Raw genomic sequence first — 400,931 nt, 5'->3', positions numbered from 1 at the left:
CTTCGTTTGCTTCATGGATTTTAAATGGAATACTGAAATAGAAAGTAGCTCCTTCTCCAGGAATACTTTCTACCTTAATATCACCTCCATGTAATTCTACCAATTTTCTCACGATATTTAATCCTAAACCTGTTCCGGTAGTATGATCAGAAGAGTTGGCTTGAGAGAATTTTTCAAATATAAGTTCTTGCTTATCCAACGGAATACCTCTTCCGTCATCTTTTACTTCAAAGGTAATTTCAACCGTATCGTTTTCTATTTTTGGGTTTTTAAAATTTAACCAAATGTTTCCTTCTCTGGTAAACTTGTTTGCATTACTAATAAGATTGATGAAAATCTGTGATAATCGCACAGAATCACCAATTAGTAAATTCGGAATAGTAGGATCAAGGTTAAGGTGTAATGTATTCCCATTTTTATCAGCCTGATATTCAAACGAGTTTTTAATATCATTTGCCAAATTCTTTATATTATAAACAGATTCGTCTAGTTGAATTTCATAGGATTCCATTTTTGTAACCTGAAGAACATCGTTGATCAAGTTCAGTAAATGATCAGCAGAAAACTTCATTAACTTGATGAAGTTATGATTTTCTTCATCCTTAATGCGTTCCATTAATATAGAGGATAACCCTATTACTCCGTAAAGAGGTGTTCTTAATTCGTGACTAACAGTAGAAATAAACTTGGTTTTAACCGCAGCCAAACGATCCGATTTTTCCTTAGCTATCTTTAATTCTTTATTTTTTAAAGCAAGAGACTCTCCCAGCACTTTAGTTTTTTTATGATTATAGACAAAGAAGCAAAACAACGTCAAACACAGAAGGAGCAGGGATAAGGTAAAAATAGATACTGTTTTGGATTGCTGTGCCTTTTGGGTTTCTATAGTTTTTTTTGCCTCACTTACTGTAAGTTGCTTTTTATATCTATCTGCTTCTAGTTTTTCGCTTTCAAGTGCAGTTTGATGGTGTTTGGTATATTTTTTAAGAATAACATATGCTTTTTCCTTGTTCCCCATTTTAATCAGTAAGCTTTCATGCTTCTGATAAATGATCATTGCTTCTCGGTAAAGCTCGCTTTTTTCAGCAATAGATGAAGCTAATTCAAAATTTTGTATTGCTTTTTTGTACTGCCTTATATATGAGTAATATTCGGCAATGCTGGTATAGGTCATTACTAATTTTGGGGTGTATTCTGTGTTAGTTTTAAAGAAGCTAAGACACTTCTGTAATAATCTTTTGGACTTATTATATCGTTTCGTCTTTAAATAAATATTCGCAAGATTCAATTGAAGAAGATGTTTGGTATATTCATCTAAATCTGAAAAATTTTTATTGATGTAGTTGATTCTTTTAAGTGCTCGTCCTGGTTTGTTAAACCCTTCCAGATAGACCAGAGCAATATTGTTATTGATGTCTATAGCCACTTCATCAAAACCACTGAGTTCCTTTGCGAAAAGGTCTGCAATTTTAAAATTTTCAAGGGCTTCTTTATAATCTCTTGAAGAAAGGGATATTTTACCTAGTAGATTATAAGCACTTGCTTTAAGATAGTATTGTTGTTTGGTACTGAATTTTTCGGCAATGTCTATAATAGTCTCTGAAATCAGTATGCTATTAGCTCTTCCTACTGTGTTTAACTGTTTTTCAGTATGAGATAGGGTGTTTTTGAGCTCTGAGAAAGACATATCCTCATATTCTCCGGCATGAGTATCTATGAAGAATAGGCAAGTCAATAAAAGGCATATAAAATATCTAAATATTTTAAGGCTATTCATTATTTCAGTTTTGGGGCGCTCAAATATATTAAAAAAAATTACGTAATGGTTAAAAAGCTTAAATAATGTGTTGAAAAACCGTAATTAAAGGTTTTTACTGTTGAAATTGTAGGAATAAAGCTTCTTTTTTGAATAGAAATTCTTGAAAAGCGATCTGTCTTCTCAATATACAGTTAAGTTTCTGAAAATAAAGTAGATATCATCTTTATGCATTTGCTGATACCAATAATGGCTATTGCTTTAAAACAATAGCCATTATTAATTTATTTTTTTACAGTTGGGGTTATCCTCTGCAACCTCTTATTACTCCAAATACATAATCATCTGCCGCTTCATTAAATTCATCACCGCAATTTCTATCACTGGCGCCTCCACTTGCATTGTTTACATTGCTACATTGATCATGATCCATACAGTCCTTTGTCCAGGCACTAGGAATCCACCATCTACCGCAATCTGCACCGCATCTTCCCATGCACCCGTAGTTGGTTCTTGGCTTGCTGCCTACTCGTACCCGATCTCTTTGATTTCCACGGGCATCATCATATTCAGCGTTTACATAAGTATTTCTTCTAATACAGGTAATACCTTCATTTCTACTTTTAAGATTTGTGGTATTTACTTCGGTAACTACATTCCTTTTTGTGTATACATAATCGTTGGGAGACTTACCCCAGTATTCTGTTAAGGTTAATAGCGTATATTCTGCCATAGAAATATCTCCTTCTTTGGTAGCTAGTATGTAATCTGAAATTAGACTACCCATTTTCAATAAAGCTTCTTTTTGGAATTCCTTAAATACATGGTTATGTCCGTCAATGGCAATACTTTCATCATTGTAGTTTACAATAGCATTGATACTTTTATTATCGATAGCGATACGAACATCAAAAATGAGATCTGCTGTTGCGGTTACTGCATATTTTAGAGCAACATTATCAACAGTTACTATTCCTTTAAAATGATTTTCATCTTGTGCTTCTAAGCCAATTTCTTGTGCTTGTGGTGTCGTTTCTTCTTGGGTACATTGAAAGCAAATAGCAATCAACAGCACCAATGCTGAGCATTTTAATTTGTTTTTCATAATAGTGAGTTTATGTTATAGCTCAATGTACAAAAAACAATTCAAATTATGATTTTGGTAGTTTATCAGGTGTTTTTTTAAGGAATACTCAAATTATATTCTAATCTTTTATAAAATCTTTATATTCTATAAAAAATGCCTCTAAAAGATCCATTTGGGTATACAAGAACTCCATGGTTTGCTGCCAGGAGTTTTTGCTATGAATGCTAACTTCATGGAGTTGGCAATAGACTCTGGAAATTATTTTTCCATTATCCAATTCGTATGTAGGGTCATAAATGATGTCAGCAATGTAATCTGTAGTTAGTAAGTTTTTTAAACTTACTAATTTATCGTAGTAGTATTCTCGAATCAAATCATCCCATGGCTCAATGTCTATGGAGACTTCTGCTTTTTTGGTAGTAAATGTGAATTTAAGGGATACATCTTTGATTTTGGTATTATATAATAGCCATTTACGTGGATATGCTTTTCCAAAAGAGGTCCAAAATTCTTGTCGTATACGTTTTGATTCTTCTTTACTAAACATGTTAAATCAAAAATGCTGTCACTGTTGCCAATAGAATAATCATCAACTTTGTGATGTTGAACTTATGACCTTCGCTACTTTCAAAAAGAATTGTAGTAGATACATGAAGGAATATCCCAATCACCAAGGCTGTGATTTCTTTATAGTATCCTTGAACGATCTCTAAGTGTTCACTCAAAAAAGTACCAAGTGGAGTCATTAAGGCAAAGACAAAAAGAGTAATCCCGATAGTTACTGGTTTGATTTTAGTATGTAGTAAGAATGTAGTCAAAATCATCGCTACAGGTATCTTATGAACAATAATACCCAATAAAATTCCTTCTGCCTGATGAATAGGGAAACCTTCTAACAATGCATGGATACCTAAACTTATAAATAACAATTTAGGTAATTGTTTGGTGTCTTTGTCCAGATGTATATGACCGTGTTCTGCTCCTTTGGAAAAGTATTCCAGTATTTTTTGCAATAAAATACCGACCATAATCCAGATCCCTGTTTGTTTCCCGAAGTGATTGTCTTCAAAGACTTCTGGTAGCAAATCAAACACTGTGATAGCTAATAAAAAAGCCCCACTAAATGCTAGGAGCAATTTTAGATTCTTTTGATTAGAAGGTCTGAATATGAAAACAATAAGACTTCCTACAAAAATGGCAGCTATAGTTAATAAGTAATGCTTCACTATTTAAAAATTAAGATAAGTCTCGGTGAAGTTTCTTTATAAAACTTTCGAAGTTGATAGTCGCCAAAGACATCAAGAAGATGTACTTCGGCCTGATCAAAATAATCTTTAAAGTCTTCCAGACTAATTGCTTTTACCCGTTCTGTAAAAAAGAAATCTTCTCCCTGATCTTTAAAACGAATTTCTTTGACGATATGCCCATTCTCTACATACCTTTGGATATGAAAGTTGATTTCCTCAACCTGTTTTTCTTCTTCGGGTACCAGGTGTTTAATTACATAATCGGTATTCAAAAAATCAATAACACCAAACCCAGAAGCATTCAAATTGGATTTAATAGCCTTTATAGTGCTTAGATTATCTTCCTCTTTGTCAAAATAACCGAAACTAGTAAATAGATTAAAAACTCCTGAAAATTGCTCGGGATAAGGTTTGCACATATCATGTACTCGGAATTTCAAAGTCTCATTTTCAAACTGAGAAGCATAAGCGATACTGTTTTTGGATAAATCCACTCCAGTAACATCAAACCCTAAAGAGTTCAAATAGATACTATGGCGGCCTTTACCACAAGCCAGATCCAAAATTTTTTCTCCCTTTTCCAAACTGAGATAACGGGTTAGGTTATCCATAAAGTCTTTGGCTTCAGTTTGATCTCTATCTTTATATAAAATATGATAGTATGGTGTATCAAACCATGATGCATACCACATTGTAGAATCTTTTAGCATAGGGCGCAAAATTAGTGTATTTTTGCCTTTTAATTATAAGAGAATACGAAGATAGTGAGCAATTCATTCAAAATGGTAGCCAAAACCCTTTTTGGCTTCGAAGAAATTCTGGCGAAAGAATTAAGAGACCTTGGTGCGCAAAAGGTAGTTGTTGGTAACAGGATGGTTAGTTTTTATGGGGATACAGGGTTTATGTATAAGGCCAATCTCTGCCTTCGGACTGCCATAAAAATATTAAAACCTGTAATATCTCGAAAAATTAAAAATGAAAATGAACTTTATGATTTTATACAGAGTATCCGTTGGAATGATTATATGACGGTAGATGATACTTTTGCGGTGTATGCAACGGTAAATTCTGATCTGTTTAATCATTCCAAATTTATAGCTCTCAAAACCAAGGATGCTATTGTCGATCGGTTCCGTAAAGAAAAAGGGAGAAGGCCTAATGTGGATTTGAGTTTTCCTGACCTTTCTGTAGATGTTCATATACAGAGAGACTTGTGCACAGTATCTTTGGATAGCTCTGGTGGTTCGTTGCATTTACGTGGATATCGGACAAATACTAATATCGCTCCAATCAATGAAGTATTGGCTGCCGGATTGTTATTGCTTTCCGGATGGGATGGGCAATCTGACTTTTTAGATCCTATGTGCGGTAGTGGTACCATTCCTATAGAAGCGGCAATGATCGCTTGTAATATCCCAGCAAATTTAAATAGGAAAGAATTTGCTTTTGAACGATGGCTGGACTGGGATATGGATCTTTTTGAAAAAATAGAAGAGGCATGCTTGAATAAAACACGAAATTTTAGTCATTCCATTATCGGAATGGATAAGGCTCCTTCTGTAGTACGAAAAGCCAATACGAATATAGAAAATGCTAACCTTTCGGATTTCATTAAAGTAAAAGAGCAAGATTTTTTTGAAAGTGAGAAGGAAACCGAAGGACCGCTTCATATTCTATTTAACCCCCTTATGATGAACGACTTGAGATTAATGTCCCTGAATTTTATGGAAGTATAGGGGATACTTTGAAACGTGGATATCCGGGTACAAATGCCTGGTTTGTAACTGGTAATCTTGAAGCTTTAAAACATGTAGGACTTCGGCCGTCTAGAAAAATTAAAGTTTTCAATGGTAAATTAGAGTCTCGTCTATTAAAGTATGAAATGTACGCAGGTAGCAAAAAGGCAAAGTATCAGCGTGAAGAATAGCAATTAAGGGCTAATTTTTCTAAGAGTTTTCGAATAGTTTTATGTTTTTGTTAAGAGATAATTATCGAAATAGCGATAATTTTCTGGAATCAATTAAACTATTAACTAATCACCGTAATTGATATGTATCGAAAATTCACACATTTCATTATTAGCTTTCTTTTATTGGTTTCCTTTGGTTCTGTGATGGGACAACGATCCAAGAATACCAATACTCAAAATTCAGTACTTACAGATTCCATTTTTACCGGACTCAAATTTCGTAATATAGGACCTGCATTTATGTCTGGTCGAATCGCGGACATAGCCATCCATCCGGAGAATGAAAGTATCTGGTATGTAGCGGTTGGTTCTGGTGGGGTTTGGAAAACGGTTAACGCCGGAACCACCTGGAATCCTATTTTTGACAAACAAACATCTTATTCTATTGGTTGTGTAACTATTGATCCTACCAATCACAATATCATTTGGGTTGGAACCGGGGAAAATGTAGGAGGACGACACGTAGGTTTTGGAGATGGAATTTACAGAAGTAAAGATGGAGGAGCCACATGGGAAAACATGGGGCTGAAAAACTCGGAGCACATTTCTAAAATTATCATCCATCCAGAAAACAACAATATTATCTGGGTAGCTGTTCAAGGTCCACTTTGGAAAAAAGGAGGAGAACGAGGATTGTATAAATCTACTGATGGAGGAAAAACATGGAAGAAAACTCTTGGCGATAGTGAGTGGGTAGGAGTTACGGATCTACAAATAGACCCCAGGAATCCGGATCGTTTGTATGCCGCTACTTGGCAAAGACATCGCACAGTTGCTGCCTATATGGGTGGGGGACCAGGATCTGGAATTCATAGAAGTAACGATGGAGGAGAAACCTGGGAGGAATTAAAGAATGGATTACCAAAATCGTGGATGGGTAAGATAGGATTGGCAATCTCTCCGCAACAACCGGATATCTTGTATGCAGCTATCGAGCTAGACCGAAGAACTGGTGGCGTATACCGATCATCAGATAGAGGAACCACCTGGACCAAACAATCTAATGCCGTTTCAGGAGCAACAGGACCTCATTATTATCAAGAGTTATACGCTTCACCACATCATTTTGAACGATTGTATTTGGTCGATGTACGTATGCAGATATCAGAAGACGGAGGAAAGACATTCAAAAGAATGAAGGAGGAGCACAAACATTCGGATAACCATGCTATAGCGTTCAAAAAGAACGATCCTAATTATCTGTTAGTAGGTACAGATGGAGGTTTATACGAATCTTTTGATCTTACTAATAATTGGAAATTTGTAGATAACCTACCAGTAACGCAATACTACAAGTTAGCGGTAGATGATGCGCAACCATTTTATAATATTTATGGTGGAACACAGGATAACAGCACACAAGGAGGTCCTTCCAGGACGGATAATGTACATGGTATTCAAAATTCGGATTGGAAAATTGTCTTGAATTGGGACGGTCACCAACCTGCTACAGAACCTGGGAACCCTAATATCATGTATGCCGAAAGACAGGAAGGGAATTTATCGAGAGTTGACCTAACGACAGGAGAAGTGATCGATATACAACCACAACCTGGGGCTAATGAGAATTTTGAAAGATTCAATTGGGACGCTCCAATTTTGGTTAGTGCTCACGATCCGAAAAGAATTTATTTTGCCTCGCAACGTTTATGGAGATCCGACAATAGAGGAGATAAGTGGACGGCAATATCTGGAGATTTGACCAAGAATCAAGAACGAATTGAATTACCAATTATGGGTAAAAAGCAATCTTGGGATGCTCCGTGGGACTTTTTGGCAATGTCGAACTACAATACGATTACTTCGATTGCCGAGTCACCAAAAAAAGATGGCGTATTGTATATAGGGACAGATGATGGAATTATTCAAGCCACTGAAAATGGAGGTAGTAATTGGAGGCGTATCAATGTAAATGCGTTACCAGGTGTTCCTGCCACTGCATTTGTAAACGACATCAGAGCTGATCTTTTTGATGCAGGGACGGTATATGTAGCTTTAGATAACCATAAGTATGGTGACTTTAGTCCTTATTTACTAAAGAGTACAGATAATGGGAGAACGTGGAAATCGATAAAAGGGAATTTACCAAGTAAGACATTGGTATGGCGATTGGTACAAGATCATGTAGATCCAAATTTATTGTTTATTGCTACAGAATTTGGTATTTATTTCAGTAATAATGGAGGAAATAGATGGGTACAGTTAAAAGGAAATGTACCAACTATATCATTTAGAGATATCACGATTCAACGCCGAGAAAATGATTTGGTGGCTGCTTCTTTTGGTAGAGGATTCTTTGTTTTTGATGATTACTCGGCATTGCGAAACATTTCAGCAGCAAAATTAAACCAGGAAGCGACATTATTCCCTGCCAGAGATGCCTGGTGGTATATTGCTAAGCCAGATATTGATTTTGATGATGAAAAAGGAAGCTTAGGAGCGTCTCATTATGTGGCACCTAATCCGGATTTTGGAGCTGTTTTTACCTATTATTTAAAAGACGGTTACCAATCAGCTACAGAAGCTAGAAAAAAATCAGAGAAAAAAATAAAGGAAAAGATATTGCATTCCCAGGTTGGGACAAAGTGGATGAAGAAAGTATTGCATCCAAACCAGCTGTGGTGATCACAATAACTAACGATCAAGGGAAAGCAGTACGACGTATTTATGGTCCTGTTACTCCAGGGTTTCATCGTATATCCTGGGATTTAAAATACCCTGCACCTGATGCAGTTTCTTTGGAGACACAACAGTATCCGTTTGGAGCGCCAGAAGGATTTATGGCAGCACCAGGAAGGTATACAGCGACTTTGTCTAAAATAATAGATGGAACGGTGACATCACTTTCTGAGCCTATTACTTTTGAAGTAAAACAGTTAAGAAAAGGTGCTTTGGAAGGAGCTTCTATCAATGAAGTAACTTCTTTTTGGAGAGATTACGAAAATACCATTAGAGAAGTTTCTGCTACACAGTTAAAGCTAAGCAAGGCAAACAAAAAGATAATGGCTATGCATACTGCCCTGAAAAGAGCAACTGCTGCACCAAGTGATTTGGATTCTAGAATTGCTACTCTAAGAAAGAACTTGTTAGGCATTCAAAAGAAATTTAGTGGTAGCCCATCAAAAGGGCAAGTAGGAGAGAAAAGTAAGCCTACGATTCAGTCTCGTATGTTTGCTATTTTTAAGGGAGTACAGTGTTCTACCTACGGACCTACAGCTACTCATATAGAAACCATGAGTATTATTAAGAATCAATTAGCTGCAATTACTACGCAATTCAATGGAGTTCAAAATGAAATGAATTCAGTATTAAAGGCAATGAAAGATGCTGGAGCACCTTATGTAGCTGACTAAAAGAATGAAATGTAATTTTTAAACTAACTACGTTAATATTAATCATCATGAAATACTTTGTATTATTATTTTGCTCATTACTAATCTTGAGTTGTAAACAAAACCAATCAGAAAAAGAAACCACTGCAGAGGAGAAACAAACAGAAACCGTGGTGGAGAAACCGATTAAAGTTAAAGGAGAACAGGTAAACTATACTTCTGATAGTTTAAATATGAAAGGATATGTTGCTTTTAACGAAAACTCTGAAGAAAAACGACCTGGAATTATTGTGGTTCACGAATGGTGGGGGCATAATGATTATGTTCGTCAAAGAGCCGACATGCTTGCAGAGTTGGGTTATGTAGCAATGGCTGTGGATATGTATGGAGATGGTAAACTTGCAGCTCACCCAGATGATGCCGGTAAGTTTGCGATGAGTGTAATGGGAAATATAGATTCGGCAACCAATAGATTTAAGGCAGCTTTAGAAATGCTGAAAGCACATCCATCTGTAGATCCAAATAAGATTGCAGCAATAGGATATTGTTTTGGAGGCAGTGTGGCGCTTACTATGGCCAATGCTGGTTTAGATCTTGATGCAGTAGCTGCATTTCACAGCGGGGTTCAATTACCAGTAATGCCTAGTGATAAATTAAAAGCTAAGGTTTTGGTATGTAATGGTGCAGAGGATCCGTTTATTCCGGCTGAGAGTGTAGAAAACTATAAAAAAGCTATGGATAGTCTAAAGGCAGATTATAAGTATATTGCTTATGAAAATGCGACACATTCTTTTACCAGCAAAGCGGCAGATTCTATTGGAAAGCAATTCAATTTGCCATTAGCTTATCAAAAAGAGGCAGACGAGAAGTCCTGGCAAGAATTACAACAATTACTGAACCGAGCGTTTGAGTAACCAAAAAGATTGAAAAGTCATCATATAACAGCCTTGTGAATGAACATTTGCAGGGCTGTTTATCTTTTTATCTTTTCTTCTTGAAAAGCGGTAGCAAGTAACTAATAGAATAATTGTATCCCACTCCTATGTCGCTAAAATCATTTGTTCTTCCAAATCCAGGAATGTAAAGATTGTCAAAACGATCAGGAGTTTCTTCACTTACCAAATTTCGTAAAGAGATACTCGCACCCAGATAGAAATTATGAATAAGCTCTACTTCGAGTCCTAAAACAAGTTCTACCCAACTGGCAGTTAACCCATCTTCACTTATAGGTTCTGTAATGGTAGTTTCTCCAAAGAAATTAGTTCCTGTAAAGATGTTGTATTCGTTTAGAGTTTGATCAAACGTAGAGAATCCATATCGTACTCCTACGTAGATACTATTTTGCATTCCATACCAATTGTCATAGATGTTATAATCTATTCCAGCTCTTATATAGCTACCAGATCCTTCTACATTTACATTTTCTTCGTCTCTGATCAACGATTCGTTACCTATCTCTCCAGCAATGTATAGTTTACGATAAACTCGGTAATCGGCTTCTATTTCAAAACCTGAATAGTTGTCATCTACAGAAGTTCTAAGTATTCGAGCAAGATCTACACCTGCTCTTAATCCATATTTTTCGCCAGGAGGTAAGGTATCTCTAGCCGAGATTTTTTTAGGCTCTTCATCCTGTGCAAAAATGCAACTGGTAAAAATAATACTAATGAAAAATAAATATGTGCGCAGTTGTTTCATCTGTTACGTTCAATCGTTCTACGTTAATATTTTGTATCCAAGTACCATCATCACCAGCTTCTACAGGTGAGTTCGAAAGCCCCTGAAAGGTCACTCTAAAACCACAAGCACTACTTACGTACTCTTCTTCGGGAGTATATTGAATACTAATGGTATCGGTATTAGGAACTACTTCGTCGTTGGTGGTATCAGAATTGATGGTTAATTGATATTCGGTAATAGACTCATTGGTTCTCAGAGGAATCATGATAGAGTCGGTTACCGTTCCAAAATTAAATGGACTTTCTACACCAACCGCCCGTACTTCTAGCTCTACCGGGTTCTTAATTTCTGAAGAATTATCAAAATCTAGGAACTTAATAATAAGCATCGGAGTAGTAGGGGTCCCTTCGGCACAAATATCATCTCTCTCACAACCCCAAAAAGAAAGGCTTATACCAGCCAGTAGGAATAGGAATAAAGGAAATCTGTTTATTCTCATGTGTTATCTTTTTTCTAATAGTACAACGTTCTCTACATGATAAGTTTGTGGGAACATATCTACCGGCTGTACTTTGGTTACTTTGTAATCCCTATCTAATAACGCCAGATCTCTAGCTTGTGTTGCACTATTACAGCTTACATAAACAATTTTTTCAGGCGAAATATGTAACAGTTGAGCTACAACGTCTTTATGCATTCCGTCTCTCGGCGGATCGGTGATTACCACTTCTGGTTGACCGTGTTGATCGATAAAGTCTGAGGTAAATACTTTTTTCATATCACCTACATAGAACTCAGCGTTATCAATCTTGTTTCTTTGCGCGTTCTCTTTGGCATCCTCAATAGCTTCCGGCACAGCTTCTACACCGATTACTTTTTTTGCATTTTTGGCAACAAATTGAGCTATGGTTCCCGTACCTGTATATAAATCATACACCAATTCTTCACCTGTCAAACCTGCAAATTCTCTGGTGATTTTGTACAATTCGTAAGCTTGTTTCGAATTGGTTTGATAGAAAGATTTGGCATTGACTCTAAATCGTAAACCTTCCATTTCTTCTTCTATATATGCCTTTCCTTTGTAACAAACTACCTCTTGATCATAGATGGTATCGTTTCCTTTGGGGTTAATCACATATTGTAAAGAAGTAACTTCAGGAAATTGATCAGCAATAAAATCCATGAGAAGTGTTCTTTTTTCTTCATCATCATAAAAGAACTGAACAAGCACCATGATCTCACCAGTAGAAGCAATACGAATCATTAGAGTTCTTAGCAAACCTTCTTGCTTTCTGGCATTGTAAAAAGGAATCTGATGTTTGGTAGCAAATACCTTTACTTCATTTCGAATCGCATTGCTAGGATCTTCCTGAAGATGGCAATGCTCAATATCTAAAATTTTATCCCACATCCCAGGCATATGAAACCCAAGCGCGTTTCTATTGTCAATCTCCTGATTGTTTTGGATTTCTTCTAAAGTAAGCCATCGACTATCGCTAAAAGAAAATTCCATTTTGTTCCTGTAGAAGTATTGATCTTTTGAACCTAAAATAGGAGTAATTTCTGGTAATTCTATTTTACCCAATCTTGTTAGGTTGTTTACCACTTCATTTTGTTTGTAAGCAAGTTGATGCTGATAATCCATAAACTGCCACTTACAGCCACCACAAGTTCCAAAATGCTTACATTTTGGTGTGGTACGTTTATCAGAATAGGTATGAAATTGGGTAGCGATACCCTCATAATACGCCTTGCGCTTTTTGGTGGTTTGTATATTTACTACATCTCCTGGTACTGCATTAGTAAGAAAAACTACTTTTCCATCGGGTGCCTTGGCGATACTTTTTCCTTTGGCCCCGGCATCAATAACCTCAATATGCTCAAAAATCTGTCTTCTGTTCTTTCTTGCCATAGCGCAAAAATAAGAATAGAAAGCATATACTTATTAAATATTCAGGATATCTTACAAAAGAAATGAACCTAATTACTTTTTCTTCGTCTATTCTATAGAGATGAGTTCAAAACAAACACATAAAATCTTTGATGCCTTATTGGTGTTGCAATATCAATCCGGAAATGATAAAGCGGCAACACTGTTAATCAAAAGATGGAACTCAAGATTATATCGACACGCTTGCTGGTATACCAAGAATGAAGAAATTTCTAAGGATATCGTTCAGGAAAGTTGGACAAAAATTCTTCAGAAAATCAAAGAACTGAAGAATCCAAATACTTTTGGGAGTTGGGCTTTGACCATAGTTACCCGTAAGGCGATTGATTGGCAAAGAAAACATAAAAAAACGTCTGACTTTAAAAAGGAATTTCAACATCAACAAAATAATGAGAAAATCACTGTTGGAATTACAAATAGGGAAGAGACAATAGTTCTTATAAGAAAAGCAATAAAAGAACTACCAGAAAAGCAACAAATCGTTCTTCGACTTTTTTATGTAGAAGAATACAGTGTAAAAGAAATAAGCGATATCATCCAGGTTTCTGTTGGAACTGTAAAATCAAGGCTATTTACGGCTAGAGAACAATTAAAATTAATTTTAAAAAATAAGAATTATGAAAAATGAGATGAAAGATATTGATAGGTTAATCAAAGAAACGTTGAATGAAGAAGAAGCAAAGTTCTACGACGAGTTAGACGAGCAAAATATTTTTGAAATGATTGGTGGACTGTATACTACCAAAAACCGATGGATCATGATTATGATGAGTATTGTGAATGTAATCGTATTTGGTCTTTTTGTTTACTGTATCATCCAGTTGTTCAATACTGATGATACCAATGAGTTGATCAGATGGGTTGGAGCAAGTTTTTTCTGCGCAATGATCACATCAATGTTGAAGCTGTATTCATGGATGCAAATCGATAAAAATATGTTGCTAAGAGAGTTGAAAAGATTAGAACTTCAAGTGTCTTCTTTGGCTAGTAAAGTATCCTCATAATGCGGTATTCGCAAAATTTAGGCATCTCTATTTAGATTTAAAAAAAACAAGCGCGTTATCGGGGTTAAAATTAATAATTCGATAAAGATTTAGTATTTTGCGACACTTTTAGGGATGATTTCTCTCCCACGCTGAATTTTCGATTCTTTTCGAAAGGATAAAGGTACAGAAGGAATGGTTATTTTATCAATTTAAATTATTAAAAATGGCTGTTTTAGAAAATTTAACTTCGCAACAAGCAATTGATTTAGAGAACAAGTATGGAGCTCATAATTACCATCCACTACCAGTGGTTTTGAGTAAGGGAGAAGGAGTGTATGTTTGGGACGTAGAAGGAAACAAATACTATGATTTTCTTAGTGCGTATTCTGCGGTAAACCAAGGACATTGTCATCCAAAGATTGTGGATGCAATGACAAGTCAGGCTAAGACCTTAACGCTTACCTCTAGAGCATTTTACAATGATAAACTTGGTGAATACGAGAAATTTGCCACAGATTACTTTGGATTTGACAAACTGCTACCTATGAATACTGGAGCAGAAGCTGTAGAAACGGCGCTTAAGGTATGTAGAAGATGGGCGTATCAAGAAAAAGGTATTGCTGAAAATGATGCCCAGATTATCGTTTGTGAAAACAATTTTCATGGAAGAACTACAACCATCATATCATTTTCTAATGATCCTGTAGCTAGAAAGAACTTTGGGCCATACACCCAAGGTTTTATTAAAATAGAATATGATAATCTTACTGCATTAGAAGATGCGTTGTCTAACAACAAAAATGTAGCAGGATTTTTGGTAGAGCCTATACAAGGTGAAGCAGGAGTTTATGTGCCATCTGAAGATTATCTGGAAAAAGCAAAGGCATTATGTGAGAAACACAATGTGTTATTTATCGCCGATGAAGTCCAAACTGGTATTGCCAGAACGGGAAGATTGTTGGCTACTTGTGGAAACTGTTCTTGTCAGGATAAAAATTGTTCAGGAACTCCTCAGGTAAAACCTGATATTCTGATCTTAGGTAAGGCATTAAGTGGTGGAGCATATCCAGTATCTGCTGTTTTGGCTAATGATGATATCATGAAAGTGATCACTCCAGGAAGTCATGGTAGTACTTTTGGTGGAAATCCAATCGCTGCTGCAGTGGCTATGGCTGCTTTAGAAGTAGTAAGAGATGAAGAACTTGCAGAGAATGCATTTCAATTAGGAGCTTTATTTCGAGAAGAAATGAACAAATACATTGAGAATTCTAATATTGTAAGACTTGTTCGTGGAAAAGGATTGTTGAATGCTATCGTAATTAATGATTCTGAAGATAGCGATACCGCCTGGAATATTTGTGTGGCTTTAAAAGAGAATGGTCTTTTGGCAAAACCTACCCATGGTAATATCATTCGTTTTGCACCACCATTGGTAATGAACAAAGAGCAATTATTAGAGTGTGTAGCGATAATCACAAAAACTTTGAAGGCGTTCGAATAAACTACTGTTTATTAAGTCTGTTCATTACCCAAACATGAGGAAAGGTAATAGCTGCTATTAGAGTAAAGAATATAGACAGAAATAGCTTGTCTTCATTTCTTAGTATCCAATATAATAATAGCAAACCTACAATGGTTACCAACCAGTATATAAAAGAGGATTTCAGGTATTTCATGAAATCCTTTTTTTATGCGTTCCATACAAAAAAACTACTTGATCGGCTAAAGAAGGAATACTATGCCAAAAAATGAAGTATATAGCAAAAGCCCATAGTAAAGAAGCAGTATGAAAGACAATGTAAAAGACTAAAAAATAAAACACTTCCCGCACAATCTCTATTTTCAGGTTTTTTTTGAAAAACAAAAGGGTCCCTAAACCAATAAAAGAACTGGTACAAAAAACAAGAATATATAGAAACAGATTTTTACCTATAACTACTCCTGTTATATTTTGAATTATGGGAGCGACTTCTTGATAGTTGGTAAAAAACAAAAGAAAGAAGATGGTTAGTCCATAGAAGGTATAAAATAGATTTGAAGTCAGAGTGACTTCTGTCAACTTAACATACCAGTGTTGTTCTCCAAAATGATATGCACTACACAAAATAAATATAAGTAATAGAGGAAACGGTAAGAAATAGAAAAGGGCAATTCCAACAAGAACAAAGCCGATATATAGGATGAGAACATTAAAGAATGTTCCGAACCCCCTAGTACTATTCGCTTTTTGAATTAGCTTAATGTCATTTGTTCCATGCAAAATACCCAATGATAGGATCAATGTATAGGCTAAAACGTCTTCAATATCATTTTCGAAATATGTAGCTATCCAAAGTGAGAAAAACGTAGCAATCAAGGCGAAATTTTGCAAATAATTGATTGTGTGAGCGTTATTTTTCATTTTTGTTTAATAAATTTTTCTTAAAGTTAAACAAAATTTGTTTAATGTTTATTAATTTTAGTTAAACAAAATAATAACTATGAAAAATTTACAATTATTACTTTCGATGACCCCTGAAATATCCAACACCGATTACGTTGGATTTACGTTTTTTGTAGGTTGCATGGCTATGATGGCCGCTTCCGTGTTTTTTTCTTCTCGATGAATAGTTATGACAGGAAATGGAGAACCTCCATTTTGATTTCTGGATTAATCACATTTATTGCCGCAGTTCACTATTGGTATATGAGAGACTACTGGTACGATAATGGATCATCACCAACATTTTTTAGATATGTAGATTGGATTCTCACGGTACCGTTGATGTGTGTAGAATTCTACTTAATTCTAAAAGTAGCGGGAGCTAAGAAGTCTTTAATGTGGCGTTTGATCATATTATCTGTAGTGATGTTAGTCACTGGGTACTTTGGAGAAGCTGTCTACAGAGATCAAGCTTGGCTTTGGGGACTTATATCCGGTATAGCTTATTTCATAATTGTATATGACATTTGGCTAGGAAAAGCCAAAAAACTTGCACAAGAAGCTGGCGGAGCAGTGCTTTCTGCACACAAAACGCTATGTTGGTTTGTACTGGTCGGATGGGCAATTTATCCTATAGGTTATATGGCAGGTACTCCTGGTTGGTATGATGGAATTTTTGGAGGATTAGCAATGGACGTAATATACAACATTGGTGATGCAATCAATAAAATTGGATTCGGTTTGGTAGTGTATAATCTGGCTGTAACAGCTTCTACAACTACAGCAGAGGCTTAAGTATAAGCCTGTTTTAACTAACTAATCAATCAACAATAAAACAAAATCCCGCATCAAGCGGGATTTTTTTATGAGAGTACGTGAGATTAATCCGTTTGATTAACCACCGTAGTTTTTCATGATTTCTTCTTGCATTTCTAGAATACCGTCGTATCCTACTGTAGCAAACATAAAAATTACATACGCTAGGTAAAGAGCACTAACGATTAAACCAATGATCGCTAAAATCTTACCAGTTTTTACATTTTGATAACCCGTATACAATTCTGGATTTTCATTATATAAAGCAGTTGCTTTTTTCGCCATAATGATTGCGATAATAGCAAAAATAATTCCGAATCCGTAACAACAGCATCCCACTATAGATAGAATACCAAATACTAAAATCAGGGTGGAATTGGGTAACGTCTGTTTTTCCATAATATTGATTAATTGATTAGTTAAAAAATAATTTTCATTTTGATTACATAACTTATAATCATGGTAAGTATGGTAGTAATCATGAGACCGGCTTTGATAACCTGATCATATCTAAACTTAACAAATAAGTTAAATCCTAAAAAAATAAGTAATAATAAAAGAGGATAAATAGCAGGATACATCTGAAACGCTGCTGCAAACTCACCTTTGAATAAAAGAGCTATGGATCTTTGCATGCCACAGCCCATACAATCAACCCCAAAAATCTTTTTATTAAGGCAAGGAAGCATGTATTTTTCCAATAGAAAAGGTTTTATTGTTTACTGCAATATACATAATTATGTTATTTGTCCTATAAACCTTTACAAAAATCTATTATTTGATATTTTTGCAGTATGATTACAGCTAAGTTGAAAAGAGTTTTAAGTTTGTTGCTTATTCTTATGGGAGCGATTGCGCTTATAAGTGAAATTGCCTCTACGCAAAAGAACTACTATATACAAAGTATTGGAGTTGTTTTGTTAATGTTAGGATTGTTTATGGTGAATACAAAATTGTCATCAAAATCCGAGGTGGAACAAGAAGAATATTTGGAGGAAGAATGATAAAAATTGGGGATATCGTATCTGTTTTGGATGAGCCTATTACTGGTAAGGTTATAGGAATAAATGCTTCAGAAGTTACTATTGCTTCTGAAGACGGTTTTGATATGACTTTTTTGATAAGCGAAGTGGTTAAGATTGAATCTCAAGAAATGATCATTCCTTCATATGAAGAAGTGCATGAGAATCTTCAGGATAAAGAAATCTTTAAAAAGAAACCAAAAAGAAAGAGTAGTATCAAACCTAAAGAAAGACATTTACCTCCGATGGAAGTCGATCTGCATATCGATAAGCTCATAAAATCTACAAAAGGAATGACCAACCATGATATGGTTACGTTACAATTGGATACCGCAAAGAGACAGTTGGATTTTGCAATTCAGAAACGGATTCCTAAAGTTGTGTTTATTCACGGAGTAGGGCAAGGAGTTTTAAAAGAGGAATTAAAATACCTTTTTGGAAGATATGATAATGTGAGGATCTCAGACGCGAATTATCGAAAATATGGTCTGGGAGCCATGGAAGTATATATTCTTCAAAATCCTAAATCATCTACTTGGGAATAGTAATTTCATCGGAACCAAAATTGATTCGTTCCTGTCTTACCTCGATATCCGCGCCACCTAAAGTAATATTTTCAAGAAGAATGGAGCGTGTATAGGTAATATCTGTATCTGTCTGGCTTAGCTCTGTATAGGTAAAAGTAGCCGTACCATTTGAACTTATTAATTCTTGAGTTACTTGTATATTTGCCGGAGGAACGCTACTGCAAAAATACGTATCTCCATCGATGCTGGTGTCAAACTGCCTGTATACCAATGTATTGGTTGTGCTGTTTAAGGTTACTGAGAAAGTGAGATCTGTAGGGACGGTATTCAATTCAAAAGTAGTGCTGGTAAAACTTAAAGATAAGGCTTGATTGATGGAAGGATCTACCTTAAAAAAAACAAAGTCATCTCCATTAGAACAGTTTTCTACGGCTGCAGTAAAATCGAAATTGTCTTCGATCACATCTCCTTCACTACATCCTACTATAAAAGTGATAGCTGTTAATATGCAATAAATTCTAAACTTCATATACTTGTTTTACAATTCTGTGGTAATAGAAATGGTTGTTTCTCTAGATCCAAATGAGAAATTATCATCTTGAAAATTCCCGTTATTACCATCAAACTGTATTCCGGTTATGTTTACAGTAGTGGTAAATGTGGTTTGAATAGTGTTGTCTTTTGAAGGAGCAACAATTACTTCGGCGTTGGTAGATGCTGGATCCAAATAAAAGGGTAAATCTCCAGGTGCAGCACGATCATCTCTAGGGTTACCATTTTGATTTGCATCCTCATTTCGAGTTAAGATTCCATCGTTATCATCATCTTCTTCCAGATAATCTGGGATTCCATCTTCATCCGTATCCCTGGGATCATCATTATCTGGAATACTGTTTGCCAATTCCTCACTGGTTAAAATATTATCATTGTCATCATCCTGATCCAGATAATTTGGGATTCCGTCTCCATCGGTATCGTCATCGTCGAAGTTCCCGTTTCCATTTAAGTCTTCATCTTCAGCAGCTATTCCATCATTATCATCTTGCAAGGTTATCAGAGTTTCAATTGCTGCAGTTCCGGCAATACCAATCATTTCTTCGGTAACAATAACATCACCAGGAGGAATGTTGGAACAATAATAATCAGCAGTAATAGCAATATTAAACTGTCTATAGATCAAACTACTGTTTCCGTCATTCAAATTGATCAAAATAGGCATGGCAGTCTCTTCGGTTTCAGAAAAATCGGCACTTACGAAATTGAAAGATATCGCTTCGTTAACCCCCTGATTGATTTTAAAGAAAACAAACTCATTGTCCGCAGCTCCACTACATAATTGAAGGTCAACATCGTCAAATTCGAAACTTGTAATGATGATATCACCATCATCACAAGACCATAATAGGGTTATAAAAAGAAGAAAAACAAATCTTTTCATAGGTATATACACTAGTGATATTAACTTTTAAAACATTTACACAACTAAAGACGATTAAAAAAAGTAAATATTCACGGTTATTTTAGTTATGATTTTTGACAAAAGTAAAGGAATTGAAAGATTATAACGTGTCTTGCTGAAAATAATTTTATTTGAGTAGTTTTGTAGTGCTAAAAATTGTGAATTTCTTAAAATGTCAGAGGAATTTTTATAGTTTTTTTCAGTATCCTAGAATAAACAACTAATCAATTGATTTTCATGCAAAAAGTTTATTTTGATAGTGCCGCAACCACACAAGTAAGACCAGAAGTTATACAGAAGATGATATCAGTACTAGAGGAAGATTTTGGAAATCCTTCTTCTACTCATGGATTTGGACGTTCTGCCAAGAATCATATCGAGCAGGCTCGTAAAAATATTGCAGGGTATTTGGGAGTTAAGGCTTCTGAAATCATTTTCACCTCTGGAGGTACAGAGGCTGATAATCTCGCGCTTAACAGTGCAGTTCGTGATTTGGGAGTACAACATATCATTACTTCAAAGATAGAACATCATGCAGTGTTGCATACCGTTCAGGAAATCGAATCCAGAAGTGGTATTAGAGTGAGCTATGTGGAGATTAAAGAAGATGGAAGTATTGACTACGATCATCTAACGTCTCTTTTGCAAGATGCCACAGAAAAAACTTTGGTTAGTTTGATGCACGTTAATAATGAGGTAGGAACTATTTTGGATATTCAAAGAGTGGGGGAGTTATGCAAAGAGCACAATGCTCTTTTTCATAGTGATATGGTACAATCCATTGGTCATTTGGAAGTAAATTTGGCTGAGCTTCATGTAGACTTTACAGCGGTGAGTGCGCATAAATTTCATGGCCCAAAAGGAGTAGGGTTTGCCTATATCAGAAAGAATTCTGGTTTGAAGCCACTAATTTTTGGAGGAGAGCAGGAGCGTGGTTACAGAGCAGGTACCGAAAGTGTTCATAATATTGCCGGTATGGATGAAGCGCTGAAATTAGCTTTTGAACATCTTACCGAGGAAAAAACATATATCCAGGATCTGAAACAATACTTTGTAGATACTCTAAAGCAAGAAATAGAAGGTGTAAAGTTTAATGCAAAGTGTTGTCAACCGGATCATAGTACCTATACGCTAATTAATGTATGCTTACCTGTTCCTGTAGAAAAAGCAGGGATTCTGTTATTTCATTTGGATATCAATGGTATCGCCTGTTCTAAGGGAAGTGCTTGTCAAAGTGGAAGTAGCAAAGGGTCTCATGTACTTTCAGAAATATTGACTGATGAAGATCTACAAAAGCCTTCTGTTCGTTTTTCATTTTCAAAATACAACACAAAAGAAGAAGTGGATTATGTAGTAGATGTGCTAAAGAAATTTATAGAAGACTAGAATTTCATTCCCATTCTTACATTAAATACTCGCGGCGTTAAGAAATTAGGAACTGCAAACTGTCGTTGGCTAGAAGCATCTCTTACAAAGGTATTGGTAATCGAGTTTTGATTATCAAAAATATTATAGATCTCCACACCAAGACTTAGTTCTCTGAATGTGTTGAAGAAGTTCCCTTCTTTTAAACGCTTATTAGCATCAACCACGACATAGGATACTCCCAGATCAGCTCGGCGATAATCTCGAAGTCTTGATTGAAATTCGTATGGGTCTGCAAAACTTGGTGATCCACCAGGTACACCAGTCTGGTACACAAGGTTGAGATACCCTTTCAAACTTGGTATCGAAGGTACATAATCCTGCAATAGAATTCCTACTTTAAGGCGTTGATCTGTAGGTCTGGAGATGTACCCCCGATTATCAATGTTTTCTTCGGTTTTTAAATATCCAATACTTACCCAGCTTTCTGTACCGGGAACAAATTCTCCGTTTAAACGAACATCTGCTCCAGCGGCATAAGCTTCAGCATTGTTTCTTGCTCGATAACGAATTCTTACATTTTCTATGGTGTATGGATTTACATCAGTCAGCTTTTTGTAAAATACTTCCGATGTTAATTTGAATGGACGATTCCATAGCTTAAAACTATAATCATTACCCAACACTACATGGATGGATTGTTGTGCTTTTACTTCTGGTCGTACCACTCCAAGAGAATCTCTTAGTTCCCTGTAGAATGGTGGTTGATGATAGAACCCACCTGAAAGCCTAAAAAGCATATCTGCTTCCCAATTGGGTTTGATGGCGAATTGTGCTCTTGGGCTAACGACAATTTGTGAGTCTGAACTACTAACTGTCGCTCCAGAGATATTCCAGTTATGTGTGCGAACACCAATATTTGCCCAAATTTCATTGTCTTTGATCGTGGAGCGAATGCTATATTGAGCATATCCCGAAATTCTATCTATTTTGGTTTCATTAATTGCTCTTACACTGGTAAAAGGTACAATAGGACTTGCAAAAGGAGTAAAAGGCTGATCGTTGACAAAGTCATTAAACGGTGGTCTGATGGCAAAACCAGCAGAGTCCACAATTTCAAATTCTTGTAAACGATCTTTGATATCTTCGTGCGTATATTTTATCCCCCAATCAAATTGATGTTGATCTTTTTTATAAGTTCCCCGATGCTCTGCATTAAATATGAGTGCATCAAGATCGTTTCGCGCATGAGTGAGCTGCGAACCAATACCTTCGGCAAATTCTATTTCTCCCAAATCTTCACTTCCGATATCAGTATTAACCGTTCCCAGGGCGTAAGATGCCAAAATATCAAAATGTTCTTGCTCTTGTGTTTGATATGCAGATCCTATAAATCTTAATGTTAGGTTTTCGTTGGGTTTGTAAGTTCCTTTTAAAGCTCCAAAATAAGTGTCATAACGATCTTCTTCCTGACCTTGATAATTTACTCTTAAGGCTTGAACGGTTTGTAGGGTCCCAAAGTTAATTTGTTCGGTTATGGGCTCGTAATCGTATTTGTTAATAGCTAAGTTACCTAAGAATCCCAGCTCGAAGGTGTTTGAAATGTTGTATGATAAATACGTTTGTATATCTGCAAATAATGGCTGAAAATTAGTCTCGGTATTTCGGGCATCTACCAATAGTCGATTGTCTCTATATCGTACACCCACCATACCTGATAGTTTTTTGTTTTTTGAAATAGCTCCTGCAGCAACGCTTCCTCCAAGTAGACTCAAGTTAGCAGTAGCATTCGCCCGGGTGGGTCTTTTGTAAGTGATATCCAGAACGGAAGAGAGTTTATCTCCATATTTTGCCTGGAATCCCCCTGCAGAAAAATCTACATTACGCACCAAATCACTATTCACAAAACTTAGACCTTCCTGTTGTCCGGATCGGATTAGGAAAGGACGGTATACTTCAATTTCATTGATATAGACTAAGTTTTCATCAAAATTACCTCCTCGTACTGCATATTGTGTACTTAGTTCATTATTTGAACTCACTCCAGGAAGACTTTTTAGTAAGGCTTCTACACCGGCGTTAGCTGATGGTGTCGTACGAATGGTTTCTGGATCTAGCGTGGTAATTCCCTCTACCGTTTTTCGTTCTCGACCCGATATGACTACGGTGCTTATTTGTTCTACATTAGTCTTTAGAACAGGGTTCAATTCATACTCTTGATTTTCTTCAAGATTAATGGTGAATTCTAAACTTTTAAGTGCAATATGAGAGACTTTAATAGTAACCTCTTTATTAGCGGGAATGCTTAGCTCATATACTCCGTTTTGATCGGATTGTGTACCAGAATTTTCAAAACTGATATTTGCTCCTTGTACTGGTGTGTTATTTTCGTCGAGTATGATACCTTTCAACAGTGCCTTTTGTGCAACCGTACTACTGCTTATGAAAAGAGTAAAAAAGGTGAAGAGAAAGAGTAAGCGATTTTTCAAAAAAGTGAGTTGGTTTTAAGGTTTTCTATAAAATGTGGTTTCAAATGTAGCTCGATTGCCTACATTATCTAACACTACAAGTTTAAAATTATTTTCTGAATCTGTAACAATTTTGTCGTTAAAATCATAAATCAGCATTCCGGTTTTGTAATCGTATTCCATCAAAATAAACTTCCCATTTAATGTGCCACGATAGCTTTTTACCCCTGATCCAGAGTCATTGATTTTAATTTTTAGATGGGTAGCACTAGAGATCCACTTTTTACTGGACACATTGATTGGAACAATGACCGGCTTTTGTGTATCCGAAAAAAGTGAATAGGTACCAAATGTTCTTGTACGTGTAGAAAAACGTTTTCCTTTCTTATAGGTTCTGGAGTACGAGGATTTTTTATCGCTGATAACTCTTCCGATATACATTTTCTTTAGGTCCTCATCCTTGTATCTCGACACATCAAATGCCAAAGTCATATTTTTGTGTAACGGAGTCTGATCATTATGAATTTTGGCAGTTTCTCCACTAACCGATATATCGAGATAAGTATCTTCATACAGACTTCCTTTAGGAATTAAAAGATCAAATAAACCCGAATTGTAGGTGAAGTTTTCATTAGCCAATGCAAGATCAGGGGTTTCAATGGTTTCTTTTATTTTGATCTGATCTACTTTTTTACCTTGTATAGGTACCTCGATGGTAGTGCTATTGTTTTTGAAATCTTTAATTTCAATCAAATAACTATAAGATAGGCTATCTTTTACGGTCAAAATACCGTTGTTTTCTTTCTTTTTGTAAACGGATAATGGATTATTGGGTTCGACATACAATTTACTGATCCTTGATCGGTACTTCTTATAGTATTCATAATCGATTAGCCGATTCACATAACGAGTTTCAGAAAATGAAAATCGATTCATTTGAAATTTAAGATTTTCCTGACCATTGATGGCGGTAGTAATCTCAAAAACACCATTTCTATTAGGTGCTAGATCCAGTTTATCTATGGTAGAAACTCCAAACCCAATTTCTCCTAAAGCAGTAATAGGTTCTGCTTTATAGTTTCCATTCTCTTGTGGAGTAAGTGTAAGTCTGTAGGGGAGTTGCGCTCCATTTACATGTGATTCTTTCTCCAAACTATAGGCCCAAAGGCTATTGATAATTGGTCTTTTGGTGTCTTGTGCTTCTATTCCAAATAGCATAGGATTCATTGGTCTGGATCTGTTATCTCTTATTTCAAAATGTAAATGAGGTCCCGAGCTTCCTCCAGTATTACCACTATAGGCAATGGTATCTCCTTTTTTTACCGTTAAGGTGCCGGATTTTGGAAAGAGTTCTATTTCATAAGATTCCTTGTCGTATTGTCTTTTCTTTACATAGGCTTCAATTTCGGGAGCAAACTTTTGAAGATGAGCATATACTGAAGTATATCCATTGGGATGAGCAATATAAAGTGCTTTTCCATATCCTCCATGAGAAACCTTTATTCTACTTACCCTTCCAGATGCGCTGGCGTATACATTCAGCCCTTCTTCACCATTGGTTTTAAGATCTAATCCCGAATGGAAGTGATTCGATCGGAGTTCCCCAAAGGTACCCGAAACAACAGATTCAATATCAAGAGGGTGGGCAAAATATCCTGTTTTGAGATCATCTTGACCGTGACAAAAGAAAATACTACATATGAATATCAAAAGACTTAAACGCATAGACGAAATAGAATAGGTGTTTACGGATTATAAAACTACTTATTTTTTTAGAGTTACATTTGTTTTAAGGAGGCATTTACAGCATCTTTAAGATATCCACCACTAATTATTTTTGTTCTGGCTTTATCAACATTGGCTTTCATGGTTAAATACTCCTCTTGAGTTAGCCTTGCTAGTGTATCACTCAAATCGGCAAGGTTGCTAATCGCAATACCAAGTCCATTTTCCAAAACAAAAGTACTTATGGCTGCTTTATCCCAAACAACAATAGGAAGACCACATAGCAAATACAAGGATGTTTTGTGTGGATTGTTAAACATTAAATATCGTCCATATTGTCCACTACATTCTTCGGTAGAAATACCATCCCAAACCAAACCAAACGATCCTTCAATATGATAGGCTACCACGTCTGAAGGGAAAGCTCCTTGATACGATAAAACCGATGTTTCTTTAGGGGCTTTTAGTTTTTCATAATCAAAACCAATGCCATAGAGCTTCATTTTGAAATCATTCTTTTCTAAAGTATCTAAATCATAGATGTACGAATTTTTTCCTTCACCAAAACCTCCAGCATATACGATTTCGTAAGGTTTTGTTCCTTTGTTTTCATTATTTTGAGTAGGTAATCCTTTTTGAAGTATATAATCAAAGATTCCTAGCACAACCACTGGGATGTTTATGTTTTGTTCCAAAAACCACTTTTTCATGGCTTCATTATGAACAATGATGACGTCGGATCCTTTGATTTTTTTTAAATCCTTATCTACATTACCTGTTCGACCTTTCAAAAATCGCACATCATGAACAATAGTGATGATTTTACACCCTTTTAGTTTTGCCATAAACATGACATAATTTCTAAACTTATTTAAGGGATATTGCGTGCATAATGTACTTTTGAAAGGAAGTCTTAACAAGGCGATAGAAATACCAAAAAAGTTTTTGATGGTTCCGATCGCAGAATTGGGGATAGATGATTGTTTGAAACCAAGATTTTTAAAACCCATATCCTTCAATATCCACTCGCAATCTGTTTTTGCTTTGCCAGCAGCATTAAAAAGGGATTTATAATTTCTTGATATATAATAGCTCCTCATAGTGTTCTAATTTCAGGAAGGAAAGATACATACATTTTGTTTTTTTGTGCTACAATGGAATGATATTTTATTCGTTCAACTTTTGAGAGGAAATATGTAAAATTAAGTCACCATAAAAGCTTAGCTTTGGCAAATATTGATCTCTCAGTATATAGAGATTTTAAAAACAGAACTAGTGAAAGAAAAGAAATATGATTATTTAATTGTTGGGGCAGGACTTTTTGGGAGTGTTTTTGCTCATGAGATGACCAAGAGAGATAAAAAATGCTTGGTTATCGACAAGCGAGATCATTTAGGAGGAAATGTATATTGTGAGGAAAAGGAAGGGATTAATGTTCATAAATATGGGGCTCATATTTTTCATACCAATGACAAAAGAATTTGGGATTATGTAAATCAGTTTGCCACCTTTAATAATTATGTCAATTCGCCGGTATCTCTATCCAAAGGAAAATTGTACAATTTACCTTTTAATATGAATACTTTTTATCAGCTATGGGGGACCAAAACTCCGGAAGAGGCTAAAGCGGTAATCGATAAACAAATTGAAGAGTACGGTTCAAAATCTCCCAAAAACTTGGAGGAGCAGGCCTTGTCTTTGGTAGGGAAGGATATTTATGAAACTTTAATCAAAGAATATACCGAGAAACAATGGGGTAAAAAAGCAACAGAATTACCTGCATTTATTATAAAAAGACTACCAGTACGTTATACGTATAATAACAATTACTTTAATGATAAGTATCAAGGAATTCCTGAGGGAGGATATAACAAGATCATCGAAGGATTGTTAGAAGGTGTCGAAACCAAAACCGGTGTTGACTTTTTTCAGGATAAAGAACAATTACTATCATTAGCAGATAAGATAGTGTATACCGGAAAGATAGATGAGTTCTATGAGTACAAATACGGACAATTAGAGTATCGTTCCTTACGTTTCGAACATGAATTGCATGATATGCCCAATTATCAAGGAAATGCAGTGGTAAACTATAATGATAGCGAATATGCGTTTACCAGAATAATCGAGCACAAGCATTTTGAGTTTGGAAATCAGGAAAAAACGATAGTTACCAAAGAGTATCCAGAACAATGGGATCGCACCAAAGAAGCGTATTATCCTATCAATAATGACCAAAATCAAGAGGTATTTAGACAATACAAAAAAGAAGCCGAGAAAGAGGATAGTGTCATTTTTGGCGGACGGTTAGCAGAATATCGATATTATGATATGCACCAAATCATAGCATCTTCTCTAAACAAAGTACAAGAAGTTCTTAAGTTAGAAGCGAATACATAAAGCCTACAAAATTAGTTGAAAAACTATTGGGTTTTTTCAATTGGTATGTTAACTTTGTGTAACGAAGTATTGTGTAAAATTTATAATGAGTGATTTAATTGATATTGTTGATTCTCTTGAGAATAGGATAAGCAAACTGCTTCATAAGTATGAATTAATGAAAAGGCAGAATGTAGATCTCAAGAAGAAAATTCAGGAATTAGAGGCTAATTCCTCACTTCAACAAGATGAATTAAAGCATTGGGAAGAAAAGTTCAGTGCACTCAAAAATGCCAATGCAATACTGGGCAGTGACGAATATAAAAGGGAGACCAAGCTCAAAATAAACGCCTTGATAAGAGAGATAGATATGTGTATTGCACAACTCTCAGAATAATATATGTATGGCAGAAAAGCTTAAAATCAAACTATCAATAGCAGATCGGGTATATCCACTTACGATCAATCCTGAACAGGAAGAAGGATTACGTAAAGCTGCAAAAAAGATAGATGCTATGATAAAGCAATTTGAGCAGAGCTATGCGGTAAGAGATAAGCAAGACGTGTTAGCAATGTGTGCATTGCAATTTGCGGCTCAGGTCGAACAAAAAAGTATAGATAAAAACGACGATATGGTTAATGTAGCAAGCCGATTAAGTGCGCTTAATGAATTGCTGTATGATCATCTGTCATAACGTTCTTTAAAATAAATAAGGTTACTGCCTGCACTAGTTGTATTTTGATAAACTCAACAAGAATTAATTAAAAAGGGTGAGTTTAAGTTGTAAAAGCGCGCCGCCTTGAGCGGATTCTTGAGCAATTTGTTAGCCCTAAACCTGTTTTTACAGAGTTTATACGAAACCTTTACTAGTGCAGGCTTTTTTTATATATAAACATCAACAACAATTATGGATAACACTATATTTTTGATTGTAGCTTCGGTAGTGGGGTTAGTGGTAGGTTTTATTATCGCTAAGGTACTGGAGCGCAGTAAAGCATCAGAAATTATTAAAAATGCTAAGAAAACATCGGCAAGTATTGTTAGAGAAGCTAAAAGCGAAGGAGAAACAATAAAGAAAGATAAGATATTACAGGCCAAAGAAAAATTTATAGAACTGAAGTCTGAACATGAGAAAGTAATTCTCTCTCGTGATAAAAAGATGGCCGAGGCTGAAAAAAGAACTAGAGATAAAGAATCTCAGGTGTCTAACGAGCTGTCTAAAAACAAAAAATTAAATGTAGAGCTAGAAGATAAGATAAAGACGTACAATCAGCGTAATGAGTATCTAGACAAAAAACAGACTGAACTTAAAAAGCTACATAAGAGTCAAGTGCAGCAACTTGAGGTAATTTCTGGTTTGTCTGCAGAGGAGGCTAAAGAACAGCTGGTAGAGTCTTTAAAAGAACAAGCCAAAACGGATTCGATGGCTTTGATTCAGGATACCATTGAAGAAGCAAAGCTTACTGCTCAACAAGAAGCGAAGAAGGTAATTATCAATACGATCCAAAGAATCGGGACCGAAGAGGCTATAGATAATTGTGTTTCTGTATTTAATATTGAGAGCGATGATGTAAAAGGTAGGATTATTGGTAGAGAAGGACGAAACATTCGAGCAATAGAAGCAGCAACAGGAGTAGAAATTATTGTAGATGACACCCCAGAGGCAATTATTTTATCTTGTTTTGATTCTGTACGTCGTGAGGTTGCTAGGTTATCACTTCATAAACTAGTAACTGATGGTAGAATTCACCCAGCACGTATTGAAGAGATTGTAAAGAAGACCAAAAAACAGATTGAAGAAGAAATTATAGAAGTAGGTAAACGAACAGTAATCGACCTAGGAATTCATGGTTTACATCCCGAGTTGATTAAAACCGTAGGGAGAATGAAATACAGGTCTTCTTATGGTCAGAACCTGTTGCAACACTCCAGAGAAGTAGCTAAACTTTGTGGAGTAATGGCGGCAGAACTAGGGTTGAATCCTAAATTAGCCAAAAGAGCAGGATTGTTGCATGACATCGGTAAGGTGCCAGAAACAGAAACAGAGGTGCCTCATGCAATTCTGGGAATGCAATGGGCAGAAAAATACGGAGAGAAAGCAGAGGTTTGTAATGCTATTGGAGCTCACCACGACGAGGTAGAAATGACCTCTTTGATATCACCAATTATTCAGGTTTGTGATGCCATTAGTGGAGCAAGACCAGGAGCAAGACGTCAGGTGTTGGATTCTTATATTCAAAGATTAAAAGACTTGGAAGAAATAGCGTTTGCATTCGACGGAGTAAAAAAGGCCTATGCGATACAAGCAGGACGTGAACTTCGTGTAATTGTAGAGAGTGAAAAAGTAAATGATGAAAGAGCATCAAGCCTTTCTTTTGAAATTTCACAAAAGATTCAAACAGATATGACGTATCCAGGACAGGTAAAAGTGACCGTGATCAGAGAAACAAGGGCCGTAAATATTGCAAAATAAACGGGTCTGTATAATATGCATTTGGAAAGTGAAGTCGTTTGGCTTCACTTTTTTTGTGGCTAGTCGTGATGTTTTTTTAGGATTTCTTCTTTCCAGTCAATAGCTTCTTCTAAAGTTTCGAACAACCTAAAATCCTTTTTGAAAAACATCTTTTCCATTTCAAATTGTTGTTTTTGCTGTGGGTCTGGAGATACTACAGCGAATCCCATTAGATTCGGTATTTTGGAAGACTCTGCATGAATGATTGGGTTAATAGAAAAAGAATGTACCCGATGCGATATGTATACAAAAGGTTTGTTTTTGTAGTGGATGTCGATCAGCTTAGCAAATATTTTGAGGTTCTCTGGGGTAGTTGTTACACCCTCATGTATTCTTGAAATTACATAATTTTCATAAACATCTAGGTCGCAAAAGTCTAGATTATAGGATGTAATCATTTGTGCCATAGATGAGTAAGCTGGAATTTTAATTTACGATACGAATAATTTTCGTGAGTTTTGGACCTAACCTTCTATATTTTAAACACAAAAGGATAAAATATCTTAAATAGCTATGATGTACATAGAAGTTAGAAGACTTCAACAATACTCTTAGTACTCTCCCTTTCTATCAAGTTGGTTTTAATCACTTTGGTGGTGTAAGTTGTTGGAGTGTCTGTTTGTTCTATTCTATCAATTAGCATTTTGGCAGCAATTTCACCCAAATAGGTACTATGCTGACTTATTGTTGTAATAGAAGGACTTACATAGCGAGGTAATATCCCATTGGTGAAACCAATGATAGAAATATCTTCAGGAACCCGGTATCCTCTGGATTTCACCAGTTTTAAGGTGTTGACTGCTGCGTCTTCTTCAAGACAAAGGATGGCATCTACTTTTTTAGAATCTAGCATGATCTTCAATAAAGTATTGATGTCATTAAATTCGTCTACTTTCAAAATTAAGGCATCATCAATAGGTAGGTTCGCTTCCATAAGCGCTTGTTTGTATCCTTCTAATCTTAATTTACCTACGCTTAAACGATGAATATTGGATACAATAGCAATGTTTTGACATCCTGTATTTATAAAATGTTTGGTGGCGTTATAGGCTCCTTCTTTATCATTTACAACAACCTTATCACAATCGATAGCATCCGTGATACGATCGATCATCATCATTGGGATACCTTGATTAATGGTATTTTGAAAATGTCTAAAATCTCTTCTAACCTGGGTTTCTTCAGCAATGGATAAAATAAATCCATCCAAATACGAATTTTTTAAGAGTTCAATTGCTCCAGCTTCCTTTTCCAGAGATTCGTTAGAGATGCAGGTGATAAGATTGTATCCTTTTTCGGTAGCTATTTTTTCGATACCAACAAAAACTTTAGTAAAAAATTGATTCAACATATTTGGGATAATGACTCCAATGGTTTTGGTGTTTTTTTGTAACTCTACCCTTGGATCTATCATGAATGATTTATAGTTATGAGCTTCGGCGTATGCTCTAATTTTTGTTTTGGTTCCTATACTAATTTCATAACTGTCACTAAGTGCTTTGGATACCGTAGCGATAGATACATTGAACTCTTTCGCTATTGCTTTTTGAGTGATTCTATTCTTTTTCATACCGGACAAATTTCTAATATGAGTTTCAATACTTATTGCTATTACTTTTAATCAAGACCTTTTCATGATTAAAAGTTTTTAGTAGTTCTTATTGAAATTTAAATCATTTTTTCACCAATTAATTAGCATTATCTCATTAATTAATGTTTAAATTTTAAAATACAACATGATTTATAGGAGTTGCTTCAAATGTGATATTAAATAGAAGCGTCAATTTGAAATTCAGCGCATAAAAACTATATAAATCGTTTTATTATGAAACAGTATCATTATCAAAATAGCAATTGACTTTTTAGAATATTCATAATTAAAGAAAGACTACTCATATCATTTTAATAATTTCATAAGTTTTGATGCATCATGATTTATAGGATTTGCTTCAAATGTGTTATGCTGTTGCACGTTCATATAATAGTTTTGGTTTTTGTTAAGATTTTAAGTTAAAAAGAGAGTATTTGTTAGTAAATGTTTTTTCATTTTATGAAAAGTATATTCTCGTGTAATAAAAACAACAGTAATCATAGGATATGGAATCAGTCTTAGGACAATTAGATTGGGTGGTGCTAGGCACCTATTTTTTAGCATTAATTGGAGTAGCGGTATGGGTAATATTGCAAAAAAATAAAGATACAGCAGATTATTTTCTTGCAGGAAGAAATGTAGGATGGTTCGTAATCGGGGCCTCTATTTTTGCTTCCAATATTGGATCGGAGCATGTTGTAGGTTTGGCAGGAACGGGAGCAGAATCCGGAATGCCAATGGCACATTACGAACTGCATGCGTGGATAGTATTACTTTTGGGATGGTTGTTTCTCCCTTTTTATATGCGTAGTAAAGTATTTACCATGCCCGAGTTTTTAGAAAAACGTTTCGATAGCCGTTCAAGATGGTTTTTGTCTGTGTTTTCGTTAGCTGGATATGTAATTACCAAGGTTTCTGTGACTATTTATGCAGGAGGAATTGTAGTTTCAGAATTGCTGGGTATTCCTTTTTGGTATGGAGCTATTGGGATTGTTGTTTTCACCGGAGCATATACCATTATTGGAGGAATGAAAGCTGTAATCTATACCGAAACCTTACAAACAGTTGTGTTGATAGCCGGATCGATTATTATTACCTATCTAGGACTTCAAGAAGTTGGAGGATGGGAAAATCTAAGAGCAACAGCGGGTTCAGATCATTTTAATATGTGGAGACCAATGTCTGATCCAGATTTTCCTTGGACCGGTTTATTAATAGGAGGAACTATAGTAGGGGTATGGTATTGGTGTACTGATCAATATATAGTACAGCGAACTTTGGCAGCTAATAATATTAAGATTGGTAGGAGAGGTGCCATTTTTGGTGCTTATCTCAAGATACTTCCGATCTTTATTTTCCTGATCCCTGGGATTATAGCTTTCGCCCTAGCAAAACAGGGAGTTCTAGAATATGAAAGAGCAGATGAAGTATTTCCAGTACTGGTAAAAACATTGTTGCCAACAGGAATCAAAGGTTTGGTAGCTGGTGGTTTGATGGCTGCATTGATGAGCTCTTTGGCCTCAGTATTTAACTCTTGCTCTACGATATTCACCATAGATATTTATAAAAAATTGAAGCCAGAAACCCCTGAGAAGAAATTATTAAATATCGGACGGGTAGCTACCGCTTTGGTAGTGATTTTGGGAATTATTTGGATTCCGATTATGAATAAAATAGGAGGCGGAGTATTGTATCAATATTTGCAAAGTGTTCAATCCTATATTGCTCCTCCTATCACCGCAGTTTTTGTACTAGGCATCATTTGGAAGAGAGTAAATTCAAAAGCAGCAATTGTTACGTTGTTTTCCGGATTATTGATTGCCGGTCTACGTATTACTGCAGAGATTAGTAAGGACGATTTATCTGGAGTACTATATAAGTTTGCCACCATCAACTTTGCGCATATGGCTATTTTTATGTTTATTTTTTCCGTTTTGGTTTGTATTAGTACTAGTCTGGTAACCGCACCACCAAATTATCATGCGATTAAAGGATTGGCATTTGGAACACTTTCTCAATCTCAAAAAGAAGAGGCCAAAGCGAGCTTTACATGGTTGGATGTGGTGTTGTCTATTTTGTTAGTAGTCGTTGTAATTTCTGTATTGACTTATTTTACAGGATAATTGAATGGAGGTTATCGTCAGAAATAGCTTTTTGTTGAGTCACTCTTTAGGTAAAGTTGGATGGTAAAAAAGACAATAAAATATAAATACAGAAAAAGATAGTAACTTTATTTTTTGTAATACCCCTCGTTTATGTACATCAATAGGACCATATTTTCAATTTTCTCTTTCCTGTTATTGATGACTCATCTTTGGGGACAGGAGCCTTCTACAGATTTCAATTTTGTGTCCACAAAAGATGGAATTTCAAAAACAGCGGTGTCTACCATTATACAGGATCACTATGGTTTTATTTGGATAGGAACCAACGGAGCTGGGATTCATAGATATGATGGTATCGAATATATCTCATATCCAGATACCTCCAAAGATTCAGTATCCATAAATAGTAGTATGATCTTTTGTACGTATTTGGATAAGAACAATAGGTTGTGGGTAGGAACGGAAAGTGGTTTAAGTTTGTACGATAGAGGTCAGGATCGATTTAAAAATATAAGCCTAACCAAGGATGCAGATAATGGTTTTAATAACCATATGGCAGTGAGTAGCATTACCGAAGATCATGAGGGGAATCTATTTGTCAGTGTTTTTGAAAAAGGATTATTTAAGCTCGATACGGAAGATTTTGAAGTACATCATATTCCTAATATTGGTTTTAGTACAACCTCAAAAACCGGGATTTTGAATATTTATACCCTGAAAACAGATAGAAAGGGTAAAGTATATGCAGGTACTAATGTTGGTCTCAAAGAGTTTGATCCCGATACGCAAACGCTCAGACCTTCGTTGTTTTTGTCTAATCATGATTCTCAAACCATTCAAGAACCTATTCAATCCTTATTCATTAGTGAAGAAAATAACATCTGGATTGGGAGTTTATCTTCAGGGTTGTATAAAGTGAATAGACAAGAAGAGGATATAGAAATATTGCATTTACCCATAACTTCAAAGAGAATATTATCATTAGCGGTAGCATCCGATGGAACTATTTTGTGTGGAACAGAGAATGACGGGCTTTTTCATATTGACAAAGCAGGGAACGTAATCAAAAACTACTTGTTTGATAAAAAAGATGATAGCAGTATTCGTTCTAATTCTATATGGTCATTGTTCCTGGATAAAAATGATAGAATCTGGATGGGGTATTACAACAGTGGTATCGGAGTATATGACAAGTTGTACGATAAGTTTGAACAAATAGAAAGCCTGCCAAGTATTGCTAATTCTTTGGAAGCAAGTGCGGTTACGGGGATTGTACAGGATCAGAAGAACAGGTTTTGGATGAGTATGGATGGAGGAGGAATAGATATCTATGATCCGCAAACCTCAAAGTTTAAACATATCCATACAAAAAGCACGGATTTTTCAGGTTTAACTAGTAATGATATTCAAGCTATTTATTTTGATAGTAAAGAAAACCTATGGGTTGGTAGTTGGAACAGTGGCATATTTCTTTTGAAAAAAGGGTCACAACAATTTATCAACTTTAATCCAATAAATACCAATGGAGCACTAACTACTAATAGTATTTTGAGCTTTTCAGAAGACTCCAATGGTAAAATTTGGATAGGTACCTTTTATGGTGGATTATTATCTTATGATTATGATAGTAATGAGATTACACATCATAATAGTAAGACATTCATGCAGCAAAATATACACACAAGTTCTATTCGAAGAGTTCTTGTAGATCATAATGATCATATTTGGGTTGGAGCAACCACAGGTTTGTTTAAGGTAGTTCCAGAAGAACAAAATACCTATTCAATTGTCTCTATTCGGCAAAAGATGTCTCCAAAAAACCAAAACTCTCTGAATGCGAATCATATTTTATCTATTTACGAAAGTTCGGATCATATAATTTGGATTGGAACCCGAGGACAGGGATTGTGTAGGTATGATGAAAATCAAAATGCTTTTACATGGTATAATCAACAGAATGGTTTGCAGGAAGAAAATGTTTCTGCTATTATTGAAGATCAGGATGGTCATATTTGGGTGAGTGGAAATCAGGGAATTCATAAGTTGAATGTTCAAACCAATAAAGTTTCAGGATATAATGTAAACGACGGTTTATTATCTAATGATTATAACTTCAATGCGGTACATCGAGACGAATCCGGTAATCTGTATTTTGGGAATTATAAGGGAATCGATTACTTCAATCCTAGAAGTATCAAAATCAATACGAGTACGCCTAATCTATACCTCACCGGTTTTAAGTTATTTAATAAAAATGTAATTCCGAGCGAAACAGACTCACCGTTAAAACAGGTGATTTCTGAAACAGATAGCATTTCACTAACGCATACACAATCTGTTTTTACTATAGAATATGCAGGAGTAAACTATACGAGACCAGAAAAGAATCAATACGCGTATTATTTGAAAGGTTTGGAAGAATCCTGGAATTATGTAGGCAACATGAGAAGTGCTACCTATACCAATTTGGATTATGGAAATTATACGTTTAAAGTAAAGGTGGCCAACAACGATGGTGTTTGGAATGAAACCCCATTAGAATTAAAAATTACCATATTACCTCCCTGGTGGAAAACAAACTGGGCAATTGCTGCTTATGCGTTACTGTTTTTACTTGGAGTTTATTTGCTGAATACTCTAACTCAAAATAGGATAAAAGAAAAACAGCTCATTGAAAACGAAAGGGAGAAAAGAATAAAAGAGGAAGAGTTAAACAATAAAAAATTACAATTCTTCACCAATATCTCGCATGAGTTTAGAACACCTCTAACTTTAATCATCAATCCAATTATTGACATTATCAATAGTAAGAAATATCAATTTCCTGATGAAATAAGAGAAAAGCATCTTGTTATTCATAAAAATACAGATCGACTTTCCAGGTTGATCAATGAGCTCATGGATTTCCGAAAATTGGAAATGAATAAGTTAAGAGTGAAAGCGCAGCGTTTGGATATCATTGATTTTGTAGTCGAGGTGGTGAGTTATTTTAAACAAGAAGCATATCATAAAAATATAAGTTTAGGTGTAGAGCATAACGTGGATACCTTAGAAGGGTGGGTAGATAAAAGCATGATGGAGAAAATCATTTTTAATCTTTTGTCCAATGCATTTAAGGTTACTCCCGAAGGAGGAAATATTTTAATAGAAATCTATAGTAACACGCTCGAATCTGAAGAGAATACTGGCCAGCAGAATACTTTTGAAATTTGTATTTCTGACACAGGACCAGGACTCAAAAAGGGACAATTGGATAAGATTTTTGAGCGATTTTACCAGGTAAATAATCTTAACAAGTGGTATTACGGAGGTACAGGGATAGGGCTAGAGGTGGTGAGAGGATTAGTAGAATTACACAAAGGAAACATCCTGGTGGATAGCGAAGTGGGTAAAGGGACCACTTTCAAAGTAGTTTTACCTTTGGGGAATTCCCATTTTCAGCAGGATGAAATCATCCTTAGTAAGTCAGTAGAGGACAAACCTAAGATTGAAAATATAGTTTTGTCTGCTCCAAAGGAACTAGAGGAAGAGAAAAAACAAGAACCCAAAGAACATAGACTTCTTATAGTCGAGGATAATACCGAACTACGTAATTATCTCAAAAGAGAATTGATCGATCGATATAAAATTTTTACGGCTTCCAACGGTGCAGAAGGTTTGGAAAAAGCCAAAAATGAAATCCCAGATATAATTATTACCGATGTGATTATGCCAGAAATGGATGGTTTTGATTTTTGTGCCGCAATAAAGAATGATATTCAAACCAGTCATATTCCTTTGTTAATGTTGACTGCCAAAACCATGCATGAAGATCGTTTAAAAGGTATAGAATCTGGGGCGGATGCTTACTTGAGCAAACCATTTGATCTTAGAGTGCTAAAGTCACGTTTATCTCAATTATTGACCAGTAGACAACTGCTGTTTAATAAATACTTTAGTGCTATTGTTGATAATGATATCGAAACCAACACTACTTCTTTGGATAAAGATTTTATAGAGAAGGTGTTGAACTATATCAATGAGAATATTAATGATCCCAATCTTGGTGTAGAATCATTGGCCTATCAATTAAACCTAAGCAGAAGCCAATTTTATCGAAAAATCAAAACCCTGACTGGGCAAACAGCCAATCAATTTTTAAGAAATATCCGTTTGCAAAGAGCCAAGCAAATTCTTGAAAAAGGACATAATAATATTAGTGATGTTTGCTACCAGGTTGGATTTTCTTCACCATCATACTTTACAAAGTGTTTTAGAAATCATTTTGGTATCCTGCCGACAGAAGTAGAAACGGAACAATCCTAATCCTATATTTTCTTAACAAAGCCGAAAATTGAAATGTCGTTCAATTGGAAATTCTCAAGAATAAATAATAAGATACTCTCCATCCGTACTATAATCGTAACAATCGCTTACTATAATACCAATCATTGAAATAACAACAAAGGTGATCGGTACCATGTTTTACGGTTTCAAAATAAAGTCTTTGCCAAAGTGAACTAATCACCAATGCTCCTTTAGCAATAGCATTTATGTAGCCTTGTATTCTCATTCTGAAGCATCCCTTTGTTTACCTGGGGTTATGCAACAAATTTTGCAGTTAATGCTCTTTTTGTAGCATTATTTTTTCATATCCGTTTCTAAATTGTTAAAAAATTCAGGACTAAACAATAGCATGAAGAAAAAATATTCGAAGCTAAAGATTTTTATGGAGATTATGTTGATAGGAATCGTGTTTGGACTTCTTGTTTTGCTTTTGAGTTTTATGTCATGAAATCTTAAACAACAATAAAATAGGAAACAACAACCAATGAAAAAACTCTTGAAGCTTTGTAACGTAATTCTCCTAGCATTGCTATTGCAATTGGATATGGGATGTATGGCAAAAAAGGAATATGAATACAAATTTCAAAATCCAAAATTAGACATCACAGAACGAGTAAATGATTTAATAGATCAGATGACCCTTGCAGAAAAAGTCTCTCAGATGCGTTATGATGCTCCTGCGATTGATCGCTTGGGTATCCCTGCATATAATTGGTGGAATGAATGTTTGCATGGAGTAGCAAGAGCAGGAGAAGCCACAGTTTTTCCTCAGGCCATTGGGATGGGCGCTACATTTGATAAATCATTGATGTTTGAAATAGGTACGGTAATTTCTGATGAGGCTCGGGCAAAACATCATCGCTTTGTTAAGGAGAATAAACGAGGGATATATCAGGGGCTTACATTTTGGACTCCTAATATTAATATTTTCAGAGATCCCAGATGGGGGCGTGGACAAGAAACCTATGGAGAAGATCCATATCTCACTGGTAGAATGGGAGTGAACTTCATAAAAGGTTTACAAGGAGACGATCCCAAATACTTTAAGGTAATTGCTACTGCAAAACATTTTGCCGTACATAGTGGACCAGAAAAATCCAGACACGAAGACAATTACCATACTTCAGACAAAGACCTCAAAGAAACCTATCTACCTGCTTTTGAAGCAGCAATCAAAGAAGCCAATGTACAATCTGTAATGTGCGCTTACAATAGATATAGAGATGAAGCATGTTGTGGGAGTAACTTACTATTGAATGACATTCTTAGAAAAGAATGGGGCTTTGATGGGTATGTGGTTTCAGATTGTTGGGCGCTCAATGATTTTTGGGAGCCTAATAAACATGGATTATCCAAAGATGCTGTAGAGGCTTCTGCCTTGGCAGTCGATAGAGGAACAGACCTAAACTGTGGAAATGTCTTTGATCCCAATCTTACAGATGCTGTTTTAAAAGGAATCGTAGATGAAGCCAAAGTTGATCGAGCATTAGCCAGATTGATGGAAGCCAGGTTTAAATTAGGAATGTTTGATCCTGATCATATGGTGCCTTGGTCTGATCTTTCTTATGAAGTTGTAGGCAGTGAAAAGCACTATGCCTTGTCAGAGAAAACGGCAAAAGAATCCATAGTGCTTTTGAAAAATGAAAAACAAACATTACCGCTGGATAAGAATATTTCCTCGATAGCAGTTATAGGACCCAATGCAAACTCAAAACAAGTGTTATTGGGGAATTACCATGGTACTCCTCATAACCGAATTACCCCTTTAAAAGCAATTCAAGAGAAGCTGCCTAATGCACAGGTGCATTATGCCAAAGGAAGTAATATCGCAGAAGGATGGCCTTTACTGGAACCGATCCCGTCGAATGCCCTTAAAAATGGAAGTAACCGTGGGTTAAAAGGAGAATATTTTGACAATCAAAAATGGGAAGGAACTCCAAAATTCACTAGAAACGATAGTGTAATAGATTTTATATGGATGCCCAAAAAACCAATTGATGGTTTGGTTTCGGATGAGTTCTCTGTAAAATGGACAGGACAATTGGTAGCCCCAAAAACGGGTAAGTATCGAATTGCATTACGAGCCAGCAGTGGAGGGAAATTTTATGTCAATGACACTTTAAAGTTTGAGTTCAGTGATGACCATGAACCTAAAACTAGATATTTTGATGCTGATTTGACCCAAGGGGAAGCCAAAGATATAAGAATAGAGTTTTTTAATTATCATACAGATCCACAGGCGCAATTAGTGTGGGCGCACATGGATGAAGATTTGCTATCAACAGCTATAGAACTGGCTAAAAAGTCTGAAGTAATAGTACTATGCTTAGGGCTCTCGCCTGATATTGAGGGAGAAGAAATGCCAGTGGTACTAGAAGGATTTGATAAGGGGGATCGATCAGAGATTTCTTTACCAAAATCACAACTAAGGCTTATGAAAGAGGTAGCCGCTCTTGATAAGCCTATAGTTTTGGTTTTAATGAATGGAAGTGCATTGGCTGTAAATTGGGCTGATGAGCATATACCAGCAATTGTAGAATCTTGGTACCCAGGAGAATTTGGAGGAAAAGCCATTGTAGATGTGTTATTTGGGGATTACAACCCGGCGGGTCGCTTACCGGTTACCTTTTATAAGTCTACAGAAGACCTTCCGGATTTTAAGTCCTATGATATGACCAACCGTACCTATAAGTACTTCAAAGGAGAGCCTCTGTATCCTTTTGGGCATGGATTATCCTATACCAATTTTACCTATGATCACCTGGAAATCCCTGATGAGGTCAAACTTAATGAAGATATTCCAATTACTGTTGAGGTTACCAATACAGGGAAGAGAGAAGGAGACGAAGTGCTACAGCTTTATATATCTCATAACGTCCAGGATGAGAATGCTCCGGTACATTCGTTAGTGGGTTTCGAACGGATTAATCTGAGTGTAGGTGAAACCAAAAAAGTAAGCTTCAAAATTACCCCAAAGCAATATGCTCGTATTACTTCAGAAGGAAAAATTGATATCACTCCCGGATCAATTCAATTTCATGTAGGAGGAAAACAACCTAACCTAAAAACCACTCCCAAGGGAGCAGAGTCAATACAGGTACTTACAAAAACAACCACCCTTAAATAAGCAGAAATATGAAAACAAAAATTGCTATACAACAGTTTATTAATAATCAAAAATCACACTTATGATCAAACTCAAACTTGCAATTATTGCAATACTCATAATTGGAATACAACCCGTTTTATCGCAAGGAGATCGTATAACTGGTATGGTAACAGATCAGAACAACTCGCCATTGCCAGGAGTTACTGTGTTGGTAAAAGGAACCAGCAACGGTACAACTACAGATTTTGACGGGAACTACGAGTTAAATGGAGTTTCAAAAGGAAACACTATACAATTCTCATACCTGGGAATGGAAACCGTAGAAAGAACCTACACCGATTCAAAACGCATCAACATCGTCATGACTCAGGATGCCACCGATTTGGATGAAGTCGTATTAATAGGATACGGAGAAAGTAGTAAAAAAGACTTAACCTCTGCAATTTCTACCATCAGTGCAGAAACGCTAGCAAAGCAAACTATCCCCAATATTGATCAGGGAATTCAGGGGTTAGTTTCCGGTGTTACCGTTACCCGAAGTTCTGGACAACCTGGAGGAGCAGTTTCTATACGGGTTAGGGGGATCACATCGGTTACAGGAACCAACGAACCTCTTTATATCATTGATGGAGTAAACGTAACCAATGCTTCTACGCAATCTTTCAATTTTTCTCGTTTTGGAGGTACAGGAGGGCAAACAGCGGTAAGTCCACTTTCTGCGTTAAATCCAAATGATATAGAATCTATAACAGTACTAAAAGATGCATCCGCGGCTGCCATTTATGGAGCTCAAGCATCGAATGGAGTAGTACTGATTACCACAAAACGAGGAAAGGTAGGAAAAGCCAAAATTAGTTACGAAACCTACGGAGGAGTACAGTTTGCTCCAACTTTGATTGATATAATGAACCTTAGAGAGTATGCTGAGTATACTAATGAGGCCAGACAAACACCATCGGTAAATCTTCCGCCGCTTCCTCAATTCGAGGATCCTAGTATTTTGGGAGAAGGGACAGATTGGCAACGAGCTATTTTTCGAGCAGCACCTATCACAAATCATCAACTGTCATTATCAGGAGGTAAAGAAAATGCAAAGTTTTATGCTTCGATCAATTATTTTGATCAGGAAGGAATTGTCATCAATTCTGGGTTACGAAGATTTGGAGCTCGATTAAATTTGGATTACAAGGTAAATGACTGGTTGAAATTTGGACATAATATTAATTTGAGTAATTCTCTTGAAGAGGTGGGGTTAAACGATTCTCGAAATGGTACCATTACTACAGCTCTACGACAAACCCCCGATATACCCATTAGAAATCCAGACGGAACCTTCGGATCTCCAGATAATGTGCTGGGTAATACTGCTGCATTAAACCCGGTAGCATCTGCAGAAATTAGGAGTAGTACGCTAGAACGATATAAAATTAATGGGAACCTATTTTTAGATTTTCAACTAGCAAATAATTTAAGTTTTAGAACAGATCTGGGGTACGATTACAATACAGCAAAGACCGAAAGTTTTTTCCAACCTTTGATTTTGGATCTATTAAAAATGATACCAATACAGCATTTAAGTCAGCAAATGAGGGTTTTTATTATCTGTTTAAAAACTACTTGACCTATTCACCACAATTTGGAGATCATAGATTTAGATTGTTATTAGGGGCCGAGGCGCAGAAGAGCCAATTTCAAGGCTTGTCAGGACAACGATCAAATTTCCCAAGTAATGAGGTGGATGGTTTAAATACAGGTGACGCCGAAGAATCATTGGTAGAATCTTTCGAAGGGTCTAGCACTATTGCGTCTTACTTTGGTAGAATCAATTACAATTATTTAGACAAGTATTTGCTATCCGCTTCTGTACGATATGATGGATCTTCAAAATTTGGTCCTAATAATCGTTGGGGAGTTTTTCCATCGGCTTCTGCAGCATGGGTAGTGAGCGAAGAACCTTTTATGGAAAGCGTTTCCAACGTATGGGATTACTTCAAGATAAGAGTAGGATACGGTACCAGTGGAAATCAGCAAATCAATGATAACCTTTTTAGAACCTTGCTTAGAAATGTAAATACAGCTTTTGGGAGTGGATTTAGTGCAGCAAACTTCCCAAATGCAGATGTAGCCTGGGAATCGTTGATTTCACCTAACCTGGGAGTAGAACTAGGTTTTTTTAATAGTAAAATCCGATTGGATGTAGATGTATATAGAAAGACATCAAAAGACTTTTTAGCTATTCAACCCTTACCAGGCTTTTTAGGAAGTTTGAACTCCTTGTCTTTTATCGGTATTCAACCTCCGGTGTTGAATTTCGGAGAAATGATCAACGATGGTATTGATGTGAATTTATCCACAAAGAACATTAACAAAGAACATTTTAGTTGGGATTCTAACATTGTCTTTTCCTTATATCGAAATGAAATCAGAGAACTATCCAATGATGATGATGCCATTATAGGAACGATACAAGACGAAGATGTTATTGCTGATTTAACAAGATCACAAGTAGGACAACCCATCGGAATGTTCTTTGGTTTTGTAACCGATGGTTTGTTTAGATCGCAGGAAGAATTAACCAATGGCCCTATTCCTGCAGAAAGCTCTATTAGTGAGGCCAACGGAACGTGGCTAGGAGATATTCGATTCAAAGACCTGAATGATGACGGTGTAATTGATGCCAATGATAGAACATTCATCGGGAATCCACATCCGGACTTTACTTTCAGTATTACCAATAACTTTAGATACAGAATGTTTGACCTGTCTATCTTTCTTCAGGGATCATATGGGAACGATATTTACAATTATACCAGAGTTTTTACAGAGGGAATCAATCGTTTCAATTCTAATCAAGCAGCTACTGTTATTGATCGATATAGTGCCGCAAACCCTAACGGAAGCTTACCAAGGTATTCTGATGGTGATAGAAATGGAAACACAAGAGTGTCTGATCGTTTTATCGAAGATGGTTCTTATCTCAGGATACAGAGTGTAACATTGGGGTGCACATTGCCAAAAGACACATTTGGTAAAAACAACTTTTTTGATCGGGTACGAGTATATACAATTTTACAAAACATATATACACTAACGAATTATTCCGGTTATGACCCAGAAGTAGGTTCTTTAAATCAAAGTGCATTACTGAAGGGAATTGATTTTGGTAGATATCCAGTTCCAAGAACTATTACTCTTGGACTTAATGTTCAATTTTAATTATGAAAAAGGAAAATAATATGATGGGTATGAAAAATAGTTATAAAGTTTTTACACACGTTTTGATGTTGATCTTTCTCGCTTCTTGTGGAGACGATTTTTTAGAAGTACCGGTAGTAGATACGATTACCGAGGATAATTTTTATATGACCGATGATCAATTACTAGCTGGTGCAAATACACTATATGGTCAGGCCTTTTTTACCACCAATGACAAGTTTATGTATTCTTTGGATATGTTGGCGGGTAATTCTATAGGGTTCGAAGCTGATGCGCCTTATAAACTGTTTGCGGTGGGAGTCAATAACAGAACACTTTTAGAAGGCTGGGAAGGTTTTTACAAAGGAATAGCAGATGCCAATCAACTATTAAAGATTATTGACCAAGGCTTAAGTCCTGATATTTCTGAAGAGGTTAAAAATCAGGTAGAAGGAGAAGCTCGATTTGTAAGAGCTTTTGCATACTTCTATTTGGTCAGGTTGTGGGGAGAGATTCCTGTGATTGATCAAATTACAGCAGATACCTCTACAAGGTACCGTTTAAATACAGTACCTAGTATCTACGCCTTTATCGAAAGCGATTTGAAAAAAGCTGCAGATCTATTACCGCTTAATCCTTCGGATCAACGTCGAGTAGGGAAAACAGCTCCCTGGGCATTTCTTGCAGAAATGTATCTGACCTTAAAAGACTATGAAAACGCCAGAGCATATGCAAAAATGGTTATCGATAGTGGATTACATAGTCTGCAGACTAATTATCAGGATCAATTTATAAACCCATCGCTAAGTGTAAACCGAGAAGGGATTTATAGATGGGTTTGGACTTCGATCAATGGATTGTGGGGGATTCAAAATACCAATCAGGCGTACTTGATCGATGATGATGATTTGGTAGGGAACAACGGAGCTTTTGGTTCTGTAGCTCCAAGTATAGATTTGTTTTTGGCGTTTGACAAGGTAGCAGATCCCGGAGAAGAGGATTTACGTCGTAAATGGATCATTATGGAACCCGGGCGACAGTATGATGAGTTAAAAACTGTGGATGGAGGGTATACTTTTCCTGAAAATGGAGATAACTCGGCCACCAAAATTCGATATCGAAAATATGTGGTGGGCTCTCTAAATGAACATCCTAACGTATTTTTTATGAGAACTGAAATGAGTACTCAACTGATGAGGTATGCAGATATCTTATTGATATACGCCGAAGCTATTTTAGGAAACGGAGCGTCTACTGGAGATGCACAAGCCATAGAGGCGTTTAATCAGGTGAGAAGAAGAGCTGGTCTTGCAGAAAAAATGATGATCAGCAAAGAGGATCTCATGAATGAGAGAAGAATAGAATTGGCCTTGGAAGCTGGTAAATTCTGGCTGGATTTGCTGCGAATGGATAGAGCCATGGCAAGAGATATTATCAGAGTACAGAACAGAGGTACGGCAAATAGCCTAGTGCCATTAGATACCGATCCTGTGTTTGTAACCGATATAGATAACGCTAATTTTCTTTTCCCTATTCCAGCGGCGGAGTTATCATTTATTGACACAACAAGTCCAGCGGTAGATTATGTAATTAATGATTAATACGATACATCATGATAAGAAATAATAAATCAAGATTTTCTATCTATAACTTACTGGTTTTATGTTTACCATTATTGGGATTCATAGTATTATCCTCTTGTGAGAATGATAGTAAAGAAGAAACCTTTGGAGATCCTGTAATCTCAAATATATTATCGTTGGGAGATGACCCAAGGATCAATTCGGGTTTCCCAGACGTTCTAGTAAGAGTAGAAGGTAGTGGTCTAAGCAATATGAAAGAGATCATTTTTGATGATAAAATTAATGTAGGCTTTAATACTACTTTGAATTCTGATGTGGCACTTTTTTTTAATGTTCCCTTTGATGTAGATCTGGGAAGTCGTTTTGGAAATCAAAATGTAACCTTTAAAAATCAGTTTGGAACTACGGTGTCTACAGAATTTGAAATCATTCAACCAGAACCTACTTTAACTGTTCAGGATACTTTTGCTCCGGATAAAGCCGAAGCTGGTGTTGAAATTCGAGTATTTGGAGATTGGTTTTTTAATGTTGAAGATGTTTTGATCGATGGAGAATCGGTGGGAGGATTTACCGTGGTTTCTCCGCAAGAACTCACCTTTATATTCCCAGAAGGAAAAACCGAAACTACAGAATTTACTCTGGTTACTGCTGCCGGATCCGTCTCAAAAGATTTACCAATTCTTGGAGGTATTGTTGAAATTTTGATCACAGATTTTGAAGGAAACGGAATTCCTAGTATCAATGATGATTATCCTTCGGATTGGTTTAGCTATGGAGACAACATGTTCCGTATTTCAGCTGGAATTGGAGCGGACGGAAGTACAGGAGCCGAAATTGTATGGGATGATACGGGTACTGATCCTTTTACGGGAAGCTCACACCAAAGCATTGCGTCGGTGACAACTTCTACAGATGCCGAGAATGCATTTTTGATCATTGATATTAACGGAGATGGTTTTCCAGGAACAGTGATGGAATTTGTTCTGGAAGATGATCGAAGTAATTGGCTATTCAAAGTTCCATTGGAAGGTACAGGATGGCAAACCTTACGATTAAGAATGTCTGATTTTGGTTTCAGTTTTGATCCTGGTAATCAGAGTAATGGTGATGTAAATCCATCTACGATTATAGCGGTAAAAATGCAGATCAGCCACGAAGGAGGAGCAGGAGTAGTTCCGTCTGGATACAAATATGATAATATCAAATTCGAAGTTTTAGAACTGGAATAAATAAGTAGTAGATTAATAAAGACAGTAATACAAACAGGGAGAAAGGAATTCAACTTTTGTTGTAAGACCTTCTCCTTGTAAATCTCAAAAAAATATGTTACGAATAAAAGAATTAAGTAGAATACCTTTCCTGGCAGTGGTATGTTTTGCCATGATATTTTTTGTCTCATGCTCTGGTGATGATCATGATCAGGGGCAGGGGACAGTATCATCGCCAGTTGCAACGGCAGCCTCAGAAATAGCTTTTACCAGTTTTAGAGCAAATTGGGATCCGGTATTTAGAGCAGGAGAGTACCAATTGGATGTCTCAGATAATGCAGGTTTTTCTTCATTTTTGCAGGGGTATGAAAACAGATCAGTGAATCAATTGTTTGAAACCGTGTCAGGACTAGCTCAAAACACCCAATATTATTATAGAGTACGAGCTGTTGTGGATGGAGGAATCTCGGGAAATTCGAATATTATCAATGTAAGTACCGATACCGAAATTGCTGCTGATGTCACATTGAAGCAAGCAGCAGAAAATAATTTTCTAGTTGGCGTAGCCGTTTCTGCCGCTAGGACTCAAATAGTTGCCTATGATGAGGTGTATAAAAGAGAGTTCAATAGCATTACTGCCGAGAATGATATGAAAATGGCTTCTGTATTTACGGGCATTGATGGGTCAGGTAATATCATTTATGATTGGAGTAAAGTAGATGCATTGATCAACTATGCTGAAACGAATGGTATGAATGTGCATGGTCATACTTTGATTTGGCATCGTAGCGTACCGGAAGCATTAGAAAATTTTGCAGGAACAGATCAGGAATTTGAAGATTTGATCGAGCAATATATTAATGCGGTGTTTACCAGATATAAAGGTAAAATCAACTCTTGGGATGTAGTAAATGAAGCTATTGACGATGATCCAGGCGTACAATGGAGAAATACCTTGTTTTTGCAAAGAATGGGGGAGAACTATGTTCAAAAGTGTTTTGAATTTGCAAGAGCCGCTGATCCAGATGTAAAACTGTTTTATAATGATTACAATATGACTTTTGATGCTACCAAAAGAGGTAAAGTGTTGGCGATGGTAGATAATTTGAAGGCTAGCAATTTAATTGACGGAGTAGGATATCAAATGCATATAGATTATAATTTTCCAAGTAGACAAGAAATACAGGATGCTACCGACGAGTTGGTTGCAAAAGATGTACTTATACATTTTGCAGAACTTGATGTAAAAGTAAACGCTGCTGATGATTTAACTGAATTCACTGTAGAGCGATCTATGGCCCAGGCAGCAAGGGTAGCGGAGATAGTAGAGATATTTGATGGTATTCCACAAGCTCAAAAGTATGCGATTACGCTTTGGGGACTTAAAGATGATGATACATGGTTGATTCCAGAAAATAATGGCAGACCAGAATGGCCACTTTTATTCGATGCCTCTTTCGAGAAAAAAGAAGCTTATTTTAGTTTTATAAGAGTATTGTTAGACTGATGCTGCTTTTTTAAGCAATGCATCTTTCCATCGTAGAGCTTCAATCATAGAAGAAAAGTACTTTAAGTCTTTTTTGTAGAAAGAACCCTCTAGTTCAGAAAGCAATTTTTGTCTGGGGTTCTTTGATACTACAGCGATACCAAGCATGTTATCGATCTTTTTGGTTTCGTGGTATACGGTGGGATTCACTGCGTATGAGTGTATTCGATTAGAGATGTACACAAAGTTTCTGTTGTTAAAATGGGTATTTACAAATTCTAATAGAATCTTGTTATGCTCGGGTAAAACCAAAAAACCAGAAGAAATAGTATTGGTGAGGTAATTTTGATGAACTTCGACCGTAGTAAAACCTAAATCATAGTATTTTATCATTTTCAATAATGAATTACTATATCTAAGTATGGCTAATGTGCCTTTAATTTACAATAAAACTAGATTAAACAAAAGTTAAAATATTAATCCTTAGGTGTATAAAGTGTTTCTGTTACCCTTTTTTTAGAAGTTTGTTTTTCCATTTCAAGGCATCTTCCATAGTTTCAAAGTGCTTAAATTCTTTGTCGAAAAATGTTTTCTCGTAGGTGGTTTGTGTTTTTTGAACGGGGTCTTTAGAAACCACCGCAAATCCTTTTAACTGTTCGATCTGGGCTGTTCTTATATACACTATAGGATCAACAGAATAGGAGTGAATCCTATGTGTAATATATACAAAAGGGGTATCAAAATGACTTTCCGCTATTTCTATCAAGACAGCATTGTTCTGTTTGTCGACAGTAATGCCTTCATTCATTACTGCAAGTACATAATCATCATGAATTTCCAGGGTACAGAAATCAAGGGTATAAGATTTAATCATGTATTGTTAGTTAGCTTAGCGCGATCAATGTAAAAGGAAAATCATAAATATCAAATTCTTTGAGATAAAAAAAACCGCCGTTTATCAACAGCGGTTTAAACATATTGCTTTTTTGGATGTTACGATTCGGTTGATTTTTCAGCTTTTTCGATGCTGATCGTCAATTCTCCAGAATCATCTATATCCATAAAGATACTATCTCCTTCTTGAAGCTTAGCATTAATAATCTCTTCTGCAAGAGCATCCTCAATATATTTTTGAATAGCTCTTTTCAAAGGTCTAGCTCCATATTGCTTGTCAAATCCTTTTTCAGTGATGTAGTCCTTCGCTTTTTCACTTAAAGAAAGATCATAACCAAGACCTTTGATTCTTCCATACAACTTATCAAGTTCGATATCGATGATCTTGTGAATATCTTCTCTTTCAAGCGCATTAAACACAATCACATCATCAACTCGATTCAGGAATTCTGGAGCAAATGCTTTTTTTAGCGCATTTTCGATCACTCCTTTGGCATAATCTTCGGCTTGAGACTTTTTGGCAGTCGTTCCAAAACCAACACCTTGTCCAAAATCTTTAAGTTTACGAGCACCGATATTAGAGGTCATTATGATAATGGTGTTTCTAAAGTCGATTTTACGACCTAAACTATCTGTAAGATAACCATCATCGAGTACCTGTAACATCATATTGAACACATCAGGATGCGCTTTTTCGATCTCGTCCAATAGAATCACAGAATAAGGCTTTCTTCTTACCTTTTCGGTAAGTTGACCTCCTTCTTCGTATCCTACATATCCCGGAGGTGCACCAATTAGTCTAGACACGGCGAATTTTTCCATGTATTCACTCATGTCGATACGGATCAATGTATCTTCACTATCAAACAGCTCTTTTGCTAATACTTTTGCTAATTGTGTTTTTCCAACACCTGTTTGCCCTAAGAAAATAAAGGAACCAATAGGTTTGTTAGGATCTTTCAACCCGGCACGATTACGTTGTATTGCTTTTACTACTTTATTTACAGCCTCATCCTGCCCAATCACTTTTCCTTTAATTAAATTAGGAAGTTCTGCAAGTTTGTTGCTTTCAGTTTGAGCGATACGATTCACAGGGATTCCTGTCATCATAGAAACTACATCTGCCACATTTTCTTCATCAACAGTTTCTTTATGAAGTTTGGATTCTTTTTCCCACTGTTCTTGGGCTACACTCAATTCTTTTTCCAGATTTTTTTCATCATCTCTCAGCTTTGCAGCTTCTTCATATTTCTGTTTTTTGACTACGCTGTTTTTTAATTCTCTAACCTCTTCCAATTTCTTTTCGAGATCAAGAACTTTCTTAGGTACGTCTATATTGGTGATGTGCACTCTAGAACCAGCTTCATCCAAAGCATCGATAGCTTTGTCTGGTAAAAAACGGTCGGTCATGTATCTATTTGTAAGCTTAACACAAGCTTCTATAGCATCCGGTGTGTAACTTACATTATGATGTTCTTCATACTTCTCCTTAATATTGTTAAGGATTTCTATCGTTTCTTCAATGTTTGTAGGTTCTACAATTACTTTTTGGAAACGACGTTCAAGTGCTCCGTCTTTTTCAATGTATTGACGATACTCGTCCAGCGTAGTAGCACCTATACATTGAATTTCTCCTCTTGCTAATGCCGGTTTGAACATATTAGAAGCATCAAGGCTTCCAGTAGCACCACCTGCACCTACAATCGTATGTATTTCATCAATAAAAAGGATGATATCATCATTTTTCTCTAGTTCATTCATTACCGCTTTCATTCGCTCTTCGAACTGTCCACGGTATTTTGTTCCGGCTACCAAACTAGCGAGATCCAGTGTAACTACTCGTTTATCAAAAAGAATACGAGAGACTTTTCGTTTCACTATGCGAAGTGCCAAACCTTCGGCGATAGCGGATTTACCAACACCAGGTTCACCAATTAGCAAAGGATTATTCTTTTTACGACGGCTCAAAATTTGAGATACACGTTCAATTTCTTTGGATCGACCTACTACAGGATCAAGCTTTCCTTCTTCTGCCATGGCGGTAAGATCACGACCAAAATTATCCAAAACAGGAGTTTTAGATTTCTTGCCGGCTTTACTACCAGAACCTGGAGAATTAAACGGATTTTCTTTTGAAGCATCTCCTGTTAAATCATCATCATCTTCAGAGAAGGATTCTGCTTTTGGGTTGTCTAGATATTCTTCTTCGTTTGCGATCATATATTTAAATTGGTCTTTAACATTATCATAATCTACTTTTAAACGATTTAAAAGTTTTGTGGTTGGGTCATTTTCGTTTCTCAAAATACATAACAATAAATGTGCGGTATTAATTGAGGAACTTTGAAATAATTTGGCTTCCAGAAAGGTTGTTTTTAAGGCTCTTTCTGCTTGCCTGGTTAAGTGCAAGTTCTTTTTTTCGTTTGAAGCAACTGCTACATTGGGGTTTGCAGGGCTTAGAATTTCAACTTTTCTTCTTAAGTTAGTTAAATCTATGTCTAACGCATCAAGGATACTAATTGCTTTTCCACTTCCATCACGCAATAACCCTAACATAAGATGTTCTGTACCTATAAAGTCGTGCCCTAATCTAAGAGCTTCTTCTTTACTATAGGCAATTACATCTTTTACTCTAGGTGAAAAATTATCATCCATATAATCTCTTTCTTTTTCTATATAACTAAAATAATAATTTTTGGAATTACTATGGCAAAAACTATTCCTTTTAATCGATGATTAACAAATATATTGTTACAAAAGGCTAATTTGTCATGTAGTTTTGCCCAATTTTCACTAAAATCGATGACCTGATCGATTCTCTTTTTTTGCATTTCTTGGTAAATAGACAAAAAAAGCTGTAATAATCAAAACCTATGTTTATAGACTTATTAACGATACCAAGTACTATTTTTGTTAATAAATTGCGTATATTACATAGGTAATTGGGTGTTAAAAACGTCTTAATTTACTTAAATTAGCGCGTTTAATAATTCAATTTCAGAAAAAAGTTTTTATGGCAGAAGGAGAAAAACTTATACCTATTAATATTGAGGATGAGATGAAATCTGCTTACATCGATTATTCGATGTCAGTTATTGTATCTCGTGCACTTCCAGATGTTAGAGACGGTTTAAAGCCAGTACATCGACGTGTATTATATGGTATGTATGAATTGGGAGTAAGAGCTAGTAGCGCCCACAAAAAATCAGCTAGAATTGTAGGGGAAGTTCTAGGTAAATATCACCCACACGGGGATACTTCGGTATACGACACTATGGTTCGTATGGCCCAGGAATGGAGTTTGAGATATATGTTGGTTGATGGCCAGGGTAACTTTGGGTCTGTAGATGGGGACAGTCCGGCAGCAATGCGTTATACCGAGGCAAGAATGAGAAAGATATCCGAAGACATGCTTGCGGATATAGAAAAAGATACAGTAGATCATACCTTCAATTTTGACGATACACTACAAGAACCAACGGTACTTCCTACAAGAGTTCCGGGATTATTGATTAATGGTGCTTCAGGTATTGCGGTAGGTATGGCAACCAATATGCCACCACATAACTTAAGCGAAGTTGTGGATGGTACTATCGCTTATATCGATAACAATGATATCGAGATTGACGAGTTAATGACTCATATCAAAGCTCCTGATTTTCCGACGGGAGGAATCATTTATGGATATGACGGCGTAAGAGAAGCATTCAAAACAGGTCGTGGTAGAATCGTAATGCGAGGTAAAGCCAGTTTTGAAGAGGTAAATGGTAGAGAGTGTATTATCGTTACCGAAATACCTTATCAGGTCAATAAGGCAGACATGATTAAGAAGACTGCCGATTTGGTGAATGATAAAAAGATAGATGGTATTTCTTCGATTCGAGATGAATCCGATCGTAAAGGAATGCGTATCGTTTATGTCTTGAAAAGAGATGCAATACCTAATATTGTATTGAACCTTTTATATAAGTACACTGCGCTTCAATCTTCTTTTAGTGTAAATAATATTGCACTAGTAAAAGGAAGACCGCAGTTGTTGAATGTAAAAGAAATGATTCATCATTTTGTAGAGCACAGACACGATGTGGTCGTGCGCCGTACAAAATATGAATTAAGAAAAGCAGAAGAAAGAGCACACATATTAGAAGGATTAATCATAGCTTCAGATAATATTGACGAAGTGATTGCATTGATTCGTGCCTCTGCTAATGCAGAAGAGGCTCGTGAGAAGTTGATTGAGCGTTTCAAATTATCTGAGATACAAGCCAAGGCAATTGTAGAAATGCGATTGAGACAGCTTACAGGACTGGAGCAAGATAAACTTCGCGCTGAGTACGAGGAGTTAATGAAAACCATTGAAGATTTAAAAGACATTCTTGATAAAAAAGAACGTCGAATGGATATCATCAAAGAAGAGCTGATCGAAGTACAGGAAAAATACGGAGATGAGCGTCGTTCTCAAATAGAATATGCAGGTGGTGATCTTAGTATAGAGGATATGATCCCTGATGAAAAGGTGGTGATTACCATTTCTCATGCAGGGTATATCAAAAGAACATCGCTAAACGAGTATAAGAAACAAAATAGAGGAGGAGTTGGACAAAAAGGAAGTACTACTCGTAATGAAGACTTCTTAGAACATCTGTTTGTGGGTACTAACCACCAATATATGTTGTTCTTTACTCAAAAAGGAAAGTGTTTCTGGATGCGGGTATACGAAATACCAGAAGGAAGTAAAACTTCAAAAGGTAGAGCGATCCAGAATTTGATCAATATCAGTCAGGATGACAAAGTGAAAGCATTTATATGTACTCAGGATCTAAAAGACGAAGAGTATATCAATTCGCACTATGTCATAATGGCAACGAAAAAAGGTCAGGTCAAAAAGACATCTTTGGAACAATATTCCAGACCAAGAACGAATGGAATCAATGCCATTACTATTAAGGACGAAGATGAGTTACTAGAAGCTAAACTTACCGACGGTAAAAGTCAGGTAATGCTCGCTGTAAAATCTGGAAAAGCGATACGCTTTGAAGAGGAGAAAACTCGACCTATGGGTAGAGGAGCATCTGGAGTTAGAGGAATCAGATTGGCAGATGAAAAAGACGAAGTAATTGGTATGGTTGCCGTAAATGACATGGAAAGTAATATCTTAGTGGTGTCAGAAAACGGATACGGAAAACGTTCAAAACTAGAAGATTATAGAATTACCAATAGAGGAGGTAAGGGTGTTAAAACCATTTCTGTAACTGATAAGACAGGAAACTTAGTAGCGATAAAGAATGTAACTGATTTGGATGATTTGATGATCATCAATAAATCCGGTATTGCGATTAGACTTTCGGTCGAAGATTTAAGGGTAATGGGTCGTGCCACTCAGGGGGTTCGATTGATTAACTTAAAAGGTAAAGATTCTATTGCTGCGGTAGCAAAAGTAATGCACGATGAAGATGATTTGGAGAACGCAGAAAATGCTGACGAAATCGCCGAAGCAAATATAGATACTGAAGATGCCGGAGATGGCACGAATATTGATAAGAAAACTGAAGAATAATTAAATCCCATTAAAAAAAAGACGAGTAATGAAGACTAAATTTATCTTAGTATTATTCCTAGCGATTAGTACTATTGGATTTTCTCAAAAAGAAGCAGCAAAAGCTTTAAAAGCGGCCAACAAAAATGTAAAGTCGGGTAATTTGGATGCAGCTGCTGATGCATTGAATGCAGCAGAATCACAAATCGATGGAGCTGAGGCTAAATTAAAAGCACAGTTTTACTATTTAAAAGCTCAAGTACTTTCTGGTACTGCTGGAGAATCAGTAGAAAAAATGGAAGGAGCTGCCAATGCTTATGTAAAAGCAATGGAAATAGAGAAAGAAGCTGGAAGTTCGAAGTATACGGCTGATGCTTCTCAAAAATTACAAACTTTACGTCAAGCTTTGGTAGAAGGAGCTATCAAAGATCAGAATGCTAAGAATTATAAAGACGCTTCTGAAAAGTTGTATGTAAGTTATAAAACAAACAAGCAAGATACTATCTATCTTTATTATGCAGCAGGAAATGCTGTGAATGGTAAGGATTATGATACTGCTCTTAAATACTACAACGAATTAAAAACAATTGGGTTTAGTGGTGTTGCCACAGAATTTGTAGCGACCAACAAAGAAACTGGCGAAGTAGAGCCATTCGACTCTAAGCAAACCAGAGATCTTATCGTGAAGTCAGGAACTCACATCAAGCCAGAAGAGCGTGTTACTGATTCTAAAAAAGGAGAAATTGCTAAGAATATTGCTTTGATCTATATCACTCAAGGTAAAGATGAAGAAGCAATGAAAGCAATTGAAGATGCTAAAGTAGAAAATCCTAATGATACTTCTTTATTACAAGCTGAAGCAGACGTATTCTATAAATTAGGTAATCTCGAAAAGTATAAGGAAATTATGGAGCAGATCGTTGCAAACGATCCTGAAAACCCAGACTTATTATATAACCTTGGGGTTAGTGCTTCTCGTCTTGGTGATAATGATCAGGCACTAGATTACTATAAGAAAACTTTAGAGTTAAAGCCAGACTATACTGCAGCACAAATCAACGTTGCAGCATTGATCCTTGGAAAAGAAAAGGCTATCGTTGATGAGATGAATAATCTTGGTACTTCTAGTAAAGATTACAAGCGTTATGATGTATTGAAACAGAAAAGAGAAGACGTTTATAGAAGTGCTGTTCCTTATTTGGAAGGAGCTTTAAAAAGCAATCCTGATAACGTAGAAGCTGTTCGTACTTTAATGAATATCTTTTATCAGTTAGACGATCCTAAAGCTGACGAAATGAAAAATAAGCTTAAGGCTTTAGAAGGAGGCAACTAAAAAACCTTCAAAACAGTATATAAAAAACCGAAAGCATAGCTTTCGGTTTTTTTATTGTCTAATTGTATGCTAATCTACATCGTACGGAATATAATTATTCCATTTCCAAGGGGTAAAGGTGTCGCCTAAAGCAACTTCTAAAAGTTCTTTAAAAATGGTATTTCCATTATCGCTATTGGTCATGATCATAATACCTTTTCCGGATGAAGGAAATACAATAGAATAATGCTGAAACCCGTCATCGCTATGCCCTCCCTTAAAAGCTCCGATGCCATACGGTGTAGTAAATAGATTCCACCCTAAACCTGAACTTAAATGAATAGCATCATAGGTATCGGTTGTTCTAGAAGAATATGGACCAAAATGTCTTTCTGATCGTATTCTAATCTGAGGCGTAAAGATCTTCTTCCATGAATCCTGGCTAATGATTTTTTGTTGTAATACTGCTTCTAAGAACAGACTATAATCTATAGCAGATGTTTCTAGCGTACCACCACCTCTTGGTTCGTTATCAATATCTTTTGGTCTTGTTTCACCAGAAGAGGAATGTCCATAAGCAAAATCTTTTTCAAATTTGGTATTCCATTGATAGCTAGAATTATTCATGGCTAATGGAATGAAGATTTTTTCCTGAGCTAGATCTTCTAAACTTCTGTTTAAGATTTTTTCAAGAACTACCTGTAAGTAGATATACCCTTCTCCCGAATATCCATATTTGCTCCCTGGTTCAAAATTCACTCTTAATTTCTGATCTTCCTCAAACCAGCGATAGTTATTAAAACCAGTGGTGTGATTAAGGCACATTCGGGCTGTGATTTTGTGATATAAAGAGTCGTTTTTTAAATCTGAAAAATCATCATGCCATCTTGTAAGGGGTTTGTATTCGTGGATTTTTTTGGAAGATAGGATTCCAAAGGGGTGTCCAAATCAATTACGTTTTCTTCTACCAATTTCATGACAAGTACAGCAAAAACGGATTTGCTAAAAGAAGCTCCATATATATTTGATGAATCGGTTAAAAACTCTTTTTTCTCATAGTTTTTGTATCCAAAAACCTTTTGATAACTGATTTTATTGTCATTTAGTACTGTTATAGCAGCACCATGCACATTCGCTTTTTGTAAAAGTTGATTAATTTTTATTGTTAAAGAATCCTTGGTTATCGTAGACCCATCCAACCTGGTTACGCTATCAGTAATGGGGCTTTTGCCATTACATCCTATCAATAGAAATGTGGTAAGAACCAACAGAATCCCTAAATTCTTTAAATTGTTGGTTTTCCTTCTTAGAAATGGGATAGATGGTGGATAGTAGCATTTTTGTGAATTTATTGCCGATATCAAATTGATAATCATAACGATTAGGGTGTAGGGTATAACAGCAATGAATAGGAGAAACCCAATTCTCTGTATTGTTACCAGTGCGATGAATGATAAGGCAAACAAAATAGTCATGGTGATCTGAAAATTTACAATAGCTCTCCCATGTTGATCGTACACTTTATTGTCTTCACGTTTATGAATCCATAAGAATAGAGGAATGAGGATATTGCAAAGAGGAATGACCATTCCCAAAATAGGAACACCATGCATTAATAAAAGCCATTTTTTTTGAATGTCTTCTTCTTTTGGGTTTTCTAAGACCAGAAGATCTTCAACTTCTATTTCCAAAGCGTTGGCTAGGAGCTTAATGGTTTGTAAGTGAGGTCGAACTTCACCTTTTTCAATGCGTTGTATGGTTCGTATGGTGACTGTAGTTTTTGCCGAGAGTTCTTCTTGAGTATATCCTTTTTTCTTTCGTTGATAAATTAAATTTTTCGCTATTGATTGATCATTCATGATTTTTAATTTTTAGTTGAAACAAAGCTATCAATAGCGCCTCGTTTTTGTTACGACATTTAGGTGTCACCTATCTGTCATTTTAAGGAATAATAGGGACTAAGGGGTAAATTTAATGGTATGATAAACAAAAAAAGTCCTGATTCAAAATTAAATCAGGACTTTTAAAAGCGTTTATAAATAGAATATTTATCTCAATTCTGCTCCAAGTTTGTTTTCAAAATTACCTTGAAGCTTTTTCATTACTTTATCTACTTGTTTATCCGTAAGCGTTTTTTTCTCATCCTGAAAAATAAAACTAACCGCATATGACTTTTTACCATTAGGAAGATTTTTTCCCTGATAAACATCAAACAAATTGATTTCCTTTAGTAATTGTTTTTCTGTTTGTTTGGCAATGGTTTGAATCTCTTCAAAAGAAACTGTATTGTCTAATAGCAACGCAAAGTCTCTTCTTACTTCTGGGAATTTTGGAATTTCCTTAAACTTAATTTTGGTATGCTTTGCGTACTCCAGAACATTATCCCAATTAAAATCAGCATATAATACTTCTTGAGAAATAGAGAAATGTTTTAAAACTGATCTTTTTACAATACCAAAATCTACCAATTTTGCTTTTCCAAGGCTGATTGAAATCCCCTCGGCAAACTGATCATTTTTTACAGCAGTAGTTTTAAGTCTGGTTAATCCCAATCGTTCTAAAATCGATAGGATAACTCCTTTCAAATAAAAGAAATCAGTGGGTTGCTGACTGTTTTTCCAACTTTCTACAGTTCTGTTTCCAGTAACAATAAGACTCAAATGTTTGTTTTCTACGCGAGAATCATCATAATTGTGGTACGTCTTACCAAACTCAAAGAGCTTAAGGTCAGCTCTTTTCCTGTTGATATTATACGATACCGCTTCTAATCCTGAATATAACATCGACTGACGTAATACCGCAAGATCATTGCTCAATGGATTCAGCATTTCCACATTATGTGATTCATTAAGCTGCTCACTAAGTTGAATATATTCTGGAGAGGTCAATGAATTGGCCATCATTTCATTAAATCCTTGTCCAATTAATTGATTAGATATCGTGTTTTGTACAGTGTGATCTGCAAACTTATCTATGTTAGCTATAGAAGCATTTAACTTTTGAGTGAATCCAATATTGTTGTATCCATATACTCGTAAGATTTCTTCAATCACATCTGCTTCTCTTTGTACATCATTTCTGTACGCAGGAATGGTGAGTCCAGTGCCTGATTCAGATACACTATTGATTTTGATATCCAAAGAAGACAAAATACTTTTGATGGTATCCTGTGGAATCTCTTCACCAATCAATTTTGTTGCATTTTCGTAAGACAAAAAGACTTGGAAATCTTCAATTTTCTTTGGGTACAGATCAGTAATTTCACTAGAGATCGTACCTCCAGCCAATTCTTTAATAAGTAAAGCGGCTCTTTTTAGCGCGTATTCTGTAATATTTGGATCGATACCTCTTTCAAATCTGAATGAAGCATCTGTATTTAATCCATGTCGTTTTGCTGTTTTTCTAACACTTACCGGATTAAAATATGCACTTTCTAGAAATACGGTAGTCGTTTTTTCGGTTACTCCAGAATTGATTCCTCCAAAAACACCTGCAATACACAGTGGTTTTTTGGCATCACAAATCATCAAGTCTTCTTCATGAAGTTCTCGTTCAACTTCATCAAGAGTAGTAAACTTAGTTCCAGCAGGCAAAGTTTTTACTTCGATTTTATTTCCTTCAATATATTGTGCATCAAAAGCGTGTAATGGTTGTCCCAATTCATGTAGTACATAATTGGTAATATCCACCACATTATTTTTTGGGGTAATTCCAATGGCTTTTAATCGATGTTGTAACCATGTCGGAGATTCTTTCACCTCGATATCCGAAATCGTAACACCACAATATCTCGGTGCTAGGTCAGCATCAGCTACTTCAATATCAATTTTATGTAATCGATTTTCTACAGTAAAATTGCTAACCGAAGGAGTAATAAGTTCTAGATTGATGTCTTTTTGTAAAAGTCCAGCTTTAAGATCACGCGCAGTACCCCAATGACTCATAGCATCCGCACGGTTTGGAGTAAGTCCGATTTCAAAAATATGATCATTTTCAATATCAAAAACTTCAGAAGCTTTCGTACCCACAGAAATATCTGCATCCAACACCATAATTCCATCATGACTGCTTCCAAGACCAAGTTCGTCTTCGGCACAAATCATTCCGTGACTTTCTTCTCCGCGAATTTTCCCTTTCTTAATGGTCCATTTTTCTCCCTTGTCGTCATATAGATTTGTACCAATAGTCGCTACAGGAACTTTTTGACCCGCAGCCACATTGGGAGCACCACATACGATTTGAACTGGTTCTCCGTTCCCCAAATCTACTTTTGTAACTTTAAGTTTATCCGCATTTGGGTGCTTTTCGCAACTCAAAACCTGGCCTACTACTACACCTTCTAATCCTCCTTTTACACTCTGATAGGTGTCAATACCTTCTACTTCAAGACCTAAATCGGTTAGTAACTCTCCGGTTTTCTCTGCGTCCCAATCTATATGAATAAACTGTTTTAACCAGTTATAAGAAATTTTCATTGATGATTATTCTGATTTTAGTCGGTAAAGATAATATATTGCCTAGAGGTAGCAAATACGAAAGCTCCTAATGAGATAAAAAAGTTTTATATTTAATAAATATTAAATCTAACTTTAAATCATAATGAAAACATTTATCAAAGTTCTTACAATCGTGCTTTTTGTTGGTTTTGTCTCTTGTACCGATAAAAAGAAAGAAGAAGCAGAAACCAAAGCGGCAATAGAAAAAATAGAAGCTGTTGAAGAGGAGATGGATCAAATTTCTGAAGAAGTTGAAACTCAAGAAGAAGAATTAGAGGAATCTCTTAAAGATCTAGACAGTATATAGCTGTAAGATTTTATAATAAACCTTTATAAACATACCCTGCCATAATCAATAATTGAAAAAAATAATATCATGAAACTTGTTAAAATTTTAATCGTATTAACTTTAATGCTAGTTGCTGGTAATCATACTATGATTGCTCAGGGAAAATCTCAACAAGCTAAAGAAAAGGTAGCAGAAAAAAAGGGGAAAGCAAAAGAAAAAGCAAATAAAGGAAAAGAAAAAGCAAAAGAAGCCAAAGAAAAGGCTCAAGAGGCAAAGGAAGATGCTGAAGAAAGAGTAGAAGAGGCCAAAGAAAAGGCTCAAGGGGCAAAGGAAGATGCCAAAGAGAAAGCCGAAAAAGCTAGAGAAAAAGCAAAAGAAAGAGCTGAACTAGCTAAAGAAAAAGTCGAGAAAGCTAAGGAAAAGGCTGAAAAAGCAAAAGGAAATGCTTACGGGAAAAATAAAGATGGTTTAACGGGTAGAGAATTTGGGAAAGCCAGAGCAGAAGAAGCAAAGAATAAGGTAAAGGAACAATCAGAGTCTTTGAGTAAAAGTGAATCAAAGATAGGAAGAGCCAAGGAGAAAATTGCAGCTGCCAAAGAACGTTTGGCTAAGGCTAAAGAAAAGACAGGAGATGACGCTTTAACCCCCGAAGAAATTGCTGAAAAAGAAGCCAAAATAGCCAAGGCAGAAGAAAAATTAAATGCGTTAGCAGAATCCGTAAAAAAAGGGAAACAAAAAATGAAAGAGGGCAAAGAAAAACTAGATAAAGTCTATGAGAACGAATAATAATAGATTTATCATAAATCATAAAAACACCTCGGTTACGAGGTGTTTTTTGTTAGTATATATGTCAGTAATCCAATAGAATCCACCATTTGATTTAAAAATCGTACTTTTGGTAAGTTAAGATGATACAGCCCTAAATACTAAAATATGAAAGGAATAAAACTAATGGTATTGCTATTCAGCTTTGTGCTTTTTGCAGGTCATAATGGATTTGCCCAAAGGAAGGTAGATAGTAAGAAGAAAGAAGAAACTACGACTAAAGTCAGGAAAAAGACCGGGAAAGAAGAAGGGGCTGGAATGAAAGAAGCAGTCGCTAAGAGAAAAAGAACTTCTAGAAAGGAAGCAAAAAGAGATCGTGCGAGACGTATAAGAGCCATTGCAGAGAAAGATAGAAGACGAAAACAGTCTTCAGAATCGAAAAAAAGAAGAAACTCAGGAGATAATTAATACATAATGCTCCTCATAAATAAATTAAAATGTCTGGAAGATTTTTTTCTGGGCATTTTTTATTTGAATTCTTGAAAAAAAGAAGTTTTATTTACAATTGGATAAATGACAAGTGTTCTGGAGCAATACTTAAAATATAGAATCATAAGAATATGAAAACACGAATAATAACTGGGGCATTACTTACTATTTTTTTAGTGAGTTGTAAGAAAGAGGATAAAAAACAACCTATAGATTTTTTAGAAGGACCATGGAGAGCTTCTCTTACTGTTCAGGATAACGAGGAACTTCCGTTTCTTTTTGAGGTAATGGAAGATGAAACGCTAAAAATATTTAATGCAGAAGAAGTTATAGATGTTGATGAAGTAGAAATTTATGGAGATTCTATAAAGATAAAATTCCCGGTTTTTGAAGGGTATGTTGCTGCCAAATTTGAAGATTCTCTTACGATCTCTGGAAGTTTTATAAAAGAAAGTTTGGACCGGGTTGTTCCTTTCAAAGCTACTTTTGGAGAACAAGATCGATTTGATATTGCTACTCCTCCTTCTGCAAATATCACAGGAAATTGGGAAACAGTTTTTAGTCAGGATAACGAAGAAGATCGGTATATAGCAAAAGGTATTTTTAATCAGAACGGAAATATAGTTTCGGGTACGTTTAGAACTACTACCGGAGATTATAGGTATCTGGAGGGTGTTGTAAATGGTGATCAATTACAGCTCTCTACCTTTGATGGAGCGCATGCGTTTTTGTTTACGGGTAAAGTTACGGATAGTACCCTAAGTGGAAATTTCTATTCTGGAAACCATTGGAAAGAACCATTCGTTGCCAAAAGAAATGAGGAGTATGAATTACCTTCAGAAGATAGCTTGACTTTTATTAAAGAAGGTTATGATGGTTTAGAATTTAGTTTTCCGAATACCGAAGGTGCTATGGTTTCGTTAGACGATGATCGATTTAAAGACAAGGCCGTAATTGTACAGATCATGGGAACCTGGTGCCCTAATTGTATGGATGAAACCAAGTATTACGTAGATTTTTATAATAAGAATAAAGAAAAAGATGTCGCTTTTGTAGCACTTGCTTTTGAATATGCAAAAACAAAGGAAAGAGCGGTAGCGTCGATACATCGTTTACAAAAGAAATTAAATGTACCATATCCTATTTTATTAGCTCAGCACGGTACATCCGATAAGAAAAAGGCACAAGAGAAACTACCAATGTTAAACCATGTATTGTCCTATCCTACTACAATTTTTGTAGATAAAAAAGGAGAGGTTAGACGTATTCATACTGGATTCAACGGACCAGCTACGGGAAAAAAATATGAAGAGTTTACAGCAGAATTTGAGCGATTTGTAACAGAGCTCGCTTCTGAGTAGTAGGCTTTAACAATCTATTATGACTTTCATTTGGAGTTTAACACTTAGGTAACATCTGGATTCGTTTTAACAATTTAAATTGGTGACCTATAGTTTTAATTAAAATATTTATTTCAAAAATGTCAGTCATGAAATCACTTAAACAATTTTCTATATGTCTGTTTGGGGCATTAATGTTAATGGGTACACAAGCGAATGCCCAACTTAATGTACCAGAAGGCAGTCAAAGAGGAAAAGTATCTCAACGTGTTGGGATTACAGATATCACTATCGATTATGGTAGACCAAGTGTAAAAGAACGAGAAATCTGGGGGAAATTGGTTCCTTATGGATATAACAACCTGGGGTTTGGTACTTCTACAGCTGCTCCCTGGAGAGCAGGAGCTAACAATAATACGATCATAGAGTTTTCCCACGATGTAAAGGTAGAAGGTAAAAACATTAGTGCAGGGAAATATGGATTACATATCGCAGTAAAAGAAGATGGTGGAGCAACTGTTATTTTTTCAAAAGATAATAATGCCTGGGGAAGCTATTTTTATGACGAAAAGAATGATGCCTTACGTGTAGATGTACAAACCAAAGAAGCTCCTCATACAGAAGTATTGACATTTTCATTTCCAGAATTTGAAGCCAACAGCGCTGTAGCTGCACTACGTTGGGAGAAAAAGGAAATCCCATTTAAGATCGAAGTAGATGTAGCAGATATTGTTATGAAAGGAATCGAAAGCGATCTAAGAAACTCTCCTGGGTTTACGCAAACAAACTGGGATAATGCAGCCAATTATGCGTTTAATGCAGGCAAATTAGATAAAGCATTAGAATGGGTAAATGCTTCTATTAGTGGTAATTTCTTTAGTAAGGAAACTTTTGGTAACCTATCACTTAAATCTAATATATTGGCAAAACAGGGTAAAACAGCTGAAGCGATGACTTTTGTTGATAAAGCAGCCAAATTAGGTAATGCAACCGAAGTTTTTAGATTAGGAACCGGACTCATTGGTCAAGGCCAAAAAGATAAAGCTTTAGCAATTCTTAAGGACAATGTAAAAAACTCTAACGGAGCATGGCCTTCTAATTATGGTTTAGCCAAAGGATACGCTGCAACCGGAGATTTTAAAAATGCAATCAAAGCGATTAATACTTCGATGACAAAAGCACCAGATAGATTTAAGCAACGTCTTACTGGAGAATTAGAAAAGCTGAAAAAAGGTGAAGATATCAACTAGGTGACACAACATATTATTTAGAATGTAAAAGGTTTAGAGTATTTCTAAACCTTTTTTTATGGATATCAAATTACTTTTGTTAATATTATGAAGGGAAAATATAAATGAGTTCATTCAGGTAGAACGAGATGTTAGATCTATAGTTTGAACTATCTTTGCACCAACCAAATTTATAACCATGAGTAAAGCTGTTTATATAGCAACCATCGAACCTAATAGTGGTAAATCTATTGTGGTTTTAGGTATGATGCGTATGCTATTAGGAAAGGTAGCCCGAGTAGGGTACTTCAGACCGATTATTGATGACCCTAAAGAAGGAGAAGTAGACAATCATATCAATACCGTAATTTCTCACTTCGAATTGGATATTAATTTCAAAAATGCCTATGCCTTTACAAGAAGCGAAGTGCTTCAGAAATACAATAAAGGAAAATCAGGAGAGATAATAGACGAGATCATCCGAAAGTATAAGAATCTGGAAGAACGATTCGATTTCATTCTGGTAGAAGGAACTGATTTTTCAGACGAAGGAAGTATCATCGAGTTTGATATTAATGTAATCATCGCCAAAAACCTTGGAATTCCTGCAGTAATTGTTGCTAGTGGTGTAGATAAGAAAAATGAAGAAATCGTTGGTAATCTCAAACTGGCATTTGATACGTTCAATAGCAAAGATGTTGAAGTGTTGGCTATGGTAGCCAACAAAGTAACTCCAGGTTGTGAAGATGAATTGCAGTCTGCCTTCAACAAGAATTTTGGTAATGGAGTAGATAATATAGTAATACCGAAAATAGATGCCCTTATTAATCCTACAGTAAAAGAAATTGTAAATGAACTGGAAGGAACTGTGTTATTTGGTAAGGAATACTTAAATAATCAAGCGGGTAATTATGGAGTAGGAGCGATGCAGTTACGTAATTACCTAACACATATCAAAGACAATAGCTTGGTAATTACGCCAGGGGATCGCGCTGATATTATACTGGGAGTTTTACAAGCGAATATTTCAGATAATTATCCAAAAATATCGGGGATTATTCTTACGGGCGGTATTGTTCCTGAAAAACCTATTTTAGACCTTATAGAAGGAGTTTCAATATCCTTCCCGATTGTATCGGTACCCAGCGGCACCTTCTCGATTACCAATAAAATAGGAGCGATTAGATCCAGAATTTATTTGGATAATCTACAGAAAATAAATACTTCGATCAGTACATTTGAAAAATATGTGAATGAAGACCGTTTGGCAGAAAAACTAGTTACCTTTAAATCTGAAGGTTTAACCCCGAGAATGTTTCAATACAACCTTTTGAAACGTGCTTTAAAACATAAGAAACATATCGTTCTTCCTGAAGGCTCGGATGAAAGAATCCTTAGGGCTACATCAAGATTATTAGCTTCGGATGTTGTAGATATCACCTTGATCGGTAACGAAAAGAAACTAAGAGCCAAAGCGACCAAACTTGATATTCCAATCGATTTTGATAAGGTAAATGTTGTCTTTCCTACAGAATCCCCAAACTACGAGGACTATGTGCAGACATTTTATGAATTGAGAAAACATAAAAATGTGAATCTGGATATGGCCAGGGATATGATGGCAGATGTTTCTTATTTTGGAACAATGATGATTTATAAAGGTCATGCAGACGGAATGGTTTCTGGAGCAGTGCATACCACCCAACACACTATACGTCCTGCATTACAGTTTATTAAAACAAGGCCAGGGGTAAAGGTCGTGTCATCTGTGTTTTTTATGTGTTTGGAGGATAGAGTATCTGTATTTGGAGATTGTGCGATTAATCCAAACCCGAATGCAGAACAATTGGCAGAGATTGCAATATCTTCTTCAGAATCTGCGGCTGCATTTGGAATTGAACCTAAAGTAGCCATGTTGTCTTACTCTTCTGGAACTTCTGGAAAGGGTGAGGATGTAGAAACGGTTCGAGCGGCTACAGCAATTGTTAAAGAAAGAAAGCCTGATCTTAAGATAGAGGGGCCAATTCAGTATGATGCCGCTGTAGATATGAGAGTGGGGCAAAGTAAACTACCGAACTCAGAAGTAGCGGGACAAGCCAGCGTATTAATTTTCCCTGACTTAAATACCGGAAACAATACGTATAAAGCGGTACAAAGAGAAACAGGAGCGTTAGCTATTGGACCAATGTTACAAGGCTTAAATAAACCCGTAAATGATTTAAGTAGAGGGTGTACGGTAGATGATGTATACAACACCGTTATCATAACAGCTATTCAGGCACAAGGACTATAAAAAGAAAATCATGCAAATATTAGTACTCAATTCAGGAAGTTCTTCTATCAAATTTCAATTGTTTCATATGCCAGAAGCCAAAGTAATTTGTTCTGGATTGGTAGAGCGAATAGGATTACAGGATTCTAAAATAAGCTATAAGACCGATGCCGATAAAATAGAAAAAGTTTTAGATATCAAAGATCATAAAGAAGGACTGCAGTTGGTCGCCAATTATTTGATGGATCCCAAAGTAGGTGTGCTGAAATCTGCTTCAGAAATCAATGCTGTTGGACATAGGGTTGTGCATGGCGGGAGTACGTTTACTCAAACAGTAGCGATTACTGAAGAAGTAAAAAATAAGATTAAGAAGTTAGCAACTTTGGCACCTTTGCATAATCCTGCAAATTTACAAGGGATTTTGGTGGCAGAAGAAATATTCCATTCCGCTAAGCAAATTGCAGTTTTTGATACCGCCTACCATCAAACCATTCCCGTAGAAGCCTATAAATATGCAATTCCTAATTCATTTTTGGAAGAGCATAACATCAGGGTATATGGGTTTCATGGCACCAGTCATAAATACGTATCCGAGAAAGCCATTGATTTTTTAGGACAAGAAGAATCCAAAATTATCAGTATTCATTTGGGTAATGGATGTAGCATGACTGCTATAGAAAATGGTAAAAGTATTGACCATACTCTAGGGTTTGCACCAATGAATGGATTGATTATGGGTACTCGTTCTGGAGATATAGATCCAGCAGTTATTTTTCATATGGTAAATGCGTTAGGATATTCTTTGGATGAAGTAAATGCACTTCTACAGAAAGAAAGTGGTATGCTTGGATTAACTGGATATAGTGACCTTAGAGATATTGAGTCTGAAGCCGAAAAAGGAAATGTAGCATGTAGGTTAGCACTAAAGATGAGTGCTTATCGAATTAAAAAATTTATAGGTGCTTACGCCGCTATTATGAATGGACTGGACGCTATTGTATTTACAGCCGGGATTGGAGAAAACTCTGATACGGTAAGAGCTCTGGTTTGTGAGGATATGGACTTTTTAGGAATTCATTTGGATAAAGAGAAGAATAAAGAACGGTCCAAAATGGCAAGAGATATTTCAGCATCAACTTCTAAAGTGAAAATTCTGGTAGTACCTACTAATGAGGAATTAGAAATCGCTAAACAGTCATTTGAACTACTTTCATAATAGTAACAGACTTATATAAAACAAAAGAATGACGATAATAATCGTCATTCTTCTTATCACAAACCAAATTCATTTATTGTAAATCTTATATAAATCTTTTACTCACTCAAAGAAATTGAATTTTGGTTGTTAAGGATAGTGTATACCTTTTATTAATAAAGGATACACCCTCCCCATTGCAAACAGCGTCCTGGTTCGCAAAAGCTTCCTCCAGGAAAACTGATTCTACATTTATTATTTCCGCAACAAGAGATAAAGCTTCCTGCTCCTCTTAACTGACTTTGCGTTTCTTTACTTAATTCTTTTACTCCGTTTAATTTTAAGATGTTTTTCATATGAAAAGTTTTTTAGTTAATATTTATGCCCACATACAACTGCCGTTAGGTTGGCAATACCCATAGTCACAGAATACGAAACCATTAGGTGTGGTAACACAACATCTTCTTGGACCACCACAATATGGTCTACTGATACCTAAAGAACCGGAAATGTCCTGTTGCTCTTTTTTGTTTAATTGCTGAACCCCTTCTAGGTTTAAAATTTTTTTCATGGTTTATGTATTTTAAGAGTTAGTATGATGCTGAAATATAATCTGTCAAATTTCAACGTCATTAAAAATATTCGAAAGACTAAGGGATTACAAGATTATGTTCTTGATATTTATAAATTTCAAGAATTATACATGTGTAGTATTTTGACTTGTAGCTTTTTAATGATTTTTATTGGAATTGCAGATAGATATGAAGTACAGAAAATTCACATGCCAATTCCTTATAAAAAAACAGGCAAATTGAAAAAATTTGCCTGTGATAAGGTTTTATAAATATGATCTTTTTAATAGAAGATACATCCGCGGTAAGAACATCTTCCTGGTTCGCAGAAACTACCTCCAGCCCAAGAAACTCTGCATCTATTAGGACTACAGCAGCCAGAAAACATTGCTCCTTTTATCTGTCGTTGTTGCGCTTTGCTTAAGGCCTGAACTCCGGTTAATTCTAAGATTTTTTTCATGTTATGTAATATTTAAGTTAGGACTTAAATTTAATTTAAATAATTGAAAATCAAATATTTAAAACCCATACTCTTTTTGCGGTTTTTATATCAATAGCAGTATTTGAAGTATATTTCTTATAGCCATTGTGAGAAATAACTTATTAACAGTGCTGTTTTGCTTTAATATGTTGATTTTTAGATTTTTATGGTGTTTTTAATGTGTAAAATACAGGTTGTCAACATACTACATAATGATTTGGTAACATTTACTAATAGTAGATTCAACAAAATAATTTTAGTTTCGGCATTGATTAACAAACTAACTCTCAACACAATGAAAAAGACATTACTTTGGGTAATGTTGGCGATTTGCTCTATTGCAACTGGCCAAGTACCATCATACTATAATGATGTAAATCTTACTTTATCGGGCACAGCTTTACAAAATGAACTAGCTGCAAAAGTAACCAATACACATACCAACTTTTTGACCTATACTCCCGGAGTCTGGAATGCTTTACAACAAACAGATCTGGATCCTAATGATGCTTCCAGAGTATTTTTGATTTATGGGTATAATGATACCGATGGGAACTCGACTACGGATAGAACCAGAGGAGTAAATAATAACGGAGGAGGATCTACTGATTGGAATAGAGAACACGTATACCCAAGATCTTTGGGTCAGCCTAATTTGGGAAGCGAAGGACCAGGATCGGATGCACATCATCTTAGACCAGCAGATGTACAACGAAACTCATCCAGAGGGAATAGAAAATTTGCAAATGGTAGTGGTAATTCTGGAGCAACTGCACAAGGACATTGGTATCCTGGGGATGAATGGAAAGGAGATGTGGCTAGAATGATGATGTATATGTATATCAGATATGGAAGTCGTTGTTTGCCTACCAATGTAGGGGTGGGAACTGCAGCCAGCAGTGATGCAAATATGCTTCAGTTATTTTTGGAATGGAATGCCGAAGATCCGGTGTCTCAATTAGAATTACAACGAAACCCAATTTTAGAAAATATTCAAGGGAATAGAAATCCTTTTATAGATAATCCGGCATTCGCTACTCAAATTTGGGGAGGGCCACAAGCCGAAGACCGTTTTGGGAATAGTGGAGGCGGAGGAGAAGACACCGTCGCACCTTCAACACCTACAAGCTTGACTGCAAGTGGTATTACAACAACTTCAGTAAATCTATCCTGGAATGCTTCAACTGATAATGTAGGGGTAACGGGATACGATGTATATAGAAATAGCACACTTTTAGGAACATCAACTTCAAATAGCTATTCAGTTACAGGTTTATCTGCAAATACATCATATACTTTTTTTGTAAGAGCAAAAGATGCTGCTGGGAATATTTCTGGTAGTAGCAATACCGTTAATGTTACCACCGAGGATAATTCCTCAGGAGGAGGAAGCGCTACAGAACTTTTTATTTCTGAATATGTAGAAGGTTCTTCGAATAATAAAGCCATAGAAATAGCCAATTATACAGGTTCGTCGGTAAATCTGTCCGGATACGAACTAAGAAGACAAACCAATGGTTCTGGTTCCTGGTCTTCGGGAGTTGCACTATCGGGAACTCTTGCTAATAACGATGTATTTGTAGTGGCGAACAGTTCGGCAAGTACTGCGGTATTAAATGTTGCAGATCTTACTACGGGAGATTCTAGCATGACGTTTAATGGAAATGATCCAGTTGGATTATTCAAAAACGGAACGTTGATTGATATTGTAGGTACGTTTAATGGAGGTTCTTCGAATTTTGCTAAAGACACTACTTTGAGAAGAAAATCGAATATTTCTTCTCCTTCTACATCATATACGGTATCAGAATGGGATTCTTTTTCGCAGAATACCTTTGATGATTTGGGAAATCATAGTTTTAATGGAGGAGGAGGTTCTGGTCCAGATACCCAGGCTCCAACAACTCCTACAGGAGTAAGTGCGAGCAATATTACTCAAACTACCCTGGATTTAAGCTGGAATGCGTCTACCGACAATGTTGGTGTTACTCAATATGAAGTGATCCAAAACGGAGTAGTTTTAGGGACCACCGCCACAACCAATTATGCCGTTTCGGGATTATCGGCTTCGACAACCTATACTTTTGAAGTGATTGCTTACGATGCAGCCAATAACACTTCAAATAGTGCATCGATCAACGCTACCACTATTGGTGAAGTGTTGGTATACTGTGCCTCAAGAGGAAATAATGTAAATTATGAGTTTATTGATTATGTTGGGATTGGCGGCATTGCCAATACTACGGCTGGAAATGGTGGATATGGAGACTTTACCAGTCAGACAGGAAACCTACCTTACGGTTCGAATACGATTGTATTAAGTATTGGATTTAGAAGTGCATCATATACAGAGCATTGGGGAGTGTGGATCGATTTTAATAAGAATGGTTCTTTCGAGTCTTCGGAGAAAGTGGTTACTGGATCAACTTCTAACTCAGGAAACTTATCCTATACATTCACAGTTCCTTCTTCTGCACTAGCAGGTTCCACAAGAATGAGAGTTGCTATGAAATGGAATGGAGCACCAACACCATGCGAGACTTTTGGTTATGGAGAAGTAGAAGATTATACGGTAAATATAGGAACGTCCTCGACTCGTGCTTCGGAAGTTGCAAAAACTGATGGTGTTTTGCAGGAAGAAGGAAAAGTATTCGCTGCGAAAATAACGCCTAATCCTACATCCAATTTTATGCAAATTAAGGTTGCAGATCAAAGAGAGGCTACTTTTACTTTGGTTACCGTTCAAGGAAAAATCATAAAAAAAGGAGAGGTAACCAATAATAGGATAAATCTAGATGGTGTGGCACCTGGTTTATATTTGGTCAACGTTAATGATGGAAATCGAACAATTTCCAGAAAAGTGATCGTGAAGTAGATACTAACAATCATCATAATAATATTAAAAAACGCCTTTGCATTTTGTAAAGGCTTTTTTGTGGTTTACCTAGAAGGAAAAGATATCCTTTTTTAATAAAAAAATGTAGGTAATATCTTGCAATCTGACTTTTTAAGAGGCAGAACATGCGCTTTATACTATTTTAATAATTAAATATTTGTTTTTATTTACTAGTATATTACGATGAAATACACTTTTTTAGAAGTAATATGTAGGTTTTTTGAAGTTTTTCGAGTCATCTTGTAGTTTTTTTCCTATCAAATTGTCAGTTTTTTCTCGGGTTTTGAAAGGTTTTATTCATTCGGCTTAAATATTTTGCGGAAAAACCACGTCTAGAGTTTTCTTTTAAATCGTAAATTTAGAATAGATCTATATTTGATCTTTGTTCGTATAAAACCTACTTAAAAGAAAGCTATGAATAAAAATTATTTTTACTGAGTCTTGTTGGATCATCCCCCAATGATCTATACTCATTTCTAAGTATCTCATAAGGCCTTCCCCGAAGCCTAATTTTCTCACAAGTCAGTCCGGGTTTTTAGTTACGTATACTTAATGTATATGCCGTTTGGTATAATTCATTGATCTAATTGCAATGCTGATCAAATGAATAACAATTTTTGTGTAATTGGAAATATAATTGAAGAATGAACATATCTACTAATTTTAATGTGTTTTGTGATCGCTTACAAGTTTCTGAAAAGAAAAAATCGATCATTACACTCCGTTATAACGCTATCTGTAAAAAATTGAATAATGACTTTTGGGATTTAAATACCGACGATGGTGGTATCTACGTTGGTAGTTACGGTAGAGGAACGGCAAGTGGAAACATCGATACGGTAGAAATGATATTTGAAATGCCATCTCAATTGCTTTCTGAATACACTAATGAAAAGGGCAAAGCGCAATTTAAGTTTTTAGAATCTGTTCGTAAATCTATTGCAGCTGTATATCCTAATACAACAATTGAGAATGGAGATTTTGGCATTAGAGTTCGCTTTTTTGACGGGATGTACTTTTTTATTGCTCCAGTATTTTATAAAGACAATACCCATCATCTTTACGCAGATTTATGCAAAGGAGGGAGCTGGAAGGAAAAGAATTTTCGAAAGGAGAAAGAAATCATTAAAATTGATGAAGAAGAAGTTTACCATAATTTTACACAGTTGTGTAAAATGGCAAAAGCATGGAAATGGCATTGTGAAATTCCAATTGAAGATGCTCTAATAGACACCTTAGTTTGTAACTTTTTGAATTCCTGGTCCTATAAGAAAGAGTCGTATTCTTATTACGATATTATGTGTAAGGATTTCTTCGAATTCCTAACTAATCAAAGGACATTCAAAAAGGAATGGAATCATATCGGAGGATTTCTTGTGATTCCAAATGCATTAAATTTCAGATACAAGGCAATCATGGCATATCATAAAGCAGAAAGCGCAATCATTTTTTCAAGAGGAAATGAACCTTGGTTGGCAGCGCAAAAATGGAAGGAGATTTTCGGGAACGATTTTCCAGATACCGTTGCTGTAAATAGACAACTTCAAGAATTAAAAAATAATGTGTCACAAGTTCATAAAGCGCAAAAGGCATGTATCAAAAAATTAGAAAGACAACGACTTATAGTCATTGTGGCTCAAATATTATCTGGGATAATGATACCAGGAGCTCTGGCAGCTTTGGAGTTGTTTGATAATTTCAATATTGGTTTTTTGCTGTTTATGTTGGCAACAACAGTGTTTATTATTACCCTCGCTTACAGAAAAACAAATCATATTACTACCATTTTAAGGCATAAAGTATCGGCTTCGTTTACCAGTACCATACAACAACAACTACAGGAGTTGATTAGAGATTTTAATGATCAGGATATTGATGTGGCTATTATCAAAGACAAGAAACAGAAAATTATCTCGAAGTTACGATCATTATGTATTGTAACTCCAACAAGTAGTAGCAAAAAATATGTGGAAGCGATTCATAGACTGCGAGAAAAAGCTTTCCTTAGAAACTATACTACTAATGCCGATGTCTCTGGATATTTTGTTCCCTCATGGAGCACACATCAGTTCCAAAAAGATGGATACATACAGCCTATTTTTAATTATCAAAACTAATCGCTTAAGTAGTTCTTTTTTCTCCCTTATCATCTTTAAATTTTATAGATGTAGTTTGATTTATTGGTAATTACCTATCTTGTAGGGAAATAACCAACTTTATCTTTGGGGATGATAGATTTCACACGTCTTAAACAACGGCTGTATAGTGATGGGCCAAAAGGTCTCTTTTTATTCATTGTTTTATTAGGGATTCTACCAGCAATAGAAGACTTTTCTCTTTTTGCTGTTTTTGGATTTTCGATAACCAAGTTTCATGTTCATGAAGAGTTCCGGTTGTTGTATTCGATACCTTTATACTTAATCCCAATTGCCCTGCTACTGGTAATGCATGGTAGAAGCTATTCTCGAATTTTGGGCTTGTTACCAGCTTTTTTTGCGGGATATGTGCATTTGATAGGTACTTCCGAAAATGTCTCTTTGGAACAGTATGAAGCGTTGATAGGGATTCTTCATTTTGCATGCTACAAAATTGCCTTTTTATACTTCATCAAAGAAGGAAAACTACGATCATTACCATTTGTATTGATTTTGATTGTTATTTGGATATTACTGGATATCCAGCACCTCATACTTTTTCTTACGTATACAATTCTTGTTCGCTTCTTATATCTAGCTTTAAAACAAAACATCTCAATTTTCAAGGAAACAGGAATGAAACGAACCTTGTTTCTTATGGCGAAATCCTTTCTGTATTGGTCTCCTTTATTGATTTTTATTATTCCCGGGGCAATTATCAGCTCAAAAGCGAATAAAGCAGCAATCGATCAAATTTATGATCACACTTTTATGGAATCTACGGATCAAAGTAGAAAGTACAAACGGGATCAATTTGAAAAAGATTTAGAGTATTCATTAGAAGCAGAAATGATATGCATGAAGGAAGCTGTAGAGAATGGAACAGGCAAAATATATACCATTGTCAAAAATAAAACCGAAAAACTGGATGAAGAAGTTGGGGACGTATATAAGGGAGTTTTTAAACCAAAACTTACGGATATAGCTCCTTTCTTTAAGGATGAAGATTGTGGGTTTTGGGGAAAACTCAATTTTCCGTGTCAAGCAAAGAACAGTGCAAAAGAAACGGTACGAGATACCTATTCAGAACAACGAAGATTGATGCTATCGGGACTCACCGAAATGGTGCGAAACTCTGCAAATAGTACAGAAGAAGAAGTCAAGCAATCTACAGAACAGATTAATGCTGCAATAAACCAAGAGATAGATGGGGCGATTGGGTACATGAAATTTACAGTACAATCTAGTTTTGACATGATTATTTTTATCAACCTGCTTTTGGATATTGCTTTTGGCTTTTTAATCCTAAAGAGTTTTATGTATGTGTTTTCGAGAGTTGCATTCTCTTCAGACGATGAAAACTATGTAACATTGTTAGAATCTAATGATATTCAGTCTAAAGGAAAGTTGATAAAACATGGTAACGAATTTCATATAGATCCAAAAACAGTAAATGAAGACTACTATTTATCCCGATCTTTTGAACCCAGTGGTAGGGCTCCTAAATTTTCTATTCCTCAATGGAAATCAGCGATTATAGGCAGAATTTTAACTCGAAACTATGCTATGAACAAGGTCATTCTAAAATCCAGGCCCGAAGAAGTCTATTTTAAAGCTATGGGAAGTCATGAGTTTGTAGAGTGGGATATACGAGAAGGGGAAGAAGTGGTGTTTCATTTCAAAAATTTTGTGGGAATGAGTGAAGGGATTACGATCTCTGCTCTAGTGAGTTTGCGTTTGACCTCCTTACTTTTTGGACGTATTATATTTACTACTGCAAAGGGACCAGGAAGATTAATTTTATTGACCAAAGGAGAACCGATTACCGCGGATCACGTTACTGCTAATGCCAGTGTAGCGACCAGTAGGATAATGGCCTGGCAGAAAAATACACGTTTTAATGTAGAATCTGAATTAAATCTGGTGGATGTTTTTATGAGTGGGATTTATCTTAAAAAGAAAGAGAACGATCTCATTCTTATCGATGCCGATGTAAAAGGCCCTTCAAAAAATGGAATCGTTCGTTTTATAAAGAATTTTATACTACCTGTGTAATACTTATTCCACCGGAATACAGAAGTCCACAATACACTTTTTTTCTGGATGCTCATTAAAGTTATTATGGTAGATTTCATAAGGATCTTGGGCTGCTTTTTTATACCCGTTTTCATTCATCCATACAAATAAGCCCGTCCATGCCTTTTCAAATTCCTCTACACCAATGGTGTAACTACCTATAATACATCTGCTATTGGGGATTTGTGTACGTCCCATTTCATTACCTAACTCCATTTTGTCATTAATAGCGATACAAGCGCTCATTCGTACTTTATCTGGAGCAGTGATTTTAAAACTATCATGATAAATAGTGATCACTTTTGTTTCAGGTGTTGCTAACAACCCTTTGGGAATTGCCCATTTCATCAAACTGTCATAAGCTTTTCCTAAGTTTTGAGCGCCTATAGCGGTTACATAGGCTAGTTCGGTTTGTGGCATTTCTTTTACTTCTATTTTTGCGTTCATGGTAACCCATTTTTTAAGATTAATAGTGTTACAAATGTATTCTTCAAACAGAAGCTCTTGTTGTCCATTCTTGCTTTTGACTTTCCTTATCTTGCTATATTTGCTAGGTGTTTGTTCTCTGAATTGAGAAGGGCTTATTCCATAAAATTTCTTGAATGTTTTCGAAAACGAAGAACTGCTACCAAAACCATATCGAGTATATATATCGGTAATTGAAATGTCTTTTCGACGAGAGAGCAAGGCTGCTGTTTTTTCGATTCGTTTTCGAGTGATGTACGCGTTCAGGGTTTCTCCGGTAATCAATTTAAATACTCTATGAAAATGAAAAGGAGAGTAGTGCGCAATAGTGGCTATAGATTCTAAAGAAAGGGGAGATTCTAAATGATTATCAATATAAACAAAAACATTATTTATTCTTTTAATATAATCATTTTGTGAGTCAATAGTATCCAAAGTTTTTCTTATTTGTATGATTGGTATGGAAGTCAACAATGTCCTCTAATATCAGGAATTGTATATAAAAAATCCAAGACCAAAATAAGAATTAAATATGGCTAAGAAGCATTTAGAATTCTCTTATCAATTTATTTTTAATTATTAGAGGCAAACAATAAGTGTGTTCCGTTTTTGTCTTTTGTGTCCAGTTTGATCGCCAATACTTTATTAGGAGACTGAAAAACATGGGTAGTAGCGTTTTCTTTTTTATCAGATTTGGACAGGGTATACATGGTCAAAAATTTGGATAATAACGTAAGTACATAATTATTATCGTTGGTGAGATACGCGACTTGTTTGGTTTTCTTATTGACGCGAACACCATAGAAATAGGGGCTTTCCTGATTCCATTGGTAAAAAACGTACTTTTCATTCGGTTCTTGTATTTCTAAGAAATTTCCTTGTTTTAAATGAGAGTTAAAAGCAGACATGTTTCCTGATGATGCAAAATCTGAAAGGGTAGACCAATCCTTTTCGTCAAGATGTTGTGCAAAATTAGAAGTAGAATATAAAAAGCAACCTAGTGTAAGAACAAATAAAAATCGCATACTAATTCATTTATATATAATAACGGAAGAGTAGGTGATTTATGATAGACTAGCTGATGTAGTTCCAGATATTCTTATGTTTTGCCATTTGCTGATAGGTGTAGAGCAGTACTTTGTTTTTGTCCAAGGCCAAAGAAGGATCTTCTTTTAACACTTTCATGGCGTAGTACCGAGCTGTTTTTAAAATCTCGTTGTCCTTTACGATATCTGCTATTTTCAGATTCAAAACACCGCTTTGCTGCGTCCCCATAATATCTCCAGGTCCTCTAAGTTTAAGATCAACTTCGGCAATATCAAATCCATCATTGGTTCTTACCATGGTTTCGAGCCTTGTCTTGCTATCTGATGATAATTTGTGACTGGTCATAAGGATACAATAACTTTGTTCTGCACCTCGTCCTACACGCCCCCGCAATTGATGCAATTGAGACAGCCCAAAACGCTCTGCGCTTTCGATAATCATAACACTGGCATTAGGCACATTCACCCCAACTTCAATTACCGTTGTTGCGACCATAATTTGGGTTTCACCTTTAACAAAACGTTCCATCTCATAGTCTTTGTCGGCAGGTTTCATTTTACCATGCACAATAGAAATCTGATAATTAGGCATAGGGAAGGAGCGGGCGATACTCTCATATCCATCCATCAGATCTTTATAATCCATGGCTTCAGACTCTTGTATCAAAGGATATACGATGTAGATCTGTCTTCCTTTTTGGATTTCATCAGCAATAAATTTAAACACCTTTAATCGGTTACTATCATATCGATGCACTGTTTTGATGGCTTTTCGACCTGGTGGTAATTCATCAATAACCGAAATGTCCAGATCTCCATACAAACTCATCGCCAACGTCCTGGGTATGGGTGTAGCGGTCATTACCAAAACATGGGGAGGATAATCATTTTTGTGCCATAATTTTGAACGTTGTGCTACCCCAAATCGATGCTGCTCATCGATAATGGCTAATCCTAAATTTTTGAATTGTACTTTATCTTCCAAAACAGCATGAGTGCCGATTAGTATGTGGAGTGAACCGTCTTCTAATTCCTGATGTATTATTTTTCGTTCTTTGGCAGTAGAACTCCCCATCAGCAGCTTTACATTGATATCCATGTCTTTGGTAAGTTCTGTAATCCCCTGATAGTGTTGGTTTGCCAAAATAGCAGTAGGAGCCATCAAACAGGCCTGAAAATTATTATCGATAGCCAACAACATGGCCATTAATCCTACAATCGTTTTCCCAGAACCTACATCTCCTTGTAGCAATCGATTCATTTGTGCACTACTACCAATATCATTTCGAATTTCTTTAATCACTCTTTTTTGAGCTTTCGTCAATTCGAAAGGTAAATGCTCTTTGTAAAAAGTATTGAAATAAGCACCCACTTCTGTAAAAGGATACCCTTTTATTTTCTGTTTGCGAATCAGTTTTTTGGTGATTAACTGGAGTTGAATATAAAATAGCTCTTCAAATTTAAGTCGATATTGAGCCTTGGACAGCAATTCCTGACTTTTTGGAAAATGCACATTAAAAATAGCCTCACTTTTTGAAATCAGTTTTAGCTCCTCCAGAATTTCTTTAGAAAGTGTATCATAAAAACGCACTTTGGTTTCTACAAACAATTGCTGCATCATTTTCATGATCACCCGATTGGTAATCCCTTTGTTCGATAATTTTTCTGTAGAAGGGTATACCGGTTGCATAACCGTTCTCAGGTTTTGCTCATGTTCTGCGAGCAGTTCCATTTCTGGATGAGGCATGCTATACCCGTTGTAATACTTTGTTTTACCAAAAATCACATAAGGTGTATTGAGTTTCAGGTTTTCTCGAATCCATTTGTGTCCTCTAAACCAAACCAATTCCATCTCTCCGGTATCATCAATAAATTTGGCAACAAGACGTTTTCCTCTTTTTTGCTCTACGGTTTTGATATGAACAATTTTACCCACTATTTGTACTTCTGCAGAAGTTCTTTGCAATTGATTGATCTTGTAATAATGAGTTTTGTCAATATATCGGTTCGGAAATAAATTGATCAAATCCTGATAGGTATGAATTCCTAATTCTGAACGCAAAAGATCCGCGCGAGAGGGTCCAACGCCTTTTAAGTAATCTATTGGTGTTTGTAAGATATTAGTATTCATTAGGACGAATATAGTACTTATTGGCATATTGTTCAATGCCAAAATTGTCACAATGCTGCGCTAAAATCGTTATTTTGGCAAAACATTTGATTTACCAATTTTATGAGGCTTTTTATATATACGTTGTGTACGATTTTTTCACTGTCCCTTTTTGCTCAAGAAACGGACACAAGTGTCAAAAGAATAAGTTCAAAAGCACAACCTTCTGTAGATTTTAGCAATGCAAAAGTTAGGATTTCCTTATTTCCAGAGCAGAAACAAATTGAAGGTATGGTAACATACGACTTTGAGGTAGTAAGTAATACACCGTCTTTTTGGATTGATGCTCAAAAGATGACGATTAAATCGGTTGCTTTAGACGACAAAGAAGTCAAATTTGATTATGATGATTCCAAAATCCTAGTTCAATCAGATTTTAAAGAAGGCAATACTCATAAAGTATCAGTAAGTTATACTGCTTCACCCACAAAAGCATTGTATTTTGTTAAGGATTATGCCGGAAATGATCAGATTTGGACACAAGGGCAAGGGAAATATTCTTCAAATTGGGTACCTAGTTTTGACGATATGAATGAAAAGGTGGAATTTGATCTTACTATCGATTTTAAAAAAGGTTTTGAGGTAATTGCAAATGGTAAGCTTGAAAAAATGGAAGCTATCAATGATTCGATTAATCGTTGGCAGTATGATATGCAAGCTCCGATGAGTAGTTATTTACTAGCGTTTGCAGCAGGAAAATATGAAAAGGTGGTGGAAACATCAGCCAGTGGTATCCCCTTGGAAATGTACTTTTATCCAGAGGCAAAAGACAAGTTTGAGTCTACGTATAAACACAGTAAGCGCATGTTTGATTTTTTGGAAGATGAAATAGGATATGCTTATCCATGGCAGAATTATAAACAAATACCTGTTAAGGATTTCCTATATGCAGGTATGGAAAATACGGGAGCCACCATTTTCTCTGATGCTTTTTTAGTGGATGAGATCGCATTTGTTGATAGAAACTATATCAATGTAAACGCTCACGAACTTGCTCACCAGTGGTTTGGTGATTTGATTACCGAAACCGAAGGAACACACCATTGGTTGCAGGAAGGCTTTGCTACCTATTATGCGCTTTTGGTAGAGAAGGATATTTTTGGAGAAGATTATTTTTTATACAAATTGTATGAAAGTGCAGAGCAGCTTACAGAATTATCAAAGTCAAAACAAGCTACTTCATTGTTAGACCCCAAAGCAAGTTCATTAACATTCTATCAACGAGGAGCTTGGGTCTTATATGCGCTTCGCGACCTTATAGGAGATACCAGTTTTAAGATTACAATACATAACTTCCTAGAAAAGTACAAGTTTAAGAATGTCGAGACGGAGAACTTTTTTGATATTGCAGAAGAAGTATCCGGTAAAGAATTAGACGATTTTGTGACCTTGTGGTTAGAAAACGTTGAGTTTCCATCGCAACAAGCTTTGGATATATTAACCAAATCAGCTTTTATCAAAAAGTACCTCGGTTTAGCCCAAGAGCGTACACAGCCTATAGCTGGTAAATGGGGGACGCTTGCAAAATCACTTGATTTTCCGGTTAATGATTATATCGGGCAGGAAGTAGTGTATCAACTGGCAGGAGATACCTCTCCAGAAGTAATCGCTCTATATGATCAGGCATTTGAAACGAACAATGTATTTGTTAGACAAGCTATAGCAAGTACCTTGAGTAAAATACCCAAAGGATTACAAGAACAATACGAGTCATTACTGAAAGATGATTCATATGCTACTATAGAACCTGCACTATATCATTTATGGGCTAATTTCCCAGAAAAGCGAAGTGAGTATTTGGAAAGTACCAAAGAGATTGTAGGGTTTAATGATAAAAATGTGAGGATTCTCTGGTTGGTTTTAGCATTAAGCACTCAAGAGTATCAAACGCAAAATCATCAAGGTTTTTTCCAAGAATTATCGGGTTACACTTCTTCCAAATATAATTTTAGTACAAGAGAAAATGCATTTGCCTATTTGGAGAGTTTACAGGCGTTCTCAGAACAGTCTATGATGGACCTGATAGATGGCGCTACGCATCACAATTGGCGTTTTAGAAATTCATGTCGAAAAATTTTAGATAAACTCTTGAAAGAAGAAAAATATCGAAAGAAATATGTAGATTTAAAGAATAGTTTACCAAAAAATCAACAGGATTTTTTACAAAAAAAATTAACCCCATAATGTAAAATATGCGAGCATTGGTAATTTCTGGCGGAGGAAGCAAAGGAGCCTTTGCCGGAGGAGTTGCACAGTACCTAATTAACGATTTAGGGAGGAAGTATGATCTTTTTATAGGTACTTCCACCGGTAGTTTGTTGGTATCTCATTTGGCACTCTCCAAGATTGAAGAGATCAAAAAGTTCTACACTTCAGTAAACCAATCTTCGATATTCAGAAACTGTCCTTTTATCGTTAAGAAGAAAAGAGGATATACCAATATTAGTATCAATCATTTTAATGTACTTCGTAATTTACTAAAGAAACGAAAGTCTTTTGGGGATAGCCGAAACTTAAGAGAACTCATAGAATCTGCCATTTCTGAACCCTTTTTTGAAACGTTAAAATCCAATTACCCAGAAGTGGTAGTCACGGTTACCAATCTTTCTACAAATAAAGTAGAGTATAAATCCGTTAAAGAATGTGAGTATGAAGATTTTTTGGATTGGATCTGGATTTCTTGCAATTACCCACCTTTTATGAGTTTGGTACGAAAAAATAATTGTGATTATGTGGATGGAGGATTGGGGTCGATGGTACCCATAGAAGAGGCTATCCGTAGAGGGGCAACAGAACTGGATGTAATTGTTTTGGAAACCGAAGTGAATTATCTCAATCGTATGCCTGCCAAAAACCCATTTTCTCTGATTACCAATATGGTAAATTTTATGATGGACCAAATCGAGCATCAAAATATTAGAATTGGCAAATTTCAGGCAAAAGAATACAATGTAGCTATGGATTTGTATTATACGCCTACAGTATTAACTACAAATTCGTTGATTTTTGATAAAGAAAAAATGACAGAGTGGTGGACAAGAGGCTACAAATTTGCGAAACAAAAGAATCTATCTAATAGACTGTAATATGAAAGCCCTAGTTATATCAGGAGGAGGAAGTAAAGGAGCCTACGCAGGAGGCGTTGCTCAATATTTGATTCAGGAACAAGGAAAGAAATACGATTTGTTCTTGGGAACTTCTACTGGGAGTTTATTAATTCCACAATTGGCGTTGGGCAATGTGGAAAAGGTCTATGATATCTACACTAACGTAAATCAACGAACGATTTTTAATGTAAATCCTTTTCGAGTTCGTAAAAAAGGAAATAGAGAATTCGTTTCTATTAATTTTTTGTCTTCGTTGTGGCAATTTATCAAGTTGAAAAGAACATTTGGAGAAAGTAAAAACCTACGCCGGGCCATACGAAGAAATTTTACAGAATTGGAATTTAAGATGGCACAGGAACGTGTAGAGGATGTAGTAGTAACCGTTTCTAATCTTACCAAAAGTAAAACGGAGTATAAATCGATCAATGATTTTTCTTATGAGGATTTTTGTGATTGGATCTGGATTTCTTGCAATTATATTCCTTTTATGAGCTTGGCTACCAAAAATGGTTGTGAGTATGCTGATGGAGGGTTTGGATGTATGGTTCCTATCAGAGAAGCTATAAAGAGAGGGGCAACAGAGGTAGATGCTATTATTCTCGAATCCGAGAATATGGAGCATAACAAAGTATTAGGTAAAAATCCTTTTTCCTTGATGGTCAACTTGTTTGGATATATGTTGGATCAGGTAGAAGGACATGATACCGTTTTGGGCAAACTCGCCGCAGTGAACAAAGATGTTCCTCTCAACTTATATTACACCCCTTCAAAACTTACCGAAAACTCTTTAGTCTTCAACAAAAAATTAATGCGTAGCTGGTGGCGTCAAGGGTTTGAATATGCCGAACAAAAGGCCAAGCAAGCCGAAGAAAATAAGCTTAAGGATATTGATATGGCTGGATAGCTATCAATTCCAGACTTTTATCGCTTTATGATTAAAACAATTCGGCAATTTCTGTTTTTATTCCACTTAGCGCTGCATCACTAGGAGATCCTTTTTCTATAATTTCGGTAAGAAGAATTTCTCTAAGCTTATCTGCAGAATCTACTTCTGGTTTCAATCCGACTTTTCGGATCATAGCGATTGTAGTATTTTTTGCCGTTTTAATCGTATTCCAGCATTCATCAGAAACATAAATTTGTTGCGTAAGATTATGTTCAAATTCTTGATCGATGGTATGCACTAATAACGATATATATTGCTCCTTTTCATCTCCTACAGGAGCCATTCGGGTTAACAGTTTTCCGGGGGAGATGCGTTCAAGAAATAGCGCCATACGTTCATAAGCTTGTAAACGTAGTGGTAATGCTTGTTTCTGATTTTCTCGATGTAATAAAAATCTACGACGTCTTTCTTCGTTGCTAGTATGCAGTTTGAAAAAATACAAGGCAATAATTGTAATAAGCGTAGCCGGTATAAGAGATATGAGTAATGGTATGATATCAAAATCCATTGGTAATAGAAATGTTTTTAAGTGTTATTCGTGAATCAGTTTTTTGTAATAGCCGCCAAGATACGTACATTCTTTTAAATCCTGCGCACAAGTATACGCGACAGGTGTTTTGGTATATCGAAACGATTCTTCCAGCGTTTTTGTGAGTTCTCCATCATCTACATTCAAATCAACATCTTGCATTGTAAACTGACATGGGTGTTCATAACCAGAAGCATGTGTGATTTCAATAAATTCTTTTCGAAATGTTTTAAAATATTGCGCAAGACGATCAGATTTTAAAGGAATGTCAATTCCTTTTTGCAGCCATTTACTTTGGGTAGCCACTCCGCTAGGACATTTGTTGGTATGACATATTTGGGCTTGGATACATCCAATACTTAGCATGGCTTCTCTGGCAACATTAATACAATCGACACCCATAGCAAATGCCATTGCAGCTTTTGCAGGAAATCCTAACTTACCACTGCCAATAAATACGATACGTTCGTCAAGCTTATGTTTTTGAAAAATCTTATAAATCGCCGTAAAACCATACACCCATGGTAAGGATACGTGATCTGCAAAACTTGGCGGTGCAGCTCCTGTTCCTCCTTCTCCACCATCAATAGTAATAAAGTCAGGACCTTTTCCACTTTCCACCATCAGTTGTGCTAGTAGTTCCCATTGCTCGGTTTTACCAATTGCAGCCTTAATTCCTACGGGTAGACCAGTTTCTTCTGCAATATCTTCAATGAATTGTAGAAGCTCTGGAACATCCGAAAAAGCAGTGTGAGTAGAAGGGGAGAGTACATCTTTGCCTTGTTCTACACCTCTGATTTTTGCAATTTCAGGAGTGATTTTAGCACCAGGCAGAACACCTCCTTTACCCGGTTTAGCTCCTTGAGAAAGTTTGATTTCGATAGCCCTTATAAAAGGATTCTTCTCTACCAATTCTTTCATCTTTTTCATAGAAAAATTCCCGTCCTTATCTCTAACACCAAAATATCCGGTTCCAAAATGAAAAACTACATCTGCACCATTACTATGATAAGGAGAAAGTCCGCCTTCACCGGTATTATGATACGCATTCGCTTTTTGAACACCAATGTTTAGGGATTCGACAGCTCTAGCCGATAAAGAACCAAAACTCATAGCAGAAACATTAATCACGGATCCTGGTCGATATGGTTTTCTACGCTTATTATGAAGTCCCATTACCTTTGCGCAAGGCAAAAAACTTTTATCTTTTGCATTTGGATGTTCTTTGTCTGCTTTAAAAGGAATCATACAGTTTTTTACAAATAGATGTTGGTGTAAGTAGATGTCTCTATCTGTACCAAAGCCTTCGTAGTTGTTTTCATTTTTTGAAGATGCATAAACCCAGCCTCTTTCTATACGATTGAAGGGTAGTTCCTCTCTATTGTTGGCAACAAAGTACTGTCTGATTTCTGGGCCAATACTTTCCAGTAAATATCGTAAATGACCAACGATGGGAAAGTTATGACTAATCGTATGTTTTTTGTTGAAAAATATATCTCTTATGGCGACAAGCAATAGTGCGATAATAATCCACACCCACCACGATATCGAACCTAAAAAATTAAGAATATTTTCCATAAGCAGTTCCGTTATTTATTGAGCGTTAAGATAATCTATAGTTAATTGCGACATTACTTTTACTCCAAGTACAAGTCCGCTTTCGTCGATATAGAAATCTGGAGTATGGTGTGCAGGAGCTTGATCTGTATCTGGACTCATACCTCCTAGGAAGAAATAAAAACCAGGTACCACTTCCTGGAAATAGGAGAAGTCCTCACCACCTGTCGTTGCCTTTGATAATAAGACATTTTCTTTACCTGCAACTTTCTGAATGGTAGGCAACATTTTTTTTACTAGATCCGGATCATTATAGGTAATAGAGGTATTATTTTGAAAGCTTATGGTAGCTTCACCTCCATAGGCTTTAGCAATCGCAGGGACCATTTCTTTCATTCTACGGATGATTAACGCCCTCATAGGAGGAGCTAATGTTCTTACCGTACCGATAAGCTCTGCACTTTCAGGGATAATATTAAAACGTACACCACTGGTGATTTTTCCAACGGTGATCACTGCTGCTTCATTTACTAATGGGGATTCTCTACTAATAATGGTTTGTAAACCATCTATGATTTTTGCTGAAATTAATATCGGGTCTACTCCGCTCCAGGGTGCCGAACCATGAGTTTGCTTTCCTTTTACATTGATTACAAAGCGTTCTACTGCAGCCATTGTTCCACCCGATTTGTAACGTATTTTACCTACAGGAGTACCTGAATTGATATGCAATCCAAAAATTGCATCGACATCAGGGTTTTTGAGTACTCCTTCTTTAATCATTAGCTTGGCACCTCCTTCTTCACCTGGAGGAGGGCCTTCTTCTGCAGGTTGAAAAATGAATTTTACTGTTCCATTTATTTTGTCCTTATGATTGGATAATATCTCTGCAACTCCCATTAATATCGCAGTATGAGTATCATGACCACAAGCATGACTTACCCCAACCTCTGTATCTAGAAAAGTAGTTTTTACAGTAGATTTAAAAGGAACATCCGCTCTTTCTGTAACGGGTAAAGCGTCAATATCAGCTCGTAGGGCTATAGTCTTACCTGGGTTGTCTCCTTTTAATAGACCAACAACTCCTGTTTTAGCTATGTTTTCTGATACTTCTAAACCTAAACTTTTTAGATGTTTTGCTATTTTTTTTGCCGTTTCGAATTCTCGATTAGACAATTCGGGGTTTTGATGAAAATCTCTCCGCCATTCGATTACCTTCGATTCTATCTTTTCTGCCATAGCCTCTATTTCGGCATCCATTTGTTGTGCTTGTAAAGAGCAGAACCCTAACAAAAGAGCAGTTAAAAATGAGAGTGTGTTTGTTTTCATTATAATTAGAAATTAATAAGTCTGTAGTTTTCGTTTTGTAATTGTACCAAAGCAGTCATGGCAGATAAAGCAAATTGTATTTCAGGAAGCACATCACTTCTGTCTATTCCTCGGTATGCGGCTGTTTGTCCGCAAAGTATAATTTGCACACCATTGTTATGAAGATCTGCAATCAATTTCGCATTCGGATTTTCGATGCCAAAACGGCTTTTGTATTTTTCGTTTGTAAGGATATCATTGGCAGCCGCTCCATGAATTACTAAGGCTACACTTAATTTGTCTTTAGATACTCCTGCATCGCCATGCATGTTTAAATACCTTGCAGCTGTATTGATCAGTGGATTTATTTTTGTACTGTCCTTAAAACTTCTTCCCACATCAAAAACGACTTTCAATTCATTGTTGAGATCTGTTTTGAAATCGGGGTTTACTACTTCAAAGGTTTTTCCAAAATCAGTGATAACCTGTCCTTTTTTTTGAGAAAATATCAGAAGTGGAAAAAGGAAAATTAAGAAAGTTGATAATCTGTTTTTCAAGTTTTGTGTTTTGATTTCTAAAGATATTCAAAAATCTATTAAAGCAAAGTTAAAATCCAATTTAGAATGTTTTTTAAATTGCAAAGTCCATTAACCAAAGGAGTTAATGGACTTGCCTTAAACAGGGTTTTGTTTATCTATTGTTTTATGAATTTTCCTATAGACTCATTATTAATTAATATAAAATAAAGACCTGATGTTAAATCGTTAAGATCCAAAATAGCATTGGGCTCAGATTGATACACAATTTGCCCTAAAACATCTACAATACGAAGATCAAAATCGTTTGCAGTTATTCCTTCAATATTGAATAACTGATCTGATTTAAGAGGGTTAGGGAAGAAAGAAAATTCTCTATTGTCTAAACTTAAATTAAGCTGTGATCTATCTACTGCAAACGAAGCAGAAACTACACTACATCCAGCTTCGTTGAATACCTCTACGGTGTACTCACCAACTTGTTGTGGCAAATATTCGGCCTGATCACTACTTTCCTGAGCTTCACCATCCAAATACCACTGATAGTTAGTATACTGGGCCGGTACGGATAGACGTTGTGCTTCATTAACGGTTATGGTTGGGGATTCAGGTAACGGTACTACTACAGCTCTAATTTCTGTTCGGGTTTCGGTATTACATTGACCAATAGAACCACCTACATAATAGGTTTGTGTAGCATCGAGTTCTGGAGTATTAAATTCGGCACCAAAACCAAGGGCTATTCCCCCCGTAGCTTCACTATACCAAGTGAAGTCACTATTTCCTGATACACTTAAAGTTACCGATTCTCCGGGGCAAATATTTAGATCATCTCCAGTAGGTAAATCTGGTATATTGATCTCTACAAAGTTATTTTTCTCATTGGTATTTGCTCCAACATCATTGGTAACGGTAAGAGTAACTGTGTAATTTCCTGCAGTTTCATAGGTATGTGATGGATTTTGTTCGTTTGAAGTATTTCCGTCTCCAAAATCCCATAAATACGAATTTACTTTATTGATGGATAGATTTTTGAATTCTACAAGAGAGCATCCCATTTTGGTTCCTTCAAAATTGGCTACAGGAGGTTGATTATTATCTCCAGGGATATAATTCCCAGTGATGTAATAACTCCCTAATGAAGAATAGTCAGAATATCCTTCCAAATTGTTTCCTTCTCCCACACCATCAATTTCTATAAAATAAGTTCCACCAGGTAAATTGGTGCTTATTGAGGCGCTTAGGCCAGAAGGGTCAGAAAAAGCAACTTGTTCTCCCAGTGCATTTAAAATTCTAGCCTGTATATTTAAATTAGGGTAATCAGGATCTGGCTCAAAATTAAACGATACATCTCCTGTTTCCATTACAAAAGAAAAAACGTCCTTATCTGTTCTTTGCCCTATAAATCCAAAATTTTGATCAGAGCTTACGGTACCATCTGTACCCACTTGAATCAAGGTAGCTTCAGTAATAATATCAGCATGATCATCATTTCTAAAACCAACACCATTTCTATTGTCCGCCATGATTGCAATATCATCTTGATCTTGAGTTGCATCTTCATATTCTCCTAAGCTCCAATGTCCTATTTGTCTATTTACACTCCATCCCATAATAGGGCTCCAAGTTCCATGACCTCTATAATATTCTGTACCTCCTTGTCCGTCGTGAGACAAACCTAGCGTATGACCCACTTCGTGAGATCCTGTTTCTCCTGCAGCTCTTACCGATCTTATGTTATATACCCAACAAGGATCGTCAAAAGTATTTGACGCAAAAGATCGTAGATACGCAACACCTCCTGCATCTGGAGATGCATCTTTGGTAGGAGTGAAGATAACCATCATCCTTCTGTTGATAGGAGATGCGTCAAATAAATCTCTTCGCGTGGTAACGTTAAGATTAAAAGGTCTGAAATCTTCGGCCATTAGCTTCCAGATATCAGTGATTTGTTGTTCGGTAAAATTTGCAGCTTCGGCATTGATCGTATCACCACCTACCCATCGAGTTCCTGTAACTACTTCACCATCAAAATCGAGGTAAATGATACCTTCGGCACCGGGCAGACTTTCTAATTGAAGATTCATTTTTAGTGGAGTACCTGTTGCTTTTTTCTCATCAACATCAACACTTTCAAAATCTACGCATAGTATATCATGAATATCAGTTTCAGTTAAAAATACTTTACCTTGATTATCGGTACTAAATTTGTAAGCTTTTTTAGAAGCATTTAGGATAAGTTCTCCAGTAAGCTGATTATTCGTTTTTTCTAGAGAGAATGTCGACAAACGATCGTTATTCACAATCCCGATTAGCGATACATCATCTCCTTTTTGATTTTTGAGGTTCAATTTTAGGTCAAGAGATTGATTTTTAGAAATTTCTATTCGGATAGGAGCATTACTTTTTTGATTGATAATGCTGTTTACGAATATTTCTTTATTTTCAGAAATAAGAATTGGATCATTCGATTGTCCGTAAATAAAAAAGACATTGACGAGTAAGGTCAATGGCATTAGACGCTTTAGAAGATTCTTTTTCATAGGTTATTTAGTAAAAGGGGTATAGATTACTTTTTGTAACAAAACTAGATAATTAAAGTTTTAGTGTCCAAATATTCATTTATCTTTTAGTATTTGTATGATTTTAATTAGTAAAGACGTATTCTGCATGAGAATACGTCTTTATAGGTCACAAGATAATGGGGCTTTATGTTTTCATTGGCTGCATTTCTGATAGGACAGGAGTATATCATATCTAAGCTAAGAAATGCTAATGATTCTTTCCAAAGGAATAATAGTAGATTGCTTTAAGATAACTTCTTTATCTGTTATTCCCCAGATAGTAGTTTCTACTTTCTTGAATCCTTTGTCATCGACAAAAATGATTTTTACTTTTTGATGTTCTAAGTTACCTAAAGAAAGAGCTCTTTGCAGTTCAAGAAACCGATCAATTTGATCTTTTCTTTTGTTGAGCACATCTTCTTTTGGGAATCTCAAAAATTTAATTTGTTCTTTTTCAATAATCTGAACATTCATAGTTGGGGCCATAATATTAGGTTTAGATTAAGTTTGTGTTTACTTCTAAAAGTTCTTAAATATATAATTTTTATCTTAAAAAATTGCGTTTTATCTAATAAATCAATCCAAAACTTATTAATATGTAGGAAAAATATGTCTTTTTGCAAGTGTTTCTAACAAGATTTTACCCAATAAAAACAAAAAGAAAGTAGATTGATTTTTATAGAGATCATTTGGTTTGTCTATGATTATACCTAAAGTTATTGACTGTCTTTTGTTTACAAAAAAAGTGAGTTGTGCTTCGATAAACGTACCCATTTGATTAAATTTCGCTTTTAAAAAAATAGTTAAGATTGGAAGAGTATTTAGCGGAATTGAATGATGCCCAAAGGGCGCCGGTTCTTCAGAAAGAAGGACCTATGATTGTGATCGCAGGAGCTGGATCAGGAAAGACACGTGTACTTACTTATCGTATAGCATATTTGATGTATCAGGGAGTAGATTCCTTTAACATATTGTCTTTGACATTTACCAATAAGGCAGCGCGTGAAATGAAAAAGCGTATTGCCGATATTGTTGGAACGAGTGAAGCCAAAAACCTATGGATGGGAACTTTCCATTCGATCTTTGCCAAAATTTTACGATTCGAAGCTGATAAGTTAGGATATCCTTCAAACTTTACAATCTATGATACACAGGATTCACAACGATTGGTAGCTTCGATCATAAAAGAAATGGGATTAGATAAAGATATCTATAAATACAAACAGGTATATTCTAGAATCTCATCCTACAAAAACAGCCTGATTACCGTTAAAGCATATTTTCAGAATCCAGAATTGGTAGAGGCAGATGCAATGGCAAAAAGACCAAGAATGGGGGAGATCTATCAAAATTATGTAGAAAGATGTTTTAAGGCTGGTGCTATGGATTTTGATGATTTATTATTGAAGACTAATGAGTTGTTAAACCGATATCCAGATGTGTTGGCCAAATATCAAAATAGATTTAGATACATATTGGTAGATGAGTACCAGGATACGAACCACTCTCAATATCTTATTGTACGTGCCTTGTCGGATAAATTTCAAAATATTTGTGTGGTAGGAGATGATGCCCAGAGTATTTATGCGTTCCGTGGAGCCAATATTAATAATATCCTGAATTTTCAAAGAGATTATGACAATGTGCAGCAATATCGATTAGAACAAAATTATAGATCTTCTCGAAATATTGTAGAAGCAGCGAACTCAATCATTGATAAGAATAAAACCAAACTGGACAAGGTGGTTTGGACCGCCAACGAACCAGGACCCAAGATTATCGTAAATCGATTGTTAACGGATGGTGATGAGGGAAGGTATGTGGCTAGTTCTATTTTTGAAAATCAGATGCAGCATCAACTATCTAATGGTCAATTTGCAGTTTTATACAGAACCAATGCCCAGTCCAGAGCGATAGAAGATGCGCTTAGAAAACGAGATATCAAGTACCGTATTTATGGTGGTTTGTCGTTTTATCAACGTAAGGAGATCAAGGATGTATTGGCGTATTTACGTTTGGTAATTAATCCTAAAGACGAAGAGGCGCTAAAAAGGGTAATTAATTATCCAGCTAGAGGGATAGGAGCGACTACGGTCGATAAACTTGTGGTTGCTGCCAATCACTACGACCGTACTATTTTTGAAGTCATACAGAATCTGGATCGAATTAATCTTAAAATCAACAGTGGAACAAAAACACGATTAGAAAACTTTATGAACATGATCAAGAGTTTTCAAATCACCAATGAAACTGCTGATGCCTTTACCATTGCCGAGATGGTAGCCAAAAAAACCGGATTACTTCAAGAACTAAAAAAAGACGGGACTCCAGAAGGAATTGCCAGGATAGAGAATATTGAGGAGTTACTAAATGGTATTCGGGATTTTGTAGAAGGGCAAAGAGAGTTGGCTGATGCTACAGGTTCTCTTACCGAATTCCTTGAAGACGTAGCCCTGGCTACCGATTTGGATCAGGATAAGGGAGATGATGATCGAGTAGCATTAATGACGATCCATTTGGCCAAAGGATTAGAGTTTCCCTATGTATATATAGTAGGGATGGAGGAAGACTTGTTCCCTTCCGGAATGAGTATGAATACCAGAAGTGAGTTAGAAGAGGAGAGGCGATTGTTTTATGTAGCGCTAACCAGAGCAGAGAAGCAAGCCTATCTGACATACACTCAATCCAGATATCGATGGGGGAAATTGGTAGATGCAGAACCTAGTAGATTTATCGAAGAGATCGATGATCAATATTTAGATTATTTAACTCCGGTAGAGGGTTACCGATATAAGCCTTTGATCGATGCTGATATTTTTGGAGAGGTAGATAAAAGTAAACTGAGGTTAAAGAAACCCGTTTCGGGAACACCACCTTTGGCCCATAAACCCAATGAAGAGCAGTTAAGAAAACTGAGGAAACTGAAACCTATTTCGAATGGTGCTGATGAAGAGTCCAAGACCAATCTCTTTAATGAGGAGCTTATCCCAGGAGTTGCTGTAGAACATATGAGGTTTGGAAGAGGGAAAATACTGAAGATCGAAGGAGTTGGCCAAGACAAAAAGGCTGAAATTCATTTTGAAAAAGGCGGAATTAAGAAATTATTACTTCGCTTCGCGAAACTGAAAGTACTTTAACGCTTTTCTGCTCCGACTACAATGCTTTGGCAGTATTATTGCGTAACTTGCAGAAGACATCACTCTTTTTATGGCTGAATTTGTAAAACTATATAATGAAAATCCGAATCCACGAGAAATACAAAAGGTAGTGGATTGTTTGCGTAATGGAGGAATAATTATCTATCCAACAGATACGGTATATGGTTTAGGGTGTGATATTACCAATAATAGAGCGCTGGAAAAGGTTGCCAAAATTAAAGGAGTGAAACTCGAGAAGGCTAATTTTTCATTCATATGCAAAGATTTGAGTAATCTATCGGATTATGTTCGTCAAATTGATAATACTACTTTTAAACTTTTGAAACGTACTTTGCCCGGTCCCTATACTTTTATTTTACCAGGTAGTAATAATTTGCCTACCGTTTTTAAGAAAAAGAAAACTGTGGGAATAAGAATTCCCGATAACAATATCTGTACGACAATTGTAGAAGAATTAGGTAACCCGATCGTTTCTACTTCAATATATGATGAAGATGAAGTTATCGAATATACTACAGATCCAGAATTGATATTAGAAAAATGGGATCAATTGGTGGATATGGTTATCGATGGAGGGTATGGTGATAATATACCTTCAACGATCATTGATCTAACAGCAGACGAGCCTGTTTTGATACGAGAAGGTAAAGGAGTGATTGATATCATTTAAATTTACGAAATCACATACTTCAATTCGTTGCGATACATACTGGGAGTCTTACCAGAAAATTGCTTGAATAACTTACTGAAATGAGAAAAATTACTGAAACCACTTTCATAGCAGATATCTGTGATGCTAGTTTGTTTTTCGTGCAATAGTTTTGCGGCATGTACCAAGCGATACTCGTTAACAAATTGGGTGAATGTTTTTCCGGTTACTTTTTTGAAGTATCTGCAAAAGCCAGGAACACTCATGCTCACTTTGTCTGCAATTTCTTCTAAGGTAATGTGTCTACGGAATTCTTCTTGAACAAAATTGAAAATAAGGTTTATACGATTGTTATCCTGCAATTCAGTTTCTATCATAAAGCCTTCAGCATTGAGTATGGTATAATCATCTGTTTTTTCCATTTCCCGTAATACCTGAAGAAATCCAATCAATTTCTCGAAAGGCGCAAGATGTTTTAATCCTTCTATTTGATTTCCTATTCTCCGTTTGGTATCTCCATGAAAAATAACCCCTTTTTTTGCCTGCTCCAAAAGTTTTCCAATAGCATTCATTTCTGGTACTTCAAAAAAGGAGTTTCCCAAAAAATCCGGGAGCATTTGTATGATAGTTTCGCTACGATTACCAGTCATTCCATCAGTAAAACCACAATGGGGGAGATTAGCACCTATAAGCATAAGAGCACCGTTTCTATAGTAGGACATATGACTTCCTATTTGCATTTTTCCGGTTCCGCCGTTTACATATACTACTTCAATTTCCGGATGGTAGTGCCATACAGGAGCTTTATTCTTGTTTTTTTCAGAGAAAGTCTGGTAGTATAAAGAGCTACCAAATTCTGGAACTATTTTTTCTAAAGACGGTTTTACATTTTTGGCTAACATCAGCGTATTATTTTAGGGACAATAGTTTTGCAACTCAGATTTTAAACGAATATGATATTTTTTTTGTTAAAGTATTGCAAAGTTACCATAAAAAATATGTTAAATTAACTCGGTTACGGTTTATCAGTACTGCATATGGTTAAAATAACATATATATATGCAAATATAGTTGTGTTTCAGAAGAAATCCTCACCATACATTTGTACCAGAAATTATTAACAACTATAAACTAGAAAGTTATGAAAAGAGTAATTAACGTATGCCTGCTTGTAAGTGCTATTTTTTTCAGCACTTCTGTAAAAGCTTCAGATGTTTTATCTGTAAAAATTGAGAACTCTTCTACGATCAATGTATCGTTAGCGAATATAAGTAAAGGACAGAAACTATATCTTAAAGATTATTCTGGAACCATACTTTTTAATGTAACCTTGGATGCAATGCCAACATACAGAAAGTACTTTAACCTTGGCGCTGTAGAAAATGGAATCTACTTTGTAGAAACAGAAACAGAATACGATGTAAAAGTAACGCCTGTGGTTAAGAACCAAAAAGGAATTGCTTTGATCCACAACTCTGCGGTAACGGTTTTTAAACCAAAGGTTCAGGTAGAAAATGCTATTGCAAAGGTATTGCTTACCAAAACAGATAAGTCTCCGCTTCAGGTAACTATTTATGATAACGAAGGGGTGATGTTGATGGAAGAAAATGTAGATGAGAATGTAAGTATCTTCCAAAGAGCTTACAACTTTGCAGGTGTGCCTGCAGGGAAATATGTGATCTACTTTTCACTTAAAGACAGAGCATTTGTAAAAGAAATTAGTATTTGATTGTTTTATAACCACAAAAAGAGGCGCTGCAGTATTGTAGCGCCTTTTTTATTTTATAATATTTCGCAATAAATAAAGAGTAGAATATACTCTTTGTTTAGCTCTTTTTTCTTCTTGGCCAAGTAATTATTTATCCGTGCATTTTGATCAGGTCCTTCTGGTGTAGCCTCTAATATTGCTGCCAAATCCAGTGCTATTTGATCCTTATGTACTTTTAAACTACCAATATTAGTGTTACTAAGAAGCATGATGCTGCAGTGTTCGACAAAATTAGGATTATAAATTTCTTGTATTTCCAGAGGAGTTGTTTGGAGTCTCTCAAATTGAGTGTTCTCAATAATATGAAGACGATATGCTTCCAAATATTCTAATGTTTCGAGAATTGAAATTGATCTAATTTTGTTGATAGATATCTTGCTAGCTAATTGATCAGAAGAAAAATCTATATCCAGTACTTCCTTTACTTTTACGACTTTAATTTCTGAATAGATCGTAATGGTATCATGAGCAAAGGCTCTTTCGGCGTATTGAATGAATTCTTCTTGATCTGGGTTGTAGTTTTTAGATCCAAAAATGATAGAAGGGTAGATGTAACCATTAAGCGTTTCGTCATCTTCTGTTTCTATTAGAACTTTGAATCGCCAAAGGTTTTCTGGACTAGCAAAAGTTTTTACAGTAAAGCAAAAAAAGATCACTAAAGATAGAAGGAATTTATTCATGGTAGGATTAACACAATAGAAAACAATACTAACAAAAAAAGACCATCCAGCGGATGATCTTTTTGTATTTATTAGGAATTAACTTTTTAATTTCCTCCTTGTGTTGCTTTTTTCATTCCATCTTCGATCATGTTGTAGAACTGATCAAGTTTTGGAAGTACTACAATTCTAGTACGTCTGTTTCTCGCTCTGTTCGCTTCAGAAGAGTTGTCCGAAACAGGAACATAGTAACTACGTCCAGCAGCAGTCATACGCTTTGGATCAACTTTGAAATCCTTTTGTAATACTCTTACTACAGATGTAGCACGTTTTACACTAAGATCCCAGTTGTCAAGAAGTACTTTGTTCTTGATTGGCACATTATCGGTGTGTCCTTCTACTAAGAACTCGATGTCTGGCTTGTCGTTAACAACCTTTGCCACTTTACCTAATACTTCACGAGCTCTGCTAGATACATTGTAGCTTCCGCTTTTGAATAAAAGTTTATCAGAAATAGAAACGTATACCACTCCTTTTTCAACATTAACTTCGATATCCTCGTCTGCTAAGTTACCTAGTGCTCCTTTAAGGCTAGTTACCAATGCTAATGTTACCGAATCTTTTTTAGTGATCGCATCACGCATTGTTTTTATCTGAAGATCTTTTTCTTTGATACTTTCTAAAGACTTCTCAAGGTTTTCAGCCTCTTTTGTAGAAAGCGTAGCCAAGTTTCCAACGTTATTTAATAATGCAGAATTTTGGTTCTTTAGGTTGGATACTTGATCTTGAAGTACTTTAAGCTGAGAAGATGAACTCGCTTTTTCTTCAAGACAACTATTTAACTTAACAGTTGCTGTATTTAATAGGTCTTCAGTTTCTTTTTGTTTGGCTTCTAAATCAGCAAATTTCTTTTGTGATACACAAGAAGATAATAATACTGCCATAGAGGCGCCAATAATCATTACTTTTTTCATTAGAAAATCTGTTTTTAGTCTTGTTCTTGGTTATATAAACTCAAAATTATTAAAATTGTGACGTATTACGAGATCGTTAACAATAATTTATTATATAACCTTATAATTGGTCGAAATGTTTACGTTTTAAAATAAAATACTGCCATACAACGGAAAAAATTGAATAATATTTCCCCGTTTTGGAAAGTTTTTTGCCTTTTTTAATAAAAGTGTTAAAATTCAGGTAGAAGCTGATATGCGCCTTCAAAATGGAAACCAAATGTGATGGTTTTCCTTCCATAAGAAACTTCAATGCTGCTAATCCATCCAATATCAGTCTAATAAGTAAAATACCCAGCAATCTTTTTGTACTCACATTCTTCAAAAGCATGTACAAATTGTTTCTAAAGTTTAAATACGTTTTCTTTGGATTCATGGTATCCAAAGTTGCTCCTCCCAAATGGTAAATTGTTGAATCTGCGATATATCGGATACGATATCCCATATTTTGTATTCTCCAACAAAGATCAATTTCTTCCTGATGGGCAAAAAAGTCTTCATCCAGCTTACCGGCTTCTTCAAAAACGGTCTTTCGAATAAATAAACAGGCTCCACTGGCCCAAAAAATATCTACATCTTGATCGTACTGGCCTTCATCTTTCTCGATGGTATCAAATATTCGACCTCGACAATATGGGTACCCTAACTTATCTATATATCCTCCTGCAGCACCCGCATATTCAAAATGAGTTTTGTTCTTACAATCTAAAATTTTGGGTTGTATGGCAGCGATATCTTCAAATTGTTCAAAAGCACTAATAACAGGAGTCAACCAGTTTTCAGTAACTTCTACATCACTGTTTAGCAAACAATATACATCAGCATCAATTTTGGTAAGTGCATCATTATACCCTTTTGCATATCCTCCATTTTCGGTGTTCTGAACTATTTTTACTTCTGGATATGCTTTAGAAACAAAGTCTATCGAATCATCACTAGAAGCATTATCAGCTACATATACGGTCGCTTCTTTAGAATTTGCTACTACCGAAGGTAAGAAGCGTTCTAGCAAAGATCTTCCATTCCAATTTAATATGACTACTGCTATATTCACGGATGCAAATTAATAGGTTTTATTTTTAATAATCCGGAATATCTTTTAGAAAAGTGTATCGCTCATTTTCATAATCCATTTGGCAATAGTAATGATGAATCCCGTTCGTGATGATTAAGTATTGGGCGTTGAGTGCCAAATTATATCTTGCGATTTGATCAAAGACCTCTTGGGTAATTTTTACCGTATTGGATTTACATTCGACAATTAATAGAATAGAACCATCTGGATTGTAGATGATGATGTCATATCGTTTGTTGAGATCATGTATTTTGATCAACTTTTCGACATTCATTAAACTTTCTGGATATTTCTTGTCTTCAATCAGATAATGTACCGTATGTTGTCTTACCCATTCTTCAGGGGTGAGTACAATAAATTTTTTACGAATTCGGTCAAAAATAGAAACTTTATTTTCGCTACTTTTGAATCGAAATTGATACGCCGGAAAATTTAATTTTGGCATTTGCATGATGCAAATTTGATGATTTTTTCTGAATGGACGAAGTAAAACAAATTGTAACTGATATAAAGAACGGGAATATAAAACCGATCTACTTTTTGATGGGTGAAGAATCCTATTATATTGACAAGATATCAGAGTTTATCGAAAAAAATGTATTGGCCGAAGAAGAGAAGGGATTCAATCAAATGGTACTGTATGGTAGAGATGTAAGTATCGACGATATCGTTTCGAATGCCAAGCGTTTTCCAATGATGGCCGAGAGACAAGTGGTTATTGTTAAAGAAGCTCAGGATCTCTCTCGTACGATAGAAAAATTGGTAAATTATGTAGAACAACCGCAACCTTCTACAGTTTTGGTGATGTGCTACAAATACAAAACCATCGATAAGCGAAAGAAATTATACAAAGCCATTCAGAAAAATGGATTGCTCTTCGAGAGTAAAAAGTTATACGAAAATCAAGTAGCAGATTGGATCCGAAGAGTATTATCAGGTTCTAAATACGCTATAGAACCCAAAGCAGCCCAAATGTTGGTAGAGTTTCTGGGGACAGATTTAGGGAAGATCAACAACGAGCTCGAAAAACTAAAGCTGATCATTCCTAAAGGGCAACAAATTACTGCTGATCAAATTGAAGAAAATATTGGGATTAGTAAAGACTTTAATAATTTTGAATTGCGCAAAGCCATTGGATCTCGCAATGTGGTAAAGGCGCATAGAATCATCAATTATTTTGCTCAAAACCCTAAGGATAATCCTCTTGTAGTTACCATATCCTTGTTGTATAGTTTTTTCTCTCAGGTATTACAGTATCATGGTCTGTCGGATAAGTCTCAACGTAATGTGGCCAGCGCACTTCGAATCAATCCGTATTTTGTAAAAGACTATTCTGAAGCCGCTCATAATTATCCTATGAAAAGGGTGAGTGCCATTATCGCAACACTCAGAGATGCAGATGTAAAAGGAAAGGGAGTAGGTGCAGCCAATTTATCCCAGGGAGATATCTTAAAAGAGTTGTTGGTAAAGATCATGGGCTGATACAATTATTAGCGTCGGCTTAACATCTTTTTTCAGAAATGATGCTATCTTTATATGGTGCGTTTCAGCTTTCTCAATAGAACCATTTTTCCCATTCTTCTGGTCAACTTTATAGGAGTACTTGGATATAGTATCGTAATTCCTATTCTGATTTTTATTGTTGTTGATTTTGGAGGTAACGGTTTCATCTATGGAATTCTGGGGGCCATGTATCCCTTATTTCAGTTTATAGGAGCTCCGATACTAGGAAGGTTGTCAGACAAAATAGGAAGAAAGAAAGTGCTAATTATTAGTCAAGCAGGTACTTTTATAGCCTGGTCATTGTTTTTGTTGGCGTTTATATTGCCTAAAATGAATCTATGGGTGGCAGATTCGGAAATTACCGGGAACTATGCAATGACCTTACCTTTACTATTGCTTTTTGTGGCGAGGATTTTTGATGGATTTACTGGGGGGAATGTTTCGGTGGCAAATGCGTATTTATCAGATATTTCTACCGACGAGAACCGGGATAAAAATTTCGGTATGATGGGGGCTTCAACTAGCTTGGGTTTTGTACTCGGTCCAGCAGTAGCAGGTATTTTGGCATCTACGGTATTAGAAGAAGCCCTGCCAATTATATTGGCTAGTTTGATATCTTTGATTGCTATTTTTGTAATTGCTATTCGTTTGCCAGAGAGTAATCCTTGCGTGGTAGACACGGGTTCTGTTTCTTTGCGATCGTTTCGACGGTTTTTTCAGGTAGAGCATAAGGAGTGTTATACCACTTCAGGAGGAAAAGAGGATACGTCAGCTTCAACATCATTTTGGACCATACTGAAAATAGAAAAGATTCCTTTGCTGTATGCGGTATACTTTCTAACTTTTTTGGCATTTAGTTTCTTTTATGCTGGCTTACCTATATATGCTTCTTCCATTTTGGAGTGGTCGTCCATACAACTTGGGATATTTTTGGCCTATTCCAGTATGATTATGATTTTGGTGCAAGGACCATTGCTTTCCTTTTTATCCGGTAAAGTTTCAGGTATAAGTTGTATCCTAATAGGGACCTTGTTATTGGGATCTAGTTTTTATTTGTTGACCTATCAAAATATCATCCTATTATACGTAGGCATCACCTTACTTTCTTTAGGAAATGGGTTAATGTGGCCCAATTTTTTATCCATATTGGCAAAAACTGGTAACAATCAGCTACAAGGAGTGATACAAGGCTATGGCAATAGCATGGGGAGTTTGGCAAGTATTTTTGGACTAGTGCTAGGAGGCACACTATTTGAGAGTATTCAAACTGCCGTATTCAGGATAGGGACTGTTATATTTTTACTCATTTTTGTTTTGGTGCTTTTTCATTACCTAAAAACAAAACCCCAAACTTCTCCAAAAGTATTGATCAAAGAATCCTAAAGGTTATACTTTAGGATTTGTAGCAAATACAGTCGCCTCAGTAATAAAGCCACGATCATCCATTTCCAAAAGACTGGAAATGGTATGCGCTATTTCCTCTCCTCTTAATTTGGTATTTTGTTCGGCTTCGGTATATTTCTTTTCGGTAGGATTGTTGTCTACCCGATTGTCTGCAAAACTAGTCATCACTTCACTAGGATTAACCTGCATCACTCGAATATTATAAGGGCGCAGTTCATTCCTCCAACTCTCGGTCATTCCTCTTAGGGCAAATTTGGTAGCTACATAAGGTGAAGCGGTAGGCGAACCTTTTAACGAAGAGGTAGATCCAATATTAATGATGTTACCGTATTGCTGATCTACAAAATGTTTTGCCGACGCTTTTGCACAAAGTGCAGCTCCCAGGATATTAGTTTTAAACTGATCGGTAAATTTATCCGCTTCAATATCTACAAGTTTGGCAATATAACCGTATCCAGCATTATTGACTAATACATTCAAACCGTCCATTTTTTCTTTTGCTTGCTCAACCATATTTGTCACTTCGTTTTCTTGAGTGACATCGGCTTTGATATACTCCACACCAAGTTCTTGTGCAACTTGCTGTAGGGTGTTTTCATTTCTTCCGGAGATCACGACTTGGGCTCCTTTCTCTTTCAATAATTTGGCGGTAGCTTTACCAATACCTGAATTACCTCCTGTGATCAATACTTTGGCTGTGTTAAGATTCATTGTGGTGCAATTTTGTTTAGAACTCAAAGGTATCATTTGAGTTCTAAATCTTTTGTTAAGTCTACTCTAATTTTTATGGAATAGGAAGATAAGAGAAGTCTTTAACTTCTGTCATTACAAAAGAACTCTGTACTTTAGAAATGTTTTCTAGTGAGGCCAGTTTGTTAGAAAGAAAATCCTGGTAGGATTCCATGTCTTCAGCATAGATCTTGATCAGATAATCAAACATACCCGCAACGTGATAGCATTCTACTACTTCTGGAAACTGTTGAATGTCCTTTTCGAATTTCTTTATAAAATCTTTTTGATGCTGGTTGAGTGTGATATTACAAAACGCCATTAGTTGTAGTCCGATTTTCTTTCGGTTCAAAATAGCTTTATATGATTTAATGTGCCCTTCACGCTCTAGTTTTTTTACTCGTTCAAAAATAGGAGTAGTGGTGAGGTGTAATCGTTCTGCAATTTGTTTAATGGTAATTTTTCCATCTTTTTGCAATAACAGCAGTATAGATCGATCTATGGCATCCATAATATTTTTCTTTTTGAGGTATTCTGAAAAGTCAAAATTAGAATAAAATTCTTTAATATTTAATTTTATAATTATTTATTCTAAAATAGTTCCATTATTTAGTTTTTAATTCTTTTGAATGTACTTTTAATGCATGAAAGAACACGATTTTAACCCAGAGAGTTTAATGATGACTTACGGTTATAAACCAGAGTTGTCTGAAGGAGCCATAAAATGTCCAATTTTTCAAACGTCTACTTTTGTGTTTAAAACCGCAGAAGAGGGAAAAGCCTTTTTTGAATTGGCTTACGGTTTACGTGAGAAATCTCCAAAAGAAGAATTAGGACTGATTTATAGTAGAATCAATAATCCTAATCTAGAGATTCTTGAAAATAGACTTTGCCTTTGGGATAAAGCTGATGATTGTGCAGTTTTTGAAAGTGGTATGTCTGCGATTAGCACAGTATTACTGGAATTTCTAAAGCCAGGTGACTTGCTAGTCTACAGTAATCCATTATACGGAGGTACGGATCATTTTATTCAGCACTTTTTGGATAAAATTGGAGTGCATACCATAGGAGTGCTACCTAATCAAACTATAGAGGAGGTACAACAAATGATTGAGGATTCTGGAAAATCCGATAGATTATCAATGATTTATCTGGAAACTCCGGCCAATCCCACTAACGATATTGTAGATATCGAAAAGTTCAGTCAATTGGCTAAACAATACAATACCGAGGATAAAGAAGTATTGGTTGCCGTAGATAATACATATATGGGGCCGCTTTGGCAACACCCACTACAATGTGGTGCAGATTTGGTACTATATTCTGCAACGAAATATATAGGTGGACATAGTGATTTGATTGCCGGAGCCGTATTAGGAAATGCCGAATTGATGCTACGTGTAAAAACGCTACGTACATTCTTAGGAAATATGGTAAGCCCACATACTGCATGGCTAATGCTTAGAAGTTTGGAGACCTTAAAAGTAAGAATGGATCAACAGACTAAGAATGCTCAAATGGTAGCAGAATATCTTAATAGTCATGAGAAAGTAAAAAAGGTATATTATTTAGGATTGTTAGAAGAAGGTACAGCAGCATTTGCTACTTACAAAAAACAATGTTCTGCACCGGGAGCGATGGTTTCTTTTGATATCGTAGGAGGGGAGAAAGAAGCTTTTGAGTTTTTGAACAATTTAAAGCTAATGAAACTAGCTGTTAGTTTAGGAAGTACAGAAAGTTTGGCAGAGCATCCAAAAACAATGACACATGCTGGAGTTGATGATGACCAAAGAAAAGAAATGAACATTACAGATCAATTGGTAAGATTATCTATAGGAGTAGAAAGTGCCAAAGATTTGATTTGGGATTTGGATCAAGCTCTGGAAAAGGTAAATAGTCCTAATGAAATTGCATTAGAAAAAGCATAGATTAGGTAAAATAAGAATAATTGGAAAGCACGGTGAAAAACCGTGTTTTTTTATTTTTCCTGTATTTACAGGTGTTTCGAGAGGGTTTGGGTATTTGCTAGGGGAAATTCCCCCTACTAAAAATACGTGTTTTTACCCATTGTGCGGTATGTAGATGGAGCATACTTTTGTATCAGAAATTTTAACCAATCATTCTTATTAATTAAAACACACTTAGAAATCATGAATTTATTCAACATTAACTTCGACTTTGTTTTAAATTTTTTAAAAGAATTACCAAAAGCTAGTAGCCACGCTATCCACAGATAGTCGTTTGATCCCAAATCAAATATACGTATCTACACGTATTTCAACAGATTAGATCATATTGTACTTTTACAGTATCAATTTATAACAATATAATATAGAACATTATTACACTAGAACTTATGACACTCTTTAAAATCAATTTTAAGTTTATCCAAGATTTTTTGCAAGAATTACCAAAAGCTTGCAGCCACGCTATTCATAGATAAGAAAAGAATTAGTGAAGAATTTGTGAAGATTTTGTTGGGGGACAAAAATTTTGCAAGGGGAACACTGAATTAGTAAGGAAAATAGAAAAACCGCATTGAGCTACAATGCGGTTTTTTGATTTTTTTATAGTTTTGGATTGTAGTTGTTATTTCAAACTACCTACCATATCTTCTGGTTTTACCCATTCTTCAAATTCTTCTTCAGTAACATATCCAAGCGCTACAGCTTCTTGTCTCAGCGTAGTACCGTTTTTGTGTGCTGTGTTTGCTATTTCTGCAGCTTTGTAATACCCTATTTTGGTATTTAAAGCGGTTACCAGCATCAAAGAATTGTTAAGTAACTCAGTAATCCTCGCTTGGTTTGGAGCAATACCTTGCGCACAGTGTACGTCAAAAGAAACACATGCATCGCCTAGAAGTTGTGCACTTTGTAATAAGTTTGCTGCCATAACTGGTTTGAATACATTCAATTCAAAATGACCTTGCATTCCACCAACATTGATAGCCACATCATTCCCCAATACCTGTGCACATACCATAGTTAGTGCTTCACACTGGGTAGGATTTACCTTTCCTGGCATGATAGAGCTTCCTGGCTCGTTTGCAGGTATAATCAATTCTCCAATACCACTTCTTGGACCAGAGGCCAACATTCTGATATCGTTTCCTATTTTATTTAAAGAAACAGCAAGTTGCTTTAATGCTCCATGAGTCTCTACAAAAGCATCGTGAGCGGCTAGTGCTTCAAATTTGTTTTCGGCAGTGATAAAAGGTAGTCCAGTAAACTGAGCGATGAACTCAGAAACTCTTTTGGCGTATCCTTTTGGTGTATTTAAACCTGTTCCTACTGCAGTTCCTCCCAATGCTAATTCTGCAAGGTGAGGTAAGGTGTTTTCTAATGCTTTAAGTCCGTGATCCAACTGAGAAACATAACCAGATAATTCCTGACCGATAGTTAGTGGGGTAGCATCCATAAAATGGGTACGACCTATTTTCACTACATCTCTGAACTCTTCAGATTTTTTCTTTAAGGTATCTCTTAGTTGAGTAATCCCCGGAATAGTCACCTCCAAAATCTTCTTGTATGCAGCAATATGCATTCCTGTTGGGAATGTATCGTTTGAAGATTGAGATTTATTAACATCGTCATTAGGTTGCAACGTTTTATCACCTTCTCCAATTGTTTTTCCTGCTATTTGATGTGCACGATTGGCAATTACTTCGTTTACGTTCATGTTACTTTGCGTACCAGAACCTGTTTGCCATATTACCAGTGGAAATTGATCATCGTGTTTTCCTTCTAAAATTTCATCACATACTTGAGCGATCAAGTCTCTTTTTTCTATAGGAAGCGCTCCTAATTCACAATTGGTATATGCTGCCGCTTTTTTAAGGTAAGCAAAACCGTATACGATTTCTAAAGGCATGGATGCCGGAGCACCTATTTTGAAGTTATTTCTTGATCTTTCGGTTTGAGCTCCCCAAAGTTTATCCGAAGGAACTTTTACCTCTCCCATTGTATCTTTTTCTATTCTATATTCCATAGGTACGATGATTTGTTTTTTTTAAGAGTGCAAATTTAAGCATTTGCCTCACTTTTTCTGAATAAAGGGGCTATTTTTTGGTGACCTGCAGATGATAAAAATAGTTTTTAAAATAAATCGTATTTCTGCTATGACAAATAAATAAGAGTTATTATCTTTGGCACAAATTTGAAAATTAGATTATTGTTATGTTTGAATTCGACCAGTACCTTGGATTTTTAGCTTTCTTAACCATTCTTACTATAGGATTTTGGTTAATGATCTTTTTATTAACTTTCGTAATTCCTTACTGGATTATCGGAGCTAATATCGAGAACTTCAAGTTGAGAAGAGAAGCTAAGCGTCAAGCAAAAGAAGCATAACGTATTACGATATTAACAAAAAGGAAGCCAATTGGCTTCCTTTTTTTATGCTTTATAATCACAGAGCTTAGGCTATCCTCCAAATTCTTCATCATCAGAATTAAAATCTCTTCTGGATCGTTGTCTTTTCTTCTTTTGATTAAATCGATACGTAAAAGCAAAATTGAAGCTTCGCTCTCTCCATTGAAATTCACTATCTGAAATAAAGGTAGGCGTGATAGAGCTACTGATGCGTTTTCTGGAATTGAATAGATCACTTACATTAAAAGTCATTGATGCTTTCTCCTTAAAAAGATCTTTGCTGAAGGCTAAGTTTACACTTAATATTCCTTCACTTTTGGTTTGTGCATTTTCTGTAGGTCCTCTATAGAACATACTCGTTTGCCAATCAATTTTTGAAGGCAATGTTATTTTGTTGTTGATACGTGCAAACCAACTAAAGTTTTCCGCATCAAGACTTTCTCCACTTGGATCAGTACCACGTACAGTATTTTGAAATGCATTAAAGTTCCCATTAACTCTCCATTTTTTGCTAGGGTTATAAATCAAAGTAAACTCAAAACCATATCGATCAGAACTTGCTAGATTAATAGGAGTTCGTCGTATTACAGGGACCTCGGTTCCTTGCGGATTATCGTCACTTATACCTATAACAACCGTATTTCCTGTGTCTTCTGAAATAAAAGTGAAATTTTGAGTAGAATGATTGTAGTATATGGAGCTGTTTATAGTTAGTTTTCCAATACGATTGAGATACCCTAAGTCGAACGCATTGGTATAGCTTGGATCCAAATCTGGGTTTCCCTGAAATAAATTGGTAGCACTAGACCTGGAAGGGAAGGGGTTGATAAATCGTGAACGAGGACGTCTGATTCTTCGATTATAACCTAAAGTAATATTTTGCTTTTTGGAAATTTCATAGGCCAAATTCACCGTGGGAAAAAGATCAGTATAATTTTTTCTATCAAAGTCCCCACTGGTTTGTTGATCAATGATAATTCTAGTGTCCTCCATTCTAAGTCCAAGTAGAAAAGAGAATTTATCTATTTTACTCCCATATTGTGAGTACGCGGCATTGATTCTTTCTGTAAAAATCAAATTGTTGGATAGATCTGTGTCTGTTACCACTAGACCATTGTCATCGTTTTGTACCAAAAATTCGGTATTAAGTTCATTAAAGTTTCCTCGATACCCAAGTTCAAATTGGCTGTTTTTACCTATTGGTAAAACATAATCTGCCTGTAATAATATACGTTCTTGAGCTTCGTCTGTATTTACTAATTCGATTCTTGTAGAATTATCTTGAGTAATTCGAGAGTTTTCTGTTTCTGTACTATTTTCTATCTGAAAATCTGCAGTTAGTTTATGACCGCTATCATTAAAGTCCTTGCTAAAGTTTATCGAGTATTGCTTAGTTTGATCGTCTTCTATTTCCGGATCAAAACGAATATTTCGACTTATAATAGTACCGTTAAGATCAGGTTCGGTAATGATATTAGTGGTATTACTTTCATTATCACCTGATCTGTATAAATACGAAGCGGTAACCGATGAAGTTTTGTTGATATACCATTCTACTCCTACATTTGTATTTATTCCTTTTCTGATTCTATCAAAATCACGATCCTCTACAAGGAAGGTGTCATCTAGAGAAATTACTTCATCTTCTCCAAAAAATCTGGTCTCATTTAACGAATTTCCTGGAACCTCTCTATATCGATATCCTGATGTGGTGAAAAAGTTAAGATCCCCAACCCTGTAATTCAAATTACCAGAGATCCCTGCTTGCCAGGGGTAACCGGCATTGATAGTAATGGCACCATTCATGCCTTGCAACTTACTTCTACGCAGGATAATGTTTAAAATTCCGGCAGTACCTTCTGCATCATAACGCGCAGAAGGGGAGGTAATCACCTCAACTCTTTCAATAGATTCTGCAGGAAGCTGCCTCAATGCATCGGTACTATTGAGTCCTACCAATCCAGAAGGTTTGCCATTGATTAGAATTTGTACATTGTCATTTCCTCTCAAAGCCACATTACCTTCAACATCAACAGATACAGAAGGAACATTGTCGAGGACATCACTCACTGTACCTCCGCTTACTGTTAGATCCTTACCAACATTATAGATTTTTTTATCAAGCTTGATTTCTACAGTTGTTTTTTCTGCTATAACTACGACATCATCCAGGGTTTCAGTATCAAGTCCAAGCGGAATGACCCCTAGATCCGTATTTTTGAATACCTTTTTTTGAGAGATTGTTTTGGTTTGAAATGAGATATATTCCACATTTATAGTGTATACTCCTCGCTTGACCTCTATAGAAAAGGCTCCCTTTTGATTCGTTATTCCACCTGTTACAATTTTTTTAAGCTTGGGACTATAAAAAGAAACCGTTGCATATTCTAGAGGCTGATTGGTGTCCTGATCAACTACAATACCAGAAACGGTGATTGGTGCATTAGAAAAATCTCCTCGTTGTTGAGCAAAAATGTGTGTAGAGAATATTAATAAGTATATCCAAAGGTTTTTTAACATGAATCGTTTTTTAAATGCGCCTCAAAAGTATCAAAGCAACTTAGTAAAACGGTTAATGATTTGTTAATTGTAAATATGTTAAGATTCGTTACCCCTTATGTGCAAAGGGCTTAAGAGAATTAAGACTTCCGAAAAATAAAAAGGTTTAATCAGAAATTGTTAAAAAAAGATTAAAGTATTTCGATTACTTTTTCAGGTGGCCTCCCAATAACAGCTTTACCATTTTTTATAACAATAGGTCGCTCTATTAACTTTGGATGTTCAATAAGAATATCAACAACTTCTTGATCGCTTAATTCTTTACCTTTAAAATTTTCTTTCCAAATAGCTTCATTTTTTCTAACGAGCTCAATAGGTGATATCCCAAGCATAGCAAGGATTTCTGTAAGTTCCTTCTTGCTCGGAGGAGTTTCAAGATACTTTACAGTCTCAATTTCTTCTTGCTTTTCCTCAAGAATCGCAAGTGTTTCTCGGGATTTTCTGCATCTAGGATTATGATAAATTATTGTTTTCATTCGTTTTTGTTTAATCGTCGTTTCTTTGTCCCATCATCATCAGGTATGCCTTTAGGAATTTATCGATATTCCCATCCATAACTGCATCTACATTTCCGGTTTCTTCTGCAGTTCTAACATCTTTTACCAATTTGTAAGGATGCATCACATAATTCCTGATTTGAGAGCCCCATTCGATTTTCATTTTGGAGGCTTCAATTTCATCGCGTTGGGCTTGTTGCTTTTTTAGTTCAATCTCAAATAACTGAGATTTCAGCATTTGCAACGCTTTCTCTCGATTATCATGCTGCGATCTTGAATCAGAACAAGAGATTTGTATCCCGGTAGGGAAGTGCGTTAATTGTACCTTGGTTTCTACCTTATTTACATTTTGCCCACCAGCACCACTAGATCTCGAAGTGATAATTTCATAGTCTGAAGGATTGATTTCAATTTCGATACTATCATCTGCAAGTGGGTATACATAGATAGAAGCAAAAGAAGTGTGCCTTTTGGCATTGCTGTCAAAAGGGGAGATACGTACCAATCGATGTACTCCGTTTTCTCCTTTCAACCAACCAAATGCGAACTCTCCATCAATTTCTAAAGTCACGGTTTTAATACCAGCAACATCACCTTCCTGATAGTTGAGTTCTTTTATTTTATAGCCTCTTTTTTCGGCCCACATCAAATACATACGCATCAACATGCTCGCCCAATCACAGCTTTCTGTACCACCAGCACCAGCAGTGATTTGTAAAACAGCACTCATGCTATCCCCTTCGTCACTAAGCATATTTTTGAATTCGAGATCTTCAATAAGATCCAGAGCTTCTATATGTTTTTGGCTAACCTCATCTTCACTGGCGTCACCCTCTTTGAAGAATTCGAATAATACATCCAGATCATCTACCAAAGCTTCGCTTTTTTCATAATCAGACACCCATTTTTTTTGAGCATTGAGCGCTTTCATATGTTTTTCGGCTTCTTGGGCATTGTTCCAAAAATCAGGAGCGAAAGTTTTCTCCTCTTCGTTTGCTATTTCAATAAGTTTGGCATCAACGTCAAAGATACCTCCTTAACGCAACCAGGCGTTTTCTAAGATCCTGTAAAGTCTCCGTATTAATCATTACTTTTTCTAATTTTAGACAAAAATAGGATTTAACACTTCAGTAAGAAATATTTTTTCGATTATTTTATAGCTTTAAAAATTTGACAGAACCTTTCACACAAAACTCATTTCATGAAGTCATTTTTCTTGTTTCTTACCTTATGTTTTAGTTGCTCTATTACAGCACAATTTTTGGAAAAGCACAAAAACCTCAAAAATTACAATGGTTATTTTGATTTCCACTATAATGAAGATAAGGATGAAATTTACCTGGAAGTTGATCAATTGGATAAGGAATTTTTGTATGTGCACTCCCTAACTACGGGATTAGGTTCTAATGATATCGGTTTGGATAGAGGACAAATTGGTAATGGGGTTGTGGTAAAGTTTGTAAAAGCAGGGAATAAGTTATTGTTGGTACAACCTAATCAGCAATATAGGGCAATAACTGATAATGTTTTGGAGAAAAAAAGTGTACAGCAAGCTTTTGCCAAATCGGTATTGTTTGGTTTTCCGATCAAAGCATCAAAAGAAGGAAAATTTATCATCGATGTTACTCCTTTCTTGATGCAAGACACTCATGGCGTGATCAATAGACTTAAGGCTCAAAAAGAAGGGAATTATAGTGTTGATAAAAGTAGAAGCGCTTTAAGTTTAGAAAGAACGAAAGCGTTTCCTAGAAATGTTGAATTCGAAGCTCTACTCACCTACAAAGGTGCACCAACTGGGCAGCATTTGCAAACTGTGGCGCCTAACACACAGTTTCTCACCGTTACTCAACATCATTCGTTTGTAGAACTACCAGATGATGGTTATAGAAAAAGAGCATTTGATCCCAGAAGCGGAGCCCTGTTTATTTCGTATCAGGATTATGCTACTCCCATTCAAGAATCGATTACAAAACGATATATACGACGTCATCGTTTAGAAAAGAAAAATCCAGATCAAGCAATTAGTGAGGCCAAAGAACCTATCGTTTACTATTTGGATCCTGGGACCCCGGAGCCCGTGCGTTCAGCATTATTAGATGGAGCTCGATGGTGGGATCAAGCTTTTGAAGCTATTGGGTTTAAAAATGCATTCCAGGTAAAAATGTTACCGGCAGACGCGGACCCGATGGATTTGAGGTATAACGTAATACAATGGGTGCACCGATCCACCCGGGGTTGGAGTTATGGAGCTAGTGTTATCGATCCCAGAACAGGAGAAATATTAAAAGGGCATGTAAGTTTAGGAAGTTTAAGGATAAGACAAGACTTTTTGATTGCTCAGGCGTTACTTAATCAACCATTTGCAAATAGAGATGATAATTACCAACCCATGTTGGAGATAGCCTTAGCGCGAATCCGACAATTGTCTGCTCATGAAGTGGGACATACTATTGGGTTTGCTCATAATTTTGCGGCTAGTACAAATGGCAGGGCTTCTGTAATGGATTATCCTCATCCTACGGTGAGCTTAAAAAATGGGAAAATTGATCTTTCTAATGCCTATGATACCAAAATTGGAGATTGGGATAAGGTAACCGTAGCCTACAGTTATAGCGAAATTGGAGATGATAAGGATGAAAAGAAAGCCTTGGACAAGATATTGGATAACGCTTATGCATCTGGATTGCGGTTTATTTCTGATAGCGATGCACGACCACAAGGAGGAGCACATGAATTAGCTCACTTGTGGGATAATGGGAAAAGTGCTGTAGAAGAGTTGGATAATGTTCTTAACGTAAGAAGAGTGGCAATCAAAAACTTTTCTAAGGACAATATAAAAAGTGGAGAACCCTATTCGGTTTTGGAGGATGTATTTGTACCCATCTATTTCTTTCATCGTTATCAAACGGAAGCCGCTGTTAAGCTTGTAGGAGGATTAAACTATAATTATGCCACCAAGGATGATGGGCAAGTAATAGTCGAAGCTGTTACTCCTGACAAACAGCGAGAAGCTATGAAACAAGTGCTGCTCACGATATCTCCAGAACATTTGGCAATACCAAAAGATAAGTTACAACTGTTTCCACCTAGAGCATTTGGATATTGGAGAACTCGGGAATCATTTAAAGGAAAAACAGGGGTAGGTTTTGATGCTATTAGTGTGGCAACCACGGCAAGTGATATGACTTTAGGGTTATTATTGCATCCAGAAAGAGCCTCTAGGCTAATACAACAAAAGAGTTTGGATAATACACAATTGGGCTTTGAAGAAGTTTTGGATCAATTAATCAATCTTACTTTCAAACAGAAAATAAACGATAGCTATCAGAAAGAGATCATGCAAGCGGTTAAAGCTAATGTATTGAAACATTTGATGAATTTGAGTAAAAATGAAAACACTTATCAACAGGTAAATGCTATTGCTCAGCATAAGCTTGTTGAATTAGCAGCTTTTCTGAAAACGCAAAAAGGAGATGAGTTGATTACATCCTATAATGCTTATCAGGTAAATAGTATAAACCAATTTTTGAATAAGCCTGAGAGTTTTAAAGCGTTACCATCTCCTAAAATCCCGGACGGATCCCCAATAGGAAGTTTTCAGTGTAGTTTTTGATCTTTGTTTTCATTTTTGAAGGACCTCTGGAATAGACTATTGGCTGTTATATAATAAAAATGAAGTAAAACTTTTACCACAGGCAGTACAAAGTCAAAAAAATGAATACGATGAAGAAATCGAAGGATACATTTGATTTGTTATCAATACTATTATATAGTGTGGTAATACTTCTTACCATTGGTTGTAATAAAGAATTAAAAGAACATCAACCTACGCTTTTTGAACCTGGGAATATTTCGACAGCTTCTATAGAGTATGGGCTTACTTTTTCTTCTTCGGGATCTGAAATCTACTTTTCTAAAAGTAATGACCAATAGGGGAAGGGAGATGTTGTCAGTTATATCTACTACTCAGTTTACAAAAACGGAACGTGGTCTAAACCGAAGTTAGCTTCTTTCTCAGGAAAATATGATGACAGTGCTCCTTACATAACAAACCATGGAAAAACCTTATACTTTATTTCCAAAAGACCTTCTCAAGGGATTGAAGAAGTTTCTATGGATATTTGGAAAGTTGAAAGAAGTGATAGTGGGGAATGGGGAGCGCCTATGCGTTTGGACGAACCCATTAATTCATCAGCTAATGAGTATTGTTTACGAACAGATACTTATGGAAACTTGTATTTTGCATCCGACCGTAAAGGCGGGTATGGGCAAGGGGATTTGTATATAGTGAAGAAAATAAATGATTTGTACGCTCCACCAATAAATTTGGGTAATTCTTTGAATAGCGAATATGGTGAATGGAATTTAGAGGTCAACACAGAAGGTGATCTTATCCTTTTTGAAGCATCTCAACGGAAAGAAAACTTGTCCTCTTATGGAGATCTTTATATAAGTTTTAAAGAAAATGACAAATGGTCTGTACCGCAGAATATCAAAGAAATTAACACTACAGGAAGTGATCTTTATCCAGAATTAATAGAAGACACGAATACACTTTATTATTCGAGTAGTGATAGTCTTGAGAGTACGCAAACCAATATTTACTTCATAGATTTTAAAAATTTGTATACCAAGTATAGAAAAAATGCTGTTTTTCCTGAATAGAAATGTAAAGTAAATTAATTTATCGGCTTGATTTTTAACGAGAGATTAATCTTTTAGAACTCACATAAAAAAACCATTCAAACATTTTGAATGGTTTATTATTTGCTGTTACTAACAAATTATACCAGCTTTTAAGCTAGCCGTACCATCAGTGTCATTCCCTCCCTTAATAGTATTCATTTTTTTAAGGGTAGCTAATTGAATTTTTTTAACGGTAACTTCTTGGTGTTGATCTTTTTTCTCTTCATGATTCGATTTTTAGAGTAAAATCTAATGTACTGGTTTTATAGAAAATATCAAAATTCCCGAATTTCGATCGAAATTCGGGAATATTAAATATGAGTTTTTGCGTACTACATAGTATCGCTATTATGTTTGTTTTCATAATGTTTAACAAAGACAAATTACATCATGAAAAACAAGAAGAAACTAAATCTAAAAAAAATGAGCGTGGCTCAATTGGGTAGTGTTAAAGGAGGATTTAATGTTACTGTAACTGGAATTACGGTGCTTTGTGGTCTCGATACAAGAGGAATAATCTGTCAATACTCAAGAACTCCCGGGAGTTGTCAAGTTTGTGTTGAAAAATAGATAAATCAATTTTAGGTTTTAAAAATGAGTATTGCACAACTGGATAGTACAAAGGGAGGAAATCAGAATTGGACATATCCTACAACAGGAACTGGAATGCTAACAGCAGATCCAACTGGATGTGGGAACGGTACTCAGGGACTGGCATGTCAATACTCTCAGGCTCCGACGAGTTGCATATATTGTGTAGTTATGGAAAGATAAATAGTAATCTAATTACCATAATTAAGTAGACATCGTCCAATAATGTAGTTTATTGGACGATTTTTTATGCCTTTGTTAATCGATTTTCAGGAATAACGCTCGAAATTCCAGAATACAGGAATGCAATTGTTGCATTGCTTATACCACGGCCATTATGTTTGCTCCAACTAAAAGTTCATCTAATAACAGGTATACTAAAAACAAACATTATGAAAAACAAAAAGAAATTAGATTTCAAAAAAATGAGTGTAGCTCAATTGGCAAGTATAAAAGGAGGAAATCCTTATGGAGGGTATATGCAAACGGCAAATCCAGATGGTTGTGGAATGGGGACACATTTTACTTCATGCCTATATTCTCAAACTCCTATGAGTTGCCAAAGATGTGTAGCAGTGCAATAATGAATTTAAAGATTCTCTATATCTAATTTACCCACTTTTTTAGCTGATTTGTGTGTAGATAATTATAATGAGAATGTGAGTGAAGTCGCCCAGGTATTTATATCTGGGCGATTTGTTTTTGAAAATATTGGCTCTCCTTTTTTGTAGAAATTTATGCCTAAATCTTAAATGATAACACCTCTTTACCAACAGTATGATTTCAGGAATCATCAGTTGTTAATTTTTCTCTTTTTGCAATACTCGAAATTCTGGAAAAACACTCGAAATTCTGGAATACCTCATACAACTGTTTGTATTCCCTGGTTTACGGATCTATGTTTGTCCTGCTAGCATTTCGATTTATTTCTTTTCAGGAGGTAACCGAAAATCCTTTAAAAGAGTAGGTGTAATAATTAAAACATTTTAATCATGAAAAATTTAGAATTGGAGAAAATGGAAAATATTGAAGGGGGATGTTTTACCCTGGGATTTGCTTCTGTTTTTGCCATAGGAGCTTCTTTAACTCCTCTAGGAGCAGCATTAGTAATAGGAGCAGGTGCATTGTTTTGTTCGTCTGATGCACACTAAATAATAATAACTACAAATAAAAATCAATAACATGAAAACTTTAGAATCAAATCAATTAGAATCAATTAGTGGAGGAGACTTTGGTGATTTTGCCGGTGGAGTATCTTGTGGAGTCTTGACGCTATCGCTTTTTACAGGAAATCTATTAGGCATATTTGCTGGAGGAACAGGCTGTCTAAATTACTTCATAGAGTAGTTTGTTTGACATATATCTCCTAAAGGAATTCTCTAGGAGATATATGTTCCTCTCACTGCAGAATAGTTTACAATCCAATTAAATTCACAAATTATGCTTAATAAAATCCCCTTTATAGTACTCTCTATTTTGTCTGTTCTTCTCTTACTGGTAACTAACTATGTATTACAAACTGAAGAATTAATGATGAATAGTTTATCCGAACAGCTTACCAGAGATCAAATAGAAGAATTCATGACCCTTAATGCTAAATGGAAATGGGTAGGATATTTATCTATTCCGTTGATTTTACTACTAAAAGTGGGGTCAATAAGTGTTGTTCTATTTATGGGAACCTTTTTGTTTGACAAAAAAATAGCATACAAAAAACTATTCCGGATAGTAACCACCGCCGAATTCATTTTCATTGTAGTTGGTGTCATTAAGTTAATATGGTTTGCATTCAGTAGTGATTATACTATTGAAGACGTTCAAAGTTTCTACCCATTATCTGCATTAAGTATTATTGGGTACGAAGGGCTATCTCCTGGTTTGTCTATCCTTTTCAGACCCTAAATGTTTTTGAATTACTGTATTGGATAATTCTTGCCTATTTATTGGGGAAAGAAATTCATACATCGACCGATAAAGCTTTAAAAATAGTAGTAAGCAGTTACGGCTCTGTATTATTGATTTGGGTAGTAATGATCATGTTTATAACCCTCAATATGAATTAGAAATACACATAAAACAACAACCTAAATAAAAAGAAATGAAAACAATACTAAAATATTCAATTGCCATTCTTGTAGTTTTATTGTTAGGCTTTATGGGATATCGGGTATTTGATAAAATTCAATATAAAACAGAAGTAGAACATGCGATTAGGACCATCCCTGAATTTTCTTTTGAAACCATAGATGGAGAAACATTTTCAAATACATCACTCGTAAATAATTCTAATACTGTGTTTATTTATTTTAATTCAGAATGCGAGTATTGCAAAAATGAAGCATTAGCTATTCAACAAAATGTTGAAAAATTTAAGAACACACAATTGGTTTTTATTTCCTCGGAAACCAAAGAAAATATAAAAAAATTTGCAGAATATTATAAACTAAACCATTATGATTACGTTCATTTCCTATTTGATTTACAAGATGATTTCTCTATCCGTTTCGATGTTACCTCTATTCCTTATGTTCTAATTTATAACAACGACCAACAACTAATTAAAAGACATAAGGGGCAGTTAAAAGTAGAAACAATTCTTCAGTTATTAGAAACCAATATAGCGCAATTGTAAAAGTATACAGAAAGCGTTTTTCCTTCAATTAATCATTTAGAAAATATGAAGAATACATTTGATGTATCAGAAAAAAGAATAAAAAAAGCTTAGTGCTTCAGCAAGATCAAAATGATTGTGGAGTTGCATGCCTTTTGTCTGTAATGAAGTATTACAAGGGAAATCACTCACTGGAAGCTCTTAGAGAATTAAGTGGAACCAGCACTCAGGGAACATCTTTGCTAGGGTTATTTCAGGCAGCAAATCAAATTGGTTTTACTGCCAAAGGATGTGAGTCTGATATGCAATCGTTAATAGATCATAAAGAACCGGTAATTCTGCACGTTCTTATCGAAAATAGATTACAGCATTATGTGGTTTGTTATGGTTTTTTTGGTAATCAATTCTTAATTGGTGATCCTGCAAAAGGAATATACTCTTGTAGTAAAAATGAATTGGACGATATATGGAAGTCAAAAACTTGCTTAGTACTAACCCCCAATGATAGCTTTGTACAAGAAAAAACAGTACAAAAAGCAAAAAAAGAGTGGTTTTTACGACTCCTCAAAGAAGATTATCAGCTTTTGTCCTTTAGTGTTGTTCTTGGTTTGTGTATCGCCGTATTGGGTATGGCAATGGCTGTTTTTTCTCAGAAATTGATTGACGATATTCTGCCTTCAAAAGATTTCAATAAATTAATCACAGGCATTGCTCTTGTTACATTTTTATTAGTCATTAGGGTAGTGTTCGAGGTTTTACGTTCTTATTTTTTGATACGACAAAGTAAAGACTTCAATAATCGTATCATTGATTCGTTTTATGCGGCTTTACTACATCTTCCAAAGCCATTTTTTGATACCCGAAAAATAGGAGAATTAGTATCCAGATTGAATGATACACAGCGGATACAGGAAGTTATACGACAAGTGGCAAACACTTTTGTAGTGAACCTTTTAATATCTATGGTCTCACTTAGTTTCCTTTTTTATTATTCCTGGCACGCCGGTAGTATAGCGTTGGTAAGCTTACCTTTTTATTTCGTGTTGATATATCAATTTAATAATAGGATAATCAAAGCTCAAAAAGAGGTGATGCAATCTAGAGCTTATAGTCAAAGTAATTACATCGCTACGATGGATGGTATTGCTACAATAAAGAACAATAATAAGCAGCCTTTATTCAAAAGGATAAATAAAAGTATTTATGCCAACTATCAAGATAAAGTATTTGATCTAGGAAAAATAGATATACGATTATCTCTTTTTTCTGGGGTGTTCAGCGTATTGTTTTTAACTATTCTTTTAGCTTTTGTATCCTTTCAGGTGTATTATGAAATTCTGAAATTAGGTGAGCTAATGGCTATTATTGGTATTGCTGGATCTTTACTTCCCTCTGTGGCCAGTTTAGCTTTGATTACAATTCCAATTAATGAAGCGAAAATTGCATTCAATAGAATGTTTGATTTTGCTGCTATGGAAACAGAAAAACAAGGTAACATTAACCTAGAAACATTTAAATCACTTTCTGTGCAAAACCTGGGTTTTCGATTTGCCGGAAGAAGTAGAGTATTAAAAGATGTTTCACTTCAAGTAGATAAAGGTGAATGTGTAGCGGTTGTAGGAGAAAGCGGTTGCGGGAAAAGCACTCTTGGTCAAATAATCCAAAAGTTTTATGAACCAGAAAGCGGTAAAGTTATTATTAATGAGGAACATATGTTACAAGATGTATCGATGCTTTCTTGGAGAGATCAAATTGGAGTTATAGAACAGGATATTAAAATATTTAATCATACAGTTTTAGGAAATATATCCATGAGTGATGATGATCAACCCGAAGCTGTCGTGAATTTCTGTAAAAAATACGGGTTGGATAAGTATATATCTCAATTTCCACAAGGTTATGCAACCATTTTGGGAGAATCGGGAATTAACCTTTCTGGAGGACAAAAACAGATTATTGCATTGGCAAGAGCATTATACAAAAAACCTAAATTACTGGTTTTGGATGAGTACACTTCTGCCATGGATCGCAATACAGAGCAGTTTTCATTACAGTTACTACAAAAACTAAAGAAGGATATGGGAATCATTTTTATTTCTCACAGATTACATTCCTTACCGCAAATTGCGGATAGGGTATACGTCATCGAGAATGGAATAACCACCGTTTCTGGGACCCATTGTGAATTAATTAAAACCTCCAATTTTTACAGTGACTTTTGGATAGATCATAATACAAGTTATCAGGATGTAATATCAGTTCCCTAATAACTTAAAATATACCTTCAGAAGGTAGTCAATACTACTACTATTACAAAAATTCATAATACCTAATCTCTCAAGATTAAATATTGTAAAAAAACAATATAAATAGGCCATGTTTGGAATTGGCAAGGATCCCTCATTCTATGAGATAAATTTATGATATCTAAGAAAAAGAGATATGGTGTTGTTGTTTTAAGGAAGAGAGACTTCCGACTCTACCACGGTAGAATACTATTACTTTAAATTATAAATATTATGAAAGAATTAAATCTTGAAACTATCAGCGAAATCCATGGAGGAAATGATGGAACCGCATGTGGTGGGTCTGTTGCGTTGCTGATGATTTTTCCAAATTTATTAACGCTTGGATTAACTGCTGCTCTTTGTCTTACGGGTAGCTCACAACAAAAGTAGATACCAGAAAACTCTTTATTAAAATCAAATTAATTTAAATCTATGATTATCAAAGAACTAAAATTAGAACAAATGGAAACTGTTGAAGGTAACGGTTTTTGGGATGGATTTTGTACAGTAGGAACTTTTATTGCAATAGCAAACGGTGGAGCTAATCCTGTGGCTAATGGAATTGCAGCAACTTGTTACCTAGTGTCTGTAATTAAGTAAACAAAAAAAACAGCCTTACTTTATCAAAAAGTAAGGCTGTTTTGGTTTGTATTTATAATGAATAATATTTTGTATTATCAATCTTCTTCATTTAGGTGGCAAGAAATACAACTATCGGTTTGACAGAAGTAAAAAGAAAGTGTTCCGCCATGGCCAATTCCTCCATTGATTTGGTTAAGGCTATTTAGTGTTGAAATAGAAAGTTTCTTTAGCGGAATTTTATTAAAATTTGATGGTTTTTTTTCATGACTGAATATTTTAATTAGAACTATTAAATGAGTAGAATGAATTTCCTAGAATTGTTGCATACTGCATTTATTTAATTTGATCTGGGGGACATGTTACCCAAAAACTTTGATCATGGCATTCTAATACCCCAGAATGAGTACCTTCTTGACCACCACCATTAATGTTTTTTAAGTGATTTATTTTTGAGATTTGAATTTTGTATAAATCAAATTTTTTTGAGTTGAGTGATTTTTTTTCATGATGTGTTTACTTGTTATAATAATGTTCGAATCCCAAAGTAAACAAAAACTATGAGTTAAGTTGATGATTTAATGCGGTTTCTAAACGAAATTCCAGAATTTCGTGCTACAAAATGAAGTATGATTAATGGTATATATCGGGTTATTCTTGTTTGTTTAAGCTTTTGACATAGTAAGAAGGTTTTATTTTTACCTGTTTATAAAAAGCATTCGAAAAGGTTTCTGCACTATTGTATCCCATCTCGTTTGCAATCGCCTTTATCGTAAACTTTCTTAACGTAGCATTGGTTTTAAGTTCTTCAACTGCGTATGAGATTCTTAGTTCATTAAGGTAGTTGGTGAAACTCTTATTTTTGTAGTGATTAATTACCCTGGACAAATATTTTACATTAGTATCTATGTCGTTTGCCAAAATTTGCGAACTAATCCCTAAGGTTAAATATTTTTTCTCTTTTTCAAAATCTTCTAATTTGCTTAAAATGTAAGTAACATGTTTTTGAGGAACTTTAAGTTCTTTTTCAGAAGATTCAATGTTTGTTGTTTGCGGTTCTATATTTGTAATAGTAGAATGATCATTTGCAATTAAACTTTCAAATCGTTTTCTATAGATTTGTTTTTTTCTGAATTGATACCATAATAGAGCAACCAAACTTAATAATATAACAATCAAAAGTGTTATACTCGATACGTAGGTGTTTGTGTTTTTATTCAGTTTATCTCGCAATTCATTCTGCTCTTCTAGCAGTAGCGCAATGTCATAATCTTCTTTAACCTTTTTGCTGATATGAATCTGATCATTCAAATAGTTACTAAGTACGCTATTTAATTTATTCAAATACTTATTTTGATTTTCTAAATCATTAGTGTTTTTGTAATAATTTTTGAGGTATTCGTAAGTCTTTACATGTTTGTATTGAGGGATAGAATTTAGAGTTTCGAGAACAGAATCTGTTTTTTTGAAGTATGGTAGTGCTTTTTCTTCCATATTCAAATCATAATAACTCTTTCCTAAATAATAATAACTATCCAAAATATTAGAAATATCATTATTAGAGATAATGGTAGGTAACACCTTTTGTATACTATCTATAGCTCCTTGATATTGACCTTTTGAATAATTATTTATTCCCTCACATAACGTAAAATAAACCTTATGCCTTCTTAAGTAAATATTTTCTTGCTTTACAGATTCAGCATATCCTAACTCGTTGTAAAATGATGAGGAATCATATTTTTCTAAAGCGATATAGGTTTCAGCAATGGCATGTAGGGTATTCAAATATCTTGATATATAGACATCTTCACTTTTTGTTTCATAGAACCGCTCACTTTTCTTATAAATTTCTAGGGCTTCTTCTTTTTCATTCAAATGCTCACTTTTTATAATCCCTATCATATAGTCAATACGATAGATAAGAGGAATATTGTTGTTCTTATTAGCATATTTTCTAGCTTCATTCAGACTGTTAACTGTGTTTTCAACATCTCTTTTTTGATATAAGAAATATTGAGCTTTATGAAGAAAGGCCTGAGCAGGGAATTCTTCATTTTGTACAGAGGTAGTATTATTAATAATGCTGTCAATATAAAGTTGTCTTGTATCTATATCTCTAGAATTATAAAAAAGAAGATGATATCCCTTAGCCATTTTGAGCGTGTCATTTTCTGATTTTGCCCTTTCCAAATAATAAGTAGCTAGATTATTCGCTTTAATTGAATCCCTTCTATGGCTAGAGAAAAGAGCTCTTATCTCGTCGTAGGTTTTATTTGCCAAAGTATCTTTAGAACTTTGCGTATGACCAGTAAAAAAAACAAAAAACTAGCAATAAAAATAAGGTGGTTTAAAATTTTTTGCATGATTTTATGGACGAAGGAATTATTTAAGATTTACTAAGATATGTTTTACAAAAATAGCATTATTTTTATTGGCCTAATTTGAGACCTAATATACCTTACAAGATAGAAGTATGAAAATAGACCTAAGAAGTGATACAGTGACCAAACCAACTCTTGGTATGCTGGACGCAATGATGAATGCAGAAGTAGGAGATGATGTATATAAAGAAGATCCGACAGTTAATCAACTTGAAGAAAAAATAGCGAAGATGTTTGGTAAGGAAAAAGCGTTGTTTTTTCCTTCGGGAAGCATGGCCAATCAAGCGGCGATTAAACTGCATACACAACCTGGAGAACAACTGATTGCCGACAAATACGCTCATGTTTATAATTATGAAGGAGGTGGAGTATCATTCAATAGTGGAGTATCTTGTAAACTTATTGATGGACATAGAGGAATGATTACCGCAGATCAAGTACAGGCATCGATTAACCCTCCAGACTTTTATCATAGTCCATTAACGAGTTTGGTTTGTATTGAAAACACAACCAATAAAGGAGGAGGAGCCTGTTACAATTTCGAAGAAATTAAAAAGATTAAAGAAGTATGTGTAGAGAATAATCTTGGATACCATTTGGATGGGGCACGATTATGGAATGCGTTGATTGCAAAAAAAGAATCTCCACTTCAATATGGCGAGGTCTTTGAAACTATTTCAGTATGTCTAAGTAAAGGTTTGGGTGCTCCTGTGGGATCCGTTTTGGTTGGAGATGCCAAGTATATGGATAATGCGATACGGGTGAGAAAGATTCTTGGAGGGGGAATGCGACAGTTGGGATATCTGGCAGCAGCAGGGATCTATGCACTAGATAATCATCTGGATCGTCTAGCAGAAGATCATAGGAAAGCTAAAGAAATAGGAGAGTTGCTTCAAGGGCTTCCTTTTGTAAAACAAGTAGAGCCTATTGATACCAACATTATCATTTTTACTATTGATGGTGATGAAAACGAATTTGTTTCTGAAATGGAAACCAAAGGCGTGTACTTCTACGGTATGGGACAAGGAAAACTAAGATTTGTGACACATCTGGATTATACACAAGAGCAACATGAGTATTTTTTGGAATTACTTTCAAATCATCATATAAAAAAAGCTGTTCATTAATGAACAGCTTTATCTAATGAATTGTTATTTAAAAAACACTTAAAAAATTATGCTTCCTTTGTGTCGGCTCCGGGAGCATTTTCTTTTACAGAATTAATTCCATTTTCCATTCCAGATTCCGAAGAATACATTTGGCTACTTCCGATCACCTGACCATTTCCTGCTTTAAGATTGAAAAAGAATCTTCCATCCTTTGCAGTTTTACGCTCATAACGACCGTCATCAGATGCATTTTTCTTTACTGAAGCGATTCCGTTTTCGGCGGCAGCCTTACTATTATAAACTTCACTACTTAAGATAACTTGCCCATTCTTAGCTTTTAAGGTAAAATGATATGAAGCCCCTTCCTTATTTTTGAGTTCAAACATACTGTCAGTTTTTTTAGTTAATTTTTAAGCTTTCGTTAAAATTATATAATAAAATGGAGAAAGAAAAATATAAAATTAAGGAAGCAGGGATTTTTAATTAACATTTTATCGATAAAAAATACAACTTGTCGAAATCCTTGATTTTAATAAAAGATCAGAAAAGGATAAAGCTAGACTCTGGATTTAAGTTTGTTAAAGTTTTTAACTAAAAAATTAAAATGAAACAAATTTAAATTCCATCAACTATGAGAAAAATTATTTTAGGGGTATGCTTTATTTTTTCAGTGAGTTTAGTACAAGCTCAACAAGATTTACCTCAAAACCCAGAACCGGGTAAATGTTATGTACGCTGTACTACTCCAGATGTGTACGAAAATCAAACAGTAAAAGTTCAGATAACACCCGAGTACAAAAAACTAAAAACTTTTCCTGCTACTTACGAAACGGTAACAGAAAAAGTAGTGATCAAAGAGGCATCCAAGAAACTGACTGTGGTTCCTGCAAAGTACGAAACAAGAACAGTAACTTTTGTAAAGAAACAAGGAGCCAATACGCTAAAAATTATTCCTGCAAAATTAGGAAATGATTCGGAAACCGTTGAAATCAAACCTGCCTATGCCCAATGGGAGTTAGGAGCTCCAGCACCTGATTGTGCGTCTAGCAATCCAGATGATTGTCGTTACTGGTGTTATAAAGGATATCCTGCAGAATACACTACAATTCCTACTAAAACATTAGCTTCTGACGCAAGTACTACGAGCTCTGCTATTGCAGAACAGAGCGGTACTTATACCAAAAGAGTTTTGGTAGAGCCTGCAAGAGTTGTAGAAGTAGAGATTCCTGCGGAGTATGGAACTATCAAGAAGACAGTATTGGTTAAAGATGCTTATACAGAAGAAGTCATTGTTCCTGCTACTTATGAAGAAGTAACCAAAGAAGTTTTAACTCAAAAAGGAGGTTTGACTACCTGGAGAGAAGTAGAATGTTCTTTGGTAGAGTACTCTGCGTTACCAATTAATTGGAATCTAGGAAGTGCTACGTTAACCACTCAGGCAAAAAATATCATTGATACGCGTTTAATGCCTGTTCTAGCTAATAATCCTGGTGCAAAAATGGAAATCGCATCACATACAGATGCTAGAGGCTCAAAATCCAGTAACCGCGAACTTTCAGAAAGAAGAGCACAGTCTGTAGTTACATATTTAATTGCAAAAGGAGTAAACGCAAGTCGTTTGGTTGCTAACGGATATGGAGAAACAAGATTAAAAAACAGATGTGCAGATGGGGTTAGCTGTACAGAAAGAGAACATGCTGCGAATAGAAGAACCGAATTTAGATTGATTCAGTAAATCTAAGGGGGCAGTATGCTAATAAAAAAGCCTGGCTAACAAACCAGGCTTTTTCTATTTATACTTTTCTAATAATTCGAAATGATATATCGGATCACGTAAAGAACTATATCCGGAAAGTTCTTCAAGTACTTTTCCTCTTGTGTTTAAAACAGTAACCAAAGGAAAAGTTTTTCCTTTATTATATGCTTCCAAAAGCTTGTAGTTTTCTTCTTTTTGTTCTGCTGTTAATAGATTTCGATTTCTCGGAATGTCAACATATAAAAACACAAAAGCCTTTTTATACTTTGTAAACTTATAGTTTCCAAAGAAATCTTCTTGTAACATCATACAAGGTCTACACCAATCACTTCCTCCAAAGTACAAAATAATCTTTTTGTTTTCCGTTTTTGAAATTTCTTTCGCTTCTTCAAGATTGTAAACCCAAAACGAATCTGCTTTATCGGTCTGTGCATACGATAATAATATGCCCAAAAAAAGCACACCAATAAGCTTTTTGATCTCATATTAATTTTATTTTTTCTTACTAAGCAACAACAATTATTCCATAAAGATTTACAGCCCTGGAATATCTGGCATACCTTCTCTGGCAGCAGCACCCAGTTCGCTCTCATTTACCTCTGTCGCCTTTTGTATAGCTTTATTTAAGGTAAGAATAAGATAATCCTCTAGTTGTTCTTTGTCCTTTAATAATTCGTCTGCAATGGTAATGCTTTTGAACTCTCTATTAGCAGTAAGTGTAACTTTTAGTAAATTATCAGAACTGCTTTCGTCAACCATTACAGTGTCTAAGCGTTTTTTGGTTTCTTCAATTTTTTTGAGCTTCTTTTAACTTGCCCATCATTCCCATCATATCTCCAAACATATCGTAACGTTTTAAAAATTATAAAAACAAAATTAGTACTTTGGCAATTAATAAACCAAGAGATAATGACCAAATGATTAATTCTACATCTAGTTGTCAAATTTGGGATGATCTCCATTATAAATATAATAAATAGATGAAAAGTCTGAGTGTTATCTGCTTACTTTCGATTATTTTTGCAACTTCATGTAAAAAAATACAAATAACGTATTGGAAACAAAGACGCAATATCCAACAGCGGAAAAAATAGAAACTCATCTCGAAAAGCACGGAGATGTAAGAATCGATAATTATTTTTGGTTAAATGAAAGAGAAAACCCAGAAGTTATTGATTATTTGGAGCGGGAAAATGATTATAATGATAAAATGACGGCACATACCAAGGATTTTCAAAAGGATCTTTTTGTCGAAATGAAAGGACGTATTAAAGAAGATGATGCCTCTGTTCCCTATAAGCTCAATGGATATTGGTATATCACTAGATATGAAAAAGGAAAGGATTACCCAATATATTCAAGAAAGAAGGATTCGTTAGAAGCACCAGAAGAGATTCTGTTTGATTGCAATAAAGAAGCCGAGGGGCATCCCTATTTCAAAATGAGTGGTCTTAACGTGAGTCCTGATAATAAATTGATAGCGTTTGGTGTAGATACTATAAGTCGAAGAAAGTACAGTATTAGAATCAAAAACCTGGAAACAGGAGAAGTGTACCCAGAAGTTATAGAAACAACCACCGGTGGTAGTACCTGGGCTGCAGATAGTAAAACCTTGTTTTACACCAAGAAGGATGACGAAACCTTGAGGTCTGACAAAATCTACAGACATATTTTGGGAACTCCAGTGTCTGAAGATGTGGAAGTATATCACGAAGAAGACGATACTTTTTACACTTTCGTGTACAAGACAAAATCAAAAAAGTATTTGGTCATAGGTTCCAGTAGTACGTTAACCTCAGAGTATCGAATTCTAAAGGCAGATAATCCTTTGGGTGAATTTAAAGTATTTCAGCCTAGGATAAGAGGGTTAGAATATGGAATAGCTCATTACGATGATCACTTCTATGTATTAACCAATGCAGACAATGCGAAGAACTTCAAATTAATGAAGGTCAAAGAAGGGAATACCGAAAAAGACCATTGGGAAGAGGTAATACCACATAGAGAAGATGTGTTACTGGAAGATATTGAGATTTTCAAAGATTACTATGTAATCAGTGAACGTAATAATGGCTTGAATAAAATTAATATCAAACGCTGGGATGGGAACTTAGATTATTACCTCCCTTTTGATAACGAAACCTATACTGCGTATGTAAGTACAAATCCAGATTTTGATACTCAAATACTTCGCTATTCTTATAATTCTTTGACTACTCCTAATTCTGTTATCGATTTTGATATGGAGACCAAGAAGAAAGATATTAAGAAAGAACAAGAAGTACTGGGGGGTAAATTTGATAAAAATAATTACGTTTCAGAAAGAGTATGGGCTACAGCATCAGATGGAACTAAGGTGCCTATCTCTATGGTGTATAGAAAAGGTATTCAAAAAGATGGTAGCAATCCTTTATTGCTATATGCTTATGGTTCTTACGGTTCTACCGTGGATCCTTATTTTTCTACCGTTCGATTAAGTCTGCTGGATAGAGGATTTATTTTTGCCATTGCTCATGTACGAGGAGGAGAATATTTGGGGCGCAATTGGTATGAAGATGGAAAGTTATTTGAGAAAAAGAACACCTTTACGGATTTTATAGATTGTTCTAAATTTTTAATAAAGGATGGTTACACTTCAAAAGACCATCTTTACGCCATGGGAGGATCAGCTGGTGGATTGTTAATGGGAGCGGTAGTAAATATGGCGCCGCATCTATATAATGGAGTAGTAGCAGCTGTACCTTTTGTTGATGTAGTAACGACGATGCTTGACGAGAGTATTCCACTTACCACAGGAGAATATGATGAATGGGGTAACCCTAATGAGAAAAAATACTATCTCTACATGAAATCCTATTCGCCATATGATAATGTGATAGCACAGGAGTATCCAAACATGCTAGTCACAACTGGACTACATGACTCCCAGGTGCAATATTGGGAACCTGCAAAATGGGTGGCAAAACTTAGAGAATTAAAAACCGATAATAATTTATTGTTACTGCATACGAATATGGAAGCTGGTCATGGTGGTGCTTCGGGTAGATTTGAAGCGCTAAAAGAAGTAGCTGAAGAATATGCATTTTTATTAGATTTAGAAGGTATAAAAGATTAATTGAAAAATTTAATGTACCTTCGTACCGTTTTTATAACAGTACATGGAACCCCATTTCCATTACCCTGTTAAATACAACTATATGAGAGAAAAGATACAGGCTTACAATAATGTTTTAGAACTTATAGGTAAAACCCCTCTTGTAAAACTGAATAAAATCATGCAAGGATATCCGGGTAATTTCTATGCCAAAATAGAATCATTTAATCCGGGACACTCTACTAAAGATAGAATTGCATTATATATCATAGAAGAAGCGGAAAGAAAAGGTATACTTAAACCTGGAGATACTATCATCGAGACCACCAGTGGAAACACTGGGTTTAGTCTGGCCATGGTAAGTATTGTGAAAGGGTACGATTGTATTCTGGCAGTAAGCTCTAAATCTTCTAAAGATAAAATTGCAATGCTTAAAAACATGGGGGCCAAGGTATATGTATGTCCTGCCCATGTAAGTGCTGATGATCCAAGATCTTATTATCAGGTAGCCAAGAGATTACACGAAGAAATTAAAGGTTCGGTATATATCAATCAATATTTCAATGAGTCAAATATTGATGCACATTATAACTCCACAGGTCCAGAGATTTGGGAACAAACCAGCGGACAGTTAACACATTTTGTAGCATGCTGTGGTACAGGAGGAACTATTTCTGGTACAGCAAGATATTTAAAAGAACAAAACAAAGACGTTCGTGTTTTGGGAATTGATGCCTATGGTTCGGTATTGAAGAAGTATCATGAAACTAAGGAATTTGATCAGAATGAGATTTACCCATATCGAATCGAAGGATTAGGGAAAAACTTAATTCCTACAGCTACAGATTTTGAAGCTATAGATAAGTTCGAAAAGGTAAATGATGAAGATAGCGCCCATACTGCAAGAGAATTGGCTAGAAAAGAAGGGATGTTTCTTGGGTATACCAGTGGAGCAGCTATTCAAGGGTTGAAACAATTGGCAGAGCAGGGTGAGTTTGATGAAAACAGCAATGTTATCGTTATCCTTCCTGATCACGGTTCAAGATATATGAGTAAGGTGTTTAGTGATGATTGGATGACAGAACAAGGCTTTTTTGATAGCAAGAATGAAGCGGATGCGATCCAAGTGCAATTCGTTAAATAGTACAATAAAAAATAATACAAATGGCATCTAATCCTAGAGTTGGATGCCTTTTTTATGCAATTTACTCTAGTTACATATGAAGTTAACTAATGCGTTATTTTTTATATTGTAGGAAAAATTAGGTTAAAATTCGCTGAAAAACAGTTATTTTAGACCACTAGATTGAGAGAAATTGAGAAAATAGCATATTGTGTAAGGGAATTGGAATATTATTATGTCATAAAATCAATTTTCCGTATTTTCGCAGACTTAAAAGAAACAAATTTTTGATAGATGAGAGATTTATTTGATAAGATTTATAAAGACAAAGGGCCATTAGGAAAATGGGCGGATCAGGCAGAGGGATATTTTGTTTTTCCAAAGTTAGAAGGTCCTATATCAAATAGAATGAAGTTTCAGGGAAGAGAAGTAATTACTTGGAGTATTAATGATTATTTGGGGCTTGCCAATAGAGAAGAAATACGCAAAGTAGATGCAGAGGCTGCTGCCATGTACGGTTCTGCTTATCCTATGGGAGCTAGAATGATGAGTGGTCATACCGATCTTCACGAACAGCTGCAAGATGAGTTGGCAGAATTTGTGGGCAAAGAGGGGGCTTATTTATTAAATTTCGGATATCAGGGTATGGTGTCTACAGTAGATGCCCTTGTCAATAAAGATGATATTATCGTTTATGATGTTGATGCGCATGCATGTATCATCGATGGAGTTCGTTTACATCAGGGAAAAAGATATACCTACCGTCATAATGATATAGAAAGTATTGAGAAAAACTTGATGCGTGCCACCAAAATGGCCGAAAAAACTGGAGGAGGTATCTTGTTGATTTCTGAAGGTGTTTTTGGAATGCGTGGAGAGCAAGGTAAATTGAGAGAGATTGTAGCGCTAAAGGAAAAGTATAATTTCAGACTTTTTGTTGATGATGCGCACGGATTTGGAACATTAGGAGCTACCGGAGCTGGAACAGGTGAGGAGCAAGGTGTTCAAGATCAAATCGACGTGTACTTTGCAACTTTTGCAAAATCAATGGCAAGTACCGGAGCTTTTATCGCTGCGGATCAGGAAATTATTGATTACCTAAAATACAATTTAAGATCTCAAATGTTTGCCAAATCACTACAGATGCAATTGGTGATTGGTGCATTAAAGCGTTTGGATATGCTTAGAACCATGCCTGAGCTTAAAGCTAAATTATGGGAGAATGTAAACGCACTTCAAAATGGATTGAAAGCTCGAGGTTTTGATCTGGGAACTACCCAAAGTTGTGTAACTCCAGTATACTTAAAAGGTAGTATTCCTGAAGCGATGGCTTTGGTTAAGGATCTAAGAGAAACCTATGGAATTTTCTGTTCGATAGTAGTATATCCGGTGATACCTAAAGGATTAATTTTATTGAGATTGATTCCTACCGCTTCACATACTATGGAAGATATTGAAGAAACGTTAAATGCATTTTCTGCAATTAGAGAGCAACTAGAAAATGGAACTTATAAAAGAGTATCTGCTGAGGTAGCTGCGGCTATGGGAGAGTAGTAGATCCTAAAATATATATAAATAAAAAATCCACTTATAAAAAGTGGATTTTTTTATGAGGATAATCTTGTATTTATAATGCTTTTCTAAATGTTCTTCTCATTTTGTGTTGTTCGTGCTCATAACCATTCCATAAGGCTTGAACCGCTTTGTTTTCTTCTAGCTCAGGGTTAGTTTCTACGGTTTCTATTCCGTTGCGGATAAAGGTTTCATTCATCTCTTTAAAAATCAAAGCGGTAACCCCTTTGTTTTGATATTCTGGATCAACTCCAATTAAATAAAAAGCAGCGGTGTCATTTCTACGTTGAGCTCTTAGAATATGTAAAAATCGTAAAGGATATATTTTACCGTTCATCTTTTTCAAGGCCTTAGAAAAAGAAGGCATCACAATAGCAAAAGCAATAAGTTTTCCGGTTTTATCTGCTATACAGGTGATGTAGTCAGGATTCAAATAGGGGAGGTACTTTTTCTTATACATATCTATTTGATACTGCTGTATGGGGACAAAAGTTTGTAGACTACTGTATGTTTTATTCAATAGATCAAACATATCATCTGCGTAGGCTAATATTTCTTTGCTTTTATTGAATTTTAGAAGTTTGAGTTGGTAGCGTTTTTTGATAACTTCGGCAAATTTCACTACCTTTTCTTTAGTCTCTTTTGGTACTTTAATTTTGTACTCTACCCAGGTAGCTGCTTGTTCAAAACCAAGCTCAGTCATATGGTCGGCATAATATGGATAATTGTACCAGGTAATCATCGTATTTAATTCTTCATATCCTTTTATCAGAATTCCGGCTTTGTCCATATTGGAGAAGCCAACAGGCCCTTCCATATATTCAAGAGAGTGCTGTGCTCCAAACTCTTTTACCTTATCTATCAAGGCTTTGGTCACTTCGATATCATCGATAACATCAAACCACCCAAAACGCACCTTAGGTTTTTTTTGTTCGTTAACCTCGATCCAGTTAATGATCGCTGCAATTCTACCTACTATTTTATCTCCTTTAAAGGCAAGAAAATACTTGGCGTCTGCATTCTTAAAAACAGGGTTTTTCTTGGGGTTCATTACATCCAATTCCTCCTTGATGATGGAGGGAACGTAGTAGGGGGAATCTTTATATAATCCAAAAGGAAACTTAACAAAGGTTGTTAAATCTCCTTTTGAGGTAGCTTCTTTAATGGTAATCATAGATCATATGTCATCTCAAATTCTTCGCAAATATATAACCCTTTTATCAAATATCATGAATACATGATAAAGTTGGTATGGAGTATTTTTCAGTTTCTAGCTTTAGGCTAGACAAGCATAGAATATTCTCTTAGTACAGAAGAGTCTATGTTACTCTTCGGGATCATCGTTATTTTCGTCTTTTTTGTTCTTTTCTTCTTCTTTTTTACGCTTCTTTTCTTCTTTCTGTCTGCGTTTTTCCTCTTTTTTTCTTCGTTTTTCTTCTTCTTTTCGAGCTTTTTCCTGTTCCCGCTGATACTTTTCGTATTCAGCATCTACATCAATATCATCTTCTACCTCCTCTTTTTTAGGCTTCTTAGGTTTAGCTTCTTCTTTTTGTTCTTTCTTATCTTCTTCTTCGAGCTCTTTTTCCATTTTCTCCAGTTCCTGGAGTTGTTTTTCTATGTCATCAAGCTCATCATCGACGCCCTGTTCTTGTTCCATTTTATCCAATTCTGCATCAATGTCGTCGATCATTTTTTGCTTCTCTTTTTCGGCTTTGATTGCCGCTTTCTCAGCTTCTCGAGCAGCTTTAGCTTCGCGTTTTAAACGACGAGCTTCTTCTTTTCTGAGCTTTTTACCTTCTTTTTTGGCAATTTTTTCGTTTTCAATACGCTCACGTTCTAGTCGCTCTTCCGTTCTGCGTTCGTCTAAGTCTTTTTCAATAGCTTCTCTAAAGCTGTCATCTTCAAAATCATTGATAAATGGAGTTCTATCAAGTTTCAAACTATCGTTTTCTACACCTTCGATTTCTTCAAGATCTCCATCTTGTCCTTCTTCGTCTTCAGATTCTTCATCCTCTTCATCCTCGTTTTCTTTAACTCCTTTTTCTAGTCCAGGTTGTTCAATGATTTCATCCTTATTATGCCAGTCAAATCGGTAAGATGCCCCAAAACTGCAGGTAAAAACAGAAGGAGTGTCTTTAAAATTAAAGGCAATATTGGCGTCAAACTGTAAATCCTGATCAAATAAATAAGCACCTCCTAAGCGCAAGAGGTTATCGCTATAAAAATCACTTTTCTGACCTTGATATTCTATAAAACCAGCCCATTTATTGTTGACTGTATGTGTTGCAGTAAAAATCCATCCAATAGTTGGACTTTCTGTAGTAATTTTATCGATAATCAAATTGGTAACAAATGCCCAATCACCCCCGTAGGTTGTGGTCCAATTATTTTGAGTAGCTACTACAAACTTAGGACTGATAGAAGCATCTCCCGGAAAAGTAAAAGGATTGTCTTTGGCTATAAAGTTTGCACCTGCATAGGCAGAAACTGCCGGGATTAACGTTTTCCATTTAAAACGATATCGTTCTTTCCAACTTTTTAAACTATCATAATTGGCAGGAACTGTATCTTTTTTACCTAGTTTTGGTTTATATGGGTCATAAATTAGATACTTGGCCCCAATGGTATTGATTTCAAAATTGCTTTGATTTATTTTTTGACGATTCGCACCCACGGTTTGAGTAATTCCATCAGATCGGTAGGTACCATTTAATCTTATCTCTAATTGTTCTATAAGTAAACCATACCTTGCGGAGTAATCAAATCTGAAAATATTTGATTTTGTATCCAGAATTTCATGCTTTTCCTTTCCAAAACCAAAACCACCTTCAAACTGTAGTACATTATTACCAACAGAAAAAGCACCTTGAGAAGTACCAGGACGGTTGGAGTTAATCTTGTCTGTATATTGGGCAGAAGCCGTTAGCCCATACAGCAAGAGGGTAAAGAATAACAGAATAGATCTAGGGCTCATATTCATTAGATTTGCTTCAAATATAGCAGATTTTATCATTTTTTTAGGATTGAAGGACTGTATTTGTATAGAGAGTTCCCTATTTTTGAAAAAAATGATATGCAGCAAGCGTCATTAGTAGGGGTATTAAAGGTTATCCTCATTATTTTACTTATATATTATGGCCTAAAGGTATTAACGCGAATATTTGGTCCTCTATTGCTTAGATATGTAACAAAGAAAGCTGGAGAAAAATTTCAGCAACAATTTAATCAATATCAACACGCACAACAATCTGCAGAAGGAGAGGTTACTATAGATAAAAAGCCCAAAACAAAATCTTCAAACAAAGATGTTGGAGAATACATCGATTATGAGGAAATTGATTAATTTGGCGCTTCATTTAGTAAACAAACACAAATCATGTCTTTAGTAAAAAGATTCTTACCTCATATTTTTGTAATCCTTGGTTTTGTAGTTATTTCCTTATTGTATTTCAGCCCTGCAATGAGTGGTAAGGTTTTGTATCAAAATGATATTAAACTTTATGAGAGTATGGCCAAACAACAAAATGACCATAGAGTCAAAACGGGCAAAGAAACCTATTGGACGAACTCTGCCTATGGAGGAATGCCGACCTATCAGATGGGGGCAAAGTTTCCTCATGATTACATGGATAAGTTGGATCGATTAATTCGTTTTTTACCAAGACCTGCTGATTACCTTTTTCTATATCTATTGAGTTTCTATGTATTAATGCTGGTGATGAGAATCCCATGGAAACTTGCAATTGTTGGAGCTTTGGCCTTTGGCTTTTCGACATATCTAATTATTATCATAGGAGTAGGACATAATTCTAAAGCACATGCCATTGCCTATTTTCCATTAGTGTTGGCCGGAATATTATTGGTATTTCAAAAACGATATTTATGGGGAGCTATACTCACTGCTTTGGCAATGGGATTAGAAATACAAGCGAATCATTATCAAATGACTTATTACCTCGGCTTGTTAGTAGGAGTCTTAGGAGTGGCGTATTTGATTGACGCTTTTAAAAAGAAGGAATTACCACATTTTTTTAAGTCGATTGGTGTTTTGGTACTGGCAGTGGCACTTGGTCTCGCAACCAATGCAACCACCTTATTGTCAACTTCAGAATATGCAAAGACGAGTATACGCGGAAAGAACTTATTGGCAGATCCAACCGTAGCCAATGGATCTCAAAATGATGGACTTGATTTTGAATATATTACTGAATATAGTTACGGAAAACTAGAATCCCTGAATTTATTTGTACCAAAGCTTATGGGATTAGGTACTGCAGCGGATCTGGGATCTGATTCTGCATTTTATCAAAAGTTGATATCCCTGGGGCAGCCCAGAGATCAAGCAAATTATTATGCTAGCGGCACTCGTTTATATTGGGGAGATCAACCTTTTGTAGAAGCTCCTCCGTATCTTGGAGTAACTGTTGTTTTTCTGGCGCTGTTGGGTATTTTGATGGTTAAAGGAAGATTGAGATGGTGGCTATTAGGAGGTATGATTTTATCGTTGGCACTAAGTTGGGGTAAGAATTTGGAGTTTGTTACTCGTTTTTTTGTAGAGTATGTTCCTCTGTATAACAAATTTAGAGCAGTATCCAGTATACAAGTGATCTTAGAATTATTGATTCCTATTGCAGCCGTGTTTGGGTTACATAGATGGTTTAATGATAAAGTTACCATAGAAGAAAAACAAAAAAAGTTCTTAATCTCCCTTGGTTTTTTAGGAGGTTTGTGTTTGATTTTCTGGTTGTTTGGAGGGAGTTTGTTTAATTTCAAATCGGCTTCAGAAACACGTTTTGCTATAGAGCAACCCGATATCTTTGATGCTATTGTCGAGGATCGAATCAGTTTATTGAAAAGTGATAGTTTACGCTCACTAATCTTTATACTACTAACTGCGGGAGTACTTTGGTTGTTGTTGAAAAAGAAATTTTCAGAAAATATAGCTTTAGTAGGAATTGCTGTGTTGATCCTTGTTGATTTGGTATCTGTAGATCGACGAAGCCTAAACGAAGATAATTTTATTTCAAAGAGGGAGTACAAATCCTTTTTTCAGGCTACAGATGTGGATCAACAGATTCTGAAAGATGATTCCTATTATCGTGTGTTAGATCAGGCAAGAGGATTTAACAATTCACATACCAATTACTTTTTTAATACCATCAACGGATATTCTGCGGTAAGACCCAGAAAAATGGATGACATCTACTACGGACAATTGGCAAAAGGTAATTTGGAGATCCTAAACATGCTGAATGTAAAGTATATCATACAAAATGGTGAAAAAGGTTTGGATGCTCAGCAAAACCCTTCAATCAATGGACCTGCCTGGTTTGTCGAAGAGTTAAAGTTTGTTGATGGATATAAGGCAGAGTTCGAATCATTGGGATCGATTGATACCAAAAAAGTGGCTGTGATCAGAAATGATTTTAAGTCAGATTTCGAAGGATTTACTCCGGTAAAAGATAGTGTTTCTACGGTTTCTATTTCCAAAACCGAGCCCGATCATCTGGCGTATAATATGTATGCAGCAAACCCTGGTTTTATGGTATTCTCTGAGGCGTATTATGAAAAAGGATGGAACGCCTATATCGATGATGAATTGCAACCTATTTACCCAGTGGATTATATGCTAAGAGGACTTAAAGTTCCTGCAGGTAAACATAAAATCGAATTCAAATTCGAACCGCAGGTTGTACAAACCGGGAGTACAATTACATTAACAAGTACGATTATTTTTATACTGTTGATTCTTGGAGGTTTGTTTTATCAATATAAGAAAAGCGGTAGTTTATTATCTTTAAACACAGAAGATAAGTAATCCTGATTTTGAAAGTTCTGATCATAACATATTATTGGCCACCAGCCGGAGGACCCGGAGTACAACGCTGGCTGAAGTTTGTCAAATATTTCAGAGATTTTGGAATCGAACCTATAGTGTATACACCAAGTAATCCTACTTATCCTTTACTAGATGAAACATTGATTTCAGAAATACCAGAGGATATTACTGTGTTACGACGCCCGATTTTTGAACCCTATCGTTTTGCACAGTTATTTTCAAAAAAAGACACAAAAACGATTAGTCGCGGGATCATTTCGGGAGCAAAAAAACAAACTTTCATTCAACGATTATTGCTGTATATACGTGGAAACTTTTTTATCCCTGATGCCCGGAAATATTGGGTACGTCCTTCTGTAAGTTATCTTAGTGGTTATCTGAAAGAATATGAAATCGACACGATTATTACCACAGGACCACCGCATAGTGTGCATTTGATAGGAAAAACACTCAAAGAACGGTTGAATGTACATTGGATAGCAGATTTTAGGGATCCATGGACAACCATTGGGTATCATGATAAATTGAAACTTTCAAAGAAATCCATTCAGAAGCATAAAGTGCTTGAAAAAGAAGTACTAACTACAGCGGATCAAATTACGGTAACTAGTTTTACGACTAGAGATGAATTTTCTGGCATTACGCAAAAACCAATTGCTGTAGTAACCAATGGTTATGATGAAGAAAAAGTGGAGGAGGGATCATTGGATACTAAATTTACCATCTCCCATATAGGATCACTATTGTCGGGTAGAAATCCATTACTTTTATGGAAAGCATTGAAGGAGTTAATTGAGGAAGATCAAGAATTTGCCAAGCAATTTGAGTTGCGTTTGATAGGAGCAGTAAGTGATGATGTTCTTTCTGCTATTAAAGATGCTGGGTTATCACTTTACTTACATGTAATGGGATATGTTTCACATAGTGAGGCGGTTCGTTTACAACGGCAATCGCAAGTTTTATTGCTTATTGAAATTGATAGTGAGGATACAAGGTGTATCATACCTGGCAAATTGTTTGAGTATATGATTTCTAAGCGACCTATAGTGGCTATCGGCCCAAAGGGAGCAGATATTGCAAAGATCATCAATGACACACAAGCAGGGCATTTTTTTGAGTATGACGAGTATGCCGATATCAAGTCTACAATTTCTTCCTATTTTAAAGCATATCAGAATGGAACTTTAGTGGCTCAGCCCGAAGATCTCGAAAAATATAGTAGAAAAGCGTTAACCCAGGAGATGGCAAAGCTGATCAAAAGAAAAAAATAAGCAATAACTAGTCAATAGCTGATTGCTAAACCCTAAATTTAAGTACGATACAAATACATGGGAGTAGTAGTAAATCAATCCATAAAAAATGTAATCATCACATGCCTTGGTTTTGGTATCGGTGCTGTAAACACGTTGTTTTTGTTTACCAATTTTATGGAAGACACTTACTATGGTTTGGTTTCCTATCTCATTTCAGTATCCAATTTGATATGGCCGTTAATGGCTTTTGGTACCCACAATACGCTGGTCAAGTTTTTTCCTCCTATAGCAATCAAAAAGAACAAGATCGTTTTTTGAGCATCATATTGGTAATACCACTGGCGATTGCTGTAGTGCTAGGGGGGATAGGAGTACTGTTTTATGATTTGTTATTAGGATACTTCTCTGAAGGAAATGCCATTGTGCAACCCTATATCTGGACGATTTTTGCTTTAGCCTATGCTTTGGCGTATTTCGAAGTCTTTTTTGCATGGTCCAAAGTCAAATTGAAAAGTGTTTTTGGAAATGGGATGAAAGAACTCTTTTTGCGAATTTGTATTTGTTTGTTGTTGGTATTAGTGTATTACGAAATACTTTCTGTACAACAATTTATATATGCGCTGGTAGCAGTATATATTCTTAGAACAGGAATTATGATGATTTATGCATTCCGATTGCATCCTATAAAATTTACAATATCCTTACCTGCAAATTACAAAAGTGTTTTTAAATACTCATTTTTGATTTTGATTGCAGGATCGGTGGCTACTTTATTGATCGATCTAGACAAAACGATGATTGAGCGGTATTTGCCAATCGAGAATGTTGCCAAATATGGGATTTGTGCCTACATCGCTAGTGTGATTATTATCCCATCCAGGGCGATGCATCAAATTACGTATCCATTAACCGCAAAACTGATTAATGAGAAAGCAATGGATCTACTACAAGTTTTATATAAAAAGAGTTCACTAAATCTCTTAATCGCAAGTGGATTACTTTTGATATTGATCATCTGTAATGTGCATGAGCTTTTTGAGATGATACCCGATCAATACGAGCTGTTCATATGGATAGTGATCCTTATAGGAAGTGTGAAGTTGTTTGATAACCTTTTAGGGAACAATAATTCTATACTTTACAACTCTGATTACTATCGATTGGTATTGTATATTGGGGTAGGAATGGCGATACTTTCTTTTGGTTTTAACCTATGGTTGATCCCAATTTACAAAGTTACCGGAGCTGCGATGGCTACGTTTTCTGCGGTGTTTTGCTATAATGTAGCAAAGCTATGGGTGGTATATCAAAAATTTGGAATGCATCCATTTTCTAAAAATACACTCACAGCATTAGTACTGATTTTGGTATTTGTGTTTGGGTTTTATTTCTGGAACTTTTCGTTTCACCCAGTTTTGAATATTGTGCTCAAAAGTGTATTGATAGGAGTAGGGTATGGGCTAGTAGTTTTAGGATTAAAAATATCACCAGACATTAACGACTTGATAAAGAAAATCCCTCGAGGTGCCTAGGCATTCATCTCAGAGGGATTTTCCAACTAACCAACCAAAAAAATAAAATTCATTTATGTTTTTCTAGCTTCTACTTCTAGCTGATCTTGATCTTGGTGCTGAGTTTCCTCTTGATCTGCTATTCGTATTGCTTTTACTTGTTTTTGTGTTTGATCTCGACGTTGTCGCTCTACTCTTATATTGACTGTTTTGAGATCTTTTTGTTACATTACCAGAGCGATTTCTTGAATAACTCTTTGGTTTCTGCGTTTGTGTCGTTCTCGTAGATCTATTGTACTTTGGTTTACTGCTATATGATCTACCTGCTACAGCTTTTCTAGTTCTATCCGCAGTTTGAACTCTGTTTCTAGAAGGCGTACTGTTACCAGATCTTGCTCTAGTTGCATTTTGTGTATTTCTAGTCACTGTACGTGATCTAGTTACATTTTTTGAACCATTATCATATGATCTGCTTCTGGTTACACTTCTAGAGTTATTGTCATAAGATCTACTTTTTGTCACATTTCTAGAGTTGTTGTCATAAGACCTACTTCTGGTTACATTTCTGTTTCCATTATTTACTGCTCTAGATCTACTTCTATTCGTATAGTTACGATCGTTTCTCTTGTACATTGCCGTTCTACTATCTCTAGATCTGTATCCTACATTTCTTGCATTAGATACTCTATATCCTCTGTTATAGCTTCTTACTCTGCTATTTGGTCTGTAATAGTTACGACTTCTATAAGGTCTGCTATAGTATCCGTTATAATAGTTATTTCTATATACGGTGTATGAATACCTGTAAGGAGAATAAAATCTTCTATAAGGGCGATCCCAAACTATACATCTGTTTACTACAGGCACCGTAAAGTACGCATGGAAAGGTCTGTATACATAGTGTCTGTTAAAACGGTTGATAAAACCAGTACAGTTTAAGAAGTTACCATAGCTATTGTAGTGTACATATAATCCACCTACTCTTGCTACACGACCCCAACGGTTATAGTTGATAAAGATATCACCGGCCTGTACGATTCTACCATAGTGATCATAAAAGATCGGAATATCTTCAATCTGTACAACAGCTCCATAATCATCATACTGTACAAACGGGTCATAATTATATCCAGCATTAAAACTTATGTTTACTCCAGGGGCATTTACGCCAACGTTTACTCCGCCTCTTCGACCATTAAGGAAAAAGTCGAATTGCCCATCTGCATATACTGAGAACTCAACGCCACCTTCTGTAAAGATGAACGACTTCCCGTAGTTATAATAACGTGCGGATGCATTAGTATTCGTTTCTGATGCGCTAGTGGTAAATGTGGCTAGCAAAAGACCTGTAAAAAGTAAAACAAATTTTTTCATAATGTTTGATTTTAAAGGAGTATCAAAGATTTGTGTTTTTGACGCTCACTTTTATAGTATCAAGCAGCGTGCCAAAAAATTAAAATGCTTAAAATTAACATGTTATCTTTTTTGAGGCTTTGAGTTGAATAAAAAAGATCGCTCAGACTATACATCTGAGCGATCTTAGCATTTTGATATTTGTTTTTTCACTTGTTAGGAAGTCCGAGTTGCAAACTCGAACTAACGCCACATACTATAAACAAGCAAGGGGTAAGATTAGTTTTAAATAAAAATAGCTTGGATTTTTAGATCCAAGCTATCTGACTTCTCATTTTTGATCATTGCTCGAAGTCCGGAAACATTCGTGCAGCATCTCGTTTTTATTTAATTGCTCTTTGCTGAGCCCGAGTAGTTATTCCCAGTTATTCCATTTCATCTCTGTTTCATTCCTCCATAGACCTTTACCTACATCTAAATTAAGAACAGGAAGAATTGTGTTATCTATACCCAAAAGTGTTCCAATGGGAACAATTCTAATATCCTTTTTCTCTACATCAGGACCTGGTCCTGAGAACATTTCCCATTCATCTTCTTCCCATCGCATTACCTCTGTTATAGGCTCTCCAAATAAAGCATTTAAATTTGTTACAACAGTAATATCTTTTGATACATTATAATCCCATTTCCGCTCTAACCATTGCCATACAGGTTCTTTTGAAGTATTAAATTTGTTAGATAGTTTGGGTATATCTAAAGTATAATGATCTTTATCAGGTAATATTTGTACTGCCGGTATTTCAATTTTATCGTAAAAATCAAATGCTCCTAACATTAATAATTGAGACCAAGAATTATCAACTTGTGAAAGTGAGAATACTCCTAAAGAATCTATTTCTAGTTTTAATTCTTGCCAATTTGATTTCTCTTTAAGTTTATCAACGACATTGACTATTATCTTATTTACTTGATCATTATTATAAAATATTCCTCCAGCAAAAATAATTTCAAAGCGAAATTCCGGGGATAAACCAATTGTATATGTGAACCTTGGGGATAATCCATCTGTAACCGTAGTTATGTGGTAACCATAGTTTTTTACATTGGATTTAATATTTTTTAAAATTTTTTCTCTTTTTATCATTTTCTACGTTTTCTTTTTACTATGGACCTCTTTATGGCAATTATCACATAATATAGCAGTATTTTCTTTAGTTGTAGGGCCTCCATCGGCATGTCTCTTTATATGATGTCCCTTGGCTTCATCAATACTAATGTTTTTATCACAACCTTCACATTTCCCTCCATTTTCCTCTAACATTTCCTTTTTCTCCTTTTTTGTCATAACCCTTTTAGGATCACGCTTATTTGGAGGGACAGTACCTTTACCGGTTCGTGTTTTTGGAATTACTTTTTTAGTGTCCTGTATTACTTCTTTAACTTTATCAGTGTTTTTGACAACACCATTAATTAAGTCACCTGCTTTCTCTATTTTTCCTGGTAATAAGGTAACAGCCCTTTCCAATATAGATAGCTTTTCTCCCGTAAAAATATTTTCACCAAGGATAGTTTCAGTTACATCTCTTACCTGACTAAGAACTGGTACAAAACCAGTTACCACATCTCCAGTTTTTGTAACAGCACCATCAGTTAAAGCATCTCCAACAGCTACTAGTATATTTGCCCAGCTATTTAACTCCAAGCCTTCCAACTCAACACCCATACCCATTTTATTTTCCTGAAATGCGTAAGTGGCATTGTACATATAGTCTTCAGCCAGGGGGTCAATTTGCCAAAACCTACCAATACTACGATCACTCATTCTATATCTCCATTCATGAGTATTTAATCCTAGTTCTTCGGTTAGCTCCTGTCCTTGATACGTTTTTAAGTTGTTTTTGGCATGTCGAATTGTTGGATTAATGCCTTCCCATTGCATTCCAAATGGATAATAGTTTTGTTCTCTACGTATTTCAGTAGTTTGTACGGTACCATCATGGTTATCATCGGCATAAGTAATTCTGGTATTCTTCCAGATATCTCTGTGCTCATAGATATAAGTAAAAGAACCATTACTTTCCTGTTCAACATATCCTTCAGGATGTGTTATGGATTTCAAAGAACTATTCTTATAAACAAAGTTACCATTATATTCGATAGTGGTAACATTTCCGTTATCTATTGCTGTCTTTTTTAGCTTAACCCCATTTGCATCATAAGTGTACTGTATATTTCCATTATGCTCAGAACTAGTAACATTAACCTGAGTAGGGAAGTTATGATGATTATAACTTACACTTGTAACGCCTTTATTTTTGTCAAACAAAAGATTTCCGTTGGTGTCATAAGAATAATCGTTTCCAGATGTATTTCCATCCTTAAAACCATAAGTTGTGTTTCCATTATCAGTGATCCGTAATAGTTTGTTTCCATTATCATAATTGTAATTTAAAATATCAAGATTGGCATAAGTTGATGAATTTTGCCATCCGTTTCTGGTTAATTTTTTCAAATTACCCATCTTGTCATAACTAATATTAGTTACATCATATTTATGATTATGGTTAGTAGCACTTAAAATACGTTCAAAAGCATCATATTCGTATGCATACCACCTTTTAATATTATCATTCGCTGTTTTCCATTCTACTTCGGCTAAATTATATTTGTATTGAGGGATTGCACCATATTGAGGATTGTTATACCTGATTTTAAAAGTAAACAGGTCATCTCCTATATTATCTACATCATTAATCCCTGTAAGCCATCCACGAATGTTATAGGTGTAGTCTACCATTTGTAATCCACCACCAACTTCTTTATTTTCTAACTGCCCCAGCTCATCATAGGTATTACTTACGATTTGCTCTTCTGCTTGGTTGTTGATGGTTTGGTTTTGTGTAAGTAGCCTTCCCATATGGTCGTAGCTAAAAGTGTCAACCGTCACTATAGCAGCATTACTATCTTTGGTATGCGTGGTTTTGGTTTCCAGTATCTTACCGGCGAAATCCAATTTGGTCTCTATGATATCTACCGTATTGAGGTAGGTGTTGGTACTATGGACATAGATTGGCCTCCCTTTCGCATCATAATAGGTTACCGTTGTAATCCAATCATTGGTTCCTAATACCCGTACTTTGGTACCAGTAGCTAATCCTTCTACATCTATATTTACTGTTTGTCCCATAACGGTACCAGGATTAGATACATTATGATCAAAAGTGTAATCGTCGTAATAGTTGATGGTATAGATCAACTTGGTATCCGGATATGCATTATCCGAATAATAAATGGTTGTACCTGCAATACTTGAAGCCGAGCTTTGTTTGGTTTCATATTGTGCCAGATTACTGCCGTTAAAAGCGTTTTGTTGCAATCCAGCTCTGGTGGTCACAAAGGAATGCTCATGTAATCCAGTATACGCCACTCTTCCAAAGGCGTCATATTTGGTAAAGAGCCATTCTTTTTTAGGACGTTGTATCCCATCCTGAGTCATTACGGGTTGATCCAGTTTGTTATAGATCACATATTCCCGATCCTTGCCCGGAATCTTTTTTTCTACCATTCGATTACGGTAGTCGTAGATATATTGGTAACACAGTTCAGAAAGCTCTGTAGCCGATACGCCATCGGTAGCACTTAGTGTTACTTTTGGTGGAATAACATAAGTCAGATTTCCAAAATCATCATATACATAATAGGTGTCATGAGCAACATTGTTGTTATAAGTCCTTTTTAGGATCACACGTCCCAGTTTGTCCTTGTACTCTTTGGTGGTATGATCATTGGGATGTTGTTGGTTGGGTTGCCAGTTTTCATCTTTGGTAGTGGTTACCAAAAGTTCATTAGCCCCATAGTACCCATCTTTAACCAGAATCGGTACCTCGGTATTATCCATATGGAAATTCACCCAAAAGTAGAATACCTCATTAGCGATGTTGGTTTGCCAATCAAATTTAATAGTATGATCAGCGTCACTATTTGGGTTGGCTTTCCAGTCTTTTCCTGGTGCTCCTTGTTCTAAGACACGACTTAAAGGCGAATCTTCAAAGATGCTTTCAGAATAAGCATTTACATTTGCCGTAGATACTCCTGTAAAATCTTCAGAATACTTGTTTTTATAAAAACTATTGATATTAGTATTGATGTCTACAGAGGTATAATCTCCTGCATTGCCAATGGATTCAAAAGGTAAATACTGTCTAGCTTGCCTTCCATAATCGTCATAAACAATATGGGTCACTAGGTCACCTTTATCTGGAGTGGCTTTGATCCCGATTTGTTGTTTGGGCCTTCCCAATCCATCAAAATAAGTGATGCTTTCAATCACATCGCTATTATTGCTGATGCCAGCACTGGATAACATGGCTCTTTGGTAGGCTCTTGTAAACACATAATTTTCATTATTATCAAAAGCAACATCGTTATAAGCGTCTGCAGATACTATTGCCGAAAAAGTACTTCCTGGTTTGATCCAGCTATTGGGTTTTAAGGTAATACTTTGAGTAGCAGTCAGAGTTTCGCTACCTGTCACGGTATAGTTTCCATCTTTTACAATGTTGGTTTGTGCTTGCCCTTGTAGTGTGACAACTACAAAAAGCAATGCAACTAGTATATATTTAGAAATATGTTGTATCATTTTTATTAATTTTTGTAGTTATACTTATTTTCTGAAACCAGATTTCCTTGCTGATCTTTAACAAACTCCAATCGGTTAGCATCATCATAGTGATAGGTGGTGGTATACCCTCTATGATCTGTCATAGATTTTATACCAATAAGAGGCTCGTAGGTATAGGTGGTAATGAGCGCATTTGTCAAACCATTTCTCAAGGTATTTTCTTGAGAGGTACTCAGTCCGGATGCGCCTGTATGGAAATTGGCCCCAAAACCTGATAAGGCTTCGACCTGTGCTCTGGTAGCATTTTCGATCTTGGCTACAGGATATTGTTTGTCATACCCCCAGATATAGGTGGTTCTAATTCCATCAGTTAGTTTTTTCTGCAATACATTACCATAATCATCGTATAGTTCAAAAACGGTTCTTTCATCTACTGGATGTGATGCTTTACCCACAGCAATTTTGTGGACCAATGTGGTACCTCCCGTATTTCCGTTGTTGGCATATTCATAAAGTACAGTCCCTAGTTTTCTGCTATTTTTATAGCTTTCACTTTGGATGACCGTAGCTACCCGATTTTCCTGACGTAGTAAGTTCATGTTTGCATTATTGTAGACTTCGTTATCATATGGGTAAAAGAGCTTGGTAATTTGTTCTTTTTGTTGATCCAAAATCGACTTTTGCTCTTTTACATGATGAGTGTCTTCGTTGTAAGTGTTGATTTGTTGTGTTACCAACTCTTTACCATCAAATATTTTGTAGTTTGTTGAATTGAGTAGTCTTGAGACCTGCCCGTGATGGATAGGGAACAAGTAAGGAAAATAGGTATGATGGTTTGCACCCCATGGGCCTTCATCCCATGTGTCATATACCTGAGAAGTTACTCCTCCTTGATTAGTAGAACCTAATACTCTAAGCCCTACACTCAAGAAACTTGCAAAATGTTGATTGGGTACATTACCACTTAGGTATTGATAGGTGTTTTCTGTTTTTTCGATTAGCGTCTCATCTTTGGCAAAAATCCGCTCCTCTAGTACATTACCATTGGCATGGGCAAAACTGAGTCGTAAGGGTAATCCTAGTAATACGGTATTTGCAATTTCTGCATACCCTTTACTAGAAGTTAGTTTCGTGGTTCCGGAACAGTTATTTCCAAAGGTAACACCGCTACAAAACCATTGTAATTGAATACCCAATACGTTAATATAAGGATCGCCATTACCAATTCTACTATCATAAGAATAAGGAAGGTTAAAACTATCCGTAAAATATTCATTTTTTTGATTGTGATATTTACGTTCAATCCATCCCAAGGTATTTCCTGTTTCGTCAACATTATACTCTCTTACCAAAGAGTATCCGATATGCGATCCTTGAGCACTGGTATTGCCTCCGACCATATTGGTTTCGGTGAGATTAAAATCGCTATATTCTCTTGGGTTATACGAGTGGAACCCCGAAGCTTTTGAATGGAAAATCAAATCATCCATTAATACTCCTGAAGAAGCAAGGCCATCTAATTCGTTTGGACGGTTATAGTCATATGCCGTTGCCTTCAGGAAGCTGTTATCTGAATCTTTATGGATGATTTTTTTTACTCTGAGTCCACCAATTTCAAAAGCTTCAATAAAATCAGATACATCTTGATCCGAAAGGCTTTCATACGTATTCAAAATCATACTGGTACTTTGATATTCTACAGCGGGAATAGGGGGTAGTCGTTATAGTTTCCTCCTGATGGTATTGAAGCTGATCTTCTGGCAACTTTATATTTCCCGGGAGATAAGTTCAAAACTTTAGAAACATTATTTACTGCAGAAGAGTTTCCATAACTATTAGGTGCATTTGCATAGGTAAATACCACTCTCTCTTGACCAGTATCTACATTTTCTACTACCAAAATAGGTTGATTAGCATAATAGCTTAAACCATCCCATCCTGTATGAGTTTTCATGTAACCTTCTATATTAATTACTGAAGGAAAATCAACATCAAAAACTGCTCCTATGGATACGTCGATTTGAATAGCATCTCCTTGAATAACTGGAGCTTCTTTTTCAAAATAATTGTACCTAGAGTCTTTAGCATACTTTAAATATTGATAAGTGAGTTTGAATTTGGATTCATCTCGCATATCTGTCCATCTTAACCTATTTTGATTAGGGGCGGGAAAATAATCGGTTACAGTAAAAGGAGCAGGCGCCTCCATTACGACTTCATGAGGTTCATACTCGAAAGTAGTTTTTCCTTTGGTAGGAAAGATTACTTCGGTTAATGCTCCTCGTTTTCCAAATGCAAAATTACTTTTACGTATAGCTCCATTATATTTCACAAAGGATTGTCCAATCTCCACTTTGTTCCCTGGCATGTTTATTCTAGAAGTAATGAAACGACCAATACGTGGAATTTTGGTGTCGTTGGTAAATACACCATTGTCATATCCCCAGAAATCAACACCATTACTATCTTTTGGAGCAAGACTGTTTTCTTGTAAATAATTAAATTCATACGTGCGATCATTGACAGTGATTCCGTCTAGTTTGAGACGTAAATACCTTTCTTTTACAGCATCTGTGCTTTTGTCACTATTGAAATAACTTTGATGAAACTGCGCATCTATAACTTTTTTTCCATTAGAGTTTACTACTTCAATACTGTTCAGCTTTTTAGGTAGGAGAGAGGTGCTCGTCCCACAGGAGTTTGATGCTCCATGGCAAGAACGTATTTGGCTTTGAGAAGTATACAATACATAACTTCCAAAAGAGTTGTTAGAAAGTGTATTGATAGTACTACCCGTACTAAGATCTTGTCTAGCTCCTAAATCAAAATTCACCTCTCCAAAGTCCCCCTGTATAGAAGTCAAATAGTTGTTTTCGATAACAGTGGTCGTAACACTATGGATTTTCTTATAGATCGAAGTTTCATACTGTTCTTGAGGCCAGTTTAACCTACCTTCTTTATCCCGCCCGTCTGCGATGATAGAATAGGAAGGAAAAGTGAAATGTAATCCTTTTTGATACTCAAAATTTAGTTCTCTTCCTCTTGGAGAAACCACCCGATCCAACGACCAATTGGTAATTAGTGCAGTATCAATTCTATTGGTTAGTGCAAAAATGTTACTAATGGCGCTTTGATAAGAGCTGGAATTGTTAGGGTTACTACCTTGTATGGTGTTGAAAGTCGTATTGATTTCTTTGGTATTGAAATAATACGTAAACCCATGTTCGTCTAATAAGGTAAATGTCTTAGCCGTAAGATTGAAAGTGATTCTTACATTCTTATTGTTAAAAACGATCGCATCTATAAACTCATGAGACGCTTTTTTGTTCAACATGAATTTATAATTCTGGCCAAATAGATTAACAGTAAAAATATCCGGTTGTGTATCGAGATAACGAGATGCACGACCTTCGTTAGTTTGTAAACCAAAACTATGATGCGCATTAAGAATTTCATTATGATCTAGGAAAGGTCTTGCTGTACCTTCTTGCCATTCCAAATCCAAATTATTAAAAATATATCCGCTTTTTGGAGCTCCGGTATAGTCTCCAGCGATCTTTTCACTAAAGTCGTCTTGTCCATATACTCTTCGATGAATACCGAATGAAGTAGAAAGACTCCAGTTGAGTCCAACCCAACTTGCTTCCGAAGCTACTTTTACACCTCCTGTATCATAATTAATTTGAATGGGGATTTGCAGTCCTTCCCAATCTATGGTATAAATAGGCACATTAACATTGGCGGTTCCATTATAAGGGCTAGCCGTATAGTTTCCATACTCTCCCAGGTTCCCTGTTTCAGGACTAGATGGGATGTGCTCGCTTACATAAAATGGATCATAGTCTTTAACCTCTTGGGATCGCATAATGAAAGCGATCAAAAATAGCCCCAGGAGGAGTATTGTTTTTTTGATGTTATTATTTTTCTTGTCCATGTGCGTCGTTGGTATTTATGTTTTCTAATAGTGTTTCGATTTTAGCTAGTCTTTGTGCTAACTTTTGGTTTTGATCTTCAACCATTTTTAATCGATCTATTTCTTTTTGTTGGGAAATGGTATAAAGGGTGAGTTCTTCTATTTTTTCCAGAAGTTTTGCATTCATTTCTCCCAGTTGAATCCCATTTTTAACTACTTCTGCTTCGGAAGGAATATTGATAAGATGTCCTTTGGTTTTGATATGATCTTCTACCTGTTGAAGTGTTGGTAACTGGTAATCTGCTTTAAACACATAATCTGCCCAACCTACAAGATCTACTTTTACCTCTTTGGTATGTATTCTCCCATTTACTGCTAGTTTGGCATCTGGAGTAGAGGTCCCAATACCTATATTACCATTAGCGATTAAATTACCGTTTACATAGGCTCCACCATTGTTTACAACTAAGTTATATCCTTCATCTTTTAAATATCCACCATATTGACCTATGACAATTCTTGCTTCAGATGTTGGCATATGAATATAAGTGCTAAATTTACCCGATTCATCTTCAGATCTATTAAGCTTAAAGAAATGAGTTCCTTTGTGGTCATCAAGATCTATCCATGTTAATTTCTTTTGAGATACAAAATCGTGTCTTAAATTCCCTGATTGATCTGTGATTGCAAATGCAGTATGACCAGAACCTGTATCGGTAGGAGCCACTACAAATTCAAAAGTTCTTCGATTTGCAGCAAACTCTCGTCCGATAGAAACAGGAATCCATCCATTACCACCTAAGCTACTAGAATCGAAAATCCCTTTTAGTCCATTTATGGTATTTCCGGTAAAACTTCCTGCTATTTCAAAGTTTCCTAAAGTATTTAATCCAGCAATTGGAGTAGCACCTTTTACTCCCCAAGTCCAACCTCTTCCTGCAGCATTATTCATATTCATCTTAATGCTATAATCGGTTACCGGACCAAATTTGTATTCGGAAGCATTACCCATATGTATTTTGTAGTAATCATTATTCCAGAAGCGTAAACCGTTCCCATTTCCGGGAGAGACATTGTATTGTGTTTGCTGCGAAAAACTAAAGTGAGTTATTAAAATAACCAGAATAAGAAGTGTTTGATTTTTCATTTTAATTGTTGATTTGTTGTTGTACTATTTTTAATGTTTCCTCTAATTTTTGAATTTTTGAGTTTTGTTGTTCCAACGTGTTGATCTTTTGGCGTAAGACTTTAATTTCCTTCTCCTGATCTATAGTGTATAGGGTCAGTTCTTCAATTTTTTCCAGTAGAAGCTTATTCATCTCTCCGAGCTTCACTCCGTTTTTTTCCACCTCTTTGGCAGATGGGATATTTTGTAAATGTCCATTTTCTTTAATGTGTTTTTCAACTTGGGATAGGGTAGGAAGTTGATAACTGTCTTCGAATACATAATCAGGCCATCCAACTAAATCTACTTTTACTTCTTTGGTGTGAATATTCCCGTTCACGGCTAGTTTGGCATCAGGATTGGTGGTGCCTACACCCACATATCCATTGCTTTTCAGATACATATGTGTTTCATCATATTCTCCATTGGCTGAGAAAGCGATTCCACCACTAGCTGGGTGTTTGATGGCAGCATTGCTATGACCTGCTCTGTGAAATGATAATACTACTTCTCCTTGATCACTATTTTGTAGCTCTAGAGTATGGCTACCAGTTTGCCAGTGATTTGAAGTTGGAACACCAATATCAGCAGTGATCGTGGTGGTTCCGTTTACATGAAGAGTTTCATCTGGTGATGTTGTTCTTATCCCTACTTTTCCAGCGGTGTTTACGACAAATCGATTCCCTGAAGGTCCTACTTGTAGCGTTCCATCGGTTCGCATGGCGCCTGTATTGTGATAAAAGTTCTTGTTTCCGTAGGTTCGAATCCATGAATTATCGGTCATGACAAAACCTCCTCCAAAATCTTGAAAGAAGATTCCTTTTGATCCTTTTACTCGTAACCATCCTCCATCAACATAGGTTTCTCCTTTTATATGTAGCTTACCCGCAGGTGCAGAAGTACCGATACCCACATTTCCGCCATTTAGGTTCAAAAAGGTATTTCCTTTACTGTAGTGGTTTAAGTAGGTGGCGTTACCATCCTTTGAATCCAAATGCAGGTTTCCATTGGTAGCTACCACAGAGGCTTTCGAAGTACCTCGACCGTTACCGCCAACCTTCAGATATTCTCCCCATGTTGTGTTTGGGCCATACAGGTGATAACCATCTCCCGTGATTGGTATAGATTGAGCATGCCCAAAAGATGTAGCAAGAAGTGCGAAAAAGATAAATGCTGTTTTTTTCATAATAATACTATTGATATTGAAGAGTGAATTGTTATTTACTTTTAGTAGCGTTCCTCAATTTTGAAAATAGTACCATCATTCTTCCAACTTTTTTTAATTTGTAGAGAAATTGATTTTGAGATACATGTTTGAGTAATCGGATTATTGAGAGGGGCTTTTAACTTCTCAAACCCTAATTGGTGAGCGTCAAAACAAATTCTAGGTATAAAAAAAGCTCTGCAATCTGCAGAGCTTTTGTTTTATGAAGTGGATGACTGTTTTTTATTTTGGAAACAAGCTTTTATCGATATTCGGAATAACTTTTAGTGCATTTTTGTAGTACAGTTTTTTTAATACTTCATCATCCAGATCCAGACCATACATTTTCCAAAAAGCATGATATCTTTTATAATAAGGGAAATACTCATCACTTGATTCAAGCACTCTAAAATAGGTGTGATATTCCTCTGGATTCCAGGAGTCTTTACCAAACATTATACGATCTTGATATTTGGTTAAGAATGCCTTAGCATTTCTAGGTTGTCTGCCTAACTCTGCGATTACCGCTCCAATTTCAGAATACATATTGGGCATCTCATCCATCAATTCTCCTAATTTTGCAAGATCATTACCGTACCAACCCAAATGCGCATTGATAAACTTAGTGTTTTTATGTTTTCTGAAAATATTATGTTGTTCATTGATTATAGTTTGCCACGAACCTGTAACCTTAGCATCTCTTTTTCTTCTAGAACGTAGTTTAAGTTCTAACCATCGTTCGTTCTTATTATCATGTGCGTCCCAAAAAGGCTTTGGATCTGCTGCATGGATCAAAACAGGAATGCCCAATTCTCCACACTTCTCCCAAACAGGACCAATTCGAGGATCATCAATTTTAATACGATTACCCTTACTATCTTTATTGTCCATCCCCTGGCTTTTGTAGATTTTAAGACCATTAGCTCCCAAGGCAACATCTTTTTCGAGTTGGGTTACTGCTTTTTCGGTCCATCCTGGTTCATCGATACCGGTAAGACTAATATTGGTAAAAACAATAAAACGATTAGGGTAATTTGTTTTTACATTTTCTAATGATTTGATTAAATGCTCATCAGAACCTCTACCTCTTCCAGACAGGTTAACCATTACCTTCATGTTTAATTTATCCATTTCGTCCACCAAATCTTTTAGGTTTTGAGACGGCATCCTAAATTGATGATTATGTACATCTATAAAAGGAAATTTTGCTTTTGTAATAATTGTTTCGGGAACGACAAGGGTAGAAGGAGGGTCATAATCTTCAAAATCCATGTTCTGACCAAAAATGGATAAACTACTAAAAATCAATAGTAACATAATGACTTTTGATGTTTTCATGATATTTATAAAATTGAAAGTGATCTCATAAATATAAAATAAAAGGTATTCTAAGGGGCTCCTATTAACAACACTTTATCAATAGAAAATCCCATTACCTGAAGAATATGGTAACGGGATTTTCAACAACTAACCAACAACTAATCTATATTTTAATCATCATCGTCATCATCATATCTTTTTTTACGTTTTCTGTTTTTATAGATATGATCATCATTATAATGTTTATTTGTTCTATTTTGCTCGAAGTACGGAGATTGAGGAGCAGCACAATTCGTGTAGTGTACACTTCCATCAAAATATTTAATTCTACCATGTTTGGTATAGAAAATATGTAGTCCTCCTACCTGATGTAACAGACCTCTTCTGTTATATCTCATTTGTACCGTTCCTACACTACGCACTCGATTATATCGATCATAGAAAATGTGGTTTGAACCAACTCTTTTTAGTCTACCGTAATAATCGTATCGTACAGGTCTTCTATACGTGTTGTGGTATCTTTGTGAACCAGGAGTACTGTGAACGTTACTGTTCCATCCCCAATTCGCCTGACGAGTTCTGTTTCTATTCCTTAAGATTTTGAATTCGATTTCTCCCTCAGGATAGACAAAGAACTTTACACCACCTTCAACAAAGGTGATAGGTTGTGCGCGGTTATAGCGTTTTGCAACCCCATTCCCATGGTGATCCGACAGTTGGTTATCAGTCGCTTCAGCAGTTGTTCCTACTAGTAACAAAGCTGCCATAAAAAGTACCATTTTTTTCATAACTTAAATTGTTTTGGGTTTATGCCTACTCATTAGCATTTCGGCTTCCGCTATTTGTTTAGTTGTATTTCAAATGGCGTGCCAAAAAAAGTTACGTTATGAAAAATAAGGTCTAATTAGTTGTTTTTCAAAAAGTTAATTATTTCTTCTGGATCAGCTCTTTCTTTATAATCTTCTTTAATAAAATCATAAATGATGCTTCCATCCTGATCAATCACATAGGTTGCAGATATTGGTAGCTGTTGATTTGTATTTCCATTGCTTTTGACCAAATCGATACCAAAACCGTTGTAGACATCGATAAGATCTTCGGGAAGGGTAAAGACTAAATTGAATTTTTTGGCAATTTCATTGTCTGTATCAGATAAGACTTCAAAACTCAAATTGTTTTTTTCTGAAGTCGTCAAAGAATTATCAGGAGTTTCTGGGCTAATCGCTACAAGGGTAGCACCATATTTTTCAAATTCTGAAAGGGACTGTTGCAATGCTTGAAGTTCTAGGTTGCAATAAGGGCACCAACCTCCGCGATAGAAAGAAAGCACCACTTTTTTGTTCAATAATACTTCTTGCACCGAAACATTTTTGTTGGCTGCATTAGGTAATGTGATTTCCGGTATTTTATCTCCGGTTTTTAAAGCACTGTCTACTAGATTAGCATCTCTTAGGATCTGGATGCCATTATTCATAATAGTATGTGTAGTTTCTGGATATTTTTGTGCCGATTGATCTGCACGTTCTTTGAGTTGTGTGGTAAGTGACATAAATTTTTGTTTATCAGTTTAAAATCACTTAGCCGAAATTTTCAGTAGGACATTACAAGAAATGAAGGACTATTTAGACAATTTTTTAGAAAGATAAATTCGTTGATGACCTTCAGGAAAATTTGCTAATCTCCCAAATTCCTGATATCCATTTTTGAGGTAAAATTGTTCTGCTTGAAAATCAAAAGTATCAAGAGTGGATATTGTAGCTCCTTGTGTGATTGCTTCTTGTTCTGCCTTCTGCAATAACTTTGTTCCTAGCCCTTGTTGTCTGTAATCCTCATGTACCCATAAAATTTTGATTTCTAAACCTGCCCAGTATCCAATACCAGCCAAAATCCCTCCGATTACCTGATCTTCTGCATTTTTTACAACATACTCTATTGGAATCCAATATTCCTTTAGAACTGCTGGAACATGATTAAGGTTATATTGATTAATGCCATCAACAATCTGCCGTGCTTCATCACGGGTACATACGGTTATTTTCATCAAGTGTATTTTGCTTACAGTTTTTCTTTGAGATACGTAGCGGTGTACGAGTTTTTATCTTTTGCCACTTCTTCAGGTGTACCTTGCGCGATTATGGTTCCTCCATTTTTACCACCATCCAGACCTAAGTCTATGACATGATCCGCACATTTTACTAAGTCCAAATTATGTTCTATAACCAATATTGAATGCCCTTTTGCGATAAGCTCATTAAAAGACTTTAATAATTTTTTGATATCGTGAAAGTGCAAACCTGTAGTAGGCTCATCAAAAATAAAGAGTGCTTTATCTTTTGTATTTCCTTTTACCAGAAAAGAGGCCAGTTTAATACGTTGTGCTTCCCCACCAGAAAGGGTAGAAGAGCTTTGTCCTAGTTGTACATATCCCAATCCTACATCTTGTAGAGGTTGTAGTTTTCTTTGTATTTTGGTTTGGTTGTGTTCTTTAAAGAAATCGATCGCATTGTCTATAGTCATCGATAAGATATCATGGATGTTTTTATCGTGAAAAGTAACTTCCAAAACATCTTTTTTAAATCGTTTTCCGCCGCAGGTTTCGCATTCTAGATGAACATCCGCCATAAACTGCATTTCGATGGTTACTACGCCTTCACCTTTACAAGTCTCACAACGACCACCATCTACATTAAATGAAAAGTGCTTCGATTTGTAATTTCTAATTTTGGATAACTTTTGATCGGCAAATAAAGCTCTAATATCATCGTATGCTTTGATATAAGTTACCGGGTTAGAACGAGATGATCTTCCTATTGGGTTTTGATCAACAAATTCTACATGTTTAATGTTGCTGAAATTACCTTTGATCTCGGTAAACTGTCCGGCTTTTTCTCCATAACCTCCTAGCTGCTTTAATACAGAAGGATAGATGATCTTTTTGACCAATGTACTTTTTCCACTTCCAGATACTCCCGTAATTGCTGTAAATACTCCCAGTGGTACTTTAACATCAATGTTCTTCAAATTGTTTTCTCTGGCTCCAACAATCTCTACGTAGTATTTTGATGTTCTTCTTTCCTCGGGAACTTCAATTGCTAAACCACCATTAAGGTATTTTGCAGTTAGTGAATCTGCTTTCAAAATCTGATCATAAGTACCCGTGGCCACCACATTTCCTCCAAAAGTTCCTGCCTCAGGACCGATATCAATGATTTCATCAGCGGCCTTCATGATATCTTCATCATGTTCTACTACGATAACAGTATTCCCTAAATCTCGTAGGGATTGCAATACCTTGATTAGTTTTTCGGTATCTTTTGGATGTAGTCCGATACTTGGTTCATCCAAGATATACATTGACCCTACCAAGCTACTACCCAAAGAGGTTGCCAAATTAATACGTTGAGATTCCCCACCAGAGAGGGTATTGGATTTACGGTTTAGAGTAAGGTATTCAAGCCCTACATTCTGCAGGAAAGACAAGCGACTATTAATCTCTTTTAATAATCGTTTTGCAATTTTTGAATCGTATTCATTTAGTGTCAGGCTCTTAAAAAAATCGGCAAGTTCGTTGAGTGGCATTTCTACCAAATCGGTGATGGTAATTCCTCCTACTTTTACATAGTTCGCTTCTTTACGCAAACGCCTACCTTTACAGGAGTTACATTTGGTTTTACCGCGGTATCTAGATAGCATTACACGGTTTTGAATTTTGTAAGCTTTAGACTCTAATTCACTAAAAAAACTATGAATACCTTCAAAATATTCATTACCATTCCATAGTAATTCTTTTTGTTCCTGAGATAGTTCGAAATAAGGTTTATGAATTGGAAAATCGAATTTATAAGCACTATTGACCAACTGATCTTTATACCAACTCATGCTATCGCCTTTCCATGGAAATACAGCTCCCTCATATACACTTAATGCCGTATTAGGAATAACCAAGTCTTCGTCGATCCCAATCACATCTCCATAACCTTCGCAATCCGGGCAAGCTCCATAAGGATTGTTGAAGCTAAAAAGATGTACGTTTGGCTCCAAGAAAGTCATTCCGTCCAATTCGAACTTATTGCTAAACTGGCGTTGTTGGTTATCGGCTAATCTTTCGATATAACAGGTGCCTTTGCCTTCAAAAAAGGCGGAGTCTACCGCATCAGCCAGACGATTAAAAAAATCTTCTTCCTCTCTTTTTACGATTCGGTCTACTACCAAATAGATAGTATCAGCATCTTTAACAGAGGCTTCATCTATTCGAAGTACTTCATCATTTACTTTGATACGAGCATACCCTTGTTGTTGCAGTACTTTAAGTTTACCTTCTAATGTCCTTCCATTTTCTACTGCGATAGGTGCGAGGAGTAATAACTTTTCGCCTTCTTCAAACGACTTTACGTATTCTATGACATCGGTAACATTGTCCTTTTTAACCTCATTTCCAGAAATAGGAGAGAAGGTCTTACCGATTCTTGCAAAAAGCAACTTGAGATAATCATAAATCTCAGTAGTAGTACCTACCGTCGATCTTGGATTGGTTGAGTTCACCTTTTGCTCAATAGCTATAGCAGGAGCGATACCTTTTATATATTCTACTTTGGGTTTGTTTAATCGCCCTAAGAACTGTCTTGCATACGAAGATAAACTTTCGACATAACGTCTTTGTCCTTCGGCATAGAGGGTATCAAAAGCGAGACTAGATTTACCAGAACCTGATAGCCCAGTAATCACCACCAACTTGTTTCTAGGGATGATCGCATCTAAATCTTTTAGGTTGTGGAGCTTAGCCCCTTTAATGATAATATTCTCTTTAGGATCTAAGGTTGTAATGTCTTGAATCATAGCAAATATGCGGTAAGAGCGCAAAGATAATGATTACTTAAGAAGTACAATAACCAATTGATAATGAAAGTTTAGTTAAAAAAATTAACAGAAAATAGTTTGATTTTCGCTGAGAGTTATTATCTTAGCCCTCGTAATAACACCTAATTTAAAACAAAACTGCCTATAGCAAACCTTTACTTTTTAAGTTTAACATAGCCCGAGCCCCAAGCTTGTTGGTACTAAAATAAAGTAAACGGTATGAAGGATTACACCCTGACAGACGCAGTTTTGGTGAACAACTACATCAAAGGTGATGAAAGCGCTCTCTCGATTCTAATCGAACGTCATAAGCAAAGAATTTATAGTTTTATCTATTCTAAGGTATTTGATAGAGATGTTTCTGAAGATATTTTTCAGGATACCTTTATTAAAGTAATACGTACCTTAAAAAATGGAAAATATAATGAGGAAGGAAAATTTCTTCCTTGGGTAATGCGTATTGCTCACAATTTGGTGATTGATCACTTTAGAAAAGGAAATCGAATGCCAAAATTTGAAGATAATGGTGAGTTTAGCATTTTTTCTGTGATTAGTGATGGAGATTTAAATGCTGAAAGAAGAATCATAAAAGATCAAGTAGAAGAAGACTTACGTAACTTGATCCAGGAATTACCAGATGATCAAAAAGAAGTATTGATCATGCGCATGTACCGGGATATGAGTTTTAAAGAAATATCTGATAAAACTGGTGTGAGTATCAATACTGCCTTGGGAAGAATGAGATACGCACTGATTAACCTAAGAAAGGTAATCGAGAAAAATAACATAGTTTTAACAAATTAGTAACTCTTTCATATAATAAAGCATAAGTTACGCCGTTATAGTTTTAAATAACCCTAATTTAAGATTATAAAATATGGCGAAATTTTACTTTAAGTCTTCACACAAAGAGGAAAAACATTTAGTACCATCAAGAAGAACAATAGATTTTCTTCTGAATTACTCGAAATCATTGAAAGTTGTAGAGTATAACAACTTCAAATTTGAAACGATTTTAAATTAAAACAAGAGAAGCCTGTCATTTGACAGGCTTTTTGCTTTTATGGTATTCTTGTAAAACAGTTTTTCGACCGATAGTCTTGGTGATAATATCTTTTTCCAGATCCCAACCTCTTGCCGGGGAGTATTCACGACCGTACCATATGATTTGTAGATGAAGATCATTCCACAATTCTTTTGGGAATAACCTTTTTGCGTCCTTTTCCGTTTGCACCACATTTTTACCATTGGTAAATCCCCATCGATACATCAAACGATGAATATGGGTATCTACAGGAAAAGCGGGAACTCCAAATGCTTGTGACATGACCACACTGGCCGTTTTGTGCCCAACAGCAGGAAGTTCTTCCAGAGCTTCAAAACTTTCAGGGACCTCTCCGTTGTATTTGTCAATCAAAATCTGGGATAAACCGTGGATTCCTTTTGATTTCATAGGACTAAGCCCAACGGGTTTGATGATTTCACGAATTTCATCCACAGAAAGACGAACCATAGCAAATGGATTGTCTGCCCGATCAAAAAGTAAGGGTGTGATTTGATTAACCCGCACATCTGTACTTTGTGCACTCATTAGAACTGCGATTAACAAAGTATAAGGGTCCTTATGATCTAAAGGAATAGGTATTTTAGGATATAACTCTTGTAATGTCTTGATGGTAAAATCTACCTTTTCCTGTTTTGTCATTATCTCATAATTTTGAAGCTAAAATATTAAATTATAAAAGGAGTTATACGGTTCTCTTGAATTAAAGTTTTGATAAAAACATAGAAAAAAGTCATTTTTGTTATATTTTTACTCAGAAAGTTTAAACAAAATACAAATCATAAGATATCATCTACTATGACAACACTTAAAGCAGGGGATAAGGCCCCAAATTTTTCGGCTCTAGATCAAGATGGGAATACCATCTCTTTGGGAGATTATAAAGGGAAAAAATTGGTAGTTTTTTTCTATCCAAAGGCTAGTACTCCAGGTTGTACTGCAGAGGCTTGTAACCTTAAAGATAATTACCAGACTTTCCAGGCTCAAGGCTATGATATTTTGGGAGTAAGTGCTGATAGTGCTAAACGTCAGCAGAACTTTAAAAATAAGTATGAACTTCCTTATCCACTCCTTGCAGACGAGGATAAGCAGGTCATCGAAGCTTTTGAAGTTTGGGGACCTAAGAAATTTATGGGTAAAGAGTATGATGGGATTCATCGTACTACTTTTGTTATTGATGAGAACGGTGTCATATCAGAAGTTATCCAGAAAGTAAAAACAAAGGATCACGCAGCGCAAATCCTTTAAACAAAAAAGCACCATTTTGATGGTGCTTTTCTTTTATTGTTTCTTCGGCATTACTCTATGGTTTCTTCAATATTTTTATAACCAAAGAAGTTATTTGCTTTGATCATTTCAGGAATTAGATCTGGTAATTGATCTTCCCAACCCGTTTCTCCATCTTGTATTTTTTGCAATACTTCTCTAGAGAAAATATCCATAATATCCGGATCGTAATCCGTAATATCTTGTAGCTTACCATTATATTTAAAGAACTTGTATAGTTCTTTCATTCTAGGATGCACTTTTAGATTATCACTAGTGGTGAAATCATCAGTCTTTTGATTATGCAATGGATACAGGTACACTTTAAGATCCTTAAAGAATAGTTTACCAAAGGCTTCCAAAATCCCTCCACTAAGATGGCGATAATATTTCTCGTCAAAGATATCTACAAGGTTGTTTACTCCCATAGCAAGCGCCATACGCTCTTTGGTATAGTTAGAGAAATATTCAACTACTTTGTAATATTCTTTGAAATTAGAGATCATTACCGTTTGTCCCAGAGAACAAAGCAATCTCGCTCTAGCCATAAAGTCTTCTTCATCTATTTCTCCTTCGGCTCTTAAGTTAGAGAGTGTTATTTCAAAAATAACAACCGTCTTGTCCTTATTTACCTTGTTTTCATTCAGAAACATATTTAATGACGTCTTGTAAATATCCATATTTACTTTGGTCACAGGTCTAAAACTTCCTCGAAGCGCAAGAATGTTTTTCTTGTATAGAATAGCTGCTGGTAGTACATTGTTACCATCAGGTCCAAACATTACGGCTTCGGTCATTCCGTTTTTAACCAGTTGAAGACTCATCAAGCGATTATCGACTTTGGTAAATCGTGGTCCCGAAAAATTGATAGTATCTATTTCTATTTGATCCTTATCTAAGTGATCATATAGGTATCGTAGTAATTTCTTTGGATTGTCATATTTGTAATAGGCGCCATAAATCAAATTTACACCAAGAATACCTAAAGTAATCTGCTGTAATCTAGCATCGTTTTCATGAAAACGAATGTGTAAGATGATCTCATTGTAATCTTCGTCTGGCTTAGTCTGATATCTAATACCAACCCATCCGTGGCCTTTATACTTTTTTGCAAAATCGATAGTGGCAACCGTATTGGCGTAACTAAAAAATAACTTATTAGGATGTTTTTCTCTGGAAATCCTTTGTTCTATAAGTTTTACCTCGTGCTTTAGCATTTTCTTTAGCCTGGCTTCGGTTACGTAGCGCTTGTCATTTTCAATACCGTAGATAGCATCACTAAAATCCTTGTCATAAGCACTCATAGCTTTGGCTATCGTACCAGACGCGCCACCAGCTCTAAAAAAATTTCTCACAGTTTCTTGTCCTGCACCAATTTCCGCAAAAGTACCATAGATATTCTGGTTCAAATTGATACGTAACGCTTTGCTCTTTATAGAGGGGACAGATTCAAACTCTTTGTCTCCCATTATCGTGATAGGCATAGTAAAAAGGGCTTTTTTTGTTTAATGTAAAGGTAACAATCCCTTCAATATTAAAAAAACTATAACCAAAATTTCTGCACTTTAGAGTTGGGTTGAAATATAATTAGCCAATTAGGCCCGTTTTTGACCAAAAAATATAATTACATTTGCTCTTATAATTGGCACTATGGAAATCACTTTTCTTGGTACGGGCACATCTCAAGGAATTCCGATAATAGGGAGTACACATCCTGTTTGTTTGAGTGAAGATCCAAAGGATAAGCGGCTTCGGGTCTCTGTTTTGATTTCATGGGATTCTTATACTTACGTAATTGATTGTGGCCCAGATTTTAGGCAACAAATGTTGACTAATAATGTTTCGCATATTGATGGTATTCTTTTTACCCACGAGCATGCGGATCATACCATGGGATTAGATGATATTCGACCTTTTTTCTTTCGACAAGGGGATATTCCTATTTATGCACATCAAAGAGTGATGTCCTCATTAAAAAAGCGTTTTGATTACATTTTTACTTCAGAAAATAAATATCCTGGAGCTCCAAGCGTTATTGAAAATGAGTTGGTAAATGAACCTTTTCACTTGAATAGCCTACAGGTGGTTCCTATTAATCTAATGCATAATCGTTTGCAGGTATTCGGGTTTAGATTCAAGGACTTTGCTTATCTCACCGATGTAAAAACTGTAGAACAAGAAGAACGTGAAAAATTAAAAGGGGTTAAGGTACTTGTAGTAAACGCGTTACGTATCGAGCCTCATCCTTCTCATTTTAACCTGGAAGAAGCTATAGCATTTATTGAAGATATACAGCCCGAAAAAGCGTATCTGACTCATATTAGTCATCTGTTGGGATTTCATGAAGAAGTGCAACAACAATTACCAGAAAATATATTTTTAGCCTACGATAATTTAAAAATTACCATTTGATATGAAGAGTAAAATATTTATGTATTTGTTCATTTTTACCGCTTTGTTTGTTCTCTTTCAGTTTATGAATGCCAAGAAAGCAAAAGAATCCTACGATGCAAAAATTGCAAATCTGGAAGAGCAGTTAAAAACACAGGAGACAGAGAAAACGGCGGTTATTGACTCTTTGGTAGATGCGAATCTGGATTTGACGTATTTCCGTTTGGATAGTGATGAGGAGGCAATTGCCTACTTTGAAGAGCAAGGATATGATGCAAAAAAATTAGAACTTACCATAATAGATCAAATTATAGGTCAGAACAAAGCCGATAAGGATAATCCAATAGTTCCTTTTGTAGGGATGGAAGGTAAAATGGCAATCAATAAAGTTCGATTACTAAACCACAAGTGGATCATCGCTGATTTTACAGATGGAGTATATTGGGGACAGTTGTTTATTATCTACGATGTTAGAGAAGATGGAGTAGTGGATTTTGAAGTACAAAAGTCTTTTCTATACCCAAGAAGCTAATAGGACTATCAGCTCATTTTTCTTTCGGGAATAATAAGTCTTAAGAAATTTTAAATCGAAAAAAATTACCATAGATCAATTTTTTTCGTTTGGTGCTGGTTTAATTTTGCAAATGATAATCAAAAGATAAAAAATCATGAAAAAATTAGCCTTAGTGCTTACCATAGTTGCATTTTCTTCCTGTGGAAATGAAAATGGAACCAAAAAAACAACAGATAAAGCCGAAGAAGCTACAGAAGAGAAGAATACTACTGAAGCTCCAAAGAAAATTCTATTTGTACTTACCAGCCACTCTGAACTTGGTGATACTGGTGTGAAAACTGGATTTTGGGTAGAAGAATTTGCGACTCCGTATTATATTTTAAAAGATAAAGGGTATGACATTACTCTTGCTTCTCCAAAAGGAGGACAACCTCCTATAGATCCTAAAAGTGAACTTCCGGATTTTCAAACGGCTTCTACAAAGCGTTTTAGTACTGATGAGGATGCCAAAAAACAATTGGCTAGTACATTGGTGTTAAGTGAAATGAACCAGAACGATTTCGATGCGATATTTTATCCTGGTGGTCATGGTCCTTTATGGGATCTGTCTGAAGACCAAAACTCGATCAAGTTGATCGAAGCGTTTTATGCTAATAACAAACCGGTTGCTGCGGTTTGTCATGCACCAGCCGTATTCAAAAATACAAAGAATGCAGAAGGAGAGCCTTTGGTGAAAGGAAAGAAAGTAACAGGTTTTACGAATACTGAAGAGGCAGCGGTAGAACTTACTGAAGTAGTTCCATTTTTGGTAGAAGATATGCTTAAAGAAAACGGAGGGATTTACTCTAAAGCAGCAGATTGGAGCCCATATGCTTTGGAAGATGGTTTGTTGATTACTGGTCAAAATCCTGCATCCGCAGAATTGGTTGCTGAGTTGTTGACCCAACAATTACAATAAAATAGATCAAAATAGAATAAGAAAAGCTGCCTTTCTAGGCAGCTTTTTGTGGTTAATTTGGTTTTAAGTATTGGTTAATTTATCTCTTTAATAATTTCTTTTTGAACAGATTACCATCTACCTCGATTATAGCTACATAAAACCCTCTGGATAATTCGGTACCATTTTCTGATCTTCCGTTCCAGATAAAATCTGAGTTTTCTTGACCATTTTGATGGTCGGCAACGGTTTTGACTAAGTTTCCGGATATATCATATACTTTGATAGTCACAGTACTATTTTCGTTAGCTACGTTTGCAAAAGTAACTTGTTTGTCAAAGGTATTTGGATATACCTTGATGGTGTTTTGAGTTATTGTATTAGGTCGAGAAGAACGCCAAGGTCTTCCCAGAGGTTGATCCAGCCATACTAATATAAACTCATTATCATCTGGTAATCCAGTCCCAACGTGGCGTCCTACACTAAATGGGTAATTATTATCATTAAGCACTCCAATCAGGAAAGGATTAAATACCACCACACTTTCTATAGTCACAAAAGGGAAGGCAAAATCTCTTCCGATACCTACGTCTCCTTCAAGACCAGGTAGTGATAATCTACGAATATCATTAATGTCTAATAGATCTACGTTAAGTCTTTTTTGTGCTAACTCTTCATCTTGATCAATTTGCACTTCATAAATGGCTTTATACCCATTAAGATCGCCTTGAGAACCGTCTCTTTCGATAATAAGCCCTCTATTGTTGCTAAACATAACGAAATCTCCAATAGCAGAAGCTCTTTCATCTAGTGGATACTGAAATTGTTTACCAGTATAAGTTTTACTACTTAAATCAAATTCATGGATTAATAAGTTGTTGTTTTCTGATCCAACAAGGGTTTTTTCTAATAAGGGTAATAACTTTTGACCATCCGTAGTTAAAGCCATTCCTTCAAAACCACCGCTTCCTTTTACTCGGATAGGATTAGTAAGCTGAGTGCTTCTGTACGGCCAGTATAGACCTGCTAGCCATGGAGTGTTTTGTCCATTTTGATCTTGTAAATTTGTCCCGTCTCCAGCAGTTCCCACTTTTGGGAAATCTCCAAGTAGACACACCGTACGTATTTCTGGATACAATTTGTGCACAATCAATAACGTTCTAAAATCAAAACTTTGGATATCTGCACGATCGGTAAGATTGTTGGCTACGATCACATCGGCAACGGCTTTAGTGAACGTTTCAGGATCCACTGTTCTTTCGGCAAATACATCACCGCGATCATCAGTATCGGTTCTTGGATTAATTTTGGTTTCTATATTAAAACGAACCTTAGAGGCATTCTTCCAACGTTGCTCTGCTTCGGAATCTGATGCTCCGGGTCCGTTCTTATAGTATTCGATATAAAACTCAACAAAATCAAACATTTGTTGAAGAGAAGGCATGATATATGGATCGATAAAACCGTTTTGATCCGCAAATGCAACCGATACAGGAGAAAGTGCAAGATCATTAGTTTGCGCTGGTCTTCCTGATAGAATTTTATCAGCGATAAAGGTGGTCTGGATTTCATTTAAGGTAAGGTCTTTTACCAATACTTCGTCTTCAAATTGATAAGGAGTTCCATCTGCTTTTCTGGTTTTTGCGGCTTCAATATGCGGATCGTGATCCAGGACAGGCACACCGTCTAATGTGATCCCGCAATCTGTTTCTAAAGTTGGCATCAAATAGTCCAGTGCAGCTTCCATTGATGGGATCGTGTTTTCTGGCCTTAGGTTTCTCGCACCTCTATGACCTTGTGCGTCGAATAGAGTTACGTCGATGAGCCCATCTTCATCCATAAAATCGGCTTTTCCGTCATTGTCTTTATCAAAGCTTTGTACAGCTTCTAATAGTAAATCAGGTCGATCAGAGATGATTCCCTGTACGCCCAATTCCAAAAGTAGATTCATGTTCTCCAAATCATTTACGGTATAGACTACTACATCATGACCGGCTCCGTTTAAAGAAGAAACATTGAATAATTCGCTAGAGGCCTGTTGTAATCCTGAAGGAGGATTTGCTCTGCTTCCTACTACAGTGTTCGTATTTTGATCATCAAGCATAACAAACCATGGTGACATTACTGGCGCTTTGCTTCCATTGGCAAATGCATGCGCTCGCATAGCATTCATCACTCTAAGGGCGCTAAACTCTTCATTAAACGGAGTCTGTGGTGCACGAAGTTCTTTTCCTGGATTTTCAAAATCTGGAAGGGCAAAAGGAGAGTCTAATAATACCCCGTTGCGATCAAAGTGAAGTAGGAAAGGACCAAACTCGTCGCCAATCCAATAGTCACCATTAGCGGTTCTCTGAATGGATTCGATATCAAAATCTGCTCCGGTAAGTACTCTGGTGTCAGAGAAATGATTGACAATGGCAAAAGGAATAAGACCATTAGGATCCTTCAGTTCAATAAAGTCTACAATATCTATGGTGCCTTCTCCGCCTCCTACAAAAGCCTTGAAGTTGGGTTGAATTCTGTAAAGACGAAGGTTATAGTCTGCAGAGTTCTCAATACTTCCAAATCCATTATCGGATAACGCTGTGAAAGTACCATCGTAGTTGTTTAAGACAGAAGAGAAACCTTGAATGGGTTGTTTATTCAAAAAAGGAACTGGTTGTTGATTGATTAATCCTGAACCGATGTACTGTCCTGAGGTGGGGCCTTCAGATAAACTAGCAGCTGGTAGTACAGCCCTGGCTACCAAAATGTCTCCAAAGTTGAAAAAGGACCTACCAGTTCCTTTTGGGTAAATTTTCTTACTATAAAATTTATCTAGAGGGATATTAAAAGTTGATTTCTCTTTCTGTTCTGGAGAGGAGATAGGGGTCTGCTCTTGGGCCACTAATGATTGAGTGCATCCCAGGCATATAGTACTCGCAAGTACCATACGTTTGGCGGTAACGATGATTTGGTAATAACGTTTCATGATGTGTAATACGTTTTAGTTATATTGGTTAAAAACATTCTAAAATTACACGGATCGTATTACCGAAATGTTTTAGGTATTTAAAGAAATGTTTAGGAGAAGGTTAGCAATTTTACCATTTCGTAAGACCTACATTTTGCTATAAATTCTTACGCAAACGTTGTAGTGATCTTTTGTGATTTTTTAAGCGTTATCAAAAAAAGACTGAAGATTCAATAAATTTCTGCCCTTATAGTTAAGAGAAGTTTGATTATAGCTGGATTCGTTTATATTTGATTTCTATTCGATTCAAGAAATATATCTATAATGAAGCTTACGTATTTTTCTCTACTATTCGCACTATCTTTTGGTGTAGTACTAACCTCTTGTAAAAAGACATATGATGGTCCTTATCAAGGTTTTAAAGATAAAGGGACCTATATCGAGGTGTATAAAGATAATGGCAAATACATTATTACTCCATATTCTGATAAGATTGTAGAGACTTCTTTTATCCCAGAAGGAGAGACGATTAATAAAGAGTCTCATGCAGTAGTGTTAACTCCCAATACCAAAGCAAGTATTAAGGAAACCAAGGAGAATATTACTTATGCTACGCCTGGTATAGTGGTCGAAATTACTAAAGAACCTTTTGGAATTTCATATTTATACAAAGGAAAACCACTAATCGCAGAGGGAGAAGGATATATCAAAACGGATTCTACAGAAATACTTGATTTTACATTGGATAAAGATGAAGTGATTTATGGCGCTGGATCCAGAGCTGTGGGTATGAATAGAAGAGGTAAGCGTTTGCAGTTATACAATAGGGCACATTACGGATATGAAAATTATTCGGAGTTAATGAATTATACCATGCCTTTGGTGTTGTCCTCGAAAGTATATGCGGTGCACTTTGATAATGCACCTATTGGATTTTTGGATATTGACAGTAAGAAAAACAATACGTTACAGTACGAAACTATAAGTGGTAGAAAGACATACCAAGTAATCGCAGGTGAAGATTGGAAAGATATGATGGATGCGTATACGGATTTGACAGGTAAGCAGCCACTACCACCAAGATGGGCTTTTGGTAATTTTGCGAGTCGTTTTGGATACCACTCCGAAAAAGAAACGATTACCACAGTGGATAGATTTAAAAAGGATAGTATTCCTTTGGATGCGGTCATTTTGGATATTTATTGGTTTGGAAAAGAGATCAAAGGGCATATGGGGAATTTGGAATTTTTAAAAGATTCATTCCCAAATCCTAAACAAATGATTAATGATTTTAGATCAAAAGGAGTGAAAACTGTTTTGATCACAGAACCTTTTATATTATCGACCTCAAAAAAGTGGGAAGAAGCTGTAAAAGAAGGAGTTTTGGGGAAAGATTCTATAGGGAATCCTTATCGATATGATTTTTACTTCGGAAATACGGGAATCGTGGATATCTATGATCCAAAAGGAAAAGAATGGTTTTGGAACATCTACAAAAAATATACTGAAGAATATGGTGTAGCCGGATGGTGGGGAGATCTAGGTGAACCCGAAGTACATCCTTCGGACCTGCAACATGCTGCAGGAAGCGCTGATGAAGTACATAATATCTATGGTCACGATTGGGCGCGTTTGATACAGGAAGGGTATCAAAAGGATTTTGCTGATCAAAGACCATTTATTTTAATGCGAGCCGGGTACTCGGGATCTCAACGTTTTGGGATGATTCCTTGGTCTGGAGATGTAAACCGAAGCTGGGGAGGATTGCAACCGCAAACCGAAATAGCCTTGTCGATGGGTATGCAAGGGTTAGGTTACATGCATTCCGACCTGGGAGGATTTGCAGGAGGAGAAGTCTTCGATCCAGAATTATATACACGTTGGTTACAGTATGGCGTGTTTCAGCCTATTTTTAGACCACATGCGCAGGAGCATATTGCACCCGAGCCTGTTTTTCATGATGAGAAAACCAAGGCTTTGGCAAAAAAGAGTGTAGAACTACGCTATAGTTTACTACCTTATAACTATACAATAGCTTTTGATAATAATCAAACCGGAATCCCATTGATGCGGCCTTTGTTTTTTGAGGATGATAACAAAGAGTTTAGTGAATTGAGTTTTACCTATATGTGGGGAGATAACTTTTTGGTTTCCCCGGTAATCAAACCTGGTATTGCAGCGATGGATGTCCCTTTTCCTAAGGGAACCAACTGGTATGATTTTTTTACAGGAAAAAAGTATGAAGGAGGTAGCTATAAAACAGCAGAAGTGACAGAAGATCATATTCCTGTTTTTGTAAAGGCCGGTGCATTTATTCCTATGATTAAGCCCGTGCAAACTACAAAGCTATACAGCACCAAAAATCTAATTTTGCATTATTATCATGATGATTCGGTGAGCACCGCAAAAGGAAAACTCTATGACGATGATGGAGTGACTCCTGGTGCTTTTGAAAAGGGCATGTATGAGCTTTTAAAATTCGAAAGTTCCTATTCTGGAGATAACCTTAGTATTGATTTCAAAACAGAAAAAGGAACTGGATATACGTCAAGTGAAAGAAATATTCATGTGATACTTCATAATATAGCTTCGAATCCAAAATCCATCACTTTGGATGGTACTTCATTAACGGGTGAATGGAATAGTGAGGATAATACATTGAGTGTTGATGTACAATGGGATTCTTCAACCTCTAAAAGTTTGAAAATTCAGTTTTAAGGTTTTCAAATCAGCTTTAGATATTTGATAAAAATATTCTCAGGTAAAAAACACCTACATTTTGTTTATATTAGTTAGATCACTAATAGCGCAAAAATTATGAAATTTATATTCGGTTTACTCAGTGTCATTTGTTTGGTCGTATCGAGTTGTAAACAAGATATTGCCATTGCTGAGGAAGAAAAATCAGATGAAAAAGGAAATAAGGATACCGTTCGCACGATAGTTGATCTTACCCATGTCTTTTCTAAAGAGACAATATATTGGGTTACAGCCAAAGAATTTGAGTTGGATACTGTTTTTGCAGGAAATACAGAGAAAGGCTATTATTACTCCGCTAATAATTTTGCAACAGCAGAACATGGAGGAACACATATTGATGCTCCTGTTCATTTTTATAAAACCGGACAAACGGTTGATGAGATTCCTCTGGAAAGATTAGTGGGTCCAGCTATTAAAATTGACGTTTCAGAAAAAGCGCTTAGGGACTCGAATTATTTAATACAAACCGAAGACTTTTTGAATTGGGAAAAAAAGCATAACACAAACATTCCTGATAACAGTATTGTTTTGTTGCAGACTGGTTTTTCTACATTGTACCCAGATAAGAAAAAATACTTAGGTACCGAAGATAGAGGAGAAGAGGCTATCAAGGAATTACATTTTCCAGGATTATCACCAGAAGCTGTAGAATGGCTAATAGATAATCGGAAAATTAATGCCATAGGGATCGATACCCCTAGTATAGATTACGGACAGTCTCAAGATTTCAAAAGTCATGTGCTTTTATTTTCCAAAAATATTCCTGCTTTTGAGAATCTTACTAATTTGGATCAATTACCAGAATCAGGTTTTGAAATCATCGCTTTACCAATGAAAATAAAAGGTGGTACTGGTGCTCCGTTACGTATCATAGCCTTGACCAATAAGTAATTTTGAAGTTATGGAAAAAAATAAATCAGTAGAGGAATTTATCTCAAAAAAAGTTCCCTGGAAAAAAGAACTGGAACTACTGAGATCTATCATCTTAACCACAGAGTTAGAAGAAACTGTAAAATGGGGGATGCCCGTGTATACCTTAAACAACAAAAATGTAGTGGGAATAGGAGCTTTTAAATCATACGTGGGGATTTGGTTCTACAATGGAGTTTTTTTGCAAGATGATCAAAAGAAATTAATAAATGCTCAAGAAGGGAAAACAAAGGGTCTACGACAATGGAGGTTTAGCACTATTGAAGAAATTGACCGTGAATTGATATTGCAATATGTAAAGGAAGCGGTACAAAATCAAAGGGATGGGAAAGAGGTAAAACCTGGTAAGGTAAAAGATATACCTATGCCAGAAGATCTGGAAGAGGCTTTTATTTCAAATGAAACACTTAAAAAAGCGTTTGATAACCTACCTCCATATAAACAAAAAGAATATATAGAGCATATAGCTACTGCCAAACGAGAAGCCACTCGTATCTCGCGTTTAGAAAAAATAACCCCAATGATACTTCAAGGAGTTGGATTAAGTGATAAATATCGATAAGATACCTGTTGATTTGATGTTCTACTAATCTTTAGGATCTAAAATTTTTAATACTTCATTGATCAGTGTCCCTAATTTGGACTTTCTTATTTGTTAACAAAAATTTAATAGGAGACGTGGTATTTTATCAATTTCGTAATGGACTAAAAAAGTACCGATAAAAACGAGAGTTTTAGCAACAAAATTGATACGCGTAAACCATATTTTTGATGTTGTTTTTAAATTTAAATATCTGTTTTTTAGTGATTTAAATCTGTTTTAGTATAGAAAGTTAAGGAGGTATTAAACTTTTGAATTCTCTTTTTTTGAACGGCAAAACTCATAATTTTGTAGCGTGATATAGTTGTAGGATTTTTTTAACAATTGTGAAAAACTACTTCATCCAAAACCCCAAAATATGACAAAGTTAGAGCACCACCGCATTAAAGAAATTGAAAAGGACTCCCTACTAGAAGGCCGATTTTATGCACTTTTCAGATCCTCAATTAGTGACCAGGTATCCCTAGATGATTTTAGAAAATTGTTTTCGAAATGTTCGAAAATGGATTTGTATTTCATGAAGAAAAACAATTTGGATATAGGGGTAGCGTATTTTATGTATTGCAAGAATCCAGAAAATAAAAAAGATATATACATGCGTCTGGGATTTGGGATCATAAAAGAGGAGCGCATGAGTTCTTATTTTCCTAAAGGGTTAATCATGAAGACTATGATTCGTGCAAAGCTCTTGAATATATGGAAGAATGTATATATGGTCGGTATAACGATGAATCCTATTGTATATTCGGCTACCTGTAAGTATTGGAAATACTCATATCCTAGTCCGGAAATGGAAAATACAGAGGCCATTACTGCGGTGAAAAGAAGAATTATAGAAAGGTTTCATTTAAATGAAGTAAGCACTGATGTTATTGGTGTTCCTTTTACCATTACTGAAGTAGAAGAGATCAAACAAAAACCTGAAATCCTAAACAGTGAGAATGTATTTATCAAATATTTCAATGCTAAGATAAAACATAACGAATCTAACAAAGGACTACTAAGCATTGTACCTATTGATTTTAAGAATTTGGCAATTGTTTTTATCCGAAAAACAAAAATGGATGTGATGAGATCTTTGTATTTGACACTTGAGCAGAAGATATTACCAGCGCTTAAGGAATATAGTCCGGCACGATAATAATTACGAAATCATACAAAACACTCTTATTAAAAAAGACCTTTTACTAATGTAGGAGGTCTTTGTATTTTTTACAAGTGTTTGATCAGCCAATCTTTAAACTGATAGAAGTTCTGGGGGGCAACACCATGTCCAACAGGAAACTCGTTTAGTGATGTCTCTATCCCCAATTCTGCCAGGAAAGATGGAGCGCGTTGTGCCCATACTAAAGGAATAACTTGGTCTACACTACCATGGGAACAGTAAATGTTAAGACCAGAAAAATCATTCTTTTCATAGCCTTCTTTTAAAATGTCTTCATTAAGATACCCGCTTAACGCAATCACATTTTTAATCTTGTCCGGATAGGAGAGTGCTACCGAATAGCTTAGTATGGTACCTTGACTAAAACCTAAAATGGTAACGTTTTCTTCATCCAAATCATAAGCGGCGATAGCCTCGTCTATAAATGATGCAATTTTATCTCTGGATAGAATCGCTTGTTGGTCGTCGCTAAATTTCCCTTGGTTATCATCAAAATAGATCGCATACCATGCATTTCCATAGGGTTGTAATTGATAAGGGGCTCTTACCGAAATAATAAAAAGTTCTTCTGGTAATTCTGATGAGAAAGAAAAAAGATCGTTTTCATCACTACCGTAACCATGAAACATAAATAGCACCGGAGTTTTGTCTTTTTTAACTGTAGGCACCTTAATTATATGGTGAAGGGAAAGTGTTTTTGTTGTCATCCTTTAAAATGTAAGGGTCAAAAATAATTTTTTTAAAATTGTTAAAGAAGCTTTTTGAAGTTTGTTTGACCAATAAGTGTGAATATTTTAAATTTTTGTTAATGTTTTTAAGGTTCCCTAGTAAACAGGTAGGTTAATGTATTGATATGTAGGTAATTAAATTAATATCACAATTGTTAATTTATTGTTAAAAAACAGTAATTTTTTTGTGGTTTAACCGTAATATTAATTACATTGAAAAAGACACTATGGTATTTTTTTGCAATTTACTACCCAATCTGAAGCATAAAAATGTCAATTAAATAAGTAACTAAACCCAATTTCTTATGAAGAAAACTACCTACTTAATTGTACTGTTATTTTCTATGCAATTTGTTTTGGCACAATCAGATAGTGACTACCAAAATGCCATTGCAATAGTTTCTGATGGATACAATTCTAACAATGCTCAAAAAATCTTTGATGCATTCTCAGCGGATTTACAATCGTCATTTACCTTGGACAAGGTAAAAACTTTTATTTCGAAAAATCAATCTACAAAAGGGACAATGGGGGAGTCCTCTTTTCTACTAGATGATAATGGATGTAAGCGGTATTTAACTGAGTTTGAGAATGCATCATCTATTTTGGTCATTAAACTTACCGCTGATAATAAAATCAACCAGCTGGCGCTGGAGGAATATTAAGAAACTATTACCCAATTAACCTTTTATTTATACCCTATGAAAAACTATAATTTTACTTATAAGTTAAGAGCGTTCATACTCTTAATTGTGATACTAGTCACTACTAATGATATAAAATCCCAGAGTAGTAAATCTTTCGGAATGTTAACCTTTAATAAAGCCGTGAACATTTCTGGAAAACAAAGAATGTTAGGACAAAAAATTGCCAAGGCCTATCTTTATGCTTTAGAAAATCCAAGTGATACTAAGGCCAAAAGAGACCTACTTACCAGTAAATTGATATTTGAAAAGCAAAATAATATACTACTGCAAAATTCAGATTACAAAATAACCAAAGATCGACTTGCAAAGGTTGAAGAGTTATGGGCAGCATATAAGAAAATGGTAGATGGAAAACCCAATTATGATAATGCCAAAAAGATTATTGAAGCTAATACAGATCTGCTAAAAGCGTCAAACAGTGTAGTTTTGGCGGTAATCACAGAATCTAAAGGTGCTAACAATAGTAATGATTCTTTATTAGAAGATGAAGGTTTAGGAGAAGAAGACGGTGAATTGAAAAAAATCATTAACCTTTCAGGAAGACAAAGGATGTTAGCGCAACGATTAGCATTATACTACTTCGCCAATAGTTCTACACTAAAAGATAAGAATAATGAGCAGATGCTAAAAAATGTATATAACGAATTAGACGGTGCTATAAGCATGTTATTGATATCAGAATTTAACAACTCTCGAATTGATGAGAAATTAGGAGTGGCCATGTCTAAGTGGGACCAGGTAAAATCGAATAAAGAGAAATTATTCAATCATACCATCAAATCTGCGGATATGTATAAATTAAGTAATGAACTTACAAAGGCCTTTAACGATGTAACGACACTTTACGAAAAAGTGAAATTATAATTTGAGGTTAATTAAGGAGAATGCGTATTAATTGTTTCTAACGTTAATACGTATTTTTTTGTCCCATTTGTTAAATTTTGATTATGAAAAATAAACTACTTATAGCGTTGTTAATAGTAGCGATGCCTACTATTACAAACGCACAAGAATTCAGTATCGACGCAGATATCAGACCTCGATTGGAATATTTAAATGGTTTTGGTACGCTAATTCCTGATGGTGTAGATGCCGGAACATTTGTACAACAACGTTCCAGATTAAAACTAGGATACAAACAAGAAAAATTCTCTGCCTTTATAAGCGTGCAAGATGTAAGTATCTGGGGAGATACTCCACAAATTGCACCAGTCGATGGGAATGATAGCTTCTCATTGGCACAAGCATGGATTGATTTCAAATTCGGAAAAGGATGGTCTACCAAACTAGGAAGACAAGCCTTGTCCTATGATGATCAACGAATCTTTGGAGGATTGGATTGGGCAATGCAAGGTCGATTCCACGATGCGGCCTTACTAAAATACGCCAATGACAAAGGGTTGAAACTTGATATAGGTCTTGCGTTTAACCAAAATGGTGTGAGAACACAAACCACACTATTTGATCCTAACAATGGAGGAAATGTAAGAGCAGTATTTGATTACAAAGGAATGATCTATGCCTGGTTGCATAAAGACTGGGAGAAATTCTCTGGAAGTTTGTTAATTGCTAATAACTCTTACCAAAATCTAGATCCTAATGATGGACAAACACCTGTAGATGGTACCGTACGCAGACAAACCTTTGGTACCCATTTGGTAGCCAAACCTGCAAAAGGATTTTCTATTGCAGCCAATATCTATGGGCAAACAGGAGACTTTACCGAGGATATCGAGCTATCTGCTTACAATGCATTGTTAGAGCTTACCTATAAGCCTGGTAAAACATTATTCGGACTTGGATTTGAGACTTTAAGTGGAGATGAAAATGGAGGAATCGATGGAAAAATAGAATCTTTCTTCCCAATTTTTGGTACCAATCACAAGTTCAATGGATATATGGATTACTTTTTTGTAGGGAACCATGCCAATAATGTAGGATTGAATGACCTCTATGGAAAAACAGTGATCAAAACCGGAGAAAAATCAAGTCTTTTGATCAAAGCTCACTATTTTGCAGCTGCAGAAAGCCTGGGTGAAGGAATAGATGACTATCTGGGAACAGAAGTAGATCTGGTATACACTCAAAAAGTACTTCCTTTTGCTACTTTGAAGATAGGATACTCTCATATGTTTGCTTCGGACTCAATGGAAATCTTAAAAGGTGTTGCGGATCCAGCAAGCACGCAAAACTGGGCATGGGCAATGCTAGTTGTAAAACCGAACTTATTAAAGTGGAGCTCTAAACATGATTAAAGGAGAAACAAACATAAAAAAATGCGATCCATCTAGATCGCATTTTTATGTTATTTTATGAAGACAAACCAATCTTGAAAGAAAGATCCAAGTAATGGCACTGGTTTTTGTTCTTCCCTAATGGCTGTGATTAAACCGAAAAACCAAAGTACAGCTATGAAAACATAAAAAGCTGCATAAATTATCAATGAATTAAATATGTTAGCTAAGGCCCCCAATATATAAAAGCTAATATTGACACCTAATGCTTGTCGAATATGAAAGCTGGCAAATTGATTCTTGTCATCATTATTCATGAAAAAGGCAATAATAGTACCAATGATGGTAATGTAAGCCACGATGGCTGCAGTTTTTCCTTGTTTGGCATAGTCTGATTCCATAATGATGTTTTTCGTAATTGTTTTCTAAAGATATGTATTATTGAGAAAGACTTAAAATTATATTTATTTCAATACTAGTTGCTTGTTTGCAAGTACTCCGTATACATTACCCTTTACGGATTTACCTATAAAAGCACTGTTAGCAGAAGTAGATAAAATGTGGTCAGTTTCAAAAGTTGTTTCACCCTCGGGATTAAAAAGCGATAGATCTGCAATACTCCCTTCTTCCAAAGGTTGATTTTCTAGTTTAAAAATATCTTTTCCTTTGGTGAGTAACGTAATGGTTTGATCCAGCTCAAAATGATGATTAAGAGCAACGAATGCACTTTCCAAACCTATGGTGCCGTATTTGGCATTATCAAACTCCACATTTTTATTTTCGATATCCATAGGTTGGTGATCGCTGGTCACCATATCTATAGTTCCTTCTTGGATTCCTTGTTTTAGCGCATCGATATCCTTTTGTGTTCTAAGAGGAGGCTGTACCTTATATGATGTCTCAAAAGTTTGCAATTCCTGATCGGTTAGGGTAAGGTGGTGCACCGTTGTACTACAACTTACCTGTAATCCTTTTGCTTTCGCCTCTTTAATCAAAACTACTGATTTTGCCGTAGAAATGGTTGGAATATGCAGTTTACCACCTGTATACTCCAGCAAAAATAAATCCCTGGAAATTTGTAATTCTTCAGCCAAAGAGGGAATACCTTTTAGTCCGAGTAATGTACTTTGTTCTTCTTCATTTACCACTCCTTTTCCTGCAATGTTATTGTCTTGCGGAAAAGATAGGATCAAGCCATCAAAGTTTTGCGCATACAACAGCGCAATTTTCAACAAGTTTGGATTTTGAATGGCTTTTTTATAATCTCCAAAGGCGATCGCACCAGCTTGTTGCATATCGTATAGCTCAGCAAGATCTTTCCCTTCAGATTTTGTAGTTAATGACCCAATAGGGTAGAGACGTACAGCATGATTTTTTGCCTTACTATCAAGAAAACCTACAGAAGCACTGGTATCAGTTATTGGTGAAGTGTTTGGATTGAGTGCTATACTGGTAAAACCACTTTTTGCGGCTACATCCAAACCATTGGCTATGGTTTCTCTTTCTTCATATCCGGGTTCACCAAAACATACACTGCTATCAAACCAACCTCGCGATACATGAAGATTGGGAAGGGTAATTTCGTCTATATGATCTTCTTTAGAAATATTCGAACCTATTTTACTAATTGTCCCATCTTCGATTAGAATATCTACGGTTTTTTTATGAAAAGATGAAGATGGATCAATGATGGTAGCGTCCTTTAGTAATACGTTCATTTCAGATATTTTAATAATAATATTTCGATCAACAGGAATATCAGCGCAAAAATAACAAACCATTTCCAAAGTTCATTCACACTCGTTTCTTCTTTTATCTGTAAAAAAGTTCGGACAACGAATTTTTGACAACATAATTTTCTGTTGTACCCAATGGGTAGTACTGCAAATCGCTCTCAGAACTGTCGTAATTATAACTTACATGTTGAATAACATTATCTTTATCCTGAAGACTATAGATCCCGGATTTTGTTGGGACTTCGTCTGTAGTGATGCGAACTTTTGTAGAAAAACTTTGCTGTAGCGGAATGATTTGCTCTTGTGCGGATACCAAAGATAAAATACCATCCTGTCCTAGAGATACCGGAACATCATACGAATTATTTTGTCCTATAGTATAGGATATGTCTGTAAGCTGTAAACTCTGTTTCCCGATATTATATAACGTTGGTACAATTAACGGAGAATTCTTGAAATTAGAATTTTCTGTGTTGAGAGCTGCTGTAAAAATATATGCGTTATTCGTTTTGTATAAAAAGGGCGTATTATCTTCAAAAGAAAGAATAGCATTAGGAGCTTGAGTTTGATAAAAACTATTCACTTTTGGATATTGAAAATTCGTTACTTCCTTATCAAAAACTCCCAAATACAGCGGATGCGAAAAGTGAATTTTTGTGATTCTTTTTTCTTGATTCACCGAATTGGATAATGCTTGAGAAGAAAAGGAACCGATATATTGTTGATATGAAGTGATATCACCATTTTGAGCTGGGATAAAACAGACCGTTCCTCCTTCATCTACAAAAGGTTTGAGTGCATTAATCAGGGAGATAGGAATTTGAGAAATTTCATTAAGAATTACCAAATTGGCGTTAGCAATATCATTATAATTGAGCTCTTGTGTTGAGTTACTCACCAGCTCAAACTCGTCTGGAGTAAAAATATTTTTGATAAAGCTATCGTCGGCTTCATTAACCGCTACTACTTTGATTTTTTCTGGAGTGTTGATGGTAAAATATCGGGAATTATCAAAAGTGATGGCGGGATCCTCGAGCGTTACTCTACCATTGATTTTGGTATTTTCTGGTAAGCGAAATTCGGTACTTGTTTTACCGTTTTTGGGAATCGAAACCGAAGTCTTAGCGATTAGTTTTTCATCATTATATAATGCTATTGATGTGTTTTCTGCATTGCTATCGGTATTACTTACTTCCACTTTAAGTAAGAGCTCATTATTTGTATTTCGTTGAAGATAAAGACTATCTACAGCAATATTTTGTCGAGTAACCGGTTGCATTTGTACAAGATGGGTTCTGGTACTTGCATCTGTTGGTAATTCAAAAGCACCCTCTTTTTGCTGAAAATCAGATACCAATACGATTCTATTTATAGTTTCTTCAGAATTTCCTAATAATTGTTTGGCTTTTAGGTAAGCGGCACGATAGGGTAGTTGATTCGAACTGTATTCTAGCTGCAAGAGATCATTTTGAATATCTTTTTTGGTCACCTTGATAAAAGTCTCCGTATTGGTAAACAAAGAAAAAGTTTCTTCTTCAGAAAACTCGCTTAGTACTTCCTGTACAGATCGTTTTAGAAGAGGTCCCTTAGCACCTTTTGCCTGCATACTAAAAGAGTTATCGAGATATATTACGGTATCACTTTTTTTACCAACCGTATCTTCTGAAGCCAAAAAAGGCTGCGCAAAAGCTATACAAATACACCCCAAAATGAATAGCCTGGTAAGTAAGGTGAGCCATTTTTTGAGTTGCGAACTTTTACGGGTTTGTATGGTTACTGCTTTTAGAAACTGTACGTTGGTAAATGCTACTTTTTGAAAACGTCTTAATTGAAATAAATGCACCAGAATGGGAATGATAAGGGCAAAAAGAGCATAAAGAAATTCTGGGTGTTTAAACTGCATTCGTTTTTAGTGTTTTTCAAATATACTATAACATTTATGAATTACGATTTGGCATTTAGGAATTTTTAAGGATCTAAAACTATAATATGAATGTTTAGCAAAATCTTGGATACAAAAAAACGGGAAGAGTACCTTCCCGCTTTTTTATCATTATTGTATATCTTTTGATTAAAAGATGTAATATCCAACAGAAACCTGGAAATTAGAGTTCTTAGCTTCAGCATCTTCTACAACATCGGTTAAACCAAAGTTGTAACGAATTTGTCCGAAGAATCCACCAAACTCTACACCAGCACCAACAGCTCCACTCAAGTCAAAGCTTTCTGGCTCACCCACTTCAAAACCGTCGTTTACTACAAAACCGAATTGTGGACCTGCTTCAACACTTGCAATACCAGCGAATTTCAATTTAAATAGCACAGGAAGATTTAAATAATCGATATCCAAATCATCAAGACCCTGAGCAGAATAGATAAGTTCAGGTTGAAGTGCAATAGTCTCTAACAGGCTTATTTGAGCCACAGCTCCAATATGATAACCTGTTCTTCCATCTAATGCATCATCAACATCATCTCCATTTAAAGTGGCAAAGTTAACCCCTCCCTTAAAACCAAATTTGATGTCTTGTGCATTGGTAGTAAATGTGAAACCGATTACGGCAATCGCTAATAAAAATAGCTTTTTCATAATTGTAAATTTAAGGTTTGTTTCAACCAAATATAGGAACTAATACCTTAACAAAAGGTTAAACTATCAAAAAGTTTAGGTGAGCTATTGTTTTACCAATCTATCCAATAAACCTAAAAATAGACTATTTTATCGACAAAAATGATCTAAAGTTTATCGTATCTTCGTCAAAATGTTTTAACTAAGCGTATCCATTGCAACACGAATTTAGCATACAAGTTTCTCCCGAAACCGCGTCGAATCCAGAACTTCTAAAACGATCTGTTTCCAAGAAAAATGGTATCCCGTTTCATGAAATTAGCCATATCAGGATTTTGAAAAGATCTATAGATGCCAGGCAACGCCAGATAAAGGTCAATTTAAAACTCCAGGTATATGTACAGGAAGAATACACCGATGTTCCTATACCATTACCAGAATATCCGGATGTTACCAATGCCCCAGAGATAGTAATTATTGGAGCAGGGCCTGCGGGATTGTTCGCCGCATTGCGATGTATAGAATTAGGTTGTAAACCTATAGTGTTGGAAAGAGGTATGGATGTAAGAACGCGAAGAAGAGATCTCAAAGCAATTAACAGGGATCATATCGTTAATGAAGATTCTAATTATTGCTTTGGAGAAGGAGGTGCTGGTACCTACAGCGATGGTAAATTATATACAAGATCCCGTAAACGAGGAGATGTACAACGGATATTGAAACTTTTGGTAGGCTTTGGTGCTACTGACCAGATACTGGTTGAGGCTCATCCCCACATAGGGACCAATAAATTGCCGGGTATTATTGCTGCAATGCGAGAAAAGATTATCGAGAGAAGTGGAGTGATACGTTTTAATTCCAGAGTGGTGGATCTAAGAGTCAAAAATTCACAAATCGAAGGGGTAGAGCTCAAAGATGGAACTGTTATCGATACCCGTAAAGTGATTTTGGCCACAGGACACTCCGCCCGAGATATTTTTGAATTGCTCTACAGAAAGAAAATTACCATAGAAGCCAAACCTTTTGCCCTTGGGGTTAGGGTAGAGCATTCGCAACAATTGATAGATCAAATACAATATTCTTGTGAAGTACGGAGTCCATATTTACCACCTTCTCCATACAGTATCGTAAAACAGGTTGATGGCAGAGGGATGTATTCTTTTTGTATGTGCCCAGGAGGTGTAATTGCTCCTTGTGCCACCAGTCCGGGAGAAGTAGTAACCAACGGATGGTCTCCTTCCAAACGAGATCAACCAACTGCTAATAGTGGTATCGTTGTAGAATTAAGACTTGAGGATTTTAAAGCGTACGAGAAGTTTGGGCCATTGTCTGGAATGTATTTTCAAAAGGAAATAGAGCAAAAAGCATGGATGCTGGCAGGGGAGACCCAAAGAGTTCCTGCTCAGCGCTTGCAGGATTTGGTTCAGGGAAAAGTATCATCTGATTTGCCTGATACTTCGTACAAACCTGGATTGACTGCCGTGGATATGAAAGCGGTATTTCCCGAGTTTATCCATCAAACCTTACAAAAAGGGTTCAGTATGTTTAATAAGAGCATGCCAGGATATTTAACCAATGAAGCTGTTGCACATGCGCCTGAATCCAGAACTTCCTCACCTGTGAGAATACCGAGAGATCGTGTATCTTTAGAACATATTCAGATCAAAGGTTTATATCCTTGCGGTGAAGGAGCTGGTTATGCCGGAGGGATTATTTCTGCAGCGATCGATGGAGAAAAGTGTGCAGAAGCCTGTATAAAAACAATAAAGAAGATAATGGATTAAAGCTTCTTTTTGACACAAAAATTGAAGGTAGTTTCTACTTTTTCTTTGGAGTTTACGCTGATGGATCCACCTAAATTTTCAACTATTTTTTTTACCGTGGACAGCCCAATGCCATTACCTTTATTACCACTACGATCTGCCATCCCTGCGGTGGTGAAAAGATCAAAAATAGTTTCTATTTGATTTTCTGGAATGCCCATTCCATTATCAGTAATACTAAAATAATAAAAGTTAGCATCTTCACTTTGATCGATAGTGATCTCAATCTGTTCTTTATCGTTATACTTTATACTATTTCCGATTAGATTGAAGAATATCTGTTTCAGAGCGGAGCGATTAGATTCTAATACCGGGTCATTCTCCGGAAAATTAAGCGAAATATCAGGTTTTATGCTTAGTAATTCAATAATCTCTTTGAGTAGTTCATTCAAACTGAACTTTTCTGGTTTATTATGAATCAAACTTTCACTTTCATAGTGATCTAATACATCACTAATGTATCCACTCATAGAGAAAGAAGACGTTTTGATATAATCAAAATACTGCAAGCTTTCTTTGTCTAGCTTTTTATCTAGTAATAACTTCAAAAGATCTGTAGTGGTAATGATATTAGCCAATGGCATTTTAAGATCGTGAGAAATTACTCTTGCAAAATCTTTTAGCGCCTCATTCTTCTTCTTTAACTTTCGTTGAATTTTTTGAAGATCGTTATTCTTTTTGTTTAACTCAAAAAGGATTACTACTTGTTTGGCTAGAGAGTTCAGAGATTCTAGTTGTTTTTCTGAAAGCTCCCTCGGTTTACTATCCATAACACACAAGGTGCCTAGTGCAAAACCATCCTTATTTACCAATGGAATACCTGCATAAAAAACCACAACTTTGTCTTCTAATTGAATAGTTTCTTTATTAAATCGTTCATCTTCTCTAGTATCTTTGACGAGTAGAGGTGTTTCTGGATTTAAAATCGCATGTGAGCACAAGGAGTTATCTCTTGGCGTTTCGCAAATGGAAACCCCATTTTTGGATTTAAACCACATTCTACTTTTATCTACAAGAGAAATGAGTGCTACCTCGGTATCACAAATAAAGTTAGCCAATGCCGTAATCTCATCAAATTCTTTTTCCGTTTCGGTATCAAGAACTTCCAATGCTTTTAGGGCCTCGAGTCTAAAATTTTCATTAATCGGTACAGCAGGTAATATCATTGCAATTTTAGAATTGAATTAAATTAGAACAATTCTTAATAAAATTAACAAAAAATACCCAGATAAAAGGTCTAATTTGATTGAATATGCTCTTTTTATGTAATAGCCGTAAAAAAGGTGTTGTAAGAAGGTATTTAAAAAGTGATAACGCTAAATTTGTTAGGATAGTATTAACGTTATCACTTATCTAATTAAGAGTAAAGAACTATAGGAGTTCTAGTTTGTTGTTGAAGCCAACTTTTCTGTTTTGGTTTCGGCATATGAATCGTCTTGATCCTCCAAAGATTCCATAAAAGCGATCAAATCTTTAATTTCTTGAGGGTTGAGATTTAGTGGATCAGGAGGTAGTGTTTGGTATTCCTGATCGATACCGATTCCGGCTCCTCCGCCACGGTTGTAAAAATCAACAACTTCTTCCAAAGAGTTATATACACCGTTGTGCATATACGGCGCAGTTTTACTCACATTTCGTACCGTAGAGGTTTTGAAAAAATGTTTTCTCTCTGGGGTCTTGTATACGTAATACCTCCCCAAATCAGGACTAATTGTTGCATTAATGGTATCGTTTTGTTCTGGTACAGCAATGAGTTCTATCTCCGATTCTTTATAATCTGGAGGTACAGTGCCATTAAAAAGAGGAGCAAAGTGACAAGTGGCACATTTTGCTTTACCATGAAACAGGTTAAACCCATTGATCTCGCTTTGTGTCAATGAATTTTCCAAATTATTGATATTACGATCAAATTTGGAGTTAAACGGATTCAAGCTTCTGATGTAGCTCGCAATTGCATTTCTAATATGTGCGTCAGTGATGTCATTTCTATGAAATACCTCTTTAAAGGCATTTGCATAAATACTATCATTGCTCACTACATTTTTAAGAGTTGCTAAATCGGTATGAAATTCATTTTCATTTTCTACAACAGATACAATTTGCCCTTCCAAGCTTCCGGCTCTTTTGTCATAGAAGAAATCCTGTTGCAATCCAGCATACAAAAGAGTAGGGGTGTTACGGGTAACTCCTTTCCCAATTTTTAGACCATCGGTAAATGCTTTATCCGGATGATGGCATGTAGCACAACTTATTTGATTTGCAGACGATAAACTAGTATCGTAAAACAGTTTTTCTCCTAAGGCTATTTTTTCCGGCGTTGTTGGTCCAGAGTTTTGATCTGAGAAGAACGTAAGATTAAAAGTAGCATCCGAAAACAAAGAATTAGCTTCATTCTTGATGGCCAATTCAAAAGGGAAAGTTGCACCCCAATCTTCAACCATTTTATTCCACAATACTAATTGTTTATGCGTATGGTTTTTTATAAAGTGGTATCGATCAAAGGCATTAAAATCACCAGATAAATCCTTCGTCGTTGCATCAATTTCCTTGTTCCATTCGTCAAAAAGCGTTTGATCTTTGAATTGATCTCGATAATACGATAAAGAGGTTTGTAAGCTCTGATACACAATTTTGGACTCTTCAAGAGAGTTTTCCAATACTGGAGAATCAAATCCCGTTGTTCCTGTGATCCCAATTCTTACAATAGCTTTTCGGAACAACCATAAAAAGTGATAAGGCTTTACATGCGTAAAACTAATATTTTCTTTCACTAATTTTAAACGATTGGAAACAAGAGAAAGGTGTTTTTGTATAACCTCTGTGTTCATTTCATCTGCATAAACTTCTTCTTCTAGTACCTGATAACCACTGGCTTTTTTAACTTTAATATCGGTATAGTCATCTTCTTCAACTTTCAGAATATTAGGTTGATTCAAAAAACCATAGTTTTCGATATCTAAAGCAGCCAATACAGGTTCAATTTTTTTGAAATATCTTCTTGAAGCAGTTAAATGTTGTTTTAGTTTACTTTGATCTGTAGCAGCACTATCCAAAAATAGAATAGCCATAGAAATATCCTGATCAAACTGATTTTTAAGCTGTTCCTTATGAGATATGTTTTCAGTTTTCGGCTTTTCTTTGGTGCAAGAACAAAAGCTTAATATGCCAAAGAGGCTTATCATAAAATAAGCCCCTTTGTTTATGTTTAGAAAATTCTTGATAATCATAGGTTATCTTTCTAATCCTCTAACCACATACAACATACTTCCTTCTTTACGGCTATTCGCCAAATCAGGATTTGCAGTAGGATCAGTAAATGGAACTCCATCTTCTCTTTCCCATCCGTGGTTTTGGGTAATTAATAAAAAGGTTTCATCTACACCGATAGTTTCAGAAATATCGATCATACCAGTGATTTCCCAAGTTCTTGTTGATGGTCCGTATCCTAGAGACTCTGCCATGATTTGATCACATTCTAAAACAGTTTTTAAAGCTCCTGTGTTTAAGTCATACTGGTATAATCTAGCAAAGTGATCTGCAGCTGGCTTAGAGATTCCGTTTGGATCTTCCTGGATATATGCATAGTTTTCTGTTACCAAAATGTTATCTGGACTATGGAAAGCTTCAGCTTTTCCTCCTTCAACGTCTCCGTCAAGCACACAAACGATTTTTCCTGGACCTGCAGGATCTCTTGGATTAAGGATTACCTTGTAGATTCTTCCTGCGATAGTACCTCTTCCTACTAATCCTGGCTTTTCTCTTCCTGTTACTGCAAAGTAAAGCTCCTGGTTGTTTTTTCTGTTTCCTCTTCTCCAGTCAAGATCTTCCAATCTAGAGAATCCCATTACACCTTTTTCTTTAGCTTCGGCATCTAACAAATCGATATCTCTTTCTTGTAATTCTACGAATTCCATATCGTATTCAACACCTTCTTTCATGTCTACTTCATAAGTAACATCTGGAGCAGTAACTTTAAGACCGTATAATTTACCACCTTCTAAGTCTCCAATTCTACCTACGTACATTCCTAATTGTCCAGAAGGTATTTCGTTATCACTGTTATCATCTCCAATAAATACAACAGTTTTTCCTGGATAAGCACGCATATTAAGCGCTACAGCATTTTCTGTAGACCATTGTCCCATTGCTGGTAACATTCTTGGTACAGATGCGGCCTCTGCCATTCTAAATGGATCCGTAGCAAAAACCCCTTTAGAGTTTCCTCCCCACTCACCACCAGATAGGTAAAGTGGTCCAAATCCGTGCTCTCTTGGTGTAATCATAGAACCAGAACACTGAGCAGTGTTAGCCGTTGCAACAGCATTCAAAATGTGCTCTCCTTTTACAGGCTTAAAAGTTTCGTCTAGTGTAATTCTAGCAACAGAGTAATCAGCCTCGATGTTGTTGATTAATGTATAAGTACCGTTTTTACTTCTTAAAAGTCCAGCACCATCGGCCATAGAACCATATACAAAATCAGGAACATAAGTATCTTCAGAAGAAAGGATGTTGTAGATCTCAACATCAGAAAATTCCGAAGTAGTTTTCAATAAAACAGGAGAAATAGAGTGGTTAGCAAATTCGATTTGTCCTGTTGGTGGTTTAGGGTTGCCCGAAAAGTCATCAACATCACAAGAAGTAACAAGTAATGCCGACGCTAGAGCAGCAATTATAAAATGATTTTTCATGGTTGTGTGAGTTTTTTTGTTTAGACAAATGTAACTCAAGCCCCAGCTGAACAACTTTATGAAGATGTTTTATGTTTATTAAAGAAATGTGATCCTAATGTTTAGTTTGTAAAGGAATTATTATTCTTTAGAACCAATCTAAACAAATTAAAAGGAAAAGATTTAAATGGTAGGATGATGTAAATTGATGTAAGTAAAAGATTTACAGTATTTTAAATCGGGTTTTATTGTTTGGATAGCGTAAAATTGAATTCACTTCCTTTGTTTATTTCAGAGTTTACCTGAATGCATCCGCCAAGGTTTGACACCACTTTTTTTACGGTTGCCAGACCAATTCCGCTTCCCATATTACCGTTTCTGTCTTCTTTTCCTAAAGTAGTAAAAAGGTCAAATATCTTGGATCTATGTTCTTCAGAAATACCATCACCATTATCTTTTACAGAAAAGGCATATCGGTCACCTTGTTCCTCGAAGGTAATTCCTATTTCTACATTTTCTTTAGAGTTATATTTGATGGCATTGGTGATCAAATTGACAAAAACTTGTTCTAAACCTGATTTATTAACGTAAATACTTCTTGGATTTTGGGGATACTCAAAATGTATGTCACCTCCCGTAGCGGTAAGTTCTTTGATGTTCTCGAAGAAAGGCACTAAATCGACTGTTTCTCTTTTTTCTATAGAATGATCACTTCTGTAAAACTGTAACAAACCATCGATGTAATCTCTAAGGGATAAAGAAGAGCTTCTTAAATGATGAAGATATTCTACAGAATCCGGATTAAGGGTGTTTTTATTTTCTTCTGCCAAAAGATCTGTAAGCATTACAATATTTGCCAATGGAGATTTAAGATCGTGAGACACCACACTTGCAAATTTTCTTAGGTTCTCATTTCTTTCTTGAAGATGTTCTTGTGCTTTCTTTAACTGAATATTATTGTAATTCTGTTCAAACAAACTCACCACCTGTTTTGATAAATCTATCAAGGTGTTGATTTGTTTTTCATCCAGTTTTCTTGGCTTATGGTCATATACACAAAGGGTTCCCAGTTTATATCCTTCGCTATTTACTAAAGGAACACCGGCATAAAAAATAGCTTTATAATCATCAACAAGGGGATTTCCTTGAAATCGTTCATCTTTACGGGAATCTTCTACAATCATGATAGGGCCTTCTGCATTGATAGCATGACCGCAAAAAGAGATCTCCCTAGGGGATTCGTTAAAAGGAATACCATGATGGGACTTCAGGAAATTACGTTCCTTATCTAATAAGGTGATTAATGCAATAGGAACATCGCAAATATAACTTATTAGTTTTGTGATGTTATCAAAACTTTCTTCAGGTAGAGAATCTAAAAGACCGTATTTTTCAACCTCCCGTTGTCTTTTTAATTCATTATGTGGAAAAGCTGGGGCTATCATTTTCGTATTCCAAATTTTACGTTGTTAAGGTAAATGATCTCTTGTGTTCATAAGATCAATCTTCATAGTATTCTCTTATACTTAAACTAGAAAATCCTATAATTATTGAGGTTTAGACGATTATCAACTCAAAAACTAACATAAAATTAGGTCATTAGGCAGGATATCTAAGGACAATTAAGATGAATTTAAGTTTTAGAACTTTTCAAAAACTCCTAGTCCAAACAACGCATAATCGTATTTAACAGGATCTAAAGCGTCCAAAGAACGTAGTTTTTTATCTAGTTCAAGTAGGGCCTTTCCATCATTTTGTTTCCGTTTAAGCAAACCTAGTTTTCTGGCCACATTGCCAGAGTGTACATCCAGTGGACAAGAGAGTTGAGCAGGGGATAGGGTATTCCAGATCCCAAGGTCTACACCAGCTTTCGGACTACGGATCATCCATCGTAAAAACATGTTGATACGTTTAGCTGCAGAATTTTTTGCCGGATCACTGATATGCTTTTGAGTTCTGGCGGGGTGTTCTAAAGAGAAAAATTCTTTTTTAAAATTATGAATCGCATTTTGAAGATGAGCCTCACTCGCATATTGTGCGTAAAAAGCCTCCATGTCCTCGTATTTGGTATAGATATGTTGCAAAGCGGTTAAAAAATAACGAAGATCTATACAGTTAAAAGTGCGATGTACAAATTCATCCAAACTATCCAGGTGATCCTGATCGTGATTCATTATAAAATCATAGGGGCTGTTCCCTAAAAGGTGCATTAGCTTGTGCGCATTGGTAAGAATACTTTTTCTATTCCCCCACGAAATAGTTGCAGTCAAAAAACCTGCAATTTCAATATCTTCTTTTTGGGTAAATAAATGTGGAATCTGTACCGGATCTGTTTCGATGAATTTGGGTTGCTCATACAAAGCGGCTTTTTCATCCAGAAAATCTTTAAGTTCTAGAAAAGAGAAGGTGTTCAATTGTGGATTATTTTTATAAAAACAAATTAATTTAGATCATTTTACTGATCTAATTGTTAAAACTACAGTATTTAACAATTTATACAATTTTAGTGTCAAAATAAGATTTTTTTGAATTTTGTGTGTGGATTAGATATTTTTAAAAATTATGTTAATTATTTAATGATTATTAAAAAAAACATGATGGAAATTAAGGAAGCTCTCTATCTAATAATAGGCTTACAAACGTTAGTTATTGTAGTTATACTATTCTCTTATAAATCAAAGAAGAACCGAATAAATAGATATTTGAGCTATTTTTTTATGACTATTTGTGTTGAAATATTCATGTATTTTTTACTTAAATATCAACCCAACTCAATACTTTATTACTTACCCGTGAGGTTTGATTTTCTTACACTTAATTTCTTGTATTTTTACGTTACAGAAACTGCAGGTATAAAAATACATTCAAAATTCAAATTTTACATTCCCGCAATAATTGAGTTCACTATTTTGTCCATTGTTTTAATTTTTCTGGTGTATGATCCAGGCTATAAGGATTATTTGGACGAATATAATTTTGAATTGTATTTTAGGATTCTTTCTTCATTATATATTGTTGTTTTTAGTTTGTTGATCATTAGAATAATTAACCGTCATCAAAAGTTACTAAATGTTCATTTTTCCAATGTGAAGTATAAGTCGCTTTATTGGCTGACTGCATTTTGCGTAGGATGTATTATTCTTAATGTTCTTAGACATACTTATTATACATTTAATATAACTTCAACATTTGTAAGTCTGGCATACTGTGGTCTGTCTTTATTTCTTCTATATTATTTAACAATTGCTAGTTTAATACAAATCAATATTGATAATGTTATTCCTTCAAAATCTGATGCCGAAGAGGAACATAAACAATTGGAAAAGATTATCTATCAGGTAAAAAACTATCTTTTAGAAAACAAAACTTACCTTGATCCGAATATTAACTTGAAGGGTTTTGCAAAAGGTATTGGAATTTCTGAAAGGGATGTTTCAAAAGCAATTAATAGAATAAATAACAAAAATTTTAGCAATTATATTAATTATTTCAGAGTTGAAGAGTTCAAACAACGATTAGCTTCTGAGGATTATAAAAAATATAGCATTTATGCTATAGCTAATGAGGTGGGTTTTAGCTCCCGAGCTTCTTTTTATAAAAATTTTAAGGAAATAGAAGGAGTTTCTCCCTCTGTTTATCTAAAGAATGTGATGCAATAATAGATCAATTTCTTGGTGTTGATTACATGATTTAGGATATCTTATATCATGTTATAAGACATATATTGATTGATCATTTTGTTTTTTTATTCAATTTAGCATCAACAAACTAACACAAACTCAACCCAATGTTATTATTACAATCCACAAGATTATCGGCAGTATTTATTCTTAGAATCACTGCTATTTAATTTCAAGTTAGATATTTTTTACCAACTAACTATTCGTACTTGGTTCGTGTCATTCAACGCTTAATCCTCGGTTAATCGACTTAATTATACAAAGAGTAATAAGTACAAAAGAAATGAATATTCTTGTGGATTTTCTTCCAATAGCTGCCGCTGAGCTTACTTAACATTGAATATTAATTTTAACTACACAAATAATCATGAAAAAAATCAAAATTTTGACGTTCATCGTCTTGACAATGGTGCTGTTTTCTTGCCAGAAAGAAAGTACCGATGAAATTAACGATCCCTTAAATCGACAACTATCAAAAGCTGAATTAACTAAGTTAACGGAGTTAGGAATTAGTAATACGGAAACCTCGATTAAAACTATTACGGATTTTGATGGAAAAGCTACTGATTACGTCCTTAACAATACTGATTTAGCTATTCCCCTTAATGAATTGATGCAAATGGAAGGTTTAGGTGATTCTGAAAACGGTTTGAAGCAATACAGAACTAATAATTTGGTTAGTGGAGCTAACCGAACTATTGATGTCTTGGGATATACAGGAGGCGGTGGTTTTGGATTGGACGCTACAAACCGAAGTGCTTTGCAACGTGCGGTTAATAATTATAACCGAATTAACAGTTCACTCAATCTAAGATTATCTTTTGGAACGAACTATCAAGCTGCAGACCTGGTTGTATATGTAAGAAGCGATCTTGGTGCTGGAGGTCTTGCAGGTTTTCCTTCAGGAGGTAGACCATATAAGTGGGCACGTATTGGTCCTAATGTTTCTAGTAGAGGATATAATTATGCTACACATGTAATTACTCATGAAATGGGGCATTGTATCGGGCTTCGTCATACAGATTGGTTCAGAAGATATTGTGACGGAAGTAATGAGGGACAAAGTGGTGGAGCCATCCATATTCCGGGAACACCAACTGGAATAGATGTAAGCTCAACGATGATGTCTTGTCCAACAGGATATGAAGATGGTAATTTCAATGCTAATGATATAAGGGCAATAGAATATTTATATTAAAAATTTCCTCATCTTATTTTGAAGGCCATTCATTCTTTGAATGGTCTTTCTTGTTGAAATAATTAATTAGCTAATTATTTTACCGTCAACCATTACCAATTTGCGATCCGCCATGTCCGCCAACTCCTGATTATGAGTAACAATAACAAAGGTTTGTCCAAACTCATCCCTAAGTTTAAAAAACAATTGATGTAGTTTTTCGGCAGCCTCACTATCCAGATTTCCAGAAGGTTCGTCGGCAAAAATTACGTTGGGATTATTGATCAAAGCTCTGGCTACAGCCACCCGTTGTTGTTCTCCACCAGAAAGTTCACTGGGCTTATGATCGTAACGATGAGAGAGTCCCAAAAAATCTAGCAACTCTTTGCCTCGCTTTTCTGCGTCGGCTTTTGGAGTTTTTTTGATCAAAGCAGGAATGCACACATTTTCTAGTGCAGTAAATTCGGGTAATAGCTGATGAAACTGAAAAATAAACCCTAATTGTTCATTTCTAAACTTAGACAGTAATTTTTGGGATAATCCATTAATGTTGGTGCTATTGATACTAAGATCACTGTTTTTTATCTCATTAGCACGGTCCAATGTACCTAAAATTTGTAGTAGGGTAGTTTTTCCTGCTCCAGAGGCTCCTACAATCGAAACTATTTCCCCTTTTTTGATATGTAGATCTACACCTTTTAGTACATGTAGATCCCCATAATTTTTATGAATGTTACTTGCTTTGATCATGTATTTTCAAGTTACGAGCAGTGAAAGTAAACAATATCCATACAATCCCCAACATTATCCCTTGGAAGAACGCTTTAAGTTATTCACATCGATAAAATATACCACTCTTAGCGATAATGTGTGTTGTATGGGTTGATCAAATAGGTTATTCAAACTATCAGTATAATTGAGAGTTGAGAAATTATCCTGATTAAAAATTTGATTTCTATAGAGTAGGGTAGCTTCACTACCAGGAGCAAACCTCCAGTTAAAGCTTAAATCCAGATTCCAGATGTTAAAATTGGTATTCGGATCGTTTTCGGAAGTATCATAATCCGTTAGATCTCTAGTTCCATCATCATTTAATAAGAAGAAAGTGTTCTCTGTATAATCTGCTGCACTCCAAAAGTTTCTAAACCTTAGATTAATGGCTTTATACGAATCAAAATTATAACTGGCACTTAGACTATTTTCTATAGTGGTGATATCTCTTTGCCCAAGAAAAACATTATCATCTTCAAGATCGATGAATCCAAAATCTCGTTTTCTTACCGAATAATCGGTAGTCCATATCACTAAAAAATTATCTGAGAAACGATATCGGGGGGATATATTGATACCATACCTTTCTTGTGGATCGGCAAACCAGTTGCGATAAAATGCTCTGACGTCATAAGCGAATTTTTTACGATAGTCAGAAGACACCCACATGTTGCCCCCAAGGTTTTCACTAAAGGTAACAAACCTTCCAGGAACACGAGGTTCGAAATAATCATCATTATCAGAATTATAGCTGGAAAAACCTCCAAAAGCAAACCGCTCTCTGGTCACAAAGAACCAATCTATTCCAGCACTGTTTCTGGTCTGTACGCTAGGATCGTATAGCCTACGGTGCCTTATAAAAGTGCTAATCCGGTAGTTGTTAAAGATTCCTTTGGGTTCAAAAATTTGGTAAGATGCACTTATTCTGAAATTATTAAAGTTATTTCTGAAATTCACTCCCAAATCATTAATGTCATAGGTTTTATTGGCCAAGTCATGACCAAAACCAAAGCGGAAATTTCCTTTGATACGATCAAAATCTATTTCTGAAGCAAATCCACCAATATTATCCCCTGGTAAATTGATTTGACTCACGATAGTCCTTCCTGTAAAACGATAGGAATTAGCCTTATTGGCTAGATTCCAGGCTAGACCCGTTACGTTGGCGTCTCTAAAACCACTTCCATTACGAATCACACTGGTATTAATTAATGAAATCGAAGAGTTTTGATTAAATTGTTGATCCAATACCAAAATATTATAATTGGCTAAAGGTTCTACCACTTGCTTTCTAATGTTGCCGGTAATCGTATCTGTAATTCGTACTTCAGTCTTTTCGGTAATCGCATTAAATACTCCAATTCCTAAATTATCTTTGGTTCTTCCCGAAATTTTTAAGGCATTCAGAAGGTTCACTTTTGAAGGGTTATCTTCAGCAACTTCATTTTCCTGAAGATCATCGTCCGTTACAGAACTACTAGGACCATTACCTACCCGTCTGGAAAAGAAAATATTCCCCTTATTAAACAGTTCTGTCCCTTCGGTAAAAAACTGTCGATTCTCTCCAAAGGTCTGTTCAAAAGGACCTAAGTTTAATCGAACTTCGTCAAAAGCTGCCTGTCCAAAATCAGGAATTAACGTTGCGTCGAGCGTAAAACTATCGCTCAGACCGTATTTAACATCCATACCTGCACTAAAATCTGTTTCGGTTTCTCCATCAACGGTAGAAACCAATCCTTGTAAAAACGGGAAAAAGGTCAAACGTACCGGTGGATTTATTCCTTTTACGCCTGTAACCAATCCATTGTATTGGGTTCGTTGTCCTATTTCATTATTGATAAAATTCCAGCTATGGGATTGATTGCGTTGTTGTAAACGTCTGTAAAAGTTTATACTCCAATCTTGCACATCAACCTCTGGAAAACGCAATGCGTTATATGGGATTTTAAATTCTGCATACCAACCTTTTTCATCAAAAGAAGCTTTAGCGTCAAACACTACATTATAACTGAAGTCTTCATTAAACTGATCAGCTCTGGAGTCTCCGATGGTACCTGCGCTAGTAATATAGAAACGAGTTTCATTAATACCGTCATTATAAGTATTGATGCTAACGGCAAAGAAATCGGTTTGTACAAAAACATTATCTCGTTGACTGAATTGTCGTAATATTTTGTCAGGCTCATTATCATATAAATAGGCAGCAAAATACACAGCCTTATCATCGTAGGCCATTTTGATTTCAGTTTGTAGGTTTTCTGGAATGATACCTTCATTACCGGGCTGCCACATATGAAAATTACCGCTAGCAGGGATATCCTGCCATACCTCGTCAGAAAGGACGCCATCTATCTTTGGGGGATTGGATATTCTTTTGGCATGTATTTCTTTCTTTTCCTGAGCCATCATTAGCATGGTGCTCAAAAAGAAAAAGACACTAAATTTGAAGCATAGTGATATATTCATAAATTGTACTAAAATCCTTACTTTTTGATCTTTTGCAAATCTAGGATTGTTGAAACGCATGGCGTACTAACGAAAAGTTAAAAAGTAAAAGTGATTTTCGGGATCACCGTATTTTAGCTTAAAAACTAATTGATTTTACAAAATGGATAAAGAAATGAATACAGATATTGCAGTTGTTGCAGGAGGTTGTTTTTGGTGTACAGAGGCCGTTTTTCAGTGTTTGGAAGGAGTGATCAGCGTTACTTCTGGTTACACCGGCGGTACCATCAAAAACCCCGCATATCGAGAAGTAACCACGGGTAGAACCGGGCATACCGAAGCCATCAAAATTGAGTATAATCCTACTATTATTACCTACAAAGAGTTGTTAGAAGTGTTCTTTGCTACACACGATCCTACTACACTTAATAGACAAGGAGCGGACAAAGGAACACAATATAGAAGTGGTATCTACTATAATGACGAAGAACAAAAGCAGATAGCCGAAGGGATTATTGAAGAATTAACAACTCAAAATGTTTTTGATGCACCTATTGTAACAGAGGTAATGGCATTAGGGCCTTTCTACAATGCAGAGGGATATCACCAGGATTACTACAATCAAAACAGTGAACAGGGCTATTGCCAATTTGTGATAAATCCAAAACTTAATAAATTATACACTACCTTTAGAAGCAAATTGAAAAAAGAAATACAGAATTAGTAACAATGCCATATAAGAATTTTGAAGAGTATAATATTGAGGTTACAGAAGAAGTAAAAGGAAAGTTCAAATCAATCATTGAGGATATCGGTGAGGATACTGAGCGTGACGGAATCCTAAAAACTCCAGAAAGAGCAGCCAAAGCGATGCTTTTTTTAACCCAAGGATATCATCAGGATCCTGAAGAAATATTAAAAGGAGCCATGTTTAAGGAGGATTATGATGATATGGTAATTGTTAAGGATATCGAGCTGTATTCGCTTTGTGAACATCATATGCTCCCGTTTTTTGGTAAAGCTCATATTGCCTATATCCCAAACGGACATATTGTCGGGTTGAGTAAATTGCCTCGAATTGTTGACGTTTTTGCTAGGAGACTACAAGTACAAGAACGATTAACTCATGATATTTTGGAATGTATCAATGACACTTTAAAACCTAAGGGAGTAGCCGTGGTTATTGAAGCTTCGCATATGTGCATGATGATGCGTGGAGTTCAAAAACAGAACTCTGTTACGACAACTTCTGGATTTAGAGGGCAATTCGAAAAAATAGAAACTCGCACAGAATTCCTAAGATTAATTACCTCAGATTTGACTTAATTTTTTTGGAATACAATTTGCTAATTAATTAGTAATAACCTAATTATAAGTTTATGGCAAAAGAAAAATATAAAAAATTAGCACTAAGTCTTCTATTTGACGCAATGGGAATGGTAACCTTCGTGATTCCTATGATAGGGGAATTTGGAGATGTGGTGTGGGCCCCATTGGCTGCTTATCTTATGACAAGAATGTATAAAGGAAATGTAGGTAAAGCAGCAGGTTTTGTCACATTTGTAGAAGAGGCTTTGCCAGGATTTGATGTGATCCCAACATTTACTATCATGTGGTTGTACACCTACGTATTCAAAAAAGAAAAAGTAAAGGATATTATCGATGCAGAAATATCTTAATTCTTTAAAAAACGAGCAAATCCCATTCTAGAAAGCATTTTCTTTTCAAAATTCCAGAAGAATTTGAACTGCCCAAATAACCATCCTACAATCAATAATATAATTTGATATACAGGGAAAATCAAGAATATGCGTAACGGCCAGTAAATCCAACCACTAGTGGTTTCTTTGCTAAGTCCTATTAATGAGATGATAGGATCAGATATTCGTGCTGCAGTAGATCCTGTGATGGCAAAAGCAATAAAAATAGCGATCAATTCCCATCGGTAGGTGACTTCCCATTTTTTTCTAGTACACTAAAAAGTTTAAGCGTAATCCAAAGAAGAACTGCAGCAAATAAAATACTTAGCGAAGATAAAATACCCAGATAAGCCACATCATTAGATTGCAACTCAAAAAGACTGATGATTCTTTTACCAATAAGATATCCAGAAAGTACAAGGCTTGTCAAGCCCAAAAACGGAAACAGTAATTGCCAGTTAGACGTTATTTGCCAGCGATCCTTAAATTTTTGCATGGAGCAAAAATACAACTAAAAAATCTGTTAATCAAAACGTTTGTCCACGAGCAAAGGTAAAACGTTGTCGATATTGTTGTTGAAAGAATAAGAAATAATTATACAGTAAATAATTTACCTCATAACCATATGCAATTCCCGATTCATAGTTAATGGGTTGCATGTACAAATTGGGATCAAAACGCAGCGGTTGTTGTACCCTTTGATTGTATTCTATTACAAAAAGGTTATTACGTGTTTCTAAGAAATTTTCTGAATAATACCCTCTTGGGCGTTGGGTGAGTAACCAGGCATTAAATCCAGGTTCTATGATAATGATTTCATACTCCAGACTGTCATTGGCTATTCTGAGCGTATCAGACATTTGACTATCATTGGTCGCCAAGAGGTTTCTGTCCTTAGTCGTTGAACAACTATAGATAAAAACTCCCAAAACAATGATATACATTATATTTTTCCACATACTACGCTTAAAATACAAAAAAGCCGAAGATTTCTCTTCGGCTTTAACCATTATTTATGATCTGTTTTTATTTTCCAAATAATCCACCTAGCAGTCCACCAAGTCCGCCTTTCTTGCTTCCGCTACCGCTTAACAACATACCTGCTACATCATCAAGAATACTTCCGTCTCCATCTGCATCAAGAAAAGACTCTATTAATGATTGTTGTTTAGATCCAGCACCACCGCCAGACATATTACCTAACATGCCTAATAATCCGTTGGCATCGCTTACATTACTTTGAGAAGCTTGCTTACCAAGCACTCCCATCAAAATTGGAGCGGCAACCTTCAGAATTTGTGCAACGGAACCCGCATCCATTCCAGATTTCTGGCTCAATGCATTTTCAACTGCTGGTTGTTTACCTCCAAGGATATGTCCTAATATTCCCGCACCATCATCAGAAACGCTTTGATCAACACCACCTTCAAATAAACCTCCTAGGTTGTCCAAAATTCCTCCAGTGTGCTTTCCTGATAAAGCATTAAGTAAACCAGAAGCTCCCTCCGGAGTAGAAGCGTTGCGTTGCATTGCACCCATAAGTACTGGCATAGCCATACTTAACAAATCTCCTGTTTTATTAGCAGGTTGCCCGGTTTGAGAACTTACACCGTTAATGATTTGTCTGCCCATTGGGCTATCTAAAAGATCTAGAATTCCTGACATAGTAGTTTAGTTTTTATTAATGATAACTAAAATTACATCTTTTCTAGGTAGAATTAAAAATATGCTACTACTTTATTTTGTCGACAATTCGACGAATGACATATTTCAAGGATGAAAGAATAAAAAACGCCATTCCCGTAAAGAAATGGCGTTTTTGATATTACTTTTTATCTGGTTATTTCAGTATGGAAATAATCTGATCGGCAAGTTCTACTCCGATGCGATCTTGAGCTTCACCAGTGGCTGCTCCAATATGAGGAGTTAAAGAGATTTTGCTGTTCATTAGTACCTTGATGGCAGGGCTAGGCTCATTTTCGAATACATCAAGTCCTGCAAAGCCTAATTTTCCTTTTTCTAAAGCTTCAACCAATGCAACTTCATCTACAACACCGCCTCGGGCAGCGTTTACAAGTCCAGCACCATCCTTCATTTGCGCGATTTCAGCTTTTCCGATCACATATTCCTTTTGTGCAGGTACGTGAAGGGTAAAGAAATCGGCATTTTTAAGCACTTCTTCTTTGGATACGGTTTTGATCTTAAAGTTTGCCGATTGTCCATCAAAGAATTCCAATGGGATATCTACTTCTTCAATAAATGGATCAAAGGCTATTACGTTCATTCCAACACCAATGGCAATTTTGGCAGTAGCTTGTCCGATTCGTCCAATTCCGATGATACCAAGAGTTTTTCCTCTAAGTTCAATTCCTCCACCATAAGATTTCTTAAGATTTTTGAATTTGCTATCACCTTCTAAAGGCATATTTCTATTGGAGTCATGTAAAAAACGAACTCCACCATACAAGTGTGCAAAAACCAATTCTGCAACCGAACCAGAAGAGGCTGCTGGAGTGTTAATTACATGTAATCCTTTTTCTCTAGCATAGGCAACATCAATATTATCCATACCAACACCACCACGTCCAATGATTTTTAGCGAAGGACAGTTGTCTATAATATCGGTTCTTACTTTGGTGGCACTTCTTACTAATAAAACAGAAATCTCGTTGTCATTAATATAATCCACCAACTGGTCTTGAGCGACGGTCGTAGTTAATACTTCGAACCCTACTTTTTCGAGGGCGTTAATACCACTTTGTGATACTCCGTCGTTTGCTAATACTTTCATTATTAATTTTTAAGTTTTAAATGTTGGTTTTATGCTTTTCTTTCTAAATCGCCCATTACGTCTACCAATGCGGCTACACTTTCTATAGTCATCGCATTGTACATACTAGCGCGATATCCGCCTACACTACGGTGTCCATTAACACCGTTAATTCCAGCTTCTTTCCACATGGCATCAAATGTTTCTTTTAAGTCTTCATTCACCAGTGTAAAAGTGGCATTCATTACAGAGCGATCTTCTTTGGCAGCAAATCCTTTAAATAATGGATTTACATCTATTTCAGAATAAATAAGGTTGGCTTTTTTCTCATTTAGCTCTTCTATAGTTGCCAATCCTCCTAGGTTTTTTAGCCATCTCAAGGTGAGCATAGAAGTATACACCGCAAAAACAGGAGGGGTGTTAAACATACTTGCTTTGCCCAGGTGTACTTGATAATCAAGCATCGACGGGATTTGTCTGTTGATTTTTCCTAAGATATCTTCTTTAACTACTACCAAAGTAGTTCCTGCAGGTCCCATATTCTTTTGAGCTCCAGCGTATATCAATGAGAACTGAGAAAAGTCCATTTGTCTTGAGAAGATGTCACTACTCATGTCACAAATTAAAGGTGCATTCGATTTTGGAAAATCCTTTATTTGTGTTCCAAAAATAGTGTTGTTACTTGTACAGTGTACATAATCCAAATCCTCAGGCACTTCATAACCTTTTGGGATATAGTTAAAATTAGCATCTTTCGAAGAAGCAAGTTCTACGACATCTCCAAAAAGCTTTGCTTCTTTGATCGCTTTATCGCTCCAACTACCTGTGTTGATATACCCTGCTTTATTTTGCAATAAATTATAGGCTACCATTAGGAATTGAGTACTCGCTCCTCCTTGTAAGAAAAGTGCTTTATATCCTTTTCCTTCAAGGCCCAGTAATTCTAAAGCCAGGCTACGAGCTTCTTCCATTATATCAACAAAATCTTTGCTACGATGAGAAATCTCGATTACCGAAAGGCCGGAGTTATTGTAATCTAAAATGGCTTGTGACGCTTCTTTAAAAACTTCTTCGGGTAAGATACATGGTCCTGCGCTAAAATTATGCTTCTTCATCGTAATTTTTGTTATGATTTATTATTCCAAATTTCGTCTTGAGTTTTGTTTCAAATAAGATTGAAAAAAACACCACAAAGGTGCTAATAATCTTATACAAATGCATTATTAAAATGATAAATTATTTAGTTAATTTTTGTCAAAAATTCAATAATGTCAACACCATCGGCATAATCTGCGAGACCAGGGCTTTGAGTTTGTCCAAAATCAACAGTTTTTTGGGTTTTGTTTGCGCCTACAATGCATTGTATTTTATCATTATCTTCTTCTAGAATTTGTGAGATTTCTTCATCCGATCCGTACTTTTGATAAAACAGTGTTGCAATAGGAGAGGAGTAACTAGGATCTTCTTTCATCATCAAAAATCCATTATCAAACAATTTGTAATTACTCATTAGGTAAACCGCTTTGTTGTAATCGTAGTTATTGGCGTACTTCTGACTGTCAATAATTGCATGATATCCGTACAAAGCATTAAAAAGTGCATCAAAATTATAATCTTCGGGGACATATACTTTTGAAACGTTACGGCATCCTAAACCGTAGTAGGTAAAAATATCTTTTCCTAAGGCTTCCAGCTGTTCTTTGGTTTCTTCACCAGTAAGAACGGCTACAGAATTTCTGTTTTTTCGAATGATGTGGGGTACCTTACCAAAATAATGTTCAAAATACCTCGATGTATTATTACTTCCGGTAGCGATAATAGCATCATAATCAGAAAACTGTTCTGTAGTGAAGGAAATATATTCTTTGAATCGCGGTTCTATTTCAATCAAATAAGAAGTAAGAAACGGAAGCAACTGATTGTCATTTGTAGATTGCTTAATCAATATTTTATGACCAGAAATCAAAACACAAAGAAAATCATGAAATCCAACCAAAGGGATATTTCCTGCCATAATTACTCCGATAGTTTTTGGAGTCATATTCGATAGCTCGTAAGCAGATAACCACTGCTTTAGATTTGTTTCGGTTAATGCTTTGCTCCATTCATCAACTGCAAAAAGGACGTTTTCCTTGGTAAACCACCCATTGTAATGCTTTGCGCTTTCAATTTTTTGGATCATTTCATCAAAAAACGAATCATCAGCGTGACCGGTATTAACTTTCTCATAACCAGTGGATTTAAATTGACTTAGAAACTCTCCGAGTTTTACAAAAGCGTTGATTCGATCATTTAATACCATGTCTTATTTGTTTATCACTAGTTTAGGAGTTATTTTTGTGTTGCAAATTTAGAATAAAAAAGAGCTATGGCAATTATAATAACAGATGAATGTATAAACTGTGGTGCATGTGAGCCAGAGTGTCCAAATACAGCAATATATGAAGGCGCAGACGATTGGAGATATTCTGATGGAACCGATCTAAACGGCGATGTAGTTTTGCCTGGTGGGAAAGCGGTGAATGCCGATGAAGCCCAGGAACCAGTTAGCGATGAGATCTACTATATAGTACCTGATAAATGTACAGAATGTAAAGGTTTCCATGAGGAACCACAGTGTGCGGCGGTATGTCCAGTGGATTGTTGTGTGCCAGATGAGGATGTGGTAGAAACAGAAGAATTCTTATTACAGAAACAAGCATTTATGCATAAAGAATAATACTTCAATACGATGTATACCCTATAACCTGTCTCTTAAAGGCAGGTTTTTTTATGGCTGTTCTTTAAATTTTAGTATTTTCGTCGCTAAGTACAACCTCAAGTCAAAACCATAGTTATGAAAAAAATCGTTTTCTTTTTATTAGTGTTAGGATGCACTACCTCTTTTTATGGACAATATCGCTGGGAAGTATCCGGTGGAGCCACTTTTTCTAAATTAAACCTAGATAATATCGATAGCAGCACGGGTACAGGGTTCTTTTTGAATGCTGGATACGGGTATGTTATGGGAGTAAGAGCTAGAACTAGTATTGTTTTTTCTTTGGAAATTTTACAGAGAAGTAGTGAGTTAGATCTTACTTCTGGGAGTTTTCCTGGTGTAAGTATTCCTGGTAGCAATGCAAGTGTAGATGTAAAAGCTTTGCAAATCGGATTTAATCCAAAATTTCGATACCTCACTGGAGAGGGTAAAGATCGTTTTAGAGGATTTGTTAATGTAGGTCCGTCTTTTAGAGTAAATACTAATTTTGAAATAGGAGGAGAAGAGTTGGAAGATGATGCCTACGAAAAACTAGTCATTGGTGGGGTATACGGTATTGGATTCTCACAAATGGTAGGTGAAATGTTTGATATCATGGCAGAAGTAGGGGCGATGAATGACTTTGTAGACAATATTACAGATACCGATAGTAAGTTTTTTGATTTCTATGCACGAGTAGGGGTTCGTTTCAGAATCTACGATGCTAGACGATAAAGAATGATAACGACATCTTAAAAATTATTTAGAATCCCGCTTCGGCGGGATTTTTCTTACCCTTTTTTGTTTAAAATTTTGTAAATTAGGTCATTACAAAAGTTTTTTGGAATGCCAAATTGGGGATACATATTACTCGCTCTTGTTGTGATCTATATCATTATTAGTGTTGCACTATATTATCTACAAGAGTATTTCATTTTCAAGCCAGAAAAATTAGACAAAGATTTTGAGTTTTATTACAACAACCAAACGGTAGAAGAATATAACCTGAAGACAAGAGATGGAGCCATCATTAATGGGTTGCATTTCAAGGTAGAAAAACCCAAAGGTGTGGTGCTATACCTTAAAGGAAATTCTAAAAGTATTAAGGGGTGGGGGAAATTTGCCGTAGATTTTACCAGACACGGTTATGAAGTAGTGATGTTGGATTATAGAGGGTTTGGAAAAGTACCGGAAGACGCTCTTTTAAAGCTTTAAAACGCGATCTTCAATTTGTCTACAATAAGATTAAGGAAAAAGTAAACGAAAAGTATATCATTCTATACGGTCGTTCGATGGGATCTGGATTTGCGGCCAAGCTAGCTTCTATTAACAATCCTAAAATGCTAATTCTGGATGCTCCGTATTATAGTTTGACCAAAGTGGCCGCCAAATTTATTCCTTTTATGCCTGTATCTTTGATCATGAGGTACCCCATACCAACGTATAAGTGGCTGAAATATGTAAATTGTCCCATACACATCATTCATGGTACGCATGATAAGTTAATTCCTTTTAAATCCAGCGTAAAATTATCCAAGATCCGTCCTAAACTTACCAGATTGTATACCGTAATAGGGGGAGGGCACAAAAATTTGAATAATTTTGAATCATACCATAGAATGCTGGGTGAAATCATTAACTCCAGAATGAAAAGAATTAATTTCTCTGAAACTAGTATTGGGGTTAATCATTCTTCAAAACAAGTTAATGCGTAGACTGAAAACCATATTTTATTGGCTGGTAGGTTTCTATGCTGTCTTGGTATTGCTGCTCTATCTTTTTCAGGAAAAAATTCTATTTCATCCAGAAGTATTAGCCAAAGATTTTGTTTTTGAATTTGATGATGTATTTGAAGAGGTTTATCTACCTTCTGAAGATGGAGCAGAACTTCATGGAATTCATTTTAAAAACCAGGACCCAAAAGGTGTCATTCTATATTTTCATGGTAATAGCGGAAGCTTGCGACGCTGGGGAGAAATCACTACTTTTTTTGTAGAAAAAAATTATGATGTAGTAATTATGGATTATCGCGGGTATGGTAAGAGTACTGGTACTTTAACTGAACAGCGATTGTATGACGATGCACAACTATTTTATGAGTATGTCCTAAAACAGTTTTCGGAAAATGAAATCATTGTATACGGGAGGTCGCTGGGGACAGGGATAGCGATTAAAGTAGCTGCAGATAATGAACCTGAACAACTTGTATTAGAAACTCCATATTACAGCATACAAGAGATAGCCGAGACAAAGTTCCCATTCATTCCTACTGCGAGCATTCTAAAATATAGAATTCCATCTCATGAGATGATTCAAGATGTACGTTGTGCAATTACGATTTACCATGGAACTAATGATCAGGTAGTGCCTTTTACATCCGGAAAGCGATTATTTGAAAGCATACCCAACAAAAATAAAAAGTTTATTGTGGTACCCGACGGATCCCACAATAATCTAATTTTATATCAAGAATACTTATCTACTATCGATAGTGCATTAGGAAACTAAGAGATAGGTCCTAAAAGTTATTCAACGCATCTCTGTATTCTCTCAAATCAGAGATGTTCATTTTGTTATTTAAACTTTTGGTAAGCGATACAAGATATTTTAGACTTTCTACAGGATCAGATCCAGTTGTACTCTCATTAGCAGCTTCTTCATCTTCTATAGGTTCGTCATCTGGGATGGGAACCAGAAAAGAATTATGCTCCTCGATATGTTCGTAGGTGTATCTAAGTACTTTTACAACTAACGGAACTTCTTCCTGTAACGCATACTCTCTAAGTGATTTTAGATCTTCAATAAGAGCATCTGAATTGATTCCGGTGTTATCAAGATCTGCAACAATCTTGTCTACTAATTTGATGGCTTTTTTATTTTCCAATGATATTAATTATATGATGGTTAATTAAATTATCACTGCAAATTTAATTTTTTCCTGAACTTTTGAAACCACTAAACGGGTATTTTATTCAAACATTACAATTATTTTTCTGTTTACGATAATTTAACAATAAACCGGGTTTTTGTGTATATTGTTGATTATCAGTTATTTGAACTGTTTTGTCTTAACAAATACTAGTATTCCTGCTAAAGTTTGAGGTAAAACCGTAACCGTTTATACCCCAAACCTCTTTATCTTTGAAAAGTATTCCAATTACAATTTTTCCCTTACTTTTTTTGTTTTCCCCAACACTTACCTCCTTAGTCCTAAGGAGGTAAGTTCTTCTTTATACCTATCGGTTTTAAAAAAGTTTTACGATTTGACCTTTATCTTCGGCCTTGATAGTGACCAAAAGTTTTCTAAATCCAAGTGAATTAACCCTGTATACTTTGGTACCTGTTGTCCAGTTTTCTTTTCTTACCGAGCCTGGCATCATTGGGAAACCGTACCCGAACTTGGAACCATCAGGTTTTGGCCCAATGACAAAAAAGTTATTTCTAGAGAATGAGTTATTCTTAATTTTGAAATTGATGTATTGGATAGACGCATCTTTCTTAATACTAGATTTTGCGATCATTCGTTTACTATCTCCTTTCAAGATTTTTGGGGTATTGGTTACGATTAACTTGGCATTGTCATTTAGATCAGAATCCAGGCTGTTCATCACATTTACCTTGGCACTTCCCCAACTCCAAATTTGGATAATAGCGTTTTGTGCGATAAGACCTGATGCATCAACAGTTCCTACTTCGTTTCCGATGCGTAGCTCTTGAGTTTTACCCTCGACTATTATTTTACCTACTAATGCCATTAAACGTATCTCTTGAGTATTCAGGTTGATGATTTTGGTGGTATCATGGGTTCCTTGCTCTACAGCTTTTAGTCCAGGAGCACCAATAATAATTTTGGCTTTCTTTGTGGGTTGAATCCATTCTAGTTGTCCAATAGACAAAACACCACCTACGACTTCTTTGTCGATCTTTTGGAATAAGTTATTATCTGTAGTAATAGTTAATGATTCTTCTTGGGCTGCATCGATCAATACATCTGCATAAAAGTTGATCTTTATGGTATGTATATTGTCAATGTCAAATTTTTTAGTTTCAATGATTCCGTTACCCTTTATTTGAGCGTATCCAACGCATCCCATAAGGAAAAATAAAAATGTTAGTGTTCTCATGATATTTTGATTTTGAATTATTGTTTTTTTAGATGAAATGAATATGAGTAGATACTTTAGTCTTGTTTCGGAACCATTGCCGAGAGAGTAGATAGTCCAGACCGAACCTGCCAGAACCTAGTACAAGATGATACATAGAAAGCCATAAGAATCCCATGGCGGGAAGCATTCCCCAAAGACCATCGTCCCATTTTTGAAAGAATATGGCAACCAGCATGGTGCACATGATAAAAAATGACGCAACTCTGGTTTTTAAACCAAGAGCAAGAAATACTCCACCTATAGCTTCGCTAGCAGCACCCATCCATGCAAAGAACACTGGGAACAGAGCAAAAATACCTCCATATGCCGCGATATCCTCAGGAAACCAATCTACTACTTCGAATAAGCCTAGTTCTGGAGACCCTTCAGGACTCCAGGGAACTCCAAATTTACTACCACCAAAATTGATGGCAAGGGCAAGCCCACAGATTACTCTTGGAATGGCGAAGGCCAAATCTATTGACCAATGTTTCATTAAGGTAGGCGTGACTATCGTTTTAAGTACTTTTTTCATTTGTTTTAGATTTTGATGATTGAACAGTTCAAAAGTCCAAAACCTCAATGATACCCACGCCTCATAACAAAATAAGACGGCTCAAATCATAATTTGAGCCGTCTTATTCTTTTGAGACTTCGTCTATAAAGCCTTATTTTTTCTGGGCTAAGAGGACAATGTTTTCATCAGTGCTTAGTGTCACTTTACCATCGGCAACTTTTGCTTCTATTCCTGAATAATGATCGATTACCGTAGTTCCTTCAGCAAAAAGGGTGTTGGTCATTACTGTTTTTTCCCCTTTTGGAAGTTCTAGACCTACAACAACCGCATCCGAAATGCCATTTTGTTTATACGTTCTCGAAAACACATACGGAGCATTTGAGATCATTTTGTGTTTCCCAGCACCTACTGCGGGATGCTCTTTTCTGAACGTTCCCAGTTTTTGCCAGTGAGTTAATAAAGATTTTGTTGCTTCATCTTCCATGGCATCCCAGTTCATATTAGAGCGTAGGGTGGCATCTCCTTCGGTTTCTTCTATGATTAACGATCTTGCCGTTTCATCTCCATAATATATTTGAGAGATTCCTGGAGTAAGCAAGAGTTTGGTTGCCGATTCATAGGTTTTGCTTCTTTCCTTATCAAATGGATCACCATCGTCATGAGAACTGATATAGTTCATGACCCCTTTCCCGATCAGGCTAGTGCTTAATATTGTACTATACTTGCTGAAAAGTGTTTCATAATCCAATTGTTTGGCATCATACTTAAACTGAAAATTAATCATGTTATCAAAACCATGAGCGAAATAATCTACTTTCTTATCTCCAAAATCATAATATCGTTTGCTATCAATTCCATAGCCGTACAATTCTCCAAGGATATAAAATTCATTATCGTCCAATACTTCATCAGGGTGCTTTGATTTCCATTCGGCAAACGCGACTTTGGCTTGTTCTTCCAGCACCTTCCATGCATCTTCTTCAACATGTTTTACGGTGTCTACACGATATCCATCAATTCCTAACTCACGCACGTAATCCGTAAGCCATTTAATGATATAGTTTTTAGGAGATCGTTTTAACCCGGTTTTGGTAAAAAAGATATCCAACTCAGCTAATTCTATCTCTAACCTGCCTTCAGATGTCCATTTATCAATCAGTGCTTGTGGCAATTCTACTTCCTCATTACTTTCCGTTTTTACATCTGGTAAGTTCTTTACTAGTGTGCATACCGTAGCACTATTATAATCTTTATAAGTACATTGAGGTTCCGTACGTACCCAGTTGTCTGGCCATACAGGATCTTTATCAGTTACTGGCCCAGTGTGGTTCAAAACGACATCCATCAAAATTCGAATGCCATTATTATGTGCTACCTTGACCAGTTGTTTTAAATCATTATAAGTACCATAATTGGGATCGATTTTGGTCCAGTCTTTGGCCCAATACCCATGAAAAGCATAAGTGTTCCCAGTACCTTCGTCTACACTATCATGTATTTGTTCTACAACTGGTGTAAACCAAATGGCGTTGATGCCTAAGTCTTTGAAATATCCTTCTTCTATTTTTTGAATGATCCCTTTAATGTCTCCTCCCTGGAACCCTCTTAGTTTTCCGGTTTCTTTGGTTCTTTCTAATACAACATCGTTTTCTGTATCTCCATTATTAAAACGATCGGTAAGGAGAAAGTAGACGTTTGCACCTTCCCAAATGAAAGGTTCTGATTTCTTTTTAGTAGTAGATGCCGTATCCGAAACATCTTCTTGTTTCGTTTTTTCTTTTTCGGAGTCGCTTTTGCAAGCAAAAAGAACGCACATCAGCGCAGACAAAGTGATTCTTGCGAAATTATTCATAAGTTCTAGGTGGTTTAAAACGCTAATCTATAAAAACTCTTACAAAAATCGGTAGAAGATGAATTGCGATATTGATAAAAATGAATATAGTAATTATTGATGCTGCATAGCATACTCTGAGGGAGAGGAATTGGTCAATTTTTTGAATACCCGGTTAAATGTTGCTTTGCTATTAAAACCGCATTCATGGGCAATTCCTAATAAGGAGAGTTGTTTTTGTTTTCCTTCCTTAAGCATATCCTGTACTGCTTTTACTCTATATCCGTTGATAAAATCGTTGAAGTTTTTTTGAAAACCACTGTTTATAGTTTCAGAAAGAACGGGAACACTTATTTTTAGCATTTTAGATAGTTCCTTCAAATTCAAATCTGGATTCAAAAATGGTTTTTCATCATTCATAAATTGCTCGAGTTTGGTTTTATTCTCTAGAATACTATTGTCCTTGGTAGCATCGATAGTTTTTTTCTCGGAAGATGGAATGACCTCAAAATTCAGATTCTCTAGCGTATTGGTATCCGTAAAATATCCTTTTATACCAATATAAATAATCGCCAAAGCCGAGAAGAACTGATACCACCATCGTTGGGTCCAATGCAAGTCAACAATCAAATCTCCAATCACACCTTCAAAAATGCTGTACAGAAAGAGAAAAGAGTAGATGAACAAAAAGTTACGTATCCAATTGAGTTCTATTGCATAGGTATTTGAAAAGAAATGTTGAATCTTCTTTTTGTAGGCGTAGTATAACTGCAGTGTAAAGGTCAAGTACAAAAGCATTTGCAAACTTTCTACAATCCCAACTAATGGTTGAACGTACTTTTCATCCAGATGTATTTTTAAGTATCCATTTTGAGTTTCATCAAAACCTGGTAAGGAGGCATCGTAAATAAAAATCGAAATTTTATAAATCACGAAAAGGCTAACCGGGACAAAATGATAAAAGTCCTTTTTCTTAAATCTGAAATTTGAAGTGGTAATCGACTTTACATAAAAGTACAACAATGGCCCTACTGCCAGACTAAGCGCAATCAACCAGTAATTGATTTTGGTATTTCGATAGGTGTCGTACCACTCCATAAAACCAATAGTATAGGTAGTTCTATGATATCCAGTTATGAAAATAAGTAGCGCTAAGAGTAAAGCAGGAAGGTACTTTTGATTAAAATATCGCATCAAAAGTAATACTGCAAAGACATACGCTTGTAACACTAATAGCAAAAGTGGTGTGCTGTACAGATTAAAAGAAGGAAATTCAAGAAATAGGATCTGCTGCATACTGCTAATTTAAAGAATTGAAAATTTAATTTTTGTTTTTTTTAAACGAAAATGATGTTCCTTTGACATCTAAATGATTACCATGAGCAAACTAAAAGCCTGGATTTCGGCAGCTAGACTTAGAACACTTCCTTTATCCGTTTCAGGAATTATTGCCGGATCGGCTATGTTTAATAATGTTGTGTTGAATTCTTATGATGTTGATAAAGAGGTAATCGGTAATCTGGAAGGAGCGGCTCCTTTTTATGCTACGCTTATATTTTGGTTGGCTATTGCCACCACATTAGGTCTACAAATCTTATCAAATTTTGCCAATGATTATGGTGATGGAGTAAAAGGAACAGATAATAAAGATCGGATAGGGCCAGAAAGAGCCATCCAAAGTGGAGCAATTACCAAAAAAGCAATGTTCACAGGTATTGTTTGTACAGCTATCATCACCTTTTGTATGGCGATTACTCTAATTTATGTGTCTTTTGGAAAAGAAAACTTCTTTTACTCCTTATTCTTTTTTGTATTAGGTATTGGTGCCATCGTTGCGGCTATAAAATATACTGTTGGTAATTCTGCTTACGGCTATAGAGGTTTAGGAGATGTATTTGTTTTTATTTTCTTTGGATTGGTAAGTGTAGTAGGATGCTACTTCTTATTTACCAAACAATTGAATGGTCTGGTATTTTTACCTGCGATCACTATTGGTTTGTTGAGTACTGCAGTACTGAACCTAAATAATATGCGTGATTTTCAAAATGATCAAAAAGTAGGGAAGAATACCTTGGTCGTTAAGCTGGGAATCACCAAAGCCAGGCGATATCATTTCACAATTATAGGTATTGCTATGTGTGCGATGCTCCTATTCTTATGGAAAACCTATCAGAATCTGAATGATGCGTTATTTCTTGTTGCTTTTGTACCTTTAATTATTCATTTGATAAAGGTGTACAAGACAGCTAATACCGAATTATTGGATCCTGAGTTAAAAAAAGTGGCATTATCTACTTTTTTGCTGGCACTGCTATTTAGTCTGGGACAGATTTTATAATTTCAGCAACACAAATCATCAAAAATGCATACTCATGAAAATTACCTTTTACGGTCATAATACACTATTGATAGAAGTTGAAGATATCAATGTCTTGGTAGATCCTTTTATTACTGGTAATCCTTTGACAAAAGATGAGATTGATATCACCACAATCAAGGCAGATTATATTTTACTCACACACGCACATCAAGATCATGTTTTGGACGCCGAAGCAATAGCTAGGCAAAATGAAGCAACTATTGTTTCTAATTACGAGATTGCGATGTACTATCAAGCAAAAGGAATTGAAGTACATCCTATGAATCATGGCGGCAGCTGGAGTTTTGATTTTGGTAAAGTAAAGTACGTAAACGCTATACACACCAGCAGTTTTGCTGATGGCACTTATGGAGGACAACCAGGAGGTTTCATTATAGAAGGAGAGCATAAAACCATTTATATTGCCGGAGATACGGCATTAACCATGGATATGAAGTTGATCCCAATGTCTCATACCCTGGATCTAGCGATTTTACCTATTGGCGATAATTTTACAATGGGAGTAGAGGATGCCATTCTTGCTAGTGAGTTTGTTGAATGTGATAAGGTCTTGGGGGTGCACTATGATACCTTTGGATATATTGAGATCGATCATGAAGAAGCGAAACGCAAGTTTTTTGATAAAAACAAGGACCTAATGTTGTTGGAGATAGGAGCTAGTATTGATTTATAAATGAAAGCAACGTATCACAAATATATTTTAGACTTTAAGAGACCTAGTGGTACTTCTCGAGGAGTCTTAAAGCAAAAAGAAACCTGGTTTATTATCCTTTCTGATAACAATAAAAAGGGAATAGGAGAGTGTGGTATCCTTAGAACATTAAGTATTGATGATCGTCCAGACTATGAGGACAAATTGAAATGGGTTTGCGATAACATCCACTTGGGATTAGATCAATTACTAGAAGAGATACGCGAGTTTCCGAGTATACAATTTGGGTTGGAAATAGCATTCGCATCTTTAGAAAGTGAACACCCATTTTTATTGTTTCCTTCGGATTTTACAGAGGGAAGACAAAATATTCCAATCAATGGTTTGATCTGGATGGGCGATAAAGAGTTTATGGAAACTCAAATTAATGAAAAACTGCATACAGGTTTTGATTGCATTAAGATGAAAATCGGGGCCATAGATTTTGAAACAGAGTTGGAGTTGTTATCTTTTATAAGATCGAAATACACTCCAGATGTTATTGAATTGCGTGTAGATGCCAACGGAGCCTTCTCTCCAGAGGAAGCTATGAATAAATTAGAACGTCTTTCCGCATTAGAATTACACAGTATCGAACAGCCTATCCGACAGGGCCAATATGAGGAAATGAAGCGGTTATGTAAAACCACTCCTTTACCCATAGCTCTGGATGAAGAATTAATCGGAGTTTTTGATGTAACGGAAAAGCAAAAATTACTACAAACTATACAACCACAATATATTATTCTAAAACCAAGTTTAATAGGTGGGTTTAAAGGAACGAATGAGTGGATCCAAATAGCAGAAAGTTTAGGGATAGGTTGGTGGATCACAAGTGCTTTGGAGAGTAATATTGGTCTCAATGCTATTGCACAGTATACCTTTACTTTGAAGAGTACAATGCCTCAAGGACTAGGAACCGGAAGTTTGTTTACTAATAATTTTGAAGCTCCACTGCGGGTAGCAGATGGAGAATTGAAATACGAAAAGAATATCGAATGGGTAGTAGAATACCTAAATGAGAATCATTAAATATGTATATAGAACAAGGAAAAAAAGGAAATTTGGGGATGTGGAAATATCTCCCTCTGCCGCTAGGTTTTTTCGGACTTATGGGGCTTAATTATTTGGTCACTCTATTGATGGATATTGACTCGGATACAGTGATTAAACAGCAAATTGAGATGGTAGGGAAAACAGGGTTGTTTCTTCAGTTAATGATTCCTTTTGTGATCTTTTTGGTTGGGTTATTACTTTGGGTCAAGTTTGTGCATCAACAGTCCATTCTATCACTTACTACATCCAGAAAAAAAGTGGATTGGAAAAGAATATTTTTTGTATTCGGTTTGATGGCCTCTTTTATTATCATTTCAACAGGAGCTGATTATTATTTTTCTCCAGAAGATTATCAACTAAATTTTGAAGCAACATCCTTCATTAAATTATTGATATTGGCAATAATCTTGGTTCCTATTCAGACTAGTTTTGAAGAGTATATGTTTAGAGGATATTTGATGCAAGGTGTTGGTTTGGCTTCAAAAAAGAGATGGGTTGCCTTAGTCTTCACTTCAATTACTTTTGGATTGTTGCACGCCGCTAACCCCGAAGTAGGAACTTTAGGCCCTATCATTATGGTATACTATATAGGTACGGGATTGTTTTTAGGGATCATCACCTTAATGGACGAAGGAATGGAGTTGGCATTAGGATTTCATGCTGCGAATAATTTGATAACGGTTTTGTTGGTCACAGCAGATTGGACAGCGTTACAAACAGACTCTATTTTGATTGATATCTCTGATCCCGGGACAGGATACCAAATATTAATTCCTGTTTTTGTAATTTTCCCATTGTTTCTGTTGATACTTTCTAAAAAGTATAAATGGACCGATTGGAAAGGTAAACTTCTTGGAGAGGTAGATGTAACCCCTATTGCGCAAGAGGTAACAAAAGATTAATCTACTCTTTACGTACACATAACCTTTGGATATGGCAGAAAATTGAAATTTGACTATGGAATCAAGGAATACATTTTCTACCCCCCAAATACACGAAAAGTTTTCGATCAATAAACGCAACCCGGATAGGGATGAGTTGATGCGACTTGCGTATGCCTTCATAAAAGAAGGAGAAGTTTATGAACAGGAGGCAGGTAGTTTTTTGTTGGATTGGTTAAATGAAAAAGATCATATTGTTGTACAAACATCTGGGTCTACGGGAAAACCTAAAAAAATTAAGGTCCTAAAACAACATATGATCAATAGCGCTAAAGCAACGGGTAAATTTTTTAAGGTAGAAGAAGGAAGTACAGCACTACTTTGTTTATCTGCAAACTATATAGCCGGCAAAATGATGTTGGTACGTGCTATGGTATTAGGATGGAAAATTGATTTGGTACCTCCAAAAACAAATCCTTTGGATACCGTTTACAAGCAGTATGATTTTTGTGCCATGGTTCCTTTGCAACTCGATAACTCCTTAAATAGATTGCATCTTATTAAAAAACTCATTGTAGGTGGTGGTCCGGTTTCAGAAAACTTGAAAGAACTTACCCAAGGAGTCAAGACCAAAATTTACGAAACCTACGGGATGACAGAAACCGTATCCCATATTGCTGCCAGAAGGATCAATCCGAAGAAAAAAGATAAAAAAGAGGCAAATTACTTCAAGGCTTTACCCAACATTACCTTAAATCTTGATGATCGTAATTGTTTGGTTATTAAAGCTCCTCAATTATATAGTGAGACTCTAGTAACCAACGATGTAGTAGATCTTAAAACCTACAAGAAATTTGTTTGGAAAGGACGCTATGATAATGTGATTAATAGTGGAGGCGTAAAACTCTATCCCGAAGAGATCGAGACCAAACTTCAACTTTTGATCGGGCATCGTTTTTTTATTGCAGGAATGCCGGATGATGTACTTGGGGATAAATTGGTACTCATTATAGAAAGAGATTTTGAGGAAATAGCCTACCTAAGTATTCAAGAAGCTATCAATGATTTGGATACCCTTAGCAAATACGAACACCCTAAAGATATCTATTTCTTCCCTCAGTTTATCGAAACCGAAAATGGAAAAGTACAACGTACCCAGACACTAGAATTGGTGATGAGTTCCAGCTCGTAACCTCTAGACTCGTTATTTCCCTCATTCAAAATTAGGTTTCCCTCATTGTTGATTGTCTTCAATCCTAACAACCTATAATTTCAGGTCATAATCTAAAAGGATCAACTATGAAATTATTAGGGTTTTTTATGTGTTTTATTTTAAGTATTGGATATACTCAAGCACAACAACTGAATGTAACAGGAACAGTTACTGACAACCAAAATGTACCGTTGCCTGCTGCAAGTGTCATTATCAAAGGGACAACCAAAGGAATACATACAGATTTTGATGGGGTGTATAATATCTTAGTGAATAAAGGAGATACATTAGTGTTTTCTTATGTAGGATATGTGACCAAAGAAATACAGGTAATTACTTCAGGTACGCTTGATGTGACTCTTGAAGTATCAGCTAGCGAGTTAGAAGAGGTAGTGGTCACAGGATATGCAGCAAAAAGACAAAAACACGTTTTAGGGTATAGCGTTTCTACTATAACTGCTTCTTCAATAAGAAAATCCAAACGTAGAAGAAAGACAAGAGCTTTACAAGGTAGAGCAGCTGGAGTAGTGGTTTCGAGGAGAAATCAGAAATCACGAGGAAACGGTAATGTTATCATAAGAGGAACAAGTAGTGTTGATAGTAATGAACAACCATTATTTGTTGTAGATGGAGTAGTGATGAGTAAAAAAGATATGGTTGGTATTCAAGCAATGGATCCTTCCAAAATAAAGAGTATCAATGTTCTTAAAGGTAAGAGTGCTTCATCGATTTATGGTGCAAAGGCTAATAACGGCGTAGTTGTAGTAACAACGCATACTGGAAAGTTTAAAATAGAAGATAATGAATCCTATACAGAAATTGAAGAAAATACTTTTAAGCATGTACAAACATCACCGCTATCCACTTTTTCAATAGATGTAGATAAGGCTTCGTATAGTAATATACGTAGAATGATAAATAACGGAACTCAAGTTCCTCAAGATGCTGTAAAAGTCGAAGAAATGATTAATTACTTTGATTACGATTATGCCCAGCCTACCGGAGAGCATCCAATGGCGATACATACCGAATACGGACAAACTCCTTGGAATCACAATACTCAACTTGTAAAGATTGGTTTAAAAGGAAAGGAAGTGCCTAAAAGTGAAATACCTGCATCTAATTTGGTTTTCTTGATCGATGTATCGGGTTCGATGGGTAGTGAAAATAAGTTACCACTACTTAAAAAGGCATTTTCACTATTGGTAAAAGAATTAAGAGAAAAGGATAAAGTCTCAATTGTGGTATATGCAGGTGCTGCAGGACTCGTTTTGGAACCTACGTCTGGAGCCCATAAAACCAAAATCACTAATGCTCTTGATCGTCTGGAATCGGGAGGAGCAACCGCTGGAGGAGAAGGGATAGCTTTGGCCTACAAAATTGCTCAAAAGAATTTTATTAAAGAAGGTAATAATAGAGTAATACTTGCTACAGATGGGGATTTTAATGTAGGGATGAGTTCTGATAAGGATATGAAAAGATTGATCGAAGAAAAACGTAAATCAGGAGTGTTCTTAACATGTCTAGGTTTTGGAATGGGGAATTATAAAGACAGTAAACTGGAAACATTGGCCGATAAAGGTAATGGAAATCATGCATACATTGACACTATGCAAGAAGCGCAAAGAGTTTTGGTCAAGGAATTTGGAGGTACACTATATACTATTGCAAAAGACGTCAAGATTCAGGTAGAATTTAATCCTTCTAAAGTAAAAGCGTATCGTCTTATTGGTTATGAGAATCGATTGTTAAATGACGAAGATTTTGTGGATGATACCAAGGATGCAGGAGAGCTAGGGAGTGGGCATACGGTTACTGCATTATACGAAATCATACCTGTTGGAGTGAAAAGTGAGTTTATTGTGGATATTCCAAATTTAAAATACACTAGAACTAATGTGAAAACTGGTTTTGGAAACGAATTGTTAACGGTAAAATTTAGGTATAAAAAACCTAGCAAAAATAAGAGCATAGAAATGGTACATGTAGTGGACACAGAAAACCATGAAGTAACTCATGATTTCAACTTTGCAGCTTCCGTAGCCTGGTTTGGAATGAAGCTTAGAAATTCTAAATACATTAAAAATCAAAAAGTTGAAGATATTATTTCTCTTGCAAAAAGTAATAAAAATGAGGATAAAGAAGGATACCGATCAGAATTTGTTCGTTTAATGTCGAGTTATGTTGATTTATAAAACTAGGAGTTAGTGTTGGCTAATTCATAAGGAGGCACTTTGCTTTGTTGCAGGTGTCTCTTTTTTGTAATACATTCGTTCTACTAATTAAACCCTATTTTCCTCTTCTCACTTATGAAAAAGATTCTTCTCACTGGCTTACTTATTATTTCCACAGCAATGCAGGCGCAAATTCTTCCTCAACGGGAGCGAGCTGCAGTTATTGATATGATCTTGGAAACCAGATTTAATGATTTGTTACCTAAATTAATGGATCGAACTGGACTGGATATGTGGATTCTGATTTCCAGAGAATATAACGAAGATCCAGTGCTTAAAACGATGTTGCCGTCAACCTGGTTGAATGCAAGACGGAGAACAATTTTGGTTTTCTACAGAGATCAATCTAAAAATACTATCGAAAAACTGGCGGTTGCCCGATATAATGTTGGTAAAAATATAGACTCTGCCTGGGACAAAGAACGGCAACCTGATCAATGGAAAGCGCTCGTAGATATTATTTCCAAAAGAAACCCGAAATCCATCGGAATTAATTATTCAAAAGATTTTGGAATCGCAGACGGAATAGTAAAAACAGACTATGAAGAGTTTATGCAAGTACTTCCAGAGGAGTTTAAATCCAAAATTACTTCCGCAGAGAAGTTGGCTATTGCTTGGATTGAGACCAGAACACCGCAAGAGATGGAAATTTATAAAGAGCTAGTAAAAATCACTCATGATATCATCGGTGAAGCATTTAGCACTTCAGTAATCAAACCTGGAGAAACCACAACAGATGATGTGGTGTGGTGGTTACGTCAAAAAGCAACGGATCTCGGTTTGCAAACTTGGTTTCATCCTACGGTAGATATTCAACGAACAGGAGAGGACCTACAGAGTCATATCGTATCATTTTCGGATCGACCCAAAGACAAAATAATCCGAATGGGAGATTTGATTCATTGTGACTTTGGAATTACCTATTTACGCCTCAATACCGACTGCCAGCAACATGCGTACATTTTGAAGAATGACGAAACATCTCCTCCTGATTTTCTAAATAAAGCATTTGCAGATGGCAATCGAGTACAAGATATTTTGACCTCTAATTTTAAGACCGGAAAAACCGGAAATGAAATTTTATTACAATCCTTAGAACAGGGGAGAGCAGAAGGGTTGAAACCCTCTATTTATACGCACCCTTTAGGGCTTTATGGACATTCTTCTGGACCAACTATTGGCATGTGGGATTCGCAAGGAGGAGTTCCAGGTACAGGGGATTATCCATTGTATGAAGACACTGTTTATGCTATAGAACTGAATACAACAGTTACTATTCCAGAATGGAAAAAGGATATTAGAATCATGCTAGAAGAAGCTGGATTCTGGGGTAAGGATGGTTTTAGATATGTAAATGAAAGACAAACAGAGTTGATTACGATTCCAAAAAGAACGAAATAATCATTATCCCACATATTTAAAAACGGTAGTTGAAAAGAACTACCGTTTTTTTATCAAATTATACTTGATCGTGATATTACATATGCAGTGCTAAAGCATATATTTAAAAAGCACAAACCCCTGAAACAAAAATATTATTGATAGTTATCCCACAAGGACCCCCACATGGGCAATCGCTATCGGATCTGCACTCAAAAAGACTGGGTTGACACCCAAAAAAGCCACCATTAATAGATTTTTGAGATCCTTTTTTTAGAACGGTCACACCGTTAAGATTTAAGATGTTTTTAATCATTATGATACATTTTTAAGAGTTATTTTTTTGTCTGAAAATAGGCTGATTTAACCTTGACAACCTGAAGGAAGATATTGGTATACGTCGTCCCCCGAAGTGTTACAAGTCCAGTCGGTATGAGTATGCCCTCCTTTGATATACAGTTGTTCTGATTTGGTAATCGATTTAAAATTTAAAAGATGAAGATTGTTTTTCATGATTCATATTGCTTTTTATTTGTAGATTAACTGAAAACCTTAATAAAGACCCATAGAAAAGAGATTTAATATGGGCCTTTGTTTCCATATTGATATGATAATCGATTTTAATTTAAAATGTTGCCCGGGTTGCTATTACATTGATCGGGGAAATCGAAACTAAGATTGTTATAAACCGCTTGTCCGGATACAACATTTCTCGCTCCTAAATTCCTTTCAACACCAAATTGTGGTCCTAGATACATAAAGGTAAAATTGGTTGAAGTTTGATTGGTATCATGTGGATAAAGTTTTACCCTGAAGGTATCTGTATCATTGAAATCAACACCTAAAACGTAAAAATTAAAATTTTCCCCGTTTCTTACGGTTCTCTGTAATACTTGATAGCAAGAACCGGCTCCGTTAGGACAATTTTCTAATATAAAGGTTCCCGTAGGCGCACCAGGAATACTTGTGAAAAAGTCGATAGCAAGCCTAAAATCAACACGCCCTTTAAAACTATTGCAATAAGTCAACCATTTCCCATTGACTTCTTGATCAAGATCCTCTTTTATGATTTGTTGCGGTTGCTCCAAATTTTCTGGTTGCTCTTGTTCACAGGAAATGAATACAGCGGTAAGAATAATAACTAATGTGATTGATATTTTTTTCATTTTTTGAGTTTTAAAATTTATTATGTTCTGCCTTTGAGTGGATAGAAGAGAGTACCTTCAAATTTGAGGAAGATACTTTCTTATAGATTCTTTTTGGTATTGAATTTTCAGGGATCTATACAGCCTGCTCCGTTGCAGCCATCATTGGGATCAGAGCTTCCAGGTCTTGTTACTGTTCTGCCATCTGCCCAGGTTCTAGCTTCTGGATTGACTACCCATATTCTAAGACCTCTACTGGCAAATTCAGACCTTTCAAAAGAGGTTCGTAACCGAATAGACATGGTGTCATCTCCATTTGGAGAAATGTTTATTTGCCGATCTGCCCCTCTATAAGTACCGATAATTGTTTCTCCTGTGGTTGTTCGGATATCTATGTAAGCATTGGGCTCAAAATTTTCACCAACAATCCAAATGCAATAATTATCATTGCATCCTGCTCCTGCTCTAAATATTCGTGGAGTGCGGTTTTCTTTTTCAATAATAGCAGTATTGGGAGTAAAACCTGGACCTTGAGATGGGCAATATGGTCTATAAACCAGGTCGATAACTCTATATCCGACTGGAATTCCATAAGCTATACAGATTTCTTCTCTATTACCGTTTTTAGCCGAAATTTTGTGTTGATCTGTGTTTGATTTCACTTCCTGGAATTGAGTAAAATCATCTTCTTTTTGACAACTTATTAATGCGATAGCACAAATAAACAAAATGATTCCTTTAGTAAGATTCATGTGGTTTTGGTTTAATGAGTTAATAATTTAGATGTTCTTTTAGCTAAAGTTACTTGAGTAAAACTATGTGTAAAACATTGGTTTTTAAAGAAATGTGTTGTCAATTTTATAAAATTGACACAACTGTATATGACACAAAAAAACCTCAAAACAGCCTATTTAAAGACTGAATTGAGGTGATTTCCCTTAGATTAGAATTAGGAATTGATTATAACCTCTAATTCCAAATTACTTTTATTGTTTATGTACTAATTCGATTTTTATAAAAACTGTTTGACCAACATAATTATTCCTAGGATACCAAAAATAGGACCCCAATATTGCATTTTGATCCAAAACAAACTATGGTTGGGCTTAATCACTATTTCTTGTCCACTTTCTTTGTCTACCATTGTTTTTTGATTGGATTCATTCCATTTCTTTCCTATGATCCAACTAAAAATTGCAGCAATAAACAGACTAATAGCAAATGATAAATTGCTTTGTTCTTTGGGTAATATGTTACTTAATCCAAAAAGTACTACGGCTAGTACTAAAACCGAGAGAAACCCTCTTCCTGACCAAACTATCATAATAAATTGTTGTTATAGATTATATGTTATTTTTCTGAATTGAGATGTATGTTTTATTGAATCCCTGTCAACTCGTGATATCCAATAAGTTTTCCTTTTTTGTTGTACGATTCAGACTTGACAACCATCGCATCGTTATAATACCACTCCACACCAGTTCCTTTTACATTAATAATTCCAAATTTGGAAGTGAAATCAAAAGTCACTTTTTTACACTTGTAGGTTCCTGCTGGAGTCGTAATGGTTTCTTCTCCAACAATTTCTCGGTTAAACACGTCAAAAGTCATTGTGACCAGGGTAAAAGCTTCGCTATTCACTTTTATTGAAATATTTCCGTCGTTAAGATCATCTCCGGGTTGCATCCCAACAGGAAATTCTAAAACATCGCCGTCGATTTTAATACTGAGATTATTTTTATTATGCTCAGAAAGTTTATCAAAATTGAAAAACCTTAGCATATCCAAACTGAATAGTCCATTGTCGCAGTTGGCTTTATACTCGGTATCAAACGTTTTGTTGTCTTTCTCATCACTGACTGTCGCTTTGATAATAGCAGAAACTGTATTGCCATCTCCAGTAATTGAAATAGTTTCATGACTGGTAGTACTTTCTTTTTTCCCTCTTTTGTTATAATTGGTATAGGTGAGTATAGCTCCTTTTTTCATAAAAGGCACCGCATTACACTCTTGTCCAAAGGACATGATGATTCCTCCCAAGAATACCAAAACATAAAGAAATACCTTGTTTTTTTGTAATCTGATCATTGGTACTACATTTTTGAAGTTATGAAGATTCCATTGTTTTCTTGAGCCAAGGTTCTCATGAAGTTATGGTCAGCATCTTCTCCAAAGGCTATGGTATGAATGATGATGTTATTGGTGTTGACTTTTCTGATTTCTTCAAGAACAGCTTCTGGACCACCATTTGGAAGACCGTCGCTCATCAATACAATTTCCTGTACCCCAGGAGTAGAAATTGCTTCTACCAAACCTCCTGCAGTATTGGTACCACCACCGGCTTTGAGATTCTCCACAAAAATATTAGCAGAAGTTCTAGACATATTGCTAGCTAAGCGAAGTTCTACGGATTGTTTGGTTACATCATTGTTGTAAGCAAATACGGCAAACTTTTTACCATCAGGAAGTCCTTTGATTGCTGGGATTAGTTTACGTTTTACCGCTCCTAATTTGGTAGCTTGTTTGGTTACCTGTTTTCCCAAAATACTTCCTATTTTTCCTCCAATGGCGTTGCTTACGGCACTCCCAGCTTTATTCCCAGCTTCTCGCATTACCTGATCTTTGATTGATCCTTCATCTATACCTTCCATACTTCCTGATATATCGATAAGGTATAAGGTGTTTTTAGTAGAAGTTTCAATACCAAAAAATTGGTCTGACTTCTTTACTACATAGCAAGATTGAAATGTACTGATGACCAAAAACACAGAAAGTATCCTAATTACTTTTTTCATATTACTTTTTTATTAATTGATTTTGTGTGATTTGTTATTATTCAGCTAGGTTTTCAAAAGCATCAAGATCCATCTCCCCAACAGCTTCTCTTAATTGTTTTATAGAAGCATCACCTTCTAGAGAAATTAAGAAGCGATTACCCACCATGAGGTCTATTTTTGAAGTTTCTCGGTTGTCATAGGGATCTTTTTCTACTTCTTCAACAGCTTTGTACCCTTTTATTGTGGTTGATTTGCGATACCCTCTGTCCGTTTGTTCTTCAAAATCTCTGGCAAACCCAAGTCTGGCCAAAGTCACCATCGCACTTCCTGTTTCTCCAGCTCCGTCTATTATGGAAAGTGAAATAAATGCTCCGTTCTCACTTTCATATTCGGCTTCTCCCATAGATACATCTGGCATAAATTGATTACCTACCGAAAATTTGGTTCTTGGATATCCCAAAATAGTCTCCGGAAGATTTTTCTTCATGCTTTCATTAGAAATAGGCGTAGCAGCTATGAGCTGATCATTTTCTTCTTCAATTTTTTCTGCTTCTTTCGCTATTTGATTTAGGTCAGAAACCCCTTCAATCACATCTAGTAAACCTGGTTCTTCTTTTTCCTTATTTTTTCCGCAAGAAATCAGAAAAAAATAGAGAGTGCGGTGATGATAATTCGTGTCATTGCTGTAGAATTGTTATTTATACATTAGTTCGTAAGAACTAAGGTACACTATGATGACACACAAAAGTTGTACAATGAGAATTTGCCCTTAGTATTTTAGAAATAGCAGTAGAAACGTGAGAATTTTACAAATGCCCTTTGATATAATCCAACAAATACTTCTTTCTGCTTTGTGCAACTGGGATCGTATGGGCTTGTTGTAAAACCACTTCTTCGTTTCTTTTATTAAATGCGGAAACATAACTCAAATTAATAAGGAAGCTTTGATGCACTCTGAAAAAGTTGTAGGGAGTTAGTTTTTGGTCAAATGACTTTAAAGGTTTAGAAACCAAGATTTCCTTTCCTGTTTTAAGTTTGAAAGTCGTGTAGTTATTATCAGACTTCGCATATAGAATATCCTCGGTATGCACCACGTTGATGGTATCCGCGTTTTTGAGTACAATTTTTTGAGGAGGTTTGTTATCCGAAAAATTCTGCAACAAGGTCTTCAGTTGAAGTTCGTAATTTTTGGAATGCATGTCTTGTTTTACCTTTTCTAACGCCCTCATCAGATCATTTTCTTCATAGGGTTTCAACAAATAGTCCAGTGCACTGAATTTGAAGGCTTCAACCGCATATTTGGCAAAAGAGGTGGTAAAAATGATCTTAAAATTGATGGTTTCAAACAAGGCCAAGAACTCAAAGGCATTACCATCACTCAAAAACACATCAAGAATCAAAAAATCCGGTTGCAGTTCTTTTACCCATTTTGCAGCTTCCTCGATTGTATCCGAATTTCCGAGTATTTCTATTTCTTCATGTTTTCGTATAATGGAGGTAGCGTACTCAAGAGCCTGTGGATCATCTTCTACAATAAAACAGCTGATATTTTGATTCATACCCTAAATATACAATAGATTATTAAGCTGCAGTAAAAGTTAAAATTACTTCTGTCCCAGAAGACGAAGAATTAATGGTAAGGTCCCCGTTAAAATTTTTGGAAGCTTTGTTCAAATTTTTGAGTTGTTCTTTGATAATCTCTGAACTCATTGACTTGTGTAATTTTTTTGAGGCCTCTTTTTTAGAAGATATTCCTTTTCCATTGTCCGCAATTACGACATGCAATTGATCATTTTCTTTATAATATTTTATGGACACTTTGCCATCAGGAACATCTTTGATACCGTGTAAAATGGCATTTTCTACAAAAGGTTGTGTGATCAAAGAGGGGACTTGATCAAAATCCTCTTCAACACTTTCTTCTATTTCTATCTGATAGGTAAAAGACTCGTTGTGTGTAAGTTGTTGGAGCTTGAGGTAGGATTCTAGGGCTAACTTATCATCAGCTACGCTGGTAAAATTATCTTCAGAATTCTCCAAGACAAGCCGTATCAATTTGGAATAACTTGATAAATACGAACCGGATTTATCTTTATCATTTTGGTAGACAAAATTTTGAATACTTTGTAGTGCATTAAACAAAAAGTGAGGATTTAATTGAGTTTTTCTCAACTTTTGTTGCAGTAACACCGTGTCCAGCTGTTGTTTAGTCTTGTAGTTCTTGAATCCAAAATACCCTAGGATTAGAATCAATAGAGCTATAACCCCAAATACAATGAGCATTCCTCTTTGCTGTCTGATCGTTAAGGCCTGAAGCTCATTTTTGGTATCCAAAATATCAATCTGCTGTTGCTTTTTTTCAGACTCAAACTGTTCGGTTAGCTCTGCAACCTTTTCTCTTTGTTGGGCACTGGTGATCGAATCCTTAATTTCGTCCTTTAAGTCAGCATATCTAATGGCAGATTTAAAATCATTTAATCCCGTATACGCTTCTTTAAGGTTGTTCAAAACATAGGATTTTAGCACGCCTTTGGCAGTGGGTAATGCGCTATCCAAATAGCGAATAGCTAGACGATACTCTCCTTTTTTAAGGTAGGCATCTCCCATGTTGTTGTAGTTGATGCTTAGATCGGTAGCTTTATTGATCGCTTTCTTTAAAGCAAGACTCTTTTTGCCGTAAAAAATTGCTTTTTCAAAATCAGGCACATCATCGCTGTAATACGTGGTGAGGTTATTATAGATAACAGACAGAATGCTTTGTGCGTTATATTCTTTTGCAAGGCCTTCGGCTTCAAATGCAGTGCTTTCGAATTTTGAATGTAAGCCTTGTTCTCTATAGATATTATTTAGGTTCACCAAAATTTGCAATCTCAATATCTGATTAAAATCACTTAACGGCAATGCACGTTCGAGATATACCTGAGCATTTTTGTAATTTTTGAGATGTGCATTTATGGACCCAATATTGGAGTAGGTGTTAACCAATAGTTTATTACTCTTGGCATTTTCTAATACTTTGGCAGCTTTTAGATAAATATCCAAAGCGTTTTGAAAGTCTTGTTGATAAAACTGGATGGTACCCAGATTATGCAGGGTTTGACCTGCTATATGTTCTGGTAGTTTTTTGGCCAAATTACGTTGTAATAGCGAATCTGCTTCACTAAACTTTCGTTTCAGAATAAGTACGCTACTTTTCTGCAAATTCGATTTTGCCAATAGGGTGTCATTAGCTATGTTTTTGGCCAATTCTAGTGCTTGGTCCGAATAGTATAGAGAACTATCAATATTCTTTTGACTCAATTCTTTGGAACGACTAAGATGGTTCTCAATTTCCTGAACTAACCCTTCATCCGACTGGGCTTCTATTTGATTAAAACTATATAAAGCTAAAAATAGAACTACAATTTTTATTTTCATTATGCTACTTAAACCTGGATCACCCCTAAGTTAAACTTCTTTTCGATAGGGGCGTGGTTGGCAGCTTCTATACCTATAGAAATCCAATTTCTGGTTTCTAATGGATCAATAATAGCATCTGTCCATATACGGGCTGCTGCATAATATGGGGAGGTTTGTTTGTCATAACGTTCTTTAATTTTGTTAAATAGTGCTTTTTCATCGGCTTCAGAAAGTGCTTCACCTTTGCTCTTTAACGAAGCAGTTTCAATTTGCAGTAACACTTTGGCTGCCTGAGCACCACCCATCACGGCTAATTCTGCACTTGGCCAGGCACAAATCAACCTTGGATCATAGGCTTTTCCGCACATTGCGTAATTACCGGCTCCATAAGAGTTCCCCACAACTACGGTGAATTTGGGAACCACACTATTACTTACGGCATTTACCATTTTGGCCCCATCTTTTATAATTCCTCCGTGTTCACTTTTGCTACCTACCATAAATCCGGTAACATCCTGTAAAAATACTAGTGGGATTTTCTTTTGGTTACAATTCGCAATAAAACGAGTGGCTTTATCAGCAGAATCCGAGTAGATGACTCCACCAAATTGCATTTCGCCTTTTTTGTTTTTTACTATTTTTCTTTGATTGGCCACAATACCAACAGCCCAACCATCAATTCTGGCATATCCGGTAATGATTGTTTGTCCGTATCCCGCTTTATATTCTTCAAAATCAGAATCATCAACCAAACGATTAATGATTTCCATCATATCGTATTGCTCATTTCTAGCCTTCGGAAGGATACCGTAAATATCTTCTTGATTTTCTTTTGGAGCTATTGCTTCAGTACGATTAAAACCTGCTTTTTCGAAGTCTCCAATTTTAGACATCACATTACGTATGGTGTCCAAAGCATCTTTATCATCTTTGGCTTTATAGTCGGTTACTCCAGAGATTTCGCAATGCGTGGTGGCACCACCCAACGTTTCATTATCAATACTTTCTCCTATAGCGGCTTTCACCAAATAACTACCAGCAAGAAATATACTTCCTGTTTTGTCGACGATTAGAGCTTCATCACTCATGATAGGCAAATAAGCTCCCCCGGCAACACAACTTCCCATCACAGCAGAGATCTGAGTAATCCCCATACTGCTCATTACGGCATTATTGCGAAAGATTCTTCCAAAGTGTTCTTTATCCGGAAAAATTTCATCTTGCATCGGCAAATACACCCCAGCACTGTCTACCAGATAGATAATCGGTAATTTGTTTTCTATAGAAAGCTCTTGCGCCCTTAAGTTTTTCTTTCCTGTTATCGGAAACCAGGCTCCAGCTTTTACCGTAGCATCGTTGGCTACAACGATACACTGTTTGCCGGCGACATAGCCTATTTTTACCACTACACCACCACTAGGACAACCTCCGTGTTCCTGGTACATATCATCTCCTGCAAAAGCACCAATCTCGATACATTTAGCATCTTTATCCAAAAGATAATCGATGCGTTCTCGAGCGGTCATTTTGCCCTTGTCATGTAATTTTTTGATGCGTTTTTCACCACCTCCTAATTTCACCTTAACTAGTCTTTGGCGTAATTCTGAAACCAGTAACTTATTGTGATCTTCGTTCTTATTGAAGTTTAAATCCATTTGTGTGTATTGTTTGCACGAAAATACAAAAAACACCAATTTAATAAAGGATCCCTGCTTAATTTAGAAATGTTTAACCAGTAGATGTAGTAATCTGCTCATAAATATTGATAAGCTGTTGATAAAAATAACATTTGTTTCTATCTGGTTAACAATCTCATAACGTGCTTAGAATTAATTTGATGTATTCATAAACCAAAATATAACTTTCAGTTATGAGACATTTACACATTCATTCTATTATTTTCAGTTTACTCGTATTATTTGTTGTTGGTTGTAACACGGATGATGAAGCTATCTACGAACCAATAGAGTCCATCCCTTTGGTGATCAATGGGCAATTAAAAGCCGAGACTCACTTTTATGATAATATTGGTCCACACGAACATAATTTCACTGGTAAAAGAGCTTCGGGTTTTACAGAAACTTACGAATCTGGCTCCAAGGGGAGCTATGCCGGGGGTAGCGTTAACCTTTCTTCGTCTGGAAACTGGTATTTTAATGATGCACTCATCGGGACCTTATCTAATGACAGGAAATTTGGTTCTAAGTCGGTTCGCATCCGTAATGGAGGATATATAACAATGTCTTTCAATATGGATAATGGCGCACAGACGATTAGGGTACGTCATGCGAAGTACGGAAACGATGGTAATTCTTCCTGGAGACTAATCGCTTCTTATGACAATGGATCCTCTTGGTTTTATGCGGGTTCTACGGTCAATACGACATCCACAACATTAAATACTGTGACTTTTACAGTAAATGACACCGAATCTGTTCGATACGGAATTTACAAAACTGGTGGTGGTTCTAACAGAATCAATATCGATAATGTGGAAATTGTTACCGGATCTACCGGAGGAGGTGATAATGGAGGAGGGGGAACACCTTCAAGAGATAGTAATCTTACCTTTGGTAACCCATCTAATGCGGGATCATCTGCAAACAACTACTATCTATCAAAACCAGATTTTATACTTTCTTATAACAATAGTAAAGGAACTCCAAACTGGGTAAGTTGGCATTTGAGTAACGCCTGGACCGGTAATACCCCGAGATGTAATTGTTTTAAACAAGACCGAACGTTGCCTAGTAATTTTTTCAGGGCAACCACCAGCGATTATACTGGATCAGGATTTGATAGAGGTCATATATGTCCATCTGCGGATAGGAATGGGAGTGCTGATTCTAATGAGAATACTTATTTTATGACCAATATAGCTCCGCAGGCTCCTGATAATAACCGAAGAACCTGGGTCAATTTCGAAAATTACCTGAGAACCTTGATTAATGCTGGAAATGAGATCCATATTGTTTCGGGAGTGATTGGCAGTGGTGGAACCGGGAGTAATGGTTTTGCTTCTACAATAGATAATGGAAATATTACTGTGCCAGATTCTTTTTGGAAGGTTGCATTAGTTTTGCCTAATGGTACTAATGATATTAATAGAGTAACGACATCTACTCGAATCATTGCCATTAATCTACCCAACGATCAAGGAATTAGCAGTGACTGGACACGTTTTAGAACATCGGTAAAGACTATAGAAAGTCTTACAGGATATGATCTGTTCGAAAATATTCCAAACGCTATAGAATCCGTGTTAGAATCCAGAGTGGATAATCAATCGATCTAGTTTAAATTTGTTTTGATAGCAAACGAGTATGATTGCCAAATTGTACTCGTTTTTTATGTAAAAGTTAATCGTTAATAGATTGTAAAACAGATGATAATTGTTTTTAATATCTTAACTGAACCCTAAAAAACTATTTTTTGTAGAGAAAATACCGATATTTGCTATTCGATTATTAATAAATACACAACGTATTGTACTAAATAACATTTTATGGGAATGAATAAAAACACCGTGCTTGCATGGGCAACTTTTATAATGATCATAGTTGGGCTATCACTAATAGCACTGGGAGCTTTCAGATATAGAGATGTGTCAGGATATGGATTTGCAGCTGTTGGTGTTGGTTTTTTTGCAATTGCATGGGTGTTTAATGCACTAAAAGGAAGAGTGTAATCTTTCAGAACTCAAATCATCTAATCAAACTAATTTAAAGACATATGTCAGACGACAAAAAGGTTATTTTCTCCATGTCTGGGGTAACCAAAACGTTTAAAACAGCGAATACTCCAGTACTTAAAAACATCTATCTCAGCTTTTTCTACGGAGCCAAAATTGGTATTCTGGGACTTAACGGTTCTGGTAAATCTACTTTATTAAAGATTATTGCTGGTGTAGACAAAAACTATCAGGGAGACGTAGTATTTGCTCCTGGATATACCGTAGGATTACTAGAACAAGAACCGCAACTAGATCCTGAAAAGACCGTACTTGAGGTAGTAAAAGAAGGTGTGGCCGAGACGGTAGCTGTACTGGATGAGTACAACAAGATCAACGATATGTTTGCCTTACCAGAGGTATATGAAGATGCAGACAAGATGCAGGAGTTGATGGATAAACAGGCAAAGTTGCAAGATCAGATCGATGCCAGTAATGCCTGGGAGCTAGACACCAAGTTAGAGATAGCGATGGATGCGCTACGTACTCCAGATTCTGACAAAAAGATCAGCGTATTATCAGGAGGGGAACGAAGAAGGGTAGCCTTATGTCGATTATTACTGAAAGAACCAGACGTATTATTACTCGATGAGCCTACCAACCACTTGGATGCAGAGTCTGTACATTGGTTAGAACATCATTTACAACAGTATAAAGGTACGGTAATAGCAGTAACGCACGACCGTTACTTTTTGGATAATGTTGCAGGTTGGATCTTAGAATTGGATAGAGGAGAAGGAATCCCTTGGAAAGGAAATTACTCTTCATGGTTGGATCAAAAGGCTAAGCGCTTAGCACAAGAACAAAAACAAGCGTCTAAACGTCAAAAAACTTTAGAACGAGAGTTAGAATGGGTACGCATGGCTCCAAAAGGACGACAAGCAAAACAAAAGGCCCGTCTTAGCAATTACGATAAGTTAATGAGCCAGGATCAAAAACAGGTCGACGAAAAGTTAGAGATATATATCCCAAATGGTCCACGATTAGGAACCAATGTTATTGAAGCTAACGGAGTAAGCAAAGCCTTTGGAGATAAACTGTTATACGAAGACCTTAACTTCAATTTACCGCAAGCTGGTATTGTTGGAATAATCGGTCCAAATGGTGCAGGAAAGACAACGATCTTTAAAATGATCATGAACGAAGAGCAGGCAGACAAAGGAACCTTTACCGTTGGAGATACTGCAAAAATAGCTTATGTGGATCAATCGCATAGCAATATCGATCCCGAAAAAACCATCTGGCAAAACTTCAGTGATGAGCAGGAATTGGTGATGATGGGAGGGCGACAAGTAAATTCTCGTGCGTATTTAAGTAGGTTCAATTTTAGTGGAAGCGAGCAAAACAAGAAAGTATCTGCCTTATCAGGTGGAGAACGTAACCGTCTGCATTTGGCAATGACCTTAAAAGAAGAAGGTAATGTGTTGCTTCTAGATGAGCCTACCAATGATCTTGATGTGAATACATTACGTGCTTTGGAAGAAGGTTTGGAGAACTTTGCAGGATGCGCCGTAGTGATCTCTCACGATAGATGGTTCTTAGACAGAATTTGTACACATATTTTAGCTTTTGAAGGTGATTCTCAAGTGTATTTCTTTGAAGGTAGTTTCTCTGACTACGAAGAAAATAAGAAAAAACGACTAGGAGGAGATTTGATGCCAAAACGAATCAAGTACAAAAAGCTAGTACGATAATAGAGGAAAAAATGTCATTACATAACATAAAAGTAATTGCTTTTGATGCTGATGATACCCTTTGGGTGAATGAGACTTTTTTCAGACGTGCAGAAGAGGAGTTTTGTGATCTTTTAGAGGCTTATTTACCACGAAAAGAAGCGCATAAACTACTTTTTGAGGTAGAAATGCAAAACCTTCCGTTGTATGGTTATGGGATCAAGCCTTTTACGCTATCCCTTATAGAAGCTGCGATAAAAATAACAGATGGTAATCTGCATACGGATTTGTTGGAAGCTTTGATTAACAAAGGGAAAAAAATGCTTCAGGAGCCTGTAGAACTAATCGATGGTATTGATCGAACTTTGGAGGAGTTGTCGAAAAAATATAAGTTGGTCATGGCTACCAAAGGAGATTTACTGGATCAGGAACGCAAGCTGATTAAATCGGGCCTAGAAAAGCATTTCCACCATATTGAAATTGTATCTGATAAGACAGAAAAACAGTATCGTAAATTGGTAAAACAGCTGGATATAAAGGAAGAGGAGTTTTTGATGGTAGGAAATTCTTTAAAATCGGATATTTTACCAGTACTCAATATTGGAGCGCATGCTTTTCACATCCCTTTTCACACCACTTGGGTGCATGAAATGGTAGATGAAGAAGTAAAACACCCTAATTTTAGAAGTTTTGTAAGAGCCACAGAGCTATTAGAAATATTGTAGTGGTAACGTTTGTTTCTTAAGTAGTATCCGCTGAAATAACGTACAATGAATTCCTTTGAAAACCAATACAACCAATGAAAAAGGTAATCGATCTTGACCAATGGAACCGAAAAGAACATTTTGAATTCTTTAATAGTTTTGATGAGCCATTTTTCGGAATTACAACAACAGTTGACTTTACTAAAGGATATCAAAAGATCAAGGATTTTGGATATCCTTATTTTTTATTCTATTTACATAAATCATTGCAGGCTGCAAATGCCATCGAACCTTTTCGATATCGAATAGAAGAAAATCAAGCGGTAGTTTATGATGTCATACATGCGTCTCCTACAATTGGACGAGAGGATCATACGTTTGGGTTCTCATTTTTGGAGTATACTAAAGATTTTGATCGTTTTGTGGAAATGGCAAAACTAGAGATTGCCGAAGTACAGAATAGTAAAGGGTTACGGCATATAGATTCTACCAAGAGAATGGATACAATTCATTATTCCTCTATACCCTGGTATAATTTTACCGGATTGACGCATGCCCGACATTTTCAATATAAGGATAGTGTTCCAAAAATTTCATTTGGAAAGTATACCAAGAAGCATGGCGAGATGATTTTACCTATAGGAGTAAATGTACATCACGGATTAATGGATGGATATCATCTAGGGGAATATCTGGAAGAGTTTCAACGTCTATTAAACGATTAAAAGTTAATTACCCATGAGTGGAGAGGCGGGAGCAGGAGCATCATCTACCTATTTCAGGATTTTTTATTCTTCCGGGATGACCGTAAGCATTGCGATGCCCCCAAACCCTGAAGAAGACCCACACTATATTGCCAACTATTTTAAAGAAGCAGATAAGCCTTTTGAGCAGAAATTAGAGGAAGTACTCCCAAAATTAGAAGGGGTGATGTTACATCTCATCGAGGAGCTAAATTTTCCAATTACAGTTTTTGATCCGGATGCTGATCATTTTCCTGGAATAATTCTAGAGGATACAGATGAATTCAAACCTAATCCCATTGAAGAAGGCAAAGCGTCAAACCGATTTCAGAATACGAATTCCTGTGTTGGTTGGATTAGCTTCAATTTTATGACGCCTTTGTTTACCAAAATCACTTTATCTCTTACGGTAAACAAACAAATCAGAAGGTCCCAGTTAAATGTGATTAAAGCGCATTTTCGGGAGTGTTTTTGTTAGTTTTTATACTCTATTGAATTATTACATCAAAACAACAATGTTTCTACAGGCTGGTTTATTCGTTCTTACTGTTTGAACAGCCTTAATAACCATCTTTTAGAATGCAATATACTTGTATTTTACATCAATAAACTCCTTTTGTATTCAGCTAGTCAATTTTATAAAATTGCGAAAGTAAGGGTTTGATAGCATTTGAAATCCATATACTTTTATCCATATGTTTCTGTCGACGGGAATTTTAAATTATTTATTTAACAATGAAATTTTAAAAATTATGAATCAAATTGAAAAATTAAAAAAGTTTAAAATTCTGAATAAAGAACAAGTTATGGATATCAATGCTATCAAAAAGATAAGCGGAGGGGATAGCGAGTGTGCAGATCCTTTGGCTAGCAATCACTGGCCACATTGCTTTAAGCTACGATAGTTTTGATGACCACGTTGCTTCTTAATTTTTAAGGAGCGATGTGGTTTATGTATTCAAACACTAGAGGGGAGATGTTGCATTGGTTTCACTTCGCCCACGTCCATGTCTTCCAGATAAATATTTCCAATTCGAGTTCGCACCAGTCGTAGCGTAGGAAACCCAACAGCCGACGTCATTTTTCGTACTTGTCTAAATTTTCCTTCAGTAAGGGTAATGCTTACCCAACTCGTTGGTCCATGTCTATCATCTCTTATTTTTTTTGAACGTTCTGGGAAATTTGGGATATCCAATATTTTAAAAGCTTTGCAGGGTTTTGTAATGTACTTTTTGCCATTGAAACCTATTTCCACACCTTTTTGTAATTGTTGGATTGCTTCAGCAGTAATATCTCCATTGACTTGGGCATAGTACTCCTTTTCAATACTTCCACTACAGATGTCGTTGGATACTTTACCATCTGTAGTTAGTAATAGTAAACCCTCAGATTTTTCGTCAAGTCTACCTATGGCCATGGTGCCAATTGGGAAATCATGTAACTCTCCTAATAGTTTTTTACTGTTTTGTTTTTGACCGTTATTTACAAACTGACTTAGATATCCAAAAGGTTTGTATATCGCAAAATGGGAGTGTTGTTCTATTCTGGAATTGATATCCATTGATTGTTTTTGTTACTAGTAGTCCTCATATAAATAGAGAGAAGAACTTTGTGCAAAGAAAATCATTCTTGCCAAATAGACAATTTTATATTTAATCCTGCCCAGGATACCAATCCAATTGCACAATCTCTATTTCAGGATTTTGGGACACTATAGCGACAAACTTATTAACATCACTAAAACCGTTTGAACCACGATAGTGATAGGGGTACACCTCTTTTGGTTTAAATTCTAAAACCGCATCGGCAGCACTTTCTACGGTCATGGTATAGGGTAGGTTCATGCAAACAAAAGCTTTGTCGATATATTTCAAAGCTCTCATCTCTGGTATATCTTCGGTATCACCAGAAAAATACACACGTTCTTTACCCAACGTAATGATATATCCGTTGCCTCTTCCTTTGGGGTGGAACTTTAAGGCTTCTTGTCTTAAATTATACATAGGGATGGCTTCTATGGGAATTCCCTGTACCTCTTTGGTTTCTCCATTGTTGAGTATGATCAATCGGTCGGTGTATTCGGCAGGGAGACGTTCACCAACAGCTTGCGGAACGACCATTTCAGTTGTAGAAAGATCAAGGCTATCCAGGGTATCAATATTCATATGATCTTCATGTATATCAGTAATCAACACAATATCCGCTGTCTTTTTTCCTTCAAAAGCTTTGGGTCCTCCATTAGGATCGATGTAGATAGTCTTGCCTTTCCATTCCAAAATAGCAGTGGCATGTCCAATAGGATCTACTTTGATGTCACTCTCTTTTTTTACAGGTTCTTTAGGAGGGGCTTCCTGAAAATCACTGTCATTTACAACTTCAGCATCTTCATTCTTTTGAGATTTACAACTTATTATTACAAGGCAAATAATTATGCATTGACATAAAGTTTTCATTTTAAGACGATTTTGTGTATTGCGAGTATAAGATACGTATAAAGAGTGCTAAAACAAAGAAACTCCTTCTTGTTAGACAAGGTAAAAGGGAGAACTATATAGACAACAAGAGCTATAAAAAATGAAATAGCGTAGGATCTAGCTGTCTATCCAAAGCTTTATAGCCATGGCAATTACCATAATGATCAAAAATACTTTAACCAGTCCATCACCTTTGTTTACTGCCCATCTACTTGCAACCCAACCGCCTATTGCATTGCCAATAGCCAAAATAAACCCGTATAGAAAATCAATTTGTTGGTTATAAATGAATATAGCCAAAGCTCCAATGGTGTATATAGAAACGACCAGTACCTTAATGGCATTCGATTTAACGAGACTTAGATGATTGATTGAACTCAATGCCAATAAAATAAATATACCAACTCCGGCTTGTATAAATCCTCCATAGATCCCAATAAAAAAGAAAGCTAAAACCGAAAGCCATAAATGCTTACCTTGGATTCTATCTATAAGGTCTTCAGTTTTTACTTTGGGTTTAAAAACCATAAAAATAACTACAAAGACCATCACAACCGCTAGAATCTTATTAAACACATCACCTTTAATGTCTATAGCGATTTGTGCTCCAATAATAGAACCGATCAATGCAGAAAAACCTAGATATACTCCAAAAAGAGAAGGTTTAATGCCCTTGCTTTTAAATCCAGCCATCGAAGTTATACATTGAATAAATATCCCAATACGATTGGTCCCATTGGCAACAGCAGGAGGAAGCCCCATAAAGATTAACATAGGTAGGGTTAGTAAAGACCCTCCACCAGCAATGGTATTGATCACTCCGGCAACAAAACCAATTCCTGCTAATAGAAAAAGTAAAAGTGTGTCATTCATAAGGAAATGAAGAATGTTTGATGTATTAGATATTTCCAAAAATAGGTATTTCAAAAAAATGCAAGAACCAAAAGAAAATCTTTGTGATAAATTCTTAACTGTTGTAGATTTACAATATCAATAAACACGTACTACAGTTAAAGCTTTACACAAAATAATTCCATTTCTTCAAACCTTTAAGAACGGGCAATACAAATCTGCAGTTTTTCGATCTGATGCTATTGCGGGAATAACGGTAGGCGTAGTGCTGATTCCTCAGGCAATTGCTTATGCATTGTTGATGGGGGTGCCACCAATCTATGGGTTGTATGCCTGTTTGGTGCCGTTAATCATCTATGCGTTATTAGGAACTTCTAAACAGTTAAGTATTGGCCCTGTTGCAGTTACTGCAATTTTGGTAATGAGTGGAGTGAGTGAGCTGGCAGAGCCTTTTTCTGAACATTTTGTAAGTCTAGTTCTTTTTCTAGGGCTTTTAATCGGGATTACGCAGATACTGATGAGTCTACTGAGAATGGGGTTTTTAGTTAACTTGATTTCCCAACCTGTGATTTCTGGCTTTATCTCGGCTGCAGCCATAATAATTATCGTATCACAGTTAGAAGAAAGTCTTGGAATGTCTATTCCTGATGTAAAACATACGTATCAAACCGTAAGTTATGCTTTAGTACACCTTGGAGAAATTGAGTGGATCACCTTTGGAATGTGCTTGTTTTCGATTCTGGCGATTATGTTACTTAAAAAATGGAAAAGATCTTTTCCAGGAGCTTTATTGATGCTTTTGATTACTACTTTGGCAACCTACTTTTTTGGATTGCATGACAAGGGAGTTTCAGTAATCAAAGAGGTCCCCAGTGGATTGCCTTCTTTTCAAATTCCTCCTATGAGTTATGAAGATATGATGGCGTTAATTCCTAGTGTGTTGACTGTCACTTTTATTGGTTATGTAGGGAGTATAGGGATTGCCAAATCTATGGAGATGAAGAATAGAGATCATGTAGTGCGACCCAATCAAGAACTTTTTGCTTTGGGAATGGCAAAGGTGATCGGTGCTTTTTTTCTTGCGGTGCCTTCTTCTGGGAGTTATAGTAGAACTGCCATTAATGACGAAGCCGGTGCCAAAACCACGATATCTTCTATGATTGCAGCATTGATGGTAGTGCTTTCCCTATTGTTTCTTACGCAATTCTTTTACTACATCCCAAAATCCGTATTGGCCGCCATTATTTTGGTTTCGGTTTTTGGTTTGATTAATGTTAGCGAAGCTAAGTATTTATACCAGGTCAAGAGGAGAGACTTTTTTGTAATGATGATCACTTTTGTGGGTACTTTGGTATTTGGTGTAGAAAACGGGATTTTTATAGGAGTGATCCTTTCTTTTGTTTTTTTGCAGTATTACAGCTCTAGACCTCATATAGCAGAGTTGGTAAATATCCCTGGGACCACTTATTATCGCAACGTAAATCGATTCCCTGAGGCAAAAAGATCACAAGAATATATGATCATACGATTTGACAATCAACTATATTTTGGAAATGCTGGGTTTTTTAAAGATGCAATTCAGTCTTATGTTTCCAAAAGGGATGTTATACCCAAGTTTTTGATTCTGGACAATACCAATATGCATGATATGGATAGTACGGGTTTGCATGTGTTTGAGGACATTCATGAATATCTAGAAGGGCAGGGGATTCAATTGTTAATTGCAGGAACAATCGGTCCTGTACGGGACTTTTTAAAGAGATCTGGATTCACCGATAAATTGGGTAAGAATCATCATTACTTAAATATATCTGATGCTGTAGCTCATGCAGAACATAGAACATTACAGGAAAAGAGTAGAGAAGTAGCGGTGCAATTTAATGAGAAAAGAAGATCGTTTCTAGACTAGCTTCAATTTATACTACTCATCTTCGTAGAGATGTAATTTAAGCCCCATTCCATAATTCATATCATTGTTTTTGATCAAATTATTATTGGCACTATACTTTTCGTCAAATCGTTGCCAGGTACGGTTTTTATAAAATACCCTTCTGGTAAACGTTTTATATCCTTCAATTTTGTCGGTAAACGGAAGTAACGGTCTAAACGTGGTAGAAACCTTAACCATTCCCTTACGCGTCTCTACCTCATGATATTTCTTGGTTTGTTGCAGTATGCCTTCTTTGTCGGTATATCCTAAAACTTGAATTGAGATGAAGATACCGTCCTTAGGGATATAAATTTTATATTCTGAAATGTTCAGTTCAAAATTAGGTTTATCTTGGTCAGTTACCCTGAAAATAATGTCTTCATAGGTAAGGTGTTTGCCGGGTACACCATTATCATTGGCATAAAACTGCATTTTGAACAAGGTTGAAAAACGTTGATTTCTGGTTGCATTTTTATTCGAGGACTCTACTTTAACAGGCAGGTATACTGAAGCTATCTTTGTGGGTTTTTCTGGATTTCTTGGGAAAAACACAGCAATTTCTGATTCTACGGTAGGGAGCCAACATCTAAAATAGTCTTTATGCACCTCGGCACTGATCTTTTTGGTTTTGTATTTTCTTTTTCTTTCAGCAACCACAACAACTTCCTTCAACTCAGACACATCTTGTGTCAGAAATATCTTTTTGGGCATGTTGTCGGTAGAAAGCGCTAGTTCTTTATATCCCATGGCAGAAATGTATAAAGAATCGATATCTGGATACCATTTTTTAGAAAACATGAAATTACCATTCGCATCCGCAAAAGTACCGTTACCATTTCCAAAAGAGATCGTGGCATACGAAATAGGAGAGCTCTGCTCCGAATCCAAAACTTTATGGATTTGGGAATAGGTGAGAATAGGAGTCAAAAAAAGCAGCAGAATAACAATCAGCTTTTTCATAATAGTGATTCGGGGGATTATAGTAGCGAAGGTAATAAATATTATGATAACCGTTAAATGTTGTTTGTTTATATGCTGTTTTGGTCATAATTATAATTTATCCAACACAATGATAAGCAATGTGCTATGCTTTATTACCTAAAGTATTTTGATAAGTGGTTTATTTGCATTTGTTACCATATGATTACAATATTTCATTTAAATTAATTTTTTAAAGTATATTTTGGTATACATTAATAATTTAATATTAATTTAAAATATATTTAGTTATACTTTGTTATATTTGTATTGAACTTTTATTTAAAGTATATTTTTTTATACTTTAAAATATAAAGTTGATTGTATTGTATATTATACTATATTTTATTGAGTTGTTATGAATATGAATAATTTATCAGATGAGCAGGTATTAATAGAGCTTACTCAACGTATAAAACAGAAACGATTAAATCTTAATATCACGCAGGATGAGCTTTCAAAAAGAGCGGGTGTTCATGTGCAGACCATCAAAAATTTTGAATCTGGAAAGACTACCACGCTACTTACTTTCGTTCAAATATTGCGTGCCTTTGGAGATTTGGAAGCCTTAAATAAGTTACTCCCCGTTCCCGGTGTTAGCCCAATTGAGTTGTTAAAACTAAAAGGCAAAGAACGAGAAAGAGCTTCTCGAAGTAGTAAACCTAAAAATGACGATACATCATGGTAGATGTTATTAAGATCACCTTATGGGGAAATGAGTTAGGCGCATTAAGCTGGGATAAAACCAGAAACTTTGGATCTTTTGAGTTTTTTCCTTCGTTTTTGGCAAAAAACCTCGATGTTTCGCCCATACATATGCCTTTGCAAAACTCTACAAATAGAATATACAGTTTCCCCAATCTCAATCAGGAAACCTATCGCGGTTTGCCGGGAATGTTATCTGATGTATTACCAGACGACTTCGGAAATCGATTAATTGACCAATGGTTGGCATTGAATAATATTCCAAAATCAGAGTTTACTCCTTTGGATCGTTTGTGCTATATCGGTACCAGAGGAATGGGAGCTTTGGAGTTTCAACCTGCAAAAAACATAGGCAAAGCCAAAACTACCGTACTTGAAGTAGATAAATTAACGGGTCTTGCAGAAAAAATATTAAATACAAGAGAAAAGCTACAGCTTAATCTAGCAGAAACCGAACATCTTAATGAGTTGATCAAAGTAGGTACATCTGCCGGAGGACAACGGGCCAAGGCGATTATTGCTTTTAACGATAAAACCAATGAAATACGATCGGGGCAAACCAAAGCACCAGATGGTTTTGAGCATTACATATTTAAGTTTGATGGAGTAAATGATGCTGCCTTGGGAGATCCCCAAGGATATGGTAGAATAGAGTATGCATACTACTTGATGGCACTAGATTGCGGTATAGAGATGGAAAAATCTCTACTTTTTGAAGAAAACGATCGTGCTCACTTTATGACCAGACGATTTGATCGTGTAGGGAATGATCAAAAAATGCATATGCAGACCTTATGCTCTTTGGCGCATTTTGATTATAAGTCTCCTGGGGCGTATTCTTACGAAAATGCCTTTGAGATCATGCGACAATTGCGATTACCCCATACTGATGCTATTCAACTGTATAAAAGAATGTTGTTTAATGTTATTGCCCGTAATCAGGATGATCATACCAAAAACATTTCCTTTCTAATGGATCAGGAAGGTACGTGGCGACTCTCGCCAGCTTATGATATTACGTATTCTTATAATCCTGTTGGGATCTGGACAAGCATGCACCAAATGTCCATTAATGGTAAAAGAGATGATTTTGTTTTGGAAGATCTTATCGCTGTAGGGGATAAGATAAGCTATAAAGGAAGTAGAGAAGCGATTGCACAAATAAAAGAGGTGATATCTCGATGGAATGAATATGCCGAAAAAGCTGGGATTCCTGAGAACCAGGCAAATAGATTGAAAAAGGTATTTAGGCTTGATTTGTAAACCATAAAATCTACCCAAAAAGCAGGTATAATCTTTTTTGAAGGTGTATTTTTACTTCCCGTATGAAGAAAGCTATCTATTTTATGCTCCTCAGCGCTGTGTCTTTTACAGTAATGAATCTGTTCGTAAAATACTTAGCACACTACGGTAGTGGACAGCTAGTGTTATTTAGGGCCTTTGGGTCCCTCTTTTTTACGATGAGCTATCTACTGTGGCATAAAATACCCATTCTGGGAAATCAAAAGGTATTATTGATATCACGAGGACTTGCAGGGGTTACTTCTATGGGATTGTTTTTTATGTCGATAAATTACTTGCCTATCGGTTCTGCAGTGTCTTTACGGTACTTATCGCCCATCTTTGCTACAATATTAGCCGTTATTTTCTTAAAAGAGCATGTAAAGCATGTACAATGGCTATTTTTCTTAATGGCGTTTTCAGGAGTATTAATGATCAAGGGCTTTGATCCTAATATCGATTCTTTCGGGTTCGTATTAATTATGATTTCAGCCTTTTTTAGTGGAATTGTATATGTGCTGATCAGTAAAATAGGGCAAAGGGATCACCCTGTGGTTATTGTCAATTACTTTATGTGGATCTCGGTCTTGGTAGGAGGAGTATTATCCATTTTTGATTGGACAACACCACAAGGCATAGAATGGGTATTACTGTTAAGCTTAGGGGTTTTTGGGTACTTCGGACAGTTGTTTATGACAAAGGCATTCCAGTCCCAGGCGACCAATAAGGTGGTATCTCTAAAGTATGTAGAGGTACTTTTTACCATGGTAGCCGGAGTTTTTTGGTTTGGGGACCAATATCCGGTTCTAAGTCTGGTTGGAACCCTATTGGTGGTTACCGGACTTATACTTAATATTTGGTACAGGAAAAAGAGCTAAGGGTTAAGAGAAGTCTTCTCTTAAGTAAAATAGCATCTTGGACTTATCACTAAAGCTCTTTATAGTCATAATCTCTCCATTAAGCTTGTTATAAATAACTTCAGCAAATAAGAGGTCTACATAAAAAATACTATAATAAAAGTCGCGATTGCGATCGTTGATCGTGAATAGATGGATTCCTCTATCCCAAATGTCTTTGTATTTAACGTCTAAATGTCGAGCATTGAACTGTTGCTCAAGAGTAATTTTTTGCATAAGCAGGTATATTTTGATTTAAGGGATGATGAAATTACGGAAAAACCGTAAAAATTCCAAATCAATTTTATAGAATTCTTAACAATATTTTATTGAATAAAAGCCACTTAGCTTGTGAAAACTTAACATAGAAACCTTGTAATAAGTTTGCTTAAGGGAGGATTATTCGTTAGATTTATGTAGTTCTAAAGGCTTAGAGAAGTCAAAAAATCTATGTGGAGAAAGGTAAAATATAAAATTGCCGTGTGGATCAGTTGATCCATTCCCAGTATTGGAAAGAAAATCCTGGGTTTTTCACTGTATTTTGCTGCTAATTTACTAGTAAAAAAATCAGTAATGCCATGGAGTACTCCATTGACTAATGTGTAGAGAATCGCTGTTTTGATGTCGAAGATCCAGATGCAGAAAAAAGAAGAACAGCAGTATACACCAGAGTATGAATAGAGAGCCATTTTAGGTGCTGACTTTTACCCATAGCCATTTTTGAGGACTGAAATACATAATCCCCCATCCAATGAGCCACTAATAATAGACCAAAATTCATAATCAAAAGATACCAATATCGGATCTGATAACCTAATCAATGCTAAAATAATTAGGGATTATGATTACATAAAACATAAATGACGGTTTACTATGTTTCGGACCTTTAGACATCGTTTGTTATTTTGGTTTCTGGTTTTTATCACCTTTAGTTTGCTGATAATAACGTTGTCATTTACGTATATCAACAAAAGAGAACAAATCCTTTCGCGTACCAAAGAAATTGAACGCTCCTATGCGCTATTGCTCAAAAGTGTGAAGGCACAACAGGATTTTTTAGTTATGAAACCAAAAGCCAAAGGTTTTTTAGGACGGGGGATAGTGAATACCTGAATTATTATTTGAAACTACTAGACAGCACTCGATATGGTTTAGAACAAATTGACTTTTCAAAAGAGCATGAATTAAATCAGGTAATCGGTGAGATAAAATCAGATATCACTCGGATAGATTCTATTTTCTTGGATCTTATTGTTCAGATTCAAGCCAGGGGGTATAAGGACCATAACCTAGAGGGTTCTATGCGAAGAGATGCACATTGGCTCGAGCGCGCGCCAGAAATTCCCACCAAAGATGTACTCTATCTTAGACGACATGAAAAGGATTATATCATCAGAAATGAAAAAAGTTATGTATCCAGATTCAGAAGAAGGATAAAAGATATTCGAACACGAATCTCCCAACGCCCGATTTCTAGGAAGCGAAAAGAAGAAATTCTGTTTTATTTGGATAGTTACCAGCGCAAGTTCTTGCAATTAGTAGATCTGGACGAACGTATAGGGATCAGGGATAATTCCGGACTTAAGGAGCTGTTGGATAATGAAATAAATGTAGCAGAAATTAACTTTAACTATATTGTTGACCTTACTAAACAATGGGAGCAAAACGAGTTTAGGCGCCTCACCTGGTATTTTATCATTATCACCTTAGTGTTGGTAGGAGGTAGTGTTTTCATTAGTACCTACATTTCGAAAAAGATAACCCGACCACTCACTGAGCTTACCAATCATATCACTCGGTTTGTAGATAGTAAGTTTACACTCGAGTCTGAACATCCAATGGTGCGTACAGAAGACGAAATCGGTAAATTAACCCGTAACTTCTCTTTTTTGAAGGATGAAGTCATCTCTCGATTGAGGTTTTTAAGCAAAAAGTAGACGAACGTACCGAAGAACTGGCCAATGCTAATAAAAGATTGTTACGATTAAGTGAAGCCAATAGTCGTTTTGTACCCCAGGAGTTCCTGAATAACTTAGGTAGAAAGAGTATAGAAGAAGTCATGTTGGGAGACCAGGTGGAACGGGAAATGACCATTGTTTTTTCAGATATTCGTGAGTTTACCAAAATTTCAGAAAGCCTAAGTCCGCAAGAGAATTTTGACTTTATCAATGCCTATCTTAATGGAGTAGTGCCCATCATCAGATCCAATGGTGGTTTTATTGATAAGTTTATTGGGGACTCGGTAATGGCCTTATTTCCCAAAAATCCAGACAACGCTATCAAAACGGTATTCGAATTTGATGCTTTCCTCAAGGATTTCAATCTCAAATTGAAAAAAGAAAACAAACCCGCTATCCAGATTGGTACCGGTATACATACGGGGAACTTGATTTTGGGAACAATAGGACATGATCACCGTTTGGAAACGACCGTTATTTCGGATGCTGTAAATACGGCTTCTCGGGTAGAAGGGTTAACCAAATTCTATCATGCAAAAACTATTGGTACCGAAGCTACCATTTGGAAGCTAAAAAACCCTGAAGCATTTCGGTATCGATTTTTGGATAAAGTACGGGTAAAAGGAAAAACCAAAACTTTGTCGGTTTATGAGTTTTTGTCTCCTTCTGAAACCAAAAAAATAGCCTATTTGGAGGAGTACAATGAAGCAGTACAGTTGATCGAACAAAGTAAAATAAAGGAAGCCACAGTCTTGTTTGCAAAGATATTGGAACAAAATCCGGATGATGGAGCAGCCAAAATCTTCTATGAGAAATGCAATAATTACATCAATAGAGACACTCCCTCTTGGGATGATATTACGAATATGATTACCAAATAAATCGGATATGAAAAAGTTTGACCTTATTGTTATCGGTTCTGGGCCTGCCGGAGAAAAAGCAGCTGCCAAAGCAGCCTATTTTGGATACAAAGTAGTCCTAATCGAAAAAGAAATAAAATACGGAGGAGCAGGCGTACAAACAGGAACCTTGCCCTCAAAAACTTTGAAAGAAACTGCGCTCTACCTTTCTGGGATTTATCAAAAAGGGGTTTTTGGTGTGGATAAAGAAGTAGGTCGAGAAACTGGGGTTCATGACTTTTTGTATCGTAAAAATGTGGTGACCAATCATATGCACAAAACGGTAGGGCACAATTTGGAAAAGCATGGGATACAGGTGTTTGAAGGGTACGGAAGTTTTCAGGATCAAAATCATATTAAAATATCGGGAGCTATAGAAGAAATCATCTACGGAAAGTTTATTCTAGTAGCCACTGGATCCTATCCCTATCATCCAGAAAATATTCCATTTGATAACAAGCGTATCTTGGATTCGGATACGGTATTAAACATTAAGCATTTCCCAAAGTCTATCTGTGTATTGGGAGCAGGGGTAATAGGTTGCGAATATGCTACCATCTTTGGAGCTATGGGAGTCAAAACCTTTATCGTTAATGATAGAAATAAAATCCTGGGATTCCTGGATGCCGAAGTTTCAGAATCACTAGTGGATCAGATGCGGAAAAATGATATCAAGATCTTATTTAACAATTCAATTGTAGATTATGAAATCCCAGATGATGATGAAAAACCCTTACGCTTAACCTTGAAATCTGGCGAGATTCTGAATGTAGATATGTTTCTATTTGCTGCAGGAAGAAGCGGGCGTATAAAAGGGTTGAATTGCGATCGAATTGGTCTTAAAACAGGGAAAAGAGAAACCATTTTGGTGAATGATAAATTTCAGACCAACATCCCCAATATCTATGCGGTTGGAGATGTTATTGGCTTTCCTGCATTGGCCAGTACCAGTATGGAGCAGGGTAGAATAGCAATCACCCATATGTTTGATACTGCAGATTTACCTTCATTAACCGATGTATTTCCTTACGGTATATATACCGTCCCCGAAGTTTCTATGGTAGGTATTACCGAAGAACAAGCGATTGCACAAAAAATAGAATACAGTGTAGGTTATAGTTTTTTTAGGGATACAGCCAGAGGAATGATTATGGGAGATACCGATAACGGGTATCTTAAGCTGATTTTTGATCGAAATACCAAAGTTATCCTCGGCGTACACATTATTGGTTATATCGCAACCGAGCTCATTCACTATGGAATGGAGTTGGTGCGAGAAAAGAAGACGTTGGATAATATCATCAGTACGGTATTTAATTACCCCACACTACATAATCTGTATAAGTATGCCAGTTATGATGGTCTAGGAAATCTGGCAGGCAAGAAAATCAAAAAAGCAGGAGAATTGATTAAAGAATAAATCACGGGTCATTTAGCATTAAAAAGTGAACTGGAACTACACAGCTAAAAGCTCTTCCGTACAAAAGAAAGGACAAACGTCATTGCAATCTCGATAAAACTAAAGTTCACTGCATCTAACAGGATGTCGAGATATTGATATTTTTTAGGATACCAATATCGTAGTTGAGCAAAAAAGTTTAATTACCTGCTGGTATTCATATACTTTGGTGTTTATCAATACTAACGATAAACAAAACTGTATGAAAATGATATCCTTACTTGCATTGTTACTATCTGTGTTTTCAATACATGCTGAAGAAAACCTACAAGAGCGATATTTCCGAAACTTACGCTACAATCACGTTTCTCCTCATGTAGATATCAAAGGAATTCATGAAATAGACGCCAAAGAAGCTGCGCATAGTGCACATTATGTTTTTAAGTATACTGCAGACAATCAATTGGCAGAAATCATTAATCATAATTATCATAGAATCAAGAGGCATCCATTGGCTACTATTGGAGCATATAGAACAGTTTTTAGCTACGATACCAATTCAGAAACACGTATGTTTTTTGATATCAAAGGAAACCGAATGACCAATGATCGCGGAGTGTATAAGGAGGTTTACACCTATGATAAAAAAGGATTTAAGTACGCTTTGGATTTTTATGATGAAAATGATCAACCTATGAACTCTAATTGGAATATTACTAAGTATAGATGGAGTAAAAATAAGAAGCTGGTCATAGAAAAACGATATGATATTGGGAATACCCTTATGGATATTTCGCCCTACTTCGAATTCGGGATTACAGGAATTCTCTACAGAAAAGATGGATCTCCTAAATGCAATTACAATCTAAATGAACAATTAAGGATTACGGCGAACAGTGTGGGAGTAGCCTCCTATAGTGATGTGTATGATCAAAATGGGAATCACGTTGAGTTTTCTTATCAGGATGAAAAGGGAAAATTAACGAACAACCAATGGAAATATGCCAAAGCGGTGCAGCAATTTAATGATAAAGGAGAACTAGTACATATTCAACGATACGATAAAGATGGAAAACTCTTGGGAGATGTCAATTTTCCCGCTCCTAGTGCAATCAAAATAGCACCTTCGGTTTCAAAAAAAGATAGTTTGGAGATCAAAGAAAAGGCATTGGGATATTTGATAGCCTTGCAGGAGTTAAAACCAGAGCTGATGAGTAGCGTATTTCATCCTGATTTAGCAAAAAGGACGTTCCGTAATGATTGGAAAACCAAGAAAGATAGTATTCATGAGACTACTTATAAGGAAATGGTATCCTTTGCAGAATCCTGGAACAAATCAGGGACCAAGTTTCCTTCAAAACCTTCTAACCAAGCCATTATTTTAGATGTCTATCATCGTATTGCTACGGTTAAACTCGTTTCAGATAATTGGGTAGAATATTTGCATTTGGTTAAAACCAACCAGCAATGGAGCATCATCAATTTATTATGGCAGTACAAGAACATTAATCGATATCCGAAGACAAAATAAGATCAATCAAAATGAGAACAATTATCATATTGCTATTAGCTAGTGCGTATTTTTTACCTACCTATGGCCAACTTACGGATCATACTAAAGATTCATTACAAACGAAGCTTAAAGTCCTTTTTATGAAAGATCAATTCTTTCGGAAAATGTACAAAGATGTAGAAGAACAGTACGGTTCAACTTCTGATGAAACTGAATACTTCTGGGAAGTTGTAGAGAAACAAGATCAAATCTTACAAAAAGAACTTATCATTATTATCGAACAATACGGTTGGTTAGGAATAACAGAGGTAGGCCGTTTAGCCAATACAGCACAATGGGCAATTTTGCAGCATGCCTCTGTTGCGACAAAGCAAAAATACGCTGGGTTATTAAAAGCCTCGGTATTAGAAAAGGAATCTCAGCCGCAACACTATGCCAGGCTTATCGATCGGATGCTCATCAATCAAGGAAAAGCGCAGCGGTATGGAACTCAAATAACAACAGATGATAGCGGAAATAAAATCTTTTATCCAATTCAGGAACCAGGATCCATCAATCAACGTAGAGCAGCAATAGGACTTTCTAGCATACAAGATTTTGCCAAAAAGATGGGAGTCGAGTGGAAGGAGAATTAACAGAAAAAGCTAGACTAGGATCTCCAACCTTTGTCACCTGTATTGTATATTTTTTGGAGTGCTTTTTCTCTATAGCTTCTCCCAACGGGGATCTTATGGTGTTCAATTTCCAAAGTATTCCCTTCGATAGCGTTTACATAATGAAAATTGATAATGTATGATTTATGGATTTGCACAAATTGATTAGATGGTAGTATTTCCAAAATACCAGATAGGGTTTGGTAGGTAACAAATGATCTATTGGTAAGTACTACTTTAATATAATCTTTAAGGCTCTCAATAAACAAGATATCAGTGTATTTTACTTTTACCTTCTTGTTATCCACCTTAAAAAATGCAGCTTCCGGAAGATCTACGGTACTGGATTCGGTAACGGTGTATTGCTTCTTTACCTTTTCTACAGCTTGTACAAAGCGATAAAAAGGAATAGGCTTGATTAGGTAATCTATGGCATTCAATTCAAAACCTTCTACAGCATAGTTTCTATGTGCTGTGGTAAAAATCACATGGGGAGTGTAGGATAGGGTCTTCAAAAAATTAATACCGTTAAGCATTGGCATCTGGATATCCAAGAAAATGATATCTACCTGATCATCCTTTAGGTATTCCATAGCGGATAGTGCATCATCAAACTTTCCTACCTCAGTAAGGAATTCCAATTTTGCAATATACCCCGATATGACATCTTGTGCCAGGGGTTCGTCGTCTACTATAATGCATCGTATCGAATTCATGCGTTGTTCAAATCAATGCACAGCTCTGTATAGAACTTTTGTGCTTTTTCTTCTAATTTAAAGGTATGTTTTTGGGGATAAATAATCTGTAATCTCTTGGATAAGTTTTGAACACCAATCCCATTTTTATGGTCTTCTTTGGGAATATTAGCTACCGGATTAATGGTGTTGATCTGCAATTGGTTTTGAGTTACTGCAATTTTAAGGTATATGTCTACAATTCCTCTTTCATTCAGCGCACAATGCTTGAATGCATTCTCTGCTAGGGGAATGATGATCAGTGGTGTAATCATCACCTTACTAAAATCTCCCTCCATCTCCAATTGTAAATTTAAGCGATCTCCAAAACGCAACTTTTCCAGTTCAATATAATCGTTTAGGTGTTGTATTTCTTTTTCCAAGGAGATCTGATCCTCACTAGCGTCATATAGGGTATAGGATAACAGGTTGGACAATTGTAATAAAGCCTGTGGTGTTTTCTTAGAACTTTTGAGCGAAAGCGAATATAAGTTATTCAAAGTGTTGAACAGAAAATGAGGATTCATTTGCGATTTCAGAAAATTCAACTCACTGATTTTCTTCTCCTTTTCCAAACGTTCTATATTGATCTTATTCGTAAAATGATCTTGTAATATTTTGATGGCAGTAGGAGGCCCGAACCATAATAGTATAGATCTAGCTAGTCCAAGAATTCTTGGCAAGGCAAAAAAGTCTTTAGGAGGATTAGTCAATTCTAACAGATATGGAAAGACCAAATAATATCGTAGCAACAACACCAACCAGGAATTCAAGATCAAAAGTGGGATAAAAATGATAAAATAAGTAGCGTATTTCTTCCTGGAAATGAACTTCGGCCATAGATAATACATATGAATGTAATAGAAGGGGATTTCTATAATACATCCTAGATAGTTGTATGTGGCTCTTTCAAAAGAAAATCCATACAAGACATCCAGTAAGATCCAGATCAATAGATAAACGATCCAAAATAGGGTGTGTTTAAGGATTCTATTTTTAAGAAGAACGTTGATTGTCATTTTGGGTTCCCTGTCTAGTGTGGTTGTAAAAACTGTGGTAATATCGTCAAATTATACCAAGATCAATATAATTTTCTCTCAACAACTCTAATCTCTCGATGAAAAATTTAAGAATTAGGGGTGTTTCCCCGTTTTATATGATTTGATTTCTTGTTATTTTTATCAGCAATACTCCACATTTATAATCGTCATATGCACTCTTTCCGGCAAGGATAGGGTAGAGTTTGTTGTTTATAACACTTAATAACCATGTATATGACACCGTCAAAAGCTTCAAAAAGGCTACCGATGTTTCTGGCAGCCGCACTTCTGTTTTTATGTTTTTCATGCTATTCGGTAAAAATAGTAGGGGTAAATAGCGTACCCAATCCAGATCCGAATAATGATAGCGATGATGGATATCGCAACCAGCGGGTGATTGTTCTGGATACCATCGTTAAGTCTGGAGTAATTACCGATGGAATAGGCCTCAAAACACAAAGAGAAGGTTGTGTTTCTGGGGAGTTACACTCTGTAGAGTACAAAAACACTTTTGGAGGGTCCTTATTATACTTGATCACTTTTGGAAGTAAGCGTAAAGTAAGGATCAAATATGTATGTGCAAAAACCGAAAACTAAATCCACCATGGCTACAACAAAAGATTTTCAAAAAACACAATGGGATACATTACACCGCAATGGCCCATTTCCACTCAAATTATTACAAGTTACAGAACTAGAGGGCAAAGCGAATATGCCTTCTTCTCTAGATCGATATAATGATGCTGCCAAAGAAATTCAGCGATTAATCACTGAAGCTCACAATAATGGTCACGGTTTTAGACCCTATGGATCACGTTGGTCCATGTCCAGCATTGCACATCAAAAAGATCGGATGCATTTTAATAGTCATATGAATATCGACTTGCCCGTGCAACCAGGAGAGGTACATTCGAGCAGTCCATATCATCCTAGTAATTTGTTCTTTTTTCAGTGTGGAAACACCATCAAAGAAATATCAAAAGCGCTAGGGGCACATGGTAAATCCTTAAAGACTAGTGGGGCGAGTAACGGGCAAACTATTGCCGGTTGTATAGCAACAGGTGTTCACGGTTCGGCTTTGGACGTGGGATCCATACAAGATTATGTAGTAGGGTTGAACTTGATTGTAGGGCCAAAGGATACCGATATCGTATATCTGGAAAGAAAAACAAAGCCCGCACTTAAGGATAGTTTTGCTCAAAAAATCAAGGCTCGAGTGATTCGTGATGATGCCTTGTTTAATGCTGCCGTTGTAGGGTTAGGTTCATTTGGTTTTATACATGGCGTATTGATAGAAGCCGAAAATCGTTTTCTACTGAAGCGTTATGTACGTAAAATTGATAAAAAGACTGCATTGAAGCTGTCGGATACCATGGATTTTAAAAACTCAACGTTTAAGATTGATGGAGAAGTAGATCAGGCAGGCAAACCACTTCGTCCGTATCATTACAAGGTTTTTATCAACCCCTATGTAAATGATAATCAATATGTGGTAGAAGCAATGTATAAAAAGCCGTATCGAACACCATATCCAGACCCTTTTACCGCCATAGAAAAATCGATTTATAGGGATTTGATCTATCTGTTGATACGAATCAGCGAACGATTCCCAAAGGCTATTCCCTGGTTTATTAAACGACTCGAAAATGCCATTTTACCCGACGTAAACGAAGAAACCACAGGGACGTTGTATGAAACCTTTTGGGATGCACCCTATCAAGGTCCCGCTTTTGCCTGTTCTTTTGGAGTAGATCATAAACATTCTTCCAAAGCATTAAAAATCCTAACGGATTTGACCAAAAACGAAGGGCCAATACCTGGAATCTTTGCGATGCGATTCGTAAAAAAATCGGAGGCAACGTTGGCGTTTACCAAGTTTCCTATTACCTGTGTGATAGAGATCGATGGCGTGCTATGGAAAAAAAGTAATAAGTTAATGAGCTTAAAAGAGTTCTCTGCCCGAATGATACAGGTGTTGAAGCAGAACAATATTCCGTTTACCATCCATTGGGGTAAGAACGCGGCCTGGACATTTCCTGGGCTAGTGGATCATATGTTTGGTAGCAAAGCCAAAGAATGGGAACAACAACGTGCTCGGTTGTTATCACCAGAGATGGCAGTGCTATTTTCTAATAAATTTTTAAAGGACATCGGTTTATCAAAAACACCACCTCCTACAGGTGGTGGTCCTGCACCTATTGTATAATAGTAAGGATACTGTTGATCGTTATTATTTTCTGACTTTTAGCTTAGGTATGGCCTTTTTTAATTCGTCAAGTTGATTTTGATCAAAATTAGAGTTAACATATAATGATAAATACTCATGACTACCATTTAGTGAAGAAACGTCTTCTACATTGGTATTTACGATATTAAGTTGTCTTAAGGTCTTTTTGTTAGCTAAAGGGGAAATGTCACTTACACCTGTGTTTTTTAGGATCAGACCTCTTAGTACCGGAGCCTTTGCCAAAGATGCTACCGAAGTGACTTTGGTATTTGATAAGTCGATAAAATCTAATTTAGTCAAATCTGTTAACGGAGTTAAGTCCTCTACAGCGGTTTGATCCAAACGTAAACTTTCCAGATTAGTCACACTTTGTAGTGGAGTAATGTCTACAAGATTAGTATTATCGCGTAAGTTTATTTTTTTAAGTTTTGTCTTTTCTTTAAGTCCTTTGATATCGGTAAGTTTATGACATGCTTTAATGGTTACAGAGGTTAAATTTGCATTACCACTAAGAAAATCTAAAGAAGTTAATTCACTTATGCCAAACATACTCATTTCTTCTAATGAACTGATAGAACTTATAGATTGTAAAGAATTGGCATTCGCGTTAGCATTTTGAGAAATGTCTAAAGTAACAAGGCCTTGTAGGCTATCAATTGGTGAATAATCCATTAATCTTTTATTGCCACCAGAAATAAAAAGCTTTTTAAGGTTTGACATACCTTTTAAAAACGCTATTTGTTCTAAATCTAAAGAGCTTAGGCTCAAAAATTCGATGTTATTGTAAGAAGTCAAACTTTCGATGTTCGTAAATGCTGAACCTGAAAGCTTAAGCTTTTTTAGATGTTGTGCATTAGACAAAAGTTTCATATCGAAAGATACCCGATCCGAATTATTGTATCTTCTATTGGTTATAGAGATTTCTTCTAAAGCGGTTAAATTAGAAATGCTCTTAAAACTAGTAATGTTTGATAGATAAGGTATATCGAGTTTTTTGACCCATTTTAAGTTCTTGCATAACTTATCGAAATCTTCTTGAGATATATCTTTCTTTAGTGATATAGATCTTTCTGCTCTATTTTCAATTTTATTAATAGAGTCAATAACTTCTCCCGAAACTGCAGAGATATTTATATAGGTTCTGCGAACTGTAATTGCATCTTTTATAGCTGATTTTCCAGTATTTTGACTATAAACAGCAGATTGTATACACAGACAACAGATTAGAGGTAAAAGAAATTTCATAGCGATGGTTTTAGATGAATTATGTTCTAAAGCTATAAAATTTATTCTACTTACTTACAACTGAGCTGTTATTTGGTATAACGACTAGGGAATACTATTGATCTCGATAATACGATGAGTGGCACTGGTATCTCCATAAGAATCCCCATTGGTAGCAATAAAAATTCTTCCACCGGGTGATATGGCGATATCTCGTAGCCTTCCAAAGGTTCCTGTAAAAAAGGATTCCTCTTCTGTGATCGTATTGCCATCATCGCTTAGTGTAAGAGCAACAATTTTTTGGTCTTTCAACACAGTCATCAAAAACTTGTTGGTCCATTGTGGGATTGCAGTTCCTGTGTAAAACGCTAAATCTGATGGTGCTATGGTTGGTGTCCAGTTAAAAATAGACTCGGTCACCGTGGTGCTTGCCGCAAAGGCTTCTTCGGCTGGAGTATTAATAACACCCATCACCTCTGGCCAGCCATAGTTGGCTCCGGCAACAATTCTATTGATTTCATCATCATTTTGTGGACCGTGTTCTGAGCTATAGATATTTCCGTTAGGATGTCGTACTAAGCCTTGAGGGTTTCTATGTCCTAGACTGTATACATAACTGTTGGTAAAAGGATTATCGGTTGGGATACTTCCGTCTAGGCTAATTCTTAGAATCTTACCGGCTAGAGAGTTTAAGTTTTGAGATAAACTGGTATTCCCGGCATCTCCTGTGGTCATCAAAAGATGTAGATCATTGGTGATCATCAATCGTGATCCGTTATGAATACCTGCGGCAGGGATATTATCCAAAAGTGTAGTTTCATCAGACAATGTATTATTGGCATAGGTAAAACGTACCAAACGTTCTAACAAATTATTACCACTTTGATAGGTGTATACTGCATATACAAAAGGATTCGAATCAAAGTTGGGATGTAATACCATACCTAGCAATCCGCTTTCCTGCACTTGTTCTACTGCTGCAATACGAATGAGTTCTAGTTGCTCACCAGTATCGGGATTGATTCTACTGATGCGTCCGTTACGCTCGGTTACCCAAAGAAAATTATCGGGCCCCCATAGGATTTCCCAAGGTACACTTAGGGTACTAATCAAGGTTGTGGTAGCATCGGTTGGATTTGGATCGGGATCTGGGTTTGGGGTAGCGTTGTCGTCACTAGAACAGTACAATAACATGGAAGTGATAAGAACAATACCTAAAAAAGTGAATAGCTTATTCATAGTTTCTTAGATTTGGTTGTGAACTCCTATATATTGATAACCAATTCTTTCAAGATTTATTTTATGAGAAGGGAAGAAAGATCAGAGAAAAGGGCGCTAATCTCTTTTAAAATCTTTAAAAAACGTGTTTTGATCTCCGATTTGAAGACCTAGACGATCAAAAATGGCATATACTTTGGGTTTGTTTTTGGTTTCAAAAAAGATAAAATAAAACTGATCATCATACAGATGTACAATCCCCATTTCTGCACCATGTGGAGCCAGCAGTGTATTTATTTCAGAAAATATCCGGCTATCAATGGGATACCCTTTGGTGAATTTGGCCCAAAAATCATCTTTTATTTTTGGATACAATCCACCTAAACAATGTTCTATGTTATATATAAAATCTCCTGCATTAAAATTATGATCCACCGAGGGCAGAAAACACTGTTTTGCTCTTACGTTAATAAGCGCAATGATATCGTGATACATATAGATACGTCGTTCTTCTTCACTAATAGTAATGTGTTTGTCTACATAACCACCAGTCTCATAGGATGTAACGATTTGCTCTTTTGCAGGGAGTTTCATGGTACGTATCGAATCAATAAGTGCAGTCTTATCAATTGTATGGTGTGTCAAATCAATAAGATCAATAAAGGCCTGTTGAGCTGCCAAATCTTCTTTAGAAAAAGAACTCTTGTTTTGCGAACAGGAAGAAAAAAACAAACGGTACAGATTAAAATAAAAGTAAACCATTTTTGGTTGTGGTGTTTTTGCATCATTGATCAACTATTGTTTGGTTCTATAGTACAAAGAAACAGATTATTACTGAAAAATTAAGTTAGAGAAATGGGGCTTTTTCCTTGGTTTTAGAAAGAATTAATCAGTAATTTTGAAGCCAATTAATTCTTCTCTGTAGTTCAAAGGCTTTGAACCATGTTTTGAATGATATAATGATTGTACTATGGGATTTGTAAAAGACTCTTCTTTTTATCACGACGCTATACAAATATTAGAATACCCCTGGGGGGATTATTACATGTTTAGCACTTATATTGTTTCCGAAATCAAAGAAGGAGTGGTTTACACCTGGGACGACCATGCTGCTCCCGTGGTGAAGGAACTAAGCGAGTTGTATGATCAAAAAGGGGAGAACCTGGTGCTTATTGCCAATCGCGTACATTCGTATTCGGTAAAACCCAGTGACTGGATTAAATTCTTCAAAAGTGATTATAAATTAAAAGGATACGCCATCGTTACTTATTCTCGAAAAGGCTTTATCACTTCGTTGATCGAAAAACTCTTTATGCGTAGTACCTTCCAAAGTTTCGATAATTTGGAAGAGGCGATTGCCTGGGCCAAAGAAATCACCAATACTTCCGAAAGCAAATCTAATGGTAAAAGCGCATAACTGAGTGTTTTTAGGAGATTATAGATTGCTTTTAATATCGCTAGATTCATTAATCTAAGCCTTCTTACCATTTAACTATCCGAGAAAACCATTCGTCGAAAAACTACAAAAACAACTGTATTCTGGTGGTACCTTTACTACAAGGAAACAAAAAAAGATGTAGTTATGAGAAACTTTCACAATATATTCGGAATAAGTATTTTAAGTATAGTTCGTTTGATAATTCAAACACCAGATGCCCCAGATTATACCTTCAATAAATAATACAGTCAGTGCAAATAATTATTAATTTAAAGTAAACCGTCATGAGAAATTTTTACAATATTTTCGGAATTAGTATGTCTAACATTTTCAATTTCATAAGTGAGTTACCTGGCGCTTCCAGATATGCCATGCGCAAATAGGAAAAGAATAAAGTTTATAAAGTAGTAACCCCTAAAAGATGGGCTACATACCCCAGTAGTCATCAACATACAACGCAACGTTAAAGTAACATAGGTCATGGTGCAATGCCAGAAAGAGGAGATAATTATTATGATTATCTCTTTTTTTATGTGGGAAATGTACACTTCGACTCCCACTTCGGCAAGCTCAGTGTGCAGCTCAGTGTACGGTTGAGTGTACGAATAGGGAATGTGCACTTCGGCTCCCACTTCGGCAAGCTCAGTATACGGCTTGGTGTATGAGTAGAGAAAATGTACACTTCGGCTCCGCTCAGCGTACGAGTATGAAACGGACACTGAGCGGAGTCGAAGTGGAAGTGGAAGTGTCCCCAAAAAGTGGGGAAATTACACCTAATGTGTGTAAAATATCAACACTTTTGAAAAGGGCATAATTCATAATCCCTTGTTTTTCAAGGATGCGGTAAAATGGTATCAATATTGGTCTTGCTGAGGAGGAAATAACCAAAACACACATCATGGGATCAAAACCAAATCCAACTAGATTAACCAACCGTATCATTAAATTTGTTTCAACTGCTTCTCCGAACTTCCTACTGCTAGGTACTTTTGTATTACTCTTTGGAGCCGTTTCTTTATTTTATTTCTTAAATCCATATTTTGAAGCCATTCGCCTGGAAAGAATGAATACCCCATCAGGTATTGCTTTAATGATCCTTGGATTAACACTACTTACTCTCAAAGTTGCTTTCTTGATCTTTATTTTCAGATTATACCTTCGATACAGACCCATGAACTCAGTATCTGATGAAGAGCTGCCTTCTTGTACGGTAATCGTCCCAGCCTATAACGAAGGAGAATTGGTATATAAAACCCTAAAGAGCTTGGTAGCCAGCGACTACCCGGTAGAAAAACTACAAATCATCTCTATCGATGATGGTAGTAAGGATGATACCTGGCAATGGATGTGCAAAGCCAAAGACGAGTTAGGCGATCGAGTGGCGATCTACCAACAACCCAAAAACATGGGGAAAAGACATGCCCTATATCGTGGATTTAAGTTAGGTACTGGTGATGTATTTGTTACGGTAGATAGTGATTCTATAGTAGATGAGGATACGCTACGAGTAATGACCACACCTTTTGTAAAAAATAAAAAGTGCGGTGCCGTAGCAGGAAACGTACGTGTATTAAACAAAGAAAAAGCCCTCATCCCACGTATGTTGAATGTGAGTTTTGCCTTTAGTTTTGAGTTTATCCGTTCTGCACAAAGTACCATAGGTTCTGTGTTATGTACTCCAGGAGCCCTTTCTGCTTATCGTAGAGAAGCTGTTTTTAATTGTTTAGAACAATGGATCACCCAGACCTTTTTGGGACAAGTTTCTAAAATAGGTGAGGACCGTGCGATGACCAACATGATACTAAAACAAGGGTATAAGGTATTCTTTCAACGCAATGCTCTGGTGTATACCAATACTCCCGAAAAATATAAGAACCTGTACAAGATGTTTATACGATGGGAGCGAAGTAATATTCGCGAGAACATCGCTATGAGTCGTTTTGCGTTTACCGATTTTAGAGAAGGATCAAAATTAGGAGCCCGAATCTTATTGTTGAATCAGTGGTTAAAAATGGTCATGGCATACCCTGCTTTATTATTGATGTTCTTTTTTATACTCACCTATCCTTTATTATTCTTTACGTCTACATTTGCCAGTATATTAATATTCTCAAGTATCCAGGCGTTGTTTTATGCCAAGAAACACAATGCCGCAGAATCCCTTTGGGCATACCCATATAGTTTGTTCTTTGCATTCACACTATTTTGGATAACACCATATGCCATCGCCACCGCAGGAAGAAGCGGTTGGTTAACAAGGGAACTCCCAAAAGAATCTATAAAAGAAACCAATCCACAACCTCAACCACAGGTAGTGGCTGTTGCTGCGGGGTCTTGATATCTCGAACCCTGAGCGGAGTCGAAGGGTGAATTTAGAACTTGAATGTTGATTTGAATTAGTATCCATCCGGGTTTCAAGATATGTGCTGAGCTTGCCGGGCTTCGAGAGCCTCAGCCCTCGAGAAACCGTACCCTGAGGCTCTCGAAGGGTAATGTTGCCCTCGAAGGGTCGAATTACCACCCCCAAAACATAAAACCCACACTTCACATCATATCGATATTAAACAAACCATCAAACGGATGGGGTACTAGATTCCCATTGTCCCCAAAACACTATATAACATCCCGTTTTTAACAGGGTTGGACACCAATTATTGGATATTTCTATTGTATGGTTCTCTTTTGTTATGAAATAATATTCAAAAGTTCATAATAAAAACCCTTCTAACATGAAAAATCAAGCACAATTAATAATATCCACCATTATTATGGTATGGATGAGCCTGGCTGGATATGGCCAAAATGTAGGGGATCAATTTACGGTTGATGCTATTAAATACGAAATTACTTCAATCACTACACCCGAAGTTAGGATCGTGGTTTATGAGGGTTCGGCCACAGAGGTGGATATCCCCGAAACGGTCCTTCATAATGGTGAAACCTACGCAGTGACCCTCATTGGTGAGGATACAGATACTTTTCAGGGTGGTGTTATTCGACCTTTTATAGGAAAAGGGCTGACCCATGTCACCATTCCCAACACAGTGACCACTATTGGACTTGGAGCTTTTACCAACAATAAATTGACCGAGGTAGACATACCGAACAGTGTCACCCATATCAGGAGGTGGGGCTTTTCCGGTAACAACGGTTTAGAAGAGCTGACCATACCAGCCAATGTGGAATATATTGGGCCCGGGGCTTTTTTTGGGAACGGAGACCTCATTGTGAGATCCCAAGGCAATCCACCACCAGAAATTGATGAAACAGCCTTTAATACTCCACAGGGCCCTACCCGAAAAATGGCCCTTGTGGTTCCCTTTGTTAGTATCCAAGCTTATGAAGATGCAGGCTGGAAGGACTTAGGTTTTATGAGCATCACCTCTGGAGCCATTATCTTGGATGGCGTTATATACGGAATTATTGACACTCCAAACGAAGTAACAGTGATTGGCAATATTGGCGTAGGCTTTAATATGACCATTCCTCCAACGGTGGAGATTGATGGGGGTACCTATCCGGTGACCGCTATAGGTGATGATGCTTTTCTAGATCCAAATTTGTTAACGGTTGTGATACCGGGGACTGTGAAAAGTATTGGGTCCCGTGCCTTTTATACACGGCATATTAATCGAGTGACAGTGACGGCCCATGAACCACCGACGCTCGATGCAGATGCCTTTCAGTATCCACAACGTCACGACAAAATAAAGGTGATCGTGCCCAAGGGTAGGGTGCAAGCTTATAAAGATGCAGGGTGGACAGGTTTTAATGACATCTTTTCGCTTATTGGACAAGAACACAATAATAGTGGCTTTATATGGGAAGTCACATCGACATCCCCCAATGAAGTAAAGCTCAAAAATTATATAGGCCTTAGCGGAGTTCCTACCGGAGGTCATGTAGAAATCCCCTCAGAAGTCCATTACCTCCCAAACAGTGAGAATGACAATATATATACGGTCACGGCTATAGGGGATAATGCTATGCGGAATACAGATTCAAGGAGTTTTACGGATGAACCGGAACCAGTTGACAGAACATTAAACACCGTACAAATTCCCGAAAGTGTTACCAAGATCGGAGAAGGTGCTTTTGCAGACAACCAATTGACCCATGTTGATATACCTGATGGTGTGACCTATATAGGAGAGTCTGCTTTTGCATATAATCAATTAACCGAGGTAGACATACCAGGCAATGTTAAAAGTATTGGGAAAGATGCATTTTGGCAAAACCAATTGAGCAGTGTTGAGATTTCAGAAAGTGTGACCAGTATCGGGCAACGGGCATTTGGACATAACGAATTGACGGAGGTCATCATACCCGATGGTGTGACCAGGATTGAACAGTGGATCTTTTCCCGAAATAAACTAACAAAGATTACTATACCGGCAAATGTGGAACATATTGGTTACCAAGCCTTTTTCGACAACCAATTGACAGAGGTGACCATATCGGGTAGTCTGAAAAGCATTGATCTATATGCTTTTCAGAATAATCCAGACCTTCACTTGATGACGGTGGAGGCTAACGATCCTCCATCGCTCCATGAGAATGCCTTTACAAATCCAAATCGTGACCAAATAGACCTTGTCATACCCGCTGGCAAGAAACAGGAGTATTTAGATAATGGGTGGCACGGATTCAGATCTATCAGCAACGAAATCTTTACCGTTGATAACATCAAATACGGAATTACTTCTCGAACCGAAGTCATGGTGGTGGACTATATTGGCATGGCCAAAGACGTGAGCATTCCTGAAACAGTGGATCATAGTGAAGAGCCTTATATAGTGACCGCAATCAAAGAAAATGCTTTTCAAAATAAAGAACTAGCCAACATTGAGATTCCATCCAGTGTCACCAGTATTGGGGAACGAGCATTTAGTAACAACCAATTGACAGCGATTACCATACCGAACAGTGTAGAACGTATAGATAGCCATGCCTTTTATAATAACCCCGATCTTGTCTTGGTGAACGTAGAGGCCAATGATCCGCCAGTGCTCCATGCAACTGCTTTTGCCAATGCAAACCGTCACCAAATTGAACTTGTAGTGCCTACAGGTAGGATGCAAGTTTATGAAGATAATGGGTGGGGCGGATTCAAATCTACTTTAGATGGCAGCGCTCCTTTTCAGCCAACCATTGATGCACCACAAAGTATTGATCATTTAAATCCCTTTACAGTAAGCATTACGTTTGATGGTGACGTTACAGATTTTGAGGTGAACGATATTCAAATTACCAATGCCAAGGTAAGTGCCCTTACCGGTAGTGGATCGACATATACTGCTACCATTGTAGCTACATCACTTTGTGATGGTGATATTATAATAGATGTGCCGTCTAATATAGCTATGGGTATAAACAGTTTACCCAACATGGCGGCACAACAGGTAAGCGTAGGTACGGTGACCTTCTCAGAGCGATGCGGGTCTGATGCTCTGGTAGGTTTCAATAGAGGGTTTTCCCCCAACGGTGATGGCATTGCTGATAACTTGATAATCAAGGGCCTTGAAGACTATAAGAACAACGTGGTCAAGATATACGATCTAAGCCAACGCTTGTTATTCAGTGCCCATTATGGCGGGCCCAACGATGCCTGGGATGGCACCCATAAAGGCAGTCTGGTCCCTGTGGGCTCTTATGTATGTGTGATCGACTATAACGAACCTGGGTTGGACCACGAAGCAAAAATGATCTATGTTAATTATTGATTTTGTTGTTTCTGTAGTAGCCGGGTTTCGACTCCGTGGCTACTGAGCTCCGTCGAAGTACAGCCCTCGTATCCGAACCCTGCGGACCCTGAGGTCCTCGAAGGGTCGAAGGGTAAGTAGTACTAAGCATTATCTGGGCTTCGACTCCGCTCAGCCCGCTTTTTCGAACCCTGAGCGGAGTCGAAGGGAGAGTTACTCGCTATTTCCAAAAAAGCCACCTCACAACCAATATCAAGTATAAACCATAAATATATAATACGTATGTCCAAACAGAATTTTGAAAAGAAACTAACCGAATTAGAAAACATACCACAAGAATTAGTTAAAGCACCATCACAACCCGTAGATATCACTACACAAGAAGCCGAAGACCTATTTGTTTGGGCGCAAGAAGATAAACAAGTACTAGTTAGTATAGGGTTAGATTGGAGCAAATATATAATCGATCTACCAATACGTACCGGAGCGTGCCGATATGCACAAGCCATTTGGAACAAAGAACGTTATAGCCAGGAAGAAGCTGCCAAGGCCTGGAGAGAAGAGTCACCCAAAGCCTATGAATTTAGAAACGATCTATTGGCCGATATGCGTTTTGCGTTTAGAAAACGCCTGGATCTATTAGGGCGGGTACGCACTATTGCAGGAGGCGATGGTAATGCCGATATGATCCAGGATTTGATGGATATTAGCGTGCTGGGAAAAGGAAGTCTTACCGAATTTGAAGCAATTAAGTATGACCTATCGCGCTTTGATGTCGCTGAGCAAAAGTCAGACAGCCTGGCCGAATTATTAGCCAAAGCGAATGGTACAACTTTGGACAATTCTAAAGCCAAGAACATTCGTGACCGTGCGTTTACCCACCTTAAAGAAGCCATGGATGAGATTAGAGATACGGGTAAATATGCCTTTAGAAAAGATCCAGAGCGTTACAAAGGCTATATAAACCGATACCGACGTAGGTGAGACTTGTTCATAGTTGATGGTTGATGGTTGATGGTTGATGGTTGATGGTTGATGGTTGATGGTTGATGGTTGATGGTTGATGGTTGATGGTTGATGGTTGATGGTTGATGGTTGATGGTTGATGGTTGATGGTTGATGGTTGATGGTTGATGGTTGATGGTTGATGGTTGTCCGAATTGAAAACTTTTTAAGTTCTCATATTTTTTAAAAGCTTACTACCACTGGCCCGCGCACTGGGTTGGGCTCTCCGCGTCACGCGGACGCCTCGCCTTAATGTGCGGGCTTCTTTTTACCCTGTGCGGACGTGTCACCTCATACCGCTGGTCGATACATCTAGTGCGCGGGAGGGTCACCTACCTATACGGAGTAGCTACCGAGTGCCGTTGGTCGATAAAAATGTGTGGGGGAGGGTTGTTGGGGTGTACTGTTGGTCGAGGGGAGTTTGTATGGAATGGAATTTTTTTGGATGTGGATTTCCGTAAATACAAATTAAAAATATCCCTTAGGTTAGTGTTTTCAAACATGAATAAGTTTTAAAGAACAAAAATCTTGTGCCAAAATCTTAAATACGGCAAATAAAGAAATGTAACTGTTAAATGGATATAGCCTATGAAAAGATTTAAAAGAGAAGATATTGATCTAGCATACAGAAAATTAAAGAGCTATGTTTACTATGATAATTTTTCTTTACTATTAAGACAACAACTTGCGGAGTTTGAATCAAGCAACGACTTTGATCTTAGACTCGAAAACCTAGTGAAGTTTTTAAATGCCCCAAAAACTAAAGAAAGCTATTTTAAAAGACTTTTAAATGATATTACATACTTCATAGCGCCAAAAAGCTTTTGTAGAGAACAATTTGGTTATGGTGATAATATTATAAGCAATAATTTCTCTGAAAAAAACTATCCTCTTAAAAAAGTAAATTATTTTTTTGTTGGGCCAATAGAATTGCATTTGATATCAATGCTTTGGATTATAAAAGAAGGTTATGTATTACATAAAGATTACAGTAAAGATAATTACGCCTATTTCTTAGAATTAAATTCAGAAAATGGAAATGTTGTTGACGGTTTAAGACTTTTCAAACCATATTTTGATCAATACCAAAAATGGAGGGATAAAGGTGTCGATCTAGCTCAAAACATTGTTGCAAATGATACCGACGTTGTAATACTCTCTTTAGATATTAAAGAATATTATTATAATATTAAGTTTGATCCCAGACTCCAAGAAACACTTCATAATAGAATTACTAATGGTCTAGGAACAGATAGGTTGTTGTTTACCCCAATGATTTTTAGAATTAATGAGGCATATCAAAAAAAGTACCCGAAAGACTCTAAAACGGTAATGCCAATAGGCATATTATCATCAGGGATTTTAGCTAATTGGTACTTAAAGGATTTTGATAGTAAAATTAAAGAAGAGTTATCTCCAGCTTACTACGGTAGGTACGTGGATGATATTCTGATTGTTTTGAGTAATACTAAAATAAAAAAAGACTTTAACAAAAATGAGTTTGAATCACCATTAGAGGCGTTTCTAAATAAGTTTTTTGTCGAAAGAGGGATATTTGGATTTAAAAAAGAAGAAGGTCGTAATGAATGTGAAAAATCGAAAATTAGTTATCATTTTAAAAATAATGAGCGAATAAAAATTCAAAAAGACAAAATCACCATTTATTCTTTTGAGAGTAGAGAATCCCAAGCTGTTCTTGATATGTTTAAAAAGCGTATAGAGCAGAATTCAAGTGCGTTTTGGTTTCTACCAAACGAAACTGATATCAATGATGATTTTGATGAAAACGTATATGAATTAACTTATACTGATACTATTAATAAGTTGCGCAGTGTTACAGATATTAAACAGAGCAAATACGGAGCTTCAATTTTTTTAGCTAAAAGAATTAAGGTTAGTTTGCTTTCAGATCATAAAAAAGATGATAAAACTACAGTTCAAATACTTACTTTTTTTAAGGGAGTAGTTAATTTAGAGTTCTCAAACCTTTGGGAAAAAGTGCTAACTTATTTTGTAATTATTAATGACAAAGATGCATTTTGGAAGTTTTTTAAGGAAACTGTAACTTCTATTGATACTATAGTTCCAAAGAATCCTGGAGTTCTGGACAAAAGAACTATTTCAGGTGTAAAAAACTATCTAGGCAAATATTTAATGAATTGTTGCGCTCTTGCTACTTCACTCAATCCTTCTTTTGTCGATCAAAATTGGTGGGAAGATAGGTGTAAGAATTTTAGATTTGATTGGTTGAATCAGAGTTTTCATCAAAAAGTTTTTACTTTAAAAAATGAGTATATTATCTCAAACTTATTGAGGAACAGTTTTGTTGTTGTTCCCTTATTAAATTATTTAAATCTTACAAATAGTAAAAAAATCAACCTTATTAAATACGATTATTTAAGAAGTACTTTGATAACCCTTAAGGAAAATGATTTTGAATTTGATAAAAAAAATTAAAGTATGCTCCGAGGTTTATATATCTGTTTGAGTTCAACAGTATCGATCTTCTTCGGAACCTTATTCTTAAATCTAAGGATCCAAATACAAGATTTTTCGAAGACTTTGATCAATCAATATATGATACGAGCTTCAACACTTTTTTCAATGTTAATTATACACAAAGAAATGGATTTTATAATTCAAAAAGCGAGGAACAAACACAAACACATTGTAGTAACCTAAAAAATTATTATTTTCAAATAGAAGAGGGCTTTAGAAATGAGTCAAATGAATTAGGCTACAACAAATTAATTATTCCTAAATCAAAAAAAATCCTAAATAAATTAAGAATTGCAGTGGCTAATATAAAGGTAGAAGAAGCCAATATAGCAAGCTCATTATTTGGTCAACCAAATACAAGTAAGGAAAGAAGAAAACAGTTTATCGATTTATTAAACCACACAGAGAAGGTAAAAGCTGATATGCTAATTCTACCTGAGGTAAGCGTTCCTTACAGATGGTTACCCTTATTAGCAGACCAAGCACGTAGAAAGCAAAGAGCAATAATAGCTGGTTTAGAGCATATTCGAATAAATGATGTTTGTTACAATTTACTGGCAACAATATTGCCTTTAGAGCATAACGGCATAAAGGATGTCGTCATTAATTTAAGATTGAAAAATCATTATTCGCCTCATGAATCGCAAACTATAATTAATAAAGGGAAAAAAGTTCCTTTGTTAGAAAAATCATTGTATAACTTATTCGTCTGGGGAAATGTACATTTTAGTAATTACAATTGTTATGAACTAGCGGATATTAATCATCGAGCTCTGTTTAAATCAAAAGTAGATATCTTGTTTGCTTCAGAATATAATCAAGATGTTAACTATTTTTCAAATATTGTTGAAACAGTTTCAAGAGACGTTCATTGTTATTTTGTTCAGGCGAATAGCTCTGATTTTGGAGATTCAAGAATAACCAAGCCATCTAAGACAGCATCAAAAGATATTCTTAGACTAAAAGGAGGAGAAAATAGTGTTGTTTTATTAGGAATTATAGATATTGATGAGTTAAGAGAATTTCAGAAAACTAGAGTGCCGGGACAGGATACATCGATTTTCAAAAATACTCCTCCAGACTTTGATCATTATTACGTAGAAAATATAAGAAATTATGATAAGTAAAAATAGGAACCGGAATTTTCATAGATGATCAAATTTGGTCTTGGTTTTATGTGTTCCTCTTACTCATCCCATATATATTATTCAATATAAAAGAAAGAGGAGAAGTGGCATAGTGATAGGTATTTGAAGGTGTTGCGTTCTTGAAGATATGATACAGATATAAGTCTTTGCTTCGAGACGCGTGCAGAACCTGCCTGACTTCGGGAGCCTGAACCCTCGTTTACAAACCCTGAGACTCTCGAAGGGTGTTCTTTAGCAGGCTCAGAAACCGGGTAGCCGGATTGTATATATGTAATAACACCCCCCAACAGTCATAAACAACTGTTGGAGGTATTTTTTATGCTAAAATTTAGTTTTGCGTTTTTGAAGTTTCCTTATGTGTTTCGAAACCACATATGGTTCTTCCATAAACATATTTGGCTTTTCTCAGGTTAATTGGGACAACAGTATCATTACATTTTGTCAATGCCTTACAATCCTTTGAATAATGATACTTTTTACTCGTTGTACTATTGCAGATGTATACTTTTTGTTCCTTTTTTTGTTGGTCTGAAGTATTATTTTGACCATAAACAGAAAAAGAGGAAGAGGACAAGGTTATTAAAAATAGTAGTATTATTTTCATTTTGACGTATTTTTGGTATCATATAATTACTGTAGTGTTTTTTTATTTTTTGTTGTTTTTCTTTTTCTGTATAACCATGGCTCAATTAGTTTCTCCTGTGACCACATTCCTTTTTTCTGAAGCTTTGCTTGTTCTTCAAGAATTGTATAGGAGGAATCTTTTGAGTATTTTTTAAAGTGTAACCCATACCCATTACTAACTAATTCTTTGTTTAACGATTTACCTTTATATTCTATAGTGGCAATAAGTCGTCTATACCGATCATACTTTCCTTTATTAATCACTTTTACTTTCTTAGCAAAACAAAAGTCTGACGTAAATTGTTTAGCCTTCTGACCAAATGGTTGTTTTTTTTCTGGGCAATCGATATGCTCTAATCTAATGATAATGTGGTCTTTCTTAAATAAAACTTCTATAGTATCTCCGTCTTTTACCCCTATAACTTTGGCGAAGAATTCGTTGGGGAGTTTATCGCTAGAGGTAAAGGAGAAACATGCAACTAGAATTAATAAGTAGACAAAGTAGTTTTTGGTCATATCATTAGTTTTCTGATACTTAAAGGTATTGATTTTAAGTAATTAATTACACATGCTTCTGGCTACATAGGTTTTATTACCATTAGAATTTATATAATAACAACCACCACGAGGACCTCGATGGTAGGTTCTTGTAGATTTAGATTTATACTGTTTATTGCTTTGCTTCTCTATTGATCTTGTATAACTACCATTGTTGTATGTAGCACTTTTGGTTAAGTATTGAACCGTATGTGTAGATGCCGGCTTATTACCCAGCTTTTTATCAATAGCATCAATTCGAACTTGTAGTTGTTGTGCCTTTTTTAATAGATCATCTCTTTGTTTTACTAATTCTTCTCTTAGGTAAAGACTTGCCTCTACACTTTGGGAGTTACATTGGTAAGATGCAATGATTAGTAAGAATAGGGGTATTAGTTTTTTCATAGGAATACATTTTATTCTTGTTCGTAATAATCTATAGTTTGTAATAATTGTTTCTCATACTCATAAATATCGTCTATTGACTGAATTTGCTCACGTTGCGTGTTTTTGTTTTGATCAAAAAGACTTATATATTTTTTAGAGCCATCTAGGTGCAATCTGCAAATAGGCTTGCGATTATTGTCATCGAGTAAAATCCCAAAGTAAGATTGAGTATCTCTATGCACAATTCTATGCTTAGCTATTTTACGTCGAAGTATAGCAACAACTACTCGAAATGCTTCTAACTCTTCTTCTGTAGTGACTATTTTACTGATTTCTTCTACTTCTTCGGATTCTTCTTCTTGCTGTTTTTCTGCCTCTTTGTTGAGGGCTGCATTTAGTCTGTCATTTATGGTTTCATTGACCGTTTGATTTAGTGCTTTATGAACGATATCATTAAAATCTTCCATTACTCTTTCTGTTAAACGACCAGAATAAACTTGAGAAGCAAATAACCTAACAAAGTCATGTGATGGTTCATGTAATTCATCACCAATCAGTTTTTTTATTTCCTTCAAATACTTAAGGTTACTAGCATTATCAAAGATTTTATTAACGTCAAAATTGGATTTATGAAACTTTGCAATTTCCTGGATAGTACTATCTTTAACTTTAGTAATATCGAATTCAAGAAAAGGTTTTTCGTCCATGATATTGGTTTCATCTAGATCTGTATAGAATTTATATTCTATACCATTGGTAAGCAGAGCAAAGGAAGTTTCGGTAACATGAAAATATCTTGCCAACTGTGAGTTATGCACCTTTAGATCTTCTTTCCAATTTTTACATTCGATGATCATCACCGGTTCTCTATTCTGAAATATAGCATAGTCAACTTTTTCTCCTTTTTTTAGTCCCAAGTCTGCAGTAAATTCTGGTACAACTTCAGTAGGATTAAAGCTATCATATCCAAGCAAATTAATAAAAGGTAATACAAATGCATGTTTGGTAGATTCTTCGGTTTCTATTTGATCTTTAAGCTGCTCGATCTTATCGGCTAATGCTTTGAGTTGGGTTTGTAAGTCCATTTTGTTATCAGTTTAATATTTTGGAAATGTCCATCCATACTCTAATCCTTCTATTCCAATAGAGTCTAAGATTGCCATATCTAGTTTAAGTTGATTTGCAAGCTCTATTTTGTATTTTTCAATCAATTTTTCATTTAAATCTATATTTTTTCTGCTATTTGATTTAATGGTTTTTGGATCATCTAATGGGTATGTTTTATCTGCATCTTTTTGCGCCCTGTATTCAGATTTAATCATTAAACCCCAAATTTCTTTACGTTTATTTTCTGCAAGACCATATTTTATAGTGGGTTTTGAGTTTACATATTTTAATTGGGCTTCATTAATATTTATACGAGGACTATCTTCTGTATAACTTTTGCTTAGCATCCCTAACCATTGGGCCATTCCTGATTCTGCCTTTTCTTTTGATAGATAGACGTAGATGCCAATGGTTATTGGGAGATCAATTTCCTTAGATTTTTTATTATAAATTGAATACAGAAGATTTTTAACCATTTTATCATTAACTAGTTCTATTTTTTTATTTGTATCATGGATGATAAGATTTATTATTACTTTTTTTGAAGAAGCAGTATTATCCATAATTTTTTCATTCAATATTTTGTAATCAAGTGATATACTTGTTGATTCTTCTTTCTTTTTAGGAGTTGAACAATTTGAAGTCAGAATTGCGATTAGTATTATCAATGTTTTTTTCATTTATAAATTATTTGGTCATATTGTTAAATAAATTCTAGCTCTTTTTTCTTCTAATTGAGCAAGCCTTAAATGAGCATTTTTTAAGGTCTTTCTGCGATTACTTTCTTTTGAGAAAGTGAGTATCCCCTCAAAAAGTAAATATGACCTTGTTAACGGCCATGTACAAGTGAGGATATCGGCTACATTAGCTAGAATTGTGTTCGTTAGTGATCTTTGCTTTCCTCTCCCATAGTTTCCCATCCAGATCAGATTTAATCCAACATATTTTAAGAAGCCTATTTGTTCTATTCGATCTGCTTCTTCTATATGTTCAAGTTTTCTATATTGACAACCCTTAGCAGATAGTTGAAGTGCTTCTTTAAAAAGTGTATTTGTTTTTTCTACAATTTTGGTAAGCTGATTAATCTCTTTATGAAAAGAGTCTTCATCAATTTCTAAAAGATCACAAATGTCATCAACCTTTTTGTTGAATCTATCGATCATTTCAAAAAGTAAATCACTCTCATTCGTATCTAGATAGCCGTCAGATAAATACTGATTCGTTTCATTTTTGATAATTGTGTATACTCCGGAAATTTTGGCAATTAATGTGCTAGGTCTATGCCCGGTTTGGAAATCAATAGCCTTGTCAAATTCAGTTTTAAATCTTGTGGAGTTATTAGCTGCATTTGTCTTGTTAATTACTCTTCTGTATGGGCTTGCATGATTATCATTAAATATAGAGTTACTAACTACTTTTCCTAGATCTCTTCCAACTTGATTAATAGCGCTTTTTAGAAGACTCATACTTTTTCTATTTAACTTGTATGACATCTATATGAACAAGTATAACATCCATTTGCAGAATGATACTTCTCTTTTGCTTTTCTTACAGCTGATTCACAAGTGTTATGATATCCTAAATTCGTTTTACTAATTATTAACGGGAGATAAGGGCAGTTTTCATCATGGACTTCATGATCTCCATTAGCTTGTTGATTATCGTTAACATAGTATCTTTTCATTTAATTAAGTTTTAACATTAATAGAATTCAAACTTACCATGATCCAAAACCAATCCCTTGTGGGTTTCCACAGACCATAATTATTTTATAAAACAAAAGACCTGCTAGATTCTTAAAACCTGACAGGTCTGGATAAAAGCCCGTTACCCCATAACAAGCTTTATACGAATTCCAAATAGTTTTTAAGTAAGATCTTCTATTTCCGCTTTTGGAGCATTTTCTTTTACAGATTCGATTCCGTTTTCACAATTTTGTTTGGAAGTATACATTTCACTAGACGCAATAACTTGACCATTACCAGCATGTAGATTGAAATAAAACTGATCATTACTACTTTTATGAATTTTAAATTTTGGATCTGCCATTATTTTTTGATTTAAGATTAATAATACCTCAAAATTACCTCGATCAAAAAAGAATCCCCTGTGGAAAATCACAAAGGCAGAGTGTTAAATTAAAAACATTGGTAGATCAATCAATTAACCCTAACTGATTCACCAAATAGACTAATTGTATATTCGTTTTGGCATTGAAGTCTTCTCGTAGTTTTCGTATTTTATCTTCTACGGAGCGCCTACTATTTGGAGTGATGTTGTTTTCAACAAAATGAAGGCTTATTTCATCTTGCTTATATCCCTGTGTCAGTAGTTTTAATAATTGTACCTCGTATTGATTAAGTTGTAGTACATTTTTTTGGTGTAAGGCATCTTTAGAAACAGGGCAAGTATAAGTATTGCCATCGTTTACCGATGTTATTGCTTTGGATAGTTCTTGTAGACCATACAGTCCTTTGCAAACATATCCGTCGATCTTTTGATTAGTAAAAAAAGATTTAATAACAGCAGGCTTCTTTTCGCCAGTAAACACAATGATCTTAATTTCAGGTTGTATTTTTTTTACTTCTTTGATAAGCTCTTTACCTGTAGTTATTTTGTGGCTTCTATAGTCTAAAGCAAAAGAAAGATCGCTGATGAGTAACTGATATGGAGTGTTATTTCGTAGAGCTTCCTTTATTTTGAGCAAGGTTTTATCGCAAAATTGTGCGGTGTCAATTTGTGCTTGGGTGAAATCTTTTATAGCAGAAACAATACCTAAGTTATCGCTGTCTTCATCTTCTGCAATCAAAATTTTTGTAAACATAGGTTCTTCAAATTAGGGGCTAAAAACAATTGTTGCTTTAAAACCTTCTTCCGGTTTTGAATCAAAAGTAATAGTTCCTCCAATGTCTTTCATGCGGGTTTCCACATTAACCAGACCGTTTTTTGAAGCGGATTTACTGAAATTTATACCGATACCATCATCAATATAATTTACTTTTATTTTTCTCTTCTCTTTGGCAAAAGTGATGGCAACTATGTTGGCTTGACTATGCCGTTTCATATTGGTAAGTAGTTCCTTAAGAACCCAATACAGTTCTTCTTTTTTTATCGGAGCTATTTCATTCCAAAAGCTAGGCTCCAATTCACTAGTAATTACTTTGGTTTTGTTATCTCCATACGAATCTAATAATGCTAATAGCTCATCTCCATACTCTTCTCCAGTTTCTATTTTATGATCTCTTGAGAAATCTCTTACTTTATGATATACCTGATCAAATCCTTTAAGGATCTGAAGATTTTCCTGATTATTTTTAAATCCAGATACCTTTTCTAATTGTAACAAAAGGTAATAGAGATCATTGCCCACTTCGTCGTGAAGTTTTTTCGAAAGTCTTTTATTGGTATGATGACGTTCTTTAATACGAGCAAGTTTTATCCGTTGTTGCCAGTTGAACACAATAAACCCAATTGTAATTAATAGGAGAGAAGACAAGAGTATAAAAATGTTTCTTCTTGATTTTTCTTCAATTAGTTGTAAACCTTTCTCTTTAATTTGTGTTTCAGAAACCAAAGCTTTTTCTCTCTCCTTGTTTGAATCATACCGAATAGCTGCATATTTATTTTGGGATATTGCTCCGGCTTTATTAATACTATCGTAGAGTTTATCATAAATTTTGTCATAAGCAATATATTCTGAAGAAGGAGAAAGTTTTTTAAGAAAAGACAAGGCTTCAAGTCTATCTTCAATGTTGTTTTGTTCTACCGTTAATTTATATAAAGATTTTGCATGCAACAAGGATTTAACTTTATCCTTTTTTTCATAGTATTTCATTAAATGAGCATGACTTGCAATTAAACCTTGAATAAATCCATGATCATTTCGGATTTTGAAGGCTTCTAACAGTTCTTTTTCTAGATTTTTGTTGTTGTCGGATAACCAAATTGTAAAATTTTTATTATCCCATGTTCTTATGTATTCTTGTAGACTTTCTTTTCGATCAATCTTGTCAAGCAAGTCGTTATATACATCAATTGCTCCTAAGTAATTTTTGGAATTCTTTAATGTTACCCCCTTTGAGTTTAGAAATATAATTATATCATCCTCTTTTTTTGCATACTGTAATGATCTATCATGATATTCGAGTGCTTTGATAAATAGATTTTGTTCTCTTAAGCTTAAAGCAATAGTATTTAAAGCTCTGGAATAGTATAGGCTATCTTTATTTTCAAGAAACGGTAATGCTTCAGTTGTTAACCGCTCTCCTTCATAATAGTCATCATCATCAACAAGAATTCTGGCTAAACTATAAAGTCTTCTACCAATTTGTACACTATCATTTTTTAATAAATACATTTCTTTAGATTTATTAAAGTAATAGTAAGCACTATCAAACATATATTGTGATTTATGATAAATAGCTAGTTTGTTATATGCCTTGCCTTGTTTTATAGTGTCATATTCTGCCATAGCGGTTTCCAGCATTTTTCTTGCATAAATAAGGCTACTATCGTTTAATTTTATACTGTAAAAAATGGAATTCTTTAGAGAATAAATATCTATTAGATTAGTGGTTGCTTTATGTTTTAAGGCTAGTGTTTGAGACTTGTTAAGATAGAATAGTCTCTTATCCGTAGATTTTGTTTTGTCTTTTGCCTTTGAGTAGTAAGAAAAAATACTGTCTTGTATAATTGATATTTCCTCTTTAGCATTTTTATTAATGTTATTAGAAGTACAACTCAGTAATAAGAAGGTAGAAACTAATAAGAATAAAGTTGGTTTAATAAATATCATACTCTAAAATAAAAAAAGCCGTACAAACTTGCACGGCTTTTACGATTATAATATTTATCTAATCATCATTTTCCTCTGCTGGATCTCCATCCTCACCTTCGGTAGCTGATTCTTCGATACCGATTTCTTCGGCAAGGTTTGAGGTTGTACATGAAATTATTGATAAACTGAAAGCGGCTATTGCTAGCACTATATATGATTTTCTCATTTTAAATTCTTTAAAAAAATTATACAATAGCGCCACTCTCTGGTTTTGAATCCAGAAGATTATTGCCAGATTATGGCGCGTTAAATGAGAAAAGGCCTTTTCTTTTTTTGAGAAGTATGGTTTGGAAAGACAAAGACAGAAAAAGCTTGTTGTACTTCTCGGATCAACTTACCGATCCTATCTCGTATTTCCGGTTTTGAATTGGTTTTGTACAGTTATCCTAGTTGTACGGAAAAGGATGATTACCAATTCGATACCGCAATTTTCAAAAATAATTTCAGTAATAATTGGAAATAGAATGGAAGTCTTATGGAATTTTAATTGAAACCAGTAATAGTAAAGCTTTCAATGTGTTTTTCCACAATAAGATTTCCATGAAATTTCCTACTTTTATAGGTATACATCAACAATTCATGGAGGAATTCAAGAAAATTGTAGCTTTAGCATTTATACAAGCATATGAGAAAAATCCATTAGCTAATTCTAAGAATGCTCTAGCAAAGTTCATATCAGAAGAGATAAATGAAAATGAAAATGGAAGACCAATTGATGAGCATAGATACTCTAGAACACTTATAAACTATTACAATTATTATTTTAATCAAGGAAAAAAACAAATCCCCTCGGATTCATTAATAAATAAACTTCTAAATTATTTGGGGTATGATTCACAAAAGCATTTCAAAAAGAATCAACCAAGTGATTTAAGCTATTTAGAAAGAGTTCCTTTTGTTGATTATGTTATAGTAAAAGGACCTATTGGTTATCCTCCACCAGATTTTAAACCAATTTGGGATCGAATTAAGATAGCTATCACAATTAGCATAACGATTACATCTTCGATATTACTTTATTTCAGCGTCAATTGGCAACAAAAAGATTGTATGATTTGGAAAGAAAATCATTACGAAGCTGTAGTTTGTGATGAAGCTTCAAATCTTAAATATCAAATAAGAAATGATGAAACAATTAATAATTTCAGAAAAATTGAAGTGGATACAAATTATCATTTCTTTGACGATAATAGCAAAGCTAGAGTATGGTACGATAAGACAGGAGGACATATAGAGTTCTTTAATATGTCCGGAAATCATCCAACTAATGGTAAAAAGCTAAAACCGGTTACCCAAACTATTGTTCGAAAATATGTATTTGGAGAAGAATAAAGAAAACTTAAATTTTAAAATTCACCGGTTAAATATCACATTCATTAAATATGTGATCGCCAATTAGGATATATGTATTTTGCTCAACATAATGTAAATATACAATCAGTCACAAATGCACTTTTTTGTAGAAAAAAATTCTAATCTATTTACAGACCCTCACATACCAAGCCCACCACATAAACAACGGATGAATGACAAGCAATCGTAACCACGCTACCCATTCAGGAACGCATAAACCATTGGGTATGCAACTACCAATTGCTATAAAATAAACGTGAGATGGGATAAAGGCAATTAATAACCCTATTATCAAATACGCAGTGGTTTTTCGGGTATTAGTAAATAGTAGTCCAATGCTTAACAATACTTCAACCAGACCGCTACTGTAGTTAATAAATTCTGGATAGTCCAAATACCTAGGAATCAATGGCAGATAGAAGTCAGGATTGATAAAGTGATTGATGCCTGCTATGAAAAAGAAACCTGAGAGTGTGTATAACAAAAGACGTTTTATACCCATTTTATTTTTTTCTGCTGATGGGTTTTTCTTAGAATCAAAAAGAACGGAATCCACCAAATAAAGTCATTGGTAATAAGGGTGTAGAAAAACTCCAGAGGGACTTTCTCCATAGCATAATTAAACAGAAAACCTAAAGGACCAAATAGTTTACCCAAAAACCCAACCATTACAATAGGCCAATGGGTAGTAGGGTCCTGAGCAGCCCACCAATAGCCTAAACCATATACGCCAATCACCATCCCCATACCTTGCCAAATCATAGGGTGTGTAGGGGGTTCCATACCGACCAATTCAAAAAAATGGTTAGGAAACAATACCACCCAAGCTCCCCATAGTAGATTATAAATCGCGGCGACTCTCAAAACGGTAGACATTTGTTGATTACTCATATAGGATGATTATATAATATTTTGAACCAAGGTATATAAAATGTGTTGTGCTGCGGATTAATCAAATTATAATTTTTCTTTAAAATCGAGTGGGAGAGTTACTTATAGTTATGCGAATCACCATCTTTTTTTGAAAACGTGGATACGTATTCAGCATCATAAAAATTGGTGTTTTTTAAAGCAAAATTGCTCAAAAACCCTAAAAACCCACTTCGATTCCTACCCAGGGGTACTTCTATAAGTGGGTAGCTCAAGTGAAAACTGTCGCTGGGGGTACTTATCAAAGTGGGTCGATTTGTGTTATAACTCCTTTAGGGGTACTACAAACACAGGATAGGGATACTTCAAACAGAGGAACAACGATGTCCAAGCAGAAGTGACACTTGTGTTCAACACAGGAAGCACTTCTGTTGTATACAAGACAGACCTATTTCCGAACAGGGGGAGGGGTACTTCGGAAGTACCTTTTTTCTATTCGAACCCTGAGCCGTCGCACTGAGCCCGTCGAAGTGGAAGTCGAAGGGTAAAGCGTGAGAAGTATTATCCGGGTTTCGACTCCGCTCAACCCTCGGTAGCGTTTCGAACCCTGAGCCGTCGCACTGAGCGTAGTTGAAGTGGGAGCCGAAGGGTGAATTCCGGGCTTCGAGAGCCTCAGCCCTCGTATCCGGACCCTGAGGCCACTCGAAGGGTCAAATACCCTCCACAAAACTTGCAAACACCTCCTTATGGCGTTCAAGGTTCATATTAGGAGAAAGGGCTACACGGGCAATATAATCTTTGTCGCCTTCTTTGGTCGTTCCCTGGGTTGATGTAGCGGGGATCGTCCAGTAACATCCCTTTAGCTGTCCATAGCTCACACAGTACTTACTTTCGTTAGGGATTTCGGTAATCATTAAATTGATTAGTTTATGATTAAGTGCTCTTTTATACGTTTCCTTTTCTTCGTCAGTAGCTCCTTTGGTCGGAAGGTCTAATGAAAAAACAGATGGTGTAAAACCTTGACTAGCCAATGCTTCCGAAACAAAATTGATTTTTGCCTCTGGTAGGGTTTCATGAATAAAGTTTACAAATTCACGAGTATTTTTGTACGCATCACGAATGCGTTGATTCATGGAAGGCAATTGTTTTGCCAATATTTCATATTGAAGAGGTGTAGCCTCATTATCACAAAGCCCTAGATGCATTTCTATCTTATGCATCAAAGCGTCTGTTTTTGTATTTCCTACACAATAGCCGGCGGTACATAGTCCACCACTTGGAAATTTTGACCCACTAGAAAAAGAAACGGTCCTAACGGTTGAGAGTATTTTATCTTCACCTAAAAATTGGACATTAGGACAAAAGGTTTGATCCAGGAGAAAAACCGGATCTACAGCAGTAGTGCCGCTTGCCGTTTTACGAACAGCACTTAATACCTCTTTTAATTTTAGAAGATCAGGGACTTCAACTCTTGGATTGGTTGGGATTTCTGCAATGATATAAGGGACAGCATCTTGACGGGCAATTGTTGTTAAAACTGTATCGATACTTTCCACCATATCATTACCACTATCTACAGGTAAATCCACAATTTCCACATTATCAATACAGGCAGCAACACGTCTTGCCTGGTCATTTGTTCCACCATAACAATTAGGAGGCACTATAATTTTAATATCCTTTCCAGTATGGTGTTCCAGGGCATAGTCCACGAGTCCCATCAAAATGGCATATTGAATCGATAGTCCACTAGAACCCACCAATGCCTTTGTATTTGTGCCCGTAACCGTCGCAATTGCATCCAAAACCTTTGTTTTATTGGTGTCAAGATTGTTTTTAGGGGGTTCAGCATACGACTTGTCTATCAAAAGCTTTAAGGCGGTAAAACAATTGGCAGGCGTCATAGCAACAGTCTCTCTTCTTCGAACATGCTGAATCTCTGAAATATAGCTTTCATTTTGCTTGCCATTTACCAATATAAGACTTCCTAAGCCCTCATAAGTATTGATATAAAAGTCAATATTTGGGTTGAGATCTATGGTGCCAATTTCATCTTGCTGTGAAACAAAAATCGTACTTCCGTCGAAGGCCGCAACGGAAGATGCTTCTTCAATAGGTTTCAGTTCAAATGTATATCCATAAACATTTCTTAGCATTTCAACATCAAAAGATTCTGGTAGTTTATTGGTATAAACGATCTGAGTGTTTTTATGATCTAATGAATTCTTTCGTAACACTGCCAAGATAGGAACCGTTTTCGATCCAAAACTGATCACATTATCCGGTGGTAGATGGTTTGAATGAGCAATTACCCATTCTAGTACGCAAGATAATGGATGTCCTAATCGAATATAGTCAAAAGCCGTAGGTAATTCACTTAGTGCCGATGACTCAGTAGTATTGTTATTAAACAAGTTTTCAAACTGCTCCAAGAATTGAACTTTCGCCAATTTTTCATCATAAATATCTAGACGATGGGTAGTTAGATTCAACCAGTCATTGGGCATATTTTCTAATACCTTGTCAATATACTTGAGCATTTTATTGTCTTCCATTGCTGTTATCTTTTGATAGGGCGCTAGTATACATCAATTAGATGTATTTTAAAAATGTTACCAGATGTTTTTAGAAATTCTTAAGAAAGGTTTGGCATTGGATTTTTATCGAATTCTGAACGTCGGGCTTCGAGATGTGTGCTGAGCTTGCCGGGCTTCGAGAGCCTCAGCCCTCGGTTACGTCGAACCCTACGGACCCTGAGGTTACTAGAAGGGTCGAAGGGTGTATTCCGGGTTTCGACTCCGCTCAACCCTCGGTAGCGTTTCGAACCCTAAGCCTGCCGGGCTTCGAGATGTGTGCTGAGCTCGCCGAAGTACAGCCCTCGGTAGCATTTCTAACCCTGAGCCGCACACTGAGACGCTGCACTGAGCCTGCCGAAGTGGAAGTCGAAGGGTAAAACAAAAAAACACCTCATGCCCATTCACGAGGTGTTTTCATTAAGCAACACAATAATGCAACCTAAACTAACTAACTATTTTTACTAATCTTATTATTGCATTAACTTTTGAGATAATTCCTGAATTTCCTCACTCTTCTTTAGCATATAAGCGTTTAGCTTTTCTGCATCAGAAGCCGAGATACTACTTGATAATTCTTGGGCTTTGGTTCCTAGTTCTTGTCCTTTTTGACCTAATGTTGCAAAAGCAGTCATGTCTTTGCTCTCTACCGCTTTTCTATAGTCTGCGATATAGGCTTCATAAGCATCTACATACTCTTGTACTTTGGCATCTCCAAAAGATGGAGTACCGCTATCAGATGTAGCTTCTGCTTTTGTTTCTTCTTTTTTCGGTTCTTCTTTGGTGGTTGTTTCTTCAGTAGCGGTTTCTTCTGCTTTTGCAGCGTTGTTATCCTTACAAGAGAAAGTGAATCCTATTAATAAGATAAGTGCGAAATGTAAAATAGATCTTTTCATGATATGATTTTTAGCGATTAGTTGTTTTTATAATTATTAACTGATACAAAGATGTAGCATTCCTTCAGGCGAGAGAACACTATATTCCGTGAAAAAAACATACCCTGTTTTCGGGGGTCTCCTTCGCCAAGCTCAAGAACCCCCTTCAGGCAAGACCAGGATTCGCCGGTGGACTGCCCTTCAGTTTATTCAGGAGCCGCGGAGTCGAACTCCAGATAATATGAGTATATAGTTCACCCTTCGACTCCGCTCAGGGTTCGAGGGCGTAGGCTGAGCGGAGTCGAAGCCAAGTTCCAAAAAATAAAACTCCTACCACCTAATATTGCAAAAACGAATACACCATGGGATACCTATATATTTTAGAATGTAGTGATGGAAGCTATTATACTGGAAGTACCAAAAACCTAAAGAGACGATTAACCCAACACCAAAACGGAGAAGGAGCTAACCATACCAAAAAACGATTACCTGTCAAGTTATTGTATTACGAAAAGTACTCTCGCATCGATACCGCTTTCTATAGAGAAAAACAGATACAGAGGTGGAGCAGAGCCAAAAAAGAAGCATTAATGAAAGGGGATTTGGGGGAGTTACATCAACTTTCTGAATGCAAGAATGAATCGCACTGTTTGCAAAGATATTCAGTCTTCGATTCATGTTCCTAACTATACCAGACTTCGACTCCGCTCAGCCCTCCGTCGCATTTCGAACCCTGAGCGGAGTCGAAGGGTGAATTCCGGGTTTCGACTCCATGGCTCCTTAGCTTCGCCGAAGGGCAGCCCACGGTGAGTTCGTGCCCTGAGGTGTCATGCAGAGCTTGTCGAAGTGCTCTCGAAGGGGGCGAAGGAAGGTTCCTGAGCCTGTCGAAGGACTACCTCCCATACTCCCTAGCAATCGTATTCTGTGCAGGTTTAAATCTCGGGGAGAAATTAAGACTGTTTTTGGCATCGGATGGATCGGTGCGGGTGTTCCATTGCCAGATGTACATGCCGGCAAACCAATCTTCTTTCCATAGTTGATCAAATAGGGCTTGGTAGGCCAGTTGTTGAGTGCGATCCGATTTCTTTTGATAAAAGATACTGAGATATGATCCCCATTCCCAGGGTTTGATGGCTGCAGCGGCTTCGCTTTTATAGCCTACTTCCGTAAATAAAATAGGTTTATTATGCTGTTGCGATAAGGATTTAAGCATAGGGATATGTTGCTTCCAACCTTTTTGTAGTGTAGCTAAATCGGGATTGGTTTTTTGAGTAAGTGGGAAATAAGCTTGCAAACCAATATAATCCAATTGATCCCAAAAATCAATAAGTTCATATTCTCCATCCCAATTGGCAGCATAGGTTAGTTTACCGTTATAGATTGTTTTTATTTCTTTTACGAGTTCTTTCCAGCGGTCTGGTTGATGCTTTAAAGAGGTACGCAATTCTGTACCGATACACAGTAATTCTACTCCGGTTTGTTGGGCCATAGTAGCATAATGCAACATGTTCTTGCGATAACTATCAAACCATAAATCCCAATCCTTATCTGATTGTTGATTGATATTGGATCGCCAACCGTCTCTGGTCCATAAATGGGGTTTAAGCTGTATGTGCAATCCTTTATCGTGCAGTTCTGTTATGGTAGATAGAAATACCGAATCTCTACGAGACCATTGGCCAATAGCTTCTGGAGTACGCATCGCTACCGTGCGTTCATCTTTTTGATATAAGAAAGGAATGACAGCAATCCATTCGATATTGTTTTGGATCAAAGGGGTGATTCTACCTTCATTATTTTGAGTCCAACCAAATACACTCATTCCACGATGTTTTCCATCCGTTTGGTAGTGGTTTGTAGCAATACCAGTAGTATTTTCAACGGTGTGATCCCAGGTATAATCAAAGTCCTCATTTCCGTTGATATAAATAATGGTTTTTAAAACTCCTATGATCAGTACAACAGGAAGAATAACACCCAATATCAATCGCTTGCCCATATATTGTACACCTCGAGAACGATAGATTCGGATAAAGTAACGTACCAAAAGAAAGCACAAATACACCAATACAAAGAGTATTTGCATGGCCACCAAAAAGGGAGCATCGGTAAGAAGTTCTGCTAACGAATCTTTGGTCTCTTGAACAGATGAGAATCGCAATAGGTACATGGATAAAAACCCTATAACGAATACCCAAAGGAGGATGTAGATCCGAAATACAATAATGAGTTCCCTTTTTTTGAACATGTGCTGGTGTTTGTGTATTAGAAGAAGTAAAGCAAAAAATGTTACATTGATATTGATCAAAATAAACTGTATATTTATACAAATCAATCTCTTATTCTTATTGTTATGGCTGAAAGTGAAATTAGAAAAGAATATAGCAATGGTGAAATTACCGTTGTTTGGAAACCTGGGAAATGTATTCATGCTGGAGTATGTGTAAAGACTTTACCAGAAGTGTATGATCCCAAAGCAAAACCATGGATCACTCCAGAAAACGCAAGTAGTGAAGCATTAATGAACCAAATTGATCAGTGTCCGTCTGGAGCATTGAGTTATTATAAAAACTAATACACATGAAACATCAACAAAAGGGTTTAAAAGGATTTGAGCAGTTTGCGCTCAAATCTATAGCCGCTAGAAAAGTTACCGGAGGTCAGACGGTAGAAGCCGATCTAGAACAACGGAGAAAGAATATAGAAGACGGGATAATCGACCGTAGATAGCATAAAAAAAGAGGACTTAAAAAGGCCCTCTTTTTTTGTATGTGTTGTATTGCTTACTCTTCTTCGTCAAAAGCTACCGGTACAAATTCAGTTTCTTCTTCTTGGATAAATGAAGTCTCTTTTGATTCGATGGCTTCGTCTGTTCCTTCTTGAGATTCTTCTGCTACCAGCTCTTTAGTTGTTACTTTATTAACTTCTTCAACAACTTCTTCTTCAACTTCAGGAACAGAGTTTTTGATCGCGTTAAATCGTTCGATCTTCCCTAGGTCTTCTTCTTCACCAGAAAAATAAGGGAATACATCCATAATAGGCGACTCTGCAATGGCCGGGATGGTATAATCACCCATGGTGTTCTTCATTGCTACATTGGTATTGTCAAAAGCTTCTTTTACATCATTCGCCTGGATCAGCAGGTAGATGTTTGATTTACGCTCTTTACCGCTCTCTTCATCATAAGCGATTAACGATACTTTGGATTTAAACCAACGATCCGAATTTTCAAAAGGATGTATCTCTGCAAAGTTGGCTACTTTAATATTAGTGATTTTAAATTCATCACTGATGTAAGCCGACATTTCTTCATTGATTCTCGATTCGGCCTCTGTATAGGAGATAGCATCTACCAAATAAGGTTCTGTTGTCATTTTTTGGGCTCCAGACTCATCTATTTTTCTATACTTTATCTTGCATTCGTACCAGGTTGCACTCATTTCTTTTCGTATTTGTTAGGGCGGCAAATATACTGGATATCAACTATCGGAAATACGATTTATAGCAATAGATATTCACATTTTTGATAGGGTAGTAGTATCGGATTAAGAATCAGTGTTTTAATAGAAAGGACGGTCGATTATCCTACCTTATTGATGGTATGAATTTTTACTTCTTCCTGTTTTCCTTTTAGGAGCACACTTCCTAAAAACTCTGTAGTGAGATGTGTTTTGATTTTTAAATCTTGTAGTAATTTTTCTGAAATTAAGAACCGCACTTTGTGTTTATTACATTGGGCTTGTATACGAGCAGAAGTATTGATCACATCCCCATGGTAGGCAATTTCCTTTTTGATGACTCCAACTTCGGTAACCATAAGTTTACCGCCATGCAGTCCCGCTTTAAATTCAGGAACCACACCATATTTATCCATATAATATTGAGATTTGCTCTGCTTTTTCTGCTGAAACACAAAAAACAGATCCACACAGTTGTTATTGGCTAACCCCTTTTTGTATGACCAGCTCAATACCGCTTCATCACCAACATATTGATAAATTTCAGCGTCATGCTTCGGCACAACTTCATTTAAATCATAAAAACAATCCTGGATAAATTGACTGTATTTAAAATGCCCCAGATTTTCTGCAATCGTAGTAGAGTCCTTCAAATCCAGAAACATAAAGATGCGTTTTTCTTCTTGTGGGGTTCTGTATTTTCCCATCAACATCTTTAGGAACACACCTTTTCCAAACTTCTCTTTGGCAATGTTGATAAATGTAAATACAAAAGATACCAAAACCATGTAGAGAATTGTAGCCCAAAATGATTTGTTATGTTGCCACCAACCAGGCTGTGTATCTAGATTGAGGCCATACAATTCAGAAAAAATATTCATGATGATTGTAAACACGATCACACTGGTGATAAAATACAAGAAGGTTCTGCAAATTACATCATAAAATAGCAGTATTCGATTGGCTACATACTTGTCAAACACAAAATCGATAGTGGCATATAGAATTCCTAACAATGCACCTATAGCTCCAAACCCCATAAGTGCTCTTATGGTGCCTTGGGTGCCACTATATTCCCTGATCACCGTAAAACCTTCTTCCTCGTCGATACCGTAATACCTAAAAATCGAATACATGGCCATAGCTACAGACCAAAACAATACAGATTGACAAAGCAGTTTTAGGTATTGTTGTATACTACGTTTCATAATCGGTAACTAGTGGTTGTTGCCTACAAATGTAGTAGTTTTTCTACTTTATAATAAGGAATGCACTCCGTTTTCTAATTGGTATAAGGCATTGATTTCTTTATCTGTAAGCGTTCTGTTGTAAATGGATAATTCATCCATACGACCAATATATCCCAATCCTAAATAAATGTTGGATAAGGGTAAATCCCAGGTAAAAGGCGTAGCAATATCAGAGCGTGTTCCTTTGTGTTCTCCATTCAGGTACAGACTAGCTTTACCATTTGGAGTATTCAGGTTGGAGAAATTAATCAAAATATGCGTCCATTGTTCACTAGAGAAAGGAGGATTTTTTACTCCGGTCAGTTTCTCCATAAATATGGGATTTTCATTATCCGGACCTTCGGGATTAGGATTCCAAACCGCTCTATCACCTATAACACCTAAGCGGAAATCTCTCGGGTTTTCTTTAGTGAAATCTACCCAGATCGAGGCGTCGTTATAGCTTACATCAGTAATTTGTATCGGATCGCAATACCCTGGCTCCAAATCTTTGTTAGGGTCTAACTTCATCCAGAATGATATAGCACCGCTCCAATCCTTGGTATTATAAGCGATATTCTTTTCACTAGGGTAGTAGATGTATCCTTTGCTTCTTTCGGTAAAGAATAAACCGTCTCCAAAACGACCATTTCCTTTGTCTACTTTGATGTCAGGTTTGTGTAATCCCGCCTTTGCAGAGTCTCTGGCTTGGCGAGAGGGAACGGTATACAATTGCTTATCACCCAGAGCAAAATCAGCATCGGTTCCTTGATCAAACGAAGCATAAAAGGTAAGTGCGGCTTTTAGATCCTGTTGTGTGGTATCTGTTGCACAAGAGCTGAAACCTAAAGCGATGATAGTGATTACTGTAAAAAATGCGTAAAATCTATGATGTTGTGACATGATTTGTGTTTGTAGTTATTGGTGTTAAATATACAGTTATATGGATTGGTGTAGCCTATGATTTACTTAATTTTAAGATTTTTTGAAAGGATATGACTTTGCAACATTCAAAAGAAATATTGTATACTTGTTTGCCTATTGAATAAAAAATCACTGTAACCCGTTTTATGAAATACCGATTATACTTCTTATTACTTTTTGTAATATGCTCATCTGCAATAACAGCGCAAGATTATATAGACCTTGTAAAAGTAAGTTATGGATCCATTCTGGATGCAGGATTTGAGAATAATGATGCCACGACTAATGTACCTCAGTTGGATGTGAGTCTGACGTATCCCATAAAACTGAATGAAAAGATCGCCATTATAACGGGTGTGGATTATGTACAGCATCAATTGGATTTGGTACCTAACGGAGATCAAGTTTCTTTGAATAACCTTACACTAAAAGCTGGTTTGAATATCAAACACAACGAGAAATGGTCTGGAACCTATGTGCTATTACCCAAAATTGCGAGTCAGGATTTACATACCGATGGAGATCACTTCTTCTTCGGTGGCTTGGCCTTGCTGAAATATCAAAAAACAGAACGCTTGCAATATCGTTTTGGAGTCTATGCCAGTAGCGAAGGCTTTGGTACCTTTTTTACTCCCATTCTTGGATTGTATTATCAAAGCGAAGATCAAAAATGGGAAGTATCGGCGACCTTGCCGATCAATGCAGATATCAACCGAAGTTTAGGAGGGCAGTTTAAAGCAGGATTGGCGTTTCAGGCGTTTGTAAGAACCTTCAGTCTGGAGCGACAAGACAATGCACCAGAGTTATACACGCAAATGGCAAATATTGAAATAGGCCCATATCTACAGTATGCGCTTTTGGATGAAAGTCTGTTGATGAAACTACAAACTGGATATTCTACAGCATCGTACGAAGTTTTTGAAGAAGGGGATACCTTACCTTTTCGCCTTTCAGCATTCGAATTTGGGGACGGACGTACATTACTGAATCCCGAAATGACCGGAAACATCTTTGTAAAATTAGGACTGACCTATCGATTTCATTTGAATAAGTCCTAGTCATTATAATTAAAGTATAGGATAACGATCAAAAAAGCATCTTGTGATTGTAGTGCAAGATGCTTTTTAGATTGGCTAAAATTAACTCTAAATTTTATGGAAAGTGTTACAAAGATATGTGATGGTAACATTTTGAAAAAGAGTGTAATAACCAATTCTATACAGGTAAAATCCCCTTTTTGAGTCAATTGCATAAATATTTATAGCACCATCGTGCATTGGTGATATTTTGTTAAAAACTCGTCTTTTCATTTTCAAAAATTTGTGATTTATTTGCGGCTGGGAAAAATACAATCATTGGAACAGCAAGTAGAACAAGAGCAAAAGAAGTCGTATACACGGTATAATTTCTTTAATAGAACGTATTGCGTTTTTAGAGGAGCGACACTGCGTGAGATTACAAGAAGAAAACCGAATTACCGTAGCGAATCAGGAAGTACATACTATTATACCAAGCATGGAGTATACCGCATGTCTAATCATTGGGGAAGGATCGCCAAGTGCCAATGGCGTTTGGTGTCTGATTTTCCTGCAGAGATCGATGATTTGCGATTAGGGTATGCAGATTGGGCAGATTTCAGAGAGAATCTAGATCCTGAGGTGGATGCTTATTACATTTCTGTGGATTTCGAAATCAAAAAGGTAAGCTATAAGCACAAAGATAACCCTGATTATGATGAAGTAGCAGTGCTACGTTCTGCAGATGCTACCCGAAAGTTGATCAAACAAATCAAAAACCTTTTGGAAACCCACAAATGGGCAAAGTATTATGACTATGACGATCTGGATGAGTTCCGCGAAGAAGTAGTGACTCGATTGATCAATAGCAATATTTCTCTCAACGAGTTGAGAAGAGAATTATAGGCGTTATTTAAACTTAGGCTCTGGCATCACCACATATGAGTCATCTCCAGGAACTTTGGGGAATGATTTGTTTCTCCACCGCTCCTTGGCAGCCTCGATCTTTTCTTTACTTGCGGAAACGAAGTTCCAAAAGATATGGCGTTCTTCAGGAAAAGGTTCCCCACCAAACAACAGTACATGGGTGTTGGGGTGTAAGGAGATGGTACAGCTATCTTCAGTTTTTGAAATTAACATGTTTCCCGCTTCAATAGTGTCATCACATGCAGTGATACTACCTTTTAAGATACAAATCCCTATTTCCCCTTGTAGTTCTCCTTTGATAGCAAGTTCGTAGGAATCTGTAGTTTTTACCTCTACCATAAACAAATCAGAATGCACAGGTAATGGTGATGATTTACCATATCCTTGCCCCGCTACAAGTCTAAATTCGGTAGCGCCGTCTTTCCAAAAAGGAAGTTCGTTGCCATCGATATGATGAAACTCTGGAGTAATCTCTTCTTGGTCTGCAGGCAGTGCTACCCAAATCTGGTAACCATGTGCGGTAAAATTAGTCCCGCGCAGATCATCTGGAGTACGCTCGGTATGGGTAACTCCGCTACCCGCTACCATCCAGTTTACAGAGCCTGGAGAAATACGTTGCTCGGTACCTATACTATCCTTGTGCATCAACTCGCCTTCTAGCATATAAGTAAGGGTAGATAAACCAATATGCGGATGCTGATCAACATCCATATAATGCCCTTCTTTGAGTTCTGTAGGGCCCATATGATCAATAAATATAAAAGGACCTACCATTCGCTTTTTTCTAAACGGAATAAGTCTACCTACCAAAAAGTCACCAATATCTCTACTTCTTTCAGGAATAATTAAGGATTCGTTGGACATGTTACTTTGTTTTTTTGTCGATATCCTAAAAATATAGCTTTTAAAATAACAATCCGTTAAATAAATATTAAGGTCAAAAAAGATGTTTGATGCTAGGTTTTAGTAAGATACAGAGAAAGCTATAGAGATCGGTTTTACTTAAAATAATTTACTATCTTTTCAATCGTTTAAACAAACTAACAACAACCTAAAACCTGCGCATGGAAATTTTTTCTTCATACAATGTTATCATAGAGATTTCTCTGATTATTATTTTGTCTTTCATTTTTAATGAAGTGGCCAAACGCACTAATATCCCAGCGGTATTAATGCTTATTGTATTGGGAATTATTATACAATATAGTTTGAAAGCAGTAGGAGGAGATATGTTTAATTTCCTTCCGTTGCTTGAAATATTGGGGATTGTGGGGTTGATTATGATTGTACTTGAAGCGGCACTAGAGTTAGAGCTGAAACGAGATAAGCTGATACCCATATTGAAATCCCTGGCCATAGCACTGATAGGATTAGTTGCCTCGACCTTTATTGCGGCAGTAATTCTAAAAGCATTAGTAAAGGATATGAGTATGCAATCAGCCTGGTTGTACGCTACCCCTTTGTCTATACTGTCGAGTGCGATTATCATACCTAGTGTTTCAGGTTTGTCTGAAGCTAAAAAGGAATTTCATATTTATGAGAGTACCTTCTCTGATATCTTGGGAATCATGTTGTTCTATTTTCTGGCAGGTACGTTAAACCCAGCAGAAAGTGGAGGAGTAGGAGGATTCTTTTTGAATCTGATCTTAACCATTGTGATTTCAATAGTAGCGAGTTATGCGATCATTCTGATTTTTCAGAAGATCAAAAGTCAGGTTAAACTATTTCTTTTGATAGCGGTATTGCTGTTACTGTATGCGATTGGTAAGAAATTGCATATGTCTTCGTTGATCATTATCCTAATTTTTGGATTGGTGATCACTAATATGAAGTTATTCTTTCAAGGCCCCCTTAAAGAGTATTTGGATGTTGAAAAAGCCAAGCATATCTATCACGAATTGCATGTAATCACTGCCGAAACTGCTTTTGTGGTTCGTACCTTATTCTTTGTCATTTTTGGGATCACTATTGTACTATCGTCTTTATTGAGTTTGAAGGTAACCTTGATTAGTATCTTGATTTTGGTATCGATATACGCCATTCGATATGGATTGTTACGACTTTTCTTGGGAAAAGATATATTTCCACAGTTGTTTATTGCGCCAAGAGGGTTAATTACCGTACTCTTGTTTTATGCAATACCTGCTGAAGCGATGGTAGAGGGCTTTGAACCAGGAGTATTATTATTTGTAATTATAGGTACTAGTCTAATCATGACATGGGGAATGATACGAGATAAAAAACAGAATCCACAACTTGTAGCAGAAGAAGATGAACAATTAGAAGAAGCTACCGGAGAAGCTGAATTTTTTATCAATAATGCAACCGACCTCAGCGATATTGATGGTGGTAGTACCGCTAATCCAGAAAATACAGGGGAATAATGAAACGTTTGCATCGGCTTACGGCAATATTAGTAAAACTACAATCCAAGAAGATCGTTCAGGCATCAGAACTTGCAGATAAGTTCGAAGTAAGCCTTAGAACTATTTATAGAGATATGCAGGCACTCACAGATGCCGGTGTACCTATAGGAGCAGAGGCGGGGACAGGCTATTTTTTGGTAGATGGATATTCTTTACCTCCGGTAATGTTTACCGAAAAGGAAGCTAATGCCTTATTAACGGCTTCAAAGATTATCAAAACCAATAATGATCAATCTTTGATCGATGCATATCACGAAGCTATCGATAAAGTAATTGCGGTACTCAAAACCTCGCAAAAGCAAAAATTGGAGTTGTTGGACCAAAGGGTGTTTACCTATAACAGAAGAGCTGCGCATCCAAGTAATACGCTATCCGTGATACAGCAAGCCATTACGGATTTTAGAGTGTTGGAGATTAGCTACACCAATATGAATAAAGAAGCTAGTAAACGGCGTATAGAACCGCTAGGGGTGTATTTTACCAATAATACATGGATCGTAATTGCCTATTGTAAATTGCGAAAAGATTATAGAGAATTTAGAACCGATAGAATCGAGAGTTTGGTCGAGTGCCATGAGATTTTCACTTCGCAGCGTTTTACTCTTGAAGACTACTATAATCGGCGTTTACAGCAATATCGAACAAATAATTCTTCTTCTTAAAATTCTACTGACATAGGGTTGTCATTATCCTGATTTAGTTTTGGTAAAAGTATTCATATGAACAAGTTAATTCTTATCATCATGGTAAATCTATTATTTAATTGTACCACTAAACCTAATTCAAGATCTATGCAAACCCTCCAAGAACCTAATGTAGTAGAAGTCGTTTTATTTGAAACGAATCCAGGATATAGTCCACAAGATGTCGAAAAAGCACTATCATCGCTTAATGATGTAGTGAAACTATACTACGGATTTGTAAAACGTACTACAGCATATAACGGAGACGGAAAGTATGTAGATATTGTGTATTGGACAGATATGAAATCGGCCAAAGATGCTGCTGCCGATGTGATGCAAAACCAAAAAGCAGCCAAAGCCTTTGAAGTGATCAAACCAGAATCGGTACAAATGTATCACTTTGATGCTTTTAATGAATTCGAGGAGTAAATTCCTAATCAACTTCATGAAAAGGAAGATGCTATCAACCAAATGCGATGATAGCATCTTTTTTTTATAGTTAACTCTTAATCAATAATTTGTTTCCTGAAAAATGGCAATATCGGTCATGCACGGGTAAGGTTGGTTTTAAGATGGAAAAGCCAGATCATTGAGGATATTTACGCGTATTTTTAAGTTTCAATGACAAAAAGGCATTTTTTGAGTTAAATTTTTATTATTTAATTATTAATCCCGCTTCTTTTTATGATAATTACAACACGTTTTTACATGGTTTTTCATAGCTTTAATCGATTTTAAAAATCGCTTTTCATGCAACATTAATACGCTTAATTTTAATGCATATTACTCACATAAGTTTCGAATGTTATCCTATTGCAAAAGCTGGAGGCTTAGCCGATGTTGTAGGAGCTTTACCCAAATATCAACAAAACCTAGATCATACTGTTGATGCCATAGTCCCATATTACAGCAACAGTTTTACTGATGATGCCGAACTTGAAACCATCCATAAAGGATCAATACGCTTTGGTAATGAGGATAAGGAGTACGAAGTACGAAAGGTAGTTACTCCAGATCTTGGGTTTACTGTATTTCTGATCTATATAGAACATCTTTTAGATCGCAAAGAAATATATGATCACCCAGACAATGAAGAACGGTTTTTGAGTTTTCAGTTAGCGGCTATTCATTGGATAAATACCTTGGAGCAGTTACCCGATGTAGTACACTGTCATGATCATCATACTGGATTAATTCCTTTTATGATGCAGTATGCCTTTGACTATCATCGATTAAATAGGGTTCCAACCATATTTACGATCCATAATGCACAGTATCAAGGACAGATCCCATATGATAAATTGCATTATTTACCTGATTTTGATAAAAATCATATCGGATTGTTGGATTGGGGCAGTCAAATCAATCCATTGGCCACAGGGATTAAGTGTGCCTGGAGAGTGACCACGGTTTCGCCAAGTTATATGGAGGAGTTGCAAGAGCAGGCTAGTGGACTAGAAGGATTGTTACGACACGAAAAGGCCAAATGTTTTGGAGTGCTCAATGGTATCGATACCGAAACCTGGAATCCGGAGACGGACCCCATGCTTCTTAAAAATTATAAAGTAAGCAATGTTGTTTCGGGTCGAAAAGAACATAAAAATTGGTTGTGTACAGAGTTTAATCTGGATAAAGACTTACCGCTATTCAGTTTTATCGGTAGGTTGGTTGGAGAAAAAGGTGCCGATCTGTTGCCCAGCATCATTCGAGATACCTTGCAGCATATGGATGTGAATATATTGATATTAGGATCAGGGCATGATGAGGTAGAATACCAACTCAATGCACTAAAAGAAGAATTCGCTGGTAGGTATAATGCGTATATTGGGTATAGTGAGAAACTATCTCATATCATCTATGCAGGAACTGATTTTTTGCTGATGCCATCTCGGGTAGAACCTTGTGGATTGAATCAGATGTATGCGTTACGCTATGGAGCGATACCTATTGTACGTAGAACTGGTGGACTAAAGGACACCGTTATTGATATAGGAGAAGACGGGTTCGGAATTTGCCATAATCAAGCCATTGTATGGGATGTGTGCTACTCAATAGAAAGAGGAGCGAAGCTATATAAAGATCAGGAACGATACCGTGATATACAAAAACGGATAATGAAGATTGACCACTCGTGGACGCAGTCTGCAACAGAATATATTACTATTTATAAAACCCTAATTACACAAAAATGATCAACAAAAAAGTCTTAGCAATTATATTGGGAGGAGGGCAAGGTACTCGTCTGTTTCCACTAACCGAAAAACGTTCTAAACCCGCAGTTTCTATCGCTGGTAAATATCGATTGGTGGATATCCCTATTTCTAATTGCATCCATTGCGATATTAAAAGAATGTTTGTATTAACGCAGTTTAATTCTGCTTCTTTAAATCGACATATCAAAAACACCTATCGATTTAGTTCTTTTAGTGATGCATTTGTTGATATTTTGGCTGCAGAGCAGACTCCTGATAACAAAACCTGGTTTCAGGGAACTGCAGATGCGGTGCGACAGTCTATTCATCATTTACTGAATCATGAGTTTGAGTATGCGTTGATTCTCTCTGGAGATCAATTGTATCGAATGGATTTTGATGATATGCTCAATGATCATATTACTAAGGGTGCAGAGATTTCTATCGCTACTTTACCAGTAAAAGCCAAAGAAGCTACAGAGTTTGGGATTCTAAAGACGGATGAGCAAAAATTTATTTCATCTTTTATAGAGAAACCTAGTGCTGATAAGTTACCAGGATTAGAATCTGAGGTAAGTGATGAAATGAAAAATGAAGGCAGACATTACCTAGCTTCAATGGGGATTTATATATTCAACAAACAATTATTGATCGATCTTTTGTTATCTAACCCAGATGCTATTGATTTCGGAAAGGAAATTATTCCACAATCTATCGACAAGCATAAGGTATTGGCCTATCAGTATGAAGGATATTGGACGGATATCGGAAATGTAGGAGCCTTTTTTGAAGCCAACATTAACCTGACGGATGAGGTGCCAGAATTTGATCTTTTTAGTAGTACAGACAATGTGTTGACACGTCCTAGAATTCTTCCGCCATCAAAAATATCAGGGACAGCATTAAACCGTTCTATGATTGCTGAAGGTTGTATCATCAATGCCAAAGAAATAGAACGATCCGTAATAGGAATTCGATCCAGAATCGGAAAAGATACAGTGATCAAAAGCACCTATATGATTGGGAGTAATTCCTACCAGGATATTGCAGAATTAACCAAAAATAAAGATGAGGGTATTCCTGCGATTGGTGTAGGAGACGGTTGTTTTATCTCCAACACAATTATCGATAAGGATGCCCGAATTGGAAACAATGTACATATCGAAGGTGGTGAACATCTTGAAAATAGAGAAGAAGAGACCTATGTGATCAAAGAAGGAGTAGTCGTGATCAAAAGCAGATCGGTGATTCCTGATGGATTTGTAATCAAGTAACAACTCCACCTAGAACCGAATAAAACCATACAAGAACAACACTAACCATATTAATGAATAAAGTAATTGTACATAGCCTCTTCACAGATTTTGATATTGACCTTTTTAAATCCGGTAAACATTATCGACTTTACGAAAAATTTGGTTCCCATATCCTCACATTAGATGGAGTAGAAGGAACCTACTTTGCCGTTTGGGCACCTTCTGCAAAATCGGTGTCGGTGATAGGCGATTTTAATTATTGGACAGAAGGGGAACATCAATTGAATGTTCGATGGGATGCTTCCGGAATTTGGGAAGGTTTTATTCCCGGAGCGGGAAAAGGAAGCGTGTACAAATACATAATACACTCTCACAACAATGGTATCGTAACCGAAAAGGCAGATCCGTATGCTAGACGTTGTGAGCACCCACCAAAAACAGCTTCGGTAGTATGGGATAATACCTATATCTGGAAAGACGAAGAGTGGATGCAGAAACGCAAAAAGCATAATGCGATCAATGCTCCTTTTTCGGTGTACGAAGTGCATCTAGGTTCCTGGAGGCGAAAAGATCAGGAAAACAGATCCCTTTCGTATACCGAAATGGCAGACGAATTGGTAGCCTATGTCAAAGAAATGCAATTTACCCATGTAGAGTTGATGCCAGTAATGGAATATCCTTATGATCCATCATGGGGGTATCAAATCACCGGGTATTTTGCACCAACTTCCCGTTTTGGATATCCGGAAGAGTTCAAACTCTTGGTCGATAAATTACATCAAAATGATATTGGAATTATCCTGGATTGGGTGCCTTCGCATTTCCCAGAAGATGGACATGGGTTAGGCTTTTTTGATGGATCTCATCTGTATGAACATCCCGACAGAAGAAAAGGATATCACCCAGACTGGAAAAGTCTGATTTTTAATTACGGAAGAAACGAAGTGCGTAGCTTCTTGATTAGTAACGCTATCTTTTGGTTGGATCAATATCATGCAGATGGTTTACGGGTTGATGCGGTAGCGTCCATGTTATTTCTTGATTACTCTCGCGAAGACGGAGAGTGGGAACCTAATATTTATGGAGGAAGAGAAAATCTGGATGCTATTTCGTTCATGAAAGATCTGAATCAAGAGATTTATGCCAGTTTTCCTGATGTACAGACAATCGCAGAAGAATCTACTTCTTTCCCAATGGTATCTGAACCGACTTATGTGGGAGGATTAGGCTTTGGAATGAAATGGATGATGGGTTGGATGCACGATACGCTACAGTATATAGCTAAGGAACCTATTTATCGCAAACACCATCAGAATGACCTTACGTTTAGTATGACCTATGCTTTTACCGAAAACTTTATGCTTCCGCTATCACATGATGAGGTGGTTTACGGTAAACGAAGTATCATTGGTAGAATGCCTGGTGATGAGTGGCAGCAGTTTGCTAATCTCAGATTGCTCTATAGTTATATGTTTACGCATCCGGGTACCAACTTACTGTTTATGGGTGCCGAGTTTGGGCAACATGCAGAATGGAACTTTCAGGAAAGCCTGGACTGGTATATTCTGGAATATGATTTCCATAAAGGGATCAAGCAAGTTGTGACCGATCTTAATGGTCTATATAGAAACTATCCTGCACTATATGATCGACAGTTTGACATATCCGGATTTGAATGGATCACCTACGATGATCACGAAAATTCTGTGATAGCCTATATCCGAAAAGGAAATAGGGAAGAAGACCTACTCATTACGGTTTGCAACTTTACACCCATCCCTAGGACAAATTATAGAATAGGACTACCCAAAAAAGGGAAGCTAAAAGAACTGTTTAATAGTGATTCAAGAAGCTATGGAGGAGGAGGAGTTTCTAATACCAAAGAAATCAAAATTGAAAACAAACAATGGCACTATCGTGAACACTCTGCAGAAATCACAATTCCACCATTGGGAGCAGTGATTTTTGAGATTATTACATAGAAAATAATTGTAGTTGATATCCCAAAAAGTACAATTTGGAACCGTTAGTATTTTAAACAAGTGTTAATAATTTTCGTTTCAAACGTTTTCGTAAAATTTTCTTAATAAATAGTGGTGAAAATGATTCCGAATTTGATTTAGATATCGTTTTTTTATAATCCCAAGTCCAATACAAAAGAGATACATATGATCACCAATACTGAATTAGAGCATAAAGGAAATTTGTTTCCTGGCAAGATAGTTTCCTTCTCTCAAAATGTTGACAAATTAAACTTCACTACCGAAAATGGCGTTATTTTACAACTCACCATTATTAGGGGGAGTGTTATTCGTTTTCGATATGCCACGGATAATAATTTCGAAAATGATTTTTCATATGCTATTAGCGAAGATGGAGCGAGAGGATACAGCAAATTAGAAGTAGAAGAGAAAGATACACATTATGAGGTCATCACAGCTAGAATTCAATTGCATATCAACAAGAATGATCTAAAGACTACCATTTTTGATTTAGAAGGTAATGTAATTTGTAAAGATGATTGGGGATTTCATTGGGAGCAAAGCTATGAATATGGTGGAAACATTGTAAAAATGAGCAAAGCTGCTCCTCAGGGAGAGTGCTACTACGGTTTAGGTGATAAGCCAATGCACTTAAATCTAAAAGGAAAACGCATTGAAAATTGGGCTACTGATCAGTATGCCTTTGGTAAAGACCAGGATCCATTATATAAGAGTGTTCCTTTCTATATCGGTATGTATGAAGAAAGAGCGTATGGGATCTTTTTTGATAACACCTTCAGAACATTTTTTGATTTTTGCAATGAGCGCAGAAATGTAACCAGTTTTTGGGCGCAAGGAGGAGAAATGAACTATTATTTCTTCTATGGTCCAAATATGCAGAATGTGATTACCAGATATACGGATCTTACCGGTAAACCTGAATTACCACCCCTATGGGCATTAGGATATCACCAATGTAAATGGAGTTACTATCCAGAGAGTAAAGTAAAAGAGGTGACGAACAAGTTTAGAGAATTGCAAATCCCTTGTGATGCTATTTATTTGGATATCGATTATATGGAAGGATTCCGTTGTTTTACCTGGAGCAAAGAATATTTTCCGGAACCAAAACGTATGGTCGAAGAGTTGGCCGAAGATGGTTTTAAAACGGTGGTGATTATTGACCCAGGGATAAAGATCGACGATGATTATTGGGTGTATCAAGAGGCTATGGAAAAGGATTATTTCTGTAAACGTGCCGATGGACCCTATATGAGAGGAAAAGTATGGCCAGGAGAATGCTTTTTCCCGGATTTTACGAATCCAAAGGTAAGAGAATGGTGGTCAGAATTGTTTAAAGAAATTATCGCAGAAATAGGAGTAAAAGGAGTTTGGAATGATATGAATGAGCCTGCCGTGATGGAAGTGCCAGGAAAAACATTCCCAAATGATGTACGTCATAATTACGATGGTAACCCTTGTAGTCATAGAAAAGCCCATAATATCTACGGAACTCAAATGGCACGAGCTACCTACGAGGGAGTTAAGAAGTTTGCCTATCCAAAACGACCATTTATCATTACCAGATCTGCTTATTCTGGAGCGCAACGCTATACATCTTCCTGGACAGGGGATAATGTAGCTACCTGGGAGCATTTATGGATCGCTAATATTCAAGCACAACGGATGAGTATGAGCGGGATGTCATTTACAGGAAGTGATATCGGTGGTTTTGCAGAACATCCAACCGGAGAATTGTACGCCCGATGGATACAGTTAGGTGTTTTTCATCCTTTCTGTCGTACGCACTCTTCTGGAGATCACGGTAATCAAGAACCTTGGACTTTTGGAGATGAGGTAGTAGATGTAACTCGAAAGTTTGTTGAGCTGCGCTATCAATTATTGCCGTATTTGTATACTATGTTTTGGGAGTATGCAGAAGAAGGTATCCCGATGCTGAAACCATTGGTGCTATACGATCAAAATGATCCACAAACACATTATAGAACGGACGAGTTTATTTTTGGAAACCAAATTTTGGTTTGCCCAGTACAGGAACCTAATTCTAAAGGGAGACGTATGTATATTCCTAGAGGGAATTGGTATAATTACTGGACCAGAGAGTATGTAAAAGGAGGAATGGAACAGTGGGTAGATGCGGAGTTGGATATTATTCCATTATTCGTAAAAGAAGGCGCTATTATTCCTAAATACCCAATACAACAGTATGTTGGCGAAAAGAAAATCGATCAGCTGAAGTTAGAAGTGTATTACAAATTGGGTAATAAAGAAGAATCCAAAGTCTATGAAGACGCCCAAGACGGTTATGATTATGCAAAAGGTCGATTTAGCCTGAGAAGCTTCTCATTTACCGGAAAAGAAAACGAAGCCATTATACAGCATCATAAAACCGGTAGTTTTATTACCGAATATGAAACCATCAAAATTGAGTTTGTGGGACTTCCTTTCAAAATCAAGGAAGTAGAAATAGACAATGTTAAAGTATCTCTAGATAGTATTCAGTATAACGCCAAGGAAAACACCTTAGTGGTTCCTAGTGATTATGCCGAGTTACATATTGTAGGATAGTTATATATTATCTTCCACTTCTTTTCATCGCCTGGATAATTTGATCCACTCGATTTCTGACTTTGTCACGCGCTCTTTTGGTGCCACCAATACGATAACCGATGTTTCCAGCTTTGTCTAACATTCTTTGATAGGATAAACCGGATACTGAAAAACTTAGGTATCGCGATCTTTGGTTGTGCAGAAATACCGCTTTGGAAGCTACTTCAGGTTCTTGGAATAGGTATTCCCATTCCTGGTATTTGGATAGATCAGCAACCTTATCGGCATTCCCGTGGATCCTCCAATTCATTTTCACATTGTTGATTCTTGGATTAGTCCCTCGATAGTTCAATACATAATTGATGATCCGTTTGTATGCGGGACGCCAGGTGGTTTGGATTAATCCTAAACCAGAGAATTTATATACATCGCATTGGCATAAAAACTCAACTTCGGCATCGTTAAGACGAATTTTTGGGAAGGTACTTCCTCTCCAATTAAATTTTCTTAGGTAGCTCAATCGTACTCCAGGAGTTTTATGTGCTCGTACAAAATCAGGGTCATGAATCAACTGATGTATTGATTTTGCACTTTTGGAATCATTATAACTTTTCTTTTTACCTCCGTTGGTCCCGTATGCGTATTTCAATCTCCCTAATAAAGAAACCCAATTGGATTCTCGAATAGGTTTAAATTTACCTCCGGTTTCATTAATCATAGCTGAAACCAATCCAAGGAACTGAAATAGATTAATACTTTGCTCCCCGTATAGCACAGGAATTTGATTAAATATGTTGTTAAAATTCTTTTTGTAGGTGACTCCAGAAGGAATTTTTCTTTTTTTCCAATAGGGATTTCGTCCTCCTACTTTACTTCTGAAGAAATCCACAAAATCCTGTCCCGTAGTTTGTTGAAAGAAGATGTTGATGTCATTAGAATTTCTGAAACGAACGTTCCTCATCACATCAAGAGTAAGTTTTACTTTGGTTCCAGGATTTGTTGGAGTAGTAGGTCGATTGTTGGTTGGAGTGGTTGTTCCACCGCCACCGCCTGTGCTACTGCCACCGATTTCCTTCATAAAGAATTCATATATAGCTCTTTTGGTGTTTTTTCCTAAGATTCCATCCACTCCAGCATTACCAATATTAAAACCGGCTTGTCTCAAATAGGTTTGGATCTCTTTGATTTCGTTTTTGGAGTTTAACTCAGCGATATCTGAATACCCTGGTCGTAAATTGGGATAATATGTGTAAATGGTTTTCATTTTCTTGAGTTTATAAAACTTTTCCTTTACTAGCTTCTAATAGGGTATAGGTAAACCATGTTCCTTTACCATATCTACGCTCCGCCTTTTTACAAAGAGCGATGAGCTCGTCAAAATCCGAGGACTTTTTAAATACCTGGCATCCTGCCGACCAACTATTTACATCTATAGAGTTTCTGCCAGCTTTGTGAATGTTGATGCCAAAATACCCGGTGTATTCTTTTCCACCATGAAAATCCAATTTATGATCCTGATTTTTATCTCTGAATACCGTTACTTTTCCGCCTCGTTGTACCAAAGCAGTATATTTTCCTCGATGTAATCCTAATTTATAGGTATTGAGATATTGTCCTACTTTCAGAATTGCTGTACCATTTTTATTGATCATACGTTTACCCAAAAAAGCACTTCCTGGATCTGTAGTGATAGGATAGGTTTTGGCGTGATACTTTCCATTTTCTTTCCAGATCACATACATCGTATCATTAAAAAGGTTGGCTGTAGAATCCAGGTTTCTAACTCCGATGATATTGGGTTTTAGCTCGTCTTTGTAAAAAGTATATCCTTTCTTCCTAAAGATCTCACTAAACGTTTGAACGATTTGTGGAGCATTAACTCCTGGGGATGGAGTAGAAGGAGAGGTCGGATTAGAAGCGCCAAAATGAGACCTAAAATAATCATATATGGCCTTTTTTGTTTTCGACCCTAAGTCCCCATCTACTCCCCAATGTCCCAGATCATAGCCCTTTTTTAATAAAAAGGCCTGAATTTCCTTTACCTGATGAGAGGTATTTAACTCGGCATACTCATGATGCCCGTTATTATACCAATTTCTGTTTGCGTAATATCTTGGTGTTCTCATGCTGTATTTTCTTTTTGGCTAGATCCAGCAGTAACTTTTTTTCATTAATTACCCCGTGTCCTGATTTGTTCTTTACCGTGGTATCTTCTGTTCGATACGGATTACAAAACTTCAGCAAGTAATGCCGTAATGTATAGATATTGATCTTGGGATACTGCTCAAGGATTTTGGCGACCAACGAGGCCACAAAGGGAGCAGCCATACTCGATCCACTCTTTTTGGTAAGCATCCCAGAGGCGTAGCTTTCAAATTTTGATGCCGATCGTGCCGCCGGGATTTTGGATCCTGGAGCTACGATTTCGGGTTTGGTTCTATGGTCTAATGTTGGTCCAGCACTACTAAAAGACATCAATTCCTTTTCTTGGGTAGCTTGATTATAAGCGCCTACAGTAATGGTGAGCGGAGCATTACAAATAGATCCTATTGTATGATTGGTGTTGACATCAGATTCGTGAAAATGCGATTGCCCACGATCATCTCGTTCTATATAGGCATGATATCTACCGTTCTTGATTTTGGATCCGATGATCTTTACCACCAATCGTTTGGATGCTGGACTGCCTGCCAGGATGATATTGATATGGTTTTTACCTGTATTGGGTTCACTTTTACGATGAAAAATAATTCCGTTTTTAGAACCGTCAAAATTTAAGGTAGCGTCTTCAAAAGCTTCTGTTCCACCAATGTACTCGTCATCATCGTTATAGATTTCAACTGCAAATTCGTCTCCTGCCTCATACCATATTTCCATTTCATTTGGCGTACGATCTCTTTTCTTGAAAATCCATTCGATTTCATTCTCATCATCTTGTAATAGTTTACCAGAATGGTGGCATTTGGATTTGAAGTAATTGCCTGTACTCTGTACAATGGCAAATCCGGCGCGTTCTCTTAACGCATTATTAAGTGCTAATTCTACCAGGGTCTGTCCTGTATGTGCATCTCCGTGGCCTCCCAGACTCATATTGATCACGCAAGGACGATCTCCTGCTTGCTCTAATATAAAGTCAATTCCTTCGATCAGCTTTACTGAATCTCCCAGGGACAAATCAGAACCGTTTACGTAATTAGAGCCCATATCTACCGCTACTATTGGACTGTTGCCTGCATGTCCTTTCTTACCTACATTTCCTGTGGCTGCCGCAATCCCCAAAACGTGAGTTCCGTGCATTCCTCTGCCTAATAAATCTCCACGCCCAGGATGGTAGCCTAACGTCCTAAAGGGGGTAGCAGTATCTAATGCATGATCGATTTGCTTTTGCGTAAATACTTGACCATATCCATATTTGTTGGGGGTTTTATTCTTGAGGGGTTGTGCCCATATTTTTTCAAAACGAGTGTTGCCCAGGGGATCAAAGAAATCTGGATGTGTAAAATCAAAACCAAAGTCTATGATCCCAAAAACAACGTTGCTTTTCCTTTTGGAAATTACTCTAGGTTTACCAGCAAAGTTAGAATACTCGCTGGCGTCATTTATATCTGAACTATAATTGTTTAATGGAATTACCTGTGGTGCCTTAAGACTTCGGGTAGCCACATGATCATACACTACCATTAGGTATTTTCGTAAAATCCTGCAGCTTATGATATCACCAAATTGAGAGATAAGTTTGATATGAGGCGGGATAACATTTTTATCCTTAAGCCTCATTAACAAATGCAACTCTTCGTTGGGATTTCCTTTTACTATAAGTTTAAGACGTGGATCCATTTTTATGTAGTTACTTTAGTTTTACTGGTTTTACTAGCCTTTGTAGCTCTAGGAGTAGTTACTTTTGGAGCAACTTCGGTTTCGGTTTCAGGAAAATCAAAATATTTGATATCTCTTACCAAGTCTAGTAAAGGTGAAATCACATTAGATATAAAAATTCTTATATCCTGCATGCTTAGATCAGAAGTGCTCTCAAAAGTTTCCTTAAGTTTCTTTAGAAAATCTATGTCGAAGAATACAGAAAACTTGGCCACTCTGGTTTTAATCGGTTTAACCAATTCTGCATTACTTTTGGTAATTTTCTCGAGATTAGTTTTAAACTTCTCACTTTTGATCTCCTCTATCACATCATTAATGTAATCCACATACATCGAATTTCTAAACTCCTTTACATCAATACCCTTTGCGTTGAACACTGCAGCAATCTCCTGGTTTTCAAAAGCATCTTTTGGTTTTGTGATATACCCTTTTAATTCAGTTACCTCTGTTTGTACCGTTTTTATGGGTTCTACATGACCTCTAATCTCAGAGAACTTCTTATTGATAGAGGAATTAATAGTATCCAACTTGGCAACGACGGTCTTCTTTACATCTTCATTGGTCGTATCATCTCCAGCTATAGGTTGATCATCCTTTGGCTGATCGTCCTTGGGCTCATCCTCCTTAGGTTTATCTTCAGATGGATCTGGAGTTTCATCCTTTGGTGGATCTGCAGGAACGTCTATCGTTGGATTGGTGACTACAAGCGTAGGCTCCTCTTTTTTGGTCTCTGCATTTTTTGCAGTAAGCAACTGAAACATCATAGAGAAACTCTTATTATCACTCATCTTGTCAATCAAAAAAGAAGTGATGATAAAATTATTTTGATCCTCCAAATTGTAGTTCTCAGCGATTATTTTAGGAAAGAGAAACCCTGTCAATAAACTATTTTCCATTGTTATAAGTTTTTAAAAAGGGACTTGGTTATAGAATTACTTAAAGCAAGTCCCTTATACGTTAGAAATTATTTGTTCATTGTCATGAGCATTACCAAAGGCAAAAGACTGTCATCACTGCTGTCTCCGTCTTTTTGGCTCATTAATAGTACTAAGGGTAACATCATATCGCTACTTGATGATTTACCAGTGCTAGAATCTCCCATTGTAGTCATCATTGGTAATAACAAACTCATTGTTTGATCAAACTTTACGGTTTTGTTATCTGATTTTTCTACAATAGTATCAGGTCCGGTTTCATTGGATCTGATTTCCAGATTCGATTCGTCAAACTTTGGTTTGTTTAGTAAAGAACCTAACATACTCATAGTTTGCATGTTCTTTAAAACTTTGGTTTGGTTTTTATCTTTTCTGGATAAGTTGCTTACTACATCAGTATATTTACCATCAAGTGATTTGATTGCTTTACCATTAATCAAAGAACTTTTCTTTAAAGAATTCACGTCTTTAGAAATGGCATCTAACGATTTTTTGAATTCGCTTTTGGAGACCACACTGCTATTAGATCGTGGTGATCTCACGCTTTTTCCGTAGTTAGATCTACGCTTTGTTCTTCTAGGGTGTCTAGGTCGAATTCTTCTTCTTCTTCCTCTAAACCCTCGTCGACCTCGTCTTCCTCTACGTCCTCGTCTACGTCGCTCGTCAAAGTCTTCGTCAAAATCCTCTCCCAAGAGGTCGTAATCGTCCTCTAACAGATCGTCATCTAACAGGTCATCTTCAAGAAGATCTTCATCATAATAATCATCCTCGAGTAAATCGTCATCAAGGAGATCTTCTATTAAGATATTATCTTCTAGGTCATAATAATCTTCTATTGTGTACATAATTTTAAAAATTTGAGTTATTAATTTCTAATTCGGTAATGCTTACTGAATTTTTTGTTAGCTGGTGCTACAAATCGGTTGTATTGCGTAAAGTCTGGTACAAAAAATCCTGGTAACCCTTCTCCTTTACAATAGGTGCACATATCATCTTCGCCAAAACATTCTGGGCATGCACCCAAAGCCTCTGCAAGATCTTCGGTGAGCTCTTGCTCGTCTTCTAGTTCTGCTTTTAGATCTTCGATCATATGGAGCAGCTTGTTTTGCGTTTTTTTGAGTTTGATGATCTTGTTTTTGTATGCCTTATGTGTGTTTTTGGAGATGGTGGTTTCAGAAAGTGTATCTTCATCATCTTCATCGATATCAGAATGCTCTGCATTCATCATTTCTATCATGTTCAAATACTCTTCCCATTCAGGCTTTTGTTTTTTTAGAAAAGCAATCATTGGATTCATTTTCCCAGGGATTTATGGTTAACGATTAGGCACTATATTCCTCGATTAGTGCTTCGATTCTTTCTTCTCGCTCTTCTGGGTGATTGATTACCAGTTCTCCATAATCATCAACAAGATATTCGTCATCCTCTAACAAATCATTTTCATAGTATTCAGCAATGATACCTTCTGTTAGATAGTTGATTGCCTCAACAGCTTCTAGAAAATCATAATCGCTTTCTGTGATATTTTCTGTTGGAATGTTACCATTGGATCTTCCAAATAACAAGGCTTGAAAACCAGGGCTATTGACTACATTTGATAGTGCTGCTGGAGTATTGTCTTCAAACGATTCTATATCTTCTCTGTACCTTGGTCTAACAGGGTTTTGAGCGGCGTATCGGTTTGCAGCTCTAAGCGCATGTCTTCCGGCTCTTCCTAGGGTTCTTCTAGTATGTCTCCATGCATTTCTCAATTCTGGATTTCTTCTTGATCTTCTTCGGTAAGAACTTCTGTTTCTACGAGGAGATGTTCTTCTTCGTCTACGGCGGGTTTTAAAATCAGGAATTCGGTCTAGTGCCTTAGATCCTGCACCTGCAAGATTTCCGGCTAGTCCACCAATCATTCCTCCCAATTGTGGCACACCATAAGCTGCACCTACCGCAGTACCTACGGGTTGAGCAACCTTGGAGACAACTTTTAATGCACCTGATCCTACTTTTTTGGCAAAGTTTCCGATTTTCTTCCAGAAACTTTCCGCCTGCTCAGGAGTCATTTCACTTACTGTTTCAATCAAAAAATCATCGATCTCTTCTGTAGTAGATTCTCCTATTTCTGGTTGAAAAATGTAGCGGACTGCATCATAAAAGTCTTCTTCGCTAAAAGACTCTCCATGATATACTTCTTGATATAAACTCATAATACAATTCATTAAATGTTAATACTGAAATTCTGTTGTACCCCAAATTGTGCACCATTTGGATACTTCAAATTTCTATAAGATGGACCGATATTTTGGGAGTCAAAAAGCGGTTTTTGAGATGTGTAAATCACGGAAAGTTAAAGGAGTAAAACACTTGAAAAATTTCAAGTAAACAACTGTAAATAAATGAGTTAATACACTTTTGTTAAACCGTATTTTAACGGATTTTGATTGTGGTAAAACCTTAGCGGAGTTGTATAAAAGAGATATTTTGTTTTGAGTGGAAAATGCAAAAAACAGGCTGTATGCTCGTCAAAAAGTGTATCTCAACGATAGATTAATACTTTTATCGAAGGAATGGCATAAAAATATATGGATATGTAAAGTGAAGAGTAGAGATTTTCGTAATTTTATCTTTCAAAATTGTACAAATCATGAATACTAGAAAATCTATAGTTTTTTTAGGCACAATACTGTTGTTTTTGTCTTGTGCGACAAACCCTTTTACCGGTAAGAAGACACTTGCCTTGGTGCCAAATTCGCAAATATTGCCCATGGCTTTTCAACAATACAATCAGTTTTTGGGCGAAAATAAGGTGGTAACAGGTACTTCTGATGCAGAAATGATTAAGCGAGTAGGACAAAGAATAGCAAAAGCTTCAGAACGATGGTTAAATGCCAATGGTTATGCGGGGTATTTAAAAGATTATCAATGGGAATATAACCTGGTAGATGATAAAACCGTTAATGCTTGGTGTATGCCGGGAGGGAAAATAGTGTTTTATACAGGAATTCTTCCTATTGCCAAGAATGAAACTGGTATTGCAGCCATAATGGGCCACGAAGTAGCTCATGCATTGGCTAATCATGGACAGCAACGTATGAGTGCAGGGCAGTTACAGCAAGTAGCAGGCGCGGCTACAGCGGTAGCTGTAAGTGGAAAGGACGAACAAACGCAACAAATCGTGGGTACAGCCTTTGGGTTAGGTAGTCAGTTTGGTGTGATGCTTCCTTTCAGTAGAAGTCATGAGACAGAAGCAGATCGCATAGGAATACAATTGATGGCCATTGCCGGATATAACCCAGATGAAGCCGCAAATCTTTGGAGACGTATGAAAGCCAATAGTGGAGGACAAGCACCACCAGAATTTATGAGTACGCACCCTTCTAGTGATACTCGTATTGCGAACCTTACTGCATGGGCACCTGAGGCTAGAGCGGAAGCTAAGAAATTTGGGGTAACCACGTTTAAATAATTGTTAAGTACACCAACTTACAAAGATTATACTTATTTTAGGAGCTGTTCTGAACCTTTTCAGAACAGTTTTTTTATATCATATGAGCAAATCACTACCCAAAGGACACAAGAAATTACTCAATGCCTGGGCTTTTTATGACTGGGCAAATTCAGTTTACAACCTTACGATATCTTCAGCCATCTTTCCCATCTTTTGGGGAGCATTAACGATTGTACGAGATGATGAAGACAACATCATTAGTGATACTGTGCGCTTCTTGGGGATTGATTTTAATAATGATTCTCTGATAAGCTATGTAACGGCATTAGCCTTTCTTACAGTATCATTGATCAGTCCACTCTTATCTGGTATTGCCGATTATGTTGGGAATAAAAAGAACTTTTTGAAATTCTTTTGCTACCTGGGAGCATTATCTTGTATTGGCTTGTATTGGTTTTCTTTAGAAGATCTATGGTTTGGATTATTGTGCTATTATTTGGCGCTGATAGGTTTTTGGGCAAGTTTGGTATTTTACAATTCGTATTTACCAGATATTGCTTATCCCGAGCAGCAGGATGCCATAAGTGCAAAAGGATATTCTTTGGGATATATAGGTAGTGTACTATTATTGATCATTAATTTGATCATGATTTTGAAATATGAGTGGTTCGGTTTTGAAGATGAAGGTTTCCCAACACGACTATCCTTTGTTATGGTAGGAGTATGGTGGATCGTTTTTAGCCAGTACACCTACTATTATTTACCGAAAGGAAACAAGAAAGCTGAACTTACCAAATCGGTGGTTTTTAATGGTTTTAAAGAACTAAAAATGATCTGGAATGCTCTTAAGAGTGATTTGAGACTTAGAAGATATCTCACCGCCTTTTTTGTGTACAGTATGGCTGTACAAACGATCATGCTGATCGCAACCTATTTTGGTATTGAAGAATTAGACTGGGGAGAGCAAAATGCAACAACCGGACTTATCATAAGTATTCTACTCATTCAATTGGTAGCGGTCTTGGGAGCGTTTTTAACTTCTAAAGCTTCGGCTAAGTTTGGAAATATAAAGACCATTATAGTGATTAATTTTATCTGGATCGCGATCTGTATTTATGCGTATACGATTACTACTCCTATGCAATTTTACATTGCAGCAGCCATTGTTGGTATGGTGATGGGAGGGATACAAGCACTTTCTAGATCTACCTATTCTAAGTTCTTGCCAAAAGATGCTGTAGATACCACTTCTTATTTTAGTTTTTATGACGTTTCAGAAAAGATTGGGATCGTAATCGGTATGTTTTCGTATGGATTGATTGCTCAATTAACAGGTAGTATCCGATATTCTATCTTGTTTTTGATTCTGTTTTTTGCCGTTGGACTTATCTTATTATTTAGAGTTCCAAAGCAAGAGATATAAAGGAAAAGTTAAATATTTTATAAAGGGATAAAGTAGTGCTACGTTTATCCTTTTTTTGTGTCCTTTGTCTAAATTATAGTATTAAATGGTATAAGAAGAGCCCATGTCATTTTGAAATATAATAATATTGGAAACGTTATCGTTTATAGCTACTTTTATATTAATAAAATCTAACATAATGAAAAAACTTATCTTATTGGTGGCAGTAGTAATTTTTGCGTCTTGTAGCCCAACGCAAAAAACCGTTATCTCTGCTAAAAAAACTCTTAAAGGAGAATGGTCATTGGATAAAATCTCTTACGATAGAGATGGAATCTTTGATGTTACCCTTTATAACGATGCCTCTGCAGAATGTTTTACCGGAAGTACCTGGAAATTTATTCCAAATAATAATACAGGTAAGTATGAGGTGAATCAAAGTAGTTGTACTTCTACAGGAGCAAGAAACTTTAGGTTTACGATTCCAAAACCTGAGGCAGATGGTACGTATTATTTCTTATTCAAGCCCATTAACGAGAAAAAGAAAAGTACCAACAACAATGCTGGATATAGAATGGCATTACAGCATCTGGATGATGCAACTATGACTTGGGCCATGACAGTAAGTCTAGAAGGGAAGCCTTTTGTAATTACGATGAACTTTAATAAACTTCAATAACTCAAATCATTAAATGATGAAGACAAATCTTAAAAAAATAGGTGTTATTCTAACTGCAGCAACGATGCTAGTAAGTTGTGAAGCTGTACAAAATGCAAATAACACACAAAAAGGGGCAGTTATCGGTACTGCTGCGGGAGCAGTGATTGGTGGAATCATTGGTAACAATGTGAAGAAGAAAAACTCTGCACTAGGAGCTGTAATCGGTGGTGTAGTCGGAGGTGTAGCCGGTGGTGTGATCGGTAAGCAAATGGATAAGCAAGCACAGAAAATCGAATCGGAAATTCCTGGTGCTGAAGTAACTAGAGTTGGAGAGGGTATTGATGTAGTATTCGACGAAAATAGTGGTGTTTATTTTGCTACAAACAAGTATGACTTAAATGCCAAGTCCAAAACAAACCTAAACAAGTTAGCTGGAATCTTTAAAGAATATCCGGATACTAATATTATTGTTGAAGGTCATACCGATAGTACTGGGAATGATAGCTATAACATGACACTGTCTAAAAACAGAGCTGATGCGGTAACTAACTATCTGATTGCTCAAGGAATTAGCGCTAGTCGTTTAACTACCTATGCGCACGGAGAAACCTTGCCAAAGTATGACAATGCTACTGCAGAAGGTAGAGCAAAGAACAGAAGAGTAGAGTTGGGTATTGTGGCTAATGAGAAGATGAAGAGGGATGCTCAACAACAAGTAAAACAATAAACAATATTGTAATAAAATCACAATCACCTCGACTATCAAGTCGGGGTTTTTTTATGCTTAAATTTTATGTATCTTGATGTGATGAATAAGCATTCACACGTACTTATTATAGGGGGAGGATTAGCAGGACTGGTTAGTGCTATTCATCTTGCACAACAAAAAGTGCAAGTGCTTTTAATAGAGAAAGATACCTATCCCAGACATAAAGTATGCGGGGAATACATCTCCAACGAAGTTGTTCCTTATTTTAAAGAGTTAGACCTCGAATTAGCTCATTTGCATCCCGTAGATATTTCGAAATTTGTCATTTCTACCCAAAAAGGGAACCTTATCCGTAGTCAATTACCACTAGGTGGTTTTGGGATTAGCCGATATGCTTTGGATCATTATTTATGGCAAAAAGCGGAACAGTTAGGAGTTACTTTGGTTACCGATATCGTGACAAATGTAGAATTTACAGAGCATCAGTTTGAAGTGTCTACCCAAAGTGGAGCAGTGTTTACATCCGATTTTGTTATTGGAGCCTATGGAAAACGCTCATCACTGGACGGTACATTGGATAGAAAATGGAACACCAATGAATCTTCTTGGCTAGCTGTCAAAATGCATTACAAAGCTTCGTTTGATCCGCAAACCGTCGCTTTGCATAATTTTGATGGAGGCTATTGTGGGCTATCTATGGTAGAAAATGAAACAGTTAATGCATGTTATTTGGCATCCTATCAAAGTTTTAAAAAATATCGGGATGTGGAAACCTTTCAGGAAAAAGTGCTAAATAAAAATCCTTATTTACGAGCCTTTTTTGCAGAGGCAACACCTATGTTTAAAAAGCCTATTACGATAGCTCAAGTTAATTTTGCCAAGAAAAAACCTGTAGAGCAACATATTTTTATGGCAGGAGATGCTGCGGGCCTTATTCACCCGTTGTGTGGTAACGGGATGGCAATGGCCATACAAAGCGCACGAATATTATCAGAGTTATTGGTCAAAAGCGATCAGAAACTCTCTGATAATACCCGATTATTACTAGAAAAACAATACGAGCAACAATGGCAATCTCTATTTTCTCGAAGATTGTATATGGGTAGAATGCTACAGCGGGTGTTACTCAATTCGAGTTTACAGAAAGTTTCTTATGGAATAGCATCTGCAATTCCTTCTATCGTGCCTCGAATCATCAAACAAACTCATGGATCTCCGATAATATGCTAGTGGACTTAACACATAGAAGCAAGGAAGAAGAATTGATGGATCAACCTGATGTTAAGGAAACAGATCTACAAGTAGCTTTGGCAGATATAGCGAGGGTAAATCGTTGGTTAGGAGGAAATGAGATCACCATAAAAGGGGTTAGAAAACTGCTGAAAGATCGAGATAAAGAACAGGAGTATACCATTTTGGATTTGGGTTGTGGTAATGGGGATATGCTGCGACAACTTGCAGATGATTTCAGAAAAAAAGGATGGAAAGGAAAGTTTATTGGTGTAGATCTCAATGAAATGGGCTTGGACCAAGCCAAAGCATTAAGTACAGCGTATCCTGAAATACAATTTGCTAAAAAGGACATTATCACTTTGGATGCCGCTGATTTTTCGTGTGATATTGTGATTTGTACTCTTACATTGCACCATCTTTCTTGTGATGAGATCGTAAAATGTATGGAGAATAGTACCGCGTTAGCTGCTATTGGTGTTGTGATCAATGATCTGCATCGAAGTGCATTGGCGTATTACCTTTTTAAGGTATTTAGTTTTTTCTTTATCAAAGGTCATATTGCCAAAAATGATGGATTGGTATCCATAAAAAGAGGATTTACCAAACTAGAATTAAATGAGTATGCGCAACAACTATCGACATCTAACAGTGATATCGGTTGGAAATGGGCATTTCGATATAAATGGATAGTAAACACCCAAAATAATAATTAAAATTAAGGAAAGTTGAGTGTAAGGATTACAACAGTTACCAAGCAATTGCCACAGTTTATGAGAGAGACCAAGGATATTGTTCCCTTTGTCTCCCAATGGTTATCAGGGCAAGAAGATCGTTTCAGACGTAAAGTGATTAAAATCTTCGAGAATGCTGCCGTGGATAGACGCTATGGTATTATGAGTATCGACGAAGTGTTTCAAGCCACTTCTTTTGAAGAGAAAAACAACATCTATGTTCGAGAAGTAAAGAAGTTGGGGAAAGAAGTATTGCAAAAGGCGTTGACTCAAGCTGGATGGGATCCTACCTCTTTGGATTATATCATTACGGTGAGTTGCACCGGGATTATGATTCCGTCTCTGGATGCCTATATTATTAATGACCTGAAGCTACGCCAGGACATCATTCGTTTGCCAGTTACCGAAATGGGATGTGCTGCCGGGGTATCAGGAATTATCTATGCCAGAAACTTTTTGAGAGCCAATCCAGGGAAACGAGCAGCGGTAATCGCTATCGAATCGCCTACGGCTACCTTTCAATTAGATGATTTTAGTATGACTAATATGGTGAGTGCTGCCATTTTTGGAGATGGTGCTGCTTGTGCTTTACTTTCTTCAGAAGATGATGCAAACGGACCAAAAATCGTTGGGGATGAGATGTATCATTTTTATTATGCTTCTAAGATGATGGGATTTAAACTAACTAATGGTGGACTGCAAATGGTTTTGGATCCAGAGGTACCTGCAAAAATTGCTACGCATTTCCCAGATATCATTCACCCTTTCTTAAAAAAGCATAACACTACAATAGAAGAAGTAGATCATTTAATTTTTCACCCAGGCGGAAAGAAGATCGTACAAACGGTAGAAGAACTTTTTGGGCACTTGGGTAAAAATATAGACGATACGAAACATGTTCTCAAGGAATACGGAAATATGAGTAGCGCCACAGTGTTATATGTGTTGGAGCGTTTTATGGAGAGAAATCCAAAACAAGGAGAGACAGGACTAATGCTCAGTTTTGGCCCTGGATTTTCGGCACAGCGTATTTTATTAGAATGGTAATAGCAGTTAATATAACTCCAAAGATTACACATGCATAAAGATTTTGAAGATAAAGGATATTGGGCGCTTATTTTGGGCGGAAGTACAGGGCTTGGGTTAGCTACAGCACAAAAACTAGCCCGGCATGGGATGAATATTATTATCGTGCATCGTAATAGTCGAAGCGAACAACAGCAAATTCAGTCAGGTTTTGATACGATTCTGAAAGAAAATGTACAGTTTGAGTCCTTTAATGTGGATCTGTTGAAGCCAGAAAAGCGGGAAGTAGTCATCGTTGAAATCAAAGAACGTATCCGAAATGGCAAAATAAAAACACTAATTCATAGCATTGCCAAAGGAAACCTAAAACCTATGAATGCCGCTGAGCATACCTTACAGAATGATGATTTCAGATTAACGATCAACGCAATGGGCATCAGTCTTTATGATTGGGTGAAAGCTTGTTTTGATGCCAATGTTTTTGCAGAGGATACTCGAATTATTTCCTTTACCAGTGAGGGGAATACCAAAGCCTGGAAGAATTATGCGGCTGTTTCTGCGGCCAAAGTAACACTAGAAGCGATTACACGAAGTATCGCACTAGAATTTGCTCCTTATGGGATTAGGGCCAACTGTCTGCAACCCGGAGCGGTAGATACCAAATCCTTACGTATGATACCTGGACATGAAGATATTATTTCGCACAGTATACAACGTAATCCCTTTGATCGATTAACACAGCCTGAGGATGTAGCCAATGCGGTGTATTTACTATGTCGTGATGAGGCATCCTGGATTAATGGATGTATAATTCCCGTTAATGGGGGAGAACATCTATCCTAAGTGGTAAAGACTAAAAATAAGTTAAATAGCAACGCTAGCGCTACAAAAACTAGTACTTTAAATCACTAATATGATTTTGGACTATGGGACTAAAAATCACACTTATGAAAAAGATATTCATTTTAGGATTTCCTTTATTGATCTATTTGATGGCGTGCAATGATGATAACGAAGCTGCACAAACTGATAATCCAGGTATAGATGAGAATGCTTTGGCAGAGATTGTAAGCGTTGCTGTGAATGGACAAGAAAATCAATATACTTTTAGTGTAGGGATCAAGAGTCCAGATACGGGTTGTAATCAATATGCAGATTGGTGGGAGGTGATTTCGGAAGATGAAACCTTGATATATCGTAGAGTTTTGGCGCATAGTCATGTTAATGAACAACCTTTTGTACGATCTGGAGGTGCAGTGAATATTGGTAAGGATCAATCTGTTTATATACGAGCACATATGAATACTAGTGGTTATGGTACTGTAGTGTACAAAGGAACGGTTACCAATGGTTTTGAAAAAGCCAGTTTGGATAAAGAATTTGCTAGTGCTGTAGAAAATCAAGAGCCGTTGCCAACAGAATGCGCATTTTAAAAGAAAGTTAGTGATTAGAGAAGATATTATTAAAGAATTACCTTATGACAAACCTTTTTTGTTTGTCGACGAGATTTTAGAGCTCGATGATGATCACATCAAAGGGGCGTATACCTTTAAGGAGGATGAGTATTTCTACGAAGGCCATTTTAAAGACAATCCCGTTACTCCGGGAGTAATTCTTACCGAATGCATGGCACAAATTGGGATGGCCTGTTTCGGGATTCATTTGTTAGGAGAGCATTGGAGCAAAGATCAAATAGCAGTAGCTATGACCAGTAATGAAATGAATTTCTATAAACCTGTCTTTCCGGGAGAAAAAGTGATTGTAGTTTCAGAAAAGGTGTATTTCCGTTTTCAAAAGCTAAAATGCAATGTCGCTATGTATAATTTGGATAATCAGGTGATAGCTAAAGGGGTGATTTCGGGAGTTTCATTCAAAAAAGATAGTGTATGAGTTTAGGATATCGATTGGTAAAATTATTCTTAAAACTAACAGGGGAAAAGAAATCCTGGTCCAAAGACCCCATAGATTACATCGCAAAACGCAAAAAAGATATTCATGCACCTGGTAAATTACTACTGTCGGGTTCTTCTGTTGAAAGTAAACAAATCGATAAAAGCAAAGTTACCGTACTCCATCCTAAGAAAAAGAACTCTGGGGTTTTATTGATCTATTGTCATGGGGGAGCCTTTGTTTATGGACCAACTCGGGAAAACTGGGTGTTTTTGAATAAACTCGCCAAAAAAACGAATTCTGAAGCCTGGATGATTGATTATCCCAAAGCACCAGAACATACCATTGATTCGATTACAGAAAATGTATATCAAGTCTATCTAGAAGCTACTAAGCGCTACGATCCTTCCAAAATCATTCTTTTAGGAGATTCTGCAGGAGGGAGTTTGGTCATTACCTTGGCGCAGCGTCTACTAAAAGAAAGTAAACCTTTGCCTAATCGAATCATACCGATTACTCCAGTCGTAGATGCAAGCGTCACTAATCCTGATATTGTAAAGATCGATCTTATAGATCCTATTTTGAGCATTAATGGTGTACGATCGGCTAATGAAATGTGTGTAGGACACTTGTCGCTTAAAGATCCTCTAATTTCACCTTTATATGGAGAACTGTCTGATTTACCGCCGATACATGTATTTAGTGCTACCGATGATATATTGACACCGGATCAGTTGATATTTATCCAAAAAGTAAAAGAAACGAATACCCAAATAGAAGTGATTGAAGGAAAAGGGATGCCACATGTATGGCCGATATTACCTGTAATGCCTGAAGCAAAACAAGGAATACAAAAAATCGTTTCCATAATCCAAGGAGCCCATGTCGAATAAAAAACGTGTTGTAATTACCGGATTAGGAGTTGTTGCTCCTAATGGAATGAGCGTTTCAGAATTTGATACTGCCATACAAAATGGCACAAGTGGTATTGCATATTATGATGAATTAAATCAATTAAAGTTTTCATGTCAAATTGCTGGTAAACCGAATTATAGAAATGATTATTTAAATAATTACTTTAGTCAATTACAACAAAAAGGATTAGAAGCTTCTGGTATGGAATATGGAGTGATTGCTGGTTTGGATGCTTGGAACGATGCCCAATTATCCTTACCCGATGCTGATGATTCTCCCAGGTGGAATATGGGAGTGATTTTTGGAACAGGAATCCTAGGCGTAGATAAATTTCGAGATGCTATTTATAAGGTTGATGAGGGTAAAGTAAGACGACTAGGAAGTACTACGGTGATACAAACCATGGCGAGTGGGATAAGTGCATGGCTAGGAGGGATGTTAGGTTGCGGTAATGTGGTAACTACCAATTCTTCGGCTTGTAGTACAGGAACGGAGGCTATTTTGATGGCTTATGATCGAATAATGATGGGCAAAGCCGATATCATTCTTGCCGGGAGTACCAGCGATAGTGGCCCTTATGTATGGGGCGGTTTTGATGCGATGCGAATTTTACCTTATAAATACAATGATAATCCAACCGAAGCCTCACGACCAATGAGCGCTACTGCAAGTGGTTTTGTACCAGGAAGTGGAGCAGGAGCATTGGTGATAGAAAGTTTGGAGAGTGCCCAAAAAAGAGGCGCTAAGATTTATGCTGAGATATTGGGAGGTCACGTTAATAGTGGCGGACAACGCAAGGAGGGAAGTATGACTGCACCCAATAGTGAAGCTGTACAACATTGTATTGTGAAAGCTTTAGAACAATCTGGGGTAACTCCGGGAGAAATAGATGCTATTAATGGTCATCTCACGGCTACGACCAAAGATGTTACCGAAATCTATAATTGGACACAGGCTTTGGATAGATCTGGAAAGAACTTTCCCTATATTAATTCCTTAAAAAGTATGGTAGGACATTGTCTAGCCGCATCAGGAAGCATAGAAAGTGTAGCTACGGTCCTTCAATTACACAATGGATATGTTTTTGGAAATGTAAATTGTGAAGATTTGCATCCGGAGATTGCTGAGCTTATTAATCATCAATCTGTTCCTACTGAAACCCTCAAAATATCACCAAGTATTGTTGCCAAAGCCAGTTTTGGATTTGGAGATGTCAATGCATGTGTTATCTTTAAAAAAATATAGTACTTAAATGGGATCATTACCCAAAACTAATTTTATGACAAAAGAAGAATTATTAGCTAAACTGAAGACCATTATTACCCCGTACGTTCAAAATCAGGAAGGTTTGGAAGCGTTGCATGAGGATACCGATTTTATTAAAGATTTAGAGATCAATTCGGCGAATCTGGTGGATGTAGTGTTGGATGTGGAAGATGAATTTGATATCGAAATAGATAATGAAGCTATGGAGAAAATGATTACGGTAAAAGACTCTATTGCGGTAATAGAAAGTAAACTAGCCAGTAAATGATAGGAAACGATATTGTTGATCTCCACTTGGCCAAAACACAAAGCAATTGGCAACGTAAAGGATGGTTAGAAAAGCTATTCACCCAGGATGAGCAATATCATATTTTAGGTACTGAAGACCCGGAACTGGAAGTTTGGAAATTATGGAGTAAAAAAGAAGCTGCATATAAAGCACATCAAAGACGCTTCTCGTTAGCTCCAAAATTTAATCCTAGGTCGTATCAATGTCAGGGAGAAACCGTTGAAATTGATGGGTATATATACTATACAAATACCACTGTATATCAAGATAAAGTGTACTCTATAGCTACCACAGATCAGCAAGCTTACTTTACTCAAATCGTGAATCAAGGTGTTTCGGTGAAGGAGGAATTAAAAAGCTATATGTCTCAAAAATACGCTGAGGAATCTGATGATATTAAAATTGTCAAACATGATAATGGGGTTCCTTATATCACCATTTTAGATCGATTGATCGATATTCCTATTTCGTTTACCCATCATGGGGATTTTTCTGCCTTTATGATTGGATTAGACGAGAATTAAAATAAGTTTTTACCGTTCTATCGGAAAGTGAAATTGAATATTCAATTTGTTCTTTTCTCTTTCATCATGAATGTTTACTCCATAATCACTGGTGTAAAGAGAAGCAGTACCTGATAGTTTCTCGTCATCTAGTTTGAAGGTAATGATCAATTCTTTGGTAACTCCTTTGATGGTTACATTTCCGATTACTTTAAAGGTATTTCCTTCAAAATCTACAACTTGAGAGCTTTTGAAAGCGATAGTAGGGTATTTGCGCTTGTGAAAAAACTTCTCCCACATCAAATGTCCGTCTCTTAAGAAATTTCCTGTGCTCAAGGTACTCACTTTTGCAGTACCGCTAAAAGAAGCATTATCAGTATCGTTGGGATTAAAGTTGATTTTAAAATCTAAGCCTCCAATAGTACCCGAGGTATCTTCGGAGATAAAATCAAAAGTGATTTTAGCATTCTTTTGATCAAACACCAAATTCTTATAATCATTGATCAAGGTATAATCCGTACCACGATCTGTGATAGGAATATCATTGATATTCGGAACTTGACAAACTGCGCTTATCGCAAATACAAACAAGAATAGGGGTAATGTGATTTTCATTTTTTAGATATTAAAATCAATTAATATATAGCATTCGATGATTTTACCAATCATCGTTGATAGCTCATTTCAGAACAAAAATAAACAATAATCATTCCAAGAGAATAGTGAGACTTTAAAAAATTGATAAGTTTCCAAATAACATTTGGGAATCATACACTTGGGGATAAAAGTGTATATCGTACTAAAACTACCAAGTATACCATGGAACAATTTTATCATAAAATAAACATAAAGTGTTACCAACTAGTATTTTATAATTAAAAAAAGTAATAACTTAGTTAGAGAAATTCTATCAAATGAATTTATAATACAAAACTTAGAGTTATGAGCGAAAAGAAAAAATCTTCCAAAAAAAGACGCTTCGCTGACTTTCAAACCAAGTACCGCAGATCGTTGAATTTTGGATATGGATCCAAAAGAGATCGTTTTGCCATTGCCGGAAACGGTGATTTGCAAATGCCAGAGAACGATGATAATGAAGAGCGTGAGAGCTAAAAGTACATTCTTGGTCAAAAGCAGTTGATACCCCTTTATGAACGGTAGTCTCGAAAATTATTCGAGAACTGCACGGTTTTTGTATTGTATGATATGAACAAAAAGAAGTAGGAAAATGAGAGTTATAATCATCTTAGTAAGTAGTGTCTTGTTATTGAGCTGTGCGAGTGCGGACAAGGTCATTGCACCAACTGCAGAGAGCATGGCAGTAGAGGAGTGGGTGAACCAAAAGAACTTCCAGGTAGATGTAGAATGGGCCTATCCTTTAACCACCCCAGCATTGAATAGCTTTGCCAATAGTGGATTTTTTCCTCCGGGGAGCTCTGTGGGAAGTGTCAATCTGATCAATAACCCAAGCTTTGTACGAATGAAAGGCGATGAAGTAGAAATGTATTTACCATACTACGGAGAACGTCAGTTGGCAGGGGAATATAATGCGAACAAAGGTGGAATTGAATTTAAAGGAGTACCTACACGTTTTAAAATCGTAAAAAACGAGAAGAAACAACGCCATGTAATGACTTTTTATATCGATAACAACAAAGAATCGAATAAGGTAGTCTTGACTTTCTTTCCGAATCAGGTGGTAAGTATCAATGTCAATAGTAGTCACAGAACTCCCATTAGTTATCGCGGTACCATAGAAGCCTTAAAAGAGAACAACGTAACAGGCGTGGAGTAACAATTTTGTCACGGCAACATTCGCAGGCAGTCTTTTTGAGGTACTCTCTTAATCAAAAGCCATGCATTTCAACACGACCACTCATCCAATTTTTATTATTATTTCTGTAGTAATGCTGCATACGCATATGCATGCACAACAAGAACGTCCTACAGATTCATTAGGCCCTAGAGTAACTACTAGTGGGGCCAAATATACAGATGACTTTTTTAGTCGTGAATTTCACGGTAATTTTGAGGTGAATTATCGAGTGAATTCTAATCTCTTTTTTCAAATACGAGGATATCGTAACAAATATATCGCTCAAGATGTGTTTGGGGGCTCTTTTTTTGCTAAACAATATGTAACTAAACGATTCTATTTGTATTCTGGAGTTAGTGCAGAGCTTACCGGTGGTTTTGCTCCAGAAGGGGCAACATCTATCATATTGTCTCAATTCAATATGGCAAACGGTATGGGATATGATTTGAATAAGAATTTTACGATAGAGGTAGAAAATTTGATCAATCTAAAGCAAAATTTTGGTGGCTTTAGTAACCAAAATGACTTTTCGGTACGAGGGAAATTTAAATTCTAAGTTGGATCAAATTTTTGGTACCTTTAAAGGATAAAAGTAAACACCTTGATTGCAGAAGCCTTAGACACTTATTTCCCCAAATTAGCCCAGATGCCGGGGCTTAGAGAAGAATTACTTGCCGTTTGTAGTTTACAAACTTTCGAAACTGGAACGATCATTTTAAATGAAGGTTCTTATGTGAAAGCGATTCCATTGATCGTATCCGGGCTTGCCAAAGTCTTTAAAACCGAACCTATACAAGGTAATGAAGTGTTGTTGTATTATATCAAACCCGGGGAAAGTTGTGTGATGTCGGTTACTACCTTGATACGTAATCAAACCAGTAGGGTAAAGGCGATCATAGAGGAGGAGGCAGAGGTGGTGATTATCCCTGCAGATAAGATGATGAATATTGCCAAATCTTATCCACGATGGAATGAGTTTGTCTACGATCTGTTTAATCTTAAGTTTGATGAACTGTTGAATGTAATTGAGATTTTGACTTTTTCTAAAAAAGAAACCCGTTTGATGGAGTATTTAAAGAAAGAGGCAGAGTTGAAGAAAAGTAATACACTACATACCACACACAAAGATATTGCTTACGATCTGGGTTCATCTCGAGAAGTAATCTCTCGATTGCTAAAAAAATTGGAGCATGATGGCGTGCTGAAACTACAACAAGGTATTGTGGAACTGCTATAACCGCTTATTTTCATACAATTTATATAAATCTGATGTAACAATTGTCACAGCTTTTGGTAGTTGAGATGAATAATTTTGTGTAAAAGCAACAGGATTATTCATGAAAAATAACAAAGCGTTGAAATTACTGCTGGTTTGTGTTTTATGTATAAGCCTGGTGGCTATGATTGTTCAACTTATTCAATTTGCTATTTAAAATACAATACTATGAAAAAGAATATGGGTCAACTAGATCGTTTAGTGAGATTTGCTATTGCCATTTTGGTGGGAGTTCTGTTTTATACCGAGACCATTAGCGGAACGCTGGGATATGTACTCATCGCATTATCTGCGGTGTTTTTGATTACCAGTTTTATCAGTTTTTGTCCGCTGTATACTTTGGTAGGCCTTAAGACGTGTAAGGTTAAGTAATTAAAACCGAACTAATTGATATCTCTCAATCAAATTGGTTAAAGGTAGTTTTAGAATATAGCTGAAAGTGCTACCTTGCACAAGATATCTAGTTATCGATTCGGGAACCAATCGTTTGGGGTACTGAATGATTAGATATACACACGTCAATTTGCGAAAACAGCCTGTCGATAGGTAGGCTGTTTTTTTGTACCCAAAACTGAATACAGAGTAGTTGTTGAAATATTCTATTTTACATAATATAAATTATAGAACATTTGCGTAGTAATTCGCGGATAACGGCTCATGCCGTTATTTAATATAATATCAGATATAATTTCGCCTAAGCGAATTATATCGGTAGATATTATGTTAAAGCTGAATTACGATGTCTGAATCTGCCGGATCAATTTATTTACTCTTTGCATAAAGTCAATTTGCGACACGCCCACCACATCAGTAACGCTAACATCATTTCACAACACACTCTCAGTAAAGCAAAACATTGATTAATGTAATTCACACCTTATAATCCCCATATTCGATACAACAACGTCCGCAAAAATCTCAGATACGCTATTTATAACCACTGCTTATAAATCCAATATTCTGTGTCATCCTTAAGAAATTTTTAAATACGCGATTTATGAGTGATCGATTAGTGAAATAAAATTTTGATGCTAAGATATGCTATGTAACATGAGGTGTTATAATACTATAACCATATTAGAACTCATTAGAATTGATCTTTAGGGCTCTACGAAAAAACATGTGCTGAGTTTGCCAAATAATCAAGGTTGCATAAAACTTTGGAAACAATGTACGGTGCAGTCGCTATATTTTAGAAAACATTGTAACTCATCAGATTGGTTTGAACTAGAATCAATATGTATAGCTTTGACTTAAACCTTGTACTAAACCTCTAAAATATGGACGCTCCTTTACCGTTTATTCATACCAAAGATTTTCTGAAGCCCAAGTAATAATACTATTCTTCTTTAAAAGAATTAAGCTCTTTGACAAGTTTATAAACTCTTGTAACTGGATTTGAATTAGCTCGTGACTTACCAAAATGTATTTTTTCTAAATTTTCAGCTCTTTGAATTGCTAAATCTTCCCTGCTTTTTTTAATGATTGTAATAAATGATATATCTCTGGATCATTTTTAAGGTATTCTTTATTCAAATGTTTGCTTAAAAGTTTAGAATAGTCTTTTCGACTTATGGCATTTTGATAGTCTTCAAAATGTAACAAATACCATAATTCAAATGCTTCATTTGAATATGCACAATTATATCCATAAGCATTAGCTTTGTTTATAGCGTTTTCAAAATTGCTATCAGGAAATGAATCTTTATCAAAAATAATCCATACTTCAAATTTAATTGTTGAATTAATCTTTTGATACCTCGGCATCATTTTGATTGCATGATTAACTAATGAGAGTGTGTTTTTGCCACCGCTTGGGTCTATATCTATTTGAACTAAATTTATTGGTAAAACTTTTTTGAAAGACAAAAAATAATTGGGTTCAGTTCTTTCACCTTCACAGAATAAGATGTAATATTTCCTAAGAGGTTTAGATTCGATTTTTCGCGCTTCTCTATCAGCCTTTTGTTGTATTCGTTTTAGAATTGCATTATCTATTTTTTTAACTCTTGCCATTCAAAGCTTGTTTAGGTTTTTTCTTTCTAAATTTCATTAAGCTTTCAAAGTCACCAATAAATGGAATACCACCATATTTACCAGCAATATAATTTTTTTCATAGGCCTCGTCATTACGAGGTTTGGTTTTATATTCTATCAAAGAATATAAATGAGACTCACCATATTGATCTTTTTCAGTGAAATAAATTTGATCTCTTCTGAAGATTTGTCTATCTAATAAATTAGTATCATGAGTAGTAAAAATTAACTGTGCATTATTTGGATTTCCTTTTTTTGAATTGAAAATCTCAATAATTTTTCTTGTTAATAAAGGATGGAGTCTAGTATTAAATTCATCTATAACTAAAATTTCACCATTAAGTAAAACTTCTACAATTGCACCAATAATATTGAAGAATTTATTTGTGCCTTGTGATTCTTGTCTTGTTAACGAAAATTCCGCTTCACCTATTATGTTCTTGTTATCGTCATATTTATTGTGATACGTAAGAATATCTGTTACTTTCTCAGATTTCATTTTCTCAATTGCCTCTTTCAAATCCCTTCTACCTTTCTTTGAAAGCATATTAATATCAAAATCAGAGAAACTATTTTCTAATTCCTTTAATTTCATTTTATTAATGCCTAAATCTGCAAGTTTTATAAAATCTAATATAATCTTAGAGGTCCTTTTGTCTTCTAACATTTCAACAGTTAAACCATAATATAAATCATCTTTTATTCCATGTACCATGTTAAAATTCCTATACCAGTTTAATATCTTATTCGAGATTTCACCATTAAATTGTGCAACAACTGATAGAAATAATGCATTTGGTCTTGTCTTGTCTTCTAACCTATCACCTTCAGAAAATTTGTCAACCATTTCGATATAGTTTTTATCACGAACAAATAATGCATTTTCTTTAATTTTAATTGTTTCAAATAACCACTCTGAAACAATACGTTTATCAGTTGCCTCAAAACCATATCGATACTTAATTCCATCAACAATGAAAATCATTTCAAATAAAGTTGGTTTATTAGATGACTTAGCATCTAATAAATATGGAGTAATACCAAGTGGATCACTTGCTTGAGATTCGGTTGCAGACGTTAGTACTAACCAACGCATTTGCCCCATAGAATTAAGTAAATTCGATTTACCACTTGCATTTGCTCCATAAATTGCTGCACTTTTTAATAGATTAACTCTTTCAAGACTAATTATTGCCTCATCATCTAAATCTTTGATTGATGTTGCAACCATGCTTAATTTATTATTACTCTTAAAAGATTTATTGTTCGAAGTGTTAAATTCTACTAACATGAGAAATATTCTTAAATACTTACTATTTGTGAGGGTAATTATATGTAAAAATACGCAATTATACGATTATTTCTCAAAATAACTATTTTATTAACTATTTATTATAATTAATACCCTATTCCATTACACATTTTGCCTCTTCTAAACTGTCCTTTGACTGTATAGATATCTATTTTAAACTAACGATTATAACTTAACCATCATGTTGATACAATATATCTTATATTTGTCATAAATCGTTTTGCTTAATGAGAATAAGAACAGATAAATCCAATGATTATATCACCCAAAAGGATCATCAAATTGCAACCATAGCCAATGCATTGGCGCATCCTTTGCGTGTAGCTTTGGTAAGATATCTAAGCACCAAAAACGATGGTAAGGGTATCGATAATGTAACCTGCAATAAGGATTTGGTGCAAATGTTTACCTATTCTCAATCCACCATTTCTCAGCATGTAAAAATCTTAAAGGAAAGCGGTCTGTTTCTAACAGAAAACAAGGATAAATTCGTCTTCTACACCCTAAACAAAGAGCTACTAAAAGAGTTCACTACCCTACTCTAAAATTATTTTAACATTGCTTTACTACTTTCATATTCAAAAAGATGTATTTTTAAATCGTTTATAAGCGATATACGTTTAAATCAATCTAACTATTCAAAACCAAAAGTTATGATCCAAAAAAAGTACCTCTTGTTATTAGCTATTAGTATTGTTCATTTGTATAGTGCAGCTCAAACCTTGCATCCCCTCGAGCAAGTCAAAAACCACTATGCCTCTTTACAGCAATTAGATAGCAAACCCAATGCAACAAGGGCGGATCTGGACCAAATCGTTTTTCCTGCGTCCAAGTATAGTAGCGGGACATTGATTTATACCATGATTACCCCACATTATTTAACCAACGAACAAGTCCAACAGTTAAAACAGAGTATTCATTTTCCTGCCAATAGTTCGGACCAAACCAAAGCAGAACTAGAGTATTTATTAGCTTGGCAGGCAAAACGTACTCAGGCAGAATCCAATCGAGCATCCCAGGTACTCGCTCCTATAGGCTATTGGCCACATGCAGATATCTTACCTACACATAATCGATACGAGCAGAATTTGGAATACCTACTCTACGAAGGTAAAGCGGTTATGGGGGATCAGGTTACCTATCAAAATTACCCGGCTACTACTAAATTACTACGAGGCATCACCAAAGACATGCGTTTGATGGAATTTACGGTAAAATACCATTTGTTAAGAGCCCGCCCCTATCATCTCGAACCTAAATTGGAACCTCTTGCCAGAATATCTTCTCCCTCTTTTGCCAGCGGTCATACCCTTTGGGCTTATATCCAAGCCTTTGCCTGGAGTGAATTGATACCAACCAAAAGAAAAGAGTTTTTGGAAGTAGCCTACGAAGTTGGAGAATCACGAGAAATTATGGGGATTCATTATCCCAGTGACGAAGAAGCAGCAAGAGTATTGGCACACAAAATGTTACTAGCGATGACCAAAAACCCAGAATTTATAAAAGACCTGGAAGAAGCAAAAAAAGAGTGGAAATAAATTATTAGGCTATGCAATTCAAAATCAAAGTTTTCGTCGCGCTCCTTCCCTTCCTGTCTATACTAGCTTGCAAACAGACGGTTAACGAGGACACCATCAAAAAAGAAAGTATACCAACTGGCATATTCGAACCAATAACTACCGGAAGAATAGCAACAGATGGCAATTTATCCCGCGGAGTGGCCTGGGGCGATTACGATCAGGATGGTGATCCGGATCTGTATGTTGCCAATTCTAATGGCCAATGGAATTTTTTATACCGAAATAATGGAAACGGTACCTTTAAAAAAATGACCAGTGATGCTGCGGGAGCAGACGTGTATTCTGAAGTCGTGAAACACAGTGGGAATTCGCAAGGCGTAAACTGGGTAGATTATGATAATGATGGAGATCTGGATTTATATGTGGTGAGCAGAGGTCAAGAAGGGAACTTTCTCTTTGAAAATATCGAAAATATGGGCTTCAAAAGAATTGTTGATCATCCTTTAACGGCTGATGATATTGCAGCTTCTATGGCCTGTTGGGTGGATATCGAAAATGATGGGGATTTGGATGTGTTTATAGTCGCTTCAGGAAGTGGAACCAATCTGGTATTCAAAAATCAAGGGCATGGAGTGTTTGAAAGGATGAATGACAGCCCGCTAACCAGTGGTAATGGCAGAGGTCGTGCTTGTGGATGTGGAGATCTAAATAATGATGGTCTCCCCGATTTTTATGTAGCCAATGCCCGAAAACCCAATCTCTATTTTAAAAACTTAGGAAATTGGGAATTTGAAAAAGTGAATACCGGACATGTGGTTGAAGATATAGGGTACTCCTACGGAGTATCTATGGCGGATTATGATGGAGATGGGGATTTGGATCTATTTCTGGCAAATTTTGACAAACAGAATTTTTTATATAATAATGATGGTCAAGGGAATTTAACCGTTGTCAAAGAAAGTATATTAACCCAGCAACAAGGAGGAGCTTCTAAAGGGCATACCTGGGGAGATTATGATAATGATAGTGATATTGATCTTTTTATCGCAAATGGCACCTATAGACCTGATATGCATAATTTTTTATACCTCAATAAAGGGGATGGTACATTTATTCAAGATTTAACCGATCAAATTACAAAACATGCCGACACCTCTGCGGGCACTGCTCATGCGGATTTTGATCGGGATGGAGATCTGGATATTTTTGTGGCCAACTGGGGAAGTAATGATCAAATCAATAGGTTTTATAAAAATAATACCACAGACAACAATTGGATAACCATAAGACTCCGCGGTGTACAATCTAATCGCAATGGTATAGGTACTCAAGCTATCCTTGATTTCACTATGGATCAAAAAGAAAAACGTATCCATAGGTGGATGTATCCTGTAACCGGATATGGAAGCCAGGATGATTATGAAATGCATTTTGGTTTGGGTCATTCGACCCAAATTAAGAGCATTATTTTACAATGGCCGTCAGGTATTGTGGATACGCTTAATAACATCGCAGTAAATAAACACTATTTGGTAGAAGAACAAGGAGAACGATCTGAAATTGAATAGGTTTTGAGAAGTGGGCGCGTCTTATAGCGAATCAGTAACTATTATATAGTTACTGATTTCTGGATGTACTATTATAGTATCCTAAGATCATTATCGTTTCACACTCATTATGCTTCCCTCCTATGTCGTACAATGAACGATCACTGCTTATATCAATTCAGATAGTGATTTCTCTTTTTTACGTTTTTAAGGTTTTAACACTGCAGGTAATATATAATCTATCATCATTTTATCAACATTGGCGTGAGTACCTGATTTACCATAAGCCGAAGCAGTGATAACAACCACAAAAGGAATGTCTTTAAAAATAAAAATTTTGTTGCCCCCGTTGCCAGTGGCAAAAGATACTTCATAATCCTTACCATCGATTGTATATACTTTATTCCAGAAAAGATAACCATAATGCAAGCCTTCTACTCCTCCATAATCTTGCGATACTTGCTTGGCTAAACTCTTTTCTACCCAAGATTTAGTGAGAATTTGTTTGCCATTCCAAAGACCTTTATTTTTGTATAACTGTCCATATTTAGCAAAATCCAAAGCACGTAGTTGTATACCTCCACCAGTATATGCAATGTTTTGAGGGGTATAAAACCATTTGTAATTAGTAATGCCTAATGGAGCAAATAATTTTTCATCGGCATAAGAAACCAGCCCGTTTGGAACTGATTTATGTATAATATCCCCAAGTAAATTAGAACCAGCAGTAAAGTAATTATAGTCTTGGCCTATGATTTTGTCTTTATGCATGGGTAAATCTAAAGTGAATTTCACCCAATTATTAGTAGATTGCATTTTGTATTCAGTCCCTGGACTGTCATCGTCATTATCATCACCAAGAAACCCGGAACTCATTGTTAAAAGTGATTTTAGTGTTACAGCATCTTTTTTTGGACTATAATTTTTATATGATTTTAAATCGTAAAAATCTTTTAACAAAGCATTTTCGTCTTTTATGAATTTTTCTTTAATGGCAATTCCTAGTATTGTAGAGGCAAATGACTTTCCTACCGACATAGGGTTGTGTAAACTATCTCTTGTTGCATCGTTAAAATATTCCTCTATTAAAAGTTTGCCATCTTTTATCACCACAATTCCATTAATATCCTCAAATCTACCTTCTGCTATTTTTCTATTGAGTGCTTCTATTTTGTGTTTATCAAAATTAGTTTTAGAAATTTTCCAACCACTATTAGGCTGTATTTTTTGAACAGGAATTAAATTTTCATCTATAATTACTTCCACAGCAATACTTCCTTTTGCCAAAAGAGGGCCTACTTTTAACGTACCATCTCTTAAATAAGGCTTGATTTCTATGCTTAAGGTATGATTTCCTTCTGTAAACGCATCCAGTCCACCATTAAATTTCATAAATCTTTGCCACATAAACCAGCCCCAAAAACCTATTCGTTCCGGTGCTACTAATGGTACTACTTGTCTAAGTTTCTCTGTTTTTCGGGTTTTAGTCCCTGCTCCAGTGTTTAAGTTCTCTACATAGATTATTTTTCCATCTACCAAATATGAAAATTGAAAATTCCCTTTACTTAATAGTTCATCTTCAGATAAGGTTGGAGCTAACTCTTTAAGACTATGTATTAGTGGTTTGTCTAAGTTGAAAACAATACTTAGGTAAGCATCGTTATGTAAACTAAAGTTTTTTGAATATCCTTCTGAGGAAATTTTAGCTTTTGTAAAGTCGACTTTTGAAAAATATAAGTTTTCTGTTTCGTTAGACTGCGTATCATTTGATGTTGATTGACTATTGTTTTTACATGATAGTAATAAACAAATAATGAGGATGAATAAATAATTAGATTCCATAGTGGTACATTGATTTTTGGTAAAGAAAACTTTTTTTATCATCAAGTGTAACTATTGTAGTTATTAGATGTCCTAAACTATAGTATCAGACTATTTTTTAATATTATTCATAAACAAAGAACAAATTCTAACAAAGTAAAATGTTCATCTTTTACAATGATAAAAGATATTCAACCTATTTTTAGGTACGATTAAAACGCAACCATGTTTGAACTTAAAAACTAAAAAATATCAAGTGGATGAGTATATCGCTGTATGAGCTTTTTTTGATATTGATTATTGGTCAGTGTATTTTTTTAATTTTTGCCATTCAGTATATCCCCAAAAAGCATACGGGAGCAAACAGGATTATACAGTACTTATTAGCTATATACAGCGTTTTTTTGTTGGAAAGAGCAATAGGCGATGAATTAGAGAGAGACTTTTTACGGCGATACAACTCTTTTATTAATACTCTTTATCTTTTAATTGGCCCTTTAGTTTACATCTATATTAGACGATTACTTTTTTATAAAAACGGAAACTATCGACTAGCGTACTATCACTACTTGCCGGCACTATTGTATTTAGCATACTGTTTTTTTCATATTTATACTTATGATTCAATAAAAGATTTTAATAGCTATTTTACGACTTTATTGTTTTGGAACGACGTCATTTTTTTTGTTTCCATTTCGGCTTATTTATTCAAATCACATAGACTATTGAATTACTATAAGAAGAATGAAGAACAAGAACTTTCTTTTAATCAAACCATTATAAAGTATATAGAGATTATGCTCATTTGTCTGTGGTTTTATATGATTTTTTGGTGGTTAGGTATTATTGAACGCTTTGTTGTTAAATTACCGATTGATATTAGAATGATCTGGGATATATCATGTTTAATTTTTGGAATACAAATTTATATAGTAGGTTTTTATAGTTTAAAACATCCAGAAATATTTAAAATTCGTTTTCCATTACATATTGAAAGTGAATCCAAAAGAAAGCATAGGCTAAGCGAAAAAGAAATATATGCGATCCAAAATTTGATTGATAGTTTTTTCAAAAAAGAGAAAGGATATCTCAGACCAGAATTAAGTTTATCAATTTTGGCTAATGAAATTAATACTACTACTAATAAGCTGTCATGGGTTATTAATAATAGCTATCAAAAAACTTTTTACGAACTGGTTAATGAATATAGAGTTGAGGATTTTTTGCAAAGAATCAAAGAAAATAAACATAAAGAATTTACAGTTGTATCTATAGCTTTTGATGTTGGGTTTAATTCTAAATCTACTTTTTATAAGGCATTCAAAGAAATAACAAATTTTACTCCTACAGAATATATTAAAAAGGTTGAGAACTCGTAAAGACAATGAGTAATCAATAAAACCATAACGCAAGCACATTAAAATGTAATTTGTACAGTGGTTCTTGTTTAGCGGTAAATGACGCTATTTTTATTTTTAAATCTGATGTAATAGATCACCTAATTCGCCTGTTTTTTCAGTCAGTACTTTGTGTTTTTCTTTTGCCTCGTCTAATGGAGAACCTGGGCCATAACGATCGATTTCGTTCAGTAAACCAGTCAACAGTAAATTACAGGAATGTATACGTTTTTCTACATTCTTGTTCCTTTCTATTGTCTTTCTTTTTACGATTTGTAAGGCTGCCAATAGATAAAGTACAATGGCAATCACGATACAGCTTGGGATGATAATTAATGCAGCTGCAATCGCAATAAAAAAATTAGTAACACGATTATCAAAGATCTCCCCAGAGTCATTATAGTATGCCTCGAGACAATGATTTGGACCATCTACCGGATAAAAGGTGGTATCAATTATTTTCATAAACCATAACCAATACCAGGGCACGGTCTGAGGGCTATGTTTATAAAAATTATAATACCCAACTCTTGCTGATATGGTATTATCCGGATTTCCACCTGCAATGACATTTCCTAACTGATCAATAGAAACAAAGAAGTTAGAGATGTATTTCCACAATTTTGAATTCTTAGTAATCATGATTTGTTTATTTTTTGGTTGAACTTTATGGCTAAAGGCTTTAGGCCTTATTATTTATGATTAGGTTAAAGATCACAGCTTGAATAAGTCATAACCAATACCTACTCCTAACCAAGGTTTACCGTCGTATACCCAGGCTTCAGCTACACGACCCACCCCTTTGTCGATACCTCCAAATACTCCCACACTAATTTTGTTCCAGCTTCTTACATAGCCAATTCCAAAACTTACCGTCCCGAAGGTCCCTTCTCTATCTCCCTGGGGTTGACTTAACGTAATGTCAGTATTAGTTGCCTTCAATTCAACGGCAGAAGGACCCACAAAAAGACCAATGGTGTTTTTAGTGGTAAAAATCCTGTTTCCAATCTTTTTACGATGGGTAAATTTTGTTTTTCCCCATGTGTAACCTCCAAAAAAAGCAACATTTACCGAGGTACTGAATTCTTCGCTTTCAATTGAAATTTGCGTAGGGTTTTCTTCGTCGGATGCATCGATAGCAGCTCTATCTGTTCTAAATCTATATTTCAAAGGAATCGTGATCGCCGTCATAGTATACTCAGTAAACTTAAATTTGGCAGTATGATCATCAGGTATTTTGTAAAAGAGTACTTCTCTTGTATCCTTTGTTACATTCAAGTCATTGTCGTCTGAAATTACGTTTTTTTTATCATCTCTGTCAGAATAAGCTGTAACCGTTAATTTAATTCCCTCCTGTGCTTGATGATCATCATCATCTACATTAGATTTTTCTTTAAATGGCCATAAATTCACGTACAGTTTATCCTCTTTAAAAAGGAGACCAGCTTTATAGGTTTTTTCATTTGTTTTTGATTCACCGAATGTTCCTGCCCTTAGGGTTTCTTTGATACCAATCAATTTTTTTGTTGCAGGATTACTTGCGTTGGATTTATCGATGCGATAGACATTTCCTGCGCAATCTTTTAATTCAATGCTTGGTATTACGCCAGTAGCTACAAGATTAAACTTGGCATCTATTTTTTCCTTGTTTTCTGCTGTTAGTTCGTCATAAGATGAACATTTCTCTTTTAGCAAAAATTTTACTTTTGATTTTTCTTTTTCAGTGAGATTAGTAAAATCATATTGACGTTTCCCTTCTTTTAGAAAGTCAATAAAATTGGTAACCTCATAGCTTTTATAAAGGGTTTCTTGTCCAAAGGAACCAAAGGATATTCCTAATAAAAAAAGTAACAATAAGTTTCTCATAATCTTTGCTTTACGTGTAATAGTTAACATTGTTGTTTATATATGATTTTTAATAAGAATCGATTTAAAATCTTTAACAATACAAGTATACACTGCAATAGTGATAAAGTAAATACCCAATACAGGGTATAACCTTAGAGGTATTCAAGAAATAGAATTGGGAAAATGAGAATAACAATTACCTTTTGAGTTTAGGGGTGAGTCATCTTCAAAAAGAGAACAAAGCAATTGTTATAGAATTATATATAAAAATAAGCGGTTTTGCAACACCTTTTTTATGGGAAACCATACTTGAGAAGAAAATTTTACTTAGGCCACCCTTATTTAAGTTACTGTATTATAATACTATAACCAGCACATCCCTTAGTAGTATGCCTATAGTGGTCCGAAGGTTTAATCCTAAAATTCATAATTATATAACCTTAGCGGAGTGTAGTTATTTTGGTGATATCGGATATATTAAAACAAGCTAAATCTCTTCTACACAAAATGATCGAATGACAACTCCTCAATGAGTTTGTCAATCATCACTACCCCTTTATCTAGTTGTTCTTTGGCTATAAATTCGTTAGCTCTATGTGCTTGGGCGATAGATCCTGGTCCGCAAATAATCGATTGAAATCCTTCATCCGCAAATTGACCAGCTTCCGAGGCATACGCCACGGTGTTCAATTCGGATCTGCCACAGATCTTTTTTACCAAATGCACGACATCTGCATCATCTTTGGTATCCAAATGCGGTACCGCGGGATGATTTTCAATCGTTTTTATAGAAAAATCAGGGAACACCTTTTGCAACTCCCCTACTCGTTCTTTGCAATACCCTTCAAACTCAGCGATAATGGTGTTGACATCATCCATTGGGATAGTACGTAAGTCCCAGTAAAAATGAGCCTTATCGGCAATGATATTAGGCGCAATTCCTCCATTGACTAACCCAATATGGATGGTTGAATGCGGCGGATGAAAACGATCGTCAAATTGTTTACTCTCTATTAATTGATTCATTTTATTCTCTAGCCAAAGAATAAGACGCATGGATTCGTGTATAGCACTCACCTCCTGTTTGATACGACTGCTGTGCCCTTCAGAACCAGTGACATAAGTTTCTAGAATGTAAATTCCTTTTTGCCCTACGATAGGTTCCATCAAAGAAGGTTCCCCTATAATCGCATATTTAGGAGTTTCTGTATAAAAACTGTTAATTGCACGTGCTAACTCAGGTCCTGTCAAGCATCCTATTTCTTCATCATAAGAAAAGGCAAAATAAATAGGCTTTTTCAACTCTGCTTTGGCCATTTGCGGCAACACTGCTAGACAACAAGCGATAAACCCTTTCATATCGCATGAACCTCTTCCGTATAGCTTTCCATCTCCTTTGTCGGTCAATACAAACGGATCGGTATCCCATTTTTGCCCTTTTACCGGGACTACATCGGTATGACCAGAAAGGATCACCCCTCCATCCACAGCAGGACCTATTCTACAATGTAAAGAAGCTTTGTTTCCTTCTGGATTAGGGACTAACTGTACTTCAATATCATAGGATTCAATATATTCTTTGATCCAATGAATAATACTTAAATTACTTTCGCCCCCCAGGACTGGAAATGATACGAGTTTTGAGAGAATTTCTGCTGCATTCATAATTAGCTATAATTTGTTGCTACTGCTATAATTAAGGTTAAAAAGGCAATACTTATTAAACTGAGTAATACTGGAAATATAAAACGAATCCATCGATCAATGGGCACGCGACACATGCTCAACATGGCAATTAATCCACCTAAGGTAGGGTTAATTAAGTTAGATAACCCATCCCCCATCTGAAAAGCCAAAATAGTCACTTGTTTGGTAAGACCAAGGGATTCTCCCAAAGGAAGCATAACTGGTAGTGTCGCCAAGGCCTGTCCACTTCCTGAAGGGATAAAAAAGTTAATCACCGATTGCGAAATGGTCATACAAATAGCGGCTACGTGTAGTGGTAAACCTTGCAAAATACTGGAGAGTTCATAAGAAATCGTATCTCCAATATTCCCCATTTCCATCAATACCTTTATAGAGGTAGCAAAACCAACCATAAAGGCTCCGGGAGCGGCAATACTTACTGATTTTAATACGGTTTCACTCATCTGTGTGGCGCCCATTTTGGATACCAATCCGCAAAGAAGTGCAATCATTAGAAAAACGGCCGATAGCTCGTTGATGTACCAATTGAAATTGAAGACTCCGTATAGAATGACCAAAAGTCCAATCGTAAAAATGGCAATCACCATGATGTTGTTACCGCTTAAACGGTATTCACTAATGGGTTTTGAAAGAGATAATTCACTAAGATCAAGGTTCTTTCCTAGGCTTTTGTCTGGATTTGCGGTAATCCTTTTAAAATAGCGAACATTATAAAAGGCCATAAAACTTAGGGCTACAAAACATAACACGCTGCGTAATAAAGCTCCTGAGAACATAGGGAGTTCTGCAAGTTTATGTCCAGTTCCAACAGTATAGGCATTGATAGGAGACAAACCAAATCCTATGGTCATGGCTCCTACAGAAATCCCAGCTGCCAAAATTAAATCCCCACCAAGGGCAAGACTTAATACAGCTGCAATGGGCACCATGGCAATATTATTTTCATAGCCTATAGCCACGCCTAACATACCATAGATAAATGTCATGATAATGATGATCAATACTTTGTTTTTTTGCCCCAATTTTCTAACCAAGGTTCCTACTCCATTTTCTACCGCTTTGGTTCTATCCATAAAGCCAAACGTAATCCCTCCAGCTAGTACGATAAAAATGATCTCAGAAGCTGCTTTAAATCCCAAAGGAATTGCCTTAAACATATCCAATAACCCTATAGGTGTAGACGTGATCACCTTGTATGAGTTAGGAACAACGGCGCTTCTACCATTGACTTGTATGCGCTCATACATTCCTGCAGGAAGTACATAGGTTAAAAGGGCAACAAAGATGATGATGCCAAACAACATGGTTATAGCATGAGGAATACGTTTAAAAAAGGAACGTGGAAACTTAGGTTGAGTAGTCATTTATGTGATTAAAGGACATAAAAATAACTAAAATAGGTTAAAAACCTATCAACACTATAATTGAACAACTAGATCTACAAAGTCAACAAAAAAATCGGTTTGATAATTAAACCCTTCATGGTCTGCGCATCTAATGGCTACTATGTTTTTTTCTGGAACAATGACTAAGTAATTTCCTCGGTATCCATCAGCATAATAGGCTACGATCGCGTCACTATATATGCTTTTGCTCCATCTTAAATCCGAACCCAAATTTTGATTCATAGTTGTACTCCATTGTTCTCCCAATAGCTGTCTTAAATCATCAAAAAACTCATGTTTACTAGTATAACGTTTGTTTTTTAAGGGTTTCATTTTCTGAAGAAAGGATGGACTAACATTAGCATCTTTCCATGTTTTCCAAATGCTTTCATCAATAATTCTTCTTTCAAAAGCCGGTTTTCGCCACCATAACAAACCAAATCTTTGGTCGAATTCTTGTCCTTGTTTGAAGGATTCTTTGATCCAGGATTCGCTAATTATTCTTTGGCCGTTATAAAGTCCTTTGTTTAAAAGCAATATTCCAAATTTTATCAAATCATCCGGTTGTATAACAAAGGCTCCATGAGTCGTTGGGTTTCCTGATTCATCTTGAATCCAATCATAATTTGCAATGCTCATCGGTTTGTAGAATTCATCGATAAAAAAATGATCAAAACGTTTTCCTGATGCCTTTTCAACAATCCCTCCTAATAAGGCAACAGCTTTGTTGTTATAGTCAAATTTTTCTCCCGGAATGTCTGAAAGTTCGGCAGCAAGGGCCAGATTAATGATATTTTTAACCTTATAATTAGGCGCTGGTTCTAATTCGACACTTGCATTTTGATAGTTTTGAATTCCAGAAGTATGATTTAGTAGCATCCGTATGGTGATATCTTTTTTCTTGCCTTGTTTCCATTCTGGGAATAAAGTATATACTGGTTGATCTAAGGAATCCAACTGTTTACTGTCGATAAGCTTTCCTATGGCAAGGTTTACCAATGATTTCCCTGCAGAAGCAATGTAGATAGGTTTATTTTCTTTATTAAAGTAGTCCTTGTATATGGTTTTGCCATCTTTGATGATGATAACCGCATCAGAATGTGTTTGTTTTGCTTTTGCTTTAATTTCATTTAAAATGTTTTGATCAACATGTTGAGCAAAAACAGTTTCAGCATATATGACTAGCAGTAAACTTATGATAAGAAAGCGCATAGATTTTATGATTTAAGTTGTTCACAAATCTAGCAACACTCCTTAGCAATAAACGTTTTTAAACATTACAGAGGATACAATGCAATGTATTTAGTCGTTTTTTAAGTTTCTTAAATACTCTTTGGGTGATTTTTTTGTACTCTTTTAAAAATTCTGTAAAACGAGGTGTAATTTTTAAAGCCACATTCACTAACAATATAATCTAATGAATAGTTTTTGTAAGCACCATTGTTCAATTGCTCAATAACTGCTTCCAAGCGGTACTCATTAATGTAATCATAGAAATTCTTTTCAAAACCTTTATTGATAACCATCGAAAGTTGAGTTCGATTCCAATGCATCAAATTAGCTAATGTAGGTAAGTTCAAATCTTGATTCAGATAGGGTTTATATTTCGTCATAAAAACTACTAACTCGGCTTTTGCAGCTTCTACATTCTGTTGTTCAATGGTTTGTTTTGCTTTGCTTTGTAGATCCTCAAAGCTTTCAACTGGCTTTAAGTTAACTAGAGAAATCAGTATAAAATGTGGTACTGAGGAAAAGATAATGAACAATAATTTATCTATAACTCTAGAATTTGTATCTACATATTGAAGTAACAATGAAATGGGGATAGCACTAATGCATATACTTGCCAAAAACACCAATTTGTTAGCAAACAATTGCAACTCGATATGATTATTAGCAGATGTGTTTAACAAAAGAGTTTTGTGTTTTCGATTGGCAATAAACGTACGAACAGAATAATACATAGCAAATAGCAGATACAACAAGACTATCCATATGGGGTCGGTTATCCCTTCGCTATAGTACATATTCAACTTATCAGTATCACTCATCAGTATTGTCGGCATGAACACAAAGAGCATTACTGTTGGGAATATAAAGTGTAAATACCAATAGTTTGATTTACTGTTGAATCGATTTTGAAAAACGTAAACTAAAGGAAGAATCCAAAAGAATAAAGGACTGGTAATGAATAATAATTTGGGATAGTTGGCTTCTAAATCCGAAAATCTAATGATTCGTTCAAATAGTATCAAGATGACACATACCAAAAACACCTTGATCCATAATGCGTATTTAAACGCATAACGGTTACTATTTAACACCAAAAAGAAGATGGCGAAAATAGCATTAATAATACCGCTAAACAGAATTAAGGAAGACCAATCGAAGGAGATCATATTTAAATCATACTTGTGCCATCTAAAGTAAGCTTTTTGGAGGAATAACAACGGTATACCTTCTCCTCCACTTTTACCGTTTTAAATTCATTCTAAAATAGCTTACATTAGCAAAAAACCACACAAATCGATGAAAAAGAGTCCTATATTCTTGCTAATGTTTGGGATTATGCTCCATGGGCATAGTCAAGAACAAAAAGCTACCGTTTTGTATACTGATGCTACCCTAACCCACTTGCCATTTCAAGATCTGCAAGCCCTTTCTATGGATGCGGGAATTGCTGATCTGGACGGAGATGGAGATCCTGATATTTTGATCGCCAATGAGCATAAACCTAATATCTTACTCATCAATGATGGGAAAGGAAAGTTCACCAATGAAAGTAAACGTATTCCTCAAATTGCTCATGATAGCGAGGATATTGGTATTGCCGATTTTGACGGAGATGGAGATCCCGATATCATTGTGGTGAGTGAAGATGATAAAACCAACGAATTGTATCTCAATAATGGAGATGGTACCTTTACTGATGGTGGAGATCGAATTCCTGTAACTGGAACCTCAAACTCGGTGGTGGTTTATGATATAAACAATGACGGGGTTCCAGATATACTCATTGGTAACAATGGCCAGAACAATGTATTAATTAATGATGGTAAAGGGCATTTTAAAGATGAAACCCTAGAGCGTTTTGGTGCATTTACGGATTTAACCCAGGATCTTACGCTATGCGATATTGATATGGATGGGGATCAGGATATACTGGTGGCAAACGAAGATGCCAATCGCATATTGGTAAATGACGGCAAAGGTTTTTTTAAAGATCAATCTGCAGATCGGCTGCCCTATCGCAGCGAACCTGAAGAAACCAGAGAAGTGGTTACCGCGGATATTGATGGCGACGGAGATCTGGATATTTTATACGGAAATGTGCAGGCCTTTGTACCCAATGCCTTACGACAGAATCGATTGTTATTGAATGATGGAAAAGGATTTTTCTCAGACATTACCATTACTCACCTCCCCAAAGATGAACACCGTTGTTTTGGAGTCGCTTTTTTGGATATAGATCGTGATGGGGATGTTGATATCATGACGGGGAACACCAGTGGCGCTCGATTTGATGGGGATAGCCCATTTAGTGTATATATTAATGACGGCAAAGGATCATTTTCTGATGCTACAGGTACCTTTATGCCCGCATCTATCAAAGGAAGAGGATTTGATATCGACTTTGTGGATGTAAACGGTGATGGTATCCAAGATCTATTCTTGAGTAATCGAGGTTCTCAGGATTTTTTGCTTTTTGGGAAGAAAGGGTAATTACCAAGAAAAATTGGGAATTCTAGAGATTCACCCAAAGGGACTGTTTTTGTTGCTTTTTGTTTGTGTTGCAAGCCAATAAAAGTAGGATTCCCATAAGTGAGAATATGATGAAATACGGTTTTTTCATTGTTTATGTTATTCATTTATAAATGCTGGTAATACTCGCTCTGCGATGATTTGCATATAGTTGGTATCGTTATCATGAGCGGTATGTACTACCATCAAATCTAATTCGTCGATCAACACCACAAACTGACCATACCCTCCTTGTGCTGATCTGGCAAAATAACTTTTATCCCCGCATTGTAGGTTGGCACTCCACCAGAAATACCCATAGCCCTGTCGGGATACATCTTTACCACCGTAATGTAGTTCTTCATCACCGGTATACAAAATTCTACTTGTGGCTTTTTTGATATAGGCTTCCGGGATCAACTGTTCACCATTCCATTTTCCTTTGTTTTTGGCAAGGGTTCCAATTTTTACCATATCCCGAGCGGTGATACTGGCTCGGCTTCCGGATTGCGGTAGCCCATTATCTGCAGTGGGCCAACCATAATTGGTGATGCCCATTTTGTTTAGCAATTCCTTTTGAATAAAATCTTTGGCAGATCCAGGTACTACGGCATCGATCACTTGCATCACCAAGGCAGCGTCACCACTATATTTAAAAGTTTGGGCAGCAGAGGTAATTGGGGTACTATTGCTCAACCAGGTTCGTACTTGCTGCTGTCCTTTGAGCATATCTGGGTTTTTATCAAAAGTCTCTCGTTGCTCATCGGTTAAACGTATACCAGAACGCATGGTCAAGGCCTTATGTAAGGTGATTTTTTCTGCGCCCATCACTAATTTGGTGGAATCTACATCTTTCAGAAAACTGATCAAAGGTTTATGTAGGTCTTCCATGTTAAGATATCCCAACTGGATCGCACGACCCAGCGCTAAACTAGTATATCCTTTGGTGGCAGAGGCTTGTGGATGTGGTAAATTAATACGACCGCGGTTGTAATACGATTCAAAGATCAGTTTTCCTTTGTGAGCAATAAGAAAACTGTCGTATCTACCATGTAGACTATCGGCAATTTCTTTGGCAAGGGTTAGAATCATTTTTTGATTGCCCCCGTCCACTCCTAGTTTTCCTACAGGGATCTTGTCCTTTTTTGCCTTGGGTGTAGCATCGATAAAGGCATTTTCCAGATAAGGAATATCGCGAAACGAACCTTCGATCTGTGTTGCTATGGCCTCTGGGGCATGATCTTTTTGTTGGGCAAAACTGTTATGTATTACTATAGAAAGTAGTATGAGTAGTAATCCTATTTTGTTTTTCATGTTTGTAATGGTTTATCAATGTTTGACCGTGGTGTAGGTACTGGAAGAAATGAAAGTTAGTTTCATTTACTTTGTTGTAACTCCTCAAGTTTATGTCGGGTACCGTTGTTTTGAGGATTCAATTGCAGTGATTTGGTATAATTCAAAATAGCCAGATCAGTTTCACCTATTTTCGCACAGGCTTCTGCGTAACTATCATACACTCTGAAACTATCTGGATGGAGCATCATATTTACTTTGAAAACATCTTGTGATAATTTCATCCTATCGTCATGAAAAAAATCGTAGCCTAGATCATTTAAATAGTCTTCGGTAACGGTAAGATAGGTTGAGTCTTGTTCTTTTAAGGCCTTATAGGCATTAAGTGCGCTGTCGAAGTCGCCTTCTAGAAGGAATTCTATAGGTTCTTTTTTATCGGTATCTACTTTATCAAAAGCCAAAGCTATGGTTCCATCGTTTCTATTTATGTACTCTAAATTGAGCGTTTCGTTTTCAGAATTTGGTTTGAATTGTATCAGTCGACTAGAGTTTCTTCTCACAAAACTGCTATCTGAAACTTTGACGAGTTCTTCTGCCTCTACGTCAAGGATATTTTTATAGAATAGTTGATTATCCTTTTGAAAAACCCTAATAATCCTACCATTATTGATATATCTACCTATAATTTGATCTGCTAAGGACTGTTCAACTTCTATTTTTTTATGTACTGGAACCAATTTGTCCCAATCATAAGCCAGAGCTACAGCCCGAATCACTTCAGCATTAAATTCTGGGAACGTAGAATTAGTGAACACTACCACACCATAACCTTTGTCTCTATGGGCCATAATCTCCCCATAAAAACCTGTATTCCACCCGTGATGCCTTAAGTAGATCTCTTCGTTTCTATTAATGAGCTGAAAACCTAACCCCAATGTAAATGACCAACCAGGATTACTCACTCCATAGGGTGTTCCCATTAATGTTGTCAGATTTTTTGATAATCCTTTAGTAGGCTTTCCATTTAGGGTTTGCTGTACGTTGGTTATAAATTTAGCATAGTCTTCAGCAGTTGTCCATAATCCATCTGAAGCCATTGACGGATGAATTTTTCTTCCATCTTTTACCATAGTGCCATCTTGTAAATAACCTGTTGCTGCCTTCGTTAATTGTTCTGTGGTAAGCGATTGATTAAAAGTGCTATTGTTCATTTCTAAGGGTTGTAACACGAGTTCATGCATGATCTCAGGAAACGTTTTCTCCCCAACATCCAACATCATTTGTTGAATAGGTACATAGCTAGCATATGCAAAACGAACACTTTCGTCAGGTTCTTTATTTACGGTAAGAGGCTCGTTTTTGGCAGGGGAAGTTCCGTTTAAGATTTCTACAAGTGTTGGGATTTTGTCATTTATATGATATGACCCTGTCCCTCGAGGATGTATTCCGGCAGAATGATTCAAAAGATTTTTTATGGTGACTTTCTTTTCTTTGGTAAATTCATTTTCTGGGACTTTCCAGGATTTTAAATAGCTATTAATGTTTTGATCCAGATCTAATTTATTTCGTTCTACAAGACATAATGCTCCATAGGCAGTTACCGGCATACTGGTTGCTGCTGCCTGGAAAAGTGTTTGTGTGGTTACTGGGGTTTGACTTTCTTTATCCACAACACCGTACCCTTTTGTCCATACAATTTCACCATTATGTATGACCGCAATACTCATACCCGGAATACCATAGTGTTTCATGCGTTCTTCTATAGTCCATGTAGAATCTCCTTCTATATGTACCCGAGTTGTAAGACCAGTTTCTACCTTTTTGATCTTATCAAAGGAAGTATCCGTATTCGATTCTTGCACACATGATTGAAAAAGAATTAGGGTTAAAAGAATGGAGATGACATTTTTCATATTCTGATTTTTTTATTTAATGATTAATTACGGAGAGGCTTTGCTTTTTTAGTTGGATGTTGAATAAAAGTATAGCATAATTCACCTTTAACACTATAAACAGGATAAGTGCAACGATTAAATGATGACCGCATTTCGTCATTGATAACTGGTTTTTATAAAGAAATTATGGGGATTTGTAAGTGTATAGCATATACTAGATGAAAATTGCTTTCATTCACTTTTTTGTAACTCCTTAATTTTATGTCGGGTGTTGTTGTTTTGGGGATTCAATTCCAAGGATTTGGTATAATTTAAAATTGCCAAATCAATTTCTCCATTTTTTGCACAGGCCTCTGCATAACTTTCGTATACTTCGAAACTATCGGGATAGAGCACTATATTCACTTTGAAAACAGCTTGTGCTAATGTCATTCTATTCTCACGTAAAAAACGATGTCCTAGATCATTCAAATAATCTTCAGTAACAGTAAGATAGATTGAATCTTGTTTTTTTAAGGTTCTATATGCATGAAGTGCATTGTCAAAGTCCCCTTCAAGAAGGAATTCTACAGGTTCTTTTTTATTGGTATCTGCCTTATCAAAAGTTGATACTATAGTTCCATCATTACTGTTGATATAGAGTAAATTGAGGGTTTTATTTTCAGAATTTGGCTTGAATTGTATAATCCGACTAGAATTTCTTCTCGCAAAGCTATTATCTGAGACTTTGACTAGTTCTTCTGCCTTCGAGTCAACTATATTTTTATAAAACAGTTGATTGTCCTTTTGAAAAACCTGAACAATCCTACCATTGTTGCTATATCTTCCAGTAATTTGATCAGCTAAAGACTGTTCAATTTCCATTTTGTTATACACCGGGAAATAATTATCCCATTCATAAGCAAGTGCGACAGAACGAAACACTTCAAAAACAAAAGCAGGAAGCGGAGTATTGGTTAATACCACTACACCATAACCATTGTCTTTATGAGCAGTCATCCTACTATAAAACCCTGTACTCCATCCGTGGTGCTCAAAGTAGACGTCATCTTTCTTATCATAAAGTAAAAAGCCCAACCCATATTGTCCATAACGATTTTTTGAAGATGGGGTAAGCATTAATTCTGCCATATCTTTTGATAATCCTTTGTTACTCTCATCTTTCAAGGTTTGTTGTATGTTGATTACAAATTTTGCAAGATCCTCGGCAGTCGTCCATAATCCGTTTGAAGCTAATTCTGGGTAGATATGCCTTTTATCTTTTACCATAGAACCATCTCGTAAATAACCCGTTGCTGCTGTTTTTAATTGTGCTGCGTTAAGTGATTGATCAAACCTACTGTTGTTCATTTCTAAAGGTTGGAGCACTAATTCGTTCATTAGCTCTGGGAATTTTTTACCTTCAATATCCATCATCATTTGTTGAATGATCGTGTAGCCACCAGCTGAAATCCAAAGATTTTCATTAATTGCTTTATCTACAATAACAGGATTTGAATTGGCTGGGGAAGTTCCATTTAATATCTCTAAAAGTGTGGGGACAGGCTCATCTGTACCATATCCTTGGAAAGCGTGCACATTTATTCCGGCAGAATGGCTCAAAAGGTTTTTTAGGGTCACTTTCTTTTCTTTGGTAAATTCACTATCCGGCAATTTCCAGGATTTTAAATAACTGTTGATGTCTTTACTTAAGGTCACTTTATTTTGGTCGACAAGACGTAATGCAGCATAAGCCGTTAAAGACATGCCAATGGTTGATACTTGAAAAAGTGTTTTGTCGGTCACAGGAGCTTTACTTTCTTTATCTAGTACACCGTATCCTTTTGCCCATGCAACTTTACCATCATGTATAACCGCAATGCTTACACCTGGGATACCATAGTGTTTCATACGTTCTTCTATAGACCAGGTGGAATCTCCGGCTATGTGCACTTGATTTGTGAGTCCAGTTTCTACCCTTTTGATCATATCAATGGTGGTATCTGTATTCGATTCTTGAGCAGATGATTGAAAAAGAATGAGGAGGAGGAAGATTGTGGCACTTTTTTTCATTACTAATACCTTTTTAAAAAATTCTTCTTTTGATTTCATTTATGTTCAGTCATTAAGGAGTTTGATGCTTCTGTAGATATTTTTCGTATTTGAGGTGCTCAAAAACCTGAGCGCTCACCCAGTAGATCTTTGATGAGTACATCCAGATTTTAATTTTTGAGTCGTTCTAACAAACGTTTAGCCAATGAATAATCAGGATCTATCGTTAGTGCCTTTTTGAATAAAGTCTTAGCCTTTTCAATTTCCCCTTGATCCCTACGTACTACCCCCATACCTATGTAAGATTCTTTTCCTTCAGGATACACTTGTAAAGCATATTGGAAGATTTTTTCTGCAACCGTTACCTTCTTACTTCGTATTGCATCGATCCCTAGATTCATTATTATAGATATTGGCGGATGTATTTTGTACCCGTATCGAGTTGATAATTGATCAAAATGTTGCGTTAATTTATCCAAAGTAGCCAAATTTTCATAGGGGTTAAAGTCGGGGTATAACGCAAGAAGATACATGGTGAAATCTATGGCTGGTACATGACCTTGATTTATCAATTCATCTACTTTATAGGTGAAATTTTCAGGTTTGTCTTCTTTTAAAACACTGGAGAATTCAGCAATAGTCGTTGTGGTATCTTCACGATCATCATCGCTGTAAATAATGTGTAGGAATCTGTTTTCTGCTAGTGTTTTTAACGGGCCAGTTTTTATTTTTTGTTGAAGCACTATTGGTATGTGCATAAGAGATGGACTGCTTGCGAAGTAGCCATTAAACAGATGGGGCTTATTGAGCAGCGCATAAACAGTGAAAAAACCACTGTTGGAGGCACCATAAAGCACTCTAAACGGGGCTGTACGGTATGTATCGTCAACATACGGTATTAGCTCGGTCTCAAAGAAGTTGATATAACCATCCGGAATTGTTGTATCTTGATTTTTCCTTGTTGGCAACAAAATACTATTTCCTTCGGGTAAATCTACTCCGATGAGTATCATCTCAGGAATTTGTCCCTCACCCATGTAGTCTAGTGTAGAAGCTAACATAGCAAACCGTGCTCGGTAGTCTGAACCCAACATATACAGCACGGGATAGGTTTTCTTGGAACTATCATAGTTCTCAGGTAAATGGATTGATAGTGGAATAGTTTTGTTTAAGACTTTTGAATGAAGTGAAGATATTTCGCCTAAGATAACTACTGGTTTATCAGGATCCTTTTCTGCCTTTTCTTGAGCAAAGACAGTATTTAACACTATAATACATATTAAAGTTAATAATTTAGTGATTTTCATATTTACTCTATTTTTATTACTTGCGATACTAAATTATCGTATAACTTATGTTAAACCATATAAACAGGATAAACACAGCGATTAAGTGATGACCTCATTTCATCATTGATATATGGCTTTTGTAAGAAATTATAGCAACTGCTGCGTATAGATAAGTATCTTTATACCCTTTCAATAAAAACACATATGTTCAACAGGTCCATAAAGAACACCATACTCCTTAATGCAGGCGCCTTTTTGCTGGTGGGTATCCTTGAAATATTAAGTATCTGGGCATCCCGGGATAATTTTGAAACCGCCTATTCTTTTTATATGCATGGGTTTAACTATACCTTGTATATTATGGTGATTATCTGGATCAACCATTTTATTTTTATCCCTTTTCTATTAGATAAGCGACGTTATGTGTTATATGTTATTCTAGTAATTGGGATCATATTTGTAGGTGCGTATATACGAGGGCATGCATACAGCTGGCATACTGTTAATAAGATGTTTTTCTTTTTGATTTATACTACGGGAACGGGTATGGCGGCTTTCTTTTTAAGAAGAAGTATTATCATTCAAAAAGAGAAAAGTGAAAAGGAAAAACTACAAAGGGACATAGAACTCAATTATTTAAAACAGCAGGTCAATCCCCATTTTTTGTTTAATTCCTTAAACAGTATTTATGCGTTATCTCGTCAACAATCCCCCGAAACGCCTGATGTGGTGATGCAGCTATCGGAATTGATGCGATATCAGTTAGAGAGTGCTAAAAAGGATACAGTTTCACTAAAAGAAGAACTAGAATTTATAGAAAACTACTTGTTACTGGAAGAAAAGCGATTGAGTACCCGTTGTAAGATAGAGTTTGTTATCGAGGGACAAGTGTCGGACTTTACCATAGCCCCAATGTTATTGATTCCTTTTGTAGAAAACGCAGTCAAACATGGTGCCCAAAGCACAAACGACCAGAGCACTATAGATATTACTACTACGATCAAGGGTACCGTATTAAATTTTTGTGTGGTCAATTCAAAACCTACTACAGTTACGGCATCCAAAAGAGAAGGAACTGGACTTGAGAATGTAAAACGGCGTTTACAGCTATTGTATCCTGATCACGTATTAGAGATTGAGGATCAGGAAAAAAAATATCGTGTAAATTTAGCTATCGATTTAAAAGCTCCCCAAGCAAAAACTGCTTTATGATGAAAATAGGTATCATAGATGACGAAATACTAGCGCGCAAAGTGTTGGAAGAGTATTGTTCTAAAATTGACGATTTTGAAATTGTACTCAGCACTGGTAATCCCTTGGAGTTTATCAACTTTGCCCAGCATAATGAAGTAGATCTTATTTTTTTGGATATTGAAATGCCGGAGTTGAATGGGATAGAAATTTTGAATGCCATGGTACGTCCGCCTAAGGTGATCTTAACGACAGCTTATTCTGAATATGCGCTGGAAAGTTATAATTATGGTGTAGTAGATTATTTATTAAAACCTATAAAGATCGAACGTTTTTTGAAAGCCATTAACAAGGTCACAGTGTCAACCATTTCGGCACCGAAACAACATAGCGCAAAGGAAGAGTTACAGATCAAACATGATGGAATGCCTGTAAATATTCCCTTTACTTCTATTCTCTATATCCAAAGTTTTGGAAATTACTTGAAGATCTTTACGGATACCAGAATGTACCTGATTTCAGAAACCTTAATCAATATCACTACCTTATTATCAGAGAATTTTCAGCGTACCCATAAATCCTATATTGCCAATTTGGAACGGGTAATCAAAGCCACCCGTACCCATTTGTTGATTGAAGACACCAAAGTTCCCGTGAGCGCAATGTATAAAGTTATTGTTTCCGAAAAATTGGAGGATTTGGCGAAGTTGTGAGCAATTTAAGTTATACTCATTGCTCCTATATCATTTGGCATGCTTGAAATAAAAACACTTCTCAAGAAGTCTTAATACTATAACCCTATTATTTGAAAGGCACCCCAGTACTTTTGAGTTTCAGATTTTTTTGGCAAGCTTTTTTTAACTTTAAGTTGAGCTTTTTTAAATGACTCTCTAAAACTAAGTTCATCTTCAATTAAATAAGTATAAAAGTAACTCATAAATTCAAACGCAATTTTATCGTCGAGTGGCCAACTACTTAAAATTATAATATCTGCACCTGCTACAAAAAATGCCCTTTGTAAATCATAAACACCTTCATAACGTTTAATAGTTTGGTTTTCGGTGCCACATGTAGATAATACGATTACAGACTCTTTTGGTAATGACATTGTAGATATGTCATAGCCAGTTAAGTAACCATCATATATATTGCTATAAGAATGATTCTGCGATAATACGATGGAGCTTCTTATATACTGATTCGGTTGTTCAAAATACGTTTCATATGTAGTCTTTTCGTGGGTGTCATTTACATCCTCCAAATTATCCGTGTGACAAGCAAAATGAATCAAATTAGAAGTGTACATTCCCTTAAAAAAATTACTTTCGGTTGCGTTTTTACCTGATAAGACTATAGGAGAAAGCATGTGTTTTTTCTTATAGATAGCTAAGATTGTATCAATTTCGGGTTGCGCATATTTTAAATCTTCAAAACCGACGTTTTCGCCTTTTCTATTGGTATGTACAGAAGCTCCAATTAACCCTAAACTATAGGTGTATTCCTTGTTGAAACCTTTGGGTGAAGGTTTTTTCATCAGTTGTTTTATTGAAAATATTTTCCGAATGTCTATTTCTTCAAAGAGATATTTATTAGTCCTAACATTTTTTAAAACATCGAGATTAATCAAATTATAAACACCTCCAGAACTAAAATATACGGTCTTAATATTTTTTAGTTTAGCCTTTAATGGAGTCCAATAAATATCATAAGATTTTATGTCTTCTTCCGAGAATTGTATCTTGTTAGAATAGTTTTTGAATGCTTTTGTATCTAATAGTAAGCCATCTTCAATAAGTATTACTTCTGGAGTAATACTATCACTTTTGAGTATTAAAAACAGATACTTAATTTTATTTTTGTCAAAATAATCTTTGAACTTTATTACTTCTACAACTGCTTCTTTTTTTCCAAATTTCCTTTTATGACAGTCCAATCTGTCTTGATCCAATTTTTAAATCTTATTTCTCTGTCTATCATTTTTTCATAACCTGAGATTCTACTTTGGATAGAAGCTGGATATAATTTCAGTTTAGATTTGTACACTTCTTTCGAAAGTCGTCTTTTGGCATGGCGTAGTTCAATTAATGTTCTATTTAAATCTCTCTTTTGTGTTTTTGTAAGTAATCTCCCATTAAATTTTTGCTCTTGAGAGATCATGTATGATTTCAAAATCAAATGACTTTTGAATAAATCTATTGTAATCTTTTTATCCCCTTCGTTAAATAATTTGACACCTAACGAACAATAAATATCAGATGATTTCAGGAAACTTTCCCAATATAATTGCGCACTTCTTGTATCCATTTCTGATGGAATAAGTTTATCATAAATAGAAAGTTGAGATATTGCCGAATTAAACTCATTAAAGGAATTTCTATAGTCCCCTTGATCTAGGTACTTTTTTCCATTAGTTAATTTTGTTATTGCTCCAAACATGCCTTGTGCATCTATATGAGTACACGTAAAAAAGAATACAACCAGGATAGTTGCTTTTAAATGCAGATATCTTTTTATTTTCATCTTAACCTTATTTTTTCTCATAAATAGAGCTTCCAAGACGTATTTTTTCTGAGGTAATTCTAATCCCGGTTTTTGTAACAAAAGAAATTCTCAATATGAATAAACCAATATCGTTTGGAGGATACTTTTTCTCATTTTTTTGAAAGAAAGCTCGTATTTGAACCGTGTCCGATTCCCCAGAATCAAATCGTAACGGATAATGTGATTCATATTGAATCGTCATCTTGTTATTAGGAAGACTTAAATTCCAGAAAACTGTTGGTTTCAATTCTTTAAGATCTTTTCCACCTCTATTTGTTCCGTTAGAAAAAAATCTATTAATTCTATTTCTAACTCAGCAATGAAAATTTCTTGTGGTAATTTATTATGTAAAGTGAAATTTAATAATGGGAAATGATTTTTATCATATTCTTTAGAGTAATGTACAATGTCAATCTTGGAGGCTTTTGTTCTTTTTTTACTTCTTTTTGATTGACCAAGGCAAAGATTTAAAGCAAAAAAAGAAAAAAGAATATAAAAACATATCTCATTTTATGGTGTCTTTTGGTATTAGGTCTTTATATTTTTGTTCTTCTTCTTGATCTGTATTGTTATCATTTGTGGTATTATTTGATTCTATTGTTTCTTCAAAAAACAAAGGCCGCAGAATGTCCTGATATAAACCACCTAGAGTAACTATAATAACAACAATTGCCCACCACTGAAATCTATGTTTTGAGCAATACAAAAACTTGCAATTGTTTTTACATCTCCTAAGGTTTTTAGTTCTTCCAAAACATCTCATGGTATTAAAATCAATTGTTATTGATACTCATGTCAATATTAGTAATCGACAAAACAGATCAAGTAAAGATTTTCTTAAGGAATTCTTTACTTTAGATAATAAATAATAAAGGGGGTACTAACGATTGTAATTATGAGGTATGTAAATATAAATAATTATGTGAAATATTTTAAACTATTATGGATCAAACTTCTCAATTAGTGTAAGTTATATATTCTTATCGGTTTCTTTCTAAAAACAATCCAAAACCGCCTTTTTGAGCCGTACACTTATAGGAATATGATACTTTCCAATACAAATTTGGTTATCTACAATTTTGTCTACCTTGTATTTGGATACAATAAATGATTTATGTGTTTGTATAAAGGTTTCTTCAGGGAGTAGTTCTTTAAACGCCTTTAAAGACATATTAGTAATTATAGTCTCTCCCACTATTATGACTTTGATGTAGTTTTGCATGGCTTCTACAAATAGAATGTCTGCTAGGGCAATCTTTTTCAGCTGTTTGTCACTTTTTACAAAAAGCACATGATCCATAGAGGTATCTCCGAGATAGTGATATACCTTGTTTACTGCCTGCAAAAATCGTTCGAAAGAAATAGGCTTTACCAGATAGTCCAAGACATTATATGAGAAACTTTCTAGCGCATATTCTTCATATGCAGTAGTCATGATGACTGAAGGAGAATTTTGTAAACCTTTTAACCAATCCATACCTGAAACCAAAGGCATATTGATATCCAGAAATATTACATCAATTTGATGTTGTTCCAGGAAGTGATTGGCTTGCAATACATTCTTACATAGTGCAATCACATGTACCGATTCAATCTGATTACAATACTCGGCAATGCCTTCTCTGGCAATGGGTTCATCATCTATAATCAAACAGTTAAGTGGCTTCATTGAGTATATTATAATCGAATAGAAAGATTAACCATATGTTGAGCATTCTCTTTTTGGATACTTAAATGATATTGATCCGGATAGACTAAAGATAAACGTTTTTGCACATTTTGTAACCCTATGCCTCCTACTCCATTTTTAACTATAGATATATCATCATAACTATTGATCACCTTCATACTAAGCTGCTTTGCCTGCTCTTTAATTTGAATATCAATAGTATTACGGTTACTATCGATATGATTGCTGCAATGTTTAAAAGCGTTTTCAATAAAAGGGATTAATAATAGAGGTGCAATTTTTAGTTCAGCGTTTTCGAATTGAATATCATAAATTAAGTTGATGTCTCCGCCTTTACGAGTCTCTTCTATTTTGATATACTTCTGTATATAATCTAGTTCTTTTTCTAACGGAATATGTGCATTACTTTCGTACAATTGATACCGCAATAAACCCGAAAATTGAAGCAAGGTTTCTTTTGCCAAGGTATCATCTTTACCTATCAGATGGTACACACTATTGATACCATTAAATAAAAAATGAGGATTTAACTGTGCTTTTAGATATTTTAATTCTGACTTGTAGGTCTCCTCGATCAACTTTTGCTTGACCTTTTCTGATTTTCTGTATTCAAATTTTATGATGTAGTAAAAACCAGCTGCACTGTATAAAACATGTATAATAAAATTGGTGGTCAAACTTCCTGAAATTAATTCACCGGTAATGTGATACAGGTCATAGACCCAAAAATCCAAGTATGTTTCAATTACCGTAACTAAAACAATGATAACAAGGTTTACCAGGTAAAATCTTATTTTTTGGTTACGTTTATAGATGCTGAGAAATAAAAAAGCTTGAGCATAAAACAATAACGCATTAAAGAAAAGTCCATAGGCGTATGCGTAAGCTAAGCTACCATCACTATAGCTAAAACCATTCCAGTTGAATGCTGATCCAAAAATAACAAACCAATAATTGAGTGACCAGAATGCAATATGTCCGATATATAGTCCTATTCTTGAAGCATTCATTGTATTGTTTTCAACAAAGAACGACAAAATTTATTTGTTGAATTGAGGATCTCAACGTTGATCATCGAATATGCGACGATGATCAAATACCTATTTTTTAATGTCATTTTTTCAATTGCTTTGCTTTCAAAAAGTAGTGTGTTTTGATCTGCAAAAGAACTGTATAGGTACAAGGATCTTTCTCTACACGCATTCAACCTTTAATTTATGAATAAAAGAATCGTCTTTTTTATTGTTACGTTTTCTATCTCCACTGTTTTCTCTCAGGAAGAAAATAATACTTCAAAAAATACACTAGAACTCACTACAGGATATACTCTTGGGTACCTAAAAAATCTGGCCTTTGCCCCAGTTCAACGTTATGAATATAATGCTTTGAATTATCAACTTAAATATACCCGTATTACCAAAAAGGAAAAGCTGTTTGAGGTACAACTCGGTTATTTAAATTCTGAATTAGAAACGAATATCATTCCAGAGGCAAATCCGCAATATGCTAAACTAGTGTTGAATATAAGTACGTTGAAACAAGTTTATAAAAATGAGAAGTTTAAAGCACATGTGGGGCTACAAACACAAACCAATGTATCTTCTTATTTCGACTGGCGGCAATATGATGTTCAACAAAAATTAGGTGTTGCAGGACGATTTGCCTATCAGATAAATGAGAACCAGTCCATTTCATCCAAAATAGTGATCCCAGTTATCCTTTGGAGAACTTCTACATTCGAGGAACGCTTTTATTCATTAAACAAGTATCAAAGCGCCCTATGGACCACCGAATATAAATACAGGCTCTCTACTCATTTTGATCTGAAAGCCAGCTATACTTTTAATTACGATAGGCTTCAGGTTTTTAATGCCTATCGAGAACTGCAACATCAAATTAACCTTGGTATTCACTTTAAATTTTAGTTCATCATGAAATTTTTGAAGTTACTTACGTATACTTTATGTATTATTCTGGTCGTATCACCTATATCTTGTGCTGATACTCTAATCGGAAATGAAGGAGATCTGGACGAAGATATCTATCTCAACTATCAAACCCTTACAACATTAGAATTGCCTTTTGAAGAAGAATGGTTTGCGGTCAATGCCGGAAGAACGCATGGTGATGGAGCCCATCATTTTGTTTCACGTAGTGAACGGTATGCTTATGATCTATTGATTGTACAAAATCGTAGAAGCTATTCGGGAAATGGTAGTAAAAATGAAGATTATTTTTGTTTTGGAAAGCGTTTGAACGCTCCGGGAGATGGCAAGGTAGTAGCGATTGAAAACGCTGTTGAAGACAATCAACCTGGTACTGTAAATCGTACTCAGGTTGGGAATTACGTTATTATCGATCATCTAAACGGAGAAACTTCGATACTTGCACATTTAAAAAAAGGGTCAGTTATCGTCGCTGTAGGTGATATGGTGACTAGAGGGCAAGAAATTGGGCAAGTAGGAAATAGCGGAGCCTCTACCGAGCCACATTTACATTATCACTTGCAACAAACTTCAGAACCTTTACGTGAAGGATTGGGGCTTCCTGCTCAATTTTTGAATTACTATGAAGATGATGTATTTGTAGAACGTTCTGAACCGGTAAGAGGTCAAAGAGTTAGAAAAAATTAAACTTCTTGGAAGTCAAAAGTATCATGTAATATCCAGAACACACATTAAACTGTTCTGGATATTACGGTAGAAAGTGCCTCTACAGACTATTTCAATTCAAAAAACACTATGGTTTAGGTCTTAGTTTTTCGATAATCTGAGCATCTACCCAGAAGATGTCAATATTATCATATTTGTCAGTTGCTTTCACTTTACCCACATTTCGATTAAAGAACAAATATTTACCATCTGGGGTTACACTAGCCGCCGCTTCCCAAGCTTCAGTGTTGATAGTTTCACCCAGGTTAATTGCTTCTCCCCATGAACCATCGGGTTGTTTAAAACTTACATAGATGTCAGAATTACCAAAACCACTTTCTCTTCTGCCATCCCAAAGGATATAGGATTCATCTGGAGCGATAAATGGGTGTGCATTCATCTTACCGGTATTGATCTGTTTTCCAAATGGTTTTGGAGCTTCACGTTTTCCATCAATTAATCGGGAATATCTGATAATCCCATTTCCGCCTGGCATTCCTACCTCATCAAAAACATAAGTGCCTTTTAAGGATGCTGTGAGCCGCATGATTCTAATCTCTTCAAATGGAGATCCCAGTTTTTTGATCTCAGACCATTCACCAGTTTGGGTACGCTCTTTATATCTTCTTCCCAAATGCATGGTCTTACCATCTGGGGTAATAAAAGGTTGCCCAACTCTGGGAGATATTACAGCCTCTTTCCATTGATTGTTTTTATATTGAAACACCACAAATTCTATTTTTTTCCTCTTCTTTCTCTCCTACTTCCCGTAAAAAATAAAACTCCTTCATATCGGGAGTAAAGGTTCCTCCATACTCCCAATTCAATTTAGCAACGATTCCTGGAGCAAAACGTTCTGGAGTTGTACCAGGTGGTTTTTGACCTAGATAAGCATTTTCCAAAGTAGATACTTCATTATTTTTTGAATACTGACCCCAGATGTTGCTAACGTTCAGGATGAATACCCCTATAAGTATAGGTATGAAATAGGCTTTTTTGTTTGTTTTCAATTTTATAATCATATCATCAAATTTTGGATATTACAATCAATATTCAATTTCAACACAAATTGATTGCTTTCTTTTTGTTATTGTTTTTGGGAGTTAGCTTTAATGGGAATTGTTATTTATCTGAAGCTACCCGAAACCCAAAGTATTCATATACTTCACCATTGAAAGCGCTGCCATATCGATATGCTACACTACAAAAAGAAGCACCAAGATGCCATCCTCCACCACGTATTACTCTGGCATCTCCTTTGTTTTCGCCTTTAGGATCATTTTTAGGACTATTGGCATAATAATCGCCTCCGTACCTATCCATACACCATTCCCAAACATTACCACTCATGTCATATAGTCCTAATTCGTTAGGCTGTTTACTAGCAACTTTTTGGGTTGTTTTATTAGAATTATCACCATACCAGCTTACTTTTTGGATGTTATCTCCACCGCTATATTTATAACTTTTGGATCGGTTGCCTCCTCGTGCTGCATATTCCCATTCTGCTTCATATGGGAGTCGTATTGTTTTATTCAATTGATCAGATAGCCATTTGGTATAGTTTGTAGCATCGTGCCAGCTCACATTTACAATGGGGTGATTGTCTTGCCACCCCCAACTAGGCTCTTTGGGCATTTTTGTTCCTGTAGCATTGCAATATTCACGGTATTGCGCTACAGTAATCTCGGTTTGACTGATGTTAAAACTCTTTAGTGTAACTTGGTGAACAGGACGTTGATCTTTATTGCTGATCCCCCACTCGTCACCCATTTTGAAGCTTCCACCAGGCACATGTACAAATTTTGGTAGGTTTTGTCCAAAGTTTATGCTTGTGATGAAAAGAATAATTATACAGAGTAATGGTGTTGTTTTGTTCATAGTCTTTGTTATAGTTTGAAAGGAGCAAGTGCAATGCTCTGTTTTTTGACAAACATATTGAATGAAATACTTCAAAAAATAAGGAATAGACGAAGAGTGATTTTATCTGGATATAGGCTTGTTATCAACAGAAAACTGATTTTATCCTTTAGAAATGATTTTTGGACCGTAGATGATCAAGATTCATCTTTTTTAAAGAAATGCTCAAGTCTTATTTTATATATTTATCAACTATGATCAAAAGAAAGCACTTGATCGATTGGATCATTCAAAATAGAGTCGTTTCTCATCTTATATTTTGGTTTTTATTATTTATTAGCTTGCCGATATTGGCGGCATTAAACGATGGAAGCGTTAAGAAGACAGTGATTAGTGGTTTTAGTTTTTTACCTGCACAGTTAATCGCCAGTTATTTATTGATCTATTATCAGGTTCCTAAATTGCTGTTTAAAAGGAAATACTTCCTGTTTGGATTGTCTTTTTTGGTGTCGGTATATATGCTTTTGATATTATCGAAGGTTCTTAGCATGCACCTGACGAAAATTTTTACTCCTCAATATTATGAATATACTAGTTTGTTGGATATCGCTACCGCTCCGTTTCATTTGGCAGTAGTATATTTTCCTTCAGTCTATGTCTTTGTGTTTTTAATGCTAATGACAAAGGCCTTTAAAGATCGTTTTGAAGAGCGACATCAATTTGAAGTATTACAAAAGGAAAAAGCGAATACTGAACTTAAATTTCTGAAAGCACAAACCAATCCGCACTTTTTGTTCAATACCTTGAACAATTTGTATTCACTAACCCTGGAAAAATCTGAAAAAGCGCCAGAAGTTGTTCTCAAGCTATCAGATATACTTGATTATATGCTGTACCAATGTAAAGATCCTGAAGTTCTGGTACTCAACGAAATTTCCTTGATACAGGATTATATAGATCTGGAGTCCTTGCGTTATGGAGATAAGTTAAGTTTGGATTTTACCTATCATTTGCATGATCCCAATGTGATGATCGCTCCTTTGATCCTGATATCCTTTGTAGAAAATGCATTTAAACATGGAGCGAGTACTACCTTGAAAGATTCAATTATCAAAATTGAACTGACCACCAACAAAGATCAACTTTGCTTTACCGTTTTTAATACATTATCTTATAACGAACAAAATATGGTCACCGATCAATCACGGCAGGGAATTGGATTTTTGAATTCGGAAAGGCAGTTAGAGCTTAATTATAAAAATAACTACGATTTGAAAAGCACCAAAACAGATCATGATTTCCAAGTAGAACTAAAGATTAATTTGCAATAGTATGGTTATAAAATGTATGGTTGTAGATGATGAGCCGTTAGCCATTAAGGTACTAGAAAATCACATCCAAAAAGTACCCGATCTTGAGCTAGTTGCTACCTTTGATAACCCCATAGATGCAGGGCATTTTCTGCAAAGTAATAGTGTAGATCTTTTGTTTTTGGATATACAAATGCCTGTGGTAACAGGAATTGATTTTATAAAAAATACAGTTATACAACCCAAAGTCGTATTAACAACAGCCTACAGACAATATGCTTTGGAAGGTTATGAATTAGATATCATTGATTATTTATTAAAGCCTATATCCTTTATTCGATTTTATAAAACGATCAATAAATACAGGGCTTTGCAAGCAAATATGCTACCTTCATCCAATTCCTCTTCAGAAACCATAGTAGACCACATCTTTGTAAACTCGAATAAAAAAATGATAAGAATCGAGTTTGCTACTATTTTGTTTGTCGACAGCATAAAAGATTATGTACGTATACATACTACTAATGATATTATTACCACCAAAGATAAAATAAGCGCTTTTGTGTTGCGACTACCTAATCATTTTTTGAGAGTACATAGATCGTACATCATTAATACCAAGAAGATAGCTGCATTAACCTCAAAAGATGTAATCTTATTAGGAGGTATGGAGATTCCTATTGGCAATTCATATAAAGACATTATTAAGTTGCTTAAGAATTAATAATGTCTTTATATGGATTACTGCTTCTTCTAGAATGACCTTAGGTATATTAGCCGACTTCGGTTTAGTTTCTATTTTGATACCCTCTACCCGGTGTATATGGCGCTCCAGAATTAATTAGTTTTTGTTCTAATGCCTTGATTTCTTCATTGTAAATCTGCTGCATTTTTTTGTAGAAAACCATGATTTCCTCTTTGGCTATTGCATAACTATCACGATGAGTTTGGGTGGGTGTTGCTGTCGAATATTTTTGCTCAAAGCCAATACTCCTTAATCGATTTGCAGGAGGCAAAGGTTGGTCAATATCTAATCGACGTTTTACAGGATCGCCATACATTCCCAATTGTACTTCATCCAGCTGTTGTTCTACATCCATAACCGCTGCGTACAAGGTTTCAAAAGGTTGCTCTGCACGTTTTATAGAAGCTTTAATGTGTTTTACTTTATTTCGAGACTCTGCCAATAGTTTTTCGGTAACGCCCATATCAGCTTGTAGTTTGGCAATCTCCTTTTGGAAAGCGACTTTCTCCAAACGGTCTTCTGCAGGGAGTTCAACATTATTTAATGCTTTTACTTCAAAAGTAACAGGACCAGTCAATGATTGCAATTCGCCATTTTTCAATAATCCCATTTCTACGGTATAGCTTCCCGGAGCTACCAAAGTACCTTCATCCTTTCCTGCAAATGGGTTATAAAATGACGGTTTGCTAAGGTTTATCGGATTTTGAGTAGTGTATCTTAAATTCCAATGGAAACGCTGTACTCCTTTTTTGGCAGGTTTAAATTCTTTTTTTACCACTTTTCCGTTTGCGTCTTTAATAGAGAACACTAATTCCTCTTTCTTTTCGTCTACTTCTGCTTTTAAGGCATCATAATTAGGATAAGGAGTGTTGGCACCAGCAGTAATAAGTTCTTTTTCTTTTTTCTGACGTTGGTCCTTGAGCGATTTATAATCGGAGTTGTAATAATAGGTAATCATTGCCTCTGGACCCAGATTAGGAGCGGTATAAAAGTTATCTCCTTGAAAAGATTTACCTGGTAAACCTAAAGGGCTACTCTGTTCCCAAACCAATGCAGTTCTTATAGGATAGAGTTTTGCTTGATCTGTTGGTTCTGAATTTTCGATACTTCTTAATGCGCTATAATCATCCATTACATAAAAACCTCGACCAAAAGTACCAAGTATTAAATCATTTTCACGTTCCTGAATAGCGATGTCTCTAACTGCTTACTCCTTTATTTGTAGATTTAAAAATATAAGGTTTAAAATCACCGTATTTATGGTGATTAAAGGCTACATAAATTACGTTTTCATCATGTTTTGATAAAAAGATGTTATTGACATACGACTGATTTGGAGCCTTTGGAATACTTGAAATCTTCTTCCAGTTTTGTCCACCATCTTCTGAAATATGGATTAATCCATCATCCGTTCCTGCAGCCAGTAAATTTTTATTTCGTGGTGATTCAGAAAAGGCTACTACACTACCGTAAAGTGATGTCGAACCATTTTTGGCAACGGCGTCTATACTTACTACACGGTCATATACTTTTAAAGTGTTTCTATCAATTTGTCTTGAAAGATCCTCACTAATTACCTCCCAGCTATTACCATAATCGTCTGATTTAAAAACCTTGTTTGCAGCAAAATATAGTCTTCCTGTGACATGTCTACTTACTACCAAAGGAGCATCCCAATTGAATCGATAGGCATTTTCTCCTTTTCTGGCTTTCGGTTTAATCCCTACTTTTTCACCACTTTTTTTATCATAACGCACTAATCCTCCATACTGAGATTGGGCGTAAACGATGTTAGGATTATTGGGATCTATTTGGGATTCAAACCCGTCACCGCCATTGGTGATAAACCATTCAGAATTTCGGATACCATGTTCGGTCAATACCCTAGAAGGCCCACCCAAACTAAAGTTATCTTGGGTCCCTCCAAAAATATTATAAAATGGAGCATCATTATCTACCGCAACTTTATAAAACTGAGTTATGGGGAGGTTCTTTTTAAAATCCCACGTTTTTGCAGCATCGAATGTTTCGTAAATCCCTCCATCGCAACCTACTACCCAATGCTTGTTGTTTTTTGGATTTATCCACATAGCATGATTGTCTACATGCTTTGTATCCTCTCCTACTAATTCGAAACTTTTACCACCATTATGAGTCACAGACATCCAGGTATCCATAGAATACACGGTATGCTCATCAACTGGATCTGCAATAATTTCCTGATAGTAATTACCACTGGTAACATGTGAACCTCGTTTTTCCCAACTCGCTCCTCTATTGGTTGATGCAAAAAAACCACCTTTCCCATTGGCTGCTTCAACAATAGCATAGATAATTTCTGGATTAGCTGGTGAAATGGCCATTCCAATACGACCTAATTCTTCCTCTGGTAATCCTTTAGTTATTTTTGACCAATTAGTACCTCCATCAACACTTTTATGTATGGCCGACCCTGGTCCTCCACCTACGTAGGTATAGACATGACGTCTTCTTTGAAAAGTAGAAGCATATAGAACATCAGGATCCCTAGGGTCCATCACAACATCATTTACCCCGGTATGCTCATCAACTGTAAGTACTGCGTTCCAGGTTTTCCCTCCGTCTTCAGTTTTATAGAGTCCTCTTTCACCACCTTTATTCCATAATGGACCTATTGCAGCAACATAAACCACATCTGAATTTTCTGGATGTACTATAATCTTTCCGATGTGTTCAGAATTTTTAAGGCCTACATTTTTCCATGATTTTCCTCCATCCTCTGACTTATAAACACCATCACCATAAGATACAGAACGCTGATTGTTATTTTCTCCTGTACCTACCCAAATCACATTAGAATTATTGGGATCCATAGTCACACACCCAATAGAGTATGATCCTTGTGCATCAAAAACTGGAGTGTAAGTAACTCCAGAATTTATAGTTTTCCATACACCTCCAGCAGCGGTAGCGACAAAGTATTCATAAGGATTGTTAGGATTAAAGGCAAAATCCGAAATACGTCCCGAGGTTAAGGCAGGACCAACATTTCGCCATGTAAGACCAGAAATGTTGATAGACTCTAAAGGAGTTTTTTCGTCTGTATTCTTTTTGAGTTTTTTTGAGCTTCACAAACTTGGCTAAAACAAAGAAATAGACCAAGTATCAGAAAAAATGATTTTTTCATTCGTAATAATTTGATGACTTGTTAGTCGCCAAACATACAAAACATTAAATTCTTTTTGTAAGACATTATAATTATTATAACATGATAGAAGATTTGTTTTGATGGTACTTATAGTTTTAGTCCAACAATGTTTTTATACCATTTTTTAATCTGAACACAGTTTGTACTTCTTCTGCATGTAGTGATTTATCAAAAATGGCAAGTTCATCCATCAAGCCAATATACCCCAACCCTAACATGATTTTTCCTTTTTCGGGTTCCCAGGTAAACGGATCGTTAATATCTCTTATGACTCCTTCAAATTTACCATTGATATAGAGCTTAAACTCAGAGGCAGTTGTATTTACTTTTGAAAAAGTAATAGCCACATGTGTCCATTTTTTGCTTAAAAAGGGAGGTTGGTTGATTGTAACTGTACGTTTGTTCCACTCTATCTCATTGTTTTCATTGTTTGGATTCCAAACATCTAGGTCTCCCATAGCTCCTAATCTGAACTTCCTTGGATCATGATCTGTAAAATCTACCCATAAGGCTGCATCGTTATATCTCACATCTGTAATGCATATAGGATCACAATAACCAGGTGCTAAATCTTTGTTAGGATCCAATCGCAACCAAAAAGATACCGTACCACTCCATGAGGTAGTACTGTACTCCACATTTTTATAGGCTTTATAAAAAACAGCAGATGTTTTGGCTTGTTTAAAGTGTAAAGCATCACCAAAAAGCCCTTCGTTTTTGGCTAAAACAACATTGGAGTCATTCAGCCCAGATGTAGCATTCGTGGCGTCTTTATAGTTTTTAGCAGTATAGATCATTGCATCTCCTGAGGATATATCAGCGGCAGGTTTTTCATCAAAAGAACTATAAAAAAGCAGATGGTTTTTTAACGGTTGGTTTTGAGAAAAGGTAATACCTGTATAGAGCATAAAGAATACTCCTGATATAGATAAGAGAGAAGTTGTTTTCATAATCTAGCTATTGGTTTTGGCTAATCTAAAGCCAAATATGGAGTTTAAATAATCTTGAAATTGAGATAAATAAAAGTAGGATTGAAATAATTTCAATTACAGCTACTTTCTTATTTATGAATCATTATACCTTTTGCAATTACCTTGGATCTACAGTGACAATCATCATCGCTAAAAAACAATGTACTCATCGTGTTGATGTAGTACGTAAAGGCTTTTATAAAAATGTGATTCACTTTTGATCTTTTGTGCACTTGTATCTCGCAATTGTATTCTAGTTTACATGCTTCCATAATAATAGTTTTAATGAGTGTTTATTGCCATTGATATGGCTTTGTCTACGTGAATGGCTCCGGTATCATAGGTAGGTACAGCTACATCGGTATCTTTAATCAGCATGGGCAGTTCTGTACACCCTAGTATCACACCTTCTACCCCCTGCTTCAGTGCTTTATTAATAATTTCTAGAATTGTTTTTTTTGAGGCTTCCGTAAACTGCCCCTTTAATAATTCTTTATAAATGATGGCATGAATCTCAGCTCTTTCTCTTGCTGCTGGGACAATAATTTCTAATCCATAATCATTTTCTAATGTTTTGGTATAAAAGTCTTCTTCCATGGTATACTTGGTACCCAATAGCAGTATTTTTTTAGCTTTATGTTCCTGTATGAGTTGACCAGTAGCATCCGCTATGTGTAGAAATGGTACAGAGATATTTTCGACAATAGCATCACTTACAATATGAATTAGGTTGGTGCACAGTAGAACCATATCTGCTCCTGCCTGTTCTAATTGTTTTGCGCTGTTCTTCACAATTTGCCCAATCCCTTCCCAATGATGAGCACGGGTTAGTTTTTCAATTTCATCAAAATCTACTGAAACCATAATGATTTTAGCAGAATGCGACCCACCCAAAACTTCATTTACTTTTTTATTCAAACGTTCATAGTAGAGTTTAGAAGACTCCCATCCCATTCCACCAATAAGTCCAATTGTTTTCATTTTCTCAGGTTTAAATTATATCTAGTTGTTCCTTTTGATGTCAAAATTATGGTTAGAATAACTGTTCGTAAAAGAATTAGATTGAAGGCTCATGAGGTCTAGTTGAAATTTTTTCAACCACAAGCAGGCATAAAGTATCGTATCTTTGACGATATGGAGTTAAAATATTTCAGACTGATCAAAACCATTGAAGAAGAAGGCAATCTCGCAAATTCTTCCGAGCGCTTGTTTTTGACGCAATCTGCACTAAGTCATCAATTAAGAGATCTTGAAGAACAGCTGGGGTTTAAGGTTTTTCATAGAACCAGAAATAAATGGGAATTGACCCAAGAAGGTACTGAACTCTATAAATTGGCAAACAAAATATTCAGTACTATTGATGAAGGTTTTACAGCCATAAAACATATTAAAGAAGGTTCTAAAGGCACGATCAAATTGAGCGCCGAATGTCAATCATTTTTTCATGCGATTCCTTCATTTATTCAAAAAATGGGCATACTCTATCCCGAAATTGATATAGATATCGAGCTTGGAGCCACCCATCAGACCATATCACAAGTACTATCTAATGATATTGATATTGCTATTGTAACTTCAAAACCAGAATCTGATGAACTTTCGAGTATTCCTGTTTTTAAAGATGAGATTTTCGCCATTATGCATAGAGAGCATGCCCTATGTGATTTAGAATATTTGGATGCAGGTCACTTTAGTGATGTTCATTTGTTAATTAATTCTTTTCCCATTGAAGGTGTAGCCGTGTATGAACTTTTTTTAAAACCGAATAAAATACATCCCATCAAAATTTCTGCCATTCCGTTTACTGAAATTACTTTGTCGATGATACAGGCGAATATGGGAATTATGTGTGCTCCAAAATGGCAATTAGCACCTTTTAAATTATCTAAAGAATTGGTGTTTAAGCGTATCAGCAAAAATGGGTTACGACGCACGCATTATTTGGTGGTCAGAAAGGAACAACGCAATAAAAAGTATATATCCGACTTTATTTCCAGCTTTGAAGAAGATTTTCTAGAGATATAATTACCCTGTCTGAAGATATTTTACAGTTCATCTTTTAAAACCTACAATTCGGTAACATTCTTTATTTGAATACGGTTATCGTTGCGATATTTGAATCATCAATAGTAACGAACAACTAACCATGATTCAAGTACAAAACTTATCCAAATCCTTTCAAAATATACAGGCAGTAAATGATATTAGTTTTACGATTAATAAAGGAGAAATCTTTGGGTTTTTAGGGCCTAATGGTGCTGGAAAATCTACAACTCTGCATATGATGAGTACCATTGTAAAAAGTGATGAAGGAAGCATTCATATCGATGGGATAGCTACAAATGATCATCCTTCGACTTGTAAACAGTTGATTGGTGTGGTACCCCAGGAAATATCATTGTACGAAGAGCTTTCTGCATACCAAAACCTAATGTTTTGGGGTAACCTATATGGTATTCAAAAAGATGTATTAAAAGAAAGGATTCATACTACTTTAGAATTGATTGGATTATCAGACCGAAAGAAAGATTTGATCAAAACCTATTCTGGAGGGATGAAACGAAGAATCAATATTGCTGCTGCTCTCTTACATCAACCGAAAGTGTTGTTTATGGACGAACCCACAGTAGGGATTGATCCACAAAGTAGAAACCACATTTTTGAAGTTATAGAAACCTTGAACGAACAAGGGATGACCATTGTCTATACTACTCACTATATGGAAGAAGTAGAACGTTTATGCGATCGAATTGCGATTATAGATTCTGGAAAAATCATTGCACAAGGTACACAAACCGAGCTTAAAGAATTGGTACCCACTAGGGAAAGTATTCAGTTAGAATATAGTTTGCTTTCAGAAAACAGTTTACAGGAATTCCAAAAGCTGCTTCCCTACTCCATAACCACTGATAAAAATAAGATACGCATAGAGGGCTCAGTGCAAGAACTTTCTAACGTGATTACGGTGAGTAACGAATTACAATTATCAATCAAAGATATACAGCTGAACAAAGTAAACCTGGAAGCTATCTTTTTACACTTAACCGGAAAACAACTAAGAGATTAACCGCTACTGCATCCATCAACTATAAAATCCACAATTATGATCCTTACGCTTCTCAAAAAAGACTTACGACTATACTTTTCAGACAAAAAAGGAATTCTGATTACTTTTCTACTCCCCATTATTATGATTACACTTTTTGCTTTCGCATTTGGTGGAGTTGCCAAAAAGAAGAGCGCACCAAAGCCTTTGGGTGTTTTGGTAGTAGATAAAGATAGTACTACTACTTCTCAAGAATTGATCACAAAGCTTGATGCTATGCCTACTATTCGTTTAATCCCTTCACAAGAAGAGGAAGCTTTGGATTTGGTAAAGAAAGGAAAGAATGTAGGTGCTTTATTTTTTGAAAAAGGATTTTCTCAAGCAGTTACCGAAGGTAAAAGTCTACCTGTAGAATTGAAGTATGACGCAGCCAGAGATTTACAGATGAGAATTGTACTTTCCGTTTTGACAGAAGGATTAAAATATCATCTGGGTAAAGTAGATCCAACCCATACTGTACGACTTAAAACGACCTCCTTGATCAAAGAGAGTACTACCAAGGCCCATCCAGGCCTTGTTCAAGCTGTGGGAGGAACAGCAATTATGATGTTGTTGTTTAGTATCGCGGCAATCGGTGGTGGAATGCTAGATGAAAAAGAAGCAGGAACCTTAAACCGTTTGTTGATCGCTCCAGTAAAACCACTTCATATTCTATTGTCAAAGATGGGTACAGCAATGGTGGTTTCCATATTGCAATTAACCACCATGTTTGTCTTCGCTTGGCTAGCCTTTGGACTTCCAATATTTATGGATACGCTCTCATTGCTATTATTGATTCTATGTATCTCGTTTGCGGTTTCTAGTTTTGGAGTTTTATTAGTTTCTACCGTAAAAACACGACAACAATTACAAGGCATGAGTACGATTATTATCATCCTGATGTCAGCCATCGGAGGCAGTATGATTCCTATAACTATGATGCCATCATTTATGCAGAAAGTAGCGGTAATTAGCGTGAATTATTGGGGTATGGAAGGATTCTTTGATATTTTTTGGAGACAATTACCACTTCTCAGTATTCTTCCAAAAATGGGTGTTTTGTTAGCCATAGGACTGGGGATGACATTGGGATCCACGGTGTTATTCAAGAAAAATATCATTGCTATTGGATAATATAATGGAGTTCCTCACTCCTTTGATAACTACCAATGGCCAGTTCCCGGGTCTCCTTTAAATGGGCCTACCAAATCTGGAGTAATCCATCCTGCATAAAATGAGCTCGATTGAGGTTTAACCCGTTGTGCATCGACATAACATTCTAAATGCTGGGGGTAGAAAGCGATATGATCTTTTAATGCAGAGAATTCAGTAAAGGGATTAGGATAGGACCATGCTATGGGTTCATTATTGGATTTTAAAGAGTAATAAGTTGCACTACCCTTCCATTCGCACAAGGAGTTTTTATTAGGCATTTCGGCAAGCATATGCATGTTAACATCAATCTTTGGGATATAGTATGTTGGAGGACTTGCTGTCTCCAAAACAGCTAAAGCGTTATTGGTATTGGCAATTTTGATATCATCATGATGAATCAATATGGACTTATTTACTTTTTCAATTATCGGAGGTCGCGGAAAATCCCAAACAGAACGTTGCCCTTTTTTTGGTGCTATCGCAAATGGAGGTCTTTTGGTACCGGTATAGTCCCATTTTTCACGTGCTTTTTGTAGCCAATCTGGTTTCATATTCTTCATACCGTACAATTTACATCATTTAACCCTTGTTATTTGGTACAACAAGGGTTAAATATTATCTAATATTTATTCAAGGACTTAGATATTATTTAAATTTCAGAAAACAAAAAGATGATTAATGGATCACGAACTTAATGTTTTGGGAACACCCTTAGAACCTTGTTGTTATGCACCAATGACGGGATATTTTAGAGATGGATTTTGTAGAACAATACAAGAAGATACTGGAACTCATGTGGTTTGCGCAATAGTTAATGAAGATTTTTTGGAATATACGAAGTCCAAAGGAAATGATCTTTCTACACCACTTCCCTACTGGAATTTTCCGGGACTATCTCCTGGGGATAAGTGGTGTCTATGCGTTTCAAGATGGTTAGAGGCAGAAAGAGTTGGTAAAGCGCCTAATATACTTCTAGAAGCTACTCACGAGAAAGCGCTCCAATATGTAAGTTTAGAGATTTTGAGAAAGTATGAATTTGTTACGCCGAAATAGGTTTCTTATTTAACATTGAACAAAGAATATCCGTCCATAACCCACTTTTTAATCGTAAATTGGCATTATGGAAACACAAGGAATTCACTCGAATACTTTTCATAAAAAGTTGGCTCATCTCTTCTATGCTGTAGCTATGGCAGATAGGAAAATGGTGATTGAAGAAAAGCGACAAATAGTAGCGTATGTAGAAAAATATTGGTCACATTCGTTTGACAAAAACGATGGTAAAGAAGTGATATATGAGACTATGCGTGAGCTCATCCAAAAACAAGAAACATCAGATAATGCTTTTTCCGTTTTTACGACATACTATCAGTCTCAATCAGAGGGTTTTTCAAAAGATTTATGCCTTAAAATAATGGAAGCTGCAGATGGTATTGCTACCTCTTTTTCAAAAAGAAATAAATCAGAATTAATCTTACTCACAAAACTTCATCAGTTATTATTTAAGTCAGTCGATTAGTAACTTAGTTTCATATAATGTTCCAAAGAACGTATCCTTTCCTATTTGCCGTATTACTTAGTTGGTCTATTGTTGCGCAAAACCACACCTACGATATCATATCTAAAAAAGATACGTTAGGTGTACTCCAGGTATCAAAATCGAAGCAAGGAGAACATTTGGTATACTATTATCATGTAGATATGAAAGTAAAATTGTTGATGAATGTTCATATGAAATATACTATCAAAGCAACTTATGATAATAGTCGATTATTATCTGCCAATGTCGACAATATTATCAATGAAAGGTCTCATCATTCCTCTCAAATGAAATGGCAGAATTCTTCTTATATATTGACGATCAAAAACAAAAAGCCACAAAAATTAGAAGAAGAGATAACTTATAGTGGAATACGGCTTTTCTTTGACGAACCTTTAGGAGTTAAAAAAGTGTTTTCAGAATACACTATAAAAAATGGACAGCTAACCAAAATTGATAACGGCATTTACGAACTTACCTTACATAATGGCAAGAAAAATAGGTATTTCTACAAAAATGAAGAGTTGGTAAAAGCAACGATTAATAATTCGCTAATCAAGTTTGATCTTATTTTAAGAGAATAAGAATATGTGCCTAATTTGATATCTAGTTTCTGGCATAATGTTCTCTGAAAAAACGTTCTGCATTTTTATAAATAAAACCATCAATAATCTCATCTTCAGTTTTTTGATTATTTGGTTTTAACGAATTATAACGCCCTTGTAGGATGTATTGTTGAACATTTAGTCTGATGTAATGAAGCATATTATCGAACTGGTTATGGGTCCAAAATCCATCAAGAGGATCTACAATCCCATCAAAGTCAGATCCAATACATTGAAAATCCCATATTCTGCCTTCAAAACCAGGGTCTTGGTCTAGTAATTCAGCAAAATGACTAATTTGTTTCCAGATATAATAGGCTCTTTTATAGCGTTTTTTCTTAAAACGTTGACCGGTAACTCTTTTCCATTCTTTTCTAAAAGCCCTATTGCGATCAAATTTAGGAGGTTCTGACTCTGTGGGTAGATCTTTTACATATTTTAGGCGTCTGGCATCTAGTTGCACTCCAAAAACCCCACCAGATTTTGCAATTTTTATGAGCTCATCATTATAAAAGTTGATCTCTGTATCATGAGTATCACTATTTCTAAAAGTCAAAGCACCATGACTTACCACAATAGGTACCTGTAGTTCATCAGCAATTTCATAATACTTATTACGAGCTTTAAGGTTCATATGTTTCACATCTATTAGTATCCTTCTTGAATTCCCAGATTGCTCAAGAAGTTTACGTGCTACCTCTTCTCCCAGGTTCGTAAGCCCCAAAGCAGGGTCCAAATACTGTTTATATGCCAATTCTGGAAAGAACCCTTTAAAACTTTGCGCTTGGCCACATAATCCGTTTCTAAAGTGATGTGCTAGGGATATCCAACAAGGAGGAGCCTCCCAAGTTTTGATGTCTTCTACCCGATCCATAACTCCAGGAAGATTGGTGTTAAATACATGTCCTCCTTCGATACTGTAGATGATATGTAGCGTATCTTCATCCAAATCCCCTTCAGGCATTTCGGTAAGGATCTTGTATTTTTTAGAATTTAACACATCATTGTTTAGTTGTTCCATATACCTTTTGGTTTTCAAAAGGTCACTGTAATAATCGTCTTTGAGATCATTGGTGAGAAAAGCAATACGCGGTAAACCGATCCCAATGATGAAGTTTTTTAATATCCGACCTAAAAAGGTTTGTGGTTTTCTTCTTTTGCTAAGAATTAATTCTTTTTCCATAGGATCTATGGAAACTATAATAAGTCCTACATCTCCGTCATAGGAAGTAGTAAAATCAGCCTGCGTAAATTTAGTAACCGATAGTATAGAGTTTGCAACTTTGTCTAGGAAGTTAGGTTTTTTTTGATGCCAAATGCTGTGTGCTCTTTTTGTATTTGTGGAGTTCTGACCTCCCTGGCTACTTACTTTAAAGCTTTTACTATATGGTTTTAAGCAGGAATGACAATGTAAATCAATGTATTTTTTCATACGGATGCGTAAAGAAGGGTTAGTTGGTTAGTGTATTGATATAGTGTCGTAACAAAGGATTCACATATGAAAGTTTGTTTACATAAAGCTAATAAATAAAGTTTGTACTTGATAAGTTATTTCATGTTTAGACTTTATTGTTCTTCAAAGTCCAAGCAAAACCAAGGATAAAAAGTATAGGACCCGAAATAAGTAAATAATAAATACCAGGCCAATGCAGTATCTTAAAGAGAACCCCAAAAAAGAACAGCATTATTCCTAGAATCATGAATAGGATGGATAAAACCTTCATCTTTTATTTTTATTAGGACGCACATTACTTTTAATCCCCCACATTTCTTCATTTCGATTCGCTTCTGAGGTATCTAGTACTATACTGTTGGAATAGCTGGCAATATATCGAACTCGTTCTTCGGTAAGATTATTATGACTTGCAATAGCTCTTGTAGATCTCCATTTTTGATTTGTTTTGGAATTTGGGGCTGTATTTTCTGTTAACCAGTGTACTACTTTTTTGGTATCTCTGTTCCTTACAACCCATATTTTGATTTCATTTAATACCCAAAGAAAAGCACCAGCTATAGCACCACCAACGGCACCTATGATAATCCCTTCTATTATCGAAATTTGATTCATTTTTCTATCGAAAGTTAATATCTCTCAAAATCCATATACAGTGGAATATAAAATTTTAAAAACACATATCATATTTATTTTTAATGATTTACTGTCTCATTGCCCCTGTTCCTCTTTCTCAAAATACTCTGGTTTCCATATCAAATTCCCAAAAATGATCTTTAGTTTATCTTTTAGAGTTTTGCAACGTTTTACTTCTTTCCAGATGTTTTTATATTCGATAAAATTGATGGTAATAGGATTATTGGTTTCTATATTTTTGGTTAAACCGTAGACTACCTTCTCTTCTTCTCGCTGATAAGTACCAAACAGCTTGTCCCAAACGATCAAAAAACCACCATAATTTTTGTCCAGATACTTGTTATTGGATCCATGATGTACACGATGTACAGAAGGCGTGTTAAAAACTTCATCCAACCACCCCAGTTTACCAATCTTTTCGGTATGAATCCAGGTTTGAAACTGAGCTACCAATACAAGCCCAATGATTGCTTGAAACGGAGAAAACCCAACCAATACCATAGGGATCAAAAACATCCACTCAAACAATCCTTCTACAATACTCAATCGCATAGAAATAGTAAGATTGTAATCCTGTGAAGAGTGATGCACGCTATGACTAGCCCACAAAATTCTATGTTCGTGTTCTAACCGATGCATCCAATAATAAGTGAAATCTGCTACAAAAAAAGCGACTATCCAGGTATATATATTTAAAGGTATTTGATAGATTGACAACATCGAGATTGGTATCAAAAAGATCATCCCTAATGATCCCAGGATGGTCTTTTCTAGAAGTTGGTTCATCACAAAAATTGAAATATTGGCTAGTGTGTCGTTCCATCGTCTTTTTTTGGCAGTGATCAAGTCCCAAATGATTTCAGAAGTAATTAGTACAAGATTAAACAAGAAAAAATAACCGATAAAAGTCATGATACCCGTTTCTTCAAATAATGATATTAATTTTGCAAAACTCATAAAGTCCAGATTTTTGTATTGATGATTTGTGCAAAATTACTTTGCGAGATCAGTTATAGTGTTGCTCCCGATAAATCTGGACAAAGTTTTTCTGCTTTTTTTATGTGGATGATTTATACAAAAGCATGAAAAGAAATACTTTTGTTTTTGTAGGATAACAATACCTCAAACTCATGAATCTTTTAGATATATCACCATTGTTAAGCTTCATCTTAGGTTTGCTTTTGGGGATTTTTATCCTATCCCGTAAATCGGGTTTGGGTAGCGACAAACGCATACGGTATATTTTGGGTGTTTTGGTGTTTCTATATGTGTATACGTCTTTTGATTATTATTTGATACTGAAAATCGGTATTGATAACATGTATACAGGAGGCGCTTATATGTTGTATCATCTTACTGGTCCGCTATTCTATGTTTTTATTTTACTATTGACCAAATCGTTTTTCCCTATAAAAAAGATGGTCCTTTTTGTATTGGGATACAGCCTGATTCGATGGGCACTCTTCCTCCCTACTCTAGAATATACTTCGGTAAATGATATCATTACTAATAGTAGTACATATTGTATTTGGTTTTGGATTCAAATTGAATATGTAATTGCTACTGCGGTTAATATTGTCTTATTGGTTCTAGCGTATATTCGACTTCATCATACCCCAATTTTTGTAGATTTAAAGAAGTCTGAAGAACTCAATTACAAATGGGTGAAATTGTTGATCTGGTTATGTGTTCTTCTACAAATTATAAGCGCAATAAATACTTTACTACAAACTGAAACTCTGGATACTCTTGAGTTTTATGTGAAGACCGAAACATTGTTGTTGGCAATTTTCTTTTTCGTTTTGGCGTATTCTATCATGCATTTCCCTGTTTTTGTATTTACAGGAGCATTTAATGATCTAACCGAGGGAGTAAAGAAAAAATACGCTAAATCTTCGTTAACTGATTCTTCTGTACTTTTTCAGAAAATCGAAACCTTGGTTAGCAGTGAAGAACTATACCTTGATTATGATATCAAGCTCAATACCTTGGCGGCTCGATTGGATACATCGATACACCATATCTCACAGGCGATTAATGAGAATGCTAATTCTGGATTTTCTGATTACATCAATGATTATCGTATCGAAGCCGCTAAACCTATGTTGCTTGTCCCTAAACCCAATACCATTTTTGCTATTGCTTTGGATGTAGGATTCAACAGTAAAGCAGCATTCTATACTGCTTTTCGAAAAAACACCAGCATGACTCCTACCGAATTTAAAAAGAAGCATGGAGTTGGATAGTTCTTTTTTATTGGTAATTTTTCGGAACTATTTTTAAATTATAATAAACAAAAAGTAATAGTTTATTGAGGTTTTAGAAACATTAACTCCTGAAGTCCTTGTATATTTACCCTCCTTATTTAATCTCTTAATTTTTATGAAGAAGAAACTCCTTTTTGTTAGTTTGTTTTTGATTACTGGATATATCACATCAGCACAAGATATGGTACAATCCGGACCTATGGTGGGCTATTCTACAATGCGTGAAGTATTACTTTGGATTCAAACCACCAAAGCAGCTGAAGTACATTTTGAATATTTTGAAAAAGAAAATCCAAATCAGCGTTTCAAAACTGAAAAACACATCACTGAAGTGCAAAATGGCTTTGTAGCAAAGTTAATTGCGAATCAGGTATTACCAGGTAAAAAATATACTTATGAAGTATTTGTTGATGGGACCAAAATTGAAAGGGACTACCCTATGGAATTCGAGTCGCAAACCCTATGGCAATGGAGAACCGATCCGCCAGAAGTAAGTTTTGCTATAGGAAGCTGTAATTATGTAAATGAAGAGCAGTTTGATCGTCCTGGAAAACCTTATGGAAGTGATTTTGATATTTTTAAATCCATTCATGAAAAGAGACCTGATTTTATGCTTTGGTTAGGTGATAATACTTATCTGAGAGAAGTAGATTGGAATTCTCGTACAGGTTTTTTACACCGATATACTCATACTCGTTCTTTACCAGAACTACAACCATTATTGGCTTCGACACATCACTATGCTATTTGGGATGATCATGATTATGGGCCTAACAATGCGGATAGTGGTTTTTGGGGCAAGGAAACAGCTTCAGAAATATTTAAACTCTTTTGGGGGAATCCTAATTATGATGTTATCAATAAAGGAGGAATTACGGGTACTTTCCAATGGGCAGATTTGCAGTTTTTCTTACTGGATAATCGTTATTTCAGAACATCAAACAATAATTTTACCGGGAAACGAGAAATGTTAGGTAAAACACAAATTGATTGGCTAATCAATGCCCTGGCATCCAGTAATGCTCCGTTTAAGTTTGTTGCTGTTGGCGGACAGGTACTAAACTCGGAGGCGATGTATGAGAACTATTCAATTTTTCCGGAAGAAAAACAATACTTCTTAGACAAAATCAGAGAAGCCAAAATTGAAGGGGTTATCTTTTTGGATGGAGATAGACATCATACAGCATTAAGTCGCTTGCAAGAAAGTACTTCAGTATATCCTTTATATGATCTTACCTGTTCTTCCTTAACCGCAGGGTCTAATAACAATAGAGAAAAACTGAATGTATATAAGCTGGAAGAGACTATTGTGGGGCAACATAATTTTGGAATATTGAACGTAAGTGGACCTAGAAAAGATAGAGTACTTAACATCAAAATATTTGATAAAAACGGAAAAGAACTGTGGAGCAAGGACATAAAAGCAACAGATCTAACCTATAAATAGAGAAGAACTCAGCATTTGATATATATCCAAATATGAAAAGGGCGATCAAATCGCCCTTTTTTTATATAATAAATTTATAATAGACTTAATAACCAGCGGCTTGTCCGTCTTTTCGACTTTCTGAAGCTCCATGATAAACCTTGTTTTCGTCATCCCAAAGAATTGCTTGGTAACCCCCATAAATTCCTCTGGCAGTTCCAATTCTGTGCCCTTTGTCCATAAGTCCTCTAATGGTTGTATATGGAATTCCAGACTCTGTTCGTATAGTACCCGAATTTACTGTAGTAGCTCCCATAGGGCTTGCTCCACCAGTATGATCCCATCTAGGAGCATCACCTGCTTCCTGAATGTTCATTCCAAAATCAACAAGATTCATCACAATTTGAGTATGTCCCATAGGTTGAAAATCTCCTCCCATCACTCCAAAGCTCAAAAATGGTTTCCCATCTTTAGTCATAAATGCGGGAATTATGGTATGAAATGGTCGTTTTCCAGGTTCGTAGGTATTGGCCTGTCCAGGTGTTAAACTAAACAGCTCTCCCCTATCTTGTAACATAAAACCTAGTTTTGGAGGTGCCATACCAGAACCCATACCTCTATAATTACTTTGAATTAATGAGATCATCGTTCCATCTTTATCAGCAACGGTCATATAGATCGTTTCACCAGCAGAAATCTCTCCAGCATTATAGGTGCCAGCGCGTTTGCCAATTTGTGATCTCCTTTCTTTGGCATATCCATCGGATAGTAATTCTGTAACAGGAACATCAAAAAAGTCCATATCGGCATAGTATTTTGCACGATCTTCAAAAGCGAGTTTCTTGGCTTCTGTAAACAGATGAAGATGCTCTGCACTACCAAATTCAATATTAGAAAAATCATAACCTTCCAAAATCTTTAGCATTTGAAGCGCAGCAATCCCTTGTCCGTTTGGTGGCAATTCCCAAACATCATATCCTCTATAATTAATAGAAACAGGTTCTACCCATTGTGATTTGTGTGCTGCCAGATCCTGGGTAGAAAGAAATCCGCCTTGTTCTTTGATAAACGTTCCAATAGTCTTGGCAATGTCTCCTTTGTAGAACGCATCTCGCCCACCTTCAGCAATCTTTTTATATGTATTTGCCAAATAATGGTTTTTATAAATTTCACCTTCGTTAGGAAGTTTACCTCCGTTTTGTGCGATATAGGTATCTTCGATATTAGGGAATCCTTTGGACTGAAAGAAAGGAATACTACGTTGCATATACCATGCGATAAGCTCGGTTAAGGGAAATCCTTTTTCAGCATAGTCTATCGCCGGAGCCAAAATCGTGGTCATAGGTTTGGATCCAAATTTTGTGTGGAGTTCAAACCATCCATCTACAGCACCAGGAACACTTATGGGTAAGGCACCATGGGATGGGATTTTCTCCATGTTTTGTTTCTTAAAATAATCCAATGTCAGTTTTTTGGGAGAACGACCACTGGCATTTAGTCCATATAGTTTTTTTGTTTTCCCATCCCAAACAATGGCAAATAGATCTCCTCCGATACCGCAACCCGTAGGCTCCATAAGACCAAGAGCTGCATTGGCAGCAATAGCAGCATCAATGGCATTCCCTCCATCTTTTAGGATGTCAAGACCAATTTGTGTTGCTAAAGGATGGCTTGTAGCGACCATTCCATTTTGACCTAGTACTACCGATCGAGTAGCAAAAGATTCTCCGGTAATTCGATCTTGTGCTTTAGAAAATTGTATGAATAAAAATAGGCAAAGTGTGAGTTTAACAAGATGTTGCATGAGTGTGTGTGTTTGATCGTTCTAAAGTACAAAAATTGCAATATAAAAATAGTTCTTTCCAGATCTTCTCCAATACTCAAAATTATGGACTGTTAATCTGGCTAGAAAACAGTCTTGCTATATTTTGAAGTTGGTTTTAAAATCTAATTTGGTTGAGCATATAATTAGTTGGTGTCAAATCATAAAGATAGTTGTGTTTGGATTAATTAAAACTACATTACCCTTTTTTAATGTTTTAAATCCTTTTAGCTATATGTGTTCATCTAATTGTATACTTAAGTTAAAAAGAACGATTTAAAAACAAATTTAATTTGCCTTTACGGTATGTGAACATACAATTTCCAATAAAACTATTTGAAAGAAACTACCGTTTTACATATACATGAATGATGGAAATCTAAAAACATTTTGTGATTTATTAAACTAGTTGTTAGCTGATGTTCTTTTGGCTTGTATATGAAAAGAATTGCCATGAATTTTTACAGGCTTTCAATAAGTATATAGACATTAAAAAGACGCAAACCATTGTGATTTGCGCCTGCTTAGTTTATTTCAAATATGTTAGTTGATAAGCGATTTGTATCATTTAGTTTGTAGTAAATGACGCAGTACTTGTTCCCCCATTAGTTATTTCATTATCTGCATATTTAGCATAGGGTCTGAAATAGTATTGGGTGTTAGATGTCAAGGGTTCTGCGACAGCAGAGTAACTTGTAACTACGATATTACCTTGATTGTGTACACCATCAAAATTGTTAACTTTATTTGTACTACTATTGCTAAAGTTACTGTTAACACTATATTCAACACCTATTTCTACCGGCATTTCTTTTACAACGTCACTAATATTAAGGGTAACCGTGATAAAATCCTGCTGAATCAAAAAGGCTTCAGATTCTATTTCTAAAACCATACTTCTACTTGAACTAGCATCTACATTAGTACTTGCTTGTATTTCATTTCCGTAAAAATATGAGCCATCGCTCATTTCAAAATAACCTCTTATAAAATAGGTTAGCCCACTTGTCAAATTTTCAATATATCCAGTAGCCGAAGAATTTGTTCCACCTACATTGGCGGTGCTATTCGCACTAACTACGGGATTAGGAATAGTTCCATAAACAAATCCTCTACTTGCTACTGTGCCAAAATTACCATCGTCCTGAAATGAGCCTGTAACTATTAAGTTTACAGTACCATCAGCGTTAATAAAAAAATCAGTAGCTGCATTTGTCGTAAAATCCCTATTGTCAGTAGGGTTTATAGAATCATCATCGCTAGAACAGCTATAGGATAATATAATAATAAATAGACAAATAATTACTCTTAAAACATTCATTCCTTTCGTTTTTTTGTTTATTAAATTTTTTGCGAAAGTAGATAGAGTTCATTCCTTTGGATAAGAAATGAGCATATTAAGAGTTCTAAAATCTGATTTCCGTACTGTTTTATTTAGTGAACGTTAATGAAGCGATTGGATTATCCCTTTAGCTGTTTGAATTAGACAAAAAAGAGAATTCTTAGTTTTGAATCTTAAAATTATGTGGGGTAAGTCCAGTTTCTTTTTTAAATGCGCTATAAAAAACACTTTTGCTTTTAAATCCTACTTCCAAACCAATTCCGTCAATACTATAGTCTTCGTTAGCATTGTCTTTAAGCAATCGTTTTGCTTCTGCTATTCTGTGACTGTTGATATACGATTTAAAATTCTTTTTGGTGACAATGTTAATGGCATGAGAAACACGTTTGGGGTGCTGACCTAAGTGATTTGAAACATCAGCGATAGTCAAGTCGGGGTTTAAATATTCTTTTTGATCTATAAGATATTGTTCTACTTTTTCTACTAACTCTATATCGTCATCTGTCTTTTGTTTTATCAGTATATCGGTATTTTCAAGCAGCTTTTCTTTTGCATTTGTTCCTGCTTTCGGAACCAAGGATTTAACATTTACCTGACGAATACCACGTATAGAGACCCAATACAAGAAACTTACATTGACTATAGCTTCAAACAATTCTAAGTAAAAATTTTTGACTATTAGACGAATATGCATTACCAGTACAAAGATGATTCCGCATAAAACAAATAACTTTGCCCACTTCAATTCTTTATTTATAGTAGAAGAATATTGATTTTCAGTTTCAGCAGAATGTTTGTTTATGAATAGAATTGTTTTTATAGCCATGAATATATTAAAGATAGTACTTCCATGATAGTATAACCAATTAAACCAAGTAGAATTCCATAGGTTTTCAATACCACTTACAGCTTTAAAATGAGTGAGAGTGTTAACTACAAACGTAATGAAGCCCGGAATGAGGTAGAAGTACGGACTTTTTGATTTTGGTAATATGGAAACTTGACTTACATAGAGATAAAATAGCGGAAACAGCAACCACCTAAAATCAAATGGCAAACTGCTTAATACGGTATAATTATCGGTAAAATTTAAAAGTTTAGAAATTGGATGTAAGTAATCTATTGAATATGCAAGAACAAATATACCTAAAAATATAGTTGAGCGATTTGTTTTTCGATTTAGATATATTAGCAGAACGCCAGAGATTATTCCTTGGATCAGACCAAGGATAAAAATTATAGGAATGATATTATTTATAATGTCCATATAATATATCACTAAACGTGTTCTATTTTGTTTATATATAGAACTCTTAGATCGTGCTCTTCTTCTGGTAAAAATTGTTTCAGTTCGCTACGAGTAACTTCATCATCGACCAAGCCAATCCCAAATTTCTTTTGGTATTTTCTAGCGGTCCTGGCTGTAAAACCTCCCTGACTAATATGTTCCCAAGGAGTAGCCACCAATAGTTGGCTTCTATGCGCGTATAACCACCCGATATGTCGATAGATAAGACGTTGTTTGATCTTATGAATTTCTTCTTTTGTCAGCTGGTTATCTGTAAAAAAATTGGATATAAAACCGTCAACCATCATTCCCCAGGTACGACTATCATTTACAATGCCTCCCCATATCTTTCGGGCTTCCCACATACGATCATAGGCCTGATTGTTTTTAAAACCTACATAAAAAGCAACTGCAGTACCTATTACAGATACCGGTAACCAGGGAATGCTGAATGTAATAATCTCAAAATAATATAAGGCAGCAATCGATCCCATAAACAAGGTTAACCAAATAATGTGGTGTGCTGTCCACTTCAATAATTTAAATACACTAATTCCTTTGGTAACGATCATATTTGTACAGTTGTGGTTATATTTTCAGCTCTAATATAAGCTAATTTGCACTTCTTTGATTTTCTAAATATATCAAGGACAAAAATACTATATCCTCAATCTTAACGTATTACTTTTACGGATACACGAATTAGTAAAAAAATAATCCAAAAAACATGCTTATTCATTAGTAAAGCATGTAACTTTAAAGAAGAATTCAAGAAAAAAGGGTCGATTGGAATACAACGTATAGATCTTTAATGATAATTATAAATCATCGTATGAATTCTTTATCACTACTCAAGAAACAAGTAGATGAACGTTGTCAAAAAGTAGAAAATTGTCCCGAAGGGAGACTGAGCTTACGAAAAGCTTTTTATGAAAAATATGGATTTTCCAAACTCGCTAAGTATGGATATGGTCAATCCGAAATTGATTTTATCGAGTGGGAAATCAAGCGAGGTGTCCTCAATACCATAGATGATGCCAATAGCCAAGGTAGCACCTGGTGGCGTAATATGAATATGCAACTTATTTACGATAGTGAGTTTGCCCGTGTCCTCACAGAATCAAGGGCTTACCGATCTCCTTGTTGTAATTCTGTAAAAAAATGGCTCAATTACATACAACACCCTAGCCCACAAACCTGGTATCAAGCCCATAATGGAAGCGTAATAGCTGCCTGCATAAAATTCAGTAAAGAAGTAGAAATCGAATCTGTTTACGAAAAGAAATTCATCAAAGATGTATTGATACGTGTACTCTTTGCACAAGCAATGGTTGAAGGTAAGGAATTTGCTTTTGGTAAAATGGGGAAATTATTAGCAAATCCAATTTTTCCTGCGGTCAAAATTATTACAGGTAGACCAAAATTGTATCCCAAAAACTATCCTTTGGAACAGGAAACTCAAGCAAAGGCAAACGGTTTTTTTATTGAGAGTTATTTAAAAAATATGGTGCATAAATATGTATTGGATAAAAACGAAAAAGAACTCTTTCAATTTGCCTCAGAGGCCATTGGTCATGAAGAGATAGAAAAAATTTACCAACTAATCAATCACATTAATTAATCGTCAATAAACGTTTTATTTCAACGTATTATGAAAAAGAAAATAGGCATTTTAGGAGGAGGTATTGCAGGACTAACCACTGCTTTTGAATTGACACGAGAAGAAAACTGGAAAGACAAATATGATATTACCATTTATCAAATGGGTTGGCGATGTGGCGGAAAGGCAGCAACCGGTGTTGGCAAACATGGTCGTATTGAAGAAGTAGGAGTCCATATTTTTCAGGGTTGGTATCACAATGCTTTTCGGATGGTTAAAGAAGTTTATGAAGAGATTCAGGAATACAATTTAGCGCCAGATAGCCCTTACACTTCCTGGAAAGATGCTTTTATTCCTAATCCTTACACCTTCAATACCGAATATAATCCTCAAAATGAGTCCTGGGATAATTGGACCATGGTTTTTCCTAATAATGAGTATACTCCGGGTACAAAGACCGAGACCGATTTCTTAACCTTACTGGTTGAAGGGCTTGGGATTTTACTACAGACTTTATTGGGTTCTCCATATCAAGAAAAAAAGAATGGTAAGAAAAAACTACGGTACCAACTATTACAGAAACTGTTCTTTAGTACTACCATATCAAAAGAAGATACTACAGATGACAATAAAAAGAATAATCGGTTAATGCATCGTTTCTTTACGAAAATGATCCAAATCCTGGAAGGTATCATCACCAAAATGGTAAGCTACAAGAAACGAAAACCTTCTTCGGTATCTGTGGGTCTATTGGTGGGCATGTTTCGTTCAATAAAGAAATATGTGCAACGAACCTCAAAACGTTGTGAAGGTAAAAGAAAGCGTTTACGACGGGTTTTGATGATGATAGAATTGGGTATGGTTTGTATTGAAGGAATATATCGTGATGTATATGATCCCAAAACAAAATTGTATACCTGGGATGCAATCAATGAATATGATTTTAGAGAATGGTTGACAAGACACGGAGCATCAAAAGATTTGCTGGAGTTCTCTGTGGTACGTTTTATTTATTATGGAACCTTTGGTAATGTTTATGGCGGTAATGGAACGGTAGAGCAAGGGAAAATAGGTGCCGATATCGGTATTAAAATGATTACTAGAATCCAAAGTTACAAAGGATGTTTTGTGTGGTATCTTGCCGCTGGAACTGGTGGTACATTTTTGGCTCCATTGGCACTGGTACTACAACACCGAGGAGTGCGATTTGAGTATTTCCATCAGGTAAGAGATATTGCTTATTCTGAAAACGAAAACATTCAAAAAATAAAAATCGATGTACAGGTGGATTTAAAGGAAGGTATTGATCAATACAATCCTTTTGTGATTCAAAAAGGAGTACACCAATGGACAGCTATTCCAGACTTTGAACAGATCGACCCTATACAAGCAGAACAAATAAAGAAACAACATATCAATCTAGAATCCAGCACCCATAATTGGAAACCCGTAGGGACCAAAACCTTATCGCTTGGTGCAGATTTTGACATTGTTATCTTGGCTACCTCTATACAACCTATCAAGTACATTGCAAAAGATATTGTTGCCAAAAAAGAGCGATGGAATCAAATGGTTACAAACATCGCCACTACGCCTACGCTTAATGTTCAGTTTTGGTTGAATCAAAACGACACAGAATTGGGGTTTGATCACGGACAATGGGGTATGGAAAAAGGACAATATGCGAATACCGTGATCTATGAAGATTATTTATACAGCTGGACATCGATGTCCTATCTCGACAAGATGGAAAATTGGAAAGATCACGCACCTAAACAAATCTCATATTGGTGTGGTGTATGGCCAGAAAACTTGTCAAAATTATCAAAAACTGAAACTATAGAAGGTTTAAAAACCCATACAGATGAATGGATGGACAAACATATGGAATGGTTCTGGCCTAATGCTGTACAAGAGGGTTCCTTTAATTTTGATCTGCTTTGTTCTGATGCCAAAACACCACAACAAAAGTTTGAAGATCAGTTTTTTCAGGTTAATGATGATCCCGATAAACAATATGTATTAGGGCGTCCAGGTACTAATAAGTATAGAATCAAGACTGATGAAACCGAATATGATAATCTCTTCTTTGCGGGGGATTGGACAGACTTTGGATTAAATGTTGGATATATGGAAGGCACCGTACAATCCGGGATTTTATGTGCCAACGGGATCAAAAAACGATACTATCGGGATATGTTTACACCTAGAAATATCTTATAGTAGTAATCATTTTTTTATATACCTCTCCCCTTTTTGTATACGCTATTTTGAAGATGCAAACATTACTATATAAATAGTTTAATTACTATAATTATAGTTTTATGACTACAAATATAGTTATATTGAAAAATAATTCTATATTTGTCCCATGAATGAACTAACAAAAGCCGAAGAACAGGTGATGAAATACGTATGGAAACTTGAAAAAGTATTCCTAAAAGATATTGTAGATCAGTTTCCTGAACCAAAACCTGCATATACTACTATATCCACTGTGGTAAGAGTTTTAGTAAAAAAAGGATTTCTAAAATTTGATACTTATGGTAAGATACGACAGTACTACCCTGCTATTTCCAAGGAGGTGTATTTCAGAAAGCATATGAAAGGATTGGTGGGAAACTTTTTTAGTGGATCTGCTAGTAAGTTTACCTCTTTTTTTGCTTCGGATGAGGATCTTAACCTTACTGAATTAGAAAAGATGAAAAAAATGATAGAGGAAAAAATAGAACAACTAAAGGACAAGAATGAATAGTTTGATCTTATATATATTACAAGTAACCGCAGTATTTTCTGTATTATACCTATGTTATCTTCTTATCTTAAGAAAACTGACTTTTTATGCACTGAATCGGGCTATACTATTAGGGATGATTCCTATCTCCTTTCTGTTACCGTTGATCAACGATGCAGTTCCTTCTATTACAAAATCATTAATAGAAATTCCTGTCTTTGAAGAGGTACATCACTACATACCTCAGGATGTTACAGTTATCGAACCTTCTTCAACAACACCATCCGTCAATTATATGTTGATTGTAGGTTTCTTATACGGTTTAGGACTTCTAGCGTGTTTGCTAAGGGTGTATATAAGTATACGAAAGTTAGTGGTACTAAAAAGAACATCCATAAAGCAGCAAAAAACAGGATATGAACTAGTAGTAGGAAATGTATCCCAGGTATTTTCTTTTTTTAATACAATTTACCTACCCAAAAATAGTTGTGACCCCTTGATTATTGCTCATGAAAAAGCTCATATCCATTTTAGACATTCTGTTGACTTGATCTTTCTTGAATTGTTTATTGCGATATTTTGGTTTAATCCTTTATCCTATTTGTTTAGAAAGTCTTTAAAAGCCATTCATGAATATCAGGCCGACGAAAAGGTGATTCATCAACAAGGAAAACCATCTGAGTATCTGGAGCTATTGTTGCGTACAATTGACATTTCGAATCCAAATCACACTTATAATTATTTCAAACATCCAATCTTAAAACAACGAATAGATATGATTACAAAAACCAAATCAAGCCCTTTTACCAAACTAAAATATGTTTTCTTAGTACTGGTATGCGTATTTTTAGTTTCCGCATTTTCGAAACCTATTGTAAACGAGGTGCCTATTACCAAAACAATGGTTGTAGAATTAAGTGATGATATTCCTCCTTCCCTATTTCCAGTACAAAACGGGACTGAAAAAGATATTACCTCCCACTATGGTCATAAACGAAATAATCTCAAAATTGGTGAAGGCATCATTCATAGAGGGATAGACATAAGAGGTAGTGTTGGAACACCTGTTTTGGCTACTGCAGATGGAGTGGTTGCCAAAGCATCATTAGAAGGTAATTGGGGAAATCTAATTGTCATCCAACATGCGGATGGGTATGAAACCTGGTATGCGCATCTTGACGGCTTTAATACCGAAGAAAAACAAACCGTTAAAAAAGGTGATGTGATCGGATATTTAGGAAATACCGGAAAATCCACTGGCCCTCATTTGCATTATGAAGTACGACATGAAGGAAAATACCTGGATCCAATAGATTACTTAAAATAGCAGTCGTTATCTTTGAAATGACTACAACTAAAAAAATCAAAAGCCTTGTTTAGACTTTTGATTTTTTTGGTTTTGTCTTTAGTTGGTTTTAAAAAATTAGGGTTTTTCAAAAAGGGATTTGTCCACATCAATACCAAATTGAATATTGGTCCAATTTGTAATGTAATACGCTTTTCCTTTTACGTTACCATCCCAATCTGCTTCAATATATTTTCTTTTTGTAGGGATTTTGATTCCGTCGATAGTTTCGTAATTAAAAGTCATCAAATACGGATCTGAGATACCAAACCCAACCACAGTAAATAAGAACTGATCAATTAACTTTGTTTCTTTATTTACATATATGATGTAGGTGTCTTGAGCATCTCCCACCTGATCGCCAAAGGTAATTTTAATACGCTTGTAGTCTTTCCCGTCTACCTTTTGATCACTTAGTAACTCATGATTTACTCCATTATCTGCCAATTTAAAGAACATAGCAAACCAATAGTAATTTGTTTTTCTTAAAAATCGGGCTACGCCATTAGCTTGTTGATCATCAGATACTTTTCCATCAAAAGTTACCCATGCATCTGTTCCGTTATATCCTTCTACTACTTTTCCGTTTGCTCCTGTAAGACTGTGTGTTGTATAAGTAGCGTAAGAACGTTCGCCATCAAACATATACGTTTCTTTTCCTACCAAGGTAATTGCATTTTCTCCTTTTGGAGCACGATATTCGTAGTCGTAGGATACAGTTCCTTTGTTGTAGAAGTTTTTGGCTCCGCCAATAGCCTCTACAGATTGCGCAATAATTTCTTTTGCGGTTTGTGCAGTAGCTAATGTTGAAGCTACTACAAATACTAGTGTTACAATTATTCTTCTCATCGTTTTAATAGTTTTGATTATGATTGTTATCTGTTATTTTACTTCCATTTAATACTACATCCCATACTGGGTTTCTGATCCAATACCATTTCGGTATGGTTTACTAGTGAGGTTAGTGCACTCACTAATTCGTTACCTGTTGCTTTTCCCATTCCTGGGCGGGTTCCGTCAAATCGCCCTCTATATGCAAGGTTTAAATCTCCATCAAACACGAAGAAATCCGGTGTGCATTCTGCCTGGTATGCTTTTGCGACATCTTGTGTTTCATCATATAGATACGGAAAGGAATAGCCTTCTTTTGCTGCCACTTGTTTCATGATTTCTGGGCCATCTTGTGGATAATACTGTACATCATTACTACTAATTGCTATAAACTGCACTCCTTTGGCTTGAAATTCGTTAGCTATTTCTACCAATTTGTGATTGATATGATGTACAAAGGGACAATGGTTACATATGAATACTACAACTGTAGCGATATCCGATTTTATGTCTGACAAGGAAATTGTTTTCCCTGATATGGTGTCTGGTAATGTAAATAATGGGGCTTTTGTGCCCAACTCCATCATATTTGATTGTACTAGTGCCATTTTTTTGCATATTATGAGGGTAAGAATAACTTATATGAAATTAGACATCCCACAAGTTATTCTTACACCGTTTGTTGTTACTATACCATTAATTTTTCCCAGGCATTTGGCTCAAATGCTGAGTCTACCTTGGTTTGTGCTACGTAATTGATGTAATTGGTCATTACTTTTAAGCTCACAATGGTAATTACTTCTAATACATTTTCTTGCGTAAATCCAGCTTCAAGAAATGCATTGATATCTTCTTGAGAAACACGACCTCTACTGATCGTAGTAGCTTTTACATATTGACTAAGAGCTTCTAGACGTGCATCCGGAATTGGAGTTCCAGTACGCAAGGCATCCAGAATAGATTGATCAATCTTATGCATCTGACCAATAGAAGTATGGGCTGCCATACAATAGTGACAGTTGTTCTCATAACTGGCTGCAAGGTATGCTACCTGTTGTTCTTTAGCACTTAGAGTACTGTTTTCACCAAGATTGGCACTTCCCTCCCAATAGTTTTTTAATAAAGCCGGATGATTAGCCATGGTTCCTAATAAGTTGGGAACAAAACCGTAGGCTTTTTTAGCTTGCTCTAGCACCTCTTTAGAAGTTGCAGATGCGTTTTCAATAGTCTTTACATCGTAGTTTAAATTTTCAATTGTTGTCATTTGTATACGTTTTTATTTATGTTATTTAATTTCGAAAATCAAAAAATAATAGACCGTTCGTTTATTTTAATGATAAAAAAAATAGCAAACCTAATTTGCCGTAATTTTATCCTTATTCTTTATTAATGTCATATTAATATCCAAAAAGTGATTTAGCGGTTCTCTACTTCGTTCTACCTTCATTCTACCTAAAGCACCGTTAAAGCTATCAAAAAGATAATTAGCCAAATCCAAAGCTTCAATATGTTTAATAATCTCTCCTTCTTCTTGTCCTTTCGCAATAAAACCTGCTAATCCTCTGCTCCATCGCTCATACACTGCAGATATTGTATTAGACACGGGATCTATGGTTCCAGCTACTTCTGTACTTAGATTTCCTAATAAACAACCCACCTTGAAGTCCTTTTCTGTATACCAGTCAATATGAATATTGAAGTGATTTCTAATTCGATCATAATAGGATAAGGATTCGTCTGATAGGTTTTTTTGAAAGTCTTTACCTATGATCTCTTCAAAATGCAAAATGGCCTTTACCACAAAATCCTCTTTACTCTCGAAAGAATGATAGAATGAACCCTTTGGCATATCACATGCTTTAAGAATATCTCGTATTCCCGTATTGTGATATCCATTGAGGCGAAATAACTCTATCCCCTTCTCTAAAATATTATTGATATCGTGTTTTGCCATGATTAGACCGTTCGTTTACTTTGCAAATATATAATAATAGACCGATCGTTTCAAAATGAATTTCGTTAAACTTTTATTAAAGTGATTTTATCGGTTCATCCAGTCCTTAAAATCCTGAGTGCGTTGTCTGCTTACTACAAACTCCTGTTCCTCAGCTTTGGTAACGGTAAGTTTTACACGATGATTAAAATAAGGATCTATGCGCTCTATAGCATTTTTGACCACTAATTGCCCGCGATTAATCTTAAAAAACATTTCTGGATCCAAGGTTTCATACAATTGATCAATGGTTTCGTCTACAATATATTGTTTTGTAGCAGTTACTCCAAAAGTGATGCTATTTTCAGAATAAAAAAACAATACATCCTTTACTTTAAGTTGCACAAAACTTTTACCGTCTTTAACCAATATCCCTTCCCTACCACTACCTTGTTGCATATTTTGCAACAGTTGCTGTACTATAGATGGATCAATAGTGTTTGAAGTATTTGAACTCGTGAACTTATCTAATGCCTGAGTGAGGTCATTTTTCTGAATTGGTTTAAGTAAATAATCGATACTGTTAACCTTAAAAGCTTGAATCGCATACTGATCAAAAGCAGTGGTAAAAATAATTGGAGCTTCAACCCTTACCTGTTGAAATATTTCAAAACTCAAGCCATCTGCCAATTGTATATCCATAAATACTAAATCTGGGATGATTTGTTTTTGAAACCACAACACAGCTTCTTCTACACTATCAATGACCTCTAGCAACTGATATTGAAAATTGCATGCTTGCAATAATGACTGCAATTGCCTTGCCGCTCTAGGTTCATCTTCAATGATTAGTACTTGCATGATTACTTTTTTTGTTCTGCAGAAGATAGTAATGGTAAACTTACTTTAAATTTTCCATTTGATTGATCTACAGTCAGGGATTGTTCAGAAATAAGCCCATATCTTTTTTCTATGTTTTTTAGCCCTAATTTAGTAGATGCTAACTTTGTAGATCTTGTTTGGATAGTATTTGACACCACTAAATGATTATGATCAGCTTTAACAGTAATTTCTAGGGGTTTTGCTTTGGATATTACATTGTGTTTGATAGCGTTTTCTAATAATAGTTGTAAACTCATCGGTATGATCATCGTATTTTTTACAGTATCGGGAACATCCCAATGCACTTGCAAATTAGTGCCAAAACGTTCTTTTTGAATATGAATATACGCCTCTGCAAATTTTAACTCATCATGTAGGGTAACCAGATTAACCGACCCCGATTCTAAAATAAAGCGATAGATATCCGCAAGTTTATCCACAAAGTCTTTTGCTTCTTCTTTAGAATTTTGGTCGATGATATCGCGTAGCGTATTCAAACTATTAAATAAGAAGTGTGGCTGTGCTTGATTTCTTAGTGTATCCAGTTGCGCTTGCACTGCAATCTGTTTGGCTTGCTCTTCTTCACGAATCGATTTCTTAAGTCGAATCAAAAAATAAACAGCCTCGTAGATCGCCATGGTCATGGTACTAATCAAAATTACCGGTAAGATAATTTTTGATCGCCCCATTGGGTTATAATGTACTCCAAATATCCAAGAGAGTAGAATTCCTCCCAAGGTGTCCAATACAATTACTGTAGTTACGATACCTATGAAAAAGATAAGAATGCGTTTCAAATTATCTTTTAACGAAGGATATGTTTTTCTTAAAAAGATCAACAACTTACGCATGATAATCCAATCAAAAGTGGAGAAAAACAAGGATACTCCCCAATTAATGATCGCCTGCGGTAAAGGATACCTACTAAACGAATTACTAAACAAATAATCCGTAATAAAACTAAGTACGAAAATACCGATAATCATAAACCAGCGATCATCAAAACCTAGAATTTCTATGCGCTCTTTTTTGGTATTGGGCATTATTGATATCTATAATTTAAGTAATGGAATAGCCTGCGATGCCTGATAAAAAGTAAACCCTATCCAACTGGCATACAATACTCCAAAAACAAGTACTGCAAGGAATTGTTTATTAAGACGTAGTTTCTTTTTGGAAGCCACCCATACTGCGAATAACGGAATTATTTGTATACCATGCAATCCGAAGAAATGTGCTACACGAAGATCACCTCCCACTGTACTCCAATTTACTAGTGGTAGACCTGTTCCTCCATCAGGTACTCCTACATTATGAGACAATTGCCCAATCATCTGCCCTCCTACCCAACTACCGGCAATCACGACAATCCATCCCATCAAGATAGCCCATTGTACAGGTCGATCCACCTTCATTTTTAAACGTAACGTATCGATGACATACATAAACATAATCAGCACGTTTATGGCTATTAATATTCCCATGGCAGCAAATAATAATCCATCAAGCAAAGAGCTTTGGTTGTAATGAGATTGTACTCCTCTAGCGGCTTGCATCACGATAATACCGATTTCTATGGCTAATGTCCAGGAAACGATATTATTAATGATATTTTTTCTTCTGGTTGAATACGGATATAGTGTATTCAGATAACCAACGGTGAATATATAGATCCCTCCAGAGAGACAGAACTTCAAGGGCTTGATCCATATGTTGACTCCAACAAGGGTACGATCATCGACAATAAGTCCAATGATACATCCTATAGCCATAAGGAGATGTAGCATGACAATACCGTACAAAATAGGGCTGCTTGCCTTTACTTCTCGTAATATATTCTTAAACCTGTTCATTTTTTTGATTTTTGATTGATTTGATGATGGTAAAAAGTAAAAAGCCTACAGGGCCTAACATAAAGGTGGCAAATAGACATGGTGCCATAAGTATAGGATGAATTTTCAGTTTACGATTTTGTTGGATCATCCACATTCCGATTAATAGATCAAAAGCTAAATAGTGTACCCAACCCGCAATTACTGCGTTTTTTACCATAAAAAGCTGCATTACTGATCCTAGGCTCCCAAAATCTAATCCACCACCTCCTTGGATAGAAAGAAATATGTAGATAACATAAACTACTGAGAGTAGTAAAGGAATTACTTTGTAGTCAACTAAAAATCGGGTTGCTTTCCAGGTAGGTAAAATGATCATTAGGATCCACATGGGCATGGCCATCATATTGGCGATTGAAAATACTTGTTCTGGACTCATACTATTCTGATTTGATTATACTTAGATTGCTTTTATAGTTTCAAATCTAGATAGGATATGAGAAAAAAGAAATGAAATTCTGTTCAATCGTCGTAAAATGACTTTGAACCATCAGAATGGTAATTAGCAATATTCAATTTTGAAAGGGATATACTTAAAAGGACAATACGAATATGTATTTACCTTTCTTTTATTTAATGAAGACTGAGGCATCTACAATTTGAAGTTCTGGTGTGTTTTTCATTAATTGTTCCAACACCCATTTGTGATTAGAGCCCACAAAAAGGATTACTTTGTCCCCTGGATCTGATTGTCGAAGCACGTGCATCATCATTCGAATATTTCTTTGATACCATCGTCCTAACCAATCTGCACCAATCCAATTGTGATCCACTCCTACTCTAACTTCTATGGCATGCATTCTTGCAATATCATACTGAGCGGCTTCTGTACTATTTAATGATTTAATATTATTGTATAGCCCTAGAGAATTTCGTACGCTATCATTATAGGTGTATATTTCTGAGATTTGCTGATGATGTTTTTTATTGAATTGGGTATCCACAGAATCCGCATATTTTGCAAAAGAACTAAAACTAAAATCTTCTAGGGACCCTATAAAATCAGGTTTGTTATCAAAAAGATAAATAGCATCATGCCGTAATCTTTTTGCCATTTTGAATCCTAATTGATAAATCTCATTTCTCAGAGAGTCAATAGACTCTTCTGATGTTAAGTACTCCTGATATCTTACGTTATAAACAGAATCATAAAGAGGAGATTTTTCTATGAATACCTTTGTGGCACCAAACTTTTCTAAGTCAGTTAGTAACCGATCTATTTCAAGTTGATTTTTTTCAGACAATTCATCATAATTCGTTTCCTGATCAAAATGAAAAGTGCCAATGATCAATACCTCTATTTGATCTTTAAAATGTAATGCTTTGTACACAGAGTTTTCTTTTTCAATGGTTTCAGTTTTTGTGCAACTCATAAGGCATAATGCGATTACAAAGCAATATAGGGTATTCATCTTGATAAAGGATCTCATCATATTGGTCATACGTTAATTTTTGATTGGAACCAAAGTAGCTCATTTTTTTATTGGGTATTTGTTCAAAAAGGTCCCAAAACTAATAATGGGACAACTTTTGAATGCGATTAATGGTGAGTTATGGCTGAATGGATCTTACTATTGTATTTTATATATTTAAGAACGGTTCTAGTAATAAATATCACAGTTATATGGAGTTATTTTTTGACGGAATGTTGTGCTTTTTAGGCATTCAATTGATAGGTGTTTCTATGTTACACTTTTACGAAAGATCAAATCAGAACACGATTTATCTGGCTAGTATTTGTGCAATTTTTGGCCTTTGGTATTGCTACTTCATATTTCACCAAACTTGGAGACAACATTTCTTACTGGGAATTTTGTTAGGACCAGATAAGATGCTTTTCATTCCGGCTCTTCTATTGTTTTATTTTAAAAGCATTATGGAAGATTTGAAAACAAATTACATCGTCAAGCACTTGACTATCCCTTCAATTGTCTACCTAGCTTCACTGGTAATGCGACATTTTTTTCCAGAGTACTGGCCGTCATTCGACAAACAACAAGTCCCCATGTTTTTCATCGCTGGGATAGCTATTTTCTGGTATTACTTCTTTTTAACCCGAAAAGCATTAAAACTTAACCTTAAATCATATCTTCAACCAAAGGTCTATAGGCGTTTTCTGTTTTTATTCTATTCGTTATACTCTTTTATGCTGCTTACACCAGCATTTGACATGTTGAAATCTTTCTGGGATGCACTCTATACTATCAATGATTCAACAACAACCTTATATGCATTGATTCTGGAATACACAGAAGATATTGTATACTTACATTTCTTTTTTATTACCTACGTTTTTTCTTTGTATGCGCTTACCGAGCTGCGCTTTATTCGCAGGTTATTGTTTCCTAATGATCCTTTGTTAAGTAAAAACCTATTAACGAACACAGAAGAAATAAGCTACTTACTTAATCATAAGTTGATCGATCAAAAACTATATCAAGACCCTACTATAACTGTAGTTTCTTTTGCCAAACGTTTTAACCTTCAGAAAAAAGATATCGTAGATTATTTAAGAGTAACAAACAAAGGTTCTTTTATTGAGTATATCAATCAGTTAAGAATAGAAGAATTTAAAAGGTTGCTGAAAGATGAAAAACATAAAAATTATGATCTGGTTGGATTGGCTCTAGAATGTGGGTTTGCTTCTAAGTCTACCTTTTTTAGAGTTTTTAAAAAACAAGAAGAGATGACTCCCAATGAGCATAAGAAACAACTTTGATTAAAAAAGCCCAGACGTTTGTTTTACATCCAGGCCTTTTATTCTTAGCAGTAATTTATCATTTTATTTACTCATCACATATCTACATGCTGAAGGTAAATTAATTATAAGATCTCTCAACTTCTGAATATCTACAATCAGAATTCCAAAAAATAACTTTCTCATATCCTAATTTTTTAACTGTTAAACCATCAATTTTGAACACCTTTGATTTGTTTATTTTAGATTAGGAGCATATATCTAAATATAGCAATAATTCCCCTTTTTTCCTATGGTTTTAACAGCTTTTAACGATGCTTTCAGTACATTTTCGGCATACAAACTTTACTTTGATCAACAAAGAGAAAAGACTATTTACCGGGGGGATAAATAGCCTTTTCATTGCATCTAAATCAATAAACAAATCACTCTCTAATTATATTTACGTTTCTATAGGGTTTTCTTATATGCTTTGACGTATACTTATACTTTGTCACTATAATTTCAAATTATCCCAGGAGCGAGACCTTTTAATCTTTTATCTATTTTTTCTTCTTTATAGTCACTAATTTCATGATATCCATTAGTTTTGGGTCCTTCGTTTTTTTGTAGATTTCATTGATTTTGAGCACCAGAGATTTTGCTTCTCGTGAAGCTAAAACTCTATTACTGGTTGTCATCCTAGCCATACTCCTTTTTTCAAATTCTATTGCTTTTTGTAATAATATCATGATCGTAGTTTTTATTTATATTAATCTTCTGTATCAATAAGAAATGGTGTTTTACCATCGGTAAGTATAATTTTACTGTTTGGTGATTCAGAAAGCTTATTAAAAGCTTCTATACTTCGTATTTTGATGATTTCCTGGGTTAGTCCTTCAGATAATATTTTCTGGGCATCTCTTTCTCCCTTTGCATTTATAATCTTTCTATCCGCTTCTAACTTGGCTTGTTCGATTACAAATTTCATACGCATAGCATCCTGTTCTGCCTGTAGTTTGCGTTCTATAGATCTCGCTAATCCCGAAGGCAGTTGAATACTCTTCATCAATACGGCAATGAGCTCAATTCCATCTGCTTGTTTTTCCAGATTCTCTTTCATTTTTGCTTTGATTTCTTCCTCGATAGTTGCTCTCATTCCTGAGTGCATATCTTTGGCATAAAACTTAGCGCAAACGTCTGAGGATGCGGATCTAAAAACACTGGTAATAATAGATTCGTAATCTTGTCCCAGGTTTTCTAATACACTCGGAATTTTGTGCTGCTCTAATCGATATAGAATAGAAATCTCTGAATTGACGCTCAGTCCTTCTTTACTAGGGAGACTCAAAATCAACTTAATATTATTTGTTTGTGTTGATTCTTTGATTACTTTGCTAGTAAAAGGATTATAAAATACTGTACCCTGGGTAGCTACCTTATCAGAAAACTTCCCAAGAGTTTGCTTTACTCCTGCTTCACCCGGGCGAATCACTGCACAATTAGTACATATTAATAAGGATATTGATAACAACAAAAAACATCTATTCATCTTCATAATTTCTATGTGAGTTATTAGAATTATACTCTAAAGTTAGGAAACAAAATTCATAAGTTATCATTTATATTTATTATAATTAATATAAGTTTTATTTATGAAATTCAAATTTTATGATTGATTTAACATGTTGAAAAACAAAGTGATAAGATGTTTTTTGAAAGTATTACTATCGAAACCCTCTTCCCTACTGGTGTGAGCGAAAATAACGAAGTAAAGATGTCCATATTATGAATAGGAATGGCTTATGATTTAACAAAGTCTTAGCTTATGTATAAAATATATTTATGTTTTAAATTAAAAATATAAATAAAAATATATGGTAAAGAATGTAGAATTTTGCATCAGAAAAATAGGTCATTTACATAAGGAAATGATCAAAAGGATAAGCCTAAAACCTATACATATGAGAAATAAATCCAACTTACTCGTTACTTTTTTAATTTCAGTCGTTTTTACCCTCGGATCTTGTAAAAAAGAGAAATCTGCACTCCTAGCAGATCACCTTTTGGAAATCAAAGAAAAGAAACAATTAGAAGCCAAAGCAACACAAACACTTGTCAACAATACCGTTAATTCTGATAATAAAGCTTTAGAAAACAAGGTAACCACAAAGTCCTATTATAAAAAAGAAGATAATTACGTTATCGATTACCGATATCCGGTCTTGGATACGAAACAAAACCCATCCTATAAAGTTTTTAATGATTTTATCACTGATCAATACTTGGATTACAAGCTTTCTGTGAAAGATATCATTAATAAACAAAAACTTTCTTGCCAGATTGGATACGATAATACAGAGCGATTTAAACGCTTGGTTGATTATAAAGTATATGCCAACAATCCCAAAGTACTAAGCGTACTTTTGTATAAAGCAAATCACTATACCAAGGAGAATCAATATTCGTACTTATTCAAAACACTCAATTTTGATCCTGCAAAGGGAGCTTTTATATCTTTTGAATCCATGTTTCGTGTGGGTGCAGAAAAAGAGGTTTTTAAACTGGTTAGTAAAGCCCTGAAAGAAAAGATAGAAAATGATGATCATTACCAGCAATGTCAGGAATTGAAGTATGATACTTTTTTAACGTATAAAGATAATTTCGTTATTGATAAAAGTACGATTAAGTTTTACTTTGATGATTGTGTCATCTGCCCTGTATATTCTGGAAATTATTTTGTCGAAATTCCTCGTTCATCTATTTTAGATGTTCTCAATACAGATTTTTAGTTTGAATTCTAGTCTACACTGTTAAGACAGGTTCAAACTTTTATGCTTGAACCTGTTTTTTTCATCTTTAAACCATCACTTATGTTTAAATCATTAATATCTGAGTATATACAAATTTTTATAGGGATCTTACTCGCTAGTATTGGATTAAAAGCGTTTCTTCTCCCCAATGGTTTTTTAGATGGTGGAGTTACTGGTATCGCTATTCTCATTAACTCTAATTTTGACATCAACATTTCCTGGGTATTGATTGCCTTAAGTATTCCCTTTTTGGTTTTGGCATTTTTCTCTATATCAAAAACTATGGTGATAAAGTCCATTATAGCTATTGTTACTCTGGCTATTATGATAGAATTTGAAACCTTTGAAACCATCACTGATGATAAACTTTTGATTTCCATATTTGGTGGGTTATTTTTAGGGCTGGGTATAGGAATAACGGTAAAAAATGGAGCAGTTCTAGATGGAACCGAAATTTTAGCCATTTATATTAACAATAGATTTGGGATCAGTATCGGAAGAGTGATCTTACTCTTCAATTTTGTGCTGTTTTCTATTACTGCAATTATTGCTTCAAAAGAAGTAGCCATGTATTCTATTTTGACCTTTCTGGTAACTGCAAAGATTACGGATCTTACTATTGAAGGTTTTGAAGATTTTATAGGTGTGATGATTGTATCTGGTAAGAGTACTATGATCAAACAAGAAATTGTAGAGCAAATAGGAGCTGGTATGACCATTTATAAAGGAGTCAATGGATTTGGAAATAGTGGGAAAATTGAAGATTTTGAAGTCATCCACACGGTAATCAACCGCATGGAAATCAGTAAAATCAATCGGCTCATTAATCATATTGACCCCAATGCATTTATTATGGAATATGATGTAAATCGAATCAAAGGCGGTATTTTAAAACGATACCTAGGCCCCAAAACAGATTCTAATTAAATTCTGAAGTAAACTCCTCTACGATCAAACCTTTTTCCAAAGTATCGATTATTCCCATAGCTGCTCTTTCGCCTGAGATCATTGCCGCATTCAGAGATCCATTGAGTTGCTGATCTCCTGCCAAAAAGACTCTTGAGTTTAGTTTGGTTTCAGAAGGTAGCATCTCGTATTGTACATTACTTAAGTCAGGCAGTGCCTGTTTAATTTGATACCTTTTCAAGAAACGGGTTGTTTCTATATTACAAAACTTCTTCAATTCAGTTTTTACCTGGGTAATCAATTCTTCTTCCCGGAGATGATGTTCTTTTACTACGGTCACAGACAGTACTGATTTGCTATCGGTATTACTTTGATAATGAATATTATTGATTAAACTCTCTGCATCTGCGATTAGCCCGATTAGGGATTTGTTGATTACTTTGTTATCAGTTTCAAAATATAAGGTATCACAACTCTTCCATACTGTATTTTGGTTTCTGAGATTTTTTACTATAGGACTAGGATTCGTAGCGATAATGGTAAAATGACTTTCCAAGTCATCACCATCCGTCAAATAAATTTTACCTTCTTCTACCTGTTTTACAGAAGTATTGTACATGAAAGAAGTTGCTCTTAATTGCACTACAAGCTGCTTTGCGATATCTTCTATTCCATTTTTAGGAATTGCAGCATTTCCTTCTCCAAACATCTTATAGATGAACTTAAACATTCTGGACGATGTTTGTAAATCCGGCTCTAAAAAGATTCCACTGAAAAAAGGTCTAAAAAATTGCTCAATCATTACCTTAGAGAATCCAAATTCTACTAAAAAATTATAGGTGGATTGTTCTTCTTCTTCAAACAAATCACTGATAGCAGTTCTCTTTAATATCCGATTTAGTCGTAATACCTTCAGTTTATCTGAAAAGGTACCAACGGAAGAAGTTATTGTAGGTAAAAGTAGCGAGATCTCTCTTCCAGGGTCTCCAATAATCGTAGTTTTTCCGTTATTAAAAATTTGTGCACCTGGTAGAAAGGATTCCAGCCCTAAACTATCAATATTTAAATATTTTTGAACTGCGGGGTAAGCTGTAAGCAACACCTGGAAACCATGATCTAATCGATGTTGCCCGACTTGATCCGTTTTTACCCTGCCTCCTGCCCTGTCCGAAGCTTCAATAATGACAGGGTGATACCCGTGATTTTCTAAAACTTTTGCTGCAATAAGACCGCTAATGCCAGCACCGACAATATGTATTTTGTAATTCTCTTTGTTCATCAAGCATATTAAAGTGTGGGAAATCAATTTAGTCTTAGGTTGAATGCAAGTATTTGTCTGACTTCCTTTTTATGTGGTTTTGGACAATTTTTTAATATTCTACGCTTAATGATATTGTCAATTTCCCCAGGTTTTACCCACTCCATTAACCCATAATTAAGGATACTTTCATCATAACTGTGCTGTATTCTACCATTTTTAAAAAAAGTGTATTTGTCTTCAAGGCGATCTCTACCCACACTAATGGTACAAAGTTCATTCATAATCCTTTACTTTTTTGTTTAACTATTATAGAATATTGTTAAACAAATCTACAATATTAAAGCTTTAATTAAAAGAGAAGATTAATAATAAATCGATAATATTTTGTTAATTATCTTATTCTAAGAGCTTGTAAATTAGGTGTATTTCTGCCTTAATTGCTTTCAGTAAACGCTTTTGTTTTCTATGGTTACCCAAGAAATTGAGCAGACAAATATCTTCTTGAGTACGATACAATAAGGACTGGCAATATTCTAGTCGTTCTGATAAACTTTGATGCAGGATAATATCCCGATACAAGGGATCCAGACCACATAGTGTATATTTTTTCACCAGTCCTTTCATTGATTTTAAGTAGTATTGTATGCTGTGTCAAAAGCTCTGAATCAGATACATGTAAATGGGCATTCCCAATGTAATATTGAACGGAAATGTAATCGCCAATGCCATAGGTAAATATAAACTTGGGTTGGCTTTTGGCGCCGCAATACGCATAGCTGCTGGTACTGCTATGTAGGATGCACTTGCTGCTAGAATCGCTAACAAGAAACGATCTCCTACATTTTCTAAAAACAATCCAGATACTTTGGCTACCAATATTCCGTTGATTAACGGAATTACGATAGAAAACAGGAACGCAAACCACCCTTTTTTAAGCAGTGCTCCTATTTGTCGTCCACTGGTGATCCCCATATCTAATAGGAAAACAGCCAGGAATCCTTTAAAAATATCTGTAGTAAAAGGTTTAATCCCTTCTGCCTGAGCGTCGCTAGCAATAAATCCAATGACCAAACTACCCAGTATTAATAGTACACTACCATTAGTAACCGCATGTTTTACTAATCCTAATAGTTCCTTGGTGGATTTTTTACCATTTGAGTATATACGCAGAAGAAATACTCCAATAATGATCGAGGGAGCTTCCATTAAAGCCATTACCGCAACCATGTGCCCTCCAAAATCAATTTGCTCCATTTCCAAAAAACTAACTGCAGTCACAAAAGTCACTGCACTTACAGATCCGTACGCTGCTGCAATAGCTCCCGCATTATCGGCAGTAAATTTCAGTCTTAAAATAAAGAATGTATACAGAGGTACTAGTAATGCCATCAACATTCCAGCGATGATAGCATACGTAATATCCACGCTGTACTCACTGTGGGCTAACTCTTGCCCGCCTTTAAAACCAATGGAGAGCAAGAGATATAATGAAATAAATTTAGAGGAATTTTGTGGAATTTTGAGGTCACTCTTAACTTGAGATGCCATAATTCCTAACACGAAAAATAATAAGGCCGGATTCGTTAAATTATCGACCAAAAGATGTAAGTTCATTGAAATTCAATGCTTTGTGTTTATTAATCGATAACTTCTATTTCTAGTATACCGCTAATTTTTACTCTTTTGCCAGCGATTAAGGCTTCTTTATGAATCGTTTTAAAATCTTCTTTTTCCTGAAGCAATTCTTGTACCCTACTGTCATCGTACTGAGTGTCACTATTGATATTACCCTCGCACAAAGAAAGTCTGTGTAACTTGTGGAAATTGATTTTTTCTCTGATCAAACTATTGATCACATCTGCAGCTTCTGAAGGAGTAAATACTCCATCTACCAATTGTACCTTGTGTAAAACTTCTGTTTTTACCATAATTATTTAGTTTTTGATTTAAATTGATTTTTAGGATGAAAAGCTATAAAAGCAATAAGACAAAGGATAACTCCTACTATCAAAAGTTCACCAGTGAGCTCACTTTGGGACGTATAACTTGCAAAAATTGCTGTAGCGTAAATCAAGGAGAATGCGATCAAACTCAAATTCTTTACCCGTTCGTATAGCCTTACCTTATTGACTTTTAAGGTGAATATGGATTTTTCATTTTGTACCTGTATCGCTTTTGAAGCTAATTTGATATCGGTTTCCATAATGTTTGTTTTGATAATTGATTTTATTTTTCGGTGTAAAATTATGGAGTATAAATCATATATTTTTATTTATATTTGTAATAAAAATCATAAGGTTTATTTATGAATTATACTTTGCACCAACTCCAAATTTTCCTGGAAATCGTTGAAAAAG

365 protein-coding genes, 1 other RNA gene and 5 pseudogenes (2 of these 371 cut by a window edge) are annotated in these 400,931 nt (G+C 35.9%); 181 read left to right on the top strand and 190 right to left on the bottom strand.

Going from position 1 to position 400,931, the window contains the following annotated elements:
* The 5 genes from AC0L3Q_RS14685 to AC0L3Q_RS14665 form a co-directional block, all read right to left on the bottom strand.
* Nucleotides 1-1,777: the 5' portion of an ATP-binding protein gene (locus AC0L3Q_RS14685; RefSeq protein WP_473280435.1), read on the bottom strand. Its footprint begins 437 nt before the window's first position; only the first 1,777 of its 2,214 coding nucleotides appear in the window; it begins with the start codon at nt 1,775-1,777; its stop codon lies off the left edge, out of view.
* Between the two features lie 283 nt (nt 1,778-2,060).
* Nucleotides 2,061-2,861 (bottom strand): DUF8213 domain-containing protein, encoded by an 801-nt coding sequence (locus AC0L3Q_RS14680; RefSeq protein WP_473280432.1) that lies wholly within the window; start codon nt 2,859-2,861, stop codon nt 2,061-2,063.
* A 100-nt stretch (nt 2,862-2,961) separates the two neighbouring features.
* Complete coding sequence (locus tag AC0L3Q_RS14675) at nt 2,962-3,390, bottom strand: DUF4268 domain-containing protein (RefSeq protein WP_473280429.1); 429 nt, start codon at nt 3,388-3,390, stop codon at nt 2,962-2,964.
* A gap of 1 nt (nt 3,391) precedes the next feature.
* A complete protein-coding gene (locus AC0L3Q_RS14670; RefSeq protein WP_139241910.1) occupies nt 3,392-4,069 on the bottom strand; it encodes a ZIP family metal transporter in 678 nt (225 codons plus the stop codon).
* Complete coding sequence (locus AC0L3Q_RS14665) at nt 4,069-4,800, bottom strand: class I SAM-dependent methyltransferase (protein ID WP_473280425.1); 732 nt, start codon at nt 4,798-4,800, stop codon at nt 4,069-4,071. Before AC0L3Q_RS14665 ends, AC0L3Q_RS14670 begins: the two co-directional genes overlap by 1 nt.
* Nucleotides 4,801-4,854: 54 nt before the next feature.
* Here AC0L3Q_RS14665 and AC0L3Q_RS14660 point away from each other — a divergent pair.
* From AC0L3Q_RS14660 to AC0L3Q_RS14645, 4 genes and pseudogenes are all read left to right on the top strand, one after another.
* A pseudogene (locus AC0L3Q_RS14660) lies at nt 4,855-6,017 on the top strand (THUMP domain-containing class I SAM-dependent RNA methyltransferase).
* A 123-nt stretch (nt 6,018-6,140) separates the two neighbouring features.
* Complete coding sequence (locus AC0L3Q_RS14655) at nt 6,141-8,684, top strand: WD40/YVTN/BNR-like repeat-containing protein (protein ID WP_473280422.1); 2,544 nt, start codon at nt 6,141-6,143, stop codon at nt 8,682-8,684.
* Nucleotides 8,681-9,412, top strand: coding sequence for a hypothetical protein (locus AC0L3Q_RS14650; RefSeq protein WP_473280420.1), 732 nt, complete (start codon nt 8,681-8,683; stop codon nt 9,410-9,412). The genes AC0L3Q_RS14655 and AC0L3Q_RS14650 overlap by 4 nt, the downstream gene beginning before the upstream one ends.
* A 47-nt stretch (nt 9,413-9,459) precedes the next feature.
* Nucleotides 9,460-10,305: a dienelactone hydrolase family protein gene (locus tag AC0L3Q_RS14645; protein WP_473280417.1), complete on the top strand. Its 846-nt coding sequence runs from the start codon at nt 9,460-9,462 to the stop codon at nt 10,303-10,305.
* A gap of 67 nt (nt 10,306-10,372) precedes the next feature.
* Here AC0L3Q_RS14645 and AC0L3Q_RS14640 read toward each other — a convergent pair whose 3' ends face one another.
* Genes AC0L3Q_RS14640 through rlmD form a run of 3 tightly spaced genes read right to left on the bottom strand, consistent with a single transcriptional unit; the run spans nt 10,373 to nt 12,983 of the window.
* Nucleotides 10,373-11,089 carry a DUF6048 family protein gene (locus AC0L3Q_RS14640; RefSeq protein ID WP_473280414.1) on the bottom strand — a complete coding sequence of 239 codons (717 nt, stop codon included), beginning with the start codon at nt 11,087-11,089 and terminating at the stop codon, nt 10,373-10,375.
* Nucleotides 11,055-11,570, bottom strand: a complete 516-nt coding sequence (locus tag AC0L3Q_RS14635; RefSeq protein ID WP_473280411.1) for a DUF6452 family protein — start codon at nt 11,568-11,570, stop codon at nt 11,055-11,057. The genes AC0L3Q_RS14640 and AC0L3Q_RS14635 overlap by 35 nt, the downstream gene beginning before the upstream one ends.
* Nucleotides 11,571-11,573: 3 nt before the next feature.
* Complete coding sequence (gene rlmD / locus AC0L3Q_RS14630) at nt 11,574-12,983, bottom strand: 23S rRNA (uracil(1939)-C(5))-methyltransferase RlmD (RefSeq protein WP_473280408.1); 1,410 nt, start codon at nt 12,981-12,983, stop codon at nt 11,574-11,576.
* A 100-nt stretch (nt 12,984-13,083) separates the two neighbouring features.
* Between rlmD and AC0L3Q_RS14625 the strand changes: the two genes are divergently transcribed.
* The 3 genes from AC0L3Q_RS14625 to rocD all read left to right on the top strand — a co-directional run bounded on the left by AC0L3Q_RS14625 (nt 13,084) and on the right by rocD (nt 15,509).
* The gene (locus tag AC0L3Q_RS14625) at nt 13,084-13,650 is read left to right on the top strand and encodes an RNA polymerase sigma factor (protein WP_473280405.1); all 567 of its coding nucleotides are present in this window, start codon (nt 13,084-13,086) and stop codon (nt 13,648-13,650) included.
* The gene (locus AC0L3Q_RS14620) at nt 13,640-14,026 is read left to right on the top strand and encodes a DUF6768 family protein (RefSeq protein WP_473280402.1); all 387 of its coding nucleotides are present in this window, start codon (nt 13,640-13,642) and stop codon (nt 14,024-14,026) included. Before AC0L3Q_RS14625 ends, AC0L3Q_RS14620 begins: the two co-directional genes overlap by 11 nt.
* Before the next feature lie 205 nt (nt 14,027-14,231).
* Entirely contained in the window at nt 14,232-15,509 is a 1,278-nt protein-coding gene (gene rocD, locus AC0L3Q_RS14615; RefSeq protein ID WP_473280399.1) for an ornithine--oxo-acid transaminase, read from the top strand.
* Nucleotide 15,510: 1 nt separating this feature from the next.
* Here the strand turns inward: rocD and AC0L3Q_RS14610 are convergent, their stop codons facing one another.
* Complete coding sequence (locus AC0L3Q_RS14610) at nt 15,511-15,684, bottom strand: Brp/Blh family beta-carotene 15,15'-dioxygenase (protein WP_473280396.1); 174 nt, start codon at nt 15,682-15,684, stop codon at nt 15,511-15,513.
* Nucleotides 15,681-16,409: a Brp/Blh family beta-carotene 15,15'-dioxygenase gene (locus AC0L3Q_RS14605; protein WP_473280393.1), complete on the bottom strand. Its 729-nt coding sequence runs from the start codon at nt 16,407-16,409 to the stop codon at nt 15,681-15,683. The genes AC0L3Q_RS14610 and AC0L3Q_RS14605 overlap by 4 nt, the downstream gene beginning before the upstream one ends.
* Before the next feature lie 79 nt (nt 16,410-16,488).
* Here AC0L3Q_RS14605 and AC0L3Q_RS14600 point away from each other — a divergent pair.
* Nucleotides 16,489-17,225: pseudogene (locus AC0L3Q_RS14600) on the top strand (bacteriorhodopsin-like).
* A 99-nt stretch (nt 17,226-17,324) separates the two neighbouring features.
* Here the strand turns inward: AC0L3Q_RS14600 and AC0L3Q_RS14595 are convergent.
* The gene (locus AC0L3Q_RS14595; protein WP_073314301.1) at nt 17,325-17,645 is read right to left on the bottom strand and encodes a CCC motif membrane protein; all 321 of its coding nucleotides are present in this window, start codon (nt 17,643-17,645) and stop codon (nt 17,325-17,327) included.
* A 20-nt stretch (nt 17,646-17,665) separates the two neighbouring features.
* Nucleotides 17,666-17,947, bottom strand: coding sequence for a DUF2752 domain-containing protein (locus AC0L3Q_RS14590; RefSeq protein ID WP_073314299.1), 282 nt, complete (start codon nt 17,945-17,947; stop codon nt 17,666-17,668).
* 93 nt (nt 17,948-18,040) lie between these two features.
* Here AC0L3Q_RS14590 and AC0L3Q_RS14585 point away from each other — a divergent pair, with 93 nt between their 5' ends.
* Together AC0L3Q_RS14585 and AC0L3Q_RS14580 are read left to right on the top strand one after the other, a co-directional pair.
* The gene (locus AC0L3Q_RS14585) at nt 18,041-18,250 is read left to right on the top strand and encodes a hypothetical protein (RefSeq protein WP_473280389.1); all 210 of its coding nucleotides are present in this window, start codon (nt 18,041-18,043) and stop codon (nt 18,248-18,250) included.
* Nucleotides 18,247-18,813 (top strand): Smr/MutS family protein, encoded by a 567-nt coding sequence (locus AC0L3Q_RS14580; RefSeq protein ID WP_473280387.1) that lies wholly within the window; start codon nt 18,247-18,249, stop codon nt 18,811-18,813. The genes AC0L3Q_RS14585 and AC0L3Q_RS14580 overlap by 4 nt, the downstream gene beginning before the upstream one ends.
* Here the strand turns inward: AC0L3Q_RS14580 and AC0L3Q_RS14575 are convergent.
* Nucleotides 18,800-19,324, bottom strand: coding sequence for a hypothetical protein (locus tag AC0L3Q_RS14575; protein WP_473280384.1), 525 nt, complete (start codon nt 19,322-19,324; stop codon nt 18,800-18,802). The genes AC0L3Q_RS14580 and AC0L3Q_RS14575 overlap by 14 nt on opposite strands.
* A gap of 9 nt (nt 19,325-19,333) precedes the next feature.
* A complete protein-coding gene (locus tag AC0L3Q_RS14570) occupies nt 19,334-20,233 on the bottom strand; it encodes a hypothetical protein (protein ID WP_473280381.1) in 900 nt (299 codons plus the stop codon).
* Between the two features lie 258 nt (nt 20,234-20,491).
* Between AC0L3Q_RS14570 and AC0L3Q_RS14565 the strand changes: the two genes are divergently transcribed.
* Entirely contained in the window at nt 20,492-21,640 is a 1,149-nt protein-coding gene (locus AC0L3Q_RS14565) for a cysteine desulfurase family protein (RefSeq protein WP_473280378.1), read from the top strand.
* Here AC0L3Q_RS14565 and AC0L3Q_RS14560 read toward each other — a convergent pair.
* From AC0L3Q_RS14560 to AC0L3Q_RS14550, 3 genes are read right to left on the bottom strand one after another with little or no spacing between them, the layout of a single operon-like run.
* On the bottom strand, nt 21,637-24,108 hold the full coding sequence (locus tag AC0L3Q_RS14560) for a TonB-dependent receptor (RefSeq protein ID WP_473280376.1): 2,472 nt from the start codon (nt 24,106-24,108) through the stop codon (nt 21,637-21,639). The two genes, AC0L3Q_RS14565 and AC0L3Q_RS14560, sit on opposite strands and share 4 nt — an antisense overlap.
* 15 nt (nt 24,109-24,123) lie before the next feature.
* Complete coding sequence (locus AC0L3Q_RS14555) at nt 24,124-25,812, bottom strand: M23 family metallopeptidase (RefSeq protein WP_473280373.1); 1,689 nt, start codon at nt 25,810-25,812, stop codon at nt 24,124-24,126.
* Between the two features lie 53 nt (nt 25,813-25,865).
* Entirely contained in the window at nt 25,866-26,912 is a 1,047-nt protein-coding gene (locus tag AC0L3Q_RS14550) for a glycosyltransferase (RefSeq protein ID WP_473280370.1), read from the bottom strand.
* 175 nt (nt 26,913-27,087) lie between these two features.
* Between AC0L3Q_RS14550 and glf the strand changes: the two genes are divergently transcribed.
* From glf to rny, 5 genes are all read left to right on the top strand, one after another.
* On the top strand, nt 27,088-28,212 hold the full coding sequence (gene glf / locus AC0L3Q_RS14545) for a UDP-galactopyranose mutase (protein WP_473280368.1): 1,125 nt from the start codon (nt 27,088-27,090) through the stop codon (nt 28,210-28,212).
* An 85-nt stretch (nt 28,213-28,297) separates the two neighbouring features.
* Nucleotides 28,298-28,588, top strand: coding sequence for a hypothetical protein (locus tag AC0L3Q_RS14540; RefSeq protein ID WP_073314280.1), 291 nt, complete (start codon nt 28,298-28,300; stop codon nt 28,586-28,588).
* Between the two features lie 7 nt (nt 28,589-28,595).
* Entirely contained in the window at nt 28,596-28,886 is a 291-nt protein-coding gene (locus tag AC0L3Q_RS14535) for a cell division protein ZapA (protein ID WP_473280366.1), read from the top strand.
* A 51-nt stretch (nt 28,887-28,937) separates the two neighbouring features.
* A non-coding RNA gene (gene ssrS, locus AC0L3Q_RS14530) (6S RNA) lies at nt 28,938-29,044 on the top strand.
* 55 nt (nt 29,045-29,099) lie between these two features.
* Nucleotides 29,100-30,665: a ribonuclease Y gene (gene rny, locus AC0L3Q_RS14525; RefSeq protein WP_073314276.1), complete on the top strand. Its 1,566-nt coding sequence runs from the start codon at nt 29,100-29,102 to the stop codon at nt 30,663-30,665.
* Nucleotides 30,666-30,724: 59 nt separating this feature from the next.
* On the opposite strand, the gene AC0L3Q_RS14520 is transcribed toward rny, so the two are convergent.
* Nucleotides 30,725-31,111 carry a hypothetical protein gene (locus tag AC0L3Q_RS14520; RefSeq protein WP_473280364.1) on the bottom strand — a complete coding sequence of 129 codons (387 nt, stop codon included), beginning with the start codon at nt 31,109-31,111 and terminating at the stop codon, nt 30,725-30,727.
* A gap of 122 nt (nt 31,112-31,233) precedes the next feature.
* A complete protein-coding gene (locus tag AC0L3Q_RS14515) occupies nt 31,234-32,274 on the bottom strand; it encodes a LacI family DNA-binding transcriptional regulator (RefSeq protein ID WP_473280361.1) in 1,041 nt (346 codons plus the stop codon).
* Between the two features lie 527 nt (nt 32,275-32,801).
* Here AC0L3Q_RS14515 and AC0L3Q_RS14510 point away from each other — a divergent pair.
* The 7 genes and pseudogenes from AC0L3Q_RS14510 to AC0L3Q_RS14480 all read left to right on the top strand — a co-directional run bounded on the left by AC0L3Q_RS14510 (nt 32,802) and on the right by AC0L3Q_RS14480 (nt 49,328).
* Entirely contained in the window at nt 32,802-34,418 is a 1,617-nt protein-coding gene (locus AC0L3Q_RS14510; RefSeq protein WP_473280358.1) for a sodium:solute symporter, read from the top strand.
* Nucleotides 34,419-34,550: 132 nt separating this feature from the next.
* Nucleotides 34,551-38,705, top strand: coding sequence for a hybrid sensor histidine kinase/response regulator transcription factor (locus tag AC0L3Q_RS14505; RefSeq protein ID WP_473280355.1), 4,155 nt, complete (start codon nt 34,551-34,553; stop codon nt 38,703-38,705).
* A 505-nt stretch (nt 38,706-39,210) separates the two neighbouring features.
* Complete coding sequence (locus AC0L3Q_RS14500) at nt 39,211-41,853, top strand: glycoside hydrolase family 3 protein (RefSeq protein ID WP_473280351.1); 2,643 nt, start codon at nt 39,211-39,213, stop codon at nt 41,851-41,853.
* Between the two features lie 61 nt (nt 41,854-41,914).
* Nucleotides 41,915-45,051: pseudogene (locus AC0L3Q_RS14495) on the top strand (SusC/RagA family TonB-linked outer membrane protein).
* Between the two features lie 2 nt (nt 45,052-45,053).
* Complete coding sequence (locus AC0L3Q_RS14490; RefSeq protein WP_473280350.1) at nt 45,054-46,631, top strand: RagB/SusD family nutrient uptake outer membrane protein; 1,578 nt, start codon at nt 45,054-45,056, stop codon at nt 46,629-46,631.
* An 11-nt stretch (nt 46,632-46,642) separates the two neighbouring features.
* A complete protein-coding gene (locus tag AC0L3Q_RS14485) occupies nt 46,643-47,842 on the top strand; it encodes a CIA30 family protein (RefSeq protein ID WP_473280349.1) in 1,200 nt (399 codons plus the stop codon).
* Nucleotides 47,843-47,936: 94 nt separating this feature from the next.
* Nucleotides 47,937-49,328, top strand: coding sequence for an endo-1,4-beta-xylanase (locus tag AC0L3Q_RS14480; protein ID WP_473280348.1), 1,392 nt, complete (start codon nt 47,937-47,939; stop codon nt 49,326-49,328).
* Here the strand turns inward: AC0L3Q_RS14480 and AC0L3Q_RS14475 are convergent.
* From AC0L3Q_RS14475 to AC0L3Q_RS14465, 3 genes are all read right to left on the bottom strand, one after another.
* A complete protein-coding gene (locus AC0L3Q_RS14475; RefSeq protein WP_473280347.1) occupies nt 49,320-49,700 on the bottom strand; it encodes a hypothetical protein in 381 nt (126 codons plus the stop codon). The genes AC0L3Q_RS14480 and AC0L3Q_RS14475 overlap by 9 nt on opposite strands.
* A gap of 112 nt (nt 49,701-49,812) precedes the next feature.
* A complete protein-coding gene (locus tag AC0L3Q_RS14470) occupies nt 49,813-50,181 on the bottom strand; it encodes a hypothetical protein (protein WP_473280346.1) in 369 nt (122 codons plus the stop codon).
* Nucleotides 50,182-50,300: 119 nt separating this feature from the next.
* Nucleotides 50,301-52,856: an ATP-dependent Clp protease ATP-binding subunit gene (locus AC0L3Q_RS14465; protein WP_073314254.1), complete on the bottom strand. Its 2,556-nt coding sequence runs from the start codon at nt 52,854-52,856 to the stop codon at nt 50,301-50,303.
* 358 nt (nt 52,857-53,214) lie between these two features.
* Between AC0L3Q_RS14465 and gyrA the strand changes: the two genes are divergently transcribed.
* Together gyrA and AC0L3Q_RS14455 are read left to right on the top strand one after the other, a co-directional pair.
* On the top strand, nt 53,215-55,758 hold the full coding sequence (gene gyrA / locus AC0L3Q_RS14460) for a DNA gyrase subunit A (RefSeq protein WP_473280345.1): 2,544 nt from the start codon (nt 53,215-53,217) through the stop codon (nt 55,756-55,758).
* Between the two features lie 28 nt (nt 55,759-55,786).
* On the top strand, nt 55,787-57,070 hold the full coding sequence (locus tag AC0L3Q_RS14455; RefSeq protein ID WP_473280344.1) for a tetratricopeptide repeat protein: 1,284 nt from the start codon (nt 55,787-55,789) through the stop codon (nt 57,068-57,070).
* Between the two features lie 69 nt (nt 57,071-57,139).
* Here AC0L3Q_RS14455 and AC0L3Q_RS14450 read toward each other — a convergent pair whose 3' ends face one another.
* The 3 genes from AC0L3Q_RS14450 to pheT all read right to left on the bottom strand — a co-directional run bounded on the left by AC0L3Q_RS14450 (nt 57,140) and on the right by pheT (nt 61,524).
* The gene (locus AC0L3Q_RS14450; protein ID WP_473280343.1) at nt 57,140-57,874 is read right to left on the bottom strand and encodes a serine hydrolase domain-containing protein; all 735 of its coding nucleotides are present in this window, start codon (nt 57,872-57,874) and stop codon (nt 57,140-57,142) included.
* Nucleotides 57,875-57,909: 35 nt separating this feature from the next.
* Entirely contained in the window at nt 57,910-58,908 is a 999-nt protein-coding gene (locus AC0L3Q_RS14445; protein WP_473280342.1) for a magnetosome magnetite crystal formation protein family, read from the bottom strand.
* A gap of 189 nt (nt 58,909-59,097) precedes the next feature.
* Complete coding sequence (pheT, locus tag AC0L3Q_RS14440) at nt 59,098-61,524, bottom strand: phenylalanine--tRNA ligase subunit beta (RefSeq protein WP_473280341.1); 2,427 nt, start codon at nt 61,522-61,524, stop codon at nt 59,098-59,100.
* A gap of 124 nt (nt 61,525-61,648) precedes the next feature.
* Here pheT and AC0L3Q_RS14435 point away from each other — a divergent pair, with 124 nt between their 5' ends.
* The 7 genes from AC0L3Q_RS14435 (at nt 61,649) to AC0L3Q_RS14405 (ending at nt 69,145) form a co-directional block, all read left to right on the top strand.
* A complete protein-coding gene (locus AC0L3Q_RS14435) occupies nt 61,649-61,852 on the top strand; it encodes a hypothetical protein (protein WP_473280340.1) in 204 nt (67 codons plus the stop codon).
* A 69-nt stretch (nt 61,853-61,921) separates the two neighbouring features.
* A complete protein-coding gene (locus AC0L3Q_RS14430) occupies nt 61,922-62,620 on the top strand; it encodes a hypothetical protein (protein WP_473280339.1) in 699 nt (232 codons plus the stop codon).
* 147 nt (nt 62,621-62,767) lie between these two features.
* Nucleotides 62,768-63,067 (top strand): hypothetical protein, encoded by a 300-nt coding sequence (locus AC0L3Q_RS14425; protein WP_473280338.1) that lies wholly within the window; start codon nt 62,768-62,770, stop codon nt 63,065-63,067.
* A 152-nt stretch (nt 63,068-63,219) separates the two neighbouring features.
* Nucleotides 63,220-64,449: a peroxiredoxin family protein gene (locus AC0L3Q_RS14420; protein WP_473280337.1), complete on the top strand. Its 1,230-nt coding sequence runs from the start codon at nt 63,220-63,222 to the stop codon at nt 64,447-64,449.
* A gap of 128 nt (nt 64,450-64,577) precedes the next feature.
* Nucleotides 64,578-65,678: a DUF2911 domain-containing protein gene (locus AC0L3Q_RS14415; RefSeq protein WP_473280336.1), complete on the top strand. Its 1,101-nt coding sequence runs from the start codon at nt 64,578-64,580 to the stop codon at nt 65,676-65,678.
* 178 nt (nt 65,679-65,856) lie between these two features.
* Entirely contained in the window at nt 65,857-67,950 is a 2,094-nt protein-coding gene (gene pta, locus AC0L3Q_RS14410; RefSeq protein ID WP_473280334.1) for a phosphate acetyltransferase, read from the top strand.
* 10 nt (nt 67,951-67,960) lie between these two features.
* Nucleotides 67,961-69,145, top strand: coding sequence for an acetate/propionate family kinase (locus tag AC0L3Q_RS14405; RefSeq protein WP_473280333.1), 1,185 nt, complete (start codon nt 67,961-67,963; stop codon nt 69,143-69,145).
* Nucleotides 69,146-69,297: 152 nt separating this feature from the next.
* Here the strand turns inward: AC0L3Q_RS14405 and AC0L3Q_RS14400 are convergent, their stop codons facing one another.
* Both AC0L3Q_RS14400 and AC0L3Q_RS14395 read right to left on the bottom strand, forming a co-directional pair.
* Nucleotides 69,298-69,480 (bottom strand): hypothetical protein, encoded by a 183-nt coding sequence (locus tag AC0L3Q_RS14400; protein WP_473280332.1) that lies wholly within the window; start codon nt 69,478-69,480, stop codon nt 69,298-69,300.
* A 499-nt stretch (nt 69,481-69,979) separates the two neighbouring features.
* Nucleotides 69,980-70,156, bottom strand: a complete 177-nt coding sequence (locus AC0L3Q_RS14395) for a hypothetical protein (protein ID WP_473280331.1) — start codon at nt 70,154-70,156, stop codon at nt 69,980-69,982.
* 316 nt (nt 70,157-70,472) lie between these two features.
* On the opposite strand from AC0L3Q_RS14395, the gene AC0L3Q_RS14390 reads away from it, so the two are divergent.
* From AC0L3Q_RS14390 to AC0L3Q_RS14380, 3 genes are all read left to right on the top strand, one after another.
* Nucleotides 70,473-73,052 (top strand): endonuclease, encoded by a 2,580-nt coding sequence (locus AC0L3Q_RS14390; protein WP_473280330.1) that lies wholly within the window; start codon nt 70,473-70,475, stop codon nt 73,050-73,052.
* Nucleotides 73,053-73,717: 665 nt separating this feature from the next.
* Nucleotides 73,718-75,190 (top strand): SMODS domain-containing nucleotidyltransferase, encoded by a 1,473-nt coding sequence (locus tag AC0L3Q_RS14385; RefSeq protein ID WP_473280328.1) that lies wholly within the window; start codon nt 73,718-73,720, stop codon nt 75,188-75,190.
* A 111-nt stretch (nt 75,191-75,301) separates the two neighbouring features.
* Nucleotides 75,302-77,263: an AIM24 family protein gene (locus tag AC0L3Q_RS14380; RefSeq protein ID WP_473280327.1), complete on the top strand. Its 1,962-nt coding sequence runs from the start codon at nt 75,302-75,304 to the stop codon at nt 77,261-77,263.
* A 3-nt stretch (nt 77,264-77,266) separates the two neighbouring features.
* Here the strand turns inward: AC0L3Q_RS14380 and AC0L3Q_RS14375 are convergent, their stop codons facing one another.
* From AC0L3Q_RS14375 to recG, 3 genes are all read right to left on the bottom strand, one after another.
* Entirely contained in the window at nt 77,267-78,184 is a 918-nt protein-coding gene (locus AC0L3Q_RS14375; RefSeq protein WP_473280326.1) for an AraC family transcriptional regulator, read from the bottom strand.
* Nucleotides 78,185-78,321: 137 nt separating this feature from the next.
* Nucleotides 78,322-78,774: a hypothetical protein gene (locus AC0L3Q_RS14370; protein WP_473280325.1), complete on the bottom strand. Its 453-nt coding sequence runs from the start codon at nt 78,772-78,774 to the stop codon at nt 78,322-78,324.
* Between the two features lie 49 nt (nt 78,775-78,823).
* The gene (recG, locus tag AC0L3Q_RS14365) at nt 78,824-80,926 is read right to left on the bottom strand and encodes an ATP-dependent DNA helicase RecG (RefSeq protein WP_473280324.1); all 2,103 of its coding nucleotides are present in this window, start codon (nt 80,924-80,926) and stop codon (nt 78,824-78,826) included.
* Between the two features lie 102 nt (nt 80,927-81,028).
* Between recG and AC0L3Q_RS14360 the strand changes: the two genes are divergently transcribed.
* The 3 genes from AC0L3Q_RS14360 to AC0L3Q_RS14350 are packed head-to-tail and all read left to right on the top strand — an operon-like array spanning nt 81,029 to nt 84,976.
* The gene (locus AC0L3Q_RS14360) at nt 81,029-83,149 is read left to right on the top strand and encodes a M1 family metallopeptidase (RefSeq protein ID WP_473280323.1); all 2,121 of its coding nucleotides are present in this window, start codon (nt 81,029-81,031) and stop codon (nt 83,147-83,149) included.
* 8 nt (nt 83,150-83,157) lie between these two features.
* Nucleotides 83,158-84,051 carry a patatin-like phospholipase family protein gene (locus AC0L3Q_RS14355; RefSeq protein ID WP_473280322.1) on the top strand — a complete coding sequence of 298 codons (894 nt, stop codon included), beginning with the start codon at nt 83,158-83,160 and terminating at the stop codon, nt 84,049-84,051.
* A gap of 1 nt (nt 84,052) precedes the next feature.
* Nucleotides 84,053-84,976, top strand: a complete 924-nt coding sequence (locus tag AC0L3Q_RS14350) for a patatin-like phospholipase family protein (protein WP_473280320.1) — start codon at nt 84,053-84,055, stop codon at nt 84,974-84,976.
* A 31-nt stretch (nt 84,977-85,007) separates the two neighbouring features.
* Here the strand turns inward: AC0L3Q_RS14350 and AC0L3Q_RS14345 are convergent, their stop codons facing one another.
* From AC0L3Q_RS14345 to AC0L3Q_RS14320, 6 genes are all read right to left on the bottom strand, one after another.
* Nucleotides 85,008-85,526, bottom strand: a complete 519-nt coding sequence (locus tag AC0L3Q_RS14345; protein WP_473280319.1) for a DUF7935 family protein — start codon at nt 85,524-85,526, stop codon at nt 85,008-85,010.
* A 24-nt stretch (nt 85,527-85,550) separates the two neighbouring features.
* Nucleotides 85,551-87,125: an FMN-binding glutamate synthase family protein gene (locus AC0L3Q_RS14340; protein ID WP_473280317.1), complete on the bottom strand. Its 1,575-nt coding sequence runs from the start codon at nt 87,123-87,125 to the stop codon at nt 85,551-85,553.
* 15 nt (nt 87,126-87,140) lie between these two features.
* Complete coding sequence (locus AC0L3Q_RS14335; protein ID WP_473280315.1) at nt 87,141-88,433, bottom strand: amidohydrolase; 1,293 nt, start codon at nt 88,431-88,433, stop codon at nt 87,141-87,143.
* A 5-nt stretch (nt 88,434-88,438) separates the two neighbouring features.
* The gene (locus AC0L3Q_RS14330; protein ID WP_473280313.1) at nt 88,439-88,969 is read right to left on the bottom strand and encodes a DsrE family protein; all 531 of its coding nucleotides are present in this window, start codon (nt 88,967-88,969) and stop codon (nt 88,439-88,441) included.
* 137 nt (nt 88,970-89,106) lie between these two features.
* The gene (locus AC0L3Q_RS14325; RefSeq protein WP_473280311.1) at nt 89,107-91,491 is read right to left on the bottom strand and encodes a PKD domain-containing protein; all 2,385 of its coding nucleotides are present in this window, start codon (nt 91,489-91,491) and stop codon (nt 89,107-89,109) included.
* Nucleotides 91,492-91,710: 219 nt separating this feature from the next.
* Nucleotides 91,711-91,998, bottom strand: a complete 288-nt coding sequence (locus AC0L3Q_RS14320) for a hypothetical protein (RefSeq protein WP_244548113.1) — start codon at nt 91,996-91,998, stop codon at nt 91,711-91,713.
* Nucleotides 91,999-92,321: 323 nt separating this feature from the next.
* Here AC0L3Q_RS14320 and AC0L3Q_RS14315 point away from each other — a divergent pair, with 323 nt between their 5' ends.
* Both AC0L3Q_RS14315 and AC0L3Q_RS14310 read left to right on the top strand, forming a co-directional pair.
* Complete coding sequence (locus tag AC0L3Q_RS14315; RefSeq protein WP_473280308.1) at nt 92,322-94,649, top strand: ATP-dependent helicase; 2,328 nt, start codon at nt 92,322-92,324, stop codon at nt 94,647-94,649.
* A 70-nt stretch (nt 94,650-94,719) separates the two neighbouring features.
* Complete coding sequence (locus AC0L3Q_RS14310; RefSeq protein WP_473280306.1) at nt 94,720-95,340, top strand: L-threonylcarbamoyladenylate synthase; 621 nt, start codon at nt 94,720-94,722, stop codon at nt 95,338-95,340.
* Nucleotides 95,341-95,342: 2 nt separating this feature from the next.
* Here the strand turns inward: AC0L3Q_RS14310 and AC0L3Q_RS14305 are convergent, their stop codons facing one another.
* Nucleotides 95,343-96,221 carry an AraC family transcriptional regulator gene (locus AC0L3Q_RS14305; protein WP_473280304.1) on the bottom strand — a complete coding sequence of 293 codons (879 nt, stop codon included), beginning with the start codon at nt 96,219-96,221 and terminating at the stop codon, nt 95,343-95,345.
* A 239-nt stretch (nt 96,222-96,460) separates the two neighbouring features.
* On the opposite strand from AC0L3Q_RS14305, the gene AC0L3Q_RS14300 reads away from it, so the two are divergent.
* Nucleotides 96,461-97,048, top strand: coding sequence for a hypothetical protein (locus AC0L3Q_RS14300; protein ID WP_473280302.1), 588 nt, complete (start codon nt 96,461-96,463; stop codon nt 97,046-97,048).
* A 53-nt stretch (nt 97,049-97,101) separates the two neighbouring features.
* Here the strand turns inward: AC0L3Q_RS14300 and AC0L3Q_RS14295 are convergent, their stop codons facing one another.
* From AC0L3Q_RS14295 to AC0L3Q_RS14280, 4 genes are all read right to left on the bottom strand, one after another.
* Nucleotides 97,102-97,767, bottom strand: a complete 666-nt coding sequence (locus AC0L3Q_RS14295) for a hypothetical protein (protein WP_473280300.1) — start codon at nt 97,765-97,767, stop codon at nt 97,102-97,104.
* Nucleotides 97,768-97,853: 86 nt separating this feature from the next.
* Entirely contained in the window at nt 97,854-98,720 is an 867-nt protein-coding gene (locus AC0L3Q_RS14290; protein ID WP_473280298.1) for an OmpA/MotB family protein, read from the bottom strand.
* Nucleotides 98,721-98,820: 100 nt separating this feature from the next.
* Complete coding sequence (locus tag AC0L3Q_RS14285) at nt 98,821-99,813, bottom strand: glycosyltransferase family 2 protein (RefSeq protein WP_473280296.1); 993 nt, start codon at nt 99,811-99,813, stop codon at nt 98,821-98,823.
* Between the two features lie 25 nt (nt 99,814-99,838).
* Nucleotides 99,839-100,279 carry a type I restriction enzyme HsdR N-terminal domain-containing protein gene (locus tag AC0L3Q_RS14280; protein WP_473280294.1) on the bottom strand — a complete coding sequence of 147 codons (441 nt, stop codon included), beginning with the start codon at nt 100,277-100,279 and terminating at the stop codon, nt 99,839-99,841.
* A 32-nt stretch (nt 100,280-100,311) separates the two neighbouring features.
* Here AC0L3Q_RS14280 and holA point away from each other — a divergent pair, with 32 nt between their 5' ends.
* Together holA and AC0L3Q_RS14270 are read left to right on the top strand one after the other, a co-directional pair.
* Nucleotides 100,312-101,316: a DNA polymerase III subunit delta gene (gene holA, locus AC0L3Q_RS14275; RefSeq protein ID WP_073314195.1), complete on the top strand. Its 1,005-nt coding sequence runs from the start codon at nt 100,312-100,314 to the stop codon at nt 101,314-101,316.
* A 54-nt stretch (nt 101,317-101,370) separates the two neighbouring features.
* Entirely contained in the window at nt 101,371-102,720 is a 1,350-nt protein-coding gene (locus AC0L3Q_RS14270; RefSeq protein WP_473280292.1) for an MFS transporter, read from the top strand.
* Nucleotides 102,721-102,723: 3 nt separating this feature from the next.
* Here AC0L3Q_RS14270 and AC0L3Q_RS14265 read toward each other — a convergent pair whose 3' ends face one another.
* Together AC0L3Q_RS14265 and AC0L3Q_RS14260 are read right to left on the bottom strand one after the other, a co-directional pair.
* Nucleotides 102,724-103,452 (bottom strand): SDR family oxidoreductase, encoded by a 729-nt coding sequence (locus AC0L3Q_RS14265; protein WP_473280290.1) that lies wholly within the window; start codon nt 103,450-103,452, stop codon nt 102,724-102,726.
* A 73-nt stretch (nt 103,453-103,525) separates the two neighbouring features.
* Nucleotides 103,526-103,981 (bottom strand): Lrp/AsnC family transcriptional regulator, encoded by a 456-nt coding sequence (locus AC0L3Q_RS14260; protein ID WP_073314191.1) that lies wholly within the window; start codon nt 103,979-103,981, stop codon nt 103,526-103,528.
* A gap of 133 nt (nt 103,982-104,114) precedes the next feature.
* Here AC0L3Q_RS14260 and AC0L3Q_RS14255 point away from each other — a divergent pair, with 133 nt between their 5' ends.
* The gene (locus AC0L3Q_RS14255) at nt 104,115-105,398 is read left to right on the top strand and encodes a cystathionine gamma-synthase family protein (protein WP_473280288.1); all 1,284 of its coding nucleotides are present in this window, start codon (nt 104,115-104,117) and stop codon (nt 105,396-105,398) included.
* 661 nt (nt 105,399-106,059) lie between these two features.
* On the opposite strand, the gene fumC is transcribed toward AC0L3Q_RS14255, so the two are convergent.
* On the bottom strand, nt 106,060-107,457 hold the full coding sequence (gene fumC / locus AC0L3Q_RS14250; protein WP_473280286.1) for a class II fumarate hydratase: 1,398 nt from the start codon (nt 107,455-107,457) through the stop codon (nt 106,060-106,062).
* 188 nt (nt 107,458-107,645) lie between these two features.
* Here fumC and AC0L3Q_RS14245 point away from each other — a divergent pair, with 188 nt between their 5' ends.
* Nucleotides 107,646-107,819 carry a hypothetical protein gene (locus AC0L3Q_RS14245; RefSeq protein WP_170864551.1) on the top strand — a complete coding sequence of 58 codons (174 nt, stop codon included), beginning with the start codon at nt 107,646-107,648 and terminating at the stop codon, nt 107,817-107,819.
* Nucleotides 107,820-107,891: 72 nt separating this feature from the next.
* On the opposite strand, the gene AC0L3Q_RS14240 is transcribed toward AC0L3Q_RS14245, so the two are convergent.
* The 3 genes from AC0L3Q_RS14240 to prfB all read right to left on the bottom strand — a co-directional run bounded on the left by AC0L3Q_RS14240 (nt 107,892) and on the right by prfB (nt 111,984).
* A complete protein-coding gene (locus tag AC0L3Q_RS14240; protein WP_473280284.1) occupies nt 107,892-110,360 on the bottom strand; it encodes a TonB-dependent receptor in 2,469 nt (822 codons plus the stop codon).
* A 170-nt stretch (nt 110,361-110,530) separates the two neighbouring features.
* Entirely contained in the window at nt 110,531-110,875 is a 345-nt protein-coding gene (arsC, locus tag AC0L3Q_RS14235) for an arsenate reductase (glutaredoxin) (RefSeq protein WP_473280282.1), read from the bottom strand.
* Between the two features lie 10 nt (nt 110,876-110,885).
* Nucleotides 110,886-111,984, bottom strand: a protein-coding gene (prfB, locus tag AC0L3Q_RS14230; protein ID WP_473280281.1) for a peptide chain release factor 2 whose coding sequence is annotated in 2 segments (ribosomal slippage) — nt 110,886-111,920 and nt 111,922-111,984 — 1,098 coding nt in all. Because the reading frame shifts where the segments join, the coding sequence is not laid out codon by codon here.
* Between the two features lie 113 nt (nt 111,985-112,097).
* On the opposite strand from prfB, the gene AC0L3Q_RS14225 reads away from it, so the two are divergent.
* The 13 genes from AC0L3Q_RS14225 (at nt 112,098) to AC0L3Q_RS14165 (ending at nt 121,672) form a co-directional block, all read left to right on the top strand.
* Complete coding sequence (locus AC0L3Q_RS14225) at nt 112,098-114,509, top strand: zinc-dependent metalloprotease (protein WP_473280279.1); 2,412 nt, start codon at nt 112,098-112,100, stop codon at nt 114,507-114,509.
* Between the two features lie 110 nt (nt 114,510-114,619).
* Nucleotides 114,620-114,829, top strand: a complete 210-nt coding sequence (locus tag AC0L3Q_RS14220; RefSeq protein ID WP_473280277.1) for a hypothetical protein — start codon at nt 114,620-114,622, stop codon at nt 114,827-114,829.
* A 180-nt stretch (nt 114,830-115,009) separates the two neighbouring features.
* A complete protein-coding gene (locus tag AC0L3Q_RS14215; RefSeq protein ID WP_473280275.1) occupies nt 115,010-115,561 on the top strand; it encodes a hypothetical protein in 552 nt (183 codons plus the stop codon).
* A 444-nt stretch (nt 115,562-116,005) separates the two neighbouring features.
* Complete coding sequence (locus AC0L3Q_RS14210; RefSeq protein WP_473280273.1) at nt 116,006-116,152, top strand: hypothetical protein; 147 nt, start codon at nt 116,006-116,008, stop codon at nt 116,150-116,152.
* Between the two features lie 24 nt (nt 116,153-116,176).
* Complete coding sequence (locus tag AC0L3Q_RS14205; protein ID WP_473280271.1) at nt 116,177-116,356, top strand: hypothetical protein; 180 nt, start codon at nt 116,177-116,179, stop codon at nt 116,354-116,356.
* Between the two features lie 209 nt (nt 116,357-116,565).
* Entirely contained in the window at nt 116,566-116,757 is a 192-nt protein-coding gene (locus AC0L3Q_RS14200) for a hypothetical protein (protein WP_473280269.1), read from the top strand.
* A gap of 408 nt (nt 116,758-117,165) precedes the next feature.
* Complete coding sequence (locus AC0L3Q_RS14195; protein WP_473280267.1) at nt 117,166-117,324, top strand: class IIb bacteriocin, lactobin A/cerein 7B family; 159 nt, start codon at nt 117,166-117,168, stop codon at nt 117,322-117,324.
* Between the two features lie 31 nt (nt 117,325-117,355).
* Nucleotides 117,356-117,520 (top strand): hypothetical protein, encoded by a 165-nt coding sequence (locus AC0L3Q_RS14190; protein WP_473280265.1) that lies wholly within the window; start codon nt 117,356-117,358, stop codon nt 117,518-117,520.
* Between the two features lie 93 nt (nt 117,521-117,613).
* Nucleotides 117,614-118,075, top strand: a complete 462-nt coding sequence (locus AC0L3Q_RS14185; RefSeq protein ID WP_473280263.1) for a hypothetical protein — start codon at nt 117,614-117,616, stop codon at nt 118,073-118,075.
* A 196-nt stretch (nt 118,076-118,271) separates the two neighbouring features.
* Nucleotides 118,272-118,805 (top strand): TlpA family protein disulfide reductase, encoded by a 534-nt coding sequence (locus tag AC0L3Q_RS14180; RefSeq protein ID WP_473280261.1) that lies wholly within the window; start codon nt 118,272-118,274, stop codon nt 118,803-118,805.
* Nucleotides 118,806-118,897: 92 nt separating this feature from the next.
* Nucleotides 118,898-121,051 (top strand): peptidase domain-containing ABC transporter, encoded by a 2,154-nt coding sequence (locus tag AC0L3Q_RS14175; RefSeq protein WP_473280259.1) that lies wholly within the window; start codon nt 118,898-118,900, stop codon nt 121,049-121,051.
* 252 nt (nt 121,052-121,303) lie between these two features.
* A complete protein-coding gene (locus tag AC0L3Q_RS14170) occupies nt 121,304-121,462 on the top strand; it encodes a hypothetical protein (protein WP_473280257.1) in 159 nt (52 codons plus the stop codon).
* Nucleotides 121,463-121,504: 42 nt separating this feature from the next.
* Entirely contained in the window at nt 121,505-121,672 is a 168-nt protein-coding gene (locus tag AC0L3Q_RS14165; protein ID WP_473280255.1) for a hypothetical protein, read from the top strand.
* A 630-nt stretch (nt 121,673-122,302) separates the two neighbouring features.
* On the opposite strand, the gene AC0L3Q_RS14160 is transcribed toward AC0L3Q_RS14165, so the two are convergent.
* Nucleotides 122,303-123,934 carry a helix-turn-helix domain-containing protein gene (locus tag AC0L3Q_RS14160; protein ID WP_473280253.1) on the bottom strand — a complete coding sequence of 544 codons (1,632 nt, stop codon included), beginning with the start codon at nt 123,932-123,934 and terminating at the stop codon, nt 122,303-122,305.
* A 193-nt stretch (nt 123,935-124,127) separates the two neighbouring features.
* Between AC0L3Q_RS14160 and AC0L3Q_RS14155 the strand changes: the two genes are divergently transcribed.
* Nucleotides 124,128-125,162 (top strand): threonine aldolase family protein, encoded by a 1,035-nt coding sequence (locus tag AC0L3Q_RS14155; protein ID WP_473280251.1) that lies wholly within the window; start codon nt 124,128-124,130, stop codon nt 125,160-125,162.
* 47 nt (nt 125,163-125,209) lie between these two features.
* On the opposite strand, the gene AC0L3Q_RS14150 is transcribed toward AC0L3Q_RS14155, so the two are convergent.
* Nucleotides 125,210-125,530, bottom strand: a complete 321-nt coding sequence (locus AC0L3Q_RS14150; protein WP_473280249.1) for a YegP family protein — start codon at nt 125,528-125,530, stop codon at nt 125,210-125,212.
* A gap of 245 nt (nt 125,531-125,775) precedes the next feature.
* Between AC0L3Q_RS14150 and AC0L3Q_RS14145 the strand changes: the two genes are divergently transcribed.
* A complete protein-coding gene (locus tag AC0L3Q_RS14145; RefSeq protein ID WP_473280247.1) occupies nt 125,776-126,879 on the top strand; it encodes an OmpA family protein in 1,104 nt (367 codons plus the stop codon).
* Between the two features lie 54 nt (nt 126,880-126,933).
* Here the strand turns inward: AC0L3Q_RS14145 and AC0L3Q_RS14140 are convergent, their stop codons facing one another.
* Nucleotides 126,934-127,362 (bottom strand): thioredoxin family protein, encoded by a 429-nt coding sequence (locus tag AC0L3Q_RS14140; protein WP_473280245.1) that lies wholly within the window; start codon nt 127,360-127,362, stop codon nt 126,934-126,936.
* Nucleotides 127,363-127,434: 72 nt separating this feature from the next.
* Nucleotides 127,435-127,744: pseudogene (locus tag AC0L3Q_RS14135) on the bottom strand (YbaB/EbfC family nucleoid-associated protein).
* A 210-nt stretch (nt 127,745-127,954) separates the two neighbouring features.
* On the opposite strand from AC0L3Q_RS14135, the gene AC0L3Q_RS14130 reads away from it, so the two are divergent.
* The 3 genes from AC0L3Q_RS14130 to AC0L3Q_RS14120 all read left to right on the top strand — a co-directional run bounded on the left by AC0L3Q_RS14130 (nt 127,955) and on the right by AC0L3Q_RS14120 (nt 132,671).
* Nucleotides 127,955-130,015 (top strand): S9 family peptidase, encoded by a 2,061-nt coding sequence (locus AC0L3Q_RS14130; RefSeq protein WP_473280243.1) that lies wholly within the window; start codon nt 127,955-127,957, stop codon nt 130,013-130,015.
* An 82-nt stretch (nt 130,016-130,097) separates the two neighbouring features.
* On the top strand, nt 130,098-131,138 hold the full coding sequence (locus tag AC0L3Q_RS14125) for a PLP-dependent cysteine synthase family protein (RefSeq protein WP_473280241.1): 1,041 nt from the start codon (nt 130,098-130,100) through the stop codon (nt 131,136-131,138).
* A 273-nt stretch (nt 131,139-131,411) separates the two neighbouring features.
* Nucleotides 131,412-132,671 (top strand): aminotransferase class I/II-fold pyridoxal phosphate-dependent enzyme, encoded by a 1,260-nt coding sequence (locus AC0L3Q_RS14120; protein WP_473280239.1) that lies wholly within the window; start codon nt 131,412-131,414, stop codon nt 132,669-132,671.
* Nucleotides 132,672-132,744: 73 nt separating this feature from the next.
* Here the strand turns inward: AC0L3Q_RS14120 and AC0L3Q_RS14115 are convergent, their stop codons facing one another.
* Nucleotides 132,745-133,863, bottom strand: coding sequence for a GNAT family N-acetyltransferase (locus AC0L3Q_RS14115; protein WP_473280237.1), 1,119 nt, complete (start codon nt 133,861-133,863; stop codon nt 132,745-132,747).
* Nucleotides 133,864-134,013: 150 nt separating this feature from the next.
* Entirely contained in the window at nt 134,014-135,663 is a 1,650-nt protein-coding gene (locus AC0L3Q_RS14110; RefSeq protein ID WP_473280235.1) for a transporter, read from the bottom strand.
* 63 nt (nt 135,664-135,726) lie between these two features.
* Here AC0L3Q_RS14110 and AC0L3Q_RS14105 point away from each other — a divergent pair, with 63 nt between their 5' ends.
* The 5 genes from AC0L3Q_RS14105 to AC0L3Q_RS14085 are packed head-to-tail and all read left to right on the top strand — an operon-like array spanning nt 135,727 to nt 141,313.
* Nucleotides 135,727-136,032 (top strand): DUF4834 family protein, encoded by a 306-nt coding sequence (locus AC0L3Q_RS14105; RefSeq protein WP_473280233.1) that lies wholly within the window; start codon nt 135,727-135,729, stop codon nt 136,030-136,032.
* A gap of 33 nt (nt 136,033-136,065) precedes the next feature.
* Nucleotides 136,066-138,507 carry a YfhO family protein gene (locus tag AC0L3Q_RS14100; protein ID WP_473280231.1) on the top strand — a complete coding sequence of 814 codons (2,442 nt, stop codon included), beginning with the start codon at nt 136,066-136,068 and terminating at the stop codon, nt 138,505-138,507.
* Between the two features lie 5 nt (nt 138,508-138,512).
* Entirely contained in the window at nt 138,513-139,799 is a 1,287-nt protein-coding gene (locus AC0L3Q_RS14095; RefSeq protein ID WP_473286946.1) for a glycosyltransferase family 4 protein, read from the top strand.
* A 57-nt stretch (nt 139,800-139,856) separates the two neighbouring features.
* A complete protein-coding gene (locus AC0L3Q_RS14090) occupies nt 139,857-140,099 on the top strand; it encodes a hypothetical protein (RefSeq protein ID WP_473280229.1) in 243 nt (80 codons plus the stop codon).
* Complete coding sequence (locus tag AC0L3Q_RS14085) at nt 140,096-141,313, top strand: lipopolysaccharide biosynthesis protein (protein WP_473280227.1); 1,218 nt, start codon at nt 140,096-140,098, stop codon at nt 141,311-141,313. Before AC0L3Q_RS14090 ends, AC0L3Q_RS14085 begins: the two co-directional genes overlap by 4 nt.
* Nucleotides 141,314-141,376: 63 nt before the next feature.
* Here the strand turns inward: AC0L3Q_RS14085 and AC0L3Q_RS14080 are convergent, their stop codons facing one another.
* The 12 genes from AC0L3Q_RS14080 to uvrA all read right to left on the bottom strand — a co-directional run bounded on the left by AC0L3Q_RS14080 (nt 141,377) and on the right by uvrA (nt 159,704).
* Nucleotides 141,377-142,666, bottom strand: a complete 1,290-nt coding sequence (locus tag AC0L3Q_RS14080) for a hypothetical protein (RefSeq protein WP_473280225.1) — start codon at nt 142,664-142,666, stop codon at nt 141,377-141,379.
* 394 nt (nt 142,667-143,060) lie between these two features.
* Nucleotides 143,061-143,789: a DUF4262 domain-containing protein gene (locus AC0L3Q_RS14075; protein ID WP_473280223.1), complete on the bottom strand. Its 729-nt coding sequence runs from the start codon at nt 143,787-143,789 to the stop codon at nt 143,061-143,063.
* Between the two features lie 3 nt (nt 143,790-143,792).
* The gene (locus AC0L3Q_RS14070) at nt 143,793-147,284 is read right to left on the bottom strand and encodes a DUF6443 domain-containing protein (RefSeq protein WP_473280221.1); all 3,492 of its coding nucleotides are present in this window, start codon (nt 147,282-147,284) and stop codon (nt 143,793-143,795) included.
* Nucleotides 147,285-147,289: 5 nt separating this feature from the next.
* A complete protein-coding gene (locus AC0L3Q_RS14065) occupies nt 147,290-148,945 on the bottom strand; it encodes a hypothetical protein (protein ID WP_473280219.1) in 1,656 nt (551 codons plus the stop codon).
* A 17-nt stretch (nt 148,946-148,962) separates the two neighbouring features.
* Nucleotides 148,963-151,200 (bottom strand): hypothetical protein, encoded by a 2,238-nt coding sequence (locus AC0L3Q_RS14060; protein WP_473280217.1) that lies wholly within the window; start codon nt 151,198-151,200, stop codon nt 148,963-148,965.
* Nucleotides 151,184-152,326 (bottom strand): hypothetical protein, encoded by a 1,143-nt coding sequence (locus AC0L3Q_RS14055; protein WP_473280216.1) that lies wholly within the window; start codon nt 152,324-152,326, stop codon nt 151,184-151,186. The genes AC0L3Q_RS14060 and AC0L3Q_RS14055 overlap by 17 nt, the downstream gene beginning before the upstream one ends.
* A gap of 1 nt (nt 152,327) precedes the next feature.
* Nucleotides 152,328-153,530, bottom strand: a complete 1,203-nt coding sequence (pilV, locus tag AC0L3Q_RS14050; RefSeq protein WP_473280214.1) for a shufflon system plasmid conjugative transfer pilus tip adhesin PilV — start codon at nt 153,528-153,530, stop codon at nt 152,328-152,330.
* A gap of 261 nt (nt 153,531-153,791) precedes the next feature.
* Nucleotides 153,792-154,886 (bottom strand): amidohydrolase family protein, encoded by a 1,095-nt coding sequence (locus AC0L3Q_RS14045; protein WP_473280212.1) that lies wholly within the window; start codon nt 154,884-154,886, stop codon nt 153,792-153,794.
* Between the two features lie 152 nt (nt 154,887-155,038).
* Nucleotides 155,039-155,656: a hypothetical protein gene (locus AC0L3Q_RS14040; RefSeq protein WP_473280210.1), complete on the bottom strand. Its 618-nt coding sequence runs from the start codon at nt 155,654-155,656 to the stop codon at nt 155,039-155,041.
* A 116-nt stretch (nt 155,657-155,772) separates the two neighbouring features.
* The gene (locus tag AC0L3Q_RS14035) at nt 155,773-156,417 is read right to left on the bottom strand and encodes a peroxiredoxin-like family protein (RefSeq protein WP_473280208.1); all 645 of its coding nucleotides are present in this window, start codon (nt 156,415-156,417) and stop codon (nt 155,773-155,775) included.
* Between the two features lie 69 nt (nt 156,418-156,486).
* Nucleotides 156,487-156,909 carry a GNAT family N-acetyltransferase gene (locus AC0L3Q_RS14030; protein WP_473280206.1) on the bottom strand — a complete coding sequence of 141 codons (423 nt, stop codon included), beginning with the start codon at nt 156,907-156,909 and terminating at the stop codon, nt 156,487-156,489.
* Between the two features lie 14 nt (nt 156,910-156,923).
* Nucleotides 156,924-159,704: an excinuclease ABC subunit UvrA gene (gene uvrA, locus AC0L3Q_RS14025; protein WP_473280204.1), complete on the bottom strand. Its 2,781-nt coding sequence runs from the start codon at nt 159,702-159,704 to the stop codon at nt 156,924-156,926.
* A 240-nt stretch (nt 159,705-159,944) separates the two neighbouring features.
* Here uvrA and AC0L3Q_RS14020 point away from each other — a divergent pair, with 240 nt between their 5' ends.
* A complete protein-coding gene (locus AC0L3Q_RS14020; RefSeq protein WP_073314125.1) occupies nt 159,945-160,529 on the top strand; it encodes an RNA polymerase sigma factor in 585 nt (194 codons plus the stop codon).
* A gap of 235 nt (nt 160,530-160,764) precedes the next feature.
* Here the strand turns inward: AC0L3Q_RS14020 and AC0L3Q_RS14015 are convergent, their stop codons facing one another.
* Nucleotides 160,765-161,430 (bottom strand): endonuclease III domain-containing protein, encoded by a 666-nt coding sequence (locus tag AC0L3Q_RS14015; protein WP_473280202.1) that lies wholly within the window; start codon nt 161,428-161,430, stop codon nt 160,765-160,767.
* Between the two features lie 156 nt (nt 161,431-161,586).
* Between AC0L3Q_RS14015 and bcp the strand changes: the two genes are divergently transcribed.
* On the top strand, nt 161,587-162,036 hold the full coding sequence (bcp, locus tag AC0L3Q_RS14010) for a thioredoxin-dependent thiol peroxidase (protein WP_073314121.1): 450 nt from the start codon (nt 161,587-161,589) through the stop codon (nt 162,034-162,036).
* A gap of 50 nt (nt 162,037-162,086) precedes the next feature.
* Here the strand turns inward: bcp and AC0L3Q_RS14005 are convergent, their stop codons facing one another.
* Nucleotides 162,087-163,538, bottom strand: a complete 1,452-nt coding sequence (locus tag AC0L3Q_RS14005; RefSeq protein ID WP_473280200.1) for a TonB-dependent receptor — start codon at nt 163,536-163,538, stop codon at nt 162,087-162,089.
* Between the two features lie 166 nt (nt 163,539-163,704).
* Here AC0L3Q_RS14005 and AC0L3Q_RS14000 point away from each other — a divergent pair, with 166 nt between their 5' ends.
* From AC0L3Q_RS14000 to AC0L3Q_RS13990, 3 genes are all read left to right on the top strand, one after another.
* Nucleotides 163,705-164,466, top strand: a complete 762-nt coding sequence (locus AC0L3Q_RS14000; RefSeq protein WP_473280198.1) for an MBL fold metallo-hydrolase — start codon at nt 163,705-163,707, stop codon at nt 164,464-164,466.
* Nucleotide 164,467: 1 nt separating this feature from the next.
* The gene (locus AC0L3Q_RS13995; RefSeq protein WP_473280196.1) at nt 164,468-164,977 is read left to right on the top strand and encodes a hypothetical protein; all 510 of its coding nucleotides are present in this window, start codon (nt 164,468-164,470) and stop codon (nt 164,975-164,977) included.
* 136 nt (nt 164,978-165,113) lie between these two features.
* Nucleotides 165,114-165,917, top strand: a complete 804-nt coding sequence (locus AC0L3Q_RS13990) for a type 1 glutamine amidotransferase domain-containing protein (RefSeq protein ID WP_473280194.1) — start codon at nt 165,114-165,116, stop codon at nt 165,915-165,917.
* A gap of 79 nt (nt 165,918-165,996) precedes the next feature.
* On the opposite strand, the gene AC0L3Q_RS13985 is transcribed toward AC0L3Q_RS13990, so the two are convergent.
* On the bottom strand, nt 165,997-168,867 hold the full coding sequence (locus AC0L3Q_RS13985; protein ID WP_473280192.1) for an esterase-like activity of phytase family protein: 2,871 nt from the start codon (nt 168,865-168,867) through the stop codon (nt 165,997-165,999).
* A 306-nt stretch (nt 168,868-169,173) separates the two neighbouring features.
* Here AC0L3Q_RS13985 and AC0L3Q_RS13980 point away from each other — a divergent pair, with 306 nt between their 5' ends.
* The 4 genes from AC0L3Q_RS13980 to AC0L3Q_RS13965 all read left to right on the top strand — a co-directional run bounded on the left by AC0L3Q_RS13980 (nt 169,174) and on the right by AC0L3Q_RS13965 (nt 174,281).
* Nucleotides 169,174-171,567, top strand: coding sequence for a glycoside hydrolase family 31 protein (locus AC0L3Q_RS13980; protein ID WP_473280190.1), 2,394 nt, complete (start codon nt 169,174-169,176; stop codon nt 171,565-171,567).
* Between the two features lie 99 nt (nt 171,568-171,666).
* Entirely contained in the window at nt 171,667-172,500 is an 834-nt protein-coding gene (locus AC0L3Q_RS13975) for a cyclase family protein (RefSeq protein WP_473280188.1), read from the top strand.
* A 10-nt stretch (nt 172,501-172,510) separates the two neighbouring features.
* Complete coding sequence (locus AC0L3Q_RS13970; RefSeq protein ID WP_473280187.1) at nt 172,511-173,101, top strand: YdeI/OmpD-associated family protein; 591 nt, start codon at nt 172,511-172,513, stop codon at nt 173,099-173,101.
* A gap of 397 nt (nt 173,102-173,498) precedes the next feature.
* Nucleotides 173,499-174,281, top strand: coding sequence for a hypothetical protein (locus AC0L3Q_RS13965; protein ID WP_473280185.1), 783 nt, complete (start codon nt 173,499-173,501; stop codon nt 174,279-174,281).
* A gap of 71 nt (nt 174,282-174,352) precedes the next feature.
* Here AC0L3Q_RS13965 and AC0L3Q_RS13960 read toward each other — a convergent pair whose 3' ends face one another.
* Complete coding sequence (locus tag AC0L3Q_RS13960; RefSeq protein ID WP_473280184.1) at nt 174,353-175,012, bottom strand: alpha/beta hydrolase; 660 nt, start codon at nt 175,010-175,012, stop codon at nt 174,353-174,355.
* 326 nt (nt 175,013-175,338) lie between these two features.
* Here AC0L3Q_RS13960 and AC0L3Q_RS13955 point away from each other — a divergent pair, with 326 nt between their 5' ends.
* The 3 genes from AC0L3Q_RS13955 (at nt 175,339) to AC0L3Q_RS13945 (ending at nt 177,995) form a co-directional block, all read left to right on the top strand.
* Nucleotides 175,339-175,698, top strand: coding sequence for a hypothetical protein (locus AC0L3Q_RS13955; protein WP_473280182.1), 360 nt, complete (start codon nt 175,339-175,341; stop codon nt 175,696-175,698).
* 36 nt (nt 175,699-175,734) lie between these two features.
* Nucleotides 175,735-176,604: a type IV pili methyl-accepting chemotaxis transducer N-terminal domain-containing protein gene (locus tag AC0L3Q_RS13950; RefSeq protein ID WP_473280180.1), complete on the top strand. Its 870-nt coding sequence runs from the start codon at nt 175,735-175,737 to the stop codon at nt 176,602-176,604.
* 83 nt (nt 176,605-176,687) lie between these two features.
* On the top strand, nt 176,688-177,995 hold the full coding sequence (locus tag AC0L3Q_RS13945; protein WP_473280178.1) for an alginate export family protein: 1,308 nt from the start codon (nt 176,688-176,690) through the stop codon (nt 177,993-177,995).
* 50 nt (nt 177,996-178,045) lie between these two features.
* Here AC0L3Q_RS13945 and AC0L3Q_RS13940 read toward each other — a convergent pair whose 3' ends face one another.
* The 4 genes from AC0L3Q_RS13940 to AC0L3Q_RS13925 all read right to left on the bottom strand — a co-directional run bounded on the left by AC0L3Q_RS13940 (nt 178,046) and on the right by AC0L3Q_RS13925 (nt 182,300).
* Nucleotides 178,046-178,375 carry a magnetosome magnetite crystal formation protein family gene (locus AC0L3Q_RS13940; RefSeq protein ID WP_473280176.1) on the bottom strand — a complete coding sequence of 110 codons (330 nt, stop codon included), beginning with the start codon at nt 178,373-178,375 and terminating at the stop codon, nt 178,046-178,048.
* Nucleotides 178,376-178,438: 63 nt separating this feature from the next.
* Nucleotides 178,439-179,692: a dihydroorotase gene (locus AC0L3Q_RS13935; protein WP_473280174.1), complete on the bottom strand. Its 1,254-nt coding sequence runs from the start codon at nt 179,690-179,692 to the stop codon at nt 178,439-178,441.
* A gap of 94 nt (nt 179,693-179,786) precedes the next feature.
* Complete coding sequence (locus AC0L3Q_RS13930; protein WP_473280172.1) at nt 179,787-181,613, bottom strand: BatA domain-containing protein; 1,827 nt, start codon at nt 181,611-181,613, stop codon at nt 179,787-179,789.
* Nucleotides 181,614-181,781: 168 nt separating this feature from the next.
* Nucleotides 181,782-182,300 carry a porin family protein gene (locus AC0L3Q_RS13925; protein WP_073314093.1) on the bottom strand — a complete coding sequence of 173 codons (519 nt, stop codon included), beginning with the start codon at nt 182,298-182,300 and terminating at the stop codon, nt 181,782-181,784.
* Between the two features lie 194 nt (nt 182,301-182,494).
* Here AC0L3Q_RS13925 and AC0L3Q_RS13920 point away from each other — a divergent pair, with 194 nt between their 5' ends.
* Nucleotides 182,495-184,063 (top strand): NAD(P)/FAD-dependent oxidoreductase, encoded by a 1,569-nt coding sequence (locus AC0L3Q_RS13920; protein WP_473280170.1) that lies wholly within the window; start codon nt 182,495-182,497, stop codon nt 184,061-184,063.
* On the opposite strand, the gene AC0L3Q_RS13915 is transcribed toward AC0L3Q_RS13920, so the two are convergent.
* The 5 genes from AC0L3Q_RS13915 to AC0L3Q_RS13895 all read right to left on the bottom strand — a co-directional run bounded on the left by AC0L3Q_RS13915 (nt 184,060) and on the right by AC0L3Q_RS13895 (nt 191,183).
* Entirely contained in the window at nt 184,060-185,268 is a 1,209-nt protein-coding gene (locus tag AC0L3Q_RS13915) for a sensor histidine kinase (protein WP_473280168.1), read from the bottom strand. The two genes, AC0L3Q_RS13920 and AC0L3Q_RS13915, sit on opposite strands and share 4 nt — an antisense overlap.
* A 216-nt stretch (nt 185,269-185,484) precedes the next feature.
* Entirely contained in the window at nt 185,485-187,284 is a 1,800-nt protein-coding gene (locus tag AC0L3Q_RS13910; RefSeq protein ID WP_473280166.1) for a cytochrome-c peroxidase, read from the bottom strand.
* Nucleotides 187,285-187,332: 48 nt separating this feature from the next.
* Nucleotides 187,333-188,790 (bottom strand): PhoX family protein, encoded by a 1,458-nt coding sequence (locus AC0L3Q_RS13905; RefSeq protein ID WP_473280164.1) that lies wholly within the window; start codon nt 188,788-188,790, stop codon nt 187,333-187,335.
* 224 nt (nt 188,791-189,014) lie between these two features.
* Nucleotides 189,015-190,214 carry a sensor histidine kinase gene (locus AC0L3Q_RS13900; RefSeq protein WP_473280162.1) on the bottom strand — a complete coding sequence of 400 codons (1,200 nt, stop codon included), beginning with the start codon at nt 190,212-190,214 and terminating at the stop codon, nt 189,015-189,017.
* A 195-nt stretch (nt 190,215-190,409) separates the two neighbouring features.
* Nucleotides 190,410-191,183 (bottom strand): TIGR02757 family protein, encoded by a 774-nt coding sequence (locus tag AC0L3Q_RS13895; RefSeq protein ID WP_473280160.1) that lies wholly within the window; start codon nt 191,181-191,183, stop codon nt 190,410-190,412.
* Nucleotides 191,184-191,303: 120 nt separating this feature from the next.
* Between AC0L3Q_RS13895 and AC0L3Q_RS13890 the strand changes: the two genes are divergently transcribed.
* A complete protein-coding gene (locus tag AC0L3Q_RS13890; RefSeq protein ID WP_473286944.1) occupies nt 191,304-192,428 on the top strand; it encodes a helix-turn-helix domain-containing protein in 1,125 nt (374 codons plus the stop codon).
* 388 nt (nt 192,429-192,816) lie between these two features.
* Nucleotides 192,817-193,647 (top strand): M57 family metalloprotease, encoded by an 831-nt coding sequence (locus AC0L3Q_RS13885; protein ID WP_473280158.1) that lies wholly within the window; start codon nt 192,817-192,819, stop codon nt 193,645-193,647.
* Between the two features lie 66 nt (nt 193,648-193,713).
* On the opposite strand, the gene AC0L3Q_RS13880 is transcribed toward AC0L3Q_RS13885, so the two are convergent.
* Nucleotides 193,714-194,376: an ABC transporter ATP-binding protein gene (locus tag AC0L3Q_RS13880; protein ID WP_473280156.1), complete on the bottom strand. Its 663-nt coding sequence runs from the start codon at nt 194,374-194,376 to the stop codon at nt 193,714-193,716.
* 54 nt (nt 194,377-194,430) lie between these two features.
* On the bottom strand, nt 194,431-196,863 hold the full coding sequence (locus AC0L3Q_RS13875) for a DUF5916 domain-containing protein (RefSeq protein ID WP_473280154.1): 2,433 nt from the start codon (nt 196,861-196,863) through the stop codon (nt 194,431-194,433).
* A gap of 154 nt (nt 196,864-197,017) precedes the next feature.
* On the opposite strand from AC0L3Q_RS13875, the gene msrA reads away from it, so the two are divergent.
* Genes msrA through AC0L3Q_RS13860 form a run of 3 tightly spaced genes read left to right on the top strand, consistent with a single transcriptional unit; the run spans nt 197,018 to nt 198,521 of the window.
* Entirely contained in the window at nt 197,018-197,566 is a 549-nt protein-coding gene (msrA, locus tag AC0L3Q_RS13870) for a peptide-methionine (S)-S-oxide reductase MsrA (protein WP_473280153.1), read from the top strand.
* A gap of 5 nt (nt 197,567-197,571) precedes the next feature.
* Complete coding sequence (gene folE, locus AC0L3Q_RS13865) at nt 197,572-198,168, top strand: GTP cyclohydrolase I FolE (RefSeq protein WP_473280151.1); 597 nt, start codon at nt 197,572-197,574, stop codon at nt 198,166-198,168.
* A gap of 53 nt (nt 198,169-198,221) precedes the next feature.
* Nucleotides 198,222-198,521 carry a hypothetical protein gene (locus AC0L3Q_RS13860; protein WP_073314075.1) on the top strand — a complete coding sequence of 100 codons (300 nt, stop codon included), beginning with the start codon at nt 198,222-198,224 and terminating at the stop codon, nt 198,519-198,521.
* On the opposite strand, the gene AC0L3Q_RS13855 is transcribed toward AC0L3Q_RS13860, so the two are convergent.
* From AC0L3Q_RS13855 to AC0L3Q_RS13825, 7 genes are all read right to left on the bottom strand, one after another.
* On the bottom strand, nt 198,518-198,778 hold the full coding sequence (locus tag AC0L3Q_RS13855) for a DUF6787 family protein (protein WP_473280149.1): 261 nt from the start codon (nt 198,776-198,778) through the stop codon (nt 198,518-198,520). The two genes, AC0L3Q_RS13860 and AC0L3Q_RS13855, sit on opposite strands and share 4 nt — an antisense overlap.
* Complete coding sequence (locus tag AC0L3Q_RS13850; protein ID WP_473280148.1) at nt 198,775-199,038, bottom strand: hypothetical protein; 264 nt, start codon at nt 199,036-199,038, stop codon at nt 198,775-198,777. Before AC0L3Q_RS13850 ends, AC0L3Q_RS13855 begins: the two co-directional genes overlap by 4 nt.
* 31 nt (nt 199,039-199,069) lie before the next feature.
* On the bottom strand, nt 199,070-199,552 hold the full coding sequence (locus AC0L3Q_RS13845) for a DUF6146 family protein (RefSeq protein WP_473280146.1): 483 nt from the start codon (nt 199,550-199,552) through the stop codon (nt 199,070-199,072).
* Nucleotides 199,553-199,568: 16 nt separating this feature from the next.
* Nucleotides 199,569-200,207: a DUF937 domain-containing protein gene (locus AC0L3Q_RS13840; protein WP_073314071.1), complete on the bottom strand. Its 639-nt coding sequence runs from the start codon at nt 200,205-200,207 to the stop codon at nt 199,569-199,571.
* 175 nt (nt 200,208-200,382) lie between these two features.
* Nucleotides 200,383-201,333 carry a D-2-hydroxyacid dehydrogenase gene (locus AC0L3Q_RS13835; protein ID WP_473280144.1) on the bottom strand — a complete coding sequence of 317 codons (951 nt, stop codon included), beginning with the start codon at nt 201,331-201,333 and terminating at the stop codon, nt 200,383-200,385.
* 29 nt (nt 201,334-201,362) lie between these two features.
* A complete protein-coding gene (gene serC / locus AC0L3Q_RS13830) occupies nt 201,363-202,427 on the bottom strand; it encodes a 3-phosphoserine/phosphohydroxythreonine transaminase (RefSeq protein WP_473280142.1) in 1,065 nt (354 codons plus the stop codon).
* 125 nt (nt 202,428-202,552) lie between these two features.
* Nucleotides 202,553-203,614, bottom strand: a complete 1,062-nt coding sequence (locus AC0L3Q_RS13825) for an acyl-CoA reductase (protein WP_473280140.1) — start codon at nt 203,612-203,614, stop codon at nt 202,553-202,555.
* Between the two features lie 66 nt (nt 203,615-203,680).
* On the opposite strand from AC0L3Q_RS13825, the gene AC0L3Q_RS13820 reads away from it, so the two are divergent.
* The 5 genes from AC0L3Q_RS13820 to AC0L3Q_RS13800 all read left to right on the top strand — a co-directional run bounded on the left by AC0L3Q_RS13820 (nt 203,681) and on the right by AC0L3Q_RS13800 (nt 206,557).
* Nucleotides 203,681-204,031: a 4Fe-4S dicluster domain-containing protein gene (locus tag AC0L3Q_RS13820; RefSeq protein ID WP_473280138.1), complete on the top strand. Its 351-nt coding sequence runs from the start codon at nt 203,681-203,683 to the stop codon at nt 204,029-204,031.
* A gap of 117 nt (nt 204,032-204,148) precedes the next feature.
* A complete protein-coding gene (locus tag AC0L3Q_RS13815; RefSeq protein ID WP_473280136.1) occupies nt 204,149-204,784 on the top strand; it encodes a hypothetical protein in 636 nt (211 codons plus the stop codon).
* 111 nt (nt 204,785-204,895) lie between these two features.
* Entirely contained in the window at nt 204,896-205,264 is a 369-nt protein-coding gene (locus tag AC0L3Q_RS13810; protein WP_473280134.1) for an alpha/beta hydrolase, read from the top strand.
* Nucleotides 205,265-205,293: 29 nt separating this feature from the next.
* Entirely contained in the window at nt 205,294-205,764 is a 471-nt protein-coding gene (locus AC0L3Q_RS13805) for an alpha/beta hydrolase (protein ID WP_473286943.1), read from the top strand.
* A complete protein-coding gene (locus AC0L3Q_RS13800; RefSeq protein WP_473280132.1) occupies nt 205,757-206,557 on the top strand; it encodes an alpha/beta hydrolase in 801 nt (266 codons plus the stop codon). Before AC0L3Q_RS13805 ends, AC0L3Q_RS13800 begins: the two co-directional genes overlap by 8 nt.
* Before the next feature lie 10 nt (nt 206,558-206,567).
* On the opposite strand, the gene AC0L3Q_RS13795 is transcribed toward AC0L3Q_RS13800, so the two are convergent.
* From AC0L3Q_RS13795 to AC0L3Q_RS13775, 5 genes are all read right to left on the bottom strand, one after another.
* Entirely contained in the window at nt 206,568-206,933 is a 366-nt protein-coding gene (locus AC0L3Q_RS13795) for a hypothetical protein (protein WP_473280130.1), read from the bottom strand.
* A gap of 361 nt (nt 206,934-207,294) precedes the next feature.
* Complete coding sequence (locus tag AC0L3Q_RS13790) at nt 207,295-208,173, bottom strand: GIN domain-containing protein (RefSeq protein WP_473280128.1); 879 nt, start codon at nt 208,171-208,173, stop codon at nt 207,295-207,297.
* Nucleotides 208,174-208,201: 28 nt separating this feature from the next.
* Nucleotides 208,202-208,729 (bottom strand): DoxX family protein, encoded by a 528-nt coding sequence (locus AC0L3Q_RS13785; RefSeq protein ID WP_473280126.1) that lies wholly within the window; start codon nt 208,727-208,729, stop codon nt 208,202-208,204.
* Between the two features lie 133 nt (nt 208,730-208,862).
* Complete coding sequence (locus tag AC0L3Q_RS13780) at nt 208,863-210,563, bottom strand: alpha-amylase family glycosyl hydrolase (RefSeq protein WP_473280124.1); 1,701 nt, start codon at nt 210,561-210,563, stop codon at nt 208,863-208,865.
* Between the two features lie 93 nt (nt 210,564-210,656).
* Nucleotides 210,657-211,838: a helix-turn-helix domain-containing protein gene (locus AC0L3Q_RS13775; protein ID WP_473280122.1), complete on the bottom strand. Its 1,182-nt coding sequence runs from the start codon at nt 211,836-211,838 to the stop codon at nt 210,657-210,659.
* A gap of 82 nt (nt 211,839-211,920) precedes the next feature.
* Between AC0L3Q_RS13775 and menA the strand changes: the two genes are divergently transcribed.
* The 7 genes from menA to AC0L3Q_RS13740 all read left to right on the top strand — a co-directional run bounded on the left by menA (nt 211,921) and on the right by AC0L3Q_RS13740 (nt 220,398).
* Nucleotides 211,921-212,880: a 1,4-dihydroxy-2-naphthoate octaprenyltransferase gene (gene menA / locus AC0L3Q_RS13770; RefSeq protein ID WP_473280120.1), complete on the top strand. Its 960-nt coding sequence runs from the start codon at nt 211,921-211,923 to the stop codon at nt 212,878-212,880.
* A 34-nt stretch (nt 212,881-212,914) separates the two neighbouring features.
* Nucleotides 212,915-213,595 carry a metal-dependent hydrolase gene (locus tag AC0L3Q_RS13765; protein ID WP_473280118.1) on the top strand — a complete coding sequence of 227 codons (681 nt, stop codon included), beginning with the start codon at nt 212,915-212,917 and terminating at the stop codon, nt 213,593-213,595.
* Nucleotides 213,596-214,645, top strand: a complete 1,050-nt coding sequence (locus AC0L3Q_RS13760) for an o-succinylbenzoate synthase (protein WP_473280116.1) — start codon at nt 213,596-213,598, stop codon at nt 214,643-214,645. It abuts the gene before it with no gap.
* 2 nt (nt 214,646-214,647) lie between these two features.
* Nucleotides 214,648-215,571: a CPBP family intramembrane glutamic endopeptidase gene (locus AC0L3Q_RS13755; protein WP_073314043.1), complete on the top strand. Its 924-nt coding sequence runs from the start codon at nt 214,648-214,650 to the stop codon at nt 215,569-215,571.
* 55 nt (nt 215,572-215,626) lie between these two features.
* On the top strand, nt 215,627-216,742 hold the full coding sequence (locus AC0L3Q_RS13750; RefSeq protein WP_473280114.1) for an AMP-binding protein: 1,116 nt from the start codon (nt 215,627-215,629) through the stop codon (nt 216,740-216,742).
* Nucleotides 216,743-216,849: 107 nt separating this feature from the next.
* The gene (locus tag AC0L3Q_RS13745; RefSeq protein ID WP_473280112.1) at nt 216,850-218,958 is read left to right on the top strand and encodes a vWA domain-containing protein; all 2,109 of its coding nucleotides are present in this window, start codon (nt 216,850-216,852) and stop codon (nt 218,956-218,958) included.
* A gap of 114 nt (nt 218,959-219,072) precedes the next feature.
* Entirely contained in the window at nt 219,073-220,398 is a 1,326-nt protein-coding gene (locus AC0L3Q_RS13740) for a M24 family metallopeptidase (protein WP_473280110.1), read from the top strand.
* A 342-nt stretch (nt 220,399-220,740) separates the two neighbouring features.
* Here AC0L3Q_RS13740 and AC0L3Q_RS13735 read toward each other — a convergent pair whose 3' ends face one another.
* From AC0L3Q_RS13735 to AC0L3Q_RS13690, 10 genes are all read right to left on the bottom strand, one after another.
* Nucleotides 220,741-220,890 (bottom strand): hypothetical protein, encoded by a 150-nt coding sequence (locus AC0L3Q_RS13735; protein WP_473280108.1) that lies wholly within the window; start codon nt 220,888-220,890, stop codon nt 220,741-220,743.
* A gap of 107 nt (nt 220,891-220,997) precedes the next feature.
* Nucleotides 220,998-221,543: a hypothetical protein gene (locus AC0L3Q_RS13730; RefSeq protein ID WP_473280106.1), complete on the bottom strand. Its 546-nt coding sequence runs from the start codon at nt 221,541-221,543 to the stop codon at nt 220,998-221,000.
* A gap of 107 nt (nt 221,544-221,650) precedes the next feature.
* Complete coding sequence (locus AC0L3Q_RS13725; protein ID WP_473280104.1) at nt 221,651-222,274, bottom strand: hypothetical protein; 624 nt, start codon at nt 222,272-222,274, stop codon at nt 221,651-221,653.
* 260 nt (nt 222,275-222,534) lie between these two features.
* Nucleotides 222,535-222,846 (bottom strand): hypothetical protein, encoded by a 312-nt coding sequence (locus AC0L3Q_RS13720; RefSeq protein WP_473280102.1) that lies wholly within the window; start codon nt 222,844-222,846, stop codon nt 222,535-222,537.
* Between the two features lie 53 nt (nt 222,847-222,899).
* Nucleotides 222,900-223,610, bottom strand: coding sequence for a TapB family protein (locus AC0L3Q_RS13715; protein ID WP_473280100.1), 711 nt, complete (start codon nt 223,608-223,610; stop codon nt 222,900-222,902).
* 5 nt (nt 223,611-223,615) lie between these two features.
* Nucleotides 223,616-224,317, bottom strand: coding sequence for a VWA domain-containing protein (locus AC0L3Q_RS13710; protein ID WP_473280098.1), 702 nt, complete (start codon nt 224,315-224,317; stop codon nt 223,616-223,618).
* A 37-nt stretch (nt 224,318-224,354) separates the two neighbouring features.
* On the bottom strand, nt 224,355-224,891 hold the full coding sequence (locus AC0L3Q_RS13705) for a hypothetical protein (RefSeq protein WP_473280096.1): 537 nt from the start codon (nt 224,889-224,891) through the stop codon (nt 224,355-224,357).
* A gap of 214 nt (nt 224,892-225,105) precedes the next feature.
* The gene (locus tag AC0L3Q_RS13700) at nt 225,106-225,858 is read right to left on the bottom strand and encodes a LytR/AlgR family response regulator transcription factor (RefSeq protein ID WP_473280094.1); all 753 of its coding nucleotides are present in this window, start codon (nt 225,856-225,858) and stop codon (nt 225,106-225,108) included.
* Between the two features lie 22 nt (nt 225,859-225,880).
* On the bottom strand, nt 225,881-227,716 hold the full coding sequence (locus AC0L3Q_RS13695; protein ID WP_473280092.1) for a tetratricopeptide repeat-containing sensor histidine kinase: 1,836 nt from the start codon (nt 227,714-227,716) through the stop codon (nt 225,881-225,883).
* Nucleotides 227,717-227,724: 8 nt separating this feature from the next.
* Entirely contained in the window at nt 227,725-229,353 is a 1,629-nt protein-coding gene (locus AC0L3Q_RS13690; RefSeq protein WP_473280090.1) for an acyl-CoA carboxylase subunit beta, read from the bottom strand.
* Nucleotides 229,354-229,568: 215 nt separating this feature from the next.
* On the opposite strand from AC0L3Q_RS13690, the gene AC0L3Q_RS13685 reads away from it, so the two are divergent.
* From AC0L3Q_RS13685 to AC0L3Q_RS13655, 7 genes are all read left to right on the top strand, one after another.
* Nucleotides 229,569-230,993 carry a DNA/RNA non-specific endonuclease gene (locus AC0L3Q_RS13685; protein WP_473280088.1) on the top strand — a complete coding sequence of 475 codons (1,425 nt, stop codon included), beginning with the start codon at nt 229,569-229,571 and terminating at the stop codon, nt 230,991-230,993.
* Between the two features lie 210 nt (nt 230,994-231,203).
* Nucleotides 231,204-231,386 (top strand): CAL67264 family membrane protein, encoded by a 183-nt coding sequence (locus AC0L3Q_RS13680; RefSeq protein WP_073314008.1) that lies wholly within the window; start codon nt 231,204-231,206, stop codon nt 231,384-231,386.
* 44 nt (nt 231,387-231,430) lie between these two features.
* Complete coding sequence (gene ettA / locus AC0L3Q_RS13675; protein ID WP_073314006.1) at nt 231,431-233,122, top strand: energy-dependent translational throttle protein EttA; 1,692 nt, start codon at nt 231,431-231,433, stop codon at nt 233,120-233,122.
* Nucleotides 233,123-233,133: 11 nt separating this feature from the next.
* The gene (locus AC0L3Q_RS13670) at nt 233,134-233,826 is read left to right on the top strand and encodes an HAD family hydrolase (protein ID WP_473280086.1); all 693 of its coding nucleotides are present in this window, start codon (nt 233,134-233,136) and stop codon (nt 233,824-233,826) included.
* Between the two features lie 74 nt (nt 233,827-233,900).
* Nucleotides 233,901-234,530 carry a CatA-like O-acetyltransferase gene (locus AC0L3Q_RS13665; protein ID WP_473280084.1) on the top strand — a complete coding sequence of 210 codons (630 nt, stop codon included), beginning with the start codon at nt 233,901-233,903 and terminating at the stop codon, nt 234,528-234,530.
* Between the two features lie 13 nt (nt 234,531-234,543).
* Nucleotides 234,544-235,026 carry a hypothetical protein gene (locus AC0L3Q_RS13660; RefSeq protein WP_473280082.1) on the top strand — a complete coding sequence of 161 codons (483 nt, stop codon included), beginning with the start codon at nt 234,544-234,546 and terminating at the stop codon, nt 235,024-235,026.
* A gap of 274 nt (nt 235,027-235,300) precedes the next feature.
* Nucleotides 235,301-235,453: a hypothetical protein gene (locus AC0L3Q_RS13655; protein WP_473280080.1), complete on the top strand. Its 153-nt coding sequence runs from the start codon at nt 235,301-235,303 to the stop codon at nt 235,451-235,453.
* Between the two features lie 53 nt (nt 235,454-235,506).
* On the opposite strand, the gene AC0L3Q_RS13650 is transcribed toward AC0L3Q_RS13655, so the two are convergent.
* From AC0L3Q_RS13650 to AC0L3Q_RS13640, 3 genes are all read right to left on the bottom strand, one after another.
* On the bottom strand, nt 235,507-236,109 hold the full coding sequence (locus AC0L3Q_RS13650) for a pseudouridine synthase (RefSeq protein ID WP_473280078.1): 603 nt from the start codon (nt 236,107-236,109) through the stop codon (nt 235,507-235,509).
* Between the two features lie 91 nt (nt 236,110-236,200).
* On the bottom strand, nt 236,201-237,001 hold the full coding sequence (locus AC0L3Q_RS13645) for an MBL fold metallo-hydrolase (protein ID WP_473280077.1): 801 nt from the start codon (nt 236,999-237,001) through the stop codon (nt 236,201-236,203).
* A 138-nt stretch (nt 237,002-237,139) separates the two neighbouring features.
* Entirely contained in the window at nt 237,140-237,895 is a 756-nt protein-coding gene (locus tag AC0L3Q_RS13640; protein WP_473280076.1) for a sulfite exporter TauE/SafE family protein, read from the bottom strand.
* Between the two features lie 154 nt (nt 237,896-238,049).
* Between AC0L3Q_RS13640 and AC0L3Q_RS13635 the strand changes: the two genes are divergently transcribed.
* On the top strand, nt 238,050-239,783 hold the full coding sequence (locus AC0L3Q_RS13635) for a SulP family inorganic anion transporter (protein ID WP_473286942.1): 1,734 nt from the start codon (nt 238,050-238,052) through the stop codon (nt 239,781-239,783).
* A gap of 12 nt (nt 239,784-239,795) precedes the next feature.
* Here the strand turns inward: AC0L3Q_RS13635 and AC0L3Q_RS13630 are convergent, their stop codons facing one another.
* The gene (locus AC0L3Q_RS13630; RefSeq protein ID WP_473280075.1) at nt 239,796-240,764 is read right to left on the bottom strand and encodes a carboxypeptidase-like regulatory domain-containing protein; all 969 of its coding nucleotides are present in this window, start codon (nt 240,762-240,764) and stop codon (nt 239,796-239,798) included.
* 382 nt (nt 240,765-241,146) lie between these two features.
* Between AC0L3Q_RS13630 and AC0L3Q_RS13625 the strand changes: the two genes are divergently transcribed.
* The 3 genes from AC0L3Q_RS13625 (at nt 241,147) to AC0L3Q_RS13615 (ending at nt 243,646) form a co-directional block, all read left to right on the top strand.
* Nucleotides 241,147-241,470, top strand: coding sequence for a helix-turn-helix transcriptional regulator (locus AC0L3Q_RS13625; RefSeq protein WP_473280074.1), 324 nt, complete (start codon nt 241,147-241,149; stop codon nt 241,468-241,470).
* A complete protein-coding gene (locus tag AC0L3Q_RS13620) occupies nt 241,464-242,750 on the top strand; it encodes a type II toxin-antitoxin system HipA family toxin (RefSeq protein ID WP_473280073.1) in 1,287 nt (428 codons plus the stop codon). The genes AC0L3Q_RS13625 and AC0L3Q_RS13620 overlap by 7 nt, the downstream gene beginning before the upstream one ends.
* A gap of 62 nt (nt 242,751-242,812) precedes the next feature.
* Nucleotides 242,813-243,646, top strand: a complete 834-nt coding sequence (locus tag AC0L3Q_RS13615) for a DMT family transporter (protein ID WP_473280072.1) — start codon at nt 242,813-242,815, stop codon at nt 243,644-243,646.
* Between the two features lie 3 nt (nt 243,647-243,649).
* Here the strand turns inward: AC0L3Q_RS13615 and AC0L3Q_RS13610 are convergent, their stop codons facing one another.
* Together AC0L3Q_RS13610 and AC0L3Q_RS13605 are read right to left on the bottom strand one after the other, a co-directional pair.
* The gene (locus AC0L3Q_RS13610; RefSeq protein WP_073313983.1) at nt 243,650-243,901 is read right to left on the bottom strand and encodes a hypothetical protein; all 252 of its coding nucleotides are present in this window, start codon (nt 243,899-243,901) and stop codon (nt 243,650-243,652) included.
* A gap of 358 nt (nt 243,902-244,259) precedes the next feature.
* A complete protein-coding gene (locus AC0L3Q_RS13605; RefSeq protein ID WP_473280071.1) occupies nt 244,260-244,445 on the bottom strand; it encodes a DUF3307 domain-containing protein in 186 nt (61 codons plus the stop codon).
* Nucleotides 244,446-244,785: 340 nt separating this feature from the next.
* Here AC0L3Q_RS13605 and AC0L3Q_RS13600 point away from each other — a divergent pair, with 340 nt between their 5' ends.
* The 5 genes from AC0L3Q_RS13600 to AC0L3Q_RS13580 all read left to right on the top strand — a co-directional run bounded on the left by AC0L3Q_RS13600 (nt 244,786) and on the right by AC0L3Q_RS13580 (nt 250,068).
* A complete protein-coding gene (locus tag AC0L3Q_RS13600) occupies nt 244,786-245,601 on the top strand; it encodes a methyl-accepting chemotaxis protein (protein ID WP_473280070.1) in 816 nt (271 codons plus the stop codon).
* A gap of 38 nt (nt 245,602-245,639) precedes the next feature.
* A complete protein-coding gene (locus AC0L3Q_RS13595; protein ID WP_473280069.1) occupies nt 245,640-246,503 on the top strand; it encodes an adenylate/guanylate cyclase domain-containing protein in 864 nt (287 codons plus the stop codon).
* Nucleotides 246,504-246,510: 7 nt separating this feature from the next.
* Entirely contained in the window at nt 246,511-247,941 is a 1,431-nt protein-coding gene (gene sthA, locus AC0L3Q_RS13590) for a Si-specific NAD(P)(+) transhydrogenase (protein WP_473280068.1), read from the top strand.
* Between the two features lie 247 nt (nt 247,942-248,188).
* The gene (locus AC0L3Q_RS13585) at nt 248,189-249,451 is read left to right on the top strand and encodes a nuclear transport factor 2 family protein (protein WP_473280067.1); all 1,263 of its coding nucleotides are present in this window, start codon (nt 248,189-248,191) and stop codon (nt 249,449-249,451) included.
* An 11-nt stretch (nt 249,452-249,462) separates the two neighbouring features.
* Entirely contained in the window at nt 249,463-250,068 is a 606-nt protein-coding gene (locus AC0L3Q_RS13580) for a DUF6624 domain-containing protein (RefSeq protein WP_473280066.1), read from the top strand.
* Between the two features lie 14 nt (nt 250,069-250,082).
* Here AC0L3Q_RS13580 and AC0L3Q_RS13575 read toward each other — a convergent pair whose 3' ends face one another.
* Together AC0L3Q_RS13575 and AC0L3Q_RS13570 are read right to left on the bottom strand one after the other, a co-directional pair.
* Nucleotides 250,083-250,802 (bottom strand): LytR/AlgR family response regulator transcription factor, encoded by a 720-nt coding sequence (locus AC0L3Q_RS13575; protein WP_073313975.1) that lies wholly within the window; start codon nt 250,800-250,802, stop codon nt 250,083-250,085.
* Nucleotides 250,799-251,839: a sensor histidine kinase gene (locus tag AC0L3Q_RS13570; protein WP_473280064.1), complete on the bottom strand. Its 1,041-nt coding sequence runs from the start codon at nt 251,837-251,839 to the stop codon at nt 250,799-250,801. The genes AC0L3Q_RS13575 and AC0L3Q_RS13570 overlap by 4 nt, the downstream gene beginning before the upstream one ends.
* 255 nt (nt 251,840-252,094) lie before the next feature.
* Between AC0L3Q_RS13570 and AC0L3Q_RS13565 the strand changes: the two genes are divergently transcribed.
* On the top strand, nt 252,095-252,457 hold the full coding sequence (locus AC0L3Q_RS13565; RefSeq protein ID WP_473280062.1) for a hypothetical protein: 363 nt from the start codon (nt 252,095-252,097) through the stop codon (nt 252,455-252,457).
* Nucleotides 252,458-252,464: 7 nt separating this feature from the next.
* Nucleotides 252,465-254,066: an FAD-binding protein gene (locus tag AC0L3Q_RS13560; protein ID WP_473280060.1), complete on the top strand. Its 1,602-nt coding sequence runs from the start codon at nt 252,465-252,467 to the stop codon at nt 254,064-254,066.
* A 24-nt stretch (nt 254,067-254,090) separates the two neighbouring features.
* Here AC0L3Q_RS13560 and AC0L3Q_RS13555 read toward each other — a convergent pair whose 3' ends face one another.
* From AC0L3Q_RS13555 to AC0L3Q_RS13545, 3 genes are all read right to left on the bottom strand, one after another.
* A complete protein-coding gene (locus tag AC0L3Q_RS13555) occupies nt 254,091-255,332 on the bottom strand; it encodes a leucine-rich repeat domain-containing protein (RefSeq protein ID WP_473280058.1) in 1,242 nt (413 codons plus the stop codon).
* A gap of 84 nt (nt 255,333-255,416) precedes the next feature.
* On the bottom strand, nt 255,417-256,550 hold the full coding sequence (locus AC0L3Q_RS13550) for a PQQ-dependent sugar dehydrogenase (protein WP_473280056.1): 1,134 nt from the start codon (nt 256,548-256,550) through the stop codon (nt 255,417-255,419).
* Nucleotides 256,551-256,646: 96 nt separating this feature from the next.
* Nucleotides 256,647-257,291, bottom strand: a complete 645-nt coding sequence (locus AC0L3Q_RS13545) for a hypothetical protein (RefSeq protein WP_473280054.1) — start codon at nt 257,289-257,291, stop codon at nt 256,647-256,649.
* A gap of 208 nt (nt 257,292-257,499) precedes the next feature.
* On the opposite strand from AC0L3Q_RS13545, the gene AC0L3Q_RS13540 reads away from it, so the two are divergent.
* From AC0L3Q_RS13540 to AC0L3Q_RS13515, 6 genes are all read left to right on the top strand, one after another.
* On the top strand, nt 257,500-257,946 hold the full coding sequence (locus AC0L3Q_RS13540) for a hypothetical protein (protein WP_473280052.1): 447 nt from the start codon (nt 257,500-257,502) through the stop codon (nt 257,944-257,946).
* Nucleotides 257,947-258,865: 919 nt separating this feature from the next.
* Entirely contained in the window at nt 258,866-260,305 is a 1,440-nt protein-coding gene (locus AC0L3Q_RS13535; RefSeq protein WP_473280050.1) for a glycosyltransferase family 2 protein, read from the top strand.
* A gap of 391 nt (nt 260,306-260,696) precedes the next feature.
* Nucleotides 260,697-263,690: a leucine-rich repeat protein gene (locus tag AC0L3Q_RS13530; RefSeq protein ID WP_473280048.1), complete on the top strand. Its 2,994-nt coding sequence runs from the start codon at nt 260,697-260,699 to the stop codon at nt 263,688-263,690.
* Nucleotides 263,691-263,951: 261 nt separating this feature from the next.
* The gene (locus AC0L3Q_RS13525) at nt 263,952-264,653 is read left to right on the top strand and encodes a hypothetical protein (protein ID WP_473280046.1); all 702 of its coding nucleotides are present in this window, start codon (nt 263,952-263,954) and stop codon (nt 264,651-264,653) included.
* A gap of 609 nt (nt 264,654-265,262) precedes the next feature.
* On the top strand, nt 265,263-267,131 hold the full coding sequence (locus AC0L3Q_RS13520; RefSeq protein WP_473280044.1) for an RNA-directed DNA polymerase: 1,869 nt from the start codon (nt 265,263-265,265) through the stop codon (nt 267,129-267,131).
* 338 nt (nt 267,132-267,469) lie between these two features.
* Entirely contained in the window at nt 267,470-268,300 is an 831-nt protein-coding gene (locus tag AC0L3Q_RS13515; RefSeq protein WP_473280042.1) for a carbon-nitrogen hydrolase family protein, read from the top strand.
* 349 nt (nt 268,301-268,649) lie between these two features.
* On the opposite strand, the gene AC0L3Q_RS13510 is transcribed toward AC0L3Q_RS13515, so the two are convergent.
* The 10 genes from AC0L3Q_RS13510 to AC0L3Q_RS13465 form a co-directional block, all read right to left on the bottom strand.
* On the bottom strand, nt 268,650-268,925 hold the full coding sequence (locus AC0L3Q_RS13510; protein WP_473280040.1) for a hypothetical protein: 276 nt from the start codon (nt 268,923-268,925) through the stop codon (nt 268,650-268,652).
* A 26-nt stretch (nt 268,926-268,951) separates the two neighbouring features.
* Nucleotides 268,952-269,461 (bottom strand): thermonuclease family protein, encoded by a 510-nt coding sequence (locus AC0L3Q_RS13505; protein WP_473280038.1) that lies wholly within the window; start codon nt 269,459-269,461, stop codon nt 268,952-268,954.
* Nucleotides 269,462-269,503: 42 nt separating this feature from the next.
* Nucleotides 269,504-269,887: a hypothetical protein gene (locus AC0L3Q_RS13500; protein ID WP_473280037.1), complete on the bottom strand. Its 384-nt coding sequence runs from the start codon at nt 269,885-269,887 to the stop codon at nt 269,504-269,506.
* Nucleotides 269,888-269,898: 11 nt separating this feature from the next.
* Nucleotides 269,899-270,954, bottom strand: a complete 1,056-nt coding sequence (locus tag AC0L3Q_RS13495; RefSeq protein ID WP_473280035.1) for a type I restriction endonuclease — start codon at nt 270,952-270,954, stop codon at nt 269,899-269,901.
* Between the two features lie 12 nt (nt 270,955-270,966).
* On the bottom strand, nt 270,967-271,656 hold the full coding sequence (locus tag AC0L3Q_RS13490) for a hypothetical protein (protein ID WP_473280033.1): 690 nt from the start codon (nt 271,654-271,656) through the stop codon (nt 270,967-270,969).
* A gap of 15 nt (nt 271,657-271,671) precedes the next feature.
* Complete coding sequence (locus tag AC0L3Q_RS13485; protein ID WP_473280031.1) at nt 271,672-272,442, bottom strand: hypothetical protein; 771 nt, start codon at nt 272,440-272,442, stop codon at nt 271,672-271,674.
* Between the two features lie 400 nt (nt 272,443-272,842).
* A complete protein-coding gene (locus AC0L3Q_RS13480) occupies nt 272,843-273,025 on the bottom strand; it encodes a YegP family protein (RefSeq protein ID WP_473280029.1) in 183 nt (60 codons plus the stop codon).
* A 106-nt stretch (nt 273,026-273,131) separates the two neighbouring features.
* The gene (locus tag AC0L3Q_RS13475) at nt 273,132-273,800 is read right to left on the bottom strand and encodes a response regulator (RefSeq protein WP_473280027.1); all 669 of its coding nucleotides are present in this window, start codon (nt 273,798-273,800) and stop codon (nt 273,132-273,134) included.
* A gap of 12 nt (nt 273,801-273,812) precedes the next feature.
* The gene (locus tag AC0L3Q_RS13470) at nt 273,813-275,771 is read right to left on the bottom strand and encodes an ATP-binding protein (protein WP_473280025.1); all 1,959 of its coding nucleotides are present in this window, start codon (nt 275,769-275,771) and stop codon (nt 273,813-273,815) included.
* Between the two features lie 58 nt (nt 275,772-275,829).
* Nucleotides 275,830-275,979: a hypothetical protein gene (locus tag AC0L3Q_RS13465; protein WP_473280023.1), complete on the bottom strand. Its 150-nt coding sequence runs from the start codon at nt 275,977-275,979 to the stop codon at nt 275,830-275,832.
* Between the two features lie 374 nt (nt 275,980-276,353).
* On the opposite strand from AC0L3Q_RS13465, the gene AC0L3Q_RS13460 reads away from it, so the two are divergent.
* Nucleotides 276,354-277,145 carry a hypothetical protein gene (locus AC0L3Q_RS13460; RefSeq protein WP_473280022.1) on the top strand — a complete coding sequence of 264 codons (792 nt, stop codon included), beginning with the start codon at nt 276,354-276,356 and terminating at the stop codon, nt 277,143-277,145.
* A 145-nt stretch (nt 277,146-277,290) separates the two neighbouring features.
* Here AC0L3Q_RS13460 and AC0L3Q_RS13455 read toward each other — a convergent pair whose 3' ends face one another.
* The 4 genes from AC0L3Q_RS13455 to AC0L3Q_RS13440 form a co-directional block, all read right to left on the bottom strand.
* Entirely contained in the window at nt 277,291-277,668 is a 378-nt protein-coding gene (locus AC0L3Q_RS13455; protein ID WP_473280020.1) for a DoxX family protein, read from the bottom strand.
* Nucleotides 277,659-278,057, bottom strand: coding sequence for an alkyl hydroperoxide reductase (locus tag AC0L3Q_RS13450; RefSeq protein WP_473280018.1), 399 nt, complete (start codon nt 278,055-278,057; stop codon nt 277,659-277,661). Before AC0L3Q_RS13450 ends, AC0L3Q_RS13455 begins: the two co-directional genes overlap by 10 nt.
* A gap of 689 nt (nt 278,058-278,746) precedes the next feature.
* On the bottom strand, nt 278,747-280,591 hold the full coding sequence (locus AC0L3Q_RS13445; RefSeq protein ID WP_473280016.1) for a PLP-dependent aminotransferase family protein: 1,845 nt from the start codon (nt 280,589-280,591) through the stop codon (nt 278,747-278,749).
* A gap of 491 nt (nt 280,592-281,082) precedes the next feature.
* The gene (locus tag AC0L3Q_RS13440) at nt 281,083-281,505 is read right to left on the bottom strand and encodes a hypothetical protein (protein WP_473280014.1); all 423 of its coding nucleotides are present in this window, start codon (nt 281,503-281,505) and stop codon (nt 281,083-281,085) included.
* A gap of 341 nt (nt 281,506-281,846) precedes the next feature.
* On the opposite strand from AC0L3Q_RS13440, the gene AC0L3Q_RS13435 reads away from it, so the two are divergent.
* On the top strand, nt 281,847-282,170 hold the full coding sequence (locus AC0L3Q_RS13435; protein ID WP_473280013.1) for a GIY-YIG nuclease family protein: 324 nt from the start codon (nt 281,847-281,849) through the stop codon (nt 282,168-282,170).
* A gap of 206 nt (nt 282,171-282,376) precedes the next feature.
* Here the strand turns inward: AC0L3Q_RS13435 and AC0L3Q_RS13430 are convergent, their stop codons facing one another.
* Entirely contained in the window at nt 282,377-283,732 is a 1,356-nt protein-coding gene (locus AC0L3Q_RS13430; RefSeq protein ID WP_473280011.1) for a glycoside hydrolase family 113, read from the bottom strand.
* Between the two features lie 105 nt (nt 283,733-283,837).
* Here AC0L3Q_RS13430 and AC0L3Q_RS13425 point away from each other — a divergent pair, with 105 nt between their 5' ends.
* Together AC0L3Q_RS13425 and AC0L3Q_RS13420 are read left to right on the top strand one after the other, a co-directional pair.
* Nucleotides 283,838-284,059, top strand: a complete 222-nt coding sequence (locus tag AC0L3Q_RS13425) for a (4Fe-4S)-binding protein (RefSeq protein ID WP_473280009.1) — start codon at nt 283,838-283,840, stop codon at nt 284,057-284,059.
* 5 nt (nt 284,060-284,064) lie between these two features.
* Nucleotides 284,065-284,214 (top strand): hypothetical protein, encoded by a 150-nt coding sequence (locus tag AC0L3Q_RS13420; RefSeq protein ID WP_473280007.1) that lies wholly within the window; start codon nt 284,065-284,067, stop codon nt 284,212-284,214.
* 173 nt (nt 284,215-284,387) lie between these two features.
* On the opposite strand, the pseudogene AC0L3Q_RS13415 reads toward AC0L3Q_RS13420, so the two are convergent.
* The 3 genes and pseudogenes from AC0L3Q_RS13415 to AC0L3Q_RS13405 all read right to left on the bottom strand — a co-directional run.
* A pseudogene (locus tag AC0L3Q_RS13415) lies at nt 284,388-284,924 on the bottom strand (DUF4494 domain-containing protein); the annotation flags it as partial.
* A gap of 140 nt (nt 284,925-285,064) precedes the next feature.
* Entirely contained in the window at nt 285,065-286,150 is a 1,086-nt protein-coding gene (locus AC0L3Q_RS13410; protein ID WP_473280005.1) for an adenylate/guanylate cyclase domain-containing protein, read from the bottom strand.
* Nucleotides 286,151-286,198: 48 nt separating this feature from the next.
* On the bottom strand, nt 286,199-287,074 hold the full coding sequence (locus AC0L3Q_RS13405) for a LamG-like jellyroll fold domain-containing protein (RefSeq protein WP_473280004.1): 876 nt from the start codon (nt 287,072-287,074) through the stop codon (nt 286,199-286,201).
* 167 nt (nt 287,075-287,241) lie between these two features.
* Between AC0L3Q_RS13405 and AC0L3Q_RS13400 the strand changes: the two genes are divergently transcribed.
* Both AC0L3Q_RS13400 and AC0L3Q_RS13395 read left to right on the top strand, forming a co-directional pair.
* Entirely contained in the window at nt 287,242-288,153 is a 912-nt protein-coding gene (locus tag AC0L3Q_RS13400) for a DUF6268 family outer membrane beta-barrel protein (protein WP_473280002.1), read from the top strand.
* Between the two features lie 297 nt (nt 288,154-288,450).
* On the top strand, nt 288,451-289,017 hold the full coding sequence (locus AC0L3Q_RS13395) for a hypothetical protein (RefSeq protein ID WP_473280000.1): 567 nt from the start codon (nt 288,451-288,453) through the stop codon (nt 289,015-289,017).
* 3 nt (nt 289,018-289,020) lie between these two features.
* On the opposite strand, the gene AC0L3Q_RS13390 is transcribed toward AC0L3Q_RS13395, so the two are convergent.
* A complete protein-coding gene (locus AC0L3Q_RS13390; RefSeq protein WP_473279998.1) occupies nt 289,021-289,902 on the bottom strand; it encodes a pirin family protein in 882 nt (293 codons plus the stop codon).
* A gap of 200 nt (nt 289,903-290,102) precedes the next feature.
* Between AC0L3Q_RS13390 and AC0L3Q_RS13385 the strand changes: the two genes are divergently transcribed.
* The 7 genes from AC0L3Q_RS13385 to AC0L3Q_RS13355 all read left to right on the top strand — a co-directional run bounded on the left by AC0L3Q_RS13385 (nt 290,103) and on the right by AC0L3Q_RS13355 (nt 300,166).
* Nucleotides 290,103-291,422 carry a cation:proton antiporter domain-containing protein gene (locus AC0L3Q_RS13385; RefSeq protein WP_473279996.1) on the top strand — a complete coding sequence of 440 codons (1,320 nt, stop codon included), beginning with the start codon at nt 290,103-290,105 and terminating at the stop codon, nt 291,420-291,422.
* Nucleotides 291,422-292,126: a helix-turn-helix transcriptional regulator gene (locus AC0L3Q_RS13380; protein WP_073313930.1), complete on the top strand. Its 705-nt coding sequence runs from the start codon at nt 291,422-291,424 to the stop codon at nt 292,124-292,126. The genes AC0L3Q_RS13385 and AC0L3Q_RS13380 overlap by 1 nt, the downstream gene beginning before the upstream one ends.
* A 129-nt stretch (nt 292,127-292,255) precedes the next feature.
* Nucleotides 292,256-292,576, top strand: a complete 321-nt coding sequence (locus tag AC0L3Q_RS13375) for a hypothetical protein (RefSeq protein ID WP_473279994.1) — start codon at nt 292,256-292,258, stop codon at nt 292,574-292,576.
* Between the two features lie 347 nt (nt 292,577-292,923).
* Nucleotides 292,924-294,339 carry a glycogen synthase gene (locus AC0L3Q_RS13370; RefSeq protein ID WP_473279992.1) on the top strand — a complete coding sequence of 472 codons (1,416 nt, stop codon included), beginning with the start codon at nt 292,924-292,926 and terminating at the stop codon, nt 294,337-294,339.
* Nucleotides 294,336-295,613 (top strand): glucose-1-phosphate adenylyltransferase, encoded by a 1,278-nt coding sequence (locus AC0L3Q_RS13365; protein ID WP_473279991.1) that lies wholly within the window; start codon nt 294,336-294,338, stop codon nt 295,611-295,613. Before AC0L3Q_RS13370 ends, AC0L3Q_RS13365 begins: the two co-directional genes overlap by 4 nt.
* 53 nt (nt 295,614-295,666) lie before the next feature.
* Complete coding sequence (gene glgB / locus AC0L3Q_RS13360) at nt 295,667-297,577, top strand: 1,4-alpha-glucan branching protein GlgB (RefSeq protein ID WP_473279989.1); 1,911 nt, start codon at nt 295,667-295,669, stop codon at nt 297,575-297,577.
* Nucleotides 297,578-297,763: 186 nt separating this feature from the next.
* Complete coding sequence (locus AC0L3Q_RS13355; RefSeq protein ID WP_473279987.1) at nt 297,764-300,166, top strand: glycoside hydrolase family 31 protein; 2,403 nt, start codon at nt 297,764-297,766, stop codon at nt 300,164-300,166.
* Between the two features lie 7 nt (nt 300,167-300,173).
* Here AC0L3Q_RS13355 and AC0L3Q_RS13350 read toward each other — a convergent pair whose 3' ends face one another.
* The 7 genes from AC0L3Q_RS13350 to AC0L3Q_RS13320 form a co-directional block, all read right to left on the bottom strand.
* Nucleotides 300,174-301,412 carry a peptidoglycan-binding domain-containing protein gene (locus AC0L3Q_RS13350; protein WP_473279985.1) on the bottom strand — a complete coding sequence of 413 codons (1,239 nt, stop codon included), beginning with the start codon at nt 301,410-301,412 and terminating at the stop codon, nt 300,174-300,176.
* 10 nt (nt 301,413-301,422) lie between these two features.
* Nucleotides 301,423-302,274, bottom strand: a complete 852-nt coding sequence (locus tag AC0L3Q_RS13345; RefSeq protein WP_473279983.1) for a peptidoglycan-binding domain-containing protein — start codon at nt 302,272-302,274, stop codon at nt 301,423-301,425.
* Entirely contained in the window at nt 302,234-303,985 is a 1,752-nt protein-coding gene (locus AC0L3Q_RS13340) for a S8 family serine peptidase (RefSeq protein WP_473279982.1), read from the bottom strand. Before AC0L3Q_RS13340 ends, AC0L3Q_RS13345 begins: the two co-directional genes overlap by 41 nt.
* Nucleotides 303,986-303,987: 2 nt before the next feature.
* Nucleotides 303,988-304,920 (bottom strand): hypothetical protein, encoded by a 933-nt coding sequence (locus AC0L3Q_RS13335; RefSeq protein ID WP_473279980.1) that lies wholly within the window; start codon nt 304,918-304,920, stop codon nt 303,988-303,990.
* Between the two features lie 68 nt (nt 304,921-304,988).
* Entirely contained in the window at nt 304,989-305,804 is an 816-nt protein-coding gene (locus AC0L3Q_RS13330) for a hypothetical protein (RefSeq protein WP_473279979.1), read from the bottom strand.
* 20 nt (nt 305,805-305,824) lie between these two features.
* On the bottom strand, nt 305,825-306,256 hold the full coding sequence (locus tag AC0L3Q_RS13325) for a hypothetical protein (protein WP_473279977.1): 432 nt from the start codon (nt 306,254-306,256) through the stop codon (nt 305,825-305,827).
* A gap of 25 nt (nt 306,257-306,281) precedes the next feature.
* Entirely contained in the window at nt 306,282-307,154 is an 873-nt protein-coding gene (locus AC0L3Q_RS13320) for a hypothetical protein (RefSeq protein WP_473279975.1), read from the bottom strand.
* 437 nt (nt 307,155-307,591) lie between these two features.
* On the opposite strand from AC0L3Q_RS13320, the gene AC0L3Q_RS13315 reads away from it, so the two are divergent.
* From AC0L3Q_RS13315 to AC0L3Q_RS13250, 14 genes are all read left to right on the top strand, one after another.
* A complete protein-coding gene (locus AC0L3Q_RS13315) occupies nt 307,592-308,413 on the top strand; it encodes a M48 family metallopeptidase (RefSeq protein ID WP_473279973.1) in 822 nt (273 codons plus the stop codon).
* Nucleotides 308,414-308,495: 82 nt separating this feature from the next.
* Nucleotides 308,496-309,818, top strand: a complete 1,323-nt coding sequence (locus tag AC0L3Q_RS13310) for an MFS transporter (RefSeq protein WP_473279971.1) — start codon at nt 308,496-308,498, stop codon at nt 309,816-309,818.
* Nucleotides 309,819-309,996: 178 nt separating this feature from the next.
* Nucleotides 309,997-310,476 (top strand): lipocalin family protein, encoded by a 480-nt coding sequence (locus AC0L3Q_RS13305; protein ID WP_473279969.1) that lies wholly within the window; start codon nt 309,997-309,999, stop codon nt 310,474-310,476.
* A 16-nt stretch (nt 310,477-310,492) separates the two neighbouring features.
* A complete protein-coding gene (locus tag AC0L3Q_RS13300) occupies nt 310,493-311,185 on the top strand; it encodes a YiaD family glycine zipper/OmpA-like lipoprotein (protein ID WP_473279967.1) in 693 nt (230 codons plus the stop codon).
* Between the two features lie 81 nt (nt 311,186-311,266).
* Nucleotides 311,267-312,397, top strand: a complete 1,131-nt coding sequence (locus AC0L3Q_RS13295; RefSeq protein WP_473279965.1) for an NAD(P)/FAD-dependent oxidoreductase — start codon at nt 311,267-311,269, stop codon at nt 312,395-312,397.
* Entirely contained in the window at nt 312,391-313,113 is a 723-nt protein-coding gene (locus AC0L3Q_RS13290; RefSeq protein WP_473279963.1) for a methyltransferase domain-containing protein, read from the top strand. The genes AC0L3Q_RS13295 and AC0L3Q_RS13290 overlap by 7 nt, the downstream gene beginning before the upstream one ends.
* Before the next feature lie 12 nt (nt 313,114-313,125).
* The gene (locus tag AC0L3Q_RS13285) at nt 313,126-314,178 is read left to right on the top strand and encodes a type III polyketide synthase (protein WP_473279961.1); all 1,053 of its coding nucleotides are present in this window, start codon (nt 313,126-313,128) and stop codon (nt 314,176-314,178) included.
* A 30-nt stretch (nt 314,179-314,208) separates the two neighbouring features.
* Complete coding sequence (locus AC0L3Q_RS13280) at nt 314,209-315,000, top strand: SDR family oxidoreductase (protein ID WP_473279959.1); 792 nt, start codon at nt 314,209-314,211, stop codon at nt 314,998-315,000.
* Between the two features lie 104 nt (nt 315,001-315,104).
* A complete protein-coding gene (locus tag AC0L3Q_RS13275; RefSeq protein WP_473279957.1) occupies nt 315,105-315,590 on the top strand; it encodes a hypothetical protein in 486 nt (161 codons plus the stop codon).
* A 10-nt stretch (nt 315,591-315,600) separates the two neighbouring features.
* Complete coding sequence (locus AC0L3Q_RS13270; protein WP_473279955.1) at nt 315,601-316,047, top strand: 3-hydroxyacyl-ACP dehydratase FabZ family protein; 447 nt, start codon at nt 315,601-315,603, stop codon at nt 316,045-316,047.
* Entirely contained in the window at nt 316,044-316,940 is an 897-nt protein-coding gene (locus AC0L3Q_RS13265) for an alpha/beta hydrolase (protein ID WP_473279953.1), read from the top strand. Before AC0L3Q_RS13270 ends, AC0L3Q_RS13265 begins: the two co-directional genes overlap by 4 nt.
* Complete coding sequence (locus AC0L3Q_RS13260) at nt 316,930-318,207, top strand: beta-ketoacyl-[acyl-carrier-protein] synthase family protein (protein ID WP_473279951.1); 1,278 nt, start codon at nt 316,930-316,932, stop codon at nt 318,205-318,207. Before AC0L3Q_RS13265 ends, AC0L3Q_RS13260 begins: the two co-directional genes overlap by 11 nt.
* Nucleotides 318,208-318,241: 34 nt before the next feature.
* On the top strand, nt 318,242-318,496 hold the full coding sequence (locus tag AC0L3Q_RS13255; protein WP_073314444.1) for an acyl carrier protein: 255 nt from the start codon (nt 318,242-318,244) through the stop codon (nt 318,494-318,496).
* Nucleotides 318,493-319,041 carry a 4'-phosphopantetheinyl transferase family protein gene (locus tag AC0L3Q_RS13250; RefSeq protein WP_473279949.1) on the top strand — a complete coding sequence of 183 codons (549 nt, stop codon included), beginning with the start codon at nt 318,493-318,495 and terminating at the stop codon, nt 319,039-319,041. Before AC0L3Q_RS13255 ends, AC0L3Q_RS13250 begins: the two co-directional genes overlap by 4 nt.
* Before the next feature lie 9 nt (nt 319,042-319,050).
* Here AC0L3Q_RS13250 and AC0L3Q_RS13245 read toward each other — a convergent pair whose 3' ends face one another.
* The gene (locus AC0L3Q_RS13245) at nt 319,051-319,635 is read right to left on the bottom strand and encodes a YceI family protein (RefSeq protein WP_473279947.1); all 585 of its coding nucleotides are present in this window, start codon (nt 319,633-319,635) and stop codon (nt 319,051-319,053) included.
* Between the two features lie 327 nt (nt 319,636-319,962).
* Between AC0L3Q_RS13245 and AC0L3Q_RS13240 the strand changes: the two genes are divergently transcribed.
* From AC0L3Q_RS13240 to AC0L3Q_RS13220, 5 genes are all read left to right on the top strand, one after another.
* Nucleotides 319,963-320,133, top strand: coding sequence for a hypothetical protein (locus AC0L3Q_RS13240; RefSeq protein ID WP_473279945.1), 171 nt, complete (start codon nt 319,963-319,965; stop codon nt 320,131-320,133).
* Between the two features lie 115 nt (nt 320,134-320,248).
* On the top strand, nt 320,249-320,815 hold the full coding sequence (locus AC0L3Q_RS13235) for a DUF4251 domain-containing protein (protein ID WP_473279943.1): 567 nt from the start codon (nt 320,249-320,251) through the stop codon (nt 320,813-320,815).
* A gap of 61 nt (nt 320,816-320,876) precedes the next feature.
* Nucleotides 320,877-321,392, top strand: coding sequence for a hypothetical protein (locus AC0L3Q_RS13230; protein ID WP_473279941.1), 516 nt, complete (start codon nt 320,877-320,879; stop codon nt 321,390-321,392).
* Nucleotides 321,393-321,437: 45 nt separating this feature from the next.
* A complete protein-coding gene (locus AC0L3Q_RS13225) occupies nt 321,438-322,073 on the top strand; it encodes a Crp/Fnr family transcriptional regulator (protein WP_473279939.1) in 636 nt (211 codons plus the stop codon).
* 207 nt (nt 322,074-322,280) lie between these two features.
* On the top strand, nt 322,281-322,484 hold the full coding sequence (locus tag AC0L3Q_RS13220) for a YgaP family membrane protein (RefSeq protein WP_073313872.1): 204 nt from the start codon (nt 322,281-322,283) through the stop codon (nt 322,482-322,484).
* 1,086 nt (nt 322,485-323,570) lie between these two features.
* Here AC0L3Q_RS13220 and AC0L3Q_RS13215 read toward each other — a convergent pair.
* Together AC0L3Q_RS13215 and AC0L3Q_RS13210 are read right to left on the bottom strand one after the other, a co-directional pair.
* Nucleotides 323,571-324,128: an RloB family protein gene (locus AC0L3Q_RS13215; protein WP_473279937.1), complete on the bottom strand. Its 558-nt coding sequence runs from the start codon at nt 324,126-324,128 to the stop codon at nt 323,571-323,573.
* Nucleotides 324,115-325,440, bottom strand: a complete 1,326-nt coding sequence (locus AC0L3Q_RS13210) for an AAA family ATPase (RefSeq protein ID WP_473279935.1) — start codon at nt 325,438-325,440, stop codon at nt 324,115-324,117. Before AC0L3Q_RS13210 ends, AC0L3Q_RS13215 begins: the two co-directional genes overlap by 14 nt.
* Nucleotides 325,441-325,688: 248 nt before the next feature.
* Between AC0L3Q_RS13210 and AC0L3Q_RS13205 the strand changes: the two genes are divergently transcribed.
* From AC0L3Q_RS13205 to AC0L3Q_RS13195, 3 genes are all read left to right on the top strand, one after another.
* The gene (locus AC0L3Q_RS13205; protein ID WP_473279933.1) at nt 325,689-326,006 is read left to right on the top strand and encodes an ArsR/SmtB family transcription factor; all 318 of its coding nucleotides are present in this window, start codon (nt 325,689-325,691) and stop codon (nt 326,004-326,006) included.
* A gap of 108 nt (nt 326,007-326,114) precedes the next feature.
* Nucleotides 326,115-326,999, top strand: coding sequence for a phosphatase PAP2 family protein (locus tag AC0L3Q_RS13200; RefSeq protein WP_473279931.1), 885 nt, complete (start codon nt 326,115-326,117; stop codon nt 326,997-326,999).
* Nucleotides 327,000-327,010: 11 nt separating this feature from the next.
* Complete coding sequence (locus tag AC0L3Q_RS13195; RefSeq protein WP_473279929.1) at nt 327,011-328,549, top strand: CRTAC1 family protein; 1,539 nt, start codon at nt 327,011-327,013, stop codon at nt 328,547-328,549.
* A gap of 186 nt (nt 328,550-328,735) precedes the next feature.
* Here AC0L3Q_RS13195 and AC0L3Q_RS13190 read toward each other — a convergent pair whose 3' ends face one another.
* Entirely contained in the window at nt 328,736-330,370 is a 1,635-nt protein-coding gene (locus tag AC0L3Q_RS13190) for a serine hydrolase domain-containing protein (RefSeq protein ID WP_473279927.1), read from the bottom strand.
* Between the two features lie 704 nt (nt 330,371-331,074).
* On the opposite strand from AC0L3Q_RS13190, the gene AC0L3Q_RS13185 reads away from it, so the two are divergent.
* A complete protein-coding gene (locus AC0L3Q_RS13185; protein WP_473279925.1) occupies nt 331,075-331,728 on the top strand; it encodes a helix-turn-helix domain-containing protein in 654 nt (217 codons plus the stop codon).
* Between the two features lie 96 nt (nt 331,729-331,824).
* Here AC0L3Q_RS13185 and AC0L3Q_RS13180 read toward each other — a convergent pair whose 3' ends face one another.
* The 6 genes from AC0L3Q_RS13180 to AC0L3Q_RS13155 all read right to left on the bottom strand — a co-directional run bounded on the left by AC0L3Q_RS13180 (nt 331,825) and on the right by AC0L3Q_RS13155 (nt 339,085).
* On the bottom strand, nt 331,825-332,388 hold the full coding sequence (locus tag AC0L3Q_RS13180) for a hypothetical protein (protein WP_473279923.1): 564 nt from the start codon (nt 332,386-332,388) through the stop codon (nt 331,825-331,827).
* Nucleotides 332,389-332,460: 72 nt separating this feature from the next.
* The gene (locus AC0L3Q_RS13175; protein ID WP_473279921.1) at nt 332,461-333,612 is read right to left on the bottom strand and encodes a hypothetical protein; all 1,152 of its coding nucleotides are present in this window, start codon (nt 333,610-333,612) and stop codon (nt 332,461-332,463) included.
* A gap of 480 nt (nt 333,613-334,092) precedes the next feature.
* A complete protein-coding gene (gene argE, locus AC0L3Q_RS13170; protein WP_473279919.1) occupies nt 334,093-335,259 on the bottom strand; it encodes an acetylornithine deacetylase in 1,167 nt (388 codons plus the stop codon).
* A gap of 2 nt (nt 335,260-335,261) precedes the next feature.
* Nucleotides 335,262-336,665, bottom strand: a complete 1,404-nt coding sequence (locus AC0L3Q_RS13165; protein WP_473279917.1) for a YfcC family protein — start codon at nt 336,663-336,665, stop codon at nt 335,262-335,264.
* A 54-nt stretch (nt 336,666-336,719) separates the two neighbouring features.
* A complete protein-coding gene (locus tag AC0L3Q_RS13160) occupies nt 336,720-337,898 on the bottom strand; it encodes a serine hydrolase domain-containing protein (RefSeq protein WP_473279915.1) in 1,179 nt (392 codons plus the stop codon).
* 110 nt (nt 337,899-338,008) lie between these two features.
* Nucleotides 338,009-339,085, bottom strand: coding sequence for a helix-turn-helix domain-containing protein (locus tag AC0L3Q_RS13155; RefSeq protein WP_473279913.1), 1,077 nt, complete (start codon nt 339,083-339,085; stop codon nt 338,009-338,011).
* A gap of 130 nt (nt 339,086-339,215) precedes the next feature.
* Here AC0L3Q_RS13155 and AC0L3Q_RS13150 point away from each other — a divergent pair, with 130 nt between their 5' ends.
* Nucleotides 339,216-340,409: an FG-GAP repeat domain-containing protein gene (locus tag AC0L3Q_RS13150; protein ID WP_473279911.1), complete on the top strand. Its 1,194-nt coding sequence runs from the start codon at nt 339,216-339,218 to the stop codon at nt 340,407-340,409.
* 138 nt (nt 340,410-340,547) lie between these two features.
* On the opposite strand, the gene AC0L3Q_RS13145 is transcribed toward AC0L3Q_RS13150, so the two are convergent.
* The 4 genes from AC0L3Q_RS13145 to AC0L3Q_RS13130 all read right to left on the bottom strand — a co-directional run bounded on the left by AC0L3Q_RS13145 (nt 340,548) and on the right by AC0L3Q_RS13130 (nt 346,953).
* Entirely contained in the window at nt 340,548-341,741 is a 1,194-nt protein-coding gene (locus tag AC0L3Q_RS13145; RefSeq protein ID WP_473279909.1) for a serine hydrolase domain-containing protein, read from the bottom strand.
* Between the two features lie 62 nt (nt 341,742-341,803).
* A complete protein-coding gene (locus tag AC0L3Q_RS13140) occupies nt 341,804-343,633 on the bottom strand; it encodes a serine hydrolase (protein ID WP_473279907.1) in 1,830 nt (609 codons plus the stop codon).
* A 213-nt stretch (nt 343,634-343,846) separates the two neighbouring features.
* A complete protein-coding gene (locus AC0L3Q_RS13135; RefSeq protein WP_473279905.1) occupies nt 343,847-345,667 on the bottom strand; it encodes a serine hydrolase in 1,821 nt (606 codons plus the stop codon).
* Between the two features lie 149 nt (nt 345,668-345,816).
* A complete protein-coding gene (locus AC0L3Q_RS13130; RefSeq protein ID WP_473279903.1) occupies nt 345,817-346,953 on the bottom strand; it encodes an alpha/beta hydrolase-fold protein in 1,137 nt (378 codons plus the stop codon).
* Between the two features lie 186 nt (nt 346,954-347,139).
* Between AC0L3Q_RS13130 and AC0L3Q_RS13125 the strand changes: the two genes are divergently transcribed.
* Together AC0L3Q_RS13125 and AC0L3Q_RS13120 are read left to right on the top strand one after the other, a co-directional pair.
* Nucleotides 347,140-348,147 carry a sensor histidine kinase gene (locus AC0L3Q_RS13125; protein ID WP_473279901.1) on the top strand — a complete coding sequence of 336 codons (1,008 nt, stop codon included), beginning with the start codon at nt 347,140-347,142 and terminating at the stop codon, nt 348,145-348,147.
* Nucleotides 348,144-348,839 (top strand): LytR/AlgR family response regulator transcription factor, encoded by a 696-nt coding sequence (locus tag AC0L3Q_RS13120; RefSeq protein WP_473279899.1) that lies wholly within the window; start codon nt 348,144-348,146, stop codon nt 348,837-348,839. Before AC0L3Q_RS13125 ends, AC0L3Q_RS13120 begins: the two co-directional genes overlap by 4 nt.
* A gap of 77 nt (nt 348,840-348,916) precedes the next feature.
* On the opposite strand, the gene AC0L3Q_RS13115 is transcribed toward AC0L3Q_RS13120, so the two are convergent.
* The 5 genes from AC0L3Q_RS13115 to AC0L3Q_RS13095 form a co-directional block, all read right to left on the bottom strand.
* Complete coding sequence (locus tag AC0L3Q_RS13115; RefSeq protein WP_473279897.1) at nt 348,917-350,074, bottom strand: CHAT domain-containing protein; 1,158 nt, start codon at nt 350,072-350,074, stop codon at nt 348,917-348,919.
* On the bottom strand, nt 350,014-350,646 hold the full coding sequence (locus tag AC0L3Q_RS13110) for a hypothetical protein (protein ID WP_473279895.1): 633 nt from the start codon (nt 350,644-350,646) through the stop codon (nt 350,014-350,016). Before AC0L3Q_RS13110 ends, AC0L3Q_RS13115 begins: the two co-directional genes overlap by 61 nt.
* A 7-nt stretch (nt 350,647-350,653) precedes the next feature.
* Nucleotides 350,654-350,914 carry a hypothetical protein gene (locus tag AC0L3Q_RS13105; protein ID WP_473279893.1) on the bottom strand — a complete coding sequence of 87 codons (261 nt, stop codon included), beginning with the start codon at nt 350,912-350,914 and terminating at the stop codon, nt 350,654-350,656.
* 747 nt (nt 350,915-351,661) lie between these two features.
* Entirely contained in the window at nt 351,662-352,336 is a 675-nt protein-coding gene (locus AC0L3Q_RS13100; RefSeq protein WP_473279891.1) for a LytR/AlgR family response regulator transcription factor, read from the bottom strand.
* Nucleotides 352,337-352,344: 8 nt separating this feature from the next.
* Entirely contained in the window at nt 352,345-353,367 is a 1,023-nt protein-coding gene (locus AC0L3Q_RS13095; protein ID WP_473279889.1) for a sensor histidine kinase, read from the bottom strand.
* Nucleotides 353,368-353,574: 207 nt separating this feature from the next.
* Here AC0L3Q_RS13095 and AC0L3Q_RS13090 point away from each other — a divergent pair, with 207 nt between their 5' ends.
* Both AC0L3Q_RS13090 and AC0L3Q_RS13085 read left to right on the top strand, forming a co-directional pair.
* Nucleotides 353,575-354,282, top strand: a complete 708-nt coding sequence (locus AC0L3Q_RS13090; RefSeq protein WP_473279886.1) for a hypothetical protein — start codon at nt 353,575-353,577, stop codon at nt 354,280-354,282.
* 6 nt (nt 354,283-354,288) lie between these two features.
* Nucleotides 354,289-354,990, top strand: coding sequence for a M23 family metallopeptidase (locus AC0L3Q_RS13085; RefSeq protein ID WP_473279885.1), 702 nt, complete (start codon nt 354,289-354,291; stop codon nt 354,988-354,990).
* A gap of 106 nt (nt 354,991-355,096) precedes the next feature.
* Here AC0L3Q_RS13085 and AC0L3Q_RS13080 read toward each other — a convergent pair whose 3' ends face one another.
* The 3 genes from AC0L3Q_RS13080 to AC0L3Q_RS13070 form a co-directional block, all read right to left on the bottom strand.
* Nucleotides 355,097-355,738 (bottom strand): TolB-like translocation protein, encoded by a 642-nt coding sequence (locus AC0L3Q_RS13080; protein WP_473279882.1) that lies wholly within the window; start codon nt 355,736-355,738, stop codon nt 355,097-355,099.
* Nucleotides 355,722-356,030 (bottom strand): hypothetical protein, encoded by a 309-nt coding sequence (locus AC0L3Q_RS13075; protein ID WP_473279880.1) that lies wholly within the window; start codon nt 356,028-356,030, stop codon nt 355,722-355,724. The genes AC0L3Q_RS13080 and AC0L3Q_RS13075 overlap by 17 nt, the downstream gene beginning before the upstream one ends.
* A 100-nt stretch (nt 356,031-356,130) precedes the next feature.
* A complete protein-coding gene (locus AC0L3Q_RS13070; RefSeq protein WP_473279878.1) occupies nt 356,131-356,889 on the bottom strand; it encodes a formylglycine-generating enzyme family protein in 759 nt (252 codons plus the stop codon).
* 233 nt (nt 356,890-357,122) lie between these two features.
* Here AC0L3Q_RS13070 and AC0L3Q_RS13065 point away from each other — a divergent pair, with 233 nt between their 5' ends.
* Both AC0L3Q_RS13065 and AC0L3Q_RS13060 read left to right on the top strand, forming a co-directional pair.
* Nucleotides 357,123-358,199: a sensor histidine kinase gene (locus AC0L3Q_RS13065; protein WP_473279876.1), complete on the top strand. Its 1,077-nt coding sequence runs from the start codon at nt 357,123-357,125 to the stop codon at nt 358,197-358,199.
* Nucleotide 358,200: 1 nt separating this feature from the next.
* Nucleotides 358,201-358,902 (top strand): LytR/AlgR family response regulator transcription factor, encoded by a 702-nt coding sequence (locus AC0L3Q_RS13060; RefSeq protein WP_473279874.1) that lies wholly within the window; start codon nt 358,201-358,203, stop codon nt 358,900-358,902.
* A 64-nt stretch (nt 358,903-358,966) separates the two neighbouring features.
* Here AC0L3Q_RS13060 and AC0L3Q_RS13055 read toward each other — a convergent pair whose 3' ends face one another.
* From AC0L3Q_RS13055 to AC0L3Q_RS13040, 4 genes are all read right to left on the bottom strand, one after another.
* On the bottom strand, nt 358,967-360,055 hold the full coding sequence (locus AC0L3Q_RS13055; protein ID WP_473279872.1) for a flagellar hook assembly protein FlgD: 1,089 nt from the start codon (nt 360,053-360,055) through the stop codon (nt 358,967-358,969).
* 67 nt (nt 360,056-360,122) lie between these two features.
* Nucleotides 360,123-361,775: a WD40/YVTN/BNR-like repeat-containing protein gene (locus AC0L3Q_RS13050; RefSeq protein WP_473279870.1), complete on the bottom strand. Its 1,653-nt coding sequence runs from the start codon at nt 361,773-361,775 to the stop codon at nt 360,123-360,125.
* Nucleotides 361,776-362,205: 430 nt separating this feature from the next.
* Nucleotides 362,206-363,060 (bottom strand): LamG-like jellyroll fold domain-containing protein, encoded by an 855-nt coding sequence (locus AC0L3Q_RS13045; protein WP_473279868.1) that lies wholly within the window; start codon nt 363,058-363,060, stop codon nt 362,206-362,208.
* Between the two features lie 303 nt (nt 363,061-363,363).
* Complete coding sequence (locus AC0L3Q_RS13040) at nt 363,364-364,062, bottom strand: aspartate/glutamate racemase family protein (RefSeq protein WP_473279865.1); 699 nt, start codon at nt 364,060-364,062, stop codon at nt 363,364-363,366.
* A 102-nt stretch (nt 364,063-364,164) separates the two neighbouring features.
* Between AC0L3Q_RS13040 and AC0L3Q_RS13035 the strand changes: the two genes are divergently transcribed.
* The 3 genes from AC0L3Q_RS13035 (at nt 364,165) to AC0L3Q_RS13025 (ending at nt 367,300) form a co-directional block, all read left to right on the top strand.
* Nucleotides 364,165-365,106: a LysR family transcriptional regulator gene (locus tag AC0L3Q_RS13035; RefSeq protein WP_473279863.1), complete on the top strand. Its 942-nt coding sequence runs from the start codon at nt 364,165-364,167 to the stop codon at nt 365,104-365,106.
* Between the two features lie 121 nt (nt 365,107-365,227).
* The gene (locus tag AC0L3Q_RS13030) at nt 365,228-366,148 is read left to right on the top strand and encodes an ABC transporter ATP-binding protein (protein ID WP_473279860.1); all 921 of its coding nucleotides are present in this window, start codon (nt 365,228-365,230) and stop codon (nt 366,146-366,148) included.
* A gap of 36 nt (nt 366,149-366,184) precedes the next feature.
* The gene (locus AC0L3Q_RS13025) at nt 366,185-367,300 is read left to right on the top strand and encodes an ABC transporter permease (RefSeq protein WP_473279858.1); all 1,116 of its coding nucleotides are present in this window, start codon (nt 366,185-366,187) and stop codon (nt 367,298-367,300) included.
* 29 nt (nt 367,301-367,329) lie between these two features.
* Here the strand turns inward: AC0L3Q_RS13025 and AC0L3Q_RS13020 are convergent, their stop codons facing one another.
* Nucleotides 367,330-367,881 (bottom strand): DUF427 domain-containing protein, encoded by a 552-nt coding sequence (locus tag AC0L3Q_RS13020; RefSeq protein WP_473279856.1) that lies wholly within the window; start codon nt 367,879-367,881, stop codon nt 367,330-367,332.
* A 118-nt stretch (nt 367,882-367,999) separates the two neighbouring features.
* On the opposite strand from AC0L3Q_RS13020, the gene AC0L3Q_RS13015 reads away from it, so the two are divergent.
* From AC0L3Q_RS13015 to AC0L3Q_RS13005, 3 genes are all read left to right on the top strand, one after another.
* The gene (locus tag AC0L3Q_RS13015) at nt 368,000-368,374 is read left to right on the top strand and encodes a DUF2237 family protein (protein ID WP_473279854.1); all 375 of its coding nucleotides are present in this window, start codon (nt 368,000-368,002) and stop codon (nt 368,372-368,374) included.
* A 67-nt stretch (nt 368,375-368,441) separates the two neighbouring features.
* The gene (locus AC0L3Q_RS13010; protein WP_473279852.1) at nt 368,442-368,840 is read left to right on the top strand and encodes a hypothetical protein; all 399 of its coding nucleotides are present in this window, start codon (nt 368,442-368,444) and stop codon (nt 368,838-368,840) included.
* Nucleotides 368,841-368,857: 17 nt separating this feature from the next.
* Nucleotides 368,858-369,445 (top strand): DUF6134 family protein, encoded by a 588-nt coding sequence (locus AC0L3Q_RS13005; protein ID WP_473279850.1) that lies wholly within the window; start codon nt 368,858-368,860, stop codon nt 369,443-369,445.
* A 22-nt stretch (nt 369,446-369,467) separates the two neighbouring features.
* Here the strand turns inward: AC0L3Q_RS13005 and AC0L3Q_RS13000 are convergent, their stop codons facing one another.
* From AC0L3Q_RS13000 to AC0L3Q_RS12990, 3 genes are all read right to left on the bottom strand, one after another.
* Entirely contained in the window at nt 369,468-370,898 is a 1,431-nt protein-coding gene (locus AC0L3Q_RS13000) for a membrane dipeptidase (protein WP_473279847.1), read from the bottom strand.
* Nucleotides 370,899-371,186: 288 nt separating this feature from the next.
* Nucleotides 371,187-371,534, bottom strand: coding sequence for a hypothetical protein (locus tag AC0L3Q_RS12995; protein ID WP_473279845.1), 348 nt, complete (start codon nt 371,532-371,534; stop codon nt 371,187-371,189).
* A 96-nt stretch (nt 371,535-371,630) separates the two neighbouring features.
* Nucleotides 371,631-372,512: a sterol desaturase family protein gene (locus AC0L3Q_RS12990; protein WP_473279842.1), complete on the bottom strand. Its 882-nt coding sequence runs from the start codon at nt 372,510-372,512 to the stop codon at nt 371,631-371,633.
* Nucleotides 372,513-372,685: 173 nt separating this feature from the next.
* Here AC0L3Q_RS12990 and AC0L3Q_RS12985 point away from each other — a divergent pair, with 173 nt between their 5' ends.
* Both AC0L3Q_RS12985 and AC0L3Q_RS12980 read left to right on the top strand, forming a co-directional pair.
* Entirely contained in the window at nt 372,686-373,801 is a 1,116-nt protein-coding gene (locus tag AC0L3Q_RS12985) for a helix-turn-helix domain-containing protein (protein ID WP_473279840.1), read from the top strand.
* Nucleotides 373,802-373,937: 136 nt separating this feature from the next.
* Nucleotides 373,938-375,269, top strand: a complete 1,332-nt coding sequence (locus tag AC0L3Q_RS12980; RefSeq protein ID WP_473279838.1) for an alkaline phosphatase D family protein — start codon at nt 373,938-373,940, stop codon at nt 375,267-375,269.
* A gap of 85 nt (nt 375,270-375,354) precedes the next feature.
* Here AC0L3Q_RS12980 and ggt read toward each other — a convergent pair whose 3' ends face one another.
* The 4 genes from ggt to AC0L3Q_RS12960 form a co-directional block, all read right to left on the bottom strand.
* A complete protein-coding gene (gene ggt, locus AC0L3Q_RS12975; RefSeq protein ID WP_473279836.1) occupies nt 375,355-377,052 on the bottom strand; it encodes a gamma-glutamyltransferase in 1,698 nt (565 codons plus the stop codon).
* A 586-nt stretch (nt 377,053-377,638) separates the two neighbouring features.
* The gene (locus AC0L3Q_RS12970; protein WP_473279834.1) at nt 377,639-378,391 is read right to left on the bottom strand and encodes a hypothetical protein; all 753 of its coding nucleotides are present in this window, start codon (nt 378,389-378,391) and stop codon (nt 377,639-377,641) included.
* Between the two features lie 181 nt (nt 378,392-378,572).
* Nucleotides 378,573-379,679, bottom strand: coding sequence for a helix-turn-helix domain-containing protein (locus tag AC0L3Q_RS12965; protein ID WP_473279832.1), 1,107 nt, complete (start codon nt 379,677-379,679; stop codon nt 378,573-378,575).
* A gap of 11 nt (nt 379,680-379,690) precedes the next feature.
* Nucleotides 379,691-380,272: a bestrophin family protein gene (locus AC0L3Q_RS12960; RefSeq protein ID WP_473279830.1), complete on the bottom strand. Its 582-nt coding sequence runs from the start codon at nt 380,270-380,272 to the stop codon at nt 379,691-379,693.
* Nucleotides 380,273-380,532: 260 nt separating this feature from the next.
* On the opposite strand from AC0L3Q_RS12960, the gene AC0L3Q_RS12955 reads away from it, so the two are divergent.
* The 4 genes from AC0L3Q_RS12955 to AC0L3Q_RS12940 all read left to right on the top strand — a co-directional run bounded on the left by AC0L3Q_RS12955 (nt 380,533) and on the right by AC0L3Q_RS12940 (nt 385,361).
* The gene (locus AC0L3Q_RS12955) at nt 380,533-381,321 is read left to right on the top strand and encodes a hypothetical protein (RefSeq protein WP_473279827.1); all 789 of its coding nucleotides are present in this window, start codon (nt 380,533-380,535) and stop codon (nt 381,319-381,321) included.
* Between the two features lie 30 nt (nt 381,322-381,351).
* Nucleotides 381,352-383,523, top strand: coding sequence for an NAD(P)-binding protein (locus tag AC0L3Q_RS12950; protein ID WP_473279824.1), 2,172 nt, complete (start codon nt 381,352-381,354; stop codon nt 383,521-383,523).
* Between the two features lie 148 nt (nt 383,524-383,671).
* Nucleotides 383,672-384,055, top strand: a complete 384-nt coding sequence (locus tag AC0L3Q_RS12945) for a BlaI/MecI/CopY family transcriptional regulator (protein ID WP_073313739.1) — start codon at nt 383,672-383,674, stop codon at nt 384,053-384,055.
* Entirely contained in the window at nt 384,048-385,361 is a 1,314-nt protein-coding gene (locus AC0L3Q_RS12940; protein ID WP_473279821.1) for a peptidoglycan DD-metalloendopeptidase family protein, read from the top strand. Before AC0L3Q_RS12945 ends, AC0L3Q_RS12940 begins: the two co-directional genes overlap by 8 nt.
* A gap of 96 nt (nt 385,362-385,457) precedes the next feature.
* On the opposite strand, the gene AC0L3Q_RS12935 is transcribed toward AC0L3Q_RS12940, so the two are convergent.
* The 9 genes from AC0L3Q_RS12935 to AC0L3Q_RS12895 all read right to left on the bottom strand — a co-directional run bounded on the left by AC0L3Q_RS12935 (nt 385,458) and on the right by AC0L3Q_RS12895 (nt 392,290).
* Nucleotides 385,458-386,228: a hypothetical protein gene (locus AC0L3Q_RS12935; protein WP_473279819.1), complete on the bottom strand. Its 771-nt coding sequence runs from the start codon at nt 386,226-386,228 to the stop codon at nt 385,458-385,460.
* 38 nt (nt 386,229-386,266) lie between these two features.
* Complete coding sequence (locus tag AC0L3Q_RS12930) at nt 386,267-386,818, bottom strand: thioredoxin family protein (RefSeq protein WP_473279817.1); 552 nt, start codon at nt 386,816-386,818, stop codon at nt 386,267-386,269.
* Nucleotides 386,819-386,898: 80 nt separating this feature from the next.
* Nucleotides 386,899-387,474, bottom strand: a complete 576-nt coding sequence (locus tag AC0L3Q_RS12925) for a carboxymuconolactone decarboxylase family protein (RefSeq protein ID WP_473279815.1) — start codon at nt 387,472-387,474, stop codon at nt 386,899-386,901.
* A gap of 90 nt (nt 387,475-387,564) precedes the next feature.
* Nucleotides 387,565-388,164 carry a TetR/AcrR family transcriptional regulator gene (locus AC0L3Q_RS12920; protein WP_473279812.1) on the bottom strand — a complete coding sequence of 200 codons (600 nt, stop codon included), beginning with the start codon at nt 388,162-388,164 and terminating at the stop codon, nt 387,565-387,567.
* 87 nt (nt 388,165-388,251) lie between these two features.
* The gene (locus AC0L3Q_RS12915) at nt 388,252-389,004 is read right to left on the bottom strand and encodes a LytR/AlgR family response regulator transcription factor (protein ID WP_473279809.1); all 753 of its coding nucleotides are present in this window, start codon (nt 389,002-389,004) and stop codon (nt 388,252-388,254) included.
* A 2-nt stretch (nt 389,005-389,006) separates the two neighbouring features.
* Nucleotides 389,007-390,068: a sensor histidine kinase gene (locus AC0L3Q_RS12910; RefSeq protein ID WP_473279807.1), complete on the bottom strand. Its 1,062-nt coding sequence runs from the start codon at nt 390,066-390,068 to the stop codon at nt 389,007-389,009.
* 9 nt (nt 390,069-390,077) lie between these two features.
* Nucleotides 390,078-390,878: a hypothetical protein gene (locus AC0L3Q_RS12905; protein WP_473279805.1), complete on the bottom strand. Its 801-nt coding sequence runs from the start codon at nt 390,876-390,878 to the stop codon at nt 390,078-390,080.
* Entirely contained in the window at nt 390,865-391,296 is a 432-nt protein-coding gene (locus AC0L3Q_RS12900) for an ABA4-like family protein (RefSeq protein WP_473279802.1), read from the bottom strand. The genes AC0L3Q_RS12905 and AC0L3Q_RS12900 overlap by 14 nt, the downstream gene beginning before the upstream one ends.
* Nucleotides 391,297-391,486: 190 nt before the next feature.
* A complete protein-coding gene (locus AC0L3Q_RS12895; RefSeq protein ID WP_473279800.1) occupies nt 391,487-392,290 on the bottom strand; it encodes a DUF5694 domain-containing protein in 804 nt (267 codons plus the stop codon).
* Nucleotides 392,291-392,541: 251 nt separating this feature from the next.
* Between AC0L3Q_RS12895 and AC0L3Q_RS12890 the strand changes: the two genes are divergently transcribed.
* The gene (locus AC0L3Q_RS12890; RefSeq protein ID WP_473279798.1) at nt 392,542-393,636 is read left to right on the top strand and encodes a helix-turn-helix domain-containing protein; all 1,095 of its coding nucleotides are present in this window, start codon (nt 392,542-392,544) and stop codon (nt 393,634-393,636) included.
* A 521-nt stretch (nt 393,637-394,157) separates the two neighbouring features.
* Here AC0L3Q_RS12890 and AC0L3Q_RS12885 read toward each other — a convergent pair.
* Together AC0L3Q_RS12885 and AC0L3Q_RS12880 are read right to left on the bottom strand one after the other, a co-directional pair.
* The gene (locus tag AC0L3Q_RS12885) at nt 394,158-394,346 is read right to left on the bottom strand and encodes a hypothetical protein (protein ID WP_473279796.1); all 189 of its coding nucleotides are present in this window, start codon (nt 394,344-394,346) and stop codon (nt 394,158-394,160) included.
* 20 nt (nt 394,347-394,366) lie between these two features.
* Complete coding sequence (locus tag AC0L3Q_RS12880; RefSeq protein WP_473279794.1) at nt 394,367-395,146, bottom strand: prohibitin family protein; 780 nt, start codon at nt 395,144-395,146, stop codon at nt 394,367-394,369.
* A gap of 412 nt (nt 395,147-395,558) precedes the next feature.
* Here AC0L3Q_RS12880 and AC0L3Q_RS12875 point away from each other — a divergent pair, with 412 nt between their 5' ends.
* Nucleotides 395,559-396,386, top strand: a complete 828-nt coding sequence (locus AC0L3Q_RS12875) for a DUF3298 and DUF4163 domain-containing protein (protein WP_473279792.1) — start codon at nt 395,559-395,561, stop codon at nt 396,384-396,386.
* An 81-nt stretch (nt 396,387-396,467) separates the two neighbouring features.
* Complete coding sequence (locus AC0L3Q_RS12870; protein WP_473279790.1) at nt 396,468-397,334, top strand: YitT family protein; 867 nt, start codon at nt 396,468-396,470, stop codon at nt 397,332-397,334.
* Here the strand turns inward: AC0L3Q_RS12870 and AC0L3Q_RS12865 are convergent.
* The 6 genes from AC0L3Q_RS12865 to AC0L3Q_RS12840 all read right to left on the bottom strand — a co-directional run bounded on the left by AC0L3Q_RS12865 (nt 397,327) and on the right by AC0L3Q_RS12840 (nt 400,777).
* On the bottom strand, nt 397,327-398,592 hold the full coding sequence (locus AC0L3Q_RS12865) for an NAD(P)/FAD-dependent oxidoreductase (RefSeq protein WP_473279788.1): 1,266 nt from the start codon (nt 398,590-398,592) through the stop codon (nt 397,327-397,329). The genes AC0L3Q_RS12870 and AC0L3Q_RS12865 overlap by 8 nt on opposite strands.
* 23 nt (nt 398,593-398,615) lie before the next feature.
* Entirely contained in the window at nt 398,616-398,855 is a 240-nt protein-coding gene (locus AC0L3Q_RS12860) for a hypothetical protein (RefSeq protein WP_073313687.1), read from the bottom strand.
* 115 nt (nt 398,856-398,970) lie between these two features.
* Entirely contained in the window at nt 398,971-399,198 is a 228-nt protein-coding gene (locus AC0L3Q_RS12855; protein WP_473279786.1) for a hypothetical protein, read from the bottom strand.
* A gap of 27 nt (nt 399,199-399,225) precedes the next feature.
* A complete protein-coding gene (locus tag AC0L3Q_RS12850; RefSeq protein ID WP_473279784.1) occupies nt 399,226-400,188 on the bottom strand; it encodes a sodium-dependent bicarbonate transport family permease in 963 nt (320 codons plus the stop codon).
* A gap of 23 nt (nt 400,189-400,211) precedes the next feature.
* On the bottom strand, nt 400,212-400,502 hold the full coding sequence (locus AC0L3Q_RS12845) for a hypothetical protein (RefSeq protein ID WP_473279782.1): 291 nt from the start codon (nt 400,500-400,502) through the stop codon (nt 400,212-400,214).
* A 2-nt stretch (nt 400,503-400,504) separates the two neighbouring features.
* A complete protein-coding gene (locus AC0L3Q_RS12840; RefSeq protein WP_073313679.1) occupies nt 400,505-400,777 on the bottom strand; it encodes a hypothetical protein in 273 nt (90 codons plus the stop codon).
* Nucleotides 400,778-400,879: 102 nt separating this feature from the next.
* On the opposite strand from AC0L3Q_RS12840, the gene AC0L3Q_RS12835 reads away from it, so the two are divergent.
* A protein-coding gene (locus AC0L3Q_RS12835) for a LysR substrate-binding domain-containing protein (protein ID WP_473279780.1) crosses the window boundary here: on the top strand, nt 400,880-400,931 show its beginning. It continues 806 nt past the right edge of the window; 52 of the gene's 858 nt are visible here — the first part of the coding sequence; it begins with the start codon at nt 400,880-400,882; the stop codon falls past the right edge of the window.

The organism is Aquimarina sp. KJ22-3 (genome assembly GCF_055808215.1).
This window is presented reverse-complemented; position numbering and strand designations above follow the sequence as displayed.

Coding starts and splice junctions, on each gene's coding strand:
- AC0L3Q_RS14680 (WP_473280432.1), bottom strand. CDS start 2,861: ATGAAAAACAAATTAAAATGCTCAGCATTGGTGCTGTTGATTGCTATT.
- AC0L3Q_RS14675 (WP_473280429.1), bottom strand. CDS start 3,390: ATGTTTAGTAAAGAAGAATCAAAACGTATACGACAAGAATTTTGGACC.
- AC0L3Q_RS14665 (WP_473280425.1), bottom strand. CDS start 4,800: ATGCTAAAAGATTCTACAATGTGGTATGCATCATGGTTTGATACACCA.
- AC0L3Q_RS14655 (WP_473280422.1), top strand. CDS start 6,141: ATGTATCGAAAATTCACACATTTCATTATTAGCTTTCTTTTATTGGTT.
- AC0L3Q_RS14645 (WP_473280417.1), top strand. CDS start 9,460: ATGAAATACTTTGTATTATTATTTTGCTCATTACTAATCTTGAGTTGT.
- AC0L3Q_RS14640 (WP_473280414.1), bottom strand. CDS start 11,089: ATGAAACAACTGCGCACATATTTATTTTTCATTAGTATTATTTTTACC.
- AC0L3Q_RS14635 (WP_473280411.1), bottom strand. CDS start 11,570: ATGAGAATAAACAGATTTCCTTTATTCCTATTCCTACTGGCTGGTATA.
- rlmD (WP_473280408.1), bottom strand. CDS start 12,983: ATGGCAAGAAAGAACAGAAGACAGATTTTTGAGCATATTGAGGTTATT.
- AC0L3Q_RS14625 (WP_473280405.1), top strand. CDS start 13,084: ATGAGTTCAAAACAAACACATAAAATCTTTGATGCCTTATTGGTGTTG.
- AC0L3Q_RS14620 (WP_473280402.1), top strand. CDS start 13,640: ATGAAAAATGAGATGAAAGATATTGATAGGTTAATCAAAGAAACGTTG.
- rocD (WP_473280399.1), top strand. CDS start 14,232: ATGGCTGTTTTAGAAAATTTAACTTCGCAACAAGCAATTGATTTAGAG.
- AC0L3Q_RS14610 (WP_473280396.1), bottom strand. CDS start 15,684: ATGAAATACCTGAAATCCTCTTTTATATACTGGTTGGTAACCATTGTA.
- AC0L3Q_RS14605 (WP_473280393.1), bottom strand. CDS start 16,409: ATGAAAAATAACGCTCACACAATCAATTATTTGCAAAATTTCGCCTTG.
- AC0L3Q_RS14595 (WP_073314301.1), bottom strand. CDS start 17,645: ATGGAAAAACAGACGTTACCCAATTCCACCCTGATTTTAGTATTTGGT.
- AC0L3Q_RS14585 (WP_473280389.1), top strand. CDS start 18,041: ATGATTACAGCTAAGTTGAAAAGAGTTTTAAGTTTGTTGCTTATTCTT.
- AC0L3Q_RS14580 (WP_473280387.1), top strand. CDS start 18,247: ATGATAAAAATTGGGGATATCGTATCTGTTTTGGATGAGCCTATTACT.
- AC0L3Q_RS14575 (WP_473280384.1), bottom strand. CDS start 19,324: ATGAAGTTTAGAATTTATTGCATATTAACAGCTATCACTTTTATAGTA.
- AC0L3Q_RS14570 (WP_473280381.1), bottom strand. CDS start 20,233: ATGAAAAGATTTGTTTTTCTTCTTTTTATAACCCTATTATGGTCTTGT.
- AC0L3Q_RS14565 (WP_473280378.1), top strand. CDS start 20,492: ATGCAAAAAGTTTATTTTGATAGTGCCGCAACCACACAAGTAAGACCA.
- AC0L3Q_RS14555 (WP_473280373.1), bottom strand. CDS start 25,812: ATGCGTTTAAGTCTTTTGATATTCATATGTAGTATTTTCTTTTGTCAC.
- AC0L3Q_RS14550 (WP_473280370.1), bottom strand. CDS start 26,912: ATGAGGAGCTATTATATATCAAGAAATTATAAATCCCTTTTTAATGCT.
- AC0L3Q_RS14540 (WP_073314280.1), top strand. CDS start 28,298: ATGAGTGATTTAATTGATATTGTTGATTCTCTTGAGAATAGGATAAGC.
- AC0L3Q_RS14535 (WP_473280366.1), top strand. CDS start 28,596: ATGGCAGAAAAGCTTAAAATCAAACTATCAATAGCAGATCGGGTATAT.
- rny (WP_073314276.1), top strand. CDS start 29,100: ATGGATAACACTATATTTTTGATTGTAGCTTCGGTAGTGGGGTTAGTG.
- AC0L3Q_RS14520 (WP_473280364.1), bottom strand. CDS start 31,111: ATGGCACAAATGATTACATCCTATAATCTAGACTTTTGCGACCTAGAT.
- AC0L3Q_RS14515 (WP_473280361.1), bottom strand. CDS start 32,274: ATGAAAAAGAATAGAATCACTCAAAAAGCAATAGCGAAAGAGTTCAAT.
- AC0L3Q_RS14510 (WP_473280358.1), top strand. CDS start 32,802: ATGGAATCAGTCTTAGGACAATTAGATTGGGTGGTGCTAGGCACCTAT.
- AC0L3Q_RS14505 (WP_473280355.1), top strand. CDS start 34,551: ATGTACATCAATAGGACCATATTTTCAATTTTCTCTTTCCTGTTATTG.
- AC0L3Q_RS14500 (WP_473280351.1), top strand. CDS start 39,211: ATGAAAAAACTCTTGAAGCTTTGTAACGTAATTCTCCTAGCATTGCTA.
- AC0L3Q_RS14490 (WP_473280350.1), top strand. CDS start 45,054: ATGAAAAAGGAAAATAATATGATGGGTATGAAAAATAGTTATAAAGTT.
- AC0L3Q_RS14485 (WP_473280349.1), top strand. CDS start 46,643: ATGATAAGAAATAATAAATCAAGATTTTCTATCTATAACTTACTGGTT.
- AC0L3Q_RS14480 (WP_473280348.1), top strand. CDS start 47,937: ATGTTACGAATAAAAGAATTAAGTAGAATACCTTTCCTGGCAGTGGTA.
- AC0L3Q_RS14475 (WP_473280347.1), bottom strand. CDS start 49,700: ATGATAAAATACTATGATTTAGGTTTTACTACGGTCGAAGTTCATCAA.
- AC0L3Q_RS14470 (WP_473280346.1), bottom strand. CDS start 50,181: ATGATTAAATCTTATACCCTTGATTTCTGTACCCTGGAAATTCATGAT.
- AC0L3Q_RS14465 (WP_073314254.1), bottom strand. CDS start 52,856: ATGGATGATAATTTTTCACCTAGAGTAAAAGATGTAATTGCCTATAGT.
- gyrA (WP_473280345.1), top strand. CDS start 53,215: ATGGCAGAAGGAGAAAAACTTATACCTATTAATATTGAGGATGAGATG.
- AC0L3Q_RS14455 (WP_473280344.1), top strand. CDS start 55,787: ATGAAGACTAAATTTATCTTAGTATTATTCCTAGCGATTAGTACTATT.
- AC0L3Q_RS14450 (WP_473280343.1), bottom strand. CDS start 57,874: ATGTGCCTTAATCACACCACTGGTTTTAATAACTATCGCTGGTTTGAG.
- AC0L3Q_RS14445 (WP_473280342.1), bottom strand. CDS start 58,908: ATGAATGATCAATCAATAGCGAAAAATTTAATTTATCAACGAAAGAAA.
- pheT (WP_473280341.1), bottom strand. CDS start 61,524: ATGAAAATTTCTTATAACTGGTTAAAACAGTTTATTCATATAGATTGG.
- AC0L3Q_RS14435 (WP_473280340.1), top strand. CDS start 61,649: ATGAAAACATTTATCAAAGTTCTTACAATCGTGCTTTTTGTTGGTTTT.
- AC0L3Q_RS14430 (WP_473280339.1), top strand. CDS start 61,922: ATGAAACTTGTTAAAATTTTAATCGTATTAACTTTAATGCTAGTTGCT.
- AC0L3Q_RS14425 (WP_473280338.1), top strand. CDS start 62,768: ATGAAAGGAATAAAACTAATGGTATTGCTATTCAGCTTTGTGCTTTTT.
- AC0L3Q_RS14420 (WP_473280337.1), top strand. CDS start 63,220: ATGAAAACACGAATAATAACTGGGGCATTACTTACTATTTTTTTAGTG.
- AC0L3Q_RS14415 (WP_473280336.1), top strand. CDS start 64,578: ATGAAATCACTTAAACAATTTTCTATATGTCTGTTTGGGGCATTAATG.
- pta (WP_473280334.1), top strand. CDS start 65,857: ATGAGTAAAGCTGTTTATATAGCAACCATCGAACCTAATAGTGGTAAA.
- AC0L3Q_RS14405 (WP_473280333.1), top strand. CDS start 67,961: ATGCAAATATTAGTACTCAATTCAGGAAGTTCTTCTATCAAATTTCAA.
- AC0L3Q_RS14400 (WP_473280332.1), bottom strand. CDS start 69,480: ATGAAAAACATCTTAAAATTAAACGGAGTAAAAGAATTAAGTAAAGAA.
- AC0L3Q_RS14395 (WP_473280331.1), bottom strand. CDS start 70,156: ATGAAAAAAATCTTAGAATTAACCGGAGTTCAGGCCTTAAGCAAAGCG.
- AC0L3Q_RS14390 (WP_473280330.1), top strand. CDS start 70,473: ATGAAAAAGACATTACTTTGGGTAATGTTGGCGATTTGCTCTATTGCA.
- AC0L3Q_RS14385 (WP_473280328.1), top strand. CDS start 73,718: ATGAACATATCTACTAATTTTAATGTGTTTTGTGATCGCTTACAAGTT.
- AC0L3Q_RS14380 (WP_473280327.1), top strand. CDS start 75,302: ATGATAGATTTCACACGTCTTAAACAACGGCTGTATAGTGATGGGCCA.
- AC0L3Q_RS14370 (WP_473280325.1), bottom strand. CDS start 78,774: ATGCGATTTTTATTTGTTCTTACACTAGGTTGCTTTTTATATTCTACT.
- recG (WP_473280324.1), bottom strand. CDS start 80,926: ATGAATACTAATATCTTACAAACACCAATAGATTACTTAAAAGGCGTT.
- AC0L3Q_RS14360 (WP_473280323.1), top strand. CDS start 81,029: ATGAGGCTTTTTATATATACGTTGTGTACGATTTTTTCACTGTCCCTT.
- AC0L3Q_RS14355 (WP_473280322.1), top strand. CDS start 83,158: ATGCGAGCATTGGTAATTTCTGGCGGAGGAAGCAAAGGAGCCTTTGCC.
- AC0L3Q_RS14350 (WP_473280320.1), top strand. CDS start 84,053: ATGAAAGCCCTAGTTATATCAGGAGGAGGAAGTAAAGGAGCCTACGCA.
- AC0L3Q_RS14345 (WP_473280319.1), bottom strand. CDS start 85,526: ATGGATTTTGATATCATACCATTACTCATATCTCTTATACCGGCTACG.
- AC0L3Q_RS14340 (WP_473280317.1), bottom strand. CDS start 87,125: ATGGAAAATATTCTTAATTTTTTAGGTTCGATATCGTGGTGGGTGTGG.
- AC0L3Q_RS14335 (WP_473280315.1), bottom strand. CDS start 88,433: ATGAAAACAAACACACTCTCATTTTTAACTGCTCTTTTGTTAGGGTTC.
- AC0L3Q_RS14325 (WP_473280311.1), bottom strand. CDS start 91,491: ATGAAAAAGAATCTTCTAAAGCGTCTAATGCCATTGACCTTACTCGTC.
- AC0L3Q_RS14320 (WP_244548113.1), bottom strand. CDS start 91,998: ATGGCCCCAACTATGAATGTTCAGATTATTGAAAAAGAACAAATTAAA.
- AC0L3Q_RS14310 (WP_473280306.1), top strand. CDS start 94,720: ATGGCTGAATTTGTAAAACTATATAATGAAAATCCGAATCCACGAGAA.
- AC0L3Q_RS14305 (WP_473280304.1), bottom strand. CDS start 96,221: ATGTTAGCCAAAAATGTAAAACCGTCTTTAGAAAAAATAGTTCCAGAA.
- AC0L3Q_RS14300 (WP_473280302.1), top strand. CDS start 96,461: ATGAAAAGAGTAATTAACGTATGCCTGCTTGTAAGTGCTATTTTTTTC.
- AC0L3Q_RS14295 (WP_473280300.1), bottom strand. CDS start 97,767: ATGAATAAATTCCTTCTATCTTTAGTGATCTTTTTTTGCTTTACTGTA.
- AC0L3Q_RS14290 (WP_473280298.1), bottom strand. CDS start 98,720: ATGAAAAAAGTAATGATTATTGGCGCCTCTATGGCAGTATTATTATCT.
- AC0L3Q_RS14280 (WP_473280294.1), bottom strand. CDS start 100,279: ATGCCAAAATTAAATTTTCCGGCGTATCAATTTCGATTCAAAAGTAGC.
- holA (WP_073314195.1), top strand. CDS start 100,312: ATGGACGAAGTAAAACAAATTGTAACTGATATAAAGAACGGGAATATA.
- AC0L3Q_RS14270 (WP_473280292.1), top strand. CDS start 101,371: ATGGTGCGTTTCAGCTTTCTCAATAGAACCATTTTTCCCATTCTTCTG.
- AC0L3Q_RS14265 (WP_473280290.1), bottom strand. CDS start 103,452: ATGAATCTTAACACAGCCAAAGTATTGATCACAGGAGGTAATTCAGGT.
- AC0L3Q_RS14260 (WP_073314191.1), bottom strand. CDS start 103,981: ATGGATGCCATAGATCGATCTATACTGCTGTTATTGCAAAAAGATGGA.
- AC0L3Q_RS14255 (WP_473280288.1), top strand. CDS start 104,115: ATGAAAGAACACGATTTTAACCCAGAGAGTTTAATGATGACTTACGGT.
- fumC (WP_473280286.1), bottom strand. CDS start 107,457: ATGGAATATAGAATAGAAAAAGATACAATGGGAGAGGTAAAAGTTCCT.
- AC0L3Q_RS14245 (WP_170864551.1), top strand. CDS start 107,646: ATGTTTGAATTCGACCAGTACCTTGGATTTTTAGCTTTCTTAACCATT.
- AC0L3Q_RS14240 (WP_473280284.1), bottom strand. CDS start 110,360: ATGTTAAAAAACCTTTGGATATACTTATTAATATTCTCTACACACATT.
- arsC (WP_473280282.1), bottom strand. CDS start 110,875: ATGAAAACAATAATTTATCATAATCCTAGATGCAGAAAATCCCGAGAA.
- AC0L3Q_RS14225 (WP_473280279.1), top strand. CDS start 112,098: ATGAAGTCATTTTTCTTGTTTCTTACCTTATGTTTTAGTTGCTCTATT.
- AC0L3Q_RS14220 (WP_473280277.1), top strand. CDS start 114,620: ATGAAGAAATCGAAGGATACATTTGATTTGTTATCAATACTATTATAT.
- AC0L3Q_RS14215 (WP_473280275.1), top strand. CDS start 115,010: ATGGATATTTGGAAAGTTGAAAGAAGTGATAGTGGGGAATGGGGAGCG.
- AC0L3Q_RS14210 (WP_473280273.1), top strand. CDS start 116,006: ATGAGCGTGGCTCAATTGGGTAGTGTTAAAGGAGGATTTAATGTTACT.
- AC0L3Q_RS14205 (WP_473280271.1), top strand. CDS start 116,177: ATGAGTATTGCACAACTGGATAGTACAAAGGGAGGAAATCAGAATTGG.
- AC0L3Q_RS14200 (WP_473280269.1), top strand. CDS start 116,566: ATGAAAAACAAAAAGAAATTAGATTTCAAAAAAATGAGTGTAGCTCAA.
- AC0L3Q_RS14195 (WP_473280267.1), top strand. CDS start 117,166: ATGAAAAATTTAGAATTGGAGAAAATGGAAAATATTGAAGGGGGATGT.
- AC0L3Q_RS14190 (WP_473280265.1), top strand. CDS start 117,356: ATGAAAACTTTAGAATCAAATCAATTAGAATCAATTAGTGGAGGAGAC.
- AC0L3Q_RS14185 (WP_473280263.1), top strand. CDS start 117,614: ATGCTTAATAAAATCCCCTTTATAGTACTCTCTATTTTGTCTGTTCTT.
- AC0L3Q_RS14180 (WP_473280261.1), top strand. CDS start 118,272: ATGAAAACAATACTAAAATATTCAATTGCCATTCTTGTAGTTTTATTG.
- AC0L3Q_RS14170 (WP_473280257.1), top strand. CDS start 121,304: ATGAAAGAATTAAATCTTGAAACTATCAGCGAAATCCATGGAGGAAAT.
- AC0L3Q_RS14165 (WP_473280255.1), top strand. CDS start 121,505: ATGATTATCAAAGAACTAAAATTAGAACAAATGGAAACTGTTGAAGGT.
- AC0L3Q_RS14155 (WP_473280251.1), top strand. CDS start 124,128: ATGAAAATAGACCTAAGAAGTGATACAGTGACCAAACCAACTCTTGGT.
- AC0L3Q_RS14150 (WP_473280249.1), bottom strand. CDS start 125,530: ATGTTTGAACTCAAAAATAAGGAAGGGGCTTCATATCATTTTACCTTA.
- AC0L3Q_RS14145 (WP_473280247.1), top strand. CDS start 125,776: ATGAGAAAAATTATTTTAGGGGTATGCTTTATTTTTTCAGTGAGTTTA.
- AC0L3Q_RS14125 (WP_473280241.1), top strand. CDS start 130,098: ATGAGAGAAAAGATACAGGCTTACAATAATGTTTTAGAACTTATAGGT.
- AC0L3Q_RS14120 (WP_473280239.1), top strand. CDS start 131,412: ATGAGAGATTTATTTGATAAGATTTATAAAGACAAAGGGCCATTAGGA.
- AC0L3Q_RS14115 (WP_473280237.1), bottom strand. CDS start 133,863: ATGATTACCATTAAAGAAGCTACCTCAAAAGGAGATTTAACAACCTTT.
- AC0L3Q_RS14110 (WP_473280235.1), bottom strand. CDS start 135,663: ATGAGCCCTAGATCTATTCTGTTATTCTTTACCCTCTTGCTGTATGGG.
- AC0L3Q_RS14100 (WP_473280231.1), top strand. CDS start 136,066: ATGTCTTTAGTAAAAAGATTCTTACCTCATATTTTTGTAATCCTTGGT.
- AC0L3Q_RS14090 (WP_473280229.1), top strand. CDS start 139,857: ATGGGAGTAGTAGTAAATCAATCCATAAAAAATGTAATCATCACATGC.
- AC0L3Q_RS14080 (WP_473280225.1), bottom strand. CDS start 142,666: ATGAAAAAATTTGTTTTACTTTTTACAGGTCTTTTGCTAGCCACATTT.
- AC0L3Q_RS14075 (WP_473280223.1), bottom strand. CDS start 143,789: ATGATAAAAAGAGAAAAAATTTTAAAAAATATTAAATCCAATGTAAAA.
- AC0L3Q_RS14070 (WP_473280221.1), bottom strand. CDS start 147,284: ATGATACAACATATTTCTAAATATATACTAGTTGCATTGCTTTTTGTA.
- AC0L3Q_RS14065 (WP_473280219.1), bottom strand. CDS start 148,945: ATGATTTTGAATACGTATGAAAGCCTTTCGGATCAAGATGTATCTGAT.
- AC0L3Q_RS14060 (WP_473280217.1), bottom strand. CDS start 151,200: ATGGACAAGAAAAATAATAACATCAAAAAAACAATACTCCTCCTGGGG.
- AC0L3Q_RS14055 (WP_473280216.1), bottom strand. CDS start 152,326: ATGAAAAATCAAACACTTCTTATTCTGGTTATTTTAATAACTCACTTT.
- pilV (WP_473280214.1), bottom strand. CDS start 153,530: ATGAAAAAAACAGCATTTATCTTTTTCGCACTTCTTGCTACATCTTTT.
- AC0L3Q_RS14045 (WP_473280212.1), bottom strand. CDS start 154,886: ATGAAAACATCAAAAGTCATTATGTTACTATTGATTTTTAGTAGTTTA.
- AC0L3Q_RS14040 (WP_473280210.1), bottom strand. CDS start 155,656: ATGAAAAAAATGGTACTTTTTATGGCAGCTTTGTTACTAGTAGGAACA.
- AC0L3Q_RS14035 (WP_473280208.1), bottom strand. CDS start 156,417: ATGTCACTTACCACACAACTCAAAGAACGTGCAGATCAATCGGCACAA.
- AC0L3Q_RS14030 (WP_473280206.1), bottom strand. CDS start 156,909: ATGAAAATAACCGTATGTACCCGTGATGAAGCACGGCAGATTGTTGAT.
- uvrA (WP_473280204.1), bottom strand. CDS start 159,704: ATGATTCAAGACATTACAACCTTAGATCCTAAAGAGAATATTATCATT.
- AC0L3Q_RS14020 (WP_073314125.1), top strand. CDS start 159,945: ATGAAGGATTACACCCTGACAGACGCAGTTTTGGTGAACAACTACATC.
- AC0L3Q_RS14015 (WP_473280202.1), bottom strand. CDS start 161,430: ATGACAAAACAGGAAAAGGTAGATTTTACCATCAAGACATTACAAGAG.
- bcp (WP_073314121.1), top strand. CDS start 161,587: ATGACAACACTTAAAGCAGGGGATAAGGCCCCAAATTTTTCGGCTCTA.
- AC0L3Q_RS14005 (WP_473280200.1), bottom strand. CDS start 163,538: ATGCCTATCACGATAATGGGAGACAAAGAGTTTGAATCTGTCCCCTCT.
- AC0L3Q_RS14000 (WP_473280198.1), top strand. CDS start 163,705: ATGGAAATCACTTTTCTTGGTACGGGCACATCTCAAGGAATTCCGATA.
- AC0L3Q_RS13995 (WP_473280196.1), top strand. CDS start 164,468: ATGAAGAGTAAAATATTTATGTATTTGTTCATTTTTACCGCTTTGTTT.
- AC0L3Q_RS13990 (WP_473280194.1), top strand. CDS start 165,114: ATGAAAAAATTAGCCTTAGTGCTTACCATAGTTGCATTTTCTTCCTGT.
- AC0L3Q_RS13985 (WP_473280192.1), bottom strand. CDS start 168,867: ATGAAACGTTATTACCAAATCATCGTTACCGCCAAACGTATGGTACTT.
- AC0L3Q_RS13980 (WP_473280190.1), top strand. CDS start 169,174: ATGAAGCTTACGTATTTTTCTCTACTATTCGCACTATCTTTTGGTGTA.
- AC0L3Q_RS13975 (WP_473280188.1), top strand. CDS start 171,667: ATGAAATTTATATTCGGTTTACTCAGTGTCATTTGTTTGGTCGTATCG.
- AC0L3Q_RS13970 (WP_473280187.1), top strand. CDS start 172,511: ATGGAAAAAAATAAATCAGTAGAGGAATTTATCTCAAAAAAAGTTCCC.
- AC0L3Q_RS13965 (WP_473280185.1), top strand. CDS start 173,499: ATGACAAAGTTAGAGCACCACCGCATTAAAGAAATTGAAAAGGACTCC.
- AC0L3Q_RS13960 (WP_473280184.1), bottom strand. CDS start 175,012: ATGACAACAAAAACACTTTCCCTTCACCATATAATTAAGGTGCCTACA.
- AC0L3Q_RS13955 (WP_473280182.1), top strand. CDS start 175,339: ATGAAGAAAACTACCTACTTAATTGTACTGTTATTTTCTATGCAATTT.
- AC0L3Q_RS13950 (WP_473280180.1), top strand. CDS start 175,735: ATGAAAAACTATAATTTTACTTATAAGTTAAGAGCGTTCATACTCTTA.
- AC0L3Q_RS13945 (WP_473280178.1), top strand. CDS start 176,688: ATGAAAAATAAACTACTTATAGCGTTGTTAATAGTAGCGATGCCTACT.
- AC0L3Q_RS13940 (WP_473280176.1), bottom strand. CDS start 178,375: ATGGAATCAGACTATGCCAAACAAGGAAAAACTGCAGCCATCGTGGCT.
- AC0L3Q_RS13935 (WP_473280174.1), bottom strand. CDS start 179,692: ATGAACGTATTACTAAAGGACGCTACCATCATTGATCCATCTTCATCT.
- AC0L3Q_RS13930 (WP_473280172.1), bottom strand. CDS start 181,613: ATGCAGTTTAAACACCCAGAATTTCTTTATGCTCTTTTTGCCCTTATC.
- AC0L3Q_RS13925 (WP_073314093.1), bottom strand. CDS start 182,300: ATGAAAAAGCTATTTTTATTAGCGATTGCCGTAATCGGTTTCACATTT.
- AC0L3Q_RS13915 (WP_473280168.1), bottom strand. CDS start 185,268: ATGATATTACCTGCTGTACCGATTAATGAAAATTTTAGACTCGAGGCC.
- AC0L3Q_RS13910 (WP_473280166.1), bottom strand. CDS start 187,284: ATGATAAGCCTCTTTGGCATATTAAGCTTTTGTTCTTGCACCAAAGAA.
- AC0L3Q_RS13905 (WP_473280164.1), bottom strand. CDS start 188,790: ATGAAAAATCATTTTATAATTGCTGCTCTAGCGTCGGCATTACTTGTT.
- AC0L3Q_RS13900 (WP_473280162.1), bottom strand. CDS start 190,214: ATGATAGCCCCAGCTTTTCCACATAATGAATTAAAAAGACAACGGGAG.
- AC0L3Q_RS13885 (WP_473280158.1), top strand. CDS start 192,817: ATGAAAAAAATCAAAATTTTGACGTTCATCGTCTTGACAATGGTGCTG.
- AC0L3Q_RS13880 (WP_473280156.1), bottom strand. CDS start 194,376: ATGATCAAAGCAAGTAACATTCATAAAAATTATGGGGATCTACATGTA.
- AC0L3Q_RS13875 (WP_473280154.1), bottom strand. CDS start 196,863: ATGAATATATCACTATGCTTCAAATTTAGTGTCTTTTTCTTTTTGAGC.
- msrA (WP_473280153.1), top strand. CDS start 197,018: ATGAATACAGATATTGCAGTTGTTGCAGGAGGTTGTTTTTGGTGTACA.
- folE (WP_473280151.1), top strand. CDS start 197,572: ATGCCATATAAGAATTTTGAAGAGTATAATATTGAGGTTACAGAAGAA.
- AC0L3Q_RS13860 (WP_073314075.1), top strand. CDS start 198,222: ATGGCAAAAGAAAAATATAAAAAATTAGCACTAAGTCTTCTATTTGAC.
- AC0L3Q_RS13850 (WP_473280148.1), bottom strand. CDS start 199,038: ATGCAAAAATTTAAGGATCGCTGGCAAATAACGTCTAACTGGCAATTA.
- AC0L3Q_RS13845 (WP_473280146.1), bottom strand. CDS start 199,552: ATGGTTAAAGCCGAAGAGAAATCTTCGGCTTTTTTGTATTTTAAGCGT.
- AC0L3Q_RS13840 (WP_073314071.1), bottom strand. CDS start 200,207: ATGTCAGGAATTCTAGATCTTTTAGATAGCCCAATGGGCAGACAAATC.
- AC0L3Q_RS13835 (WP_473280144.1), bottom strand. CDS start 201,333: ATGAAAGTATTAGCAAACGACGGAGTATCACAAAGTGGTATTAACGCC.
- serC (WP_473280142.1), bottom strand. CDS start 202,427: ATGAAGAAGCATAATTTTAGCGCAGGACCATGTATCTTACCCGAAGAA.
- AC0L3Q_RS13825 (WP_473280140.1), bottom strand. CDS start 203,614: ATGGTATTAAATGATCGAATCAACGCTTTTGTAAAACTCGGAGAGTTT.
- AC0L3Q_RS13820 (WP_473280138.1), top strand. CDS start 203,681: ATGGCAATTATAATAACAGATGAATGTATAAACTGTGGTGCATGTGAG.
- AC0L3Q_RS13815 (WP_473280136.1), top strand. CDS start 204,149: ATGAAAAAAATCGTTTTCTTTTTATTAGTGTTAGGATGCACTACCTCT.
- AC0L3Q_RS13810 (WP_473280134.1), top strand. CDS start 204,896: ATGCCAAATTGGGGATACATATTACTCGCTCTTGTTGTGATCTATATC.
- AC0L3Q_RS13800 (WP_473280132.1), top strand. CDS start 205,757: ATGCGTAGACTGAAAACCATATTTTATTGGCTGGTAGGTTTCTATGCT.
- AC0L3Q_RS13790 (WP_473280128.1), bottom strand. CDS start 208,173: ATGAGAACACTAACATTTTTATTTTTCCTTATGGGATGCGTTGGATAC.
- AC0L3Q_RS13785 (WP_473280126.1), bottom strand. CDS start 208,729: ATGAAAAAAGTACTTAAAACGATAGTCACGCCTACCTTAATGAAACAT.
- AC0L3Q_RS13780 (WP_473280124.1), bottom strand. CDS start 210,563: ATGAATAATTTCGCAAGAATCACTTTGTCTGCGCTGATGTGCGTTCTT.
- AC0L3Q_RS13775 (WP_473280122.1), bottom strand. CDS start 211,838: ATGCAGCAGATCCTATTTCTTGAATTTCCTTCTTTTAATCTGTACAGC.
- menA (WP_473280120.1), top strand. CDS start 211,921: ATGAGCAAACTAAAAGCCTGGATTTCGGCAGCTAGACTTAGAACACTT.
- AC0L3Q_RS13765 (WP_473280118.1), top strand. CDS start 212,915: ATGAAAATTACCTTTTACGGTCATAATACACTATTGATAGAAGTTGAA.
- AC0L3Q_RS13760 (WP_473280116.1), top strand. CDS start 213,596: ATGAAAGCAACGTATCACAAATATATTTTAGACTTTAAGAGACCTAGT.
- AC0L3Q_RS13755 (WP_073314043.1), top strand. CDS start 214,648: ATGTATATAGAACAAGGAAAAAAAGGAAATTTGGGGATGTGGAAATAT.
- AC0L3Q_RS13750 (WP_473280114.1), top strand. CDS start 215,627: ATGGAATCAAGGAATACATTTTCTACCCCCCAAATACACGAAAAGTTT.
- AC0L3Q_RS13745 (WP_473280112.1), top strand. CDS start 216,850: ATGAAATTATTAGGGTTTTTTATGTGTTTTATTTTAAGTATTGGATAT.
- AC0L3Q_RS13740 (WP_473280110.1), top strand. CDS start 219,073: ATGAAAAAGATTCTTCTCACTGGCTTACTTATTATTTCCACAGCAATG.
- AC0L3Q_RS13735 (WP_473280108.1), bottom strand. CDS start 220,890: ATGAAAAACAATCTTCATCTTTTAAATTTTAAATCGATTACCAAATCA.
- AC0L3Q_RS13730 (WP_473280106.1), bottom strand. CDS start 221,543: ATGAAAAAAATATCAATCACATTAGTTATTATTCTTACCGCTGTATTC.
- AC0L3Q_RS13725 (WP_473280104.1), bottom strand. CDS start 222,274: ATGAATCTTACTAAAGGAATCATTTTGTTTATTTGTGCTATCGCATTA.
- AC0L3Q_RS13720 (WP_473280102.1), bottom strand. CDS start 222,846: ATGATAGTTTGGTCAGGAAGAGGGTTTCTCTCGGTTTTAGTACTAGCC.
- AC0L3Q_RS13715 (WP_473280100.1), bottom strand. CDS start 223,610: ATGATCAGATTACAAAAAAACAAGGTATTTCTTTATGTTTTGGTATTC.
- AC0L3Q_RS13710 (WP_473280098.1), bottom strand. CDS start 224,317: ATGAAAAAAGTAATTAGGATACTTTCTGTGTTTTTGGTCATCAGTACA.
- AC0L3Q_RS13700 (WP_473280094.1), bottom strand. CDS start 225,858: ATGAATCAAAATATCAGCTGTTTTATTGTAGAAGATGATCCACAGGCT.
- AC0L3Q_RS13695 (WP_473280092.1), bottom strand. CDS start 227,716: ATGAAAATAAAAATTGTAGTTCTATTTTTAGCTTTATATAGTTTTAAT.
- AC0L3Q_RS13690 (WP_473280090.1), bottom strand. CDS start 229,353: ATGGATTTAAACTTCAATAAGAACGAAGATCACAATAAGTTACTGGTT.
- AC0L3Q_RS13685 (WP_473280088.1), top strand. CDS start 229,569: ATGAGACATTTACACATTCATTCTATTATTTTCAGTTTACTCGTATTA.
- AC0L3Q_RS13680 (WP_073314008.1), top strand. CDS start 231,204: ATGGGAATGAATAAAAACACCGTGCTTGCATGGGCAACTTTTATAATG.
- ettA (WP_073314006.1), top strand. CDS start 231,431: ATGTCAGACGACAAAAAGGTTATTTTCTCCATGTCTGGGGTAACCAAA.
- AC0L3Q_RS13670 (WP_473280086.1), top strand. CDS start 233,134: ATGTCATTACATAACATAAAAGTAATTGCTTTTGATGCTGATGATACC.
- AC0L3Q_RS13665 (WP_473280084.1), top strand. CDS start 233,901: ATGAAAAAGGTAATCGATCTTGACCAATGGAACCGAAAAGAACATTTT.
- AC0L3Q_RS13660 (WP_473280082.1), top strand. CDS start 234,544: ATGAGTGGAGAGGCGGGAGCAGGAGCATCATCTACCTATTTCAGGATT.
- AC0L3Q_RS13655 (WP_473280080.1), top strand. CDS start 235,301: ATGAATCAAATTGAAAAATTAAAAAAGTTTAAAATTCTGAATAAAGAA.
- AC0L3Q_RS13650 (WP_473280078.1), bottom strand. CDS start 236,109: ATGGATATCAATTCCAGAATAGAACAACACTCCCATTTTGCGATATAC.
- AC0L3Q_RS13645 (WP_473280077.1), bottom strand. CDS start 237,001: ATGAAAACTTTATGTCAATGCATAATTATTTGCCTTGTAATAATAAGT.
- AC0L3Q_RS13640 (WP_473280076.1), bottom strand. CDS start 237,895: ATGAATGACACACTTTTACTTTTTCTATTAGCAGGAATTGGTTTTGTT.
- AC0L3Q_RS13630 (WP_473280075.1), bottom strand. CDS start 240,764: ATGAAAAAGCTGATTGTTATTCTGCTGCTTTTTTTGACTCCTATTCTC.
- AC0L3Q_RS13625 (WP_473280074.1), top strand. CDS start 241,147: ATGAATAATTTATCAGATGAGCAGGTATTAATAGAGCTTACTCAACGT.
- AC0L3Q_RS13620 (WP_473280073.1), top strand. CDS start 241,464: ATGGTAGATGTTATTAAGATCACCTTATGGGGAAATGAGTTAGGCGCA.
- AC0L3Q_RS13615 (WP_473280072.1), top strand. CDS start 242,813: ATGAAGAAAGCTATCTATTTTATGCTCCTCAGCGCTGTGTCTTTTACA.
- AC0L3Q_RS13610 (WP_073313983.1), bottom strand. CDS start 243,901: ATGCAAAAAATTACTCTTGAGCAACAGTTCAATGCTCGACATTTAGAC.
- AC0L3Q_RS13605 (WP_473280071.1), bottom strand. CDS start 244,445: ATGAATTTTGGTCTATTATTAGTGGCTCATTGGATGGGGGATTATGTA.
- sthA (WP_473280068.1), top strand. CDS start 246,511: ATGAAAAAGTTTGACCTTATTGTTATCGGTTCTGGGCCTGCCGGAGAA.
- AC0L3Q_RS13585 (WP_473280067.1), top strand. CDS start 248,189: ATGATATCCTTACTTGCATTGTTACTATCTGTGTTTTCAATACATGCT.
- AC0L3Q_RS13580 (WP_473280066.1), top strand. CDS start 249,463: ATGAGAACAATTATCATATTGCTATTAGCTAGTGCGTATTTTTTACCT.
- AC0L3Q_RS13575 (WP_073313975.1), bottom strand. CDS start 250,802: ATGAATTCGATACGATGCATTATAGTAGACGACGAACCCCTGGCACAA.
- AC0L3Q_RS13570 (WP_473280064.1), bottom strand. CDS start 251,839: ATGACAATCAACGTTCTTCTTAAAAATAGAATCCTTAAACACACCCTA.
- AC0L3Q_RS13565 (WP_473280062.1), top strand. CDS start 252,095: ATGACACCGTCAAAAGCTTCAAAAAGGCTACCGATGTTTCTGGCAGCC.
- AC0L3Q_RS13560 (WP_473280060.1), top strand. CDS start 252,465: ATGGCTACAACAAAAGATTTTCAAAAAACACAATGGGATACATTACAC.
- AC0L3Q_RS13555 (WP_473280058.1), bottom strand. CDS start 255,332: ATGAAATTTCTTTTACCTCTAATCTGTTGTCTGTGTATACAATCTGCT.
- AC0L3Q_RS13550 (WP_473280056.1), bottom strand. CDS start 256,550: ATGAATAAGCTATTCACTTTTTTAGGTATTGTTCTTATCACTTCCATG.
- AC0L3Q_RS13545 (WP_473280054.1), bottom strand. CDS start 257,291: ATGGTTTACTTTTATTTTAATCTGTACCGTTTGTTTTTTTCTTCCTGT.
- AC0L3Q_RS13540 (WP_473280052.1), top strand. CDS start 257,500: ATGGGATTTGTAAAAGACTCTTCTTTTTATCACGACGCTATACAAATA.
- AC0L3Q_RS13535 (WP_473280050.1), top strand. CDS start 258,866: ATGGGATCAAAACCAAATCCAACTAGATTAACCAACCGTATCATTAAA.
- AC0L3Q_RS13530 (WP_473280048.1), top strand. CDS start 260,697: ATGAAAAATCAAGCACAATTAATAATATCCACCATTATTATGGTATGG.
- AC0L3Q_RS13525 (WP_473280046.1), top strand. CDS start 263,952: ATGTCCAAACAGAATTTTGAAAAGAAACTAACCGAATTAGAAAACATA.
- AC0L3Q_RS13520 (WP_473280044.1), top strand. CDS start 265,263: ATGAAAAGATTTAAAAGAGAAGATATTGATCTAGCATACAGAAAATTA.
- AC0L3Q_RS13510 (WP_473280040.1), bottom strand. CDS start 268,925: ATGAAAATAATACTACTATTTTTAATAACCTTGTCCTCTTCCTCTTTT.
- AC0L3Q_RS13505 (WP_473280038.1), bottom strand. CDS start 269,461: ATGACCAAAAACTACTTTGTCTACTTATTAATTCTAGTTGCATGTTTC.
- AC0L3Q_RS13500 (WP_473280037.1), bottom strand. CDS start 269,887: ATGAAAAAACTAATACCCCTATTCTTACTAATCATTGCATCTTACCAA.
- AC0L3Q_RS13495 (WP_473280035.1), bottom strand. CDS start 270,954: ATGGACTTACAAACCCAACTCAAAGCATTAGCCGATAAGATCGAGCAG.
- AC0L3Q_RS13490 (WP_473280033.1), bottom strand. CDS start 271,656: ATGAAAAAAACATTGATAATACTAATCGCAATTCTGACTTCAAATTGT.
- AC0L3Q_RS13485 (WP_473280031.1), bottom strand. CDS start 272,442: ATGAGTCTTCTAAAAAGCGCTATTAATCAAGTTGGAAGAGATCTAGGA.
- AC0L3Q_RS13480 (WP_473280029.1), bottom strand. CDS start 273,025: ATGGCAGATCCAAAATTTAAAATTCATAAAAGTAGTAATGATCAGTTT.
- AC0L3Q_RS13475 (WP_473280027.1), bottom strand. CDS start 273,800: ATGTTTACAAAAATTTTGATTGCAGAAGATGAAGACAGCGATAACTTA.
- AC0L3Q_RS13470 (WP_473280025.1), bottom strand. CDS start 275,771: ATGATATTTATTAAACCAACTTTATTCTTATTAGTTTCTACCTTCTTA.
- AC0L3Q_RS13465 (WP_473280023.1), bottom strand. CDS start 275,979: ATGAGAAAATCATATATAGTGCTAGCAATAGCCGCTTTCAGTTTATCA.
- AC0L3Q_RS13460 (WP_473280022.1), top strand. CDS start 276,354: ATGAAATTTCCTACTTTTATAGGTATACATCAACAATTCATGGAGGAA.
- AC0L3Q_RS13455 (WP_473280020.1), bottom strand. CDS start 277,668: ATGGGTATAAAACGTCTTTTGTTATACACACTCTCAGGTTTCTTTTTC.
- AC0L3Q_RS13450 (WP_473280018.1), bottom strand. CDS start 278,057: ATGAGTAATCAACAAATGTCTACCGTTTTGAGAGTCGCCGCGATTTAT.
- AC0L3Q_RS13445 (WP_473280016.1), bottom strand. CDS start 280,591: ATGGAAGACAATAAAATGCTCAAGTATATTGACAAGGTATTAGAAAAT.
- AC0L3Q_RS13440 (WP_473280014.1), bottom strand. CDS start 281,505: ATGAAAAGATCTATTTTACATTTCGCACTTATCTTATTAATAGGATTC.
- AC0L3Q_RS13435 (WP_473280013.1), top strand. CDS start 281,847: ATGGGATACCTATATATTTTAGAATGTAGTGATGGAAGCTATTATACT.
- AC0L3Q_RS13430 (WP_473280011.1), bottom strand. CDS start 283,732: ATGTTCAAAAAAAGGGAACTCATTATTGTATTTCGGATCTACATCCTC.
- AC0L3Q_RS13425 (WP_473280009.1), top strand. CDS start 283,838: ATGGCTGAAAGTGAAATTAGAAAAGAATATAGCAATGGTGAAATTACC.
- AC0L3Q_RS13420 (WP_473280007.1), top strand. CDS start 284,065: ATGAAACATCAACAAAAGGGTTTAAAAGGATTTGAGCAGTTTGCGCTC.
- AC0L3Q_RS13410 (WP_473280005.1), bottom strand. CDS start 286,150: ATGAAACGTAGTATACAACAATACCTAAAACTGCTTTGTCAATCTGTA.
- AC0L3Q_RS13405 (WP_473280004.1), bottom strand. CDS start 287,074: ATGTCACAACATCATAGATTTTACGCATTTTTTACAGTAATCACTATC.
- AC0L3Q_RS13400 (WP_473280002.1), top strand. CDS start 287,242: ATGAAATACCGATTATACTTCTTATTACTTTTTGTAATATGCTCATCT.
- AC0L3Q_RS13390 (WP_473279998.1), bottom strand. CDS start 289,902: ATGTCCAACGAATCCTTAATTATTCCTGAAAGAAGTAGAGATATTGGT.
- AC0L3Q_RS13385 (WP_473279996.1), top strand. CDS start 290,103: ATGGAAATTTTTTCTTCATACAATGTTATCATAGAGATTTCTCTGATT.
- AC0L3Q_RS13380 (WP_073313930.1), top strand. CDS start 291,422: ATGAAACGTTTGCATCGGCTTACGGCAATATTAGTAAAACTACAATCC.
- AC0L3Q_RS13375 (WP_473279994.1), top strand. CDS start 292,256: ATGCAAACCCTCCAAGAACCTAATGTAGTAGAAGTCGTTTTATTTGAA.
- AC0L3Q_RS13370 (WP_473279992.1), top strand. CDS start 292,924: ATGCATATTACTCACATAAGTTTCGAATGTTATCCTATTGCAAAAGCT.
- AC0L3Q_RS13365 (WP_473279991.1), top strand. CDS start 294,336: ATGATCAACAAAAAAGTCTTAGCAATTATATTGGGAGGAGGGCAAGGT.
- glgB (WP_473279989.1), top strand. CDS start 295,667: ATGAATAAAGTAATTGTACATAGCCTCTTCACAGATTTTGATATTGAC.
- AC0L3Q_RS13355 (WP_473279987.1), top strand. CDS start 297,764: ATGATCACCAATACTGAATTAGAGCATAAAGGAAATTTGTTTCCTGGC.
- AC0L3Q_RS13350 (WP_473279985.1), bottom strand. CDS start 301,412: ATGAAAACCATTTACACATATTATCCCAATTTACGACCAGGGTATTCA.
- AC0L3Q_RS13345 (WP_473279983.1), bottom strand. CDS start 302,274: ATGAGAACACCAAGATATTACGCAAACAGAAATTGGTATAATAACGGG.
- AC0L3Q_RS13340 (WP_473279982.1), bottom strand. CDS start 303,985: ATGGATCCACGTCTTAAACTTATAGTAAAAGGAAATCCCAACGAAGAG.
- AC0L3Q_RS13335 (WP_473279980.1), bottom strand. CDS start 304,920: ATGGAAAATAGTTTATTGACAGGGTTTCTCTTTCCTAAAATAATCGCT.
- AC0L3Q_RS13330 (WP_473279979.1), bottom strand. CDS start 305,804: ATGTACACAATAGAAGATTATTATGACCTAGAAGATAATATCTTAATA.
- AC0L3Q_RS13325 (WP_473279977.1), bottom strand. CDS start 306,256: ATGAATCCAATGATTGCTTTTCTAAAAAAACAAAAGCCTGAATGGGAA.
- AC0L3Q_RS13320 (WP_473279975.1), bottom strand. CDS start 307,154: ATGAGTTTATATCAAGAAGTATATCATGGAGAGTCTTTTAGCGAAGAA.
- AC0L3Q_RS13315 (WP_473279973.1), top strand. CDS start 307,592: ATGAATACTAGAAAATCTATAGTTTTTTTAGGCACAATACTGTTGTTT.
- AC0L3Q_RS13310 (WP_473279971.1), top strand. CDS start 308,496: ATGAGCAAATCACTACCCAAAGGACACAAGAAATTACTCAATGCCTGG.
- AC0L3Q_RS13305 (WP_473279969.1), top strand. CDS start 309,997: ATGAAAAAACTTATCTTATTGGTGGCAGTAGTAATTTTTGCGTCTTGT.
- AC0L3Q_RS13300 (WP_473279967.1), top strand. CDS start 310,493: ATGAAGACAAATCTTAAAAAAATAGGTGTTATTCTAACTGCAGCAACG.
- AC0L3Q_RS13295 (WP_473279965.1), top strand. CDS start 311,267: ATGAATAAGCATTCACACGTACTTATTATAGGGGGAGGATTAGCAGGA.
- AC0L3Q_RS13290 (WP_473279963.1), top strand. CDS start 312,391: ATGCTAGTGGACTTAACACATAGAAGCAAGGAAGAAGAATTGATGGAT.
- AC0L3Q_RS13280 (WP_473279959.1), top strand. CDS start 314,209: ATGCATAAAGATTTTGAAGATAAAGGATATTGGGCGCTTATTTTGGGC.
- AC0L3Q_RS13275 (WP_473279957.1), top strand. CDS start 315,105: ATGAAAAAGATATTCATTTTAGGATTTCCTTTATTGATCTATTTGATG.
- AC0L3Q_RS13265 (WP_473279953.1), top strand. CDS start 316,044: ATGAGTTTAGGATATCGATTGGTAAAATTATTCTTAAAACTAACAGGG.
- AC0L3Q_RS13260 (WP_473279951.1), top strand. CDS start 316,930: ATGTCGAATAAAAAACGTGTTGTAATTACCGGATTAGGAGTTGTTGCT.
- AC0L3Q_RS13255 (WP_073314444.1), top strand. CDS start 318,242: ATGACAAAAGAAGAATTATTAGCTAAACTGAAGACCATTATTACCCCG.
- AC0L3Q_RS13250 (WP_473279949.1), top strand. CDS start 318,493: ATGATAGGAAACGATATTGTTGATCTCCACTTGGCCAAAACACAAAGC.
- AC0L3Q_RS13245 (WP_473279947.1), bottom strand. CDS start 319,635: ATGAAAATCACATTACCCCTATTCTTGTTTGTATTTGCGATAAGCGCA.
- AC0L3Q_RS13240 (WP_473279945.1), top strand. CDS start 319,963: ATGAGCGAAAAGAAAAAATCTTCCAAAAAAAGACGCTTCGCTGACTTT.
- AC0L3Q_RS13235 (WP_473279943.1), top strand. CDS start 320,249: ATGAGAGTTATAATCATCTTAGTAAGTAGTGTCTTGTTATTGAGCTGT.
- AC0L3Q_RS13230 (WP_473279941.1), top strand. CDS start 320,877: ATGCATTTCAACACGACCACTCATCCAATTTTTATTATTATTTCTGTA.
- AC0L3Q_RS13220 (WP_073313872.1), top strand. CDS start 322,281: ATGAAAAAGAATATGGGTCAACTAGATCGTTTAGTGAGATTTGCTATT.
- AC0L3Q_RS13215 (WP_473279937.1), bottom strand. CDS start 324,128: ATGGCAAGAGTTAAAAAAATAGATAATGCAATTCTAAAACGAATACAA.
- AC0L3Q_RS13210 (WP_473279935.1), bottom strand. CDS start 325,440: ATGTTAGTAGAATTTAACACTTCGAACAATAAATCTTTTAAGAGTAAT.
- AC0L3Q_RS13205 (WP_473279933.1), top strand. CDS start 325,689: ATGAGAATAAGAACAGATAAATCCAATGATTATATCACCCAAAAGGAT.
- AC0L3Q_RS13200 (WP_473279931.1), top strand. CDS start 326,115: ATGATCCAAAAAAAGTACCTCTTGTTATTAGCTATTAGTATTGTTCAT.
- AC0L3Q_RS13195 (WP_473279929.1), top strand. CDS start 327,011: ATGCAATTCAAAATCAAAGTTTTCGTCGCGCTCCTTCCCTTCCTGTCT.
- AC0L3Q_RS13190 (WP_473279927.1), bottom strand. CDS start 330,370: ATGGAATCTAATTATTTATTCATCCTCATTATTTGTTTATTACTATCA.
- AC0L3Q_RS13180 (WP_473279923.1), bottom strand. CDS start 332,388: ATGATTACTAAGAATTCAAAATTGTGGAAATACATCTCTAACTTCTTT.
- AC0L3Q_RS13175 (WP_473279921.1), bottom strand. CDS start 333,612: ATGAGAAACTTATTGTTACTTTTTTTATTAGGAATATCCTTTGGTTCC.
- argE (WP_473279919.1), bottom strand. CDS start 335,259: ATGAATGCAGCAGAAATTCTCTCAAAACTCGTATCATTTCCAGTCCTG.
- AC0L3Q_RS13165 (WP_473279917.1), bottom strand. CDS start 336,665: ATGACTACTCAACCTAAGTTTCCACGTTCCTTTTTTAAACGTATTCCT.
- AC0L3Q_RS13160 (WP_473279915.1), bottom strand. CDS start 337,898: ATGCGCTTTCTTATCATAAGTTTACTGCTAGTCATATATGCTGAAACT.
- AC0L3Q_RS13155 (WP_473279913.1), bottom strand. CDS start 339,085: ATGATCTCCTTCGATTGGTCTTCCTTAATTCTGTTTAGCGGTATTATT.
- AC0L3Q_RS13150 (WP_473279911.1), top strand. CDS start 339,216: ATGAAAAAGAGTCCTATATTCTTGCTAATGTTTGGGATTATGCTCCAT.
- AC0L3Q_RS13145 (WP_473279909.1), bottom strand. CDS start 341,741: ATGAAAAACAAAATAGGATTACTACTCATACTACTTTCTATAGTAATA.
- AC0L3Q_RS13140 (WP_473279907.1), bottom strand. CDS start 343,633: ATGAAAAATGTCATCTCCATTCTTTTAACCCTAATTCTTTTTCAATCA.
- AC0L3Q_RS13135 (WP_473279905.1), bottom strand. CDS start 345,667: ATGAAAAAAAGTGCCACAATCTTCCTCCTCCTCATTCTTTTTCAATCA.
- AC0L3Q_RS13130 (WP_473279903.1), bottom strand. CDS start 346,953: ATGAAAATCACTAAATTATTAACTTTAATATGTATTATAGTGTTAAAT.
- AC0L3Q_RS13125 (WP_473279901.1), top strand. CDS start 347,140: ATGTTCAACAGGTCCATAAAGAACACCATACTCCTTAATGCAGGCGCC.
- AC0L3Q_RS13120 (WP_473279899.1), top strand. CDS start 348,144: ATGATGAAAATAGGTATCATAGATGACGAAATACTAGCGCGCAAAGTG.
- AC0L3Q_RS13110 (WP_473279895.1), bottom strand. CDS start 350,646: ATGAAAATAAAAAGATATCTGCATTTAAAAGCAACTATCCTGGTTGTA.
- AC0L3Q_RS13100 (WP_473279891.1), bottom strand. CDS start 352,336: ATGAAGCCACTTAACTGTTTGATTATAGATGATGAACCCATTGCCAGA.
- AC0L3Q_RS13095 (WP_473279889.1), bottom strand. CDS start 353,367: ATGAATGCTTCAAGAATAGGACTATATATCGGACATATTGCATTCTGG.
- AC0L3Q_RS13090 (WP_473279886.1), top strand. CDS start 353,575: ATGAATAAAAGAATCGTCTTTTTTATTGTTACGTTTTCTATCTCCACT.
- AC0L3Q_RS13085 (WP_473279885.1), top strand. CDS start 354,289: ATGAAATTTTTGAAGTTACTTACGTATACTTTATGTATTATTCTGGTC.
- AC0L3Q_RS13075 (WP_473279880.1), bottom strand. CDS start 356,030: ATGATTATAAAATTGAAAACAAACAAAAAAGCCTATTTCATACCTATA.
- AC0L3Q_RS13070 (WP_473279878.1), bottom strand. CDS start 356,889: ATGAACAAAACAACACCATTACTCTGTATAATTATTCTTTTCATCACA.
- AC0L3Q_RS13065 (WP_473279876.1), top strand. CDS start 357,123: ATGATCAAAAGAAAGCACTTGATCGATTGGATCATTCAAAATAGAGTC.
- AC0L3Q_RS13060 (WP_473279874.1), top strand. CDS start 358,201: ATGGTTATAAAATGTATGGTTGTAGATGATGAGCCGTTAGCCATTAAG.
- AC0L3Q_RS13055 (WP_473279872.1), bottom strand. CDS start 360,055: ATGGATGATTATAGCGCATTAAGAAGTATCGAAAATTCAGAACCAACA.
- AC0L3Q_RS13050 (WP_473279870.1), bottom strand. CDS start 361,775: ATGGATCCCAATAATTCTAATGTGATTTGGGTAGGTACAGGAGAAAAT.
- AC0L3Q_RS13045 (WP_473279868.1), bottom strand. CDS start 363,060: ATGAAAACAACTTCTCTCTTATCTATATCAGGAGTATTCTTTATGCTC.
- AC0L3Q_RS13040 (WP_473279865.1), bottom strand. CDS start 364,062: ATGAAAACAATTGGACTTATTGGTGGAATGGGATGGGAGTCTTCTAAA.
- AC0L3Q_RS13030 (WP_473279860.1), top strand. CDS start 365,228: ATGATTCAAGTACAAAACTTATCCAAATCCTTTCAAAATATACAGGCA.
- AC0L3Q_RS13025 (WP_473279858.1), top strand. CDS start 366,185: ATGATCCTTACGCTTCTCAAAAAAGACTTACGACTATACTTTTCAGAC.
- AC0L3Q_RS13020 (WP_473279856.1), bottom strand. CDS start 367,881: ATGAAGAATATGAAACCAGATTGGCTACAAAAAGCACGTGAAAAATGG.
- AC0L3Q_RS13015 (WP_473279854.1), top strand. CDS start 368,000: ATGGATCACGAACTTAATGTTTTGGGAACACCCTTAGAACCTTGTTGT.
- AC0L3Q_RS13010 (WP_473279852.1), top strand. CDS start 368,442: ATGGAAACACAAGGAATTCACTCGAATACTTTTCATAAAAAGTTGGCT.
- AC0L3Q_RS13005 (WP_473279850.1), top strand. CDS start 368,858: ATGTTCCAAAGAACGTATCCTTTCCTATTTGCCGTATTACTTAGTTGG.
- AC0L3Q_RS13000 (WP_473279847.1), bottom strand. CDS start 370,898: ATGAAAAAATACATTGATTTACATTGTCATTCCTGCTTAAAACCATAT.
- AC0L3Q_RS12995 (WP_473279845.1), bottom strand. CDS start 371,534: ATGAATCAAATTTCGATAATAGAAGGGATTATCATAGGTGCCGTTGGT.
- AC0L3Q_RS12990 (WP_473279842.1), bottom strand. CDS start 372,512: ATGAGTTTTGCAAAATTAATATCATTATTTGAAGAAACGGGTATCATG.
- AC0L3Q_RS12985 (WP_473279840.1), top strand. CDS start 372,686: ATGAATCTTTTAGATATATCACCATTGTTAAGCTTCATCTTAGGTTTG.
- AC0L3Q_RS12980 (WP_473279838.1), top strand. CDS start 373,938: ATGAAGAAGAAACTCCTTTTTGTTAGTTTGTTTTTGATTACTGGATAT.
- ggt (WP_473279836.1), bottom strand. CDS start 377,052: ATGCAACATCTTGTTAAACTCACACTTTGCCTATTTTTATTCATACAA.
- AC0L3Q_RS12970 (WP_473279834.1), bottom strand. CDS start 378,391: ATGAATGTTTTAAGAGTAATTATTTGTCTATTTATTATTATATTATCC.
- AC0L3Q_RS12965 (WP_473279832.1), bottom strand. CDS start 379,679: ATGGACATTATAAATAATATCATTCCTATAATTTTTATCCTTGGTCTG.
- AC0L3Q_RS12960 (WP_473279830.1), bottom strand. CDS start 380,272: ATGATCGTTACCAAAGGAATTAGTGTATTTAAATTATTGAAGTGGACA.
- AC0L3Q_RS12955 (WP_473279827.1), top strand. CDS start 380,533: ATGAATTCTTTATCACTACTCAAGAAACAAGTAGATGAACGTTGTCAA.
- AC0L3Q_RS12950 (WP_473279824.1), top strand. CDS start 381,352: ATGAAAAAGAAAATAGGCATTTTAGGAGGAGGTATTGCAGGACTAACC.
- AC0L3Q_RS12945 (WP_073313739.1), top strand. CDS start 383,672: ATGAATGAACTAACAAAAGCCGAAGAACAGGTGATGAAATACGTATGG.
- AC0L3Q_RS12940 (WP_473279821.1), top strand. CDS start 384,048: ATGAATAGTTTGATCTTATATATATTACAAGTAACCGCAGTATTTTCT.
- AC0L3Q_RS12935 (WP_473279819.1), bottom strand. CDS start 386,228: ATGAGAAGAATAATTGTAACACTAGTATTTGTAGTAGCTTCAACATTA.
- AC0L3Q_RS12930 (WP_473279817.1), bottom strand. CDS start 386,818: ATGGCACTAGTACAATCAAATATGATGGAGTTGGGCACAAAAGCCCCA.
- AC0L3Q_RS12925 (WP_473279815.1), bottom strand. CDS start 387,474: ATGACAACAATTGAAAATTTAAACTACGATGTAAAGACTATTGAAAAC.
- AC0L3Q_RS12920 (WP_473279812.1), bottom strand. CDS start 388,164: ATGGCAAAACACGATATCAATAATATTTTAGAGAAGGGGATAGAGTTA.
- AC0L3Q_RS12915 (WP_473279809.1), bottom strand. CDS start 389,004: ATGCAAGTACTAATCATTGAAGATGAACCTAGAGCGGCAAGGCAATTG.
- AC0L3Q_RS12910 (WP_473279807.1), bottom strand. CDS start 390,068: ATGCCCAATACCAAAAAAGAGCGCATAGAAATTCTAGGTTTTGATGAT.
- AC0L3Q_RS12905 (WP_473279805.1), bottom strand. CDS start 390,878: ATGAACAGGTTTAAGAATATATTACGAGAAGTAAAGGCAAGCAGCCCT.
- AC0L3Q_RS12900 (WP_473279802.1), bottom strand. CDS start 391,296: ATGAGTCCAGAACAAGTATTTTCAATCGCCAATATGATGGCCATGCCC.
- AC0L3Q_RS12895 (WP_473279800.1), bottom strand. CDS start 392,290: ATGAGTTGCACAAAAACTGAAACCATTGAAAAAGAAAACTCTGTGTAC.
- AC0L3Q_RS12890 (WP_473279798.1), top strand. CDS start 392,542: ATGGAGTTATTTTTTGACGGAATGTTGTGCTTTTTAGGCATTCAATTG.
- AC0L3Q_RS12885 (WP_473279796.1), bottom strand. CDS start 394,346: ATGATATTATTACAAAAAGCAATAGAATTTGAAAAAAGGAGTATGGCT.
- AC0L3Q_RS12880 (WP_473279794.1), bottom strand. CDS start 395,146: ATGAATAGATGTTTTTTGTTGTTATCAATATCCTTATTAATATGTACT.
- AC0L3Q_RS12875 (WP_473279792.1), top strand. CDS start 395,559: ATGAGAAATAAATCCAACTTACTCGTTACTTTTTTAATTTCAGTCGTT.
- AC0L3Q_RS12870 (WP_473279790.1), top strand. CDS start 396,468: ATGTTTAAATCATTAATATCTGAGTATATACAAATTTTTATAGGGATC.
- AC0L3Q_RS12865 (WP_473279788.1), bottom strand. CDS start 398,592: ATGAACAAAGAGAATTACAAAATACATATTGTCGGTGCTGGCATTAGC.
- AC0L3Q_RS12860 (WP_073313687.1), bottom strand. CDS start 398,855: ATGAATGAACTTTGTACCATTAGTGTGGGTAGAGATCGCCTTGAAGAC.
- AC0L3Q_RS12855 (WP_473279786.1), bottom strand. CDS start 399,198: ATGAAAGGACTGGTGAAAAAATATACACTATGTGGTCTGGATCCCTTG.
- AC0L3Q_RS12850 (WP_473279784.1), bottom strand. CDS start 400,188: ATGAACTTACATCTTTTGGTCGATAATTTAACGAATCCGGCCTTATTA.
- AC0L3Q_RS12845 (WP_473279782.1), bottom strand. CDS start 400,502: ATGGTAAAAACAGAAGTTTTACACAAGGTACAATTGGTAGATGGAGTA.
- AC0L3Q_RS12840 (WP_073313679.1), bottom strand. CDS start 400,777: ATGGAAACCGATATCAAATTAGCTTCAAAAGCGATACAGGTACAAAAT.